General features: G+C 58.2%; 388 protein-coding genes, 2 tRNA genes, 6 pseudogenes and 1 riboswitch (1 of these 397 only partly in view). Of the genes and pseudogenes, 192 read left to right on the top strand and 204 right to left on the bottom strand.

Annotated elements, in window-relative coordinates; genetic code table 11:
- From WX88_RS02230 to WX88_RS02185, 10 genes are all read right to left on the bottom strand, one after another.
- Positions 1-2,320 carry the 5' portion of a TonB-dependent receptor gene (locus WX88_RS02230; protein ID WP_052732251.1) on the bottom strand. Its footprint begins 230 nt before the window's first position, so 2,320 of the gene's 2,550 nt are visible here — the first part of the coding sequence; its start codon is at positions 2,318-2,320; its stop codon lies beyond the left edge, outside the window.
- Between the two features lie 216 nt (positions 2,321-2,536).
- The gene (locus WX88_RS02225) at positions 2,537-2,728 is read right to left on the bottom strand and encodes a hypothetical protein (RefSeq protein ID WP_046242633.1); all 192 of its coding nucleotides are present in this window, start codon (positions 2,726-2,728) and stop codon (positions 2,537-2,539) included.
- A gap of 287 nt (positions 2,729-3,015) precedes the next feature.
- A complete protein-coding gene (locus tag WX88_RS02220) occupies positions 3,016-3,531 on the bottom strand; it encodes a YrhA family protein (RefSeq protein WP_156175907.1) in 516 nt (171 codons plus the stop codon).
- A 40-nt stretch (positions 3,532-3,571) separates the two neighbouring features.
- Positions 3,572-4,768: a type VI secretion system tube protein TssD gene (gene tssD, locus WX88_RS29350; RefSeq protein WP_082115794.1), complete on the bottom strand. Its 1,197-nt coding sequence runs from the start codon at positions 4,766-4,768 to the stop codon at positions 3,572-3,574.
- Positions 4,769-5,032: 264 nt separating this feature from the next.
- Positions 5,033-5,599, bottom strand: a complete 567-nt coding sequence (locus WX88_RS02210) for a hypothetical protein (protein ID WP_046242631.1) — start codon at positions 5,597-5,599, stop codon at positions 5,033-5,035.
- A 158-nt stretch (positions 5,600-5,757) separates the two neighbouring features.
- Positions 5,758-6,147 (bottom strand): nuclear transport factor 2 family protein, encoded by a 390-nt coding sequence (locus tag WX88_RS02205; protein ID WP_046242630.1) that lies wholly within the window; start codon positions 6,145-6,147, stop codon positions 5,758-5,760.
- Positions 6,148-6,151: 4 nt separating this feature from the next.
- Positions 6,152-6,556, bottom strand: a complete 405-nt coding sequence (locus WX88_RS02200; RefSeq protein ID WP_046243074.1) for an ester cyclase — start codon at positions 6,554-6,556, stop codon at positions 6,152-6,154.
- Between the two features lie 162 nt (positions 6,557-6,718).
- Positions 6,719-7,540, bottom strand: a complete 822-nt coding sequence (locus WX88_RS27090; protein WP_052732249.1) for a helix-turn-helix domain-containing protein — start codon at positions 7,538-7,540, stop codon at positions 6,719-6,721.
- 194 nt (positions 7,541-7,734) lie between these two features.
- The gene (locus WX88_RS02190) at positions 7,735-8,226 is read right to left on the bottom strand and encodes a YdeI/OmpD-associated family protein (RefSeq protein WP_046242629.1); all 492 of its coding nucleotides are present in this window, start codon (positions 8,224-8,226) and stop codon (positions 7,735-7,737) included.
- 64 nt (positions 8,227-8,290) lie between these two features.
- Positions 8,291-10,027: a M14 family metallopeptidase gene (locus WX88_RS02185; RefSeq protein ID WP_231590606.1), complete on the bottom strand. Its 1,737-nt coding sequence runs from the start codon at positions 10,025-10,027 to the stop codon at positions 8,291-8,293.
- Between the two features lie 176 nt (positions 10,028-10,203).
- Here WX88_RS02185 and surE point away from each other — a divergent pair, with 176 nt between their 5' ends.
- The 10 genes from surE to WX88_RS02135 all read left to right on the top strand — a co-directional run bounded on the left by surE (position 10,204) and on the right by WX88_RS02135 (position 23,837).
- Positions 10,204-11,058, top strand: coding sequence for a 5'/3'-nucleotidase SurE (gene surE, locus WX88_RS02180; RefSeq protein ID WP_046242627.1), 855 nt, complete (start codon positions 10,204-10,206; stop codon positions 11,056-11,058).
- An 883-nt stretch (positions 11,059-11,941) separates the two neighbouring features.
- Positions 11,942-12,550, top strand: coding sequence for a phosphoglycerate mutase family protein (locus tag WX88_RS02175; protein ID WP_046242626.1), 609 nt, complete (start codon positions 11,942-11,944; stop codon positions 12,548-12,550).
- Between the two features lie 319 nt (positions 12,551-12,869).
- On the top strand, positions 12,870-14,324 hold the full coding sequence (locus tag WX88_RS02170) for a M20/M25/M40 family metallo-hydrolase (RefSeq protein WP_082115791.1): 1,455 nt from the start codon (positions 12,870-12,872) through the stop codon (positions 14,322-14,324).
- 76 nt (positions 14,325-14,400) lie between these two features.
- Positions 14,401-16,146: a S8 family serine peptidase gene (locus WX88_RS02165; protein ID WP_046242625.1), complete on the top strand. Its 1,746-nt coding sequence runs from the start codon at positions 14,401-14,403 to the stop codon at positions 16,144-16,146.
- A 29-nt stretch (positions 16,147-16,175) separates the two neighbouring features.
- A complete protein-coding gene (locus WX88_RS02160) occupies positions 16,176-16,910 on the top strand; it encodes a hypothetical protein (RefSeq protein ID WP_046242624.1) in 735 nt (244 codons plus the stop codon).
- A 208-nt stretch (positions 16,911-17,118) separates the two neighbouring features.
- The gene (locus tag WX88_RS02155) at positions 17,119-17,682 is read left to right on the top strand and encodes a hypothetical protein (RefSeq protein WP_156175906.1); all 564 of its coding nucleotides are present in this window, start codon (positions 17,119-17,121) and stop codon (positions 17,680-17,682) included.
- Positions 17,683-17,889: 207 nt separating this feature from the next.
- Complete coding sequence (locus tag WX88_RS02150) at positions 17,890-18,498, top strand: DUF4920 domain-containing protein (protein WP_082115789.1); 609 nt, start codon at positions 17,890-17,892, stop codon at positions 18,496-18,498.
- Between the two features lie 259 nt (positions 18,499-18,757).
- A complete protein-coding gene (gene ligA / locus WX88_RS02145) occupies positions 18,758-20,875 on the top strand; it encodes an NAD-dependent DNA ligase LigA (RefSeq protein ID WP_046242622.1) in 2,118 nt (705 codons plus the stop codon).
- A gap of 210 nt (positions 20,876-21,085) precedes the next feature.
- Positions 21,086-21,880 carry a rhodanese-like domain-containing protein gene (locus tag WX88_RS30680; RefSeq protein ID WP_197076641.1) on the top strand — a complete coding sequence of 265 codons (795 nt, stop codon included), beginning with the start codon at positions 21,086-21,088 and terminating at the stop codon, positions 21,878-21,880.
- A gap of 139 nt (positions 21,881-22,019) precedes the next feature.
- Entirely contained in the window at positions 22,020-23,837 is a 1,818-nt protein-coding gene (locus WX88_RS02135) for a glycoside hydrolase family 15 protein (RefSeq protein ID WP_046242621.1), read from the top strand.
- 148 nt (positions 23,838-23,985) lie between these two features.
- Here WX88_RS02135 and WX88_RS02130 read toward each other — a convergent pair whose 3' ends face one another.
- Both WX88_RS02130 and WX88_RS02125 read right to left on the bottom strand, forming a co-directional pair.
- Entirely contained in the window at positions 23,986-24,678 is a 693-nt protein-coding gene (locus WX88_RS02130) for a head GIN domain-containing protein (protein ID WP_046242620.1), read from the bottom strand.
- A gap of 15 nt (positions 24,679-24,693) precedes the next feature.
- Positions 24,694-24,918, bottom strand: a complete 225-nt coding sequence (locus WX88_RS02125; RefSeq protein WP_046243069.1) for a hypothetical protein — start codon at positions 24,916-24,918, stop codon at positions 24,694-24,696.
- A gap of 359 nt (positions 24,919-25,277) precedes the next feature.
- On the opposite strand from WX88_RS02125, the gene WX88_RS02120 reads away from it, so the two are divergent.
- The gene (locus WX88_RS02120) at positions 25,278-26,192 is read left to right on the top strand and encodes a helix-turn-helix transcriptional regulator (RefSeq protein ID WP_046242619.1); all 915 of its coding nucleotides are present in this window, start codon (positions 25,278-25,280) and stop codon (positions 26,190-26,192) included.
- A gap of 157 nt (positions 26,193-26,349) precedes the next feature.
- On the opposite strand, the gene WX88_RS02115 is transcribed toward WX88_RS02120, so the two are convergent.
- The 3 genes from WX88_RS02115 to WX88_RS02105 form a co-directional block, all read right to left on the bottom strand.
- Positions 26,350-28,527: a bifunctional alpha,alpha-trehalose-phosphate synthase (UDP-forming)/trehalose-phosphatase gene (locus WX88_RS02115; protein ID WP_046242618.1), complete on the bottom strand. Its 2,178-nt coding sequence runs from the start codon at positions 28,525-28,527 to the stop codon at positions 26,350-26,352.
- A 318-nt stretch (positions 28,528-28,845) separates the two neighbouring features.
- Positions 28,846-29,337 carry an FKBP-type peptidyl-prolyl cis-trans isomerase gene (locus WX88_RS02110; RefSeq protein WP_082115842.1) on the bottom strand — a complete coding sequence of 164 codons (492 nt, stop codon included), beginning with the start codon at positions 29,335-29,337 and terminating at the stop codon, positions 28,846-28,848.
- 137 nt (positions 29,338-29,474) lie between these two features.
- Positions 29,475-31,781: an efflux RND transporter permease subunit gene (locus WX88_RS02105; protein ID WP_046242617.1), complete on the bottom strand. Its 2,307-nt coding sequence runs from the start codon at positions 31,779-31,781 to the stop codon at positions 29,475-29,477.
- 413 nt (positions 31,782-32,194) lie between these two features.
- On the opposite strand from WX88_RS02105, the gene WX88_RS02100 reads away from it, so the two are divergent.
- From WX88_RS02100 to WX88_RS02085, 4 genes are all read left to right on the top strand, one after another.
- A complete protein-coding gene (locus WX88_RS02100; protein WP_197076640.1) occupies positions 32,195-32,653 on the top strand; it encodes an ankyrin repeat domain-containing protein in 459 nt (152 codons plus the stop codon).
- A gap of 85 nt (positions 32,654-32,738) precedes the next feature.
- Positions 32,739-32,945 carry a hypothetical protein gene (locus tag WX88_RS02095; RefSeq protein ID WP_046242616.1) on the top strand — a complete coding sequence of 69 codons (207 nt, stop codon included), beginning with the start codon at positions 32,739-32,741 and terminating at the stop codon, positions 32,943-32,945.
- Positions 32,946-33,851: 906 nt separating this feature from the next.
- Positions 33,852-34,121 (top strand): helix-turn-helix domain-containing protein, encoded by a 270-nt coding sequence (locus WX88_RS02090; protein ID WP_046242615.1) that lies wholly within the window; start codon positions 33,852-33,854, stop codon positions 34,119-34,121.
- 69 nt (positions 34,122-34,190) lie between these two features.
- The gene (locus tag WX88_RS02085) at positions 34,191-34,985 is read left to right on the top strand and encodes a thymidylate synthase (protein ID WP_046242614.1); all 795 of its coding nucleotides are present in this window, start codon (positions 34,191-34,193) and stop codon (positions 34,983-34,985) included.
- A 68-nt stretch (positions 34,986-35,053) separates the two neighbouring features.
- On the opposite strand, the gene WX88_RS02080 is transcribed toward WX88_RS02085, so the two are convergent.
- The 3 genes from WX88_RS02080 to WX88_RS02070 form a co-directional block, all read right to left on the bottom strand.
- Positions 35,054-35,872 carry an aminotransferase class IV gene (locus tag WX88_RS02080; RefSeq protein ID WP_046242613.1) on the bottom strand — a complete coding sequence of 273 codons (819 nt, stop codon included), beginning with the start codon at positions 35,870-35,872 and terminating at the stop codon, positions 35,054-35,056.
- Positions 35,873-35,924: 52 nt separating this feature from the next.
- Complete coding sequence (gene dprA / locus WX88_RS02075) at positions 35,925-37,052, bottom strand: DNA-processing protein DprA (protein WP_046242612.1); 1,128 nt, start codon at positions 37,050-37,052, stop codon at positions 35,925-35,927.
- Between the two features lie 98 nt (positions 37,053-37,150).
- Positions 37,151-37,513: a MerR family transcriptional regulator gene (locus WX88_RS02070; RefSeq protein WP_046242611.1), complete on the bottom strand. Its 363-nt coding sequence runs from the start codon at positions 37,511-37,513 to the stop codon at positions 37,151-37,153.
- An 81-nt stretch (positions 37,514-37,594) separates the two neighbouring features.
- On the opposite strand from WX88_RS02070, the gene alaS reads away from it, so the two are divergent.
- Complete coding sequence (alaS, locus tag WX88_RS02065; protein ID WP_046242610.1) at positions 37,595-40,279, top strand: alanine--tRNA ligase; 2,685 nt, start codon at positions 37,595-37,597, stop codon at positions 40,277-40,279.
- Positions 40,280-40,450: 171 nt separating this feature from the next.
- Here alaS and WX88_RS02060 read toward each other — a convergent pair whose 3' ends face one another.
- Positions 40,451-41,377, bottom strand: a complete 927-nt coding sequence (locus WX88_RS02060; RefSeq protein WP_046242609.1) for a hypothetical protein — start codon at positions 41,375-41,377, stop codon at positions 40,451-40,453.
- A 447-nt stretch (positions 41,378-41,824) separates the two neighbouring features.
- Between WX88_RS02060 and WX88_RS27085 the strand changes: the two genes are divergently transcribed.
- The 4 genes from WX88_RS27085 to WX88_RS02040 all read left to right on the top strand — a co-directional run bounded on the left by WX88_RS27085 (position 41,825) and on the right by WX88_RS02040 (position 48,316).
- Positions 41,825-42,508 carry a hypothetical protein gene (locus WX88_RS27085; RefSeq protein WP_052732246.1) on the top strand — a complete coding sequence of 228 codons (684 nt, stop codon included), beginning with the start codon at positions 41,825-41,827 and terminating at the stop codon, positions 42,506-42,508.
- 31 nt (positions 42,509-42,539) lie between these two features.
- Complete coding sequence (locus WX88_RS02050; protein WP_046242608.1) at positions 42,540-45,041, top strand: T9SS type A sorting domain-containing protein; 2,502 nt, start codon at positions 42,540-42,542, stop codon at positions 45,039-45,041.
- 548 nt (positions 45,042-45,589) lie between these two features.
- Positions 45,590-47,047 (top strand): Asp-tRNA(Asn)/Glu-tRNA(Gln) amidotransferase subunit GatB, encoded by a 1,458-nt coding sequence (gene gatB, locus WX88_RS02045; RefSeq protein WP_046242607.1) that lies wholly within the window; start codon positions 45,590-45,592, stop codon positions 47,045-47,047.
- A gap of 147 nt (positions 47,048-47,194) precedes the next feature.
- A complete protein-coding gene (locus WX88_RS02040) occupies positions 47,195-48,316 on the top strand; it encodes a TlpA disulfide reductase family protein (RefSeq protein WP_046242606.1) in 1,122 nt (373 codons plus the stop codon).
- 330 nt (positions 48,317-48,646) lie between these two features.
- Here the strand turns inward: WX88_RS02040 and WX88_RS28505 are convergent, their stop codons facing one another.
- The 7 genes from WX88_RS28505 to WX88_RS02010 all read right to left on the bottom strand — a co-directional run bounded on the left by WX88_RS28505 (position 48,647) and on the right by WX88_RS02010 (position 57,458).
- Positions 48,647-49,042 carry a DUF4345 family protein gene (locus WX88_RS28505; protein ID WP_072052920.1) on the bottom strand — a complete coding sequence of 132 codons (396 nt, stop codon included), beginning with the start codon at positions 49,040-49,042 and terminating at the stop codon, positions 48,647-48,649.
- A gap of 85 nt (positions 49,043-49,127) precedes the next feature.
- Positions 49,128-49,988 (bottom strand): helix-turn-helix domain-containing protein, encoded by an 861-nt coding sequence (locus WX88_RS27080; RefSeq protein WP_052732245.1) that lies wholly within the window; start codon positions 49,986-49,988, stop codon positions 49,128-49,130.
- Between the two features lie 600 nt (positions 49,989-50,588).
- Positions 50,589-51,368 carry a hypothetical protein gene (locus tag WX88_RS29835; RefSeq protein WP_156175903.1) on the bottom strand — a complete coding sequence of 260 codons (780 nt, stop codon included), beginning with the start codon at positions 51,366-51,368 and terminating at the stop codon, positions 50,589-50,591.
- A 56-nt stretch (positions 51,369-51,424) separates the two neighbouring features.
- Entirely contained in the window at positions 51,425-51,904 is a 480-nt protein-coding gene (locus WX88_RS02025) for an acyl-CoA thioesterase (protein ID WP_046243064.1), read from the bottom strand.
- Positions 51,905-52,109: 205 nt separating this feature from the next.
- The gene (locus WX88_RS02020) at positions 52,110-54,290 is read right to left on the bottom strand and encodes a M43 family zinc metalloprotease (RefSeq protein WP_231590605.1); all 2,181 of its coding nucleotides are present in this window, start codon (positions 54,288-54,290) and stop codon (positions 52,110-52,112) included.
- Positions 54,291-54,419: 129 nt separating this feature from the next.
- Positions 54,420-56,642 carry a M43 family zinc metalloprotease gene (locus WX88_RS02015; protein ID WP_046242603.1) on the bottom strand — a complete coding sequence of 741 codons (2,223 nt, stop codon included), beginning with the start codon at positions 56,640-56,642 and terminating at the stop codon, positions 54,420-54,422.
- A gap of 126 nt (positions 56,643-56,768) precedes the next feature.
- Complete coding sequence (locus WX88_RS02010) at positions 56,769-57,458, bottom strand: protein-L-isoaspartate(D-aspartate) O-methyltransferase (RefSeq protein ID WP_231590604.1); 690 nt, start codon at positions 57,456-57,458, stop codon at positions 56,769-56,771.
- Between the two features lie 133 nt (positions 57,459-57,591).
- Between WX88_RS02010 and WX88_RS02005 the strand changes: the two genes are divergently transcribed.
- The 6 genes from WX88_RS02005 to WX88_RS01980 all read left to right on the top strand — a co-directional run bounded on the left by WX88_RS02005 (position 57,592) and on the right by WX88_RS01980 (position 64,092).
- Positions 57,592-59,013, top strand: coding sequence for a sugar transferase (locus tag WX88_RS02005; protein WP_046242602.1), 1,422 nt, complete (start codon positions 57,592-57,594; stop codon positions 59,011-59,013).
- Positions 59,014-59,154: 141 nt separating this feature from the next.
- Complete coding sequence (gene mnmA / locus WX88_RS02000; protein ID WP_072052933.1) at positions 59,155-60,312, top strand: tRNA 2-thiouridine(34) synthase MnmA; 1,158 nt, start codon at positions 59,155-59,157, stop codon at positions 60,310-60,312.
- Between the two features lie 28 nt (positions 60,313-60,340).
- Entirely contained in the window at positions 60,341-61,159 is an 819-nt protein-coding gene (locus WX88_RS01995) for a hypothetical protein (RefSeq protein ID WP_197076639.1), read from the top strand.
- Between the two features lie 42 nt (positions 61,160-61,201).
- A complete protein-coding gene (locus WX88_RS01990) occupies positions 61,202-62,896 on the top strand; it encodes a S8 family serine peptidase (protein WP_082115784.1) in 1,695 nt (564 codons plus the stop codon).
- Positions 62,897-63,040: 144 nt separating this feature from the next.
- The gene (locus WX88_RS01985) at positions 63,041-63,355 is read left to right on the top strand and encodes a hypothetical protein (protein ID WP_156175902.1); all 315 of its coding nucleotides are present in this window, start codon (positions 63,041-63,043) and stop codon (positions 63,353-63,355) included.
- 146 nt (positions 63,356-63,501) lie between these two features.
- Positions 63,502-64,092 carry a riboflavin synthase gene (locus WX88_RS01980; protein ID WP_046242599.1) on the top strand — a complete coding sequence of 197 codons (591 nt, stop codon included), beginning with the start codon at positions 63,502-63,504 and terminating at the stop codon, positions 64,090-64,092.
- A gap of 311 nt (positions 64,093-64,403) precedes the next feature.
- Here the strand turns inward: WX88_RS01980 and WX88_RS01975 are convergent, their stop codons facing one another.
- The 8 genes from WX88_RS01975 to WX88_RS01935 form a co-directional block, all read right to left on the bottom strand.
- Positions 64,404-64,889 (bottom strand): hypothetical protein, encoded by a 486-nt coding sequence (locus WX88_RS01975; protein ID WP_046242598.1) that lies wholly within the window; start codon positions 64,887-64,889, stop codon positions 64,404-64,406.
- A 16-nt stretch (positions 64,890-64,905) separates the two neighbouring features.
- The gene (locus WX88_RS01970) at positions 64,906-65,268 is read right to left on the bottom strand and encodes a hypothetical protein (RefSeq protein WP_046242597.1); all 363 of its coding nucleotides are present in this window, start codon (positions 65,266-65,268) and stop codon (positions 64,906-64,908) included.
- A gap of 71 nt (positions 65,269-65,339) precedes the next feature.
- Entirely contained in the window at positions 65,340-65,780 is a 441-nt protein-coding gene (locus WX88_RS01965) for a YrhA family protein (protein WP_231590603.1), read from the bottom strand.
- The gene (locus WX88_RS01960) at positions 65,759-66,232 is read right to left on the bottom strand and encodes a hypothetical protein (RefSeq protein ID WP_156175901.1); all 474 of its coding nucleotides are present in this window, start codon (positions 66,230-66,232) and stop codon (positions 65,759-65,761) included. Before WX88_RS01960 ends, WX88_RS01965 begins: the two co-directional genes overlap by 22 nt.
- A gap of 216 nt (positions 66,233-66,448) precedes the next feature.
- Complete coding sequence (locus tag WX88_RS01950; RefSeq protein ID WP_046242593.1) at positions 66,449-66,925, bottom strand: hypothetical protein; 477 nt, start codon at positions 66,923-66,925, stop codon at positions 66,449-66,451.
- Positions 66,922-68,211, bottom strand: coding sequence for a type VI secretion system tube protein TssD (tssD, locus tag WX88_RS01945; protein ID WP_046242592.1), 1,290 nt, complete (start codon positions 68,209-68,211; stop codon positions 66,922-66,924). The genes WX88_RS01950 and tssD (WX88_RS01945) overlap by 4 nt, the downstream gene beginning before the upstream one ends.
- A gap of 162 nt (positions 68,212-68,373) precedes the next feature.
- Complete coding sequence (locus WX88_RS01940; protein ID WP_046242591.1) at positions 68,374-69,093, bottom strand: LytR/AlgR family response regulator transcription factor; 720 nt, start codon at positions 69,091-69,093, stop codon at positions 68,374-68,376.
- Positions 69,090-70,133 (bottom strand): sensor histidine kinase, encoded by a 1,044-nt coding sequence (locus WX88_RS01935; RefSeq protein ID WP_046242590.1) that lies wholly within the window; start codon positions 70,131-70,133, stop codon positions 69,090-69,092. Before WX88_RS01935 ends, WX88_RS01940 begins: the two co-directional genes overlap by 4 nt.
- Before the next feature lie 239 nt (positions 70,134-70,372).
- Between WX88_RS01935 and WX88_RS01930 the strand changes: the two genes are divergently transcribed.
- The 4 genes from WX88_RS01930 (at position 70,373) to WX88_RS01915 (ending at position 73,825) form a co-directional block, all read left to right on the top strand.
- Positions 70,373-71,089 (top strand): DUF3108 domain-containing protein, encoded by a 717-nt coding sequence (locus WX88_RS01930; protein ID WP_046242589.1) that lies wholly within the window; start codon positions 70,373-70,375, stop codon positions 71,087-71,089.
- Positions 71,090-71,382: 293 nt separating this feature from the next.
- Entirely contained in the window at positions 71,383-71,880 is a 498-nt protein-coding gene (locus tag WX88_RS01925; protein WP_197076637.1) for a hypothetical protein, read from the top strand.
- A 97-nt stretch (positions 71,881-71,977) separates the two neighbouring features.
- Positions 71,978-73,552, top strand: a complete 1,575-nt coding sequence (locus WX88_RS01920; RefSeq protein WP_046242587.1) for an MBL fold metallo-hydrolase — start codon at positions 71,978-71,980, stop codon at positions 73,550-73,552.
- 69 nt (positions 73,553-73,621) lie between these two features.
- Entirely contained in the window at positions 73,622-73,825 is a 204-nt protein-coding gene (locus tag WX88_RS01915) for a hypothetical protein (RefSeq protein ID WP_046242586.1), read from the top strand.
- 89 nt (positions 73,826-73,914) lie between these two features.
- On the opposite strand, the gene WX88_RS01910 is transcribed toward WX88_RS01915, so the two are convergent.
- On the bottom strand, positions 73,915-74,523 hold the full coding sequence (locus tag WX88_RS01910; RefSeq protein ID WP_046242585.1) for a phosphatase PAP2 family protein: 609 nt from the start codon (positions 74,521-74,523) through the stop codon (positions 73,915-73,917).
- Between the two features lie 147 nt (positions 74,524-74,670).
- A complete protein-coding gene (gene hemF, locus WX88_RS01905; protein WP_394331740.1) occupies positions 74,671-75,591 on the bottom strand; it encodes an oxygen-dependent coproporphyrinogen oxidase in 921 nt (306 codons plus the stop codon).
- A 293-nt stretch (positions 75,592-75,884) separates the two neighbouring features.
- Between hemF and WX88_RS01900 the strand changes: the two genes are divergently transcribed.
- Positions 75,885-77,960 carry an alpha-ketoacid dehydrogenase subunit alpha/beta gene (locus WX88_RS01900; RefSeq protein ID WP_394331742.1) on the top strand — a complete coding sequence of 692 codons (2,076 nt, stop codon included), beginning with the start codon at positions 75,885-75,887 and terminating at the stop codon, positions 77,958-77,960.
- Between the two features lie 140 nt (positions 77,961-78,100).
- Here the strand turns inward: WX88_RS01900 and tamL are convergent, their stop codons facing one another.
- Positions 78,101-80,770 (bottom strand): translocation and assembly module lipoprotein TamL, encoded by a 2,670-nt coding sequence (gene tamL / locus WX88_RS01895; protein WP_197076636.1) that lies wholly within the window; start codon positions 80,768-80,770, stop codon positions 78,101-78,103.
- Between tamL and WX88_RS01890 the strand changes: the two genes are divergently transcribed.
- Complete coding sequence (locus WX88_RS01890; RefSeq protein ID WP_046242583.1) at positions 80,761-81,519, top strand: TrmH family RNA methyltransferase; 759 nt, start codon at positions 80,761-80,763, stop codon at positions 81,517-81,519. The genes tamL and WX88_RS01890 overlap by 10 nt on opposite strands.
- 149 nt (positions 81,520-81,668) lie before the next feature.
- Here WX88_RS01890 and WX88_RS27075 read toward each other — a convergent pair whose 3' ends face one another.
- From WX88_RS27075 to WX88_RS01875, 3 genes are read right to left on the bottom strand one after another with little or no spacing between them, the layout of a single operon-like run.
- Complete coding sequence (locus tag WX88_RS27075) at positions 81,669-82,820, bottom strand: outer membrane beta-barrel protein (protein WP_052732243.1); 1,152 nt, start codon at positions 82,818-82,820, stop codon at positions 81,669-81,671.
- Between the two features lie 23 nt (positions 82,821-82,843).
- The gene (locus WX88_RS01880) at positions 82,844-83,902 is read right to left on the bottom strand and encodes a hypothetical protein (protein ID WP_046242582.1); all 1,059 of its coding nucleotides are present in this window, start codon (positions 83,900-83,902) and stop codon (positions 82,844-82,846) included.
- Between the two features lie 10 nt (positions 83,903-83,912).
- Positions 83,913-84,470: an RNA polymerase sigma factor gene (locus tag WX88_RS01875; protein WP_231590602.1), complete on the bottom strand. Its 558-nt coding sequence runs from the start codon at positions 84,468-84,470 to the stop codon at positions 83,913-83,915.
- 231 nt (positions 84,471-84,701) lie between these two features.
- Between WX88_RS01875 and WX88_RS01870 the strand changes: the two genes are divergently transcribed.
- Positions 84,702-85,238, top strand: coding sequence for a hypothetical protein (locus WX88_RS01870; RefSeq protein ID WP_156175899.1), 537 nt, complete (start codon positions 84,702-84,704; stop codon positions 85,236-85,238).
- A gap of 31 nt (positions 85,239-85,269) precedes the next feature.
- On the opposite strand, the gene WX88_RS01865 is transcribed toward WX88_RS01870, so the two are convergent.
- The 6 genes from WX88_RS01865 to WX88_RS01840 all read right to left on the bottom strand — a co-directional run bounded on the left by WX88_RS01865 (position 85,270) and on the right by WX88_RS01840 (position 90,903).
- Positions 85,270-86,373, bottom strand: a complete 1,104-nt coding sequence (locus WX88_RS01865) for a chloride channel protein (RefSeq protein WP_231590601.1) — start codon at positions 86,371-86,373, stop codon at positions 85,270-85,272.
- On the bottom strand, positions 86,334-86,576 hold the full coding sequence (locus WX88_RS31280; RefSeq protein ID WP_231590600.1) for a hypothetical protein: 243 nt from the start codon (positions 86,574-86,576) through the stop codon (positions 86,334-86,336). The genes WX88_RS01865 and WX88_RS31280 overlap by 40 nt, the downstream gene beginning before the upstream one ends.
- A gap of 48 nt (positions 86,577-86,624) precedes the next feature.
- A riboswitch (Fluoride riboswitch) is annotated at positions 86,625-86,698 on the bottom strand.
- 45 nt (positions 86,699-86,743) lie between these two features.
- On the bottom strand, positions 86,744-88,180 hold the full coding sequence (locus WX88_RS01860; protein ID WP_046242580.1) for a porin family protein: 1,437 nt from the start codon (positions 88,178-88,180) through the stop codon (positions 86,744-86,746).
- Positions 88,167-89,096 carry a hypothetical protein gene (locus tag WX88_RS01855; RefSeq protein WP_046242579.1) on the bottom strand — a complete coding sequence of 310 codons (930 nt, stop codon included), beginning with the start codon at positions 89,094-89,096 and terminating at the stop codon, positions 88,167-88,169. Before WX88_RS01855 ends, WX88_RS01860 begins: the two co-directional genes overlap by 14 nt.
- 543 nt (positions 89,097-89,639) lie before the next feature.
- Positions 89,640-90,296, bottom strand: a complete 657-nt coding sequence (locus tag WX88_RS01845; protein ID WP_046242577.1) for an MOSC domain-containing protein — start codon at positions 90,294-90,296, stop codon at positions 89,640-89,642.
- A 55-nt stretch (positions 90,297-90,351) separates the two neighbouring features.
- A complete protein-coding gene (locus tag WX88_RS01840) occupies positions 90,352-90,903 on the bottom strand; it encodes a DinB family protein (RefSeq protein WP_046242576.1) in 552 nt (183 codons plus the stop codon).
- 125 nt (positions 90,904-91,028) lie between these two features.
- On the opposite strand from WX88_RS01840, the gene WX88_RS01835 reads away from it, so the two are divergent.
- The 3 genes from WX88_RS01835 to WX88_RS01825 all read left to right on the top strand — a co-directional run bounded on the left by WX88_RS01835 (position 91,029) and on the right by WX88_RS01825 (position 95,977).
- Positions 91,029-91,919, top strand: coding sequence for a LysR family transcriptional regulator (locus WX88_RS01835; RefSeq protein ID WP_052732242.1), 891 nt, complete (start codon positions 91,029-91,031; stop codon positions 91,917-91,919).
- Positions 91,920-92,419: 500 nt separating this feature from the next.
- Positions 92,420-95,032, top strand: coding sequence for a TonB-dependent receptor (locus tag WX88_RS01830; protein WP_046242575.1), 2,613 nt, complete (start codon positions 92,420-92,422; stop codon positions 95,030-95,032).
- Between the two features lie 195 nt (positions 95,033-95,227).
- The gene (locus WX88_RS01825) at positions 95,228-95,977 is read left to right on the top strand and encodes a superoxide dismutase (RefSeq protein ID WP_082115780.1); all 750 of its coding nucleotides are present in this window, start codon (positions 95,228-95,230) and stop codon (positions 95,975-95,977) included.
- 208 nt (positions 95,978-96,185) lie between these two features.
- On the opposite strand, the gene WX88_RS01820 is transcribed toward WX88_RS01825, so the two are convergent.
- Positions 96,186-97,079 (bottom strand): helix-turn-helix domain-containing protein, encoded by an 894-nt coding sequence (locus WX88_RS01820; RefSeq protein WP_046242574.1) that lies wholly within the window; start codon positions 97,077-97,079, stop codon positions 96,186-96,188.
- A gap of 173 nt (positions 97,080-97,252) precedes the next feature.
- Between WX88_RS01820 and WX88_RS01815 the strand changes: the two genes are divergently transcribed.
- Complete coding sequence (locus WX88_RS01815; RefSeq protein WP_046242573.1) at positions 97,253-98,191, top strand: NADP-dependent oxidoreductase; 939 nt, start codon at positions 97,253-97,255, stop codon at positions 98,189-98,191.
- 95 nt (positions 98,192-98,286) lie between these two features.
- Here the strand turns inward: WX88_RS01815 and hmpA are convergent, their stop codons facing one another.
- The 3 genes from hmpA to WX88_RS01800 all read right to left on the bottom strand — a co-directional run bounded on the left by hmpA (position 98,287) and on the right by WX88_RS01800 (position 101,156).
- A complete protein-coding gene (gene hmpA, locus WX88_RS01810) occupies positions 98,287-99,510 on the bottom strand; it encodes an NO-inducible flavohemoprotein (protein WP_046242572.1) in 1,224 nt (407 codons plus the stop codon).
- Positions 99,511-99,779: 269 nt separating this feature from the next.
- The gene (locus WX88_RS01805) at positions 99,780-100,676 is read right to left on the bottom strand and encodes a dihydrodipicolinate synthase family protein (RefSeq protein ID WP_046242571.1); all 897 of its coding nucleotides are present in this window, start codon (positions 100,674-100,676) and stop codon (positions 99,780-99,782) included.
- Between the two features lie 12 nt (positions 100,677-100,688).
- Positions 100,689-101,156 (bottom strand): cupin domain-containing protein, encoded by a 468-nt coding sequence (locus WX88_RS01800; protein WP_046242570.1) that lies wholly within the window; start codon positions 101,154-101,156, stop codon positions 100,689-100,691.
- Positions 101,157-101,313: 157 nt separating this feature from the next.
- On the opposite strand from WX88_RS01800, the gene pdxR reads away from it, so the two are divergent.
- The gene (gene pdxR / locus WX88_RS01795) at positions 101,314-102,789 is read left to right on the top strand and encodes a MocR-like pyridoxine biosynthesis transcription factor PdxR (protein WP_046242569.1); all 1,476 of its coding nucleotides are present in this window, start codon (positions 101,314-101,316) and stop codon (positions 102,787-102,789) included.
- A 240-nt stretch (positions 102,790-103,029) separates the two neighbouring features.
- Here the strand turns inward: pdxR and WX88_RS01790 are convergent, their stop codons facing one another.
- The 6 genes from WX88_RS01790 to WX88_RS01770 all read right to left on the bottom strand — a co-directional run bounded on the left by WX88_RS01790 (position 103,030) and on the right by WX88_RS01770 (position 108,151).
- The gene (locus tag WX88_RS01790) at positions 103,030-103,461 is read right to left on the bottom strand and encodes a GNAT family N-acetyltransferase (protein WP_046242568.1); all 432 of its coding nucleotides are present in this window, start codon (positions 103,459-103,461) and stop codon (positions 103,030-103,032) included.
- A 280-nt stretch (positions 103,462-103,741) separates the two neighbouring features.
- Entirely contained in the window at positions 103,742-104,059 is a 318-nt protein-coding gene (locus WX88_RS01785) for a DUF3817 domain-containing protein (protein WP_046242567.1), read from the bottom strand.
- Positions 104,060-104,069: 10 nt separating this feature from the next.
- The gene (locus tag WX88_RS01780; RefSeq protein WP_046242566.1) at positions 104,070-104,525 is read right to left on the bottom strand and encodes a hypothetical protein; all 456 of its coding nucleotides are present in this window, start codon (positions 104,523-104,525) and stop codon (positions 104,070-104,072) included.
- An 18-nt stretch (positions 104,526-104,543) separates the two neighbouring features.
- Positions 104,544-104,672 carry a hypothetical protein gene (locus tag WX88_RS31720; protein WP_262489800.1) on the bottom strand — a complete coding sequence of 43 codons (129 nt, stop codon included), beginning with the start codon at positions 104,670-104,672 and terminating at the stop codon, positions 104,544-104,546.
- A 74-nt stretch (positions 104,673-104,746) separates the two neighbouring features.
- Entirely contained in the window at positions 104,747-105,658 is a 912-nt protein-coding gene (locus WX88_RS01775) for a helix-turn-helix domain-containing protein (RefSeq protein WP_052732241.1), read from the bottom strand.
- 228 nt (positions 105,659-105,886) lie between these two features.
- Entirely contained in the window at positions 105,887-108,151 is a 2,265-nt protein-coding gene (locus tag WX88_RS01770) for a heavy metal translocating P-type ATPase (RefSeq protein ID WP_046242564.1), read from the bottom strand.
- Between the two features lie 551 nt (positions 108,152-108,702).
- On the opposite strand from WX88_RS01770, the gene WX88_RS01765 reads away from it, so the two are divergent.
- Entirely contained in the window at positions 108,703-109,749 is a 1,047-nt protein-coding gene (locus tag WX88_RS01765; protein ID WP_072052918.1) for an ABC transporter ATP-binding protein, read from the top strand.
- Between the two features lie 172 nt (positions 109,750-109,921).
- Here the strand turns inward: WX88_RS01765 and WX88_RS01760 are convergent, their stop codons facing one another.
- On the bottom strand, positions 109,922-110,566 hold the full coding sequence (locus WX88_RS01760; RefSeq protein WP_046242563.1) for an NADPH-dependent F420 reductase: 645 nt from the start codon (positions 110,564-110,566) through the stop codon (positions 109,922-109,924).
- A gap of 110 nt (positions 110,567-110,676) precedes the next feature.
- Between WX88_RS01760 and WX88_RS01755 the strand changes: the two genes are divergently transcribed.
- Entirely contained in the window at positions 110,677-111,018 is a 342-nt protein-coding gene (locus tag WX88_RS01755; protein ID WP_046242562.1) for a winged helix-turn-helix transcriptional regulator, read from the top strand.
- Positions 111,019-111,570: 552 nt separating this feature from the next.
- On the opposite strand, the gene WX88_RS01750 is transcribed toward WX88_RS01755, so the two are convergent.
- Positions 111,571-112,227: an HAD family hydrolase gene (locus tag WX88_RS01750; RefSeq protein ID WP_046242561.1), complete on the bottom strand. Its 657-nt coding sequence runs from the start codon at positions 112,225-112,227 to the stop codon at positions 111,571-111,573.
- 471 nt (positions 112,228-112,698) lie between these two features.
- On the opposite strand from WX88_RS01750, the gene WX88_RS01745 reads away from it, so the two are divergent.
- Positions 112,699-114,081 carry a hypothetical protein gene (locus WX88_RS01745; RefSeq protein ID WP_046242560.1) on the top strand — a complete coding sequence of 461 codons (1,383 nt, stop codon included), beginning with the start codon at positions 112,699-112,701 and terminating at the stop codon, positions 114,079-114,081.
- Between the two features lie 66 nt (positions 114,082-114,147).
- Here WX88_RS01745 and WX88_RS01740 read toward each other — a convergent pair whose 3' ends face one another.
- Complete coding sequence (locus WX88_RS01740) at positions 114,148-114,507, bottom strand: CoA-binding protein (RefSeq protein WP_046242559.1); 360 nt, start codon at positions 114,505-114,507, stop codon at positions 114,148-114,150.
- A 185-nt stretch (positions 114,508-114,692) separates the two neighbouring features.
- Entirely contained in the window at positions 114,693-115,370 is a 678-nt protein-coding gene (locus WX88_RS01735; protein WP_046242558.1) for an ArsR/SmtB family transcription factor, read from the bottom strand.
- A 73-nt stretch (positions 115,371-115,443) separates the two neighbouring features.
- On the opposite strand from WX88_RS01735, the gene WX88_RS01730 reads away from it, so the two are divergent.
- From WX88_RS01730 to WX88_RS29340, 3 genes are all read left to right on the top strand, one after another.
- The gene (locus tag WX88_RS01730; RefSeq protein WP_046242557.1) at positions 115,444-115,914 is read left to right on the top strand and encodes a DinB family protein; all 471 of its coding nucleotides are present in this window, start codon (positions 115,444-115,446) and stop codon (positions 115,912-115,914) included.
- Between the two features lie 218 nt (positions 115,915-116,132).
- Positions 116,133-116,543: a hypothetical protein gene (locus WX88_RS29345; RefSeq protein WP_052732240.1), complete on the top strand. Its 411-nt coding sequence runs from the start codon at positions 116,133-116,135 to the stop codon at positions 116,541-116,543.
- A 91-nt stretch (positions 116,544-116,634) separates the two neighbouring features.
- The gene (locus tag WX88_RS29340) at positions 116,635-117,546 is read left to right on the top strand and encodes a hypothetical protein (protein WP_156175898.1); all 912 of its coding nucleotides are present in this window, start codon (positions 116,635-116,637) and stop codon (positions 117,544-117,546) included.
- A gap of 136 nt (positions 117,547-117,682) precedes the next feature.
- Here WX88_RS29340 and WX88_RS01720 read toward each other — a convergent pair whose 3' ends face one another.
- Both WX88_RS01720 and WX88_RS01715 read right to left on the bottom strand, forming a co-directional pair.
- Positions 117,683-119,068 carry a sensor histidine kinase gene (locus tag WX88_RS01720; protein WP_052732238.1) on the bottom strand — a complete coding sequence of 462 codons (1,386 nt, stop codon included), beginning with the start codon at positions 119,066-119,068 and terminating at the stop codon, positions 117,683-117,685.
- A gap of 2 nt (positions 119,069-119,070) precedes the next feature.
- Complete coding sequence (locus tag WX88_RS01715) at positions 119,071-120,441, bottom strand: sigma-54-dependent transcriptional regulator (RefSeq protein WP_046242556.1); 1,371 nt, start codon at positions 120,439-120,441, stop codon at positions 119,071-119,073.
- A 216-nt stretch (positions 120,442-120,657) separates the two neighbouring features.
- On the opposite strand from WX88_RS01715, the gene WX88_RS01710 reads away from it, so the two are divergent.
- From WX88_RS01710 to WX88_RS01700, 3 genes are all read left to right on the top strand, one after another.
- The gene (locus tag WX88_RS01710; RefSeq protein ID WP_046242555.1) at positions 120,658-121,344 is read left to right on the top strand and encodes an ABC transporter ATP-binding protein; all 687 of its coding nucleotides are present in this window, start codon (positions 120,658-120,660) and stop codon (positions 121,342-121,344) included.
- A gap of 9 nt (positions 121,345-121,353) precedes the next feature.
- The gene (locus WX88_RS01705; RefSeq protein WP_046242554.1) at positions 121,354-123,747 is read left to right on the top strand and encodes an FtsX-like permease family protein; all 2,394 of its coding nucleotides are present in this window, start codon (positions 121,354-121,356) and stop codon (positions 123,745-123,747) included.
- Between the two features lie 155 nt (positions 123,748-123,902).
- A complete protein-coding gene (locus tag WX88_RS01700) occupies positions 123,903-126,344 on the top strand; it encodes an outer membrane beta-barrel protein (RefSeq protein ID WP_046242553.1) in 2,442 nt (813 codons plus the stop codon).
- Between the two features lie 213 nt (positions 126,345-126,557).
- Here WX88_RS01700 and WX88_RS01695 read toward each other — a convergent pair whose 3' ends face one another.
- On the bottom strand, positions 126,558-128,141 hold the full coding sequence (locus tag WX88_RS01695) for an NAD(P)/FAD-dependent oxidoreductase (RefSeq protein WP_046242552.1): 1,584 nt from the start codon (positions 128,139-128,141) through the stop codon (positions 126,558-126,560).
- Between the two features lie 389 nt (positions 128,142-128,530).
- Here WX88_RS01695 and WX88_RS01690 point away from each other — a divergent pair, with 389 nt between their 5' ends.
- Positions 128,531-129,802 (top strand): MFS transporter, encoded by a 1,272-nt coding sequence (locus WX88_RS01690; RefSeq protein ID WP_231590599.1) that lies wholly within the window; start codon positions 128,531-128,533, stop codon positions 129,800-129,802.
- A 362-nt stretch (positions 129,803-130,164) separates the two neighbouring features.
- On the opposite strand, the gene WX88_RS01680 is transcribed toward WX88_RS01690, so the two are convergent.
- The 3 genes from WX88_RS01680 to WX88_RS01665 all read right to left on the bottom strand — a co-directional run bounded on the left by WX88_RS01680 (position 130,165) and on the right by WX88_RS01665 (position 132,944).
- Positions 130,165-130,455 (bottom strand): hypothetical protein, encoded by a 291-nt coding sequence (locus tag WX88_RS01680; protein ID WP_046242549.1) that lies wholly within the window; start codon positions 130,453-130,455, stop codon positions 130,165-130,167.
- 473 nt (positions 130,456-130,928) lie between these two features.
- Complete coding sequence (locus WX88_RS27060) at positions 130,929-131,627, bottom strand: tetratricopeptide repeat protein (RefSeq protein ID WP_052732237.1); 699 nt, start codon at positions 131,625-131,627, stop codon at positions 130,929-130,931.
- Between the two features lie 330 nt (positions 131,628-131,957).
- Positions 131,958-132,944, bottom strand: coding sequence for a tryptophan 2,3-dioxygenase family protein (locus WX88_RS01665; protein WP_046242547.1), 987 nt, complete (start codon positions 132,942-132,944; stop codon positions 131,958-131,960).
- A gap of 272 nt (positions 132,945-133,216) precedes the next feature.
- Here WX88_RS01665 and sdaAB point away from each other — a divergent pair, with 272 nt between their 5' ends.
- The 6 genes from sdaAB to WX88_RS01640 all read left to right on the top strand — a co-directional run bounded on the left by sdaAB (position 133,217) and on the right by WX88_RS01640 (position 139,997).
- Positions 133,217-133,897, top strand: a complete 681-nt coding sequence (gene sdaAB / locus WX88_RS01660; protein WP_046242546.1) for an L-serine ammonia-lyase, iron-sulfur-dependent subunit beta — start codon at positions 133,217-133,219, stop codon at positions 133,895-133,897.
- 82 nt (positions 133,898-133,979) lie between these two features.
- Complete coding sequence (locus tag WX88_RS01655) at positions 133,980-135,518, top strand: TolC family protein (RefSeq protein ID WP_197076634.1); 1,539 nt, start codon at positions 133,980-133,982, stop codon at positions 135,516-135,518.
- 119 nt (positions 135,519-135,637) lie between these two features.
- Positions 135,638-137,044 carry an efflux RND transporter periplasmic adaptor subunit gene (locus tag WX88_RS01650; protein ID WP_046242544.1) on the top strand — a complete coding sequence of 469 codons (1,407 nt, stop codon included), beginning with the start codon at positions 135,638-135,640 and terminating at the stop codon, positions 137,042-137,044.
- Positions 137,045-137,181: 137 nt separating this feature from the next.
- Positions 137,182-138,171, top strand: coding sequence for an NAD(P)H-dependent glycerol-3-phosphate dehydrogenase (locus WX88_RS01645; RefSeq protein WP_082115779.1), 990 nt, complete (start codon positions 137,182-137,184; stop codon positions 138,169-138,171).
- A gap of 232 nt (positions 138,172-138,403) precedes the next feature.
- Entirely contained in the window at positions 138,404-139,357 is a 954-nt protein-coding gene (locus WX88_RS29830) for a hypothetical protein (protein ID WP_156175897.1), read from the top strand.
- A 211-nt stretch (positions 139,358-139,568) separates the two neighbouring features.
- Positions 139,569-139,997, top strand: a complete 429-nt coding sequence (locus tag WX88_RS01640; RefSeq protein WP_046242543.1) for an EamA family transporter — start codon at positions 139,569-139,571, stop codon at positions 139,995-139,997.
- An 8-nt stretch (positions 139,998-140,005) separates the two neighbouring features.
- Here the strand turns inward: WX88_RS01640 and WX88_RS01635 are convergent, their stop codons facing one another.
- The 5 genes from WX88_RS01635 to pdxH form a co-directional block, all read right to left on the bottom strand.
- Complete coding sequence (locus WX88_RS01635) at positions 140,006-141,736, bottom strand: hypothetical protein (protein WP_046242542.1); 1,731 nt, start codon at positions 141,734-141,736, stop codon at positions 140,006-140,008.
- Positions 141,737-141,803: 67 nt separating this feature from the next.
- Positions 141,804-143,234 carry a hypothetical protein gene (locus WX88_RS01630; protein ID WP_156175895.1) on the bottom strand — a complete coding sequence of 477 codons (1,431 nt, stop codon included), beginning with the start codon at positions 143,232-143,234 and terminating at the stop codon, positions 141,804-141,806.
- A gap of 381 nt (positions 143,235-143,615) precedes the next feature.
- Positions 143,616-144,197: a Maf family protein gene (locus WX88_RS01625; RefSeq protein WP_046242540.1), complete on the bottom strand. Its 582-nt coding sequence runs from the start codon at positions 144,195-144,197 to the stop codon at positions 143,616-143,618.
- Positions 144,194-145,537: a DUF1015 domain-containing protein gene (locus WX88_RS01620; protein ID WP_316932301.1), complete on the bottom strand. Its 1,344-nt coding sequence runs from the start codon at positions 145,535-145,537 to the stop codon at positions 144,194-144,196. Before WX88_RS01620 ends, WX88_RS01625 begins: the two co-directional genes overlap by 4 nt.
- A 35-nt stretch (positions 145,538-145,572) precedes the next feature.
- Positions 145,573-146,223, bottom strand: coding sequence for a pyridoxamine 5'-phosphate oxidase (gene pdxH, locus WX88_RS01615; protein ID WP_046242538.1), 651 nt, complete (start codon positions 146,221-146,223; stop codon positions 145,573-145,575).
- Positions 146,224-146,512: 289 nt separating this feature from the next.
- On the opposite strand from pdxH, the gene WX88_RS01610 reads away from it, so the two are divergent.
- The 8 genes from WX88_RS01610 to WX88_RS29825 all read left to right on the top strand — a co-directional run bounded on the left by WX88_RS01610 (position 146,513) and on the right by WX88_RS29825 (position 156,774).
- On the top strand, positions 146,513-147,070 hold the full coding sequence (locus WX88_RS01610; RefSeq protein WP_046242537.1) for a YqgE/AlgH family protein: 558 nt from the start codon (positions 146,513-146,515) through the stop codon (positions 147,068-147,070).
- A 90-nt stretch (positions 147,071-147,160) separates the two neighbouring features.
- Positions 147,161-149,614 carry a DUF349 domain-containing protein gene (locus WX88_RS01605; protein WP_052732235.1) on the top strand — a complete coding sequence of 818 codons (2,454 nt, stop codon included), beginning with the start codon at positions 147,161-147,163 and terminating at the stop codon, positions 149,612-149,614.
- Positions 149,615-149,740: 126 nt separating this feature from the next.
- A tRNA-Thr gene (locus tag WX88_RS01600) sits at positions 149,741-149,813 on the top strand.
- 123 nt (positions 149,814-149,936) lie between these two features.
- On the top strand, positions 149,937-150,584 hold the full coding sequence (locus WX88_RS01595; RefSeq protein WP_231590598.1) for an HD domain-containing protein: 648 nt from the start codon (positions 149,937-149,939) through the stop codon (positions 150,582-150,584).
- Positions 150,585-150,646: 62 nt separating this feature from the next.
- Positions 150,647-150,877: a hypothetical protein gene (locus WX88_RS01590; RefSeq protein ID WP_046242536.1), complete on the top strand. Its 231-nt coding sequence runs from the start codon at positions 150,647-150,649 to the stop codon at positions 150,875-150,877.
- A gap of 144 nt (positions 150,878-151,021) precedes the next feature.
- The gene (gyrA, locus tag WX88_RS01585) at positions 151,022-153,625 is read left to right on the top strand and encodes a DNA gyrase subunit A (RefSeq protein WP_046242535.1); all 2,604 of its coding nucleotides are present in this window, start codon (positions 151,022-151,024) and stop codon (positions 153,623-153,625) included.
- Between the two features lie 219 nt (positions 153,626-153,844).
- Positions 153,845-155,005 (top strand): tetratricopeptide repeat protein, encoded by a 1,161-nt coding sequence (locus WX88_RS01580; protein WP_046242534.1) that lies wholly within the window; start codon positions 153,845-153,847, stop codon positions 155,003-155,005.
- Between the two features lie 749 nt (positions 155,006-155,754).
- The gene (locus tag WX88_RS29825) at positions 155,755-156,774 is read left to right on the top strand and encodes a hypothetical protein (protein ID WP_156175894.1); all 1,020 of its coding nucleotides are present in this window, start codon (positions 155,755-155,757) and stop codon (positions 156,772-156,774) included.
- 200 nt (positions 156,775-156,974) lie between these two features.
- On the opposite strand, the gene hisIE is transcribed toward WX88_RS29825, so the two are convergent.
- From hisIE to rpe, 9 genes are all read right to left on the bottom strand, one after another.
- Positions 156,975-157,652 carry a bifunctional phosphoribosyl-AMP cyclohydrolase/phosphoribosyl-ATP diphosphatase HisIE gene (gene hisIE, locus WX88_RS01575; protein WP_156175893.1) on the bottom strand — a complete coding sequence of 226 codons (678 nt, stop codon included), beginning with the start codon at positions 157,650-157,652 and terminating at the stop codon, positions 156,975-156,977.
- Positions 157,653-157,665: 13 nt separating this feature from the next.
- On the bottom strand, positions 157,666-158,421 hold the full coding sequence (gene hisF, locus WX88_RS01570; RefSeq protein WP_046242533.1) for an imidazole glycerol phosphate synthase subunit HisF: 756 nt from the start codon (positions 158,419-158,421) through the stop codon (positions 157,666-157,668).
- Between the two features lie 68 nt (positions 158,422-158,489).
- Positions 158,490-159,206, bottom strand: coding sequence for a 1-(5-phosphoribosyl)-5-[(5-phosphoribosylamino)methylideneamino]imidazole-4-carboxamide isomerase (locus tag WX88_RS01565; RefSeq protein WP_046242532.1), 717 nt, complete (start codon positions 159,204-159,206; stop codon positions 158,490-158,492).
- 26 nt (positions 159,207-159,232) lie between these two features.
- The gene (hisH, locus tag WX88_RS01560) at positions 159,233-159,820 is read right to left on the bottom strand and encodes an imidazole glycerol phosphate synthase subunit HisH (RefSeq protein WP_046242531.1); all 588 of its coding nucleotides are present in this window, start codon (positions 159,818-159,820) and stop codon (positions 159,233-159,235) included.
- Between the two features lie 72 nt (positions 159,821-159,892).
- Entirely contained in the window at positions 159,893-160,993 is a 1,101-nt protein-coding gene (gene hisB, locus WX88_RS01555) for a bifunctional histidinol-phosphatase/imidazoleglycerol-phosphate dehydratase HisB (RefSeq protein WP_046242530.1), read from the bottom strand.
- 62 nt (positions 160,994-161,055) lie between these two features.
- Complete coding sequence (gene hisD / locus WX88_RS31915; RefSeq protein ID WP_316932300.1) at positions 161,056-163,476, bottom strand: histidinol dehydrogenase; 2,421 nt, start codon at positions 163,474-163,476, stop codon at positions 161,056-161,058.
- A 20-nt stretch (positions 163,477-163,496) separates the two neighbouring features.
- On the bottom strand, positions 163,497-164,348 hold the full coding sequence (gene hisG, locus WX88_RS01540) for an ATP phosphoribosyltransferase (RefSeq protein ID WP_046242529.1): 852 nt from the start codon (positions 164,346-164,348) through the stop codon (positions 163,497-163,499).
- A 572-nt stretch (positions 164,349-164,920) separates the two neighbouring features.
- Positions 164,921-167,482 (bottom strand): TonB-dependent receptor, encoded by a 2,562-nt coding sequence (locus WX88_RS01535; protein ID WP_231590597.1) that lies wholly within the window; start codon positions 167,480-167,482, stop codon positions 164,921-164,923.
- A 27-nt stretch (positions 167,483-167,509) separates the two neighbouring features.
- Entirely contained in the window at positions 167,510-168,232 is a 723-nt protein-coding gene (gene rpe, locus WX88_RS01530) for a ribulose-phosphate 3-epimerase (RefSeq protein WP_046242528.1), read from the bottom strand.
- Between the two features lie 141 nt (positions 168,233-168,373).
- Here rpe and WX88_RS01525 point away from each other — a divergent pair, with 141 nt between their 5' ends.
- On the top strand, positions 168,374-168,970 hold the full coding sequence (locus tag WX88_RS01525) for a beta/alpha barrel domain-containing protein (protein WP_156175892.1): 597 nt from the start codon (positions 168,374-168,376) through the stop codon (positions 168,968-168,970).
- A 51-nt stretch (positions 168,971-169,021) separates the two neighbouring features.
- Here WX88_RS01525 and trmB read toward each other — a convergent pair whose 3' ends face one another.
- From trmB to WX88_RS01460, 13 genes are all read right to left on the bottom strand, one after another.
- Positions 169,022-169,687, bottom strand: coding sequence for a tRNA (guanosine(46)-N7)-methyltransferase TrmB (gene trmB, locus WX88_RS01520; RefSeq protein ID WP_046242526.1), 666 nt, complete (start codon positions 169,685-169,687; stop codon positions 169,022-169,024).
- 53 nt (positions 169,688-169,740) lie between these two features.
- Complete coding sequence (locus tag WX88_RS01515; protein WP_046242525.1) at positions 169,741-171,054, bottom strand: bifunctional folylpolyglutamate synthase/dihydrofolate synthase; 1,314 nt, start codon at positions 171,052-171,054, stop codon at positions 169,741-169,743.
- Between the two features lie 119 nt (positions 171,055-171,173).
- Positions 171,174-172,055, bottom strand: coding sequence for a hypothetical protein (locus WX88_RS01510; RefSeq protein ID WP_052732234.1), 882 nt, complete (start codon positions 172,053-172,055; stop codon positions 171,174-171,176).
- Between the two features lie 113 nt (positions 172,056-172,168).
- Positions 172,169-172,588 carry an ExbD/TolR family protein gene (locus tag WX88_RS01505; protein ID WP_046242524.1) on the bottom strand — a complete coding sequence of 140 codons (420 nt, stop codon included), beginning with the start codon at positions 172,586-172,588 and terminating at the stop codon, positions 172,169-172,171.
- 93 nt (positions 172,589-172,681) lie between these two features.
- Positions 172,682-173,377 carry a MotA/TolQ/ExbB proton channel family protein gene (locus tag WX88_RS01500; protein ID WP_046242523.1) on the bottom strand — a complete coding sequence of 232 codons (696 nt, stop codon included), beginning with the start codon at positions 173,375-173,377 and terminating at the stop codon, positions 172,682-172,684.
- Positions 173,378-173,385: 8 nt separating this feature from the next.
- Positions 173,386-174,594, bottom strand: a complete 1,209-nt coding sequence (locus WX88_RS01495; RefSeq protein WP_046242522.1) for an HU domain-containing protein — start codon at positions 174,592-174,594, stop codon at positions 173,386-173,388.
- A gap of 103 nt (positions 174,595-174,697) precedes the next feature.
- Positions 174,698-176,497 (bottom strand): TonB-dependent receptor, encoded by a 1,800-nt coding sequence (locus WX88_RS01490; protein ID WP_197076633.1) that lies wholly within the window; start codon positions 176,495-176,497, stop codon positions 174,698-174,700.
- Between the two features lie 36 nt (positions 176,498-176,533).
- Positions 176,534-179,794: a tetratricopeptide repeat protein gene (locus WX88_RS01485; RefSeq protein WP_072052917.1), complete on the bottom strand. Its 3,261-nt coding sequence runs from the start codon at positions 179,792-179,794 to the stop codon at positions 176,534-176,536.
- Between the two features lie 598 nt (positions 179,795-180,392).
- A complete protein-coding gene (locus WX88_RS01480; RefSeq protein ID WP_231590627.1) occupies positions 180,393-180,986 on the bottom strand; it encodes an ATP-grasp domain-containing protein in 594 nt (197 codons plus the stop codon).
- A gap of 327 nt (positions 180,987-181,313) precedes the next feature.
- Positions 181,314-181,919: a hypothetical protein gene (locus WX88_RS01475; protein ID WP_046242520.1), complete on the bottom strand. Its 606-nt coding sequence runs from the start codon at positions 181,917-181,919 to the stop codon at positions 181,314-181,316.
- A complete protein-coding gene (locus tag WX88_RS01470; protein ID WP_046242519.1) occupies positions 181,919-182,368 on the bottom strand; it encodes a hypothetical protein in 450 nt (149 codons plus the stop codon). The genes WX88_RS01475 and WX88_RS01470 overlap by 1 nt, the downstream gene beginning before the upstream one ends.
- A gap of 69 nt (positions 182,369-182,437) precedes the next feature.
- Entirely contained in the window at positions 182,438-183,496 is a 1,059-nt protein-coding gene (holA, locus tag WX88_RS01465) for a DNA polymerase III subunit delta (protein WP_046242518.1), read from the bottom strand.
- 259 nt (positions 183,497-183,755) lie between these two features.
- Positions 183,756-184,115: a winged helix-turn-helix transcriptional regulator gene (locus WX88_RS01460; RefSeq protein ID WP_046242517.1), complete on the bottom strand. Its 360-nt coding sequence runs from the start codon at positions 184,113-184,115 to the stop codon at positions 183,756-183,758.
- 136 nt (positions 184,116-184,251) lie between these two features.
- On the opposite strand from WX88_RS01460, the gene WX88_RS01455 reads away from it, so the two are divergent.
- Positions 184,252-185,031 carry an MBL fold metallo-hydrolase gene (locus WX88_RS01455; RefSeq protein ID WP_046242516.1) on the top strand — a complete coding sequence of 260 codons (780 nt, stop codon included), beginning with the start codon at positions 184,252-184,254 and terminating at the stop codon, positions 185,029-185,031.
- A gap of 211 nt (positions 185,032-185,242) precedes the next feature.
- Positions 185,243-186,562, top strand: coding sequence for a tyrosine--tRNA ligase (tyrS, locus tag WX88_RS01450; RefSeq protein ID WP_046242515.1), 1,320 nt, complete (start codon positions 185,243-185,245; stop codon positions 186,560-186,562).
- A gap of 234 nt (positions 186,563-186,796) precedes the next feature.
- Here the strand turns inward: tyrS and WX88_RS31910 are convergent.
- Positions 186,797-186,967, bottom strand: a pseudogene (locus WX88_RS31910) (histone H1); the annotation flags it as partial.
- Positions 186,968-187,221: 254 nt separating this feature from the next.
- Positions 187,222-188,469: an aminotransferase class I/II-fold pyridoxal phosphate-dependent enzyme gene (locus tag WX88_RS01440; protein WP_046242514.1), complete on the bottom strand. Its 1,248-nt coding sequence runs from the start codon at positions 188,467-188,469 to the stop codon at positions 187,222-187,224.
- A 276-nt stretch (positions 188,470-188,745) separates the two neighbouring features.
- Between WX88_RS01440 and accC the strand changes: the two genes are divergently transcribed.
- Complete coding sequence (accC, locus tag WX88_RS01435) at positions 188,746-190,257, top strand: acetyl-CoA carboxylase biotin carboxylase subunit (protein WP_046242513.1); 1,512 nt, start codon at positions 188,746-188,748, stop codon at positions 190,255-190,257.
- Positions 190,258-190,460: 203 nt separating this feature from the next.
- On the opposite strand, the gene WX88_RS01430 is transcribed toward accC, so the two are convergent.
- Both WX88_RS01430 and parS read right to left on the bottom strand, forming a co-directional pair.
- Positions 190,461-190,919 carry an RES family NAD+ phosphorylase gene (locus WX88_RS01430; RefSeq protein ID WP_046242512.1) on the bottom strand — a complete coding sequence of 153 codons (459 nt, stop codon included), beginning with the start codon at positions 190,917-190,919 and terminating at the stop codon, positions 190,461-190,463.
- 23 nt (positions 190,920-190,942) lie between these two features.
- Positions 190,943-191,386 (bottom strand): type II RES/Xre toxin-antitoxin system antitoxin, encoded by a 444-nt coding sequence (gene parS, locus WX88_RS01425; RefSeq protein WP_082115778.1) that lies wholly within the window; start codon positions 191,384-191,386, stop codon positions 190,943-190,945.
- A gap of 487 nt (positions 191,387-191,873) precedes the next feature.
- On the opposite strand from parS, the gene WX88_RS01415 reads away from it, so the two are divergent.
- Together WX88_RS01415 and WX88_RS29820 are read left to right on the top strand one after the other, a co-directional pair.
- On the top strand, positions 191,874-192,497 hold the full coding sequence (locus WX88_RS01415; protein WP_046242510.1) for a hypothetical protein: 624 nt from the start codon (positions 191,874-191,876) through the stop codon (positions 192,495-192,497).
- 21 nt (positions 192,498-192,518) lie between these two features.
- Complete coding sequence (locus WX88_RS29820) at positions 192,519-192,695, top strand: hypothetical protein (protein ID WP_156175890.1); 177 nt, start codon at positions 192,519-192,521, stop codon at positions 192,693-192,695.
- A 200-nt stretch (positions 192,696-192,895) separates the two neighbouring features.
- Here WX88_RS29820 and add read toward each other — a convergent pair.
- The 9 genes and pseudogenes from add to WX88_RS01370 all read right to left on the bottom strand — a co-directional run bounded on the left by add (position 192,896) and on the right by WX88_RS01370 (position 202,951).
- Positions 192,896-193,900: pseudogene (gene add / locus WX88_RS01410) on the bottom strand (adenosine deaminase).
- Positions 193,901-193,974: 74 nt separating this feature from the next.
- Positions 193,975-194,694, bottom strand: a complete 720-nt coding sequence (bshB1, locus tag WX88_RS01405; protein WP_046243040.1) for a bacillithiol biosynthesis deacetylase BshB1 — start codon at positions 194,692-194,694, stop codon at positions 193,975-193,977.
- 103 nt (positions 194,695-194,797) lie between these two features.
- Positions 194,798-195,913 carry a peptidoglycan DD-metalloendopeptidase family protein gene (locus tag WX88_RS01400; protein WP_231590596.1) on the bottom strand — a complete coding sequence of 372 codons (1,116 nt, stop codon included), beginning with the start codon at positions 195,911-195,913 and terminating at the stop codon, positions 194,798-194,800.
- A 128-nt stretch (positions 195,914-196,041) separates the two neighbouring features.
- On the bottom strand, positions 196,042-196,977 hold the full coding sequence (gene trxB / locus WX88_RS01395; protein WP_046242509.1) for a thioredoxin-disulfide reductase: 936 nt from the start codon (positions 196,975-196,977) through the stop codon (positions 196,042-196,044).
- A 187-nt stretch (positions 196,978-197,164) separates the two neighbouring features.
- Positions 197,165-198,028: a sigma-70 family RNA polymerase sigma factor gene (locus tag WX88_RS01390; protein WP_035566352.1), complete on the bottom strand. Its 864-nt coding sequence runs from the start codon at positions 198,026-198,028 to the stop codon at positions 197,165-197,167.
- A 121-nt stretch (positions 198,029-198,149) separates the two neighbouring features.
- Positions 198,150-200,321 (bottom strand): polyribonucleotide nucleotidyltransferase, encoded by a 2,172-nt coding sequence (gene pnp / locus WX88_RS01385; RefSeq protein ID WP_046242508.1) that lies wholly within the window; start codon positions 200,319-200,321, stop codon positions 198,150-198,152.
- Positions 200,322-200,523: 202 nt separating this feature from the next.
- On the bottom strand, positions 200,524-200,799 hold the full coding sequence (rpsO, locus tag WX88_RS01380) for a 30S ribosomal protein S15 (protein WP_046242507.1): 276 nt from the start codon (positions 200,797-200,799) through the stop codon (positions 200,524-200,526).
- Between the two features lie 182 nt (positions 200,800-200,981).
- Positions 200,982-202,427, bottom strand: a complete 1,446-nt coding sequence (locus WX88_RS01375; protein ID WP_046243038.1) for an LptF/LptG family permease — start codon at positions 202,425-202,427, stop codon at positions 200,982-200,984.
- A 110-nt stretch (positions 202,428-202,537) separates the two neighbouring features.
- Positions 202,538-202,951: an START-like domain-containing protein gene (locus WX88_RS01370; RefSeq protein WP_046242506.1), complete on the bottom strand. Its 414-nt coding sequence runs from the start codon at positions 202,949-202,951 to the stop codon at positions 202,538-202,540.
- Between the two features lie 133 nt (positions 202,952-203,084).
- On the opposite strand from WX88_RS01370, the gene WX88_RS01365 reads away from it, so the two are divergent.
- Positions 203,085-203,158: transfer RNA gene (locus WX88_RS01365), tRNA-Met, on the top strand.
- A gap of 211 nt (positions 203,159-203,369) precedes the next feature.
- Here the strand turns inward: WX88_RS01365 and rplT are convergent.
- The 5 genes and pseudogenes from rplT to WX88_RS01340 form a co-directional block, all read right to left on the bottom strand.
- Positions 203,370-203,714 carry a 50S ribosomal protein L20 gene (gene rplT / locus WX88_RS01360; RefSeq protein WP_046242505.1) on the bottom strand — a complete coding sequence of 115 codons (345 nt, stop codon included), beginning with the start codon at positions 203,712-203,714 and terminating at the stop codon, positions 203,370-203,372.
- Between the two features lie 165 nt (positions 203,715-203,879).
- Positions 203,880-204,074, bottom strand: a complete 195-nt coding sequence (gene rpmI / locus WX88_RS01355; RefSeq protein WP_046242504.1) for a 50S ribosomal protein L35 — start codon at positions 204,072-204,074, stop codon at positions 203,880-203,882.
- A 198-nt stretch (positions 204,075-204,272) separates the two neighbouring features.
- Positions 204,273-204,830: pseudogene (gene infC / locus WX88_RS01350) on the bottom strand (translation initiation factor IF-3); the annotation flags it as partial.
- A gap of 231 nt (positions 204,831-205,061) precedes the next feature.
- Complete coding sequence (gene thrS, locus WX88_RS01345; RefSeq protein WP_046242502.1) at positions 205,062-206,993, bottom strand: threonine--tRNA ligase; 1,932 nt, start codon at positions 206,991-206,993, stop codon at positions 205,062-205,064.
- Between the two features lie 187 nt (positions 206,994-207,180).
- Positions 207,181-208,317 (bottom strand): tetratricopeptide repeat protein, encoded by a 1,137-nt coding sequence (locus tag WX88_RS01340; protein WP_046242501.1) that lies wholly within the window; start codon positions 208,315-208,317, stop codon positions 207,181-207,183.
- A gap of 342 nt (positions 208,318-208,659) precedes the next feature.
- Here WX88_RS01340 and WX88_RS01335 point away from each other — a divergent pair, with 342 nt between their 5' ends.
- Positions 208,660-211,359, top strand: coding sequence for a T9SS type A sorting domain-containing protein (locus tag WX88_RS01335; protein ID WP_046242500.1), 2,700 nt, complete (start codon positions 208,660-208,662; stop codon positions 211,357-211,359).
- 128 nt (positions 211,360-211,487) lie between these two features.
- On the opposite strand, the gene WX88_RS01330 is transcribed toward WX88_RS01335, so the two are convergent.
- The 6 genes from WX88_RS01330 to WX88_RS01305 all read right to left on the bottom strand — a co-directional run bounded on the left by WX88_RS01330 (position 211,488) and on the right by WX88_RS01305 (position 223,153).
- Positions 211,488-212,495: a tetratricopeptide repeat protein gene (locus tag WX88_RS01330; protein ID WP_046242499.1), complete on the bottom strand. Its 1,008-nt coding sequence runs from the start codon at positions 212,493-212,495 to the stop codon at positions 211,488-211,490.
- An 83-nt stretch (positions 212,496-212,578) separates the two neighbouring features.
- Positions 212,579-215,362, bottom strand: coding sequence for a DNA gyrase/topoisomerase IV subunit A (locus WX88_RS01325; protein ID WP_046243037.1), 2,784 nt, complete (start codon positions 215,360-215,362; stop codon positions 212,579-212,581).
- Positions 215,363-215,948: 586 nt separating this feature from the next.
- Complete coding sequence (locus tag WX88_RS01320) at positions 215,949-218,855, bottom strand: DUF7948 domain-containing protein (protein WP_082115777.1); 2,907 nt, start codon at positions 218,853-218,855, stop codon at positions 215,949-215,951.
- A 776-nt stretch (positions 218,856-219,631) separates the two neighbouring features.
- On the bottom strand, positions 219,632-220,177 hold the full coding sequence (locus WX88_RS01315) for a DUF6843 domain-containing protein (RefSeq protein ID WP_231590595.1): 546 nt from the start codon (positions 220,175-220,177) through the stop codon (positions 219,632-219,634).
- Positions 220,178-220,185: 8 nt separating this feature from the next.
- On the bottom strand, positions 220,186-221,007 hold the full coding sequence (locus WX88_RS29810) for a hypothetical protein (RefSeq protein ID WP_156175888.1): 822 nt from the start codon (positions 221,005-221,007) through the stop codon (positions 220,186-220,188).
- 196 nt (positions 221,008-221,203) lie between these two features.
- Positions 221,204-223,153 carry a DNA topoisomerase IV subunit B gene (locus WX88_RS01305; protein WP_046242495.1) on the bottom strand — a complete coding sequence of 650 codons (1,950 nt, stop codon included), beginning with the start codon at positions 223,151-223,153 and terminating at the stop codon, positions 221,204-221,206.
- Between the two features lie 208 nt (positions 223,154-223,361).
- Between WX88_RS01305 and WX88_RS01300 the strand changes: the two genes are divergently transcribed.
- The 4 genes from WX88_RS01300 (at position 223,362) to WX88_RS01290 (ending at position 226,396) form a co-directional block, all read left to right on the top strand.
- Positions 223,362-224,555 (top strand): AI-2E family transporter, encoded by a 1,194-nt coding sequence (locus WX88_RS01300; protein ID WP_082115776.1) that lies wholly within the window; start codon positions 223,362-223,364, stop codon positions 224,553-224,555.
- Positions 224,556-224,650: 95 nt separating this feature from the next.
- Entirely contained in the window at positions 224,651-225,124 is a 474-nt protein-coding gene (locus tag WX88_RS01295; RefSeq protein WP_046242494.1) for a PA2169 family four-helix-bundle protein, read from the top strand.
- A gap of 144 nt (positions 225,125-225,268) precedes the next feature.
- Positions 225,269-225,397: a hypothetical protein gene (locus WX88_RS31715; RefSeq protein ID WP_262489796.1), complete on the top strand. Its 129-nt coding sequence runs from the start codon at positions 225,269-225,271 to the stop codon at positions 225,395-225,397.
- A 273-nt stretch (positions 225,398-225,670) separates the two neighbouring features.
- Positions 225,671-226,396 (top strand): hypothetical protein, encoded by a 726-nt coding sequence (locus WX88_RS01290; RefSeq protein WP_046242493.1) that lies wholly within the window; start codon positions 225,671-225,673, stop codon positions 226,394-226,396.
- Between the two features lie 109 nt (positions 226,397-226,505).
- Here the strand turns inward: WX88_RS01290 and WX88_RS29335 are convergent, their stop codons facing one another.
- Positions 226,506-227,195 (bottom strand): hypothetical protein, encoded by a 690-nt coding sequence (locus WX88_RS29335; RefSeq protein WP_052732233.1) that lies wholly within the window; start codon positions 227,193-227,195, stop codon positions 226,506-226,508.
- A complete protein-coding gene (locus WX88_RS29805; protein WP_156175887.1) occupies positions 227,192-227,875 on the bottom strand; it encodes a hypothetical protein in 684 nt (227 codons plus the stop codon). The genes WX88_RS29335 and WX88_RS29805 overlap by 4 nt, the downstream gene beginning before the upstream one ends.
- A gap of 468 nt (positions 227,876-228,343) precedes the next feature.
- Here WX88_RS29805 and WX88_RS01275 point away from each other — a divergent pair, with 468 nt between their 5' ends.
- From WX88_RS01275 to WX88_RS01265, 3 genes are all read left to right on the top strand, one after another.
- Positions 228,344-229,828 carry an exonuclease domain-containing protein gene (locus WX88_RS01275; protein WP_046242491.1) on the top strand — a complete coding sequence of 495 codons (1,485 nt, stop codon included), beginning with the start codon at positions 228,344-228,346 and terminating at the stop codon, positions 229,826-229,828.
- Between the two features lie 607 nt (positions 229,829-230,435).
- The gene (locus WX88_RS01270) at positions 230,436-232,169 is read left to right on the top strand and encodes a DUF1800 domain-containing protein (RefSeq protein WP_052732232.1); all 1,734 of its coding nucleotides are present in this window, start codon (positions 230,436-230,438) and stop codon (positions 232,167-232,169) included.
- A gap of 119 nt (positions 232,170-232,288) precedes the next feature.
- Complete coding sequence (locus WX88_RS01265; protein ID WP_046242490.1) at positions 232,289-233,881, top strand: DUF1501 domain-containing protein; 1,593 nt, start codon at positions 232,289-232,291, stop codon at positions 233,879-233,881.
- 101 nt (positions 233,882-233,982) lie between these two features.
- On the opposite strand, the gene acs is transcribed toward WX88_RS01265, so the two are convergent.
- From acs to WX88_RS01215, 10 genes are all read right to left on the bottom strand, one after another.
- Positions 233,983-235,893, bottom strand: a complete 1,911-nt coding sequence (gene acs / locus WX88_RS01260; RefSeq protein ID WP_046242489.1) for an acetate--CoA ligase — start codon at positions 235,891-235,893, stop codon at positions 233,983-233,985.
- Between the two features lie 370 nt (positions 235,894-236,263).
- Positions 236,264-238,189, bottom strand: a complete 1,926-nt coding sequence (locus WX88_RS01255) for an AMP-binding protein (RefSeq protein ID WP_046242488.1) — start codon at positions 238,187-238,189, stop codon at positions 236,264-236,266.
- A 26-nt stretch (positions 238,190-238,215) separates the two neighbouring features.
- Positions 238,216-238,572 carry a four helix bundle protein gene (locus tag WX88_RS01250; RefSeq protein WP_046242487.1) on the bottom strand — a complete coding sequence of 119 codons (357 nt, stop codon included), beginning with the start codon at positions 238,570-238,572 and terminating at the stop codon, positions 238,216-238,218.
- Between the two features lie 5 nt (positions 238,573-238,577).
- A complete protein-coding gene (locus WX88_RS01245; protein ID WP_046242486.1) occupies positions 238,578-238,964 on the bottom strand; it encodes a response regulator transcription factor in 387 nt (128 codons plus the stop codon).
- A 125-nt stretch (positions 238,965-239,089) separates the two neighbouring features.
- Positions 239,090-241,981: a sensor histidine kinase gene (locus WX88_RS01240; RefSeq protein WP_046242485.1), complete on the bottom strand. Its 2,892-nt coding sequence runs from the start codon at positions 241,979-241,981 to the stop codon at positions 239,090-239,092.
- 77 nt (positions 241,982-242,058) lie between these two features.
- Positions 242,059-242,307 carry a hypothetical protein gene (locus WX88_RS01235; RefSeq protein WP_052732231.1) on the bottom strand — a complete coding sequence of 83 codons (249 nt, stop codon included), beginning with the start codon at positions 242,305-242,307 and terminating at the stop codon, positions 242,059-242,061.
- 109 nt (positions 242,308-242,416) lie between these two features.
- Positions 242,417-243,925, bottom strand: coding sequence for an MFS transporter (locus WX88_RS01230; RefSeq protein ID WP_082115775.1), 1,509 nt, complete (start codon positions 243,923-243,925; stop codon positions 242,417-242,419).
- Positions 243,926-243,973: 48 nt separating this feature from the next.
- Positions 243,974-245,581, bottom strand: coding sequence for a hypothetical protein (locus WX88_RS01225; protein ID WP_052732230.1), 1,608 nt, complete (start codon positions 245,579-245,581; stop codon positions 243,974-243,976).
- Positions 245,582-245,737: 156 nt separating this feature from the next.
- Positions 245,738-246,160 (bottom strand): IS1/IS1595 family N-terminal zinc-binding domain-containing protein, encoded by a 423-nt coding sequence (locus WX88_RS01220; protein WP_046242484.1) that lies wholly within the window; start codon positions 246,158-246,160, stop codon positions 245,738-245,740.
- A gap of 94 nt (positions 246,161-246,254) precedes the next feature.
- The gene (locus WX88_RS01215) at positions 246,255-247,205 is read right to left on the bottom strand and encodes a M28 family peptidase (RefSeq protein WP_072052914.1); all 951 of its coding nucleotides are present in this window, start codon (positions 247,203-247,205) and stop codon (positions 246,255-246,257) included.
- 63 nt (positions 247,206-247,268) lie between these two features.
- Between WX88_RS01215 and WX88_RS01210 the strand changes: the two genes are divergently transcribed.
- Together WX88_RS01210 and WX88_RS01205 are read left to right on the top strand one after the other, a co-directional pair.
- Positions 247,269-248,183 (top strand): flavin reductase family protein, encoded by a 915-nt coding sequence (locus tag WX88_RS01210; protein ID WP_046242483.1) that lies wholly within the window; start codon positions 247,269-247,271, stop codon positions 248,181-248,183.
- Between the two features lie 184 nt (positions 248,184-248,367).
- On the top strand, positions 248,368-248,631 hold the full coding sequence (locus WX88_RS01205; protein ID WP_046242482.1) for a hypothetical protein: 264 nt from the start codon (positions 248,368-248,370) through the stop codon (positions 248,629-248,631).
- Positions 248,632-248,640: 9 nt separating this feature from the next.
- On the opposite strand, the gene WX88_RS01200 is transcribed toward WX88_RS01205, so the two are convergent.
- Positions 248,641-249,840, bottom strand: coding sequence for a DUF4272 domain-containing protein (locus tag WX88_RS01200; protein WP_046242481.1), 1,200 nt, complete (start codon positions 249,838-249,840; stop codon positions 248,641-248,643).
- Between the two features lie 210 nt (positions 249,841-250,050).
- Between WX88_RS01200 and WX88_RS01195 the strand changes: the two genes are divergently transcribed.
- Both WX88_RS01195 and WX88_RS01190 read left to right on the top strand, forming a co-directional pair.
- Complete coding sequence (locus WX88_RS01195) at positions 250,051-250,356, top strand: hypothetical protein (RefSeq protein ID WP_046242480.1); 306 nt, start codon at positions 250,051-250,053, stop codon at positions 250,354-250,356.
- A 1-nt stretch (position 250,357) separates the two neighbouring features.
- Complete coding sequence (locus WX88_RS01190; protein WP_052732229.1) at positions 250,358-250,726, top strand: hypothetical protein; 369 nt, start codon at positions 250,358-250,360, stop codon at positions 250,724-250,726.
- Here WX88_RS01190 and WX88_RS01185 read toward each other — a convergent pair.
- Both WX88_RS01185 and tsaE read right to left on the bottom strand, forming a co-directional pair.
- On the bottom strand, positions 250,723-251,949 hold the full coding sequence (locus tag WX88_RS01185; RefSeq protein ID WP_046242479.1) for an alanine dehydrogenase: 1,227 nt from the start codon (positions 251,947-251,949) through the stop codon (positions 250,723-250,725). The genes WX88_RS01190 and WX88_RS01185 overlap by 4 nt on opposite strands.
- A 92-nt stretch (positions 251,950-252,041) precedes the next feature.
- On the bottom strand, positions 252,042-252,479 hold the full coding sequence (gene tsaE / locus WX88_RS01180; RefSeq protein WP_046242478.1) for a tRNA (adenosine(37)-N6)-threonylcarbamoyltransferase complex ATPase subunit type 1 TsaE: 438 nt from the start codon (positions 252,477-252,479) through the stop codon (positions 252,042-252,044).
- A gap of 224 nt (positions 252,480-252,703) precedes the next feature.
- Here tsaE and WX88_RS01175 point away from each other — a divergent pair, with 224 nt between their 5' ends.
- From WX88_RS01175 to WX88_RS31710, 4 genes are all read left to right on the top strand, one after another.
- Positions 252,704-255,166: a TonB-dependent receptor gene (locus WX88_RS01175; protein WP_052732228.1), complete on the top strand. Its 2,463-nt coding sequence runs from the start codon at positions 252,704-252,706 to the stop codon at positions 255,164-255,166.
- Between the two features lie 72 nt (positions 255,167-255,238).
- The gene (locus tag WX88_RS01170; protein ID WP_046242477.1) at positions 255,239-257,698 is read left to right on the top strand and encodes a TonB-dependent receptor domain-containing protein; all 2,460 of its coding nucleotides are present in this window, start codon (positions 255,239-255,241) and stop codon (positions 257,696-257,698) included.
- A 71-nt stretch (positions 257,699-257,769) separates the two neighbouring features.
- Complete coding sequence (locus WX88_RS01165; protein ID WP_046242476.1) at positions 257,770-259,026, top strand: pyridoxal phosphate-dependent aminotransferase; 1,257 nt, start codon at positions 257,770-257,772, stop codon at positions 259,024-259,026.
- Positions 259,027-259,280: 254 nt separating this feature from the next.
- Positions 259,281-259,487 (top strand): TonB-dependent receptor plug domain-containing protein, encoded by a 207-nt coding sequence (locus WX88_RS31710; RefSeq protein WP_082115773.1) that lies wholly within the window; start codon positions 259,281-259,283, stop codon positions 259,485-259,487.
- 78 nt (positions 259,488-259,565) lie between these two features.
- Here WX88_RS31710 and porX read toward each other — a convergent pair whose 3' ends face one another.
- Positions 259,566-261,134, bottom strand: a complete 1,569-nt coding sequence (porX, locus tag WX88_RS01160) for a T9SS response regulator signal transducer PorX (protein WP_046242475.1) — start codon at positions 261,132-261,134, stop codon at positions 259,566-259,568.
- A gap of 413 nt (positions 261,135-261,547) precedes the next feature.
- Here porX and WX88_RS01155 point away from each other — a divergent pair, with 413 nt between their 5' ends.
- The 6 genes and pseudogenes from WX88_RS01155 (at position 261,548) to WX88_RS01130 (ending at position 267,646) form a co-directional block, all read left to right on the top strand.
- Entirely contained in the window at positions 261,548-262,774 is a 1,227-nt protein-coding gene (locus WX88_RS01155; protein ID WP_046242474.1) for an HD domain-containing protein, read from the top strand.
- 195 nt (positions 262,775-262,969) lie between these two features.
- Positions 262,970-264,010, top strand: coding sequence for a UDP-3-O-(3-hydroxymyristoyl)glucosamine N-acyltransferase (gene lpxD, locus WX88_RS01150; protein ID WP_046242473.1), 1,041 nt, complete (start codon positions 262,970-262,972; stop codon positions 264,008-264,010).
- Positions 264,011-264,123: 113 nt separating this feature from the next.
- Positions 264,124-265,518 carry a bifunctional UDP-3-O-[3-hydroxymyristoyl] N-acetylglucosamine deacetylase/3-hydroxyacyl-ACP dehydratase gene (locus tag WX88_RS01145; protein ID WP_046242472.1) on the top strand — a complete coding sequence of 465 codons (1,395 nt, stop codon included), beginning with the start codon at positions 264,124-264,126 and terminating at the stop codon, positions 265,516-265,518.
- Between the two features lie 111 nt (positions 265,519-265,629).
- Positions 265,630-266,439 (top strand): acyl-ACP--UDP-N-acetylglucosamine O-acyltransferase, encoded by an 810-nt coding sequence (lpxA, locus tag WX88_RS01140; protein ID WP_046242471.1) that lies wholly within the window; start codon positions 265,630-265,632, stop codon positions 266,437-266,439.
- An 81-nt stretch (positions 266,440-266,520) separates the two neighbouring features.
- Positions 266,521-267,093 (top strand): annotated as a pseudogene (locus WX88_RS01135) (ABC transporter ATP-binding protein); the annotation flags it as partial.
- Between the two features lie 193 nt (positions 267,094-267,286).
- A complete protein-coding gene (locus WX88_RS01130; RefSeq protein ID WP_046242469.1) occupies positions 267,287-267,646 on the top strand; it encodes a hypothetical protein in 360 nt (119 codons plus the stop codon).
- 219 nt (positions 267,647-267,865) lie between these two features.
- On the opposite strand, the gene WX88_RS01125 is transcribed toward WX88_RS01130, so the two are convergent.
- Entirely contained in the window at positions 267,866-268,678 is an 813-nt protein-coding gene (locus tag WX88_RS01125) for a DUF4197 domain-containing protein (RefSeq protein ID WP_052732227.1), read from the bottom strand.
- 113 nt (positions 268,679-268,791) lie between these two features.
- On the opposite strand from WX88_RS01125, the gene WX88_RS01120 reads away from it, so the two are divergent.
- Positions 268,792-270,093: a competence/damage-inducible protein A gene (locus WX88_RS01120; RefSeq protein ID WP_082115838.1), complete on the top strand. Its 1,302-nt coding sequence runs from the start codon at positions 268,792-268,794 to the stop codon at positions 270,091-270,093.
- Between the two features lie 183 nt (positions 270,094-270,276).
- Here WX88_RS01120 and WX88_RS01115 read toward each other — a convergent pair whose 3' ends face one another.
- The 13 genes from WX88_RS01115 to dnaG form a co-directional block, all read right to left on the bottom strand.
- On the bottom strand, positions 270,277-270,690 hold the full coding sequence (locus tag WX88_RS01115; protein ID WP_046242468.1) for a nuclear transport factor 2 family protein: 414 nt from the start codon (positions 270,688-270,690) through the stop codon (positions 270,277-270,279).
- Positions 270,691-270,703: 13 nt separating this feature from the next.
- Positions 270,704-271,249 (bottom strand): carboxymuconolactone decarboxylase family protein, encoded by a 546-nt coding sequence (locus WX88_RS01110; RefSeq protein ID WP_046242467.1) that lies wholly within the window; start codon positions 271,247-271,249, stop codon positions 270,704-270,706.
- Positions 271,250-271,351: 102 nt separating this feature from the next.
- Positions 271,352-272,242: a helix-turn-helix domain-containing protein gene (locus WX88_RS01105; protein WP_046242466.1), complete on the bottom strand. Its 891-nt coding sequence runs from the start codon at positions 272,240-272,242 to the stop codon at positions 271,352-271,354.
- 263 nt (positions 272,243-272,505) lie between these two features.
- Entirely contained in the window at positions 272,506-273,117 is a 612-nt protein-coding gene (locus tag WX88_RS01100; RefSeq protein WP_052732226.1) for a peroxiredoxin-like family protein, read from the bottom strand.
- A 112-nt stretch (positions 273,118-273,229) separates the two neighbouring features.
- Positions 273,230-273,469, bottom strand: a complete 240-nt coding sequence (locus WX88_RS01095; RefSeq protein WP_156175886.1) for an anti-sigma factor family protein — start codon at positions 273,467-273,469, stop codon at positions 273,230-273,232.
- A gap of 2 nt (positions 273,470-273,471) precedes the next feature.
- Positions 273,472-274,101, bottom strand: coding sequence for a hypothetical protein (locus tag WX88_RS01090; protein WP_046242464.1), 630 nt, complete (start codon positions 274,099-274,101; stop codon positions 273,472-273,474).
- Between the two features lie 293 nt (positions 274,102-274,394).
- Positions 274,395-275,090 (bottom strand): hypothetical protein, encoded by a 696-nt coding sequence (locus tag WX88_RS01085; protein WP_046242463.1) that lies wholly within the window; start codon positions 275,088-275,090, stop codon positions 274,395-274,397.
- A gap of 645 nt (positions 275,091-275,735) precedes the next feature.
- On the bottom strand, positions 275,736-276,089 hold the full coding sequence (locus WX88_RS01080; protein ID WP_231590593.1) for a hypothetical protein: 354 nt from the start codon (positions 276,087-276,089) through the stop codon (positions 275,736-275,738).
- 240 nt (positions 276,090-276,329) lie between these two features.
- Positions 276,330-277,559, bottom strand: coding sequence for a bifunctional 3,4-dihydroxy-2-butanone-4-phosphate synthase/GTP cyclohydrolase II (locus tag WX88_RS01075; RefSeq protein ID WP_046242461.1), 1,230 nt, complete (start codon positions 277,557-277,559; stop codon positions 276,330-276,332).
- A gap of 69 nt (positions 277,560-277,628) precedes the next feature.
- A complete protein-coding gene (locus tag WX88_RS01070; protein ID WP_046242460.1) occupies positions 277,629-278,801 on the bottom strand; it encodes a glycosyltransferase in 1,173 nt (390 codons plus the stop codon).
- Between the two features lie 103 nt (positions 278,802-278,904).
- A complete protein-coding gene (locus tag WX88_RS01065; protein ID WP_046242459.1) occupies positions 278,905-280,179 on the bottom strand; it encodes a glycosyltransferase family 4 protein in 1,275 nt (424 codons plus the stop codon).
- 61 nt (positions 280,180-280,240) lie between these two features.
- Complete coding sequence (locus WX88_RS01060; protein ID WP_046242458.1) at positions 280,241-281,296, bottom strand: potassium channel family protein; 1,056 nt, start codon at positions 281,294-281,296, stop codon at positions 280,241-280,243.
- Between the two features lie 131 nt (positions 281,297-281,427).
- Positions 281,428-283,548: a DNA primase gene (gene dnaG / locus WX88_RS01055; RefSeq protein WP_231590592.1), complete on the bottom strand. Its 2,121-nt coding sequence runs from the start codon at positions 283,546-283,548 to the stop codon at positions 281,428-281,430.
- A 141-nt stretch (positions 283,549-283,689) separates the two neighbouring features.
- On the opposite strand from dnaG, the gene WX88_RS01050 reads away from it, so the two are divergent.
- The 10 genes from WX88_RS01050 (at position 283,690) to WX88_RS01005 (ending at position 301,601) form a co-directional block, all read left to right on the top strand.
- Positions 283,690-286,827 (top strand): leucine--tRNA ligase, encoded by a 3,138-nt coding sequence (locus WX88_RS01050; RefSeq protein WP_046242457.1) that lies wholly within the window; start codon positions 283,690-283,692, stop codon positions 286,825-286,827.
- Positions 286,828-287,184: 357 nt separating this feature from the next.
- Positions 287,185-288,003, top strand: a complete 819-nt coding sequence (locus tag WX88_RS01045) for an oxygenase MpaB family protein (RefSeq protein ID WP_046242456.1) — start codon at positions 287,185-287,187, stop codon at positions 288,001-288,003.
- A 26-nt stretch (positions 288,004-288,029) separates the two neighbouring features.
- A complete protein-coding gene (locus WX88_RS01040) occupies positions 288,030-288,434 on the top strand; it encodes a ribosomal maturation YjgA family protein (protein ID WP_046242455.1) in 405 nt (134 codons plus the stop codon).
- A 322-nt stretch (positions 288,435-288,756) separates the two neighbouring features.
- Positions 288,757-290,088 (top strand): SWIM zinc finger family protein, encoded by a 1,332-nt coding sequence (locus WX88_RS01035; RefSeq protein ID WP_046242454.1) that lies wholly within the window; start codon positions 288,757-288,759, stop codon positions 290,086-290,088.
- A gap of 54 nt (positions 290,089-290,142) precedes the next feature.
- On the top strand, positions 290,143-293,157 hold the full coding sequence (locus WX88_RS01030) for a DUF6493 family protein (RefSeq protein WP_046242453.1): 3,015 nt from the start codon (positions 290,143-290,145) through the stop codon (positions 293,155-293,157).
- A gap of 149 nt (positions 293,158-293,306) precedes the next feature.
- The gene (locus tag WX88_RS01025; RefSeq protein ID WP_046242452.1) at positions 293,307-296,342 is read left to right on the top strand and encodes a DUF6493 family protein; all 3,036 of its coding nucleotides are present in this window, start codon (positions 293,307-293,309) and stop codon (positions 296,340-296,342) included.
- 52 nt (positions 296,343-296,394) lie between these two features.
- Complete coding sequence (locus WX88_RS01020; protein WP_046242451.1) at positions 296,395-296,793, top strand: hypothetical protein; 399 nt, start codon at positions 296,395-296,397, stop codon at positions 296,791-296,793.
- Positions 296,794-296,846: 53 nt separating this feature from the next.
- Positions 296,847-299,390: a DUF7737 domain-containing protein gene (locus WX88_RS01015; protein WP_052732225.1), complete on the top strand. Its 2,544-nt coding sequence runs from the start codon at positions 296,847-296,849 to the stop codon at positions 299,388-299,390.
- 39 nt (positions 299,391-299,429) lie between these two features.
- A complete protein-coding gene (locus WX88_RS01010; protein WP_046242450.1) occupies positions 299,430-300,329 on the top strand; it encodes a YwqG family protein in 900 nt (299 codons plus the stop codon).
- A gap of 363 nt (positions 300,330-300,692) precedes the next feature.
- A complete protein-coding gene (locus tag WX88_RS01005; protein WP_052732224.1) occupies positions 300,693-301,601 on the top strand; it encodes an FKBP-type peptidyl-prolyl cis-trans isomerase in 909 nt (302 codons plus the stop codon).
- A gap of 102 nt (positions 301,602-301,703) precedes the next feature.
- Here WX88_RS01005 and WX88_RS01000 read toward each other — a convergent pair whose 3' ends face one another.
- Positions 301,704-305,369: an AAA domain-containing protein gene (locus WX88_RS01000; protein WP_156175884.1), complete on the bottom strand. Its 3,666-nt coding sequence runs from the start codon at positions 305,367-305,369 to the stop codon at positions 301,704-301,706.
- Positions 305,370-305,437: 68 nt separating this feature from the next.
- Complete coding sequence (locus tag WX88_RS00995) at positions 305,438-305,905, bottom strand: hypothetical protein (protein WP_156175883.1); 468 nt, start codon at positions 305,903-305,905, stop codon at positions 305,438-305,440.
- Between WX88_RS00995 and WX88_RS00990 the strand changes: the two genes are divergently transcribed.
- From WX88_RS00990 to WX88_RS31705, 9 genes are all read left to right on the top strand, one after another.
- Positions 305,904-306,539, top strand: a complete 636-nt coding sequence (locus WX88_RS00990; RefSeq protein ID WP_156175882.1) for a hypothetical protein — start codon at positions 305,904-305,906, stop codon at positions 306,537-306,539. The two genes, WX88_RS00995 and WX88_RS00990, sit on opposite strands and share 2 nt — an antisense overlap.
- A gap of 15 nt (positions 306,540-306,554) precedes the next feature.
- On the top strand, positions 306,555-306,917 hold the full coding sequence (locus WX88_RS00985) for a hypothetical protein (protein WP_046242446.1): 363 nt from the start codon (positions 306,555-306,557) through the stop codon (positions 306,915-306,917).
- A gap of 83 nt (positions 306,918-307,000) precedes the next feature.
- On the top strand, positions 307,001-307,645 hold the full coding sequence (locus WX88_RS00980; RefSeq protein WP_046242445.1) for a class I SAM-dependent methyltransferase: 645 nt from the start codon (positions 307,001-307,003) through the stop codon (positions 307,643-307,645).
- Positions 307,646-308,157: 512 nt separating this feature from the next.
- Positions 308,158-308,862 carry an SMI1/KNR4 family protein gene (locus WX88_RS00975; protein ID WP_046242444.1) on the top strand — a complete coding sequence of 235 codons (705 nt, stop codon included), beginning with the start codon at positions 308,158-308,160 and terminating at the stop codon, positions 308,860-308,862.
- Positions 308,859-309,581: a hypothetical protein gene (locus tag WX88_RS00970; RefSeq protein ID WP_046242443.1), complete on the top strand. Its 723-nt coding sequence runs from the start codon at positions 308,859-308,861 to the stop codon at positions 309,579-309,581. Before WX88_RS00975 ends, WX88_RS00970 begins: the two co-directional genes overlap by 4 nt.
- Positions 309,582-309,647: 66 nt before the next feature.
- A complete protein-coding gene (locus WX88_RS00965; protein ID WP_046242442.1) occupies positions 309,648-310,217 on the top strand; it encodes an SMI1/KNR4 family protein in 570 nt (189 codons plus the stop codon).
- Positions 310,218-310,481: 264 nt separating this feature from the next.
- Positions 310,482-311,117: an SMI1/KNR4 family protein gene (locus WX88_RS00960; RefSeq protein ID WP_046242441.1), complete on the top strand. Its 636-nt coding sequence runs from the start codon at positions 310,482-310,484 to the stop codon at positions 311,115-311,117.
- 148 nt (positions 311,118-311,265) lie between these two features.
- On the top strand, positions 311,266-312,093 hold the full coding sequence (locus tag WX88_RS00955) for an ATP-grasp domain-containing protein (RefSeq protein ID WP_046242440.1): 828 nt from the start codon (positions 311,266-311,268) through the stop codon (positions 312,091-312,093).
- Between the two features lie 629 nt (positions 312,094-312,722).
- Complete coding sequence (locus WX88_RS31705; protein ID WP_262489794.1) at positions 312,723-312,845, top strand: hypothetical protein; 123 nt, start codon at positions 312,723-312,725, stop codon at positions 312,843-312,845.
- A 9-nt stretch (positions 312,846-312,854) separates the two neighbouring features.
- Here WX88_RS31705 and WX88_RS27050 read toward each other — a convergent pair whose 3' ends face one another.
- Positions 312,855-313,535, bottom strand: a complete 681-nt coding sequence (locus tag WX88_RS27050) for a DUF6985 domain-containing protein (RefSeq protein WP_052732223.1) — start codon at positions 313,533-313,535, stop codon at positions 312,855-312,857.
- Positions 313,536-313,678: 143 nt separating this feature from the next.
- Between WX88_RS27050 and WX88_RS00945 the strand changes: the two genes are divergently transcribed.
- Both WX88_RS00945 and WX88_RS00940 read left to right on the top strand, forming a co-directional pair.
- Positions 313,679-315,667 (top strand): AAA domain-containing protein, encoded by a 1,989-nt coding sequence (locus tag WX88_RS00945; protein WP_052732222.1) that lies wholly within the window; start codon positions 313,679-313,681, stop codon positions 315,665-315,667.
- Positions 315,668-316,259: 592 nt separating this feature from the next.
- Positions 316,260-316,775, top strand: a complete 516-nt coding sequence (locus tag WX88_RS00940; RefSeq protein ID WP_046242439.1) for an FKBP-type peptidyl-prolyl cis-trans isomerase — start codon at positions 316,260-316,262, stop codon at positions 316,773-316,775.
- Positions 316,776-317,007: 232 nt separating this feature from the next.
- Here the strand turns inward: WX88_RS00940 and WX88_RS00935 are convergent, their stop codons facing one another.
- On the bottom strand, positions 317,008-317,616 hold the full coding sequence (locus tag WX88_RS00935; RefSeq protein ID WP_046242438.1) for an acyl carrier protein phosphodiesterase: 609 nt from the start codon (positions 317,614-317,616) through the stop codon (positions 317,008-317,010).
- A gap of 301 nt (positions 317,617-317,917) precedes the next feature.
- Here WX88_RS00935 and WX88_RS00930 point away from each other — a divergent pair, with 301 nt between their 5' ends.
- From WX88_RS00930 to WX88_RS00915, 4 genes are all read left to right on the top strand, one after another.
- A complete protein-coding gene (locus WX88_RS00930) occupies positions 317,918-318,427 on the top strand; it encodes a pyridoxamine 5'-phosphate oxidase family protein (protein ID WP_046242437.1) in 510 nt (169 codons plus the stop codon).
- Positions 318,428-318,626: 199 nt separating this feature from the next.
- A complete protein-coding gene (locus WX88_RS00925) occupies positions 318,627-319,334 on the top strand; it encodes a DUF3291 domain-containing protein (RefSeq protein ID WP_046242436.1) in 708 nt (235 codons plus the stop codon).
- A 470-nt stretch (positions 319,335-319,804) separates the two neighbouring features.
- Positions 319,805-322,159 carry a TonB-dependent receptor gene (locus WX88_RS00920; RefSeq protein WP_231590591.1) on the top strand — a complete coding sequence of 785 codons (2,355 nt, stop codon included), beginning with the start codon at positions 319,805-319,807 and terminating at the stop codon, positions 322,157-322,159.
- 32 nt (positions 322,160-322,191) lie between these two features.
- Positions 322,192-323,094, top strand: a complete 903-nt coding sequence (locus WX88_RS00915; RefSeq protein ID WP_046242435.1) for a DUF4249 domain-containing protein — start codon at positions 322,192-322,194, stop codon at positions 323,092-323,094.
- Positions 323,095-323,159: 65 nt separating this feature from the next.
- Here WX88_RS00915 and WX88_RS00910 read toward each other — a convergent pair whose 3' ends face one another.
- Entirely contained in the window at positions 323,160-324,758 is a 1,599-nt protein-coding gene (locus WX88_RS00910; RefSeq protein ID WP_156175881.1) for a hypothetical protein, read from the bottom strand.
- A 164-nt stretch (positions 324,759-324,922) separates the two neighbouring features.
- Between WX88_RS00910 and WX88_RS00905 the strand changes: the two genes are divergently transcribed.
- Together WX88_RS00905 and WX88_RS00900 are read left to right on the top strand one after the other, a co-directional pair.
- Complete coding sequence (locus tag WX88_RS00905) at positions 324,923-326,533, top strand: hypothetical protein (protein WP_052732221.1); 1,611 nt, start codon at positions 324,923-324,925, stop codon at positions 326,531-326,533.
- 80 nt (positions 326,534-326,613) lie between these two features.
- A complete protein-coding gene (locus WX88_RS00900) occupies positions 326,614-328,176 on the top strand; it encodes a hypothetical protein (protein WP_046242433.1) in 1,563 nt (520 codons plus the stop codon).
- A gap of 43 nt (positions 328,177-328,219) precedes the next feature.
- Here WX88_RS00900 and WX88_RS00895 read toward each other — a convergent pair whose 3' ends face one another.
- The 3 genes from WX88_RS00895 to WX88_RS00885 form a co-directional block, all read right to left on the bottom strand.
- Positions 328,220-330,778, bottom strand: coding sequence for a glycosyl hydrolase family 28-related protein (locus WX88_RS00895; RefSeq protein WP_046242432.1), 2,559 nt, complete (start codon positions 330,776-330,778; stop codon positions 328,220-328,222).
- A 323-nt stretch (positions 330,779-331,101) separates the two neighbouring features.
- A complete protein-coding gene (locus WX88_RS00890) occupies positions 331,102-332,223 on the bottom strand; it encodes a DNA topoisomerase IB (RefSeq protein ID WP_052732220.1) in 1,122 nt (373 codons plus the stop codon).
- Between the two features lie 393 nt (positions 332,224-332,616).
- Positions 332,617-332,859 carry a hypothetical protein gene (locus tag WX88_RS00885; protein ID WP_046242431.1) on the bottom strand — a complete coding sequence of 81 codons (243 nt, stop codon included), beginning with the start codon at positions 332,857-332,859 and terminating at the stop codon, positions 332,617-332,619.
- Positions 332,860-333,000: 141 nt separating this feature from the next.
- Between WX88_RS00885 and WX88_RS00880 the strand changes: the two genes are divergently transcribed.
- Entirely contained in the window at positions 333,001-334,104 is a 1,104-nt protein-coding gene (locus WX88_RS00880; RefSeq protein WP_046242430.1) for an App1 family protein, read from the top strand.
- A gap of 150 nt (positions 334,105-334,254) precedes the next feature.
- Here the strand turns inward: WX88_RS00880 and WX88_RS32060 are convergent, their stop codons facing one another.
- The gene (locus WX88_RS32060) at positions 334,255-334,578 is read right to left on the bottom strand and encodes a transposase (protein WP_197076630.1); all 324 of its coding nucleotides are present in this window, start codon (positions 334,576-334,578) and stop codon (positions 334,255-334,257) included.
- Positions 334,579-335,456: 878 nt separating this feature from the next.
- Between WX88_RS32060 and WX88_RS00870 the strand changes: the two are divergent.
- Positions 335,457-336,901 (top strand): annotated as a pseudogene (locus tag WX88_RS00870) (erythromycin esterase family protein).
- A 305-nt stretch (positions 336,902-337,206) separates the two neighbouring features.
- Here the strand turns inward: WX88_RS00870 and WX88_RS00865 are convergent.
- The 4 genes from WX88_RS00865 to WX88_RS00850 are packed head-to-tail and all read right to left on the bottom strand — an operon-like array spanning position 337,207 to position 344,440.
- Entirely contained in the window at positions 337,207-340,374 is a 3,168-nt protein-coding gene (locus WX88_RS00865; RefSeq protein WP_046242428.1) for a type I restriction endonuclease subunit R, read from the bottom strand.
- A 6-nt stretch (positions 340,375-340,380) separates the two neighbouring features.
- Positions 340,381-341,487 carry an SIR2 family NAD-dependent protein deacylase gene (locus WX88_RS00860; protein WP_156175880.1) on the bottom strand — a complete coding sequence of 369 codons (1,107 nt, stop codon included), beginning with the start codon at positions 341,485-341,487 and terminating at the stop codon, positions 340,381-340,383.
- Positions 341,488-341,493: 6 nt separating this feature from the next.
- Complete coding sequence (locus WX88_RS30670; protein ID WP_046242427.1) at positions 341,494-342,780, bottom strand: restriction endonuclease subunit S; 1,287 nt, start codon at positions 342,778-342,780, stop codon at positions 341,494-341,496.
- A complete protein-coding gene (locus WX88_RS00850; protein ID WP_046242426.1) occupies positions 342,770-344,440 on the bottom strand; it encodes a class I SAM-dependent DNA methyltransferase in 1,671 nt (556 codons plus the stop codon). Before WX88_RS00850 ends, WX88_RS30670 begins: the two co-directional genes overlap by 11 nt.
- 219 nt (positions 344,441-344,659) lie before the next feature.
- Between WX88_RS00850 and WX88_RS00845 the strand changes: the two genes are divergently transcribed.
- Positions 344,660-345,187, top strand: coding sequence for a hypothetical protein (locus WX88_RS00845; protein WP_046242425.1), 528 nt, complete (start codon positions 344,660-344,662; stop codon positions 345,185-345,187).
- A gap of 468 nt (positions 345,188-345,655) precedes the next feature.
- On the opposite strand, the gene WX88_RS00840 is transcribed toward WX88_RS00845, so the two are convergent.
- Positions 345,656-346,117 carry a YybH family protein gene (locus tag WX88_RS00840; protein WP_052732217.1) on the bottom strand — a complete coding sequence of 154 codons (462 nt, stop codon included), beginning with the start codon at positions 346,115-346,117 and terminating at the stop codon, positions 345,656-345,658.
- A gap of 157 nt (positions 346,118-346,274) precedes the next feature.
- Between WX88_RS00840 and WX88_RS00835 the strand changes: the two genes are divergently transcribed.
- The gene (locus tag WX88_RS00835; RefSeq protein ID WP_046242424.1) at positions 346,275-346,568 is read left to right on the top strand and encodes a TIGR03643 family protein; all 294 of its coding nucleotides are present in this window, start codon (positions 346,275-346,277) and stop codon (positions 346,566-346,568) included.
- 5 nt (positions 346,569-346,573) lie between these two features.
- Here the strand turns inward: WX88_RS00835 and mtgA are convergent, their stop codons facing one another.
- A complete protein-coding gene (gene mtgA, locus WX88_RS00830) occupies positions 346,574-347,335 on the bottom strand; it encodes a monofunctional biosynthetic peptidoglycan transglycosylase (RefSeq protein ID WP_046242423.1) in 762 nt (253 codons plus the stop codon).
- Positions 347,336-347,488: 153 nt separating this feature from the next.
- On the opposite strand from mtgA, the gene WX88_RS00825 reads away from it, so the two are divergent.
- Both WX88_RS00825 and WX88_RS00820 read left to right on the top strand, forming a co-directional pair.
- A complete protein-coding gene (locus WX88_RS00825) occupies positions 347,489-348,124 on the top strand; it encodes an LON peptidase substrate-binding domain-containing protein (protein ID WP_046242422.1) in 636 nt (211 codons plus the stop codon).
- 257 nt (positions 348,125-348,381) lie between these two features.
- Positions 348,382-348,825, top strand: coding sequence for a GxxExxY protein (locus WX88_RS00820; RefSeq protein WP_316932299.1), 444 nt, complete (start codon positions 348,382-348,384; stop codon positions 348,823-348,825).
- A gap of 108 nt (positions 348,826-348,933) precedes the next feature.
- Here the strand turns inward: WX88_RS00820 and WX88_RS00815 are convergent, their stop codons facing one another.
- Positions 348,934-349,746: a M48 family metalloprotease gene (locus tag WX88_RS00815; protein ID WP_046242420.1), complete on the bottom strand. Its 813-nt coding sequence runs from the start codon at positions 349,744-349,746 to the stop codon at positions 348,934-348,936.
- A gap of 135 nt (positions 349,747-349,881) precedes the next feature.
- Positions 349,882-350,676 (bottom strand): murein L,D-transpeptidase catalytic domain family protein, encoded by a 795-nt coding sequence (locus tag WX88_RS00810; RefSeq protein ID WP_231590590.1) that lies wholly within the window; start codon positions 350,674-350,676, stop codon positions 349,882-349,884.
- A gap of 79 nt (positions 350,677-350,755) precedes the next feature.
- Here WX88_RS00810 and WX88_RS00805 point away from each other — a divergent pair, with 79 nt between their 5' ends.
- Entirely contained in the window at positions 350,756-351,175 is a 420-nt protein-coding gene (locus WX88_RS00805; RefSeq protein ID WP_197076629.1) for a hypothetical protein, read from the top strand.
- Positions 351,176-351,303: 128 nt separating this feature from the next.
- On the opposite strand, the gene WX88_RS00800 is transcribed toward WX88_RS00805, so the two are convergent.
- Positions 351,304-351,723: a hypothetical protein gene (locus WX88_RS00800; protein ID WP_156175877.1), complete on the bottom strand. Its 420-nt coding sequence runs from the start codon at positions 351,721-351,723 to the stop codon at positions 351,304-351,306.
- 177 nt (positions 351,724-351,900) lie between these two features.
- Entirely contained in the window at positions 351,901-352,380 is a 480-nt protein-coding gene (locus tag WX88_RS27045; protein ID WP_052732216.1) for a DUF4199 domain-containing protein, read from the bottom strand.
- Between the two features lie 281 nt (positions 352,381-352,661).
- Here WX88_RS27045 and WX88_RS00790 point away from each other — a divergent pair, with 281 nt between their 5' ends.
- Entirely contained in the window at positions 352,662-354,284 is a 1,623-nt protein-coding gene (locus WX88_RS00790; RefSeq protein ID WP_046242417.1) for an ABC-F family ATP-binding cassette domain-containing protein, read from the top strand.
- A 105-nt stretch (positions 354,285-354,389) separates the two neighbouring features.
- Positions 354,390-355,214 carry a hypothetical protein gene (locus WX88_RS30665; protein WP_046242416.1) on the top strand — a complete coding sequence of 275 codons (825 nt, stop codon included), beginning with the start codon at positions 354,390-354,392 and terminating at the stop codon, positions 355,212-355,214.
- A 78-nt stretch (positions 355,215-355,292) separates the two neighbouring features.
- Here WX88_RS30665 and WX88_RS29795 read toward each other — a convergent pair whose 3' ends face one another.
- The gene (locus tag WX88_RS29795) at positions 355,293-355,451 is read right to left on the bottom strand and encodes a lmo0937 family membrane protein (RefSeq protein WP_156175875.1); all 159 of its coding nucleotides are present in this window, start codon (positions 355,449-355,451) and stop codon (positions 355,293-355,295) included.
- A 223-nt stretch (positions 355,452-355,674) separates the two neighbouring features.
- Between WX88_RS29795 and WX88_RS00780 the strand changes: the two genes are divergently transcribed.
- Positions 355,675-356,562 carry a 3-hydroxyacyl-CoA dehydrogenase family protein gene (locus WX88_RS00780; protein ID WP_046242415.1) on the top strand — a complete coding sequence of 296 codons (888 nt, stop codon included), beginning with the start codon at positions 355,675-355,677 and terminating at the stop codon, positions 356,560-356,562.
- A 180-nt stretch (positions 356,563-356,742) separates the two neighbouring features.
- Here WX88_RS00780 and WX88_RS31265 read toward each other — a convergent pair whose 3' ends face one another.
- Together WX88_RS31265 and WX88_RS27040 are read right to left on the bottom strand one after the other, a co-directional pair.
- Entirely contained in the window at positions 356,743-358,548 is a 1,806-nt protein-coding gene (locus WX88_RS31265; protein WP_231590589.1) for an alpha/beta fold hydrolase, read from the bottom strand.
- A 378-nt stretch (positions 358,549-358,926) separates the two neighbouring features.
- Positions 358,927-359,790 carry a helix-turn-helix transcriptional regulator gene (locus WX88_RS27040; protein ID WP_052732215.1) on the bottom strand — a complete coding sequence of 288 codons (864 nt, stop codon included), beginning with the start codon at positions 359,788-359,790 and terminating at the stop codon, positions 358,927-358,929.
- Between the two features lie 283 nt (positions 359,791-360,073).
- Here WX88_RS27040 and msrA point away from each other — a divergent pair, with 283 nt between their 5' ends.
- Complete coding sequence (gene msrA, locus WX88_RS00760; RefSeq protein ID WP_046242414.1) at positions 360,074-360,610, top strand: peptide-methionine (S)-S-oxide reductase MsrA; 537 nt, start codon at positions 360,074-360,076, stop codon at positions 360,608-360,610.
- A 135-nt stretch (positions 360,611-360,745) separates the two neighbouring features.
- Here msrA and WX88_RS00755 read toward each other — a convergent pair whose 3' ends face one another.
- From WX88_RS00755 to WX88_RS00745, 3 genes are all read right to left on the bottom strand, one after another.
- On the bottom strand, positions 360,746-361,369 hold the full coding sequence (locus WX88_RS00755) for an NAD(P)H-dependent oxidoreductase (protein ID WP_052732214.1): 624 nt from the start codon (positions 361,367-361,369) through the stop codon (positions 360,746-360,748).
- 82 nt (positions 361,370-361,451) lie between these two features.
- Positions 361,452-362,048: a Crp/Fnr family transcriptional regulator gene (locus tag WX88_RS00750; RefSeq protein ID WP_052732213.1), complete on the bottom strand. Its 597-nt coding sequence runs from the start codon at positions 362,046-362,048 to the stop codon at positions 361,452-361,454.
- The gene (locus tag WX88_RS00745; RefSeq protein ID WP_046242413.1) at positions 362,045-362,869 is read right to left on the bottom strand and encodes a 2,3,4,5-tetrahydropyridine-2,6-dicarboxylate N-succinyltransferase; all 825 of its coding nucleotides are present in this window, start codon (positions 362,867-362,869) and stop codon (positions 362,045-362,047) included. The genes WX88_RS00750 and WX88_RS00745 overlap by 4 nt, the downstream gene beginning before the upstream one ends.
- A gap of 81 nt (positions 362,870-362,950) precedes the next feature.
- Between WX88_RS00745 and WX88_RS00740 the strand changes: the two genes are divergently transcribed.
- The 5 genes from WX88_RS00740 (at position 362,951) to WX88_RS00720 (ending at position 368,996) form a co-directional block, all read left to right on the top strand.
- Entirely contained in the window at positions 362,951-364,123 is a 1,173-nt protein-coding gene (locus WX88_RS00740) for a glycosyltransferase (RefSeq protein WP_156175874.1), read from the top strand.
- A 109-nt stretch (positions 364,124-364,232) separates the two neighbouring features.
- Complete coding sequence (locus WX88_RS00735; protein WP_046242412.1) at positions 364,233-365,243, top strand: 3-oxoacyl-ACP synthase III family protein; 1,011 nt, start codon at positions 364,233-364,235, stop codon at positions 365,241-365,243.
- Between the two features lie 108 nt (positions 365,244-365,351).
- The gene (locus WX88_RS00730) at positions 365,352-366,014 is read left to right on the top strand and encodes a metal-dependent transcriptional regulator (RefSeq protein WP_046242411.1); all 663 of its coding nucleotides are present in this window, start codon (positions 365,352-365,354) and stop codon (positions 366,012-366,014) included.
- 68 nt (positions 366,015-366,082) lie between these two features.
- Positions 366,083-367,504, top strand: a complete 1,422-nt coding sequence (gene mnmE / locus WX88_RS00725; RefSeq protein WP_046242410.1) for a tRNA uridine-5-carboxymethylaminomethyl(34) synthesis GTPase MnmE — start codon at positions 366,083-366,085, stop codon at positions 367,502-367,504.
- Positions 367,505-367,709: 205 nt separating this feature from the next.
- On the top strand, positions 367,710-368,996 hold the full coding sequence (locus WX88_RS00720; protein WP_046242409.1) for a citrate synthase: 1,287 nt from the start codon (positions 367,710-367,712) through the stop codon (positions 368,994-368,996).
- Between the two features lie 73 nt (positions 368,997-369,069).
- Here the strand turns inward: WX88_RS00720 and WX88_RS00715 are convergent, their stop codons facing one another.
- The 4 genes from WX88_RS00715 to WX88_RS00700 all read right to left on the bottom strand — a co-directional run bounded on the left by WX88_RS00715 (position 369,070) and on the right by WX88_RS00700 (position 373,792).
- On the bottom strand, positions 369,070-369,444 hold the full coding sequence (locus WX88_RS00715) for a hypothetical protein (RefSeq protein WP_046242408.1): 375 nt from the start codon (positions 369,442-369,444) through the stop codon (positions 369,070-369,072).
- Positions 369,445-370,111: 667 nt separating this feature from the next.
- The gene (locus tag WX88_RS00710; protein WP_072052913.1) at positions 370,112-372,088 is read right to left on the bottom strand and encodes an OmpA family protein; all 1,977 of its coding nucleotides are present in this window, start codon (positions 372,086-372,088) and stop codon (positions 370,112-370,114) included.
- Positions 372,089-372,096: 8 nt separating this feature from the next.
- Positions 372,097-372,678, bottom strand: coding sequence for a 7-carboxy-7-deazaguanine synthase QueE (locus WX88_RS00705; RefSeq protein ID WP_197076665.1), 582 nt, complete (start codon positions 372,676-372,678; stop codon positions 372,097-372,099).
- Between the two features lie 211 nt (positions 372,679-372,889).
- Positions 372,890-373,792: a bifunctional 5,10-methylenetetrahydrofolate dehydrogenase/5,10-methenyltetrahydrofolate cyclohydrolase gene (locus WX88_RS00700; RefSeq protein WP_046242406.1), complete on the bottom strand. Its 903-nt coding sequence runs from the start codon at positions 373,790-373,792 to the stop codon at positions 372,890-372,892.
- Between the two features lie 97 nt (positions 373,793-373,889).
- On the opposite strand from WX88_RS00700, the gene WX88_RS00695 reads away from it, so the two are divergent.
- Positions 373,890-374,318 carry a DUF5684 domain-containing protein gene (locus tag WX88_RS00695; RefSeq protein WP_046242405.1) on the top strand — a complete coding sequence of 143 codons (429 nt, stop codon included), beginning with the start codon at positions 373,890-373,892 and terminating at the stop codon, positions 374,316-374,318.
- A 73-nt stretch (positions 374,319-374,391) separates the two neighbouring features.
- Here the strand turns inward: WX88_RS00695 and lepA are convergent, their stop codons facing one another.
- On the bottom strand, positions 374,392-376,179 hold the full coding sequence (gene lepA, locus WX88_RS00690) for a translation elongation factor 4 (RefSeq protein WP_046242404.1): 1,788 nt from the start codon (positions 376,177-376,179) through the stop codon (positions 374,392-374,394).
- A 153-nt stretch (positions 376,180-376,332) separates the two neighbouring features.
- Here lepA and WX88_RS00685 point away from each other — a divergent pair, with 153 nt between their 5' ends.
- From WX88_RS00685 to WX88_RS00630, 12 genes and pseudogenes are all read left to right on the top strand, one after another.
- Complete coding sequence (locus WX88_RS00685; protein ID WP_046242403.1) at positions 376,333-377,187, top strand: hypothetical protein; 855 nt, start codon at positions 376,333-376,335, stop codon at positions 377,185-377,187.
- 572 nt (positions 377,188-377,759) lie between these two features.
- Positions 377,760-381,179 carry a methylmalonyl-CoA mutase family protein gene (locus WX88_RS00680; protein WP_046242402.1) on the top strand — a complete coding sequence of 1,140 codons (3,420 nt, stop codon included), beginning with the start codon at positions 377,760-377,762 and terminating at the stop codon, positions 381,177-381,179.
- Between the two features lie 77 nt (positions 381,180-381,256).
- Entirely contained in the window at positions 381,257-381,934 is a 678-nt protein-coding gene (locus WX88_RS27035) for a DUF6000 family protein (RefSeq protein WP_052732211.1), read from the top strand.
- 131 nt (positions 381,935-382,065) lie between these two features.
- Positions 382,066-382,905 carry an Rpn family recombination-promoting nuclease/putative transposase gene (locus WX88_RS00670; RefSeq protein WP_046242401.1) on the top strand — a complete coding sequence of 280 codons (840 nt, stop codon included), beginning with the start codon at positions 382,066-382,068 and terminating at the stop codon, positions 382,903-382,905.
- A 29-nt stretch (positions 382,906-382,934) separates the two neighbouring features.
- A pseudogene (locus WX88_RS32055) lies at positions 382,935-383,151 on the top strand (hypothetical protein); the annotation flags it as partial.
- Positions 383,141-383,755, top strand: a complete 615-nt coding sequence (locus WX88_RS00665) for a hypothetical protein (RefSeq protein ID WP_046242400.1) — start codon at positions 383,141-383,143, stop codon at positions 383,753-383,755. The pseudogene WX88_RS32055 and the gene WX88_RS00665, both read left to right, overlap by 11 nt.
- 65 nt (positions 383,756-383,820) lie before the next feature.
- Entirely contained in the window at positions 383,821-383,994 is a 174-nt protein-coding gene (locus WX88_RS00660; RefSeq protein ID WP_156175872.1) for a hypothetical protein, read from the top strand.
- Complete coding sequence (locus WX88_RS00655) at positions 383,991-385,304, top strand: erythromycin esterase family protein (protein ID WP_046242398.1); 1,314 nt, start codon at positions 383,991-383,993, stop codon at positions 385,302-385,304. Before WX88_RS00660 ends, WX88_RS00655 begins: the two co-directional genes overlap by 4 nt.
- Before the next feature lie 571 nt (positions 385,305-385,875).
- Positions 385,876-386,148: a hypothetical protein gene (locus WX88_RS00650; protein WP_046242397.1), complete on the top strand. Its 273-nt coding sequence runs from the start codon at positions 385,876-385,878 to the stop codon at positions 386,146-386,148.
- 21 nt (positions 386,149-386,169) lie between these two features.
- On the top strand, positions 386,170-386,865 hold the full coding sequence (locus WX88_RS00645; protein ID WP_156175870.1) for a hypothetical protein: 696 nt from the start codon (positions 386,170-386,172) through the stop codon (positions 386,863-386,865).
- 988 nt (positions 386,866-387,853) lie between these two features.
- On the top strand, positions 387,854-388,696 hold the full coding sequence (locus WX88_RS00640) for a M12 family metallopeptidase (protein ID WP_046242395.1): 843 nt from the start codon (positions 387,854-387,856) through the stop codon (positions 388,694-388,696).
- 413 nt (positions 388,697-389,109) lie between these two features.
- Complete coding sequence (locus WX88_RS00630) at positions 389,110-390,057, top strand: DUF6438 domain-containing protein (RefSeq protein WP_046242393.1); 948 nt, start codon at positions 389,110-389,112, stop codon at positions 390,055-390,057.
- A 153-nt stretch (positions 390,058-390,210) separates the two neighbouring features.
- Here the strand turns inward: WX88_RS00630 and WX88_RS00625 are convergent, their stop codons facing one another.
- The gene (locus WX88_RS00625) at positions 390,211-390,621 is read right to left on the bottom strand and encodes a DoxX family protein (protein ID WP_046242392.1); all 411 of its coding nucleotides are present in this window, start codon (positions 390,619-390,621) and stop codon (positions 390,211-390,213) included.
- An 85-nt stretch (positions 390,622-390,706) separates the two neighbouring features.
- Between WX88_RS00625 and WX88_RS00620 the strand changes: the two genes are divergently transcribed.
- The 22 genes from WX88_RS00620 to WX88_RS00530 all read left to right on the top strand — a co-directional run bounded on the left by WX88_RS00620 (position 390,707) and on the right by WX88_RS00530 (position 407,674).
- A complete protein-coding gene (locus WX88_RS00620; RefSeq protein WP_156175869.1) occupies positions 390,707-391,063 on the top strand; it encodes a winged helix-turn-helix transcriptional regulator in 357 nt (118 codons plus the stop codon).
- A 170-nt stretch (positions 391,064-391,233) separates the two neighbouring features.
- The gene (locus WX88_RS00615) at positions 391,234-391,971 is read left to right on the top strand and encodes a hypothetical protein (protein WP_046242391.1); all 738 of its coding nucleotides are present in this window, start codon (positions 391,234-391,236) and stop codon (positions 391,969-391,971) included.
- A 106-nt stretch (positions 391,972-392,077) separates the two neighbouring features.
- Positions 392,078-392,950 carry an EamA family transporter gene (locus tag WX88_RS00610; protein WP_046242390.1) on the top strand — a complete coding sequence of 291 codons (873 nt, stop codon included), beginning with the start codon at positions 392,078-392,080 and terminating at the stop codon, positions 392,948-392,950.
- Positions 392,951-393,279: 329 nt separating this feature from the next.
- Entirely contained in the window at positions 393,280-393,588 is a 309-nt protein-coding gene (locus tag WX88_RS31260; RefSeq protein ID WP_231590588.1) for a hypothetical protein, read from the top strand.
- Positions 393,560-393,649 (top strand): SHOCT domain-containing protein, encoded by a 90-nt coding sequence (locus WX88_RS32050; RefSeq protein ID WP_394331741.1) that lies wholly within the window; start codon positions 393,560-393,562, stop codon positions 393,647-393,649. Before WX88_RS31260 ends, WX88_RS32050 begins: the two co-directional genes overlap by 29 nt.
- Before the next feature lie 127 nt (positions 393,650-393,776).
- Positions 393,777-394,844 (top strand): OmpA family protein, encoded by a 1,068-nt coding sequence (locus WX88_RS27030; protein WP_052732209.1) that lies wholly within the window; start codon positions 393,777-393,779, stop codon positions 394,842-394,844.
- A gap of 102 nt (positions 394,845-394,946) precedes the next feature.
- Positions 394,947-395,765 carry a polysaccharide deacetylase family protein gene (locus WX88_RS00595; RefSeq protein ID WP_052732208.1) on the top strand — a complete coding sequence of 273 codons (819 nt, stop codon included), beginning with the start codon at positions 394,947-394,949 and terminating at the stop codon, positions 395,763-395,765.
- Between the two features lie 72 nt (positions 395,766-395,837).
- Complete coding sequence (locus WX88_RS00590) at positions 395,838-396,434, top strand: hypothetical protein (protein ID WP_046242388.1); 597 nt, start codon at positions 395,838-395,840, stop codon at positions 396,432-396,434.
- Between the two features lie 399 nt (positions 396,435-396,833).
- The gene (locus WX88_RS00585; protein WP_046242387.1) at positions 396,834-397,397 is read left to right on the top strand and encodes a pseudouridine synthase; all 564 of its coding nucleotides are present in this window, start codon (positions 396,834-396,836) and stop codon (positions 397,395-397,397) included.
- 318 nt (positions 397,398-397,715) lie between these two features.
- The gene (locus tag WX88_RS31700; protein WP_262489791.1) at positions 397,716-397,850 is read left to right on the top strand and encodes a hypothetical protein; all 135 of its coding nucleotides are present in this window, start codon (positions 397,716-397,718) and stop codon (positions 397,848-397,850) included.
- Positions 397,828-398,061: a hypothetical protein gene (locus tag WX88_RS30660; RefSeq protein WP_197076628.1), complete on the top strand. Its 234-nt coding sequence runs from the start codon at positions 397,828-397,830 to the stop codon at positions 398,059-398,061. Before WX88_RS31700 ends, WX88_RS30660 begins: the two co-directional genes overlap by 23 nt.
- A 64-nt stretch (positions 398,062-398,125) precedes the next feature.
- Positions 398,126-398,752, top strand: a complete 627-nt coding sequence (locus WX88_RS00575) for an FKBP-type peptidyl-prolyl cis-trans isomerase (RefSeq protein ID WP_046242385.1) — start codon at positions 398,126-398,128, stop codon at positions 398,750-398,752.
- 93 nt (positions 398,753-398,845) lie between these two features.
- Positions 398,846-399,493, top strand: coding sequence for a hypothetical protein (locus WX88_RS00570; protein ID WP_046242384.1), 648 nt, complete (start codon positions 398,846-398,848; stop codon positions 399,491-399,493).
- 116 nt (positions 399,494-399,609) lie between these two features.
- Positions 399,610-401,559 (top strand): KUP/HAK/KT family potassium transporter, encoded by a 1,950-nt coding sequence (locus tag WX88_RS00565; protein ID WP_046242383.1) that lies wholly within the window; start codon positions 399,610-399,612, stop codon positions 401,557-401,559.
- 62 nt (positions 401,560-401,621) lie between these two features.
- Entirely contained in the window at positions 401,622-401,999 is a 378-nt protein-coding gene (locus WX88_RS00560) for a hypothetical protein (RefSeq protein ID WP_046242382.1), read from the top strand.
- Between the two features lie 92 nt (positions 402,000-402,091).
- Positions 402,092-402,553 (top strand): type VI secretion system tube protein TssD, encoded by a 462-nt coding sequence (gene tssD, locus WX88_RS00555; protein WP_046242381.1) that lies wholly within the window; start codon positions 402,092-402,094, stop codon positions 402,551-402,553.
- 354 nt (positions 402,554-402,907) lie between these two features.
- Entirely contained in the window at positions 402,908-403,981 is a 1,074-nt protein-coding gene (locus tag WX88_RS00550; protein WP_046242380.1) for a helix-turn-helix domain-containing protein, read from the top strand.
- Positions 403,982-404,365: 384 nt separating this feature from the next.
- Complete coding sequence (locus WX88_RS00545) at positions 404,366-404,794, top strand: thioredoxin family protein (RefSeq protein ID WP_072052912.1); 429 nt, start codon at positions 404,366-404,368, stop codon at positions 404,792-404,794.
- 7 nt (positions 404,795-404,801) lie between these two features.
- The gene (locus tag WX88_RS00540) at positions 404,802-405,731 is read left to right on the top strand and encodes an FAD:protein FMN transferase (RefSeq protein ID WP_046242378.1); all 930 of its coding nucleotides are present in this window, start codon (positions 404,802-404,804) and stop codon (positions 405,729-405,731) included.
- On the top strand, positions 405,724-405,945 hold the full coding sequence (locus WX88_RS28480; protein ID WP_072052911.1) for a DUF4266 domain-containing protein: 222 nt from the start codon (positions 405,724-405,726) through the stop codon (positions 405,943-405,945). Before WX88_RS00540 ends, WX88_RS28480 begins: the two co-directional genes overlap by 8 nt.
- A gap of 6 nt (positions 405,946-405,951) precedes the next feature.
- Positions 405,952-407,172, top strand: a complete 1,221-nt coding sequence (locus WX88_RS00535) for a DUF3570 domain-containing protein (RefSeq protein ID WP_046242377.1) — start codon at positions 405,952-405,954, stop codon at positions 407,170-407,172.
- A 112-nt stretch (positions 407,173-407,284) separates the two neighbouring features.
- Entirely contained in the window at positions 407,285-407,674 is a 390-nt protein-coding gene (locus WX88_RS00530; protein ID WP_197076627.1) for a DoxX family protein, read from the top strand.
- A gap of 89 nt (positions 407,675-407,763) precedes the next feature.
- On the opposite strand, the gene WX88_RS00525 is transcribed toward WX88_RS00530, so the two are convergent.
- A complete protein-coding gene (locus tag WX88_RS00525; protein ID WP_046242375.1) occupies positions 407,764-409,590 on the bottom strand; it encodes a M61 family metallopeptidase in 1,827 nt (608 codons plus the stop codon).
- Between the two features lie 130 nt (positions 409,591-409,720).
- Between WX88_RS00525 and WX88_RS29320 the strand changes: the two genes are divergently transcribed.
- From WX88_RS29320 to WX88_RS00510, 3 genes are all read left to right on the top strand, one after another.
- Positions 409,721-410,272: a C40 family peptidase gene (locus WX88_RS29320; protein WP_197076626.1), complete on the top strand. Its 552-nt coding sequence runs from the start codon at positions 409,721-409,723 to the stop codon at positions 410,270-410,272.
- 656 nt (positions 410,273-410,928) lie between these two features.
- The gene (locus WX88_RS00515) at positions 410,929-411,369 is read left to right on the top strand and encodes a DUF2147 domain-containing protein (RefSeq protein ID WP_046242374.1); all 441 of its coding nucleotides are present in this window, start codon (positions 410,929-410,931) and stop codon (positions 411,367-411,369) included.
- Positions 411,370-411,554: 185 nt separating this feature from the next.
- A complete protein-coding gene (locus WX88_RS00510) occupies positions 411,555-412,190 on the top strand; it encodes a hypothetical protein (RefSeq protein WP_046242373.1) in 636 nt (211 codons plus the stop codon).
- A gap of 47 nt (positions 412,191-412,237) precedes the next feature.
- On the opposite strand, the gene WX88_RS00505 is transcribed toward WX88_RS00510, so the two are convergent.
- The 3 genes from WX88_RS00505 to WX88_RS00495 form a co-directional block, all read right to left on the bottom strand.
- A complete protein-coding gene (locus WX88_RS00505; protein WP_231590626.1) occupies positions 412,238-413,035 on the bottom strand; it encodes an SDR family oxidoreductase in 798 nt (265 codons plus the stop codon).
- A 136-nt stretch (positions 413,036-413,171) separates the two neighbouring features.
- The gene (locus WX88_RS27025; protein ID WP_197076625.1) at positions 413,172-413,825 is read right to left on the bottom strand and encodes an AraC family transcriptional regulator; all 654 of its coding nucleotides are present in this window, start codon (positions 413,823-413,825) and stop codon (positions 413,172-413,174) included.
- 295 nt (positions 413,826-414,120) lie between these two features.
- Positions 414,121-416,208, bottom strand: coding sequence for a M1 family aminopeptidase (locus WX88_RS00495; RefSeq protein WP_046242371.1), 2,088 nt, complete (start codon positions 416,206-416,208; stop codon positions 414,121-414,123).
- Positions 416,209-416,414: 206 nt separating this feature from the next.
- Here WX88_RS00495 and WX88_RS00490 point away from each other — a divergent pair, with 206 nt between their 5' ends.
- The gene (locus WX88_RS00490; RefSeq protein WP_046242370.1) at positions 416,415-418,691 is read left to right on the top strand and encodes a T9SS type B sorting domain-containing protein; all 2,277 of its coding nucleotides are present in this window, start codon (positions 416,415-416,417) and stop codon (positions 418,689-418,691) included.
- Between the two features lie 95 nt (positions 418,692-418,786).
- Here the strand turns inward: WX88_RS00490 and WX88_RS00485 are convergent, their stop codons facing one another.
- The 4 genes from WX88_RS00485 to WX88_RS00470 form a co-directional block, all read right to left on the bottom strand.
- On the bottom strand, positions 418,787-419,440 hold the full coding sequence (locus WX88_RS00485; RefSeq protein ID WP_046242369.1) for a cytochrome c oxidase subunit 3: 654 nt from the start codon (positions 419,438-419,440) through the stop codon (positions 418,787-418,789).
- An 86-nt stretch (positions 419,441-419,526) separates the two neighbouring features.
- Positions 419,527-419,865, bottom strand: coding sequence for a hypothetical protein (locus tag WX88_RS00480; RefSeq protein ID WP_046242368.1), 339 nt, complete (start codon positions 419,863-419,865; stop codon positions 419,527-419,529).
- The gene (locus tag WX88_RS00475) at positions 419,858-420,115 is read right to left on the bottom strand and encodes a hypothetical protein (protein WP_046242367.1); all 258 of its coding nucleotides are present in this window, start codon (positions 420,113-420,115) and stop codon (positions 419,858-419,860) included. Before WX88_RS00475 ends, WX88_RS00480 begins: the two co-directional genes overlap by 8 nt.
- A gap of 242 nt (positions 420,116-420,357) precedes the next feature.
- On the bottom strand, positions 420,358-421,659 hold the full coding sequence (locus WX88_RS00470; RefSeq protein ID WP_046242366.1) for a M23 family metallopeptidase: 1,302 nt from the start codon (positions 421,657-421,659) through the stop codon (positions 420,358-420,360).
- A gap of 268 nt (positions 421,660-421,927) precedes the next feature.
- Between WX88_RS00470 and WX88_RS00465 the strand changes: the two genes are divergently transcribed.
- Positions 421,928-422,773 (top strand): hydroxymethylglutaryl-CoA lyase, encoded by an 846-nt coding sequence (locus tag WX88_RS00465; protein ID WP_046242365.1) that lies wholly within the window; start codon positions 421,928-421,930, stop codon positions 422,771-422,773.
- Between the two features lie 40 nt (positions 422,774-422,813).
- Positions 422,814-423,560: a (Fe-S)-binding protein gene (locus WX88_RS00460; RefSeq protein WP_046242364.1), complete on the top strand. Its 747-nt coding sequence runs from the start codon at positions 422,814-422,816 to the stop codon at positions 423,558-423,560.
- A gap of 129 nt (positions 423,561-423,689) precedes the next feature.
- On the opposite strand, the gene WX88_RS29315 is transcribed toward WX88_RS00460, so the two are convergent.
- The 3 genes from WX88_RS29315 to dapA are packed head-to-tail and all read right to left on the bottom strand — an operon-like array spanning position 423,690 to position 425,141.
- A complete protein-coding gene (locus tag WX88_RS29315) occupies positions 423,690-424,016 on the bottom strand; it encodes a 2OG-Fe(II) oxygenase (RefSeq protein ID WP_052732204.1) in 327 nt (108 codons plus the stop codon).
- A gap of 6 nt (positions 424,017-424,022) precedes the next feature.
- A complete protein-coding gene (locus WX88_RS29310) occupies positions 424,023-424,241 on the bottom strand; it encodes a hypothetical protein (protein WP_052732203.1) in 219 nt (72 codons plus the stop codon).
- A gap of 15 nt (positions 424,242-424,256) precedes the next feature.
- Entirely contained in the window at positions 424,257-425,141 is an 885-nt protein-coding gene (gene dapA / locus WX88_RS00450; RefSeq protein WP_046242363.1) for a 4-hydroxy-tetrahydrodipicolinate synthase, read from the bottom strand.
- Positions 425,142-425,273: 132 nt separating this feature from the next.
- Here dapA and WX88_RS00445 point away from each other — a divergent pair, with 132 nt between their 5' ends.
- Positions 425,274-426,188, top strand: a complete 915-nt coding sequence (locus WX88_RS00445; protein ID WP_046242362.1) for a polysaccharide deacetylase family protein — start codon at positions 425,274-425,276, stop codon at positions 426,186-426,188.
- A 392-nt stretch (positions 426,189-426,580) separates the two neighbouring features.
- A complete protein-coding gene (locus WX88_RS00440; protein WP_046242361.1) occupies positions 426,581-429,190 on the top strand; it encodes a M14 family metallopeptidase in 2,610 nt (869 codons plus the stop codon).
- A 120-nt stretch (positions 429,191-429,310) separates the two neighbouring features.
- Here the strand turns inward: WX88_RS00440 and WX88_RS00435 are convergent, their stop codons facing one another.
- From WX88_RS00435 to WX88_RS00425, 3 genes are all read right to left on the bottom strand, one after another.
- A complete protein-coding gene (locus tag WX88_RS00435; protein ID WP_046242360.1) occupies positions 429,311-429,661 on the bottom strand; it encodes an MmcQ/YjbR family DNA-binding protein in 351 nt (116 codons plus the stop codon).
- Positions 429,661-429,849: a DUF6728 family protein gene (locus WX88_RS00430; protein ID WP_046242359.1), complete on the bottom strand. Its 189-nt coding sequence runs from the start codon at positions 429,847-429,849 to the stop codon at positions 429,661-429,663. Before WX88_RS00430 ends, WX88_RS00435 begins: the two co-directional genes overlap by 1 nt.
- A 242-nt stretch (positions 429,850-430,091) precedes the next feature.
- Positions 430,092-430,814 (bottom strand): phytanoyl-CoA dioxygenase family protein, encoded by a 723-nt coding sequence (locus WX88_RS00425; RefSeq protein ID WP_046242358.1) that lies wholly within the window; start codon positions 430,812-430,814, stop codon positions 430,092-430,094.
- A 92-nt stretch (positions 430,815-430,906) separates the two neighbouring features.
- On the opposite strand from WX88_RS00425, the gene WX88_RS00420 reads away from it, so the two are divergent.
- The gene (locus tag WX88_RS00420) at positions 430,907-431,380 is read left to right on the top strand and encodes a nuclear transport factor 2 family protein (protein WP_046242357.1); all 474 of its coding nucleotides are present in this window, start codon (positions 430,907-430,909) and stop codon (positions 431,378-431,380) included.
- A gap of 44 nt (positions 431,381-431,424) precedes the next feature.
- Here the strand turns inward: WX88_RS00420 and WX88_RS29785 are convergent, their stop codons facing one another.
- Positions 431,425-431,733, bottom strand: a complete 309-nt coding sequence (locus WX88_RS29785; protein ID WP_156175864.1) for a hypothetical protein — start codon at positions 431,731-431,733, stop codon at positions 431,425-431,427.
- Between the two features lie 10 nt (positions 431,734-431,743).
- Positions 431,744-433,735 carry a (E)-4-hydroxy-3-methylbut-2-enyl-diphosphate synthase gene (ispG, locus tag WX88_RS00415; protein WP_046242356.1) on the bottom strand — a complete coding sequence of 664 codons (1,992 nt, stop codon included), beginning with the start codon at positions 433,733-433,735 and terminating at the stop codon, positions 431,744-431,746.
- 359 nt (positions 433,736-434,094) lie between these two features.
- On the opposite strand from ispG, the gene WX88_RS00410 reads away from it, so the two are divergent.
- Entirely contained in the window at positions 434,095-434,580 is a 486-nt protein-coding gene (locus WX88_RS00410; protein WP_046242355.1) for a TlpA disulfide reductase family protein, read from the top strand.
- 35 nt (positions 434,581-434,615) lie between these two features.
- Entirely contained in the window at positions 434,616-435,224 is a 609-nt protein-coding gene (locus WX88_RS00405; RefSeq protein WP_046242354.1) for a thioredoxin family protein, read from the top strand.
- A gap of 281 nt (positions 435,225-435,505) precedes the next feature.
- Here WX88_RS00405 and WX88_RS00400 read toward each other — a convergent pair whose 3' ends face one another.
- The gene (locus WX88_RS00400) at positions 435,506-436,036 is read right to left on the bottom strand and encodes a PAS domain-containing protein (protein ID WP_046242353.1); all 531 of its coding nucleotides are present in this window, start codon (positions 436,034-436,036) and stop codon (positions 435,506-435,508) included.
- Positions 436,037-436,075: 39 nt separating this feature from the next.
- Positions 436,076-436,441 (bottom strand): hypothetical protein, encoded by a 366-nt coding sequence (locus tag WX88_RS00395; protein WP_046242352.1) that lies wholly within the window; start codon positions 436,439-436,441, stop codon positions 436,076-436,078.
- Between the two features lie 188 nt (positions 436,442-436,629).
- On the opposite strand from WX88_RS00395, the gene WX88_RS00390 reads away from it, so the two are divergent.
- Positions 436,630-437,187, top strand: a complete 558-nt coding sequence (locus tag WX88_RS00390) for a hypothetical protein (protein WP_046242351.1) — start codon at positions 436,630-436,632, stop codon at positions 437,185-437,187.
- A gap of 154 nt (positions 437,188-437,341) precedes the next feature.
- Here WX88_RS00390 and WX88_RS00385 read toward each other — a convergent pair whose 3' ends face one another.
- Positions 437,342-439,531 carry a glutamine synthetase III family protein gene (locus tag WX88_RS00385; RefSeq protein WP_046242350.1) on the bottom strand — a complete coding sequence of 730 codons (2,190 nt, stop codon included), beginning with the start codon at positions 439,529-439,531 and terminating at the stop codon, positions 437,342-437,344.
- Between the two features lie 251 nt (positions 439,532-439,782).
- Between WX88_RS00385 and WX88_RS00380 the strand changes: the two genes are divergently transcribed.
- Together WX88_RS00380 and mtaB are read left to right on the top strand one after the other, a co-directional pair.
- The gene (locus tag WX88_RS00380) at positions 439,783-441,645 is read left to right on the top strand and encodes an LTA synthase family protein (RefSeq protein WP_046242349.1); all 1,863 of its coding nucleotides are present in this window, start codon (positions 439,783-439,785) and stop codon (positions 441,643-441,645) included.
- Positions 441,646-441,730: 85 nt separating this feature from the next.
- A complete protein-coding gene (gene mtaB, locus WX88_RS00375; protein ID WP_046242348.1) occupies positions 441,731-443,065 on the top strand; it encodes a tRNA (N(6)-L-threonylcarbamoyladenosine(37)-C(2))-methylthiotransferase MtaB in 1,335 nt (444 codons plus the stop codon).
- Positions 443,066-443,097: 32 nt separating this feature from the next.
- On the opposite strand, the gene WX88_RS00370 is transcribed toward mtaB, so the two are convergent.
- A complete protein-coding gene (locus tag WX88_RS00370; RefSeq protein ID WP_156175863.1) occupies positions 443,098-443,937 on the bottom strand; it encodes a helix-turn-helix transcriptional regulator in 840 nt (279 codons plus the stop codon).
- 378 nt (positions 443,938-444,315) lie between these two features.
- Positions 444,316-445,554 (bottom strand): ABC transporter permease, encoded by a 1,239-nt coding sequence (locus tag WX88_RS00365; protein ID WP_046242346.1) that lies wholly within the window; start codon positions 445,552-445,554, stop codon positions 444,316-444,318.
- 309 nt (positions 445,555-445,863) lie between these two features.
- Here WX88_RS00365 and WX88_RS00360 point away from each other — a divergent pair, with 309 nt between their 5' ends.
- Both WX88_RS00360 and WX88_RS00355 read left to right on the top strand, forming a co-directional pair.
- Positions 445,864-447,141, top strand: a complete 1,278-nt coding sequence (locus WX88_RS00360) for a hypothetical protein (protein ID WP_046242345.1) — start codon at positions 445,864-445,866, stop codon at positions 447,139-447,141.
- A gap of 415 nt (positions 447,142-447,556) precedes the next feature.
- Entirely contained in the window at positions 447,557-449,407 is a 1,851-nt protein-coding gene (locus tag WX88_RS00355; protein WP_046242999.1) for a glycoside hydrolase family 2 protein, read from the top strand.
- Between the two features lie 28 nt (positions 449,408-449,435).
- Here the strand turns inward: WX88_RS00355 and WX88_RS00350 are convergent, their stop codons facing one another.
- On the bottom strand, positions 449,436-449,669 hold the full coding sequence (locus WX88_RS00350; RefSeq protein ID WP_156175862.1) for a hypothetical protein: 234 nt from the start codon (positions 449,667-449,669) through the stop codon (positions 449,436-449,438).
- Between the two features lie 276 nt (positions 449,670-449,945).
- Here WX88_RS00350 and WX88_RS00345 point away from each other — a divergent pair, with 276 nt between their 5' ends.
- The gene (locus tag WX88_RS00345; protein WP_046242343.1) at positions 449,946-451,049 is read left to right on the top strand and encodes an Mrp/NBP35 family ATP-binding protein; all 1,104 of its coding nucleotides are present in this window, start codon (positions 449,946-449,948) and stop codon (positions 451,047-451,049) included.
- 5 nt (positions 451,050-451,054) lie between these two features.
- On the top strand, positions 451,055-451,315 hold the full coding sequence (locus tag WX88_RS00340) for a NifU family protein (RefSeq protein WP_394331739.1): 261 nt from the start codon (positions 451,055-451,057) through the stop codon (positions 451,313-451,315).
- Between the two features lie 95 nt (positions 451,316-451,410).
- Here WX88_RS00340 and WX88_RS00335 read toward each other — a convergent pair whose 3' ends face one another.
- Positions 451,411-452,040 (bottom strand): SET domain-containing protein, encoded by a 630-nt coding sequence (locus WX88_RS00335; protein WP_046242341.1) that lies wholly within the window; start codon positions 452,038-452,040, stop codon positions 451,411-451,413.
- A 114-nt stretch (positions 452,041-452,154) separates the two neighbouring features.
- Between WX88_RS00335 and fahA the strand changes: the two genes are divergently transcribed.
- Positions 452,155-453,435 carry a fumarylacetoacetase gene (fahA, locus tag WX88_RS00330; protein ID WP_046242340.1) on the top strand — a complete coding sequence of 427 codons (1,281 nt, stop codon included), beginning with the start codon at positions 452,155-452,157 and terminating at the stop codon, positions 453,433-453,435.
- 156 nt (positions 453,436-453,591) lie between these two features.
- Here the strand turns inward: fahA and miaE are convergent, their stop codons facing one another.
- The 3 genes from miaE to lpxK all read right to left on the bottom strand — a co-directional run bounded on the left by miaE (position 453,592) and on the right by lpxK (position 457,364).
- Entirely contained in the window at positions 453,592-454,188 is a 597-nt protein-coding gene (gene miaE / locus WX88_RS00325; protein ID WP_046242339.1) for a tRNA-(ms[2]io[6]A)-hydroxylase, read from the bottom strand.
- 10 nt (positions 454,189-454,198) lie between these two features.
- Entirely contained in the window at positions 454,199-456,193 is a 1,995-nt protein-coding gene (locus WX88_RS00320) for a putative porin (RefSeq protein WP_046242338.1), read from the bottom strand.
- 79 nt (positions 456,194-456,272) lie between these two features.
- Positions 456,273-457,364 (bottom strand): tetraacyldisaccharide 4'-kinase, encoded by a 1,092-nt coding sequence (lpxK, locus tag WX88_RS00315; protein ID WP_046242337.1) that lies wholly within the window; start codon positions 457,362-457,364, stop codon positions 456,273-456,275.
- Between the two features lie 117 nt (positions 457,365-457,481).
- Here lpxK and WX88_RS00310 point away from each other — a divergent pair, with 117 nt between their 5' ends.
- The 3 genes from WX88_RS00310 (at position 457,482) to WX88_RS00300 (ending at position 461,285) form a co-directional block, all read left to right on the top strand.
- The gene (locus WX88_RS00310) at positions 457,482-458,168 is read left to right on the top strand and encodes a DUF6992 family protein (protein WP_046242336.1); all 687 of its coding nucleotides are present in this window, start codon (positions 457,482-457,484) and stop codon (positions 458,166-458,168) included.
- Between the two features lie 185 nt (positions 458,169-458,353).
- Entirely contained in the window at positions 458,354-460,522 is a 2,169-nt protein-coding gene (locus WX88_RS00305) for a TonB-dependent receptor (RefSeq protein ID WP_052732202.1), read from the top strand.
- A gap of 73 nt (positions 460,523-460,595) precedes the next feature.
- A complete protein-coding gene (locus WX88_RS00300) occupies positions 460,596-461,285 on the top strand; it encodes a uracil-DNA glycosylase family protein (RefSeq protein ID WP_046242334.1) in 690 nt (229 codons plus the stop codon).
- Positions 461,286-461,373: the final 88 nt, after the last annotated feature.

Here is a 461,373-nt window from a genome sequence, read left to right as displayed (position 1 = left end):
AAAACGAGGAGCGGGCATAAACATCAGTCGCGAGGAAAAATACTCCCTGCTGATTCAGCAGCTTGCTCTCGTTCGAAGTAATCTCCCCACCCGCGGAGCCGGCCCATTTCGAGATGCCAGGCAGCTCGCTGCCCGAAATGTCCTTGAAGGCCGACGGACCGCCCGTTTCTTCCAGGGGCACGGGGGCGTTGGTGAAGGAAACGTATTCCCCATCAGTGTACGCCACAGCTCCGTAGAACGAGAGGCGCTTGTCGACCCGGAAACTCCCGTCGAACTCAATGCCTCGCACCCGTACTCGCTCGGCATTGGCCAGGTAGCCCCGGTTCACCCCCACTTCCGCGGTCTGAACCTGAGTCTGGTAGTCCTTGATTTCGGTGTTGTGAAAAACAATGTTAGCCGTCACGTTCTCAAACGGCGTGGTCTTTACGCCCACTTCCACGTGCGTCACATACTCGGGCTTGATGCGGGCCAGGTCCGTCAGGATTTCTCCGTTGGCCGTGGGCAAGCCGCCCAGGTTGACACCCACCGGCTTGTAGCTGGTTGAGAAGGTGGCGAAGGAATTGATTTTTTTCGTGGCGATGTAGGCCAGCGTGAGCTGGCCCGACAGGTTCGACTCGTCGGCGGTGGCGGTGAAGGCCTGGTCGGTATAGACCAGCCGCTTCAAGGCAATCAGGTCGGGGTCATTGGTTTGCAGGCCGCCGTATGTTTGCCGGTTAAAGTCCACGTCCTTCTGGTCCAGGTTGTAGCGAAGCCCCGGCAGCACGTGCAGGTTGGTGGCCACGGTCCAATCGAGCTGGCCGAACACGGCCGCCCCAAAGCTTTGGAGCCGGGAAGTGGTCTGGATGCCGTACCCGTCGAACAGGCCGGGGGTCCGCCAGCGCGCACTGGTGGTGCTTTGCGAAAACCGGTATTGGGCCGCTCCTGACTCTTCGGTATGCACCGGTGCGGTTTTAAGGTCCTGGCCAATCGCAAACACACCAAGCACGCCGCTCAGGCGGGAATTCAGGTCGCCGGCGTACCGGATTTCCTGCGTCCATTGCTGGTGCTTGGACGTAGCGGCCGATTTGCTGAGCACCGGGAGCCCCGTGAAGTCGCGGTCATTCGAAGGGTCCCAGTCCCAGTACCGCCAGGCGGTTGTGGAAGTCAGCACGCCCGGCCCGAGCTGGATGTCGGCATTGAGCGAGACGCCACCCAGCTCGTTGCCGGAGCGCCACGGCGTATCGTGGTCCACTTTCCGATCGAAGGGGTTGCGGCTAGGCAGCTGGTAGTTCAAATCAGCAATAATCTGGTCGAACTGGCGGTACGCTGGCCGCAGGGTAGGCACCACGCCGGCCACCACCTGGGCGTACCCGTTGGGGCGCTGGCGGGAAGCGTCCCCAATCAATGTCAGTTTGATTTTATTGGTAGGCTTGAAAAGCAATTGAGCCCGGAAACCGAGGTTGTTGAGGTCGTTGATGTTTTCATCGGTGGCCACGTTATACAGCACTCCGTCGCGTTGCGTACCAGAAAAGGAAACCCGGGCGGCGAGCTTCTTTCCCAGGGGCCCAGTAATCGAGCTTTTGGCCTGGATGTAGCCGTAATTGCCGTAGCTAATCTCGAAGTTGGCGCCCGGCTTAAAGCTAGGGGCACGGGTGGTGACGTTGAACGCCCCCGCGGTGGTGTTCTTGCCAAACAGGGTGCCCTGTGGCCCGCGCAGCACCTCAATCTGTTCGATGTCAATGAAGTCCAGGGTGGTGGCCGCTGGCCGGGCAAAGTACACGCCATCCACGTAAAAGCCAACGCCCGGGTCGATGCCGTCATTGGTCAATCCAAACGTGGATCCTAGTCCCCGAATATTAAGCGTGGTGTTGCGCGGGTTAGACGAATATAGCTGTACGGTGGGTATCAGCTCCTTCACGCGGTTCACGTTAAAGGCCCCTGTTTCCTCCAACACCTTGCCACTCACCACCGAGATGGGAATCGGCACTTCCTGCACTGTTTCGCTGCGTCGCCGGGCCGTTACCACCACCTCGTTCAGCACATTGTCATCGGCCAAAACAAGTTCGAGCGGTTTGGCGGGCGTTTCAGTAAGCGAAACTTTCTGGGTCTTCAGGCCCACGGCACTCACCCGCAGGGTAAAGGGAAATGTTGTTTTGGCCGTCAAGCTGAATCGGCCCTCTACGTCGGCAACAGCAAACTCGCTGGTGCCTTCAATCAAAATATTGGCTCCCACAACGGGTCCGCCTTGGCTGTCTTTAACTACGCCTTCAATAAGGCCTTGGGCGTATGTCGTGCTTACCCAAAGGGCAAGCAGCAAAATCAGTAATAGGGTTTTTTTCACGGAGAAAATAGGTGATGCGCATTAAAGGAATGGAATGGTCCGGAAAAGCGGACGGGGTGGCGAGGGTCTGAGGGCAACAACACATGAGAAAAATTTAAAATATTTGTTAGTTCAGCGGGTAAAGATAGAATGCCTCCTGGAACTTTCTCTTTTGGCCCCATTTTTTCGCAGGGCCTAATTCCACTCTGGCTGCCTTTATGTAAATACCGCGCCGGGTCAGGCACTGGCGAAAACGCGGCCAAAGCCGCCGTCCACGAACACGGTTTGTAGCCGGTCGACCAGTTCGTTGCCCAACGCCAGCGTATTCCAGGCTGCCGCGACCACCCAGCTGGCCAGCAGGTTGCCCGCCATGTTCATCAAAAAGAAGCGTTTGCGCCCTTTGCTGCGCTTGCCCGCGTCATAGTCCACGTGGGCCGTAGTTCATGCAGGCGCAATTTGTCGGGACTGACCACTGGCACATGAAGTAAACCAGGTACTTGAACTGAAGTATTGCTTCCCAAAGGCCAGCGTAAGTGCCATTGGAACCAACACTCTTGTGGCCATGGCTTCGGCAACAGTTTCTACTACTGAGGCAGGGGCAGCAGGGGCGGGCCGGTGGGCAGCCTGAACGGGTTGTTGGTTAGCGCCTGCTGCGGCGGGGTGCCGTGCTCACGGGGCGCGGGCGCGGCGTAGGCCGCTGGCGCGCCGGAGGTGGCTCAGCTTTCGGACCTATAGTTAAGGATGTCGAAGTGGTTGAGCATCTCATGAAAGAGTCGCTCTAGCAACGGGTCCAGAGTGGCGTAAGCACCAGTTTTGGGGTCATCCATTTCGTTCGTGATGCGGTCTACAACTTGAAACTGACCGGTGGGAATGTGCTGGCCGTAGAGCACATCGCCGGACTCGGCTAAGAAGACGAACTCCTGATTAGGAGGAGTATCGCGCCAGAGCAGGTTGGTTTCGACTAAGCCCCGGCGGTCATAAGTGGTCTGACCATCCGGCGTTGTGCGTGTCAGTGCGTGAGTCGCGTAAAGCTGCATGCCGTTGTGGGCAATGCCGTTGGTATAGCTCAACAACTCCAAGTAAATAGCTGGCAGCACATAGTCTAACTTTTGAGCCGCTTCTTCTTGCAGCATTCGCAATTCCTCTACCGTAGCTGGAGGGGCCAAAGGCCGTCCTCGCTCTTCTTTGACAGCCCGGATTTCATCTAATAAGGTTAGGGTGCTATGTTCCATGGGATGATAGTTACGGGTACACATAGCCGTTATGCATCGGTCATTTCAAAATACGGGTATCACCAGGGTCCATCTTAAAAGTAGCCGCGTTTTGGTAGTTAGTTAGAGCCTTATGGAAGGGGTCTCCTTTAATTAACAATAGGTTACTTACTGAATTATCCCCTCCATCGTCTAGGGGTAATTTATGGTGAACCTGCCACCCTAGTGGGGGTTTGCCAAGTTCCATGCGCTTTAAGTCATCGTCGGTTATTCCCGCCTGCTTTAAGTGCACCACTTTATCCGGGTCTGCGGCTAAATCTTTCATAAGCTTCTCCCGCACAGCGTCAAACTTAGTCCGTAGCACCTTAGTATCTGCTTTACTACGCTTGGTATAAGACAAGGAAATGTAATAAAACGCGGGTAACGACACCATATTCCCGTATAAGGGCCCGGCCACATCCAGGTCGGCGATGCTGCGGACATGCATGCCCTTGACCTTGGCCAGCAAGGCCAGCAGTTCGGCCTGCTCATCGCCGGTAAGGCTCCCACCGGTGGCGCGCTCGTTTTCGAGGTAAGCCAGGCGGGCTTTATCCTTGTCGGTGGGCGGTTGGTGGCGGTTCTGGAAGTCCCACTCGGGTTGGTAGCCAGGGTCAGAAGGGCGGTTAGTGGAAGTCAGCAGCAGGCCGGCCGTGAGGGCGGCCGGGCCGGCGAGCAGGCGCAGCATGCTTTGCCAGAGGCGGGCCAGCAGGGTTTCTTCGGCCAGCACAACGACCTCGGGCAGCAGCGGCGGGCCGGTAGGCAGCTTGAACGGGTTGTTGGTCAATGCCTGTTGGGGCGGAGTACCATGCTCACGGGGCGCGGGGGCCACATAGGCGGCCGGCGCGCCAGGCGTGAGGGTGAGCTTAGGGGCGGAGATGATAACGAAAGCCAGGTACGCGCCCTCGTTACCGGCGAGGTGGCCGTCGTCAAACTCCTCGCGGTAGCCCACGCAGTGGCCCGCCTCCCAGGCGAGGGTTTCGAGCACGGTGCCGTCGGCGGCGCGGAAGAGGATGTAGCCCGGCAGGGGCTTGTGCGGTGCGGCGGCCCAGCCTTCGAGCAGGGTGTCGTCGGGCACGTCGAGCACGAGGTCGATATGACCCTGGCGCACCTTAGCGATGACGCGGCCCCGCTCGTCGGTGGCCTGGGTGAAGGCGTAGGTGCAGTGCCGCAGGGGGTAGCCGTAGCCGGCTACGTGCAGCTCGGCATAGAAGGAAGCCATGCCAGGTAAAGAGCAGGGTAGAAGAAAAGGAGCGGCCCAAAACTATGCCACAGCGTCGAATCCCAGGCGCGACGAGAAGGAAAGGTCACAAAAAGCCCCCGCGCCAAACCGGCACAGGGGCTTTCATATAGTCGAAGAAGTAGCACTCTACCAAGGTAGCGCCCGGCTTCCACGTGCCGCCTGAGAAGGCGCTTTGTTCGTTCTGCCTTCGTTCCTCGTTCGTTCGGGGCTAGCTGCGCCCGGCTCCGCACGAACTTGCACTATTTATAGCGTACTGGTTTTGGTGGCGTTGTGGCCGGGGTTGTCCGTAGCCGTCACCGTGATTTTGTCGCCGGCCAGCGACGCGTTGGTGGCGGTGGTCAGGTAGTGCCAGCGGTTGGGGTCGGCCTGCTGCTGGGCAGCACCCTGTTCCACAAGGCTGCTGTCGCTGTTCTCAATTTTCACCGTCACGGCCTTCACCGCATGGTCATCGTTGGCCGTCACCACTATCAGCTCGCCTACCTGGCCGGTATACTGGTCCAGGTCCACGGCCGTAATGTTAGGCGCCTGCATAAAGTCGCGCAGCAGCACGTTGTACACGCTGATGTCCTGGGCCTTGGCCGTATCGCCGTACTCGGCCTGCACCGCTGGGTCCTGGCTCCGGCCCTTGGCATAGATAACCGCCTGCTGGAACCGCTCGCGCTGGGCTAGCTGCCCGGCCGTGGGCGGGCCGCTGGGCTCGCTCGGAGCCACCCCCACCACGGTGCCCCGGCTCGTTTGCCGAAACACCAGCTGTCCGCCGAGCATCCCGCTCAGTCCCTGCGTAACAATATTATTCTTAACCTTTGCCATGCGCGTAATAAATGATGTGGGGTAAAAAATACCCGGCCGTCAAGCCGGACGCTCGGCAAGATAACGCGCTAATAGTGTTTTGTTATATAAAGGACAAAATATAATATATGTTCGGCCTATGAGCCGCCGGTTTGTGCGGCTGTCCTGGCGGCGGGCACTCATGAGCCCATCAAGGCGGCGGTATCGAAATAGAAGGGCTGTGCCGATGCCAACTGGCCCTCGCGCAGCCGGTAGACTTGCACCATGGGTAGGCGCCGCACTTGCCCGGCGTGGGTAGTACCCACGCCAGTAGAGGTGGCCACCACAGTGTCGTCGGCGGCAAAGTAGGCCACGTCTTCGGAGGAAAAGGCGGCCCAATAGCTGAAGAAAGCCCGGAAGAAATCGGCCAGGCCCGTTGCCCCCACCCACTCGCCGCCGTAGGGCAGCGATGGGGCTTGCACGAGGCGGAAACCGGGGGCGAGCAGGGCCAGGGCAGCGGGCAGGTCGGAGGCAGCCAGGTGCTCGTAGAATTGGCGTACGAGTAGGGTGTTGGCTTCGGGGGTCGGCACGGGCTTATTTGGCTTGTAGCTGTTGGGTGAGGCCGGCCCAATCCACCACGTCCCAGTGTTCGGCCAGCTTGCCATCGGCCACCCGCCACTGGTCCATGGAGGCCCAGGTCACCGTTTTGCCCGTCGCGGCAATGCCCATGAACTCGCCCCGCTGGGTGCCGGTCCAGGTGAAACGGCCCACAACCATGTCGCCCTCCACTACCACCTGCTCGACGCGCACTTTTACGTCGGGAAATACGCTGTGGAACCACCGGCCACCCTCAACGATGCCGGCCAGGCCGGGCTTCACCATGGGGTTGTGCTGGCGGTAGTCTTCGGCGACAACTTCACCGAACTTCTCGACTTGGTTTTGCGCCATCAGCTCCACGAAGCGGATGGCGAGTTGGCGGTTGGTTTCGATTGAGTTCATGCGGGAGGTATGGGGTTTGGAGGTTTGAGAATGAGCGGCGGACGCCCCAAGTAGGAGCGTGCCGGCCGGCAGCCACGTATGTTTTTTCATTGAAGAAAAACAGCTTGATAGATGCCGACAAAGGTCCCCCGGCCTCCCGCGCCCCACGATGGGTAAACCGCCCTATCGCTGGTGAATTTGGGCCACGGCCGTCCGGAAAGCCTCCGGCGACTGCCCATTGAGGCGCTTGAAAAACGCCGAGAAATAAGCCGGGTCCGCGAACCCAAGCGAATAGCCAATCTCCTTAACCGACTGCCCAGACCGGAACAAGTGGCGGCGCGCCTCTAGGTTCAGGCGCTCGTGGATGGTGGCCAGCGCCGACTGCCCCCGTATGCGCTGGCAGAGGCGGTTGAGCTGCTTAGGCGGCAGCCCAAGCAGGGCCGCGTAGCCGGCCACAGTATGCAGCCGGGCGAGGTGAGCTTCCAGCGCCTCGGCGAAGGCATGATAGAGCCGTTGGTAGGAGTCGGGGCTGCCCAGCGCAGCCCCCACCGCCGCCGGCTGGTCATTTAAGTACGCCAGCAGCACGTTGGTAAGGGCCGCCAGCACGTAACCAGCCTGGGGCCTGGGCGTGGCCAGCTCCCGCGCCAGCCGGGTAAACCACTCCGCGTTCAGCTCGCGGCCAGTGCCCGCCAGGGAATAAGCCGGCGCCTGCACAAAGGAGCCAAAAAGCGGCGTGAGCGCCGGGTCGAGCCGCTCGAAAAAAGGCAGTCCAAACGACAAGACCCACCCCACGTTGCGTGCCCCGAGCGGCGCGGTGATGTAGTGGACCTGCTGCCGCGAAATCAGAAACACCGAGTGGTCGGTGATGGGATATTCGTCAAAATCAATACAGTGGGTGCCGTGGCCCTGCTCAAAATAAAATACCTCGTAATGAGTGTGGGCGTGGGGCGCGCTGACGAACGGCGCCTGCTGCGCCCAATGGTTAATGGGGTACAGCTCGAGCAAAGGCCACGCGGGAGAAGTAAAAAGGGCAGCCACGTTGAAAATTAAATTCTGAGAGAGTGTTTTGAGCTAGCCCGCCGGTGTGTGTAGAGACGCCACCCTTGGCGTCTCTACACACACCGGCGGGCTAGCTAATTCAAACTGTTGCTGAGACCCCATCCGCGCCGTGGTGCAGCTGAGCAGCTGCGATGAGGTGGTTATTCTACTATTCCCGGCTGCTGTCCGTCGCGGGCCAGCTGTTCCAGCTCCTGCATGGTGCGCTGGAGGCGGGTTTCGGGGCGTTTGGCGCTATCAATGCGGTAGGCGATGCTGCGCTGTCTGCCGGGGGTGAGCCGGGCGAACTGGGCCCCGGCCTCGGGCCAGGCTTCAAGGCCCTCGGCCAGCTCTTCGGGTAGGTCTACCTGGTTGGGGTTAGGGTCGGCTGTCAGGGCAATGGTCAGCTCATCGCCCACCCGAAAGCCGTAGGTGCGGCAAGCCAGCTTGCCCAGTAGCAGGTAGCGGCTGCCATCGGCCCGGGGCAGCAGCCCCCGCCGCAAGCAGTGCCCGTTGATGGTGGCCAGGACCCGCTGATTAGGCCGACCACCCAACTCGGCTACCACGTCGGGGGGCACCGGCACCACCTGAGTTTGCATGCGCGCGTCGCCGTCGGTCACTAGTTCGGCCCGGAAGGTGAATGTAGACGTTTTCATGCCCCAAAGTAACTTCCCAAACGGCGTTAAGCGCCTATTAAACAGCTAGGAATCAACCAAAGCGCTATCCACCCACGCGCCCCGTTCCCAGCCAGCGCCCCACTGGGTAGCGGTTATGGCCCGGCTCGTGGTGGGCTGAATTCAGGTACACCCATTCCAGCTGCGCTTCCCCGTTGGCAGCAAAGGCGGGGTTATCCTGCTTGAGCTTCTCCAGGCGCTGGCGCAGGGCGGGGTCGCGCCGCAGCAGGTCGGCGGCCAAGTCCTCAAATACGTAGTCGGAATAGTGCTCCTTCTGCTGCAATACGCTGTCGAAGAAGCCCCAGGCGAAAAAGGAGTCCGTGGCCTGCGGCTCCAGCGTCTCGACCAGGTAGCGGATGGGCGCGCCCCCGGTGAGGTACACCACGAAGTCGCCCTCGTGGTAGGTCACCGTTTCGGTCACCGTTCGTAGCTGTACTTGGCTGTGCACGTAATGACCCTCAAAAGGCTTGGGCGTGGTCTTGAAATCTTCGAAATAATAGGTTTCCACCGGCACGGTCACCGCGCGCGTCAGCGGCTCCAGCGTGGCCCCATTGCCGCGCAGCCGGTCTACGACTTCGGCCCAGGCTTTGGGGATGATGTAGGCCGTGGGCCGCCTGGCCGTAGAGGTTGGTTTGAAGGTATTGAAGTAAGCCACCGGCCGCGTGAAGGGCGCCGTACGGTCGTAGTAGAGGCGGGGCTGGCCGCTTACTTCACTCGGCTTGGTGCGCCCCTTGTACCCGCGGAACTGCACGGTTACGTGCTGGCTCTCGTCCAGAGCCCAAGTGAGGGGGAAGGCTGTTTGGGCGGCCATATCGACTGCCGCCGTGGCGCGGGCCGCCGCCAGGGCCGCCGACTGCTGCCCCACCGTTTCCAGCACGGTTTTCAGGAAGTCGTAGGTCGAATGCACGCGGGGCGCGAAAGCCTTCAGCATGTGCGTTTCGGGCATGAAGCCAATGGTGTTGAACAGCGCCGCGTAGCCGGTGGAGTAGCGCGGCGTTTCCAGAAAGGCTCGCAGGCCGCTCTCCGGCGTCTGGCCCTCAAAGTTTACGTAGGGCACCATGGGCCACTTTTTCTGCTCCATGCCCTTGTAGAGCGCCGGCAGCAGCTGCCCCTGCAAGTACGTGCCCAGCGCCGGTGCCAGCTTGCTGTGCTGGGTGGCAATGAGCGTCATGGTGTACTGGTAGTCGGCCCCGTTCGAGGTATGCGTTTCCACGAACACATCGGGCTGCCACTTTTGAAATAGCTGGGCAAACGAGCGGGCATTGCGCGACTCCTGCTTGATGTAGTCACGGTTCAAGTCGAGGTGGCGGGCGTTGCCCCGGAAGCCGTAGGCCACCGGCCCGTTCTGGTTCACGCGGGTGGTGCCGTTGCGGTTCAGCATCCCGTCGATGTTATACACCGGCACGATGACCACCGTCACCCCCGCCAGCAGCTTGTGTAGCGACTTCTGCTGCATCAGGTCGCGGGCCAGCATCATGCTCGCATCAATGCCCTCCGGCTCGCCGGGGTGAATGCCGTTTTGGATGAACAGAATGCGCCGGTTCTTCTGCCGGGTACTGGCCGGGTCGGCGTCGCCATCGGCGCTCAGTACTACCTCGTGCAACGGCAGGCCCGCGTCAGTCAGGCCGGCTGCGGCCAGGTGCAGCTGGTTGGGGTAGGCAGCCGCCAGCTTCTGGTAGTAGGTCAGGCACTCGGCGTAAGTGGCCGTGGTGTTGCCGGCGGGGTCGTTTTCAAACGGCGTGCGCCAGGCCACGGTCGGCGGTGGGGTGGGAGCGAGGGTCATCAGTGAAGCAAGAAGAAGGGCAAACATGACCGCAAAAGAACGTCAGGGAAGGCAGTCGAACGCAACTCCTCACCCTACCAGGGAGGAGATGCCGCCGCGCGGAAACATCACTTCTGGGAAAAGAAGATGAGTTTTGTCCGGCCTTACCTTTGCCCAACACCAATCTCCACGCCCCCTTGAAAAAGCCTCTCATCCTCGTCTCCAACGACGACGGCATTACCGCTCCCGGTATCCGCAACCTGGTCGAAATCGTGCACGCCATGGGCGCCGAAGTGGTGGTGGTCGCCCCCGATTCGCCGCAGTCGGGCATGGGGCACGCCATCACCATCGGGCATGCCCTGCGTCTTACCGAAAACCCCGTTTTTGGTCCCGATATTAAGGCCTACGAGTGTTCTGGCACCCCCGCCGACTGCGTAAAAATCGCCAAGCACTACGTCCTGAAAGACCGCACTCCCGACCTCGTCGTGTCCGGCATCAACCACGGCTCCAATGCTTCGGTAAACGTGCTGTACTCAGGCACCATGTCGGCCGCCATTGAAGCTGCCATTGAAGGCCTGCCTGCCATTGGTTTCTCGCTTTGCGAATACGGCCCCCAGGCCGATTTCTCGCACGTGGCCGAGTGGGTAACCCAAATCTGCCGCCACGCCCTCGACCATGGCGTGCCCGCCGGCACCGCCCTCAACGTGAACATCCCCAAAAACTCCGACACGCCCATTGCTGGCCTGCGTCTGGGCCGCCAAGCCCGCGCTAAGTGGCAGGAAGAATTTGACCAGCGCTTCGACCCCTACCAGCGCCCCTACTACTGGCTTGTTGGCTCGTTCGTGAACCTCGACCACGGCACCGATACCGACGAATGGGCCCTGGCCCACAACTACGTATCCATCGTCCCCTGCCAGTTCGACCTCACCGCCGCCTACGGCCTCGCCCACCTCAGCACCAAGTGGCAACTGCCGCTGCCCGAAGCCGAAGCTGTGCAAGCCCCACCGCAGCCCGTACCATCTGGCGACTACGGCCCCGCCACGCAGAGCTAAACGTTGCGCTTGTTCTTCATTAAAGAAAGTCCTAAATGACCAGGGCTTTCTTTAATGAGTGACTTCGAACGGGCCGCACTTTTGGGCAACTAGCGGCATAAGAGACCTTGCGGACCACAACGGGCAGGGCAGTCAGATTGGAGCCCGGCCAGGCGGTGCGTGCTACTGCCTTTGATGCCTACTACAACCAGCACCAGGCCAGCTATGAAGATTTTCAGTAGGGTACGCACGGAAGCTTCAATTACTTCCCGAAGTAAATCAGGCCTATGCAAGAAGGCCTGAAAACGAACGGCTGGCCGGCGCAAGCAACTAGTGGCTCACGTTGCCCATAAATTCCCATTATTTGGCAACATCCGACCGTATCTGCTGCATAAAAAAGCTTGATTTAATGATTGAGAATACTTGAAACAAATTATTAATTATTAATTGTTTAAAAATGATGATATAAGAACTGCAACCCGTTCCGTAGTTTGCGCGTGGTCCTGATGTGGACGTCGATGGAATCGGAGTCATCACCTGCCTATATTCTCCTCAATGCGGGCCTCTTTGAGCAGGTCCAGGCCGTCGTCGTTGGACAGGCCAAGGTTGAGCAGAACTAGTGGCTCACATACTGCTTTTCGAACGCTGTATAGGTTGAATTCATTGGGTGCTGAGCCTGTAGTAGAGACTAGCGCAATTCCTGATGCAGTTTTTTATCCGCAATAATCAGAGCCTGCATGGCGCGGAGAATCGAGAGAAGAAGGGCGGAACAATAACACAACATTCAGCTTGCGTAGCTGAGGTGGACATAAAGTCTCTCAAATGGCGGCCCTGACCAGCACTTTGCAGATTGTGTTTTACCTTGCCGGTCCAAATTTTTATCTGTTTCCCAACTCTTTTTGCTATGACTGCACGCGTACCCTTCCGGCTGTTTCTGTTAGCTGGGCTGGCCGCTTTCGCCAGTAATTTTACCGCCCACGCTCAGGCGCAGCCCGTTAAAACCAAGGCCAAGCTCCCGGAAACAACCGTTTACCTCGTGCGCCACGCCGAGAAGGATACCACCGCCAACCCCGCCGACCCGGCGCTGTCGCCCGTGGGCCAGGTGCGGGCGCAGGCCCTGAGCCAGTTGCTGGCCCGCCGCCGCCCCGCCGCCCTGTTCACCACTGACACCAAGCGCACCCGGGCCACCCTGGCCCCGCTGGTCGCTGCTACCAACGTGGAGCCGCAAGTATACGACCCCAAAGAAACTACTGCCTTGGCGGTACGCATTCTCAAAGAATATGTCGGTAAGACGGTTGTTATCGTGGGGCATTCCAATACTCTGCTGCCGCTCATCGAGTCATTAGGTGGTACCCCACCAGTTGATAAAATTGCTGATAATGAATATGATTACCTCTTCACTGTGCACATCTCGGAGGGCGCCTTGCCCACTGTAAGCGTGCGCGGCTACGGTCCCGAACGACGAGCCTCCGCCGATGCCAAATCGGGCAGCCAAGGCGGACAAATGCGGTAGATTGGCAGTAGAGTAGATAGGAGCTTTTTCGGTCCTCAGTTCGTCCTAGTGAGTTGGTTCAAACATCTTTGTGAGAGTAAGCTTGACTGCTCTATATGTAAAGATGCTTTGGCCAACTCGATAGGACGTTCTTACTTTACTTAACCGTTCATCTGCTTTAGCAGCGTGAGCGCTACAGGGCCCGTTAGGGGTCATTGACCTGCGTGCTGTTTCTAATAATGGCGATTTAAAATGCGGGGCTGAATATCTGTTCCCATCGCTCAGCCGTACTTTCGCCTGGCGCCGGCACTTCCTGCCGGCGCCTTTTGGTTGTAGCCGTATGCACTATCACGTTAAGAAATCCCTGCTTTTTGCTGGCGCTCTGCTGGTTTTGGATGGGTCCGTCGCTCAAGCCCAGGTTCGCCGGAAACCCAAACCTACCCCTACGACGACGGCCTCCGCCGCGCCGGTGGCAGCTGACCGCACCGATTCGCTGGCCCTGCGCAAAATCTTCGATGAAGCCCTGCTACGGGGCGAGAGCTACGCAAACCTGCGCTACCTCACTGGCAGCATCGGGGCGCGGCTTTCGGGCTCGCCCCAGGCCCAACTGGCGGTGGACTGGGGCAAAGCCACCATGGAAAAAGCCGGGTTCGACCGCGTGTACCTGCAGGAGGTAATGGTGCCGCACTGGGTACGGGGCGCCAAGGAGCGGGGCGAAATCCTGGGAAATAAGGACAAGGGCATCAAGGTGCCGGTGTGCGCGTTGGGTGGCTCGGTGGGCACTGGCGGCAAGCTCAAGGCTGGAGTGGTGGAAGTACACAGCCTGGACGAAGTGAGAAACCTGCCCGAAGCGGCAGTGAAAGGCAAGTTCGTGTTCTTCAATCGTCCTTTTGATGATGCCTTAATTGATCCGGGCGCAGCTTACGGCCGCGCCGGTGACCAGCGTCGCAGCGGTGCCATTGAGGCCGCCAAACGTGGGGCCGTGGGCGCTTTGGTGCGCTCGCTCACCAGCGCCCACGACGACAACCCGCACACTGGCACTATGGCCTACGACCCCACCGTGCCTAAAGTGCCCGGTGCCGCCCTCAGTACCAACGCCGCCGACCAGCTTAGCCAGCTGCTCAAAGCCAACTCCGACTTGCAGTTTGAGCTGGAAATGGAGTGCGTGACCCTGCCCGACGAGAAAAGCTACAACGTGGTGGGGGAAATCAAGGGCAGCAAATTCCCGCAGGAAATCATCACCGTCGGCGGCCACCTCGACTCCTGGGACCTCGCTCAAGGGGCCCATGACGATGGTACCGGCGTGGTGCAGAGCATGGAAGCCCTGCGCCTGCTGCGCGCCAGCGGCTACCAGCCCGAGCGCACCGTACGGGCTGTGCTCTTCATGAATGAGGAAAATGGCACTCGCGGCGGCAACGAATACGCCCGGCTGGCCGCCCAGAACCAGGAAACGCACGTGGCCGCCATCGAGTCGGATGGGGGAGGGTTCACGCCCCGCGGCTTCAATGTGGACGCCGAGCCCGCCGTGGTGGCCAAAGTGGCGCGGTGGGCGCCGCTGCTCCGACCTTACCACGCGGCCGAGATTAGCGTCGGCCACTCCGGCACCGACATCGAGCCGCTGAAAGCCGCCGTGCGTCCCAAAGCTCTTATCGGCTACGACTGCGACTCGCAACGTTACTTCGATATCCATCATACCGCGGCCGACACATTCGATAAAGTGAATCGTCGTGAGTTGGAATTGGGCGGCGCCAGCATGGCTTCCCTGATTTACCTGCTGAGCAAATACGGCCTGTAGAATCTATTCATTAGCTCTTAAAAAAGGTTTGCAAACGTTCTGTGTCGGTCTTTTCCTGGGATTCGTGCTTTGGCTCGTGCCAGCCGCTGCCCGGGCGCAGGAGCGGGGCCGCTACTGGGTGATACTGCGCGACAAAAAGGGCGTTAGCTTCGATCCTGCGCGCTATTTCACGCCTGCGGCCCAGGCCCGCCGCACTCGCCAGCACCTACCGGCCTACGAGGCGACAGACCTGCCAGTACGGGCCGATTATCTTACCGAAATCACGACCCACGTAGATACCGTAACGCTAGTGAGCCGCTGGTTCAACGCGGTAGCATGTCGGGCCACCGCCGAGCAAGCGGCAGCCCTGCGCGCGTTGCCCGGTGTGCGGTCGGTGCAGCCCTGGCCTGCCCGCCATGTCGCGGTAGCCGAAGCTGCCGTTGTTTCTTCGGCTCCGCCGCCCAGTTCTCCGAAACCAATCTCGGCCAATGACTACTTGCTGGCCCGGCGCCAAACGGCCCACCTCGATGGTCCGGCGTTGCGCGCTGCGGGGCTTAACGGCCGCGGCCTGCGTATTGCCGTCTTTGACGTGGGCTTTCGCGGGGTTTTAGAGCATTCTGCTTTCCAGGACCTGGTGACGAGCAAGCATATTGTGGCGACCCATGACTTTCTGAAAAACCGCGCCGACGTGTACCACAGTGGCAGCCACGGCACCGAGGTGCTGGGCTGCCTGGCTGGCCGCCTGCCCACCGGCCCGGGTGGCACGCCGGGACCCGCCCTGGGTCTGGCCCCGTCGGCCGACTACCTACTGGCCCGCACCGAACAGTTGGGCCGCGAGCGGTATGCCGAAGAAGAGGCCTGGCTGGCGGCAGTGGAGTGGGCCGACCGCCTTGGGGCCGACATCATCAACTCGTCATTGGCCTACACCGAGCAGCGCTACTTTCCCGAACAGATGGATGGCCACCGCAGCCTCATTTCGCGAGCGGCCAACCTGGCGGCTCGCAAAGGCATTCTGGTAGTAAGCGCTGCCGGCAACGACGGCGACAACGATTGGGTGCGCATTGGTACGCCGGCCGATGCCGACTCCGTACTGGCCATCGGCGGCCTCGACCCCGAGACAGGTTTGCACGTCGATTTCAGCTCCTTCGGCCCCACGGCCGACCGCCGGCCCAAGCCCAACCTGGCCGCTTTTGGCATCGTGCTCACCACCACGCCCACCAGCTACGAGCGGCTGGAAGGAACGTCGTTTTCGTCGCCACTGGTGGCGGGTTTCGCGGCGTGTATGTGGCAGCAAAACCGCAAGCTCACGGCCATGCAACTATTTCGGGCGCTGGAAAAATCAGCCGAGCTGTACCCTTATTTCGATTATGCGCACGGCTACGGCCGGCCGCGCTACCACCACTTTACCATGCCGCAACGCCCACCCACGTCGGCGCCTACCTTCGATTTCGTACCTCACGATACCTTGGTTGCGGTTATCATCCGGCCCGAGGCAGCGTTGCGGCCGGCCGAGGTGCTGCCACTCATGGCCGACGAAAGCGAGGTGATGCTACCCGCGTCGACCGTGGTACCCGACCCCAAAAACCCGGCCGATGTCCCTACGCCGCCCGTGGGCCGCGAACAGCCCGTGCCGCCAGACAGCACCCCGCCCGCCCCGCTGCCCGACCCTCACTATCCGGCCTACCTCTACTGGAACTTGGCCGACCGCCGCGCCGTACTGCGCCGCTACGAAACCCGCGCCGTGACTCAGCGCTTGGTGGTGCAGGTGCCGCGCCGCCTGTTGCACAGCGGCAACGTGTTGCGAGTTCACTTCAAGGGTTACACTGCTACCTATTCGGAATGACGATGTTATCCCCGTGTATTATGGGTTGCATGCGTGCGAACCGGCTGCCCTCCAAAATAGTCTGGCTGGTGGTAGTAGTCTTGGTGGTGGCGGGTAGCAGCCGGGCTGCCCAGGCGCAGCAGGTGCTGGTACAGGCCAACGTAGCCGATGATACCGTTAAAACCACGTTTGGACCTAACCGCCGCTATTTTGGCCATTTATACGTGGGCTATGGGCTAGTGGCGGGGCCGGCTGGTAGCGGAGCCGGCGTGCGCTATGGCACCCATTCGGCGGAGCTGCGCGGCGGCGGACGCCTCAAATTTCGACTCACCCAAACCCTGGCGCTCAACTTCGACTTGGGATATACCTACCTGCGCTACGGCCTGGCGCAAAACGGCCAGAAAATAGTGCCTAGTCCTGACTTGCACCGCCGCGAAAGCCTGGGCCTGCACCAACTGTATTCCGAGCTGAGCGTCCGCCTGAACGCCGGGCGCCGGGGCAATGCCGTAGGCCGCTACCTCGACCTGCTGGTTGGCGGCGGCCGGGTGGCTGCCACCAACCATACCACCGAGGACGACCCCGGCCCCGGCATTAGCTCGGTAGAAACCGTTGAGCGTGGCCTGCCGTACCTGCGCCGCTGGACGGGCGGAGTCGGAGCCCGTTTGGGCATCGACCGCTACGCTCTCACGGCACGCTACCGGCAGTCTTCGGCCTTCGGGAAAGGCTATGCGGCCTGGCCCGAGCTGCCCCGCTGGATATTGGGGCTGGAAATAGGTTTGTTTTGATTTTTAATTGACATTATTGTAAACCTATTACCGAGTATTTCCCGTAAAATCCCCATTGTCGGGCTACTACTAGTGCTGGTCGACTATAACGGCTAGCTTTCCCGGTTTATCTTCGTCTACCCGATTCTATTTCGTGCCGCTTTACACTATAATGAAAATTTTTACGCTCAGAACCACTAGTATTCTTCTAGCTAGTGCCGGGCTTGCCTTGCAATTCGCTTCCTGCGTGAGTACGGAGCGGGAAGTCAGCAATTCCAATACCGACCCGCGCGCCACCTATACGCCGCCCCCGGCTGGCAGCCGCAGCCGCCTCAGCAACAAAACCGTGCTCAACACCGTGAGCAGGACCCATCCGTTTTCGGACCCCAAAACGCGGGACAATTTTATCTTGCAGTTGCGCGGTCCCCGCGTGCTCAATGCTCAAGCCCACCTCATCGTGACCAGCAGCACCGGCGATACTCTGCGCCACGAGGTGATACCGGCCCGTAGCCTGCTTACCGGCAAGCTGCTCAACGACCCCCAGGCTGCCAGCGTGCGCGACCAGGAAATTGCCATCCTGCAAGGCATGAACAACTTTTTTGCGGACCGCCACTTCAGTGAGCCGGCCGTGCCCACCGGCAGCGAGCAGCCCGCCGAAATGGACTCCCAAACCTGGTCGGCCCTACGCGAAGACCCCGGCACCGTGGGCTTCGACTACACTGGTGCGGGTGGCGCCGAGCGTCGCCTGACGTATGTGCGCAAGCTGGCCAAAGCTGTGGTTATTAGTCAGTAAAATTTATGGACCGAATAAGGTGCACCGCCTCGCTCGTTTCGCTCAATAATTGAGCTGCTAGCTGCCGTGGGATGCGGCGCGGCACCCGGCAGGACCGTTCTTCGTACGTTTGTTTCTGGACGGGCACTTTGTAAGCCTTAGTAGTTTTGCCCGTCCAAAACGTCCTGTTCTTTCCTAAATTTGAGCGCTAACCCCCATTTCTGAGCAATGAAATTCTTTGTTTCCTTCGTTATCGTACTCGTCGCCATTCTACTACTGGTGCGTTTCTTCCCCTCGGCCCCCATCAATCCTGTGCTGCCAGTGGGCCCTCAAAAAGAAGTAAATGGCCACGGGGCTGACGTGCCGCCCGGCCCGAGCACCGAAGGCAACGTGGAAGAGGAGGAAGGAGAAGAAGGTCCCAGCGCCAGCGTGCGCCCCGCTACGCCGGGCCAGACCTACGGCGCGGCCATCAGCCCCGAAGGCGCCCTGCCCATGACGGCCCTGCCCGTCGCGCTGGGCTCCCGCGACTCGGCCCAGGTGAAGCTGGTGGGCAAGGCCTCGGCCGTGTGCCAGGCCCGCGGCTGCTGGATGACCCTACCCACCGCCGATGGCAAGCAGATGCGGGTCCGCTTCAAGGACTACGCCTTTTTCGTGCCCAAGGACCTCAGCGGCCACAACGTGGTGGTGAGCGGCTGGGCTCACCGCAGCACGGTGCCCAAGGCTGACTTGCAGCACTACGCCAAGGACGCCGGCAAATCTGACCAGGAGGTGGCCGCCATCACCCAAGACGAGCAGCAGCTCACTTTTCTGGCCGATGGTGTTTTAGTGCAGGATTAAGCAGAAAGTTAATATGGCACAATCGGCCCCGCTGCTTTTGGTTTTTCAGGGGTTAGCTGCTGGTTGTGAAGATGATGAAAAGGCCACCCGAAGAGGTGGCCTTTTCTGTTATAGAGTTCGTTTTCCATTGCAGACGTAGCTTGCAGTCCAAGTTTCAAGCCTTTAGTTAAAAGCAGGCGGGCCCTGGGATGCCGAGCCGCTGCTGAAGGTTAAAATCAGGCAGCCGGACCACCGGCTACGCAATACCGAATACCACTCCATGCCCGATACTCCCGCTGTTCAGCAACGCATCCAGGCCCTCACCGAGCGGCTGCACCACCTCAATCATCAGTACTACCAGCTCGATATTTCCGAAGTATCGGACCAGGAGTTTGACCAGCTGCTGGCCGAGTTGCAGCAGCTGGAAACCGAGCACCCCGATTTGGCCCAGCCCAACTCGCCCACGCGCCGGGTGGGCGGCACCATTACCAAGCAGTTTCCCACGGCCGTGCACCGCTACCCCATGCTCAGCCTGGGCAATACCTATTCCGAAGACGACCTGCGGGAGTTCGACGAGCGGGTGCAACGCGGCCTCGAAGGTGCCCCCTACAGCTACGTGTGCGAGCTGAAGTTCGACGGTGTGGCCATGAGCCTCAGCTACGAGCATGGCGAGCTGGTACAGGGCGTGACCCGCGGCGACGGCAACCGCGGCGACGTGGTGACGGCCAACATCCGCACGATTAAGTCTCTGCCGCTGGCGCTGCGCCCTGGCCCCGACCAGCCCCAGGACTTCGAGGTGCGCGGCGAGGTATTTATGCCGCTGCCGGTTTTTGCCGAGCTGAATGCCGAGCGCGAGCAAAACGGCGAAGCCCTGCTGGCCAACCCGCGCAATGCCGCGAGCGGCACGCTCAAGCTCCAAAACTCCAGCCAGGTGGCGGCCCGCAAGCTGCGCTTCTATGCCTACTCGCTGCTCACGCCGGGCCGGCACTTTACCAGCCACAGCGCCGCCCTCGAAGCCCTGAGCCGCTACGGCTTGCCAGTATCGGACACGTGGCGCCGCGCCGGAAGCCTAGCCGAAGTCTTGGACTTCGTGCATTATTGGGCTAAAAAAAGGTTTGAGTTGCCCGTGGCGACCGATGGCATCGTCATCAAGGTGGATGACCTGCGCCAGCAGGACCAGTTGGGCTTCACCGCCAAAAGCCCGCGCTGGGCTATTGCCTACAAGTACCCAGCCGAAGCTGCCCGCACCCGCCTCAACGAAGTTGTTTACAACGTGGGCCGCACCGGAGCCGTGACGCCGGTGGCCATGCTCACGCCCGTGCCGCTGGCCGGTACCGTGGTAAAGCGCGCTACCCTGCACAATGCCAATCAGATAGGCCTGCTCGACTTGCGCCTGGGCGACATGGTGTACGTGGAAAAGGGTGGCGAAATCATCCCCAAAATCACGGGGGTGGACCTGAGCGCCCGCGCCGTCGAAGCGGTGCCGATTGAGTACCCCACCGAGTGCCCGGCCTGCGGAACCCCGCTGGTGCGTCCCGAGGGCGAGGCTCATTTCCGCTGCCCCAACGAGCGGGCCTGTCCGCCCCAGCTCAAGGCCCGGCTCGAACATTACGTGAGCCGCAGAGCGCTGAATATTGATGGCTTGGGTGCCGAAACCGTGGGCCGCTTCTTCGACCTCGGCCTCGTGACCACGCCCGCCGACATTTACGACCTGCCTGCCCGCCGCCCCGAGCTGGTGACGCTGGAACGCCTCGGCCAAAAGAGCATCGACAACCTGCTTGCCGGCATTGAAGCCAGCAAGCAGGTGCCGTTTCCGCGCGTGCTATTTGGCCTGGGCATCCGCTACGTGGGCGAAACCGTGGCCCAGAAGCTGGCCGCGCACTACCGCAGCATCGACGCGCTGGTGGCAGCTTCGGCCGAAAAAATGGCCGCCGTGCCCGAGGTTGGCGGCGTGATTGCAGTGGCCGCGGCCCACTGGTTTCAGCAGCCCGAAAACAGCGACCTGATTGAGCGTCTGCGCCAGGCCGGCGTGCAACTGGCCGTGACGGGCGAGGCTCCCCTGCCCGCCTCCGACCGCCTGGCCGGCCTCACCTTCGTTATTTCCGGGGTTTTTGAGCAGCATAGCCGCGAGGAACTGCAGCAGCTCATCACCTCCAACGGGGGCAAAATCACGGGTTCTATTAGCAAAAAGCTGAGCTACCTCGTGGCCGGCGACAATATGGGACCCGCCAAGCGCGAAAAAGCCTTGGGTTTCAAGGTGCCCATTATTTCGGAAACAGAGCTGATGGCTCTGCTGCCCAACCCAGAAGACGCCCCAGCAACTGACCTCCTGGCTCCCGAGGCCCCAACGGAACCAGCCGGCGGAACAGAGGCGGGCCAACAGGGTTCGTTATTTTGAACCTTGAAGCAGGTTGACCAGGGGCGAAATCTCAGCCGTGGTGTACTAAAAGTAGAAATATGCGCGTTTTTCCAATGGAGGATAGACGATTAGCTTAGCTAGACCTTGGTCTATCAACCGAAACATTGAAAACTTAGCTCGGCCTTTTCTGTTATGAGAATCTTTCCGCTTCTGTTATTACTGGTTTGGCAATGCCTAGCGCCGCCTTCAGTGCGTGCCCAGTGCTTGGCCCTGGACGAATTGCTGGCCCTCGGGGCAGAGCCTAACGCTCTGACTACGCCCCAGGTTGTGACCTCGCGCCTCACGTCTGAATGGACTTATAATGGGCCAACAGCGGGTTCGCGTGAGGTATTCTGGACGCTGGCCCCGGCGGAGGGAAGCGCGGTGCCCGCGGCCCGGCTCTCGATGCGGGCGCAGCGCCCCGGCCAGGACGTGGTACTGAAAACAACTCAGGCCAACTGCGTGCGCCAGCTTCGCAGCGAGCTGAAAAGCCGCAAGCTCACGGCGCAGCCGGTAACCTGCCCGAACTGCGAGGCAATGCGGTACCAAGACTCTGATTTTGAGGTTACCATCTACAGCGGAATGAAGGGCGACTATCCGTTGATAGTAGTGGCGCACCAAGTGCCCGCTCCCCCAGCCGCCCCGCCGGCTGGCCTTAGCGCCTCGACGGCCGGCACTGGCGCCTTGGCGGCGTTGCCTCCTATGCCGGCTGTGGATGTTGCCACTGCCATCAAGCTGCTTACCGACCCGCAAGTGACGGTGCTCGATGTGCGTACGCCCGATGAGTACACAGCTGGCCATTTGAATGCCGCTCAGAACCTGAGTTTCCGGGCGGCTGATTTTGTTCAGCAGCTTGATAAGCTCAATCCTCAGGGCCGCTACGTGCTGTATTGTGCCTCCGGCAACCGTAGCGGGCAAGCTGCCGCGCTAATGCGGCAGCATGGCATTGCCAACGTAACCAACGCCGGCGAGTACGAAGCCCTGAAAGCGGCCGGCGCAAAATAGGCTTCGGCCCCGGCGGCGAAGAAACCCCGGCCGCATTCTGGCGTATTTCTACGAAGACCTGGCAGATGGCTGCCGGGTCTTTTTAGTACATACCCGTCGGTATTGCCACCGTTCGGGCTGCGCCTCACTACTTCGTAATATGACTGCCGAACCTCTGCTGCCACCGCCTAATCTCACAAAACACACCTACGATATGGGCCTGATTGGCAATTGCGCCTTTCTTGCCCTCATCAAAAAAGACACCTCCGTATCCTGGCTATGCTGGCCGCGCTTCGACAGCAGCTTTGTGTTTGGGAGTTTGCTCGACAAGCAGAAGGGCGGTGAATGTAGCGTCCGGCCAGCCGTGGACGAGGAGGTAAGCTCGCACCAGTATTACCTGGATAATACCAATGTGCTGTGCACCGAAATAACGACGGATGACGGCAGCTACCGTGTCACGGATTTCGCGCCGCGCTTCGCGCAATACGACCGATACTACAAGCCGCTGATGTTTATTCGTAAGCTGGAGCCGCTGGTGGGCGCGCCGCGGGTGCGCGTGACCTGCGACCCCGTGGGGGAGTACGGCAGCAAAATTCTGAGCCGCCGCCGTAGCTCCAACCACATTGCCTATCTGGGCCTGGAAGAGGAAATCCGTCTCACCACCAACATTCCGCTCACCTACGTGCTCGAAGGGGAGGACTTTGCCCTGAATGAGACCAAATACATGGTGCTCACTTACGGCGCGCCCCTGGAAGCACCATTGGAAAGCACGGCCGAGCGGTTTTTGCGCAGCACGATTGACTACTGGCGCCGCTGGGTTAAAAACATGAGCATCGGGGATTTCTATCAGGACCAGGTCATTCGCTCAGCTCTGGCCCTAAAGGTGCACCAGTATGAAGACACCGGGGCCATCATCGCGGCTAGCACCACGAGCCTGCCCGAGGCCCCCGGCAGCACCCGCAACTGGGACTACCGCTACTGCTGGATGCGCGATACCTACTACATCCTCACGGCCTTCAATAACATTGGTCACTTCGAGGAGATGGAGCGGTATTTTCATTACATCGCCAATATTTCGACCAAGATAAAGGGCAAGTATCAGCCGCTTTATGGTATCAGTGGGGCCTCGGAGCTGGTGGAGCAGGAGCTGGATTTGGAGGGCTACATGGGCAACCAGCCCGTGCGCATCGGCAACGACGCCTACACCCACGTGCAGAACGACGTGTACGGCCAAGTGCTGGTGGCCCTGCTGCCCCTGTATGTGGACCAGCGCTTCATTAACCCCGAGCGGACTAACCCGGAAAAGCTGATTTACGAAGCGCTGAACCTGATTCAGACCACCATGGACATGCCCGATGCCGGTCTTTGGGAGTTCCGCAACCTGGCTCAGCACCACTGCTACACCTACCTGTTTCACTGGGCTGGCAGCCACGCGGCACGCAAAGTGGCCCGCGCCCTGGGCAATACCGAAATGGAGGCTCTGGCCACGCAGCTCAACGAGGAAGCCGCCCGCCGCATCGAGCAGTGCTACAGCTCCGAGCTAGGTGCCTACACCAACGCCGTGGGCTCGCCCCATCTCGATGCCAGCACCTTGCAGCTCATCCTGATGGGCTACCTCGACCCCAATTCTGAGCGGGCCCGCCGCCACCTCGAGGCCCTGGAAAAAGAGTTGAAAACGCCCGAAGGCCTATTCTACCGCTACCGCCACGCCGACGATTTTGGTACTCCCGAAACCACGTTTCTCATCTGCTCCTTCTGGTACGTGGAGGCCCTGACGGTCGTCGGCCGCACCGAGGATGCCATCCGGGAGTTCGAGCACCTCGCCCGCTATACAAATCACCTGGGCCTGCTTTCGGAGGATGTAGACGCCAAAACCGGCTCGCAGTGGGGCAACTTCCCGCAGGCCTACAGCCACGTTGGCCTCATGAACGCCGCCTATCGAATCACCAAAAAGCTCGACAAGCCCAACTTTGTCTGAAGCTCGGCCGCTCTTTTTGGAGTACACGGCTTCCTCCGGATAGCCCGGCCTGAGCTTTAGGGATAATATTTCACCTCGCTCGCAAACTAGGACCGGACTGAATTCTGGTATAGCGTGTAGTAGGTCAGTGACTGGTTTTCCGGGCTGGTTATAGCTGTTCGACATATTTGACTTCGCCCACTCCCTGCTGACGAACCTCCAGCAATCGGGCCGGGCCAGTGTAGTGCACGAAGCCGACCCCGCGGTGCTGAATGCGAATGGTTTGTTCGGCGCACACCCGCACGTTGCCAACTCCCATGTTGACCAGTTTGAGGTGTTGGGCCGCCAGGTCACGAAAGTCCAGCTCACCTTGCGACTTATTGTTGACTAGCACTTGTCCGGCCGTGCCGGCCACCAGCACGGTGCCCACACAAGCGCAGTGCAGGTTGAGCACGTCGGCCTGGAGCAGCAGCTGGGTATCGCCATTCGACTGGATTCGAATGTCGAGCGGCTCAATGGCCCGCAGTGGTTCAGGACACACAACAGAGCCTTGGCTGGCAATGTTGAGGTATTGCAACTGCCGCAGATACACTACCACCCGGAGCTGAGAGTAGGTTGGCCGGAGCAGCTTGTTTTCGGTGGTCACATACAAGGTCGCGCCGGCATTGGTCACGCCCACATGGTCGAGTAGGTTGTCATCGGTTTCGATGACGACTTTTTCTTCGTTGCCATGGCGCAGTTCTACCGTGCCGTGCACGCTCAAGTGCAGGCGGGTGAAGGAACTAACCGGCGTAGTTCGCACCGCGAGGGTGCCATTGCCTTGGAGTTGCATAAGCTGGCGGAGTTGTTTGAAAGAAAACATAAAGAGGAAAACGACTTAATCGGGCAAGGGCGAACAAGCGCAGCCGTGGGCCTGTAGCAGCGCGGCCACGGCGTGGGCATCGGGCAGGCCTTCGGGGCTTTCTACTCGCAGCACCCGGTCACAGTCGGTGAGGTCGAAGGTGATGCGGTAGGTTGGGAAATGCGCTTGCAGGTTGTGCAACAGCGCAGTAGCCTTGCGACGGGTAGCTACGTTGGTTCGGAATACTTCAATATCAGCCATAAGCAAGCGGCCGATGACGAAGAGTGCCAGAGCCGATGTAAAATTCCGGCCGGCCAATCCCTGTTCAATTACAGTTCCGGGAGGCTTATGTATACCTGCGGGAGCCACTTCCAAACAACCCAGCAAAAATCCCGGAGCTGTAAGCTGAACGCCTTTTTTTGTAAACGCGCCGAACTGGCAAGACCGACTTTTGCAGAGTCCTTGACCGTTTTCTGCCCTGTCGCCCCACCGTCAGCGCACGCCGAGGTCTAGAAACAGCCTTTCTTTTTCCTTAATCCACTCTCTTCAGGTCTGTAGAAATGAGTAATGTTGACGAGGACCATTCTCTTCCGCACCCGAACAGCTCCTGGAGCAGGAACTTGTCTACAACCGAGTTAGTGGAGCAGGCACAGCAACTAGAAGCCCCCACTGGTAAGGGCTATATGGCGCACTGGGGTATAGAAGGTATCCGTATGGACTATGCCCGCTGGCGTTACCACGAGCCTTTCGCGGCCGAGTGGCGCACCGAACGGGAAGCGGTGCACCTGCGCTTCAACCTTCGCGGCCGCACCATCCTTGAAAATGACCAAGCAGGCACTGTGGTCCACCTGGCCAGCTCGGAGCACAACCTGTTCTATTCCCCAGGGTTCGACGGCCTCATCCGCCACGAGGAGCTAGAGTCGGAAACATTCAGCCTACAGTTTAGTAAGCCCGCTTTTCTAATGTTGGCCCAGCAGGCCACCGAGCCATTGCGCCGCTTCTGCGCCGCTGTACTTCAGGGGCAGGAGCTGGTGCTCAGTCCGTGTGGGCTGCCGCTCACCCTCTCCTTGCACACGGCCATCCGCGAGGTGCTGGGCTGCCGTTTTACCGGGCCGCTGAAGAAGCTGTTCCTCTACTCTAAAGCCCTCGAACTGGTAGCCTTGCAAGCTTATGCCATCGAGCAGCAAAGCCAGCCGCAGCATCGCTACGTGCGCACCGACTACGACCGGGAGCGGCTGCTCTTCGCTCGCGACTACCTCATTGAGCACCGCGCCCTGCCGCCCAGCCTATTGGAGTTAGCGCGCGTGGCTGGGCTCAATGAGTTCAAGTTGAAGAAAGGCTTCAAGGAACTGTTCGGCCACACCGTTTTTGGCTACCTCAGCGAGCAGCGGCTGGCCGACGCCAAAGCCCAGCTGCAGGAGCGCCAAAAAACGGCCAGCGAGCTAGCTTTTGAACTGGGCTATTCTTCGGTGCAGCACTTCAGTTCGGCCTTTAAAAAGAAATTTGGCGTAAGCCCCACCCAATTGCGCGGGTAGCAGTAGCTGGCTGCAATTAGCTGCGTTTTTGGGCTAACCGGCCCGGTCGGGAGAGCAATCCAGCCGCACGTATTTTGGATTTCCACCTTGGTTGGCGGGTGGGGGCTGCACCCCACCCGCCAAGCGTGCTTTCCGAGTACAGCTCCGGAACAGTAAGCTATGGAAGTAGCTTGCGCAGGAGCTGCCGCACATCGGTGGGAGAGGCTACGTGGAAACGGGCGGATGAATGCGGGGCCGAGCCTACGCGAATGGTATACGCCTCGGGAGGCATGGCCCGGAAGGTGTCTTCGTCGGTGCGGTCGTCGCCCAGGGCCAGCGTGAAGGTGGGGCTGTAGGTGCTGAGCCAGCGGGCCGCAGCTGTGCCCTTATTGATGCCAATATTTTTAATTTCCAACACCTTATTGCCCTCCAGTACTTGCAAGTCAGTGTTGGACGTCATAAAGGACAAGTGGTTAAGTAACTCGCGGGAACGGACGGTGCCGAGTTCCTCGTCGGCGCGGCGGTAGTGCCACACCAGGGAGTACTCTTTTTCCTCGATAAAAGAGCCAGCGGTGCGAGCCACGTACAACTCCAGCACGGGACGCAATTCGCGCTTCCAGTCGTTGCGCAGGGCCTGAAACAAGCTCCATTCTTCGCCCGCCGCGCGCAGCCACACGCCATGCTCGGCAATGAAATCGACAGGCAGGTGCCCCAGCCATTTTTCCAGCGTAGTCCGGTCGCGCCCGCTGATAATGACCACCCGGTTTTGCGGAATATCGGTGAGGGCGCGTAGCAACAGCAGCAGCTCCTGGTCGGGCTGAGCCCGCTGAGGGTTGGGGTGGAAGGGCACCAGCGTGCCGTCATAATCGAGCAGTAGTAGGCGTTGCTCGGCCGCGTGGTAGGCCCCAATGAGTTGGCTGGTGGGAGCGGGAGCCAGGGTTTCGGTGGCCAAGGTTTGCTGCTTCATCTTAGTGTAGGTCAGCTGGTTCAGAAACAGCTTGGTCCAGGAAAACACGTTGTAGCGCTTTACCAGCGTCTGCATGGCGGCCATGCGCTGCGTCTGCTCTTCTTCGGGCATCACCAGCGCGTCGTGCATGGCCTCCGCCAACTGGTTAATATCGGTGGGGTTGATGATGAGAGCATCGGACAGTTCGCGGGCGGCACCGGCTCGCTCGCTGAGGATGAGCACCCCCTTCTGGTCGGCCTTGCTGGCAACAAACTCCTTGGCTACCAGATTCATGCCATCGCGCATGGGCGTAACGAGCGCCACCTCGGCCAGGCGATACAGGGAGGCCAGCTCTTCCAGCGGCAGCGAGCGGTAGAAATAATGAATGGGGTTCCAGCTGATGGTGCGGAAATGCGCATTGATGCGGCCCACCAATTCGTCGATTTCCTCCTTCAAAGCCGCGTATTGGGCCACCTGGTCGCGCGAGGGCACCACCAGCATAATCAGGCTGACCTGTTCGCGCCACTCCGGGTAGCGTTGCAACAGCAGCTCAAACGCCCGCAGACGCTGAGCAATGCCTTTGGTGTAGTCGAGCCGGTCGATGCTGAGAATGACGCGGGTATCGCGCAGCACCTCGCGGTATAGAGCCTCGTGCTGGCGGGCTGCTTCCGAGTCGGCGGCTTTGGCGTAGCGCTGGTAATCAATGCCCATGGGGAAAGCATCGACGCGCACGGCGCGTTGTGCCACTGCAATCTGCCCATTTTGGGCGGCCAGGCCTAGCACCTGCGATACGGCGCTGAGGAAATGACGCATGTAGCCAAAGGTGTGAAAGCCAATCAGGTCGGCTCCCAACATGCCCCGCAGCAGCTCATTGCACCAGGGCAGCACCCGAATCAATTCGTAGGATGGGAAGGGGATGTGCAGGAAAAAGCCGATGGTGGCCTCGGGCCGGGTTCGACGCAGCATTTCGGGCAGCAGCAGCAGCTGGTAGTCATGCACCCAGATGGTGTCGTCGGGGCCGGCCAGCGCCAATACTGCCTGGCAGAATTTCTCATTCACGGCCACGTAGGCCTCCCAGTGGCTTTGCTCGTAGGTGGCGAACTGGGTGAAGTAGTGGAAAGTAGGCCAGAGCGTGGAGTTGCTGAACCCCTCATAAAAGTCGCGGATTTCGGCTTCGGTCAAGAACACTGGGGCCATGCTGTCGGCCTGTAGCTGCTCGGTCACGTACTGCTCCTCAGTGGTATCGTTCACGAACAGGCCGGGCCAGCCAACCCATACATTGCCCTCCTGCCGGTAGATGGAGCCCAGCCCTGTGGCCAGCCCGCCTTCGCTGGGCTGAAAAGTGAGGGTTTCTTCGGTGCGTTGGACTTTAGTAGGCAGGCGGTTGGAGACAATTATTGTTCTTGACATAGCTCGTGAGAAGGATGATTTTCCCTGGGTTTACGGAAAAAAAGCTCATCCAGTCGATTTTCACCGAAGATGAAGGCGGCGGGTAGCAACGCATAAGCGCTGAAAAAAAGCCGTTTTCCAACTTACAGGACCAGTTTATGGAGTCGCTTTCAGTCCGGTAGCACAAGGGTTGAAGCTGGAACGGCAGCCAATAAAAAGTCCCGGCCAATTTTGGCCAGGACCAACATTTACGTGATGAAAACGCGCCGACAAAAGAGTAGTTAATATCCGTCGCAAGTCGGCGCCTACTCTAGTCAAGGCCGCCCCTTGCTACCCGCGTTACTTCACGTCCACGAGTTCTACGTCGAAGCGCAAGACCGAATTCGCCGGAATAGCTCCCACGCTCCGCGCCCCATATCCCAGTGCGGATGGAATCAGCAGCACGCCTTTCTCGCCCTTGCGCATGAGGGCAATTCCTTCATCCCAGCCGTCAATTACCTGGCCGCGACCGAGCACGAAGCTGATAGGCTTGTTGCCATTCCGCGACGACGCATCGAATACGGTACCATCCATTAGCGCCCCGGTGTAGAGCACCGAAACCGTTTTGTTGGCTGCGGCCCGTACGGCGGTTGTGTCGGTCGTTACCGGCACGTAGTATAGCCCGGAGCCTTGCCGTTGCGCATTGGTTATCTTGTTGTCATTAAGATATTTCTTGATGATTTCTTCATCATTCGGATTATCTTTTTTACAAGCCGTGCTCAGCAGGCCGGCGGTGCCTAGCAAGATGAAGAGTAACAGCCGAAGCGTAACTGCGAAAGAAGGAATTTGCATAGTTTTCATTTGGTCATAAAATGTAAAAATAGGTACTTATCGTTGATTACAGGCACAAAGACAGCGCCCGGTATTGTGCTGTTCTACAATAGTAGACGAACGGCCAACTGCTGCCAACCAGCTTCCCGGCCGCCTGATTAGCCCTCCTGTTCCACTGGCAAGAGGACCTTCTTTATCTCGGCGGGCTTGTGTTTGTAAAAAAACAGAATCAGCAGCGGCAGCAGTGTTAGCTCGGCGACCACCCCGAAGAGCAGCGTGAGGCCGATGAGAAAGCCCACGTAAAACGTGCCATCGAAGGACGAGAACAGCAGCGTGGAAAAGCCGCCAACCAGTATCAGCGAGGTGACGATAACCGCTTTGCCCGCCAACAGATACGTGTGCCGCACCGCCCTGAAAAGCGAAGTTTCGTGGGCGAGCGTGAGACGTAACTTGCTGATGAAGTGAATGGTGTCGTCCACCGCGATGCCGAAGGCGATGGTGAAAATAATGCTTGTGCTCACCTTCATGCTGACCCCGGCCAGGCCCATCACCCCCGCCACGATGAGGATGGGCACCAGGTTGGGAATGAGCACCACCACCGTCATGCGCAAGGATTTGAACAACGCCAGCACAATGAGCGTGACCATCACGATGTCGATGCTCATGCCCGTTATCATATTCAGGGTTAGATTTTCATTGTTCTTGTCGATAAGGTTCGACGAGCCGGTGAGGCGGGTCTGGAGCACTGTGGTGTCGATGGCCGTGCGCAGGTAGCGGCGCAAGTTGTCGTTCAGGGCATCGGCGCGGATGCTGCCCACATCGGCCATGCGGCCGGTGAGGCGGCCGGCCCGGCCATCGGGCGTCACCAGGGCGCGGAATTCGGGCTTTTTGCGGAAGAGCTTCAGCTTGCTGCGCAGCCGGGCCAGTTCCAGCGAATCGGTGGGCAGGCGGTATTCGGCCAGCCCACCGCCATTGAGGGCTTTGCGCACTGACTTAACCAGCGTGACCGGCGAGGCGGCAAAGCGCAGGCCGTATGTGTGTTGCAGGTAGGTTTCGATTTGCTCGGTCTGGCGCAGCACGGCCAGGTCGTAGACATCGCGACCCCCAGTCGGTAGTAGCTCCAGCTCGAAGGGCCGTACGCCGGCAAACTGCTTCTCGAAAAACGCGAAATCCAGTCGCACGGGGTCGTTTTTTGACAAGTCATCGAGCAGCGAAGAGTTGATGCGCACCCGCGTGGCCAAGCCGATGGACGTGGCCAGCACCAGCCCGCTCACCACGAAAATCAGCCGCCGCCGGACCAATATCTGCCGGAACAGGCGGCCCAGCACGCCGTCCCAGCTGTGGCCCTGCTGGCGCGGCACCCGCAGCTGGGGCTTGCGGAGCAGCAACAGCAGCGCCGGCAGCAGCGTGAAGCTGAGCACGAAAGCCAGCAGCACGGCAATGCCAGTAAATAGCCCGAAGTTGTAAATCGGCCGGATGCTGCTGGTCATCAGCGTGAAAAAGCCGAGACTGGTGGTGAGGGCCGAAAGCCCGGAGCCAAACCCCGATTCCTTCAGCGTAACCCGCAGAGCTTCTTTTTTGCCGGCGCCGTAGCCCAGCTCGGTCACGTAGCGCGTGATAATGTGCACGGTATCGGAAGTGCCCACCACGAACATCATCACCGGCAGCAAGGCCGTCATCAGGTCGATGCTCACGCCGCAGGCCCCCATCACGCCCAGCCCCCACAAGATGGCCCCAAGCACCACCACCAGCGGCAGCACCACGCCCCACCACGTCCGAAACGTGAACCAGAGCAGGGCCGTGACGAGCAGCACCGAGAGGCTCATGAACACGGCCAACTCCCATTGCAGCCGGTCAACGAACACCGACTGGGCCACGGCGCGCCCCGCGAAATGGTAGGCTTTTTCTGGAAAATGCAGTTGCGTGAGCCCCCCGCGCAGGGCGGCCAGCAGCGAGTCGCCGGGTGGCTTCTTGAGGTCGGGCGTGGTTTGAATGACCAGGGCCACGGCCCGCGCATCGGGGCTGAATACGTTGCCCACGAGGCCCGGCGTGCGGTAAATCAGCGTGGAGTCCTGGGCGCGGCGGGCGGGCTCGTCGGGGTGCAGGTAGGGCAGGTTGAAGAAGCCCAAGCCTTCCACCACCGGGTTGCTGAGCGTGGTGGGGGAGGTGACGGCCACCACGTGCCGCTGCCGCTTCGCCAGCCGCGTGAGCGAATCGACCCGCTGCAAAAAGCCGGGGTCGAACACCGTTTTCCCTGCCGGGGCTTCCAGGCCCAGCAGCAGGTAGTCGTTGTCGTTGCCGAAGCGCCGGGTGTAGCCCTGGTAGTAGTCCAGGTCGGGGTCGCCGGCAGGGTAGAAGTCGTTGAAATTGTAGTTGAACCGCAGCTGAGCCACGTAAAACGCGCTGAGGGCGGAGAGCAGCCCGAGCACAAGCAGGGCTAAATAGGCAGTTCGGCGAAGGGACATAGATAAGGTGATGCGGCTTCGGAGGCCGCATGGTCGGGGCCACAACGCGGGCGAGTCTTTCGGGCTTATCCCCCAACCAAACCAACACGGCGGCTCCCTGCAACGCCCCAGTTTCCGCAATTGTTTCGGCTGGCTCAGTAGCGCGAACTGTGTAGTTCGCGTCCCCGGTGGATACCCGAACGACGGCCAGAGAATTTTAACGGCGCAACAGCGCGAACTACAAAGTTCGCGTTACCACCGTCGGAGCGGTGCATGGCGAAGCAGCCGCCCCGCCCCGACGCCACCAGCCAGTGGTATTACTTTTCGCACAAGCGCTTTGACTTATTGAAGCACGCGGTTTGGCGATGCAAATACATTGTCCGGCTGGCTCATCTTTGCGGCCTATTTCACGCCAAATGCTTGCATTTATGCTTATGAGAAGAACATTATTCTTTACGCTGGCCCTGTGTTGTCTCCTTTACACCACCCAGGCCCAGACCCCGACGCCAACCCAGGCCCTGAAGAAAGCCATCCTGAAAAACGACGCCCCGACAGCTGAAACCCTGCTCACCGCCGGCGCCGACCCCAATGCCGTGGTCGAAGTGGTGCCGGGCTTTCCCACCACTTACCTGATTACTGCCGCTTCCAACAACAGCCTCGCGCTGGTGCAGCTCCTGCTCAAGCACAAAGCCCAGGTCAACCAAGCCGATGGCTTCAAAGCCACCGCCCTCATGGCCGCCGTGGGCAAAGGCAGCAAGGCGATAGTGGAGCTGCTGCTGGCCAGCGGCGCCGATGCCAAAGCCAAAGACGACGAAGGAAAAGACGCCCTGACCCTCGCCAAAGCAGGCGGCAACCCGGAAATCGTGACGCTGCTGGAGCAGAAGTTGAAATAGCGTGCTGCTGCCCCAAGCGGCGCCCATTGTGTATCTTAGCCTAACGGCCGCTTTTGGTCACCATTCCCTTCACCCTTCGTTTCCCATGAAAAAGACCCTGCTCGCCCTCGGCCTGTTTGCTTTCGTTGGCACCACCGCTTTCGCCCACGATGGCCATGACAAAGACGGTAAAAAAGGCAAGAAAGAAACCTGTTCCAAAGGCATGGCCGGTGCCAGCTCGTGCTGCATGAAAGGCGGCAAAACCGCCGCCGCAAAACCCGCCGTGAAAGCCCTCGCTACCGTAAAGCTGTAGTTACCAAAGGCCTCGGCCACTGCTTACACACTCAAAAGCCGCTTCCGAAACGAAGCGGCTTTTTCGTTTAGCAGCCCAGGTTGCGAGCAAACCCCCGGGGCGACATCTTAGCGCCTATCCGAAGAGGCAGGACTTTCGATCCGGATAGGCGCTGATTGACTTCCGTACAATTATCCTTTTCAAAGACCCGCCCGAGTACAATGACCGGCGAGTAGACTAACCGTCACTCGCTGTAGCGCGGCACGAAGAAACTGGAGTGGCCAAGCGCTTCAACGGAAGTGGAGAGAATCAGAAAATATTTTTTCACATTCTCTCCAACTTGGGAGAGAATGTGAAAAAATATTTTACTTCCTCTCCCAACTTGGAGAGAATGTGAATTATTTTTTCACATCTTATCCACAATCTTTTTCATGGCCTGCGCCCTCACCCATTCCAATGCCTCCACCTCCCTACTGGCCGTGCGCACCCACTTCGGGCCCACCCAGGCCGCTTGCTTAAAAGCTGTTTGCGTTAGCCGAAAAGTCTTTTAAATCGGTCATACTTTATCTGGCGTCCGCCTGTCGAAGCATCTCTCCTGCGCCAGTAATCCCAATCGATAGAGATAGTATTGCGGGAGAGCTGCTTCGACCAACTCAGCAGGACCGTTTTTAGTAACGCAAACAGCTTCTTAGCGCCGTTTCGGGGGCTATGTACCGCCTACGGGACAGCACCTCCGAACCGCTCTAGTAGAACATTACCCATCAAGCGCGTTAAAAGCCCCAGCGGAGCGACACTCATGGGCCGGATGTCGTTTCGCTGGGGCTTTTGCGTCCGGTATCAGCCGTTTTACTATTAGGATGTCGCTCCGCTAGAACTTGTTCGCAACATCAGACCAGCAGTAATCCGGGTGTCAATTACTCAGGTTGAATGCGCAACTGTGCGGGTTTCACAAGAAGCCTCCGCCGCCACACCCTGGCCCAGCTGTGCCTGGCTTTGGCTCCGTACCCCCGGCGCACGGCCGCGCAGCTGGCCGACGAGCTGGGCTTCAGCCGCCAAACGGTGGTGATGGCGTTGGCCCTGCTGCTCCCGCCCGGCTTCATAGCCTACGAAAAGGCGGGGCGCAACCGCTACACCCGCCTAGGCGAAGATTGGCTGCTGCTCCTGCTCACGGGCGAGCCGGCGCCGGCTGCTCCCTAGCGGCCGGCGCTTATTTTTGGCGTTTAGTCGGCCCTGTTGCCCTTAATTACCGCCTTCGCTCCAAGCCCCATGCGCCAGTACCAAGCCCTCCTCCGCCAAATTCTCGACACCGGCACCGTCAAAACCGACCGTACGGGCACGGGCACCTTGTCCATTTTCGGCCCCCAGATGCGGTTCAATCTGGCGGAAGGCTTCCCGCTCGTCACGACCAAAAAGGTGCATTTAAAGAGCATCATCCACGAATTGCTATGGTTCCTCAAGGGCAACACCAACATTGCCTATCTCAAAGAGCACGGCGTAAAAATCTGGGATGAGTGGGCCGATGCCAGCGGCGACCTGGGCCCCGTCTACGGCCACCAGTGGCGCTCCTGGCCCGACGGTCACGGCGGCCACATCGACCAAATCAGCCAGATTATCCAGCAACTCAAGACCCAGCCCGACTCGCGCCGCATCCTCGTTTCGGCTTGGAACGTGGCCGAGCTGCCCGAGATGAAATTGCAGCCCTGCCACGCGCTGTTTCAGTTTTACGTCGCCGATGGCAAGCTCTCCTGCCAGCTCTACCAGCGCTCGGCCGACGTGTTCCTCGGCGTGCCGTTCAACATCGCCAGCTACGCACTGCTCACCCTGATGGTGGCGCAAGTAACGGGCCTGCAACCCGGCGAATTCATCTGGACCGGCGGCGACACTCACCTGTATTCCAATCACCTCGACCAAGCCCGCCTGCAACTAGAGCGTGAGCCCCGCCCGCTGCCCCAGATGCGGATTAACCCCGAGGTGATGGATATTTTCGGCTTCCGGTTCGAGGATTTCAAGCTGGAAAACTATGAGCCCTGGCCCGCGATAAAAGCGCCGGTGGCGGTGTAGCGCAAGATTCCGCAGAGTAGAAAAGCAAGTCCCGCAAAGTCATAAGCCACTTCGCGGGACTTGCTTTTCTACTCTGCGGAATCTTGCGCTAAAAATGAGAGCTGAATTTCTGATAGAAAGTTAATTTGACCGATTTGGCAAATGGGTTTAATGGCTGCAACATTCGCCGTAAAAGCCGCATCTGCTCCCAGCAGCTCCGCCCGCGCAAATAGCCCTTCCCGACACTCCATACCGGCTTGCCGCGCCGTCCGTAGCACCTGCGCCCGGCGCACGCCCGCCACGCAGCCGCTGGCCAGCGAAGGGGTGAACAGTACGTCATCCTTCACCCAGAAAATGGCCGCCGCGCCGGCTTCCGCTACGTGCCCGGCCGCGTCGCAAAGAATGATTTCATCGAGCCCCCGCTGCTGCCGTTCGTGGGCAGCCCGCACGTAGAGCCATGCTTGCGGGCCTTTGCAAAAGCTCAGCGGCGAATATATGGAATGCGTTTCCAGTGCGAAGTCCGCCCTGGCCACAGGTGTTTCGTCAGCTACAAAAGCCTCGGCGGTGGCCAGCCACTCGACCGCATCAGTGGGCGGGGCGTAGCGGCCACCACCGGCCCGCCAGAGTTGCAGCCGCAAGCGGGCTGCGGGCAAGTGGTTGGCGTGGGCCAGATGAGCCAGGGTTGTTTCCAGGGCTTCGGCTGTGGCCAGCGCAGCGGGTAGCGCGAGGTGAAGAGCGGCAGCGGCCAGCTGCATGCGGCCGAGGTGGTTGGGGGCGAGGCGCAAGCGGCCGTCCGCAAAAACCAAGGTTTCAAAGAAACCGTCGCCGAAGGCAAGGCCGCGATTGGGCAGCGGTAGGGCGAAGGATTCAGCATCTCGCAGCTCGCAATTGTATAATACTAGCTTCATTGCGCCATTCACAACATCCGTGCAATCCCAAAAATCGGCTTTAATCCGTAGTTCATATTAACCCGAACTTCTTGCCCGGCAGCGCCCGCACCACGCCCCGAAACTCCAACCCCAGCAGCAGCGAGGCCACGGCGTGAATGGGCAGTTGCGCCTTCCAGGCCAGCTCATCCATCTGCTCTTCGCGGCCATTGGCGGCGGCTAGCACCGTTATCAGAGCAAACTCGTCGGCGGTGAAATCATCGGCCGAGTGGGAGGGGGCGGGCTTGAACTTGCCCGACTGGTGCAGGGCCTCGTCCCAATTCAGCAGTTGCTCCAGGTCCAACGGTTCGGCGTAGAGCGCGGCTTTGTGGTTTTTGATAAGCGCGTTGCAGCCTTCCGAAGCGGGCGAGCCCAGGTTGCCGGGCACGGCCAGCACGTCCCGGTCGTAGCTCAGGGCCAGCTCGGCGGTTATCAGAGCCCCTCCTTTTATGGCGGCTTCCACCACTACCGTTCCATCCGCAAGGCCGGCGATGATGCGGTTGCGAGCCGGGAAGTTGTAGCGGTCAGGCGGCGTGCCGAATGGAAACTCCGTGAGCAAGCCGCCTTGCTCGCGCATTTTCTCGGCCGTTTTCTGATGGGTGTGGGGGTAGATTCTGTCCAGGCCGGTAGCCATGACGCCCACGGTTTCCAGTCCTTCCTGCAAGGCGGCGCGGTGCGCCATGATGTCGATGCCATAAGCCAAGCCACTCACCACCAACGGATGGTGTGGTACCAAACCTTTTACAATGCGCTCGGTTTGCTCACGCCCGTACTCGGTGGCTTTGCGCGTGCCCACCAAGGCCACGGTTTTGGGCGCGTTCAGGTCGGCCGTGCCTTGGTAGTAGAGGATAGCCGGCGCGTCGGGAATCAGCTTCAGGCGGCTGGGAAAGCGCTTGCTGGTGTAGAACAGAATTTCGATATGCTCCTTCTCGGCCTTTTTCAAGTCGGCTTCTGCTTTGCGAAAGGCAGTTTCCCGCTCGGGCCCGGTGAGGATTTTGATTGTAGCATCGCCCACACCGGGAATGCGACGGAGCTTGCCGGGCGGTGTCATCAGCACGTTTTTAGCGGAGCCGCCGTAGCTCATCAGCTGCCGCGTGAGCTGCGGGCCGATGCCGGGCAGGAGCGTAAGGGCAAGTTCGTGGAAGAGGGTGTCGTCGTTCATTGGGTAACCTCACCCCCGGCCCTCTCTCCCAAAAAGAGGGGGAGGCAGGCAGGTAGGCCAGTATAGTAGGGGTTGTCTGCCTGAGGGGGCGCGAGAGGTTACTCAGCGTCTGTTTTGCTTGCTGCTTCCACCTCTTTCTTCAGGCTCACCAGAAACGCCCGGACCTTTTCCAGGCTCTGCACCACGTCAATCTTCTCCTTGAGCTGCGGGCCTTTTTGCTTGAGCATGTCGCGGGCGCCGGGGATGGTGTAGCCGCGCTCTTTTACCAAATGGTAGATGGTGCGGAACACCTCAATGTCCTGCGGGGTGTAGAGACGGTTGCCCTTCTTGCTGCGGCGGGGGCGCAATTCGTCGAATTCCGTCTCCCAAAAGCGAACGAGCGACTCGGCCACCTTGAATTGGGCGGCCACCTCGCCGATGGTGAAGTACTGTTTCTCAATGCTGCGCTCTTTGTAGGGCATATGGCTACCTTTGCAATTCCCCCGAAAAGTACCTAAAAAAACTGCATCCACCGCCATCACCATTGGCGTCGCATTCCGCTTATGTCGCTCCCCACCGCTTCGCACGTCCGCCAACAATTCCTCGATTTCTTCGCTTCCAAAGGCCACCACATCGTGCCCTCGGCCCCCATTGTGGTGAAAGACGACCCCACCCTGCTGTTTATCAACAGCGGCATGGCCCCGTTTAAAGACTATTTCCTGGGCAACAAGCCCGCCCCCTACAAGCGCATTGCCGATACCCAGAAGTGCCTGCGGGTGAGCGGTAAGCACAACGATTTGGAGGAAGTCGGCTACGACACGTACCACCACACCATGTTCGAGATGCTCGGCAACTGGTCGTTTGGTGACTACTTCAAGAAGGAAGCCATTGCCTGGGCCTGGGAGCTGCTCACCGAAGTATTCAAGCTGGATAAAGACCGGCTCTACGTCACGTATTTCGAAGGCGACACCGGCGACAACCTCGGCGCCGACACCGAAACCCAGGAGCTGTGGCGCCAATACACGACCGACGACCGGATTCTGCCCGGTAATAAAAAGGACAACTTCTGGGAGATGGGCGACACCGGCCCCTGCGGCCCGTGCACGGAAATCCACATCGACCTGCGCTCAGAAGAGGAGCGGGCCCAGAAATCAGGCCGCGAGCTGGTGAATGCCGACCACCCGCAGGTGGTGGAAGTGTGGAACAACGTATTCATGGAATTTCAGCGCCTAGCCGATAAGTCCCTGGTGAAGCTGCCGGCTCAGCACGTGGATACGGGCATGGGCTTCGAGCGCCTGATGATGGCCGTGTCGGGCGTGAAGTCGAACTACGACACCGACGTTTTTCAGCCGCTCATTCAGTTCATCGCCAAGGAAGTAGGCGTGGAGTACCACGGCACCGCGCCCGCCACGGTGAACGACCAGCCGGCCACCGAAAACGAGAAAACCGACATTGCCATCCGGGTCATTGCCGACCACATCCGCACCATCGCCTTCACCATTGCCGACGGCCAGCTGCCCAGCAACGTGAAAGCCGGCTACGTCATCCGCCGCATCCTGCGCCGGGCCGTGCGCTACGCGTTTTCGTCGCTCAATCAAAAGCAGCCGTTCCTGTTCAAGCTCGTGCCCGTGCTGGCCGACCAGATGGCCGGCATTTTCCCCGAGCTGAAGCAACAGACCGCTTTCGTACAGCGCGTCATTGAAGAGGAGGAAATTTCCTTCCTGAAAACACTGGAGAACGGCTTGCGCCGGATTGATGCGTTAGAAGAAAGCACCCGCGCCAATGGCAGCCGCATCGACGGTAAAACCGCTTTTGAACTGTCCGATACTTTTGGTTTCCCGCTGGACCTCACCGCTCTTATTGCCCGCGAAAAGGGCTTGACCGTGGATGAGGAAGGCTTCAAGCAGGAACTGGAGGAGCAGAAGAAGCGCAGCCGCAACGCCCAGGAAACCGAGCAGAGCGACTGGACCATTGTGGCTGATACCGACGAGCAGCCCGCTTTCGTGGGCTACGATTTGGACGCCGCCCCGGCCCATATTCTGCGCTACCGCAAGACCACGGCCAAGGGCAAAACGGAATACCAGGTCGTGCTCGACCAAACGGCTTTCTATGCCGAAAGCGGTGGGCAGGTGGGCGACACGGGTTTCCTGGAAGGCGACTTTGCCACGCTCCGAGTGGTCGATACGAAGAAGGAAAACGACCTTATCGTTCATACCGTCCTGGATTTGCCCGAAGACCTGACCGGCGAATTCATGACCCGGCCCGATGCTGCCCGCCGCACCCAGATTCGGCAGAACCACTCAGCTACGCACTTGCTGCAAGCGGCCCTGCGCGAGGTGTTGGGCGCACACGTGCAGCAAAAAGGCTCCTTGGTCAACGAGAAGCTGCTGCGTTTCGATTTCTCGCACTTTACCAAGGTAACGGATGACCAGCTGCGCCAGATTGAGCGCATTGTGAACGAGAAGATACGCCAGCAAATCCCGCTGGAAGAGCGTCGCAACGTGCCCATCGCCGAGGCCAAGAACCTAGGTGCCATGGCTCTGTTCGGTGAGAAATACGGCGAGTTCGTGCGCGTCATCACCTTCGACAAAGACTACTCGGTGGAACTGTGCGGGGGGCTGCACGTGCCCAACACCGGCAGCATCGGCTACCTGAAAATCACGACCGAAAGCGCCGTGGGCGCCGGTGTGCGCCGCATCGAGGCCGTGACCGGCGCCGGTGCGGAGGCGTACGTGGACCAGCAGCTCGACCTGCTGACTCAGGTGCGCGAAACGCTGGGCAACCCCCAGCACCTCATCACGAGCATCGAGAAGCAAAACGAGGAAATTGCCGCCCTTCGCAAGCAAATCGAACAGTTTGCCCAGCAAAGTATCAACCAACAGAAGGAGCAGCTGGTAGGCCAAGTGAAGCCGCTGAATAGCGTGAACTTCCTGGCCGCGCAAGTGCAGGCCAGCAGCGCCGACGCCCTCAAAACCCTGGCCTTCAACTTACGTCAGGCTTTGCCCAACTTGGTGGCCGTCCTCGGTGCCGAAATCGACGGTAAGCCCCAGCTGGCCGTGATGCTGGACGACGAAATTGCCAAAGGTGGCAAGCTCAACGCCACTACGCTGGTGCGCGAGCTGGCCAAGGAAATCCAGGGCGGTGGCGGCGGGCAGCCGTTCTTCGCCACGGCCGGCGGCAAAAACGTGGCTGGGCTGCCCGCGGCAATTGCCAAAGCTGAGGAACTAGTAGGGAAGGGACTGGCGTAAGCCACCTCCTCATCTTGAAAAGCGCTGCTTTGTCACGACTATCACTAGCTCAATGATAAAATTATAACGCCCATCTACGTTGACAACTGCTTAGATTAAGTAGTCGTCAACGCAGATGGGCGTTATGGTGTAGCTCTATTGTCAGTTAGTCAACAACTAGGCTCTTGTTATTTATTGGCACTGATACCCAAACGTAGTGCGGATACGGCGCAAGGTGGAAGAGTTCTGATCGAGCACAGTCAGCTTGTTGGTTGCGTCGTATTGGCCGGTCAGCGTGGCTGTTTCGTTGGGGGTGCGCACGCCGGCGGCGTTGACGTTGTACACCGCGAAGCCGCTGGGGGTATTGCGATGCCAAAATTCGCCGGGGAACGTTTCGACTTCGCCGGCCAGAGCCAGGACGGTGAGGGCCACTCGGTTCGGCACGTTTTGGTAGGGGGAAGGCTGGTTGGTGAAGGTGTAGTCCGTCTGTAGCTCACCTGTGTTGCCGGTCGAAAACTTTAAGCGCAACCGTTCGTTGATGACGTTGCCGTTGCCGTCGTAGGTGAAAGTAAAATCCCGCTCAGTAGCTAATGAATTGAGGGGCAGTACCTGATTTGTTTCTTTGATGCCACTTAGTCGCCCCGGCGCGGCATAGGTCAGTGTATACACTGCTCGTTGCCGGCCCAGCCGGCTATAGACAGCCTGGGAAGGACTGCTGGCCCCCGGAGCATACTCAAACACGATGAGGTTGAGGCTGTCGACGGCCTGGGTGAGCAGGCCGTTCTGGTATTGAAGCTGGTAATTCGTTTTTCGCTTCACTGGTCCGAACCCCTGAACGATGCTCTGCTCGCTTTCCGACACGAGCAGGCCATTGCTATATCCAAAGCGACGGTCGATAAAATCAGTGAAAGCACCATTTCGCTCCAACTGCTCGGTGGCGCTGGTCAGGTAGCAGGTGGAGGTGCCGGGGTTAGTGCCACCACCGGGCTCTACTGGTGGGTCTCCCGGAACGCATTGCGTCAGGACAAGGCCTAATAGGCCCAGCGAAAGAAATTTGAAAAACGCCTCGTCATATTTACGCCGTTTGTCGGGCGACGACCCGCTGGTTTTGGTTGCCATAACAGAAGAAATATACGTCCTGCTTCTGTCCGTCATTCCTCGACCACCTCAATGATGCCCGAGGCCAGTATAGTCAAGTATTTGCAGTAACCTACTACATTTGCCGCATTAAACAGCCACAGCGCCTCCACCGCTACGACTGTCCCCAAGGGACCCTTTTCACGGCCCGTTTGCCTTGCTGAATTTTTTTACCGAACTCCGGGCTTACCTGCAACTGGCAGGTCACTCCGCGTTCGTGCCACTGTTTGCACGCTGCCTGTCGGCTTCCGACCCGTAACGGTTTCTTTTTTCTGGACTGATTGTGCAATTGTGAGATTATCTGGCTGTTTCACCATGCCATAGACTCGCTCGTGCTAACGCGCTTGCTCCTTTTTGCGCTTGCAGCTTAGTGTTGCAGCATATGTGAACCCTTTTACTTTCTTTTTTCATTTTTCAACCCCTCTCTGCATGAATACCATTTCCCTACTCAAACCCATATGTGTGCTTGCTTGTGTGGCAGCCATGCAAACCGCGGCGGCCCAAGGAGTGCCCACGTTTAGTGGCAATAGCCTGTTTGGCAATCAAACTACTGTGCCCTTTCAGATTATTGCAGCACCGGCAAACGTTCAAGGACCATACATGGAATTGATTCACAACAGCAGTACCGATGCATCGCGGGCAGGCAGCATTGGCTATGTCGCTGGCTATAATTCCTTAAACCCAGCCGGCACCTCACACACTTTTGTTTCGCGTACGTCAACTGGCAGTTGGATTTCTCACTTGCGCATTTTGCAAAATGGTCAGGTACAGATAGGCGACCAAGCACCAAGCACGCAGCAAACGAACTACAAGCTTTCGGTTGATGGCAAGCTGGTTGCCAAGTCTTTGTATGTGCTCGCCCCCGGCTATTGGGCTGATTTTGTTTTCGAGCCTACCCATAAGTTCATGCCTTTGCCAGAGCTGGAAATGTACTTGCAGCGCAACAAGCACCTGCCCACCATGCCATCGGCTAGCGAAGTACAGGCCAAGGGCTATGACGTGACGGAAATGAATGCAAAACTGCTGCAATCAGTTGAAGAACTAACCCTACAGGTTATCGAACTCAACAAAGAACTGCAAAAGTTGAAAGCTCAAGTAGCTGTCGCCAAGTAAGCATCCCGTCAGGCCTAACAGATTTTAGCACATGAGGATTTTAACCAAACTGCTACTGGTTCTGCTTTTGCTAGCAGGACCGCAAACACGATTGCACGCGCAGTGCAGTAGCAGTCCAATGATTACCCGGTTTGCCGACTGGGATTGGGCCATCGACCCATCGCATCCAGATTACTGCCGCACATGGAATATCCAGCGTCTCAATGGCCCTATCGTGAGCGTTGGAGCACCGTGGGTTAGGGCAAGCGGTGGCGCTTTGTTGCAAATCCAATTCAACAAGGATTACACGAGGGAGAAGGGATGGGAACTGTTGAGATATGATTTTGGTGCAGTTACGGCTCGCCAGACACCTTATTTCATCCTGTATAACAAGTATACCAGCCTGATTCGAATATTCTTTTTCATGGATAATAGCCAGGGCACCTACGTTAATGGGGCCCTTATCACAATGAAATACGCTTCCGGCAATGGCAGTCTTTATCCGGCTACCTTAACGCTGAGCAATAGCTTGCTTAAAAGTAGCGACACGTATTTGCAGGGCGCGGCGGGCACTGGCGAAATCATGACATATGTGGCAAAAATTGACAATGCTGGCTGGGTGATGGGAGAGTTCAATGCTGGATTCGATCCACAAATCAGGAGCCAAGCTTATGCTGGTCACGCTTTGGAGTTTGAATTGCAGGGCATTGTCAATAGCGATATTGACCTCGCCGGCTCTATGGATTGGAAAACTACTGCCCAGGAAGGATATGGATTAGCCGGCAAAGAAGGTGAAATTGTTACGGACATCCGGCCCCCCACCAGTTCTGACCCCGCTACCGGCCTCAAAAGCTTTCTGGCGAAAGGGCAGAAAGTGCTGGGCAAGGTATCCAAAGATGATGTTGAGAAATTTTTGACAAAGGCCGCCGAACGTGCGCAAAAAGCCAAAGAGTTGTTTAACCCAGGTTCTACGGCCAGTTCGTCGAAACTAAGGACTGCCAACACGTTAATTAAGCTAGCCGGAGAAGGGTCAAAGCTACCCGGCACTATCAAAAAAATAACGGAAATTGCTGGAGGTGTTAATATTGCCTTTGGGGTTTTGGGAAGCGTCGTTGGCTTTTTGTTTCCGTCGGATGACACCGCTGCACCGCAGGCACCAACATTCATCCCCACCGTCTCAACCGGCACTCTTGCACTTAAAGGCAGTATTACCACTACTTATCCTCTTGCGCGCGCCCTGGTACAATTACCAGGTACTCAACATTTAGGATTTGGAACTACTCAACCGTATTACGATTGCGCGCTGGGCCTATTCACTCTCAAAAACACGCCTATTCTAAATAAGAGAGCATGGTGGGGCGTTGACCCGATGAGTATTTATTCTCATCCTATGGTTGATGATGTACGCAGCTTCGTTTCATTCCAGGTCGCTAACGATTTGATTCCCAGCTATAATAAAGCGGCAGGCTTAAAGCTAGTATCTGTTCAAGCGGCCATCGTTGCTGAAGAGTCTCTCGCTGGATTCAAGCCGATTCCCTCGATAGTAAACGAAATTGTTTATGCAGATGAGAATAAAGTAATGCATCAAACCCCATTTGTCGATTTAACATGTTTTAAAAACATGGCATTTACGGCAAACAATCCGTTGAATTCTAATGGAAACTACGTGTCGCCAAAAATATTTGTTAGGATAAAAGCCATTCTGAAGCGCGAGGACGGGTTGGACACAACTCCCATCTTTTTTGTGCAAGACTATGCCGTCCAGTTCAATGAAAACGCGCCGGCTACATCCCGTACTTTTTCTTCTTCAGGGGACCCTTATGATAATATGTATGACACTCCCCCGTTTAGCAATCTAGAATTTGATTATGATAACTTTCCTTATTTAGTAAAGCACCCTTTGACTGCAAGGCTTGGCACTAATACCACTCCAATAATGCCAACTGATAATAGAATTTCTCCCATTGGGTCTTACTGGAATTTTCCTTGGACAGCGGCAGTGGGTCCCCCTTCGTGGGACGCTAGTCCTCCTGGGGCGGTTATGACTTTTGACCATCCTGGCACGAGCACTCCGTCGTATATCACTGCCAGCGAGCAGATTTATTTTGGAGAAAATTTTAGTGTTACAGCAGGAACCAACTTTGTAGCCACCACCGATGCGCTTCCTCATTTACAGAACGCCTATTGTGGGCCGCTAGTCATCGACCCCGCCGTAGCGCTTATGGGAACCTGTCCCTACAACATTACCGCTCAGCGAACCATCGCCCAGACTCCTGGGGTGGTAACTGCTACACAAGGTAAAGCCGCCAACCCACAACTAACAGTGTATCCGAACCCAAGTTTCGGGGAGGTAACTGTTACGACGGAAGGGATAGAGGAAGATGCTACATTATTGGTATATGACTCGTTTGGGCGCTTGGTAAACAAGTTAAGCCATCTGCCCGTAGGCAAGCAGTCGCACAAAGTGAGCCTGCTTGGCCAGCCTTCAGGCATTTACATCGTTAGGTTGCAATACGGCACGAAAAGCATCAGCCAAAAGGTTACGCTGCAGTAAGCGCATCCCAACCAAGGAGCCGATGGTTTCGCAATCACGGCTTGTTAGTACTCATATTTTTAAAAAAGTCCCGGCTGCTCAGTCGGGACTTTTTTTTGGTCGCTTCGGGTCAGCCCCGGGCTGGCCTTTTCATTGTCTGCATGTTTTCATTGGTTTAAGAAGGTGGAAGGAATTAGATAATCAGTCAGTTACTGACTTTGATAGTCAATAGCTACCCAAAAATAGAGCCTCCGCATCCCCCAGAATTTGATTATTATCAAATTCTAATAATTATAAAGGCTATGTCCCGCCGGGTAGTCTGCGGCCGCACAGATTGCCAGTTTTGGACCTCGGGACAGGGACAAATGCTGGCGAGCAGCCCGACCTGAGCCGAGTAGATTGGCGCCGCCGCATTGGTATTTATTGGCGGCCGGGACAATGCGGCAGGATGGATTCTTGGCGCAGTCGGTCGCTGGCGCGGCCATTTAGCCCGCGTTATGGCGGCCGGATAGTGCTTAACTTGCACCACCATCAGCGCAATCAAGGTAATTAGCGCAAAACAGCGATTCATGGACGAAGCCACCCTTGCCAAATACCAGCCCGTCATCGGCCTCGAAGTACACGCCCAGCTGCTCACGCACAGCAAAATGTACTCGTCGGATGAAAACGAATACGGCGTAGCGCCCAACACCAACCTCTCGGTTATCACCCTTGGCCACCCCGGCACCTTGCCCAAGGTAAACCGCACGGCCGTGGAGTTTGCCATGAAAATGGGCCTGGCCACCAACTGCCAGATTCGGCGCGACAACCTGTTTGCGCGCAAAAACTACTTTTATCCCGACCTGCCCAAGGGCTACCAGATTACCCAGGACAAAACCCCGATTTGCTACGACGGCCACCTCGAAGTGCGCCTCCCCGACGGCAACACCAAGCGCATCGGCGTTACCCGCATTCACATGGAGGAAGATGCCGGCAAGTCGATGCACCTGGCCGGCGAAACCGAAACCCTGGTCGACCTGAACCGTGCCGGCGTGCCCCTCATTGAGATTGTGAGCGAGCCCGACATCCGCACCGGCGACGAAGCCTACGCTTACCTGATGGAAATCAAGAAGCTGGTGGAGTACCTGGGCATCTGCGACGGCAACATGGAAGAGGGCTCCCTGCGCTGCGACGCCAACATTTCGGTGATGCTCAAGGGCGCCGATAAGTTTGGTATGAAGGTGGAAGTGAAGAACATGAACTCCTTCCGCAACGTGCAACGGGCCATTGCCTACGAAATTGAGCGGCAGATTGCCATCATCGAAGCCGGTGAGGAAGTAGACAGCGAAACCCGGGGCTTCGACGCAGCCAGCGGCACCACCAACGGCCAGCGCAGCAAGGAAACCCTCAACGACTACCGCTATTTTCCGGAGCCGGATTTGCCCCCACTGGTCATCTCCGACGAGTGGCTGCACCGCGTGGCCGCCGACCTGCCGGCTCTACCGCAGCAACTCTATGCGCGCTTCACCGGCGAGCTGGGCTTGTCAGATTATGACGCTTCAGTGTTGATTGACCAGAAAGAAGTGGCGTTGTTCTTTGACGAGCTGTCCCGCCTCACGCCCAACGCCAAAGCGGCGGCCAACTGGGTAATGGGTCCGGTGAAATCCTTCCTCAACGAGCGGGCCCTCACCATGGCCGACTTCCCGCTCGACCCCGCCCAGTTGGCCGGTATCATTGAGCTGATTGACGCCGGTAAAATCAACTATTCTGTGGCTAGTAAGCAACTGTTCCCGCACTTGCTCGACCATCCTACGGCCAATGCCACCGGCGCCGCTGAGAGCCTGGGCCTGCTCACGCAAGCCGACAATGGCGAGCTGGCTGGCTTGGTACAACAAGTGCTGGCTGGCAATCCCGCCAAAGTAGCTGAGTACCGAGCCGGCAAAAAATCGCTCACTGGCATGTTTATGGGCGAACTCATGAAGCTAACTGGTGGCAAAGCCGACCCCAAGCTCGCCAACCAGCTGCTGCGCGCCGCGCTGGAAGGGTAAGCACAGGACAAGCTAGTAAACTTATAGGAGAACGTCATGCCCAGCTATGATGTTCTTACGGTCTAACATTAGAATTGCCCGGAACAATAACTTTTCTGCCATGCGTTGGCTATTTTTACGCACAAGCTTAAGCTCATGCTTCATCCTATGATAAAATCCGTCTTCCTGGCCGCTACTGTGCTGGGCCTGGCCAATGCCTGCCAAAATGCCGTCGCTGCGGATGGCTACGAGATTTCGGGCCAGCTCAAGAATGCGCCGGCTGGTACGGTCCTGCATCTCTCAGAGCTCGCGTCAAACCAGTTTGTAGAGCGAAGCCAAGCCAAAACGGACGCCTCGGGCAATTTTACCATTAAAGGCGCCTCCAGCACACCGGGCATTTTCCAGCTGAAAGTGGATGAAGCCAACCAAGTACTACTACTGCTCGACAACAAAACCCACCTGCAGCTTAACGGCGACGCCAAAAGCCTGCCTACCACCTACAGTGTGAAGGGCAGCAAAGATGCCGAAGTGCTCCGCCAGCTCACGCAGGTGATGCAAGGCAGCAAGGCGCAGCTCGAAGACATCGGCAAGCGCTATAATGCTGCTGGGCAGGCCGGTAAGGCCGATGAGATGAAAACCATCGAGCAGGAATACTACGCTATTCAGGGCCGCAACACGGCCAAGGTGAAAAGCCTGATTCGGCGCAATGCCTCATCGGTGGTGGGCGGCTTTGCCGTAGGAGCCTTCCTCAATCCTGATGAGGAATTTCAGTTTGTTGATTCAGTGGCCGCCGTACAGCGCAAAGCCAACCCCAACTCGCCCTTCACCAAAGACCTGACGGCCCGCCTGGAGCCCCTGCGTGCCACGGCCGCCGGCACCCAGGCACCCGAAATCAATCTGGCCACGCCCGCTGGCGGTACCCTAGCCCTGAGCAGTCTGCGCGGCAAATATGTGCTGATTGATTTCTGGGCCAGTTGGTGCGGCCCCTGCCGCCAGGAAAATCCCAACGTGGTAAAGGCCTACAACCAGTTCAAGGACAAGGGTAAAGGCTTTACTATCTATTCGGTATCGTTGGACCAGGATAAGGGCAAATGGGAAAAAGCCATTGCCGCCGACGGCCTCACTTGGCACCATGTCTCCGACTTGGCCGGGTGGAATAGCGTAGCCGGCACGGCCTATGGCGTAAAAGCCATTCCGCAATCCTTTTTGCTCGACCCGGAGGGGAAGATTATCGCCAAAAACCTGCGCGGCGAAGCCCTGACCGCCAAGCTTGCAGAAGTGCTGAAGTAGATTTCCTGATAGGCTAATAGGTGGTCCATCAACTAAAAATGCCGCTCCGGGTAAGGAGCGGCATTTTTAGTTTACGCATCTAAATAAAAGTGAGTTTCCCAAATAGTCTGGCATGCTCATCTGGCTCCTGCGTAGCCTAAGTATCTCGTGTCTTGTGTGCCAGGGGAAATCTTGAGCTTACCCAATATCAAGGATGTGGAGACCATGCTCTTGCCTAATCGAAATCCGTGTTATTGTTTCAATCTCTCAATGGCTACTTAAGAAAAAGCGCTGTCAATTAGAAGCGCTAAAAATTTAGTTAAGAGCATGAAATTAAGCATCTGAGAGAATTTAGTGAACTGTGCCGGGAAGTTCTTTTTGAACTTTGACTCTAAGATTACCAACTACTAGTAGTAGACCGAAAAGTACTTCTATTAGTAGTCCTCCAAAATTTCTAGGATCATCAAAACCTTGATCAGCAAATAAAGAAAGTATTCTGCCCGCTGCTGCGCCCCACCAAAACAACCCTGTAAACAGGTATACTATTTGTTTCCTCACTATCAACGGGTAGATTCCCGCTGCTAAAAATGCTCCGCCAAAAGTGCCCCTAAACTCTGCAACTGCACTTGCAGTAGAGGCTACCAGTCCCGTGAGTTTGGATGCCTGTGCTGGAAAAAGGAAGCCCAACAAACCAAAACCGATAGTAATTACACACCCTATGGTGTTTAGAATTTTTGTAACTTTCATCCGATTTGAAATTTAGTGATGTTTTCGGATGCAAAGCTAGAGTGGGTAGTTACCTAGATAAAGGTTAATTATAGCCTAAATAGGGTCAATTTCTGCCCAAATACATCATTCTAAATCCAGAGGGATTTTTCCTGGTATACCTTTTAAAAAACTTAACAAAATTAGTAGTTTCAGAAAAACCTAATTCTACTCCAATTTCCTTTATATTTAAATTGCTATTTACTAATAATAATTTAGCTTCTGATATCACCCTGTCCAAAATAATAGTTTTAGTTGATCTACCGGAAATGCTTAACACGGATTTGTTTAAACGTTTTTCGGTAATATTCATAGCGTTGCTATAGTATTGAGAAGTCCTCTCTGTTTTGAATTTATGTTCAACTAGTGATTTAAGTTGAACATATAAATTAATATCAACTCCATTTAATTGGTAACCACTTTCGTTAGTATACTGCCTCTCTGCTAATAAAATAAAAGAACGCAATTGGTTTGTTAATAAATTAATATGGTACGAATCATTGTAGTTGTAGTACTCGTCTAAAATTATATTTAAAATCGACGAAAAATTCGAATCAGAGGGCTTAATTATTGGATGCTTTGCTAAATCATTAAAGATCAAGCTATGGCTAATGTGATTGATTTCTGCCATTGACTTATTGTAAAAATTTTCAGTGAATAATATTATGTCTGCATTTATTTTACTTTTAAAATTATAAAATTGAGTTGTATTCTTATTTAGGAATAATATTGTGTTAGGCTCGATTTTGATTTCTTCAAAATTAAGATAGGCTGTTATAGATCCTTGTTTAAACCAGATAATTTGAAAGAAATCTGTTCTGTACGGTTTAGTGATTAGCTCACTTAGGCTGGTGCTCTCATCAACCCTGATTATCTCTATTTCCTTAGTAGATTTCGATTGGTATGAAATGAGCTTGGTTTTTAACATCGTACTTTCAAATGACTAGTATTCGATTAAGCTTGACTTCAAGCGCTAGTACAGCTTTTTCTATAATTTAGAAAGCCGGGCGTTGAGATGATATTCTAATCAATTAAAAGTAGCTTTTTCATAAACCCTGGAATTGGTGTTAATGTCAATATTTCTTGACTGAATTCAGCAGGTTATTCTAAGCTGGCAATCGAATAGAGCACTGCACCCATCCAGCGAGTGTAAAAATATTGCCCGACAGATTGATGGCTAACCTCCACAATTTGTCGGAACGGCACTATCTCTGAAACGATTTGAGTATTAATGCCCGTGCATGATTCTTATTATTGACAATGTTCTTTTTACTCAATAGCTAGATCATCAGGATGGCTGATCCACTCCATAGAGGTGTAGCCGCTTAAACCGATTCGTGACCATTGAGCTGTCTGATGGGTTGTTGTGTTATGACGTTATAACACAATCGGTGGCCAGTGCCACTAAAAGCTAATATCGGCGTCGGCGACGAATAATAGTGCACGTCGGAAATAGCGGACAAGTTATTGAAAACGTGACTGCTTAAGCCGACGCCAGCCAACACACGACATCACTCAATTCCGTTTATTAAAGGAACATGGCCTTCAGACCAGGCCAGAGGCGTTTTTTGAGGCTCACATCGTATTCGACCAAGTCAACGGTGGCCGATGATAGGTAGGAGAGACCCAGGCTGGGAAAAAGGACCGGCTCGTAAATCTGGGTGTTGCGAATGGTGACGTCGAGCAGGTTTTTGCCGAAGGCGATGATGTGCGTTGCGGCCAGCTCACGGCGCAGGTTAACCAAACCTACGGGCAGTTCCGACTCCACGTTGACAAGGACGACATCGGCCATTACCAGATTGAGCGCTTGCAGCATCTTATTCAGAAATACGTTGCGATGCAGCTTGATAAACTGCTCATGTGGCAACCGAAACAGGAGTATCACTCCTTGCGCATTGCTGCCCAGCGTAGAGAAGGTAGTCAGCATTACGGGGGACACCGCCGGAACTGCTGGCGGCACGATAGAAGAATCTGTAACCGGTTGTTGAATGATTGGGATGCCATTAGTCGAACCGCCTAAGTTCGCGCCAGGAGTTGGCTGAGGAGAAGCCGTCGGCACCACCGGGCCTGCGCCTGCTACCGCCGATTGGCCGAAGCCAGTCGCCAACCGTTCGAGGCCCGCCGAAGGATGGCTGAAGCCTCTAGATGGGACTTGGACATCCCGGGTTGGTGGTTTAGGGACACTGGCTTTGGCCTCGACCGTAACAGCTGATGCTGGTGCCGCTGGTACTGCTTCTGGCTCGGCCGGCACGTAAAGGGTTACGTCGGTGTAGAAGTTTTGCAAAAAAGTCAGCTTTTCAGTAGACATAGCGGGGAAGATTAAGCAGGTAATACAACAGAACCGGGGCTCCAACCAAGCTGAGGTTATCCTATGGCAAACAACGCTTTCAGTTCCTGAGCCTCGGCGGGCTGCATGCGGCCGGCCAACACGAGACGGAGCTGGCGGCGGCGCAGAGCCCCATCGTAGAGGCGGATTTCTTCTTCAGTTTCCGGTATTGCTTCGGGTACGTCGATGGGCCGACCGGTCTGGTCCACGGCTACGAAGGTGAAAAAAGCTTCGTTGGTTTTCATTTTGGTGCCGCTGGGAATGTCTTCAGCCCACACATCAATGTGGACCTCCATGCTGGAGCTGAAGGCCCGCGTCACCTGGGCTTGCAGCGTCACCACATTGCCCAGCCGGATGCTGTCGCGAAAGGAAACGTTGTCGACGGAAGCCGTAACGACGATGCGGTTCGAATGCTTTTGGGCCGAGATAGCCGCGGCGATGTCCATCAGGTGCATCATGCGGCCCCCCATGAGGTTGTTCAGCGTGTTGGTATCGTTAGGCAGCACCAGCTCGGTCATGATAACGAACGAGTCGGCAACGTGTTTTTGCTTGCGCACGGCGAATGAGAGTAATGAGTAAGAAAAAGCAGCTGAAACAAGGCCCAGCCGCTCGCACAAAGGTAAGGCCGGGCCTCAGCGAAAATTCTGCCCACAAAAAAGCTCCGGCTTGCGGCCGGAGCTTTTTGCATCCCGAAATCAACGCCAGGGCCTGATGAGCGAGAGGTTATTCCACCGTCAGCTTGCTGGTGAAGGTTTCGCCGTCGAGGGAAATGCGCACGACATACACACCAGCTTGCAATGGCTGCCCGGCGCTTTGCAGCGATACTGCTTGCTGGCCTGCGCCGTACGTTTTCGCTGGCAAAGTCAGAACGTCACGGCCTAATACGTCGGTTAGGCGTACCTGCACCTGGGTCGTAGCAGGCAGGTTGAGATGCACAGCTGTTTCCTTGGTGAGCGGGTTCGGATACACACTGATGCCGCGGCTAGCCAGGGCATCAGCCTTAGTCGCTAGTACGGCGCTGCCGATGCGCAGGTCATCGAGGTAGAAATTGTTGCCTGGGGTGGTGCCGTTCACCATTTGCAGGCGCACTTTGAATAGCCCACTGCCCTGGAACTGCGCCGGAATCGGTACGTTGAGCCGTTGCCATTCGTTGCTGGCGGCGGGAATGTACCCGTCGGTCGGGGTAAGGCCACGGGTAGTCAGCGCGGTCACATCCAATACCGTAGGGGTCGACCAGGTCACGCCACAGTCGCTGCTGAACGAGATGCGAAGCTGCTCGTTGCTGGTGGCGCTGCGCAAGGCAAAGGCCCGCGCAAAACTCAGCACCGCCGGGTTAGGCGCGGCGGTCAGGTTGATGTTGGGAGTAATAAGCGTCGTAATGGCTCCAGGAGGATATACTCGGTTACTTACTAGCACGTAAGCGTTGCCATCGGCTGCTGGGAGGGTGGCTTGTCGTGCCCAGCGGTAGTTGGCGGGGCCATTAGCACTGGTAGTGCCAAAGGTTTCATAGTTCCGCAGTGTGGGCTCGGGAAACAGGGCTGGGAATGTGCTGGTTTCGAATGACTGCGCAACTGGGGCCGTTTCTCCACCTGTGGGGCCTTCCACCCGGATGTAGTTGGTGACCGTGCTTGTGCTGCTGCCAACCGTGTTGGTCACGGTTTCGGTAACGGGGTAGAACCCGGCCGTGGGGTACGAGACGGTTGCCGTCTGGCCCGTAGCAGTCGAGGGGTTGCCACCGGGAAATGACCAGTTATAGGTTAACGTGCCACCAGCAGCAGTGAAGTTGGACGAATAGTCACGCAGGGTCACATTTGTATTGACGCATACTTTGAGGCTGGAACCCGGAGCCGGTGCGAAAGCTGCGATTGGCGCGCAGTTGGGTGCTACATACCCGTCATTAGTACCTGTCGAGATAAGGTTAGCGGGCGTGGTGAGGTTAGAGCGGACTGCCGTTAAAAGATTGCGCATCAGAGTTTTTTGGCCCTGGGTAAACATGTTGGCGCAAGAAGCATAGTCCATGAAGTTCTGCACGTTGGCAATCTGCCCACAGGGCGCGTACGACAAGTTGCAGTTGAACGTACCATCCGTGGGCGGCGTGTCACTCACCAAGTCATCGCCGGTGCAGCTGCCGGTGCCGGGGTTGTTGGTGGGACCCCATGGGTGGCGCAGGCCGAAATAGTGGCCAATTTCATGGGTAGCTGCCCGGAGACTGGCATTCGTGGGGTTGCTGGTCCCGATGTCGCCAAAGTAGTCTTGGCGTACCACAAAGCCGTCGCGGGGGTTTGAGGGAGCGTTAGGTGGCGAAACGTACCCTATCGTGACGTTACTACCCGATGCCACGCCGATAGAATTCACCAACCAGATGTTGAGGTAGCGGGATTGGTCCCAAACGCTAAGTGCCTGCACCGCTCCGGTTTGGTCGTCGTTGACGAGGTTGGGCGCATAGTGTCGGGTGATGCCGGTGGTGCAATTGCCGTTAGGGTCCTTTTTGGCCAGACGGAAGCTGAAGCCAATGGAGGCCGCGATGGGCCGGAACAGCGGGCTAATAGTAATGGTATCCGAATTCAGCTTCTGGTAGTCAATGTTCAGCTGGTCTAGGCCGCTATTGATTTGACGGTCAGTAATATTGTCGGCACCCCCGGCGTGAATCACGTGAACAACTACCGGAATGACCACATCGGGAGCAGCCGCTGTGCCCCGCTGCTGAGGTTGGCCCTGGGCAATGGCCATCACGCGTTTGTACAGAGCTTCTTCAGCTTCGCGAGCCCCGGGGTGCTCCGCGTAGTACTGTGCTTGCAAGGCGGTGGTACCGCACCAGTTGGCCCCACGTGAGGCTTGGGCGCTGGCTCCAAAGCCGGTCAGGGCCAAGGCAGCGGTTAGCACTGAGGGTAAAAGTTTTTTCAACATGAGGAAATAATTGTGAAAAATGTAAAGAGAAACGAGAGGGAAATCAAGTGAAGCTCATCTTTAGTAATAGGGCGAGTGTCAAATTTACCTCAAAAAATGAGGAATGAGTCACCGTGGACAAAAGGGTCAGGGAATAACGATTTTGCTAGTCCAACGTGCTGTAGATGTGTACAGTTCCACAAGGTAAATGCCCGCTGCGGGCGGTACGGTAGTGCTGGGCAGTAGAGGAAGGGCCTGCGTGCCGACCCGGCCCGTAGCTTGCACGGGACGAGCCACTAGGCGGCCTAGGAGGTCGGTGAGGCGTAGCTCAATTGGCCCAGCTTTAGGCAGGGTAAATTCCACGGCGGTTTCAGCCGTGAGCGGGTTGGGAAAAACGCGCAGTGCCGCGCCGGCCGCGTTGCTCGCACGGCTTGCCAGCGGGGTGGCTACCCCCACGGCCACATGGTCGAGGTAAAAGTTATTCCCGAGGTTGCTCACCATCTGGAAGCGGATCTGGAAGTTACTGCCCAGATAGCTAGCCGGAATAGGTATCTGCAGCGGTTGCCAGTCGGAGACTGCTGTGGGTGTGTACCCTGTTATACGGAGCGCATCACGGGTGTTGAGCGTATTTGGGAAGAAAGTACGCTGGGTGTTCCACGTCCGTCCGCAGTCAGTGCTAAACTGTACGTTCAGGTTGTCGTTGGCCGCAACGGGCCGTAGGGCGTATGCCCGGTCGAAGGAAAGAACCGGCGGGTTGGCAGCCGTAAACCCGCTTAAATTAATATTTGGAGAGGTAATATTAATCTGGGTACCAGCGGGCACGAGTGATGAGAATACGGCCACGCAGGCCACGCCGTCGCTAACCACGAGGCCACCCGGCGCACTGGCTCTGCGAATCCAGCGTGCTGCTCCCACGTTTGAGGACGATGAGGCTACCCAGTTGCGCAGGTCGGGTGTCGCGAAGTTGAGGGGAAAGTCAGCGCTTTCGAAAGATTCTGCTATTGGTCCTGCCAGCCCCGAGTTACCGCTTACTATCTGCACCAGGGCTGGGCGGGTGGTAGTGCTGCTACCGCTGGCGGCCGTCACGGTCAGGCTTACGCTGTAGATACCGCCCGTGGGGTAAGTTACCATGGGGTTGCGCAATGTAGAAGTACTGGGCACACCCCCTGGAAATTGCCAATTGTAGCTAGTAGTTGCGGCAGCCAGATTGGTGTTATAAGAGTAATCAGTGAAAGTTATGGTCGAGCCCGCGCACACTACGGGGGCGGAAGCCTGGAAGGCCACTATTGGGGCGCAGTCGCCACCCGTAAAACTATCGTCAGTGCCGGTGGCCACTAGGTTGGACGGAGTGGTGAGCTGCTGGCGGCAGCTGAGTAGCAGCGACGCCCGCATTACGGCGCGCTGGCCCAAGGTGAACATGCGCGTACAGGACGAATAGTCCATATAATTCTGCACGTTGGCCAATGGGCCGCAGGGATTGAAGTTGGTGAGTACTGTGCCCGTACCGTAAGTAGCTGAGCAGCTGGTTTGCGAGCCGGTCGTGTTGGGCGTATCAGCAATGCCGTCATCAATGCCGCAATTACTGGCTAGGCCGGGTGTGTTGCTGCCTCCCCAGGTGTGGGGCAGGCCGAAATAGTGGCCGATTTCGTGGGTTAGCGTGCGGACGGCTAGGTTGCTGCCTCCCGAGGTGTCGATGCTCCCAAACTGTGCGTTGCGAATCACGATGCCGTCGACACTGCCGCCCGTGCAAGGGAAGTAGGCGTAGCCGCCGGCCCCATTGGCGCTAGTGCAAATCCAGATGTTGAGGTACTTATTCTGGTCCCACTTAATGAGATTCTTCACCCGGTCATCGCCGATGTTGGAATCAGTGGAATAGGTGCGGGTAATGCCGGTAGTGCAGTTGCCGTTGGGGTCAAGCCGGGCCAGCTTCATCTTGAAGCCGATATTGGCGTAAATGGGCTGAAAAGCCGCAATAACGTCGGCAGTATCGCGGTTGGTTTTGCTGTAGTCCTCGTTCACGACCCGTAGGGCATCGTACACCTGAGCGTCGGAAATGTTACTACTCCCGCCGGTATGGATGATGTGCATCACCACGGGCACCGTCACGTCGGGCGCGGCCAGCAGGCGGGTTTGCGTAGCCGGGCTCATCTGGGCTACTCCCTGCAAAAAGGCACGGTAGGCCAGGGCTGCCCCCGGCTGGCGGGCAAATGCCGCCTGCTGGGCACTATCGAAGGCGCAACGGAAGCCGGTGCGGTGTTCGGGGTAGGTGCGGGTCAGGCCTTTCGGCGTTTGCGCGGCGGCCGAGTTGCCCAGTGCCACTACCCCAATACCCAGCAGCCAGCGCCGGAAAAAACGTAAACGTTTAAGCATATAGTTAGACCGGTTTTTTGTGACTGACAGTATCAGATAAGGTGTAGCATTAGGCCGTGGCCATCAAAACAGTGAGCAAGTTACGCTAGTATATGCGTAAATAAATGAAGAGACGCTGGTTTCCTGCTACGGTTGCCAGCCGCTGGCTCCGCGTAGGGGCACGAATCGAAATTCTTCGAATTCTTCCCGCACAAAAGTCTCAGAGCCTTCACGGGTCACGCGGACCATGCGCTGGGTCTGGTTATCACCCACGGGAATCACCAGCCGGCCGCCCACGCGCAGCTGTCGTAGCAGTGCCGGCGGCAGGCCCGGGGCTCCGGCGGTCACCAAAATGCCATCGAAGGGTGCCCGGGCGGGCAAGCCTAATGAGCCATCGCCGCAGTGTAGGGCCGCACTGCTGGCCCCGAGCGCCGCAAGTAGCTGTCGGGTACGGGCAAACAGTACCTCATTGAACTCAATGCTATCGACGTGGGGCGTGAGGCGCAGCAGCACGGCGCACTGATAGCCCGAGCCGGTTCCTACTTCCAGAACTCGGTCGGTGGGTTGCACGCCCAGCAGCTGAGTTTGGTAGGCCACCGTGTAGGGCTGCGAAATGGTCTGTCCCTCGCCAATGGGAAAGGCTTTGTCCTGATAGGCGTGGGCCTCGAACGCTGGTGCGAAGAACAAGTGGCGTGGCACGGCCGTCAGTGCGGCCAGCACTCGCTCATCGTGAATGCCACGGCGGCGCAGTTCGCGGGCCAAAACGCGGCGCTGGCCCTGGTGCCGATAGGTATCTGGGAGCGGTGAAATAGGAAAAGGATGCTTATTGGAATACAAAAATGGGTCGCAGCAGCGTTGCTGTCTCTGACAATTCAGAAAAGAGTAAGCCCGACTACTAGTCATAGGCTCCTACCTTTGCCCGGCGCGATTCTTGCCTATAGGCCGCGAAAATACTACCTAGTCCACCGTTTTGCAGCTAATTCGCCGCTTTCAATATATCAAGCTTGTAGCCGCCGATTTCGGAGCGGCACTGGTGGCATGGATGTGCTTCTACCTCGAGCGCAAATACTTGCTTAATGAAATGACTGGCTATCATTTCACGGAAGGAGCCTTATTTGACCTTACCGGTTCTGCCATTCTCATTGCTGTATTCTGGACCGTGCTCTATGTGTTGGTTGGTGAATACCGAGACATCTTCCGCAAGTCGCGTCTGGCCGAAATTCTCCGCTTGGCGCAGGTTTCGGTACTGGGAGCAGTGGTTATCTTTTTCACCCTGCTGCTCGACGATAAGGGCGTGGTGAATTACCGCGCATACTACAAAACATTTACAGTCTACTACTTGCTGCACTTTTTCATTACGGCCGTGCTCCGCACTTGGGCCGTGAGCAGCGTGCAGAATCAGATTCGCAAGCGCTATATCTCTTTCCCCACGCTGTTGGTGGGTTCCAATACACTGGCCTTGAGTACCTTCCATGAATTGGCGCGCACCAGCCGCCACCTGGGGCTGCGCTTGGTTGGCTTCACGCCTGTAGGCGACACAATCGACCCGGAGCTGGCGGCCGAGTTGCCGGCCCGGGGCTCCTATCGGCGCCTGCCCGCTTTGGTTCGTGCACTTAAAATCGAGCAACTCGTCATTGCCATCGAGCCCAGTGAGCACCGGCTCATTCAGGATATTTTGACCTTGCTCGATGGCACCTCGGCCCGTATTAGTATTCTACCTGACCTTTATCAGATGTTGCTGGGCTCGGTGAAGGTGAACCATTTATTTGGTACTCCACTCATCGAAATAAAGCAGGACCTGTTGCCGGTGTGGCAGGTGGTGCTCAAGCGCGTTTTCGACGTGGTAGGGTCGGCGTTGTTCTTAGTGCTGGCGTGCTGGGTGTACGCTTTCACGGCCATAATGGTGAAGCTGTCGTCGCCCGGCCCAGTGTTTTACCGGCAGGAGCGGATTGGTAAAAACGGCCATCCGTTCCGCATCATCAAGTTCCGGTCGATGTTCGTGGATGCTGAAAAGACCGGTCCGGCCCTGAGCTCCGACCACGACCCGCGCATCACCAAGTGGGGCCGGTTTATGCGCAAGGTGCGGCTCGACGAGTTGCCGCAGTTCTGGAACGTGCTGAAGGGCGACATGAGCATTGTGGGCCCTCGGCCGGAGCGCCAGTTTTTCATCGACCAGATTATGAAAATCGCGCCCCACTACCGCCACCTGCACCGCGTGCGGCCGGGCCTCACCTCGCTGGGCCAGGTAAAATATGGCTACGCCGAAACCGTAGCCCAGATGGTAGAGCGACTGAAATATGATATTCTATACATCGAAAATATGAGCTTAGCTATGGATTTTCGGGTACTGTTGTACACGTTGAAAATCATCGTAGAAGGCCGTGGCAAGTAGGATGCAGCCTTTGCTGCGTCACGCAGAACGAGCAGCCCACAGCTACCAGCACGCCCTTGGCGCAGCAAAGGCTGCGCCCTACTTGTACCTTTGTCGTTGCCAGCCGGAACCATTCAAGCTTCGGGTGAATTGCAACTCACTATGAATACCGAAATAAAAGGACGGGTACTCGTCGCGATGAGCGGCGGAATTGACTCTAGTGTGGCCGCCGTGCTGCTGCACGAACAGGGCTACGAAGTGGTTGGGATGACCATGAAAACCTGGGACTACGCCAGTGCCGGTGGGTCCAAGAAGGAAACAGGCTGTTGCTCGCTCGATAGCATCAACGATGCCCGTGATATTGCCGTGCAGCTCGGGTTTCCGCATTATATCATTGATATCCGGGATGAGTTCGGCGACTTCGTTATCGATAATTTCACCGATGAATACCTGGCCGGCCGCACGCCCAATCCGTGCGTGCTCTGCAATACCCACATTAAGTGGGACGCCCTGCTGCGGCGGGCCGACCAGCTCGGCTGCCAATTCATTGCTACCGGCCACTATGCCAACATCCGCAAAGATGCCGAAACCGGCCGCTTCGTGGTGAGCAAAGGCCTCGACGAAAACAAGGACCAAAGCTATGCCCTGTGGGGCGTGAGCCAGGAAAGCCTCAGCCGGACCCTGTTTCCGCTGGGCGGCATGCGCAAAACCGAAATCTATGACGAAGCCCGTCGGCGCGGCTTTACCGAGCTGGTGAACAAGCCCGAGAGCTACGAAATCTGCTTTATTCCTGATAACGACTATCGCGGTTTCCTGCGGCGGCGCGTGCCGGGCCTAGAAGCCCGCGTGGCCGGTGGCAATTTCGTGACGAAAAATGGCCGCGTGATTGGCAAGCATGAAGGCTACCCGTTCTACACCATCGGGCAACGTAAGGGGCTGGGCGTGGCCTTGGGCTACCCGGCGTTTGTGCTCGAAATCCGCCCCGATACCAATGAGGTGGTGCTGGGCAACTACAGTGAGCTGGCTAGCACCGCCACCGTGGTAGGCAAGCTCAACATGGGCAAACGAGCCAGCCTGGCCGGCCAAGGCCTGGTGCCAGCCGTAGTGAAAGTGCGTTACAACCACGATGGCGCGCCTGCCTTTCTGGAGGAAGTGGACGGCAAAATCCGCGTTTATTTCGAAGAGCCGGTACACGCCATCACGCCCGGCCAGGCCGCCGTGTTCTATGATGGTAACGATGTGCTGGGTGGCGGCTGGATTGAGCGCCACGTAATTGGCGAATTTCCATTACCTTTTGCTGCTGTAGAGGCCAGTCATTAATCTTCCAAGCTGCTGCTACCTTGAATTTATGCACAGGATGCTACTAGACCTAAAAATAAGTATACGTGCCCGTTGGGCTAGGCTGTTCACCACCGTTGTGGTCGTTGTGGTGGGGACACTCGGCTTCGCCGGCTGCAAGGATAAGTCAGAGCCTGCTCCCGAAGCAGGCATCGACTATTACCCGGTGGCCGTGGGTAATTATTGGGTCTATGCCGTAACTGATACTACTTGGAGCGCTGCGACTTCCCCCACCAGTGGCAGTGTGCCGACGGTCAGTAACTACCAGTTCAAAGAAACCATCACAGAAACATTCACCGATGCAGCAGGGCAGCCTGCCTACCGCTTGGTGCGGTCTAAAAAGGCGCCCAGCGAAACTGATTTCCGTGCCGACAGCGTGTTTGTATTGAGTACATCGGCTCAAGCGGTGGTTTTGAATCGCAACAACAGCCGGACGCTGGAGCTCATTTTTCCGGTGCGTGATGGCCGGTTGTGGAATTTTAACGCCTATAATAATAATTTGAATGATACGATAACTGCCGAAACCCGGCGTTATAGCGATGTGGGGCAGCCGTTTACTACCGGCGGCACCGGTGGTATTCCGGCAAAAGCTTATCCCGCCACGCTCATCACCAACAATGACGGCACGGCCGCCGAAAACAGCTTGCTCAGGCGCGTGAGCTACCAGCAGGTATTCGCCAAAGGGGTAGGGCCAGTTTACCGGCGGCGCGATTATTTCGTGTACTACAACTACACTGACCCAAGTACTGGAAATCAGATCTATCCCCGGGGCTACTACTCCAATGCAATGACCCGGCGCGAAACCTTGATTGATTATAAGCTACGTTAAGCTTACTTGCTACTTCTACACACCCCACAACTTCCGTCTGCTATGATGTTCATAAAAAGAAAATGGTTGGGCTTAGCTTTGGCGGCCGGCATATTCAATATGTTGTCGGCGGCGCCAGCGGCAGCCCAGGGCACCGTACGGCGCCATTTGGTGTATTTCCGCGACAAGGCGGGTACCCCGTATTCGGTGGCGCAGCCGCAAGTGTTTCTGTCGGCCAAGTCAATAGCTCGCCGTACACGACAAGGCATTGCCGTGCTCCCGCGCGACCTGCCCGTGAACCCGGCTTATGTAGCACAGGTGCGAGGCGTAGCCGGTGGCCCCACGGTGGTGTACACTTCACGCTGGTTCAACGCGGCAGTTGTTTCTTGCGATTCGGCCACGTTGACCCGCATTACTGCTTTGCCTTCAGTGCGTAGTGCAGCTACGCTCAACCGCAGCTTCCGGCCAGTTGCACCAGGTACGCCCCCTGCACAAGCGGCCCAGCCGGCCGCGCGCAGCACGACGGGCACCCGTAGCCAGTACGGTAAAGCCTTCCGTCAGAACGAGCAGATTGGGGTGCTGGCTATGCACGACGCGGGCTACCGGGGCGAGGGCATGGAAATAGCTGTGTTTGATGCCGGTTTCCCGGGCGTCGACCAGATTTCAGCTTTAGAGCCACTTTTTCAGGAGAGGCGAATGCTTGGCACCCGCAATTTTGTGGATGGCGGCACCAATGTATATAGCCGCAGTAGCCACGGCACTAACTGCCTGTCGGCCATTGCTGGTAACCAAGCAGGCCTCTACATCGGCAGTGCTCCGAAGGCAAGCTTCCGCTTGTGCCTCACGGAAGACGCAAATTCGGAGCACCCCATTGAGGAAGCCAACTGGCTGGCCGCGGCGGAGTACGCCGATTCGGTTGGGGTTGACATCATCAGCTCCTCGCTGGGCTATACCACCTTCGATGCGCCCTCCACATCGTACACCTACGCCGACATGAACGGCCGCACAGCAATCAGCTCGCGGGCCGCTGCGATTGCCGCCCGGGTTGGCATTCTGGTGGTGAGTGCTGCTGGCAACGAGGGCGATGACCCCTGGCGCTACATTTCGGCCCCGGCCGATGCAGATTCGATTATGTCGGTAGGCTCAGTGGATTCGTTGGGTAATCACTCAAATTTCAGCTCTTATGGGCCGACGGCCGACGGGCGCATCAAGCCCACGCTTTCGGTGATGGGGCAGGCGGCGGCCGTGCTGGCTCCTAATGGGGTCGTGTTCCGGGGCAGTGGTACATCCTATGCCTGCCCTATTCTGGCCGGTATGGCAGCAGGCTTCTGGCAGGCCAACCCCACACTCACAGTGCAGCAGGTCATTGCAGCGTTGCGGAATACGGCTTCGCAAGCCACCACACCCGATAACACACTCGGCTACGGCATCCCCAACTTTGTCAGGGCTTACAACGCCCTGAATCCCACCACACCACTGGCCACGGCGAATGCCGCCGCTAAGGCAGATGCCCTAGGCTTGTTCCCCAATCCTTCGGGTGAAGGCTCGCTCACGCTGTCACTCCCCGCCGCGTTGCGCGGGCAGCCCTTGCGGGTGCGGGTGCTCGATGCCCGTGGCGCCGTGGTAGTTCAGCAGCAGCTGCCGGCCACCACGAATACCGAGGTACCCCTGCGTTTGGGGCGCTTGGCCAAAGGAGCGTATACTTGTGAAGTGAGTGCCGGCAAGAGTCGTCGCACCGTGAAATTCGTGCAACAGTAAGGTTCTCAACCTAAGCAAAAAAGGCCCCGTTAGAGGGGCCTTTTTTTATGCCGTTACGGCGGCTTATTTGCTTGTTTTTGAGGGTGATATTTCGTAATTTTAAAGCATAAATTCACCCCGTTTTATTGCAGTAACATGTTGCAAATGATGATTTCCAAGCGCATCGGGCGCCGCCAGTTTCACTTCACCGTGCAGGGCAACAACTTCCACGAAACTGTGGCCGAGTACGACCGGCTGAGCTTCCCGGATGTAGCGGCCTGCGGCCTCTGCGGCTCCGATAACCTGGACCTGACCAGCCGCGTGGCGCAGGATAAATTCAAGTACACTTCCGTGAAATGTCTCGATTGCCGTGGCGATTTAACCTTCGGCAAAACGCAAAAAGATGACCAAACGGTGTTTCTGCGTCGTCGCGAAGGCGGGGAGTTAGACTGGAAATCATTCGAGAAGGCCGAGAAATAATCATTGGGTCCCTAAATTGGTTGTTCAATCGGAACGGCACCCCAGTTGCTGGGTGCCGTTCTTTGCATTCAGGAGCGGCTGGGTCCATCGTTTCGGGTCCCAGCCGAATCCGGGCAATCTGACTAATCTGACTAAATCCGCAATAGATGTTTACTGGAATTATTGAAGCCCTGGGTACCATCGTAGCCGTTGAAAACCAGGGCACCAACCGCCACTTCACCGTAGCCTCGCCCTTTGCCGCTGAGCTGAAGATAGACCAAAGCGTGGCTCACGATGGCGTGTGCCTGACCGTGGTAGCCGTGGATGCGGCTGCCGGCACCCACGTCGTCACCGCCATCGACGAGACCATGCGCGTCACCAACCTAAACCAGTGGCAGCCCGGCCGGCACGTCAACCTGGAGCGCTGCCTGGCCGCCAACGGCCGCTTCGATGGCCACATCGTGCAGGGCCACGTCGACGCCACGGCTACCTGCCTGAGCGTGGAAGACCAGCAGGGCTCCTGGCTGTTCCGTTTCGGGCACGCACCCGGTCCCGGCCGCCTCACCGTCGAAAAAGGCTCTATCTGTGTGAACGGCACCAGCCTGACGTGCTTCGATAGCACCGATGAGGGCTTCACGGTGGCTATTATTCCCTACACCTACGAGCACACCAGCTTTCAGCAGCTACGAGCCGGCGAAACGGTGAACCTGGAGTTCGACATCGTGGGCAAGTACGTGGCGAAGCTGCTGGGTCGGTAGGTGCGGACTGCCCCAGCCTAATGCAATGCGGTTGGGCGAGTGGTTAGAATCCCGTGGGCTTGTCCAGCCAGGAGGACCTGCTCGAATACTATGCGTAGCCGGATGAATTTCATGCGTGGTTGAATGAAATTCATCCGGCTACGCATAGTATTCCAGCGAACCGGCTACTAAGCGAAGCGAGGCCGAATAAAAACCATGCGCTCACGAATTTCTGGCAGTCAATGGCGAATGAGAAGAATGCGGCCTCCCTTATAACAGAGAAGCCGCCGACTGCTAAACAGTTGGCGGCTTCTCTGTTATAAGGGAGCGAATTATTCGGATGCTTTAGGGGCTTTCTTTCTCGAGGTTGCTTGCTCAAACCGAGCTTTTAGCACCTGGAAAATATCCACGGCACCGCTGATGGCCCGCTTGGCAGCCTGTTGCACGGCGTTGTAGTAGGCTAGGGCAGTCACGTAGGATTCGCTGCCGAGCAGAATGGTGGTGCTGTTGAGATTGGTGGTGAGGGGCTGCAAGCGCCGTAGTACGGCGGTGAGTTGCTCCCAGCTTTTCAAGTCCTGCCGCAAGCCCGGCAAATCCAGGTAGGCGGGTGCAAATTGGGGCTGCTGCTCCGAGAACTGCAACGCCTGCTGAATAAATGGCAGCGTGCCATCACTGGCCTTGGGAAGGCGCTGAATTTCCTTGCCGGAGAGCGTGATAAGCACCGGCCCGAGCACCGCTTCCAGCGTGTCGAGCGCGTCGTTTACCTGCTTGAGGTCGGCGTCAGAGATGGTGATTTGGAGGTTATCGGGAGCAGGCATCAGATGAAGAAATAAGTTAAATGGATTTAATCATGTAATGATACATTACATGACCCGAAAGCACCAAGCCCCCGGCGGGCAGCGCGGCATGAAAAAAGGATTGGTGATGAGCAAAGTCAACAAAGAAGGTGCAGAAACTCACGCTATAAAGTGAGCAGACCATGAGGATTGCTAACAAATACTGCGGAGCTACTATGAATAGCTGACGGAAGGTGAGCGTTCGGTCCATCCACTGCGTAATGCGCTCATCAATGGCTTTTTGCTGATTCCGCCAGCTTATGCGGCGCAGTTTCTGCCAGCTGATTTTGATTAAATAGAACAGTATTCGGACCACTGTTCCTACAATAATGGCTCGTATGATTTCCTGTGTCGTGAACATAGGTTTGTGGTTTAGGTAAAAAATGGACTTGACCTTTTAGGGTTCTAGTGACAGTACTTCTTTTCTTCTATTTATTCGTAACAGTTGAGCATATGGTTAAGCAGCTTTTCCAGCAGTTTCTCGCAAGTGTCAAAAGAAGAAGGCTGGTAAATCAATTCATTGGTAATGCGGTCGACGATTTCAAACTTGCCGCTGGTCAAGTTGTGGCAGTAGAGCACGTCGCCGGATTCGGCAAAGAAGACAAATTCCTTGTTGGGTGGGAAGTCGCGCCATTGTTCATTCGCTTCCACTATTCCCCGAAACAGGTATTTAGTTCGTCCTTCCGGCGTGACCCGCGTTTGAGCCTGGCTGGCGTAGAGTTGAATGCCGTTAGCATCGATGCCGTTTGCGAGGCGCAAGAGGTCGAGGTAGGCGGACGGTAAGTGGTAGTTCAACTGCTGGGTACACGCATGGTGGAGCGCTTCAAGCTCTTGAGGTAGTGCCGCAGGGGCTATCCATTGTGCATCGGCCACTGCAAGATGCGAGTGTCACCGGGTGACATGCCCTCTGTAGCCACGTTTTGATAGTTAGTAATAGCCAAATGATACGGGTCGTTCTTAATCAGTAATAAGTTCTGCTCCGAATTGTCACCGCCATCGTCCAAGGGTAATTTGTGGTGGACTTGGCAATCACGAGGACGAATGCCATTGGCCATGTCGTCAATTTCGGCATCAGTTAACCCTGCTTTTTTGAGGGTGGCCCGCTTAGTAGGGTCTGAGCCCAACGCAATAAGGAAGTTTTTCCTTATGGGTGCAAACTTGTCGCGAAGGGCTTTAGTATCGGTCTTGCTTCGCTTGGTATACGCGAGGGAGATGAAATAAAACCCCGGCAACTGGACCATATTTCCCCGCAGAGGCCCGGCCACATCCAAGTCGGTGATGCTGCGGACATGCATGCCCTTGACCTTGGCCAGCAGGGCCAGCAACTCAGCCTGCTCGTCGCCGGTGAGGCTACCACCGGTGGCGCGCTCGTTTTCGAGGTAAGCCAGGCGGGCCTTGTCCTTATCGGTAGGTGGCTGATGGCGGTTCTGAAAGTCCCACTCGGGCTGATAGCCGGGGTCAGAAGGGCTGTTAGTGGAAGTCAGCAGCAGGCCCGCCGTGAGGGCGGCCGGCTACGCATAGCTAAAGACTGAGCAGCTCCTTTACCTAGACGTAGATGCCTGTTCCTCTATTGCAACGACTGCTTCTTGGTAAGTGGTTCGTCCGCGAGGAGAATAGCGGTACACGGTCAACCCACTTTCACTCGTTTCACCTGAACACCACGCTACCATGCCATCGGAAGATATTTCTACAAAGTCATCGGCCCCGCCCGTCTCATCGTTAATGAGGACTGCACAATCAAACCGCTTGCTTAAGGTGTGCGCCAATTTTAATTCAAAAGTTGGCTCAACGGTTACATATTGATTGAAAAGGAGCCGGGCAGAAAAGGGGTAGGCTAATGTGTCCAGCGATACCAAGGTAATGTCCGCGTACAAGTCAGAGGGAGGTACTCCTTCCCAATCCCAGTTCCAGATTGCACTTCTGTCAACGTTCAGGCATTCACTCAGTGCGTCTATCAAGAGAGACTCTTCGATAAGTTTAGAAAAAGTTAGTTCGATGCCCGCTAGTTCTTTGGTCATTTTTTCTTAGAGTTATAAAGTGCCATTAATTTTGCTTCACTGTCGGGGCTAATACCGGGGTTGCCAGCTTTTAGTCTACCTTCTAATTCTTGGCGAGCACCACCATTTAATCCATCGTAAAGGCTCATTTTGCCTAGCACACCAAATTCGGCTTGCGTAAGGTTGACGAAGTCGCCTGGGTTGCCACGAATGGGGTAAATAGAACTGGAACCACCAGCAGCAAGGTGGTCGGAGTGAAACCCATAAACTCGCCCGGATTTAGTGATAAATGTTTGCGTTTGCTGGTCGTAAGCGGCATCACCGGCTTGGATAGCAGCAAAGTCTGCGTTCAGGTCCACATGGCCCATTGCTACGGTTTTGAGGGTATTACGATTACCGCCGCCAAAATATGTTTTATGGGTTATTGTGTTTATTGAATGGGCGTCGGAGGGCTTTTTTAGCTTTGCGACCAATGCTAATTCTGTCGGCCGGTGCATGTAATACGCATACAGGCCAGCTTGGTCGCTGACGTGTACGCCGCGTACTTTAGCCAACAATGCAATCAGCTCTGCTTCCTCATCAGCCGTAAGCGCCCGCTGCTCACGTAAATACTCTAAATGCTCCAGGCGAGCTTTATCTAAGTCCGGTAGTGGAATCGGATGGGCTTTACTAAAGTCCTTTTCCGGGTCATAGCCTGGCGCGTCTACATCATTGGCCGAAGTCAGCAGCAGGCCGGCCGTGAGGGCGGCAGGCCCGGAGAGCAGGCGCAGCATGCTTTGCCAGAGGCGGGCCAGCAGGGTTTCTTCGGCCAGCACGACGACCTCGGGCAGCAGCGGCGGGCCGGTAGGCAGCTTGAACGGGTTATTGGTCAACGCCTGTTGGGGCGGGGTGCCGTGCTCACGGGGCGCGGGCGCGACGTAGGCGGCCGGCGCGCCGGGCGTGAGGGTGAGCTTGGGGGCGGAGATGGTGACGAAAGCCAGGTAGGCGCCTTCGCTGCCATCGAGGTGGCCGTCGTCAAACTCTTCGCGGTAGCCCATGCAGTGGCCCGCCTCCCAGGCGAGGGTTTCGAGCACGGTGCCGTTGGCGGCGCGGAAGAGGATGTAGCCCGGCAGGGGCTTGTGCGGTGCGGCGGCCCAGCCTTCGAGCAGGGTGTCGTCGGGCACGTCGAGCACGAGGTCGATATGACCCTGGCGCACCTTAGCGATGACGCGGCCCCGCTCGTCGGTGGCCTGGGTGAAGGCGTAGGTGCAGTGCCGCAGGGGGTAGCCGTAGCCGGCCACGTGCAGCTCGGCGTAAAAGGAAGCCATGCCAGGTAAAGAGCAGGGTAGAGGGAAAGGAACGGCCTAAAGCTATGCCACGGCGGCAGTTCTCAAAGCGTCGTGCTTGCCGCTGCATGCAACTTCTGCCATCGCTGGGTCGGTAGGGGCAGTTTCTCCCTCCGTACAGCCTTAATCCATCACTGGCCGGGCTTACTCCAGAGGTAGGTGGTTGCGCTCGATAAAGTCCCGAAATGGCTTGCGGTACGTGTCGCTGATGGGCAGCAGCCGGCCGCCTACTACCTGAACTTTATCCTTGTACACGGCCTCAATGCCCGCTAGCGCCACGATATAGGACTGGTGAATGCGGATGAACTGCTGGGTCGGCAGTTGCGTCTCCAGGGTCTTGAGCCGCTGCAAGCTCACGATTTTCTGCTGGCGCGTGTGCAGGGCCACGTAATCCCGCAGGCCTTCGACGAACAGCAGGTCGTTCAGGTTGATGTTGACCAGCTTCGTGCCATCCTTCACAAAGAGGAACGCGGGCGGCGTAGCGGGGGCGGGTGGCGGCGTGGCCAGGCGCTGGCTGACTTTGTGCACGGCGCGCAAGAACCGGTCGAGGGCAATGGGCTTGAGCAGGTAGTCCACCACATCCAGCTCGTAGCTTTCGAGGGCATACTCGGAGTACGCGGTGGTGAAAATCACGAGTGGCTGGCGGGGCAGGGCGCGGAGCAGGCCCAGGCCGGTCAGCTCGGGCATGTGCACGTCCAGAAATAGCAAGTCGATGGGGTGCTGGCGCAGAATGTCGAGGGCGGCCAAGGGGCTGGCGCAGGCGGCGTGCAGGCGCAGAAACGGGGCCTTCGCCACGTACTCTGTCAGGAGGTTGCGGGCCAGGGGCTCGTCGTCGACGATGAGGCAGGAGTAGGGGCCGCTCATGCCGCCAATGTTAAGTGGAGGTGCACGTGGTAGCGGTCGGGGCGGTCTTCGACCCGTAGCTGATACCGGCCGGGGTAGCTCAGCTCCAGCCGGCGCTGCACGTTTTGTAGGCCCAGGCCCGACGGTGCTTCGCTGGCTGGCCGGACCATGGTGGGTAGCTTGCTGTTTTCGACGGTGCACGAGCATTGGGCGGCGGCCAGGTGAATGCGGACATCGACCCAGGCATCGGGCGAATTGTTACTCACGCCGTGCTTGAAGGCATTTTCCAGAAAAGTGATGAAGAGGAGTGGGGCAATGTGCACCCCCTCGACCGAGGAGCCTTCGACTACCAGCCGAATGGGGATTTCGTGGTTCAGGCGCAGCTTCTCCAGGCTGATGTAGTTCTGCATGTACTCAATTTCCTTACTCAGCAGCACTTGCCGGTGGTTGGAGTCCTCAATCATATAGCGCATCATTTGCGAGAGCTTGGCGATGACTTCTGTGGTATTGGGCGACTGCTTGTAGGCCAGATAATAGAGGTTGTTGAGGGTGTTGAAGAGGAAATGCGGATTGATTTGGGCCTTCAGGAATTTGAGTTCAGCGGTTAGCTGAGCGTTTTCCAGGGTTTTGGTGCGGGCTTCCAATTCAAACCAGCCCATCGCAAACCGCAGGAGGCCTACAAACAACACCAAAAAAAAGGTGGAAGCTGCCGACGAAATCCAGTAGATGGGCTTTTGGAGATAACCAACCTGCGGCGAACTCGTGCCGAGCAAGTATTGCAGCGCAAGGATGCGCAGCGCCACTGCCAGCCCAAACGGTCCGATGAATTCCAGCACGTACTGCCCCAGGCGCTGGTGTACCAGCCAACGCGGCAGCAGTACAAAGTAGTTGAAGTACGCAATGAGCCAGTAGGAGACCAGTGGTACCAGCACGAGGACCTGCGCCTGCTGCTGTGTGTACTCAGTTATGGATTGATACTGGTACCAATACAGCGAGAAGTAAGCGCTCCAAAAAGAAACGTGCAGCAGCGCCATGCGGTGGCGCCGAAAGAATGCGGCCATGCTCGGGGGAGGCACCTTATTGCCCCGGGAAAGATACTGCCCGCCGCCCGCTGGCTCTACTGCCGCAGCGCTTTTGAGGCCAGGAGCGAGGCTGCTGATGCAGGTTTGGCCCCAGGCCGCCGCCCGACGGGCCAGCCAAAGTGCCGAACGTGTCGAACAAAACGTCCGGAGTGTCGAAAATGCGGCCTGGTGGGGCAGGAGGGCGTGTTCCTTTGCAGCACAACAGGTCTTTAACCTCTATGAATTACATCCTCATCTCACTACTTTGGCTGGCCGGCGCGGCCAGCGCCGTGGCCCAGACTCCCGCGCACCTAGTGCCGGCTGCCCAGCTGTTCAATCAGCGCTACTTTCGGCCTCGTAACGTGTTTGTAAAGCTGACTTGGCTGGATAAAAACGCCCAGGTACAGAAGGAGCGCGTGCTCAACCTCGTGACCCGGGTCGACTCGGCAAACCATCGACTTACCTTTTTGCAACTGCGCAACGACGGCAAACGCGACTCCAGCGTAGCCGAACTGCCCACGCTTCGGCCAGTGTACGTGGGCTCGGTGGGCGCGGGGCAGAAGGTGGCGTTTGACTACCGCGGTGGCTTAGCCATCAAGGTGCTGCTGGAGCGCAACGGCAAGATCGAACTCAACGAAGGTTTTACCATGCCTCAGCCGTACTTCGACGGCTACCTGAGTGAGTACCTGCTGGGCGCGCTGCCCCTGCGGCCCGGCTACACGGCCGAGTTCGAATCGTACAGCGCTGAACTGCGCCGCAATAGCGTCACGCGCATCAAGCGCGTAACGGCCGACGCGCTCGCCGGACCAGGGGGCCAGTTCGTGCGGGCTCACCACGTCACGCTCGCCGCCAATGGCCTCGAAGCAGAGTACTGGCTCGATGCGACTACGGGCGAATTTCTCCGTTCGGTATTCGCCCAACCCGATGGTAGCCTGTTCATCAAAACCAAAATCTGATGCCGCGTGGGCGGCCATCTGCCCGCTGCATTGCTTCTGCTGAGCCGCGACTTCATTTTCAATGCTCACTTACTAAAGCCTTGGCTTTGCCTCACCTGCGAGGCTACTCGGGCGCCGGGCGCAAGGCCTGCCGCTTGGTGCTTAGCAGGGTTGTCTTGGCGCGCCTGGTGAAAAGTCAACCGCAACATCATGTGCGAATTATGAAAAGGTATTCAATGAGGAATACGTTGCTTGCCGGGCTGATATTGGTAGCTATGGCAGGGTCAGCCGTCGGTCAGGTACCCGCGGCGCGTATGCGCGAACTGGATTTTTTTCTGGGCGAATGGGCTGGCCAAGGAGCGTTTGCCACTGGCAAGCCCATTGAGGCCGATGTGTCGTTCGTGGGTGACCTCGACGGGCAGGTATTGGTGTACCGTCACGCCGACCGTCTGCCTAACATTTTTAAGTCATTATCGGCCTGGAGCTTCAACGCGGCAACAAATCAATTTGAAGCCGTGCTCCACGACAATTTTGGTGGCGTTCGCCGGTTTGCCGCCGCCGGCTGGTTGGCCAACCAACTGGTATTTGAACCGGCGCCCGCCATTGGAGCGGCTGCGGCGCCCCCGGCAGAGCGGTTTGTGTACGAAAAACTGACCACCACCACCTTCAAAATGACTTATGAGCGTGACCGACATGACGGCCGCGGCTGGCGGTTGGGCGACTATCTGGTGTTCAAGCTGAAAACCCGCCAAAGTCCGGTTGAATTGCTGGATTGGCAACGAGATAGATTCGTTCTTTTCGACAAAATATAGCGTTGTGGCCAGGCCCAGGCTCAGGGTTCTATAGCCCATTTTTCGCCCTGCGAAGACGATTTTACACCCTAGACCTTCATCGTTTAATTAGTTCTTCATGAATTATTTGAAGCAGCGAGTTACTTTCTGGCAGCGCCTGGCCGGGCGTACTTCAGTACTACATGTTGCGGTTGTGCTGGCCGCGACCTTGGCCGTTGGGCAACCGGGTGCTGCCCAGGGCCAGCAGCTGCCGACGGCGGCCACCGAGCGGGCGCGTGCATTGCTGAGCCGCGCCGTGCAGCAGATGGGTGGCGCCGACCGCTGGCGCGCCGTGGGTAGCCTGCGCCTTACTGGCCGAGGTCATTACAACCTGCTCGAGCAATCGGAACGATTCGAAGGTCCTTACATTCCGGCGTACTTCAGTTTTGATGAGCTGCGCGATGTGAACCAGCGGCAGGCGCGGCTGCACCGGGTCGACGCCATGCTGGGCAGCACTTTTGGCCGCACCACAGTGGTTACGGATTCGGTGGTGGCGCTGGGAGGGCGGGGACGGTTTGCTCCAGGGCCTGCCGACGTGCAGGAGGAGAACTACTTGAGCCCCGGAACGGTGCTGTTTACGGCGTTGGCGGCGCCCGACCTGCGCTCCGCTAAAGACACTGTGCTGCAAGGAGTGACTCAATACGTGGTGGCCTTCACGTGGCGCAACTGGCCGGTGCGCCTGTTTCTGAACCACGATACGGGCCTGCCCACGGGCCAGGAAATCACGCGGCCCGTCAACGACCGGTATTTCTTTCAGATATGGGGCGATATTAAAATCGTGAACCTGTACTCGTTTTGGACGCTTGACCCCACCGGGCTGCGGTACCCATTGCAGACCGATACCTGGTACAATGGCCAGTACTACCGCACAGCGCTAGTGGAGCAGTTTCGTGTGAATGCCAGCGCCCCGGCCGACTCGTTTGCTGTGCCTGCGGCCGTGCGGAGGGCTTATCAGGCCCGCCAGCGCCAGCCTTTACCCGTGATTGGTGGTGTTGCCCGCCCGGCCGCCGAAATCGCACCGGGCGTGTATGAAATACCGGGCAATTGGGATGTGACAGTGGTGAAGCAGTCCGACGGCCTGGTAATTATCGAAGCACCTATTTCTTCGGCGTATTCGGCGGGCGTACTGGCGAAAGCTCAGCAGCTATACCCGGGGCTGCCCGTGAAAGCCGTCATCAGCACCTCCGACGCGTGGCCGCACTTCGGCGGCTTGCGCGAGTACGCGGCCCGCAACATTCCGGTGTATGCGCTGGACCTGAACCGCCCTATTATTGAAAAGCTGTTACGCTCGTCGTTTCGGACCAAGCCGGATGCCTGGCAGCAAACCTCCCGAAAAAAGCCGTCTATCCGGTATGTGAGCCAGAAGCTGACGCTAGGTCAGGGCCCTAATCGGCTGGAAATTGCCCCCATGCGCAGTGAAACCGGTGAACGCATGATGCTCGTGTATTTTCCTGAACATCATTTGCTCTACGGTAGCGACCTCGTTCAGCTTAATGCTGACAATACCACTTTCTTCCAACTCCAGTACACGGCGGAGGTGCGCGGCCGGGCCGAGGAACTGGGCTGGCCGGTGCAGCGCGTGTTCGCCATGCACACCAGCCCCCTGGCCTGGGAGAAAATTATCCGGGCCACCGAACCGACTACTGGCTTCTGAAGCCAGAATGCACCGGCAACCAGTTGAAAAGGAGGGGCGTACAAGGGGTATACCAAGTATCCTGACACAATGGCTAGCAAACGCGAACTAACAGAACCGCACGAGGGCGATAAACGCTACGTCCGCCGTGACGAGGAAGGCCGGATTGAGGAATCGGTTGACTTGCACCGGTCCCTATCGCAAGACGATAAGCACAACTCCAAAAAGACCAGCAAGCCCGGCCAGGGCGACAAAGGCGACGGCCACACCGGCAACCGGAAGCCCGCTAAATAGGCTATTACCAAACAGGCCCTGCTGTAACCACGGCGGGGCCTGTTTGGGATTGGTGGGCTGGAAAGCCCGTGATAAGCCACGCGAAAGTGCTAGGCTTTCGGACTCATCTTCGGAGAAAATGTTTGGTAGGCCAGTGCTGCCAACCAGGCTAGCAGCGCCCCCACGGCGGCCCCCCCCAGTACGTCAGTTGGGTAGTGGGCACCTAAATAGATGCGGCTGTAGGAGAGTAGGCCCGCCCAAATGAAAGCACCTGTTTTGAGGCCGCGCAGGCGGCTGGCGGGCAGCACCAGCAGCAGAAAAATCGCCAGAGCCATCGAGTTAGCCGCGTGGGAGGACAGGAAGCCGAATTGCCCGCCGCAGCCATCGGGCAAGTGGAGCTGGTAGGCCAGCACGCCGTCATGGCAGGGGCGGGGGCGGGCGAAAAAGGGCTTAAACAAGCGGCTGGTGATGCTGTCGGCCAGAGAGACGGCTGCTATCACGAGCGGCAGGAGCAGCACGGCCTGCCGCCGGAAGTAATAAATCAGCCAGATAATGAGCAGCGCGTAAGCTGGGAACCACACGTAGCGGTTGGAGGCAAAAGTCATTATCGCATCCAGGGCCGGGGTGTGGGCGTGGTTGATAGCCACCAGCAGGCGGCGGTCAAGGTCCTTGAGAGACTGGAAAGAAAAAAGTAAAAACGGAGAACTAAAAAGGAGCATTTTTGTGGTCCGACAAGGGTGTTTTTAGCTTTTAACTCTCCGAAGCAATTGAGTAAATCGAAGAAGATATTCGAACCGTCATGCTGAGCGCCGCCGAAGCATGACGGTTGGGTGAATTACGAAACAGCTTCTCCGTTTTTAATTCAGCTATTCCAGCCAGTCAACGCCTTTGCGAAGCCAGGCCAGGGTGGCCGCTTCGGGGGTGCCGGGGGCGGGTGGGGCGGGGTTGTAGGCCCAGCCGGTGCGCGGGGGCAGGCTCATGAGAATGGATTCGGTCCGGCCGCCGGTTTCGAGGCCGAAGCGGGTGCCGCGGTCGAAGGCCAGGTTGAACTCGGCGTAGCGGGCGCGGCGGATGGTTTGCCAGGCTTCTTCGCGTTCGGTGAAAGTGAGCGCCTGGTTTTCAGTCATTACCTCGGTATAGAAGGGCCCGAATAGCTCGGCTACATCGCGCATGAAAGCGAATAGCTCTTCCAGCGTGCCATCCGAACCAACGGTGAGGCGGTCATAGAAAATGCCGCCTACGCCCCGGGTTTCCTGGCGGTGCGGCAGGAAGAAATAGTCATCGGCCCAGCGCGTGAACTTGGGATAATAGGCTGGATTGTGGCGGTCGCAAACTTCGCGCAGCTGGGTATGGAACCGGCGGGCCTGCCCCTCGTCCACATAAATCGGGGTTAGGTCGATGCCGCCGCCAAACCACGCCTCACCGTTGCCGGCTTCGAAATAGCGTACGTTCATGTGGATGATGGGCACCCGGGGGCTGCGCGGGTGCAGCACCACGCTCACGCCGGTGGCGTAGAAATGCGGGTCGGGCATGTGGAGCTGCCGAGCAGCGGCTTCGCTCATCTGGCCCCAGACGGCGGAAAAACCTACCCCACCTTTTTCGAGAATGCGGCCGTTTTCCAGCACTTTCGAGCGGCCACCCCCGCCGCCTTCGCGCTGCCAGGCATCGGTGCGGAAGCGGGACGGGCCGGCATCGGCCGCTTCGAGCTGCTGGCAGAGGCGGAGCTGAAAATCAGCCAGCCAGGTTTCAATTTCGGGGCGAGAGGTGGGAGAGAAAGACGAAATCACAAGAGGTTGACCGCAAAGGGCACAGAAGAAAGGCGGAAGTAGGGGCGTGGGGGCAAGTCGCCGTGGCCGGGCCAAAGATACGGTAGCGGGTGGAGCGTACTTTTGTGGCCTCACTTTTCCTGCGCCCAATGTCTGAATTTGCTGCTTCCGCTGCTTCTGAAACTACCGACCTGGCTTCTACCCGCGTAGCCAATGCCGCGGCCGCGGCGGCGGCGGCCTTCACAGCTCCCACCGGCCCTGCCGCCTCGGTGCCGGCGTTGGATAAAGAGCTACTGCGGCGGGCCTACCGCCTCATGCAGACGGCCGCTGCCATGGCCACGCTCTACGAAGAAGAAAAAGCCACGGCCGCCCGCTACGTGCATGCCACCGCCCGGGGCCACGAAGCCGTCCAACTGGCCGCTGCCTTCCTCCTTACCGAAACCGACTACGCCGCGCCCTATTACCGTGACGATGCCCTGCTGCTCGGCCTGGGCCTGCGGCCCTATGAGTTGATGCTGCAACTGTTGGCCAAGGCCGACGACCCCTTTAGCGGGGGGCGCACCTACTATTCGCACCCTTCGCTGCGGCGGGCGGGCATCCCGGTTATTCCGCACCAAAGCTCGGCCACGGGCATGCAGGCCATTCCGGCCACGGGCATGGCCCATGCCATCAAGTATTTTGAAAGCACTAAAATTGAGAAGGTCAGCACTGAAAACGAGCCCGCCGCTTCAGTTGAAAAAACAACTTCCATCGCTCAGCTTTCAACGCCAAACTCGCCGCCGCTGGTGCTCTGCTCCATTGGCGATGGGGCGATGACCGAGGGCGAGGTGGCGGAAGCCTTGCAAATGGCCGTGCTGCACCAGCTACCCATTGTGTATTTGGTGCAGGACAATGACTGGGGCATTTCGGCCACCGGCCGCGAAATGCGCGCCATGAATGCCTATGAGTTTGCGGCTGGTTTTCCAGGGCTGCGGCGCTTGCAAGTGGACGGGGCCGATTTTGGGTCGTCGCATCGTGGGCTGACTGAAGCTTTTGCGCACGTGCGGGCCCGGCGCGGGCCTGTGCTGGTGCACGCCAAATGCCCCTTGCTGGGCCACCACACCAGCGGCGTGCGGCGCGAGTGGTACCGCCACGACTTGGTGGCGCACCAGGAGCAGGACCCGCTGCCCCGCCTACACCAGCAAATGCTGCGAAACGGCTTCGGCGAAGAGGAGCTGGCGGGGCTGACCGCTGAGGCCCAGGCTACCGTACGCGCCGACTGGGCCGAAGCGCTGGCTGCTCCCAACCCTGACCCGACCACCTTTGCCGACCACGAATTTGCGCCCCCCGCCGTAACCGCCGAGGCCGGCGAGCGCAGCCCCGCCGGCGCCGAAAAAGTGCTGATGGTAGACGCGGGCCTGCACGCCGTGGACGACATTTTGCGGGAGTTTCCCGAGGCCCTCTTTTATGGCCAGGACGTGGGCGGCGAGCTGGGCGGCGTATTCCGCGAAGCCGCGCTGCTGGCCAAAAAATACGGTGATTCGCGGGTGTTCAACACGCCTATTCAGGAGGCGTATATCGTGGGCAGCACGGCGGGCATGGCGGCCGTGGGTGCGCGGCCCATCGTCGAAATTCAGTTTGCCGACTACATCTGGCCTTCGCTGAATCAGCTGGTGGAAGAGCTTTCGAAATCGTGCTACCTCTCCATGGGCAAGTTCCCGATTCCGGCCCTCATCCGGGTGCCGATTGGGGCTTATGGCGGCGGCGGGCCCTACCATTCGGGCTCAATTGAAAGCACGCTCCTTACCATTCGGGGCATTAAAGTAGTGTATCCGAGCAACGCGGCCGATATGAAAGGGCTGATGCGGGCGGCATTCCTGGACCCCAACCCGGTGGTGATGCTGGAGCACAAGGGTCTGTATTGGAGCAAGGTGCCGGGTACCGAAGACGCCAAAACCGTGGAGCCCGCGGCTGGCTACGTCATCCCGCTGGGTCAGGCCGCCGTAGCCCAGGCCGCCGACCCGGAGAAGCTGAGCCAGGGCGAAACCGCTCTGGTAGTGACCTATGGCATGGGCGTACACTGGGCCAAAGCTGCCAGCCGCAACTTCCCCGGCCAGGTCGAAATCCTGGACCTGCGCACCTTGAACCCACTCGATTTTGAGGCCGTGACTACGGCCACTCGCCGCCACGGCAAAGTGCTGGTGCTCACCGAAGAGCCGCTGATGAACAGTTTCGCCGAAAGTCTGGCCGGCCGCATTCAACGCCACTGCTTCGAAGCGCTCGATGCGCCGGTCTTCACCCTTGGCGCCGCCAACCTGCCCGCCATTGCCCTCAACGTGGAACTGGAGCGGCAAATGCTGCCCAGCGCCGCCAAAGTAGCCGTAGCACTAGGGGAGCTACTGGGGTATTAGCGCGGCTTCGGGGTAGCGTTGCGCGAACTACAGAATTCGTGTAATGCTACCCCGACCGTGAAACCGTGTTAGAATGTTTCGGCTCCACTCAGCCTGACCGCCTGGGTGATGTAGCTGCTTTGGTGGCGCTGGGCACTTATCTAGAAGGGGTATCCGATACCGAGATTGAAAGAAATAGGGTTGGCACTCGTGTCGAATCTGCGCAGTGCCCAGCGCTGAGTGAATGGCGCGGTGGGGTCGTATACTTTGGTGGCCATGTCGAGGCGCAGAATGAGGAAGGTAAAGTCGAAGCGGATTCCCAGGCCGGAGCCTACTGCAATCTGCCTGTAGAACCTGTTAAGCTGAAACTGGGCACCGGGCCGCAGGAATTCGCCCTGCTCGTTTTTTCTTTCCTGCAAGCCCCACACGTTGCCAAAGTCGGTGAAAAAAGCTCCTTTCACAAAGCTGTAGATGGGAAAGCGGTATTCCACACTGCCTTCCAGCAGAAGCTCACCGGGTTGCTCCGTAATGTAGTCGCGCTGGCCATTAGACAAACGGGGCGTGTAGCCTCCGGGACCGAGCCGGCGGGGCTGCCAGGCACGCAAGCTAGTAGAGCCGCCCGCAAAAAACGACTTATCGTAAGGAACAATAAATGGGTCAGCGTTGGTAAGCGGGTCGAACGTCCGCGAGAGCGCGTGAACCGACCCACCGTTGAGGCGCCACACAAAGTAGGTTTGGGGGCTGAGGCGGTAATACCTGCGGTAGTCGACACTGGCGCGGGCAAAATCATACACGCTGATACCCGTTTGCTTAAATAGCTCATTCTGGTAGAGCCCGCGCGTCAGGCCACCGATTTCGGCAAAAATCCGCACATAATGAGCGTCACGGGTTTCGTTGAAATCATTGGAGTTATAAAGCGAAGTGAAGCTGAAGCTCGGCTCAATCTGCTTGTTGAAAGAGCGGTACAGCGACGAGCCTTCCTTAATCCGCAAGGTATCAAGCCGCCTCTGAAACGGGGCACTAACCGAGGAGTTCACCAGCGTAATTACCACTGGCGAAAACACGTACTGATGAAACACCGACCGCTGCCAGATGTAATCGTAGGCAAACTCGAAGTTGGAGCGGGTATATTCAGGCCGGTTGACGTACGTTTCGGAGAGCGAGAACCGGGTTTTGGGATTGTAGCGGGTAAGGAAGTGGTTGGTCTTAAAAGGTATCAGAAACTGTGGCAGCACCAGCGCCGCCGTAGCTCCTAGCTGCGTGGTGTACACGGCATTGGTCTGGTCGTTGGTCGCGGCAATGCGGGTGAGCTGACCCTCAAAACCAGCCCGCACGCCCAGCTCCAGCACTTCGGCCCCGCCAAAAGGGTTACGGGTTTTGAGGCGCAGGTTGAGAAAAGGCCCGGGTAGGTAGGCCACGTAAGTAGCCCCGATTTCGCTGCTTTCAGAGAATTTGGGTGAGGGTGAGGCGCTGATAACCGCGGTCAGCTCACCTGGGGTGGGATTCAGGCCAGCACTGTCGGCGGTGGGAGAGGCTGGCAGCTTGCGGTAGTTCACGGTGTTGAAGCGGAACATGTCCAGGTCGGCCAGCAAGCGCTGGGTTTGCATAGTCCGGTCGAGGCTGTAGCGCTGGCCAGGCCGCACCAGTACCTTACGGGCCAGCAGGCTGGTGCTGTACTTCTGCTTGTAGGCGGCAAAGTGTATTGAATCAGTAACGATGGTATCGGTGCGCACGCCCAGGCCGGGGCGGGTGCGCTGGAGGCTAGGAGCACCCGCCCGCCGCAGTGTGTCGCCAGCTGCGGCGCGGAGCGTACGGCCCACACCGGCATCGGTCACGAAGCGTACCGAGCGCACCATATACACGCGGTGGCCCTGGGTAGGGCTGGGGTTGGCAATGAGCGTGCGGAGCCGCACCGTGAATTTCTCGTAGCTCGTATCGGCTTCGAGGGTGATGTACTGCGCACGAAAGTCGTAGTAGCCAGCATTTTTCAGCAGGGTTTCGAGCCGCGTGCGCTCCTGGCCAATCTGTTCTTCGTTGTATCGCTCGTTCTCGCGCAGCAGCGAGGCCCCCTGGCCCTGACGTACCACGGCAGCCACGCCGGAGTCGGGGATGCTGGGCGGCTGCAAGTGGTACAGGAAAGGCTTATTTTCGGTGATGTTATAGGTCACCGTGACGCGGCGGTAGGGCTTGATGGCATCGAGCGAGTCCGGCTTGTCGGGGAAAATAGAACCTACGGCATGCAGAGCCCTTACTACTAAACTATGCCTGTAGCGAGCGGTATCGGTGGCCGTCACTCGCGCCCGAAAAAAGCCCTGCGAATGTAAGTAAGTCGTCATTTGCTCCACAGAGCTGCGCGTGCGGGCCGAATCGTAGACGATGGGAGCTTCGCCCAGGCGCATAATGGCGTTGCCCTTGTCCAAAGCCAGCTCCTTGCGCTCGACTTTGCGCTCGCGCCGCACCAGCAGCTTCCCTATCTTAGCCGAGTCGACACCGGCCGCCTTAATCTGGGCATCGGAAGCAATTTCGATTTTGCGCAGCTTGCTTTTGAGGCGCACGGAGTCGTAAAAACGGTTGCCCAACTGGTAGATGGCCAGTTTGGGAAGCGGGAAGCGGGTATTGGGCTGTTGCTGGGCCAGAGCGGTGAGCCGTTCTTTGTCGGCTTGTTCCACCCCATTTAGCTCGACCCGGCTCAGCAGGCGTTGGTTGGGCCGCAGCAGTCCAAACGGCGAGCAGGCCGCCAGCAGCAGCAGGCTTAGCAAGGGGCCCATGCGCCAGCTTCGCCAGCGGGCGGGCCGTAGCTTCGATGAATAGTCAGACAACAATGGTTTCAAAAGCACTTGGCAAATACGTGCAGTCGCTGCACCAGAAAAAGTACCGGCAACGGCACGGAGCATTCTTGGTCGAAGGAGGCAAAAGCGTGTTGGAGCTGCTAAGTTCCGACCTGGAAACCGAACACCTGCTAGTCACGGCCGAGTTTGCGGGCCAAAACCAGGCCCAATTACCCAGCCGGCTGCCGCTGACCGTTGCCACCGAGCAGGAATTGACCCAGTTGGGCACACTGGCTACCAATACTACCGCCCTGGCCGTGGCCCGGTTGCCCACCGAGCAACCGTTGACCCTAACGCTGCCGGAATCTGCTTTGTTGCTCGCGCTCGACGAAGTGCGCGACCCCGGCAACCTTGGCACGCTGCTGCGCCTAGCCGATTGGTACGGCCTGCCCGGCGTGGTGCTCAGCCCTGGCTGCGCCGATCCGTACTCGCCCAAAACTGTGGCCGCCAGCATGGGAGCCTTCGCCCGGGTGCCCGTGTGGGAGCGCGACCTGACGCAGTGGCTGCCCACGCTGTCGCCCGCCGTCGGCATTTTCGGTGCCGATTTGGAAGGCGATAATGTGCACCACCTCACCCTGCGCCCGGCCGGCGTGCTCGTGATGGGCAGCGAGTCGCACGGCCTGACCCCAGCCGTGGCGGCCGCGTTGACGCGCCGGCTGCACATTCCGCGCGGTGCCAGCGGGGGAGCGGAGAGTTTGAACGTGGCCATCTCAGCGGCTATCTTATTGGATAACTTCTTTCGGAATCAGTAGAAGGCAGCCGGCCGTGTGCGGATTTCGGGTGGTTCCAGTTGTTCAATCACGCAACGCCAAGGGTCGTGTCTCTACATTGAATGAGCAAATAAGCCCCGACTCATTGCGGAGACGGGGCTTATTTCATTGTGAGGAAACGATTGCGGCTGCTAATTAATCCCGAATATCCGCACCCCGAAGCTGAGTACTTGCGTGTCCGGGCCGACGCCGGTTTTGAACAGGCCGTTCATGTTATACTTGGCAAATAGCTCCAGGTTGTTGTAGCCAATGGTGCCTTGCAGGCCATAGAGCAAGCTCTCCATGTTGTAGCTGCCCCGGTCTTTGTCTTTATACGTGGTGCCCTCGTTGGTGTATTTCACCTTGGTCCAGGACCTGATGCGGTAGCCAATGAAGCCGCCCGCGCTAACGAGAAAGGTGGGTTTGTAGTGCGAGTCGCGCAGTTGAAGGCGCAGCATCACGGGCAGGTTAATGCTGGAAGTAGCCAGCTTGGTCTTCTGGTACTGGTGACCCTCCCGGTTCAGGATGACATCGGTGCGGCCGTTCTCATTCACCCACCTATAGTTGCCTTCTAGCATATAGTTATTGACAGACACTTCGTAGCCGGTCGTCACGCTTACCGGGCTACGCTTGCCACCCAAGGGAATGTCCCAGTGAAAGCCAACATTGACGTAGCGGGAGCCTTCGGGCCGCAGGTCAATGGTTTCGGGCTGACCATTGGGGGCGAAGTACTGCTTTTGATTGACGAAGGTGTTAAGCCCCAGGTCGAATATAAGGTTCGCTCCACGGCGGTTTTCGAAGCTTTTTAGGCGAACCGAGTCCCGGTGGGCCTGGCGCTGTTCCTTAGACTTGCCCCCGGTAGTATCGTAAGACTTGGAGCCGTTCTCATTGGTGGTCACCACTACGCCGAAGGCTTTGTTGAGCAGTACATCTACGCGGTTGGTATTGGCGGCTTTCTTATGGGTGGTGATGCGGATTTGCTCGGGCAGGTTCTTGCCAGGCTGGTCTTTGTCGGGGAAGAATTGCAGGGTTACCTGGTCGGTGGAGGCATTTTTAGCCGCGGTTTCGGCCTGGGTAATGTAGTTGGCCAGGCGCGAGGTGAGGGAGTCGAGCTGGTATTTCTTGAGCTCCCGCAGCTGGGCCGCGTCGCGCACCGTCAGGGTGAGGGTGGCTTGGTTAGGCAGGCGGACCACGATGGTGTCTTTCACACCAGCATTGGCGGCTAGGTGACTGGCGCGGGCCGTGCTCAGCCCGCTGGCCAGCACCAGCATCAACAGAAAAAAGGAGAGAAAAGCGCGTTGCATGATTTCTAAAGAGAGGGAGTGAATTACAATTGAATGGACTTGGTGACGCTGCGGCCGGCTACGGTGGCCCGCACAGTTACGGTTTCGGGCAGGCCCGTGACTTCGGCCAGGCTGACCCGCTCGCCCCGCACCAGGTGGCCGGCCTGCTGAAGGAGACGGCTACCCAGCCGGCGCCGCTCCCCCCGAGGGGCTTGGGCGGCCGCTAGGGCGGTGCTGAGCACTTTGGTAGGCGGAGCGGTGGGAGTAGCCCCGTTGCGTACGTCCACCGTAATCAGCTCGCCCGTGCTGGCCAGGCTGGGGGCGGGTATGGGTTGGGCGGGGACGATTTCCGGCGCCGGGGTTGGGTTCACGGCGACTGCCGTTGCGGGGGCCGGCAGCTGCTCGTCAGCAGCGGTGGGCCGGGGTGGCTGGGTGGCGGCGTGGGGCGTCGTGCGGGCCAGGAGGGGCGCTTGCCCGGTGGCCGCGTCCGGCTGCCGGTTAGTTCCTTTCAAGTGGCGGGGCGACGGCCCGGCGGCTGACATCTTAGCCTTTGGTGCGGTAGATGCGAGTCCTTGGGAGCGGGTTGCCTGGGTGGCCACATTTTTCTGCGCGGCGGCGAAAATAGCCGTTTCCAGCGTGGCCGCCCCGTTGTTGGCCACTGCGGGAGCCTGCTTAGCGGGCGCGCCGGCCACAGCTGGCGTGGGTGCCGGCTGGTTGCGGACGGTCGACTTCGGGCCCCGCGCTGGTTGGGTAGCCAGGGTTCCTTGCCCGGAGCTGCCCGCCGGGAAGCCCAGCCACAGGCCTGCGCCGCCAGCGACCAGCAGCAGGGCCACGGCCGCGGCCAGGGCCATGGGCCACCACGCGGCGGGCCGGCGCTTGCGGGGGCGCAGGTGCTCGTCTTCGAGGCGCTCCCAAAGCTCGCGGCCGGGGGGCGTGGCGTGGGTGTTCAGGCCCTGCTGGAAAAGCTGGTCGAGGCGCTGGTTGGGGGCGTCGGGCGCGGCATCGGCGCCGGCCTGGAGGCGGGCCCAGAGCGCATCGGCTGGTGGCGTTTGGTGGCCGGCGAGCTTATCGTGGAATAAGTCATCAATATCTTCGGGAAGCATAGGTCGACGTTTAATTGGTAGCAATGGCAGAGAACTGGACCCGGCGCTGGAGCATGGCGCGGGCCTTGCTCAGTTGCGACTTGCTGGTACCCTCGCTGATGCCCAGCAGCTCGGCGATTTCCTGGTGGCCGTAGCCCTCTAGGGCGTAAAGGTTGAATACGGTGCGGTAGCCGGCGGGGAGGGTGGCCAGCAGGTCCATCAGGTCTTCGGCTTGCAGCTGGGTGTCAGCGGTGGCGGCGGTGGTGGCCAGGTTCTCGGGCTGCGCAAAATCTTCGAACGACACGGTCATCATCTCGCGTTGGCGCAGCTGCATCAGGGCCTCGTTCACCATGATGCGGCGCACCCAGCCCTCGAAGCTGCCCTCGAACCGGTAGTTGGGCAGGGCCCGGAACATCTTGGCAAAGCCCAGCAAGAGGGCTTCTTCGGCATCTTCGCGGCGCTTGAGGTAGCGGCGGCACACGGTGAGCATCAGCCCGGCCAGCTGGTCGTAGAGTTGGCGCTGGGCCCGGTGCTCGCCCCGCACACAGGCAGCGATGAGGTCGGCTTCGGTCACAGTAGTTGTGGGCAAAAGAGCGGGTACGATGGTGAGGTAGCGCGGCAGATGCCAGAACCGGAGCAAGGGTTGCCTGGGGCTAAAAATTAATACGCAGCACACGCCAGTATATTTGATTCTTGCACCGAAGCCACGGTAGGAGGTCAATGTTGCCGGTCATGCACAGCGCAGCAGAGCATGACCGGCAACATTGAGTTTCGAATCGGCTTCATCAATAAATGAATCAGTCCCCTCATCGGATAGCATATGAAAAGACGCCTACTAATTGCCTTTGCTCTACTGTTGACTCCCAACCTTGCCGCGCGGGCGCAGAACCTGCCCGCCCCGCCGCTCTACCAGCCCTACCGGGTTGCGCTGGGCATTGTGGGCAATCCGAAAGCCCTGGGCGTGCAGGCGGAAGCTCGGTTCCTGAAGAACTTCGGCGCCCGGCTGGCCGGCACGCAGGTTTTCACGTACGAGCGCCAAAAGGAGTTCGGCGGCGGGGCCATCGGCCTGCTCACGTACTACGTCCCCCTTAAAAATAAGCGCATTGAGCCGGCCGTGGGCATCGGCGGCGTCTATTCCCTCTACCACTGGGACGTTGGCTACGACCGAGGTAACCTGAGCGACTTCAACATCGGCGGTGGGGCGGGCGTCAACCTGCGATTCAGCCACGATTTCCGCCTGGGTCTGAATGTGCTGGCCGCGAATAGCTTCGAAACCAACTACGTAGAAGGCTCTATGCGCATCGTGCGCCGCAAGCTGCTCGTTATGCCCCTGCTGTCGTTTGATATTCTGTTGTAAGTAGTTGCCGGTACGGGTAGCTGCCCGGACGCTACTTCAGCTCCCCCAGCCGCTTGCCCTGCTGCCGGCCAAAACGCAGCTGTTTGGCCTGCTCCACCACCTGCGAGCTGTAAATCCCACTGTGCCCTGAGAAGAAATACGCCACCACACAGGTCAGCGCCAGGTACACGGCCGCGCTGGCCCCGAATAATTCCAGCCCCATCAACGTGCAGGCCAGGGGCGTGTTGGCCGCGCCCGCAAATACGCCCACGAAGCCCATGGCCGCCAGCAGCGCCACCGGCAGCGGCAGTATTACCGCCAGCGCGCTGCCCAGCGCCGCCCCAATAAAAAACAGCGGCGTCACCTCGCCTCCCTTGAAGCCGCAGCCCAGCGTGAGGGCCGTCAGCCCCAGCTTCCAGGCAAAATCCGTGGGGGCCAGCGGGTGCTGAAAGGCTTCGACAATAACCGGAATGCCCAGCCCGCTGAACCGGCTGGTGCCCAACGCCCACATTAGTAGGGCCACCAGCGCACCGCCTAACACCGGCCGCAGCGGCGGGTAAGCAAGGCGCCCGAACACGCGGCCAGTAGCGTGAGCCAGCGCGGCGAAGCTGCGGGCCGTGAGGCCACACAATGCCCCTGCCAGCAGCGTGCAGCCCAGCAAAAGCGGCGTGAGGGGCAGCGCTTCCAGGGTGGGGTAGGGAGTGTGGCCAACGCCCCAGACCCGGGTCACGAGGTCGGCCAATACGGCGGCCAGGAAGCTGGGGAGGAGGGCCTCGTAGCGAACCGCGCCCAGCCGCAACACTTCCAGCCCAAATACCGCCCCCGCCAGCGGTGTGCCAAATACCGAGGCAAACCCCGAGCTCATGCCCGCGATGAGCAGCAGCCGGCGGTCGCGCGGGCGCAGGCCCAGCCAGCGGGCGAGTTGGTCGGCCAGAGCGCCTCCCATCTGCACGGCCGTGCCCTCGCGCCCCGCCGAGCCGCCAAACAGGTGCGTGGCCAGCGTGCCGCCCAGCACCAGCGGCACCATGCGCAGCGGAATGAGCGTGCGGGGCTGGTGAATCTCATCGAGAATAAGGTTGTTGCCGCGTACCACCTGATTGCCGAAATAATGGTATGCTAGCCCGACGAGCAGACCCGCTCCTGGCAGCAGTGCCAAGGCAAGGCCCAGGGGTGGGCCTCGCGCCAGTGCGTCACCCCGTCTAGCGCTACCAGGAAGCCTGCCGATGCCGTACCGGCCAGCCCACCCACCAGCCCGCTAATCAGCAGCCAGCGCAGCAGGAAAAACAAGGCCGAAGTAGTGGTGCTTAAGACTCGTATTAGGGCGGGCAGCAGACGGAAGAAGTTGAAACGTGGGGCCACGGGAGCGAACGGTATGATAAGCTATACGGCGCGGCCACCCTGGCCGTCCGTTCCGTAGGAATCATCAGCGCAGAGCCCCTGGCTCCGGCGGTTCGCGGTGGAAATCCATCACCGTAGTGCGGCAAATATAAACGGTTTCATCAGCGCCGCGGCCGCGAACTGGACGGCTACCGGTAGTGGAAGCGATAGGACAGCCCCAAGCCGCCGCCACTCTGTACCTCCTTGTCGCCCTGAAAGCCGGTGCGCAGGTCCTTGGCAACAAGGAATTCGGTATTGATTAGCACGCGGCGGCGGCGACCCATGCCGTAACTTATATTAACGCCAAATGCGGCATGCGCATTAAACGTGCGCCGCTTAAAGTTGTACTCATTGATAGTTTGTCCACTACCAATCAGTGTCTCCTGCTCGTAAAATTCAATTGATGACCACACGGGTACTAGCCCACTCAACGCGTCGAACTGTACTCGCTGCCGAAAATTGCGCGTGAGCGAGTAGCGTAGTAGCACTGGCACCGTCCAGTGCTCTTCGGAAGTGCTATTGTTTGAGAAGCTAGTGAAAGTACTTACGCCGCTACCCGAGAAACTTGAAGCTTGCAATACGCTCACTTGCACTGCCAGGCGGGGTTTGAGGTAGTAGCCGGCATAGTAGCCACCAAAGTCCAAAACATCGTTATACACTCCAAAACCTCGACCGAAGCTAGACCGGGGGCTGCGGTATGGGTTGCTCGTCGGGTAGTGTATTCGGTAAGTATAGCTGCCTGCTAGTACTCCAACGTAGTATCTGGGCCGGCGGCCATCGTCCTCTGCGGCCAGCATTAGCTGCTCGTGAGGGCCCGCAGACGCCGGGGGCGCCGCCCCCAGCAACAGCCCCACGCGCAGGCTACCGTTCAACCCCAGGTCGCTCACATCCGACGACACGAGACTACCGACGCCCAGGTTGACATCGATGAAGCCGCGCCTACCCAGGCGGCGTTGCAGGCCGTAGAGCAGAGCCGCGTCCACCTGCGCCCACTTTCCGTTGGGGGGGGCGTAGTAAAAGGGTGTTTCGCGTGCGCGGCTGCCCAGGCCGGCCCCCAGTGCCAGTGAGATATAATTGCCTGAGAAACCGCCGCTACGCCCGAGCCGCAGGCGCCGCTCCAGGTTGTGATAGTAGCGGCCCGCTACCTGAGTCCGCACCCCAAAGCGGGTTTCCGAACCCGAGTTGCCAATAGCAGCGCTGTACTGGGTTATAGCAGGGCTCACCTCGCCCAGTATCGACCAAGCCGGCCGGTTGAGCTTTCGCTCGTAGAGCACATGCACACCGTAACGGAAATAGTCAGCCTGATCATCCGTAGTTGGAATGGAGGTTTGCAGTGAGAAGTTATTCAAGCCCAGTTTCCACAGATGGCGCTCTTCGCGGGCCACGCGTAGCGGCGTGGGGGCCGTGGGCGGGGGGCTCACTTCCTCACCGTAGCTGATGTGCGTCGTGTCGGTGGGGGTTTGGGCCGCGGCAGGAGCGGCTAGCAGGCCGGTGCCGAGCAAATACAGCCCGGGTAAATACAGAAAGTTGCGAAAGAAGAAGGCGTGAGACACTGTGAAGAGCAGCGAAGAGTTAGAGTTGGGCAAGCGGCTGGGTTTGAAATGTGAGTGGCGCGTAAGTAGCGCTGACATGCAGGACCGGCCGCGGCGGGCGGGTTTTCACCGTGAGCGAGGCGTGGTTGCTGTTGCCCTTGCGGGCATCGGCAAAGGCCGGGGGCACGGTCAGGAGCCCCTGCTGCACACTTAGCTCGTACCCAAATAGCTCGGGCTGCGGCACGCTCACCACCACTTCCGTGCGGTTAGTCTCGACCCGGAGCTTACGCACGGCCGCCGTGGCCTGCAGGTGAACGCTGCCGTAGTAGTTGCGAATCAAGGAACTGCCCCCCAGCCCCAGCAACTGCACCGCCGACCGGTTGGCCTCACATGTGAAGTCGGCTTGCAGGTTGATGCCTGTCAGGTCGGCGTAGCGGGCCGTGACGCCCAGCGTACCACTCAGGTTGCGCAAGTGAATCTGCCCAAAGCTCTGGTCGACCGTTTGTTCGCCCGTGAGGTCGGTCAGGTCAGTCTGCCCGTATGCGTTTGCCACCTGCAGGGTATTACCGGCCGGCATGAACACGGTGTATTCGGCGCGGAGGTCGCTGCGCACGGCTGGTGCATCTTCGGCCAGCGTGTAGAAGTTGATCAAGTCCAAGGCATTGCCGTTTTTTTGGAGGCGATATTTGGCCACGGGCAGGTCCTGCTCGGCCACGGCGCGGTCGGCGTGCCGGGCGCTGAGGCGGAGCGTTACCTGCACGGTAGGCCGGTCCCAGGCCCGTACTTGCACATTAGCCTTCTCGGCCCGGATGCGCACCGTCATGCCCGGCGGACAGTTCCAGCTTTGTTCCAGGGTGCGGGTCACGACCTGCACCTTGCGCTGCGCCCACGCGGTGGGCAGCAGTCCTAGCAGCGCGACCAACAGGCCCACCCACCGCCAGAGCCGGGGCGAAGTGATGAAAAATATCATGAGGTAAGAAGTTGAGCCAGTTCGCGGGGAAGTGTGGCCTGCGGGATAATGAGCCGGGTATACTCGTGTCGCGGTTGTTTTCGCGTTTCGAATGCCAGCAGCGGCTGGCACTGGGGCCCGAATTCATCTGGCCGGTACACCTTCAGCAACGAAGAGCAGTATGCACTGATAATCCCCTGGCGCTGCGCGAGAGCCACGTTGCGGCCGCGCAAACCCCGCTGATTTAATGGATATACAGGGATATTACAATTATCATGGTGCCAATATTGTGCTTGACGAGCCTGGGCCATGCAGGCGGTCAGCAGGTGCTGGTATTCCGAAGGCAAGTGAGGTGACGGGTCGGGCACGAAGCGGTTATTTGTCCTAAAGTGCAAGGCCAACGGCTAAAGGTTGGTTGGCAGGGTAAGTATTTTTCGCTGGTGTTGCATCACCCCCCACGGAGGCCTTTATATAGTGCTGACAAACAACAAAGCCGCGGCCAGGAAGCGGGGTGCGGCTCAATATAAAATCCTGTTTACAGTAGTCTCTAACCAGCCCTAGCCCCTAGCCTAGCTCGGTCGCAGCCAGCATGGTTCGAAACTGGCTTTTTAGGGAAGTTGGCAGCTCCCGCACTTCTACTATGGTGCGGAGCAAGGCGGCATCTTTTTCCGAAGCATGGGCATAGTACGCCTCAACAACCTGCTGAATGGTGACGGCATGGGTCGCCGGCTGTACCAGCGTCAGCGCATCGCCGGCTCGCAGAGTTCCGGTTTGCACCACCCGAAAGTAGATGCCACTGCGCCGGGCTTCTAAAAAACGCTTTACCAAGTGTTCATCGTTGAGGCGCAGGCCCAGCTTGAAGCAGGGCATCCGGGGCTGCACGGCAATGAGCACCGCCGTGCCCGCCCGGAAGCAGTCGCCCACCCGCACTTCGCTTTCCAGCAAGCCCTGTGTGGTCAGATTTTCGCCGAATGCGCCCGGGGTCAGCAGTGCCGCCGGAATGTAGGGCGCCCAATACCCGTAGTGCTCAGTAGGATAGGAGTAAACGGCTTTGTCTGGCCCGCCGTGCACGCGCAGGTCGGCCTGCCCATAGCCGGCCAGGTGTTCCGGGTGTACGGCGACGAGGTCCGTCGTCGGCGCTTTAAAAATGCTGGTTTCGATGGATTTGCCGCGCCAAGTGTACTGTTGTGGCAGGCCAATATTTACGGATAGAATTTGCATAGGTCCCCAAAGTAAACAGCTAATGGTGGCGTACCATCGCCGTGGCAAAAAATGGCTAATACAGCCGTTCGGGGAGAAGCAAGGGCAGGTCGAGCGGACATCCCAGCAGCTGGCGCCGCTCCAGAATCTGGCCCAAGTGCCGCTCGCTATGGTCGGCGTACAGCTCCAACGCCTGGCGCAGTGTGATTTCGCCCCGTTCCGGGTGGAGCCCGGCTTTCTGCCAATCGGCAGGTGTGGCTCGCTGGAAAATGGGGGCCGTTAGCTCCCGCAGCAGCTCGAATAAGCGCAGACTATTTTCCAGGGTGGCCGCGTCTGCGTCTTGGTAGTGCAGCTCATCGGCCCACACGCTGGGGTCGTAAAAGGCCAGTGGGCGGTGGCGTTGAGTAAAAATCTGCCGGATGCGCGTGGCGCCTAGCGTTTCGGCATCGACTACATGCAATATAATTTCCTGGATGGACCACTTGCCCGGCAGAGGACGGGCTTTCAAATCGGCTTCGGAGCACCCGGCCAAAGACTGACGAAGGCGGGCCGGACCTTCCAGATAGATTTGTAGCAGCAAGGCGTGGTCGTGGCGGGCGTACAGGGTAGCGTTGGGATAAGCAGGCATGGGTTGGTTCAGGAAATAATGGTTGAGGTGCCAATACAGCGATAAAATGACTGGACAAAGGTCAACGTCCCATCGGTGGGATAAAAATGAATTAATTTCGCTCAACTCATTAGAAAAGCTCATGCATGGTTAGCTCCCAACAGCTCCAACTGGTGGCATACATTGTTGAGGAAGGCTCCCTGACCCGCGCCGCCGCGCGCCTCCACCTCACCCAATCTGCGCTGAGCCACCAGCTCCGCGACTTGGAAGCGGCCTTAGGCCTGAAGCTGTTTGAGCGCCGCAACCGCCAATTGGTGCCCACTGAGGCGGGGCGCACGCTCGTCCGCAGCGCCGAGCGGGTACTGCCGGAACTGCAACGCCTCGATGCCGATATTCAGGCCTTGCGGCAGGGCCTGACGCGCAACCTGCGCCTGAGCACCCAATGCTACACCTGCTACCACTGGCTGCCGGCCATCATTCACCAGTTTCGGCAGACCCACCCGCAGGTGCGGGTCCACATTGTGGCGGAAGCTACCCGGCAGCCGCTGGCCTGGCTGCAGGCGGGGCGCATCGATTTGGCTATCGTCACGCAAACGCCGGGGGTGGCTCCAAGCACGCTGCATCCGCTGTTTGAAGACGATTTGGTCGCCTTGTTGGCGCCGGGGCACCCGCTGGCCCAACACCCGCGCCCGCTCACGCCCGCCGACTTGGCTGGCGAAGAGTACATCGGCTACGACGTGCCCGACGCGGAAAGCTGGGCCCTGCGTGATTTCTTCGGGGCGGCGCAGGTGCGACCCCGCCACGTGAGCCGCGTTCAACGCACGGAGGCTATTATGGAAATGGTGAAAGCTGCCCTGGGCTTCACGATACTAGCGCGGTGGGCGGCCGCTCCGTATGTGCGGTCCGGACAGCTGGTAGCACTGCCACTAGCCTGCGCCGAGGCTCGGCGACAGTGGCAGGCCGTGTACCTGGGCAGCGAAGACGACGTGGTAACGGCGTTCGTAGCCGCCATTCGGGCCCAGGTTTTAGCTGGTTAAGTAGCCCAGCGGAAAGCACTGCATCAAATGAACTATGCAGAGCAGAGCGAAGCATAATGACTTACATACGGTTGTTTATGGCTGACCACTTAAAAGCAGTTGCCATAATCTTGTGCCGGTCGTGCTGCTATTGACTTTTTGCCTTATTATGCAGAACTGGTCAGCGTACGAACCGGTGCCCTTGACAGTAGCTGGCAACCAGCAGAAGCATCAACACTAGTGGTAAATAAAAGATTGAAAAACAAGAACCTGTCTTGGTCGATGCAGCCAAATTGGAGAGAATTTCAATTGGTGACAACCCTTGAATAGCTCCACACTGAAGACTTGCGGCAAGACGCCAAGCGGATGACGATTTGCACCTTGGCGGGGTAGTTATGAGAAAAACAGCCGCTATGGACTGGTTTTTTTGTGCTTAAATGAGTTAGATTGCGGGCAGTAGAAAGCGCATAATCTACCGAAACTACCACTGTTTTTCTTCAACCCTTATCCTTTCTTACGCCATGAGAAACAATCTACTAATACCCCTCGTCTGCCTCGTAAGCACCGCTGCCTGGGGCCAGAATGCCTCCCTCACCGGGCAAGTGCTGGACGCCGCGGGCCGCCCCGTGATTGGTGCCACCATCGTGGAAAAAGGTACCAACAACGGTACCTCCACCGGCGGCGACGGCCGGTTTACCCTCCGGCCCCGCACGGCGACGCCACGCCTCGTGGTAAGCTCGCTGGGCTACGCCACGCAGGAAGTGGCCGCGGCCGATGCCCAGAGCATTAAGCTCGCCGAAAGCAGCACCAGCCTCGACGTCGTGCAGGTAGTGGGCTCGCGCAGCCAGAACCGCTCCGTGACGGATTCGCCCTCGCCGGTCGACATCATCGATATTCGGGAAGTGACGGCCAAAACCGGCCAACTCGACGTGAACCAGCTGCTGCAATTTGTGGCGCCCTCGTTCAACTCCAACCGCCAAACCGGGGCCGACGGTGCCGACCACGTGGACCCAGCCAGCCTGCGCGGCCTCGGTCCCGACCAAACCCTGGTACTGGTGAACGGCAAGCGCTGGCACCAATCGGCCCTGGTGAACCTGTTTGGCAGCCGCGGGCGCGGCAACACCGGCACCGATTTGAACACGATTCCGGCCGCGTCCATCGAGCGGATTGAGATTCTGCGCGACGGCGCCTCGGCCCAGTACGGCTCCGACGCCATTGCGGGCGTCATCAATATCGTGCTCAAAACCAGTGTGAAAGAGCTGACAGCTAACGTAAACTATGGCGCCTACGACGCCAAATACCGTTTCGACGATAAGAAATTTGACGGCGGCAACTTCAACGCCAACGTTAACTACGGCGTGGGGCTGGGCCAGGGCGGCTTCGTGAATGCCACCCTCGATTTTAACCAGCGCCAGCACACCCAGCGCGCCAACGTGCCCAACACGGAGGGCATTCAGCGCCGCGAGTACGGCGACCCCAAGGCCCGCAACACCTCGGCGTATCTCAATAGTAAGCTGCCGCTGAGCGAGAACCTGTACGCTTACGTGTTTGGCGGGGTGAACTTCCGCAAGGGCGAATCCTACGCTTACACCCGGTTCCCGACTTCGGACAGCACTGGCGTCGTGAACGGAGATACCGTCGACATTACCGTGCCCAACCCGCGCAGCAACGCCAAAATCTACCCCAACGGCTTTGACCCCATCATCACGAGTTCTCTCACCGATGGCCATGGCGTGGCGGGCTTGCGCGGCACCTTTGGTGGCTGGGACGTGGATTTGAGCAATGGGTTTGGCTCAAACCGCTTTCGTTACGGGGTTACCAATACCCTGAACGCATCACTGGGGGCAAATTCGCCGACTACTTTCGACGCGGGTGGTTTTCAACTTCAGCAGAATGTGCTGAACCTCAGCTTGAGCCGCAACTTCAAAACCGTCCTCGAAGGCCTCAACCTGGCCGTGGGGAGCGAGTACCGCCGCGAATGGTATCAGATTTTTGCGGGGGAAGAAAGCTCTTATCGCAAGTTCGGGCCAGATTCGTCGAATCGGCCCGCCGGCTCGCAGGGATTTCCGGGCTTTCAGCCTCGCAATGAAGTAAAAGCTAGTCGCAACAATATTGGTGTTTATGTTGATGCGGAGCTGGACGTAACAAAAGCCTTCTTGCTGGCGGGCGCCTTGCGGTATGAAAACTACTCAGATTTTGGCGGCACGACTACCGGCAAGATTGCCACGCGTCTGAAGCTCAGCGAGAATTTCTCACTGCGCGGCACGTATAGCACGGGCTTTCGGGCGCCGTCGCTGGCGCAGGTGAACTTCAATACGGTGTTTACTAACGTGGTGGGTGGCAAAGCAGTAGATATTCTGCTCGACCGCAACAATGGACCGGTGTCGCGAGCGGTGGGCATTCCCGCCCTCACGCAGGAACGGTCGCAGTCGGCTAGCGTGGGCTTCACGGGCCGCGCCGGCTCGGTGCTGAGTTTCACCGTTGATGGTTACTACATCCACATCAAGGACCGGATTGTACTCACCGGCACGTTTGCCGATGATGACGACCAAATCGGGTCCATTCTGACCGGGCTGAACGTGGGCCAGGCCCAGTTCTTTGCCAATGCCGTTTCGACCGATACCTGGGGCCTCGATGCCGTGCTCGCCAATACCACCGGCGTGGGCACCGGCCGCCTCACTACCACGCTGGCTGCCAACCTTAACCGGCTCCTCGTCGTGGGCGCGGCCAAAACCACGCCGCTACTAGCCGGGAAGGAAGAAACCTTCTTTGGGGAGCGGGAGCGGGCTTTTGTGAAAGCGTCGGCCCCGCCATACAAAGTCAACCTTACGTTCGACTACAACGTGGGCCGCTTTGGGGCGTTGGTGCGCTTCGTGCAGTTCGGCCGCGTGCTACTCTACGACTACAACGGCGACCCTAACCGGTACCGCGCCCGGCTCACCACCGACCTGGCGCTGTCGTACAGCCTGACTAATCAGCTGCGCTTATCCGCCGGCGCCTCCAACCTGTTCGACGTGTACCCCAGTTTCTTCAACCCACTGGCCACCGAGAACGGCGGGGCCTGGGACGCCGTGCAGATGGGCAGCAACGGGCGTTTCTATTTCGCCAAGCTGCAGTTTCGGATAGGTAAGTAGTCCCTTGTTTGAACCGGTCGCGGCCACCCGCAGTCTTATTCGACCTAGCCCTGTCTCAGCGCCAGGCGCAGCACTTTCCATCGGTATCGGCCGGGCTGGCGGTAACGAGGTATAGGGAGCTTCACGGGTGAAAAGCCGCGCCAGCTAGTATCTTGCCCCCTCCACTTTACTGGTTTTCCTTTACCCTCCTATTTTATGCTGAAGCGAGAATTTCTCAAAAACGGCTTCCTGGCCATGGCCGGTGCCTTGGTCAGCCCCGCCCTATTGGCCCGAGTTCACGATGAGCAATTGCTGCGGGAGGCCCGCGCTACACCTCTGGCCGATGGGCCTTTCACTCTCCCGCCGCTCCCGTACGCTTTTAATGCTCTCGAGCCGCACATCGACGCCCGCACCATGGAAGTTCACCATGATGCCCACCACAAAACCTATGTCTCGAAGCTGAACGAGGCCGTAGCCGGCAAGCCCGAGGAAAAGCTCAGTCTGGCCCAGTTGCTCGCCTCCGCCAGCAAGCAGCCAGACGCCATCCGTAATAATGCCGGGGGCCACTGGAATCATTCGTTTTTCTGGCAGCTGCTCGCCCCAAAAGGCGGCGGGCAGCCCACGGGCGAGCTGGCCGCCGCCATCACCAAGGACTTCGGCTCCTTCGATAAGTTCACCGAGGAATTTACGAAAGCGGCCACCGGGCGGTTTGGCTCCGGCTGGGCCTGGCTTATTCACGACCCTAAAGCGGGCAAGCTGGCCATCACCAGCACGCCGAATCAAGACAACCCACTCATGGACCTGCCAGGTGTGCAGCGCGGCATTCCCGTGCTCGCCCTCGATGTGTGGGAGCACGCCTACTACCTGAAGTACCAGAACAAGCGTGCTGATTACGTCAAAGCCTACTGGAACGTGGTCAACTGGTCGGAAGCCGGGAAGCGCTACGAAGCGGCCCGCAAGGGATAAGCGCCCATAGCTTCACCCGCCAATCCCTGAGTATGTCGTAACGGACGTGCTCAGGGATTTTGCGTTTCCCGGTGCAGTGACTTTGCCGGGCACGGCCCTGAAAAAAGGCGTTGTCCGGATATTAACCGCATCCTAATCTGCGGGAATTATATTCATGCTCAGCTTTGTGTAAACAGATTCTATGCGCTGATAAACTGTTTTTTATAAACTAGGTGTTAGTGACGCAGCTTTTGCCGCTGAGCAGGGAAAAGGTGCTACGCTTTCTAAATTCCTGAATGGTGCAGCCGTAGTACTTCTTGAAGGTGCGTGAGAGGTGGCTGGTGTCGGTGAAGCCCAACTCGTAGGCGATTTCCTTGGCGCTGTTATCGGAATTGAGCAGGCGGGCTTCGGCTACTTTCAGGCGCGACTTGGTGATGTAGGTTTGGAGCGACTCGCCGGCGTGGCTGCGGAAATATTCGCTGAAGTAGGTGGCTGACGTGCCCGCCTGGGCGGCTAGTGCGGCCACCCGTAGCTGCGCATTATCGAACAGAAAATGTTGGATATGGTTGAGCACGTGCAGAAAGCGGCGGCTGTGCGCATCGGCGCCGGTGGGGGCCCTGAGCAAGGTGGCTTCAATATGGCGCGTGAGCAGGTTGAGGATGGTCACGAGCGCGGTTTGAATGAGCGTGGGCGAAAATGAGTCGCTGTGGGCGTGCTCATCGCGGATGAGCTGCAGGCAGTGCAGCAGGTGCTGCTTGTCGCGGGCGGAGCCGACCACGTCGCCGGGCATCTTGTTGTAGTTTATCAGGACGTAGGACAGCTTCTGAAACCAGTCCTTGAAATCCAAATCGCCGCCGTGGCGCTGGGCAAATACCTGGTTGGTGAAGCGCAGAAACACGAACCGCGTGGGCGTCGTCACCTCAAAGGAGTGGCAATCGAGCGGTGGCAGCAGAAAGATACTTTCCCGTTGGTAAGGAAACTGCCGGTGGTTGATGCACTGCAACCCTTCACCTTCTTCGATGAAAACCAACTCAAAAAAATTGTGCTGGTGGGGGCGTTGCATCCACTGAGACGTTTCCAGCACCGTTAGCTCAAATGGCATATGGGCTTGTTCTACTTGCATGATACTGGGATGATGAAGCCGGTTTCTAGGCAATAGTAGCTAATTGTGACTAGCAAAACGGTCAAAAACACGGATTTTCCTCTGCTCATACCGCATTATCCTTGTTGCATACCACAAACCCGCTGGCAGCCCCGTCCACCTTTGCCCCGTTCAATTACCCACAACTTTTCCTTATGCAAGCTTACACGCTCACGGATACCACCGGTCCGGCGGCCTTACACCTCACCGAAGTACCCACACCCACCATCGGCCCAGATGAAGTACTGGTGCGAACCAAGGCTCTTAGTCTCAATCCGGTTGATTTTAAAACCAGCTACGGAACAGCTGTTTATGGTGCTATCAAGCAGCATTCACCCCTGATTCTCGGTTGGGATATTTCGGGCGAAGTAACGCAGGTAGGCGCTGGGGTCACCACGTTTCAGCCCGGTGATGAAGTCTTCGGAATGGTTAATTTTCCCGGCCACGGCCGCGCCTACGCCGAGTACGTCGCGGCGCCGGCCAGCCACCTGGCCCACAAGCCCGCCAGTGTGCGCCACGAAGATGCCGCCGCGGCCACGCTGGCAGCGCTCACTGCCTGGCAAGTGCTGGCGAAAGCCGGTTTACGGCCCGGCCAGCGGGTGTTGATTCACGCCGCCGCCGGGGGCGTGGGCCACTACGCTGTGCAGCTGGCCAAGGAGTTGGGGGCCTATGTCATCGCCACCTCTTCGGCCGCCAAGCGCGACTTTGTGCTGGCACTCGGAGCCGACGAGCACGTGGACTATACCCAGGTGCGCTTCGAAGGCGTGGTGGCCCCGGTGGACCTGGTCATTGAATCCATCGTCGGCGATAACCTGGCACGCTCGCTGGAGGTGGTGAAGCCCGGCGGTAGCCTCATCAGCATCATAGGCGGCCTGACCCCCGAACTCACTGAGCGCGCCCAGACCATCGGTATCGAGGCGCAGGCCTTGCTGGTGGCCTCCAATGGCCAAGACCAGACGGCCATCGCCGAGCGGCTGGCTGACGGCCGCCTCCGCTCGCACGTCTCCCTAACGCTGCCATTTGCCCAGCTTCCCGATGCCCTTCGCCAAGTCGAGGCCGGCAAAACGCAGGGTAAAGTTATTGTGACGTTGTAGGCTGGCGCTGAGAGCTGTGTGCCATTCTGCAGCTCGCGCTACGGCTTAATTGCTTTGCATAGCTCAGAACTTGATGCTTCGAGCTGATAACCCAGCTACCGCAACTGCTCGGCTTGCGTAGGCCCGAACACCTCGAAGTGGCAGTTGGCAACCCCGCGCGCTTTCAGTAGTTGCTGGACGTGCTGCATAAAGCCGGTCGGCCCGCAGCAGTAATAGTCCGCCGGCTCGTCTTCCGCACCAAGCCAGGTGTCGAGGTGTTCGGTGCTCAATAAACCGATGGCAAATGGGCCTGGCCAAGCCGGCTGTGCGTTCGGCGCGCCGAAGAGGGTGAAGGTCCGGAAGCTGGGGTGCGCCGCGGCTAGGGCAGCCAAGCGGGCGCTAAAGGCCTGATTGCGCGCATCGCGCACGGCGTGGATGAGCACCAGGCGGCGGGTCGGGTTGGTCTGCAAAGAGTGTTCGGTCATGGCCATGAGCGGGGTGATGCCGACGCCACCTGCCAGCAGGACAACTGGCGTTTGCGCCGCAGTGTCGAGGTAAAATTCGCCGCTTGGCGCATGCACCATTAGCGTGTCACCTGCGTTCAGCGTCGCATGCAGGTAGTTGGAAATCAGGCCAGCCGGAGCCAGGCCGGGCCGTTCTTCCTCGCGCTTCACCGTGATGCGGTAGTAGGGCTTGCCGGGGGCGTCGGAGAGGCTATACTGGCGCAGCTGCCGGAACGGATGGTCGGGGAGTTGTACCGATACGCTGATGAACTGCCCCGGCTGGTAGGTCGGCAGGTCCTGTCCGTGGGCCGGTACCAGGTAAAACGAGCGGATGCCCTCGCATTCGACCGCTACCTCGGCCACCACAAACGGCTTAAACCCGCGCCAGCCACCGGGTTGCGTTTGCTGCTGCTCATAAGTAGCGGCTTCCACCCCCATCAGCACCTGCGCGATGCGGCCATAAGCTAGTTCCCAGGCCAACATTACGTCGGGGGTGGCGGCTGGTCCCAGCGTGTCGCGAATGGTGGCTAGCAGGCTGGCACCCACCAAAGGGTAGTGTTCAGGCTGAATATCCAGGCTGGTGTGCTTGGCCGCGATGCGCCGGGCGTCGGGGCCCAGGGTTTCGAGCTGGTCGAACTTGGTAACAAACAGAACGATGGCATCAAACAAGCTGCGGGCCTGCTTGCCGCTGGTCTGGTTGGCCATGTTAAAGGTGTGCTGCAGCTCGGGGTGCTGCGCAAACAGGTGTTGGTAAAATGCACGCGTGAGCTGGTCACCGTTGCTGACCAGGGCCGGAGCTGTTTGGTGCAGCAACGCGATGATTTGGGCTTGTTCCATAGAGTATTAATTATCGGTTGAGTAGGGCTGCCCGGTATGGCAACCCTCTGTAAATAAGCTGCATTGAGGGTAGGCGATGTTCATAAAATCAGAACCATATTACCGTGGCGCGTCGCGCAAACTTGGTAGCCCGCATTTCTGAGCTATTTGATAGTCATTCGAGGCGGCAAATCACTAATTATTGTTTTGAACCACAGAAATATGGTTCTGAAAATGCTCCGTTAAAACCGCGGGCAATCCATGCCAGTCGTCGGGGCAGGTGGCGGCAGCTACGCGGCCAATGCGTCGGCGGCTTGCAGCAAGGCGCGCAGCTCGGCAACTTCGGTGTTAGTGAGCGGCAGGAGTGGGGCACGCAGGTGGCCAGCGTCGAGGCCTTGCAGCTCCAGCCCGGCCTTGATGGCGCGGGGCAGGCCTTTGGCTACGATGAATTGCAGCAGCTCGAACTGCTGATAAAACAGCTGCTGCGCCTGGTCGAGCCGGTTGGCCTGAATGGCTTCGTAGAGGGCCAGATTGAGCTTGGGAATCAGGTTGGGGGCGGCGGTGCACCAGCCGGTGGCGCCTGCCGCGAAAGCAGCCAGGGCCAGCGGGTTGGAGCCGTTGTAGAACGCTACGTCCTCGCCCAGCAGCCGGCGCAGGGCCTGCATGCGCTGCACGTCGCCGGTGCTTTCCTTCACCATCGTCACGTTGGGTAGCTGCAACAGGCGTTGCAAGAGCGCAGGCGACATGTCCAGGCCGCCGGTGGCGGGGTTGTTGTACACCATAATGGGCACGGAGACAGCGGTGGCCACGGTCTCATAGTGGCGCAGTATTTCGCTCTCCGTGAGCTTCCAGTAGCTCATGGGCAGCAGCATGACGGCCGTGGCCCCGGCCTGCTCGGCGAAGCGGGCGTGGCGCACCGCGCCAGCCGTAGTGAGGTGAGATACCCCCACCAGCACCGGTAGCCGCCCGGCTACTTGTCCGATGGTAGCCGTGGTCACAGCATCCCGTTCGGCGTCGGTGAGATAGGGGAGCACGCCGGTGCTGCCGAGTGGGGCAATGCCGTGCGCGCCACCGGCCACGAGGCGTTCGACCAGCCGCGCGTAGAGGTCGAGGTCCACGGCCCCGGCGGCGGTGAAGGGCGTGATGGGATAGGCAATAATGCCTTTAAAAGGAGCTGAGCTAAGCATTGGTAATCAGGATTAAATGTCGCGGCCCCGCTCTTCGCGCAGGGCTACGCCGAGGTTTTGCAGGAGTGGGGCGTTTTCGCAGGCCACGTAGCGGGCCGCGGCCGAGTCGCTGCGGTTGCCGTGGTTGTGCCAGGCCCAAATCGGAATGTAGATGGCATCGCCGGCCTTCCATTCCACGCGCTGGTCTTCGATCTGCGTATAGCCTTCGCCTTCAATCACGTAGATGACCGTTTCGTAGGTGTGGCGGTGCTGGTTGGTCACCTGGCCAGGCAGCAGGCCGCCGATAGTCATGCTCAGTGCCACGGTGGGCAGGTCGACGAAAAAGACGGGGTGCTTGCGCTCGGCCGAAAACTGGCCGTGCTCCCCGGCCTGCTCCACGTTGGGGTGGTGTAGCCGGGCGGGCATCCGCACTTCGGGGCGGGCGTAGGTCCGATGAAAGTCGGACGACTGGAAGGGTTTTTCTTTGGTTGGGTTTTCCATTGGATGAAAATGGCTGAAGTGAAACAGGGCGTCGGGACCGGTAGACGAGTGGCCGGGCCACCCGGCTCAACTACTATTCCGGCCGTTGACGATGCAAAACTCTTCCTAACTTGGGCCCCTCAAATCATCCAGTTTTCACAAACCAACGGGTCCAGTAATGTTACGTGCCTGGGATACTAACTTTCAACCTGCTTTCACGACCGGCCGGCCGGTTTACGTGCAAATCAGCGAGCTGCTGGCCAACGAAATCCGGCGGGGCCGGCTCCTACCAGGCACGGCCCTGCCCGGCACCCGGGAACTGGCCAAGCAGCTGGGAGTGAACCGCAAAACGGCGGTGCTGGCCTACGACGAGCTGCTGGCCCAGGGTTGGCTGGAGTCGCAGCATACGCGCGGCACATTTGTATCGAGCCGGCTGCCCGAGAGTACGCCCACGGCCTTCGCGCCGGCCACCGACCGCCCCGGCGAAACGCCCGGCTTTAAGTGGCAGGACCCATTTGAGCCGGAACTGCCGGGGGCCGCTGTACCCGGGGCGCTGATATTCAACGATGGAACGCCCGATGCCCGGCTCGCGCCCATCGCGACGCTAGCCAGTGCTTACCGCCGGGTGTTGCAGGGCCGCGGCCGCCGCAATCAGTTGGGTTACGACAGCCCCCTGGGTAGCCTGCCCCTGCGCGAAGCCTTGTCGCGGATGCTGAACCAGGACCGGGGACTGAGCACCACGCCCGACGGCATTTGCCTGACGCGGGGCACGCAGATGGCGCTCTACCTGACCGCCCACCTGCTCATCAAACCCGGCGACGTAGTAGCGGTGGAAAACCCCGGCTACCCGCCGGCCTGGCAGACTTTCCGGCTATTAGGGGCCGAGCTGGCGCCCGTGCCAGTCGACGCCGAAGGCCTGTGCGTGGACGACCTGGAACAGCTGTGCCGCAGCCGGCCAGTACGGGCCCTGTACCTGACGCCGCACCATCAGTTCCCGACCACGGTGACGCTGAAAGCGGCGCGGCGGGTGCAGCTGTTGGCGCTGGCCGCCCGCTATGGGCTGGCCATCATCGAAGACGATTATGACCACGAATTCCATTATGACTACCAGCCCCTGCTGCCCCTGGCCAGCGCCGACCCGCACGGGGTGGTCATTTACATCAGCTCGCTCTCGAAGTTGATTGCGCCGGCGTTGCGGGTGGGCTATGTGACGGGGCCAGCGGCGTTTGTGGAGGCGCTGGGCCGGCTGCGGGCACTGATAGACCGGCAGGGCGACACGGTATTGGAGCAAGCGGTGGCCGAGCTGATTGAGGAAGGAGAAATCAAGCGGCACGCCCGCCGGGCCCACGCCGAGTACCACACGCGCCGCGACACCCTGGCCCAGATTCTGCGCCAATTACCAGGTAACCAGTTAGATTTTGTATTACCCGCCGGCGGCATGGCCTTGTGGGTGAAGTTTCAGGATGGGGTAGACCTGGAGCGAGTAGCCGAGGAGCTAGCCCAGCGTAAGGTCATCATCACGCCCGGCAGCCGCTACTACCTTGCCCCCCCAGCTACCAACGCCCTGCGAATGGGGTACGCCGCACTAACGCCCCAGGAGCTGACCCAAGGCGTGGAGCAGCTAGGTGCCGTGCTACGCCACTACCGGCGCTAAGCAGCGTCAGCCACAGAGCAGCGCTACGCTGTGTAATCCGTTTACCGTCTCCCGCGCAGACAGAACGGTAAAGCGGCGGCATCGTCCTTGAAGTAGGTGCTGCTTTGCGGCCCTTGGCCGTTTTCTTTGTTGGAAACGGGCGTCCACGGCCCACTCAACACACGTTTCCACACGTTTCCAATTTTGCCCGGCTTAGCTAGATCACCTCAATTGAGCAACAAACAGAGGAAAACAGAGTAGCTAATCTGCTGAAAGCGGGTAACTGAAATGTTGGGCGGTCACTTGAAACCCATAGCGCAAGTAAAGCCGGTGAGCTGCCTCGCGGCGAAAGCCGGAATCGAGCACCAGTCCATCCAAGCCCTGTGTCTTGGCAAGGTCCCGCACGTAGTCGAGCAGGTGGCGGGCGTAGCCCTGCCCCTGCGCGGCGGGCAAGGTCACTAGGTCGTCGATGTAGAAAACGCGGCCAGCGTGTAATTGATGCACATAGCGGAACCCGATGAGCGCCACAATTTCTCCATCGACTGGTAAATAGGCCAGCACGTATCCCTGCTGCTGCATGGCCCGGATATCAGCCAGAAAGGTAGCAGCGTGTAGGTGTGGGCGTAACAAGTGCAGCAGCGGCCAACAGGCCATCAGCTGCTCGTCGCTGGTTGCGGTGTGAATGGAAAGCATCAATAAATGTAATTGTAAGTAATGAGCATAGGACAAAACTGCTTACTTGGAAGTTTTGCCCTATTTTTCCAACGACATCCAACGTGGCGCCGTTTAGCGGTTATTCACTCTGCAAGGTTTTGCTCACAAAAAGCTTAAAGGCAGCTCTTGGATGTCGTCCGGTACCTCTCTCTTTTGGTTTCGCGCATTTAGTGAACTGGGGTTGTACCCGGTTGGGCTTACTCTGGAGAAGTCACATGAGGCTCCCCGCCTACGCCGTACGACAATGTTTATTAATCTCTTATAGCCCTTTGTCGGCCAGCTGCTCCTGCATGGGCGCCAGAATCTTGCGGTCGACGTAGAACGTGCCGAAGGGAACGATGCAGGCCAGCAGTACTTTCCAAGTGGTGGCAAACCGCCATTGGTATTCTACGCCCACCCACAGGGTATTGAGCACGAAGAGCACAAACAACAGGCCATGCACCGACCCCAGCACCCGAACCAGGCCGGGCTGACCGTAAAAATGCTTCAGCGGGACGGCCAGACCCAGCAGCAGCAGTAAGGAAATGCCTTCGAAGAGGCCCAGCAGGCGGAGACGGCCAATGGGAGATTTTAACATGTGTAGTGGTTTAGAAACGGAACAAAGGACGGCTGGCGAAGGGCGAAAACGGCCAGGGAATAGCCAATAGAATCAGCAGCAGCGCTACGGTGAACCACGTGGCCATCGTGCGAAACTTCTCCGGACTGCTCGCCCGGCGCTTGGCCAGGGCCGAGCCGATGGTGAGCACCACAATGGCGGCCGTCATCACGGCCACGTGTTGCAGCGCAAAGAAAAGGGTGGTCGGCGCGTGCTCCGCGTCGCGTAAATGAAACGAGCGCACCAGCGGGCTCACCACGTAGAGCCCGTAGCCTAACACTAGCTGGACCTGCGCCAACGTAGCCACTGTGTGTCGCAGCGTGTTATCAAGTGGCGTGAACGCCTGCTGCCCCAGCCAGCCCCGATAGGCGCGGCTGAGGCCCAGTAGCAGCCCCACCAGCACCACCCACCGGAACAGCGAGTGGAGCGTCAGCAACGTCAGATACATCGAAACTAAGAGGTAGGGTTAGCGGGCTATGAAGTGCTGGCGAATAGGCTCGCGAAACAGTGAAACCATGGCAATAAAAATGCCGGCCACTTGTACTGCGGCAAAGGCATCGGACGCGTTAAAACCAGTTGGATGGTAGGTAATCATGGGGAGTAAACTAAGTTGCCGGTGCAAAGGTCCGGTCCCTTTCAAACTCCGCGCTAGCACGCACCAAGCCAAAATTAGGACAATTCTATCCCTTTGCGAAACCCCAGCGGCGTGACCCCGGCGTGCTTCTTAAACAGCCGGCTGAAGTACGATGCATCGGCCACGCCCACGGCCAGCGCGATATCGCCGACCGACCACTTGCTTTGAAATAGCAGCACCTTGGCTTCCAGAACAATGCTTTCCTCAATCCACCGCGCCGGCGACTTGCCCGTGACGCTTCGTACGCACTTGCTCAGGTGGTTGGGCGTGATGTGCAGCTGGTCGGCGTAGTCGCTCACCCGGTGCGTGGTGGCTAGCGAAGTGGCTACTAGTTGCTTGAAGCGGTTGGTGAGGGCGACGGCCGTCGTGAGCGGGGCGGGGGCGCTGGCCACATAAGCCCGGTTCAGTTCGTGCAGCAAGGCCAGCAGGTACGCCCGAACCAGGTCGAGGTACCGCAGCTGATGGGTACCGTATTCGGCCAGCAGCCGACGCAGCAGTTGCTCGGCAAACTGGCCCGTCTCGGCATCCAGCTGAATGACAGGCTGGCCCCAGAAACGCAGAAAATCGAACGGCGCCGCCTCGTTATTCCCGGTGGAACCTAGTAGTACGTCGTCGCGGAAATGGCACAAGAAACCGGTATTTACATCGCCGGGTTGGAAAGAATAGACTTGCCCCGCCCGCACGAGCAGCGCCTCGTGGGGCCCAATGGTGTAGGATTCGGTGCCAATATTCATGCGGGCGGTGCCCGTGGTGAGGTACAGGCAGGTGTGGCCTGTAGCCCGGGCCGGGGGCAGGGCTTGGCGGAAGAGCGGATACATTTGCTCCACCGGCACGATGAAAAACTGCGCCGCCTCAGCCACTAGCAGCTGTTGCAAGCCGGCCGGCTCCGGAAGAAACTTCCGTAGGTAGCCCTCCGTGCTGTAAGTGGGAATAGCCGTCGAATTCACTGTTATTGTGATACTGTAAACCTCCGGGTGAACCTCACGAGACCAGCCCCTCTCCCAAGGAGAGGGGAGCCAAGCGTCAGTTATAAAATGAAGAGTTAGCAGTTGGGGCTAAGGGTGAGAAGAATATCTGTTTTTACATCTCACTCCCAACCCAATCGTCAGGCTCCCCTCTCCACGGGAGAGGGGCTCGCCTCGTAGGGGTCTCGTGAGGTTCACCCGGAGGCATTGCTACCCTCTAACCCCCCGCAGGCGCAGCGAGTTGCTGAGCACCGACACCGAGCTGAGCGCCATGGCACCCGCCGCCAGCATCGGCGAAAGTAGTATCCCGAAGAATGGGTATAGCACTCCCGCCGCGATGGGAATCCCCAGCGTGTTATAGATGAAGGCGAAAAACAGGTTCTGCCGGATGGTGCGCATGGTCTGCCGCGAGAGGGCAATGGCCGTCACCACGCCTTGCAAATCGGAGCGCATGAGGGTGATGCCGGCGGCTTCCATCGCCACGTCGGTACCGGTGCCCATGGCCAGGCCGATGTCGGCCTGGGCCAGCGCCGGCGCGTCGTTGATGCCATCGCCCACCATGGCCACCACGCGACCCTCGGCTTGTAGTTCCTTTACCTTGCCGGCCTTGTCTTGGGGCAGCACTTCGGAGAAATAGCGGCTGATACCCACCTGCCGGGCTACCTGCGCGGCCGTCTGGGGGTTGTCGCCGGTCATCATCACCACTTCCAGCCCGAGGGCCTGCAAGCGCCGGATGGCCGCCTCCGAGGTCGGGCGCACCGTATCGGCTACGCCGATTAAGGCCACTGCCTGGCCGGCTACGGCCACGTAGAGCACGGTCTTGGCCTGAGCAAGCAGCTGTTCGTTTTGGGTGGCCAGCTCCGGCGCGAGCCCGATGCCGGCGTCGGTCAGCAGGCGGCGGTTGCCAACCAGCACCGCGTGGCCCGCCACCGTGGCGACCGCGCCTTTGCCTTCCACGGCCCGAAAGCCGTCAGCCTGCAAAGTAGGGGCGCCCTCTGCTTCGGCATAGCGCCCCACGGCGGCGGCCAGGGGGTGCTCCGACTGCCGCTCTACGGCGGCCACCAACGGCAGCACCACCTTGGCCTCCTGGCCGGGGGCGAGTACGAAATCCGTGACCATGGGCTCGCCCTTAGTGATGGTGCCCGTTTTATCCAGCAGTACGGTATCGACCTGATAGGCCTTTTCCAGCGCCTCGGCGTTGCGAATCAGCACGCCGTACTCGGCCCCCTTGCCCGTGCCAACCATGATGGCCGTGGGCGTGGCCAGCCCCAGTGCGCACGGGCAGGCAATGATGAGCACGGCCACGAAGTTGACCAGGGCCAGCGGCAGCCGCGTTTCGGCCGGCCCCAGGAGGAACCATAGCCCAAACGTGAGAACGGCAATTAGTACCACGGCCGGCACAAAAACGGCGCTGACTTTATCGGCCAGGCGCTGAATGGGAGCGCGGCTGCCCTGGGCGTCTTCCACCAGCTTCACAATCTGAGCGAGCATGGTATCGGCTCCTACCTTGGTCACGCGGAAGCGGAAGGAGCCGGTCTTGTTGAGCGTGGCGCCGAAAACCGGGTCGCCGGCCTTCTTTTCCACCGGCAGGCTTTCGCCGGTCAGCATGGCCTCATCCACGGCCGAGTGGCCTTCCTGGATAAGGCCGTCGGTCGCCACCTTTTCGCCGGGGCGCACCACCACGATGTCGCCCAGCTGCACCTGCTCGATGGCAATAGCTACCTCCAGCCCGTCGGGGCGCACCACCCGGGCGGTTTTCGGCTGCAAGCCCATCAGGGCCCGGATAGCGGCCGAAGTCCGGGTTTTAGCCCGCGCCTCCAGCACCTTGCCCAGCAAAATCAGGACAATGATGGTAGCCGTGGTGTCGTAGTACACCTCGGGCATGAGTCCCTGGCGGGTGAAGAAACCGGGAGCCAGGGTCGCGGCCAGACTGTAGAGGAAGGCCGCGCCGGTGCCCACGGCAATCAGCGTATCCATGGTGGCGGTGCCGTGGCGGAAGCTGTTCCAGGCCGAGACATAAAACTCGCGGCCACTGTAGAACATCACGGGCAGGGTAAGCACCAGCAGGCTGACGTTCAGCCATTGCATATTAATGTACTGCATCAGTGCCGGCCAGAGCATCAGCATGCTCAGCGGCATGATGACGGCGGCCAGCCCCGCCGCCACCCAGAAGCGGCGCTGCAAGTGCTGGTAGGCGGTGGCTTTCTGCTGGTCAATTTCCGCGCTGCGGTCGGCCGCGCTGGTGTCGGGGGCCCGCTCGGCCACGCCGTAGCCGGCGTTTAGGACGGCTGCTTTGAGGGCGGCGGGCGTGGCCTGGTCGGGCAAATACTCAACCGTGGCCTTTTCAGTGGCATAGTTGACCACGGCCCGCTGCACGCCGGGCGTGCGGGCCAGCGACTTTTCAACGAAAGAAGCGCACGACGCACAGGTCATGCCCTGAATGTCGAGGGTGGTTGTTTCGGGAGTAGGAGACATGGTGAAATCAGTTCAGATGGGCAGCAAATGGCCTTTTCGCGAGAAGCAGCAAGGCCTTTATACCACTCTGCAAAGGAACGATAGCCCGCCGCTGGGGATGGTACAGAATCCCAAACAATACATGCAGGATTTAGGACCGAACAGCTAGTGGGGAAATGACGGTCCTGCCGAGCATTGTGCGCCTCAAGCGGAGCCGAAGCAACTCATTTGCGCCGCCTGATGCGGGGGAACCTCACCCCCGACCCCTCTCCAAAAGAGAGGGGAGCCAGTTATGCTTTGAGTTAAGAGTTAAAAGTGAAGAGTTGAGAGTTGAAATTCAGTTGAGCATTCACTCTTAACTCTCAACTCTTCACTCTTAACTATCATTTGGAGAGGGGTCGAGGGTGAGGTCCCCCGCGTCAGGCGGCGCGAGCGAGCTGAAGCGCGACCTTTGCACCCCGCGCTATCCTGCACCTTCTAATACTTGTTCCTGAATTAGAAAAAGCAGAATGCTCAGCAAGGCACTTTTGGGGAACAAGGTTTCTCTTTATTTATAATAGTAACAGGCCCGCATGGAGTTGCTCACGGTATCAGGCATCAGCTTAGATGAAAACGGAATCCGAGTTTTACGGCCCATTAGCTTCACCCAGCGGCAGGGCCAAAAGCTGGCGCTGGCCGGCGAGTCGGGCACCGGTAAGAGCACCTTGCTCCAAGTGGTGGCCGGCCTCGTTCAGCCCACTACCGGCGAAGTGCGGGTGCAGGGTAGCCGCGTGCGGGGCCCCGCCGAAACGCTGGTGCCGGGGCATCCGGGCGTGGCGTACTTGTCGCAAAAGTCTGACCTGCCGCACTCGCTGCGGGTCGAGCAGGTGCTGCGCTACGCCAACAAGCGCCCCGCCGCCGAAGCCCAGGCCCTCTACGAGCTGTGCCGCATCGACCACCTGGCCGAGCGCCGCACCGACCAGCTCTCCGGCGGCGAGCAGCAGCGGGTGGCGCTGGCACGGCTGCTCCTCGGCGCGCCTCAACTGCTGCTGCTCGATGAGCCGTTTTCCAACCTCGACCGCGTGCACAAGCGCACCCTCCAGGGCATCATCGAGGAACTGGGCGCGCGGCTGGGCATCACCTGCCTGCTGGTATCGCACGATGCCGCCGATACCCTGCCGTGGGCCGATGAAATCCTGGTGCTGCACCAGGGCCGCATCATGCAGCAAGGCCCGCCCACGCAGATTTACCAGCAACCGGTAGACGAGTACACCGCCGCTCTTTTTGGCGACTATAACCTGGTGCGGGGGGCCGACCGCCGTGCCCTGGTGCCCACCCCCAAGCGTCCGGCCGCTGGCACGCAGCTGCTGGTGCGACCCGAGCAGTTCCGCCTGGGGCCGTCCGCCCGCGGTGGCTTGGCCGGCACCGTGAAGGCGGTCCGGTACTTCGGCAGCTACTACGAGCTTGAAATCAAGCTGCCGGAAACCACCATCCGCGTGAGGACCGACGCCGCGGCCCTCACGCCGGGCGATACGGTGCACGTTTCCGTCGCCGCTGGCGGCGCCTGGACGCTGCCGGCAGCTGGTGAGACAGCGGTAGCAAGTCAGAAAATAAAAAATAGCTCGCTACCACATGGGTAGCGAGTCAAGAAATAAATAACAACTCGTTACCGTGCAGGTAGCAAGTCAGAAAATAAAAAATAACTCGCTACCGCTTGAGTAGCGAGCCAGGAAAAAAAAGATGGCTTGCTACCCGGTCATACCTCAGTGTCTTTACAGCACACCATCACGTTTTGGACCAAATTCTGGAGGGCTAGCGGGCGCGCATGTAGCGGAACGCGGCACGAGTCCCCCCTTGCATGGCGACGGCAAGCTGGATGTTGAGGTGTGCCATTCCCTCCAAGTAGCGGGCATTGACCAAGGCGCCCGCATCCACAGGGTCGAAGCCAAGCGCTTGTGCTAGTTGGCTGACCGTTTCTTTCGCCGCGGGGTCGTCGCCGCACAGAAAAGCGGTGGGGGGGTGGGCGAAGCCACGGTCGAGTAATGCCGGCGTCATCACGTCGGCAAAAACGGTGTTGAATGCTTTGACCACCCGGGTGTGCGGCAGCCACCGCGTCAGTTCTTCGGCAGCCGACTGGGAGGCATCCAGCGGGGCAGGCGACCAGTCGGGTTGGAGCGGGTTGGTTGCATCAATTAGTATCTTGCCCGCCAGCGGCCCGGCCAGGGGGTGAACGATGTCTTGCGCGTTGCGCCCCGACTCGCCGGCCCACGGCACGGCCAGCACGGCTACGTCGGCCCAAACAGCGGCTTCGTGGTAAGACCCGATAAAGTCGCCGGCCAGTTCGGGGGCCTTCGCCGTCGGGTTGCGGGAGCCAAAGCCAACGGAATAGGCCAGGGGGGCTAGCAGGTGTCCAAGGCGCTGGCCAACAGCGCCTGTGCCTAAGATGGCGATTTTCATGGTTGGGTTGTTTAAAGGATGAAGTGTTACAAAACTTGCAGACAATGGCCCCTAACGCAAGGTGCTTACGAAATTGTAAGCAGGTAACCACATTGTAATAGCTGCTGGATATGAGAAAGTTAACATCCACAAATTATCACAACGAACAGCAGCTCTTGACCGACTGTCCGTTCAACTTCACCCTCTCGCTTCTGGCGGGTCGCTGGAAACCCGCCATCCTGTGGAAGATTGCCAACGGTTATGGACGCTTTTCAGGGCTACGCAAGGCGATTCCACTGGTCAGCGGAAAAGTTTTGGCGGAGGAGTTGGACGAACTGGAGCGGACGGGCTTACTGGCGCGAACCGTGTTTGCTGAAATGCCGCTGCGGGTCGAGTACACGCTCACGGCACTCGGAGCCAGCTTAGTGCCCGTGCTGGAGCAGTTGAAGGAGTGGGCGGACCGGCACCGCTAGCGTTAGGGAACGCCGGTGGCGGGGCAGCATAATGCGGCGCGGCCACCACGCGTGCTGGTGGAAGGCGCGGAAAGGTCATCATCACTGGATGGTGGGCAGGCCAGTCGAGGTAGCTCAAGTGTCATTCCCGAAGAACTGCTGGCAAGCCACTGGATTTGAAAAACATATCTAGCTAGGCCGCAAATACGGGTTACAAAGTCTGTATCTCTTTTGGGGTCTAGTGGCGTCAGCGTCTGGCGGCGTCAGTCGAATGGCCAGCGGCTTGTTCGAGTAGCAGAACACACGTTACTCGCGCGTCCTTTCCGATAGTCCCTATGCGTAATTGCTGGCAAACTTCGTCTAACGTTTGTACCAACCTTTTAACCAAGGCCGGTATTGTACGTGGGCCACACCACGCACTCCGTCACCACCGCCGCATGATGATGCTTGCTTAACGTGCCTTTAGCTTGTTGCCCTCGGAGCAACAATTGCCCCTGCTGTGGCTGAAGGCCAAGTTTCTGGCTGCGCTCCAACGGGGTTCTGGGTCCGCAGGTCGAAGTGTTCTAGCTCCTCTCAGCTTGCGGAGACCCGAAAGTCAGTCGGCCGGAGCTGGTGAAAATCATCCGTTATCAAATCGGCCAGCGCCAAGTCTTGCTGGCCGGACTGCTGCGACTGGTAGCCGATGCACCGCATGCCCGCCGCCTTAGCAGCGCGCACTCCGTTGGTACTATCCTCGACCACCGTGAAGAGGGCGGGCGGCTGGCCGTAGCGCTGGGCCACTTCCAGAAAAATGTCGGGGGCGGGCTTGCCTTCGCGCACGTCGTCGCTGCTTACTATGTGGTCGAAATAGGGGTAGAAACCCAGCTTGTCGAGAAAAAGCTGAATCAAGGCCCGGGGCGAGGAGGACGCGACTGACAGCCGAAAGCCGGCAGTGCGCAAGACGTCCAGCAACCGATCGACGCCTGGTATGCAGGTTACCGTTTGCTCCTGCAAGGCGGTGAGTTTGAGCTGCCGCTCCAGGGCCAGCAGCTCGCTTACCGGCTGGCTCAGGGCGAAGTGCGCTTGCAAGGTCTGCCACATGGTACGCGGGGCCATTCCCACCAAACTCTCGTGCAGATGCGGCGGGACCACCAGGCCCAACTGCGCAAAAAGGCGTTGCTCAAGCTCGAAGTGCAGTGGCTCACTGTCGACGAGCACCCCGTCCATATCAAAAATGACAAACTGTTCCATGCCAGACTATAAATTAAGAAGCTATGCCAGACCAACCGAATAGGGCCGGTGCCCAACGAGACAAAAGTATCGGGCTTCGTATTCGGCCGCAATGCCTGCAACAGCAATGCCTGTATCTGTATCGGCAAAATGCGCCCGATGTCTGCCACAGGCCCTATCTTGGGGCGGTGCTCTACCAGGAGTACGAGTCCTACGATGTACCTACCCGCCGATGCCTTACACGTCGCTCGGCCGCAGGTAAAACAACTGCTCGATATGCTCGCGGCATTGTTCGACCTACGGACGGCCTTGGAGGCGGAAGTTTTCTCCTGGTTGTTTAGGAACCCCCTAATTTCGTAGTCCGCACTACGGCCGGCTTGTGCAGACACGCTTGGGAAACTGCTATAAAAGGTTTACCCGTAGCCGCGCCTGATTTACTAACGGCTGCAAGTCGTCGCTTCCCGCTCTTCTAAATTGCCAGGCTTTCCATTTATGCGTTTTCGAGCCAGGGGGTGGCGGCACGAGGCCCTAGTAGTGGCAATTATTGCCGGTGTCTACGCCATCTATCTGCTCACTTCGGACTACCAAAACCTCTATTACGACGCCGAAGACTACTGGCAGCTGGGCCACCGCTTCTATCAAGACGGCCATTTCAGCCTGCTGGCTTACGACGATGCCCTGCGCGGCTACGCCTATCCGCTGGTGAATTTCTGGTGCCTGGCGCTGCGCAAAGCCCTCGATTTGCGGGCGGTAACGGTGGTGAAGCTGCTCAATGCTGCCATGGCCGGGGCGCTGTTTGGGGTGGTAGGGCCGCGCCTGTGGCAGGCCAGCACCGGCCAGCCAATGTTGCCATCGGTGCCCCGTCGGCTGCTGTGGGCGGGGTTGGGTTTTGTGTTTTGGCGCGACTATTTCAACTTTTCACTGTCTGATTTTCCGGCGTTGTTTGCCCTGGGTTTGGCGCTGTGGCAGGCGCAGCGGCGCAGCCTCGGGGCTGCGCTCGTGGCAGGTCTAGCCCTGGCCCTGGCCATCAACGTGCGCCCCATCTACCAGGTGGCCGTGCCCGCGGTAGTGGGGCTGTTGTGGCACGGCCCGCCGCGCCCGGCCTGGCCCACGCGGCTGGCCGGGCTGGCCCTGGGCGCCGCGCTGGTCCTCACGCCGCAGTGGCTCATCAACCGGCGGCATTTCGGGGCCAACACGCCGTTGGTGCTTTCGCAGTCGAAGGAGCTGCGCATCAGCAACCTCTACCTCCAAAAGCTGAAGTGGGGCCTCCTGCACGAGAAGTACGAGTCGTCGGTGGGGCGGGAACTGCCCACGGGCCAGCTGCTATTTATGAACGCCGCCGGGGCGGCCATCTTACGGCAGGAAGGCCTCACCGATTTCCGCTCGCTGGGGCAATATCTGAAGGTGGCCGCCGGCCATCCCGGCGCGGTAGTCGGCGCCTACGCCCGCCACTTATTCGCGGGGCTCGACATCAGCCATCCCACGCCTTATTTGCACCGCTGGGCTCCTTCGCCGCTGCGCAACGGGCTGAATTATACGCTCTGGTTTTGGGCGGGCCTGGTCGTAATAGGAGCGGGGCGGCCCACCTGGCGGCTGGCGCTGGTGCTGGCCAGCCTGCTGTTGCCCTGCCTGGCCGTGGTGCCCCTGAGCATGGAAGTGCGGTTTCTGCTGCCCCTGCATTTGCTGCTGCTGGCTTTGGTATCCTTCGGCCCATGGCCCACCTGGGCGTTGGCCACGGGCCGAAGGCTGGCAGTAGTCGGGCTGGCGTACGGGCTGTTCCTGGTGGGCTGCTTCACGTTGTCGGCGCGCATCACCCAGACGGTGGAGCCCCGGTTTCAGGCTTACCTGCTGCCTGCATCGAGTGGCAAAAAGTAGCCCCGCCAGAGTTCACCAAAGGTGGCACTGGCGGGGCTACGGGCAGTCTGGTCGAGAAGAGTCTTCCTAATATTGGCCAATCGAGAGCAGCACCAGGGTGCAGGCTTCTTCGGTTTCGATGCCTCGCTCCTGGGCCAAACGCTCCAGCTCGGGGTTTTCGGTGCCGGGGTTAAATAGGATGCGCTTGGGCTTCAGGTCCAGGATGTAGTCGTACCAGGCCGGCTGATTCTGCGGTCCCACGTAGAGCGTCACCGTGTCGATGTCGTTTTCCTGGGGGCGGTCGGTATGAATGGCCATGCCCGCCACTTCGCCTTTGCGAATGCCCACGGGCACTACTTCGTGGCCGTGGTTTTTGAGCATGTGCGCGGCCCGGAAGGAGTAGCGGGCCGGGTTATCAGAAGCACCGAGAACGAGGGTCTTTTTCATGGGTATGGCTTATTCTGTAATTGAAAGGCAGTCCAGAGACTAACAGCAAGGACCACCAAAGTGATACGGCAAAGCCGCTGCCGCATCTGATTACCCGGCTTCGTTTCCAGCAATCCGGTCAAGCGCAGCGGTACAAAGCGCACATTTTTATTGCGTTGCTGTAATAGTCTCGCTGTCTCACTATACTAAAGTCGCACGCCTAGTATTTGATATAACTGCCGCTGTCCTTCTCCTGTGAACACCACGAGGCGGGAGTTAGCCGTGCGGCGTACCCAGTCTAGTGCTACCAGTCGGGTCAGCATCGCCGCGCCTAACGCCCCGCCCAGGTGATGCCGTCGCTCACTCCAATCGAGGCAGGGGCGGGCAAAAGCGCGCCGGCTGCGCTGCTGCATCATCTTCGCGTCAATGCCTAAATCTGTAAACCAAGCCGTCCCAGCGTTTGTAACAGTAAATTCCTTAGCGGTGGTGAGTGTCAGAAGTTCTCGTTGGCACAATGCCTGCGTGATGGCCACTGCGACATGGCCAGCCAGGTGGTCGTAGCAGCTGCGGGCATAGCGGCTGCCGCTGGTAGGCGCCGGCTGCTGTTTTGTGGGAACCAAGCTAGCTAAGGCTTCCAGGGCATCGGCTACCTCGGGCCGGGCGAAGCGGTAGTAGCGGTGGCGGCCCTGGCTTTCCACGGCCAGCAGCTCCGCCGCCACCAGCTTGCCTAGATGCCCGCTAGCGGCCTGGGGAGAGGCATTGGCGTGGCAAGCCAACTCGCCAGCCGTCAATGCCCGGCCGTCCAGCAGCTGTAGCAGCATCCGCGCCCGCGTCGGCTCACCAATCAGGGCAGTCAGGGTAGTGAATTCCGTATCGACATCCATAGTTCACCTGTGGTTTAAATGTGGCGCGACAAAACTACTCACCTTTGCTGCACACGTTAAATTCAGGTCACTCATGAATTCTGTTGCCTTACTGTTGCTCAATTTTGAAGAGGTCCGGCGCCGTAACCTGCTGCTGTGGACCAGCATTTCGGCGGAACAATTAACTTGGCGGCCCGACCCTGAAGCCTTTACTTGCGCCGAGATGATTCGGCACGTGCTGGAAGGCGAATACCTCTACCACCTCCTGGTGCAGCACCGCGGCCGCTTGCCCGAAGCACCTTCGCCTTTTCAGCAGCGCGCCTGGACCAGCTTGGCCGACGAATTGGCTTTTGCCGCGCCCTATCGGCGCGAGTTCCTGCGAATGGTAAGCGAATTCTCCGAACAACAGCTAGAAACCATCACAATCGAGCGGCCGGAACGAAACCAGCGCCGCAAGCTGGGCGACTACTTGCTGCGCATTGCCTACCACGAGGCCGTGCACACAGGCCAGCTCCTGGGGTATTTACGCCAAATGGATGCGTCACGCCCAGCTATTTGGGATTGAATGGAAACAGCGGTTCTGTCCTTCGAAACTTAGTAGAGTTTACGTAATTAGAAGGCCCACCCCATAGTCCGACAAGGTAATCGCCACGCGATGCTGCTCGCTGACTTAGTATAAGAGCCGCTACCTTAGCCTGGGCATTGGGTAATCAGTCCTCCTTATTTAAGACCAAGTCACCGGCCTCAAGCGCTTTACCCATCCCTAAATTTAAAGTTTGAAAGATGAGACTTTTAGTTACCACCTTACTGCTGATTGTAATTCGATTAAACGTCAGTGCCCAACAATTCCAGTTTAAGACGAGTAAAGTTTATTGTGTTCTGAATTTTCTGGAAACGGCCACACAACAACCCAGGACTTCGTTGCCGTTGTATGAATTCATTAATGCTAAAACCAGCGGCGACGCCGATTTCAAGGCAATCTGCAAAGAATTTAAGAGCATACAACTACATCCCAACTACCATTTCGATGGCTATCCCGCCAATAGATTGCATGATTATAACATCTTCAACCTGATTGTTTCCGCCTCTGTCAATAGTGCTGATAACGCAGAGTTTAAGGAAAAAATACTGGGATATTTACCTAACACCGAACTTATTAAGTTGCTTGCGGTGATGCAAAAAGCAGAAGTATGATTATGACAAGCTGATTTGGAATGCGTATAAAGACAAGCTGTTCGTTCAGGTAAAAGAGTTGAAGAAGTATGATAAAGTATTTTCTTCCTCAATGCATGCCGCTCAAGTTTTTTATCAGACAAGCTGGCCGGTAAATACTCCTTTCAATGTTTCGTTGTTTCCGATACCTAAGAAAAATGCAGGCATGTTGGCAACACCCCACGTTAACAATCTTTGCGTGGGAGTTTTAACCGATACCACTAATTATGAGTTGAAGGCGGGAGTTATTCTGCACGAAATGGACCACATCTTCTATAAAGAACAAGCAAAAGAACAACAGAATAAGTTGGAGAAATTTTTCCTAAATAATCCTTCCATCTATTCAAGATATGCTTACGAGTATATTGATGAAGCCTTAGCTACTGCAATTGGGAATGGCTGGGCATCAAAACAAATCACGGGTTCATTGAAAACCGGCCCTTGGTACGCGAACGACTACATAGATGGGTTCGCAAAAGCGCTTTATCCTATGGTTGAAGATTACCTAAATCATGGTAAGGGGATAGATAGCATATTTGTTTCTAAGTCGATTAGCTTGTTTGAGAAGAGCTTTCCAAGAGCTACGACCGATTATACCCTCCTTTTTCTGAATGTAAGTATTTACAACGAAAGCGAAGGAAATGCTGAAGAACTGTATATAAAACTTGGAAATAAGTTTAAACTATTTCAGGTAACAATAGATGCCTTATCTGAAAAGGAGAATGTTGAAAAATTGAAAACTAAAAAGGGAACCCAGTTAATTGTTCTTGCAGGTGAAAGTAATAAGTATATCAATGACCTGAAAAAAATATTCCCTCGATTGAAAAATATTAAAATAAAGCCTAATGCAATTTTGAGCTTCGTTGATGAAAATCAAAGGCCAATCATTATATTAATTCCGGAAAAATTAGAGACGGTAGATGCTCTCATTAAAGTAATGAAAGAGAAAAGGTATTTTGATCCGAATAAGATAGTTCAAAATTGAAAAAGAACGGCAGCTAGCTACGTAGATTCGAATACCTCGCGCCTAACCCCTGCTCAACCTAATTATCGAAGCGATGAGGCCTTAGTATTATTTTATTCCCAGCTACTGGTCCGCACACAAGGGCCCCACTCAAGTGCTACGCACCCTCACTCGGCGCAGGAAAGAATAGCTGGAACTGGCTGCCGGCCCCCTCCACCGACTGTACCTGAATGCTGCCTTTGTGTAGCTGCATGATTTGCCGCGACAGGCTTAACCCGATGCCGCTGCCGGTTTTCTTGGTGGTGAAAAAGGGCACGAAGATTTCTTCCAGCAGCGCGGCCGGAATGCCCGCGCCATTGTCCGATACCTCCATCACTACACGGTATTGCTCGCTGACGTACGCAGCCAGGCGCAGCCGGGGCGAGGGGGGCGACTGGTGCTGAAGCGCGTCCAGGGCGTTAGTCACCAGGTTGATGAGAACCTGCTCGACCAGCGTAGGGTCGGCGAGTAGGCACAGGTCCGGGTCTTCCAATACGATATCGGGGTCGATGCCGCGCTGGGCGAAGGTGGGTTCCAGCAGCGTAACCACTTGTTCAAACAGCAGCCATACTGGCACGACCTGAAACGAGGCCGCCGAGATTTTGCTCAGGTTGCGGTAGGTCTGAGTGAAGTGCAGCAGTCCCTCGCTGCGCTTGCGAATCACCTCCACGCCGGCTAATACCTCGTCGGGGACCTGCCCGCCGGTGCCAACCACCTCCCGCAGCCGCTGTTGCAGGGTATCGGCCAGCGAGGCGATGGGGGCCGCCGAGTTCATGATTTCATGGGTCAGCACCCGCAGCAGCTTCTGATACGCCTGCGCCTCCGTCTCTTCCAGGGCTTCGCGCACGGGTTGGAAGGCCACCAGCAGCGAGCGGCCGTGCTCGTCGGTGAACGCCGTGGCCGCCAGCAGCACGGGCTGCTGCCGAATCCGGACCATGCAGTTTTCGCCGGGTTTCAGCGTCAGCAGCGCCTTGTAGAGGGCCGCGTCGCGCTTCTCCAACATGTGAATGGTCTTCAGATAGGGCACCTCCAGCATTCGTTTCAACGACTCATTCATCCAGCGGACTTCGCCCGGTACCGGGGTAGCCGCGTCAGACGGTTCGGCTCCGGCCTGCGGGTCCCGAAACGAAAGAATGCCGGTATTGACCAAACTTAGCACCTTTTGCAGGTACAGGTGCTGGGCCTCCTTCTGCCGGGAAAGCTGCCGGAACGAGTGGTTGATTTGGTTGAGCACCGCCCGCGTCTGCTTGATGGTGGCGGGGGCCTGCTGGCTGTTGAAGGTGAGGGAATAATCCTCGTAACGCAACCCCGCCAGGAACTCGGCCAGGTCGCGGTTGCCGCGGTTCAGATAATGAATCAGCTCGGCCACCAGCCCGGCCGTGAGCAGCAGCCCCGGCAGCCAATACACCGGCTGCCCGGTCACCAGCGCGTAGGCCACGCCCATCAGCACCAGCAACAGCAGGCTGGTGCGGGCCAGCAACGCAATGGGGTAGGAGTGGCGCACGGCTAGAGGTTGTGTTTGCCCAGGCGCCGGTACAGGGCCATGCGCGTGATGCCCAGCTCGCGGGCCGCCTGCGAGATGTTGCCCTGATGCTTATCAATCACGCGTTGAATAGCGTTTTTTTCCAGCTCATCGAGGCGCAGCGACGAAGCCGCCACTGTCGGGTCTGCCGCTTCGAGGGGCGAAAACAGTAGGTCCTCAGCTCGCAGCGTGTCGCCTTCCGCCATGATGACGGCCCGCTCGATGGTGTGCTGTAGTTCCCGGACGTTGCCGGGGAAAGGATACGCCCGCAGCCGGGTCAGCGCCGGCCCGTCGAAGGTTAGCGGGAGCTTGTTGTATTTTTCGGCGTATCGAATGGCAAAGTGCCGGGCCAGCAGCAGCACGTCTTCGCCCCGCTCGCGTAGGGGCGGCAGCATGATTTCCACGGTGTTGAGCCGGTACACGAGGTCTTTGCGAAACCGCTCTTCGGCTACTAGCTGGTAGAGTGGCGCGTTGGTTGCCGATACCACTCGCACGTCGACTGCCACGGGCGCGTTGCTGCCCAGCGGCACCACCTGACGGTTTTGCAGCACGGCCAGCAGCTTCACCTGCTGATGCAGCGGCAGGTTACCGATTTCGTCCAGAAACAAGGTCCCGCCCTGAGCCGCCTCGAAACGGCCCGCCCGGTCCTGGCGGGCATCGGTAAAGGCGCCCTTCCGGTGCCCAAAAAGCTCCGACTCGAACAAGCCGTCGGTCAGGGCGCCCAGGTCCACGGCCAGAAACGGGCCCGCCACTCGCGGCGAGTGCTGGTGGATGAGCCGGGCCACCACGTCTTTGCCCGTGCCATTCTCGCCCAAAATCAACACGCTGGCATCCGTTGGGGCAATCTTTTCGAGCTTATACCGCACCGTCTGCATGGCCTCCGACTCGCCAATGAGCAGGGGCGAAGCCGCGCCCGAAGTCCGGGCTAGAGCGGCATTGGCCGTCGCGCCGCCCGGCGCCCGGCCCAGGGCCTCGGTCAGCGTGGCCAGCAGCCGCTCGTTCCGCCAGGGTTTCACCACAAAGTCGGCGGCGCCTTCCTTGAGGGCCCGCACGGCCAGGTCGATGTCGCCGTAGGCCGTCAGCATGACCACGGCCGTGGTGGGGGCCAGCTTTTTCAGCTGAGCCAACCAGTAAAACCCCTCGTTGCCCGTGTTGAGGTTGCTTTGGTAGTTCATGTCCAGCAACACCACCGCGAACCGCTCCTGCTGGAGCAGGGCGGGCAGCCGCTCGGGGTTCTTCTCGGTTATTACCCGGCCGGCCAGCGGCTGCAACAGCAGCGCCAGGGAAAGGAGCACGTCCGGGTCGTCGTCCACCACCAGGATGTTGGCTTTGGCTAAGAGGGAAGCACTTGCCATCAGGCAGGAATGGGGAATTGCATGGACGAAATTAGCCGACTGAGCCGGTATGTGCCTTGATGCCGCGGATGCTTGGGGTGTGTTGTTCTGGCGCGGGCGTTACGCGGAGCGAAGGCTCCGCGCCACTGGCTACTTACCGGATGCTGGTTCGCCAGGAGTTCACGGGGCGGCGCTTACTTTGTGATTTGTTCGCCGTCCGTCCAACGCCGCTCTCCTTTGATTGAGTTACACAACGTTCAGAAGGTATACCGCCCCGGGGGCTGGTTTGCTGGAGCCGTGGAAACGCCCGCGCTGCAAGACGTAAGCCTGCACGTGGCCGCCGGCGACTTTGTGGCCGTTATGGGGCCGTCGGGCTGCGGCAAATCCACGCTGCTCAACGTGCTGGGCCTGCTCGATACCATTGACCGTGGCCAGTACTTGTTTGAAGGCACCAATGTAACGCACTTCAGTGAGCGGCAGCGTGACCTGTTCCGGCAGCCGCGCGTGGGCTTTATTTTTCAGGACTTTAACCTAATTGACGAGCTGACCGTGTACCAGAACGTCGAGATGCCGCTGGTCTATGGCAACGTGGCGGCCCCGGAGCGGAAGCAGCGGGTCGAGGCGGTGTTGGAGCGCCTGCAACTCATGCACCGCTGCTACCATCGGCCGGGGCAGCTTTCCGGCGGGCAGCAGCAGCGCGCCGCCATTGCCCGGGCGGTGGTCGGCGGCCCCCGGCTGCTGCTGGCCGACGAGCCCACCGGCAACCTCGACTCCGTGAATGGCGAAGCAGTAATGCGGCTGCTGGCCGATCTAAATGCGGCGGGCATGACCGTCGTCATGGCCACGCACTCCGAGCAGGACGCCCGCTACGCACACCGCACCGTGCGCCTCTACGACGGCGAGGTGCTCCTCACCACGCATTAATTCCGGGCCATGCTGCCGCCGCACCTAAGCTATGCCCTGCGCACGCTCCGCCGACACCCGTTCTACACGGGGCTGAACGTGCTGGGCCTGGGCTTGGCCCTGGCCTGCTGCCTGCTGTTGTACTGGCTGGTGCGGTTTCACCAGAGCTTCGATACCTACCACCCCCACGCCGAGCGCATCTGCCGCCTGGTGACGGAGATACACTTTGGGAAGGTCGATTACTCGCCAGGTATTCCGACAGCTGTTGGTCCGGCACTGCGCCAAGCTGAGCCCTGGTTATCAGAAGTTGCCATGAGTATCGGGCAGAGCAACCAACTTATTCGGGTGATAGAGTCAACCGGGCAGGCGGGCGCTAAGTACACCGAGCCGGAAGCCGTGGCTTTTGTCGAGCCCGGCTATTTTACCATTCTGGCTTACCACTGGCGGGTTGGTACTGCCGAAAAAGTATTGAGCCGCCCGTTTTCCGCTGTACTGACCCGCCGGCTGGCGCACAAATACTTTGGTTCAGCCAACCCCATTGGCCGCTGCCTGCGTCTGAATAATAAAATTGAGTTGACGGTAACGGGATTACTAGATGACATCTCCTTAAATACCGACCAGCGCTACGAGCTTTTTATTTCCTATGCCACGCTGCATCACTACGGGCACGCGGGCACTGCCCTGACTACCTGGGACGGCATCAGTGGGGAGACGCATGCGTGGGTGCTGCTGCCCCCCGGTGTCACGCCCACCCGGCTAAGCCAAGCCCTGACCGTGCTGCACCGCGCCCACCACCCGGCCAGCCTGAGCAAGTTTCGGTACCAGGTGCTGCCCTTGCGCGACGCACATTTTTCGGAGCACTACGGGGGCACCATCAGCCAGACTACCCTGCAAGTACTGCTCTTGATTGGGGTGTTGCTCATCCTGATGGCCTGCGTTAACTTTATTAACATGGCCACGGCACAAGCGCTGGGGCGAGGGCGGGAAATCGGCGTGCGGCGAACTATCGGAGCCACCAGCCAACAGGTGTTCGGGCAGTTTATGGTAGAAACCGCCCTATTGACGCTAAGCGCGGCGGGCGTTGCATTGATACTGGCTTACACGGTCCTGCCCTGGCTGCGCGGATGGATCGACACGCCCGTTCCGCTTCGGCTCGATGGGCCGGCCTGGGCTTTTCTAGCTGCGATGGTGGCCGTCATTACCATCGGCGGTGGCTGGTACCCCGGCCGGATGCTGGCGGGTTTCCGGCCCGCCCAAGTGTTGAAGGGCCAGGCGGCCACCCGCACCTTCGGGGGGCTGTCGGTGCGGCGGGCGTTGGTTGTGCTCCAATTAGCCCTGTGCCAAGGGTTTATTTTCGCCGTGCTGGTTATGTTTCAGCAAGTGTCCTTTTGGCTAAAAGCCGGGGCTGGTTTCGAATCAGCTCATCAGCTAGCGCTGCCCGTGTCGAACCCTACCAAAACCAACCTGCCGCAGTTGCGGGCCGAACTATCGCAGGTGCCTGGTATTACGGAGGTTAGCTTTTGTCACCATCCCCCGGCGTCCACCACCTGGAGCACAAACTATGTTACGTGTGACAACCGCCCCCGCTCGGAGTCCTTCTTTGTCGTACTCCTAGCTGCTGATGCGCAATACGTTTCTGTCGCAGGTCTACATCTCATTGCTGGGGAAAAACTACCGGAAAGTGATACCACCCGTGGCTTCTTGATTAACGAATCAGTCGCCCGGCAGCTCCGATTGGGCAGCATGTCCCAGGTGCTGGGCCACCGACTAAGGATAAGAGCCACTAAATGGCTCACTGGGCCCATTCTAGGCGTGGTGCGCGACTGGCAACTCGATGGCTTCCGGGAAGCGCCCCGCCCGGCGGTGCTCTTTACCGAGCGCGGGTGGTATCGGACGCTGCTCATCAAGCTGTCGCCTCGGTTAGCCGGCGAGCTACCGCCGGCGGCTAAACGCATATGGGACCGGTATTTTCCCAACGATTCGTTCGACGTGACCCCGGTGGAAGGAACGGTGACTCAATTTTACAAAGAGGAGCAACAGCAGCTGACCATTGTTCGGCTGGCGAGTGGCGTCGCCCTTGCCATTGGGTGTATGGGCTTGTATGGGCTCATTGCGTTTCTGGCGGAACGGCGTGCGCGGGAAATTGGTATCCGTCGGGTGTTTGGCGCCCAGCCTGCTCAGATTATTGGGGCGTTCATGCGGGAATTTGCTCTGCTGATTGGGGTGGCCTTTGCCGTGGCGGCGCCGCTTAGTGGCTGGCTTATGCAGCAGTGGCTCAATCAGTACGCCATCCATGTGGAGCTCAATCCGTGGTTGTTTTTGGTTGGGCTGGCTGCTACTGCCGCCATCACGCTAGTTACCATCGGCCACCTCGCGCTCAGGGCCTCGCTGGCGAATCCGGCGCGGGCGTTGCGCGCCAAATAGTGTTCCGACTGCTCGCTTCCGAGCATCAGGTGTTCGTTTTCGAGCACTTTTCAATAATTATATTTTGGGTAAATGATTGTAGGCAAAGTGATTAATAAAGAGGCACAGCATTAGCACCTCTTTGGCAGACCAATTACCGCTCTCAATCGTCTGTCATGAAATTTGCCTGGTGCACGCTGCTTTTCACCCTTGTTACCCTCGCCACCACTGCCCAGACACCGGGCACTCACCTCTTCAAAGGCCGGGTTACCGAAGCCAATCAACAGCCAGTTCCATTCGCCACTGTGCTACTGCTGGCTGCGGCCGACTCCAGCCTGGTTAAGGCGGGTACCACCGATACCACCGGCACGTTTGCGGTCACGGCCCCGCCCACCGGCCGCTACCGGGTCCGCATCATGGCCATGGGTTTTGCCACCTACACCAGCGCTCCGCTGGCCGTGGCGGCCCACCAGCAAGCTACCGATTTGGGGCCGCTGGTCCTGGCGGCTTCAAGCCAAGCCTTGGGTGAAGTACTGGTGACCGGAGAAAAGCCCGCCATTGAGCACACCATGGGCAAGACCGTGCTGAACGTGTCGAATCCCTTGTTTAAAGTAGCCACCAGTGCCCTGGATGTACTCAGCCGGGCGCCGGGCCTGATCGTGAATCAGGAGGGCGCCATCAGCGTCAACGGGCGTTATGCACCGGTGGTGTATATCGACGGCAAGCAGCAGCCGATGACGGCCGAGGAGCTGCGCAACCTGCAAGCCGACGACATTGAGCAGGTTGAGGTAATCAATAATGCGTCGGCGCAGTTCGATGGCGAAACGCGGGCCGTCATCAACATCAAGCTCAAGCGCAGCAAAACGCTGGGCTGGAAAGGAAGCCTGTACAGCGCCTACAGCCGCAACAAACGCCAGAATGGCGGGCAGGCCGGCGGCAGCGCCACCTACAAAACAAAACGCTGGGCCTACTACGGCCAACTCGGCTACCAGCGTTATGCAGGCTATCTTACGAATCTCAATCTGCGCAATGTGCGTACAGCGGAGGCTGCAACGCGCTTCAATAGCAGCAGCGACTTCACGTTCGTCAGCAAGCCCTTGTCGTACCAGTTTTCGGCTGATTACCTGCTCACGCAAAACCACCAGCTTGGGGTCTTCATTAAGGGCAACCGCTCACCAGCTAACCGCCGCCAGCGCGGCCAAACCGAGCAGGACAATGTAGCCCCCGGAGCCGCCCAGCCCGATAGGACGCTGCTGGATGTACTGGGCACGACTACCTCCCGGACCGATAACGTCGCCTTCGACCTCAACTATATTGGTACGCTCAACAGCCGGGGCGACAAGCTACTGGCCTTTGCCGACTACGCCACCTACAGCACGCCCAGCCGGAGTTTGCTGCAGAATGATTTTCGCACTACTGAGGGGGCCGCTATCCGGGCGCCGTTTGTGCTGGCGGGCCAGTTCGCCACCGACATCACCATCCGCTCGCTGCGGGCCGACTACAGCCGGGCGTGGGGCAGCACCGGCAAGCTGGAGCTGGGCACCAAGCTGGTATTTACCCGCTCGGCCAACGACGTCCGCAACGATTCGCTGCGTGCGGGCGATGCCGCCACCGGCGACTACGTGTACGATGCTTCGCGCAGCAACCGCTTCCGCTACAAAGAACAGATTACGGCTGCTTATGTGCAGACGAGCCAGACCTGGGGCAATACGCAGCTGGAAGCTGGCCTGCGGGTCGAGAACACTAGTGCCCGCGGAAATTCCCTGACGCTCAACCAGACCGTCAACCGGCAGTATTTCCGCTGGCTGCCCAGCCTGAAGCTGCAGCAGAAGCTGAACGAACAGAACAGCATCGACCTCAGTTTCTCCCGCAAAATGGCGCGGCCCGCCTTTGGCGACCTCAATCCGGCTCCTCTCTATACCGACTACTACAGTTATATCGAGGGAAACCCGTTTCTGCTGCCAGTAACGCACAATACCACTAACCTTACTTACACGCACAAAGCGCTGCTCTTTAGCCTGAATTACGTGCTCGATAAGGACGTGTTTGTACAAATTCCCCTGCAAAACGACCAAACCAAAGTGATTCGCTACACGCGCTTCAACCTCGGGGAGCAGCAGCAATACTGGTTCGATGTGACGGCCCCGCTCACACTAACCTCTTGGTGGAAAACCCAGCATTATGCCCAGGTAGTACGTCTGCAAACCAAATCGGACTATCCCAACGGGGGCACCATCGACACCCAGGGCTGGCAGTTCACCTTCAATGGTAGCCAGAGCTTCTCGCTCCCCAAAGACTTCAGCCTGGAAGTGAAATACGATTACTCTTCACCGACCACCTCCGATATATATAATGTCTATGGTAACAGCACGGTATCGCTGGGCCTGCAGAAAAACGTGCTACAGAAGCGCGGCAACGTGCAGCTCAACGTGAGCGACATCTTCAACACCTACCGCGAACGGTTTGCCACCCAATTCCAGAACATCGACATCGACATCATTCAGCGGCGCAACTCCCGCCAGGCCACGCTACGGTTCACGTACAGCTTTGGTCAGTCCACCTTCAGTCGCAAGAGCCAACCGTCGGGCAGCAGCGAAGAAGAAAGTCGCGCCCGGTAGGAGGCTCAGCTCTGGTTGATTGTCCTATAAATTAGAAGTAGTACTTCACTTCGGAAGAATATATAATGAGCTTACAGCATGAGCGTGCAATACCAGCCCCAGTTGAGGCGTACGGGGAGAACGGCGTTCGACCCATATGGAGTGGCCGCTCTCCCCACACGTAAAGATTTCTGATGACCAGTTTAGGGTTGGCATCCAGCCCCACTGGTTTACCTACTTACCATTCGCTGTCGCCAGCGTTGTAAGAACTGCTTCCGCGCACCGCTCGCCGTCCATGGCGGCCGATACGATGCCACCCGCGTAGCCCGCGCCCTCACCGCAGGGAAATAGCCCCGTCACCACGGGGTGCTGCAAGGTGTCTTTGTCGCGGGGGATGCGCACCGGTGCCGACGTTCGGCTTTCTACTCCCACAATCTGAGCGGCGTTGGTAGCATAGCCCGGTATCTTCCGGCCGAAGTCGCGGAAGCCTTGCCGTAGGCGCTCGGCCAGAACGGGACCGAGCACCTCGTCCATGCGCGTGGGCACCAGACCCGGCTGGTACGAAGTTTCGAGCAGGCTGGCCGAAGTCTTGTTCTTGAGAAAGTCGCCTAGGAGCTGAGCCGGGGCGCGCTGGGTGCCACCGGCCGCCTGGCAGGCCCGCTGTTCCAGGGCTTGCTGAAAATGCAGGCCCGCCAGGGGGCCGTGCTGCTTCAGGTCCAGGTCGTCCAGCTCCACGGCTGCCACGATGCCGGAATTAGCGAAGCGGGAGTCGCGGCGGCTCGGCGACATGCCATTCACTACCACTTCGCCCGGCGCCGTGGCGGCTGGCACGATGAAGCCACCGGGGCACATGCAAAATGAAAACACGCCCCGCTGCTGCCCGCGCACTTCCGTTTGATGCACCAGCGCGTAGGAGGCCGCCGGGAGTAGCCCCCGTTCGGCCCGGCGGTACTGGGCTTGGTCAATGAGGGACTGAGGATGTTCCACGCGTACGCCCAAGGCAAAGGGCTTGGCTTCGATGAGGACTCCTCGTTGGTGCAGCAGTTCATAAATGTCGCGGGCCGAGTGGCCGGTGGCCAGAATCGTGGCCTCGGCTTCTAGGGCTTCGCCAGAGGCCGTGACAACTCCGCGCAGTCGGTTGTTTTCCAGCACGAGGTCGACCACCCGGGTATCAAAACGGACTTCACCACCGGCTTCGATGATGGCCTCGCGGAGGGCCTGCACCACGGCTGGCAATTTGTTGGTGCCAATGTGGGGGTGGGCATCCACCAGAATATCGGGTGTGGCTCCGTGCTGCACCAGCCGGCGCAGGACCCGGCCCACGTCGCCGCGCTTGGTGGCACGGGTATACAGCTTACCGTCGGAGTAGGTGCCCGCGCCGCCCTCCCCGAAGCAGTAGTTAGAATCAGGATTAACGAATTGCTCTTTGTTGATGGCCGCAAGGTCTCGCCGCCTGGCGCGTACGTCGCGACCCCGCTCTAACACGATGGGTTTCAAGCCAAGTTCTATGCAGCGCAACGCCGCGAATAACCCTGCCGGGCCTGCTCCAACTACAAGGATTTTGCGGGAAGATGATTTCACATTTGGATAAACAAACCATGGCCCAAACAAGTCCCGTGGTGGCGCTGTACGATAAACATCGGCGCGCAGGCGGACGAGTGGTTGTCGACCACGTGCATCAATAGAACGACGCCGTAAATGCACAAAATCAGCCATGCCAGGTTGAATACCGGCCTGACGCAAAATGGCCTCATACCGAGTTAGCTCGTCAAATGCTTCTTCGGGGGAAAGGAGAAGCTCAATTTCTTGTTTTAACATTTGTGTAAATGAAAGGTAGTTATCCTTTAGGTAATTATCCCAAAATGAGGTAAGCGAAAACACCTGTTAATACTCAGGCCGCAAAGTTAAGAGCAACGGTGATGAGCAAAACTCGGCCGGCTCAGCCAAGATAATCGGAGCATGTTTTCCCATCAAAGGTGTCACGTCGCTTCGTGAGAGGTAGCTGTGAACAGTACAACGTTGCCTGTAAAAGTTAAACGCAACTAGCAGATCTCAACTCTCAATCTTGACCTGACGAAAGTGTATCTCACCGCCATTTGTCGCATTTCTAGCTTTGCCGTACACAGACACCACCTAGCCGCAACTCGTTTCCTTTTTGCATGACTACTCCGGTTCTTCCCGCCCCTGTTTCTCGATTACGCTCTATCGTGAGCGGTTCCATTGGCAATCTGGTAGAGTGGTACGATTGGTATGCTTACTCAGCTTTCGCGCTGTACTTCGCCCCAGTGTTCTTTCCCAAAGGCAACTTCACGGCGCAGCTGCTGAATACGGCGGCCATTTTTGCGGTGGGCTTTCTGATGCGGCCATTTGGAGCCTGGCTACTGGGTGCCTATGCCGACCGCCACGGTCGCCGCGCCGCCCTGTTGCTTTCGGTGCGCCTGATGGCCGGGGGCTCAGTGCTGATTGCGGCCACGCCGGGCTATGCCCGTATTGGGGTGCTGGCACCAGCCTTGTTGCTGCTGGCCCGGCTGGTGCAGGGCATCAGTGTGGGCGGCGAGTATGGTACTTCGGCCACCTACCTCAGCGAGATGGCCGGGGTCCGGCATCGGGGCTTCTGGTCCAGCTTTCAGTACCTCACCCTGATGGGTGGGCAGCTGCTGGCTTTGGTGGTTCAGCTGGGGTTGCAGCAGGTGCTCACGCCCGCGCAACTGGACGGTTGGGGTTGGCGGGTACCGTTCGTTATCGGGGCGCTGGCGGCGTGGGGCGCGCTATATCTGCGTACGCACATGGGCGAGACGGCCGCCTTTAAGCAGCATAAGCAGAGCGTGGCAACGGCGGCAATAGACAAGGGCCACGCCCCAGTGCCGGGCCAGATGCGCGTCCTGATGCAGCATCCTCGCGCCGTGTTCACGGTAGTGGGCCTCACGCTGGGCGGCACCCTGGCCTTCTACACGTTCACGACCTATGCCCAGAAATTCCTGGTCAATACGGCTGGCTTTACGAAGGAGCAGGCCACCCTTATTTCATTTGGGGTAATGGCCGTGGCGTTGCTGTTTCAGCCGCTGCTGGGTGCCCTTTCCGACAAAGTTGGGCGCCGGCCGGTGCTGCTGATGTTCGGTATTGGGGCTACGTTGGGCACCGTGCCACTGCTGCGGATGCTGGCCCAGACGCACAATCCCTGGGTGGCGGCGGGCCTGCTCATCGCGGCTCTGTTCGTGGTGAGTGGCTACACTTCCATCAGCGCCGTAGTGAAGGCGGAGCTGTTTCCCACCGAAATCCGGGCGCTGGGAGTGGGGCTGCCGTTTGCGCTCACGGTGGCCATTTTCGGCGGTACGGCCGAGTACGTGGCCCTATTTGCCAAAGACCAGGGGTTGGAAGAGTGGTTCTACTGGTACGTGACGGGCTGCGCGCTGCTCTCGTTGCTGGTGTACTGGCGAATGGGGGAGACCCGGGCCGAACAAGGCCATATGGCGGAATAAGCCGCTTCACAAATTCGTAGCCACGGCTTGAATACTGCTGGAGCTTCTCGCATCACTTGGGCTCGTCGATTTGACGTGCAGCTCTGCCCGATGGTTTAGCCGCTCGTAAATGAGAAAGTACTTATGCACCCGGGCAAACTGCTCGGCTGGTAGCATATCGGCTACGCCTTGCAGGGTTTGGTAGGTGATAAACTCGCGGGGCAACGTTTTCAACCACCGCCTCGGTCCCCGACCGCCGCACTGGTTTAGAAGGCTCGGCAAGCGTGCTAGGGCGCTCGCCAAACCAAGCTAGCGACCCTGCACTTGTAGCGTCATTGTCCTTGCCTCGGCCACCCGCCTAGCGGTCAACGAACAGGTCGTTCTTACCGCCGCGTGGGTTCGTCGGAGTGTGTGCGGCCGCTCTCATTAGGAGGCAGGCCATTGGTAAGGCTGCCCAGGTTGGCGTGCGCCCTGGCCGCGTTGTCGAATACCTCGCTTATCATGTTGCCAATGGCCTGGGCCACCTCCGGGCCGTTGCGGGCCACGGTGCCGCTGAGCACGCTGTAGTAAAAGGTGGCCATGGTGTCGGCGTCCCACAAGCTGCCCATGTTGGTATGTACGGCCCGCAGTTGGTTGAGGGTGATGTCGATGGTTTGTTGGTCGGAGTGGGTCATGGCGGGGGCGGTAAAATTCCAAGTAACGAATTAACGGAGAAGCTGACTTTCAGTACGCCGGCCGGCTTTTTGGGACAATGAGCATGCCCGGGTTGTCAGCAATGGTCATCACTTCTTCCGGATTCAGCCCGAGCTTGTTGCTGAACTACAGCAGAAAGTCGCTGTCGTCGGGGCTCAGGCACAAAGGTGCTTTCGCTTAGTTGGCTATCGGCCGCGGCGATTAGCACTACGGTCTAACAGAAGGCGAACTTCTTCCGCAGCGTGTTCAGCACATCTTCGAGCGAATGGCTCTCTCGCATGTTCTTGGGTGGGTTTTGGTGAGTTGAGAACAAGCACCCCGGAGGGCGCTTGGTTGAACGGCGCCTTATCTGGAAGGTTATGATCGAGGGACTGATGTCGCCCTAGTCGGCAGTTCAAATCATCCCTACTGGAAGCGGCCTCTTTCGTGTATGCCACTGGGGTCTTCAATAAAACTATTTCCGGGGAGCGGCTCGCTCTAGCTCTGGCAACAATTCCCAGGTTTGTACCGCGATAGGTTGTAGTGCAGCGGCTAAGTCCACGTACTTCCAGGCATTGAGGTAGTCATGCTTGAGAAAGTATACAATAGCTAGTTTTTCATAAGCTTGAAAGTTTTCCAAAGCATCATGCGAAGTAGTTAGGAACAGTTGAATGGCGTTGACAGCATCTTCCAAGTCAGAGGCCTGCTTGTTCCGCTCAAAGCGCAGTAAGAGCGTTTGGCTGATATCAAGTAGTACTTTCAGGTTGGTAGGGTCGTATTTCCGAGTCAGTTTGAAATAGTGTAGGGATGCGATAAACTCTTCGCGTGCTCCGGCCACAGCGCCAAAACCCCAATAGGCAGTAGCATTGGTGCTATCCAACAGCCATGCTTGGTTAAGCCGCTTTATAGCCGTGTTAAAGTCATCTTTTCGTATACACTCCCACCCTTTGCCAGCGTAATATTTCGCCGCGGCTTGTCGATTGGGGAATAGCTGGTCGCAAGCGGTTAAAAACTGTTCATCTGCTTTGCGTAGGACCCGGCTTTTTCGTGCGCCGCCGTACATCGGAAGCAGATTAATGCTGCCATCGCGGACTACCTGCGCCTTTGCAGTACAAGCCAGCAAGCACGAGCACAGGAAAGTCAGGGAAGCAAGGACCAGCCGGCGCTTTCTCATGCGTACCGAAATTTCGCCGCGGCTTGTCGATTGGGGAATAGCTGGTCGCAAGCGGTTAAAAACTGTTCATCTGCTTTGCGTAGGACCCGGCTTTTTCGTGCGCCGCCGTACATCGGAAGCAGATTAATGCTGCCATCGCGGACTACCTGCGCCTTTGCAGTACAAGCCAGCAAGCACGAGCACAGGAAAGTCAGGGAAGCAAGGACCAGCCGGCGCTTTCTCATGCGTACCGAAAAATTTATTGGTTTAACAAAAGAAAGGCTGGAAGCCCCCGCCAACAGATTCCTATCTGACGCGTCTGGTTTGCGATCTGAAAACTGCTTTTTACAGCTACCTGCCCTCATCCAGCACCTGTTCGACCCAGCCCTTGCCCCAGTCCTCCAGTTCTTGAGCGGTCCAGAGCTGAGGGTAGAAGATGCGGCGCTGGAACTTGGGGGGCAGGTAGCTGCGCCAGTTGGTGCCTCCCGTGGCGGCCACATCAGTAGGGTTGCGTTGCAGGTAGCGCACCGCCGACTTAAAGTGCATCAGCGGCCAGTTCACGTTCACGCTCACATCGAGCTGGCGCATGGCGCGCAGCAGACGGGGGTGCTGCCGGTCTTCCTCGGGCAGGCGCTGCACCACCGACCACACGTTGCGGTGGTGAAATGCCTCGGCGTGGCGCACGAGTTCGGCCGTGTACTTGCGCTCAAACTCGATTAGCGTAAGCGCCTTGGCGCCGCTGGCCTCTACGGTGGCCCCGGCTTTCCAGTAGATGCAGCCCAGCAGCTGGTCATAGTCGTGGGCCGAGGCCTCGCCCAGGGCTTGGCGCTTGGCCTCATCAGTGAGGTTTTCGAGGCTGGTGCTGGCAATTTCTATCATTCGGTATTGCACCGACTGAAAGCCCGAGGCGGGCATCAGGGCCATGCGGAAATCGAGGAACTGCTGCTTGTCCATGCCGTCGACCATCACATCGAATGAATCGATGAGATTGTCGAAGTAGCGGTTGATGCGGCCCAGGCGTAGCACTATTTCTCCCAGCGTGGGGTGCTGAAGGTCGCCGATTTGCTCGTACTCGCAGAGGCAGAGCTTGAAGTATAGCTCCGAAATCTGATGGTACATGATGAAAATTCGCTCGTCGGGAAGGTTAGTGAGGGGCCGTTGGAGCGAGAGCAGCGTGTCGAGTTCAATATAGTCCCAGTAGTTGATATACTTGGCGTGGTAGAGACCTTCGAGGTAGGCGGCGAGGTCTTGGCCGTCGGGCGCGTACTTATCCTGAAGCCGGCGGAGCTGCGCTAAAACGGCCGGCGAAAACTCATCCTGGGTGGGAGGGGTTGACATGTAAAAGAGGACAATGAGTGAAGAATTAGCTGGGTGGGGCTGGAACAAATATCGACAAAATACCCAGGTTTCAAGGGGCGGGTTTAGGCGCCTTGCCTACTAACTCGCAACTAAAATGGTTGCGCAGCATCTTTGCCGATAATTCCCGGTCTGAAAGCCAGGAAGAGCAATGAATTTTACAATTTTTGTTGCTCAACCAAATCACATAAACTGCCCGGTATGGGCACAATCCACTACTTTTAGCGTCGTAACCCTATCGACGGCGCAAGCCCATGGCCGAAAAATCCAGCATTTTTGATATGATTGGGCCCGTGATGATTGGGCCCAGCTCATCGCACACGGCCGGGGTGGTGCGCATCGCCCGGGCTGCCATCCGCATTTTGGGTGCCGTCCCTACCGAGGCCGTCGTCACCTTTTATAATTCCTTCGCCCGTACCTACGAGGGCCACGGCTCCGACCGCGCCATCGTGGCGGGCCTGCTCGGCTACGCCCCCGACGACACGCGCATTCGCACAGCTTTCGACCATGCCGCGGAGGCTGGTTTGAAGTACACGTTTCAGAGTGTGGGCAACGCCTCGACCATGCACCCCAATACCATTAAGGTAAATTTGCTCGACGGGGCCACCGGCCACCGCGTGGAGGTGGTAGGACAGAGCCGGGGCGGCGGCGTGATTCGCATTGTGGAGGTCGATGGGTTTCCGGCCGACTTTTCGGGGGCGCTGCACACACTCATCATCGACGCGCACGACGTGCCCGGCTCCATTGCCTTCATTGCCTCCGTCATTGCCCACGACGAGTGCAACATCGCTACCATGTTTGTGAGCCGGAAGGGCCGTAATGACGCGGCCCGGCAGTTTATCGAAATGGACAGCCCAATAAAGGAAATAACACTGACTTATCTGCGTCAGCTGAGCTGGGTGCAGCACATCACTTACATTCCGACGCTCGAATAGGGAGCTGACTATGTAATAAATGGCGCTGCCCAACGATTACTATGATTCTTCCCTGAGTAACCAACGCCTCAATTTCTGCGAGATGAAACGAAAGACGATTACTGCATTACACTTTCGGCCGCTGGCATTGGCCGGAGTCGTGCTGACAATGACTACCGTCGCCCAGGGCCAAAATCCCGTACCTCCCCCGGCCGCCGCTTTGGGGACGCCCGCTCAGGCTGCGCCCACTGGTCCCTGGACCCTGCAAGCGGCCGTAGACTACGCCCTGGCCCACAATCTGACCGTGCGGGCCAGCGAGTTGACGGCTCAGCAGCAAGAGGCCACTCAGCGCCTCAACCGGGCCGCTCTGCTGCCCACGGCTGGCTTCACGGGCAACCAGAGTTTTAACTTTGGCACCAACAGAGACCCGCTGACGAACCAGTTTCAGGCCGTAAACGTGCGCTCCAATAACTTCTCGGCTTCGGGCCAAGTGACATTGTTTTCGGGCTTTCAGCTGCGCAATACCGTGCGGCAGGGGATGCTGAATGCTCAGGCGGCGCGGGTCGACATTGAAAAGGCCCGTAACGATTTGTCGTTGAACGTGGCCTCGTCATTCCTGCAATTGCTATTGGCCCAGGAGCTTATTCGAGCCTCTGAGGCTCGGATAAGTACCATCCGCGAGCAAGTAGTTCGCAGCGAAAAATTGTTGAAAGCCGGGGCCGTGGCCGAAGGCAATTTACTTGATATCCGCGCCCAGCTAGCCAGTGAGGAGCGGACCTTGGTGACGGCCCAAAACCAGCTCGCCCTAGCTCAGCTGACGCTGGTACAACAGCTCAACCTGGACCCGGCCAGCGCCAGCCGCTTCGAGGTAGTAGTGCCTACGTTGCCCGACCCCACTACCCTTACGGCTACTGCCGACGCCCTAGACCCGAATGCCACCTTCGAGCAGGCCCGCCAACGCCTACCCGAAATCAAGGCCGCCGACTTGCGCGTGCTCAGTGCCCAGCGGGGGCTCGACATTGCCCGCGGGGGCTATTACCCCAGGCTGACCCTGGCGGGTGGGGTTTCGACCGGCTTTTCGTCGGTACGTAGCCAGCAGGTATTGAATACGGACAGGTTTACGCTGACGCCCGTGTTTCAGCCCGACCCAACGGTACCAACCGGTTACTCACCTTCAATTTACGTGCTGCCACAGCCGTCTTTTGATAGACTCCCCTACAAGTTCCTGGACCAGCTGTCGGATAACCGCGGTGAGTTCCTGCAATTTACTCTCAACGTTCCTATTCTGAATGGGCTGCAAACCCGTGTGGGCGTGCAGCAGGCCCAGGTCAGCATTCAGCAAGCAACGCTACAGGCCGAGCAAGTCAAGCTTCAATTGCGCCAAACCATTCAGCAAAGCTTCGCTGACGCGCTGGCGGCTCAGCGCCGTTTCGCAGCCAGCTCTCGCCAGGTAGATGCCTTGGCGCTGGCCTTCCGCAACGCCGAAATTCGCTTCAATAACGGTTTGCTCAACGGTACCGATTTTAACCAGGCCCGCAATAATCTCACGGCAGCGCAGTCGGATATGATTCAGGCTAAATATGAGTTTTTTTTCCGTCGCAAAGTCCTCGACTTCTACCAGGGTAAGCCACTGGCACTGTAGTTATTCAGCAATTAGCAATTGCCACTTGACAAGTGCGGTTACATCCGACTGCATTTGTTGAGTGCTGACTATTAGCTGTTGAAGAAAAATTGTTTAAATGTTCATTGTTACTTGTTTAAATGAAAAATAACCGTTTACTCTTCATTCTCATTGGCCTGGTGGTGGTGCTGTTGGTAGGCTACACCGTGGCCAAAAAACAAGGGTGGGTGGGCAAGCCGTCCGGTGTGGAGGTGCTCATGGCTAAAGCCGGCCCAGCCAATATTGTAGAGAAGGTGAGTGCCTCGGGCAAGGTGCAGCCCGAAACCGAAGTGAAAATCTCGCCTGACGTATCCGGCGAAATCATCGAGCTGTATGTGCAAGAGGGTGATTCGGTGCGCAAGGGGCAGTTGCTGCTGCGCATCCGGCCCGATAACTACCAGGCCCAGGTAGAGCTGCAGAGTGCGCAGGTCGGTACCCAACGCGCCAACGTAGGGCAGGCCCAGGCCCGCCTTCAGCAGCTGCTGGCCAATGCCAAGCAAACCGAGCTGACCTACCGCCGCAATGCCTCACTCTACAAGCAGAAGGTGATTTCGCAGGCTGATTACGAGGCCAGCCAGGCGGCTTACAACGCTTCGCAAGAAGAAATAAACAGCGCCCGCCAGCAAATTCGCGCCGCGCAAAGCACCGTGGGCGCCGCCTCGGCCTCGTTGGAAGAGGCCCGCAAAAACCTCAATAAAACCACTATCTACGCTCCGGTAAATGGCACGGTCAGTAAGCTCAACGTGAAGAAGGGCGAGCGGGTAGTGGGCACTACCCAAATGGCCGGCACAGAAATCATGCGCATTGCTAACCTCAACAATATGGAGGTGCGCGTGAACGTGAATGAGAACGATGTGAATAACGTGAACATCGGCGATTCGGTGGAGGTCGAAGTGGATGCCTACAGCAGCCGGGACGAGAAGTTTCGGGGCCTCGTGACCAATATCGCCAACACGGCCAAAGACGCCCTGACGGCCGAAGCCGTGACGGAGTTTGAGGTGCGTATTCGCCTGCTTCCCGAGAGCTACAAGCACCTGCTGCGCACCGTGAAGCGCCGCACCATCGTGCCATTCCGCCCCGGCATGACGGCCTCGGTCGACATCATTACCGACCGTAGATCGGGGGTGTTGAGCGTGCCGCTGGCAGCCGTAACTACCCGTTCTGATTCGACGGTGGCGAAAGGTGATAACCAGAGCGGCTCGTCGGCTCGCTCGAACCGCAAAGGCAGTGCAGTTCCTACCGACCCCGCTGCGGCGCCCAAACCCGAGATTCAGGAGGTGGTGTTCGTGATTAAAAACGGCAAGGCAGTGATGACGCCCGTGAAAACCGGCATCAGCGACTTCCAGAGTATTGAGGTGCTAAGCGGTGTGCAGGCCGGCGACCAGGTTGTGAGCGGCCCGTTTCGTGCCGTGGCCAAAACCCTTAAGGATGGCGCGCTGGTTGAAGTCAAGGACGCTAAATCGCTAAATAAAGAAGCGATGAAGGAAGAGCCCGAGGCGGATAAGTAAGCCCTTGGCATATTGGATGGAACGTCATGTGGAGCTTGCCAGAGCTTCTTTACTGCGCAAATAATTATTGCGGTAAAGGTGCTTCGGCAAGCTCCGCATGACGTTCTTGGTTTCTCTAACCAACAATTCCCACCAATTTGGAAAAAGTAGCCATGCTTGGCGGTGGTTCCTGGGCCACCGCACTCACCAAAATTCTCAGCGAAAACGGCTCCCGCGTGGACTGGTGGCTGCGCGCAAAAGATGACGTGCAGCATCTGCTGCGCACCCGCCATAATCCACGTTATCTCTCGGCCGTGCAGTTCGACCTAAACCTCGTATACCCCACCGCCGACCTGGAAGATGCTATTGAGGAGGCTGATTGGCTGGTGCTGGCTGTGCCTGCCGCCTTCGTGCAGCCCGTGCTGGAAAAGCTGGACCGCGACGCACTGAAATACAAGAAAGTTGTTTCGGCCATCAAGGGCATGATTCCCGGCAAAAACCAGCTGGTGACCGATTATGTGGCCGAGCGGTTTCGGCTAGGGCGGCACCAGTTGGGCGTCATCGCCGGGCCGTGTCACGCTGAGGAAGTAGCCCTGGAAAAACAGAGCTACCTCACCATCGGCTCGCCTGATGCCGGACTGGCGCTGGGGTTTTGCGAGTTGCTGCGCAATCGCTACGTGCGTGCCCATCCAGCGGCCGACCTCGACGGAATTGAGTATTGCGCGGTGATGAAAAACATTATTGCCCTTACCGGCGGCATCGCCCACGGCGTGGGCTATGGCGACAATTTCCTGGCCGTGCTGGTGAGCAATGCAGTGCAGGAAATCCGTCGTTTTCTACAAGTCATTAGTCCCCAGCCGCGCGACCTGTCCGCCTCCGCCTACCTCGGCGACCTGCTGGTGACGGCGTATTCACAATTTTCGCGCAACCGCACATTCGGGAGCATGGTGGGCCGCGGCTATTCCGTGAAATCGGCTCAGTTGGAAATGAATATGATAGCAGAAGGATACTACGCGGTGAAAAGCATTTTCGAGTTGAATAAAAAGCTGAAAGTGCATATGCCTATTACCAGTGCTGCTTATCGGGTGCTGTATGAAAAAGTGGCCCCGCAGGTAGAGATGGAGTTGTTGAAGGAGCAGTTACGGTAAGTATTTATTTCACTCGAAAAATAAGTGAACTATTGTTTAGTAATTTTCTTTTATACGTGTACTTTATGAACATTGCAACTTAGCTAGACTAATAGACTTTTAATGTGCTAGTAAGAAGCTAATTGATTTATACATTCAAATATTATTTGGTTTGTCCTAATTCAGGGTAATAGATTTGTGCTTGTTCACACACTTAAAGTTTTGTCCACGTTTCGTATAAAATGTGGCGCTTATGATGAAAACTAAGTTGGGTATTGCTACCTTAATACTAACTTGCTCAGTGGTTGGGGGCCTATCTTCCTGTTCAAAAAAGGAAACGGAATTATCTCCTATTGCTGCCAACAAATCAGCAGACGTGCAGACTATTGATGGACGTCTGGTATTTAAAGACTCTGATTCTTATGTTCGCACATTAGAGTCATTGAAGTTTAATTCGCCCGAAGATTTAGCTCGTTGGGAGAAGACGATGAAATTTTCTTCGTTACGTGCTGGTGTTAATGACAATGAGGTTGCTCTCAAGGAAGAATTCCGTTTCCCTGGCTTCATCTCAGCAGTCATCAACAAACAGGGGGTTTATCAGGTAGGCGAAAAGTTATACTGGTATCATGCTCATAAGATGCATGAATTCAATAATCTAACAGACCTGGTGCTCGCTCAATCCGGTCAGAATGTAGTTCATAAGTCATTTGAGGCTGGTTGCGTTAAGTCTCGCATTGCTGAAAGAACTATTGGTTCTAACTCTTCACGTGACGGTCTATATCAATATGATTTTTGTCTAGCCGGTAATTGCGGGTCCCGACGGAAAATTATTTACGAAATTTATTCTTATACTCAGCAATTAACAGATTTTCCTAACTACTATGCAGCACTTGTTTTTTCCGCAAAGCTGGAGTATCGCTCCAGAGATAGGTGGAAAGTTGCTGGTGATTCTCGTCAAGTAATTGTTAGTCTAGGCGGTCCGGTTAGTATTTACACTCCTTTTGGCCTTAGCGCACAGCCTTCTGCCTCCGTGCAGTACAATAACGTCTCAAATAGTGATGTGGAACTTACTATCTCCGCCCGAGAAGTTGCTGGTTATGACCAATCACAATTTGGTTGGGATTTCGCACTTGGTGGTACAATTACTTCGTACGTATCAGGATATCAAAGTCAACCATACGTAATACAAGGTACTAATTTGTGGTAAAAAGCGATGATAGTTTTGTCATTGCTAAACGTGGTTCCGCATTCATTGCGGAACCACTTTTTTATGTGATTTGCAGCCTTATCTAATCTTAATACGTTCAAGTATCGAGTACTACGATAGCAGCTACTTAATAACCTTCCTAGCACGACTGCAACATCTACCTTCTGGAAAGAACGATTGAGGTAGCTGATTACAAAATTGGTCTGACGCAATGACTTGGCTGCCTCTTGCTCTGGTCACGGCACTCTGCCTGGCGCTCTATAATTTCTTCATTAAGCTAGCCGCCAATCATGTGCCTCCGGCCGTGGGCGCGGTGGTGCTACAGTTAGTCGCGGCTGCGCTAGGAGGCGTGTGGCTGCTTCGGTTGAAACTGCAGGGGCAGCCTTTGCCAGTGAGTGGTAAGGGGCTGGGGCTGGCGGTGCTGGCTGGGTTAGGTGTTGGCTTGGCTGAGATACTAACCTTCGTGGTTTATCAGCGTGGGCTGCCGGTTTCGCTGGGCACGCCCATAATCGTGGGTGGGTCGGTGCTGCTCACGGCTATTCTGGGGCTAGTGGTGCTGCGCGAAGCTCTGACGGTAGCGCAGGTCGGCGGCTTGCTGCTGATTGTGGTAGGCATTGCGGTGCTGGCCCGCGGGCATTAAGGCAAGTACTAGTGCCGCCATGGCTTGGTGTCTAGGTGGTAACTTTTGGGTACTTTATAGATATCAACTTCCTGATTGTGATACGCGGGTGGGAAGTTGAAAAGAGGCTGGAAAAAGCCACGCTTGTTGGGGAAAGCCACCACGTAGGCGTAACGGGTGTTGCCTTGCTGGTCATTATCAATCTGCCAAGAACGCTGCTGCATTTGAGAATGGGCGTAGAATCGGAAGAACAGATTGTGGGTGGGCTCTGGGATGAGTGTGGGGCCAGGCGGCTGGGTCGCCAGCCACTGCAGACCGGCGTGGTAAGCGGCATTGGTACCGCGTGCGGCTGGGTTCACACGTACCACAGTAAAGGTTTGGTAAATGGCGAACAGCCCCGTTGCAATGGTCAACGACGGACGGAGCCAGCGGTGCGTGGGCCACTGCTGGAGTAGCCAATCCACTACGATGCCGGCGATAATAAAGAAGAAAAACGCTTTGTAGAGCAGCACGCGCTCCGGTGGGAATACCCGTTGCACGAAGATAATTGCGTAAGGTAGCGCCACGAACCAGAGCGCGGGTTCTGCTAGGTGTTGCAATAGCTGCGCTTGGCGGGTAGGTAGCCGGCCGGTCCTGCCCAATTGTACCAGCCATCCCAATAATAGCAGCACAGGTACCGTAATGAGGCCACCCAAAGTGCGCTGGCCCGCCAGAAATCCTTCGTTGTGCCAGATGTAAGACGGCAAACCCGCCCAAAAAGTAGTGGGCTCAAGGGCCGCCACGTAGCCATTACCCGTGAACTTATCGAACCCCGAGATAAATAGGAGCGGGGCGTAGAGGGTGGTTGCCGCCAAGCCAATGAGGCCTGCTAGGGCTGCTAGCCCACCCAATTGCCCCCATTGTCCTCGCCTTATGAAGGCCCACGCCAGCCAGGAAAAAGTAGACGCCAGCACGTAAACAAAAGTGGGCACGGTGTAGCACCCCACCACACCCGCTAGCACCAGGCCGAACCAGGCCGCTCGCGGTCGGTTTCCGGTTGCCGAGGCCAACATGCTGAAAAATATGATACCAGCCAGCAGTATCACTAGCCAATACCCTCGGCCAACTCCCGCATGGTAGAGGCTAAGCTGCAACCAGCTAAACAGTGTAGTAGTCACGGCCGCGACGCGGAATCCTGCACGTCTGAGCAAGGCTGCAAATAGAAAAAGCGTGGCCACGGTGCTAACTAGCAGCACCGGCAGCCGCATGCTCCACCAGAAGCCTGTGCTCAGCTGGTAGAACAACAGGCTGATGGTGTTCGAGAACACGTGGTTGTTGGGGATGGGATAATAGGCGCTGGTGGCGAGCAGGCCTTTGCTCACGAACACTTCGTAAGAAACAGCGTCGTCATACTCGGGATTGGCGATGCTGAAGTGCAGTCGCAAAGCAGTGAGCACTGTGAATACCGCCAGTGCCTGCCGCCGCTGCTTAGGAGTTAATTGGACCAAGCCAGCAAACAGCCCATTCCAGGATTGACCAAGCTCGCCCCCCAGCTTGCTGAATTCTAATCGGCTGGTTGGCAACAGGCTCAGCCCCACGGATAGGCTGGCTAGCAGCCAAGCTCCCCGGCTCATTTCGGTGCGCAAAGTTGCCAGATCTGCGGCCGTGAAGGGCCGGATGTGCCAGGGGTAAAACGGGAAAATGTGGTCGAGTGCCCGGGCTTCGGCCCAGGTAGCGGAACCAAGAACCAATGCTGCGTATCCAGTGCAAGCCGCTAGCATCAGGCAGGCAGACAGAGTAACAAAACGAACTGGCGGCATTGGCAAAGCAGGTTTGGGCGGCCCAAAATTAGCGTTTGGGAGCGTAGATGGTCACCAACTCATCGCGGTAAACGGGGTGGTAAGGTGCGGGGGGAGGCTGAGTGCTGGGCGGATGCTGGTGGCCGATAACGAGAAAGTCAAAACCTGCTTCCGGAGCCGCGCCAGGGGCTGCGTGCAATGTCAGGTGCCGTGTTTTTGCCAGTTGGAGGTAGTGCGCAAAAAATAATTCGTGCAGCGGCGCTTGCAGCCATACCTCTGCCGGTGGGCCCTTCTCGGTGGCCTGCGTTTCCAGCCATTGGTAGGCTTGTTCAAACTGTAGCGTCTCGTGCTGGGAGGCCTTAATCTGTAGTCGCTGCTGATAGAGCCGGATTCCGCCAATCCCGATAACTGCCAACACGATAAGTGGCCACCACGTCCGAACGGGCAATATGCGCCGAACGGGCAGCCGAACCACTAAAAGCGCGCCCAGCAAATACCCCAGGAACGTAGTATAAAGTAGTAACCGAGTGGGCGCATACACCCGCTGCGCGGCCATCAGCAGCAAAGGCAGCGCCAGCAGCGTCCAGGTCAGCAACCCTAGCGTTTGCCGGGTTCCCGTCATCACCCAGCGGCGCACTGCCAAGCCACCCAGCAGTGTCCCGGCCAGCCAAGCCGGCCCGCTATAGCGGGGCGAAGGGCCAAATAGCTCTGCCGCTCTTTCGTAGAGCACCGCTCGGTATGTGTTCCAGAATTCGGCAGAAGTCTTGGCCACCACGTAGCGGTTCGAAACCAGCTGCCGCCAGCCCGACACGGCTACTACTGGCGCATACAGCAGCGAGGTAACCACCAGAATGATGAGTCCAGCTAACAGTAATTCACCCATACGGTGCCTACACCCTTGAAGCAGTAGCCCCGCCCCCAAACCCAGGACCAGCCCCGCCAGAGGATAAGCATACGTGGGGATGGTATAAAGCCCCAGAATACTACTCGTTATGAAAGTCAGCCAGCTCAGCCGGATGTAGCCAGACGCAGGCCGCAGCAGCTCAACCACCGCGAACAAACCTAGTTGCAGCAGGCAGAACTGCACGAAATACCCCCGTCCCACGGCCGCGTAATACAGCCATAGCGGTGCCATTCCCACTAGGCCTGTGACGAGCGTAGCCAGTCGCAGACCCGTGAGCCGCGCCAGTAGTATGTAGCCCGCCACTGTGCCAATGGTGCCCAGCACCAGTGTCGGCAACCGCATAACGAGCCGCGGCGACAACCCCACTTGTGCCAGCGGCCAGGCCAGGAAATTGTAGAAAATGTGGTTGTTAGGAATAGGGTAGAAGCAGCTGATTGCTATTGGGCCATGCGCTACGAAATAGTCGTACGAAGCCACCTCGTCGGTTCCCAGCGGGTAATAAGCCACATACCAGGTGCGAGCCAGCAGCAGCAGCAGCACCGCCCCAACAGCCACGGTTTGGGAAGATGCAGGCAACCGCTGCCACCACTGACTAAGCCGCTGCCAACCATAGCGAAGCTCCAATCTTAGCCCGCCAAGGGGTTGCCACGCACGCTGTAGGATGATTACTACGCTTAGGCCCACGAGGGCTCCGCTCGCCAATAGCACAAGTAGCCAGCTATACCGGGCCGGCGTGAGTGCCAATGCTAGCCTAACAAAACCGTCTTCGTGATAGGGGAGGGTGCCTAGGATGAGTATCTGGTTATAGGACTTAGTCGCAAACAGCAGACCCAGTCCTGCGCTGGTGAATAGTATACAGATTGCCCCTACGAAAAGTAGGTAGCTATTTATTCCCTCATCCGGGTTAGCCACGGAACAGGTTACCGCTGGTGGATTTACGACCTCGCTCCCGGCCACTTATCCGCGGGCGGGCAAGGCACCCAGCTTTTCCAGCTCCACCCATACGCGGTGAGTAGGTAGCCCCATCACGGTGAAATACGAGCCTTCGAGCCGGTCGATGCCAACCATTCCAATCCAGTCTTGCGCGCCATAGGCCCCAGCCTTGTCGAAAGGCTGGGCAGTGGCGATGTAGTGGCTGATTTCGGTCGGACTAAGCGACCGGAAATGCACCGTGGTCTGGTCCGAAAATACCACCTGGCGGCCATCGCCGCAACGCAGGCAAACGGCCGTAAACACGTCGTGGGCGCGGCCCTGCAGGCGGGTGAGCATGTCGGTCGCTTCCGCCACGTTGGCGGGCTTGTTAAGCACATCGTCGTCCAGGCATACGATGGTATCGGCCGTAAGCACTACTTCGTCGGGCACCAGGGTAGCCACGTAGGCGGCCGCTTTGTGAGCGGCCAGGTATTCGGCTACCTCTGCCCGGCGCAAGTGGTCGGGAAAGTCTTCATCAACTTCCAGCAGACGGATTTCATAGGCTAGGCCCAGGTCGGTGAGGAGTTGGCGTCGGCGAGGCGAATTGGAGGCTAAGATGAGTTTCACGAAGGAAGGTCTTGAAAATACTCGGCGAATAAATTGCCTGCTTCCTCATCGGCAATACTGCTGAACAGGAAGCCCCCAATGGTTTTGGGGTAAAAAAACGTCGACTTGGGCGGCATCACGGCCCCGGAGTGGCACACGGCTTCCACTTCGGCCATGCTCACTTCGTTGACGATGAAGGCTGCCCGGGCCTCGCCGCGGTCGACGCGTTGCAGGCATTCGGCAAAATTGCGGACGTACGTCACGCCTTGCCACGTCCGTTGTGCGTCGGGGCCAATGATGCCCAGTGCTCTTTCCAAAACGAAAAAGTGTAGGACTGTCAAATCCAGCGTCTTCACTTCCTCGGTCGTTTCCCAATCCAGCAAGTGATGGGCCTCCGCCCGCAAGCGAATTTTATACGCCTGCCCATTCAGGTACAGCCCAAAAGCCCAGCGCTTGCCAGCAATTATTTCGGGCAGGTAAGTGGCATCTTCCTGCGGCAGCACGGTGAAATATGGGACTAACCGGGCCAGCAGCTCGGCGTCACTCAAGCCGCCGGGTAGCTCTAGTAGCAGGCGGTGGGTGGGCAGAATGCGCAGGTCGTCGGCCGCTGCATTGGTCAGGTATATGAGGTGATAGTTCCACGGTTCACGTCCGGTGGCCGTGCCATTGGCCGCCAGCTCGCGCGCCTGCCGGTAAGCCAGGGAGCCTTCGTAGCGGTGGTGGCCATCGGCCAGAATCACCTGCCGGGCGCTCAATACTTGCTGAAACCGCCGGATTATGGCCGCGTCCTGAATCACGGCCAGCACATCGCGGGCGCCCTGGTAATCTTCCTCCGTCTCATACAGCGGCGAGCGCATGGCCTCGTCCAGGTAGGTTTCCAACTCGAAATCCTCGTCGCGGTACAGGCCGTGCGTGGCGCTGGTTTGGAACTGCGTCCGGGCCAGCAGTTCAGCCCGGTCATTCACCGAGGCCGGCAGGGTATTCTCGTGGCGCAGCACCACATCCTCGTCCCAATCATAGGCCCAAATGTGGCACATGAAGCCCTTGCGGCAGTATTCGCGGGTGCTGCCCGTCAGCCGAAAGTACTGATAGTAGGCGTAGATGCCCGGCAATTCATCCTGTCGCAATACCCCACTGGCTTGCCATTCGCGCAGCCGCGCCAGGGCCGCACCCGCCGGGTCATTAGTCTGGGGCACCGATAGGTGAATGGAGTTGAGCGGATTGCGGTACAGCGCCTCCCGCTGCTTCGCCGACACTACATCAAATAATGGCGACACATAATTATCAATATCCGCGCTGAGCGTCGGGTTGTATCGCCAGCCGCGAATGGGTTGAATTTCAGCCAAAATTCTATTAGACAAATGATAATTGTATGATTATTAAATAAAAAATGACTTCACGGAGCCAATCGACTGCGCCACCAAGCGTTGTCTTCTAGTTCGTACACAATCCGGTCGTGCAGGCGGCTCGGGCGGCCCTGCCAGAATTCTACTCGGTGGGGCCGTAAAATGTAGCCGCCCCAGTGCGGTGGGCGTGGCAGCGGGTCTTGGGCACCAAACGTGCTGGCCACTTCGGCTTCGCGGGCTTCCAGCTCCTCGCGGCTGCCAATTATTTGGCTTTGGGGTGAAGCCCAGGCACCCAGCTGACTGCTGCGCGGCCGGCTCTGAAAATATTCAGTAGACATGGTTTCCGGAGCTTTTTCCACCCGGCCCTCCACCCGAACCTGCCGCTCCAGGCCCGGCCAAAAAAAGCTGATGGCTGCTAAGGGTTGCGCCGTCAGCTCATGTCCTTTCCGCGAGTCATAGTTGGTGTAAAATAAGAAGCCCGCATCGTCGGGTAAGCCCTTCAGGAGCACTACGCGGGACGAAGGCTGCCCACTGGCTGCCACTGTGCTCAGTGTTAGAGCCGTGGGTTCGTCGAGTTGGGCAGCAAGAGCTTCGTCAAGCCACACCCGAAACTGCTGCATAGCATCGGGTAGCACGTCGGCCTCGGAAAGGGTGCGCTGGGCGTAGGTTTTGCGCAAGTCAGCAAGGTGTGGGTCGGTCATTTTTTCAACGAGCAGATAACGATGAGCCAGTAATAAAGGCAGTGAGTTTGATTTCTCGGGGCAGGAGCTCCGGCCGGAAGGAACATTTTTTAGCAAGCAGTAGTCTTTTGTAAAGAATGGCTGGTTAAAACTGTCTTGCTGGCACAAAGTAACAACACACGCAAGGCAGCTATGCGGTGGTGCTTAAAGGCTGCTGCTGTTGCGCAGTTGCAACCTTCCAGCCGGTTGCTGCGTGCCACTAGCAGCCAGCGGCCCCGGCTGCCATCCTTCCCCTACTAACTCTCAGCATATGCGTCCTGGTACCCTGCTCATTTCCCAGCCGTTTCTCGGCGACCCCAATTTCGAACGAAGCGTCGTGTTGCTCTGCCGCGATGAGCCCGAAGAAGGCACTTTTGGTCTCGTTCTCAATCGTCTCACCACACTCACCCTCGGCGACGTACTCGACCTCCCAGCGCAGGCCGGTACAGCTGCGGCCGACATGCCTATTTACGTGGGCGGCCCCGTCGAACCTGATACCCTGCACTACCTCCACCGCCGCGCCGATCTGCCCGGGGCAACCGATTTGGGGCAGGATGTATTTTGGGGTGGCGACTTTGAACAACTGCTGGGCCTCGTTGGCAGTGGAATAGTGGCGGCCGATGATGTGCGGCTTTTTGCCGGGTATTCAGGCTGGTCGGCAGGGCAGTTGGCCAACGAAATGCAGGGGCAGAGTTGGATACGACACCCCGCAAGCGCCGGGAAAGTGTTTACTTTGGCATCAGATGCCTTTTGGCGGGATATTTTGCGGGAAAAAGGCGGCCGGTTTAAAGTATTGGCCAACTATCCGGTAGACCCTCGTCTGAACTAATGCGGCCGTGAGGCCAACTTTTTATTCTACTCCCACTTTTTTTGCTCTCTCCTCTGGCTCCGTGCGCTGGGCTGGCTTTTACGAAGATTTATGGCTGCTGAAGAAAACCCCACTGCCCCGCTCGCTGGCGGCTCCGAACCGGCCGGTGAAGACCGGATGGCTATTTTGCAACGTCGCCTCGCCGAGATTCAGGGCAAAGCGGCTCCGGCCGATCTGGCCACCGCACCCGTCTCCCCAGACTCTGCGGCGCAAATTGAAACGCCTGCCCAAGGCATGGCCCCATTGCCCGCCGACCAACCCGTTGGCGCTGGCACCGCCGAAGCTCCGGTCAGCAGCTCCGCACCGGATGCTGGCTCACCGGAAGCGGCCGCTGCTGCCGAAACCGCCCACCACGTGCCTGATATCGTGACCGAAGATGGCCACGATATATCGGCCTCCCAGGCTCGTGCCGTGGCTCATTATGGTGAAGGAATTGCCTCTCATGTTGAAGAAGCGTCCACGCCGGCCCCCGAAGCCCTGCCCGCCGGTGAGCACATTGCCAGTGCTACCCCCGCGCCCATCGCCGACCCTGAGACCCTGAGCGGGTCCGATGTTGCGGCTACCGTGGAGGACCAGGGACCTGAACGTCCCACCGTGGCCCTGCATAACGCCCCCGAGCTGGAGACTGCCACTGAGCCGGTGGCCGCGCTACCTACTTCCGAAGACACACCCTTGAATGGCGCCCCGGCTGACATAGCAGCCATCGACGCTGGCGAAGAAGCTACCGGTGCAGATGGGGAAGGCGAGGACCATTATGTTCCTGAAACCGTTGCACCCGATTTCACCGCCCTCGATTTACCTGCTCAGGCTGCTTACCTCGTGGAGCTACTGCGCCGCCCTGATGCCAGCCGCAACCGCAAGCAGATTCAGGACCTCACCCGCCAGTACGAAGCCAATGTGGGCTTGGCCCGTAGTGCCGCCCGTCAGAAGTTTGCCGAAGGCGGCGAGGGGGCCGAAGCCTTCGCTTTTCAGCAGCCCGAAGGCCAACAGGAGCTAAACAAAGCCCTGCAGGAATTCCGCGAGAACCGCGCCAAGGATTCCAAGGCTGAAGATGCCAGTCGCGTCGACAATCTGGCCAAGAAAAAAGCTTTGCTAGATCAACTACGTGGACTAGTAGAAGCTGCCGAAACCAAAGACAGCTCAGCTAAGCTCAAAGCGCTGCAAGCTGAGTGGAAGGTTACCGGCGCCGTGCCCCAAACCGACAGTCAGGCCATTTGGGATACCTACCACGGTCTGCTCGATATCTACTACAGCAAGCAGGGTCGCTTTTTGGAGATGAAGGACCTGGACCGCCGCCGTAATCTGGAAGCGAAAGAGGCCCTCATTAAGCGGGCTGAGGCCCTGGCCCAGGCGCCCGGCATCAACAAAGCCCTCGATGAACTGACCAAGCTGCACGAGGATTGGAAGAACATTGGTCCTGTGCCCAACGACCAGCGCGAGCCCCTCTGGCAGCGCTTTATAGCCGCTTCCGACGTGCTCCACCAGCGCCGCAAGGAGTTCGTAGAACAGCGTTCTACCCAAGAGAAGGCTAACCTGGTAGTGAAGCAGGCTTTGCTGGAGCGTGTACTGCCATTCGCCACCTTCGATACCGACCGGGTGAACCTGTGGCGCTCAAAAACCGATGAGTTGCAGGAAATCAAAGCTGAGTGGGAAGCCGCCGGCCTCGTGCCCCGCGCTCAAGCTGATGCCCTAAATAAACAGTATTGGGGTGCCTACAAGGCTTTCTTCAACCGCAAGAACGAGTTCTTCAAGTCTCTTGACAACGAGAAATCGGCCAACGTAAAAGCCAAGCAGGCACTCATCGATCAGGCTGAAGAGGCCCTCAACAACCCTGATGCCGATGCGGCGCGTCAGACCATCATCCGGGTGCAGAAGGAGTGGAAGGACGTGGGCCGTGTGCCCGACAAGCTGGCCGACAAGCTCTGGCACCGCTTCCGCGCCGCCTGCGACGCTGTATTTGACCGTCCGAAGCACGAAGCCCGGCAGCGTGAGGAAAAAGTGCAGCAGTCGTCGGTCGAGCAAATGGCTCACCTCGACAAAATCGCCGACCAGATCAATGCCCTCACGCCCGAAAACCCCGGCACACTGGAAGGTTTCCGAGAGCTGCTGACCAATTGGGCCGCTGAATTTGATACTACTGACGAGCATCCCGGCCGCGGCACCTCCGACCGCAGTGAGGAGCAGCTCCTGACGCTGCTCGGTAAGTATCTTGACCACGTGCCTGGCATCAGCTACGCTGACCGTAATGAGCTGTTGTTCCAGGTAGAGGTGGCCCGTCTCAAGGCCCGTCCGCAAGCCCAGCAGCAGCTCACACGCAAGGAAATGGCCCTGCGTAAGGAAATTAACGAGCTGGAAAACGACCACGCTACCTTGCAAACCAACCTGGATTTCTTCGCTCGGTCGAAGAATGCGTCTCAATTGCGCGAAGAATATCAGGGACGTATTGCTGAAGGTCAAAAGCGCATCGAGACGCTGAAGAAGCAACTCAAATTGATTCGCAGCTAAGGTTATAGCGTTCGAATTACCAATTCCGAAAAGGTCCAGCGTTGCCAACGCTGGACCTTTTTTTATAAAAATCGACTAAAAAGCTGGCAAAATTGCGCCGGCTGCTTACTTTTGTGTCACCAACCAGCCGCCTTAGCTCAGTTGGTAGAGCTTCTGACTTGTAATCAGAGGGTCGTTGGTTCGAGTCCGACAGGCGGCTCATGTAACATAAAAAGGGCCTCTACGTGCTGTAGAGGCCCTTTTTTATTTGTAGTCTTCATGGCCGCTTTCCTTTTAGGTTGTTCTGACGAGGTGCATTATTAAACTATAATCTGTTTTTGCTTTGAACATAATTTCCGCCACTGCTCACTTTATCGAACAAAAATTTGCTGGTGAAGGTAGTGGTCACGATTGGGCCCACATCCGGCGGGTGTGGGTTATGGCCCGTCGTCTTGCAGCTGCTGCACCCGAGGCCGACCCGGAGGTCACAGAACTGGCGGCGCTGTTGCACGACATCGCCGATTGGAAATTTCACGATGGCGACTATGAAGCTGGGCCACGCGCCGCCCGGGAATGGCTCTTGAGCCAACATGCGTCGCAAGAATTGATTCGTCGGGTTGAGACCGTTATTCGGGAAGTATCTTTCAAAGGTCTTGGGGTTGAAACCCCGGTTTCTTCTGTCGAAGCAGCAATTGTTCAGGATGCTGACCGGCTCGATGCTATTGGGGCCATCGGCATTGCCCGTGCTTTTGCCTATGGTGGGCATAAGGGGCGACCCTTGTACGACCCGGCTATTGCTCCCGTCGCCCACGACAGCTTTGCTAGTTACCAGAAGAATACTGCTCCTACACTCAATCATTTCTACGAAAAGCTGTTTTACCTCAAAGGCCGATTGCATACCGACGGGGCCCGGCAAATAGCGCAGGAGCGCCATGCCTTTATGGAGGTCTACGTGGCTCAGTTCTTGGCCGAATGGGATGGCATTGACTAAAAGGGGAGGAGTTGGCGTTAAAACAATGCTCGACCGTTTGACTTGCCCGTTACCTTTATATCATGAAGCTGCTCCTACGCTTGGTTCCCTGTTTGCTGCTCCTTTTGGTGGCCAGCTGCCGCACTTGTCCCATCGAATCCTGCCATGTGCGCAAGGTGCATCTGCACAGCGGTGTAAAATACCGAGGCCAGCCTTGGTTTAAGAAGCAAAACCCGGCTATTGGGGAGAAAATTAAAACCTATAACCCCAAGGCTGGCACTCACGCCAACGACAAGAGCAAACCATTGAGATAATCCTACTCAAACCTTCAAAAAAGGCCATAGCGCTTGCCGCTGTGGCCTTTTTGTCGTATCTTCGCACGCGTAATAAGTACTGTTCACCATGCGGCTTAAATCATCCTTATCGAGGGTTTTTAGAGTCGCTTATCAACCCCCTCAATGGCGGAAGGCGAAAAAATCATTCCGATAAACATCGAAGATGAGATGCGGGGCGCGTACATCGACTACTCGATGTCGGTCATTATCTCCCGGGCCTTGCCCGATGTGCGCGACGGCCTGAAGCCCGTGCACCGTCGCGTGCTCTACGGTATGAGCGAGCTGGGCGTGGGCTACAACAAATCCTACAAAAAATCGGCCCGTATCGTGGGCGAGGTACTGGGTAAATATCACCCGCACGGCGACAGCTCGGTATACGACACCATGGTGCGCATGGCCCAGGACTGGAGCTTGCGTTATCCGTTGGTAGACGGACAGGGCAACTTTGGTTCCGTCGACGGTGATTCTCCTGCCGCCATGCGTTACACTGAGGCCCGCCTCAAGCGTATTGCCGACGAAATGCTCAACGACCTTGATAAGGATACCGTTGACTTCCAGCCCAACTTCGATGACTCGTTGGAAGAACCCAGTGTACTGCCTGCCAAATTTCCTAACCTGCTGGTTAACGGTACGTCGGGCATCGCCGTGGGCATGGCCACCAACATGGCTCCCCACAACCTAACCGAGGTAGTAAACGGCATCATTGCCTATCTCGATAACCCCGATATTACGGTGGCCGAGCTCATGCAATACGTGACGGCTCCTGACTTCCCCACTGGTGGCATCATTTACGGCTACGAGGGCGTGAAGCAGGCTTTCGAAACCGGTCGGGGCAGGGTTGTGATGCGGGCTAAGGCTACGTTTGAAACCACTAAAACTGGTAAGGAACAAATTGTCGTCACCGAAATTCCCTACATGGTGAATAAGGCGTCGATGATTGAAAAAACGGCTGCCCTCATCAACGACAAGAAGATTGAGGGTATTTCAGACATGCGCGATGAGTCGGACCGCGACGGTATGCGCATCGTCTACGACCTGAAGCGCGACGCTATGCCCAGCGTGGTGCTCAACAACTTGTACCGCTACACTCAGCTGCAAAGCTCTTTTGGCGTCAACAACGTGTGCCTTGTGAAAGGCCGCCCAATGACCCTGAACTTGCAGCAACTGATTCAGTATTTCGTTGAGCACCGGGCTGAGATAATTATTCGCCGCACTCGCTATGAGTTGGCCGAAGCTCAGAAGCGAGCCCATATTCTGGAAGGCTTACTGATTGCCCTTGACCACCTAGATGAAGTTATTGCCCTAATTCGGGGCTCACGAGACCCGGAAGTGGCCCGTGGGCAGCTCATCTCACGATTTGCTCTGAGTGAAGTGCAGGCCCGCGCCATTCTGGACATGCGTTTACAGCGTCTTACTGGGCTGGAGCGTGATAAAATTGTGGCTGAGTATGAGGATCTGATGCGCCTCATTGACCACCTGAATGCGGTGTTGGCTTCGGAAGAGTTACAGCGTGGTATTATCAAAACCGAATTAGAAGATATTCGGGAGCGCTACGGCGACGCTCGCCGCACAGAAATTAACTATGTGGGTGGGGACTTCTCCACTGAGGACATGATTGCCGATGAGGCGATGGTCATTACTATCAGTCGCGAAGGCTATATTAAGCGAACCAATCTTGACGAGTACCGGGCTCAGGGCCGTGGTGGTGCCGGCTCACGGGGTGCTATCTCCAAAAAGGATGACTTTACCGAGCATTTATTCGTTGCCACTACCCACGAGTACCTTCTGTTCTTCACTGAACTGGGTCGGGTATTCTGGCTAAAGGTCTATGAAGTGCCAGAAGGAGGGAAGGCTACCAAAGGCTTGCCCATCCAGAACCTCATTGAAATTCCAAGGGAAGACAAGGTGCGTTCTGTGCTCAATGTGCGTGGTCTGAAAGACCCGGACTACCTCGAGAATACCTACTTGATGTTTTGCACTGAGCAGGGTACGGTGAAGAAAACTCCGCTGGAGGCTTATTCGCGACCCCGCACTGCCGGCATCAATGCCATTACTATCAACGATGGTGACCGCATTTTGGACGTGCAGTTGCTTGCACCGAACTCTGAAGTAGTATTGGCTTCGCGTTTCGGCCGCGCTGTTCGCTTCAATGAATCGAAGGTGCGCTCAATGGGCCGTTCGGCCGCTGGGGTACGAGGTATTACCCTCTCAGATACAACCGGAGACCGAGTGGTGGGCATGGTTTGTCTCGCTGATCCCTCGCAAGAACTGTTGGTTGTTAGTGAGAATGGTTATGGTAAGCGTAGTGCGCTCGATGAATATCGTGTCACTAACCGGGGTGGCAAGGGCGTACGCGCTATGAAACTCACAGAGAAAACGGGTAGTTTAGTTGCTATTAAGGATGTAAATGATACTGATGACTTGATGATTATTAATAAGTCAGGCATTACCATTCGTTTGCGGATGAGTGAGTTGCGTACGATTGGCCGGGCTACGCAGGGCGTTCGTTTAATTAAAATCGGTAGCAACGATGAAATCTCTTCGGTTGCTAAGGTTGAGGCTGAAGAGAAAGAGGAAGAAACTGATGGTACTCTGGTTGTGAGTGCTGATTCTGATGGGTTGGCTGTTGCGGCCAGTGGAGCCATCGATAATGTTTTGGACGCGGATGACGTTGTTGCGGAAGCGGGTGCTGTAGTAGATGTGGTCGAGCCCGATGATTTGGCATAATTGCTGAATAGGAGTGGGGCGGTCCATGTGGGTCGCCCCATTATTTTTGGGGCAGACTTAACTCTTGGAGCCGCTTATTGCTGATGTAAGATCTCCTGATGTGTCGTAAACACCACCGCTAATTTTTTTACTTTTAAATTTCATCTTTTTCGCTTAAGCTGTGGTGTTGATCTGATTAAAAATATTTCCATCACCCAGCAACAGCACATTCCCAATTTTATGAAGAAGACTTTTTTGACGCTTGCCGCAGCCGCTATGTTGACTACTGGTTTGCCTTCGCTGGTTGCGGCGCAGACTTCAGCCGTCACCAATGCCATTATGAACCAACGTTCGGGTCTGCTCGATAAAGCTCGTGCGGATATCGATAAAGCCATTGCGAATGAAAAGACTAGTGGTAAGGCTAAAACATGGTATACTCGCGGTGAAGTTTATCAGGGCATGCTAGAGAGCCCTATATATGTCAAGCAGCTGCAACCTGGTGAGGGAGTGCAAAAGGCGTATGAGTCTTATGCTAAAACCATTGAACTGGATACGCAAACAGGTGAGTTTGGTAAGCAGGCGGTAAGTAAGTTGGATAATCTCTACGGCCGTGCTTTTAATGATGCGGTGAATAGCTACAATGCGAAAGAGTACGATAAGGCTATTGAGAGCTACAAGTTAGCCTCTAAGATTAAGCCTCAGGATACAACTGCTGTGCTATACTCTGCTTATGCTTCGGAGGCAAAGCAGGACTTTGCTGGCGCACGAGCTAGCTATAACCAACTTTTGGGTATGAATTACAAATCTGTAACTTTATACTCGCGTCTGCTCCAAATGGCTAAACAAGAGAAGAATGATGCGGAAGCAGCAAAAGTCCTTCAGCAAGCTCTGGCAGCATATCCTACGAATAAAGCCTTTATGCTTGAAGATTTGAATTTGTCTCTGGCTAGTGGTAAAGGTGAAGATGCCCTGAATAAAATCAGTAAAACGATAGCAGCTGATCCAAATAACTCGAACCTGTATGCTGTACGTGGTTCTATGTATGATCAGCAAAAGAAAAGTGACCTTGCACTAGCTGACTATCGCAAAGCGGTGGAACTGGACCCGAATAATTTTGATGCTCAGTTTAACCTTGGTGTATATAACTATAACCGTGCAGCTGATGCTTATACGAAGGCCAGTAAGATGGATTTGAAAACCTATCAAACTTCAGGTAAGAAGTTTGAGGCGGAAGGTAAAAAGTATTTCGAGGCTTCGGTTCCGTACTTTGAGAAAGCTTTACAGCTTCAACCAGAAGACCGTAATACACTGGTATCCTTGCAGAAGGTTTATTTTCGCTTGGGCCGTACTGCTGATTCGGAGCGTTTGAATGCTAAACTTCAATCGCTCAACAAAAAGTAGAGGCAGAGGGATTTAAAACAAGAAGAGCTCATCCATAACTATGGATGAGCTCTTCTTGTTTAACTGCCATTATTTAACATAATATAAATTATAAGACAATTTATTGTGAGTTTAAATGTACGTTTGTCCATTGCTTAACGGCGGCTAGCAAAGCTTTGCAAAACTGGTCGCGAAAGGTTCTGTATTCTGTACGCAAATTTGGGTACCCTTTTATCGCACCGCTCATACGAGGAAAGTCCCGCATATGAGAACATGACTGCGTATCAGTAAGGGTTTGATGAATTCCGTTGTATGATGCGGTTTTTCTCGCTAACAGTCTCGCAGCGGTGAGTATTTGTGGCTTTTCGAAATTGTATCATCCGTATTATACCTAATTTCCTCATGCCCTTGTAGCATCCGGCGGTAATACTGGCGATTATTTGTTCGTGTCTGTGGCCCTCTATTTCGTGAACAAAGTCATGAATTTCTGTATCGGTTCCATTAGATAATAAAAAGTATAAAGCTTTGAAAAATTTATTACTTTTTATTACTTAACTCCTTATTGTACTCTTGGTACTTCTAGAAAACGTTAATTTTTAGTTTCTTAAGAAGTTTCAGAAACTAAAGCATATTGTCAAACTTGTCAATATATAGTCTAAAAAAGCACAAATTAAATCTCACTCTATTACTTTTTTATACTTTGAAAATAAACCCGATTTTTTAACTACATAGTGCGTATACTTGCCTTATACTAACAAACCGATTACCCAATGCCTAAACTAATAGATTACCCAAGGACAACTTATACCGGAGCATGGGAACTAGCAGAAGTGACAGATGACACTGGTGGGAAATGCGCCATCGAGACTGCAGCTAGAAAGCTTAATCGGAAAGTGAGTGGGTCCTTTAAAGCAATTATTGGCTCTGCCGTGAAGTTCGGCTTACTTACTAGCAAACGAGACCTGCTCACAACCACAACGCTCTTCAAGCGCATCAAACACGCCTATGATAAACAGGAAGAACTCCTCTTTCACAGAGAAGCGTTTCTTACACCTCCCCTTTTCACTCAGATATGCCGAAAATTTCGCTCACGGGAATTACCCGTACAGATGCTCGATGTAATGCTGATAAGAGAGTTCGGAGTAGAAGAAATAAATGCCCAGGGAGTTGCCAAAGCCTTTGTAGAAGGCTCCCGAATGGTTGGACTACTTGACGACCAAAACATCATGGCAGATATCGACGCTTTAGCTAATCAAAAATCACCTAGACGTGAACTAGCCAGCCCACAACCTAGCATCAACACATTCCGCAATGACTATGAGCCACGTGGGGACATCTTCAGTAATGGAACCTCACATTCAACTCCAATACCTGAAATTGAGAGACCAGACATACAAAAAGAAACGATTAATACAAATCAACCCACCACCACTACATTCAACTTAGCTACAACTAATCACCCAGCGGCTACTGATGCGCCCAAAGTAGATTCAACAGATGCAATTGCCAGCTTATTCGGATTAGTAGGCAACACCACACCACCGGAAGAAAGGAAACGAGAGATAGGAGAAACCCTCAGCATCAATAGCGGTAAAAACAATGAACCTGAACATCCCTCAGCTTCACCACCACGTATAGTAATACCACCAATAACGCCAACCACAAGTGTCGGTTATCAGATTCAAATAAGTGGAGTTGGTATCAATACGTCATTATCCATCACAGAAGAAGAAGATATAGCCTTGGCGGTAGCCCTTCTTGAGAAAATCAGGAGACAACTAAAAACTTAGAGCCAAATTAACTCCTTTGAATACTACCAACAGCCAGTTGCTGCTTCCGTACAGGGAAGCAGCAACTGGCATCTTCACCTACCTTCTACTACCACGCTACCGAAATCTGCCAGCTAGCCCAGAACCTAGCTACGATGACGACTGCAAAGAATGTCTGTACTAAAATACACTCCTGATAAAAAGGCTATACTAACCAAAAACTACTCACCTTCTGTTAAATGACGGGTATTGGGTAAGTGGTGACGCTCCTGTAGCACGGAGATGACTTCTACCATCGGCACCCCCGAGGCGACAAGTAACACTAGTAAATGATAGAGCAAATCGGCAACCTCACCGGGCAATGTTTCACGACTACCAGCTACCGAATCAATGACAGTTTCGACGGCTTCCTCTCCTACTTTCTGGGCAATTTTGGGTATTCCCTTCTTAAATAACGACACTGTATAGGAGGTCGGGGCACGCTCGGGAAACTGCTGACGCTCCTGAATCAGGCGCTCCAAAGCGGCTAGAAAGCCAATGGGCGCTACAGGCAAATGGGTTTGCTCAGACTGCTCAAAACAGCTCACGGTACCTCGATGGCAAGTCGGGCCGGCCGGCAGTGCCCGGATTAAGACGGTGTCAGCGTCACAATCGACATGCAGACTGACCACCGTGAGGTAATTGCCACTGCTTTCACCTTTGGTCCACAAGCGGTTTTTAGAACGAGAGAAAAAGGTCACCCGTCCCTCCTGCTGAGTTTTGGCCCAGGCCTCTTCGTTGAGATAACCCAGCATGAGTACCTGCCCAGTATCGGCATCTTGGATAATGGCAGGCAACAAGCCAGTAACGGGGTCGAAACGCAATGGCAACACAACAGGAGACGAAAAAGCAGGAGTCATCAGCAATAAATAATTAGAGCCGCACCGAAATACCAGCACTGTGCAAATAGTGCTTAAGAGTCGGTAAAGCGGTTTCGTTGAAATGAAAGATACTGGCAGCTAACGCCGCATCGGCCCCACCTTCTTGGAAAACAGCGGTGAAATCAGCGGGCTGACCGGCACCGCCAGAAGCTATAACCGGCACCGGTACGGCGTCGCTGACGGCACGAGTTAATTCCAGAGCAAACCCTGATTTGGTACCATCATGACTCATCGACGTAAGTAAAAGCTCACCTGCACCTAACTCGGCAGCTTCACGGCACCAAGCGACAGCTTCACGACCTGTGGCAACGGTACCAGCACGTGTCATCACCTGCCACTCTCCTTCCACAAGGCGAGCATCAACGGCTACCACCACGCACTGCGAGCCAAACCGCCGGGCTAGATCCGCAATAAGCTCCGGCCGGGCCAGCGCGGCCGAATTAATGGATACTTTATCAGCACCGCTTAGTAAAAGGGCTTCCACATCAGCTACGGTACTAATACCGCCACCTACGGTGAATGGAATATCCAGCACCCTGGCCACATCACGCACCAATTCGGTGAGCGGTTGCCGCCGCTGGTTGGTAGCAGTAATATCCAGGAATACCAGCTCGTCGGCACCCTCCCGGGCATAGCGGGCAGCCAAGGCAACGGGGTCGCCGGCATCACGCAGACCTTCGAACTGGATACCCTTGACGGTGCGGCCGTCGCGAACATCAAGGCAGGGAATTAGTCTTTTCTTGACCACGGGATTTGGCGAATTTTATGGATAAATCAGATTTGGAAGATAGTAAACGGCTGGCTTCACTTACACTGTTACAAGAAGGGCTGGAGGTCAGGCAGAGCAATAGTTCCTTCATACAGCGCTTTACCGATAATAGCGCCGTGCATACCAGCTTCGGCTAAGGCTTCCAAGTCGGCTACGGTAGTCACGCCGCCGCTGGCGATGAAGCGAGCAGTGGGATAATCGGTGACCAACCGGCGATAAATGGCCTGCGCGGGACCTTGTAGCAGGCCATCTTTACTCACATCGGTACAGATAAAGGTGCTGGCACCGGCCGCTAGATACGACTCAATGAAAGCGGACAAGGTCCAGGTACTTTGGTCAGCCCAAGCATTTATCAGGATGTGCTCGCCTTTAAAATCAGCACCCAGAAATATAGTATCTGCCCCGTAGCTGGTCAGCCAGGACTGAACAATGGCGGGTTCGCGCACGGCGAGGCTTCCGGCGGTGGCGTGCGCCGCACCCGCATTGAGCACTTGCGCGAGCGCAGCTTCCGTCTGAATGCCACCACCAGCATCGATGTCCAATGTAGTGTGCCGGGCAATAGCTTCGAGCACGACGAGGTTGACCGGGTGACCGGCGCGGGCACCGTCGAGGTCGACGAGGTGCAACCGACGCAAGCCAGCATCGGCAAAGCGCTGCGCTACTGCGACGGGGTCCGCATCATAAGTGGTTTGGCGGGCAAAGTCACCGGCACTCAGGCGTACACATTGGCCGTTCAGCAAGTCGATAGCAGGAATGATTTCCACGGGAAATAAGTGGTGTTAAAAAACGACTAAAGGTTTAGGAAATTGGCCAGAATACGGGTTCCAACGGCTCCACTCTTCTCGGTATGGAACTGCACTCCGTGGAAATTGCGATGCTGCACTGCCGCGCTGAAGGGTTCCGGATGAGTAGCCTGAGCCGTAGTATAGGCCCCCACAGGAGCATAGTAGCTGTGCACAAAGTAAACATGGTCGGCTGCGCTGAGGCCCGCAAATAGGGGGCCTTGCAATACTTGGAGGTTGTTCCAACCCATATGTGGTACCTTGTGCATCGGGTCAGGTACAAAGCGCTGCACGGTGAACGGAAGCAGCCCTAGTAGAGGCGTATCGTTTTCCTCGCTGTGCCGGCCGAGCAACTGCATACCCAGGCAAATGCCCAGGAACGGCTGAGTTAGTGTGGGTAATACTTTATCGAGCCCAGCCTCCCGCAGTGCTTCCATTGCTGATGAGGCCTCGCCCTCGCCTGGAAACAACACTTTGTCGGCGCGATGCAGCGCTTCAGGGTCCGCAGTTAGTGTTGCGCTAGCCCCCAGACGTTCCAAAGCAAATAGGACGGACTGCACATTTCCGCCTTTGTAGTCTACAACTGCTATTTCCATAAACTCAATCTAATTTACTCATTTGGACAAAAAATCGAGTCCGAGTTTATACATATAAATCAAGAAAGCATCTTATAGTATTCCCTTGGTGCTCGGAATAGCCGCAGACTCATCCCTTTGCAAAGCCATTTTGATAGACTTCGCCACGGCCTTGAAGATGGCTTCAATTTTATGGTGCTCATTGTCACCGGTGCAAGAGATATTGAGCGTGGTGCGAGAGTTATCAGTAAATGACTTGAAGAAATGAAAGAAAAGCTCCGTAGGCAGGTCGCCGACGCGTTCACGGCGAAAATCTGCGTTCCAGACCAGCCAGGGCCGGCCTGAAAAGTCGATGGCAGCTTGCGCGAGGGCTTCATCCATAGGCAGCAGAAAGCCGTAGCGTGCGAGGCCACGCTTGTCGCCTAAAGCCTGGGAGAAAGCGGTACCAAGAGCCAGAGCAGTATCTTCTACTGTGTGGTGTTCATCAATGTATAAATCACCTTTTACACTTATGTGTAAATCCACTCCGCTGTGTCGTCCCAATTGTTCGAGCATGTGGTCGAAAAAACCCAGACCTGTATGAATATTCGTTTGGCCGGAGCCATCCAGATTTAAACGAACTGAGATTTGGGTTTCATTGGTATTACGCTCAATCATCGCGATGCGGGCGGGGTAGCGCAGAAACTGGTAGATAGCTTCCCAGTTGGTAGTGGTGAGGGCGGCACGCGAGTCGGGCTTCTCTCCTATCAGGATGGCTTGGCTGCCGAGATTGGCAGCTAGCTCCACATCGGTGAGCCGGTCGCCGATGACATAGGAATTGGCTAGGTCATATTCGTTGGCGGAATCAAGGTAGCGGCCGAGCATGCCCAGACCGGGCTTGCGCGTGGCCAGGCCTTCGTGGGGAAAACTACGGTCGATATGCTCGGCGGCAAAGTGAATACCCTCGCCAGCCAGGATTTCCTGCATCAGGCGGTGCGGTGGCCAGAAAGTATCTTCGGGAAAACTGGCCGTACCCAGACCGTCCTGATTAGTCACCAACACCAGCTCGTATTCGGGGAGGTCGCGGGCAATGCGAGCCAAGGCACTGATGCAGCCCGGCAGGAATGCAAACTTTTCCAAGCTGTCAACTTGCTGGCTAGGCTGCGGCTCCACGAGGATGGTACCGTCACGGTCAATAAAAAGAGCCTTTTTCAAATTAATAAGCGATTAAGCATGAGCAATTAACAATCGGGCAGCTACTACTGATGGCAAACCAACTAACGGACGACAGGCATTTCCGTGGTCTGCTCCGCTCCTATTTCGGCGAGCGCCTGAAGCAACTGCTCGTTTTCCGTATCGGTGCCCACGGTCAGGCGTAGGCACCCGGCGCAACCGGGCTGGGTAGTGCGGTTACGCACCACAATGCCGCGGGCCCGCAACTGGTCGTAAACAGCAGTAGCGTCGACACTAAAACGCACGAGCAGAAAATTGGCATCCGAAGGAAAAACGTGCTCCACGATGGGTAGGCGCGGCAACTCGGTGGCCAACCAGGTGCGACCGTTGAGGAGTTCAGCCCGCATTTCGGGCAAGCTTGGGGCGCCGGCTAGCGCGGCCAACGTATGTTGCTGCGTGGCTGCGGAAATATTGTAGGGCGGCTTAATTTTATCGAGATAGGCAATGAGCGCCGGGGCCGCATAGGCCACACCCAGACGCAGGCCGGCCAAGCCCCAGGCTTTGGAGAAGGTTTGCAACACAACCAAGCGGGGGAATTCAGCCAAACGCGTGGTCCAGCTTGGCGCGGCGGCGAAGTCAGCATAGGCTTCATCAACCACTACTAGGCCTTTAAAGCTGCGGAGAATGGTTTCCAAGGCGTCGGCAGCCAGCAGGTTGCCGGTAGGGTTGTTGGGCGAACACAGGAAAACCAGCTTGGCCTTCGATGCTGCCAATACCTCGGCGGCATTAGCCGGCAACTGGAAATCGGCGGTAAGCGGCAGGCGCTCGACGCGTACGTCACTAAGGTTGGCGGCTACCTCGTACATCCCATAAGTGGGAGGGCACACGACGATACTGTCCTGACCAGGAGTACACGTGAGGCGCACGAGCAGGTCGATGGCTTCATCCGAGCCGTTGCCGAGGAATATTTGGTTGGAAGCAACGCCCTTTAGACGCGCTAAATCAACCTTGATGGCCCGCTGGTGCGGGTCTGGGTAGCGGCTGAAGTCATCCGGACCGACGGAGCCCAGGCTATTTTCATTAGCGTCGAGCATGACCGGGGCCATGCCTTCAAACTCATCCCGCGCCGACGAATACGGCTGCATGCGCTCCACGCTAGGACGAATGAGGCCCACATAGGGTTTGCTGAACGTAGAATCCTGCCCTTCAGCGGTACTTTCTGTTTGTAAATTTTCTTTACTCAGCGCGGCGAGCCGCAGGCTCACGGCCTGAGCGTGCGCGGCCAGGCCTTCAGCTTCGGCCATAGTTTCTACCACGGGGCCGAGCACCTGCAAGCCAGCGACTGAAAGGCGTTGGAAAGTGATTTTCTTGACAAACGAATCGAGCGACACGCCGCTGTACTGGCGGGCGTAGCCCCCAGTAGGCAAGGTGTGATTAGTGCCCGAGGCGTAGTCGCCCACCGCCTCGGGGGTCAGGTGACCCAGGAACACCGAGCCCGCATTGGTTACCTGCGTGGCCAGTGCTTCGGCGTTATCAGTGGCCAGAATAAGGTGCTCGGGCGCGTACTGGTTCGAAAATGCCAGCATGGTCGCGGCATCGGAGAGCAGAATGGCGCGGCTGTTGGCCAGTGCTTGAGCAGCCACTTCACGCCGGGGCAGCGTGGCCAGCTGACGCTCTAACTCGGCCTGTACTTGCTCAATAATCGACTCTGAATCGGTCAATACGACCACCTGGGAATCGGCTCCGTGCTCGGCCTGGGAAAGCAAATCAGCCGCTACGAACCCGGGATTGGCGCTAGCGTCAGCAATGACCAGTACTTCCGAAGGGCCGGCGGGCATATCGATGGCCACGCCGTACTCGGCGGCGGCCAGCTGTTTAGCCGCCGTTACGTAGCGGTTGCCGGGGCCAAAAATTTTATCAACTGCGGGTACCGTATCGGTGCCTAGTGCCAAGGCGGCCACGGCCTGCGCGCCGCCGACTTTCACGACTTTATTAATACCTAACAGCTGCGCCACGAACAAAATCACTGGGCTCACCGAGCCGTCGGGTTGGGGCGGCGTGCAGACTACCACCTCCGGGCAACCGGCCAGACGGGCCGGCACCCCCAGCATCAGCAGCGTGCTGAAGAGCGGAGCCGACCCGCCGGGCACGTAAAGGCCCACGCGCTGCACGGGCACCGCACGCCGGAAGCAAACCACTCCAGGCATGGTTTCTACCCGCATTTCGGGTTCGCGCTGGGCCGCGTGAAAGGTTTCGATATTGATTTTTGCCTGACGAATGGCGGCTTGCAAGTCGGCGGGAACCTGGGCCACCGCAGTAGCAAACTCGGCTGATGATACTACCAGGCCGGTGAGAGTGGCTTTGTCAAGCTCTGCCGCTAAGGTCAGCAGAGCGGCATCACCGCGCTCACGAACCTGGCCAAAGATGTCACGAACACGGGCCGCGACCTGGAGCGCTTCGGCGGCCGCGGCACGCTGCTGCAGTGCGGGCCAGGTGCTGGGGTCGGGATAGGAATAAACTTGCATGGCGAACATGGCGAACGGAGCTAGGCAATCATCTTTTCAATGGGCAACACCAGAATGCCCTCGGCCCCCACGGCTTTGAGCTGACTGGTGATGTGCCAGAAGTCATCCTCCTGCACCACCGACTGCACCGATACCCAACCCGCCTCGGCCAGCGGCGTGACCGTGGGCGACTTGATGCCCGGCAACAGGCGCCGCACTTCATCGAGGGCTGCGACGGGCGCGTTCAGCACGATGTACTTGCTCCGCTTGGCCCGCCGCACGGCCTGCATCCGGAAGCGTAGCTGCTCCAGCAGTTCGGCTTTTTCGGCCGACAAGTTGGGCTGGGCAATGAGCACTGCTTCGGACCGGAATACTGTTTCTACCTCCCGCAGGCCATTTCCCAGCAAGGTGGAACCGCTACTCACGATGTCGCAAATGGCTTCGGCCAGACCAATACTGGGCGCGATTTCCACCGAGCCACTGATGGTGTGCAGGTTCGACTGCACACCGTGCTCGGCCAGGTAACGGCCAAGGATGTTGGGGTATGAGGTGGCAATATTCTTGCCCTGCAGCGCGGCTACCGAGCCGTAGGCATCAGCGCGTGGTACGGCCAGGCTCAGGCGGCATTTGCTGAAGCCTAAAGCCTCGACTTCCAGGCTCGGGTAACCAGCTTCGACTAGTACGTTCTGACCCACGATGCCGAGGTCGGCCACGCCGTCCTTCACATAGCCGGGAATGTCATCGTCGCGCAGAAAGAGGATTTCGAGCGGAAAATTGGTGGCTTCGGTCTTGAGCTTATAGGAGCTGCTGAGGAAGCTGATGCCGCATTCGCGAATAAGAGCAAGGGAATCTTCGCTCAGGCGACCGGACTTTTGAATGGCTAAACGTAGCATGAAAAGGTAAACAGACGGGCAGTGCTCCATTGTGGGCACGCATCAATTCTACACTGACGCGGAGGCAGACGGCAGAATTTCCCGAAAATTGAAAGGTGAAGCCCGGCGCTGGCATACCCCGGGATGCGGCGGTGGAGGCGCGGGCAACCGGTGCTATGCTAGCACCCGGCGCATAGCCCGGCCCCCCACAGATGGTGGTGATGGTGTACGCCCGCAACTGCGCGACGGCCCGTGAGCGAGGCAGCAACAACAGCACGAAAAAGGATGGGGCGAATGGTCATCGGGCACAAAGGTAGAACGGAAAACCGAACGGTCACTAGCCGTGGTTCTGGTTTCTTTTCGACAGTCCATACCATTAACCTGCCGCGAAGGTTTGCTAATGCAAATAAAATAATCTTCAATCTGACTCTGTACTTGTAGAGAACCTAGTAGTACATAGCTACTTTTATTGCATTCTTTACTACTCTGCAACCACTTACCCTATTAAGTTAGCCAAGGTAAGTCTCAGCGATGCATCTCGGAATTTATACCGGGCTAGCAGTAGCGCGGACTACTAAGAAACCGTTTTAATCCTAGAAACGCGCAATCAGCCGTAGATTCACCACGCGTTGCGAGAGGTAGCTGGGCACCGAGTAGGTCACGCCGTTTACGTCTTGCAGGTAGCTGTAGCCGGCCACGTTGTTTGCCGCCAGCACATTGAGGATTTCCAGACCCAGCCAGAGACTTTCAAAGCTGTAGAAGTGGGCTTTTGGAGAATTTCTCAAGCCCACAACTTTAGAAAAACCTAGATCAACGCGCCTATAGTTGGTTTCCAGGGCATTGGTACCACGTAAGGTGGGTTCGTTGGGGGGGCTGAAGGGCAGGCCCGTACCAAACACAAGATTCACATAGCCGCGCACCGACGGATTGTCGGGCAAATGGTCCTGAAAAAATACGCCCACGTTCACGCGCTGGTCTTGCGGACGACGGATGAAGCCTTTTTCATCCCCTTCCACATCTTCCTTAGTACTGAGCACGCCGAGGCTGAACCACGACTCAGCCCCCTTCACAAATTCGCCACTCAGGCGGGCATCAAAACCGGCGGCGTAGGCCTTGGCATTGTTCCTGGCGAAGTAGCGCAGCCGCACGTTATCCACGTCGTAGGGCACCACGTCGGTGAGGTGCTTGTAGTATGCTTCGACCGAAAACTTGAACGGGCGACCGTATTGCTGGAAGCTAATTTCCTTGCCCACGATGAAATGGTAGGATTTCTGGGCGCGCAACTCGGGATTGAGGTAGGCCTGCTGAATGCCGTTTTGGATGGTAGTCTGGTCGCGCAACTCGCGGTAGAACGGCGGCTGGTAGTATACACCCACGGCCGCTTTGAACGCCCGGTTGGGGTGGCGGCGGCTGATTTGCGAGTACTGCACCCGCGGGCTGATAACGAGCTGGCTATTAGTCGTCCAGTAGTGAGCCCGGACGCCGTAGGTCAACGTGCGCAGCGAATCCAGGTTCCAGGTGTCCTGCACGAAGCCTTGGCTGCGCGTGCTGAGCAAGCTTAAATCAGTACGCAGGCGCAGGCGGCGGGCATCGGGCACGTAATCAGCCGAGTCGGCAAAGCTGTATTCGTCGAGGGTGTCGTCAATCCTTTCGCGGCCAATCTTGGCGCCCCAGCGCACAGTGTGGCCGGAACCAGGTGACCAACGGCCACGGGTTTCGGCGGTATAAATCTGGGCCTTGAGGAAGTTGCGCGAGTGCTTGAACTGCGAGCCAATGTCGCGCTGCCGCACGGATTCATTAAAATCGGGCGAGGTGGGGTCACGGTTGATTTCGGCGAAGGTGTACGCGGCTTCCACATCCCGAAATTCGAACTCGCGTGAAATCAGAGCCGAGGTCAGCAGTTCCATTTGTAACCGGGACGAGAAGTCGTGCTTCAGGTTCAGGCCGCCCTGATAGGTATCGAACTGCATCCGCTCACGACCGTCGTAGGCAATGAAAACCCGTGTAAACTGATTGGTACCAGTGGAGAACGTGGCCTGGCCGGTTTCGGGCGAAAAGCGGTAGTCGTTGTGCGCAATTACGCCGAGCAGGCCCAGCGTGGTGCGCTGCGGGTCGTCTTTCTTACCCAGCCCGATGTTTACAAAAGCCTGCGCATCATAGAATGTAGGATTGTAACCACCCTGCGCCTGCTTCAGCGAGTTGAACACGTACTGAGCATTTCTGTAGCGCACCCCCGCCAAGTAGCTAACGCGGCCGTTGGCCGAGCGCGCTTCAGCATGAGCCGCGCCCCCCACCAGGCTACCGGTGAGCGAGGCCGCAAACTTATCAGGAGTCTTGTAGTCAACGCTCAGCACTGAGGCCAGCTTGTCGCCGTACTTTGGTTGCCAGCCCCCACTGCTGAATTCGACCTGCTTCACTAAATCCGGGTTGATAAAGCTCAGGCCCTCTTGCTGTGCCGCAGTGACGAGAAACGGCCGGTAAATCTCGAACCCATTGACATACACCAGGTTTTCATCATAGTTGCCACCCCGTACGTTGTAGGTACTACTCAGCTCGTTGTTGGAAACCACGCCGGGCAGTGTTTTGAGAATGGCGTTGAAGTCGCCGAACGGCGAGGGCAGCTCTTTCGCCGCGCGCGGGTCGATGCGGGTGATACTGACCTGTTCGCGGGTATCAGCCAGGTCCGAGCGGCCCGTCACACGGACGTCCTTCAGGGCCCGGGCATCAAGGCGCATGGTCAGCACCAGGGGCTTATGTGCATCAGCGGGGATACTGAGGGGCACCCGCAACGGCAGGTAGCCCAGCCGGCGGACCACCAGCACCACCGACTGGCCCGCCGCTGGCACCCGTACTTTCAGCGAAAAGGTGCCTTCGGCAGTAGTATTGGCCCCTCCGGGCTGGCCTTCTACCGCTACCGCCGCCAATTCCAACGGCTGACCACTGGCATCTCGCAGCGTCCCCGTGAGGGTAACAAATGTAGCAGCCGATGCTTCTACGCCTGCCGGTGGTAGTTGAGTTTGAGCCTGCGCAGCCAGCGGCGTAAGCAGCGCTAGCCATGGCAACAGTGCCCAGCCGCCGACGGAGGTCAGGCGAAGGCTCGTGATTTTTACAGATATAAGCACAGGCAACTGGCGCGGGGTAATAAATTGTTTCACGAGGTCAAAAACGAGCAAGCGTCGCTACTATTGCTGTCGGCCCCCAGAAGAGTCTTTTGGGGAGTCGATTTCTAACCCCGCCAAGTGCTCGCGCAGGCTTGCCAGCGTGGCCACCGGCCCTTCGGGGGCACTGAATACAAAATTGCCGGCTACTAGCACGTCAGCGCCGGCTTCTACCAGCGGGCCGGCATTGTTCATGTTCACGCCGCCGTCCACTTCGATCAGCGCATCAGAGCCGTTTTCCAGCAACAACTCCTTCAGCATGGCCACTTTTTTCAGGGTATTGGGGATGAAAGCCTGACCGCCAAATCCTGGGTTGACCGACATCACCAATACCACGTCCAGGTCGGCGGCAATGTCTTCGAGTAGCGCAACCGGCGTGTGCGGGTTCAAGGCCACTCCGGCGCGACAGCCCAGTTGCTTAATTTGCTGTACCACCCGGTGCAAATGAGTACAGGCTTCGTAATGCACCGTGATGCTGCTGGCTCCCGCATCGCGGAAGGCCGCGAGGTAGTTCTGAGGCTCCTCAATCATCAGGTGCACGTCGATGGGCTGCTTGGCATAGCGGGCCACAGCTTGCAACACGGGCAGGCCAAAGGAGATATTAGGCACGAAGCGGCCATCCATCACGTCGAAGTGCAGCCAATCGGCGGCGCTGTTCGCCAGCCGCTCGGTTTCAGCTTGCAGATTGGCCAGGTCGGCGGCCAGAAAGGAAGGGGCCAGCAACGGGGCACGGCGGGTTGAATTCATGGAGACGAAGATACGGCTGCCACGCACTACCCAAACGCGGCGCAGCCGGCGTCCGGCCTCTACTTTTGCGGCAGCCTCGCCAGTTCAATTCATTCCTTGTGGTGGCACTACGCCATCGCTTTCGCTCACACCTCGCTTCCCGTGCCTCACCTCGTTCCCCTCCTCATTCGCGGTATCAATAATCTGTCCGATGCCCGCTACTGCGCCGGCATGGGCGCCGACAAACTCACCTTCGTCCTCGACCCGACCCTGCCCGGCCACCTCGATACCAAGACCGTCAAAGAGTTGGCCAGCTGGATTGCCGGAGTTGAACTGATTGGTGAGTTCGGCCAGCTTAGTGCTTATGAAATCAACGCTCTATCAACTGAGTGCGCCCTTGATGCCGTCCTACTCCGGCACCCACGCACCAATGAGGAGCTGGCAGAAATTGCCCCCCCCGTGTATATAGAAATTGCGGCTGAATCACTGGCCGCGGTTCAGTTCCTCCCCGACTCAGTAGCCGGCTTGGTAATAGAGCTTCCCGAGACTATTGCGGCTGAAACCACTGCCGCACTAGTCCCAATCGCCAGCTCACGGCCCCTGTGGCTGGGCCCCGGCCTACACCCACAACGAGCCCGCGAGCTGGCAAGCCAGCTGCATTTGGCAGGCTTATCTTTCCCCGCGGGTGATGAGGTGAAGCCCGGCCTGCGCGACTTCGACCAGCTAGAGGCGGTATTTGAGGCGCTGGAAATTGATTAAAACATCTGTGCGGGCAGGTGCATCATCCCGTAAGTGGATTAGCAAACAGTCCTAAGTCAGCCGAAACTGCACGTACTTAATTGGCACTCCTACCGCCCGGTACTTGCCTTCAAAATTGGTTTGGATGGCCTGCGCTTCGGCGAATTCAGGCGCAGTCTCGGCGTACAAGTCGCGCGTGAACCGTTCTACAATAGCCCCGGCGCGGGCCGACAGCGTCTCCAGCGTATAATCAAATAGCCCGGCGTTATCAGTTTTGAGGTGCAGCAGGCCACCGGGAGTTAACAATTGTTCGTAGAGCGCCAGAAAGCGTGGGGACGTCAGCCGGCGCTTGATATCCCGGTCGCGGGGCCGGGGGTCGGGGAAGGTAATCCAGATTTCATTCAGTTCGCCGATGCCGAACTGAGCCGCCAGCGCTTCGGCTCGCATCCGTACAAATCCCACGTTGGTCAGGCCTAGCTCTTCAGCGCGGGTACTACCCCGCCAAATCCGCTCCCCCTTGATATCGAGCCCCAAAAAGTTGCGGCTACGATGGCGTTGAGCCAGCCCTACCGTGTATTCGCCTTTGCCACAACCTACTTCCAAGGTCAACGGATGCGGCTCCCGAAAAAAATCGGTGCGCCATCGGCCGCCGAGTTGCTCATACTGGGGCTTACCGGGTTCAATGATATCGGCGCGGGTGGCATTATCCGTGAAACGGCGCAGTTTGACGCGAGGCAAAATAGGAATTCGTGAAGTGGTGAGATGGTGAATTTAGGCAGCCTGCGGACGGCTCAAGCCGAAGCATACAGATCATCGACTTCAGCCACTACAAAGGTGCTGCCACCGATGAAGACGGCATCATCAGGCCCGGCTGCGGCCCGGGCTGCGGCGACGGCCGCCGCTACCGAATCGTACGCCTTCCCGGGTAAGCCCACAGTTGCCGCCTGCTGCGCCAATTCCTCAGCTGGCAGCGCCCGGGGAATAGTGGCCGCACAAAAGTAGTAAGTACCCTCTGCTGGCAGCAGTGCCAACATGCTGGCCACATCTTTATCGTTCACGGTGCCGATGACCAGATGCAACTGCTGATGGGGCAGTCGCCGCAGTTGGGCCACTACGAAGCCCAGTCCCGCGGCATTATGCCCAGTGTCACAAACGACCAGGGGGCGGCGGCCAATAATGCTCCAGCGCCCGCGCAGCCCTGTGAGCGCCGTTACTTGTCGCAGGCCGGTGCGCACGGCGGCTTCGGTGACGCGAAAACCCAAGGCCCGCAGCTCATCCAACGTGGCTAGCACGCCGGGCAGGTTATACTGCTGGTAGTCGCCGGGCAAGCCCAATTCGGCGTTCGGTAGATAGGGCCGGCCGTGTTGGGTGACGGACAGCGGCCGCAAGCCGGTTTCCGGCGAAGACTCGGCCGAAAATGTAGCCTGATAGATTTGGTCGGCAAAGACCAGGTGGGCGAGTTTGGCTGCGGCTTCGCGCTCGAACACGGCCGCGACCTCCGGCTGAGTCTGGCTTACCACTACCGGCACGCTGGGCTTGATAATACCCGCTTTTTCACCCGCAATCTCGGGGAGCGTATTGCCCAACAAGGCCTGGTGGTCGTAGCTGATGTTCGTGATGAGAGAAACCAGCGGCGTAATGATATTCGTGGAATCAAACCGACCGCCGAGGCCCACTTCCACAATTGCCAAGTCCACCCGCTGCTCGGCAAAGTAGGAAAAAGCCAGCGCCACGCACATCTCGAAAAATGAGGGCTCCACCGTCTCAAACAACGGCCGCCAACGCGCTACCCACTGCACCAAGTAATTCGGCGACAGTTCTTGGCCATTTACCCGAATCCGCTCAGTGAATTCGCGCAAGTGGGGTGAAGTGTACAGGCCAACTTTATAGCCAGCTGCTTGCAGCACCGCCGCCAACAAATGGGAGCTGCTGCCCTTGCCATTGGTGCCCGCCACGTGTACACTCCGGAACTGCCCCTCGGGGTGTCCTAGCGCTTCGGCTAGCGCCAATGTATTACCCAGCCCCTTTTTATATCCTGCGGCACCCACCCGCTGAAACATAGGCAGTTGCTCGTAGAGGTAGGAAAGCGTTTCAGAATAGGTCACGAGTTGTGTTGCTGGTAATGAAACCGCAAAGTAAGCGCCGGCTGTGGGCATTAATCAAAAACCCCGCGACCTGATTGACAAGTCACGGGGCGTAAACTATTGGCAGCTGAAGGTTACGACTAACGAACCGTGAATTTAAAGGTATAAAAACCCGTAGCGCCACCTGCCGCCGCGTTGGTCTTTATGAAATTGGCATCAAGTAGTTTGTCCCGGCACAACTTTTCCTGCGCTGCCGAAACGTTGCCCGAAACCTTCGTGACAGCCAATACCTCGCCATCGTCCGAAATCTTGATTTTGAAACGAATTTGCCCCGAATTGTCGTCAATAGCTTCAACCTGCGGCGTGCTATCAATGCGCCAGCCGCTCATTTCCAGGCCGCCACTACCGGGGCTGCTGCCGCTGCCCCCACTGCCTGGGGCCCCATACAGCGCCTTGGCGTCGAGCGAGCCGTTAGGGTCGCCTTGGTCGCCCACAGCGCCGGGCCGGTCACCGTTGTTGTTGCCGGTCGGCGTGTTGCTGGTACCATTCTCGCCGTTGCCACCGCCGGTAGCACTGCCTTTCGGCGAGAAAGCCACGGCCACTTGCCGCTTCGGCTTGGGAGCCACTTTCACTTCCTCCTTGGGTGGAGCCGGAGTTTCCACGGGTGCCTCCGAAACGGGGCTTTCTTCCGCGTCGCTGGTGATTATCTTTTCCTGGGAAGGCGGCGTGGGCTCGGGCGTGGCTGCCGCAGCGGGCCGGGGCTGGGGGTCGGGGCTGGCCACGGGCGGGCGGCTGTCTTCACGGTTGGGCGAGTTGTTGGCTGTTGCCATGCTTTGCACATCACCCGAGCCCGCTTCGTCGAGGCCATAGTTCAGCTCCACGCCGTCGCCGCCAATGGCAGCCAGCGGCGGGTTGGGTCCCTTGAAAACGGTGAAAATGAACAGTAGCAGCAATACCCCGTGAATAACCAGGGTGCCAATCAGGGCCTCGCGGCGGTGCGGTTCGGGATAGTCAATAGCCATTGTTGATGGACAAACTTGGTAATGCACTGCGGTGCTAACGGCGAGATGCGCAGGTGGAATCAAATTTTATTCAACCTCACAGCAGCACAAAAACGCATTATTACATCAATAATTCACTTCCCAGCCGCTTGCTGGGCCTGAGTAGCCATCACCATTTTCAGCTTGAGACGGTTGCCAATTTCCAGAATGTCAACCAGCTTCTGAACGTTCAACGAATTATCAACGCGCAGCACCACAGTAGGCTGTTCCTCAGTCGAGGTTGTGCCGATAAGGGCCACCAACTCTGGTTCTACGGAAGCTGGGTTGACGGGTTTTTTATTGACAAAGTATGCGCCGGCCGCATCTACCGAAATGGTGATGGGCTGCTTCATTACTTGCTTGCTTGATTTAGCATTTGGCAGTAAGAGCTTAATTACATTGGGATTAACCAGCGTGGAAGCAATAAGAAAGAACAACATCAGGAAGAACATGATGTCGTTCATAGCCCCGGTCTCAACGTGCGACGTGAGGCGATGACGGCGGGAAAGATTCATAACTGCTTAAATTATGAATTATGAGGTATGAATGATGAATGGAGCGGCTCTGAGTTTGGCCACCCGACTCATAATTCATACCTCATAATTCAACTAGTTATCCTGAAGAATGTCCATGAACTCGATGGCCGAGTTCTCCATGCGGAACACCATGCGCTCGACGAGGATGCTGAGCCAATGGTACCCCACGTGGGCGATGATGCCGACGATAAGACCCGTAGCCGATGTCACCAGCTTTACATACAAGCCGTCGGCTACCTGCGGAATACCGAACTCCTTGGTGGCAGCGATGGAATAGAAAATCTTAATAACCCCGATGATGGTACCCACGAAGCCAATCATAGGCGCGATACCGGCAATAATACCCAGGATGCTGATGTTCTTTTCGAGACGGGCGATTTCAATCTTGCCCACGTTTTCTACGCTGGTTTCGATTTCTTTGAGTGGCAGTCCAATGCGGCGCAGACCTTTTTCGACCATCCGGGCCAGCGGCGAGGCGGTTTGAGCGCAGAGCAGCTTAGCCCCAGCCAGGTCCCCTTTCACCATCAGCGAGCGAATGCCGGCCATGAAAGAATCGGGATTACCGGCTGCCTTGCGGATGGTGATGTAGCGCTCGATGATAATGTAAACAGAGAGAATAGAGAGGGCCACCAGCGGGACCATTATCAGGCCACCGCGCAAAAGCAGGTCGATGACGGGAACACTAGTGTCGGCTATGGGAGCAGCAGCGGTGGCGGTATTTACAGTATCGGCAGCGGCAGGAACCACTTGCAAGAGGAATACGGACATGCGGACGATTAAAATTTCAACGTATTGTAGTCACAATGGGTGCTCACGCGCAGGCGCTGGGCTTCGCGTTGGGCCGAAGCCAGGTCGGGGTAGTCAGCGGCCGTCAGGCGGAACAAGCGGCTGCCGTAGGGAGGTAAAATAATACGGGTGACCCGCCCTGCGCGAGCCAGGACCCTGCGGCCCTGCTCAGCGCGGAGCAAACTACTGTAAGCGCCGGCAATGACGTAGTAACGACCGGTTGGGTTTTTAATTGTAGTGGAGCTTGTGGTGGCAGAAGGCGTCGAATTTGCCGAAACAGATGCGGTGACTGGAGTAGCAGTAGGTACGACAGCCGCCGGCGCGGTGGATTCTACCGGCGTGGCTGGCGCGGCGGCCGGAGCAGTAGCTTTCGCAGGTAAGGTTGCAACCGGGCTGCTGGCAACACTCCCTACTGCCTCGCTCGATGTGCGGGTTGGTATCTCCTCAATAGTTGGCGAGGGCGCGGTTTCTACCGGGGTAATGCCTTCGGACGCTAGTGTGCTGGTAGTAAAGTCATGCTGACCTAAAGTGGCTTGCTGCGGCTCGGTAAGCACCAGGTTGACCGGCGCGGCGCGGCGCTGGGCGAGTGCCAGTTTGGGCAGTTGGGTCTGCCAGCTTGCCGGCAGGTAGCCGGCTTTCAGAGCCACCTGATAGTTTGCCAGCAGCAACAGGCCCGCGGCGAGGGCAATAACCCCGGTTGGGACCAGGCGGGCCCAGCGTGAACGCCGGGTGGCGCTACCGCGCAAGGCGGGCTGCGGACGCTTAGCACGGGCATCGTTGGTGCGCACGGGCCGGGCGGCGAGCTCGGGCAAGCCAAAAGCAGAGGCTAGCAGATTATCAGACCCCGTGTATTCGAAGGCGAGCCCCCGGCCGGCGGCGCGGCGAAAGATGCCGATGCCGGGCAACTCGGTCCGATTAGTTTCTTCCAGTTCTTGTTGCAGGCCGGCTACGGCGGCGCGCACGGCATCGCGGGCTTGCGCGATGGACAGCCCCAGGTGCTGGCTCAGGGCATCCACCAGCAGGCCGTCGTTGCGGGTCAGGGCTTGGTTGAAGGCCACCAGCTTGGTTGGTGGGCTCAGGGCCTGTCGGCCAGGCTGGGCCCGAGCCGGTGAAACATCGGCCACGAGGCCCCCAAAATCCGGAATAATCACACAGTCGTGGTCACGGAGAAGGGGGCGGATGTGGTCGGCGAGGTGCATGGTGTCAGTTAAAAGTTAGGAGTTAAGAGTAATGAGTTAAATACTATGAGGTCATCGCATTAAGCGCAACGCAACTCACAACTTTTAACTCATCACTCTTAACTCAAAAAGTGTAGCTCGCCCCGCCAATCACGTTGATGCCCTTCACAGGATAGCTGTAGAAGCGCTGGTATTGGCGGTTGGCGAGGTTATTACCCATTGCAAAGATGGATATTTTTGGCGTAATGCGGTAATCGGCGCGCAGATTCAGGTCGACAATCGGGTCGGTGGCGCGGTAAAAATCGGGCACTCGCGCGGCGCCCGCGGTACTGGCCGCCCGGTAGCTAATTCCGTAGCTGGCCGAGTAGAAATAGCCCTCCAGGCCGAGGATGAGCTTGTCGAAAACGTTGTAGGTTCCAAAGAGCGAACCTTGGAAATCAGGCCGGTGAAAGGGCTCGGGCAGGTTTTTGAGGGCGTAATTGTTGTAGTCCATGCGAGTGCCGAGGCGAAATTTCTCGTTCGCGTTATACAGCAGCTCGCCGTGGATGTTGAGCACGCCAGTGGCGTTCTGGTCGTACACCAAGTCGAATTTGGTGGGGTCGATGGCATTGTTGAGGTAGAAATAGAGGTTGCGGTCGCGGGCGTAGGTGGCACGGGCGTTCAGCTCCAGGCCCCGGGCGGGCGTCGAAGTGAAACCGGCGTAGATGGTCGGCCCACGATGGGTGTCGGCAACGTTCAGACCGCGGTTCAACCAGGGGTTTTCGGTGGTCAGGTCGTAGCGGGTTACGCGTTGCAGGGAGCCACCCAGCCCGGCATAGACCATAAACCGCTCAGGCTCGATGGTGTAGCCCAGGCGCACGGCTGGGTAAATCACGGCTTTGCTGACGTTGGTGGCCGTATCGGAAGAATACCCCAACGTGGCGCCTACCGAGAAAGCAATGTTCTTATTAAGAAACTCATAAGCCGGAGTGGCCTGCACGAAGGAGCGCGTCCGCGTAACCTGCGGCGCATTATCGGGAACAAGGACTCTGCTGGGCGCAACGTCCTTATCGGAGATAACCGACACGTCGGCCGCCACCGTCACGCGGCTGGTTTCGCCCAGGGCATAACCAACCTTGGCGTTCAGTTGCACGTCGCTTTCGGAGGCTGAGAAACTGTCGCTCCAATACCGATAGCCAATGCCGGCATCGTAGGTCAGCACCTGCTCGGGGGCGCGGTTGTGGGCGTAGGCCTTCACCGCGAAGCGGTTGAATACTTGCTTGATGTCCTTGGCTTCGGGAGTGGGCACCGGCGTGCCGTTGGCGGCCTTCTCGTAGCCGTAGAAATTGTACCGCTCACGGCCAAAATCCAGGGTGGCGCCGAAGGCGGCGGTGCCCCGATACAGCTCGCCCATGAGATGGGCGCTGCTCTGGGCTACGCTGGAGTTCTTGCCATCAACGGGCCCGTTCAGCGAGTTAATATGCTTGATGTCCAGGCCGTAGGCATGGTCGGTATTGCGGGTGCTGTGGAAATAGCCTCGGCCGTAGAACGTGCCGTAGTTGCCGATGCCGGCCTTTACGAAGTTGCCGGTGAGCGGCGAGGCTTCCTCCGACCGGATGGTGAGCACCTTTACCGAAGGGTTGAGGCGGTCAGTGGGCAAGCGGAAATCGGGGAAGCTGTAGGTGACCTTGCGCTCGGCTTTGGGCACGGCCGGCAGCTTGATTTTGTCGAAGTTGCGCGTGGCCTCGGGCAGCTGGTTCACCCGCTCCTTCACGATTTCAATCTCGGCTTCTTCAATCTTGCCCGTGGTTTTAGGTCTGGTGGGCTGGGCACTGGCCGTGGGCGCTACCGCTCCCACCAGCACCGTGGCCAAGGCCAGGCTGGCCACTAGGCCGGCCCCGCGGCGTACCATCGGCTTAGAATTTACTATTGACAAACGCTTCATCAGCAAACTATTATTCAATGAAAGGATACGCCGGGCTTAGCGCTGAGTGGCCGTATCGGCCGGGGCGGTGGTACCGCGCAGGTTGGAGCGGGGTGCCGCTTTGCCCTTGGCCGGGGGCGCCGCGGGGGCGGGCTTGCCAGTGGCGGGGGCCACGGGCGTCTTGGCCGGTGCTTTCGCGGGGGTTTTGGCCGGGGCCTTGGCGGGGGCTTTGGTTGGCGTAGCGGGTTCGGCGGTGTCGTCGGGTTGGTCGGCACCCAGCGTCTTCAGGCGCTGCTTGGCGGCTTCCAATACCTCGGCCACCGGGAAATTATTATCGATAAGCGAGTTCAGCGTGCCACGCGCCTGGAAGTTGTCGCCTTCCGAGGCGTAAATCTCGGCCACCAGCAGGAAGGCCCGCCCCAGCCACAAGGAATAGCTGCTGAAGTCGGAATTCACTTTTAGCGCCGCTGCTTTGGCTTCCTCGTTTTTCTTTTGCTTGAACAGGGTTTCGGCCAGGTAATACTGGGCTTCGGCGCCGTTCACGTCGTTGGGCGCGGCGGTAGCGGCGGTGGCCAACTCGGTAGCGGCCTGGTCGAGGTTTTCGGTGCGGTAGCTGGCTTTGCCCAGGTAGAGCAGGGCCGCGTTGGTGGCGTTGACCGTGGCCCCGGCCAGGGTGCGCAGCTCCTCCGCTACGCGGCGGGTGCCGGGGTAATCGCCGCTTTCGTAGAGACTGCGCATCTGGCCCAGGGTGGCGTTAGCCACCTCGCGGCGGTTGGTGCTGGCGCCGCGCAGGCGCTCGTAGTATTTGGCGGCCTCCGCGTAGTTTTTGTTTTCGAATTCCAGGTCGGCGAGGCGGCCCACGGCGCGGTTCACAAACTCGGTTTTGCCTTCCGTCACCACGTCGCGCAGCCGGGCGAGGCCCTGCTGCTTGTCGCCGGTTTTGAGGTAGGAATCAGCCAGGAAGAAACGCGCATCGGGCCCCAGGGCCGACTGCGGGTACTGCTTCAGGTACGACTCCAGGCGCAGGATGGCGGGCTTGAATTTCTCGGCCAGATACAGCGATTTGGCCGCCTCGAACTCGACGCTCTCGGTGGCCTTGCTGTCCGGATTTTGAATCTTGAACGAGGCCAACGCCGCGTCGAATTCCTCCGTGCGGCCCAGCGCCGTCAGGCTTTCCTGTAAGCTGTATATTGCCTGCGAGGCCGCCTCACTGCGCGGGTACTCAGTGAGCACGCGCTGGAAGTCGGCCACGGCCTTGTCGTGCTGCTCCAGGTTGGCGTAGGCCACGCCGCGCTTTTGCAGCGCCTGCGGCAGCAGCGGGCTATTGGGGCGGTTATCAATCAAACGCGTGAAGCCCGTGGCGGCCGGCTGATACTCCCCGGCTTCGAACGAAAGCTGCGCTTGCTGAAACACGGCATCCTCGGCGTAGCGCGAATTGGGGCTGGTTTTGAGCAGCGAGGCCAGCGTGTTGTTCGCTTCGTCGCGGCGGCCCATCAGGCCCAGCGTGCGGCCCTTTTGGTAGTAGGCGTAGTCCTTGTCCGCCGCGTTGGCCTTGATTACTTTATCGTACAACTCCAGCGCCTGGGGGTAGCTTTTGGCTACGTAGTAGGTGTCGGCCAAGCGCAGGGTGGCGTCGTAGTAGTTCGGGTCCGAGGGCTTGGCGTCGGTGTCGCTCAGAAACGCCTGGAACTGCGGCCGGGCGCGGTCGTATTGCTTGGTGTTGTAGTAGGCGTAGCCCAGGCCGTAGCGGGCTTTCTGCTCAAAATCCGCCTCTTCGGGGCTCACGCCGCCCTGCCGGGCCGAGCGGGCCGCCGCCACGTAGGCCGCAATAGCATCGGGGTACTGCTGGCCCACGCTGTAAATCTCGCCGCGTAACACCTGCGCCGCGGCCCGTAGCCCGTCGTCCTCCGGAAATTGCAAGGACTTCTCCAGCAGCGGCAGGGCGGCCGAATAGTTGCCGTTGTTGTAGAGCGTGGCGGCCTGCGAATACGCCACGCGCTGGTAGGTCGCGTTCAGTTTAGCGCTCCGGTCGTCGATGCCTTCGAGGTAGGTCAGGGCCTGCGAATAGTCGGTCGACGACAGGAAGCTGGTGCTCAGCAGCTCGTCCACCGTGGGCTGGTTCTTCGAGCGGGGAAACTTCTTCCGAAAGTCCCGCAGCACATTAATAACCTCGGGCAAGTTGCCCAGCTCGTACTGCACCTGGCCCAGCTTTAGGGTGGCGTTTTCAGCAATTCCCTTGTCGAACGTGGCCTGGCGGGCAGCCTCAAAGGCCGTCACGGCCTGGGGCTTCTGATTGGTTTGCACGTAGCTTAGACCCAGGTGGTAGGCCGCGTTCTGCCCCAGCGAGTCGCGGCGCACGGCCACGTTTTTCAGGTTGGCAATGGCGCCCTTGTAGTCGCCCATCTTGTAATTGGCAAAGCCAATCTTGTATTGCAGGGCGGGCTCGATTTTACTTTTGTGAATAGCCGCGTACTTGTCGAAGTTCTCGGCGGCTTCCTTGTACTGCTGCTTTTGGTAGTAGGCGTCGCCGAGCAGCAGCTGGATTTCGTCGGCACTCTGGGGCGGTGGGGTGTTTTGCAGAGCCTTGGTGGCGTAAGCAATCAGCCCGTCGTAGTTGCCCTCTTTGTAGTAAATCTGGGCCATCACGGCGGGCACCACGGGCTTATAGGCGTCGTTTTGCTCGGCCACGGCCAGATCGGCCCGGGCGCCGGGGTAGTCGCCGGCGCGGTAGCCGAGGTAGCCGGCGTAGTACGAGCTGGCGTACTTGTACTGGCTTTGCGCCTGCTTGTTGCGGTCGAACAGCAGACGGGCCTTTTCGTAGTCCTTCTGCTCGAAGTAGCTGTAAGCCAGCTTAAAATCCGACTCGGCGCGCTGGTCGTTGCTCAGGTTGTCGGGGGCCACCTTCTGGAAGTAGTGAATGGCCGCCTCGTAGTTTTTCTGGTCGAAATAGAACTTGCCCAGCTCGAAATAGGCCACGGCGGAGCGCGGGTGGGCCGGGTGCTGCTCGGCAAAAGCCAGGATCAGCCCTTCGGCATCGGGATGCAGCAGGTAAAGGCCGCTGATGGCGTAGTAATACTCGGCGTCGGCGGTGCGGTCGCCGGCGGTGGGGCCGGCCTGACTGGTGTGCACGGGCTCAATGGCGAGGTACTGCCGAAAGGCTTCCTGGGCCGCGCCGTACTGGCCACGGTCAAACAGTTCCAGCCCTTCTTGAAAATGCCGCTCATCGGCGGCAAAAACCTGGGTTTGCTGCGCCTGGGCTGCCATTGGCGCCGCAGCGCTCAAAGCGGCGGCCAGCGCCAACCGGGGAAATAGCTTCATGTAAATACCTTGCGTGGAGGGGCCGCACGGGGCCCGGGTCGTGGCCAAAAGTAGCGATAAATGGCCGGAGGTTGCCCAGCTAACGCCCAAAGGCGGGTTTCATTGCCAGGCACAGTATAAAGGAATACCGCTTTAGTTCAGTCCAAAGAGACCCGGCATTTCGCCGCGGGCGGCATCGCAGGCTACGGTTGGGATTGGCGCGGAAAGAGGAAGTAGGCATGTATCGGCCAGGACTTGCCCCGCCCGGCTGCAATTGCCCCGCCTTGCGCCTGAGAACCCCTGGGAAGAAGGCAGGACCGTTTTGGTCGTAGCCAGGAGTCTCCGGGAAAAAGCCAGAGACTCCTGGGTTTTTCCCGGAGCAGTCTGCGTCCAACCCGGAAGCCGCTGGCTTTTTCGCGGAGACTCCCGGGAAAAACCCAGAGCCGTCTGCGCCCGACCCAGAATGTTCTGGGGTTTTCCCAGGAAGTCCTGGGTCGGGCGCAGACTACTCCGGGAAAACCCCAGAACATCCTGGCATTGCTGCCATACCGGCCCGTCAGGTAGCAGCCCCACCGGGCCCCGCGCCCGCTACGGCAGCCTCTGCCCGGCCGCTTATCCCCTAAAAATCACAGTAGTCCTCGCTGCCCGTCATTTCCGCCCAGCGCGCCGATAGAAACTTGGCATAGGCCAGCGGCATCAGCCCGTAGGCGCCTAGCGAATGGCCGTCGTTCACTTCCACCACCAGCGTGGCGCCGGCGGCGGTGCGGCCCACGTCGAGGGCAAAGGCGGCGGGGGCTTCCGGCGCGTAGGCCGCCAGCGCCTGCTCCACCACGGCCGGGTCGAAGTGGGCGCGCCAGTCGCCTTTGTAGGGCCGGGCGTCGAGAATGCGGCCGTAGCGCACGAAGCAGCGCCACTCCGCCACAAATTGCACCGGCTCGGCGCACCACACGGGCGTGTCCTCATACTGGTCGCCGCAGCCCACCAGGTCGCGCGAACTGCGCACCAGCACCCCCGTAAATTTCTTGGCCGCGTGAATAGGCTTCACGAATACCGGCCACTGGCTGGCATCGGCAGCCACCGCGTTGATGGTGCTTTCCCACAGCCGACGCCCCAGAAACGGGTGCAGCGCGGCGGGATAGCTCAGCGGGCACCGCCAGGCCCAGCGCCCGCAGGCTGGCCCGCACGGCGGCAATATGGCCCACCACCACTTCATCAGGCGCGTGGTCGCGGATGGGCTCCGCATCGGTGTAGGGCACTATTTCCCAGCCCATCTGCTGGAAGCCGTCCAGGGCCAGGTAGTTATTGACACTCTGGGGCAAACCGCGGTCGAAGTGAATGTGGGCGCGCATGGGCTTGTTTCTGATAAATGTATGAGAAGGTATTTGAGTTCGTTGAACACCCTGTTGAAACGGTCATACAATCAGCTTCTTAGCGGTTGGTCTTAGCGTAATGCCAGCTAAAGCTAACTGGCACCTCCCTACTCCAGCAGGCACGTTGTGCAGAATCAGCCACATCAGCTCCCGCAGGGTTTTGGCGGACACTAGACTCCCAGGCGACCAGCAGCTGCCCGGAAGCTGGCGAGATACTCACAGTTCAGCGTTTGCAGTTCCGCTATTATTTCAGCCTTGCCGAAATCAGCCTTGTTACGAGAAACAAAGAGCTTAGCAGAGTGCAGCGGCAGCCCGCGCAAACCTGCCAATACCGATGCATACACCAGGGCATCCTGCGGAGAAAGGCCGTGCCGCAAGGCCACCACTTGCCCTTCCTCAATTACGTTCGATGTCAGGGCGTGACCATCCGTCTTTGCCGCAAATTCACCGGCTATGGCGTACAGGCGCCGGGTTTGCACTTGGGTTCGCTCGGCCAGTAAGGTGGTGAGCTGCTGCGTCAGGCCATCCATTGCTACGGCGTCGCTGCTGTCTTCCCGCCGGTGCTGGATTATTTCCTGCAACACGTATTGCAGATATTCTTCCCGCTTGTTGCGCAGCGGGCGCAGCATCTGAAATACTTCGCCTAATGCGTACTGAGGCAAATGCAACGAGTAGGTATCTGGTCGCACATTGCGCCAGATGCGCTCGCAAAAAATATAATCGGCTTGGCGAAAGGCCAGTTCCAGCAAGAAATTAGACTCGATAAAAACCTCCATTACGCCAAGACTCGCTCCCGATGAATGTAGCCCCGGTAAATCTGCTGATGAATGCCTGATTCAACCAACCATTTCTGCGTTGGCATTTTCAGTAAGGTAGCTGAATCCTTGAAAATCACCGAGCCTAACCAAGAATAAACGACGGAAGCAAAACTATACCCATCCAATTGAGTCAGTGGCACTTTTTGCAAATCAATATAATTGGCAAGCAAAAGCGGGGTTGCACCGGTATAAATAGGCTCCTCCGATGAGGAGTTCCACAACCAGTATTGACCCGTATTTACTAGCATCAAAAACACGTCTTTTTCTAACGCCTGACAATACGCCCGGAGCCGTACCAAGCCGTCATTATAATCGGTTTTTGCACTTCGCTTGACCTCAACGAGTAGCACCGTTTCCCCTTCCTGAGAAGTCACCGCAATATCCGGGCAGAATTGAGAGTTATCCATGAAGATTAAAAATAGTCAGAATCCAGGCTAATTGACCAATCTAGTAAGCACACATTCTACCCAAAAGTTTTACTCCAGCACCCCCGCCGGCACCGGGTGCAGAATCAACCACACCAGCTCCCGCAGAATCTCGGCGTCGTCCATCGAGCCGCTTTCGATGCCTTTGCTCTGCGCGTCGGCCCGCCTGATAAGGTGAATGATGTCCACCACCCGCTCCACCGGGTAGGCGCGCAGGGCCTGCTGGTATTCTTTTTGGGCGAAGCTGTTCAGGATGCCCAGGCTCTTATACACGCCATCCGGAGGGTTGGCACCGGCCTGGTGCAGCACCAGCAGCTTGGTGAAAAAGCCGAACAGCAGCGTCAGGTTCGGAATGAGCGGGTTGGCCTTAGGGTTGGCCGCGAAGTAGCTCAGAATACGGTTGGCCTTGAGCACGTCGCGCTGCACGAGGGCCTTTTGCAGCTCAAAAATGTTGTAGTCCTTGCTGATGCCCACCAGCCGCTGCACCAGCTCCTCATCAATCGGCTGGCCCGGCTTGAGGTTCAGCACCAGCTTATCAACCTCGTTGGCCAGCCGGCCCAAATCGGCCCCGATGTACTCGGCCAGCATAGCCGTGGCCTGCCCCGTGATTTGCTGGCCGCGCGCCCGCACGTTGGCCGTGAGCCACTGCGGCACCTGATTATCGTACAGCTTCTTGCTGGTCACGAGCAGGGCCGGCGAGTCTTTGCCGCTGAGCAGCTTGCCGAGCTTCTTGCGGCTGTCCAGGGTCTTGTGCTTGTAGCAAAACACCAGCACAGTGCTACCCAGTGGGTTTTTCAAGTAGGCTTCCAGGAAAGGCCAGCTCCGCTCCTGCTCCAGGTCGGCCACGGTCTGGGCTTCTTTCACGATGACAACGGACCGCTCGGCCATCATCGGAAACCGCTTGGCCTGGCCCAGAATCCCGGCCACGTCCACGTCCTTCCCATAAAGCACGACTTGGTTGAAGCTGCGCTCATGCTCAGCCAGGGCGGTTTTCTCAATCAAATCCGCCACCACGTCGATGTAGTACGGCTCCTCGCCCTGCAAAAAATACACAGGCTGAAACTGCCGCTGCTGGAGCTGCTTTAAAACGATGTCAGGGTCAGTAGTCAATGGCGAGCGAGGAATTTGATGGAAGCCGAATACGGAACTCCAAATTTACGGCTTGCCGCCGCCCGAGAAGGCCTTGTATGGCCAGCAGGCTCAGCCAGGGTGTGGGACCGTAATCAGCAACTGGCCTTTTCCACGCTAACAGGCCGTCCTGCTGAGCTTGTCGAAGCATCTCTACCGCGCAACGTAATCAGTTACTATGGCGGTAGAGATACTTCGACAAGCTCAGCAGGACGGTTTATTTCGTTACCGTCCACACACCCTAGTTACTAACCTCACTAACCTCATGGGGCCGATACACAACCCGGTCTGGCAGGTTCTGGGCAGCCCAACGGTCGATGACTTGCAGCACTGGGATGAGGGAAACGCCCCTCTCCGTGAGGCAGTAGCCTACTTCTGGGGGAAAGGTCTGATGTTCGCGGCGGCCCACCAACCCGTCGGCTTCCAGCTGGCGCAGTTGCTCCAGCAGCACCTTCTTCGACACCCGCGGAATGGCCCGCCACAACGCCACAAACCGCATTTCGCCCGGTTCGAGGTGCTGTAGAATAACCGGCTTCCACTTGCCGGCAATCATGCCAACGGTTACGTTCACGGCGCAGCGTTCAAAATCCTTGTAATTCATGCGACACCAAAAAGTATCCAGGTTACCAAAAGGTTGCGATTGCAGGGGGCTTTGCGGCGGCCGATACTTTTGAGGCCGGTAGCGGGCCGCCCCACTACCAGCATTTTCAGGCCTTGGCTTATTCAAAACACCCTTTATGAAGAACGTAAAATTAACCCTCATCGGCGGGCCCACCGTCCTACTCGAAGTCGGCGGGCTGCGCCTGCTAACCGACCCAACCTTCGACCCGGCTGGCCAGGACTACCACCTCGGGCCGGTCACGCTGCACAAGCTCAGCGGCCCGGCCCAAGCTGCCGAAGCCCTAGGCCGGCTCGACGCGGTATTACTCAGCCACGAGCAGCACAGCGACAACCTGGACCAAACCGGCCGGGAGCTACTGCCCACGGTACCGCACGTCTTCACCACCCCGCAAAGCGCCGCCAACCTTGGCCCGAACGCGCACGGACTGGCCCCCTGGACCACCACTTACCTAACGGCTCCCGACGGGCGGCGGCTCAGCATCACAGCCACCCCGGCGCGGCACGGACCGCACGGCGCCGAAGCGTTCAGCGGCGACGTCACGGGCTTCGTGCTGCAATGGGCGGATGACAGCGAGGGCGCCCTCTACATCTCCGGCGATACCGTCTGGTACGAAGGCGTGGCGGAAATCGCCCAGCGATTCGACGTCCGCGTGGCCCTGGTGAACCTGGGCGCCGCCCGCATTGAAGTTGTCGGCCCCATTGATTTGACAATGAACGCGGCCGGGGCGCTGGAAACGGCGCGGGCCTTTCCCAACGCCGTGCTCGTGCCGGCGCACTACGAAGGCTGGGCGCATTTTCAGGAGCCCGGCACGGAAGTAGCCCGCGTATTTGCCGCCGCCGGGCTCACCAACCGCCTGCTCTGGCTTGCACCGGGCGTGGCCACGGAAGTCGGGTAGCGCGCCATCCCCTTGCGTCGTGTTGAAGCCCCAAAACTGAAGCCCCACGACGCCCGGAGGACTAGCGGCACGATTCCGGTTTTCCCATTGACGTTCCTTCTGGTGACTGAAAGCCTACCGGCTACCTTTGCAAGGCCGGTAGGCTACCCTATACTCGCCAGTGGGCACCTCTCCCGGAGTCTATTCCTCATTCTTAATTCCTCCTCCTTCATTGAACCTAATTGAAGAACTGACTTGGCGTGGCATGTACCACGACGCCATGCCCGGCACCGCCGAACACCTGGCCACCAACGCCCCCGTCACTGGCTACATCGGCTTCGACCCCACGGCTTCGTCCCTACACATCGGCAACCTGGCCACCATCATGCTGCTGGTGCACTTGCAGCGGGCCGGCCACCGCCCCGTGGCCCTTGTGGGCGGTGCCACCGGCATGATTGGCGACCCCAGCGGCAAATCTGCCGAGCGCAACCTGCTCGACGAAATCACCCTGCGCCGCAACCAGGACGGCATCCGCGCGCAGCTAGAGAAGTTTCTGGACTTCTCCGAGGGCCCAACCGGCGCGCTGGTCGTCAACAACTACGACTGGTTCAAGAATTTCGGCTTCCTGGAGTTCCTGCGGGAGGTGGGCAAGCACCTCACCGTAAATTACATGATGGCCAAAGAGTCGGTGAAGCGCCGCATCAGCGGCGGCGAGGAAGGCGACAGCAGCGGCATCAGCTACACCGAGTTCAGCTACCAGCTGCTGCAAGGCTACGACTTCGTACACCTGCACAAAACCCTGGGCTGCACCCTGCAAATGGGTGCCAGCGACCAATGGGGCAACATCACGACCGGCACTGAGCTTATTCGCCGCCTCGCCAACGCCGACGAGCGCGAAGCCAAAGCCTACGCCCTCACCGGCCAGCTCATCACCAAAGCCGACGGCACCAAGTACGGCAAGTCCGAAACTGGAACCGTCTGGCTCGACCCCACGCTCACCTCGCCCTACCAGTTCTACCAGTTTTTCCTCAACGCCGCCGATGCCGACGCCCCGCGCCTCATCCGCGTCTTCACGCTGCTGAGCCAAGAAGAAATCGAAGCCCTGGAAGCCGAGCACAACGCCGCCCCGCACCTGCGCGTGTTGCAAAAGGCCCTGGCCCGCGACGTCACTACCCGCGTGCACTCGGCCGAAGCCACCGAAGCCGCAATAGCAGCCTCCGAAGTCCTGTTTGGCAAAGGCGACCTCGCCACCCTCCAAGCGCTGGATGAAGCCACCCTGCTCGACATCTTCGCTGGCGTACCCCACATTCACGTGCTCCGCACCGATTTTGAAGAGATTAACGCCGTGACCCTACTCAGCGAGGCCACCATGCAGAAAATCTTCCCCTCCAAGGGCGAAGCCCGGAAGATGATTCAAGCCGGTGGCGTGAGCATCAACCGCGAAAAACTAATTGCTCCTGAAGCCCACGCAGCCGAAATGCCATTGCTGGCCGGCCGGTACCTAGTGGTGCAAAAAGGCAAGAAAAACTATTTCCTGATAGAGCTGGAATAATACCAGCTCCTCTGATGATACAAAAAAGACCCCGCTGCTGGCAGCGGGGTCTTTTCATTAGGGAATCTTCTACAAATCCGTGGAATTCTAGAAAACCGACGGATTCTATAGCCCAGACTTAGACTACTTCTTAGCGGGAGCTTTCTTAGCCGGTGCCGCTTTAGCTGCAGCGGGGGCAGCTTTCTTAGCGGGAGCGGCTTTCTTAGCACCAGCAGCCGGAGCGGCAGCAGCACCGGCGTTCTTGGTGTTCTGCACCTCAGTGCGGAATGCCTGCGCCATCGTCTTCAGTTCCTGCATGCCTTTGCGCACGCGGGTCCCAGCAGCAGCGTTCTGCTTGTCGTAGAATTTCGAAAAATCATCTTCGAGCGACATCACGAGGTCTTTCAGTTTGCTGAAATTGTTCATTGGGGGGATTGATTTGGGGTGAAAAATGAGTTTGTGATGGTGTTAAGCCGGCCCTAATATACAGGGATTTCAAATGCAAGCAAGTTTTTCGCTTTTTTTCTAAAACCCCCTCACCTGCTTTCAAAGGCGGATTTTCGGCAAAAAAAGCTTGATTCCAGCGAGTAGCGCTAAACCACTTAGCTTAGATTCGTACAAAAACAAATACGCCGGCTCCCCTCGCGGGCGGCCGGCGTAAAGTGCCGCAGCAGGCTTTGCTAAGCGGTTTGAGCAGTTGAGGGGGTTTTGCTGTAAAGCCCTTTAGCGAGCTTAGCACCCATGACTTCGAAAGCCGCAATCGTTTCCTGTACGTCCTCGAGCGTGTGCGTCGCCGTAGGAATGAGGCGGAGCATAATGACACCTTTGGGCACAACGGGATACACCACGATAGAGCAGAAAATGCCGTGATTCTCGCGTAAATCAAAGGTTAGGGCCGTCGCTTCCGACAATTCACCGTTCAGGAACACGGGCGTTACCGGCGTTTCGGTGGTACCGATGTTGAAGCCTTTCTCGCGCAGACCGCCTTGCAGGGCCCGGACGATAGTCCAGAGCTTTTCGCGGTATTCGGGGTGCTTGCGAATCAGTTCCAGGCGCTTCAGAGCCCCTATCACGAGCGGCATGGGCAGCGATTTGGCGAAAATCTGGCTGCGCATGTTGTAGCGCAAATATTCAATCACGCTTTCCTGCCCAGCGACGAACGCGCCGATGCTGGCCATGCTCTTAGCGAAAGTGTAAAAAATTAGGTCTACGCCGTCCTGGCAGCCCAAATGTTCGGCCGTACCGGCCCCAGTGGGCCCCAGCGTGCCAAAACCATGAGCATCGTCGACGAAGATGCGGAAGTCGAATTTCTTCTTCAGCTCCACGATTTCGCGCAGCTTGCCAAGGTTGCCCGACATGCCGAACATGCCTTCGGTAATAACGAGAATGCCGCCGCCAGTTTCGTCGGTCAGGCGCTTGGCGCGCTCCAGCTGTTTTTCGAGGTTGGCGATGTCGTTGTGCGGAAACACGAACCGCTTGCCTTGGTGCAGGCGCACACCGTCGATGATGCAGGCGTGCGACTCCGCGTCGTATACAATCACATCGTGGCGGTTCACCAGCGAGTCGATGATGCTCACCACGCCCTGGTAGCCGAAGTTGAGGAGCAGTGCGCCGGGCTTCTGCACAAAATCAGCCAGCTCGTTTTCCAGCTGCTCGTGCAGAGTCGAGTTGCCGCTCATGATGCGGGCACCCATGGGGTAGGCCATGCCGTATTCCGTGGCACCGTCGATGTCGGCTTGCCGCACTTCGGGGTGGTTGGCCAGACCCAGGTAGTTGTTCAGGCTCCAGGTGAGCACTTCTTTACCACGGAACTGCATGCGGGGCTGGATTTGGCCCTCCAGCTTAGGAAAGGCAAAATAGCCGTGAGCGTAATGCGATTGCGAACCCAAAGGGCCGCGGTTGGCCGAAACCCGGTCGAAAATATCCACTGAAAACGGGAATTAGGTGATGGTGAAAGCAGAGCGGCCCCTGTGGGATTTGGTGAAACACCTTATAAATGGGCCTAATCACAAAGGTAGCCTTGCGCCGCGGATGTACATAATTTGGGCTTAACAACCCGATAACACCCGCCAGGTTTACGGCCGACCTGTAGTTTCGAACTTTCTTTGTGGGCTGTTTTTAATTCTTGCCCTGTAAAAGCACGTCATGTTTCGGCTGCGCTCAGCATGACGTTGCCTAAAAATATCCGCCCACCACGCTCACCCATGAAGAAAATCACCAAGCTGCTCGTTGCCAATCGCGGCGAAATTGCCCTCCGCGTCCTCCGCTCCGCCAAGGAAATGGGAATTGCCACCGTGGCCATCTACTCCGAGGCCGACCGCAATGCCTTGCACGTGCGCTATGCCGACGAGGCCGTGTGCGTGGGCCCACCCGCCTCGGCCCAGAGCTACCTGTGCGGTGATAAGATTCTCGAAGTCTGCCGGCAGCTGGGTGTCGATGCCATTCATCCGGGCTACGGCTTTCTTTCGGAGAATGCCGGTTTTGCCCGGGCCGTGCGCGAGGCAGGGCTGATTTTCGTTGGTCCCTCGCCCGAAGCCATGGAAATCATGGGCGACAAGCTCTCGGCGAAGCAGGCGGTGAAGGCGTACAACATTCCGCTGGTACCTGGCACCGACGAGGCCATTTCCGACGTGGCCGCCGCCAAGCAGATTGCACGGGAAGTGGGTTTTCCTATTCTTATTAAGGCCTCGGCCGGTGGCGGCGGCAAGGGCATGCGCATCGTAAACGGCGCCGATGAGTTTGAGGAGCAGATGCAGCTGGCCATCAACGAGGCGGTATCAGCCTTCGGCGATGGCGCGGTGTTTATTGAGAAGTTTGTGACGGGGCCGCGCCACATCGAAATCCAGGTGCTGGGCGACGAGCACGGGCACATTGTGCACTTATTCGAGCGCGAGTGCAGCATTCAGCGCCGCCACCAGAAGGTGATTGAGGAGGCGCCTTCGTCGGTGCTCACGCCCGAGCTGCGCGCCCAAATGGGCCAGTGTGCCGTGGATGTGGCCCGCGCCTGCGACTACACCGGGGCCGGCACCGTAGAGTTCCTGCTCGATGATAAGCACAACTTCTATTTCCTGGAGATGAATACCCGCCTCCAGGTGGAGCACCCCGTCACGGAGCAAATCACGGGGCTCGACTTGGTGAAGGAGCAGATAAAAGTAGCTCAGGGCGAGCCCCTCGCCTTCTCGCAGGCTGACCTGGGCATTATCGGGCACGCTCTGGAGCTGCGCGTGTACGCCGAAGACCCGCAAAACAACTTCCTGCCCGACATTGGGACGCTCAGCACTTATGTGCGGCCCCAGGGCCCCGGTGTGCGTGTGGACGACGGCTTCGAGCAGGGCATGGATATTCCGATTTACTACGACCCGATGATTGCCAAGCTGGTCACCTTCGGGGCCACCCGGGCAGAGGCTATTGCCCGCATGCTGCGCGCCATTGAGGAGTATAAAATCACGGGCATCGAAACCACGCTGGGCTTTGGGCGCTACGTGCTGACGCATCCCGCCTTCGTCAGCGGCAACTTCGACACGAACTTCATCCGCGACCATTTTACGCCTACTACTTTAGCCCCAGCTGCACCGGATGCGGCCACGGCGCAGGTAGCGGCCGCGCTGGGGGCCATGCTGCTCAGCGAGAAAAAGCCCAAAGCAGCGGCGACAGCTGAGGCGAGGGCGGGCGCGGAGGTTTCCGGCTGGCGGCGGAATCGGTCGGGGGTGCGGTAGGCCAGCAGCTTGCTCTAGCGCAAGTTTATCGCAGCGTACCTGGTGCTAGGCTTGCGGACGAGACTGGGCCTCGCGTCGAACAATTGTTCTTTATCTGGCAATCTGGCTTTGCCGCGTGTGCGGCAAGGGAAGCGTGGCCTAGGTACGAGTTACGCTGCGATAAACTCACGCCAGTGCTATCTATATAGGGCGGTTCTCGGGGGTTAAACGTCGTCTTCTTTGATTCTTGGATCGAAGGCAAAATCTTCCCAGCCGGCGATGCGAATGTGGGCGAAGTCGGGGTGGCGGCTGTTGAGCACGTAGTTGTGCTCGTGGGCGATGATGGAGGAGGGCACCCGCAGCACAGCGGCAGACTGGCGCTGGTACCAGTCGGTGCCCAGGGGCTGGCAGCGGGCGTAGTTACGGGGCAGCTGCCATTCGGGGGGCAGCTCCTCGAGGAGGAGCTCTTCGATGGCCAGCGTGTCGGGAATGTCGATGCGGATGACTTTGAAGAGGTTGTTGAGGCCTTCGCCGCTGCGGTGCACTACGTTTTCGAGGCAGGCCAGGGCACGGCTGCCGGCGGCGTAGATGACCAACTGGCCACGCAGGTTCCAGCGGCCGGGGTTACCGGATGCGACTAGTTCGCCAGCGTACTTCGCCAGGCAGATTCGGTAGACTTCCACGGGTAAAGGGTAGGGTTTAGAGCTCAGGCGAGGTCGCCGTGGGCAATGCGGTCAACTTCGTCGGCTACGAGGTCGATGCCGCCGCTGGTTTGGAGCAGACTGAGCGGGGGTTGGTTGTCGAGGCCGTAGGCGGGCTTGTCGAGCCAGCGCCGGAAGGCAGATGCGGAGCCGAAAACTTCTTCGCCTTGGCGGGCCAGGGCCAGTAGCTTCAGGACTTGCTCACTCGGAGCTGGACCCAGGCGTTTCTTGGCTTGGCGGTAGGTGCGCAGCGTTTTGGTGGTGGTGTGGAGGAGGTTGGCCAGTTCATCAGCACTCAATTGTAGTAGGGCAGCCACGTCAAAAGCGGTTTTGGCGAGCACGCCGGTGCGGGCTTCCATTACCAGGGCGAAGGAATCGGCTACCGTGGTTTGCAACCCGAGCAGGGCAGGTGAGTAAACGGCGGAGGGATGAACAAGAATAGCGGCCATAGGTGCGTGTGAAATCTTTTCCAAAGATAAGAACATTTTTCCGTGTTAACTGGAAAAATTTCCCTTTTGTTTCCGAACGCAAATGTACGAGGAAGCGGGATTAGTAGTTTATGCCCCGTGATATAATGATGTGTAGAAGGCTGTACTTTCCCGACTTTATTGGCGGTAAGGTATTAGTAGGCAGCATTTTTTGTTTACCAAAAAGCTCGACCAGAAACCTGATTTCTTCGCAATTGAGGGGGCAATACAGGCGACTTATCGGTTCGGAATGCGGCTTACTAAACTTGAGCAGGGCAACGATTAGTTCGTTTGAAGCCGACCAAGGGGTGAGTACGGCAGATATCCTACTGGCGCTTAAAGATATCCTACTGGAGTCCGCAGATATCCTACTTCCTATGGAAGATATCCTACTTACCTGGTCCGACACGGCACTGGCTCCAGCAGATATCCTACTGACGCTGGCAGATATCCTACTGGCGGGGGTGGAATGGGAGGCGGCTGGGTGATTTGGTGGGATGAGCGCGGGGGCTTGGGTATTAGCGACCCAACGGCTACCTTCACCAGCAGGCCAGCCGTAGTGGCGGGTCAGGTTTTCATTCCCACCCTTTTACCTGATGCCCCGTTTATGACAGACAAGGAAATAAACTACGAAACCATGGCCCTGGCTGTGCGGAAGCTGCTACAGCAGTGGCGCCCGCAATGGGAGCCGCTGTACGGGAAAATGGTGGCCGACTTCGCGGCGCTGGATGCGGCCCTGACCGGCCTCGACGCGAAGGTGCAGGCGCGGGGCAGCCAAGGCAGCGAGGGCTATACCCAGGCCAAGGACCGGGCCGAAATCAAAGCCCTCGACTCGGCCATGCCCGTGCTGCAAGGCGTGAAGGCGCTGTTTTCGGATGGCAATCACCCGGCGCTGGCTAAGCTGGCGGCCTTTTCCCGCAGCAGCATCGACGACCTGCGCGGCCTCGTGCAGGTGGCGGTGCTGGAAGAGCTGCACACCCAGGCCCGGGCGCGGGCTACCGAGTTGGCCGACGAGCGGGTGACCACGGCCCAACTCGATGCGCTGCGCGATGACACCGCGGCCTATAAGCCGCTGATAGATGCGCCGCACTAGCAAATCAATGCGGGCACGCTGTTGCGCGACGACTCGGTGCGCTACCTCGGCGACGTCCGCCGCGCTATCGGTAAGCTCGATGTGCGGGTGCCCAACCTGGAAAGCGACCTACCGGAGCTGGTGGCCGCCTACCGCAAGGCCCGCCAAATAGTGGACGCGGGGCGCGGGGGCAAGCGGGACGAGACGCCAGAAGCATGAGTATGAATGCCGATGCTAGAATACAGAACCGCCCCGGCCGCACTTGCGGCCGGGGCGGTTTTTTGTAGCTGCTAAGCTAATTAGTAGATTTAGCACTCCACCTAGCGTAACATTCTGTAGTCATTCATCCAGTTACACTTGTACTATTTAAGCTTAATTCTATGCTTGGCCTTGGGAGTTTGGTCGGGAAGGTACCTGGGTTATTCACCCACGCTCTGACGAAACTGCTGCCACTGCTGCCGCAAGGAGGCTTTTTCCTTCTCCGGCAGGAAGCTCGCTTCCAGGGTATTTACATTAAGCTGCCATAATTCAGGCCACTCAAATCCCTGCCGGGCCAAGGTACAGTATTCGTTGGTCAAATCTGTGGAAAATATGGGTGGGTCGTCGGAGTTGAGCGTGACGAACACCTGCGCATCAAGCAGCTGTCGAATTGGGTGCGGCTGGCTCGTGGGCACCACTCTCAGGCAGTAATTGCTAGTTGGCGAAACGTCGAGCGGCGTTTGCGTGCGGCGCAGCTCGTCCAGCAGCATGGGGTCATCTAAGGCGCGAATGCCGTGGCCGATACGCTCGGCGTGCAGGCTGCGCAGAGCGCCCCACACGCTGGCCGGGCCGGCAGTTTCACCCGCGTGGGCGACGGTGCGCAGGCCGGCGGCGCGGGCGCGGGCAAAAAGGTCGGCGAAAGGCTCGGGCGGGTAGCCCTGCTCGGGACCACCGATGCTGAGGCCCAGAAACAGCCCGTCACGCGCTTGTCCGGCCAGGGCAAATTGCAGGGCGGCCTCGGCGGTGTCGTCGGCCCCGCGGCTGCGGTCCAAATCGACCAGAAAGCGCACCCGGCTACCCGTGACCGCCTCGCCGGCCTGGGCACCCTGTGCCAAGGCATCGAGCAGCTGCGCGGGCGTTAGGTCCCGATCCCGGCCCAGGTGCAGTTGCGGGCTGAAAAAAGCCTCGGAGTAGCGAATGTTCTGTGCGGCCTGGTGCTGGAGAAAACGTTCCACGAGCCAAGCATAGTCAGCGGCCGTGCGGAAGCTGCTCGTTGCCAGGCCCCACACCTGGGCGAAATGCGCAAAGTTCTGAAACTTATAAAACGTCTCTCATTCGGCCAGCGTACGGGCTGGCAGCACCAAGCCGTTGCGGTGGGCCATTTCCCACACGGTGGCCGCATCGGCGGCCCCCTCCAGATGCACATGGATTTCGACTTTGGGCATGGTACGCAACCGCGCGGCTAAGCCGGGTTCGAGGGGGTGAGACGCGAAAATACCGTTCATCACTCAACGAAGTGCTACAGCAACTCCCCTACCTCGCGCACGCCGACGGGCCGCGCCACGGTGAAGCCTTCGCCAAACTCGACGCCAATAATGTGGCCGAACTCCCGCGCCCGCGCCTCCATGAAGCGGGCAAACTCCTGACTCGACAGGTAGGTTTGGGGCTCTTTGCTTTCGGGGTCGAAAAACTGGCTTTTGAAGGCCTGAATGGCTTCCCACTTCTTGGCCCAATGCGGGGTGATGTCGACCACGAAGGCGGGCTGCAGCTGGCGGTCCTGGATATAATGGTGCACGTTGCGGGGGCGCCAGGCGGCCTGCGGCTGGCCGTCGTCACCGATGGTTTCAATCATGCGCAGGCCGGCCAGAAAGCAGGCATCGGTGGCGAGTTGCGCGGCGCGGCCGTGGTCGGGGTGCCGGTCGTTGATGGCGTTGGCCAGTACCACATCGGGCCGGTAGCGGCGAATGGCGGCGATGAGCGGCAATTGGTGCTCCCGGTCGTTGCGGAAAAATCCATCGGGCAACCCCAGGTTCTCGCGGATGTCGATGCCCAGAATTTTACTGGACGCCGCTGCTTCGGCCGCACGAATGGCGGGCGTGCCGCGGGTGCCCAGCTCCCCCCGGGTAAAATCGACGATGCCCACTCGCTTACCGGCGGCCATAGCGGCCAGCAGCGTACCAGTGCAGGACATTTCTACATCATCGGGGTGGGCGCCCAGCGCCAAGACATCAAGCTTTATCACGGATTCAACGAATTTGACGGATTACAGGAAATCAGTAAAGGTGTATAGTCGGGGCTGAGCGAATCCGGAAAAGCTGTCAAATTCGCTCCGGTCCGGGCTTCTACTTCACGCGCAGCTTGCGGCCGGGCTGTAGGGTTTTCACGCCGGGGTTGAGCTTTTTCAGGGTGCTGAGACGCACGCCGTACCGTTCGGCTACTTCGGACAGCGTATCGCCTGAACGGACCTTGTGGATAACCAGCTGTCGGGCCCGCGAAGGCCGGCCACCGCTGCTGCGGCCCCTGCTCCTACTCAACGCCCGGCTGTAGTAATTAAACAATGCCGCAGTGATGGTAAAGCTGTCTTTGCGCAGCTTGTAGCCGGGAAAGTCGTACATCAGGGCCGGGTTGATGGGGTTACCTTGGTAGCGCACCTCAAAGTGCAGGTGCGAGCCCGTGCTTCGGCCGGTACTGCCGCCGTAGCCGATGAGCTGCCCCGCCTTCACAAAGGTGCCCACGGGCACCAGCGCCTTGCTCAAGTGGCCGTAAATAGTCTCCAACCCGTTGTAGTGGCGCACCAGAATGTAGTTGCCATAGCCACCGCCGTCCCAGGCGCTAATACGCACCACGCCATCGTAGACCGACTTTACCGAGTCGCCGGTTTCCAGGTCCAGGTCCATGCCGTAGTGCCAGCGGTAGCCCCGGAACGCGAAACCCGACGTGATGGGCGTGGTAGCCAAGGGCATTTTGGCGTACCGCTGCCGCGGCGGGTCCACGAGCTTCAGCTTGAGCGAGTCGCGGTAGCTACGACCATCCACGCGGTAGGGGTTCACGCTGTGGGTATCCCAGATGGAGTAGTAGCCCGCCACCTTCACCCAGGAGGAATCAATCAGGACTTCCTCCGACATTTCCACGATTTCCTGGCCGCCGTTGTTCAGCGTCGAGGTGTCTTCGCTTACGATGCTGAGCTTTTTGGCGGGGTTGAAATAGATGGATTTAGCGGCGTCGGAATTGTCGTCGGGTATTTCCTCGGTTTCGATAACCGTGGTGGTATCCGGCCGCACGTAGCGCATTTTGGGCGTTTGAATACGGAAGAAATCCGACTTGCCCGTACTGCCAGCATTGGCTTTGTTGCGCGCCTTACGACGCTGCGCCTGGGCCGGATTAAGGCCAGCCAGGCACAGCAGAAGCGCCAGCAACAGCAGCGCCGGGCGCCAAATAGTTGTTTTCAGGAAAATCAAAAGCAAGCAGAAAAAGGCGATGACACAGGCTTCGCAGCCCCTGCCCCCGTGTCGTTTGGTCGAAACAAAGTGTGTTAGAAAAGCCGGATTACAAAGCTCGGCTTTTCTAACACGCCAATGCAACAAATTTAGTGCACACCCAAGGCGGCTAAATAGCGCTCAGCGTCGAGGGCGGCCATGCAGCCGGTGCCGGCTGCCGTCACGGCCTGGCGATAGGTGTAATCCTGCACGTCGCCGCAGGCAAACACGCCGTCCACGTTGGTTTTGCTGGTGCCAGGCACGGTTTTCAGATATCCCTGCTCATCGTGGTGCAGGTAGGGCTGGAAAATCTTGGAGTTGGGCTCGTGACCGATGGCGACGAAGAAGCCCGTCAAGGCAATTTCGCGAGTTTCGTGGGTCAGCAGGTTTTTCACCCGAACGCCCTCCACCGCGTGTTCGCCCAGAATCTCATCGGTCACGGTGTTGAACAGCACCTCAATCTTGGGGTTGTCGAGCACGCGCTTCTGCATGATTTTCGAGGCCTTCATCTCGCTCTTGCGCACTATCATCGTCACTTTGCTACACAGGTTGGCGAGGTAGGTAGCTTCCTCGGCCGCGGTATCGCCGGCGCCCACAATGGCCACTTCCTGCCCGCGGTAAAAGAACCCATCACACACCGCGCAGGCTGACACGCCCGAGCCATTCAAGCGGGCTTCCGACGGAATGCCCAGCCACTTGGCTGAAGCTCCCGTGGCAATAATAACCGCATCCGCCGTCAGTTCAATGGTTTCATCGATGGTGACTTTACGCGGATGCACCGAAAAATCAACCGCCGTGGCAATGCCATAACGGATATCCGTCCCGAAGCGGGTGGCCTGTTTTTTCAGGTCCTCCATCATCTCAGGGCCCATAATCCCGTTCGGGTAGCCGGGGAAATTCTCCACGTCATTGGTAATGGTAAGCTGCCCACCCGGTTGCAAGCCCATGTACATAACGGGCGCCATGTTGGCGCGGGCAGCATAAATGGCGGCCGTATAACCGGCTGGGCCGGAGCCGATAATCAGGCATTTAATGTGTTCAGACATGTTTAATGCTGTGGCGCGCAGCCTTCGCTGCGCGTATTGTGATAGGTGGTAATAGTGGCTAACGGCACAACTGGCCCGCGCAGCAAAGGCTGCGCGCCACAGTCCGGTAGACGCCGATGAGCGCAAACCCATACAAAAAACCCCAACCAAACGGTTGGGGCTTTTCAACAACAAAACTAAGCAGAAGTTAGCCGAGATAAGGCTTCAATGCTTTCGAGCGCGACGTGTGCCGCAGGCGACGAATCGCCTTTTCCTTAATCTGCCGAACCCGCTCGCGGGTCAGGTTGAACTTCTCGCCGATTTCCTCTAAGGTCAGGGCGGCTTCCCCGTTCAGCCCGAAGTACAGCGTAATTACATCGGCCTCACGCTTGGTGAGCGTGCTCAGGGCGCGCTGCACCTCTTTGCGAAGCGAGTCGTTCATCAGCGCCATATCCGGCGACTCCTCGTCTTCGTTTTCGAGCACGTCGAGCAAGCGGTTTTCTTCGCCCTGCACAAACGGCGCATCCACAGACACGTGGCGGCCACTGATTTTCAAGGTATCGACAACTTCGGAAGTTGTCAGCTCCAATACCTCGGCAATTTCTTCAGGTGAAGGCTCACGCTCAAATTTCTGCTCCAGTTCGGAGAAGGATTTGCTGATTTTGTTCAACGAGCCTACCCGATTCAGGGGCAGCCGCACGATGCGGCTCTGCTCGGCTAGGGCCTGTAGGATGGACTGACGGATCCACCACACGGCGTAGGAAATGAATTTAAAGCCACGGGTCTCATCAAAGCGCTTAGCAGCTTTGATAAGACCGAGATTGCCCTCGTTGATAAGGTCACCAAGGCTCAGGCCCTGGTTCTGATATTGCTTAGCTACTGATACCACGAAGCGGAGGTTAGCTTTCGTGAGTTTCTCCAAAGCTTGCTGGTCCCCGTCGCGAATGCGCTGCGCGAGCGTCACCTCCTCGTCGGGCGTGAGCAAATCAACCTTGCCAATCTCCTGGAGATATTTGTCCAGCGACTGGCTCTCGCGGTTGGTAATCTGCTTACTGATTTTTAACTGTCTCATGGGACTAGGTAAGAACGATATCTGATGGGGTTATACGTAAGAAAAAGCCGCCCGGCTAGTCCCGTAATCAGAGGAAGTCAACAGGCTCCCTCTGACATTAGTTCGGGACTTTCGGGTCAAGCTACGCTTTAGCTTCGCCGTTGCTGGCGGTAGCTGCTTCGGGCTTCGGCAGCAACACCTTGCGCGAGAGCCGGTACTTGCCGGTTTTCTTGTCGATTTCCACCAATTTCACGTCAATGTCCTGTCCCACTTCCAACAAGCCTTCCAGGGTCTGAATCCGCTCATGCGTCACCTCCGAGATGTGGAGCAGGCCGTCTTTGCCTGGCATGATTTCCACGAACGCACCGTAGGGCTGAATGCTGCGCACCTTGCCTTTGTATACTTCGCCCACCTCCGGCTGGGCCGCGATGGCCCGGATGCGGTCAATGGCACCCTGCATGTCCTCCTGGTTGGAAGCGTAGATGCTCACGTGGCCCTTCTCATCCTTCTCCTCGATAATCACCGTGGCGTTGGTGTCCTTCTGAATTTGCTGAATGACCTTACCGCCCGGCCCGATCACCGCACCGATAAATTCTTTATCAATCAACATCTTGTGCGAACGTGGCGTGTGCGGCTTCAGTTCGGCAGCGGGCGCGGCAATGGTCTTGGCCATTTCGCCCAGAATGTGCAACCGGCCGTCGCGAGCCTGGTGCAGCGCGGCAGTCAGAATCTCATTGCTCAAACCCTGGATTTTGATGTCCATCTGGCAGGCGCAAATGCCTTTCTCAGTACCGGTAACCTTAAAATCCATGTCGCCGAGGTGGTCCTCATCGCCCAGAATATCGCTCAACACGGCGTACGCTCCGGTTTCCTTGTCCTGCACCAGACCCATGGCGATGCCGGCCACCGCGGCCGAAATCTTCACGCCCGCATCCATCAGCGCCAGTGAGCCGGCACACACCGTGGCCATCGAACTGGAGCCGTTCGACTCCAAGATGTCCGACACAATGCGGATGGTGTAAGGATTTTCTTCTTCGGGAGGCAGCACTTGGCGCAGCGAGCGCAGGGCTAAGTTGCCGTGGCCGATTTCGCGGCGACCAGCGCCCCGGTTCGGCTTCACTTCGCCGGTCGAGAAACCAGGGAAGTTGTAGTGCAACATGAACTTTGAGAAGCCCTTGGTCAGCGGCTGGTCGATGATTTGCTCATCGAGCTTAGTCCCGAGCGTGGCCGTAGTCAAGCTTTGGGTTTCGCCGCGGGTGAAGATGGCAGAGCCGTGCGCGCCAGGCAAGTAGTTAATTTCTGACCAGATAGGACGGATTTCGGTGAGCTGACGGCCATCGAGACGAACCCGCTCTTTCACCATCATGTCGCGAATAGCTTTTTTCTCGGCCGAGCCATAGTAGCGGCTGAACATCTTCATGTCCAGTTCGGGCTGCTCGGCAATCAACTGGTCGAGGAAGGCTTTTTTCACCTGCGAGAAGCCTTCTTTGCGGCCAGCCTTGCTAGTGTTACCAGCCCGGGCCACATCGTAAGCACCTTGGTAAACAGCGGCGTGGATACGTTTTTTCAGCTCCTCGTCTTCATCGTATTTGGGGTACTCGCGAGTGGGCGATTCAGCCGTGCGACCCACGGCTTCAGCCAGTTCTTTCTGCAATTGCACCTGGGCCTTGATGGCTTCGTGGCCGAAGGCAATAGCTGCAACCATTTCCTCTTCGCTCACTTCCTTCATGGCGCCTTCCACCATGGCCACGGAGTCGGCGGTGGCACCCACCATCAGGTCCATATCGGCACGCTCCAGGTCCGACGTCTTGGGGTTAATCTGGAACTGCCCGTCAATGCGCGCCACGCGCACTTCAGAAATCGGGCCGGCAAATGGAATGTCCGAGATAGAGAGCGCCGCCGAAGCAGCCAGCGCGGCTAAGGCATCGGGCTGCACTTCTTTATCGGCCGAGATGAGGGTAATCATCACCTGCACCTCGTAGTGGTAGTCTTTGGGAAACATCGGCCGCAGGATACGGTCGACGAGACGACAGACCAGGATTTCGTAGTCCGACAGACGACCTTCGCGGCGCTGAAACGAACCGGGAATCTTGCCGGCCGAGCCGAATTTTTCTTGGTAGTCCACCGATAGCGGCAGGAAGTCAACGCCTTCGCGCTGACTCGGAGCTGATACAACCGTAGCGAGCAGCATGGTATCGCCGAGGCGAACCACGACCGCGCCGTCGGCGAATTTGGCCAGCTTGCCGGTTTCAATGGAGATGACACGGCCGTCGGGCAGCGCCAGGGATTTGGTAATAGCGTGGGGTTGGGACATCAGCGGGGTTTGCTTGGAAAAGCGACAGCGGGCGAGCAGCCAAAAACGAATGCCGCCAGCGGCACTCGTTACTCAACGATATTCAGGCAACAACGCGCCGATATAAAACAGTGCCACGGGTCAGCCTCGGCGCCAAACCGACCCGAGCAAAAAAAGAGTAGGGAACCTTCGTTAGAAGGCTCCCTACTCTCAGATTCCGGAATTACTTACGGATGCCCAGCTCCTTGATGATAGCGCGGTAGCGGTTGATTTCGCGGTGTTGCAGGTAATCCAACATGCGGCGGCGCTTACCTACCAGCTTCAGTAGGCCCAGACGCGTGCTGTGGTCCTTCTTGTTGGCCTTAAGGTGCTCAGTGAGATGGTTGATGCGGTAGGTAAAGAGGCCAATCTGGGCCTCAGCCGAACCCGTATCGGTTTTAACTTTTTGCAGGCTGTTCTTTTCGAAAATCGCCTGCTTTGTTTCGGTGGTCAGTTTCATCAGTTGATAGGTGTTACCCCGTCTTAGATTTAGGTAAGGAAAAATATTAATGACTACCCCACACATTGGGGTGCCGCAAAGGTACGCAATTTAAAAACAGGATAAAAGCACGATGCAAGAATTTTACTGGCATTTTACGGCTACTGTTAAGTAGCCCGGGATGCTTCATCAGGCAGTGCTTCTTACTCTTCTGTCGGCTCGGTAAGCTTGCGCAAAGATGGTATTCCCAATCGCTGGGGCAGCCGCCGCCAGAAGTCAAGTTCGAGCAACCCAGAATCATTATACGCTTGATAGAGAAAGAATAACCCGGCGGGCAACAGCACTAAATTTGACATCCACATCCCTATTCCTACGGGCATCACAAACTCGCGCCCGTACTTTTCGCCCATGATACTAAGCACGTAGTAGATAATAAAGAAGAGAATAGATACCAGGATGGGCACTCCTAAACCACCTTTTTTGATAATCGAGCCCAACGGTGCCCCAATCAGAAACATCAGCAGTACCGCCACCGATTGCGAATACTTGCGGTACACCTCAATGCGAAACAAAGCCGAGTTCTTCGCCATTTCATTCAGCCGCTCAGCGTTGGAATTAGCGAAAGCCCGGAGATTACTCGCGCGGTTGGTAGCCTGTTGGATAATAGGGGCCGTGGTTGCCGCCAAGCGGGTAGTTGGTACCTGCCAACCTTCGACTTTGCGGCTGGCGGCGCGGCCCGTGGTGTCGAAACGGAGGAAGGTGAAGTAGCCATTGGTCTGTCGCGTTATTTGATGATGCTCAATGCGTATTCTCTTCTGCACTGAATCGGTGGAATGCTTCAGCTGCGCAATGTTAAGCATCATCCGATTAGTCGAAAACAGCTCTTCCTTAGTGCGGTTCAAGTCGAACGATGCCAGTGAGAAGGTGACCATGTTGTGGTCGAAGCCCTGCCGGACAAAGCTGGCACCCGCTCGGTTCGAAGCGTCGGGCTGCTCTACGTAATTGTGGCCGTGAAATAGCTCCAGGCCCAGATAACCACCATTGAACCGGGTGAACATGCGGCCCGAATCGGCCAGCATCACCACTGCGTTACCCGATTTCTGGGTGTGGTCATATATCATCACCCCGTGCAGCCGGTCACCATTTTCCCCGGTTTTCTTATCCACCTTGATGGTGTAGCCCGGAATACCATTGTAGAACACCCCTTCCCGAATATCAAGGGCCAGCTTTTGCTGCCGTACATCCCAAAGCAAACTATAAGCTTTGAGGTTGGCGCGGGGCACAATAGTTTCGTTGAACCAGAAAGCTCCCACCGCCAAGCCCATTGTGAGCAGGAGCACCGGCCGCAAAATCCGCGTCAGGGCGATGCCGGAGGCTTTAATGGCCGTCAACTCGTGGTGTTCGCCTAGGTTACCATAGGTCATCAGCGAGGAAAGCAACACGGCCAAGGGCAATGAGACGGGCACAATGAGCACGCTGAAGTAAAACAGCAATTGTAATAGCACCCCCGTACCCAAATCCTTACCGATAATATCATCAAGGTATTTGAGCAGCGTATGCGTGAGTAAAATAAACTGCACTACCGCGAAGGTGAGCAGAAACGGCCCAGCGAAGGCCTTAAGAATAAGCTTATCGAGCTTTTTGAGCATGAGATGCAGTACTGAGCTTTTGGTTATTGCCAGCAATGAAACGAATGTTTGGGTAAAAAAGTACCGTCGAACAAGCGATGCTTCACAGGTCTGCTCGCTCAAATTATTACTCACCCCCCTACTTGCTCCCGCAATTTGGCTACTAAGCCTTCCCACATTTCCTGCTGCTCGCTGACATCTTGAGCCGAGGAATAATCAATTACTCGTAGGTACACTTCGTCGGTTACCTGCGACGAATCGAGAGTGAATTCCAGAAAATTCGCATCTGGGACTGACTGGCGGTGCTCGTCGAGGAATACGAAGCGTATGGCACGGTTGAGACGCTGGCCCAAAATCTCAGCGTAATGGTTCTCGTGGTCCCAAATGAAATTGAGGCGCTGCCCCTCTACATAGCGCACATCGTCGCAAAACCATTGGGCAAGACCTGAGGCAGTGGCCAGATATGGAAAAAGAATTTTGGGCGAAGCGTTGATGGGGAATTCCACTACGAATCGCGTTTTGATTTGAATATCAGGCAATGCCATAGGACTAAGACGAAGAGACCCGAGCGCCGCCGACACAAGATAAGCAGAACACACGAGAAATACAGTGTTTTTTGGCCCTGAACCTTGCGTCGGGGCCGGTTGTAGCGCTACCTTTGCACCCACAAAAAAACCCGGCGGGGTAGCTCAGCTGGTTAGAGCACAGGATTCATAACCCTGAGGTCGGCGGTTCGAGCCCGCCTCCCGCTACGTCGAAACCGTTTCAGCCACGTGCTGGAGCGGTTTTTTGGTTTTATGCCTTTTCGGAAGGCAGGTGCGCTATATGCAATGCATAACGCACAGCTACGTGATTTATTGGAATTGAAAATAAACCCGACTGAAGCTAACCCCGTGGGTCCAAAACAAGAAAACGCTGAACCCAGCGGCCAGCGTTTTCTCGATTGAAAGCATATAAAAGCGATTATTTCACTTTTTCCACAATGCCTTGAAATGCGGCAGGGTGGTTCAAAGCCAAATCGGCTAATACTTTGCGGTTGAGTTCGATGCCAGCCTTTTTCAGGCCACCCATCAACTGCGAATACGACAGGCCGTGCTCACGAGCACCGGCGTTGATGCGCTGAATCCACAACGCACGAAATTCGCGCTTCTTTACTTTACGGTCGCGGTAAGCATACAAGAGGCCTTTTTCAACGGCGTTCTTAGCTACGGTCCACACGTTCTTGCGACGGCCATAATAGCCTTTCGCCAAACGCATGATTTTCTTACGGCGGTGGCGCGAGGCCACGTGGTTGACACTTCTTGGCATAACCTAGGGAGTTTTTGGCAGCCGGCGCCCAGCATCTGCTGAAGCTTAAGTTGCGGCCGGAAGCCTGGTTTGAAAAAAATTATGAATTATAAACTTATGAGTTATGAATCAAAGCTAACCGACGAGAAGGCGACCAATTTTTAATTCATACTTTTTAATTCATAATTAAATGTTCAGCATTTGGCGCACGCGGTTCATGTCGGCGCTGCTCACGAGGCCCGTGTGGGTGAGGCCGCGCTTTTGCTTGGTCGTCTTCTTCGTGAGAATGTGAGATTTGAAGGCGTGCTTCCGCTTCACCTTGCCCGTTCCGGTGAGCGCAAAGCGCTTCTTAGCACCGGATTTCGTCTTTACTTTCGGCATTGTAGTGGTTATTGGAGGGTTGGTTGTTGATTGTTGATTGCTGACCGACCGAGGGTCGGGAAGCCATCTTCAACCGAGTAAAATCTATTCCGCATCGGTGGATGCCGGAGCAGCTTCAGGCGCTTTATCGGCGGCCTCGGCTGGTTTTGGAGCTTTCTTCTCCGGCTTGGCGTCAGACGTGGCGGGCTTGGCAGTGGGTTTCACTACGGCGGCTGCCTTGGGCGCGAGATAGAGGAACATGCGCTTGCCCTCAAGCTTGGGGAGTTGCTCTACTTTGGCGAGGTCCTCGAGGGCCTGGGCAAACTTGAGCAGCAGGATTTCGCCCCGCTCTTTAAAGACGATGCTGCGACCTACGAAATGCACATAGCTCTTGATTTTTGCACCTTCACGCAAAAATTCCTGGGCGTGCTTCACTTTGAAAGCGAAGTCGTGCTCATCGGTATTGGGACCAAAGCGAATTTCCTTGAGGACAACCTTAGTTTGCTTGGCCTTTAGCTCGCGCGTTTTTTTCTTCTGCTCGTACTTAAATTTCGAGTAGTCAATGACGCGGCAAACGGGCGGCGTGGCCGTGGGTGAAATCTCAACGAGGTCAAGATTTTGGTCCTGGGCCATCTTCCGGGCTTGGTCGATGGGATATACACCTTGCTCGACGTTGTCGCCAACAAGGCGCACTTCGCGGGCCGTGATTTTTTGATTGATTTTGAACGGCTCTTCCACCTGCTGGCGGGGCACGTACCGACGATTCGGAGCTGCTATGGTTTGGTCCTCCTGCTAAAAAAGTGGCGGGAAATGAGATTAAGGGCGGTTTAGGCTGGATATAGCCTGGTAATCAGAGGGCAAATATCGGCATTTATAATTGGAAAGGCAAGCTTACATAGCATAGTAACGCCAACTTTCAATTGGATAATTGTCGAACGGGCTACTTGCGACCGATGCACCAGCGTTTACTGCTTAACAGTTACTCAATTGAAAGCTGGCATTACAGCCTTATGCCTCTACCATCTGGCTCTGCACGCTTTTCACAAAAGCATCCAATGGCATGGAGCCCAGGTCGCCTTCGCCATGCTTGCGCACCGAAATAATGTTATCCTGCGCTTCCTTCTCCCCTACTACTAATAGATAAGGAATTTTGCCCATTTCGGCATCGCGAATTTTGCGCCCGATCCGCTCGTCGCGGGCATCAACGGTTCCGCGCAGTTCGCGTTGCTCCAACTGGGCTTTCACCTCGTTGGCGTAGTCGATGTACTTATCCGAAATGGGAAGCACGATGAACTGTTCGGGGGTGAGCCAGAGCGGGAAGTTACCCCCGCAGTGCTCAATGAGCACGGCGACGAAGCGCTCCAACGAGCCAAATGGCGCCCGGTGTATCATCACGGGGCGCTGTTTGGTGTTGTCAGGGGCCACGTACTCCAGGTCGAACCGCTCGGGCAGGTTGTAATCGACCTGAATGGTACCGAGCTGCCAGCGGCGACCAAGGGCGTCACGCACCATGAAATCGAGCTTGGGGCCATAAAAGGCGGCCTCGCCCAATTCAGTTACCGTGTTGAGGCCCTTTTCCAGCGCCGCTTCCTGAATAGCTGTTTCGGCCCGAGTCCAGTTCTCATCGGAACCAATGTATTTGGACTTGTTATCCGGGTCGCGGAGTGAGATTTGGGCCGTAAAGTCGGGAAAATCCAACGCTTTCAGCACGTAAAGCACGATGTCAATCACCTTCTTAAACTCGTCCTTTACTTGGTCAGGGCGGCAAAAGATGTGGGCATCATCTTGCGTGAAGCCGCGCACCCGCGTCAGGCCGTGGAGTTCCCCACTCTGCTCGTAGCGGTACACAGTGCCGAACTCGGCCAGACGCACGGGCAGGTCGCGGTAGCTGCGGGGCTCGGTTTTGTAAATTTCGCAGTGGTGTGGGCAGTTCATCGGCTTGAGAAAGAATTCCTCGCCGGGATTGGGCGTTTTGATGGGCTGAAACGAGTCGGCACCGTATTTCTCATAGTGGCCACTGGTTACATACAACTCCTTGGCACCGATGTGAGGCGTCACGACGGGCGAGTAACCGGCTTTCACTTGGGCACGGCGCAGGAACTGCTCGAGGCGCTCACGCAGGGCGGTACCTTTGGGCAACCACAGAGGCAGCCCCGCTCCTACTTTTTCGGAGAAAGCAAACAGTTTTAGCTCTTTGCCCAGTTTGCGGTGGTCGCGGCGCTTGGCTTCTTCAAGGCGTTCGAGATACTCGGTGAGGTCCTTGGCCTTGGGAAAGGTTATACCGTAGAGCCGGGTGAGCTGCTTGTTTTTCTCATCGCCGCGCCAGTAGGCGCCGGCCACGTTCATCAGCTTGGCCGCCTTGATGGTGCCGGTATCGGGAATGTGCGGACCGCGGCAGAGGTCGGTGAAACCGCCTTGCGTGTAGAAGGTGATGTGGCCGTCTTCGAGGTTTTCGAGGAGTTCGAGCTTGTAGGGGTCTTGTTTCTCGGTGAAATAGGCGATGGCATCGGCCTTCGAAATTTCCTGACGGATGTAGCGGCTTTTATTCTTGGCCAGCTCCAGCATCTTCTTTTCGATTTCTGGAAAGTCTTCGCTCGAAATGCTCCGGCCTTCGCCCAAATCGACATCGTAATAAAAGCCATTTTCGATGGCTGGGCCGATGGCCAGTTTCACGCCGGGATACAGCGATTCGAGGGCTTCGGCCATGAGATGGGCCGAAGAATGCCAATAGGTAGCCTTGCCGGCTTCGTCGTTCCAAGTCAGGATTTCGACAGTAGCATCGTGGGTGAAAGGGCGGTGCAGGTCGCGCACTTCGCCATTGACGCGTATAGCCAAAGCGTTACGGGCCAGACCTTCGCTGATGCTAGCGGCGAGGTCGTAACCAGTCGTACCCGGCTCGACCGGGCGAACCGAGCCGTCAGGGAGGGTGATGTTAAGCATATGTAAATTACGGCCTGCAATGAGCGCAAAGCCGACGCAAGTTACACCTCTGACGCTTCGCTTGAGGCAGAATCAGGAATGACAAGTGAGGAATTATCAGTGTAGAGCGTCTCGGAAGCGACAAGAAAACCGGTCATGGCCCGCTACTCTTGCCCGCATGCGTAGAAGCAGAATATTTATTCAGTAGCTAGCTGGCCTTGGGCCGTAAGGCTGGCAAAGGAGTAATGGGCTGTGGACGCACGGGAGCGGCGGGGCGGCGGTAATAATAGCGCGGCGCGGTGCGTAGGCTGTCAGGTAGCAGGGCCTGCACCCGCTCGTTGGTTTTCCAGACTTTGAAGGTCCAGTGCGTATTACCCGGATTTTCGGCCACGAGCAGACGGTACTGAGCCAGGGCTTCGGACAAGCGGTTTTGAGCTTCGAGAGCTTCGGCTAATAAAGCCCGTGCTTCGGGTAGGCGCTGGTTGCGGCGCAGGGCCCGTGTCAGGTGCAGGATGACGACCGCGGGGCGGCGCTCTTTAGCGGCGGCCAGCCCCAGGCGATAATCCGCCCGATACACAGTAGTGTCAAGCTCCAAAGCCCGCCGATAATACCAGAGGGCACTATCGGGGCGGCCTTGCAACTCCAACTGCCGGCCATAGTCGTAGCACAGCAGGCCCGATGTAGTGTCGAGCCGCATGCCTAAAGCAGCGTAGTGGGCGGCATCTGAGGGCACGCGCCAGGCATTGAGCAGGAAAGCTAATTGATGGAGAATTTCGGGCTCCCGAGGGTCCCGGGCTAGGGCATCCTGCAAGTATTGTACGGCAGTGGAGGTGTCGCTGGTAGCTGCATAGGCCAAGCCCTTGTAGAATAAGGCAGCAGGCTGGTCGGGATCGAGCCGCAGGGTGCGGTCGAGGTTGTCGAGAGCTGCAGCGTAATTGCGAGCCGCTAAATGGGTTTCGCCCACCAGTAGCGGCAACTCCGGCCCCAAAAACCCGTGGGCAGCAGCCTGGCGGGCAGCAGCCAGCGCCGCCGGCAATTGGCCAAGGGCCCGAAGAGCCCGCGCCTGCAGGAAATAAAGGCTCCCATCGGAGTCATCGATGTCGATGGCGGCGGCGACGTCGGTGAGGGCGGCCTGGGGCTGGCCAGCAGCTAAGCGCAAGCTGGCGCGACGCGCCAGCAGCGCGGCATTGCGGGGCTCGCGCATAATGGCCCCGTTCAGCTCATCAGCTTGCACGCGAGGGCCGCTCTGCACAGTGGCCAAGTCCACGAGAGTATCCGCCCGCTCGGTAGGGGTAGCCTGACAGGAGGCCAACAGGGCCAGCAACAAAAACAAATAACGCCACATGAGTAAACAGCCGCTGCACAGCCAGGATCAAAAATAAGCACTGCGGACCGCTGCCCACCTTAACCGCCGTTTGGTGACGGCATTCATACTTCGTAAAAATTATTCTAAGTTAGCTTGTTTGCCCAAGGGGCTTTTGCGATACCTGTAGACGATTTCGTCGCTATTAGTTAAGACCACTGCATGTTTTGTTTCTCCGCAGCAGAAAGCCTACCTTATTCCTAATTCAATCAACCGCCAACTTAAACGGTTTATAAAACTATAATAACAGAAGATATTTCCCATTGCCCTGCCCGTAACTTTGTTTTATCTAGCGCTCTGCTTTCCTGCCAAACTATCTTTTAAATGAATCAAGATTACTCTTCCCGTCTGCGGCAAGCCCTGGCCGTGGGCCTGATGGGACTTTTTTTTACCGGTACCTTTCATTTTGCGCAGCGGCCAACTTCCGGCCCGGCCTTGGTAAGCCAATTATTCGAAGACGAGGAAGAAGGCGACAACGACGGTGACCGGGAGTATCCTGACCGCCCCGATAAGGCCCTGGAGCAGGACATTGCTCTTACTCGCGACCCAGCTACCGGCACCGTACCACGCGAGCGCCTGCTGGCAGCAGCTCGCTATAATGATGCCGTGGTGGCCGCTCGAGGCCAGCAACGCTCTACGGCTGGCACTTTGACCGGTGCCAACTGGGCCGAGCGCGGCCCCTCGAATGTGGCAGGCCGAATTCGAAGCCTGTTGGTAGACCCCACCGACCCCACGGGCAATACCCTGTGGGCTGGCGCAGCTGGCGGTGGCCTCTGGAAAACCACCAATGCTACCACCGCCGGTGTACAGTGGCAAAGCGTGAATGCCAGCCTAACTAACCTAGCCGTAACCACCATCGTGGCCGCGCCGGGCACCAGCCCTCAAGTGCTATACTGCGGCACGGGCGAAGGCTTCTTTAATTCCGATGCCATTCGGGGAGCTGGTATCTGGAAATCCAGCGACAACGGAGTGAGTTGGACTCATCTGTCAAGTACCAACAACCAGGATTTTTACTTCGTGCAGAAGCTGATAGTGCACCCCGTCACGGGGGACGTGTACGCCGCCACCCGCACTGGACTGTGGCGCAGCCAAAATGCGGGTACCAGTTGGAACCTGGTACTAGGCCAATTCACCAGCCCGGCCACGCTCACGCCCCGGGCCGCTGACTTGGAAATCGGGGCCGACAACACCTTATATGCTTCATTCGGAATCTTCTCCACCGACGGCATCTACCGCTCGCCCACTGGCAACCCCGGCACTTGGACCAAACTGAACAACGTAGCCACTTCGGGCTTGCCTACCACCGGCTACCAGCGTATTGAGCTGGCCTGTGCTCCCTCTGCCCCCAATCGCCTGTATGCGCTGTTTCAATCCAGCGCCAGTGGCCGCCCCTTGCTGGACATGTACCGTTCGCTCGATTACGGCGATACCTGGACGGTGATGGCCCGCCCCGGAGCCACGGCGGCGGACCCCACCTTCGACTTTACCAATGGACAAAGCTGGTACGACCTCATTATAGGCGTATCGCCTACTGACCCCAACGTGGTGTACGTGGGCGGCCTCGACCTATGGCTAACCAATAACGGCGCTATAGCCGACCCTACTCAGGTGACGTGGACTCATTCTAGCTTTTGGAATGCTTCACCCAACCTCAGCTTCTTCGTTCACGCCGACCACCACGCCATCGCCTTTGTGCCCCCAGTGCCGGGCACGGCGGCTACTAAGGCCTATTTTGGCAACGACGGTGGGGTATTTTATTCAAGCAATGCTGGCGCACCTACCACGGCCTTCTCCAATCGCAACAATGGGCTGAATGTGACGCAGTTTTATTCAGTTGCTATGCACCCCACTAACTACAATTATTTTTTGGCTGGGTCTCAGGACAACGGGACTCAGAAGTTTACAGCTGCTGGACTGGGCACTACCACTCCGGTTTCTGGCGGTGATGGCGGCTTCTGCGCCATTGATCAGACTAACCCGCAGGTGCAATTCAGCAGTTATGTTTATAATCAATACTTCCGATCCATCAATGGCGGGACTTCGTTCACCTATTACAAGATTGATGAAAAGTTGGGCTCCTTCATCAATCCCTTCGACTACGACAGCCGGCAAAGGGTGCTTTATGCGGCTTACAGCGCCGGCAACTACCTTGTCTGGACCAATGCCGGCATTCCCGTCTCCGCTGCGCCCACTACTATTACACAGAGCCTGGGTGTAGCCGGCACCGTCACACGCATTTCGGTATCGCCCGGCACCAATAAGCGTATTTACGTGGGTACCAATACCGGGCTGGTGCTACGTGTGGATGATGCCAGCACGACCACGCCTGTAGTAACCACCTTGTTAACGGGTACGTCCAACACGTCAGTTTCATGCATTGCGGTCGACCCGAGCGACGAACAGCATTTACTGGTCACGTACGCCAATTACGGGGTAGTGAGCGTGTTCGAGTCGCGTAATGCAGAAGCCACGAGCCCCACCTGGACGGCTGTAGAAGGCTCACTCCCCGACATGCCCGTGCGCTGGGCTTTATTTGACCCTAGCAATACCGCCCGCGCGCTGCTGGCTACCGAGATGGGCGTGTACTCAACCGAACTGCTGAATGGGACCAGAACGGTCTGGGCCCCAGCCAGTAACGGACCTATCAACACTCGAGTCGACATGCTGCGCTACCGGGCGGGCGACCAGCTAGTGGTTGCGGCCACCCACGGTCGGGGCCTATTCACCACTGATGTGCTCGCGAGCGTGCCATTGGCGGCCAAACCCGCCGCGCTAGCGTTGCTGACCAAGACTTACCCAAACCCCTTCACCACGGAACTCCACCTGGAGCTGGCCCCCAGCCAGGCGGCCGACGTTACCGTCACTCTTACTGATGCTTTGGGCCGCCGCCTTTTGACCAGCACCATGCGCCCCATCGCACGTCAAGTAACGGTACCCGTGCCGGCCAGCATAGCTCCCGGCACGTATACGCTCACGGTATACAGCAACGGCCGGCAAAGCAGCCGTCAGGTAGTAAAGCAGTAAGCGTAGGACCGCCTCTGATTTGCCGCATAGTAGCGCGAACTTTTAATCCACTAACCCGCTGGCTGACTCTACACTGGCTCCAAAAATGCTCTGAATAAATGGCCATCCTGCGGCGCCCTTTTACCCTACTATTGCTTGCGGCTGAGCGTATCGGTGGGGAAACGGGTAGAATCAGGCGTGACCACGGGCGGCGGGAATACCGGTACGCTTCGCTGACCCATGCGGCGCTGCCGTCGTGCATCGGCCCGTTGCAAGGGCGGCAGCATTTTGCGACATAGGCGACTCACAACCAAGTCGTCGCTGGTTAGAGGCGGTATTTTCTCGGCCTCGCGCAGTATTTCAATGGCGCGACGTCGGCGGCCCTGATAAACGCACATTCGGGCCAAGTCGTAGCAAAACTGAATATTCTGCGGGGCTAGCTGATGGGCTTTTTCCAGGCTCTGCATGGCCTCACGGCTATTGCCACCATCGGGTACACCGCCGAGTAGTAGGTTGCTATAGATCCGTTCGAGTAGATTATAGTGTGCCACACGATACTGCCAGCGGCCAAGCAACTGCCAAGCCTCGGGCAGATCGGGGCGATGCTTGACGGCCAAGTACACGTGGGAACGCAGCTCACGGAAGGCCGCCAAACGCGCCCTGGCACGGTACAATGTAGCTTGTTTAAATAAGGCGAGGGCCACCGCATAGTTGCTCTCGCCACCTTCGGGTTGGACGAGCAAGGCACGGTCGGCATACTGGCGAGCCGCGTCGAAGTAGGCCGATTTACGGGTTTCATCGGAATAGCGACTACCTATTTTCACGCTGAGTACCGCTGACTGCCACAGGGCCAAATAGTGAGCCGGTGTTGCCTTGAGGACTTCTTGGTAAACCGCCAGAGCTTCGGAATCTTTAAAACTATTGGCCAGCCTCGCGGCCTGAAACAGTTTCACGCGCACCGCGGGTGGGTCGGCGGGCGGGGCGTTGGGAGGGACATTGACAACCGGAGTAACTTTCGCCGAAGTAGTCTTCCTAGGGATTCGTAACCGGAATTGCCCGGCCGCTGGCCACGCCACGCCCCACAGCAGCAGCACCAGCAGCCAGTTCCGCCACGACCTGGCGAGAACGACAAAGCACAACCGGAATAGAAAAAGCATAAAGGCAAAGAAACAGGCCACCGGCCCAAACGCGAACCGCTACCGCTGAGTTCTATGGGCCATTAGCTATAACTCACACAAGCTCAGAACAAGCCTAATTGTGCCTTGGGCCGCTTGAGCAACTCTCGCGCCTGCGCTACCTCTTCGGCCGTTACATCCACAGGCCCAGCGGGCTCGGGGGCGGCGGTGCTGGTCGTTGCGCCCCCGCTTTCGCTCACTTTGGGCAGGGCCACTGCCATCCGCTTTCTGGTTATTTCGCGACGCTGAGGCTCGGGGCCTTCGTCGGTGAGCAGGGTCAGGGCGTGGATTTTGAAGTAGTTGAGCTTGTTACCCATTGCCTTCCAACCCTTCACGTCGATGAACTCGTGCAGCGCAATTTTCTCGGTTTCCTTATCGGCCTTCTTGTCCTTTTGAATCTTCACCTCTACCAGTGGCTCGGGGTTAGCCGTCACGGCCAGTAGCTTCGAGCCCTTGGTTTCGGCGATGAAAGTGAAGCGCTTGCCCACCGTGGTGGTTTCGATTTTGAAACGCTTGACGTAATGGATTTTCGTTTCACCATCCATGTATACCGCGCTAAGCACTAAATCCGGCTCGTGCTTGCGGAGCAACACAATATTAGGCACATCGTAGTGGTTGGCGGGGTCGGGTGTGGTAAGCTCATAGCTCCCATCCTTAAAGACCACCAGCACGTGGTTTTCAGTATCAAAAGTGCCCAGGTAGCGGCCGTGGCCAGCCGTGTTGAGGCGGCCCACCACGCTGTCGAAGAAGATTTCGCGGCCGCCCAGGGTGGAGTCGCCCAGCGTTTTCTGAGTAATTTTCTTGATGGGCTGCTTAGTTACAATATTGCCCATCGAGCCTTTGCCCTTGATGCTGAGCTCAGCAAAGTCGAAGTCAAACTGCTTCACCCGTGCCGGAGCCTTATCACTAAGCTGAATATTTACGATTTCCGACTCGGAATTGGGATTAGCAGTCAGGTAAAGGGTTTTAGTGCCCTTGGTACCCTTAGTGAGGTCGTAGGTTTTGTCGCGGGTGATGCCCGAAACCAGGAAGCGCTTAGCGAAGCTAATACCCGAAGCACCATCCAGATACACCATGTTATACACCAGCCGGTCGTCGTTCTTGTTGTATACGCCCACGTGCAGAATGTCGCGGCCCACAAAGGTTTTTTCCGCGATTTTGGTTACCGTGAAGGTGCCGTCGCGTTTGATGGCAATGATGTCATCCAAATCGGAGCAGTCGCAGACCAACTCATCTTTTTTCAGGCCATAGCCCACGAAGCCGTCGGCCCGGTTCACATACAGTTTCTGGTTGGCAATGGCCACTTTCTGGGCCGTGACCACGTCGAAGGTGCGGAGCTGGGTTTTGCGCTCACGGCCCGCGCCGTACTTTTTCAGCAGGCCCTCGAAATAGTGAATGGCGTAGCGGGTCAGGTTAGCGAGGTGGTCGGCTACTTCGGCCAACTCGGTTTCGAGCCGCTGAATGTATTCGTCGGCCTTGAAACCGTCGAATTTTGAGATGCGCTTGATACGGATTTCGGTCAGACGGGTCAGGTCTTCCTCCGTAATCGCACGGCGCAGCACAATGCGCTGGTCGTCAGTCCGGGCCTTCTCCCCTGCTACGCGCACAAATTTTCTCAACCCCTTGTCGATGGTTTCGAGAATATCGGACCAAGTTTCGCACTCCTCAATTTTCCGATAGATGCGGTTTTCGATGAAGATTTTCTCCAGCGAGGCATTATGCCACTTCTCCCACAGCTCGTCCTGCCGGATTTCCAGTTCTCGCTCCAGTAGGCGCACAGTGGCCTTGGTGCTTTGCCGCAACACGTCCTCCACACCCACGAAACGGGGCTTTTCGTCGATGATGACGCAGGTGTTGGGCGAGATGCTGATTTCACAGTCGGTAAAGGCGTAGAGGGCATCCATGGTCAGGTCGGGCGACACGCCGGCGGGCAGCTGCACCTGAATTTCCACGTCCTTCGCCGTATTATCGACTACCTTCTTAATCTTGATTTTATTGGCTTCCGAAGCCTTCACGATGCTCTCCATCAGCGCCGTGGTGGTGGTGCCGTAGGGGATGTCGCGGATAATGAGCAGGGTTTTGTCCACCTTCTCGATGGTAGCGCGCAGGCGTATCTTGGCCCCGCGCAGCCCCGAGTTGTAGTTGCTCACGTCGCAGAGGCCCCCGGTCGAGAAGTCCGGAAACAGCTGCACCTCCTTGCCCCGTAGCACATCAATACTCGCCTTGCACAGCTCGCGGAAGTTGTGGGGCATAATCTTAGTGCTCAGCCCCACGGCAATGCCTTCCACGCCTTGGGCCAGCAGCAACGGGAATTTTACGGGCAGCGTAGTAGGCTCGCGCTTACGGCCATCGTAGCTGAGCTGCCACTCGGTGGTGTCGGGGTTGAACACAACGTCAAGGGCAAACTTCGAAAGGCGCGCTTCGATGTAGCGGGGGGCGGCGGCGCCGTCGCCAGTCCGGATATCGCCCCAGTTACCCTGCGTTTCGATGAGCAGGTCCTTCTGGCCCAGGTTCACCATGGCGTCGCCGATGCTGGCGTCGCCGTGGGGGTGGTACTGCATAGTCTGGCCGATGACGTTGGCCACTTTGTTGAAACGGCCGTCATCCATCTCCTTCATGGCATGCAGGATGCGCCGCTGCACGGGCTTGAGACCGTCTTCGATAGCCGGTACGGCCCGCTCCAGAATCACGTAGCTGGCGTAGTCCAGAAACCAGTTCTGGTACATGCCCTTCACCGTCGCCACGTCGTGAATGGTTTCGCCGGGGGCAAACTTGGGCTCTTCCTCCGTCTCGGGCTCCGGTGTGGCTTCATCAGGCCGAAGTGTACCGAACAAATCCGCAGCAGCCATAGTGGCCGGCACATCGGTTTCCGGAAGGACCTCCCCAGCAAATGAGGCGGGCTCTTCTGCACCGGCGGCAGCCGGCGAGAAATCGGTTAGGTCAAAATCTACCGAATCACCGGGCTGCAAAAAATTTTCGTCTAACGAGTCGGAAGCAGAAGTATCGAGAGTGGCCACGAGGGAAACGAATGAGGTCGGCGAACGCCGTCAAAAATACCGGAATCAGCGCGGAGCGCAACAAACTACAATTCTAACCATAGCTGGAAAGTTCCCAAAAATATTAGCGCACTCAAAATATCGTTTGAGTCTACTAAGTAAGAGAAATCTAATCCAGCCTTCAAATTACAGCAATTTTTCATCAAGAAGCAAGCTAAAAAAAATAGCTAAACCGGCCCCATTATTGGCACTCATAAGCTCCTCTTTTTGCCTTTTGGATTAGCACAAAAAAAAGCCCGAGCCAAGGGCTCGGGCTTTTCCGTGGAATGTGTCGGCTAGTCTACCCCTAGGCGACGTCCCAAACATACGAAACAATTTAATATAATTCCCAAGTAGGGCTTTTTTTTCGCCTGATGTGGCCGGCTAAGTTGCCTTTTTATTACCGCACTATTTCCACCCAACCCTTGATATTGATGTCGCACGAAGGCTGGCGCACCGAATAATAGTATACACCAGCGGGCAGGCTGGCGCCGGTCCAGTCGTTGTGGTAGGCCGCAGTTTCGTACACTAGACGCCCCCACCGGCTGAAGACCTTAAGCTCGGGCGTCCCGTAGGAAGCAGGAATCTTTAGAACAGCATTTAACCTATCGCCGTTGGCAGTAAGAATATTAGGCAGGTCGAATAGCTGACTCAGCTTCACCTCGTATTCTACCACGGCCGGGCAGGGCAACCCCTGCTCTATTTCGACGCGGTAGCGGCCCGGGGTGGTTACGCCCAGCGTGGGCGTTTCGGCACCAGTGCTCCATTTATAAGTCCGGCCGCTCACCAACGGGGTAAGCCGCGCGGGGTCGAGCACGAGCAGGCTGCCGCATCGCAACGAATCTGGCACTGACCTCACCGGGTTGGCGATTACCACTACCGGAACGCTCACGGAGGCAGTGGTGCCCCCGCATTGGTTGGCATTGGGCCGGGGCGTGCCCGTCACGCGGGCCGTGAAGTTGCCGGCGGTGGTATAAATGTGGCGCGGAGCCTTAGCCGTATCGAGCGGCGTGCCATCGCCAAAATCCCAGCTGTAGAGCAACGAGCCCGTGGAGTTGTTAACGAACTGCAAGGTATAAGGCAGGCTGCACCCTGGCGCGGGCGTGGGCACGGCCAACTGCACAGGTGTCGGGACGCTGCCTCCCGGCGCCAGGTTAAACTTGAAAGCGGCCGCATCGTTGGAACCTGTCAGGCCGGCCGAATAGGCCCCCGGCGTGGTGCCAAACCCTCTGCCAAGGTTGCAGGTAATGTGGTACAACACCCCGGCGCGGGTTATCTGGTTGGACGCCGCAAAATGCAGGTGAGTAGTTGAAGGAGTTGAACTGCTGATATTGGGTTCGCCGATGTAAGTGCCGTAGAGCAGGGCCGTCGCACCCTCCGCAAGCACGCTTAGGTAAAGGCTGCGCGGCTGGTTGCTGAAGGCATCGGGAGTGCGGGGACAACCGGGGGCGCTAATAAAGCCTGCGTACGAGCTGAAATACAGTCGGCCGCAGGCATCCCGGCCAAATCCCGTCAGCACATTCGAGTTATTTAACGCGCCTAATGCTACCACACTTATTTGGGTAGAAAACACGGTGCTGTTCAGCCCGGGGGGCAGGGCGTGCACGAATACCCCGGCCGTACCAGGCACCACCGCGCTATATGCGCCGGCAGTGCGCGGGTAGTTGCCTTCGCTGGCGCCGCCAACCAACACATTGCCCGCGGCATCAAAATCGAGAAAGCGGGCGACGTCGTTGTTCGTTGTACCCAGATATGTTCCGGCCAAACGGGCGCCCGCGGCGCTGTAGCGCAACACGAACCCGTCGCTTAATCCAAAACTAGCGCCAGCATTGGGAGCCGACGGTAGTAGGCCGCCCGCGCCCACCGGCAGGTTGGTGCTCAGCGTGCTGCCGCACACGTAAACCTCGCCCGACGGGGCTACTTTCACATCCAGGAGTCGGTCGGCATTGCTGCCACCCACGTACGTTGACCAGCGCAAGGCCGTTAGGGCGGAGTTCAACCGGGTCAGCACACCGTCGGTATTGCCCCCGTAGGTTGGTTGCTGCGCATTGAGCAGTGGGTAATCAGTAGAAGTACTGCTGCTCACCACCAGGACATCCCCGGCTGGATCGATGGCAATGCTGGCCGGTATAAACGAGGTTGAGGTTCCTTCACTTCCACTACCACCCAGAAAAGTAGACGCGAGGATACTGGTGCCGGTCGCATTCAGGCGCGTGATAACCAGGTCGCGGCCAGGCAAGCCGCCGCTGCCTAGCGCCCGGTCGTAAGCCCCAACGGTGGTGGGATAATTAGGGGAACCGGTGTAGCCCAGCATCAGTAGTTCGCCCGCCGCATTAATTTCAAAGTCTAATGGGTAATCGTCGGCAAAAGTGGTACCTCCCAGATAGGTGGCGTAAATTAGATTACTGCCGGTAGCGGAGAGTTTGGAAATGCCAATATTCCCACTCGTATAGGAGGCTTTGATGGCTCCAAGCGTCACCGGATACCCGGGACCGAGCACGTAGCTGCCAGTGTACATATTGCCCTGCGTATCGGAAATAGTAGTATTAGCCGACATCCCACCCGGCGAACCAGAGTACGTGGCGAATAGCAGGACGGGGTCAATAACCAGGCGCTCGGCCGGGTTATAGCCTTTGCCTAGTGCGAAGCTGACTTCCTTGCCGCGCAGCACGAAACGGCAGGGCACCGGCCGGCGCTCCCCCGTAGCCGAAATCTGCCACGCCGCGGGTGCCTCCTCCCGAAGCTCGCCCACGCTGGTTCGCAGCCGCAAATGCCCTTCGGCCGTCACGGCCAGGCCATCCAGGCCGTCGTAGCGCAGCCGGATAGCTGCGGGTTGGGCACCGGGGGCCAGTTCGAAGTCGTATTCCAGCTGCCCAGCGGCTTGCTGATGCCAGCGTACGTCTACGCCGGGATAGGCTTCGTGGTAGCGCACATCGGCAAACAGGGGCACGCGCGAGGCCCAATGGGCGGGGTCGTTACCCAGAAAATAGTTGTGGTAGGCACCCTGCTGCTCTTCGCCGGCAACAGCCGGCGCACTGGCGGCTCCCACCATCGTTACCCGAAACGCGTGGCTGGCCACGGGCCGATGGGCCTCCGCGGCTTCAATGACCGAGGAAGCACCTGAGTAGAGGTGATAGGTAAAGCAATTGTTTTCGAGGTAGAGTTGGCCACCGGGAATTGTCACGGCAAACTTCACCTGCTCTATCCACTGGCCTTTGTTGGCCACGAAGGGCAGTTGGGCTACCGGGATAGCGGCCCTAGCTACCCCGGTAGCCAATAAAAAACCCATAACTAATGAGAAGCGCATAAAAATTCTGTCATGAATAAGGAGAAAAGTATGATGTCAAATGTACAGGCCAAGCATGGATAAGGGCGCGGCCACCGCACTCCTAAATAAAGGTTGAAGCAATTTGACCTGAGCAACTTTTATCATCCAATAGCAGACGTAATAGCCCACCCAAGGAGTGCCCCATACTGTAATTTGTAAAATAGTCAGGCAACCGCTCCCAGCCGTGAGTGCAGCGGCCACAGTCGGCGAAGGATGGCATTAGATTATTTTCTTATATTGAATGCCACCAACTGCGTGGCATTTTATTATTCTTTTGATTTACTTGCTACCCGCTAGGTAACAAATGATTTATTTTTCATTTGTAGTACCACATGAGGCCTTATCCACTACTTGCTTCATGCCTCGCCTATCGTATCCTGCGCCCAGCTTAGCCGTTACCGTGCAGGCCCATTTTGCCCTTACGTACGCAGAGTTGGCCCGCTTTATGGGGGTGAGCCGGGCACTGGTGGCAGCTGTGGAGGCTGGCCGAAAAGATTTTTCCGACAGCACTCATGCCTGGCGCGCCCGGACGCCGCACCTAGGCAGGAGTCACGCCGGCCCCCGTAGCCGATGGCCGCTGACTGGACCGCCTGCCCCTTGAGTACGAAAGCTACGCCCGTATCCCTCCCCACCGAGCGGGCCTTACGGCTGGTACGACTCCACATGCCCGAAGTGGAGGTCGAAACACTGGAAGCCCTGCTAGCTGGTTGAGAGCAGAACTTTTAGGGGTGTTTGCCTGGAATAGCGCAAGTCAGTTAAAAGCGCTTAACGGAGTCTTCATCAGTTAGCGTGATGTCGCAAATCAACTCTGAGGGGGTGTATTCATGCTCCCTTAACTCCGTATAAAATTTCTTGACATTTTGCGAATCGGCGACAATAAAGGATTCGTAGTCGACTGGTTCCTGGGGCCGGTCCTGAGCATCAAAATAGCAGCCGCCGCTGCCCGTTTCAATGGTCGAGACATACACGCCCCGCGGTGGGCGGCGGTGGTTGAGTATCTGGTAGCGCAGCGGCCTCCGCTGCCCGGCCGAATCCCAGAAGAACTCCGGCAACGGACCGGGGCCTTCCTGGAAGGAAAACTGGGTTCGCAAAACACCCGACCGGGGGATGCGGTAGATGCGCTTCCAGCCCTCGCGTTCCGGGGGCACGCCGTTTGGCTGCTCGAATAGGATGTAGACCACTCCCCGAAAGCCCTGCGGCACCAGATACACCTCCTGGGCGTTGCCCAGACCCAACAGATACCAGTACCAGTAAGCCAACAACAGGGCTAGCCCGCCCACCAGCCACAGCAGAATTTTCACCGCGGTTCTCATCGCTTCACTTGGCTGGCGTGTCGGATAACCTCCTGGTTCCAGGAACGGATAAAATGAGTTCGCAGGCCTTTGCGAACCTCCCTGAAACCGCCATTTTTATCCAGCATGATATCCAGGTCAACGTCCATGAGCGGATGACAATTATCGAAGAATAAATCTGTTACCCCGCCTTGCTCCATATGGGCTCCTAATAATATGTTTTCCCCACCATGAGTCGGGTTAACCATTATAACTTCAACACTCGGAAATAAATCACCTGTAACCTTAACTCTTACTCGCATCAGCCCTGAATCTTCGTAAGCAGTCAAAGAAAAATCAGCGTGCACGTCCAGCGCTGGCGTGAAAAGTTGAGGAGTGACGGGGTCTTTCGCCCAATACGATGTTTTAAATGAGTTTGTCACACGTCCAGCACTGGAACGTACTCTCCGAACGACTGTTGGATAATGACGGGTTCTTGCGTGGTCATGGAGTATCAGAGGGGTAACTCCCATAGAACTGGATAATGGCACTACCCCGATGGTTGCGCTACTGGGCTGCTCATAAACTCGCAGATAACTGCTGCCCCTGTTGATGAAAACATCAAACTCTTGAATAGCCCGAAAATGGACGTTATCGTTCACCTCCGCGGTAGGCCTACGGGCATCACCAAAAAATTTAGACGGGCCAAAGCCTACGGATGGCGCCGCAATAAATGAGCGAATTATAATCCTGTAAGAGGACTTAAGACGCACTAAAGGCTGCCGCTGAGGAGCGAGCAACTGGTCCCAACTCTTGCCTACACGCTTGGGAGGCAGACCATTTCTAAGTTTAATAGGCATAGATTCTGAGAAAGGAGGTGTATTCCGCGCTAATCTACATCAAGATGTGAGCGAACTACCGCACTTCATCCCATACTCCTATTCTTCAGCCTCATCAGAGCCCTTACCAGCTACATACAAAAACCAAAAGAGCCCACGGTAATACCGTGGGCTCTTTTGGTTTTTGAACAATGGTCTTCTCGCGGGCGGTTTACCGCTATGCAGCCTCGGCTTCAGCCTCCACCACTTCGGCGACGGGCAACACGTCGGACGTTACCAGGTCCTTTTCCAGGCGGAGATTCTCGATGATGAATTCCTGACGGGCGGGCGTGTTTTTGCCCATGTAGTAGGCCAGCACTTGCTGAATGCTGCGGTCGGATTGCAGAATCACCGGCTCCAGCTTGATGTTTTCGCCGATGAATTTGCCGAACTCCTCGGGCGAAATCTCGCCCAGGCCTTTGAAGCGCGTGATTTCGGGGCTCTTGCCCAGCTTGCGCATGGCGGCCTGCTTCTCCTGCTCGGTATAGCAGTAGATGGTTTCCTTCTTATTGCGGACACGGAACAGCGGCGTTTCGAGGATGAAGACGTGGCCGTTGCGTACTAGGTCGGGGAAGAACTGGAGGAAGAACGTGAGCAGCAGCAGGCGAATGTGCATGCCATCAACGTCGGCATCGGTGGCCACTACCACGCGGTTGTAGCGCAGGTGCTCAATGCCTTCCTCGATATTGAGGGCGTGCTGGAGGAGGTTCAGCTCCTCGTTTTCGTACACGATTTTCTTTTTCAGCCCGAAGCAGTTCAGCGGCTTGCCGCGCAGGCTGAACACGGCTTCCAGCTCCACGTTGCGGCTCTTGGTGATGCTGCCCGAGGCCGAGTCGCCCTCGGTGATGAAGAGCGTGGTGAGCAGTTCCTTTTCGGCGCCGTCCTTGGCGTTTTCGCCCAGGTGGAAGCGGCAGTCGCGCAGCTTGCGGTTGTGTAGGTTGGCTTTTTTGGCGCGCTGGTTGGCCAGCTTCTTCACGCCCGCCATGTCCTTGCGCTCCCGCTCGCTCTGCTTGATGCGGTTTTCCAGCGCGTCTTTAACCGCCGGGTTTTTGTGCAGGTAGTTATCCAGGTGCTCCTTCACGAAATCCAGGATGAAACCGCGCACCGTAGGGCCGTCTTCGCCCATGTTCACGCTGCCCAGCTTGGTCTTGGTCTGGCTCTCGAACACGGGCTCCTGCACCCGCACCGAGATGGCCGCGATGATGCTGGCCCGAATGTCGGCCGCATCGTAGTCCTTCTTATAAAATTCGCGCACCGCCTTGACCACCGCCTCGCGGAAAGCAGCCAAGTGCGTGCCGCCCTGGGTGGTGTACTGCCCGTTCACGAAGGAATAATACTCCTCGCCGTAGTCGTTGCCGTGGGTCATGGCCAGTTCGATATCGGGCCCTTTCAGGTGGATAATCGGGTAGCGCAGGCTCTCCACGTCGGCCTTGCGGGCCAGCAGGTCGAGCAGGCCGTTTTCGGAGTAGTACTTCTGGCCGTTGAAGTTGATGGTGAGGCCCGCGTTGAGGTAAACGTAGTTCCAGATTTGATTTTCGAGGTACTCCGGGATGAAGCGGTAGTTCTTGAAAATCGTGTCGTCGGGCTGGAACGTGACCAGCGTGCCGTTGCGCTGGCTGGTTTTTTGGGGCTTGGGGTCGCTCACGAGGCGGCCCTGGGCAAACTCGGCCGACTTCATCACGCCTTCGCGCACGCTCTGCACCAGGAAATAGCCGCTGAGGGCGTTCACGGCCTTGGTACCCACGCCGTTTAGGCCGACGGACTTTTGGAACACCTTGGAATCATACTTGCCGCCGGTGTTGATTTTGCTCACCACATCCACCACCTTGCCCAGCGGAATGCCGCGGCCGTAGTCGCGCACCTGCACCCGCGAATCCGAAATTTTGATGTCGATGGTGCGGCCGTGGCCCATCACGTGCTCGTCGATGCAGTTATCGACCACTTCCTTCACTAATACGTAGATGCCATCGTCGTAAGCAGAACCGTCGCCGAGCTTGCCGATGTACATGCCCGGCCGCAGGCGGATGTGCTCGCGCCAGTCCAGCGAGCGGATGCTGTCTTCGGTGTAGCCATGGTCGGGGGCTTTGGTGGCCGCAACCGGGGCGTCGGTTAGTAGTTCGTCGTTCATTGGGGCAACTGTTGTCCAGTTTTCGGGTAAAATAACGCAAAAATCAGCGGCAGGGCAAGAAATATTGCCAGCTTGTTTAGTACACCACCGCTAATTTATTTAGCCACCAACATCATTAGCCGGCTTCGGGTTCACCCAATTTCGTTTCCCGCTTCCGCATCACTTCATTTGCACAAGGCTTCCATCTGGCCCCCTTTGCTCCGCTCCTATGCTCCCTCCTCTAATCAAACGCGGCTCGCCGCTTGGCCACGTCACGCAGCCTACGGGCGCGGCCCCCGAGGCCAGGCTGTCGCCCGTGATTCACTATACTTTTCTACTTATCGGGCTGTCGCTGCTGGTGTTTGTGCTAAACCGGCTCGATGGCATTTTGCTGCCGCTGTTTTTTGCGGCGCTGCTTGCCACGCTGCTTCTGCCGGTGGTTACCAAGCTCGAAGGATGGGGTTGGCCGCGGTTGCTGGCTATTATCGCCGCCATCTTCCTGCTGGTGGGTAGCATCACGGGGCTGTTCATTGTTTTTGGCACCCAGATAATGGATTTGAAAGCCGAGTTGCCGCTGATTCAGCAAAAGCTGGTGGCGTTTTTCGACCAAGGCCAGCAGTTGCTGCACGACCGGTTTGGGATGCGCGTGATGAGCAAGGATGAGCTGATTGACTCGTCGCTGAACTCGGCCAAGAAATCGGCGGGCGGCTTTCTGGGCAGCACGCTCAGCACCACGGCCGGCGTGCTGAGCGTGCTGACGCTGATTCCGATTTATATTTTCTGCTTCCTGTATTACCGCGACCACATGCGGCAGTTCATGTTCCGGTTTGTGGCGCCCGACAAGCGCACGGGCGTGCTGCACACCATGGATAATATTCAGACGGTGGTGCAGGCTTACATCACGGGGCTGCTCACGGTCATCGTCATCGTGTCGGTCCTCAACGCCATTGGGTTGCTGCTGCTGAACGTAAAGTTTGCCATCTTCTTCGCCATTTTCGCCTCGGTGCTGGCCGTCATTCCCTACATCGGCATCCTGATTGGGGCCACCATTCCGGCCCTGATTACGCTGGTGGAGACCGGCTCGCCGGCCCGGGCGGCGGGCGTTGTGGGCGTGTTTGTGTTCGTCCAGTTTCTGGAGGGCAACTTCATCACGCCCATGATTACGGGCTCGAAGGTGAGCATCAACCCCATGGCGGCCATCGTGGCGCTTATTTTGGGGGGCGAGCTGTGGGGCACGCCGGGCATGATTCTGAGCATTCCGCTTACGGCCGTGCTCAAAGTGGTGTTTGACGCCAACAAAACCACGGAGCCCTGGGGCTTTCTGCTGGGCGACGTGACCGATGGCGAGGACACCAAGAAGGACAAATCGGACGACAAAGCGGGGTTTCTGGGCAAGCTCTGGCACATGATAAAACGGATGTAAAAGAATGCGACAATAGCATTTCTTGACGCAACCACTTGGTCGGCATTACAGTATAGATTAGCCAAACCTTTCTTTCAACTAATCTTTCCTACGTTATGGCTACGCCAAATGAGAATACTGCCCGTGCTTACAACGACCTGGTCGAAATCAACAAAACCGGCGCCAAAGGCTACCAGGAAGCGGCCGAAGGCGTGAGCAACCCCCAGTTGAAGTCGGAGCTGAGCCGCCTCTCGCAGCAGCGAGCTCAGTTCGCCTCGGAGCTGACCCAGCACGCCAGCCAGTACGGACTGAACGTGACCGAGAGCAACACCATTGAGGGCTTGCTGACCGATGCCGCCGCCGCGGTTCACCACGGCTGGATTAACATCAAATCGGCCATCACGGGCCAAAGCGACTCGGCCGTACTCAGCGAGTGCGAAAACGGTGATTCCGTGGCGCTGAAGGCCTACGAAACCGCCTTGCAAGCCAACGACCTGCCCGTCGAAGCGAAGTCGGTTCTGCAACAGCAGCACAGCCAGGTACTGCAAGCCAAAAACTGGATAACCCAGCAGAAAAGCTCGGTTCAATAGCTCGTGCGAGGCGGCTCTCCCAAGCTGCTAATTGATGAGAGAAGAGCCCCGTCGGCCGCACGAGTTGCAGGCGACGGGGCTTTTTTGGGCCCGGATGCAGGCAGGCGGCTTTTGTGGCCCTGAGACAGGTTGGATTTCTACTCCATGGCTGCAACCTACCCCTCTGCTGCCGACAGCACCGAGAATTCTGAAATCACATTGACAGCGGCCAGCAGTCCGGCTTTGGGCCAGGCGCAGGGCAGCCGCGGCACCCAGCTGACGGGAAAGCAGTAGCATGGCTCCCGAGTACCAGCCAAGGGCTACCCCATCGGGTAGCCCTTTTTTACGTGCGGTCTGATGTGGTCGAGGCGAGTGCCCATCCTACCCACCGGGGGATGGCTACTTGGCGGGACGAGTGCCCATCCCCCGGTGGGTGGGACGGCTACTCGTCCCGCCGAGTGTGCATTGTACTGTGCTGGCAATGCTTACCTTGTATAGCGAGGAGCCATCCCGGCCCGGTCAGGACGGGTACCTCGGTCTTTTTCTCACTTTTTCCCCTCCCCATGTATGATTGAAAATTTTCTATCCAATCCCTTCCGCAACCTCGTGCTGGGGCAAAAGCGCACCCTGAAATATGCCGATGTGCACCTGGAGCGACTGCAAGCGCGCTTGTCGGAGCTGCCTGTTGCCCCCTTTACCGACCGGGCCGCCGCCACCAGGGCGGCCGTGGCCAGCTACCGGGAGCACGTGCAAACCGGCGCGGCCCAGGATGCCGACCGTCAGAGCAAAACCCTCACCAACGACGAGGCCATTGCCCGGTTTCAGCGCTTCGTGAGCCAGCAGGCCAAGGTGCTGGCCGCCTTGTTTACCAACCTCGATACCCAGGTGCAGGGCGAAGACACGGATGCGTACAAGCAGTTTTTTCCGAGGGGAGTGATGGCCATCACCAAAGCCAACAAGGCTGCCCTCGACACCGAGGCGGCGGTGTTTCTGCGGGCGGCCGCCGCGCAGCAGGTCCAGGTAGGCCCCGCCCTGCTCATTCAGGCGCAGCAGCGCTGGCAGCAGGTAGAAGACTCCCGCAAAAACCAGCTCGCCACCATGGGCAGCGAGCAGCAAACCAAAGACCAGCGCCAGGAAGCCCGCACCGTGCTCGCCGATACGCTCTTTCTCAACCTGCTCACTCTGCTCACCCACTTCCACCTCACCCCCGAGCGGGTCCGCGACTTTTTCCCCGAAGCCATCCTGAAAGAGTATACCGGCCCGGCCACCCCGGTGCCGCCCACGGCAGCGTAGGTAGCCGCCCCTCCCTCACAGAAAAGGCTGCCAACAGTGCGTTGGCAGCCTTTTCTGTGAGGGAGGGGCCGAGCAACGGGCCCATAGCAGGCGCTACCAGACGCCCCCATTAGGGACCGAGCGACGCAGCGCCGGGCAGCGGTAAGGGCCCCAGCGGACCGAAGCGCGGATGTGGGAGGCTGTCGGGCCGGGGCACCCCCGGCCGAAACACGGGCGAGGCCGCCGGGCCGGTTAAGGGCTCGGGGGCCGCTGCCGGTATGCGCGGCGCTGGGGGCAGCGCGGGCGGGGTCGGTGGCGGTGGCTCGGGCAGCGTGGCCCAGCCCGTAGGCGGGACGACACGCACCGAATCGGGCACCTGTATGCGCGTATGAATACACACCTCGGGATCAGCAACGGCATAGCGCACGTACCAGCGTGAGCCAAGGGGCCGCCCGCCATACTGCCACTGTACTTTTTCAAAGCTGCTAAACTGGACCCCTCGCACCCAGAATTTGTAGTGCGCCGCCCGCCCGGTCTTGGAGCGGGAGTGTTTGTATACCCATCCCACGGTGTAGCGGCACTCTCCCCGGAGCCGACGGTTCCAGTAAGCGTTTACGTAGGCACCGCACGCAAGCACCAGGGCGCAAAAGAGAGCGCCAAGGCCATCCATTGGGCTTTGTTCGGGCTTTAAGGTTTCGGGTGAAGCTCGGCGGAAGTCAACCTGAACCAGGATGGCGGAGGCCAGGAAAAAGAGCGCCGCCAAGATGAGCACAATTTCTACTACACCAATGTCATCCCAACGCCATGGATTAGGTTTCATAGATGGTGCTTGGGGAGTAGCGGGGCCGGAGCCGCGAAAGGGTTGCCCGCCTCATGGCGCAGGCTGTCGGCCGGGGCCGCCTGGAACACGGGCGAGGCTGCCGGGCCCGTGAGCGGAGCCGGCGCGGGCGGGGCCGGGACGGGGGTGGGCTGCGGCGGGGCGGGCGCGGGAGCCGGCGGGGCGGGCAGACGGGCCCAGCCCGTTGCCGGGACGACCCGCACCGAATCGGGCACGGGCTTATCCAGGTACTCGTAGACGTCGGGGTCGGGTACGGCGTAGCGCACGTACCAGCGCGAGTGCAACGGCCGCCACCCCCCACGCCAGCTCATGCGCTCATCGAAGCGGTACCGTTCGCCGTCCACCCAGAACTCGAAGCGCGATTCTTGGTCCCCCTTGAAACGCCAGTTCTCGTACACCCGCGCCACCGTGTAGCGACATTCTCCGCGTAGCAGCCGGTGCTTGTTTGCTCCACCATACGCTACCCATCCAAGCGCGAATGCTAATGGGAGTGCGCCAACTGTGCCTAGCAATTCCATGCCTGACAATGTACTATCAGTTAAGGCCAAGCGGCGGTATTCGATAAGAAACCCAATGCCAAGAACGAAGACAGCGAGAGACAATAAGCCAAACACTATTTCAGCTCCGCCGATGTCAGCCCAAGTCCACGGAGTAGCACTCATGGCTTGGGCACATTGTCCAGAAACAAGGGTGAGTCCGGGTGGGAGGCTGGGGGCTCTGAATGATTATTCGGGTTAGTCCACCACTCATCGACCCCATCGCCAAAGAGCCCCTCATTTCTTCCATAACCCCTAATAGCAAGGGTGTGCCATAGGCTTGTCCAAAGCGCAGGCCGGCCCCCACGGCCGGTTGCCCCCAGCGCGGCGTGCGCATCAGCGTCGCTAGGGCCACCGTGCGCCACGCCCGGTACTGATTGGCGGCCAGACGGTGTTCCACGCTGCCACCGAAGTGCCCGATGCTTAAGCCCACCGCGGCCTGCGTGAGGAACTTGGCTTTGCTGATATTATGTCCGCTTGCTTCACTGTAAAATATGCTTTGTAGTCTGTATAGGGTGCCGGCTGCAACCTTCTGGTAGGCTAAACCTGTTAGCTTTTCTCCAAGCCCCTAACCACCACCTTGCCGCGCCCGATTTGTACGCCATTATTGACCTTGAAACCACCGGCGGGCAGCCCACCCAGGACCGCATCACCGAAATAGCCATCTACATTCACGACGGCGAGAAAATCGTGGACGAGTATGCCACGCTGCTCAATCCGGGTCGGGCCATTCCGCCGTTCATCACCCAGCTCACGGGCATCACCAACGATATGGTGAGCGACGCGCCCAAGTTCCACGAAGTAGCCCGCAAGGTGGTGGAAATGACCGAGGGCTGCGTGTTCGTGGCTCACAACGTGCGGTTCGACTACTCGTTTCTGAAGAAGGAATTCGCCGACCTCGGCTACAACTACTCGCGCAAAACCCTGTGCACGGTGCGGCTTTCGCGCAGCCTCATTCCGGGCCAGCCCAGCTACAGCCTCGGCAAGCTGTGCCAGAACATCGGCATTCCGCTGCAAGACCGCCACCGCGCCGCCGGCGATGCCCACGCCACGGCCCTGCTCTTCGGCAAGCTGCTAAAGATTACTCAGGACAGCGACGACCTGCCGCACGGCACCGACACCAGCCACACCCTCGCCCGCGTAGACGCCCTGGCCCCCGCCGGCCGCCGGCCCGATGGCACCAAGGCACCCTCGCCCAAGCGCGTGGCGGCCGTGCAGTCGGCCATTCGGGAGGCGCTCATGCCGCCGCTGGTATCAGCGGCGCTGGTGGCCAGCCTGCCCCAGGCCACGGGCGTGTACTACTTCCACAACGAGGCCGGCGAGGTGATTTACGTGGGCAAGTCCATCAACATCTACAAGCGCATTCAGCAACACTTCGCGGTAGATGTAAAGTCGCGCAAGAGCCTGGAATTCAAAAATTCCATTGCCGACATCACCTGGGAGCTGACCGGCTCGGAGCTGGTGGCGCTGCTGTACGAGTCGCACCTGATTAAGCAATTGAAGCCCGCCTACAACCGGGCCCAGCGGCGCTCGGTGTTTCCGGCGGGCATCTATCTGCGCATCGATGAGCAGGGCTACAAGCGCCTGGCCTACGGCCGCGCCGATGCCCGCAACGCCGAGATTCCCATCATCGCGCTCGGTAATCAGTTCAAGGCCCAGGGATTTCTGTACCACAAAGTGGCCAAGTACAACCTCTGCCAGAAGATGTGCGGGCTCTACAAAACCCAAGGCGCCTGCTTCGACTACCAAGTGCACCGCTGCCAGGGCGCCTGCGTGGGCCTGGAGCCACCCGAGAGCTACAACCTGCGCGTGGACGAGGCCATCGACAGCATCCGCTACGACCACGAAACCTTTGTGGTCATCGGCCCCGGTCGCACGGAGCTGGAAAAAACCATTGTGCTGGTGGAAAACGGGCGTTACCAGGGCTTTGGCTACGTTGATGAAACGTTTTCGGCCCGTAAGCTGGCCGATTTTCGCGACATCATTCAGCCGTATGCTGATAACAAGGACATCCAGCAGATTATCCGGCAGTACTTACGAAAGAAGCGGAAGGGCGAGCGGGTAAAGGTATTTGGCTGAGCACAGAAAATGATTGCAGAAGGGCCAATACGCCGTGTTTGAGGACTGCATCAACAGTGCATGCATGTCCTGTTTCACAATGATAGAATTATCGCGCTGCCTTTCGGGCGCCTCACCCCCTATCGGGCCCACAACCGCGATATATGGGTCCAGTCGGCTGCGCGCACACGTGCATCGATGCGCGGCTGTTGGAACAGTCCCGCCACTCCCCCACTGATGCCGATATCGGCACCCACTTCTCAGATGGTCGGAAGGCGCTCGAAGCAACCTTAGCATATTCCCATGTTGGGACCTTCACTCGATTGTCTGGGTGCGAGGCATCAGCTGCATAGCCGCGTAGGCCGGCATAGTTCAGTTTTTTTAAGGCTACTACGCGCTGCATATATTCCTACGTCGGGAATTTTCGAGACTTTGGTGAATTTGTGACCGTTTTTTCTCTTGTCAAAAATTGTATTATACAACCAATATTTGAAACTGGTTGATGAATTTTCGTTGTAAATAGCATTATTATGATCTTATAGCGTCTATGGACTTGCATGGTGGGGGTGCAACCTGTTCCTTAGCAGGAGCTTACAGTGTGCCCTAACCCTTGCCTCTTTTCTTGCCTATGGACCGCAGAACTTTTCTCCGTAAACCAGCCACCGCTATTGCAGCCTCTGGGCCAGCGCTGGCCACTGGCTTTAGCGCTAACTCCGACCCGCCGGAAACCGTGAGCCCATTCGCCAATAAGGCGCTGCCCACCACCCTAGCTCGCGTCACCTCGACGCTAACCCCTTACACCGGCCCGTGGGGCTATGCCCAGGCGGCCCACCTGCTGCGGCGCAGCACGTTCGGGCCCACGCGCGCCGAAATCACCACTGCCGCCGGCCAGAGCCTGACCCAGGTGCTCAACCGGCTGCTGACTGTGCCCGCGGCTCCGGCGCCCCCCGTCAACGGCTTCAGCCGCGACACGACCGTACCCGTGGGCCAGTCCTGGCTTACGACCGCCAATGGACCGGAGGACTATTTGCGGCGCAACAGCCTACGAAGCTGGTGGCTGAATTTGCTGCTGCAAAGCACCACCCTGGTAGAGAAGATGACGCTGCTCTGGAGTAGCCACTTCGTGACGGAGATTGAGGAAGTTGAAGATGCCCGGATTTCTTATGATTACATAGCGCTGCTGCGGCGGCAGGCGCTGGGCAACGTTAAACAGCTGGCTAAGGATATTACGGTGGCGCCGGCTATGCTGCGCTACCTCAACGGCAACCAGAACCGCGTGGGCGCGCCGAACGAGAACTTCGGGCGCGAACTATTGGAGCTGTTTACAGTGGGGAAAGGCCCACTCATTGGGCCCGGCAACTACACGTATTATACCGAAGATGACGTGCAGGCAGCGGCCAAGGTGATGACCGGCTGGCGCGACTCGAACGCGACGCCTGACGTGGGAAGCAACTTCACGGCCGCCCGGCACGACACGACCACTAAGCAATTCAGCAGCGCCTTTGGCAACGCCACCATCGCCAACCAGGGCGACCAGGAGTACGGTGCGCTGATTAACCTGATTTTTGACCAGGACGAAACGGCCACTGCCCTGGTGCGCCGACTCTACCGCTGGTTTGTCTATTACGTCATCGACGCTACGACCGAACGGAACATCATTCAGCCGCTAGCCACTCAGCTCCGGCAAAACGGCTACAACATCGCGCCCGTGCTACGGACCCTACTCAGCAGCGAGCATTTTTTTGATACACTAAACATCGGCTGCTTCATCAAGAGCCCGCTCGATTTTGTGGTGGGCGTGGTCCGGCAGCTGGAGGTTTCGTTTCCGGCCGCTACCAACGTGGTGGCGCGCTACGGCTTGTGGCAGTACCTGACGGACGTGGCCACCGGGCAGCAGCAGCGCCTCGGCGACCCACCGAACGTGGCGGGCTGGGCAGCCTATTGGCAGACGCCGCAGTACAACGAAATCTGGATTAACGCGGTGACCTTGCCGCTGCGCAACCAGTTTACCGATAACCTGGTCCGGCAAAACGGCATCACGCGCAACATCGACGGCACCAACCATGTGCTCAAAATAGATGTCGTGGCGCTTGTGCAAGGGTTCCCAGCCACCACGGCGTCGGATTGCAACCTGCTGATTGCCGAGTTTGTGAAGCTGCTATTGCCCACCCCGCTCACGGCCAACCAGCTCGCCTACCTCAACGACGCGCTGCTGCCGGGGCTGCCCGATTTTGAATGGACCGATGAGTGGCAGGATTTCCGGTCCACGCCCAACGATGCCACCAAGCGGGCCGCCGTGGAAACCAAGCTGCGGGCCTTGCTGCGTCAAATCATGGGTATGGCCGAGTTTCATCTTAGCTAAATGGGTAACGGACGGCCCGGGGAAGGGAGAAAGCGCTGGTTTTCGGGCAGTGCCCGGCCGCGCTTCTTCCCTGCCGTGCGTCCACCATTCCTCCACTTGTTATTTACTCATTCAGCCTTATGAAGCGTAGACATTTCATTCAAACGACGGCCGCCGCTACGGTGCTGCCCACGCTGCTCGGCGGCCTGCCCATTGGGGCCCACGGGTTTTCGCCCGAGCTATTTGAACTCACGGGTGGCCTCAGCCAAACCGACAAGGTGCTGGTGCTCATTCAGCTCAATGGCGGCAACGACGGACTCAACACCATCGTTCCGCTCGACCAGTACTCGGCCATTATGGCGGCCCGCCCGGAGATTGCCCTGCCCCAAAACCAGGTGCTGCCGTTGCGGACCAACATCGGCATTCACCCGGCCATGGCGGGCCTGAAAAACATGTACGACAACGGTAGGGTAGGCATAGTGCAAAACGTGGGCTACCCCAACACCAACTACTCGCACTTTCGCTCCACCGACATCTGGACCACGGGCTCCGATTCGAACGACACGCTGTTTACGGGTTGGGCCGGGCGCTACCTCGACGGCGAGTATCCGGGCTTCCCCGCAAACTACCCCAATGCCCAAAACCCCGACCCGCTGGCCATCAGCATTGGCTCGGTGGTGAGCAACTGCGTGCAGGGCCCGAGCCTGAACATGGGCATTGCCATTGCCAATACTTCATCGTTTTATCAATTGCTGACGGGCAGCGTTGATGCTGCGCCCAACACCCCGGCCGGCCACGAGGTTACATTTATCCGGCGCGTGGTGCAGCAGACGCAGGTGTACGTGACGGCCGTGCAACGGGCCGCGACGGCGGCCCAAAACCTGTCGCCGATGTACCCCGCAACCGGCCAGAACGCCTTGGCCGACCAGCTTAAGATTGTGGCCCAACTGGTGGCCGGGGGTCTGCAAACGCGCATCTACGTTTGCAACCTGGGCGGTTTCGATACCCACACCAGACAAGTGCCGGTTACGGGCAGCACCACTACTGGTGTCCACGCCAACCTGCTGGGCAAGGTGTCGGTGGCCATTGAGGCATTTCAGGACGATTTGCGCCGCCTGAACGTGCAGGACCGGGTGGTGGGTATGACATTTTCCGAATTCGGGCGCCGCATCAAGGCCAACTCGGGCATGGGCACCGACCACGGCGCGGCGGCCCCGCTCTTCGTGTTTGGCACGCGGGTAAACCCCATCATTCACGGCACCAACCCCCAGCTGCCAGCCTCAGCGGGCGTGAACGACCAAGTGGCGATGCAGTTTGATTTCCGGGCCATTTTCGCCAGCGTGCTCAAAGACTGGTTCCAGGTGCCGCAAGCCACGCTCAATGCGCTGCTGCCGTCGAGCCTTGGGGCGTTTCCCTACGTGCCGGTGCTGCGGCCGGCCACGGTTACGACCACCGCAAGCGCCGCGCCGCCGGTTGAGAACTTCTCGGTGTATCCCAACCCCGCCCCGCGCGAAGGCCGGGCCACTGCCACATTCGACAGTGAGGGCGGCGTGGCGTACGTGCGCCTGCTCGACGGCCTGGGCCGCGAAGTACGCCGCGTGGTAGATGGCCGCTCGCTGGCTCGCGGTGCGCAACAAGTCCCCGTCGACCTGAATGGGCTGGCCGAGGGCCTTTACCACTGCTTGGTGCAGCAAGGCGACCGGCGCAGCAGCAAGGTGCTGGCGGTTGAGTAAGAGTTATTCGATTCATTAAGAGTTGGGATAAAAGAACCCCGTTGCTCCGCTGTAAGCGGGGGCAACGGGGTTCTTTGGTAACGGTAGAACGCGAGCTAACCCTACTTCCGCCCCACCAGAATCTCGTCCACCACCAGGGGGTCGAGCAGGGTGGTGACGTCGCCGAGGTTGGTGGTTTCGCCCTCGGCGACTTTGCGCAGGATGCGGCGCATGATTTTGCCGGAGCGGGTTTTGGGCAGGCCGGAGACCAGTTGAATCTTGTCGGGTTTGGCGATGCGGCCGATTTCGGCGACTACGGCTTCGATGATGCTGGCTTCGGCCCGCTGAATTTCGAGGTCGGTGGTGGGCACGCCGTGCTGGCAGATGACGTAGGCGTAGATGCCCTGGCCTTTGACGTCGTGCGGGTAGCCGACAACGGCGCTTTCGACCACATAGTCGCTCTGGTTGATGGCGTTTTCGATTTCGGCGGTGCCGAAGCGGTGGCCCGAGACGTTGATGACGTCGTCGACGCGGCCGATGATGCGGTAGAGGCCGTTTTCGTCGCGCCGGGCGCCGTCGCCGGTGAAGTAGTAGCCGGGATAGGGCTGGAAATAGGTTTGGCGGGCGCGCTCGTGGTCGCCCCAGGTGGTGCGGATGATGCCGGGCCAGCTGGATTTGATGGCGAGGTAGCCTTCCTGGTCGTTGCCTTCGATTTCGGTGCCATCTTGGTTGAGGAGCACAGGCTGGACACCGGGCAGCGGCAGGCCGGCGCGGGCAGGCACACTGGGCGTGATGCCAGCCAGGGCCGAAATCATGATGCCGCCAGTTTCGGTTTGCCACCAGGTATCCACGATGGGGCAGCGGCCCTTGCCCACGTGCTGGTGGTACCAGTGCCAGGCTTCTTCGTTGATGGGCTCGCCGACGGAGCCGAGCACGCGCAGGCTGCTGAGGGAATAGCTCAGCACGTTGTCAAGGGGCGTGGCCATGAGGCTGCGGATGGCCGTGGGCGCGGTGTAGAAAATGGTGACGTGGTGCTTGTCGATGACTTCCCAGAAGCGGCCGGGGCTGGGGAAGGTGGGCACACCCTCGAACTGCAAAGAGGTGGCGCCGGCCAGCAAGGGGCCGTAGAGCAGGTAGCTGTGGCCGGTGACCCAGCCAATGTCGGCGGTGCACCAGTACACGTCATTTTCCTCGACCTGGAAGACGTTGCGGAACGTGTAATCGGCCCAGAGCATATAGCCGGCCTGGCTGTGTACCACGCCCTTAGGCTTGCCGGTGCTGCCGCTGGTGTAGAGGATGAAGAGGGGGTCTTCGGCCGCCATTTCTTCGGCCGGGCAGGTAAGTGGGACGTCTTTGACCTGGTCGTGGTACCACACGTCGCGGCCTTCGACCATGCTGACGGGCCAGCCGAGGTGCTCGACCACGATGACGCGGTGCACGCCGGGGCAGCTTTGCAGGGCCTCATCGACCACGCTTTTCACCGGGATTTGCTTGGCGCCGCGGTTGAGGCCGTCGGCAGTGAGGACGAAGTGGGCGTCGGCATCGTTGACGCGGTCGGCGATGGCGGTGGCCGAGAAGCCGGCGAATACCACCGAGTGCACGGCCCCGATGCGGGCGCAGGCCAGTACCGCCACGGCCAGCAGCGGAATCATGGGCAGGTAGATAATTACCCGGTCGCCTTTTTTCACGCCGTTGGCGCGGAGGACGTTGGCGAACTGGCAGACTTGCTCGTGCAGCTCGCGGTAGGTGAGGCGGAGGTGGCGGGTTTTGGGGTCGTTGGGCTCGAAGATGAGGGCCAGCTTGTTGCCGCGCAGGGCGAGATGGCGGTCGAGGCAGTTCTCGGTGATGTTGAGGCGGGCGCCATCGAACCACCTGCTTTCGCCGGCCGGCGAAAACTCGCCGCTGCGTATGGTGTCCCACTTGCGCTGCCAGGTGAAGGGCTCGGCTACTTCGGCCCAAAAAGCATCGGGGTCCTCAACTGATTGCTGGTAAGCGGTGTGGTATTCTTCGATGGTGCGAATGCGAGGGTGCATGGGGTGAGATGGTAAGGTGTGAGGTGGTGAAAATTAAGGGTAGAAAGGGCCGACACGGTGGTGGCTCCGGCAGATATCCTACTGGCGCTTAAAGATATCCTACTGGAGTCCGCAGATATCCTACTTCCTATGAAAGATATCCTACTTACCAGGCCCGACACGGCACTGACTCCGGCAGATATCCTACTGGCTGGAGTAGAACGGGTGGCGGGGTGGGCGGAGAGGTGGGAGAGGGTTCATTTACTGCTTGTGCAAAGTGAGTTTACTCATTGGGCGTTTTGTGGAGGAGAATTAGCTCGCCGGGGGTCGTCTTCACGACTGGATTAGTGGTGGCGCGCGAGCTGCTTAGCTGCGGCGTTCGGCATGACGGTTAGATGGGTTCGGGGGGTTGGAAGGCGGACCCAATGCTGCGGCGCTGCATTCCGGCGCGGATTTCATCGAGAATTACGGGGTCGTCGATGGTGGAGGGCAGGGTGAACTGTTCGCCGTCGGCGATTTGGCGGAGGGTTTTGCGGAGAATTTTGCCGGAGCGGGTTTTGGGCAGACGCTTCACCACCAAAGCTTGGCGAAAGCAGGCCAGGGCCCCGATGCGGGCGCGCACGGCGGCCACCAATTCCTGCTCCAGGGCCTCCTCTCCTATCGTTTGGCCGTCTTTCAGCACCACTACCCCTACCGGGAGTTGGCCGCGCAGGTCGTCGGCGATGCCGAGGACGGCGCATTCGGCCACGGCGGGGTGCCCGGCCAGGATTTCCTCAATTTCGCCGGTGCTGAGGCGGTGGCCGGCCACGTTGATGACGTCATCGACGCGGCCCATGATGTAGGTGTAGCCTTCGGGGTCGCGGTAGCCGCCGTCGCCGCTGAGGTAGTAGCCGGGGTACGGGGCCAGGTAGGCTTCCCGGAAGCGGGCGTCGTCGTGCCAGAGCGTGGGGAGGCAGCCGGGGGGCAGCGGCAGGCGCACCGCTACGAGGCCGGTGGTGCCAGCGGGCACGGGCTGGCCGGCTTCGTCGAGAATCTGGACATCGTAGCCGGGCACGGGATGGCCGGCGCTGCCGGCGCGGGGGGCGGGCCGGCCTTCGAGACCCATGGGGGTGGCGAGCATGGGCCAGCCCGACTCGGTTTGCCACCAGTGGTCGATGATGGGAACGCCGAGGAGCTGCTGGGCCCAGTCGTAGGTGGCGGGGTCGCAGCGCTCGCCGGCCAGGAAGAGGTGGCGCAGGCTGCTGAGGTCGTATTTCCGGGCCAGCAGGCCTTCGGGGTCTTCCTTCTTGATGGCGCGGATGGCGGTGGGCGCGGTGAACATCACCCGGATTTGGTGCTGCTCGATGAGACGCCAGAAGGTGCCGGCATCGGGCGTGCGCACGGGTTTGCCCTCGAACAAGACGGTGGTGCAGCCGCGCAGCAGCGGGCCGTAGACGATGTAGCTGCTGCCCACGGCCCAGCCGATGTCGGAGCCCGCGAACATGACTTCGCCGGGCGCGACGTCGTAAATCGCTTCCATGCTGAAGCGCAGGGCTACGGCGTGGCCGCCGTGTTCGCGCACCACGCCCTTGGGCCGGCCGGTGGTGCCGCTGGTGTAGAGGATGTAGAGCGGGTGGGTGGCGGGCACGGGCACGGCCGGCACGGGGGCCGCCCGCAGGAGGGTCTGGTAGTCGAGGTCGCGGCCGGGCTGGAGGTCGGCGGGCGCAAAATCGCGCTGGAATACCACGACGTGGGCGGGCTGGTGGCGGGCTTTGGCGAGGGCTTCGTCCACGAGCGGCTTGTAGAGAATGATGCGGTCGAACTCCAGGCCGCCCGAGGCGCAGACGATGGCACGGGGCTGGGCGTCATCAATCCGCACGGCCAACTCATGCGGCGCGAAACCGCCGAACACCACCGAATGCACGGCCCCGAGGCGGGCGCAGGCCAGCATGGCAATGAGGGCTTCGGGCACGTTGGGCATGTAGATGATGACCCGGTCGCCCAGCCCCACGCCGATTTCGCGCAGGCCGCCGGCGAAGCGGGCGGTGAGGTCGAGCAGCTCGGCGTAGGGGTAGGTGCGCTGGGTGTGGGTAACGGGCGAGTCGTAAATCAGGGCGGGCTGGGTGGCGCGGCCGTGCTGCACATGGTGGTCGAGGCAGAGGTAGCAGGTGTTGAGCTGGCCGCCGCCAAACCAGCGGTAGAAGCCGTTGGCATCCTGGGCAAGGGCCTCGGCGGGGGGCGTGTGCCAGTGGAGGTGGGCCGCCTGGGAAAGCCAGAACGCGGCCGGGTCGGCCAGGCTGGCGGCGTGCGTGGCGGCGTAGGAGCAGGCGGGTTTCATTTTAGTTAAGAGTTGAGAGTTATGGGTTAAGAGTTTTCGCGGGTGGAGCGGACGATGGCGCTTAGCATGCGGCGTAATTCTTCGGCTTCGGCTAGGAGAGAATTGGCTAGTCGGGGTTCCAGGCAATCGGTTTCGCGGAGGAGGCGCAGCCAATAGTGGGTTTCCCGCGCTTCTTTATAGGCAATGCTGCATTTGGCGGTAAAGTCTCGTCTGGAAAAGCCGCCAGTGGCTTCCTCCAGATTGGCTCCAATGGAAGTACCGCTCCGCAAAAGCTGTTCGGCCAACGCCCACGGCTGGCCACTTGCTAAAAGGTGCTTGTAGAGTTTGACAATGCGTTGCGCAAACAAAAAGCTTTTGTAGAGCGCCGTACCTCCTTCCTCCATAACTCTTAACTCTTAACTCTTAACTTATCACTTTCTAACAATTCCCGCACTTTTTCCATGAGCTGGCGGGTGCTGAAGGGTTTAGGGACGTATAAGTCGGCGCCCGCTTCGTAGCCTTTCTGCATGTCGGCCTCGCGGCTTTTGGCGGAGAGGAAAATGACTTTGGTTCCCGCCTGGTTGGGCTGCTGACGGAGTTGCTGGCACACCTGGTAGCCGTCCACGTCGGGCATCATCACGTCGAGGACGACGAGGTCGTAGGGGGTTTGGGCGATGGCGGCGAGGGCCTCGGTGCCGTTGCGGGCGATGCCGACCTGATAGCCGTTTTTGCGCATCAAAAACTCCAGCGACATAACAATATTGGGCTCGTCGTCCACAATTAAAACGTGAGGCATTGGGAGAGAAGAGGGTAAGAGGCGGAAGTGAGAGGCGGAAGAGCCGGAAAAAGGGGAAGAACGATTATAAGGAACGTCATGCAGAGCGTAGCGAAGCATCTCGCTCGCTTCGTTGCTCCATTGAGTTACTGCGGCACGCGAGATGCTTCGCTGCGCTCTGCATGACGGACTGGGGACTCAGTTTTGGCTACTTTGATGGGTTCATGTGCTTCGGTTGGAGCGGTTGGTTCTTCCACTGGCAGCTCCACAAAGAACGTGGCGCCTTGCTCGGGTTGGCTCGCTACCCAAAGGCGGCCGTGGTGCAGCTCGACTATTTTTTTGGTGATGGCCAGGCCCAGGCCGGTGCCTTCGGGCTTGCGGGTGGTTTGGTGGCGGGCCTGAAAAAATTTCTCGAAGATGTGCTCCTGCTCGGCAATGGGGATACCCTTGCCGTTGTCGGCCACGACGAGGGTGAGCACGGGCGGGTGCGTTGCGGGCAGGGCCGGCGGGGGCCCGGCCACTTGCAGATGGATGCGGCCCGAGCCATCGGCCCGGCAGGCTTTGATGGCATTCGAGAGTAGGTTGACGAGGACCTGCATCAGGCGGTCGCGGTCGCCGGAGAGGGCGGGCAGGCTGGGCGGCGCGGTCAGGTCGAGGGTGATTTGCTTGTCGCGCAGGAGCTGGCCCACGGCATCCACGGCTTCGGCCAGCAGCTCGGGCACGGCGATGGACGCGCACTCCAGGGTGGCCTGGCCCGACTCGAACTTCTCCAAATCCAGCACCAGGGAAATGAGACGGGTGAGGCGCTCGGCTTCGCGGGCGATGGTGAGCTGGAAGCGCTGGCGCTCGGCTTCCTCCAGCTCGGGGTTGTCGGCCAGAATTTCGGCCAGCGCCCGGATGCTGGTGAGCGGCGTGCGCAGCTCGTGCGTCACGGTGTAGAGAAATTCGTCCTTGCGCTGGTCGAGGGCCTGGAGCTGGTCGTAGGCGGCGCGCAGCTCATCGGTGAGGCGCTGGAGCTGGCGGCTTTGCTTTTGCAGCTGGCGGTTGGCTTCGAGCAGCTGCTGGCTTTCGCGCAGAATGCCCACCACATTGTCGTAGCTGATTTGCTCGGCCCCGGCCACCGAGGCTATCAGCATGCGGGCCGAGGCCGGGCCCAGGCTGCCGGCCAGCAGCTTTTCGGCGTAGGTGAGCAGGCGCGGGTCGGCGGCGGTGGAGTGGTGAGCGGGTGAAGTAGGGAGTAGTGGCGTCAGGTCGCTTTCTGGTGGGATGGCGTCGGGGAAGCGGGTGGCGAAGGTGCGCAGGGCTTGGTTGGTGCGTTTTTTCCCGAGAAAGCCGATGAGCAGGGCCCGCACGTCGGGGAAAGGAGTGCGGCCCTGCCAGCCAGTGACTTCCTCGGCCAGACTGCGGCGGGCAAAAACATCCACGAAAACGTCGGCTTGGCGCAGCTCCAGCGCCGTGGGTGGCACGGCCAGCGACACGCCGACGTAGAGGCCGATGTTGAAAAACCAGCTCCAGAACAAGCCGTGCGAGAGGTTATCGAGCCCTTCGAGGCCAAACAGCGCGAAGGGCCGCAGCCAGGCCACGCCACCCACGCCATCAGTCAGCACGGACTCGGGCAGCCGCCCCGGCCCTACCAGCGTGGGCAGCACCAGCGTAAAAAACCAGAGGCCGAAGCCCGCCAGCAGGCCCACCGTGGCCCCGCGCCGGGTGCCGCCCTTCCAGTAGAGCCCGCCCAGCACGACCGGCACGAACTGCGCCACCGCCGCAAACGACACCAGACCGGTATTGACGAGCGGGAGCTGCTTGCCCACGGCCGCGTAGTAGGCGTAGGCCAGCAGCAGCACTACCACCACCGCCAGGCGACGGCTTTGCAGGGCCACCCGCCCCAGGTAGGCAAACCAACGGGTTTGCAGAGCAGGCTGGGTGGCGGGCACCCGCACCAGCAGCGGCATGAGCAGATGGTTGCTCATCATCACGCTCAGGGCAATGGTTTCGACGATAATCATGCTGCTGGCCGCCGACACCCCGCCCAGGTAGGTGAACAGCGCCAGTCCCGCGTGCCCGGCCGCCAGGGGCAGCGCCAGTACGTAGGTGTCGGCGTCGAGGTCGAGCCCACCCAAGCGCAGCGTGCCCCCGAAAGCCACGGGCAGCACAAACAGGTTGATAATGATGAGGTAGAGCGGAAACAGCCACATGGCCTTGCGCAGGTGGTTTTCGTCGACGTTTTCCACCACCGATACCTGGAACTGCCGGGGCAGCAGCAGAATGGCCGACATGCTCAGCACCAGCAGCGTGAACCACTGGGCCCCGCTCGTGCCGCTGCCGCGCAGGGTAAACAGCTGTCGCAATGCCGGCACCGCCGCCGCCTGGTCAAATACATCCGCAAAGCCGTCGAACAGGCCAAACGTGACGAATATGCCCAGCACCAGAAAGGCCACCAGCTTCAGCAGGCTTTCCACGGCCACGGCCAGCACAATGCCCTCGTGCCGCTCGGTGGCCTCTACCGAGCGCACGCCGAACAGGATGGTGAATACCGCCAGCGCGGCTGCGGTGTAGAGGGCCGTGGTGGCCGCCGTGCCCCCCACCCCACTCTCGCCGCCGGTCATGGTCACGAATGAGGCGGCAATGGCCTTGACCTGAAGCGCGATGTAGGGCACCACGCCCAGCACGCACACCACCGTAACCAGCGCCCCCAACGACGCACTTTTGCCGTAGCGGGCCGAAATAAAGTCGGCAATGGACGTGAGCCGCTGCTGCCGGCACACCCGAATGATTTTGCGCAGCACCAGCCACCAAACGGGCGCGAGCAAAGTGGGCCCCACGTAAATGCCCACGAACTCCAGCCCGTGGCTCGCGGCGCGGCCCACGCTGCCGTAGTACGTCCAGGCAGTGCAGTACACGGCCATGCTCAGGGCGTACACGTAGGGGTTGCTCACCAGGCTTTTGCTCGCTGCCGAGCGCCGCTCCGCCGCATAGGCCACGCCGAAAAGCAGGGCCAGGTAGCCGAACGAAAAGCCGATGACAAGCAGCTTGGACATTTTTTGGGAGAGGGGAAATGGGAAGAAGGAAAGGAGTAATTGGGGATGCGGGTAGAGGGAATTCGTTTTTTAATTCCTCATTCCTCCTTGGTTTTTCGCACCAGGTACGCGGTTAGGCCTACCAGCAAAATCCAGAGCAACAACACGTATAAATAGAGGACGGGCACTCCGCCCACCCGGCCGTCGTGGTCGAACACGGCTAGCAGGGGAAAATTGAGCAATACCGCAAACAATCCAGCCAGGAACAGCAGGCGCTGGTCGAGGCGCGGTGCGGCCCGCTCGGGATGCGGCGAGGGTGGTGGCGGGAAATCAGGCATGGTGGGCATGAAGTGGGAGTGCCCCAAGGGTTGGGTTGGCCTTCCAATTTAATCGAAAAGCCGCCAGCCCTATGGACCAGCGGCTTTTTTGTGAACTCGTGAGCGATGCGCGAAGCAGTTAAGCGCCCGCCGCGGGCTGCTCATCCATCAGCTTCACGTTGCGGATGTCCTTCATTTTGGCCGACCCGTAGAGGAAGCAAATGGCCGCGATGACCACCGGATAGACCAAGCCAAAGTAGATGCTGTGCTCCTTGAGGAAGCCATCCGGCTGGGAAGAGGCGTAGGCTACGAGCGAGGTAGAAATCAGTGGCACGAGCCCCCCGAAAATACCATTGCCGATGTGGTAAGGCAGCGAGAGCGAAGTGTAGCGCACCTTGGTAGGAAACAGCTCAACCAGATAGGCAGCAATCGGGCCGTAGGCCATGGTCACGAACAAGACGAGGCAGAACACCAGCACCGTCAGGGCCACCAGATTGGGCTCGGCGGCCACCATCACGGCCGGCACGGCATCCACGGCCTTGCCAGCGGCGTCGACGGTTGCGGGGATGGCGGACGTTTTTTCAGTGAGCGGCCCCGCGAACTGCTTCATGCCGTAGAAAATCGGAATGGTGAACAGTGCGCCGCACAACAGGCCCATCATGATGATGCGCTTACGTCCGATGCGGTCGGACAATGCTCCGAAGTAGATGAAGAATGGCGTGGCCAGCAGCAAGGCAATACACAGGATGGTGGAGGCCGGTACGAGGTCAACTTTCAGCACGGTTTGCAAGAAGAAATACGCGTAGAACTGCCCCGTGTACCACACCACGCCCTGACCCATAGTGGCTCCCAACAGGGCCAGTATCACCAGGCGGCGGTTTTCGGGCTTCACAAATGAGTCGCGGAGTGGGTTGGTGCTGGTAGTGCCCTTGGCCTTGGCCTGGGCAAACAGCGGCGACTCGTGCAGCTTGCGCCGGATGTAGTAGGACGCAATCACCAGGAAAAAGGAGATGAGAAACGGAATGCGCCAGCCCCACTCCTTGAACACGTCCTCGCCCACGATTTTGCGGGTGCCGACAATCACGGCGATGCTCACGAACAAGCCCACAGTGGCGGTGGTCTGAATAAAGCTGGTATAGTAGCCGCGCTGCTTGTCGGGCGAGTGCTCGGCCACGTAGGTGGTGGCGCCACCGTATTCGCCGCCCAGCGCCAGGCCCTGCACCAGGCGCAGTATGAGCAGGATAAAGGGCGCTGCCAGCCCGATGCTGGCGTACGTCGGCACCAGGCCAATGGCAAACGTGGAGCCGCCCATCAGCAGCAGCGTAAGCAGAAACGTGTACTTGCGCCCCACCATGTCGCCGAGGCGGCCGAAGACGATGGCTCCAAACGGCCGCACCACAAAGCCCGTCGCAAACAGCGCCAGCGTGCTCAGCAAGGCGGCCACGGGGTTGGTTTTAGGAAAAAACAGCGTGGAGATAATCGGCGTGAGCGAACCGAAAATATAGAAGTCGTACCACTCGATGACCGTGCCCACCGAGGAGGCGGTGATTACCTGCCAGATTTTGCTGGTCGGCGTGTTGTTATTGTCGTGGGCAGTCGGCGTGTCCACCGAGGTGCCGTACCCGGTGGGAGCAATGCTTTGTTCCATGATTGAAGCGAAAATGGGGTTGCGTTAGAAAAATGAGCGGGACCGCGCTTACAGAAAAATCTGGGTTTGCAGCGTGATTTCGGGGCGGTACCGCACGTCGGTGGGAGCCGTCACGGTGCTGGGTGTGCCGGTCGGCAGCGAGAAGTCGGGCCGGTGGCGGTAGTTGATGGTAAACTTGGCGTTGTGCCCGTCAAGGTAGAAGTTGGCGCCTACGTCGGCGATGTTCACGTTCTTCTGCTCATTATCGGCGGTGCGCAGGCCTTCGTAGCCCGCCAGCAAGTAAGAGGCGTAGGGCTGCACCCGCATTTTGGGGCCCAGCAGGTTTTTGGGCAGCAGGTAGCCCGCCTCCACAAAGCCCACCTGGCCCGTGCCGGAATGCGGCACGGCGTTGCCCCGGCGGGCGTTGGTGCCGTAGCCGGGGTTCGATGCCCCGATGAAGCGCACGTGGTTGGGGCCCATGTCGAAGTTGTAGTACACGGCGTAGGCGGTGAAGGCCGTGCCCGTTTCCTTGTTGATGGGCGTGTCGAAAAAGGCATCGAGCGACCACAGGCCGATGTCGTGCTTCTCGGTGGGAAACCGGTTGTACGAAGTAAGGCCCGCCGCCGTCAGCTCCGCAATACCGGTGCCGGAGATGACGCTGCTGCTGGAGCGCGACACCATGCCGTCCGCGTTGTAGAAGAAGCCGCCACCCAGGTTAAATACGCGTTTCGTGCCCAAATACGAACCCACGTTGAACGGAATGAAGTTGGATTCCAATTCCAGGAACTCCCAGGATAAATAGCCCTGATAGATGTGGCTGGTGCCCTGCGGGTTGTATTCGGCCACGTTGCGGCCCGTATTAGTGCCGGTGGCGGCATTGGTCGCGCCCAATCCCAGCACCGTGCTAAAGGCCCCCGTCTGGTTGGTAAGCAGCGACTCATTCACACTAAACGCGTAGTCGAGCCGGCTCACCCGCCCCTTGGCGTAGGCCCCAATGCCCCGGGCAAACTGGTCGATGGCCTCGATGGTGGGCCAGTTCGTCAGCGGCGCGTCCATCGTCAGGAAGTTGAGCGTGCTGGCCCGCGTCAGGCGCGAGAGGCCGTTTTGGTAGTGCATGCCCGCCCCCAGGCTCAGGTACTTGTTGATTTTGTACTCCACCACGGCTTCGTGAATGAACAGCTGCGGCTTCTTGGCATCCGTGGCCGGGGCCACCCCGCCGCTCACTGCCGTCTGGTTGTTGATGCCGATGTGTGTGTAAATCAGAAATCTGGGGTTCAACTGCGACAGCACGATGAGACGCGAGCGCCGGATGGCAAAGTCGATTTGGTCACTCTGCAGCTTGCCGGGGGCCCGCTCGGTGTTGCTGTTGTTCTCGGTGTAGCGGGTCCAGATTTGGTGCCACGTATAGAAGCGCAGGTACTTGGAGCCGTCGGGCGAAAGGTTCACCTTCATGCCCGCCCCGTAGGGCACCGATTCGGTGGGCGTGGGCGCGGCGGCGCTGCCCGCGGCCGGGGCCACAGGAGGCGAGGGCGTTTGCTGGCCCGAGGGGGCCGGATTGTTTCCGGCGGGCAACGGCGTAGTGATGGGCGGAGGCGTGGGGGTCACCTGGCCATAGGACGCACCGGCACCAGCCAACATCAAGCCGCTCAGGGCTAAAGCGTAGCGAGGAATTCGCATAAGCAAGAAAAGAATGGGTGAATGGATGAGGTTGAAGCAGCACCACTTGACCCGGCGCGCACCGGGCCAGCCTTAGCAGCGGCTAAGTAGCAGCCTTCCCCTTCCATTAGCTACTCCCCTGCGGTCGTTTTGCTAATTGCCATAGCTCCCGGCTCACTAGCCAGCCCGAAACCGCTCCCAGCGTATCACCATAAACTTATCCCCCAGTTCCGTCACCACCATTCCCGCACCCTTCAGATTGCCGGGAATCTGAAAAAAAGCCGCTAATTCACTTTGATTAAATATCTTATACGTCGGATGGTAATCCGTTTGTCGGGGCGCCTTCACCCCGTATTTCTTCACCCAGTTCATCACGCTCACGTGGCTCACGCCCAGCAGCCGCTCAATCTCCCGATAGCTGACGCCCTCGATGTAAAGCTGTAAGGCCTTAATAACGTAGTAACTATCTACCTCGCGCCCCATTTTGGCCACTGTGTAGTGGTAGCCGCAGGTTTTGCACCGAAACCGCTGCCGGTTGTTCACAACCCCACTTTTAGTGGCCTCTTTCGATTCGCATTTGGGGCAAGCAGGACTGGTCATGATACGAAATGCTGAGCTTAAACCAACAAAACCTATAGCTACTGAGCAAACATATAACAGTTTAGCAAATAATTAATCATTCATTAGTGAGTGCTTACTCCCCACCCTGCAACGCCGCTAGCAGGGCATCCACCGCCAAGCTCAAGCGTAGCAGGTCAAGTCGGGCCAGCGTGTCGGTGGCTTGGTGATAGCTCCGGTTGCGGTAAAAGGCGGTGTCGGTCAGCAGCACCGCCGGATAGCCGAATTTCCAATAGTTGAGGTGGTCCGAGAAATCGATGCCCGGCAACCAGGCCGGCGCCTTAAACCGTTTCACGGGCAATGTGGCCACCTGCCGGTAGCGCCGCGCAAACTGCCGCCCGAAGCGGCCGTTGCCGAATTTCTGGGCCACGGTCACGTAGTTCCCCCGGCTGCCGTAGATGAACTTGAGCGGCCAAATCGGATAATGCTGGCTGCCGCGCCGGTCATCGTAGTAGCCCAGCATTTCGAGCGCTATCATGCCGCGCACCGGCACGCCCGCTGCTTTTAGAGAGGCGGCGTGCACGTAGCTGCCCATGTTGGAAGTCCGGAAAAACGGCGGTTCTTCCAGCGTGTAAGCCACCAAATCGATGCGGTAGGGCAAGGCGGACTGCTGGCCCAGCAGCCGGGCCAGCTCCAGCAGGGCCGCTACGCCGGTGCCGTTGTCGTCGGCGCCGGGCTGGTCGCCGCACACGTCGTAGTGCGCCCCAATGATGAGCCGGGGACCTTCCTTCGGCCCAAACGACCCTAGCACGTTACGGTACGTTTGCCCGCGCACGGCATAAGGCTGCGTCCCAACTGCGCTGGCACCGGCGGCCCGCAGCTCCCGGACTATGTAGCCCGCCACCGAGTCGAGCACGGCCGGCTGCTGGTAGTTGCGCGGCTGTGGCGTAGTGGTGAGAAACCGCAGGTGCTGGCGCAGCCGGATGGTATCGGCTGGCGGCAAGGCCTGGGCCACGGCCCGCGGCGCGCCGCCCCAGCCCGCCAGACTCAGGCACAGGCACAGGGAGGATGCTAAAGCTGCTTTCATGCGGCTAAAGCTACTTAGCTTTGGCGGTTCACCCGCCGTGTAGCGACGCTTTCTATTTCCGCCATGCCTCTCCCCACTTTCCACTCCCTCACCCCCGCCGACCTCAAGCCCAGCGAATGGCACCCCTTCATGGTGGGGGCCGTTGCCCCGCGCCCGGTAGCCTTCGCTAGCACCATTGATGCCGAGGGCGGCGTCAACCTCAGCCCTTATAGCTTCTTCAACGCATTCAGCTCCAACCCGCCCATTCTCGTGTTTTCGCCCGCCAACCGCGTCCGCGACAACTCTCAGAAACACACGCTGCAAAATATCCGCGAGGTGCCCGAAGTCGTCATCAACATCTGCGATTTCGCCATGGTCGAGCAAATGTCGCTGGCCAGCACCGAGTACGAAAAGGGTATCAATGAATTCACCAAGGCCGGCCTGACAGAGCTGGCTTCGGAGCAGGTGCGCCCCCCCCGCGTGGCCGAAGCCCCGGCGGCCTTCGAGTGCATAGTGGAGCAGGTAATTGAGCTGGGCCAAAACAACGGCGCCGGCAACCTCGTCATTTGCCGGGTGGTACGCGCCCACTTTCGCTACGACATTCTCCTGCCCAACGCCACCGGCATCGACCCGTTCAAGCTCGACGCCGTGGCCCGCCTCGGCGGCGACTGGTACTGCCGCGCCAACGGTACCAGCCTCTTCGAAGTACCCAAGCCCAACCGTCACATCGGCATCGGCATCGACCAACTACCCGACTTCATGCGCAATAGCGACGTACTGACCGGCAACGAGCTGGGCCGTCTGGCCAATATCGAGCAGAATGCGCTGCCCACGCCGGCCGAAATTGAGGCCTTCAAAACGGAGCCGATGGTGGCCTACATCCTCAACAAGTACCACGACGATATCTCGGAACTGAAGAAGCAATTATTGCTGCTGGGCCGGCAGTTGCTGGCGGAAGGCCGGCTGGTAGAGGCCTGGAAAGCCCTGCTGGTGGGGTAGCAGCCCGGAGTCATTCAAGCAAACCAATGGCGCGCCGGATATTAGATTATCTAATAAAAGCCTCTGTTCGACAGGTAAAGTACCAGAGCCGTCGAAGTGCGGCCAACGAGCAGCAACTTTTTGAACTGCCAGAAGTACAAGCCCCGGCCGCTATTCAGCGGGAGTCCTTTTTATTGCGCATGCTATGATGTTTGGTATCTTATTCGCGCTGCTGGCACTGTTTCTGGCCGGCTTTCGGGAGGGTGTCTGGACCAAGTACACCGCCCAGGATGTGGCCCGTTGGCAGGCACAGGCCGCCGCGCAATCAGCTATACCTCCAATAATGGGTCAGCCCGCGCTACACCACCCGGCCGAAGATGCACCAGCGGAGCCAAGCTATTCTCAGGCCGAACTTCTTCCTGAAACCTCCCAACAAGAAGTAGTGGCCATGGAAATGGAACCGGCGTAGCGCCCCAAATCAAGTGTCCGTTCGTACTTCGTCCCAGGCCTGGCCTTGGTAATTGGTTAGCCAGTTTAAGGCATAATGCCACTCATACACCACACTGCCGTCGAGGCTCTTCGGCGGGGCGACTCCCTTCACACGGTTGTTGACGCAGGCCCAGGAACAGCGATACAACAGGTCGAGGACATCCAGGATTTCGCTCGTAGGCCGCAGGCGGGCCTGGACTCGAAACTCGAACTCGCTGCGCCCGGCAATCTGGCCTACATCGGTAGCTACGTCGCAGGTTTGGTCTGGAAACGTTAGCTCCTCCACGAAGCCCAACGCCCAGAGCAGCACATGCAGGCTCTCGTAGCGCCAGTTGGCGGCAATGGCTTGCTCCTGCGTGGGGGTGGGGTCGTCGGCGTAGGCCTTTTCTTCACGCGAGAGCTTGTCGAATATGTTGTATTGCCGGGCTACTTTGTTCAGGGTTGCCGCATCGGTATCCTCACTTTTCAGGCCGATGTAGCACAAAGCCAGGGCCCGATTTACTACTTCATCAATCGGGCGGATAACCGCCGCGGCCTCCCCCACCACAACAGGCAGTGTGGGCAGCACCGGTATTTCACGCGCCCGCAGCGTAGCTTCCGAACGCTGCTTGCGGGCTTCTTGGTCAGGAGCTACTGCCGCAGGCTCAAAATACTGCGAGTCTATATTCACTATTAATTCCGTGGCCTCGCTCCTGCCCTCCATATCGAGCAGGAGCTGGCCCTGAGCATTCAGAAAGCCTTGCGTTTGCAACTGCGGATACAGTGAGTTTGGCGCCGAAAAAATAATGGCATCCAACTTATCGGCCAGCCCCGCCACAAACGCCGCAATTCCGGGCGCAAATTCAGCTTCAGAGCTGACGCTGAACTCCAGATTGAGAGTCTCTATTTTAGCTAATAACCGGCTTTGCAGGTCCGGGTTTTCCGCAGGCAGCCGCGCCACGAAGTTTCTCATACCCAACAGATTTTTTGTCAGTCCGTCTTCGGCACGCTGCAACTCAAAGCCAGGTTGGCGGCGCTGGCGGCTTTGCAGCATCAGGGCCGCTTCCTGGCCGGGTAGTACCACCGCTTGGTGTTGCTGACCATCCTCACCGTGGGTTTTGGTGAGGAGACTGCCGGGAAAATGCTGCTCTACGAGTTCAGGCAGCCAGGATAAATCGATGTAATGACTGTACAGGGTTAGGATTTCCATTTGGTGGACACAATTTAAATGTAGGACAAACTTACGGCCGAGCTGCGTTGGCCACCGGTCAATAGCTATAATCTTTTGTCTGCACTCTGTTAAATAGCTCTGCATATTGCCTTAAAACGATTTTGTTGCACCGGCCGCGACCGGTTCGCAGCAATAAACTAATCGGGCTGGCACAACCCACTTTCGGCGGGTTTGCGCGTACTTTATGGTATGGCTACTCCTCCCTTGCTATCCACCAAGAAGTGCCCTCACTGCCAGCAATGGTCATCCTGGCAACAAAATCCCGACGACCGCTGCGAACACTGCGGCGAGCTGCTCGACCCTCGTGCCCAGCAAAATGCGGTAGCGCGTGAGGAGTTGGAGAACCAGAAAATGCCCACCATTTTCCTGATAGAAATAAAGCCCGAGGACGGCTCGGTAGTGCGCTTTTTCAAAACCATCGTCCGAGGCGGGCAGCTGCTGTTTGCGACCATCATGGCCTTTTTGGTCTGGCTGGTAACAGCCGTAGCGGCCTGAGATGCGGCGGTGGCCCGAATTTCGGCAGCCGCTGTTTGTGGGGGCGGTGCTGCTCTACGGAGCTTATCAGCTCAGCCGCTGGGTGTTGCACGTGCCGCTCCCGCTTGTGCTCACTTCGTACCTGGCCGATTTAGCGGCGCTGCCCGTGCTACTCAGCTTGGCCCTCACCGCCCAACGGCGGCTGGGCAATCATTCGCCCTCCTTCGTGTTCCCCGACTCTTGGCTGCTAGCCGCGTGGCTATTCGTATCGGTTTGGTTTGAAGTCCTGTTACCGCATTTTTCGGCCCAAGCCGTAGCCGACCCGCTCGACGTAGTAGCCTATGCACTGGGCACTCTAGCGTTCCGGCGTTGGCTCAACCGGCCCACCTAATTCCGCACCGCAATCAGCAGTCCCAATTCCTTATACCGCAGGTTGAATTTCTTCGCAATCATAGCATTGGTCAGGGAGCCGCGGTAGATGTACACGCCGCTGCGGAAATGCTCGTTGGTGAACAGCACTTCGTTGATGCCGCCGTGCTGGCTGATTTCCTGGAGGATGGGCGTGAAGATGTTGCTCAGTGCGTTGGTGGCGGTGCGCGGCACGCGCGAAGCGATGTTAGGCACGCAGTAGTGAATCACGTCGTATTTGCGGAAGACGGGGCTGCTGTGGCTGGTCATCTCGCTGGTTTCGAAGCAGCCGCCTTGGTCGATGCTCACGTCGATGATGATGGAGCCGGGCGCCATGCTGGCCACCATTTCCTCGGGCACCATGAAGGGGATGCGGCCATCTTCCACGGCCAGCGCTCCGATGACCACATCGGCCCGCCGGATTTGCTGGCTCAGGGCAAACGTATCCAGGGTACTGGTATAGAGCTGCATGCCCAGGTTGTGTTTGAGGCGGCGCAGCTTGTAGAGGTGGTTGTCGAACACCTTCACCTCGGCGCCCAGGCCGGTGGCGGCGCGGGCCGCGTACTCGGCCACCGTGCCTGCGCCCAGAATAACCACCTGGGACGGCGGCACCCCCGTGATACCACCGAGGATAATGCCTTTGCCCTCGTTGGAGCGGGCCAGGTATTCAGCGGCAATCAGCATCACGGTGGAGCCGGCTATTTCGCTCATGGCGCGTACCACGGGGCGGGCACCGCTGGGGTCTTTCATCAGCTCGAAGCCAATGGCGTTGATTTTCTTACGGGCCAGGGCTGCGATGTACTCCTGGGTCATAGACCCCATTTGCAGGGCCGAAATCAGCGTTTGGTTGGGGTGTAATAGGTCGATTTCATCAAGCGTGGGTGGGGCCACTTTCAGCAGCACGTCGGCCTTATATACTTCCTCGGTGGAGTAGACAATTTGGGCACCGGCTTCAGAGTAGGCGTGGTCAGCGTACTTGCTCGGTTCGCCGGCACCGGCTTCGATTACCACATCGTGGCCCGCGCTCACGAGGTGCTGCACTGCCTCGGGCGTGAGGCCAATGCGGTTTTCCTGAAGCGAAGTCTCGCGCGGCAGGCCGATGAAGAGCTTGCGCTTACGCGTTTCCACGGCCAGCATCGATTCCTGGGTGAAATAGGCGCGGCTCGTAGCCAGAGACTCAAAACCAGAGGGAAGCTGTTCGGCCATAGAAGGAAAGGAACTAAAAATTATAAGCTATAAGCCAAGACACAGAGCACATTACCCTGTTTCCCGAGCAGTTGATTATAAATCTTTAATTCTTAATTTATAATTCTTAATTCGATTTGCCGGGTTTCAGTACCCAACACATTTAAGCGCACTCCAAGCCGGGGCTCGGGCAATAACGCAGCCACGCAAGCGGGCCACTCCACCAAACAAAGATAACCTGAATCGAGATACTCGGCGGCCCCCATCCGTTGAGCTTCCTCGACAGAATCAATACGATAGAAATCAAAATGATACACAGGCTGGTTGTGGTCGTCACGGTACTCGTTGACCAGGGCAAAGGTGGGACTGCTCACATCATCAACCACGCCCAAGGCATCAGCTAGCGCCCGGATAAGTGTCGTTTTGCCCGCCCCCATCTCTCCTTCAAACGCGACCACAGAGCACCCAGACTCGGCAATGACACCCTGTAACTGGACGGCGGCAGCGGGCAATTCGGCCAGAGTGGTCACGGTGATGGTGAGGGGAAGCATCTGGCAAAATTATCAGATATAGGTCAAAAACAGTTAGGTTCCCTTGGATTATTGGGACCGCTGGCTCACCTTTACACCTTAGCAAACTGCTTAACTAGTTCAGTTGAAAGAAGGTGTATTTTAAAGTACATGTCAACCTTTTTTAGTGCCGCCTTAGCCCGGTGACTGGCCTTCTGGTCAGCCGGAAATTTGCCTCTTTAAGATTTCTACCCAATCTCTACCTCATGCCCAACTCTACTCTGGTTCGGCCAGGCCTTAGGTCATTTTTGTTTATATGGCTAATCAGTCTGCTACTGATCAGCCCATTAAGCAGTTTCGCACAAGAGCGTACCGCTGTAAGTGGCACCATAACCAATGCTACGGGGGGCGCCATAGAATTTGCTACCCTGACGCTACACCGGGCTGCCGATTCAGTGGTAGTGAAAACCGAGTTTAGCGATGGACAAGGAAGTTTTCGCCTCGAAGCTCAAAGCGGACGCTACCTTATTTCAGCCACTCAGGTAGGATTTCAGCGATACTGGAGCCCGGCCTTTGAGTTGCCAGCAGCGGGCCTTGCACTGCCCACCATCCAACTAGCGGCCAGCGCCACCACCACGCTGAAGGAAGTGACCGTGACGGCCCGCAAGCCGCTGTTTGAGCACCAAGTCGACCGCACCATTGTGAACGTGGCCGACAGTCCACTCTCGGCCGGCGCCACGGCACTAGACGTGCTGGGCCGCTCGCCGGGCGTGACCCTAGATGCCGGTGAAAACCTGAGCCTCCGCGGCCGCCAGGGCCTGCTAGTTGTAATTGATGGCCGGCGCACGCCCCTCACCGGCAACGAGCTGGCCGATTATCTGCGCGCCCTACCTGCTGAACAATTACAGAGCATCGAGCTGATAACCAACCCGCCGGCCCAGTACGATGCCCAAGGGGGCGCGGGCGTTATTGCCATTAACCTCAAGAAAGACCAGCGCCTGGGCACCAACGGCAGCGCCAACGCTAGCTACGGCCGCGGCGAGTATGGCAAATTCGCGGCGGGCCTCACACTGAACCACCGCCGCAAGAATCTCAACCTTTACGGCAACTATGCCAATACTGACCGTCGGGGCTTTGTGCGGCTCGATTTTAGCCGGCGGTATTTGGCTGCGCCGCTCCACCCTGCCGCCAGCAGTGTCATTGATAATGAGCAGCTTTCGCAGCTACGTTCGCACAACGGGAAGCTCGGAGCCGATTTTACACTCTCGAAACGCAGCCTGCTCGGCGTGTCGGTGACCGGGCTGGCCAGCCAGACGGATAACAGCACCGACAACAAAACACAGCTATTTGGGGCCGTAGGCGAGCCTACTGACCGCTACACTTCCACCGCCGCGCAGGACATCGACCGGCCCAGCGGAGCCGCCAACCTCAACCTGCGCCACGTCTTTGCCGATTCGGCCACGGCTGCGGCAGTAAGTTTCGATGCCGACTACGCCCGTTACAATACCACGCGCCTACTGGCTCTGAACACCTTCTTTCAGGAACCTGACCGGCCGAGCGCCTTGCTCACGGGCGACCAATCCAGTAAGCTCACCATTCAGGCCTTGAAAGTGGATTTCAGCCAGCCCCTGCCCCACCGGGCCCGCCTAGAAGCTGGGGCGAAAGTGACCCGCGTAGTATCGAACAATGCCGTGGCTTTTTACCGGAGTACCGGCGACGGTCCCGTGCTGGACCCGACGATATCCAACCTCTTTCGGTACGACGAGAACGTGAACGCGGCCTATGTTAATCTGCGTGGTGCCACGGCCAAAACTACGCTGCAAGCTGGCCTGCGGGCCGAGCAGACCAACACCAAAGCCGATGAATCGAACGACGTTTTACGCAAGCGGCGTTACGTGCAGCTCTTCCCTAGTGCTACGGTGCAGCACACGCTCAGCGAGCGGCACGAACTGGCTTTGTCCATGGCTCGTCGCATCGACCGGCCCAGCTACGGCCAGGTGAACCCGCTACGCGCTTACCTGGATGCTACATCGTACCGGTCGGGCAACCCTGACCTGGTGGCTCAAACCAGCTATAATTTTGAGCTGACGCACACTTACCGCCAAAAATTCAGTACGGCGCTGGCCTTCTCCCAAACCGACCAGCCCATTGTGAGCGTGGTGCAACCTGCCCCCGACGGCGGCCGCATGGTCGTGAGTCGCGACGTGAACCTGACGACGCAGTATTACTATACCCTGACCCTCACCGCCCCGCTAGAGCTGACCAAGTGGTGGACGCTGTATGCCAACGGCATATTTTACTACAACCGCTTCAAGGGCTACCTGGCCAGCACGAACCTCGACCGGGGACAGAGCGCTTGTAACCTTACGGCCAACAATAGCTTTACGCTGCCTCGCGGCTGGTCGGCGGAGCTGAATGGACTGTATGAGTCCCGAGAAAAGTATGCCTTTGAATCCATTAGCCAGCGGGGCCAGGTAACGGCGGGCATTCAAAAGAGTGTATTAAGTAAACAAGGCACGGTGCGAGTGAATGTAGCTGACATCTTCTACACAACCCCCGTCCGCTCGACTTCTACCTACGACAACTTTACGGAAACCTTCTACCGGCGGCAGGATACGCGGGTAGTCACGGCGGCCTTCACGTACCGTTTCGGCAATAGTAAAGTGGCGGCGGCCCGCAAACGCGCCGCTGGCGCCGACGAGGAAATACGCCGGGCTGCCGGCCAATAAGCAATGCAGCTGTTTTAGTGCAACCGAGGCAAATTGGAATAGTCATTGGAGCAAATTAAGCTCTTCTGATTCATGTTACACACCTCTATTCTGCATCGCCAATCAGGCTCTTTTCTCGTCGGTGTATTTACTCTTTGGCTGATTGCGGCCAGCTCTGCCTCCGCCCAAACCCGGGCGGCGCTCACTGGCACGGTAGCCACGGCAACCGGCGCGGCGGTTGAGTTTGCTACCATTACCCTGCACCGAGCAGCTGATTCGACGGTGGTTAAAACCGAATTCAGCGACGGGCAAGGACATTTCCAGCTGGAGGCTCCCAGCGGCGCTCAGTACCGGGTTTCGGCAGCACAGGTTGGATTTGAACGGTACTGGAGCACGCCATTTGAGTTGCCGGCAGCCGGCTTGGCGCTACCGGCTATTGCCCTGCAGGCCAGCGCCGCCACGGCGTTGAAGGAGGTAACAGTGACGGCTCGTAAGCCGCTTTTTGAGCGGCAAGCCGACCGTACCATTGTGAATGTGGAAAACAGCCCGCTCTCGGCCGGGGCGACCACGCTCGACGTACTCACCCGCTCGCCGGGCGTGACCGTGGGCGCCGGTGATGCCCTCAACCTGAAAGGCCGTCAGGGCGTGCTGGTGCTCATCGACGGCAAACGTGTAGCCATGACCGGCACCGAACTGGCCGACTACCTCCGCAACCTGCCCGCCGACCAGCTCAAAAACATCGAACTGATAACCAACCCACCAGCTAAATACGACGCCCAGGGCAGCGCCGGCATCATCTCCATCAATCTCAAGAAAGACCAGCGCCAGGGCACCAACGGCAACCTGAGCGCCAGCTACGGCCGCGGCCAATACAACAAATACAACACCAGCCTGACCCTTAACAACCGCCGCGGCAAAACCAATGTGTTCGGCACCTACGGCTACGCCGACCGCGATGGCTTCAATGCGCTGACTATTCACCGCGACTTTTTGGAGGCTGGTCGTGTGGTGGGCCGCAGCGACCAGGAGAACTTTATTCGGGTGCGGCAGTTCGTGCACACCTACAAGGCGGGGCTGGACTACAGTCTTTCGGAAAAAAGCAGCATTGGCGTGGCAGTGAATGGCCAAGCGGTGCGCTCGCCCCAGGAGGGCACCAATGCGGCTGTGCAGGGCGATGCCAATGACACGCCCACGCGCCGCTACAGCGCTGTGAATCTGCGCACGGTGCGTGCTCCCAACGTGGCGGCCAACCTCAACTTCAAGCACCAGTTCGTCGATTCGCTGGGCCAGCGCGAGCTGACCATGGACGCCGATTACGCCCGCTATACCAGCTCGCGCCTGCAAACCCTGACCACCGCCTACTCCCTGCCGGTGCAGTCGCCCATTGCCCTGAATGGCGACCAAAGCGGCACGCTCACCATTCAGTCTTTCAAAGCCGACTACGTCCAGCCGCTGACGAAGCTGCTGAAGCTGGAAGCGGGCCTGAAAACTAGCCTGGTTACTTCCGACAACGACGTCCTGTTTACTAACACGCAGGACAACGTGACCACCATCGACCGGAATCAATCGAACCGCTTCCGCTACAACGAGAACGTAAATGCCGGCTACTTCACCCTTACCCACACCACGGCTAAGGCTACGCTCACGGCCGGCCTGCGCGCCGAGCAAACCAACGCCACCGGCCGCCAGGAAGTGGGCGACGAGCCGTTTCCGCCGCGCCACTACGTGCAACTATTTCCCAGCGCCGCCCTCAAACGCACCCTCAACGACCGGCACGAGCTGAGCTTGTCGCTGAGCCGCCGCATCGACCGGCCTACCTACAACCAACTTAATCCTTTCCGTGTCTACATCGACGCCACCACTTACGGCTCGGGCAACCCTAGTCTGCTGCCCCAAACCAGTTACAACCTGGAGCTGAGCCACACCTTCAAGCAAAAATTCACCACCGAGCTTGCCTGGTCTATCACCAGCAACCCCATTATCAACGCGGTGCAGCCGGCGCCCGGGGGCGGCAACTTCGTGGTGGCGCGCGATATCAACCTCGACCGACAGGACGCCTACACGCTCACCCTCAGCGCGCCGGCTGAGCCTTTTAAGTGGTGGAGCATGAACAACAACGTGGTGGTGTACTATGCACGCTACATCGGCAACCTGGCTGGCACAGCCCTCGACAAAGGCCGGCCTGCCTTCAATCTCACCACCAACAGCACTTTCACACTGGGCCACGGATGGGGCGCCGACCTGACCGGCACTTACCAGTCGCGCCAGATTTACGGCTTCTTCGACCTGCGCCCGCAAGGCCAGGTTACGGCGGGTATTTCGAAAAGCCTCTGGGATAAAAAAGGTAATTTGAAGCTGAACGTGGCCGACATCTTTTACACCCAGAAGACGCGGGCTACATCGACCTACGACAACTACCAGGAGCGGTTTTATCAGCGCTTCGACTCCCGGGTGGTCACGCTGGCTTTCACCTATCGGTTCGGTAACCAGAAGCTGGCTCCCACCCGCCGCCGCGCCGGCGGGGCCGAAGACGAGAAGCGGCGGGCTGGCTAGGAGTGAGCGCATTTGGCGCCGTTGAAATACCTTCGTGGGCCGTTATGGCATTTCATTCTCCGTTTCTCTCCATGCAAGTATCTAAGATGGCGGCCGGCCTGAGCGGCTCCGAAATCATTCGAATTGGCAACCAGGTAAGCGAGCAGGTCCGCCAGGGCGCTAATATCTGCAATCTGACTATCGGGGACTTCGACCCGAAAATTTTTCCCATTCCGGCCGGGCTGAATGCCGGCATCACCCAGGCCTACCAATCGGGCCTGACCAACTACCCGCCCGCGGCGGGTATGGGTGAGTTGCGGCAGGCCGTGTCCGACTTCCTCAAAACGCGTCAGGGGCTGGAATACGGGCCGAATGATTTGCTGATTGCCGGGGGCTCGCGTCCGCTCATCTACGCCACCTACCGCGCCCTTGTGGACCCCGGCGACCAGGTAATTTTCCCACTGCCCAGCTGGAACAACAACCACTACTGCCACCTCACCGGCGCCACGCCCGTGGCGGTCCAGACCAGCCCCGAAAACAACTTCATGCCCACGGCGGCCGACCTGGCGCCGCACCTCGCGGGTGCCACCCTGCTGGCCCTGTGCTCGCCCCTGAACCCGACCGGCACCGTATTTACTAAAGCTGGCCTTGAGGAAATCTGCGATGCGGTAATTGCCGAAAACCAGCGCCGTGGTCCCGATGAAAAGCCCCTCTACGTGCTCTACGACCAGATTTACTGGTTGTTGACCTTCGGCGACACCCAGCATTACGACCCCGTAAATCTGCGCCCTGAAATGCGCGATTACGTCATCTACATCGACGGCATTTCCAAATGTTTTGCGGCTACTGGCGTGCGCGTGGGCTACAGCTTTGGCCCCACGGTTATCATCGAGAAGATGAAATCCATCTTGGGCCACGTCGGCGCCTGGGCTCCCAAGGCCGAGCAGGTAGCCACGGCGCATTTCGTGCCCGAAACCGCCGCCGTCGACGAGTTCTTGAGCGGCATGAAAAGCCGATTGCAGCATTCACTAGAAGCTCTTTTCGCGGGCTTGAAAGAGCTTCAGACTCAGGGCTACCCCGTGGATGCCGTGGCGCCCGCCGGAGCCATCTACCTCACCGCCAAAATCGACGTACTGGGCCGTACCGCCCCCGATGGCACCGTGCTGGCCACCACCGCCGAGCTCACCTCCTATCTCATTTCCGAGGCCAAGCTGGCGCTGGTGCCCTTCAGCGCCTTCGGCTCAGCCGCGTCGGAGCCGTGGTTCCGCGCCTCGGTAGGTGCCGAAACGGCCGAATCGATTCAAGCGGCACTGCCCCGACTACGGGCCGCGCTGGATAAGCTGAAATAATGATTAGGGGAGCTAAATAACTGGTTATGGCGTATGCAATGTGCTTGCAGAACGCATCTGAAGTCTGATGTAGAAAGGTAGGTCGCTCCTTCTTACACTACGTTACCTTCCCCACACGCCATGACCCGCATATCCACTTTTTTCACCTTAGCAGCCATGCTTTTGCTTAATCTGCCGGACCAGTACCAACGCCTTCCAACCGCGCAGTCGGTACTTCTCAGGCTCCTGCTGATTCAGCTAAGACCAAGGGTACAATTGTTCGCCTCTATTGCGGCTCACCAACAAAACCCAGCACACAGCCTCTCTTCGTAGTCGACGGGCAGCCGACTGAAGACGAAAAAGTTAAAATGTTAAGCCCAAATGACATCGATAAAATGGAAGTATTAAAAGATATTGAGGCCTCCGCTTTGTATGGTGCCAGAGCAGCAAGCGGAGCGATAATAATCACCACAAAGAAGTGACTATCCTTTAATTCAAGCAAAAGGGCCACCTCAATTGAGGTGGCCCTTTTGCTTGATTGGCTTCTATATTATTTGTAATCACCCTTTCGCCGTCAGCGTCACATAGGGAATAATACATTCCTCCAACGAAATGCCGCCGTGCTGGAACGTGTCTTTGTAGTAGTTCACGTAGTAGTTGTAGTTGTTCGGGTAGGCGAAGAAGTAGTCGCCAATGGTGAACACATACGCCGTGCTCACGTTCTCGCGGGGCAGGAAAATGCTTTCCGGCTTGCGCACCACGTACACGTCGCGCGAGTCGTCGAAACCTAGGTTTTTGCCGTGCTTGTAGCGTAGGTTAGTGTTCGTATTACGGTCACCCACAATTTTATATGGGCGCTTGCAGCGGATGGTGCCGTGGTCGGTGGTGATGATGAGCTTGCCTTTTTTATCGGCAATAGTTTGCAGCATCTCGTAGAGCGGCGAGTGCAGGAACCACGAGCGGGTGATGCTGCGGTAGGCCGATTCGTCGGCTGCCAGCTCCCGAATCATGGCCATGTCGGTGCGGGCGTGCGAGAGCATATCCACGAAGTTGTAGACGATGACGTTGCACTTAAAATTGTTGTGCAAGTTGCTCATCTTACCCAGTAAGTCCTTGCCAGCTTGCAGGTTGGTCACCTTGTTGTAGCTATGCTTCACCTTCTGGTTGTTCTTCTGGAAATTAATTTCCATAAACTCCGCTTCGTGCAGGTTTTTGCCCTCGTCGTCGTCGTCAGTCACCCACAGGTTGGGGTATTTCTTCTGAATTTCGCTGGGCATCATGCCCGAGAAAATGGCATTGCGCGCGTAGGCCGTAGTAGTGGGCAGAATGGCGTAGTACATTTCCTCACTGTCCACAGTAAATAGCTCGGTGATGATAGGTTCGAGCACTTTCCACTGGTCATAGCGCAGGTTGTCAATCAGCACGAAGTACACGGGCGTATCGCCGGTGGCCTTCAGCGTGGGGAACACCCGCTCCTTGAACAGCTGGTGCGACATCAGCGGTGCGTCCTTGTCGTCGCCGTTCACCCAGTCTTCGTAGCTCTCCGTGATGAAGCGGCCGAAGTAGGTGTTGGCTTCGTCCTTCTGCATGTTGAACACCTCGGCCATGCTCTTGCCTTCGGTTTCGTTGATTTCCAACTCCCAGTACACCAGCTTCTTATACACTTCGGCCCACTCGGCGGGCGTGAGGCGGTCAGAAAGCTGCATGCCGAGTTGGCGGAAGTCGCGCTGGTAGCCACTATTGGTTTTTTCGCTCACGAGGCGCTTATTGTCGAGCACCTTTTTTACGGAAAGCAAAATCTGACTCGGATTGACCGGCTTGATGAGGTAATCGGCGATTTTCGAGCCGATGGCCTCTTCCATGATGTGCTCCTCCTCGCTCTTGGTAATCATCACCACGGGCACCGTGGGGCGAATGGACTTGATTTCGGTCAGGGTTTGGAGGCCCGTGAGGCCGGGCATGTTCTCATCAAGAAACACCAGGTCGTAGCTCTGCTCCTGAATTTGCTCGATAGCATCTGCCCCGCTGTTCACGGGCGTTACCTCGTAGCCTTTTTCTTTGAGAAACAATAAATGGGGCTTGAGCAAGTCGATTTCGTCGTCGGCCCAGAGAATGGTGGTTTGTTGCATAGTGGAACTTGGGGTCTTGGGGACTTTATGGTCGTGGTTTAGGAGTAAACGTGAGACGTCCCGAATAGATATGTAGGACCTTAACCATAGGTAAACGGTGAAGCTCCCGGTGAATTGTGGAACTCGACCAGACAGCCGGCCGTAGCTTCGCACTCAGTCATTGACGGGCTACGGCCGCAAATGTTGCTTTCCAGTCCTGCCATGCCTCGTTATGTTCGATTTTCGGAAGCTCAGCATCTGGCAGAAAAGCTTCGAGTTAATCCTTCAAGTATATCAGCTAACGTGAAGTTTCCCACGTGACAAACTATTTGCGCTGAGCCACCCAACAGCTCCGCTCCCCTCCGAGACGGCCTGTTGAACGGAGCCAAAGCACGACGCTCTCATTCCCCTTTTCTCCCTGCCAAGACCCTAACGTGAACAAAAAGAAAATATTCAACGACCCGGTGTACGGCTTCGTCACCATCCCGACGGAGTTGCTGTTCGACCTCATCGAGCATCGGTATTTTCAGCGGCTACGGCGCATTCAGCAGTTGGGGCTCACGGGTTTCGTATACCCCGGCGCACTGCATACGCGCTTCCACCACGCGCTGGGCGCTATGCACCTGATGTCGCTGGCCCTGCGCACGCTGAAGGACAAGGGCGTGAAGATTTCGGCGGCCGAGGGCGAGGCGGCGCTGACGGCCATTCTGCTGCACGACGTCGGCCACGGGCCCCTCTCTCATGCCTTAGAAACCGCCATCTTTCAGGATGTGCCACACGAGCAACTCTCACTGTTTCTCATGCAGCGCCTCAACAAGGAGTTTCACGGCCGGCTGAATCTGGCCATCGAAATGTTTCAGGGAAGCTACAATCGGCCTTTTTTCCACCAACTGGTGAGCAGTCAGCTTGACATGGACCGCCTCGATTACCTCAACCGCGACTCCTTTTACACCGGCGTGGAAGAAGGCCGCCCCGGCGCCGACCGCCTCATCAAAATGCTGCGCGTGCACGACGAGCGGCTGGTACTGGAAGAAAAAGCGGTGTACTCGGTCGAAAATTTCCTGGTGAGCCGCCGCCTGATGTACTGGCAAGTATACCTGCACAAAACCGTGACCAGCGCCGAGCAAATGGTTATCCGCGTGGTGCAGCGGGCCCGCGACCTGGCCCGCCAGGGCGTAGAAGTACCCGCCAACAGCTGCCTGGGCTACTTCCTGGGTCGCGCTGTGAACCTAACCGAATTCGAGCGCGACGACAAAATCCTTAACCACTTCGTGGAACTGGATGATTACGATATCTGGTCGGCCATCAAAACCTGGGCGGGCCACCCCGACAAGGTGCTCAGCTACCTGGCTAAGAGCATTCTGCACCGTAACCTGCTCAAAATCGTGCTCGCCCCCGAGCCATTCGATGAGGACTTCCGCCTTGGCATCCGTGAGCTGATTGAGGAGCGGTTTGGCCTGCCGCCCGCCGAAGCTGAACTGCTCATGATTCCTGGCCGTCTGAGCAACAGCGCCTATAATCCCAGCGGCGAGCCCATTGAAATCCTCACCAAAAAAGGCGACGTGGTGAACGTGATGGAAGCCTCCGACCTTCCCAATATCCGCGCTCTAAGCCAGCGCGTAGAGAAATTTTACATCTGCTATCCAAAGGAGATTGTATAGGCCGGAGCCGCCGCCCTACCCGAACAACGCTTGGATACGTAGGGCGGAGCCTTTGCTCCGCCTCGCCCGAACGACGCCTTTCAAATGCCAACTAGGTAGGACGGAGCTTTTGCTCCGCCACGCCCGAACAACGCTCATCCAAACTTCGGCAGGGCCTCTATAGGCGGAGCAAGGGCTCCGCCCTACTTTTGCCCTATGGAATTTACCGTTCAGCAAATTGCCGAAGTACTCGGCGGTACCGTGGAAGGCGACGCTACCCTACGCATCTCCAGCCTCGCCAAGATTGAGGAGGCCCAGGCCGGTTCGCTTACTTTTCTTTCGAATAACAAATACGAGTCGTTTCTCTACGAAACCGGTGCTTCCGCCGTCATCGTGGGGCACGCCCAGGAGCTGCGGCACGCTATTAAGCCCACGCTCATCCGGGTTGAGAATCCGTACACGGCCTTCAGTCAGCTTCTTGAATTTTACGCGCAGGCCACCCGCACCGGCAAGCGCGGCGTTGAGCAGCCTTCCTACATCGGCGAAGCCTCCGAAATTGGCGCGGGGCACTACCGGGGCGCGTTTTCCTACATCGGCGAAAACTGCAAGCTGGGCGAGAACGTGCTGATTTTTCCGCACGCCTACATCGGCGACCGGGTCACGATTGGAGCGGGCAGCATCATCCACGCCGGCGCCAAAATCTATGCCGATACTGTCATCGGGCAGTTCTGCGTCATCAAGGCCGGGGCGGTGGTTGGCACCGATGGTTTCGGCTTCGCGCCGCAGCCCGACGGCTCCTATAAAGCCATCCCACAAATTGGTAACGTGGTGCTGGAAGACTATGTGAGCATCGGCGCCAACGCCACCGTCGACTGCGCCACGCTAGGCTCGACGCGGGTGGGCCGGGGTAGCAAAATCGACAACCTCGTACAGCTCGCCCACAACGTCGAAATCGGCCAGCACACCGTCATCGCGGCCCAAACGGGCATCGCCGGCTCGTCGAAAGTGGGCGACCATTGCGTGCTGGCGGGGCAGGTGGGCATCGCCGGCCACATCACGCTTACCAACAAAACCACCGTCACGGCGCAGTCGGGCGTGGGCAAGAATGTGAAACAGGAAGGGCAGATTTTGCAGGGCTCCACGGCCTTCGATTTCAAGCAGAACCAACGGGCCCAAATCGTTTTTCGCCGTCTGCCCGAACTTGAACAACGCGTCGGACAGTTGGAGAAGGCGCAAAACGCAACGGAAAAGCCCTAGCTTTGCAGCCGGGTTGAGCGGTTAGCTGATAGCTGCTAACACTGTTCTACCCTGCTGTCTGGCTTCGCTTAGTTCGAGCTAACAGCTAACAGCTATTAGCTAACCGCTAAAGAATGAACGATAAGCAACATACCATTCAGGCACCCGTCACGGTGCGCGGCATCGGACTGCACACGGGCGTGGAAGCCACCATGACGTTTTGCCCCGCGCCGGTGGGCCACGGCTACAAGTTTCAGCGCGTGGATTTGCCCGGCCAGCCCATCGTGGATGCCGACGTGGACAACGTGGTGGACCTGAGCCGCGGCACGACCATCGAGCAGCATGGTGCCCGCGTCAACACTGTGGAGCACACCCTGGCGGCCCTGGTAGGAATGCAGCTCGACAACGTCCTGATTCAGCTTTCTGGCCCCGAACCGCCCATCATGGACGGCTCGTCGGCCGAGTTCATCAAGGCCCTGCAAACCGTGGGCCTGCAAGAGCAAAACGCGCTACGCAACTACTACGAAATTCCGGAAAGCATTCGCTACGTGGACAATGCTCGCGGCGTGGAAATCGCAGCCCTGCCCCTGTCCGACTACCGCCTCACGGTGATGGTGGACTACAACTCGCCGGTGCTGGGCTCGCAGCACGCCACCCTGACGGACATTGGCCTGTTTGGGGAGGAGATTGCCTCGTCGCGCACGTTCTGCTTTTTGCACGAGCTGGAAATGCTCTATAACAACAACCTCATTCGCGGCGGCGACCTTAGCAACGCCATTGTGGTGGTCGACCGCGTGGTGACTGATGATGAGTTGAATGGGCTTGCCAAAATGCTGGGCAAGCCCCGCGTTTCGGTGAAGAAAGAAGGCATCCTGAACAACGTGGACCTGCGCCACAAAAACGAGCCCGCCCGCCACAAGCTACTCGACCTCGTGGGCGACCTCGCCCTGGTGGGCCGCCCGCTCAAAGGTCAGATTCTGGCGGCCCGCCCGGGCCACGCGGCCAACGTGGCATTCGCCAAGCGCATCAAGAAGAAGATGCTCGAAGCCCGCAGCAACCCTGTGCCGGTGTACGACACCAACCGCGAGCCGGTGATGGACATCAACCGCATTATGCAGGTGCTGCCCCACCGCTACCCGTTCCTGCTGATTGACAAAATCATTCACCTTGACGACCACATGGTCACGTCCGTTAAGAACGTGACCATGAACGAGCCGTTTTTCCAGGGCCACTTTCCCGGCAACCCCATCATGCCCGGCGTGCTGCAAGTAGAAGCCATGGCCCAGACCGGGGGCATCCTGGTAATGAACACCGTGCCCGACCCCGAGAATTACTGGCAGTATTTTCTGGGTATTGAAAACTGCCGCTTTCGCAAAAAAGTGCTCCCAGGGGATACTATCCTGTTCCATTGCCAGTTATTAGCACCCATCAAGCGCGGTATTGCTAAGATGCGCGGCCAGGCTTTTGTGAACGGCAAAGTGGTGATGGACGCGGAGATGAGCGCCGCTATTGTCCGCAAAGACGCCTAATTTTTTAAGTTATGAGTTATGGTTATGAGTTAGGAGTTAGCCGCTTAATCAGACTGCGCCTCTCCCGAACAACTCATAACTCGTAGCTCATTACTCATAATTCAGTTAAGAATGATTTCCCCTCTCGCCTACATTCATCCTTCTGCTCGTCTTGCGCCCGGCGTAACCGTTGAACCGTTTACGACCATTGCGGCAGATGTCGAAATTGGGGAGGGCACCTGGGTTGGGCCGAACGTGACCATCATGGATGGGGCTCGCATTGGGCAGCACTGCCAGATATTTCCCGGCGCCGTGGTAGGAGCCGTACCCCAGGATTTAAAATTTGCCGGGGAGCAAACCACGGCCGTGATTGGCGACTACACCGTGCTGCGTGAGTGCGTGACGGTGAACCGCGGCACCGTGGACCGGGGCCGGACCGTGGTGGGCAGCCACTGCCTGCTGCAAGCCTACGTCCACGTAGCGCACGACTGCACCATCGGCAACCATTGCGTGATTTCCAATTCGGTGCAGATTGCCGGGCACGTCACCGTGGGCGACTGGGCTATTCTGGGCGGTACCTCGGCCATCCATCAGTTTGTGACAATTGGGGCGCATGCTTTTCTGGGAGGCGGCTCGCTGGTGCGCAAAGACATTCCACCCTTCGTGAAGGCCGCCCGTGAGCCCCTGACTTACGCGGGCATAAATTCAGTCGGCCTGCGGCGGCGCGGCTTTTCGGAAGAGCAAGTCAACGAACTGCATAACCTATACCGGCTGCTGTTTCTGGGGGGCATGAACACGCACGATGCCCTGGCGCGCATTGAGGCCGAAATTCGTCCTTCGACCGAGCGCGACTTGGCGCTGAACTTCGTGCGGGCCGCCACGCGGGGCATCATCAAAGGCCCCAAGCGCGAACGGCTGGACCTCGACAGCGAGGCCGACTAGCTACCGCCCGCCATGCAGATTACGGCCGACGGGCTGGGTAAACGCTTTCAGCGCGACTGGATTTTCCGGGGGCTCACGCGCACCTTACGGCCCGGCAGCGCCACCGCCGTGCTGGGACCCAACGGCGCGGGCAAAAGCACGCTGCTGAACACGTTCTCGGGCCAGCTGCTGCCCACCGAGGGCATGTTGGCCTATACTTTGGCGGGGCGCGCCGTGGCCGTGGAAGACCTGCCGCAACACCTGGCCTACGCGGCCCCGTACCTGGAGCTGCTCGAAGAACTGACGCTGCTGGAGCTGCTGCGATTCCACACCCAATTTAAGGCCCTGCGGTCGGGGATTTCGCTGGATAGGCTCATTGACCTTATGTATCTGGAGAAGGCCCGCCATCAGCTCGTGCGCGAGTTTTCGTCGGGCATGAAGCAGCGTCTCAAGCTGGCTCTGGCCCTATACGCCGCCGCGCCCTTACTCCTGCTCGATGAGCCCACCACCAACCTAGACGCCACCGGCGTGGCCTGGTATCAGGAACACGTGCAAGCCACCCGCACCGGCCGCACGCTGCTGCTCAGCTCCAACGTATCGGCTGAATATGCCTTTTGCGACGAGCAGCTATTGGTGACGGATTATCAGACTACCCGAGAAAAACCTGGTTTTTGATTGCTTTTAACTTCTTCCTATATTGGGGTGAGTAAGGAGCAATACAACTGGCTATAAAGGGCCTTTGCAAAGCTTGAGCTTACTTTTCACGCATTAAAATTACCGCAATACTCAACCGCGAATTGGCCCGCACCGTATCTTCGCGGCCAGCTTAGGCACAATTTCTCACCTCTACATTAATTCCGCCCCGGCCATGATAGATAACGACGACCTGGACGACGACCTGCTCGACGACGACGATACTCTGGATTCTTACGCCACCAAAGGCGGCGGGGCCGTCATCGGCAATTCCGAAGACCGACTCTCCGCCAAATACGCTGACTACCTGATGTGGACCGATACCGGCTCTTCGCACGACGAAGCCCTGGACTTGGCCAATATGACGGAAGAAGAATTTGTGGAGGCGGAACGGGCCGAAAACGCCGACCGTGGTGCTTTCACCAGCCTTGATGACGACGATGACGACTTCGCCGATGATGATGACGAAGAGGACGAAGGCTACACCAGCGGTCGAGGCGGTCGCCGCAGCAGCTTCGACAGCGACGACTATTAATACTGATTTCTTTGAAGACTATAATTACAGAAATCCCCGGCTGGTATCCAGCCGGGGATTTTTCATGAAGGTGCAGGGCGTGCTCTGACCTTTAAACAGCCAAACGAAGTAAGCGCATCAAACAACGTGCTGCTGAGCGCAGCCGAAGCATCTCCCGTGAGGAGGTAATTCAATCGTGAACCCCGAAAGAAATGCTGCGGCTCCGCTCAGCAGGACCGCTTACTTGCGACCAAACACTTGCTTGAGAATGTCTGACGTACGGGCGGCCGGGTTTTTGCGGATTTTGGCTTCCTCATTAGCCAGCAGGATGAAAAGGCCATCCACGGCTTTTTGCGTGGTGTAGGCTGCAAGGTCGGTTTGTACCGGGGTAATCAGCGGAATACGGTTGTACTTGCTCGTCATTTTGGCGTAGGCAGCACCCGCGCCTACCTGGTCAACGGCGGCCCCAATATCGGGACGGAATGCGCTAATTAGCTGGGCTTCGGTGGACTTGCGCAAGAACTGAGTAGCCGCATCTGTGGAACCACTGGTAACTAGCGTCAGAGCATCCGTAATACTAATGTTGGCCAGAGCATTGAGGAAAATATCCTTGGCTTTGGGCGCGGCGGCCTCAGCGGCGCGGTTGAGTTGAGTTTCGAAGGTACTGATAACGGTGTTCATCCCTGGAAACTTACTCAGGGTTGTTTTCATCAGAATAGCATCTTCCGGAAAGGGAATGTGAATCTCGTCGTTGGTATTATAGCCATCGGGCTCCGAGGCAAATTCGACGGCTTTGATGATGCCTTTGTTGAGAGCTTCCTTGATGCCGGCGCTGGCCTGCGCTTCGGTGAGTGGGGCGGGCGGTGGCGTGGCGGGAACGGCCTTGGCGGCGGCCGCTTTAGCAGCTGCGGCCTTGGCAGCGGCTGATTTGGCGGCAGCAGCTTTTTTAGCAGCAGCAGCTTTTTTGGCGGCCGTGGTTTGCGCGTGGGCGGCCGGGGCGGTAGTGGCCAAGAGGCCGGCTACCAGCAGGGTGCTGGTAATGCGTGTAAACATGGAATAAACTGCAGCAACGGGAAAACCGGATGACCCCTGTGGCTGTCCTTGGACCGTCGCTCTTGCAAATTGAAGACAATTTTGCGGCCAAACCTATTTTTTTTCTCCTCAGTATGCCCACTCCCGCCCCGCAGCCCTACGCTTCAGCTTCTGCTCCTACACCGGCCGCCCCGCCCGATGTCGAAATCATGACCATCGGCGACGAGCTGCTCTACGGGCAGGTCATCGACACGAATTCGGCTTTCATGGGCCAGGAGTTGGCCAAAATTGGCCTGCGGGTGCGGCAGATTTCGTCGGTCTCGGACCGCGCCGATGAGATTGTGGCGGCCCTGGACCAAGCCCGGCAGCGGGCACAAGTCGTCCTCATCACCGGCGGCCTGGGACCCACTAAAGACGACCTCACCAAGCATGTACTGGCCCGCTACTTCGGCACCGAGCTGGTGATGCACGAGCCCACGCTGCATCATGTTGAAGAAATATTCAAGCGTTTCCAGCGCCCAATGCTGGACGTGAACCGCCAGCAAGCCCTCGTGCCGGCCAACTGCGAAGTGCTGCACAACGCCGTGGGCACGGCCCCGGGCATGTGGTTTCTGGACCAGGGCACCGTGTTCGTGAGCATGCCCGGCGTGCCTTTCGAGATGAAACGCCTGATGACCGACCACGTGCTCCCGCGCCTGCAAACCCAGTTTCACTTGGCTCCCATAGAGCATGTCGTCATCATGACGGCCGGCCTCGGCGAGTCGTTCCTGGCCGAGAAAATTGCCGATTGGGAAGATGCTCTCCCCGCCAACATCAAGCTGGCCTACCTGCCCAGCTTCGGGGCCGTGCGCCTGCGCCTGACGGGCACCGACGACGGCCAGCCCGACCTGCGCGGTCGCATGCTGGCCCTGCTGCCCGTGCTGCGCGAGCGCATCGGCGAATACATTTTTGCCGAGGAAGAAACCACGCTCGAAGCTGCTATTGGCAAGCTGCTGCTGGCCCGCAACCTTACCATCGGCACGGCCGAAAGCTGCACTGGCGGCTTGGTCGCGCACCGCCTCACGGGCGTGCCGGGCAGTTCGGGCTACTTCCGGGGCAGCATCGTGGCCTACCACAACGACATCAAGCAGGCTGAGCTGGGCGTGCAGACCGACACCCTGGCCCAATACGGCGCCGTGAGCGAAGCCACCGTGCGCGAGATGGCCGAAGGCGCCCGCCGGCGCCTGGGCGTCGATGTGGCCGTGGCCACCAGCGGCATCGCAGGTCCCGGCGGCGCCACCGCTACCAAGCAAGTAGGCACCGTGTGCCTGGCCTACGCCGATGCAAACCAGACCATCAGCCGCGAATACGTGCTGGACCGCGGCCGCGCCCTGAACGTGGAGTACGCCGCGCAGTCGGTGCTCACGCTGCTGCGGCAGCAATTGGCTTCGCTGTAGCGGAGCCGTGCTACCGCCCTAAGCAAATGAAAAAGCCACTCTGCGGAGTGGCTTTTTCGTTCAAAACCGAACCCTCACCAGAAAATGCCTGTGTATGGCAACGCATAGTCAGAGGGCCCGTCGAATCCCGAAAACCCCTCCACGAATTCTCGCGGAGGGGCAACCGAGGTATTTCAGAACTGGTTAACGCAGGCGCCGGTCGTCTTCGGTAATGGCCAGGTCATTGATACTGGCAAAGCGGCGCTGCATCAGGCCCGAGGGCGCAAACTCCCACATTTCGTTGCCGTAGGCCCGCCACCACTGGCCAGCGGCATCATGAAACTCGTACTCGAAGCGCACGGCCATGCGGTTTTCGCGGAAGCCCCACAGCTCTTTTTTGAGACGGTAGTCGAGCTCCCGGTCCCACTTGCGGCGCAGGAAAGCGCGAATTTGCTCGCGGCCCTGCAAAAATTCGGTGCGGTTGCGCCATTCCGAATCGGGAGTGTAGGCCAGCACCACCCGGTCGGGGTCGCGGCTGTTCCAGGCATCTTCGGCGGCCTGCACTTTGAGGGCGGCAGTTTCCGGGGTGAAGGGTGGCTGAAGCGGGGATGTCGTCATGGCAAGAATTGAATTAAGCCAGCTCGGCAGCGAGCGGCGCGGCCACCGGAAAGTCGATGGGCACTTCGGTCAGGTTGTGCAGATAGTTCATGGCCACTTTGTCGCTGACTTGCAAAATAACGTCAACCAAGTTGCCCTTGTCATAGCCGGCCGCGAAAAAGGCGTCGAGCGTGGCGGGTGCTACGCGGCCCTGGTGGGCGGTCACGTCTTTGGCCAGGGCTACTAGGGCTGCGAGCTTGGCATCGGTGGCGTGGCCGCTGCGCAGGGTGAGAATTTCTTCCTCCGAAAAGCCGTTCATCTTGCCGAGTAGCGTGTGGGCACTCAGGCAATAGCGGCAGCCATTCACTTCACTCACTACCAGATTGACGGCTTCTTTTTCCTTGTTGCTGAGTGAGGTTTTAGCGCCCTGAAAAGCCAGGTATTTCGACAGGCCGTTTTCGGAGTAGGCGATGGTGGCGTAGAGGTTGGGTACGAAGCCCAGGGCCTGCTGCAGGCCATCGAACTGGGCTTGGCTGCTGGGTGAAACCTGCTCGCGGGTGGGGACGGTGAAATTTGCCATTGGTTCTTGAAAATTGGGGTGAAAAGGTGTCTTTCAGCGGCGTTGCTGAACAGCACAAAGGTCCCGCGCCACCTAGCGCCCCAACATGGAGAATGCCCGTCACTAGCTGGACAAATTGCCCCGGGCAAAGCCCACCGTTTGCCGGTACAGGCTCGGCGATACATCGGCCTGGTGCTTAAACAGGCGACTGAAGTAATACTCGTCCTCAAACCCCAGCTCCCAGGCAATCTGCTTCACGGCCTTGTCGGTGAGGTAGAGCTCACGCTTCGCCTCGATGACGATGCGCTCCTGAATAAGGTCCGACGGCGTTTTGTGAAAATGCTTTTTGGTGAGCTGACCCAGAGCTTTGGGCGTGAGGTGCACCAGTTCGGCATAGTCGGCCGGGCTGTGCTTGGTGCGGTAGTGCGCCTCGATGTGGTCGCGCAGCTGCTGCAACACGTAGGCCGGACGCCCCGGCGGCGCCGCCGCTGTGGGGGCGCCGGCCGGGAGGGTGTTCAGCTTGCAGCGCGAGGCATGAATGAGGAAAATCTTGAGCTGAGCCACCAGCAACTCGTGCTGCGCCACCGCGGGCTGCTGCATTTCGACCTCCAGCTCGCGCAGGGTATTGGCCAGCGTGGCGACCGTGGACGCATCAAGCGCCACCACCGGCGGCTGGTAGATGTTGTTGAAAAGGACGCCGTTGCAGGCCACTTCCGCCTGATGCTTGACGATACAGAAGAAATCGGGGTGGAACTGCACCGTGGTCAACTCCAGGTCGGGCATGGCGCGAACCAGCATGAAGGGCTGATAGGGACTGAAGCACAGCAGCGAATTAGGTGCAAACGCGTACTCCGAAAAGTCGGCCCGCAGCGTGCCGTGGCCCGCCCGCACCCACACCATGGAGTAGTAGTTGAACCGGCAGAGGTGGTCGAACGGGTTTTCGCCCGGCCCCGTCCGGCTGATTTTCAGCGCAAGCTCGCCGCTGCGTTCATTTATCAAAGTAATAGGACTCATTGCTAAAAGCAGATTGATTCAATTACAAAGCACGGAAAACAACACCGCCATTAGCCCGGACAAAAACCCATCAGGCTGGATGATTTCCTCTTTTTGTTCATTGCACTGCCGCCACCGACGCTTTCTACAGAAGCTTTGGCGGCGCAGTGCTGCTCCTGGCACAGCCGAAACAGCTGCGCGTATTCGAATGACATGGGCTACACATCGCATGCGACCAGAGCGCGCAAGGCCACTGTTTCATGGGTAAAGCTGGCGAACGGGCTTTATAGGGCTTGTACCACCTGTTTTACCGTCACCCGCTTGCGGTAGTCAGAATCGAAATAGGCGAACTTGATTTTACCGTTTTGGCCAATGACGTAGGTGGCTGGCACGGGCAGCACGGCGGCATCAGAGCCGTTGGCTTTTTTCAGGTCCACCCCGAAGCCCTGGTATTTGGTGACCGTTGCGTCATCGACGATGAAGGCCGTGCGGTAGGCCTTCATGATGACAAAATCCTGGTCGTGCACAATCGGGAACGCGGCTTTAGTCTTCTCCACCGTTTTGTCGATGTTAGCCTGTGTTTCCGGCGTTATCACGACCACCTGCGCGCCCTTGGCCGTGAGCTGCTGCAGGGAATCCTGAAGCTGACTGAGTTGCTTATTGCAGAAGGGGCACCACTGCCCCCGGTAGAAATACAGCACCACGGGGCCTTTCTTGAGCAGTTTGCTTAGCTCAACTTCATTGCCGGCGGTGTCTTTGCCTTTGAAAACCGGGGCCTTTTCGCCCACCTTCAGGGCCGAGGCGGTAAGGGCCGGCGCGGTGGTAGACGTTTGAGCCTGCGCGGCCAGCGGAACCAGCGGCAACCCGAGAGCAGCCAGAAAAAAGAATGATTTCATTACGAAGTTTGAAAAGTAAAAGGGTAAAGGGAGATTTGATTAAGCACGAGGTACTCGTGCCGCAGCGTGGCCTTTGTAGTCCGCGCTACGGCTCACCAGCTACGAAACCGCGTTAGAGGAGACGTTGACGTAGTCGCTCGCGGGCGGCGGCGGGCAATACCACCGGATGGGCTCGGCGGGCGCCGTCTCGCGCAATATGGGCGAGCCAGGCCGATTGGCGGGCATAGCGGCGGCACTTGGCACAATAGCTCAAGTGCATCCAGAGGCTGCTGCGGTTGCCGAGGGGCAGGGCAATATCGGTCCGCTTTTCAACCCAAAGAGTGGCCTGCTGGCAGGTAATGAGGCGAAGCATGGTCATCGTTTCATAGTTGAAAACCTGACTAGCGCACGACTATGGCAAGTAAAGCCTGCGGCGGGGGCACCAAACCCGGCTTCGGCGCGGCGGCCGGGGTGCGGGCCGAAGTTGAACGAGTAGGTTTGGCCTGGGCCGGCGCAACGGCGGCCACATTCAGCGGGCCGAAAGTGAGCGAAGTGCTGCCCGGCACGCAGCGGCCATCGGCATCGGAGCAGCTTTGGTACTCCGCCTCGGCTTTGATGGTGAGCGGGCCGGGCCTGAGCACCCGGATGCGCTGGCGAATCTGGCCGGTGTTCTCGAAAGAAGGCCACTTCGCCGTTGAACACCTCGTCGGGCACGTGCTTCGAGCCAATGGATTGGGGCTTGCCCACCAGCTCGTAGGCCGGGCTTTTCGCAAACGTCAGGATGAATACCACCGGCCCCACCTCGTCGCTGAAATCGGTGGCATAGAGGTGCCAGTGCAGCTGAATTTCCGCCTGCACCACCACGTCCAACTCGGTGCCCACCTTGGCCGTAGGCTGGCTGAGCGAGGTCGTGAGGATGGTCGGCGGCCCCACTTGGGCTGAGGCGGAGCAAGTCAACTGGGCCAGCAAGCTCAGCAAGAAAAGGAAGGAATAGCGGTGTGACATGAAGCAGTATTTCGTGATTCCCCCCGACAGACGCCCCTTATTCTATGTCCTTACAACCCCCACCCCAAATACCTATTTGTAGAGACGCCATACTTGGCGTCTTGTCGTTGAACGATGACGGGCAAACGGCGCGGACGATGAGACGCGAAGGGTCGCGTCTCTACATTGTGCTAGCAAACACAAACAGTCTCTAAAACACCTGTCAACGCGCTGGGCGATGGTCCGCAACTGGGATTAAATAATCAAAAAAAGCCACTCCGCGGAGTGGCTTTTTTTGATTCAAGAGCTGAGTCTTATACGGCCGCTACGCCGGCTTCTCCCCCTTTCGGCGCCTTGGCCTTGCCGCTACCCGTGACGAGCAGGCTCCGCGCCACTTTGTAGCCTTTGTAGAGTTCCGGGTTCACAGCCTCGAAGATGCTCATAGCTTTGTCCAGCTCGTAAATCTGCATCATCTGGGCCTCGTGCACTTCCTCGTAGGTGGCGTTGGCATTCTGGCGAGCGTCGAGTAGCAGCTGGGTATCGGGCAGGCCCCCCTGAAACGCCTCGGCGATGGTGCGGGTCGTGGCCAGATACTCGGCATCAACGGCGTGATTAGCCAGGGCCTCCGCATTGGCCTCGGCCCGGGCCAGCACCTGCATCCCCACCCCCGCCTGCAACTCGGGCCGCAGCTCGCGGAACGTGGTGCGCCCGATGGTGACCAAGGCCAGAAAATCCATGTCGTTGGCGTCGGCGGCCACTATCTGCAAGGGCCCCAACATCGCCAGAAGCCGGGTTTCAAAAGCCGTGCGTTGCTCGGTGCGGCGCTCGGTTACCCGCTTGGTCTCAAGGGCCGTGAGGCCGGCTTTAGCCTGCACGGCGGGCAGTCCCGCCACTACGTCGGCGGCCTCTTTGCCCGCCACCTTGCTCTTGCCGATGGCGGGCAGGTTGGCGGTAATCCAGGGCGAAAGCACGCCCATCATACGGAATTGGTCGGCACGGAACGAGTGCATAGGACAAAAAACTTGTTAAGTGAAGGTTACGCCGTCCAAAGTAGTCCTTATTTTCTTATTCCCGCGGCCGGGCTCGCCCGCCCGGTTACTGACGGATGGCCCCGGTGCCCTTGCCGGCCCCGTCAGTTGCCTTGCCGGCGTCATCGGCAGGCTTGCCACCCATGTCGGATGCCTTGCCGCGCCTCCTCGACGACTTGCCACGCCTTCCGGACCACTTGCCGAGGCTTCCGGAAGGCTTGTCACCGCTTCCGGTTGACTTGCCGCGCCTTCCGGTTGACTTGCCGCGCCTTCCGGTTGACTTGCCGGGGCTTCCGGACGACTTGCCGCGCCTTCCGGACGACTTGTTGCCAGCACTTACCAGCTATAAAACCCCGATTACTTCAATCACCAATTAATCACCCAGCGAGGTTATCCTATCCTGTGTTCGTTACCCTTTGGTCGTTGCCCGACCGGATTAGTCCGCTGATAGGCCCGGCAACCATTTCAGCACCTCCTCCAGGAGTACCCTGCAACGTTATTTAATGCTCGATTTTTTGAACAGTTCTTTACAGATTGTTTATGCAGCCAATAAAGCGTGCAGCGGACAAATTGAATTTCAGAAATCTGATTCACAGAATGAAGGTCCGTAAGTGCGCTCTTATGCAATTAGTCGTTTCTGATAAGGTCGAACGTGAGTTGCTCTTCCACTGGGGCAGTGGCGGAATTTCGGCCACGTAGCAAGACCGTGTAAGAGTTGCCGGGAACAAGGGCTACATTTTTGGAAACCAGCGCCGCCTCGGGGCTGGCGGCTTGCTGCACGGATAGTACATAGTCTTTCGCATCAACAAGTACGAATGGGCTAGCCCCCGCATAAGCAATATTGGCAACGAAAGGGGCCGTCCCCGCGCCTTGTGGTGCCAACGTAACCGCACCAGCCTCAAACCCTAGATTGACCAGTCGAATGCCCACTTTTCCCGTCGCCACAGCGGGACCCGGAATATCCGAGTCAGCCGTGACCAAGGCGCCAATACTGGAGTCAGTGGGATTGTATATAAACAGAGAGTATATTCGCTTAATAGTAGAGGTAAAATCCCGCCCGTTTGAAATAGAAAGGACCCTCAGCAATGTGCTGAGGATCCTTTCTATTGTCGTATCAAGAAGTCTAGTGGTGGCTAATTACTGAAAGGACAGCAACACAGATACAGCTATCCATCCAAACAATCTTAATGCGCTGTACTTTCCTCCGAAAGGCTTCCTTCGTTACGCCGCTTCCGGCGCGTCGCTCGGCACCTTGCGCATGATTTCATGGCCCATTTTATCACGCTTGGTGGCTAAATAGACCTCGTTGTGCGGATTGGCGTTGATTTCAATGGGCAGCGTATCTACCACTTCGAGGCCGTAGCCGGCGAGGCCGGTGCGCTTGCGGGGGTTATTGGTGAGCAGGCGCATCTGGGTCACGCCGAGGTCGCGCAAAATGGACGCGCCCACACCATAGTCGCGCTCGTCACCCTTGAAGCCGAGGTCTTCATTAGCCTGCACAGTGTCGCGGCCCTGTTCCTGTAGCTTGTAGGCTTTCAGCTTGTTGAGCAAGCCAATGCCGCGGCCCTCCTGGTTCATGTACACGATGATGCCGCGGCCTTCACGCTCAATCTGGCGCATGGCTTGGTGCAGCTGCGGGCCGCAGTCGCAGCGGCACGAGCCAAAGATGTCACCGGTCACGCACGAGGAGTGCACCCGTACCAGCACCGGCTCGGGCCCGCTGATGTCGCCTTTCACCAGCGCCAGGTGCTGCGCCCCGTTTGAGCGCTGGGTGAAGGCATACAGGTCAAAATCGCCGTCCTCGGTGGGCATCCGCACCGATATCTCGCGGTGGATGAGGCTTTCGTGGGCGAGGCGGTACTTGATGAGGTCCTGCACCGAAATCAGCTTCAGGTCCCAGCGCTTCGCCACGATTTCCAAATCGGGCAGGCGGGCCATTTCGCCATCCTCCTTCAGAATCTCCACCAGCACCCCGGCCGGCTCGAACCCGGCCAGGCGGGCCAGGTCCACTGCCGCCTCCGTGTGGCCAGCCCGGCGCAATACGCCTTCCTTCCGGGCCTTGAGGGGAAAAATGTGCCCCGGCTTGCCCAGTTCCTCAGGCTTGGTGGTGGGGTCGATGAGGGCCAGAATGGTCTTGCTACGGTCGGAGGCCGAGATGCCGGTGGTCACGCCGTTCTTCAGCAAATCGACCGACACCGTGAACGGTGTAGCGTGCAGGGCCGTATTATGGCCCACCATCAAATCGAGGCCCAGCTCTTCGCAGCGCTGCTCGGGCAGGGAGGCGCACACCAGGCCGCGGCCGTGGGTAGCCATAAAGTTGATGATTTCGGGCGTGGCGCACTGAGCAGCGCAAATAAAATCGCCCTCGTTCTCACGGTCTTCGTCGTCGACGACGATAACGACCTTGCCAGCGCGGATATCGGCAATGGCGGATTCGATGGAATCGAGCATGGTGGGATAGGTAATATTTCGGCCTTAACAACGAGGCCCCCCGCAAAGTTAGCCCCACCGTCGGCGCCCCTAATCGAACAGAGCCTCCAAGCGGGCCGTAGCGCCAGCCCAGGTGAAGCGCTGCTGCACGAAAAGGTGCCCGCGCCGGGCAATTGATTCGGCGTAAAGCTCGCCTTCGAGCAAGCCGGTGATGGCCGCGGCCAGTGCAGTAGCAGCAGCCGGAGCCACAAGTAATTCCTGGCCCTCACGGCCCCCCAGGGCATTATTGGCCAGTGGCGTAGTCACGCAGGGGAGGCACATGGCCATGGCTTCGAGCAGCTTGTTTTGCAGGCCCGTACCCACCCGCATGGGCGCCGCAAACACCCGTGCCGCAGCGTAAGCCGCTCGAATATCGGGCACCCAACCGCTCACCACCACGTGGGCTGAGGCCAGAGCCTGAACCCGGGGCGCGGGCGTGGTACCTGCTATTAACAGACGCGCGCCGGGCCGTTGTTTCCGCACCAGGGGCATAATTTCCTCGGCCAGAAAGCAGGCTGCGTCCACGTTGGGGTGGTAGCTCATGTTGCCCGAAAACAACACGTCATACTCTTTGGCCGTTGTGGGCTGGGGCTGAAAAAAGTCCGTATCAATGCCATTCAGCACAATTTCAATCTGGTCCCGGCTTGGGTGTTGAATAAGCTGCCGGTCCTGGTCGCTGATGATGGTGTGGTGCCGGAACCAGTTGAATGCCTGCGCCTCGTAATCCAGCAGGCGCCGCGCCTCCAGCGCCAGCACCGGGCGCTGCCAGAGCGGGGCCTGGGTGGCCCGCCGCGCCATACCCGCCGAAAACACGTCCATGTAATCCAGAGTCATGGGCACTTGCCCGGCGTGGGAGCGCAGGTACTCCGCCATACGAATGAGCTGGCAGTAAACGTGGTCGGGCCGGAAATCGCGCAGCAGCCCATCAACCTGCCGTTGGGCCAAAGCATTATGGAAATAGCCTACTTGTAACGGTCGGCCCACGCCTAAAGCCCGGGCCATGTTGCGGGCAATGCCGGGGCGCCGCAGCCGATGCACCACTAGACCAGCCCGGCACAAGGGCCGCACCGCCGCCTTGGCCTCAACCGCTATATCTTCATCCGTAAGGGCAAACAGGCAGATTTCGTGACGCTCGGCCAGGTAGCGCAGCTGGTGGTAGGCACGCAGCTTGTCACCCTTATCGAGCGGGTACGGAAAGCGCGAAAGAAGTACAAGGAGCTTCATGCGGGCGGCGAATGAGCGGGCGTACCGGCCAGCGCGGGCAAGAGCAATTGCTTGTATAAATCAACGAAGCGCTGTACTACGCGTCGGTTGTCGTATACCTCTGTCATACGGCCGGGGCTACCGGAGCGCCCACCTGCTCGTATAAGACCTCGTAGCACCGCATCACACGGCGGTTGCTGTACACCTCGGCCGCAGTGCGGGTGGCTTCGGCTCCAATGGCCTCCACCGGCAGCTCGCCCCGGTACCAAGCCCGTAGGGCATCGAGCCAGCCCGCGGCACCGTCGCGCAGTACAATATCGTGCCCATCGCGCACGGCAATACCCTCGGCTCCTAGGCTGGTGCTCAGAATAGGCTTGCCCAAGGCCATACCCTCAATGATTTTGACGCGCATGCCGCCACCGCTCAGCAGCGGTACTACCATCAACTCAAACTGCCGCATGAAGTCTGAAGCTGAATCGACGAAGCCGTGGATGAACACGTTGTCGGTGCGCGGAGCTAGCAAATGGGCTGGGGTGCCGGTGCCGGCCACGTGCAGCTCTAGGTCGGGCATTTCGGCATGGGCTGTGGGCCACACCTCCCGCAGTAGCCAGTCTAGGGCCTCCAAGTTGGGCAGCCAGTTCAGCGAGCCAATCATGAAGGCCGTGCGCGGCCGGGGCCGGTGGGTGGGGTCGGGCCGGAAGGCATCGAGCATTACCCCGGCCGGCACCAGCGGCGCGGGCACAGTGCAGCCCAGTTCGCGCAGCCGCTCCTGGTCTTCTACCGTAATGGCCGCCACGCCGTCGAGTTGACTCAGCATCCACCGCTCAAATTTCCGCATCCGGGTGGCCAGGTGATGGAAATACCATTTTTTCAATGGGTTACCAGCACTCTGGGCTAACGTTTCCCAAATGCGGTACTCCACGTTATGAGCCCGCAGCACCAGCGGCGGCAGCATTCCGCCAGCCGGGTGCCAGTCTTGCGCCACCTGCTGCCGCAGCCAGCCGGCATACCAGGCCACGAAGGCACCTTCGAACTGCACCACGTCGAACACTTCGGTTTCCAGCAGCTGCTTCAGCCGCGCAGCCAGCGGCAGGCTAATGAAGCGCTCCACATTATATGGGATGTCTTGGCCCACGCCCTGGGGCCCTGGGCCGCCCAGCAGACTGCGCAGGGCCGACAGGGGCCGGGGGGTAGTATCAACGTCGACTGGCAGTAGGCGCAGGCCAGATCCCAGCGCATCCAGTACGTGAGCCGGCTGGTGATGCTTAGGGGTATTTGCGGCCAGCAGCGTCACCCGATGTCCGGCCTGCAGCAGCCCCGCCGTAATGTTGTAAATTCCAATGGCCCCGCCATCGTGCAGTGGAAACGGAACGCGCGGGCTTATCTGTAATATATTCATTAGCTCGACAAAGGTCGGTAATTAAGGCGAATGGTGGAAGTGCAGCCAGTCGGGACGGGACTTACAGCTGCCTGAAACGCACTTCAAACTTCTCAATCTGCTCCTCGCTGCCGAGAACGAGCAGCACGTCGCCGGGGGCAGGCACGTAGTCGACGGGCGGGCTGACGAGCAACGAGCCCGCGGCGGTGCGCAGGCCGATGATGGTGGCCCCGGTGATGGAGCGCACGTCGAGCTCGCGGATGCTGCGGCCCTGCAAGTCACGGCGCATTTGCTGGTAGCTCATTTCTTCGAGGCGCAGCTTGTCGGCGCTGAGGCCCGAAATCAGGTCGAGGAAGCGGATGACTTCGGGACGCACCACCAGCTTGGCCATGTGCGAGCCGCCGATTTCGTCGGGCATCACCACCGAATCGGCCCCGGCGGAGAGGAGCTTGCTTTCCGAACTTTTGAGCGACGCGCGGGCGACGATTTTCAGGCGCGGGTTGAGGGCGCGGGCCGAGAGGGCCACGAATACGTTATCGGCATCCTTGGGCAGGGCCGTGATGAGGGCCGAGGCCCGCTCCACGCCGGCTTGCTTGAGCACCAAGTCGGTGGTGGCATCGCCAAACACGGTGAAGATGCGGCCGCTGCTCACGCCGTCGCCGTCGTATTCCTCGCCGGTCTGGCCGGCGGTGACGCTCTTCATCAGCTCCTGATCCGCTTCAATTACCACGACGCGGGCTCCGTTGGCGCGCAATTCCTGGTAGGCCCGGCGGCCGTTGCGGCCAAAGCCGCACACAATTACATGCCCACTAAAACGCTTTATCTCCTGGTCAGTCCGAATCATCTTGTAAATTTTGCGCAGCTCCCCGTCAAAGATAAACGCCGACAGCACCGACACGAGGTAGGCCACCACGACGAGGTTATACAGAATATAAAATGAGACGAACAATCGCCCGGCGGCGGAAAACGGGTGAATTTCCCCAAACCCCACCGTGGCAATGGTGGTCACGGTCATGTAAAACGCATCGATGGGCCCGTAATCCTCGATGAGAGTAAAACCCGTCATGCCAATTATCAGGCTCAAACCCGTCAGGATTATGGCGACAATCAGGCGGCTGATGTTGAGGCGTCGGAGCATTTTATAGTAAGGATTCCAACAACGTCATGCTGAGCGGAGCCGAAGCACCTCGCTCGGGGAGTAATTCAATTGATAGGGTTAGTGGTGGCACGCGAGATGCTTCGGCTGCGCTCAGCATGACCGCCTTTGCCTCACGCGCCCCGCGCCACCACGGTGCCCAGCAGCGCGGCTAGTTCATTGTCCAGCTCCTTTAGACGCTTGATGTCGCCCAGAATTTCGAACATTTCGGCGTCCTCTAGTGGGTGGCGAAGTTTCTCTAAGCATTGGTCGAGTTCGCGCTGCACGTGCACTTTGTTGAGGCGCAGCACGGCATTGTCGCAGGCTAGTTTGGGCAGGTCCACTTCGTTGAACACGTAGATTTCCTTGGTGCGCCAGTTCGGGCTGATTTCATAGCGCTCGGTGGCCAGATCGGTAATGAGGCTGCGGATGTCGGCGCGCTCGTTTTGGGCCAGCTGGCGGGCGTCGGGGAAGCGGCCGGCCAAGAGTTCCTGGCGGCAGATTTCCCACATTTCCGCATAGAGTGGCACCGTGAGCGGATTTTCGCCGAGTTGGCCCATGAGGTAGGCTGCCACGCTGATTTCAGTATCGACCTCCCGCCCGGCGTAGAGCACCAGCAGCCGCAGCACCTCGCGCTCGCACACTTGGAGCATGTCGGGCGTGTCTTCGGTCTCCTGCGCGGCGGGTTGTAATGAAGTTTCCAAAGCTGCGGCGGCTTCAGCACCGCCGTACATGAGCATCTCGGCCTCTTCCTCGTCCGACATTGGGCGGGTCGGGGCCTGGCCGGGGCGCTGGCCGCTGCTGGCCGGGGCGGCATTAGCGCTGCCGCCGTAGTTGCCGGAATAGTTTCCGCCGCTGCGGTTGTCGCTGGCCTTCTGGGCAGGGGCCTTCACCAGCTTGTTGTATTCGGTAATGAGCACCTGCTCATCGATGCCGAAGGTGGCCGAAGTCTGCTGCAAGAACACTGACCGCTTGATGGCATCGGGCACCTTGGCGATGCTGTGGAGCACGTCGCGGATGGCTTCGGCTTTTTTCACCGGGTCGCCGCTGGCTTCGCGGACCACAAGCGTGGTTTTGAAGCTGATGAAGTCCTGGCTCTTGGTTTCGATGTACTCGGTGAAGCGCTGGTCGCCCACTTTGCGGATGTAGGAGTCGGGGTCGTCGCCGTCGGGGAAGAGCACGACGCGCACGTTCAGGCCGCCTTCGAGCAGCAGGTCGGTGCCGCGCAAACTGGCTTTGATACCGGCCGCGTCGCCGTCGTAGAGCACCGTCACATTGTCGGAATACCGCTTGATGAGCCGGATTTGGCCTTCCGTGAGCGAGGTGCCCGACGAGGCCACCACGTTCTTAATGCCGCCCTGGTAGAGGCTGAGCACGTCGAGGTAGCCTTCGACGAGGTAGCAAACTTCCTCCGTCCTTATTGCCTGCCGGGCCTGAAACAGGCCATAGAGCACGTCGGATTTGTGGTAAATGTCCGATTCAGGCGAGTTGAGGTACTTCGCCATCTTGTCGTCGCGCTTGAGCGTGCGCGCCCCGAAGCCCACCACCCGGCCGCTGATGTTGTGAATCGGGAACATGACGCGGCCCCGGAACCGGTCGTAGCGCCGGCCAGTGTCGTGGCCCTGGTCGTCGGTGCGGATGACGGTGAGGCCGGTTTTCTCCAGGTATTTCTTGTCGTAGCCGGCCGTTTCGGCGGCTTTCAGCAAGTCGTCCCAGCTATCGAGGGAGTAGCCCAGCTCAAAGGTCTGAATGGTGCTCAGGTTCAGGCCGCGCTCCTTGAGGTAGCCGTAGCCGATGCTCATGCCCTCATCGGAGTTTAGCAGGAGGCGGTGGTAGTGGTTTTTGGCGAAGTCCGAAACGATGAACTGGGAGTCCCGTTCGTTCTGCTCCTGCTGCTGCTGGGGCGTTTTTTCCTCCTCCTCAATGGTGATGGCGTACTTCTTGGCCAGGTACTTCAGGGCCTCCACGTAACTGGTGCCCTCCACATCCATCACAAACTGCACCACGCCGCCGGCCTTGCCGCAGCCAAAGCACTTATAAAGCGACTTAGCCGGGTTTACCGAAAAGGACGGCGATTTTTCGTTGTGAAACGGGCACGGAGCCCACAGATTCTGCCCCTTGCGCTTGAGCTGCACGAAGTCGCCGACGACTTCTACGATGTCGGCGGTCTGGATAATCTGATCAACTAACTCTTTGGGAATGCGGGCCATAGTGGCGCGGAGCCGTTGCTCCGCGTTTTGCAGTAAACTAATCAAGGTGATGCGCAGCCTTTGCTCCGCGTTCGAACAACAGAAGCCGCGCCCGACTACGCGCAGCAAAGGCTGCGCGCCACACCACAACAAAGTTCGCCCTACTTTCTCTACGTCCTACCTTTGCCCGGAATAAACCCGCGCAAGATGCCCGCATACCGCCCCGAAGAAATCGAAAAGAAGTGGCAGGCCCACTGGAAACAGCACCGCACCTTCCACGCCGATAATCAGTCCGACAAGCCCAAGTACTACGTACTCGACATGTTCCCCTACCCCTCCGGGGCGGGGCTGCACGTAGGCCACCCGCTGGGCTACATTGCCTCCGATATCGTGACGCGCTACAAGCGCCTGCGGGGCTTCAACGTGCTGCATCCCATGGGGTTCGACTCCTTCGGCCTGCCCGCCGAGCAGTACGCCATCCAGACGGGCCAGCACCCGGCCCTGACCACCGAAAAGAACATCGACACCTACGTGAAGCAGCTCAGCAGCCTGGGCTTCAGCTACGACTGGGACCGCGAAATCCGCACTTCTGATGCCAGCTACTACCGGTGGACGCAGTGGATTTTTCTCAAGCTGTTCAACTCCTGGTACAACCTCGACACCAACCGCGCCGAGCCCCTCACGGAGCTTACCGCCCGCTTCGCCGCCAGCGGCAGCGAAGGCATCCGCGCCGCCGGTGATGCCGAGGAGCGCCAGGTCTTCAGCGCCGGCCAGTGGCAGCTCTTCACCGAGCACCAGAAGCTGGCCGCCGTCCACCCCTACCGCCTGGCTTATCAGCAGGATACCTACGTGAACTGGTGCCCCGGCCTGGGCACCGTGCTGAGCAATGATGAAGTGAAGGACGGCCTGAGCGAGCGGGGAGGATTCCCCGTCGAGCGCCGCCTCATGCCCCAGTGGAACCTACGCATCACCGCCTACGCCGACCGCCTCCTCCAGGGCCTCGATACCCTCGACTGGCCCGATGCGGTGAAGGAAATGCAGCGCAACTGGATTGGCAAGAGCATCGGGGCCGAAGTGACGTTCCCCGTACTGCCCGCCAAGGCGGCCGATGCATCCGGAAGCTCGTTCGATGACTCCGGCAACCCATCCGATGACTCCGGAGACTCGTCCGACGCATCCGGCAGGGCATCCGATGTATCCGGCGGGTCGTCCGATGGCACTGAAGAGTCCTCCGATGCATCCGGCAGGCTGTCCGATGGCCCCGCCATTAAGGTCTACACCACCCGCGTCGATACCATCTACGGGGCCACGTTCCTGGTGCTGGCGCCCGAGCACGAGCTGGTTGATACGCTCACCACGCCGGGGCAGCGGGCGGCTGTCGATGAGTACATCGCCGCCACCAAGCGCCGTTCCGAGCGCGACCGCATGGCCGACGTGAAGGCCATTTCGGGCGTCTTCACCGGGGCTTATGCCCAAAATCCCGTCAACGGTAAGCCCGTGCCCATCTGGCTGGCCGACTACGTGCTGGCCGGCTACGGCACCGGCGCTGTGATGGCCGTGCCCAGCGGCGACCAGCGCGACTGGCTTTTCGCCACGCATTTCGGCCTGCCCATCATCGCCGTCACCGATGCCCAGCAAGGCCTCGACCAGCAAGCCGACCCCACCAAGGAAGGCCGCTACATCAACTCCGACCTCATCAACGACCTCACCTACAAGGAGGCGACGGAGAAGCTCATCGCCGTCCTCGAATCAACCGGCCTGGGCCGCGGCAAAGTCAATTTCCGCCTGCGCGACGCTATTTTCGGCCGTCAGCGCTACTGGGGCGAGCCCATCCCGATTTACTACAAAGACGGCACCGCCTACGGCATCGCCGAAAGCGACCTGCCCCTCGTCCTCCCCGAAATCGACGAGTACAAGCCCACCGAAAGCGGCGAGCCGCCCCTTGGCCGCGCCCAAAACTGGCTCTACAAGGACAAATACCCCTACGAGTTGAGCACCATGCCCGGCTGGGCGGGCTCGTCGTGGTACTACCTCCGCTACATGGACCCCACCAACGAAGCCCGCTTCGTATCGGAGGAAGCCGAGCACTACTGGGGCACCGTGGACCTCTACATGGGGGGAGCCGAGCACGCCACCGGCCACTTGCTGTATGCCCGCTTCTGGTATTTGTTTTTGAAGGACCTGGGATTGGTTAGCGGGAATGAGCCGTTTCAGAAACTGATCAACCAGGGGATGATTCTGGGGCGGTCGAATTTCGTGTACCGGTTAATCATAAACTCGCACTATTCTGGACGACTAATTGAAGATGAGCGTAGAAATCTTACGCCTTCAATTTTTGTCTCTAAGGGCATTTATGATGTGATTTCTAATCCTGTTTCTAATCCTGAGTCAAATTCAGCAGTTGTAAGATTCAGGGCTGAACTCGCAAAAATCATACAAGAGACCCAAGCAGGACTGCCCGGTGGACTTGGCATTTCTCTATCCCCATCAGAGGATAGCAGAATTATCGCTCGTTTTACACCGCTTCACGTCGATGTAAACATCGTAGAAAATGACATCCTTGACACCAACAGATTCTTAGCTTCTGGAGAGGCTTATGCTAACTCCAAGTTTATTCTTGAGGAAAACGACACTTACATCTGTGGTTGGGAAGTAGAGAAAATGTCGAAGTCCAAATTCAACGTCGTTAACCCCGACGTGCTAATTGGCAAATACGGCGCCGATGCTTTGCGGCTCTACGAGATGTTCCTCGGCCCGCTGGAGCAGTACAAGCCCTGGAACACCAACGGCATCAGCGGCGTGGGCGGCTTCCTCAAGAAGTTCTGGCGCCTCTTCCACCCCGAAGACGGCCACCTCGCCGTGACCGACGAGCCCGCCACGCCCGCCGAGCTCAAGGTCCTGCACCGCGCCATCCAAAAGGTGCAGGAAGACATTGAGAAATTCAGCTTCAATACCTCCGTCAGCCTGTTCATGATTACCGTGAACGAGCTGACGGCCCTCAAATGCCACAAGCGCGCCATCCTGGAGCCGCTCGTGCTGCTGCTCTCCCCCTACGCCCCGCACCTGGCCGAGGAGCTGTGGCAAGAGCTGGGCCACGAGGCCGGCAGCATTAGCACCGCGGGCTACCCCGAATTCCGCGAGGAGTACTTGGTGGAAGACACCGTGGTGTACCCCATCGCCATCAACGGCAAGGTGCGCGAGCAGCTTCAATTCGCCGCCACCGCCACCGCCGCCGAGATTGAGGCTGCCGTGCTGGCTTCCGATTTCCTGGCCCGCTTCGGCGAAGGTAAAGCGGCGAAGAAGATCATCGTCGTGCCCGGCCGCATGGTAAACGTGGTCGTCTGAGCCCCTGAAAGCAACCGCCAAAGGCCCTTAGCCGGCAGCATCAGGCGGCACTCTTAGACGCAAAGAATTGTAAAGAAGTCCTGACGGTGCGTCAGGACTTCTTTTTTTAGGGTCTCATGAGGTTTTGCGAACCGCGCCATGTACACCGCTCTAAACCCTGTTTGCGTTAGCCCGCCCGCTGTAGAGACGCCACCCTTGGCGTCTAGTCGTCCGCGCCGTTCGCCCGTCATCGCCCGTCCGCGTCGTTCGCCTGTCATCGTTCAACGACGAGACGCCAAGGGTGGCGTCTCTACATTGTTCTGGTTTATCGGAAATCATTAGCTTTGTAATTCAAAGTCCTTTCTTATCCTCGAATCCATGGAATATTTTGTGGCTCCTACTTCTATCGTGCGCCGCATCTGGGGCACTGCCGATACGGTGATGTTCGTCTTTGCCGGGGCGGCGGCCGAGTTTGCCCTCAACAAGGCCGTAGACTGGCTCTACTTCACCGGCCGCCTGCCAGCCGACCCGCTGGGCCGCTTGTTTTCCACGGTCGATTACGCCCGTCGCATCGTGTTTGCCGACCGCGCCGGGGCCGAGCGCACCATTGATACCATTGCGGCTATTCACGGCGCGGTAGAAGCCAAGCGGGGCCAGGCCATCCCCGATTGGGCCTACCGCGACGTGCTGTTTATGCTCATTGCCTACTCCATCCGGGCTTTTGAAGTGCTGGAGCGGCCCCTCACCCTGCCCGAGTGCGAAGAGATAGTAGCAGTATTTTGCCGCCTGGGGCAGCGCATGGGCATTCCGGACTTGCCCCACTCCTACGCCGCCTGGCAGGTAGCCCGCGCCCAGCACCTGGCCGAAAACCTCGCCCCCAGCCGCTACACCACCGACCTCTATCTGCAATACCGCCGGCACCTGGGCGGGCCGCGCTACTGGCTGCTGCGGGGCATGCAAGGCCTGGTAGTGCCCCCCCACGTGCGCAAGCTGCTCGAGCTGCACAGTGGCACGTGGCTACAGCCCGCAATAGCACTCTACCGCAGCACCAAGCACCTGAACCTAAGCCAATGGGCCAAGAACGCCATGCTGCCCGCAGAATACCAGGCCCGAATCCACGCGCTGGACCACATTCCGGAAACGGCGCCCGCCCCCAAAGGCTGCCCGTACGCAGCGGCTCACCGCCCGGCCAAATAATACTTTAGCTTTCCCACACGCCCATTATGACCAGCTTTTACAAGAATTACTTTGTGGCTTTTCTCCTGCTGTTTGGCCTGGAGGTTTTCATCGCCCTCTTCGTTCACGACCGAATTATCAGGCCCTACGCCGGTGATTTCCTGGCGACTATTCTGCTGTATTGCCTGGTCAGAAGTTTCGTAGCGGCGCCCGCGGAGATTATTGCTTTCGCGGTTCTGGTCTTTTCCTATTTGGTCGAAGCCGCGCAATACGTCCACCTGCTGACTCGCCTGGGATTGGAGAAGTTCAAAGTGGCGCGCATCGTGCTCGGCAATCATTTCGAGTGGTCCGATATGCTCGCCTACACCTTGGGAGCCTTGGCGATTTTTACAATTGAGCAACTAAGAGTCCGGCGTTCAAACTTCGCCCCCAGCCCTAGTACACTAAAGTAAAGGCCCATCTTGCCAGATGGTTAGGCCAAGCGGGGCACCTTACCTGCGTCAGTCAACGATTGAGTGGCTGGTAGCACGCAGGGTGCTCCGCTTGGTATGATGATTTTATTGTCCGCTCATCTTCGACCAAAGCCTTAACTCGCTTGTGACCTGCTAAGTGCAAACCCAATTGCTAAAAATAACTGCTTTGCAAATCAATACATTACCTTAATACCAATTATTTTAGCAAAATATCAAAGCCTTTACTCATACATTTGCGATAGTCTAAAAGAGGAGCTTCCGTTTAGCGTTGCTCCTTTTGTATTACCCAACTATTGCGGCCATGTCTGATTTCGCTTACGCCCGTCCTTCCACGCTGGCAACCAGCCCGGAGGGCAATACTTTATCGCTGGCCGCTTATGCGGAAGATGCGCCGACCGGGGCCTCCTGCTTCTTCTGGGGGCGGCTGCGCGACTCGTGGCTGGCGGCCCGGGGGCTAACTACCTTAGCAAAGGTAGTAGCTTCCCGATTCGTGCCCCAGAGTGCGGCCCTGCGTGACCCAATCGTGACGGCTGGCGCGGGTATGCTGCGGTTTGAGGCGTTTTCGTCGTGCAATGGCGTGTACGCCCGCCTCGATTTGGGGCCCGACGCGCTGGATGGCGAGTTTTTGAGCAGCGGCACCACCAACGTTGACTTCAACGAGCCGATGGTGAACGCGCTGGCCCGCATTTCACGCACCGAGCCGGTGCTGCTGAGCATAGGTGAAAAAGAAGTAGTGCTGGAACGCGCCGCCGGCAAGGTCACCGAGCGCAAAGTGGCTCTGCCCGAGCGCTGGATTAAGGGCCTGACTGCCGTGCAGGGCTACCTGGCCGTGATGGAGGAAAAAATGGCCCTCAGCCGCGTGCAGGCGGTGCAGCTGGTGCAGAGCATTCCGGCAGGCACGGCTAAATCGGACTTCTTCCTGGTGCTGCGCGGGCCCCGGCCTAGTTTCGCGCCGGTAGGTAGCGCGGGCGCGGTGCGGGTGGGCGGCGTGCATCGGCTGCGGCTGTTGGATGGGCTGCTGCCGCTCTGCGAGGGCGTGCGGGTGTTTGCCACGGCCGATGGGCAGGCGGCGGCCTTCGTGCTGGCCATGGGCGGCGGGCAGGAGTTTGTGCTGGCCTTGTCGGCGGAGGTAAACCGGGGGTTTTCGGGCGAGGGCAACCAGCTCGACACTCTGATGGATGAGCTGCCCGCCGAATGGATTGTGGGCGCCAACAACCTGTTTCGGGGCAACGAGACCTTCAACCCAACTTTGTTTGCGGTAGAGAACAACCTGGCGCCCGATACCGTGGACCGACTCTGTGCCAGCCTTTCGGCCATGGGCCTGCTGGGGTTCGACTTGGTCGAAAACCACTACTTCTACCGCCGCCTGCCCTTCAAGATGGACCGCATTCTGAAGCTGAACCCGCGGCTAAAAAATGCCCGTGCCCTGCTCGAAGCGGCCGCCGACATGCAACTGGTAGGTATCGGCGCGGGTGGGCGCACTGAGGCGCGGGTGCGCGGCACCGACGTGTGGCACACCGTGGTGGTGGGTGGCACCGAGCCGCCGCGCTGCACTTGCCCGTGGTTCACGGGCAACCAGGGTCAGCGCGGGTCGTGCAAGCACATTCTGGCCGCGCAGATGCGGTTTTTGTAGGGGTTTCGGGCCCGCCAATTGATTGTGTTTATCATCCTTAGCAGAGTTTCCAGAATGAGTCCTCTCACCGCTATTGAAGAATTTGAGCAGATTATCCGCCACCAAGGTGCTCAAGAGTTAGTGCCGTTTTTGCTGGTGCTGGATAAAAAGGATGTGGTAGCGGTGCGGGAGAAGCTCAAAAGCCTGCGGAACGAGCTCGATAGGCAAGACGAGTCTAACGGATGGAAAGCGGCTATAACCAGTGAGCAGGAGGAAATGCTGCAATTGGCTGCAATTGTTACGTTTGCTCAGGCCCAGGTATTGCACCCGCCAATGCGCTTTTGGTTTGACAAGCGCTACGAGCACAAGTCAGAATTTTGGCAGGTAATGGAGTACGCGCGCCCTTCTTGGCTAGCTGAGCTACTACTGCCTAGGGCCCGTAGCCTGGATAATTGGGGTGTACCCTTGTATAGCTTTTTGCGAAAACTAGAGCAGCGCCAACTGCTTAAATTTGAGCCAGAGCTATTTACCAAAGCGTTGCCAAACTGGCTTTCGGAACTTGGGCATTTGCTAAGCCAGACAGAACCCGTTTCGACTGATGCCAACGCGCTGGCAACACGTCTGATTGCGGAAGACCCTACGTTGCTAAACCGGGACTTATTACTGCTTTTTGAATTTGCAACCCACATTGAAAAAGAACGATGCCGGGTTCAAAAACGGCCCGCGCCCACGGAAGACTGGACTGGACGCTGGCAGCAATGGAATCAGCTTCACCCACCACAAAGTTTGGACTGGCATGAAGTATTTGTTCGGCTAGTTACCGCTAATCACCTCGACCGGGCCGACATCCTCACGCGCTGCCTGCTGGCCTTACGCCGCGACTTCCGCAGGCCCCTGCTGACGTGGTTCAAGGAGCTCTTCCTAAGCCTGAAGCCTAGTCTGACCGAACGACTGGCCCGGCAAGCGGAATTGGTAGAGTTGCTGGCTCATCCATTGCCGTTGGTGGTCAATTTTGCCATTGAGCAGCTAAAAGATATGTGGATGGAGCCAGGATTTACCCTGGCTCCCATGCTGCTTTACGCCGACAACCTGCTCACGCGGACCGACCTGAAAACCGGCCTGAAAACCCTGCTGGCGGGCCTGGCTAAGCTACTCAAGCACGATGCTGCCCACGCTCCCATCATGGGGCGCCTGTTTGCAGCAGCCCTGTCCCACCCCGACAGCGCCGTGCAGGAACGCGCCGCTAAAGGCCTGGCGGAGTTGCTAAATGTTAAAAAGCCCCTGCTTACGGCTGATGAAACTGCGGCCGTGATAACTGCAATTGGTGAGGCCGCCGACCTACTCAGCCCCTCAGCACGCGCGGTGCTGGGACCCTGGCTGGAAGCGGCGCCAGCCTCGCAAGAGACGAGAGAAACAGTTGGTACTTACGCGCCCCTTTCGGATTTCGTCCCGGACATTTCGGCCGCTACGGCCATTGCGCCGGTGGCCGATTGGCACGAGTTATTGTTTCTGACCGGGCAAGTGATGAAGCACGACGACCCGGCAGCTCTGGAACGCTGGCTCGATGGCCTGCTCCGGCTGCAGGGGCAGTTGCCGACGGACTATCCGGCGCAGTTGCGGCCCTATCTGGTGCAGCTATTACCGGCGCTCAAAAAGGCCGGAGAGGATGAGAGGATGACGCTGCTGGCCGGCCCGATACGGCTCGATGGGCACGAAGCATTGGCCCCGGCGCTACTGCTCAGCTGGGCTACTGGCTTTGCCGTTGCCCAGCTGAGTAACGTGCAGGTGCAGGGCGATTTTAATGTTCGCACGCCTTTGCTGCCCGTCGAAAAGCAACGGTACCTCCACGCCGAAACGCTGCTGCGGGCGCAACGGCCCCTCCCGCTGCTGAGCACACCCACGCACGAGCCGTACTGGGTAGCACCTAGTCAGCTCATCAGTCGATTATTGGTGTACGAAACTGCCGGCCTGGAACCCGATGTGGCTGACTTAGCCGTAGCGCTGGCCCGCACCGCCCACGCCCACCCCGCCGAAGCCACCGAGGCCCTGTGCCGGTTGCCACAGCTGCACCACACAGAGCTGCGGGAGCTACTGACGTGGTTCCTGGGGGCGGCCATCTCCCTGCCGGCACCCGTCAAAGCCCCGCCCCGTCGGGCGGCCCAACTACCTGCTACCCTGACTCAAGCGCTGCCGGAGTTGTGGGCCGTAGCCGCCCGTACCAAAGCGCCCCAGCAATTATTTCCAACGCTACCCAACCGGCTGGGCTACGACCATGTCGGGGCGGCCGAACCCTTATTTCCTACGCTTAATTCGGTGCCGCGCGTAAACACGTATCAGGAAATCTCCGCGCCGGGACAGCCCACTATTTCCTACCACTGGATAGAGCTGCAATGGGGGAACTCGGCAATTAGCGAAGCGCCATCGCCGCTGCTCCTGTACTCGCCGCCGGGCCCTCGGTCGGAACACGGCTCTTGGGAGCATAATATTCTATTTGCCGGCGAATTTTTGTTCCTTGACGCTTTACTGCCCAATTATCCGGCTCCACTCCATGAATATATCCTACGATGTGCCGCATGGGCCGACAACCTGGAAGCCACTGAACGCGACCTAGTAGCCCAGGGCCTGCGCTCACTGCTCGGCCCTGGGCCTGCGTATGCGCCCGCGGGGCTGTTTTTGCTGGCCAGTGGGCTGATTCATCATACCCCCCTGTGCCGCCGCCTGGCCCAGGAAGCGTTGGTGCGCGCCATTGCCCACGGCCGCCTAGTGCCGGGGCCGCTCGGGTACGCGCTGGGCCGGCAACTGGCTGTCGGCTACGCCCCGGTGCCCCGGTTGGCCGACAACCTGCGACCGCTCTGCGGCATCGATGCCCTGACCGACGATGCGCTACGCCAAACCCTGGAGGCCCTCCTGCCCGAACTGCCCGCTGAGCCGCCTCGCAATCTGCGCAAGCTGCTCGAAGTTTATGCCGACCTTATTGGCCGCACTCGCCAGCCAGTAACGGCGGGCGTGCGAGAGCGAGTGAGAGAATGGCAGGCGGCGACCAGCATCAAAAAAGTGGCCACTGCCTTACTCGCTGAGCCTAAAACCTGAGACTGCACATGTTGTCAACCCCTTTTCTCATACTCAGGCTAGTATCGTGAACAGCGCGCCTATTCTGGCTCCGTACTCTGTTCTTGCTGCAACCACGGCCGTTAGGTTTATTTTCTATTGATTTACTGTTGACTTTTTCATCTGGCCTCATGTCTAGTACTGTCGAAACGTTTGAGCACATTATTCGCCACCAGGGCACGGCCGAGCTGCTGGCCTTGCTGTTGCACCTTGATAAAAAAGAGGTGGTGGCCGTGCGAGCCAAGGCCAAAAGCCTGCACAAGTATCTGGATGATTACCGAGCAAGCGACAACGGCGACTGGGAGCGCCTGATGCAGCCTCAACAGGAGGTGATGCTGTTTTTGACGGGTCTGGCTACGTACTCGCGCAAGGAGGCCCTGACGAGCCGCTTCACCATGCCCTGGCATTTCCTCAGCAGCTATACCGAGGAGCAGGACGTGCAGATGACGGTAAACCGCCGCCTGCTGCTGACAGTGCTCGAACACGCCCGGCCCGATTGGCTGGCCGACTGGTTTGAGCGCACCAACCGCGCCAACGAATGGGCCACGGTGGACTACAGCCTGCTGCGCGAGCTGGAAAGCCGGGGGCTGCTAGCCCACCACCCTTGGCTGTACGCACAGTCGCTGGCCTCGATATTAACAGTTTACGACCAGCGGCGGAACCGCCAAAAAGACCAGGCTCAGCCCGAGCCTTACCTCAGCATACTGCCCGACTTGCGGGCCGATGCCACGCTGCTGACGCGCGACTTGCCGCTGCTATTCGACTTCGACACCCCCGTAAATTCGGCCGTCATTCATCGTCAGAATTATGAGCAGGGTGCTACCTGGCTCACGCTGCTACCAGCCTTGGTGGAGTCGGGCCACCTCGACCGCGGCGATATTCTCACGCGCAGCTTGTTGGCCTTGCGACGCGATTTCCGCCGCCCACTGCTGACTTGGTTCAAGAACCTATTTGGGGTGTTGGGGCCGACTGCGGCCGAGCGGCTGGCCCGGCAAGCGGAGTTGATAGAACTACTGGCGCACCCGCTGCCGCTGGTCATCAACTTTGCGCTCGACCAGCTCAAGGACCTATGGGCCGGGCCGGATTTTCAGGCCGAAGCCCTGCTACAGTACGCCGATGGATTGATGACGCGCCAGGACCTCAAAACCGGCCTGAAGACCCTACTGGGCGGGTTCAGTAAGATACTTAAAATGCACCCAACTCAGGCGGTGGCCATTGCGCGGCTCTGCACAGCAGCTCTGGCCCACGCCGATGCGGCCGTGCAGGAACGCGCGGCGAAGGTTCTGGCTGAGATTATGAACACCAAAAAGGCCTTGCTCTCCGCCGTGGAAACGGCGGAAATCAGCGAGGGGCTGAATCAATACACCGACCTGCTGGCTTCGGCTGCCCGAACCGCTCTGGCCCCCTGGCTAGCTGAAACCGCCCCCACCACGCCAGATGAAGCGGCCGGAGCTTACGAGCCGCAGGCCCAGTACGTGCCCGACATTTCGCCCGCCACGGCCATTGCCCCGGTAGCCGACTGGCATGAGCTGCTGTTTCTGACCGGGCAGGTACTTCAGCACGACGACCCCGCCGCGCTGGAGCGCTGGCTCGATGGCCTGCTCCGGCTGCAACCGCAGTTTCCGACCGATTGCCATGAACCCTTACAGCCTTATGTGCTCCAGATTCTACCCTTTTTGAAGGGCAAAACGGAGGCCGAGGTTGCGGCCGTTTTAGGAAAGCCAAGCTTTGCCGATGGATATGTCGGCTTGGTGCAGGCCCTGACGCTAGGTTGGGCTAAAGGCTTCATCAAGCCCTTGGTAAAGCAGGTCAACCTCCGTACCAACTACCGGGCGACGGACCCACTGGTGAGCCTGGAACAGCACCGACTAGCTTTTGTGGAGAAGCTGTTGCATGACCATCGGGGCCTGCCGCTGCTGAGCACGCCCACCCACGCACCGCTCTGGGTAGCGCCCACAACCCTGGTACAGCGACTATTATCTTACGAAGCAGTCGACCTGGAACCCAATGCGGCCGACCTGGCACTGGCGCTGGCCCGCACGGTCCACACCGATGCGGCCGATACGACAGCCGCGCAGGCCCTTCTGCCCCAGCTGCGCCACGAGGGCCTACGCGAACTGCTGGAGTGGCTGTTGAGTCCGGCCGGTACGCCACTGCCCGGGGCCGTTGCCGGCCGCAAGTCCTTGCTCAAGCAGTTCACGGAGCGGCTGGGGCAGTTGCTACCTGCTTCGACCGCGGCCGTGTCTGGCACCCTGGACGAGGCGCTGCCCTGGCTGTGGGCGGTAGCGGCCCGCACCCGGCACCCGACGGCCGAATTTCCCGAACTGGCCAGCCTGACCACCAATGACTATCCCGGCGTGGTGCGGCCCTGGCAGCCGAGCTGGGAGCTTCAGCGCAAGTCGAATACGTATGTGGAAAAGTGGAAGCCCGGCAAACCGGAAGTCACCGACCGTTGGACGGAGCTACGGCTTTTGCCAGAACATACGGACGCCGCCGTGCCCAACAAACTGCTACTGTATTCGTTGCACACGGCCTTCAAAGTCAATGAGCCGCATCATATTTGGCACTACATTGGGTCCCTATCCTCTGATTATCCTTTTCTGGTGGCACTGCTGCCGCAGTATCAGGCGCCGCTGCACTGGCATACGCTGCGCCTGGCCGCCACCCGCGACACCGTTGACTCGACCACCCGTGATGTGCTGAGCCAGGCCCTACGCAGCCTGCTCGGGCCGGGGCCGCAGTTCGATGAGCCAGCCACGCTGCTACTAGCGGTGGGCCTGACGCACAACGCCCCTGTGTGCCGGGCGCTGGCGCTGGAAGTGCTGCTGGCCGCCGTGGAGCTGCACCGCCTGGCACCTGCCAACCTGGGCCATACCCTGGGCCACCTTTTCGCAGCCGATTTCGTGCCGATACAGCGGCTGGCCGATGGCCTGGCCCAGGCCCGCGCCATCAGCCCTACCACGGACGACGCCCTGCGCCAAACCCTGGAAGCCCTGCTGCCGGAACTGCCGACGGTGCCCCTTCGCAATACCGGCAAGCTGCTCGAAGCCTATGCCGACCTTCTGGCCCGGGCCCGCCAGCCAGTACCCGCCGCCGTGCAGTCGCGGTTGCGTGAGTGGAAATCGGTGACCAGCCTCAAAAAAGCCGCCAATGCTTTGCTGGCCTGAGGCTACTATTGCAATTAAAAACTAGCTATTCAACTTTTTAAACCTCCGAAACATGGCCCTTATTACCTTTCAGGACGAAACCGCGACTGGCAGCGTCCTCAGCCGTTTGGAGCTGGAAATCAGCCAGGAAATGCTCACCGTACGCGAGTTGATAAGCCGGCGCGTGCAGCAGGAAGTAGCCAATTACAACGCCGAACAAACCAGCACTTTTCAGGGCCTGGTACAGCCCACTGACTCGGAGCGGCTGCTCAATGGCGGGGGGTACCGCCTGCGTCACACTAAGCACATCGACGCCGAGCAGCAGGTGTACCAGGCCTTACAGGCGTTTCAGAACAACGGCTTTTTCCTGCTGGTGAACGACCGCCAAGTGGAGTCGCTCGACGAGGAAATCTGGGTCGGTGACGGCGCCAAAGTCAGCTTTCTAAAGCTCACGCCGCTGGTGGGCGGCTGATAAATTTTATTGCCCTTGGTTTCACTCGTCCCAAAAACTGCTTTTTTATTTCCATGGCCATCAAATACGAAGACCCACTCATCGGCTTGTTCGCTGGCATCGGTCCTGAGTCAGTTGAGTTGCTGCCGGTGCTGGAGCAACTCGCCAGTGAAGTATTGGCAAAAACTTCCAATGTAAAATTCAGCGATTTGCCCTCGTACAAACAGGTGCGGGCGAAGGACCCCGCTTACCAGGGACGCGTGGTGCTGGCCGTGGCCACGGCCATGCAGGAATGCGTCCGGCGGAACGACTACCGCATCCGCTACGACTTGGGCGAACTGCTCACAGGTCTGATGCGCGGCACCGTTAGCTTAAGCGAGGACAAATACTTGCAGTTGTTCCGCCTCTACGGGCTGAATTTTGAGGCGCCTAACCCCGAAGCCCTGCGGATGGCTTTCTGGGGTTACCCCATTGGCCTTACCCTGACTCAACTGGCCAAGCTGGCTCAGAAAAATGGCCTTGGCGATGCTATGCGGGCTTTTTTAGAACAACTGCTGGCCCACACCGCCACCGGCAGCAACGATACAGCGAAGGTGCGCGCCAAGGTTCAGGAAATCCTGAATCAGGGAGCCGGGTCCGACGCACTGCCCAGCGTGGCATTTGCCGACGGCGACCCTTTTGGTGTAATAATGAATCAGTTCGTGGCCGGCCTCGACAAAGAAGCTGCCAACACACCAGCCTGGCTAGACTTGCTTCAGCTGTGGCAAAAGGCCAGCACCGGCCAGCCCACCGCCAAGCTTCGGAAAGCATTGGATACGGCCGCAGCCGCCGTGGGCACCGAAACCCTGCGGCAGCACAGCCGCGAGTGGCTGCGGATGCTGACCGCCATGCCCGTGGTGGAAGAGGAAAAAATACACGAATACGACAATGGTACCATCTATCGCTACACCACTCACACTTACCTGCTTGAGGCGAATCAAATGGTTGCCAAAGGCCTCATCTGGACGGTTCAGTCCCTAGCTGATGCTACCGTTCTGCACTTGTTGACCAACTTGGCGGTGAAAAGCTACCGCAAAATTCCCGGCAAAGGGCCATTGGCGGTGGGTCTGGGTAATGCCTGCCTGCTGGTGCTCTCCCAAAGCGGCTTGCCGGGCGTGTCCGCGCTGGCGGGGGTGCGCACTAAAATCAAGCAGACCAACACGCAGGAGCTCATTGCCCGCTATATTGATAAGGTCTCGCGGGAGCTAGGGGTGAGCGCCGATGAGATTGAGGACATGGCCATGCCCAATTTTGACCTGCAAGCCGGCCGCCGCGAGGAAAATTTCGGCGACTACACGGCCACCCTGATTCTAGCCGACGGCAAAGCCGAGGTGCAGTGGGAAAATACCGGCAAATACTTGAAAAGCGCGCCCGCCGCCCTCAAGGCCACGCATGACCTGGAGCTTAAAGCACTAAAAGTCAATCAAACACAGACCCAGCAAACCTACACCGCCCTGCGCGACCGCCTCGACCGCAGCTTCGTGAATGGCCGCCGGATTCCGTGGCCCTGGTTCGAGCAATACTATTTCCAGCACGGCCTGATGAGTGAGTTGGCGCGGAAGCTCATTTGGCGCCTGCACCGTCCCGATGGCTCGTTTCAGGATGTGCTCTGGCAACATGAACAATGGCAGGATGCGCAGGGTCAACCCCGACCTACTCCCACCGCCGATACTCAATTGCAGCTGTGGCACCCGGTGCTGTCTCCCGCGAGCGAGGTATTGGCCTGGCGCGCGCTGCTGGAAAAAGCGCAGCTACGTCAGCCGCTCAAGCAGGCTTTCCGCGAAGTGTACTTGCTCACGCCGCCCGAGGAACGCACCCACACCTACTCCAACCGCATGGCGGCACACATTCTCAAGCAGCACCAGTTCAACTCCCTGGCCAAGCTGCGCGGTTGGAAATATAGCCTGATGGGAGCGTATGATAAAGGCTACGAATCGGACTTGGCCGCCCTCGCATTGCCCACCTACCAACTGCAGGCCGAGTTCTGGGTGAGCGAAGTGTACGCCGACGGCGCCTGGAACGACACGGGCATTTATAACTACGTGAGCACCGACCAGGTGCGCTTCACGCGGGGCGGCGAAGCCGTCCCGCTGCCCGAAATCCCGCCGCTGGTATTTTCCGAAGTGATGCGCGACGTAGACCTGTTCGTAGGCGTGGCCAGCGTGGCCAACGACCCTAACTGGCGCGACAACGGCGGCCTCACCCAATACCACAACTACTGGGAAAGCTACAGCTTTGGCGAGTTGGGCGAAGTAGCCAAGAACCGCAAACTGGCCCTCGAACGCCTCGTACCCCGCCTGAAAATCGGTAAAGTCAGTGAAGTCAAGGACAAGTTTCTGGTAGTACGCGGGAAGGTCCGCACCTACAAAATCCACCTGGGCTCGGGCAACATCCTCATGGAGCCTAACGACCAGTACCTCTGCATCGTACCCGACCGGTCGGCCAAAGCAGTAGGCGCTCCCGGCGTGTTCCTGCCCTTCGAGGGTGACGCCGTACTATCCATCATTCTCAGCAAAGCTCTCCTGCTGATGGACGACGACAAGATTACCGACGAGACTATCCTGCGCCAGATTAGGTAACCGAACCAGTACTTGCCACTGCTACCGTACCAACTATTCATGCTCCAGCTTTCAGATTTACAAACTGCCGTTGAAACTGCCGGTCTGGCCGAGTTCTGGCCCCGACTGGCGGCGCACTGCCGCCCCAGCATCCGCCTGCTGCCACGGGCCAGTGAGTTGGCTGAGCCACTTGCAATGGGCCGGTCCCGCCTAGGCGGCCGGCCGGACCTGCCCGCGCAAGCCATCTGGCCCACCTGGGAAGGCCGGAGTCTGAGCTTCCTGGCCCAAATCAAACTGGCCGATCTGGCTCCATACGAAGCCGCGACCGTGCTGCCTGGCACCGGCCTACTCTCGTTTTTCTACGATGCCCTACAGCAGCCTTGGGGCTACGACCCGGCCCAGCGAGGTCAGGCCGTGGTGCTGTTTCACGAAGCTACGGCGCTACTTTCGCCGCGCCCACTACCCGCTGACCTGACGGCGGAGGAGTACACGGCTTTCCCCGCCGCGGCGGTAGCCTTTGCCGCCGAAATGACACTGCCCAACCCCTGGGAAGAGGAAATAGGCATTGCCGCAGACGAACTCAGCGAAGACCAGCGGCAGGCCTACGGTCGCTTGCTACTATTCCAGCATGGCGACGGCACGAGTCGCCTGCTCGGTAACCCCGACGCCCTCCAGGGGCCGATGCGGGAAGAATGCGCCCTGGTAACCCGAGGCATCAACACGGGCAGCACGGAAGCCCGGCAGCAGACGCTGCAAGCTCAGAGCCTCACCCCTGACCAAGCCGCCGAAATAGCCCAGCAAACGGCCAGCGAGTGGCAGCTTCTGCTGCAGCTCGATAGCCACGAAGAAGAAGCCCAAATGATGTGGGGCGACATGGGCAGGCTGTATTTCTGGATTAACCGTGCCGATTTGGCCAAGCATGATTTTAGTCGGGTGTGGCAAATTTTGCAATGTTATTGATAATTAACTCGGCCTGGATTATTTGCAGTAGCTTATCCGCATACGCGGCTTGGTGCTGAACCAGCCTCTAACCCTTAGTGCCGTCGGCGCACTCGCGCGATTCCAGAATCTGTACTCCATACCCTTGCCGCACTAGCTGGATAGCATCGCTCAAGCTACCCACACCAGCCCCAATAATAATGATTGTGGTGGCGGAAGGTGGCGGCAAATGAGAAACTGAATGCACAGCCGGCCAGTCTAATCGGGTGATGCAGTGGCAAACATAGCAACCAACGGAACCGGAACCCACCGGTCGCAATTGGCTAGCCCGCGGCGCGACGGATGATTGAGATTCTATTCTTATTTTCACCGAAAATATCCCCTATGAAGTTTTCTCTCCCCGCCATTTTCTTGCGTTTCGCGCTTCTGGCTGCCGTCGGCACCACGGGCTTACTGTCCACTTCCTGCACGAAAGATGCCCCCGAAGTCGTGGATTATAGTGAGCGGGACCAGGGCATCATCACGCAATACCTGTATGGTAAAGGCATTACCACGGCGCAAAAGCAGCCTTCTGGCCTCCATTTTCTGCCTGTGGTCACCAACCCCAATGCCAAGAAAATCACCGTCGGCAGTACGGTTTCGGTACTCTACACCGCGCATTTGCTCGATGCTGCTGGCACGGTGTTCGATGCCTCTTCGCGTCGCAACAATGTCCCCATCACTTTTGTAGTGGGTGCGGGAAGGTTAATCCCTGGCTTTGAGGAAGGTATTTCCCTGATGCACATCGGCGACAAGGCCGAGTTGCTGCTACCCTCTGCCCTGGCCTATGGCAACTCGACGGCGAACGGTGCCATTCCGGCTAATTCGCCGCTACGCTTTGAGGTGGAAGTGGTAGACTACACCGTAGTAGATGATAACCTCATCCAGAAGTACATCGCCGACAGCACCATTACTGGCGCGCAAAAGAAGAGTTCGGGCCTGTATTACGTACCGGTTGTGACTAATACCGCTGGTGTGCAGGCCACCACCGGCAAAACAGTGGACGTGCGCTACACCGGCAAGTTCATGGATGGGCGCGTGTTCGATAAGTCCACGACTGCTCCCTTTACTTTTGTGTTGGGGACCGGCAAAGTCATTCCGGGCTGGGACGAAGGCATCGCCCTCATGCGCAAAGGTGAGAAAGCCAAGCTCCTGATTCCTTCGGCCTTGGCTTACGGACCTAATGGTGCCGGCGCAGCCATTCCGCCTAATACCGTGATTCGTTTCGACGTAGAATTAGTGGACGTGCGCTAAGTCGCTGCTTCTTCGGGCAAATCCTTATGCTCGCTCACCGACAGTCGGCAGTTTAAGCTCGATAGGCAAGCGCCCGGAGCTTAACTGCCGACTGTTTTGCATTCAAACTGACTCTACATAACTACCTCCTACCCGCGCCAGCAGCGCCGCGTGGTGCGGCGCCCGGCTCAGAATATCTTCATTGCCAAGCAGAATCAGCTGCTGACGGGCGCGAGTGAGCGCCACGTTCAGCTTGCGGTCGACCTGGCCGGTTTCGTCGGGCGAAACCATCAGTTCCAGCTGGTGCTCGTGGTGGCAGCAGAAACTCACAATGATGACCTCGCGCTGGCTGCCCTGGTAGCGCTCTACGGTATCGACGCTAATCTGGGCCAGAGTGGGCAGGTTCATTTCAAGGGCCAGTTGGGCCAGACGGGCGCGGATGCGGGCGGCCTGGTTGCGGTAGCTGGCGATGATGCCAAGCGTGGTTTCAGCGTTGAAATCAGGGCCATAGCCCTGGGCCACGTAGGCGGCGGCCCGGGCAGCCAACTCGGCTTCCTGCGCCGATTCCTTCATGGACAAATCTTCGGGTTGACGCCGCGTAGGCACAAAAACTACCCGTTGGGTGCGCAAGGCCACGGTGAAGTCGTCGGCAGGCGGTGGCGCTGGCCAGGCGGCACGGTCGAGGGGCACGGCCTGCCACGGCTGGGGGCAACGGAGCTGGCTTTCGTAGAAATCCTGGTTGACGAGGGCCGCCAGTTCCTGGTGCATGCGGTACTGGTCGGCGAGGGTGCCGTGGGCATGGGGCCACCGCGCCTCGGCACGGCGGAAGAGGCGCTCGAAGTAAGAATTGCGCAGGTTAGTCAGGCCCAGCTCATCACGCAATAGCTCCGCGCATTCAGGGGCCACGGCGCTGGTTTCAGGTTCCTGAGCCACCACGGCGGGCAGCTGGCGATGGTCGCCGATGAGAATAAACTTCTTCACTTTGGCCAGTAGCGCCAGCATGGGCGACTCCAGCACCTGGCTGGCTTCGTCGACCACGGCCAAATCGAACTGCTTGAGCATGAACAGCTCCGGCTTACCCAGCAGGCTGGCCACCGTGCCCACGTAGAACGGGCAAGTGGTGAGCCGGCCGCGCACCATCTGGCGGCTGGTACAGTCGCGCAGCATGTTATCGAGCAAATATGGCCGGTAAACTGGCGCCGTACCCAGCCGCGACCCCACCCGAATGAACGGCAAGCCCGCCTCCACCAGTTGCTCACAGATTTCATCAACGGCGCGGTTGGTGTAAGCGGCCAGCAGCACCTGCTTGTCCTGCTGATACAGATTAACGGCCAGTTCGCGCAGCACGGCGCGGGTCTTGCCCGTGCCGGGTGGGCCGCAGAGCACGAACCAATCGGGCACGGCCAGAGCGCGGGCCACTACTGCTGTGGCGCTGGTAGCGGGCGGGGCGTCGGGGCTCCAGCCTTCGGGCTCGCGGGGACCGGTGCGGGCCAGCAGGCGCTTGCGGCGGTCCGGAGGCAGACTCAGGAAGGCCGACAAGCCGGCCCACTCCCGCCGGAAAGTATCGTAGGTATCGGGCTCCAGGGCCCAGTGCGAATGGCCCTGCAAATAGCGCGGGGCCATGCGACGGTTGCGCACGCTCAGCACCACCTGGCCGTCGGCGCCGAGGTCTTCAGCCAACACTACTTTCACCACCTGCGCGTCCAGGACGGTGAGCCGATGGGAGGTTCCGGCCTCAGTTTCTGCGCGAGCGGCGGCTTCGGCTTCCCTTGCGTTGCGACGGCGCGGGTAGAGAATGAGCGTGTCGCCAGCCCGGAAGTTGACTTCGCGGCCACCTTCGGGACGCTGGAAAATGAGGTGCGGCCCCAGGCCGTCGCGGGCGCCGTCGGCGGCGTTGCTGTGGTCTTCGACCAGCACCAGGTCATCGAGCAGACTGAAATTCTGGTGCTTGCGGGCCTGGGGCAGCAGCCAGAGGCCCGCTTGGCCGCCCGCATCGCCCGGGCGAGCTTCGTCGCCGAGCAGGGTCAGGCGCATTTCGCGGGCGGTGAAGCGAGCCAATTCCAGGCAGTAGGCGCGCTCCACGGGGTCGGCGGCGGCCCAGGCATTAGCTACTTTTTCGGCTTTGGCTTTGCCGAAGGGCGGCAGCGCCGTTAGGTTGGGGTGTAGTACCGGAGCCAGCAGCCGGGCGGTTTGGCGCGGGCCGGTGGCGCGGGCCAGCTGCAACTCGATACCTACCAACTCGTTGCGGGCCATCAGCAGGCGGTCAATCAGTTCCTGGTCCTGGTCGACGCGACGCACCGCGGCCTGGCCCACGGCCGCGTTCGAGTACAGGATGCTGGTGCGGCCCCGGCCGGCCGTTTCGCCATCAGCCCCAAACACTGATTCGAGCAGCAGGCGGTAGAGCTGGGCCTGGGCGGCGTGGTTGCTCCAGGGCTCGGCGTGGGGCACTTTGGTCGAACTTTTCAATTCCACCAAGTCGTAGCCGGTGTTGCTTTCGTGCAGCAAGTCGAGCCGCCCTTGCAGGCCGTAGGTAGCCGATAAGAACGTGGGTTCCAGGAAGCAGTCGGCCAGGCGCAGGGGATCCTGCTGGTAGCCGGTGCGGCTCTGAGCCACGAAGCCCTGCACGCGGGTTTCGCGCAGCGTCCGGTGGTGCCGACGCAGGTCGTTGAGCAGCTCCGGCACGCCGGTACGAGTCTGGAACTCGGGCAAGGTGCTCAGGGGCAGCGGTGCGGTGCGAAACAGACGCTTGCGCAGGAAGTCTTCGAGGTTGAATTCGGTGGTGGCTGGCGGTTCGTTGTCAGTTGTCAGCTCTTGAAGGCTGAGCGTGGGAGCATCGTCACCAATTTCTAACTGGCCAGACGCTACCACCCCGTTCAGCTGCCCGGCCAGCTCACCGACCTTATTATCCCGACTAGCAACTGACAGCGAGCCATTCATCAGTGCTTCGGCTTGTCGGGCTGCGTGGCTCACCTCCTCGTCCAGCAGCAGGTTTACGAGGTTGCCGACTACCAGTGGGCGCGAGGTCTCGTCGGGCAAAAACGCGTTTAGCAGCGCCCATTCGGGGATGGTGGCGGTGGCCTGGGCGCATTCGGCCACGGTGGTCACGCTCACCAAATAATCGGGTTCGAGCACCACGCGGCGGGCGCGCACCCGGCCATCAGCCAAGCTCACCGGGCCCATGAGGTGCAGCGTGGGGTGCAGAGCGGCAGCCAGTGGGAGCAACTTTTCATAAGCCGCTGACAGCACCAGCCGGAACGGGCCGCTGGGCCGCCCATCGGCTGGCGTGGTCATTTCCACGGTCAATTCACCGGCGGACTCGTCAACATTCAGCACGTTCACCCGCCAGGCGATGCGGGAATTACCCGCCTCCGGCACAAAAGTCTGCGGCGTGAGGTCGGTAGCGTCCGCAACGGTTTCTTCGGCCCTAGGTTCGGCCACTGGCAGCGCGGGACCTTGGTAGGCAACACCAGTAAGGTGCAGCACCAGCGCTGCCACGGCCACGAAGCCGCTCGCCACTTCGGCGGAGGTACCGGCGTAGCTTTCGTGCACCACCAGGTTGGCCGCGAGGCGCAGGGCTTGCAGCTGGCTACGGAGCGCCGGGGGCAGGTCTTGGGCATAGGCCACCAGCCCAATCGCTTGGCTGAGGTTGACGAACGGCGCTTCTTGGCGCTTGCACTCGTCGCGCAGCACAGTTTCGAGCAGCTTACGCAGCTGGGGCAGTTGGTCGGCAGGCGCGGCGGCAAAATCGGTGGCCAGAGCGGCAAGGCGAGCGTAGTAGCGAGTCGGCATCAGCGGTAGAAAATTCAACGGCAGCACCTATAAAAGTAGTGGATTCAGGGCCACTTTGGTACTTGGTGCTAGCGGGCGGCGGAGAAGCCGACAGGTGCCAGCAGCTTGCCGCCCCGATACATGTTGATGTAGAGCGTGACTGGTTTGTCTTTGCCGGCCCACTTCACGGCATACACGTCGAGCATACCCGTGTTATCCACCGCGCCGCGCCGGGTTTTGAAAGCGCAGCAGCTGGCCTGACGCTCGTAGGTAATGGCTTGGCCTTGGGGACCTTTGAGGGCATTGAGGTAGCGGAGCTGATTGCGGAGCCCAGCTGAGCGGCCGCCTCCCACCCGCACCGGGTTCTTCTCGGAATAGCCATAAGTTTCGTCGGTACTTACTTCACGCACTACAAACGGCAACACAGCGGTGCTAGCAGTTTCATTGGCGCCCGGCATTGTAGTTGTGCCATATAAAGTTGGAACTTTGCGGCTGCTGCCGCATCCGGCCGTTAGCAGCCCAACGACTCCGTACAGGAGCCACGTATTGTTTATCATGACCAGTAAGTTGATGATTGCTCCCTCTTCACATTCCATTCAATCGAAGCCACAAATAACGCAGTTGCGCACCAAAAGCCGTTTTCTGCTCCCCCTGGCCCTGGTTGGAACCTTGAGCACTGCCGCATTTTTACCGGCTGTCGGCCAAGCCGACTCGGTAGCCGCCGACAGCCCTCTGCCGCGCTTGTTGCGCGAGCGCGCCGTGCTCACTCGCCGCTACGCCACCGCCAGTGCCCAGCGCAACAGTCTGTTCGGTAACAAGCCCTCCAAAAAAGACCTCCAGGAAGTGGTGGACGCCCTCCAGGGCATCGTCGACAAGGACCAGCAAATCGTGGACGTGCTTAACAAAACCGCCCAGCAGGCCCAAACCACGTCGGTGCGCCTGGCTGCTGCCACCACTCACCTCGAAAGTACCGGCCGCGACGACCGCAACCTTACTGCCCAGCGCCTGTCGGAATTACAGAACGAGATTGAAAACCTGCACCAGCGCGAGAAACAGCAGCGCGCCCGTCAGCGCGACCTCGAAGCCGAAGTAGCCGAAGCCAAGCACGGCCACTTCGTCCGCGATGCCTTGATTACCGTCCTTTCTGTGGTTACGCTGGGCTTGGTGGTAGCGCTGCGGCGACGGAAGTAGCAGTACTTTCACGGTATGTCTTCCGCTACTTTTCCTTTTCAGGTGGCATTGCTGCCAGCTCCTTCTCCTGCCGGGTATCCGTTGGCCATTTTCGCCGATGTAGGCGGGCTGGAGGAATACTACGTCCTCTTCCAGAACTACGGCTTCGGCGGCACGGCCGATTCCTGGGTCGAGCACCTTCAAACCATTATCGAAGAACACCAGCCCGAGTTGCTCGATGAGTTGGAGTTCGTGGAAGGTGGCCACACGTTTGTAGCTTATGCTGCCAGCCAACCCATCGCCGACCAGTTCCTGGACTGCGTCCTGCCATTTTTCGGCACCTTGCCCCGCCTCCAGAAGTACCTCAGCCAAGCCGACCCAGAGGACTTTTTCGCATGAAATACGGGGTGTAGTAGATAGAACGGGTGACGGCTGCCTAGCTTCAATCAAACCGCTTACCACTCCCACCCTATTTTCCCGCCGTGAATACGCCTTATCCGCTCCCACCAGCTAATGCCACGCCCATCCAGATGCAAGAGTACGAACGCGGCCGCTGGAACCACTTCCTGCTGGACGCCACTTGGCGGCGCACCCGCTTCAACGCTCAGCCGAATGCGCTGCTGGTGGAAACCGTGCGCAACCACCCGGCCGGCATGGCGCTGGACGTGAACATGGGCGAAGGTCGCAATGCCCTGTACCTGGCCCAACAAGGCTGGCAGGTCACGGGCGTGGACTATGCCGACCAGGCACTAGCGTTTGCCCAGGACCAAGCTCGGCAACTCGGCATCGCCCTCACCACTGTCGAGCACGACGTAGCTACCTACGATTGGGGCACCAACTGCTGGGACCTGATTGTGCTGTGCTACGCCGACGAAAGCGCCCACGTGGCACAGGTGCAAGCGGGCCTCAAGCCCAGTGGCTTGGTCGTATTCGAAAACTTTCACACCGACGTCAACCACGCGCGCGGGAACAAGCCTGGTCAGGAAGTAGGCTTCGCAACCGATGAGCTGAAGAACCTTTACGCCGCGGCCAACTTCCAAATCCTGCATTATGAAGAGCCCATCGGCATCGCCGACTTCTCGCGGGAAACCCAGCGCCTGGTGAAATTAGTGGCCCGAAAGCGCTGAACAAGCTGCTTTTTTATCACAAGAACAATACACAGAAGTATTGTTGCAGCTCAGCGTTGAAGGATGGCCGAACAATGCCTGATGCAGGGCGCTAAGCCAGTTCGATGGTTCTGTAGGTTATTTTTTCGCACCTAGCTTTCTGCCGTGGCCAAACCTCTCTAACATTGTGGCGCGCAGCGGTGGGTGCGGCCGATGGGCTGGTCAGCCAGAAATAGAATTAATCTGATTAGCAACCAACCGGCCTCGTAGCTGATAGCCCTGGGACCGCCGTTCAACACGGGCAGCTCCGGGGTTGAATGGGCACTACCGCACTTGGTGGAGGCGCTGAGCACAGAAATCGGTGATACCACCCAACTACGTGCTCTACTGCCCAGCCTGCGCGATACGGCGGTGAAACGACTGCGGATAATCCGGCTGAATAATGAGGCAAAAAAGCCCACTTAATCCAGTACCAAGCCGCTGCCAACCGCCTATATTGCCACTTTTCACCCTAACTACATAAGCTACCATCTATGCAAAACCCAGTCGAAGCCATTGAGCAAAAATATGCCTTCGGGCTGCCCGAAATCTATAAGCAGCTTTACCGTGATGGCATGCTGGATTGGTTTCTAGACGGCGGGTACCCAAACCGCAAATGGCACACGCATATTTTTCCCCGCCTGCGGCAAAAGCCCCCCATCCTCCTCTTCGCGCGTGATTTTGAGTTGTACGCCCCCGAAACCGTCCCAACCCTGTCGCTGGGTGAAGGCTGGGACCCCGCCTACCAATTTGTCCCCTTGGGACACACCGGCTCGGGCGACCTCTACGCCTTCTGCCCCACCCTGGCTACCGATGGCAAAGCACCCATCACCCTCTCGCTCCACGACGATAACGAAACCACCGTGCTGGCACCCACACTGGAAGCCTTCATTTTTCGGGAAATGCTAAACCGCGCCACTTCATTCGACGAATACGACCTGGCTCAATACACCGATTTTGAGTCTTTACGCGAAGATTTGCAACGGGCGGCGCAGTCCATCAGCCCGTATCTGCGGCCCGAATGGAACACCCTGCTAGCCGAGGTCTACGACCGGCCACTGCGGCAGGAAACCGTGGTACTCCCCCGTCGGCAGTACACCATCGAAACGCTGCTGCCGCCCTCAGAATTTGCCCAAATCATTCAGCAGGAAATACCCTTCGACCGGCTAAACGCAACTTTCCCGCACTTCACTGAATGACCATTACGCCCCACCCCGACTGGGCCACCGTGTGGGCAGATGAGCAGTGGCAGGGCTTTTTCTACCCGCTGTGCCGGGTGAGCGGAGTCCCAGGGCTGCCGACAGAGCTGGCGCTGCTGGTGCTCTCCACCAACGGCCTGTGGTACGACGAAGCCTTCGCCACGGCCGAGGCCTCCGCACATTTCACGGTCTTTCGGGGTCGGGGCGGGCAGGTGGCGTTTGATGGCGACCGCCGACTATTCAAAGGATACGCGGTGGTGGCGGAGTTTCGGGCCCGGTTGGCTGCCGACTGGGCCCGAAACCAGGCGCAGTACCTGGCCGCTACTACCCCGGAGCAACTGTTCGCCGTCGACCAATTGCCCCCGCTGGCCACCCCGGCGGGCTTCGATGCAGTCTATTTTCTCGAAACCTTCCGCAGCTTTTGCTACGTGCGGGAGCAGTACCGACGCACCGGCCGGTTTCGAAGCATCAACGCCTGGCTGCGGGGCTGGCACGAAGAGCCCGGCGCGTTCTTTGTGCCCGCAACCCACGCCGATTTCCGTGACGCCGATGCCGAGGCTCGGGCCAACCAAGCTTACCTCTTTCCGACTCTCGACCTAGCTGTGCTACACCCTGTGGGACTGGTACCGGCCGCGCCCTATTTCCCTGACGGCAATACCATGCTGCTTTATTTTGACCCAGTTGGCCAGCGGCTGGTATGCGTGCACCACTACGGCTAGAGCTGTATGAGTAGTAGCATAATCCATGCTGCTACAAACATCTATACTAAAGCCTGTCTACTCATCATGAATTTTGCCGACTTACTCGACCGCCTTGATACCTTGCTGCAACAGCTGCGCCCTGACTATTACGCCACCTTGAACCCACCTGCCCCGGTCGCCGAAATAGTGGCCCTGGAAGCTGAGTTTGGGCTGGTGTTGCCGCCGGAACTCCAGCTTTGGTTTGGCTGGCGCAACGGGCAGCAGGGCTTCGACAACTTTTTTCAGAACAACGGCCTTCAGTCGGTAAGCAGCGCGGCGGCAACCATGCGGGTGAATTGCAAGATGCTGGCGGCCGAGGAGTTCGTGCCCAACTGGTGGGGGCCGGCTTGGGTGCCTTTCCTAGAAAATGGTGGGGGCGACCACATTTGCCTCGATTTAGAAGGTAGCTTCACCGGACGGCCCGGCCAAGTCCTCCAACACTGGCACGACTGGGAGCCGCGCTCCGTGTTATTCCCGGACCTTACCAGTTGGCTCACGGCCGTGGTGCACACCTACGAGCAAGCCGGCACCGCCGCCCCGCTCTCCGAAGATGATGTTGTGAATTTCAAACCCGAATATCCTGCTGGTTTTCCGCAGGAATTTGAGGCGGGATAATTATATAATTCGACCATCGGGGCACTATCTTTTTTCTATTGACGATGACGAAGCTGATCAAAGCCATTGCACTGCCAACTGGCCAGGTAATGAGTCGAATGGAAGATGGTAACTCCTGAAACGAGGAAGGCTTTTTTTCTACCTTAACGCTGCGCTATTCACGCGAAAACAACTCTGCTTAGCACGCACTTGCCACTGCTGCCAGCGGTCAATTATTGAGTTTCGTTTGCTGCATTACTTCTCCACTTTCTTTACCGCTTCCTCATGGTCAACGACTCCCTTAACCGCGTTGCGCGCTGGCTGGCGGCGCAGGCGCCCCATATTCTAAGCGAGAGCCTGAACCCCGGCGCCACCGAAGAACAAATAACCACCTTAGAAACGGCAGTCGGTCAGCCGCTGCCCGATGATTACAAAGCCTTATACCGGCGCCACAATGGCCTGAACGAGGACGCCGGAAACTTCGGTAACTTCTTCTACGGCCTGAGTTTTCTGCCTTTGGCAGAAGTTGAGGTCCAGCACAACTACCGGGTACAGACCAGCGAACCAGCCCCGCTGCAAAAAGCCCATTCCTCCCTAAAAGCCGACAATGCGCAACGCCCGCTCTGGCTCTACCTGGGCTTCGATGGCTCCCACGTGTGGCTGTGCGTGGACCTGGACCCTGCGGAGGGCGGCACCTACGGACAGGTTATTCTGCTCGACGAGGAGTGCGAAACCGCCTTTCTGGTTGCCGATTCGGTGGGCGCGCTGCTGGCCGATTTTGCTCGCGACCTGGAGCGGGGCCGCTACTCCCTCGACCCCGACGCGGCAGAAGACGGCAATGATTACCTGGCCCCTGACCCGAGCATTGACCTGGTGAACTGGTTCAACGCCGAGCGCTGGTCGGCAGCTGATAAGCTATGAATTCATCTTCCACGATAACCTGCATCACCGCCAGTCTGGTAACTGTCGCGGTTAGCACTTACGGCAGTTGGCGTAATATAGCGCGACGTTGACCGCGGACGGGAATTGACAGCCAGCCGTAGTCAACCCTAACTCCTGCACTTCCGTGATGATGCCGCCTGAAAAAGAAGTCCATTGGGTGCTGCAACGCAACCTGCTGCCCCCACCAATGCTGGCGGCCTTTCGGCAGGCATTTACGCAACAGGCCATTTCTCACGAGGAAGTGGTATCGATACCATTTTCGCGGGAGCTGCCGATGCTGCAAAAGCCGACGGCCTGCTGCGTATTCTACGGCTCCACTACTCTGGTAATGAATGCCTACCACACCGGCCGGTACGCAGCGGGCGTTTTCTACGACTCATCGGCCTTTACGATGACCAATTATTTGGCGCACTGGCCCGAGCACATGCTGAACCACGACGTTGCCATTCAGACGCTCGGCCGCTTCGTAGCGCAGCCTCTTCCAGCGGACAGCCAGTGGTTTGTGCGACCCAACGACGATACCAAGACCTTTGCCGGCCGGGTCATGAGCTTCGACCAGCTTCGGGAGTGGCACCAGCAGCTGGCGGCCGTAGCCGACGCCGGCGCCGATCTGACGGCTGACTCGCTGCTGCTGTTCAGCTCGCCCAAGGTAATTGACAAGGAGTGGCGCCACTTCATCGTGGGAGGCCAGGTGGTTTCCTCGGCGCGCTACCAGCAGCGGGGCGAGCTATCGGTTTCCGGCGCCGATGTGCCCGCCGACCTGCTGGCCTTCGTGGTCGACTGCTGCGCCGCCTATCAGCCGCACGCGGTTTTCGTGCTTGACACGGCCCTCGCCGATGGCCGGTACTGGGTTATCGAGTGCAATTGCTTTAATGGTACTGGGTTTTATCAGCCGGCGGCAATTGCCGATGTAGTGGCGGCGGTTACCGGGCTGCTCCGACAAAAACTCGCTTAGTTATAAATAGCTCAATCCTATGTCTTTCGATGTTGCCTATTTCGTTGACGAGCTTTCCATCCCCTGGGGCACTTGCCTGTCGGAAGTACCCTGGCTCACACCTGGCAGAGAGTGGCAGCGCGACGATGACGGCGCAAGCAGCCTGCACGGTATGTGCCGGTCGGCATTCGGGCTGGCCACCACCGCCTGCCGCCTATGGGCCCCTGCTTATCACCGGCCGGTGCTGCTGGTGAAGTACGAGTTGGCACCCGCCCCACCGCTCTCAAGCGCCGCCGCAGCGCTGACCCACTGGCTTTCTTCCCTCACCCAGCAGTTGGGCCCGCCCACGGAGCTCGGCACCGGGCTCGGACGCCCCGAGCGGGGAAGCCTACTGCACCGGTCCGTGTGGAAACGGCCCGGACATCATATTTCGGGATGCTGCACCAGCCGCACAGGAAGCGGAGAACTGCCTACCCCGACAGCACGGTGTACAAGCACAACCTCGCCATCCACCCGCTGCCGCATCTGGAAGAGGTGTATGTGCAAGGCATCTTTACGCCGGCCGAAGCCCGCACGCCGGAGAAGAAAGCCGCCATCCGACACTCCGCTATAGTTATCGACGAGGTGCTGGCGGCTGACGTACTAGTCAGATGGACTCCACCACCCCTGCCCGCTGGACACTCGTCCTCGGCAGCGCCGCTGATGCGGCTAACGCCGGGCCCCTGCCACCCGACTACGGACGCATGGACGACGTGCTCACCACCCGGGCGTAGGCTGCTGCGCTATTCCGTTGTCCCGCGGCTTTGCCAAAACTTGAAAGCGCTGCTCAAGCTGCTAAAGGCCAAGTCGCCGCTCCCAAGGCCCAGTACGCGGCCGTGGTGAGTGTATACGCCCAGGCCGTGCTCGGTGTCCCAGTCGCAGCTGAGGGCCAGCCCGATATGCGCCACCCCATCGGTGTGCGTCCGTTTGATGTAGACGTGGTGCAACTCCAGGAGGCCACATAGCTCTTCGGGCGCCCGTAGCGTAAACGGCATACTGTGCCGGTTCGGGTCCTCATCCGAATGGTCATAAATACAAATGATTTCGGACCAGTGCTTTTTAAACTCTGCCAACACTGCGGTTAGTAGTTCGCCTTCGTGCGCGAGCAGCAATTGGTAAGCACGTACTTGCTCCGGACTCGGCAACACTTTCTCGTTTATAAAAGGCGGATAGACGCTTAGCTGAAGGGAGTCGTCGGAGGGAGGAAATTCGAAGCGATGCTGGTCGGCCCGCTTCTCCCGCTTGCGCCGCCGCGCCCTGGTAGCCGCTCGGACTGGTTTCCAGGCCCCAGTTCCTTTATTGAAAGCCTCCCACTCGGGTAGGCTAATTATTCCTTCCCACCGGTATTCGTCCCAATTCAGGCCCGGAATACCTGCTGAATACAGCATAGCGGGTGAATTGTCAGTATTCAAGTCTTCGGGCATGGCGAGCAGGCTTTAAAGGAAAATCTAATGAGATTCAGTCCTAAAAGTAGGACCATGCCCAGCTTTGTAAAAAGCATCCGACCTTCGCCACTCATTTTCCGTTTTCGTTGTTACCCAAGCAACGAAATCAATTCATAATTCTTTTGTCAGAAGTATTCACCCCCACCGACCCTTACGCCCTCGAAAAAGAGCTGCGCCACACCCAGGCCCTCATGCAGCTGGAGCAAAAGGAAGACCTGGAACAATTCAAGATTAAGAACGCCAAGGCCAGCATTGCCGAACGGCAACAGCGCGGCCTGACCTGGTACCCCGTCACCATCACCAAAGAAGATATCGGCTTCGGTGGTAAAGTCGTGCTCGAATTGGAGCGGCCCGCCGGCCAGCAGGGCCTCCACCTGTTTCAGGTGGGCAAGAACGCCTCGCTCTTTGGTAATATTCCCGGCCGCTCCGCCACCGACCGGCCCACCCTGAATGGCGTGATTACCAGCGTGCGCCGCAACAAGCTGCTACTGGCCACCACCAAAGAAGACCTGCCCGATTGGGTGACCGAAGGCGGCAAGCTGGGCATCGACCTCACCTTTGATGAGGTGAGCTACCGGGAGATGGATTACGCCTTGGGCAAGGTGATGGGCGCCTACGGCGACCGGCTGGCCGAGCTGCGCGACATTTTGCTGGGGGCCAAAGAAGCCCGCTTCCGCGAGGAAAAGCCCGACGACCTGTTTTATCCCAGCCCGCTGAACGACTCGCAGCTGGCCGCCGTGCGCCACGTGCTGGCGGCCCAGGACGTAGCCATCATCCACGGCCCGCCCGGCACCGGCAAAACCACCACGCTGGTGCAGGTTATTCTGGAAACCATCCGGCGCGAGCGGCGGGTGCTGGTGTGCGCACCCAGCAACACAGCCGTCGATTTGCTCACCGAAAAGCTGGCCGAGCGCGGCGTCAACGTCATTCGGATGGGCAACCCCAGCCGGGTTTCCGACCTGCTCTTGGAACATACCTTGGATGCGCAAGTGATGGCCCACAAGAGCTACAACGAGCTGCGCTCCATGCGCCAGACCGCCGAGCAATACCGCGAAACCGCCAGTAAATACGTGCGCAACTTCGGCTACGAGGAGCAGCAGCAACGCAAAATGCTGAAGGAGGAAGCGCGAATGCTGTTCCAGCAGGCCGACGATTTGGAACGCTACATTACCGAGGATTTGCTGGAATCGGTGCAGGTGATAACCTGCACGCTGGTCGGCGCTTCGAACCGCAACATCCGCCATCTGACCTACGAAACGGTGTTCATCGACGAGGCCGCCCAGGCCCTGGAGCCAGGCTGCTGGATTCCGATTGCCAAGGCCAACCGCGTGGTCCTGGCCGGCGACCACCACCAACTGCCGCCCACGGTGAAGAGCGAAAAAGCCGCCCGCGACGGTCTGCGCGAAACGCTGTTTGAGAAGTGCATCAAGCGCCAGCCGGCCACGGCCCGCATGCTCACGGTGCAGTACCGCATGCACGAGCAAATCATGGAGTTCAGCTCGGAGCAGTTCTACGAGGGCAAGCTCGAAGCTCACAGCACCGTGCGCCACGCCGACCTGGCCGACTACGACCTGCGCTTCGCCCCCGACCTGCCCGTGGAATTCCTCGACACGGCCGGTTTCGGCTTCCAGGAAATCACCATCCCCGAAAGCCGCTCCACGGCCAACCCGGAAGAGGGTGATTTGCTCATCAAGCGCCTCGCGCAGCTGCTGGAACCCTACGACCAGGCCGACCACGAGGAAGACCTGCTCACCATCGGCGTAATTGCTCCCTATCGCGCCCAAATCAACTATTTAAAGGACGCCATTGAGGAAAATGACGAGCTGAGCGGCCTCCTGGCTCACCGCATGCTCAGCGTTGGCACCGTCGATTCGTTCCAGGGCCAGGAGCGCGACATCATCGCCATCTCGCTCACCCGCAGCAACAACCATGGCGAAATCGGCTTCCTATCCGACATCCGCCGCATGAACGTGGGCATGACCCGCGCCCGCCGCAAGCTGCTGCTCGTGGGCGACTCGTCGACGCTGAGCGCTAACCCGTTTTTCAAGGCGCTGTTGGACTATGTGGAGCGCATTGGCGGCTACCGCACGGCGTGGGAGCTGCAGGATTAACCGATTCCCCTCTCCCGTGGAGAGGGGAATCGATTTTGCGCGGCTGTTTAGAAATTCAATAGACTATCCCCCGAGCGTCATGCCGACCCTCATGCCGAGCGCAGCCGAGGCATCTCGCGTGCGGCAGTAATCCAATGGTTCGCTCCGTCAGCTTGCGGTTCAACGATGCGAGCGAGATGCCTCGGCTGCGCTCGGCATGACGATTAGCGAGTTAAAGGAGGCTTTGCTAAATAGCTTCCGCAGAAAAACAGCAGAGCCCGTGGCATAATGCTGCGGGCTCTGCTGTTTTTACTTTAGATAGGTATTCTTGGCTGGGGCAGTCTAGGCCGTTGGTATCGTTCAGCGACGGCGGAAATAGGTTGCGTATGAATTCAATCAGAAAAGGAGAAGTAATTTGATAATCAAGTATCAACTACTCTACGCCGCTGGCATAAAGCGGCTATTTTAACGAGGTTACGACGGCTGGTCGGGCCGTTCCGCAAAAAAGCAGGGCCATAATTCGCCCTTTGCGCGCCATTTGCGTACCTATCTTGCCTGAAATTTTCTTACCACCCACTCCCAACAGCCGGCTTCGGCCGACTGAACCTTCCCTATGGCCGCAATCAGCGACAAAAAAGTTGTCACCATCACCTACGACCTTAGTGTGACCGACGAAAACCAGGAAAAAGTGCTGGTCGAATCCGCCGAAGCCGATTCTCCCATGGTGTTTCTCTTCGGCCACAGTGGCCTGCCCGAGGAATTTGAAGCCCAACTCGATGGCAAAAATCCCGGCGACGAATTCCAGTTTAGCCTCACCCCCGAGCAGGCCTACGGCGACTACGACGAGCAGGCCCTGGTTGAAATTCCCAAGGAAGTTTTCCTCATTGATGGCAAGCTCGATGAGGAAATGCTGCAACCCGGCAACTTCCTACCCATGGCCGACAACGAAGGCAACCACATGCAGGCCAAAGTGGTCAGCATCGGCGACACGGCCGTGCAAATGGACTTCAACCACCCCCTGGCTGGCATGGTGATGCACTTCCAGGGCAAAATTCAGGACGTGCGCGACGCCACCGCCGAGGAGCTGGCCCACGGCCACGCGCACGGCGCAGGCGGCCACCAGCACTAAGCTTTGACGATACCAGGTTTCGTTGCGAAATCTAACCGAACGGTATGTTATACAGAACGTCCTGCTGCGCTTTCACGCAGCAGGACGTTCTTTTTTGGGAAGCTCTTTGCCTTAGCCAGCACGATGTAGAGACGCCATCCTTGGCGTCTCGTCGTCCGCACCGTTCGGATGTCGTCTGAGCGTCATCGTTCAACGAGGAGACGCGAAGGGTCGCGTCTCTACATCGTTCTTCTTAGCAGATGCTTTGGTGCAGAAAATCAGCTACGTATCCCTGAAGTTGCGGGAAGTAGGCCCGAAAATCTTCCTCATAGGCTGTGTAGTTGGCTTGCAGCTCTTCTACCGCCGTCTCCATACCTGAGCCGACTACGGCCCGGCGGCTCAAGCCGTTGAGGGCGCGGGTAATACCATCCAGCCCGGCGTAGCCCAACAGCCAGTTATGCCGCGTCATGTGAGGCAGGAATTGCTGCACGCGTAGGGGCATTTCGGCCTGACGGGCCGTGAGCAAGAAGTATACTCGCTGGGTAAAATCAGGCAGGCTTTCGGCAGAAAAATCGCTAAAGTGGCGGGCCAGGAAATGGTCGAGAAACATGTCGGAAATTACCCCGGCGTACTTGCCGTAGCCGGCCGTGCGCAGGCGCTGGGTGGCGCGCCGCACTACTGGGTGCTGGTCGGTGAAGGTGTCGATGGCGCGGTGCAGGCGAATGCCGGTTTGCACGGCGGGCGGGTAGTTTTCGAGCTGCTTGCCGGGCACCGAATCGGCAATGAAATTACCTAGCAGCACATCGGCGTAGGGAGTTGAATGGGGAGGACCGGATAAGAAGAGGTGAGCTAGAAAATTCATGAAGGCTCTGACGGGTAACAAATGATTAAAAAGACAGCCTTTTATTACCCGATGGGTAGCAATGACAATTAAAGAATATTTAACTACCACTCGGTTGGTAATAATCAAAATAAAGAAATAGCTGATTGACATCAGCGAGGCTGGCTGGTCGGGGACAGCCAGCCTCGCTGATGTCAATCAGGCATGTGATTGCAACCGGAAAGTCCACTGTAAGTCCCGGCTTGGGGAAACAAGTAAGCGACCGGGGCCGTAAACCCCAGACTTTATTTCGTCTCATTCCTTTCCCTAAACACCTACTCCCATGGCCGACCAAGTTGCCGTAAGCCACGACGTAACCAAGCTCGTCGAAAAAATCAAGGACGTCAAAATTGCCATGATGACTACCATCGAGAATGGCAATGAACTGCACTCGCGCCCCATGTATACTTCCGAGCCGGAAGAGGATGGCACGCTCTGGTTCTTCACCGAGCAGGACTCGCAGAAAGTTGACGAAGTGCAGCAAGACCGCCACGTAAACCTGGGCTATGCCGACCCCAGCGCCAACTTGTACGTTGCCATTTCGGGCACGGCCCAGGTCGTTACGGACCGCGCCAAAATCAAGGAACTGTGGAACGAAGGCCTGCGCGGCTGGTTCCCCAAAGGCTCCGACGACCCCAATATTGCCCTGCTCCGGGTCACCATCGACAAAGGCGAATTCTGGGACACCCCCAGTTCCACGCTGCTGCGGGCCTACGCTTATGTGAAAGCCGTGGTGACCGGCGAGCGCGACCAACCCAGCGCCGAGCGGCAGTCGGTTGTCATCCCAAGCTAGACACACGGCGCGACCGGGGAAACCTCACCCCCAACCCCTCTCCCCTGGAGAGGAAAGCTGATGGATTGTATACCAACTGCATAATCGCACTAGATTACTCAACCGCTTGTTTAGAAGCAAAGGCCGGAAGCAATTCCGGCCTTTTTATTGTTGCTAGCAACCCGCGGCCCGGCCAGGCGCCGGCCGCTCATCTTCCCGCATGCCGCATACTACGCTCACCATTTTCACTCTTCGGCCCGGCCAGCAGCGCTGGGGCCTAGCCCAGATGGGCACCTCGCCCGCCCAGCTGCAACGGGTAGCGGGGCTGCGTTTTTATAAGCTGATGGGCAGCGGCGCCAACAACGGCTTCGGTTTCTGGCCCAACCTGCGCCGCTACGGCTTCATGGCCGTGTGGGAAAATGCCGCCGCAGCTGAAGCTTTCTTCGTACAGCACCCGCTGTGGGCTACTTACGAGCAGCACAGCACCGAGCTGTGGTCGGTGCACCTGGCGCCGCTGAAATCGCACGGCCTGTGGGACGGGAAAGCGCCCTTTGAATATGTTTCCGGGCAGGTTGCGGCCCCCGATGCGCCCGTGGCCGTGCTCACCCGCGCCAGCATCAGCTGGCGGAAAACCCGGCGCTTCTGGCAATACGTGGAGCCGACCAGCGCGGCGCTGGGGCAAGCGGTGGGCGTGCGCGCCGCCATTGGCTTGGGCGAACTGCCGATAGTGCGCCAGGCCACGTTCAGCGTGTGGGAATCGGCCCAGGCCATGCAGGAGTATGCCTACCGCGACGCCCGGCACCGGGAAGTCATTGTGCTCACGCGCCGCGAAAAATGGTATGCCGAAGAAATGTTCGCCCGCTTCCAGGTGCTGGCCAGCACCGGCACGCTCGACGGGCGCAACCCCCTAGTGGGGCTGCTAGGTTGATTCAGCGTCTATCGGAAAAAATCAACCTCCCGGAAAAGGCAGGTTATACGGAGCCTGTCAATACATTTGTCTGCTTTGGCTGACCCGTTAAAAAATTGGGAGAGATGCTTCAGTAGGCGGGCTCTACATGACTATTCGGGTATTTTTCGGCCAGACATTCAGGAGATGGTTGAGTTGAATTCGGGCCATGATTTGGCCCGGTATGTTGGTACTTAAGCGAAGTGGCAGGACGGAGGCGTGCTGGAAGAACTGAACGCTTGCTTGCGGGTGGCTTGCCGGGAAGCGCCCCTTCCTCTCAACCTGGCATTGGTTCACGGCCTTTATTCGACGCTTCACGGGATTGGTTCAGCGCTTCACCCTTTTTTACTGGGGCCGACCGCTGCGGAGCTAGTTCTTCGCACCATTTATTCCCTGGCCGGAGGATAGTTAGCCTGCCGCCAGCCCTGTTTAGGTCCGCTCTTCCTTTGCCAATGACTGCTATCTGCTTACCGCGCCTTGCCTTGCTGTTCTCTATGTTGGCCGCGCTGCCGGGGATGGCAGCTTGGGCGCAGGCTCCCACGGCCTATACCCTCAGCGGACAAGTGCGCAGCAGCACCGGCGAGGCCCTGCCCGGCGCAACGGTGGCCGTGCCCGCGCTGGGCCTGGGCGTCGCGGCCGACGCGCAGGGTGCTTTTACGCTCTCGTTGCCAGCGGGCCGGCACCAGGTCCTCGTCCGCTTTATTGGCTACCAGCCCCTGACGCGCGCGTTGACCCTAAGCCGCGACCAGCGCCTGAATCTGGTGCTCCTCGCCGAGGGCAACGAGCTGGATGAAGTGGTGGTGGAAGGTGCCGTCACGCTGCAAGAGAAGCTCCGCAGCACCCAGATGGGCGTTGAAACGCTGACGATTCGGGAGGCCAAGCTGCTGCCGGCGCTGTTTGGGGAAGTCGACATTCTGAAAACCTTGCAGCTCAAGCCTGGAGTGCAAAATGGGGGCGAGGGCACCAGCGGCCTGTTCGTGCGCGGCGGCTCGTCCGACCAAAACCTAGTGCTACTCGACAACGCGCTGGTGTACAACCCCAATCACTTGTTCGGGCTGTTTTCGGTGTTTAATTCGGATGCCGTGCAGAGCGTGGACTTGTACAAGTCAGGGTTTCCGGCCCAGTTCGGCGGCCGGCTCTCCTCGGTGGTAGATGTAAAGCTGCGGGCGGGCTCCCGGGAAAAAATCGGCGTGACGGGCGGCATCGGCCTGATTTCTTCGCGCCTTACCGTGGAGGGGCCCCTGGCCAACCACAAGGGCTCGTTCATCGTGTCGGGGCGCCGTACCTATTTCGATATTTTCACCCGCGCCCTCAACCAGCGCAACGAGGGCGTCGAAGACTACCAGCCTATTCCAAGCTACTTTTTCTACGACCTCAACGCCAAGGCCAACTACCGCCTCGGCGAGAAAGACGAGCTGTTTGCCTCCGCCTACCTGGGCCGCGACGACTTCTCGTTCCAAAGCCTCAGTAGCTTCAATTTTGACTTTGCGTGGGGCAATACTCTCGGCGTGGTGCGCTGGCAGCACACCTTCAGCCCTAAGCTGCTCCTGAACACCTCGGCGGCGGTAACTGACTATAAATACACGCTGGGCAACCGTCTCGACCAATTTAGCTTCGACCTTGGCTCGGCCATTCGCGACTACACTGGCCGCGTGGACCTGGACTGGCTGCCAACCGACCGGCACACCCTGAAGCTGGGTGCCGCCTTCACCGAGCACCGCTTTGGCGTGGGCCGCCTCCAGGCCAGCGCGCAGGACAACCGCTTCAACTTCGGAGCCGACGTGCGCTACAGTGGCCAGGAAATTGGCCTCTACGCGTCCGACAACTTCAAGGTCAACGACAAGTGGCAGCTGGAAGGCGGCCTGCGGCTGTCGGGCTTCCAGAGCGGCTCGGAGCAGTACGGGGGCGTGGAGCCTCGCGCCGCCGCCCGCTACTCCCTCAACGACCGAACCTCGCTCAAGCTCAACTACGCGCTGATGTACCAGTACGTGCACCTGGTCACGAACTCGGGGGCCACGCTGCCCACCGATATCTGGTATCCCTCGCGGCTGAGTGTGAAGCCGCAACGCTCGCAGCAGGTGAGCGCCGGGGCCAGCTTCTTGCTGGGCGGCGGCAAGTACCTGCTCACCAATGAGGCGTACTACAAATGGGGCCAGAACCAAGTGGATTTTCGGGACGGGGCCCAGCTGTTCGTCAACGCCGAGCTGGACGGAGAGTTCCTCTTCGGCCGCGGCTGGAGCTACGGCAATGAGCTGTACCTGGAAAAGAAAACCGGCCGCACCACCGGCTGGATTGGCTACACCCTGGCCTGGGCCTGGCGCAACTTTCAGCCCCAGCGCGGCACTACGGGCATCAACCGCGGCACCGACTACTCGCCCAGCTACGACCGCCGCCACAGCCTGACGGCCGTGGTCATCCACCAGCTCTCGCCGCGCCTCAACGTGACGGCCAGCCTGGTGTATTCGAGCGGGGCCCCCACCACCCTGCCGCTGGGCCGCTTTGCCTTCCAAGATGTGGCCAGTTCCGAGCAGGAGGTCGTGCCGGTGTACCCCGACCGCAACACCTACCGCCTGATTCCCTACCATCGCCTCGACCTGGGCGTGGTGTGGAAGCTCAAGCCCAATCGGCTGTTTCGCGACTCCGACCTCACCTTCAGCGTGTACAACGCCTACAACCGCCGCAATGCGTACTTCATTTTCTTCGATACGGTGAAGGACAAGGCCAGCGGGCAGATTATCGACTACCGGGCCCAACAGGTGTCGCTGTTTCCCACCATTCCCTCGGTCACTTACAATTTTCATTTTTGATAGCGCGGCTGGTCCGCTCCCACTTTCCCGCCATGAAGCACCTTCATCACCAAAGCACTGCCCGCCCAGCCCTGACTAGGGCCCTGCTGCTGCTGGCCGGCCTGCTGGCGCTGCCGGGCTGCGATTCGCTGCAAAATGACATCGACGTGCCCCTGCCCAACTACCCGCCGGAACTGGTAGTGGAGTGCTACCTCGAAGACGGGCAGGTGCCCAGCTTGGCCGTCACGGAGTCGGTGCCATACCTCAGCAATGGGCAGACCGCGCCCGCTGGTAGCACGGCCCTGGCCTTGCCGGACGGCCAGCGCGTACTGCTGCCCACCGATGTGCGCGTGACCCTGGTGCTGCCCGATGGCAGCCGCCGCGACCTCCCCTTTCGGCCGGGAGTGAACCCGCTCACCAAACGCTTGTTCACCCACCAGGGTGGGGCGCCCATCGTGGCGCAGCCAGGCGCCACGTTTGCCCTGGAGGTACGCGACCAGCGCGGCCGCACCGTAACGGGCACGGCCACCGTGCCGGCCCGCGTACTCATCGACTCGGTCGAGACGAAGTTTAACGACTTGTCGGGCGCCGAGCGTAAAGCCTTTATGCTAACTAATTTTCGCGACCCGCCCGGCGTGGGCGATGCCTACCGGCTGCTGCTGCGCGAGGCCAAGCTCGGCAAGGCCGAAATCGATTACACGGTCCAGGACCGCCTCAACGACGGGCAACCCTTTACGCTGGGCAGCAGCTTTCGCTTCCTGCCGGGCGATACGGTTACCAGTATTCTCTACCACCTGGACCCGGCGTATTATCAGTTTCGCTCGTCGGTGAATGAGGCCGTGGGGGCCAACGGTAACCCCTTCGCGCAGCCTTCGGCCATTCGCAGCACGGTGCAGGGCGGCCTGGGCGTGTTCACGGTGCTGAGCTACGACAGCCTGCAAGTGGTTGTCCGTTAGCATCGTTCTCAGGTTTACTATGGCGGTAAAGATGCTTTGCCGTCAGCCCCCTACCATTCTCCTTTCTAATCCCGCAGGTTGTACCGCTGCATCCACCCGAGGCAGTTAGCCGTCTCCTCCGGGCGGGGGTCGGCCTCGACGGTGATGCCGGGCGGATGCGGGCGGGCCTCCTCACCGGTCCCGGCATACCAGGTAACATCGCCTCGGGCGGCGCTGGCCAGCACTTGGTCGCGGCCCGCGCCATCGTAGAGGTGCACAGCGATGCCCGCTGGCAGGCGGTCGCGCAGCTCGAAAATATCCTCGCCCGCTAAGCCGTACAGGTCCAGCCGGCGCGTTTCCTTTTGGTCGTACACCCGCTCCGCCACCAGGCTATCGGCTTTGGCCACCCGCCGGGCTAGCAACTGCACCCGCAGGCGGCCGGGCCCCGCGCCACTGATGAGGAACCGCTCGGCTTGGTCAGTGCCAACCAGCCAGGCTTCCTGGGCCAACAGCTCATAGTAGCGCTGGGCCACGGCCGGCAGCTGTTCGCGGCGTTCCCGCAGCTTGGGCGCCAGGCTGGCCGCAATGGCCGCCCGCGTTTCGGGTGGCCCGGCGGTGAGGGCCTGGGCAATGGCACCGTCCGTCAGCCGGCGCCGCAAGGAGTCCGCTTCCTGGCGGAAATCCTCGGCGCTGAGTGTGCCCAGCAAGGTCCGGTCGAGGGCCCGGGCCGTGGTGGTGAGGCCAGCCACGGCCCCGGGCTTGATGCGGGCGTGGAAGCTGCTGTACTTGGGCACGAACCAGGAAACCAAACGAGTCAGCACGCCGTCGTCGAACAGGAAAAATGCCTGGTCACGGTCGCGCGGAATGGGCCGGTACGTGACGCGGCCGGACTCCGGAAAGCTGGCCCAGCGCCATTGGTCCTCGCGGCGGCTCCAGTCGCCGAGCCAGATGTCGAGCAGCCGGGCGCGCAGGTAGGTGCGGGCCACCACCTGGGCAGTGGGCCGGCGGCGGATGTCGTTGAGCATGCGGGCCGTGTTCACCACGGCGCGCGAATGGCCGAAGCTGGCCACGCCGCGCTGGTTGCCCTCGGGCCGCTCTTCGAGCAGGTACAGCGCATGGGCATAGCGCGCCCGGAACTGGCCTAAGCCCGGGTCATCGGCCAGGTACACGAGGCGGGGATTAGTGTGATACACGCCGGCGGCCTCGGCTAGTGGCGCGGCCACATAGGCGCCGTAAGGCAGCGCCACACTGGTTTGGTCCTTCATCAGCCCGCCCAGCAGCTGGCGCCACCAGCCGGCGGGCAGGGCTGTGCTGGCGTCCTTGTCCACGGAGCGCAGCACAAACTGGCGGCCTTCGGCGGTGAACAGGCGCAGGGTACGGCTCTGGTAGCTGCCGCCGGCTTGCAGCGGGGTGAGGCCGCCGGGGAGCGCCGTGGCCAGGCGCAGCACCGGCGCGGTGACCGGCGTGGCCCACAAATCCCGGTAGTGCTTCCCCCAAAAGAACCGCCACACGGCCCCCCGGGCATACTGGGGCCCAGCCGCCACGCGGACCGTGGCAGAGTCAGCAGCCCACTTTGGGGCGACGAAGCCGGTCGGTTGGGGGCTGCCACAGCTGGTCGCTAGCAGGGCCAGCGGGCACCACACGCCACGGGCAAATGATGCGGTAGAAAAGAAAGACCCGGACATAGGCAGCAATATCTCCACGGTTCCTGTGCTGGTCGGCGGGCCCGTAAAGTTGGAGCTTAGCGACCGTATAGCGCAAACCCGGGCAGCACGGTTGTGCCGCCGCGGCCGACCTTTGCAGCGGAGTTGCCTTAGCTGACTCGCCCACGCTTCCCTCCTTTCCCGGAATGCCTCCCCCTTTTATTCGCCTTTTCATTCCCCGACTGTTTTGCTTGCTGCTGCTCGGGCTGGCCAGCAGCAGCTGCGCCCGTCGGCATTATTTTCAGCCTGACGCCCGCGTTGGGCCCGGCAGCACAAAGCCCCTGGCCGCAACTGCCGACACGGTTCGCACCACGGCCGGCCGCCACTACAACCGCCATTCGGGGCTTTACCGCTTCTTGCTGGGTAGCCACTACCGCCGTGTATGGGCTACGCCGGTGGTGGTACCAGTGCTGCGCTTAGCCACGGCCGCCCCCGGCGGTCTGAAGCCGGGCAAGCTCGGCGGCGGCTACCAGAGCATCAGCATGACCCTGCACGGGGCCGAAGGCCGCGAATATGCCCTGCGAGGCCTCGACAAAGAGCCCAGTAAAACCCTGCCCCGGGTGCTGCGGGGCACATTTTTATTAAATGCGGTGCGCGATGCTACTTCGGCGGCCATCCCGTATGGTGCCCTCACGGTGCCACCGCTGGCCCGGGCGGCGGGCGTGCCCCACGCCCGCCCGCGCCTGGTGTACGTGCGGGCCGATGAAACCGGCCTGGGGGAGGCCTCCGAGCGGTTTCGGGGCAAAGTGGCGTTGCTCGAAGAGAAGTACGAAGCGCTGGCTTCGCGCACGCCTGATCTGGCCGGGGCCGCTGCTTTTTTGGACGGGGAAGACATGCTGAAAAACGTGTACACCTACCCTGCTCACCACATCGACCAGCCGGCTTTTTTGCGGGCGCGCCTGCTCGATGTGTGGCTCGGCGACTGGGACCGGCACGAGGGCCAGTGGAACTGGGCCGAATTTAAAGAGCCCGCCGGCCGGGTGCGCTACCAAAGCATTCCCAAGGACCGGGACCAGGTTTATTTCCGGTTTGACGACGGGGTGGTGCCCTGGCTGGCCGCCCGGCCGTTCATCGCTCCCAAGTTTCACACCTTCAAACCTACGTACGGCTACATGCCCGGCCTCGTGTTCCAGGCCCGGTTCATCGACCAGCGCGGCCTGTCGCAGATGACCCGCGCCGACTTTCGCCGCCTGGCCCTCGACCTGCAGCGCCGCCTGCCCGACACGCTCATCGACCGGGCCATGCGCCGCCTGCCGCCCGCCGTATTTGTCCTGGAAGGCGAGCGCATCGGCGCCGCGCTCAAGGCCCGGCGTCAGGCGCTGCCCCGGGCCGCCGAGGACTTTTACCTGACCCTGGCCCGCAAGCCCACCCTCGGCGGCACCGCCCAACCCGAGCGGGTGGTGGTGCGCCGCTACCCGGATTCTACCACCGTACACATCTTTTCTCCCATCTTGAGCCAACTCAGCCCTGGCGATTCGCTGCGGTTTCGACGCACCTATTACACCACCGAAACCCGCCGGATAAGCCTGGATGGCCTGGGCGGCAACGACGTTTTTGAAGTGACCACCACCGGCGCGGGCCAGCCCATTGCCCTGCGACTCTACGGCGGCGCGGGCCGCGACCAGTTGCACTTGCGGGGCCGCCCCCGGCGCCTCAAGGTCTTCGACGAAGCTTCTGACATGACGGCCGCCGGCGCCATCCACCCCCACCGGCCCAACAAGAACCGCCGTGGCTACGACCGACTTAATGACGACTGACTGCGGCGGGGGTAATGCCTGCCAGCCTTTTTCGGCCGGCTCCCGTTGAAGGCCCGACCGTGTTGTCGTAATTTGCCCTGATGCCGTTTCGCTTACCTATTTCTTTTCTGATAGTTGTCGCCTTAGCTGGGCTGCTGGGCACTGGCTGCGTCCGCAAGCAGTTCTTCCAACCCGACGCCCGGCCCGACAGTGTGCGGAGCCAGCCCCTTCCAGCCTCCGCCGACAGTGTGCGGGGCGCCACCGCTGGCCGGCAATATGCCCGCCACGGCAAGCTGTACGGCGCGCTGGTGGGCCAGCACCACCGCCGCACCTGGGGGGCTCCCGTCACCGTGCCCGTGCTGCAGCTAGCAACGGCCCAGCCCGGCGGCCTGCGGCCTGGCAAAATTGGCGGCGGCTTCAACAGCACCAGCCTCGGTCTGACGGCCACTGGTGGCCCGGGCTACGTGCTGCGCACCGTTGACAAAGACCCCCGGCGGGCTACGCCGCGCTGGCTGCGGGGTACATTCCTGGTAAATGTGCTGCGCGATAATGTGTCGGCCACCAATCCATACGCCGCCCTGGCTGTCCCGCCGTTGGCCCAAGCCGTCGGGGTACCCTTCACCTCGCCCCGCCTGTTTTACGTGCGCCCCGACGACCCTGCTTTTCAGCGGGACTCGCTGCGCTTGTTTCGCGGGCAGTTGGCGCTGCTCGAAGAAAAAGCAGCCGTGCCAGTGGGTCGACCGGGCTTGAAGCGGGCCGCCGTAGTGGGTAGCGACGTTGTTTTTGCGGCTCTGTTTGCCAGCCTCAACAACCGCCTCGACCAGCCGGCCCTGCTGCAAGCACGCCTGCTCGATGGCTGGCTGGGCGACTGGGACCGCCACCCCGGCCAGTGGAACTGGACCGTGAACAAGCAAGCCCAAGCCGGTATAACCAGCTACTATCCCCTGCCGAAAGACCGCGACATGGTCTTTTACCGCCTCGACGATGGCGCCCTGGGCTGGTTCATAGGCCACGTGGCGCTGCCCCACTGGGCCACGTTTGGCCCACGCTTCGGCAAAGCTGCCCACCTGTTGTCTTCGGGCAAATACCTTGATGTGCGGGGGTTGAATAGCCTCACGCGGGCCCAATTTCAGGCGGCGGCCCTGGCCATGCAGCAGCGCCTGCCCGATTCCCTTATCAGCCGGGCCGTACGGCGGCTACCACCGGCGGCCTTCGCGCTGGAAGGCCCGCGCCTCATCGCGGCGCTCCAGGCCCGGCGGGCGGCACTGCCCCGGTTTGCCACCGACTTTTACCAGCTCCTGGCCCGAAATCCCAGACTGGGCGGCACGGCCCAGGCCGAGCGGTTCGAGGTACACCGCTACGCCGACTCTACCGTCGTCGCCATTTACCCCGCCAAAACTGCGGCCAACGACGCGGCCCCGCCCCCCTACCGCCGCACCTTTTTCCCCGGTGAAACCCGGGTTATTCAGCTGGAAGGCCTGGGTGGCGAGGACGTATTCGTAGTAACGGAGCACGCCGCCAAACCAGTCGGGCTGCCCAGGCTCCGCCTCTACGGTGGCCCCGGCACCGACGAATTCAGCAAGCCCCAAAACAGCAAGGGCCTCCGTTTTTCCCAAGACAGTGCCCCCGCCAAGCAGGCCTACGACCAGCTTCCGAAGGAGTAAGCATGGTCGAGGATGGGGGTTATGCCTACAATCACCATTCACCTCACTGGGCACTTTTTTCAAACTTGTACACGCGCCACTGCGCGGCTTGTCTTAAGCGGAGAAAGTATACGCCTGGTGGCAGCGCCCGCACATCCAGCGTACCGCCGGGCTGCAGTTCCCCCTTCAGCACGAGGCGGCCCAGCAGGTCTGTGAGCTGCACCGGCGTGCCGGCCCCCGCCCCGGCCACCGCGAGTACGTTGGCAGCGGGGTTGGGGAAGATGGTGGGTAGGGCGCCGAGTACTGCACCCGCCGTGGGCAGTACCGCCGCAATCCCACCTTGTATGGCCAGGCCTACCGTGCCGCCGTGTATTGCCAGGCGGTAGGCGCGCACATCGGTAAGGCCGGCGGCCAGCGGCGGCGGCACCGAGGGCAACGCCCGCTCGGCACGCAACTGGGTCAGGGCTTGCCGCAATTCAACGTCGGTAACGGTGCCCACATTGGGGGCGGCCTGCACCCCCGAGGCCGGGTTGTACCACTTACTTTGCAGCAGCGCTGCCGGGGCCGCCCGAGCATTGTTCGTGAAAAAGTTTTGCTGCGCGATTTGCAGGCAGCCCGCCAGCAGCCGGGCCGCCGCCGTGGCGCCAGACTGCACTACCAGCGAGCCATCTATTTCTCCGCACCAGAACGCGGCCGTGCCCCGAAAACCGGCCTCGACGTTGATGCCTACCGCCGCGGGGTTGGTCGGCGGCAGGTTGGGGCCGGGCCGTCCCAGCGCCGCCCGGAAGCCGTTGAGCGTGAAGGTACCCGCACCCGTGAGGTTGACGAAGGTGGGCGGGGCTCCCTCATACCACACGTCTTCGGCCAGCAAGTAGCCGCCGGCCGCCACATCGTAGCTGTAGGTGTTGTTGCTCGATGCCCCGCCGAAGAGCAGGCAACGCCCGGTGGGCCCACCGCCCGCCGGACCGTCGACGCGCACGCCCCGGCCACTGTCGGCATGGCCGAAGTTGTGCAGCTCGACACGCGCCGCCTGCAAGCCGTTCGCGTGCAATCCGTACTGCTCGCCCGATACTTCGGCTTGCTCTAAAAACACGCGCCCGCCGGTTTGGTCGGCGTTTTCGATGAGCAGGCCGGTAGTGCCGGGGGCGTACACTTCGAGGTCGCGCAGGGTGGCCCGGCTCGGCCCGGCCAGACGCAGCACGGGCTGCCCGGCCGGGCCGGTCCAGCTCAGGCGCGTGCCACTTTCGAGCCCATCACCCACGAGCTGCACGTCGCTCCCGGCCGGTACCACCAGCGTGGCGGCCACGTCGTGGGTGCCGGCAGCCAGGTGCACCACCGGCCGCTGCCCGCCGTGCTGGGTAGTAGCCTGGTTGAGGGCGGCTTGGATGGCCGCGCCGGTAGCCGTGGCAGGTAGCTCGTACACGGTGCGGGCCACGGCGGGCGGCGGGCCGGGTGGTGTGGGCACCACGGGGCTCACGGCGCCGCGGGCCACGGTTTGGTTATCGAGTAAGTAGGCCCGGCCGTTGGCGGCAATCGGGTTAGCTACAGTGAAGGTGTTGCCCACGGCAATGAGGTCGGCGGGCGGGCTGGTGGTCATGGCCACGGCCGGGGCGGTCTGGCCGGCCCGGCTGCGCACCACGTTGTCGAGCAAGAGCAGCGGCCCGGAGTTTTCCATCTGGATGGGCGTGTCCAGAGCGTCGAGTACCACGTTGTTTTGCAGCGTCACCTGCGCGCTGTTGTTGCCGATGAACTTCGAAACGAAAAACGCCCGCGACCCTTCCGAATAGTTGTTGCGCAGGGAGAAGTAGCTCGTGTTCTGAATCACCACGTCGGCCACGGTCGAGCGCCGAAATACGGCGTTGTACACGTGAAAGCCACCGGCCCCACCCCAGTTGCTGGCCCCAAGGCCGCAGTCTTCGAAAGTGCAGTCCCAAAGCCACCAGTCGAGGGCGTTGAAGCTGCCAATGAAAAAGCCGACGTTTAAACAGCGCAAAAACTTGCAGCGTAGCACAGCCGCCTCGGCGTCGCCGAAGTGCGGCTGGCCCACCGTCAGCCCGACGCTCATGTTCTGGAATACCAGGTCGGCGTACTCGTTTTGGGTCACGTACTGGCCGGTGCTGCCGTTCCAGAAGTCGAACAGGCCCGTCACGCGGGTGCCGCCCCCCTCGAAGGTTATGCGGCCGTAGCGCGAGTGGCGCACGCCGCTACAGGTCAGCATCACGGCCTGCGGGTCGTCGGGCCCGCCCCACACGAGCACAGTGGTGGCGGGGTCTTGCCCCAGCAGGTTCACGTTGGCCTTGGCCGTGAGGGTGAGCCCCCGCGTGAGGCGGTAGCGCCCGGCCGGCAAGTACAATGTATGCACACCGCCGGTGCCGGCCGCGTTCAGCGCATTTTGCAGGGCTTGGGTATCGTCGGCCACGCCGTCGCCCACGGCGCCGTAGACGGTTTTTATGTTGGTCCAGTTGGCAAATGGCCCCACGAATTCCTCGGTAGCTGGCGTGCTCTGGGCCCAACCTGGCTGCCCCGCCAGCATCATCCCTACCGCCAAGGCCAGGGCAGCCAGCTGCCGCCACTCGCCCAGCACCCGGCCCCAGACGGCCACAATAAGCGTAAAGTGCTTCATAGATTAAGAATAGAGCTGAGACAAAGGAGAAAACTAAAGTTAGCACCGTATCAGGGTTGGAGTAGTGTAGCGCGAACGTTGGAGTTCGCGGCCCCGCGCCGTTAAAGCCGTTTAGGTGTCGTGCGGGGGCGCAAAACTTGACAACGAGTCGCGACGAGCCCCACCCAAACTCATTCCATTCAATAAATCGGCGGAATTAACAATTACCATGTGCGTCAGGCGGTGGTCGCTGGTAGGGACTGATGGTCTCTGTTTTAACCGGCTTGGTTCCTTCGTACAAGTTCGCCCGAGGTTGAATAAGGACCCCTAAAAGCCAAACGACATCAAGCTTGCTCCAGCATCTGGAGCACCAGCCGCTCCATGGGCGAAAGCCAGTCGCCTGGCTTGGCTTCGGCGTCGTGCTTGCGGAGGTATTCAATGAGCTGCCCCGATTTGAACAGCTCCACCACCTGCGGGTGGATGTAGTATTTTGAGCACACCGTGGGCGTATTGCCTAAGCCGGTGGCTACGTCTTTCACGGCTTTTTTCACCACTTTTTCGGGCGCTAGCTCGGGCTCGTCGTGAAGTACGGCTTCCAGGCAGGACACCATTTTTACGGTGCCGCCCCAGGTGCGAAAATCCTTGGCCGAAAGCGCCAAGCCGGTATGGCGGTGCAGGTACTCGTTCACATCCCCCGATTCGAGCGCATGGCGCTGGCCGTCGGCCGAATAATACTGGAACAGGTGCTGGCCGGGAATCTCCTTGCACTTGCGCACCAGCCGGGCCAGGCGGGCGTCGTGCAGCGTCACGTCGTGCGGCACGCCTTTCTTGCCCACGAACACAAAATTGACGTCGGCCCCATCAATGGACACGTGCTGGTCCTTCAGGGTGGTCAAGCCGTAGCTGGGCTTGGACTTGCCGCCCTTCTTCGCGTATTCTTTGTTACCGACGCGGATGAAGGACTGGTCCATGAGCGTGAGCACCAGGGCCACCACTTTTTCGCGGTCCAGGGCGGGGCGCTTCAGGTCTTTGTTCAGCTGCTCGCGCAGGGGGCCCAGCTTTTCGCCGAAGGTGCGCAGGCGCGAAAACTTGGTCAGGCTGCGCATTTCGTCCCAGGCCGGGTGGTAGCGGTACTGTTTGCGGCCCAGCGCGTCGTGGCCCGTCACCTGCAGGTGGGTGTTGGCCGAGGGCGAAATCCAGACGTCCGTCCAGGCCGGGGGAATCACGAAGCTGTTGATGCGCTCCAGCGTTTTCGGGTCCGTGATTTTCTGGCCCTGGGCGTCGTGGTAGGTGAAATTGCCGCTCCGGGTGGGTTTGCGCGTAATGCCGGGCCCCTGGTCGGTGGCGTAGCGCAGGCCGGCCATCTGCGCCTGGCGGGCGGGGTCTTTATACACGATGTGCGCCTCCTCTTGCGGAAGCAGCGTTTTCTTACGGGTTTTTGGGCGGGGCGCGGTGGCGGTGGACATTGAAGGCGGGAATAGTTGCGTCTTTCTACGTTGGCCCGGTCCAAACGTCGGTGCGGCAACTAATTTTTAGTATACATTGTATATTTGACCTGGGAGCGGAACGTTTCGGACGCTTGAGGGGGGGACTGGTTTAGCTTGCTAAACCTTGTTGCATTTCCCGCCGCTCATTAAAAAGGCTAGTTACTTAGGTGGCTAGCCTTTTTTTGTACATTGTTTTCAGCGACAGTTGCTGCTTCCGTCGTCCAGTTCGAACGCTCAGTATAACCGTGGTTAATTCGTTGCTGTGGGCCCATTGAAAACGCAAGCAGCGGGTTTCTCCTGGATTCTGACCGGCATCTTCGATATAATCAGGACGCGTCAGCCATTGAGCCAGCATCAATACATCGGCATTCCCTATGGGTAGCTGACCGCGCAACGCTTCGGTGTTTCGTCGCCGTGCTGCCAGAAAACGTGAAGAATACTGCTGTGGTCAATCGTGATGCGAAAGTCCAAAGTTTCTGTCTGAATGGCTTCTCGAATAGCTTGGGCCATTGCCGCATCTACATTTCCGATTGTATGCACCCCTTTACCGAGAAGGCCAGGTGTAAGCAACGCATAGTCTAGTAATTCTTCAATCTTATAAAATTGTTGGTGCATAAGCGCAAAGCGAAGGGTAAAAGGTGACTACAGGTACAGGTAGGCGGTTGAACGCCCCTGCCATGGCCGCCGTTATTCGTCACTTTCCATTTTGCAACCTCTTTCCTTCCCCCTCTCCCGGCTCAGCCGTAGGTTTGCCCTATGAAGCTGCTTGACGCCCTTTCCTCTCTCACCGAATGGACCGACCACCTCCTCACCCGCACCTCGGCACGCCGGGGCTGGCTGCGGCCGCTGCAGCTCGATGCCTACCGCAGCTACGGCACGGCCAGCAAGTTCTACATCAAAGGGCGCCTGCTGGCTGACCGCGGCCTCGCTCCCCAAACCGCGGCCGACTCCCGCTGGCGCAATTTCCGCAGCATGCTGCGGCGCTTCAATAGCCGCGAGGTAGCCGCCGCCGACCTCGTAGCCGAGCTGCCCGACGGCAGCCAGCACCTCGTCACGACCGACGACGAAGGCTATTTCACCCTCATCATCGAGCCCCAGGCACTGCCCGAGCCAGTGGCCTACCTTTGGTACCCGATACCCGTGCGCGTGGCGCGGCTGCCGCCGCCCTTCCAGGCGCCGCTACCGGTAGTGCAGGCCGCGGCCAAAGTGCTGGTGCCCCCACCCAGCGCCGAATTTGGCATCATCAGCGACCTCGACGACACGGTGTTCGAAACTGTGGCCACCAACGTGCTGAAAATGCTGGCCCGCACCTTCTTCAGCAACGCCCATTCGAAGCTGCCCTTCGTGGGCGTGGCCGAGTTTTACCAGCGCCTCCAGCGCGGCCGCACCGGCCAGCCCGACAACCCGTTTTTCTACGTCAGCAGCAGCCCCTGGAATTTGTACGACGTGCTCGATGAGTTTCTGGGCATCCACAAAATGCCGCCCGGCCCGCTCCTGCTCCGCGATTTGACCATTGCCCGCCCCAAAACCACGCCCCCGCCGGGCGTCACGGGCGCGGCGGCCATCCATTTCGGCCACAAGCTGCACGAAATCGACGACCTGCTCGCCACCTACCCCCACCTCCCCTTCGTGCTGCTCGGCGACAGCGGCCAGGAAGACGCCCGCATCTACCGCGAAGTGGTGCGCCGCCACCCCGGCCGCATCCGCGCCATCTACATCCGCGACGTGCAGGTGCCCGCCCGCGCCCTGCTCGTCGGCCCCATTATCGAGGAGCTCCAAGTAGCCGGCGTGCCCATGCTGCTGGTGCCCGACTACGCCACGGCCGCAGCCCACGCGGCCGAGCTGGGGCTGGTGGTGTAGAGAAGCGACCCATCACGTTTCCCAATTGTAACGATGCTCGCACGACTGTAGAGACGCGACCCATCGCGTCTCGGCGTCCGCGCCGTCCGCAAGTCGTTCGATGAAAATCGTTCAACGCCGAGACGCGATGGGTCGCGTCTCTACAATTATTTAGCGGTACAGGCCCTCACCGTTGTCCCACTCCTTTTCCCAGCGGCTGGGATTGGTGAGAATGTAGTCCCGAATACGGCGCAATTCGTCGTCGGACCGCACGATGCGGTCATGAAAACGGGGCTGCCAGTTGAACTCCAGTGCATGAACACGGGCAAAGGTGGTGACCCCAGACTTGAATCCGCGCAGCACTGAGGCCAAGTTCTGCCGTTGCGGGCCGAATTGATTTTCATAGGACAACGGCGGTCCCACCGGCTCGTTTTTATCGAATAAGAGGATGCCATGCACATGGTCAGGCATGAGCACAAAGGCATCTAGCGTCACGAACGGGGAAAGTTCGGGTATGCTGGCCCAGCCCGCAAGCACCCGCTGCCCTAAACCCGTGGGCTCTACAAAAGCCGCCTCCCACCCGGTAGCCGGCACCTCCACCGTCCCGAAGCAAGGCTGCCGAGCACTAGCACATATCGTAACAAAGTAAGCCCCGCTTTGCCCATAATCATACCCCGGCAGCCGCGCCGAGTCCACTCGATACCTATCACGAAACAAGTCAGGCTCCGTCATCAGCCAGCAGAACAATTGTAGAGACGCAACCCTTCGCGGCTCCCCGTTGAACAATGGAGCAATGTACCAACCAACGGCAGAATAATGTAGAGGCGCGACCCATCGCGTCTCGGCGTTGAACGATTTTCATTGAACGACTTGCTGGCGACGCGGACGCCGAGACGCGATGGGTCGCGTCTCTACACCGTTCAAAAAGCCGCTGGAACAATGTAGAGACGCGACCCATCGCGTCTCGGCGTTGCACGATTTTCGTTGAACGACTTGCTAACGGCGCGGACGCCGAGACGCGATGGGTCGCGTCTCTACAATTGTTCTGCTCTCCAATTCTGAGGCTCTTCAAAAAGCGAGAGCAAAATCACTCACGCAATTGCTCTCGCTTTTTGACGTTGCTTGAAAAACGAGAGCAAAATGCCGTCGCCAGAAACCACCCGCCTACTCTCGCGCCTGCGCGCTCATTTCAATCTGAGCCAACCCGAACTTGGCTACTGCCTGGGTCAGATGTCTCGGCTCCGCGTACTCCAGATGAGCAGGATGGGTTAACAGTCTTTTCTACTCTCAACCGTAGGTCAAACTCTTCCATAACACAATTCAGCTGAAGAGGTTAAAAGCTGGCGTTGCGAATACCATTCGCCGTTAGCGCCATGGCTCTTCATGTAAGAAACTCGCTATTGCCCGCAGCCTTGGCATTCGGGCTGCTGTTGGCTGAGTGCGGCAGCAAATCGACCGCAGACCAGGCTAATCAATCCGCGGCGGCGGAGCTGCCGGTGATGCAGGTGGCGGGCCCCGGACCCGACCAGGACCGCAAGCCCGTGAAGGTGCAAATCCCGAACTATCCCTTGAGTTCCGAGGCCGACCTAGACCCGCTAATCTGCGCCATTGGCAACGCCCGCGTGGTGGTGTTGGGCGAAGCTTCCCACGGCACCCAGGAGTACTACGCCTGGCGCGCGGCCTTATCCAAGCGCCTGATTCAGGAAAAGGGGTTTGACTTTATCGCCGTCGAGGGAGAATGGTCCGATTCGTACCGGGTCAATACCTTCATCAAAGGCCCCGCCCGGGACAGCGCGGCCGCCGTGCAGCTGCTGCGCCACTATAACCGCTGGCCTACCTGGATGTGGGGCAACTACGAAGTGGCGTCCCTGGTAACGTGGCTCAACACGCACAACCAAGCCCAGCCGGCGGCCAACAAAGCAGGGTTCTTCGGCCTGGACGTGTATTGCCTCTGGGAATCATTGGCCGACCTCATGCCCCACCTGCAAACCACCGACGGCACCGCCGTGCAAGCGGCCCAACGGGCGCAGCGCTGCTTTCAGCCCTTTAGCCCCAGCGCCGAAGGCTACGCCCTGGCCGTGGCCCGCGCCGACGCCAATTGCCGGGCCGAAACGCACCGGCTCTGGCAGGCCGTGCAGAAAACCACCGGCGAAGGCGTGCCGCCGAACGGGAGTTTGTGGCGCAGCAGCATGCGCTGGTGGCCCTCAACGGCGAGCGCTACTACCGCGCCTCCGCCAGCGGCTCGGCCGAATCCTGGAACATCCGGGACCGGCACATGACCGAAACCCTCCAACGCCTGCTCACCCTGCACGGCAGCACCAGCAAGGCCATCGTGTGAGAGCACAACACCCACATCGGCGACGCTCGCTACACCGACATGGCCAACAGCGGCGAGGTGAACGTGGGCCAGTTGATGCGCCAGGCCTACGGGCGCGAAAACGTGTTTGCGGTGGGCTTTGGCTCGTACCAGGGCTCCGTGATTGCGGCCGATGCCTGGGGCGCGCCTTGGAAAGTGATGTCCGTGCCCGAAGCGCAACCCAACAGCTGGGAAGACCTGCTCCATCGCAGCGGCCCCGGCAACAAGCTCATTCTTTCGCAGGACTTGCGCGACAACAAGTTCTTCAAGCGACGTCTTGGTCACCGCGCCATTGGCGTCGTGTACAGCCCCAAACTGGAGCGCTTCGGCAACTATGTGCCCTCAGTTACTCCGCAACGCTACGATGCTTTTGTGTTCATCGACCAAACCAAGGCGCTGCAGCCCCTGCCAACGCCCGTGAAAGGCAACGAGCCGCCGGACCTGTACCCCTCGGGCATGTAGGCCTGGGACAAGGCGGCTCTTTTAAGCTTCCGCGGCGCTTTGGCTGCATCGAAATCATCCGCGACGTGCAGGTGCCAGCCAGCGCCCTACTGGTCGGGCAATGATTGAGGAACTGAGCATCGAGCAGTTGCCCATGCTGCTGGTGCCGACTACGCCAAGACCGAAGCCCACGCGGCCGAGTTGGAGCTTGTGGTGTAGCGGGTTTGCTCTACGTTTTTGAGCGGGTTGAAAAGCGTAGAGCAAAACGTGTAAAAAATTGCTCTACGCTTTTTTCGTTTCGTGATAACGTAGAGCAAATATTCACACTATGCCCACTGCTCTGCCAACCGTTCGGCCTGCTGCATTACCAAGGCAATAGCATCCTCCTGTTTATCCGGCGGGTAATGGTGGCGTCGCAGTGTGATGCGTACCAAGTTGCGTAGGCGAGCCCGCACGCTCTCCCGCTTTTGCCAGTCAATGGAGGCATTTTTGCGGAGCTTCTCAGTTAACTCTAAAGCAATTTGACGCAGCACATCATCGCTCAGCTCGCCGGCGCTGGCGTTGTCGTTCAGCGCGTCGTAGAAGGCTAGCTCGTCGTCGCGCATCTTCAATTTCTCACCACGGGTAGCGGCTTCGCGCAACTCACGGGCCAGGTCGATGAGGACGACGATAACTTGGGCGCTTTCGATGAAGCGATTGTGGTATTTATTTAAAGCGTCAGCTAATCGCTCGCTGAACAGACGCTCCTGCACCACGTTGTTGCGCAGGCGCGATTTTATCTGGTCGTTGAGCAGCTTTTGGAGCAGGGCCAAGGCCAGGTTTTGCTGGGGCAGATAGGCTACATCGGCTAAAAATTTATCGGAGAAAATACTCAGTTCGGGCTGGTCGAGGCCGGCCAGCTTGAATACATCTTCGAGGCCGCCCGATACTACTGCGCCGTCGAGAAGCTGCTTGAGGGCGTGTTGCTGTTGGTATTCGCTCAGGCGGCGCTCAGGGGTGGTGGCTTTGAGGATGACGGAGCGCACAGCTTGCAGAAACGCCAGCTCGGTACGCAGGGGCTTGGCCTCGTCGAGGGTGCCGCAGAGCGAAAAGGCTTTGGTGGCGCTCAGCACCGCGTCGAAGAAGGCTTTGCGGTCGGGCTTTTCCAGGCTCAGTACGAAGTTGGCGGCGTTGGGTAGCAGCTGCATGGCCTGGGTTTCGTAGGCCGCGTAGTTGAAGCGGCGCAGCAGCGAGCGGCAGGCCTCCATTGCTTCCAGCAGCTTGCCCAGGGCTACGTGGGCGTCGGTGGTGGGGGTGCCTTTGCCGTTGTTGTCGGCGTAGGTGCGCAGAGCCTTTTTCAGGTCCTGGGCCACGCTGATGTAATCGACTATCAACCCGCCCTGCTTCTCGCCAAACACCCGATTTACGCGGGCAATGGCCTGCATCAGGTTGTGGTCGCGCATGGGCTTGTCGAGGTACATGGTGTGCAGGCTGGGCACGTCGAAGCCGGTGAGCCACATGTCGCGCACGATGACGAGCTGTAACTCGTCGGCTGCATTTTTGAAGCGCTTTTCGATAGCCTTGCGCACGCCGGCCGAGTATATGTGGGGCCGTAGCTCTTTGTCGTCGGCGGCGCTGCCGGTCATCACCACTTTCAGGCGGCCCTTGAGGGGGTCGGTATCGTGCCAGGTGGGGCGCAGCTTAATAATTTCGTCGTAGAGGCGCACGCAGATGTCGCGGCTCATGGCCACTACCATGCCTTTGCCTTCGAGGATTTGCTGGCGCTGCTCGAAGTGCTGCACCAAGTCGGCAGCTATTTCGGCCAGACGGGGCTGGGCACCCGCCAGCTTTTCCAGCTTGGTCCACTTAATGATGGCTTGGTCGCGGCGGGCTTTGTCTTCCTCGTCCTCGAATACCTCTTCTACGTCGGTGTTGAGACGGGCAATTTCCTTCTGGTTCTGCTCCAGCTTGGCCACGCGGCTTTCGTAGATGATGGGCACGGTGGCCCCGTCGCGCACGGCATCCTGAATGTCGTAGATGCTCACGTAGTCGCCGAACACCTCGCGGGTACTCTTGTCGGTGGTGTCGAGCGGGGTGCCAGTGAAGCCCACGAAGGTGGCCTGTGGCAGCGCGTCGCGCATATGCTTGGCGTAGCCGTACTGGTAGCGCCCGGTTTTCTGGTTCAGGTGGGCTTCCAGGCCATACTGGGTGCGGTGGGCCTCGTCCACTATCACCACTAGGTTGCCCCGGCCCGACAGCGCGGGGAACTGCTCCTCCCCTTTCAGCAGGCTGAATTTCTGGATGGTGGTGAAGAAGATGCCCCCGGCCGGGCGGTCGGCCAGCAGGGTGCGCAGGTGCTCCCTGTCCTCGGCTTGCTTGGGGTCTTCGCCCAGGAGCGCTTTGGCGTGCACGAACTGCTGATAGAGTTGCCCGTCAAGGTCGTTGCGGTCGGTCACGATGACCAGCGTGGGATTGCCCAGCTCGGGGCGGCCCATGAGCTTGCCCGCAAAGCAGGCCATTGAAATGCTTTTGCCCGAGCCCTGGGTGTGCCACACAATGCCGCCCTTGCGCGAACCCGGCACCACGCGGCGCCCGTAGCTGGCGCGGGGCTCGTGCACCTCGGCCACGGCCGGCCGGCCAGGCAAGGCCGCCGCCGTGAGGGTGGCCTTCACGGCCTCGCGCACGGCGTGGAACTGGTGGTAAGCGGCTATTTTCTTAATGAGGACGCCCTCGTTGTTCGGCTCGAAAAGGATGAAATGGCGCAGGTAGTCGAGCAACAGCTCGCGGTCGAAGAAGCCGCGCACCACTTTTTCCAGCTCGTATTGCAGCAGGGGCTGGTCGGCCTCGTCGCGCAGGGTGCGCCAGGGCATGTACCGGTCGCGGTCAGCTGTGAGCGAGCCGATGCGGGCTGTGAAGCCATCGGACACCACCAGCGCGGCGTTGGTCACGAACAGGTCGGGAATGTCGTGCTTGTAGGCTTCGAGCTGGTTGTAGGCGTCCCAGACGTCGGTTTTCTTGCGGTCGCCGAGGGGCGACTTTAATTCCAGTACCGCAATGGGCAGGCCGTTGAGGTAGGCCACCATATCGGGGCGGCGCAGTTCCTGCGCCCCGCGCACGCTCAGCTGGCGCACCACCAGCCAGTCGTTGCGTTCGGGCTCCCGGAAATCGACCAGCCACACCCGGTCGGGTTGTAGGTGGCCGTCGGCGTCGCGCACTTCTACCGGCACGCCCGTGGTGAGCAGCTTTTGAAACTCCTGGTTGCGCTCCGTGAGGCCCACCTGGGGCAGGCGGGCCATCAGGGCGGCGGCTTCTTCGAGAGCCGAAACGGGTAGGCCAGGATTTAGGCGGGCTAGAGCCTGCAGCAGGCGGTGGGGCAGCAGCACCTGTCGGGCATCGTCGGCGCGCTCGGCATTGGGACTATCGGTGCGCAGCAGGGTAGCGCTGTCAGCTACCTGCCAACCAGTTTCCTGAAACCAAACCTGGGTTGCTTCTTCGAGAGAGTGTTCGTTGAGCATAGCAAGCTAAGGTAGAAATCGGTTTTTTGCTTGAGCTGTCAACATCTCGATAAACTTCTCCACTAAATCATGACGGCCAGGCGGGTACCAAATGGGCCTAATATGGCATCGCAGTAGTTGATTTGTTTTCGCATGTTTATCATCAGGATTCTCAGGTGCGGGCAGTATAGCGTAATGGTCAGGAATTTGATAACTCGACGTTTCAGCTACGTTCTGAAAAAGCTGCATAGTCCAGTCATTGTCTAGGCTGCATCCAAGAAACAACAGTGAATTACTCACGTAAATCTGACGTAGTGCTTTAGGCAAATGTTTGTTATAATCAAATGGCTGCCCGTATCCTTCTTCGTACTGTTTAAAAGTAAAAACATAAGTATCAGGGTTCTCAAAGTCACCATGTAGCTTTAAAAGGCACCGGTCACCTTTCACCAATTTCTGCATAAATGGTCCGCTCTGATTGCCATTCATGTATCCCTCAAAAGGCATTTTATGCTGACTAAATATTTTTTCTAATGCTTGGTCAAAATTGGTTGTAACGACACAGCCGTAACTAATCCTCGGAAGTAGCTGGATTGGTCCTGCCATTACATCCACACTATACGTTCTATGTATATAGTCTGTGGTTTGGTCGGGGGAGAATTCATATAGTAATTGTGCAGCATCTAAAAGGCGGCCTTCACTTAATGCTCTGGTAAAATCAGAGTTGTTGAAGGTTGGCATCTCCCCTGCAAGCGCTTTCAATGCCTCGCCCCAAAGTGGCATATTCATTGGCTTTGACAAACCTGCTCCTACAAAAGGGACCAACCGCTGCCTGCGTACAGCATTAGCTACTTCTTTGAACCTCCCAAGTTGATTATTCTCCTTTAGTATATCAATCGCCTCTTCATATTTACCGGATAGAGCGTCACCTTCAAACTCTTGTATCGCCGTTTTATAGAGAGGTCGGTCCAACCAAAACAGTATTTTGCTGGGAGCATATGGCTTATCTCCCACAATAGGGAATTCCTCATATTGCTCGTCGAACCATTCGTTAAATTCGGCATTGCTCTCGTAAAGCTCTATATCTAACCCCCGGAAGGTGCCGACAAGTCTCTCTAGTTGCTCACTTTCTTCCATAGCCAACTAAGCAATAACCGTATTTAAAAGCTCTCCCGATAGCAAACGTGGTAGCAATTCCTCGCGCAGAGCAATCAGATTGCGGGATTCATCATCAGCAGATTTTTTGCTTTTAAACAAGGTGGTTGCAAACCCCTCGTAAATAGCAGCTAATTTCTTGCTTGGTATGATTACAGGATGCGTATGAACGTGATTCCTGTTAAGAGATGGCACAGCGGAACCAGCATTAAAACTTTTCAGGTCAATTCCACTGAGAAGTTGATAAACATAGCTTGGGCCTACATGCATAAACTTCTTTACCCACAAGGTTGTGTTCAATGGCCAAAAGTCATCCTGAACAAAGAACACATTACCAATAACGCCACTTCGTCCAGTGACTATTCCCGGACCTTTTACCATAAACTCGTTGTGCGTACCGTGTATTCCGCCTGCCGAAATCACAGAATACTTTCCTTCTGTTCTTACAGATGCAGGAAGGTCAAAACCTCTCTGCAATACACATAAATCTTCAAGCTTACCAACTTTCCACCCCACAGGCAACTCGCCCAGCGTTGAGTCTTCCAGCGCCGCCGGAAACAAGGCCAGCACCTGCGGCGACAGACCCAGCCGCTGGCAAATGGCGGCTTCGGCTTCGCCGCTGGCTTTGGCCCGCACCGGGTCGAAGTCCACGAACCATGACTGAAACAGCGCCCGCGCCAAGCTTTCCAGCGTCTCGTTCTGGCGGCGGTTTAGTTCGATTTTATCGTCCAGCGTGCCGAGGATATGGGCAATGCGGCGCTGCTCAGCGATTGGAGGAATAACAAATGGAAGCGCCCCAAGAATTGAAGTATTAAGGTTGGGCATCGTTGCCCCATGTGCATGGCGAACAATCCAACTGCGAACTGCAGTGTGAGATAGATAGAAAGAGGCAAACAGTGAGTCAACAAACTCTTCACTGCCAAACCGAACTCGTAAGCATCCGGTACCACAAAGCCAGCCGTCCTCATGGCTTCTCACTAGCGCCTTACGTTCTACATCGCCTCGTCGGCTGTAAACGATATCACCTTCCCGAACTAGATAACGGTTGAGCCGTGCTGCATCAGCGGGCGTAATCCTCGCTATTCCCTGCTCGTTAATTCTATTGTCGCCGATATTCTGTGGCATAATCGAAGGAATCCCTTCTGCTACATAATCGGCAGCGTGTAACTGACTTCCAAATGGGCCAGTCTGTATTTCCCCACCGCCCCGTTTGCAAGCTTCGCCCAAGGTGGTATTTTCCCAGCCTTCTACCGAAAACAAAACTTCACTTGCCATAACCCAACCCTGCTAAATTTTCCTCAATAACCGCCTGCAACCGCGCGCCTTCGCTGAACTGCTCGCGCAGAATGGCGGTGAGGCGGCCTATCTTGTCAGCGAAGGGTTCGGAATCGGCTTCTTTTTCTTCGGCGCCCACGTAGCGACCGGGCGTCAGCACGTAGTCGTGGGTCGCTATTTCGGCCAGGGTGGCGCTGTAGCAGTAGCCGGGCTGGTTGGCGTAGGCGGCGTGGCCCTGCTGCCAGTGGTGGTAAGTGCGGGCAATGTCGGCCACGTCGGTGGGGCGGAAGTCGCGCAGCACCCGGTCTTTCATGTAGCCCTTCTGGCGGGCATCGATGAAAAGCACCTGCCCGCGCCGGTCGTAGCGGCCGGGGCCGGCGGTTTTGCTGTTGCTCAGCAGCCAGATGCAGGCCGGAATCTGGGTATTAGTGAAGAGCTGGCCAGGCAGGGCCACCATGCACTCCACCAGGTCGTCTTCGAGCAGCTGCCGCCGAATCACGCCCTCGTTGTTGGTGTTCGACGACATCGAGCCGTTGCTTAGCAGCAGGGCCATGCGGCCGGTGGGGGCCAGGTGGTAGAGCATGTGCTGCATCCAAGCAAAGTTGGCGTTGGAGGCCGGGGGCAGGCCGTAGCGCCAGCGGGGGTCGTCGCGCAGGTCTTCCTGCCCCCACTCGTTCATGTTGAAGGGCGGGTTGGCCATGATGAAGTCGGCGCGCAGGCTCGGGTGCAGGTCGCGGCGCATGGTGTCAGCCGGCCCGTCGCCCAGGTTGTACTCGATGCCCCGGATGGCTAAGTTCATGCAGGCCAGCTGCCAGGTGGTGGGGTTCGACTCCTGCCCGTAGATGGCCACGCGGCGCTTCTGCTCGGCGGCGTTGTAGTGCTTGGCGGCGGCGTGCTGCTCAATAAAGTCGTCGCTCTGCACGAAAAAGCCGCCCGAGCCGCAGCAGGGGTCATACACCCGGCCCTGGTAGGGCTCAATCATTTCCACTATCAGAGCCACGATGCTCTTGGGCGTGTGATACTGCCCACCTTTCTTGCCCTCGGCGCTGGCAAATTCACCCAAAAAATACTCGTACACGTGCCCCAAAATGTCTTTGGAGTGGAGGCCCAGCTCGCGGTTCTCAAACGGAATGGTAGCCACCAAATCCAGCAGCTGTCGCATCTTGGTATCTTCTAGCCGCAGGCGGGCGTAGTCTTTGGGCAGCACGCCCTTCAGGGGAGGATTATCGCGTTCAATAGCATCGAGGGCATCATCGAGCAGGTGGCCCAGGGTTTTAAATTTGTAGGGCTTGCCGTCAGGCAGCGTGATTTCAGTGTTGGCCGCCACCTTGGCATTCTCTACCAGGAAGCCCCAACGGGCCATTGCGGGCACCCAAAACACGTTGGCCTCCTTATAGAAGTCGCGTATTTCGAGCTGCTCGGCAATAGCTTCCTCATCACCTTCGAGGTAATAGTCAGCGTCTGGGTCGCGGAACTGCGCGGCTAGAGCTTGGTGCCGCTCGGCAAAGGCATCGGAAACGTATTTGAGAAACACCAGCCCCAACACGGCGTGCTTATACACGGCAGCGTCGAGGTTGGAGCGGAGTTGGTCGGCCGCCGTCCAGAGGCGGCGGTCCAAGGCTTTAAGAAATTCGTGTTGGGCGTCGTTCTGGACGGACATGTACTGTCAGTTTGGGAAGAAAAAGAATGCCCTGCGGCAATTGCACGAAGATAGCAGCATCACCTGACCAAATGCAGTAGAAGCACCTCACTTCGCTTTTTTACGATTGTTTTGTCTGCTCTACGTTTTGGAGCAACAAAAAAACTGTAGAACATAAGTCCATTGCAATTTGCTCTACACTTTTCGCGTTGTTCCAAAACGTAGAGCAAAACGCCCCCAATGGAATCCATCCCCACCGCCCTCCTGCCCCGGCTCCGCACTTTTTTTTGCTTGAGTCAAACAGCCTTGGGCTACTGTCTAGGCCTGAGCAAAACGATGGTCTCACAAGTAGAGCGCGGCATCCGCCCCCTGCCCCTGCCGGCCTCCCTGCCGCAAGCTGCCCTCACGCTAGCCTACCACAACACTCCCACCGAGCCCGACCCCGAAGCTCTGGACCGGGCCGCCCTGCACAAGCAGCAGCGCGCCTGCCAGCACCGGGCCGACCAGCTTGCGTACGAGCTTAGTTTATTACCAGAGCGGGCCGTCTGGGCCCGACGGCGGCTGACGGCCCTGCCCGTGCTCACGGCCGCGTTGGCGCCGGTGGGTACTGCTGCGCCAGCGTGGCTGGCCGGCTTCGCGGCCGAGGCCCGTGCCGAGCTGGTCCGCAGCGGGAGCACGGCCCAGGCCCGGTTGCGGCTGCGCATCGCCGGGCTGCGGGCCGAAGCAGAAGCCGCCGCCCAGGAACTACGGGATAGTGACGCAGCCTGACAACCCAGCGCTGAGCGGTGCTGCCCCAAACGTGCGGATGATGAGGCGCAGGAAGCAGTTTTTACCCATTTAAATAAAATTTATAAATATTTTTAATAAGCTACGCAATAATGCTCGGCTTAGTACTGTTTAGGAGGCAGCGGAGCGCGGGAGCGAGCCGGCATTTAAGTAGTTTAACCTAGACCTAGAGCCCAGGTCCCGTCATGCCGAGCGCAGCCGAGGCATCTCGCGTGCCACCACTACTCCCTTTTTGACGACTGGTTTACTATTGCACGCGAGATGCCTCGGCTGCGCTCGGCATGACGGGACCGGACGCGACAGGACGGGACCGGCTTTTTGCTACGGGTATTCTGGCTTGAAAACCAGTGCGAACCACTGCTTTTGCACTGCGACTACTACGGGAAATGACGTTGCAGTTTTTGGTGCGGAAGCTCTCACGGAGTCGTCCACAATACCCTGGCCGGCTCCTCACTGGCTATTGGTGTGGTCGGCCACCACCACCCACTTTCCATCAATCTGCCGTAGTACCAGCAGGAAATAACCCTGCACGTCCCCCGCCGCCGGCCGCGCCAGGTGCCAGCGCCCAACTACCTGCGCCGCGCCTGGCGCCAGCAGCGTCACCCGCAAGCCGCTGAAGTCGAGCTGGCCCATGGCGGCGGCATCCGGGTAGTTTTTCTGATAATTAGCCAGCGTGGACTGCCAGCCGTACGTGGGCCCCTTCCGGCCGATGAACACCAACGAATCAGACTGCCAGTAGCCCCGCATGAACCCCGGAATATCGCCCCGGTTCCAGGCCGCGGTTTGGGTCGTGAGCACCTCGACGATGGCGCGGCGGGCCTTAGACGGGTCGGTTTTAGGCGTGGCCTGCGCGGCGGCTTCAGTCCCGGCCAAGCAAGCCAGCAGGCCCAGCGTCAGTTTCAGGTTGGTCATGGCAATAAGGGCAAGAGGAATGTTTTGATTGCAGGCGCAGGCCCAATCTCGCCAACAACTGGAAATAAGCTGCGGCAAGCGCCCATCAAAAACGGTTTACAGCTGTTTACCTCCCTATAAGAGCAGCAATTACCAGCCGGATTGCACCCCAAAATCCATGACACCCACACCCACGCCCACCCTCACTGCCCCCGACATCGACCGCATCATCGAGATGGCTTGGGAAGACCGCACCCCATTTGAGGCCATTGAGCAGCAATTCGGGCTCAACGAGCAGGCCGTCATCACGCTCATGCGCCGCGAGCTGAAAGCGGCCTCCTGGCGCCGCTGGCGCGCCCGGGTACAAGGCCGAGCCACCAAGCACCGCGCCAAAAGCCAGGTCGATGACGCCCGCTTCAAATCTACGTTGCAGCGCAGCATCACCGGCAACAAAATCTCCAAGCGCGGCTAAGCGGCCTATTTCAGCATCCCGGCCACGTAGGAGGTGCCACCCAGGCGGCGCATGTTGCGCAGCACCCGCAGCTGCTTGGCCCGCGCCACCGGCCCCGGATTAGAAGCCCGGAATCGCAGGGGGTTGGGCAGCACGCCGGCCAGCAGCGCCGCCTCGGCGGAAGTTACCCGGCTGGCCGGCTTACCGAAATACCGCTGGCTGGCCGCTTCCACGCCGAAGGTGCAGTCGCCCATCTCAGCCACGCTCAGGTACATTTCCATGATGCGGCGCTTGCTCCACATAAACTCGATGAGCACCGTGAAATAGGCTTCGGCCGCCTTGCGCACGTAGCTGCGCCCCTGCCACAGAAACACGTTTTTGGCGACCTGCTGCGAGATGGTGCTGCCCCCCACGATGTGCTTGCCATCGCCGTTCCAGTTACGCTTGGCGGCCTTGGTCAGGGCATCAAAATCGAAGCCGTGGTGGATCAGAAAGCGCTGGTCTTCGGCCGCCACCAGCGCCAGCGGCACGGTTGGGGCCACTTCGTCGAGGGTGCGGAAGCGGTAGCGAATGTGCCGCGGCTCTTCCTGAATGCCGTAGTAGCCCAGGCCCACGGGCGGGTGGGCGCGCCGGTCCAGCATCAGCCAGGTGGCGGGCGGCGACACCCACCGGTAAATCAGCACCCAGGCCACCGAGGCCAGAAACAGCGCCGCCACCACTTGCAGCAGCAGACGGCTGGCCTGCTTGAGTAAAACGGAAAAGTCAGGAATAAGGGAAGCAGTAGACATTAGAACAAAAGTAGCGTGACATGCGGGGTTTCGGCTTTCCCAGCTACCTTTCGAATGCTTCCATCAAGCTCGCTTCGGACGGCGGCGCAAATCCAACTGCCGGTTTTATTTGTTCAGCCTTCGCTTATTCTCCCTTCATCAGTTCTGCTTCCCATGTCGCGTCTGCTTCCGCTGTTTCCTCTCAACTTGGTGGTTTTTCCGGGGGAGAAACTTAACCTGCACATCTTCGAGCCCCGCTACCGCCAATTGGTACGCGAGTGCATCGAACAGAATATTACCTTCGGCATCCCGCCCTACCTGGACAATTCCCTCAGCGAGCTGGGTACCGAAATGCGCCTGCTGAGCGTGGAGCAAACCTATTCCAGCGGCGAGCTGGACATCCGCACCAAGGCCGTGGGGGTGTTTCGCATCAACAAATTCTACCGGCAGGCCCCTGGCAAGCTCTACGCTGGCGGCCAAATCGAAGACGTGGTCCAGGACGATGTCGCCGACCCCGTGCTGCGCGAAATCATCACCAAGCAGGTCCGGCAGCTCTACGAAGCCCTCGGCCTGCGCAAGCTTCTGCTGGAGCTGACCCCCGACTACTGCATCTTCGACGTGGCCCACCACATCGGCTTCAGCACCGAGCAGGAATACCAGCTCCTGGCCACCACCAGCGAGCAGGAGCGCCAGGAAATCGTGCGCGACCACCTCGACACCATCCTCCCCGTAGTCCTCGAAACCGAGCGCCTCAAGGAGCGCGTCCGCCTCAATGGGCACTTCAAAAATCTAACGCCGCCTAACTTCTGACCGCAGATTGAACGGATTTTAACGGATGAAACGGATTTCTTGTGGTTCTGCGCAGGGTTGGTTTTGGGGCATGCTGTGTAGCGCTGGCGTCTATTTTTCTGCTTTCTGATTTTGAAGCTGCTTAGAAAGTACTGGCGGAAAAGAGCAGGTAGCATCCAGAACGTCATGCTGAGCTTGTAGAAGCATCTCTATCACAGTAGTATATGATTTACTTTGGCGGTAGAGATGCTTCTACAAGCTCAGCATGACGTCCTTTCTTGACTACGGTTCTTTCGCCTGATTATTTAAACAGCTTCTTTGGCTCTGGTCCTGGTATGGTTGATTTAGAAGAGTACAATAAGTTGACCGGGGCAATCATTGGCTGCGCCATGACGGTGCACCGCAAGCTGGGGTGGGGTTTCCCGGAAGTGGTTTACCAGCGGGCGTTGGCTATTGAGCTTTATAAAAACGAGTACAGCGCTGAGCGGGAAGTGGATTTGCCCATTTTCTACGAAAACGAAAAAGTCGGCTCCCGAAGAGTCGACTTTTTCGTTGAAAAGAAGGTATTGGTCGAGCTAAAAGCAATAGACCGCCTAATCATGGCTCATCATGTCCAAATCATCAACTACCTGGAAGCATTTGAGCTACCAATCGGCCTGCTCATCAACTTTGGCGCATCAAGCCTGGAATTTAAACGCTTCATCAAAAGCCAAAAGCGTTGATGAAATACCGCTAACCCAACACTAACACCAGCAAGAAAACCCAACCCTGTGCAGAACCACAAAAAATCCGTTCCATCCGTTAAAATCCGTTCAATCTGCGGTCGCTGGTCACTGTTTCAACCCCGCTGGCACCCCTTGCGGGAACTCCGCCGCAATTTCCTGCTGCAATTGAACGATGCGGTTGCCGGGGTCCGGGTGCGTGCTCAGGAATTCGGGCGTGGAGCCCCGGCCGCCTTGTTGCTGCAATATCTGCATCACCTGAATCATGGCGCGCGGGTCGTAGCCGGCCTGGGGCGTGAAATCCACGGCGAGCTTATCGGCCTCCAGTTCATCATTGCGGCTAAAGCGCATGGTGATAACCTTGGTAATGGCCGCCGCAATAGCGGCCTTCGCCACCGAGCTGGCGGGGCTGTTGGGGTCGTAGGAGGCAATGGTCGCGGCCCCGGCCAGGCCCTGAGTCAGGTTCGATTTAGCCACCTGCGCCGCCGAGTGCCGGCCCACGACATGGCCAATCTCATGCGCTAAAACGCCCGCCAGCTGGGCCTCCGTAGTCAGGTGCTTCAGCAGGCCCTGGGTGATGAACACCTGCCCGCCGGGCAGCGCGAAGGCATTCACCGTTTGGTCGTCGGCCAAGAGGTGAAACTGGAATTTGTAAGGCGTTTGGCCGGCTTTGGTGCTGGCAATTATTTTTTGGCCGACTTGCTGCACGGCCGCCCGGGCGCGGGCATCGGGGCTTTCGCCGCCGTATTGAGCCGCCATTTGGGGCGCGGCCTGCAGGCCCAGGGCAATTTCCTGTTCGGCACTCATGCTCACGTGCTGGGTTTCGCCCGTCACCTCGTTCTTGGAGGTATTGAAGTAGTAGCCAAACAGAGACACCGCCGCCACAATGATGGCGATGATAAAGCGGAGATTAAGACGCATGGAAGGGATGAGAAGAGTGAAGAAAGAGAAAAGGGCTGCTGTCTAGCTGCCGCCACCAGGTGCTGACGCTGCCCAATGCGCTTTTAACGCGTCCTTTCCGTTCTGGTTATTCTCCATCTCTCATCTCTTCGCGGCTTATCGCAGCCCCGCGTAGGCCTGCACCGCCGTATCAACATTCAGCCACCGGGAGTGGTAGCCGGTGCCCGCCGGCCCGTGCAGATACAGCACACTCCCGCCTTTGATGGTTTTCACGATAGCCGTTGTTTCGGCTACTGGCAAGGCGGGGCAGCCCTGGCTGCGACCGAGGCGGCCGTGGGCTTTCACAAAGTCTTCGCACACGTATTCGGCCCCGTGCACCACCACAGCCCGGCTTTCGGCGTTGGTGTTGAAACCCGGGTCGAGCCCCACCAGCTTTAGCGAGAGGCCATGCTTGCCAATGTAAGTGCTGGCAGCGGTGCGATAAAACCCCAGGCTACTCATCTCCGAGCCGTCCTTATTGGAAAAAGCTACGGGCACATCGGCCCCGCTGGCCTTACCGTGCGCCACCAAGGTGTGAAACAGCACCTTGGCTTTCTCCACATTAATCACCCAGAGCCGCTTCTGCTGACTGGATTTGCTAAAATCGATGAGCGTGAGCACCGGCGGGCTGCTGGCCGGCCGCAGATTGTAGTAGCCCACGAGCCCTTCCCGAAACACGGCCAGCGGCAGCCCCGAGGCCCTAAGGTTCAGCTGGGCGTATAGCTGGGCGGTGCGCTGCTCAAAAGCCGCCTGATAGTAGGCCCGGCGGGCGGCAGCCGGCAGTTTGGCCGCCTCTGCCGCGGGCGTAGTCTGCGCCGCAACGGGCCCGGCGGGCACCAACAACCCCAGCAGCAAGCCAACCCCCAATACCCTTCCCAACACCTGCCACATAGAAGCTGTAATAACTTTCAAACAATTTAATGGAAAACGGTATACACCTTCAGGCCAAATTTAGTGCTTAGTTTCGCCGCAAATCCAGTAGTAATTGCCGATGCCAACCTCCTTTTTGTCTGCCTATAGTTTGCGTCGGGCAGTTTCGGCGGTCTGCTGCGGGCTGCTCGTGGGCTGCGGCCACGCCCTGCCCAAGCTGCCGGGCTTCGACGCCGAAACGTGGCGCGCCGACCCCTACGCCTGCCGCGACCTGCGCCGCGCCGCCGTGCCCACCCTGGTGCAAAACAAAGAACAGCTCTACGAAGCCCGGGCCAACGATGTAACCGCCCTGCTCGGCCAGCCCGACGAAGAAGAGCTACGCGCCGGCACCGAAAAAGTATACTACTATTACCTGGAGCCCGGCACCCAGTGCGAGGGCCGCCACGCCCGGTCCGGGGCCGCCTGTCTCAGCCTCCGTTTCGGCCCCCTGGGTACCGTCACAGAAGTCCTAACCGACCCGCTCACCCCCAAAAATAAGTAACGAAAAAGGCCCGTCAATTGCTTGATGGGCCTTTTTCGTCGTTTCGGCTGGTTATTCAGTTAGCGCCTTTTCCGAGGCACTGGCTAGTGGTTCATAGCGCGACCAGGTATCCAAACCCGGCAGGGGTGCTAGCCCAGCCCATTGCCCGCGTTGGTGGGGGCCGTGGCTGGCTGGCCGTTTTCCTGCTGTAGCTGGCTCAGCTGCGAAGGCGTTAGGATGCGGCTGCAATCCTTCTCGTACTGCGCTTCGAGTTCAGCCTCTTTGGCCACGCGGGTGGCCTCGTCGTTCTTGTACTGGCGGTGGATGCTGTTCAGACGGGCCACTTTCGTCCGGTTCAGCGGCAGTAGCTTCAGAAACTGACCTTCGTTGAGGTGCAGGCGGCTGGTCATCTCGCGGGTAATGGCCACGGCATCCGTGGAAATTGGCTTGCTGACGGTGGACTTGCTAGCGGCCGGGCGCTCCGTCAATCGGTCGGCCATTTGAGCATTGGCTGCAAAAGAAGCAAGTGCGCAAAACAGCATCATGGCGGCAGTAACAGATTTGAGCATAAAAAGAAGTTTGTGTGGGGAGAGGGTTTATTTTTGTTCTTAACGGATGCAATTTATACTTTATTTTATTTCTAATCTAAATTTTTCTTTTAACTATGTAATTTCAAACTCAACTGACACAAAAAAACGGCCTCGCATCCGAGGCCGTTTTTGAAGGCTGATTACAGGTAATAGTGGTTAATCGAGGCTGGCTATCGGCTGATGGTCGGGGCTCTTGAAATACTGCATGGCCACGAGCGCGACGATAACACCCGTCATCGAGCCCAGCAGGATGATGCCCAACCCGCCGATAAGCACGCCCAGGTCGGCGCCAAACAGGTCGCGGGCCTGCATCCGTTGTGCGGCGCCCACGTCGCCCCCGCTCAGGCCACCCAGCACCCAGAAAAACCCAGCCAGCAGCACCGAGGCCACCAGCGCTGTGATAATGCCCGTGCTAAAGCCTTGCAGGTACGACATCCGGTTGCCCCGGCTGCGCTTGAAGCGTTTGATGGCCAGCACCACGCCCCCGCCGAGAATTACTAAATCAAGTGTTCCGGCTTCGATTTTATCAAGGAAGCCAGCCAGGGCCGCAATGCCCGTGTAGACAATCAGCACCACGGCCGTCATGATACCCATACGCAGGCCGTTGTTTTCGGAGGTTATTGAATGTTCAGCCATTCCCAGGGGTCAATTGAAGGTGAGGAATTACCGGTCGAGCCGGCGGTTTAGCTTTTTATACTTACTCTGGTACTCAGAGGTTATACTAGGGCTGTTTTTTCACCTTCAGGCCCGCTGTTTTGCGCACGTGACGGGGCACTAATTTGACTGCTAACTAGTTATTTTCGTCAGGTCTGCCAACTACTTTCGCCCCTGGGATTCTGGCCCGAGTGTTGTTGCGTAATTTTGCGGCCTGCCGCTCCTGCGTGAGCGGTTTTTGTGAGCTACTATTTTCTGACTGAATGATTTCGACCACCAATGTGAGCCTGCGCTATGGCAAGCGCATCCTGTTTGAAGACGTTACTGCTAAGTTCTTGCCTGGCAACTGCTACGGCCTCATTGGGGCCAACGGCGCGGGCAAGTCCACGTTCCTGAAAATCCTCTCCGGCGAGCTGGAGCCCAACACGGGCTCGGTAGAAATGCCCGCCGGCCAGCGCCTGGCCGTGCTCAAGCAGAACCAGTTTGCCTACGACGACCAGCCCGTACTGCAAACCGTGATTCAGGGCCACCAGCGCCTGTACGCCGTCATGCAGGAAAAGGACGCCCTCTATGCCAAGGCCGATTTTAGTGATGCCGACGGCGAGCGCGCCGCCGAGCTGGAAGGCGAGTTTGCCGACCTCGAAGGCTGGAATGCCGAGTACGAAGCCGCCGAGCTGCTCTCGGGTCTCGGCATCGTCGAAAGCAAGCACCACGCGCTGATGGCCGACCTCGGGGCCAGCGAAAAAGTACGCGTGCTGCTGGCCCAGGCCCTGTTTGGCAACCCCGACGTGCTGCTGCTCGACGAACCGACCAACAACCTCGACGCCGAGAGCGTGCTCTGGTTGGAAAACTTCCTCGACTCGTTTCAGAACACGGTGATTGTGGTGAGCCACGACCGTCACTTCCTCGATGCCGTGTGCAACTACATGGCTGATTTGGACTTCGGCAAAATCACGATGTATCCCGGCAACTACACCTTCTGGTACGAAAGCAGCCAGCTCGCTCTGCGTCAGCGCCAGGATGCCAACAAGAAAACTGAAGACCGCCGCAAGGAGCTGGAAGAATTTGTGCGGCGCTTCTCAGCCAACGCCAGCAAGAGCAAGCAGGCCACCAGCCGCCAGAAGCTGCTGCAAAAGCTGACCCTGGAAGACATCAAGCCCAGCTCGCGCCGCTACCCCTACATCGCCTTCAAATCGGAACGCGAGCCGGGCAACCAGCTGCTGAGCGTGGAGAACATCAGCGCCAAAGTAGATGGGCAGACGGTGCTTAAAAATGTGAGTTTCACGCTCGATAAAAAAGATAAAGTGGCCATTGTGGGCCGCGACGACCGCGCCGCCTCCCTCCTCTTCGACATCTTGTTTGGCGAGGCCAAGCCGCTGACCGGGGAGTATAAGTGGGGTACTACCATCACGCCCAGCTACTTCCCCAAGGAAAATAATAACTACTTCCAGTCGGGCGAGCTGAACCTGGTGGATTGGCTGCGGCAGTACTCGGTAGAAAAAGACGAGAGCTTCGTGCGCGGCTGGCTGGGCCGGATGCTGTTCTCAGGCGAGGAATCGCAGAAGAAATCCAACGTATTGAGCGGGGGCGAAAAAGTGCGCTGCATGCTCTCCAAAATGATGCTCGAAGGCGGCAACGTGCTCGTTCTTGATGACCCAACCAACCATTTGGACCTGGAAAGCATCACTGCACTGAACAACGCGCTGCGCGACTACCCCGGCTCGCTGCTTTTCGCTTCCCACGACTTGCAGTTCATCGAAACCGTCGCCAACCGCATCATCGAGCTTACGCCCGACGGCATCATTGACCGGCGCATGAACTACGAAGAATATCTGGCCGACGAAACCCTGAAGGCGCAGCGGCAAAAAATGTATCACTTAGTTTAACGCTGCGTTGTTCAGTTGAGAAATAGGAGAATGAGGAAATAAGAATTCTCAGACAACAATTTCTCATTCCTCACTCTTAATTGCTCATTCCTCATTTCTTTTCAAATGAAACGTCATCTGCTCCCGCTGCTTTTCCTGGTTGGCGTAGCTTGCTTGCCTGCTCATCACGCGCAGGCTCAGGATAAACCGGTGCTGAACTCGGCTCCTCCCGGCCCGCCCCCCGCCACGCCCCGGCCGGTAGAAAAGGCCCCGGCGCCCGCTCCGGCGCCAACAACTGCCCCGGCACCCGCCCCCGCGCCGGAACCCACCGCCGCGCCGGCGCCGCAGCCCACGCCGGATAGTCCATCGGGCTTGAATTTCCCAAACCGCAACATACCCAAAGCCGGCTTGGACGGTGACAAGCCTTACAAGAAGAAGTTCATTTATACCAACTTCGGGCTGGGCTACACCTCGGGAGGTGGCCTTAATCAGTTCAGTGTCAGCGGTGCCCCGGCACTGGGCTTCCGGCTAAGCGAAAAGTTTGCGGTGGGTCCTGGCATATCCTACGCCTACAATAGCTTCTCGCTGCAGGATGGCTATAGCACGGGCACTCCGAATAATTCCCTGACCGAATCAGGTAGCAATAGCATCTCAACCAATAGCCTGGGCTTTAAAGCATTTGCGCAATACATTGTGTACAAAGAGTTTTTTGTACACGCGGAATACGAGGTAACAAATGCCCAAATAATTTACCAGGACGGTACCAGTGGGTATTTCTTTAAGCGGACTCAGAATGTTACTACTCCTCTCGCGGGGGTAGGCTACCGTTCGTACATCGGCGAAAATGCCGCATTTGACATTGTCGGACTTTATAATTTCAACAACAACATTTATTCCTTGTATCCCGGATTAGTGGTCCGTTTCAGCTTCTTATTTAATATTGGAAAATAACTGGCCAAAGCACAAAAAAGCCGCGCTAAATCTTTAGCGCGGCTTTTTTTGTGCTTTATAGTAAACCCAGGGGTGGCGCTATACAGCGCTTCTACCGCTAATGACGCGGAGCAGAACGGCGATAATCGCAATGACTAGCAGGGTATGAATGATGCCGCCCGAAAAGAAGCCGCCGAAGAAGCTTACTGCCCAGATGATGACGAGAATGACGGCGATGATATACAGTAGGTTGCCCATGGCGAGAGTTGAGTAAGGAAGGTGAAAGGAAAAGAATAAATGCTTCTGCGGGTTTGTACGCACCCCCTGCCAAAAGGATATAATAAATGAAAAAATTATTGTAAACAAGCAAACAAAATCACTAGCTTCTACGCAGAAATACCAGTTGCAAGTAACGCCGTAGCTTTGCTGACGAGCTCTACGGGGCTGTTTTTTCCTCTCCTACTTTTTTTCGCTAGTTTATATGAACGTCGCCGTTATTGGCTCCGGCACCATGGGCAATGGCATTGCCCACGTTTTCGCGCAGCACGGTTTTTCTGTCGCCCTCATCGATATCAACCAGCCGGCCCTGGACCGCGCTCTGGGCACCATCACCAAAAATCTGGACCGGCAAGTAGCCAAAGCCAGCCTGAGTGAAGATGATAAGGCTGCGACGCTAAGCCGCCTGCGCACCTTCACTTCGCTCGAAGCTGGGGTGGCGGGCGTGGGTTTGGTGGTAGAGGCCGCCACCGAAAACGTGGACCTCAAGCTGCAAATCTTCCGCGACCTGGACCAATACGCCCCGGCAGATGCCATACTGGCGTCGAATACTTCGTCGATTTCTATCACCAAAATCGCGGCCGTCACCAAGCGCCCGCAGCAGGTGATTGGCATGCACTTCATGAACCCGGTGCCAGTGATGAAGCTGGTGGAGGTTATCCGCGGCTATGCCACTTCGGATGCCGTGACGCAGCAAATCATGGACCTGTCGCGCCAGCTGGGCAAGACGCCCACGGAAGTGAACGACTACCCCGGCTTCGTGGCCAACCGTATTTTGATGCCGATGATTAATGAAGCCATTATCACCTTGTTTGAAGGCGTGGCCGGTGTGGAGGAAATCGACACGGTAATGAAGCTGGGCATGGCGCACCCCATGGGTCCGCTGCAATTGGCCGATTTTATTGGTCTGGATGTGTGCCTGGCCATTCTGCGGGTGCTGCACGATGGCTTGGGCAACCCCAAATATGCTCCCTGCCCGCTGCTGGTAAACATGGTGATGGCCGGCCGCCTGGGCGCCAAGTCGGGTGAAGGCTTTTATCAGTACACGGCCGGCTCGAAGGAGCTGGTGGTAGCCGAGCGGTTCCGCAAGTAGGCTGACAGTTGTTTTCCAAACCAAAAAAGGCCGGCCGCGAGTACTCGCGGCCGGCCTTTTCAGTGGCAGGCACCGTCATGGTTTGTTGAGACGCGAAGGGTCGCGTCTCACGTTTGCGCCGGCTGGGTACAGTGCCAACCTATCGTTCAATGCCGAGACGCGAAGGGTCGCGTCCCTACATCAGCTCAGAAAGCTCAATACGGCCTCTAGTACCTGCTCGGGCTTTTCTTCAAACATGTAGTGCCCACTGTCCAGAATGCCGACAAGTTGGCTGTTAGGCGCCATGGAGGGCAGGCTCATTTTGATGTTTTCATAGGACACGTAGCTGCCGATGCCCAGCACTGGCATAGTTAGCTGGGCGTAAGATTGGGCATCGGCCATGTCCTGCTCGAAGGTTTGGTACCAGGCGTTGGCTGCCCTGATGCTGTCGGCGGAGTTGTAAGCGGCAGCGTATACGGCCCGGTCAAAAGCCGACATTTTGCTTTCGTCCAGCATCACGTAGGCGAAAAGGTAGTCGAGCAAGTGCTGGAAACGGCCTTCCAGCAGCCTTTCGGGCAGGCCCTTAACTTGGTTGAAGGCCATCCACCACACATAGGGCTGGTGGCCGTCCATCTTGCCAGCAAAGGTGCCGGGCGCGGGCAGTAGCGACATGTAGCGCATGCCCGCGCTGGGGTGCCCGCCATCGGCCAGAATGAGCTTTTCGGTGGCATCGGGGTAGTTGAAGGCAAAGCTGGCGGCCACCATACCGCCGATGTCGTGCCCAAACAGCGAGGCTTTAGGCAGGCCGAGGTGCTGCATCAGCTCGTAGATATCGTGGGCCATGGTTTTCTTATCGTACCCTGATTCGGGCTTGTCGGAGCTGCCCATGCCCCGAATATCCACGATGATTACTCGGTGGTGTTGGGCCAGTTGCGCGGCAATGGGATGGTACGAAAACCAGGTTTGGGGCCAGCCGGGCAGGCAAATGAGCGGCTGGCCGCTGCCGCCTTCCACGTAATGCAGCCGCACCCCGTTGACGGTAGCATACTGGTTGCGGAAGCCAGGAAACTGCTTGATGAGCTCCTCATCAGAATAACTATCCAACGGCCTCAAATTGCGGAGGTCTACTTTTTTGCCAGTCAGCAGCTCCTGCACGGTGGTCCAGCGCAATTCCGGGTAACGCTGGTTGTCGAGCGTGTTGTTTTGTACGCTGAACATGCTCAGCATATACTGCATTTGCTGCCAGTCGGCATAAAGTTGTTGCTCGCCGTCTGGGTTGGCGGCTCGGGCCTGCTCGATGTGGCGGGCCAAATCGGCTCGGGAACCCAGCCGCACCAGTTTGAAAGGCCCTTTACCGGCGGCAGCGGCCAGCTCGGTGGGGCTGTGCTGGAAACTCGCAATGCGTAGGAAGCGGGGCGTGGCGGGGTCGAGGGCAACGGCGGCAGTGTAAGCGGCCGTGTCGTCCATAGTCGTGAAGTCGATGTGCCAGTCGGCGTCTTCCCAATACCCGACTTGATGCTGCTTGAAATCGAGCAGCGGAATGTTGTAGGTAAGCAACTCGGCGAATGCGCCGTTGAGAATGGAAGTGACCTGAATGGGGGATTGGTCGAGCTGCTGCTGAAACTCGCGCCGCAGGTCGAAGTTGCGGTTTGCACCGGCGGGCTGTTGGGTGTAGTCGCTGGAAAAATCGGAGGGAATGAACCGAGGCACACCGGCCGCCACGGCCGCAGCTAGCAGCACAGCTTGGGCGTCTACGATAACGTCGCGCAGGCCTGCCAGAGCTGAGATTACGCAGTCCACGCCCTCGCAGGCCAGGGTGAGGGCGGCTACGTCGGCCATGTCGACGCACCGAACATCTACGCCGTGACGAAGCAACTCAGTGACTTTTGCCTCGTCGGTTTCAGCCCGGACGATGGCCCGGACGGTTGCGCCACGCTGCCGCAGCGCCGCGATGATGCGGCCGCCAAGATTGCCGGTACCACCGGCTACTAGAATGGAAGAATTCATATTTGGGGGAGAATTAAGACAGTTTTAGCACTGCCGTTGAGGGAAGCAAAGGTCCCCTGCGGTCTCCCCACGCCTTGGTTGATTCTTGCGGCTTTCTTATGAATTCTTGCTTTCCGTCATTAATAGTATAGCGTCATGCAGAGTGAAATTAGAACGGTCATGCAGAGCGCAGCGAAGTATCTCGCGTGCAGGAAGTAACCCAAGGCGCCTGTCATGCTGAGCAGCGCAAAGCATGCTCTCGCCGCTGAACGAGTTAGCCGAATGTGAGAAGATGCTTCCTTCGTCAGCATGACAGACGACTGAATTAGTGGCGGCACGCGAGATGCTTCGCTGCGCTCTTCATGACCGTTCTGGTTAGTGATTCTGATTACCCTCGCTTTATCCGCGCTGAAAATCCCGAGGACTCTGCCCCACGGCGCGCTTGAACGCCGCCGAAAAATGCGCGGGCGAGGCAAAGCCCAGCGCATCGCTGATATTGGCCACGGGCAAGTGGCGGGCGCGCAGCAGCAATTGCGCCCGCCGGATTTTCCAACTCAGCACGTATTGGTAGGGCGACTGGCCAGTGGTGTGCTTGAAGCGTCGGGCAAAGTGAAACACGCTCAGGTTGGCCAAGCCCGCCAGCACTTCCAGCGTCACGGGCTGCTCAGTGGAGGATTCCAGGTAGGTGTCGATGCGGGCCAGTACGGCGGTGGGCAGCCGGGAGCCGGTGCCAGCCACGCGCCGCTCATAAGTGGCGTGGTGCTCGATGAGGTGGTAGCAGAGGGCATTCGTTAACGACTCGACGTAGAGCAGCCCAAGCGCGTGCTCGGTCCCGGCAGCGGCCAGCAGTTGCCGGCCCAATTGGGTGAGCAGCCCATCGGCAAAACAAAACCGCTCACGCAACGCAAAGTGATTCAGGTCGAGGCCTTGGCGGACCCGGTTTTCCAGCTGCTCGGCATCGATATGAACGTGGATTACATCGGCGGGGCCATCCAGGGAAATCGGGCCGTAGTCGCCGCCGGGGTACAGGCCCGCATCGCCGAATTGAAACCGGTCTTGCTCCAGCCGGCTCCCGCTCCGCCGGCTGGAAACCACCGGCTGGCTGCCCTGATGGATGATGAGCAGGTGCTGCGCGTGGTAGTGCGCCGGCAGCGCCATGGCATCCAGCTGGAAGCGTTCGACCCGGAGCCCCGGCCACGCCTGCCCGGCACTGGTTTCCAGCGCTGGCCGGCCATAGGTTTCGGAGTGGTAGGTGTAGCTCATCGGGCGCGGGAGTAGTTCGGAGGCAACCGGCAGAAGCGGCAAAAGGTTGGTGGCGGAATTGTGAACAGAGAACGTTAGGCTGAGCGAAGCCGAAGCATCTCTACCGCGCAAGTAATCCTTTTCTTGTTCTGGCGATGATATTACTGCCGCAGGCGAGATGCTTCGGCTGCGCTCAGCCTGACCACCTTTTTAGCTTGAATGCTTCCATTCGCCAACCGTAAGGAAATAACCTGCGTCACGTCTACCGGGTTGTTATCGTACATCAGGTTAAATTACCCCTCTCATGGAACAAGCAACATTCGGAGCCGGCTGCTTTTGGTGCGTCGAGGCTGTCTTTCAAAACCTTAAAGGCGTGGAGAAAGTGGTATCCGGCTACACCGGCGGCCGCATCAAAAACCCGACCTACAAAGAAGTATGCAGCGGCCTCACGGGTCACAACGAGGTAATCAACATCACCTTCGACCCAGCCGTTATCAGCTACAAGGAACTGCTCGAAATATTCTGGAAAACCCACGACCCGACCACCCTCAATCGCCAAGGCAACGACGTGGGCACGCAGTATCGCTCCGGAATTTACTACCACAGCGAGGAGCAAAAGCAGCTCGCCGAAGAGTACAAGCAGAAGCTTAACGACAACAACGCCTTTCCAAATCCGGTGGTGACGGAAATTGTAGCCGCCCCGGAGTTTTATCCGGCCGAGGACTACCACCAGAACTATTTCAACCTGCACGGCCACGAGCCCTACTGCCAGTTTGTGGCTCGGCCCAAAGTGGATAAGGTGAAGGCCCTGTTTGGCGAGAAGCTGAAGGCAGGCGTGTAATTCGCTTGCTTTGGTTTGAATAAAAAAGCCCGCTAATTGCGGGCTTTTTTATTCAAAGCGGCAAATTAAAAAACCGTCAGTACGCCGAGGCATCTATGGATTAGAAAGGACTAGATACTGTAATACAGAGCGTTATCAGCCTACAATAGAAGCTACTACGTGCGCGGAGGCCGCCGCGTCTAGCTCATGCTGGCAGCAGGCCGCAGCTTCCGCCAGGTAGGCGGCACGGGCGGCCTCGGTGCGGGCGGCAGCCAGGTCGAAAAACAGGTGCTGCCGCACTTCAAGGCCACAGAAGGTAAAAATGCCTTCGTCTTGCGTGAGGCGCAGAGCCGCAAACATGCCGGTGGGACCGTAGACGGCCGCCGGTACACCGTGCGGGGTGAGCAGAATTGCCTTTTTGCCGCGTAGCAGCGGCTCCAGGCCAGTGGGGCTATAGGCGTAAGCGAAACCGTTGGTGAATACTCGGTCGATATAGCCTTTGAGAATAGCCGGCAGCCCGGTCCACCACAGTGGTTTGATGACCAGTAGCACATCGGCCGCGGCGATGAGCTCCTGCTCGACGCGCACGGCAGTACCGACTTGCCCGGTGCGCGCCTGAGCAAACTCTTCGGACTCGAACACGGGGTCGAACCCTAATTCATAAAGGTCGCGCACTTCGACGTGGTGGCCGGCGGCCCGCAGCGTGGCCAGGCAAGTGTTTTTGAGGGCGGCGGTGAAGCTCGCCGGGTCAGGATGGGCGTAAAGGAGAAGTACGTTCATGAGCGTAACGACCGTGAATGATGAGGTCGCAAAGCTCTTGTTTCAGATTGGGCAAAACGTTGCGCTGGCGCAACGTTTGGAACTACAAGGTGTGCTTAAGGCGGCTCAGCGTGGCGGGGCTGAGATGCAGGTACGAGGCCACTACCTTGTTGGACAGGCGGGTGAGCAGGCCAGGGTGCGTCTGCCACAGCCAGCGCAGCCGGGCAGCGCCGTCCAGTTCCAGCAGGCTTTTGATGCGGTGAACGGAGTGCGCGTAGGATGCTTCGAGGGCCTGTTCGTAGAGACGGGCAAAGGTGGGCAGCGTCGTTTGCAGCTGCTGAAACTCGTCGCGTCCGATGGCCAGTAGCTGGCACGGCTCCAACCCGCGAAAATTCTCGGTGGTAAGCCGGCCCGTCAGGAAGCCCGGCAAGTCAGTCAGAAATTGGTTTTCAAAAAACAATTCCCGGGTACGCGGCACCCCGTTGACATCCACCTCATATACCTGCACGCAGCCCCGGACCAGAAAGTAGCAGCTGCGGCACACCTCCCCGGCCCGCAGCAGGAAGTGGCCGCGCCGGAGACCCGTGGGCCGAAAGCAATTCAGCACCTCATCAAGCCCGGCCACCGCCACTCCTGCCCGCTGGCAGATGTATTGCCGCAGCGCTTCATACGACTCATCCATTTTGCCGGCGGCCGTCATATCGCCACGCTGTGCTCACGTAATGCGTCGTTCAGGCTCGTTTTCAAATCCGTGCTGGGCTTGCGCTGGCCGATAATCAGCGCGCACGGCACTTGGTACTCGCCGGCCGGAAACTGCTTGGCGATGGAGCCCGGGATGACCACCGAGCGCGGTGGCACGTAGCCACGGTATTCTTTGGGCTCGGCGCCCGTTACGTCGATGATTTTGGTGCTGCCGGTGATGGTGACGCCCGCGCCAATCACGGCTTCTTTGCCGATGCGGCAGCCTTCGACCAGTATGCTGCGCGAGCCGATGAAGGCCCCATCTTCAATAATAACCGGGGCCGCCTGCACGGGTTCCAGCACGCCGCCCAGGCCTACGCCCCCGCTCAGGTGCACGCCCTTGCCTACTTGCGCGCACGAGCCCACGGTGGCCCAAGTGTCGACCATGGTGCCTTCGCCCACGTAGGCGCCGATGTTGACGTAGCTGGGCATGAGGATGACGCCAGGGGCCAGAAACGCGCCGTAGCGGGCGGTGGCGGGCGGCACCACACGCACCTGCTGGCCGGCATAATCGGTTTTCAGGCGCATTTTGTCGTGGTATTCGAACGGGCCTACCGACTCCGTTTGCATCTGTTGCAGCGGGAAGTAGAGAATGACGGCCTTTTTCACCCAGTCGTTGACCTGCCAATCGCCGCCGTCTTCGGTAGGCGGCGTGGCCACGCGCAGACGGCCTTTGTCGAGTTCTTCGATGACGTGCGCGATGGCAGCTTGCGTTTCGGCGCTTTGGAGCAGGGCGCGGTCGGCCCAGGCTTGCTCAATGAGAGACTGAAAATCAGACATAAGAAGGGGGATAATCGTCGGGAGGGGCCGTTGGAGAATTATTAGGCCCCTTGGAAGCGACAAAACTAGCATCTTTGGCCCGTGCTTGGCTCCGATTCTTCAGGTTTGGTGGTATTGCTGGCGTCCGTGTTGAAACCAGTGGACGATACCCGCATGCGGGGCAAATTCGCCGAAACGCTGCTCAGCCGCCCCGCTACCCACGTACACGTGGCCGGGCGCGCAACCGGCAACGGCCCGGAAGAGCAGTCTTCCCAAATCTGCCAGCACTGCATTTTCCGGGGCTCGCGGCTTAGCCTGAATCGGCTGGCTGCGCAGTGGCGCTACTGGCGCTTGCTGCACCGGCTACAGCCCGACCTCGTGATTGTGCACGCCCCCGAACTTCTGCCGCTCACCATGCTGTGGCAGCTGCTGGGCCGGGGGCGCCGGTTTCTCTACGATATCCGCGAAAATTACGCGCTGAACGTTTCCAGCCAGCGCGTATACCAAGGCCTCACGCGCCGGGGGCTGGCCGCCGGGCTGCGCCGGGTCGAAACCTGGGCTGCTCGCCGGGCACAGGGCCTTATCCTGGCCGAAGCCAGCTACGCTAACGAGCTGCCCTTCCTGCATTATCAACCCACCGGCCGGGTCGTCATTCTGGAAAACAAGTACCAGCCCACCCCTACGGAGGCCCTGCCAGCCGGCCCGCAAACACTGCCGACGCCGGACAAGCCGCTCCGGCTTCTCTACACCGGCACCATCTCTGAGCTGAATGGCGTGTGGGAAGCCATTGCCCTGACCGAGCAGCTTCGTACCGCCTGGCCCGGCGGGGCGCGGCTAACCATCGTGGGCTTTTGCCAGCAGCCCGGCCTGCTGCAACAGCTTGAGGACAAGGCCCAGCAAAACGCTGCCTGGCTGACGCTCATTGGCGGGGCCAGCCTGGTGCCGCACGCGCGTATCGTGGCTGAAATAGGCCAAAGCCACGTGGGGCTGCTGCCGTACCGGCCGCATCCGAGCACGGAACGCTGCCGCCCCACTAAGCTGTTTGAGTATCTAGCCCACGGGCTGCCCGTGCTTTCCTCGCCGAATCCGTTGTGGCACGAGTTGCTGCACCGGTACGAGGCGGGCCTGCAACTGGACTTCGCGCAACCTATTAATGGGCCCGCGCTGGTAGCAGAATTGCAGCGCCACACTTTCTATTCCCAAGGCATTCCCACTGAGGTGCTGTGGGCTTCGGAAGCAGGAAAATTATGGCATCTGCTGGATTCTCTCGTTTAACCTGCCACCTTTGCGCCCATTTTGCGTCAAGTGCGCAGCTTGACCCCCGCATTGGCCGCGCTATTTTCCGCGTCCCCTCACCCAGAATTCCTACTTCCTTATTTCCTCCATGGCAACTTTACGTCACGCTTACATCGCCGGTCTCGGCCACTACGTCCCGAGCCGGGTAGTCAAAAATGCCGAGCTGGAGCCCATCATGAATACCTCCGATGCCTGGATTCAGGAGCGAACTGGGATTCAGGAGCGGCGCTGGTTTGAGGAAGGCAAGGATACCACCGCCAACATGGGTGCCAACGCGGCCCGCAAGGCTCTGGAAATGGCCGGCCTCGCCCCCGACGATGTACAGCTAATTGTGTTCGCGACGCTCTCGCCCGATTATTTTTTCCCCGGCTCCGGCGTGCTCATGCAGCGCGAGCTCGGCATGACTAATAATGCCCCGGCCCTGGACGTGCGCAACCAGTGCTCTGGCTTTGTCTACGCCCTCTCCGTAGCCGACCAGTTTATCCGCACGGGCATGTACGACACGGTGCTGGTGGTGGGCTCCGAAATTCACTCGTCCGGCCTCGATAAGTCGCCGAATGGCCGGGCGGTTTCGGTGATTTTCGGCGATGGCGCCGGGGCCGTCGTGCTGCGGCCCAGCACCACCGACGGTCAAGGCATTCTCAGCACTCACCTACACGCTCAGGGCGAATTTGCCGAGGAACTCATCGTGAAAGAGCCCGGCTCGAACCGTGACAATCGGGTGCAGCAAATCATGGACAACCAGCCGGACCTTTATCCCTACATGAATGGCCAAAACGTGTTCAAGCACGCCGTAGTGCGCTTCCCGCAGGTCATCAAGGAGGCCCTCGACCAGAACGGCTACCAGCCCACGGACATCGACATGCTCATCCCGCACCAGGCCAACTTGCGCATCACCCAGTACGTGCAGCAGAAAATGGGGCTGTCCGACGATAAAGTCTTCAGCAACATTCAGCGCTACGGCAACACCACCGCCGCCTCGGTGCCCATCGCGCTCAGCGAGGCCGTGCAGGAAGGCAAAATCAAGCGCGGCGACCTTGTCTGCCTGGCCGCCTTTGGCAGCGGCTTCACCTGGGCTTCAGCACTGATTAAGTGGTAGGCAGGGCTTCGCAATTATGAGTTATAAATTAAAAATCATGAATGGTTGCCGCCCCTTCACTTGGTAATCTTTCTTAATTTTTAACTCATAATTTTTAATTTGAAAGGAATGCCCAGTCATACCGAGGAAAACTATCTTAAAGCCATCTTTAAGCTGGCGGAAGCCGAGCCGGATACGGTGGGCGTCAGCACCAACCGCATTGCGGCAGCCCTCGCTACCCGCGCTGCTTCGGTCACGGATATGCTGCGCCGCCTCGCCGAAAAGGGCCTGCTGAATTACGAAAAGTACCGCGGCGTGCAGCTCACCGCCGAAGGCCAGCGCCTGGCCCTGCTCACCATCCGCAAGCATCGGCTATGGGAGGTTTTTTTGGTGCAGCAACTCGGCTTCAACTGGGATGAGGTGCACGAGGTGGCCGAGGAGCTGGAGCACGTGCAGTCGCCCCTGCTGATGCGGCGGCTCGATGCCTTCCTGGGCCACCCTGCCCTCGACCCCCACGGCGACCCCATTCCCGCCGAGGACGGAGCCATGCGCCGTCCCACCACCCGCCTGCTGGCCGACCTCGGCCTGGGGGAACGGGGCACCCTGGCGGCCGTTAAAAACACCTCAGCGCCCTTTCTTCAGTACTTGGATAAAGTAGGCCTCCAGCTCGGGGCCCTGGTTGAAGTGCTGGACAAAATAGCCTATGATAACTCCTTTGAAATTAAAATCAACCGCGAGCAAAAAGCCCTGATTTCGGCCGAAGTGAGCCGCAATTTGTTTGTGACGGAATAGGCTCAACTGGCCCACACAGCCGGCCACCTTCCCCAAATCTGATTAATCCGAAAAAGCCGAGCGAATTCGTGGTTCCGACAATTTTCTCCGATACCATCGTGGCTTTGTCCACGCCGCCGGGCGCGGGCGCGCTGGCGGTGGTCCGCCTTTCCGGGCCGGCGGCCATTGCCATCACGGCTTCGGTTTTCTCCAAAAAAAGCCTGGCTGATGCCCCCGGCCACACCCTGCACTACGGCACCCTGCGCGCACCCGACGGTGGTGAAATCCTGGACGAAGTGGTAGTAGCCCTCTACCGTGCCCCGCGCTCCTTCACCCGCGAAGACGTCGTGGAAATCAGCTGCCACGGCTCCGACTACGTGGTACGCCAGGTGCTGGCCCTGCTCCTGCGCCAGGGCGCCCGCCTGGCCGAAGCCGGCGAATTCACCAAACGAGCCTTCCTGAGCGGTGCCCTGGATTTGGCCCAGGCCGAAGCCGTAGCCGACCTCATCGCCGCCGACTCCGCCCTGAGCCACCGCGTGGCCCTGAACCAGCTGCGCGGCGGCTTCTCCCAGGAGCTGCGCGACCTGCGGGGCCGGCTCATCAAGTTTGCCGCGCTGCTGGAACTGGAGCTCGATTTCGGCGAGGAAGACGTGGAATTTGCCGACCGCACCGGCTTGGCGCAGCTGCTGGCCGAAGTACGGGGCGTGGTTGCGGGCTTGCTGCGCTCCTTCGAGTTGGGCAACGTTATCAAAAACGGCATCACCGCCGTGATTGCGGGGCGCCCCAACGCGGGTAAGTCCACCCTGCTCAACGCCTTGCTGCGCGAGGAACGCGCCATCGTGTCGGCCATTCCCGGCACTACCCGCGACTTTATCGAGGATGAAGTCAGCATCGACGGCCTGCGGTTTCGGTTCGTGGACACTGCCGGCCTGCGCGACAACCCCGCCGATGAAGTGGAGGCTATTGGCGTGGCTCGCACCCGCCAGCGCGTGCGCCAGGCCGCCCTGCTGCTCTATCTGTTTGATTTGACGGAGCTGACGCCCGCCGAGGTACGAGCCGAAATAGCAGAATTGACCACCGGCCTCGACCTACCCGTGCTGGCCGTCGGCAACAAGACAGATTTGGTCTCTTCCGCAGTTCAGGCCGCGTTTGTTAGCGAGTTTCAGGAGCACAAGTCCCGTACATCCGAGGCTCCGTTGGTCCTGCTGGCCGCGGGCCAGCACCAAGGCTTGGAAGATTTGCAAGTGGCCTTACTAGCGCAGGTGCGCGGCTCAGCGCTGGAAAATACTGCTTCCGCTACCATTGTCACCAACGTGCGGCACGCCCGGGCGCTGGAAACGGCCGCCGCTCACCTCGCAGCCGTGCAAGCAGGCCTCGACATCGGCCGCGGCACCGAGCTCCTGGCCGCCGACCTGCGCCATGCGCTGGCCGCGCTCGGCGAGATTACCGGCGAAATTTCTTCTGAAGACCTGCTCACAAGTATTTTCACCCAGTTCTGCATTGGCAAATAATGCGCGTCTGGTTTATAAAAAGTGGCTTTGGCTATAAATCTTTGCAATCAGGGCCCATTAGCTCCATACGTGTTTTTGAGGCCTATTACCGAAGCCCGGGGGCCCATTCCTTTGTACTGAAAGCATCCCAACCGTCCGGAATATTTCCCGGCTTACGGCTTTTGCGTTAGTTTCGCACTGAAAATTTTTCTTATTCCTCCCGCCCATGGCAGAATCTGCTGAACTTATCCTCGACGGCAAATCGATTAGCTTGCCCGTCATTGAAGGCACCGAACACGAAAAGGCATTTGACATCGGCAAACTGCGCGACCAGACCGGCTACGTCACCCTCGATTCGGGCTACAAAAACACCGGCGCCACCAAAAGCGCCATCACCTTCCTCGACGGTGAAGAAGGCATCCTCCGCTACCGAGGCTACCCCATCGAGCAGCTGGCCGAAAAGTCAAGCTTCCTCGAAGTAGCTTACCTGCTGATTTACGGCACGTTGCCCACTCAGGCGGAGTTCGATAACTTCCGCTACCAGATTACCCAGCACACCCTCATTCACGAGGACATTCGCAAGATTCTCGACGGTTTCCCATCGTCGGCCCATCCCATGGGCATCCTGTCGTCGCTGGTGTGTTCACTCACGGCATTCTATCCCAAGAGCATTGCGCCCGAAATCAGCAAAGAGGAACTCGATTTGAACATCGTGCGCCTAATGGCTAAAATATCGACCATCGCCGCATGGAGCTATAAAAACTCGGTGGGCCACCCGCTCATCTACCCGCGCAACGACCTCGACTACTGCGCCAACTTCCTCTACATGATGTTCAGTTTCCCGACTGAGAAGTACGAAGTCAATCCGGTGGTTGTCAACGCCCTCAATAAGCTACTCATCCTGCACGCCGACCACGAGCAGAACTGCTCCACCAGCACTGTGCGCCTCGTGGGCTCGGCAAATGCCAGCCTCTATGGCTCGGTTTCGGCCGGCATCAATGCCCTGTGGGGCCCCCTGCACGGTGGTGCCAACCAGGAAGTGGTGGAAATGCTCGAAGCCATTCAGGCCGACGGCGGCAATACCCAGAAGTGGGTCGACAAAGCCAAGGACAAGAACGACTCGTTCCGCCTCATGGGCTTCGGCCACCGGGTGTATAAGAACTTCGACCCGCGCGCTAAAATCATCAAAAAGGCGGCCGACGAAGTGCTTACCGCCCTCGGCATCAACGACCCGCTGCTGAAAATTGCCGGCGAGCTGGAGCAAGCGGCCCTCACCGACCCGTATTTTGTGGAGCGCAAGCTGTACCCGAACGTGGACTTCTACTCGGGCATCATCTACCGCGCCCTCGGCATTCCGACCGAGATGTTCACGGTGCTCTTCGCCATGGGCCGCCTGCCCGGCTGGATTGCCCAATGGAAAGAAATGCGCGAAAATAAAGAGCCCATCGGTCGTCCCCGCCAGATTTATACCGGCGAGTTGGAGCGCGACTATCAGGAAATCAGCGCCCGCTAGTTCCTTTTGTTCAGCCAAACAAAAAGCCCGCTCTATAAAGCGGGCTTTTTCGTGTCCGGCCGGGGGCTCTCCCCTATTTTAGGTGGTGCGCGGTAAAGTTGTTACGGAGGTTTTGGTAAGCTACCAGCTGCTTTGGCTGGAGCAGGTTGGTCAGCTCCGTTTCGTAGCGCTGCTGGGCTTCGGCGAGCCGGGAATCGCGTTCTTCGGCGCTGGCACCGTTGAGCATAATCTCCAGGTCGCGGCGCTCCGTGAGCATGTTCAGGTGCAGCTGCTTCACGGCTAGGTATTGGGCCTCGTTGAAGTGGATGCGTTGCGCCAGTGCCCTGGTGAGCGTAGTAGCGCGGTTCAGCATGGCCTTGGAGTAGGAACCATCTCCGGGGCCAGCGACGGCAACCGGAGTCGCGCTAACACCCGCTGCAATGCAAGTAGCCAAGAACAGATTTTTCATGGATTTGAGGGTTGATAGTGAAAAGATGAAGTGACTGGCCAACTCTACAGCGTTTGACCTATCCAAACGTAAGCAGAATATATTTTTGAACGAAAAATATTTTTTATGGCACTTTTTTCATTAGTTCATTTCACTCAATATCTATAACTCACTCATTTTTATTTGTTTGATAGCATACGAAAAAGCTGCTAGTAAGGTCAAAAAAAAACTTGCCAATTGGCAAGCCATATTTTTTTACGCGGGAATGCCATTAAATTTTCATTTGCCTAAAGCCTTGCTTTAAGTAAAACGCATCGAATTCCGTTTTTATCCCCGCAATCCATTCTGCAATTTGTTCAATTCGAAGCTTATAGCCAGCTTAGAAATCTTGGCTCATCACGCCATACCATTCCCTAAAACACTCCTCATTATTTAGCGACCAAGCCGGGTAAGAGGTCTTTTTACTGCTTATTTTCAACAAGCTGTGATTTCCCTTAAAAAATATTTGAACCACCTAGAACGATGTAGAGACGCAACACTTTGCGTCTCGTCGTTGAACAATCAACACTGCGCCGCGTTGGCACCGTCATGAATACCATCAGCAACCGCGAGCCCGCAGAGCAAATGACAGGAGCAGACCTAGTCTCTGGACAACACTTCAATAATCGATAGACAGCCAAACCGGCTTCTATAGAATATGCAACTCGATGCGGCGGTTTAGCTGGCGGTGGGCCTCGGTATCGTTGGCCGCAAGGGGATGCCCTTCGCCGTAGCCTTTGGAACGCAGGCGCGTGGTGGAGATGCCATGCCCCGACAAATACTCCACCACCGACTGGGCCCGGCGCTGCGACAGCTGAATATTAGCTTCCGGCGTGCCAACGTTGTCGGTGTAACCCGATACTTCAATCTGCACGTCCCGATATTGCTGTAAGAACTCAATGAGCCGATTCAGCTCGGTGCGGGACTGGGGCTTGAGCTCGTACTTGTTGGTATCGAAAAACAGGTTGTTCAACACCACGCTACGCCCCGAGCGCACGGGCTCCAGGTAGATATCCAATGTCAGCGGATTAAAGCTGTGCTGGTCGGAATAGTCGAAGCTGAGGCTTTTGAGCAGATACTTATCGGCGGCGGCGTACATGGCGTAGTGATGGCCTTCATTGAGCACCACCGTATAGTCACCATATTCCGGGTCAGAAGTCACAAACTGCGTTAGCACGTCGGTATCAAGGTCGTAGAGCTTAACCTCGGCCTTGAGTGGCTTCTTGGTATTGGCGTCGAATACCCGGCCTTGCGTATAAGTACTCGTTTCGCGGGCCTTCACCGGGGCGGGCACCGTGAAGCTGAACAACTCCACGGGCCGCTCCCGCGCCAGGCGCTGCCCCGCCGCTGGCTCCTCCGAGGCCCGGCTGCGCGAGCAAAAACCCTTCTGGTTATCCGAGGTGACAAACAGCGACGCTTCGTTTTCGAAGGTATTAAGGGGAAAGCCCAGGTTACGGGGCGGGCTCCAGCTGTTAGCCGACGTTTTTTCACAACGAAACACGTCGAGCCCGCCCATGCCCACCAGCCCATCGGTGACGTAGTAGAGCGTAGTACCGCTGGCATGAATAAATGGGGCCATGTCTTTGCCCGATGTGTTCACGGGTGTGCCCAGGTTCTGAGCCGGGCTCCAGGTGCCATCGGCTTGCAAGGTGGTCACGTAAATATCTTCCTGCCCCTGGCCACCGCGCCGCGTTGAGGTAAAATACAGGGTGCGGCCATCGGCCGAGAGCGAGGGCTGCGAATCCCACTCCGTCGAGTTGACGGCGATGCCCAGGTTTACGGGCGGACTCCAGTTGTTGCCGGTGCGGCGCGAGATGTATAAGTCGCAGTTGCCAATGGCTTTGGGCCGGTCGCAGGAGGCGAAAACCAGGGTTTTCCCATCACCCGAAATCGAACCCGCACCTTCGTTGTAGCTGGAGTTGATGGCTGGCGAAATGGGTACGGGAACACCCAATGAGCCGTCTTTGTTCTGCCGACTAATATACAGGTCTTCGCCGCTGCTGGCCGCTGGCCGCCCCGTGAACAGCAGAAACCGATTGTCCGCCGTGAGCGCCGGAAAATACTGAAACTTAAAGCTATTCAGCGGCGCGGGCAGCGGTACGGGAGCCTCGCCCATGGGGTGCTTCATGGCCTCCAGCGCGAACTCGCAAGTAAGCAGCTGGCGCTGCGACTTGGCCAGGTTGCGCTGGGTTTTGGGCGCTACTTTCAGCAGTTGCTGATAGGCCGTGAGCGCCGTTTGGTAATCGCCGTAGCTCAGCGCCAAATCGCCCAGCAACTGGTATTCTGAGGAATGAGATGGGTCGGGCGAGACTTTAGCCAAGCCTTCGCGGTAGGCCGCGAGCGTGCCACGGTTATCACCAATAGCCTTCAGCAGGGAGCCCTTCATCAAAAAAGCCTCACCAAAGGAGGGAAACTTTTCGTTCAGCTGATTCAGGGTTTCAATGGCCTTGATAAAGTCCCGCTCCTTGGTTTGCTGTTGCGCTTTTTCCAGCAGACTGCGGGCCTTGGTGTTGGTAGGAGTTGGTACCCGGACGGGGAGCTGGCTCCAGGCCGCTTCCGCTGAAGTCAGCCATAGCAGACACAGCATTCCGAGGCGCAGGGCCCCCAACACAGAAATACGATGCATAGGATAAGCTACGGTATATCAAGGTATTTATGGGTCTGAAGCGAAACCTGCCAGCGCGGGTGCTGCTTCACGTACTCAACCAACTCGGGCGTCATGCGAGCCGCACGACTCCACTCGGGCTGCAAGTACAAGCGCGTGGTAGATGGCACGAGCGCCGCGTGCTCTTCGGCCCACGCAAAGTCATGGCCATTAAAAACGACAACCTTCAGCTCGTGAGCGGCAGCCAGCACTTCGGGCAACGGAGCCTTGAATTTTTTTGGCGACAAGCAAATCCAGTCCCAGGTTCCCGACAGCGGATGTGCCCCCGACGTTTCGAGCCAAGTGCGGCAGCCCGCGGCTTGGAGAGCTGCCGTGAGCGAGCCCAGTTCGTGCATCAGCGGCTCCCCGCCAGTAACAACCACGTCCCGGCCCGGGTGCGCGAGCACGGCCTCCACCAACTGCGCAACCGACTGACGGGGGTGGGCATCTGCGTCCCACGACTCTTTCACGTCGCACCAATGGCAGCCCACGTCGCAGCCACCCAGCCGGATAAAGTACGCGGCTCGGCCCGTGTTATAGCCTTCGCCTTGAATGGTGTAAAACTGCTCCATCACGGGCAGCAGGACGCCGCGCTCGGGTGCAGCGGCAGCACCGGAAGGTACAATTATTTCGGAGGAAAATAAACTCACTGGTATCATTACAAAAGAAGCGTCTGGAAGCGGAGCAACCTGAACGCAGGCAATAAGACACACCGTTCCAATGCCTGACTTTAAAAGTACGGCCCAGTGCTATAATAACCAAATATTACTAAAACCAGCCCGCCTAACGAGAGTAGACTTCTCCCTTGGCCGCGCGCAACGTATTTAGCAAGAGCATTGCAATAGTCATGGGACCTACTCCGCCGGGTACGGGCGTAATGGCCGAAGCCAGCGGGGCTACTTCGGCAAAATTCACGTCACCCTTCAATGAAAAGCCGCTCTTTTTGGTAGTATCGGCTACGCGGGTAGTGCCCACGTCAATTACCACGGCGCCAGGGCGGACCATGTCGGCCGTCACAAATTCGGGCCGGCCAATGGCAGCCACGATAATATCGGCGGTGCGACAGATTTCAGCCAGATTTTGCGTACGCGAATGGCATAAAGTAACCGTGCAATTCGCCGTCTCCAAATTCTTAGCCAGCAAGATGCTAACGGGCGTACCCACGATGTTGGAACGACCAATTACCACGCAGTGCTTGCCGCTGGTTTTGATGCCTTGGCGGCTGAGCAATTCTACGATTCCCGACGGCGTGGCGGGCAGCAGGGCCGGCAGGCCGGCCACCATCCGGCCAAGATTCATGGGGTGAAAACCGTCCACGTCCTTCTCAGGCCGGATGGCCTCAATGACCTTGTCGGGGTTGATGTGAGCCGGCAGCGGCAGCTGCACGATGAACCCATCAATCTCGGGGTCGTGGTTTAGCTCATCCACTTTAACCAGCAATTCTGCTTCGGTGATGTCGTCCTCGTAGCGCAACAGTGTGGACTGAAAGCCGACCCGCTCGCAGGCCAGCACCTTGTTGCGCACATAAGTTTCGGAGCCACCGTCGTGGCCTACGAGAACGGCGGCCAAGTGGGGCACTTTGCGGCCGGCGGCACGTATGATAGCTACTTCGGCGGCAATTTCTACTTTGATGTCTTCGGCGGTCTGCTTGCCGTCGATGAGGGTTACGGAGAGGTTATGATTCATAAAACTCAGCAGTATGAGAATGTTTTTTAAAATTAAAACTATATATTGACGCCTGTTAAGCTTACTTCATTCATCAAACCCATTTTCCACAACACGTATGCAAACCCATTTACTCATTCTTCTTGGCGGCATTCTAGGCAGCCTGTTCGGGCTAATTTTTAGTCTGCTCTACCTTGCTTTCATCGCCGCGGCCATCTACGGGATGTGGAAGATATTTGAAAAAGCCGGCAAACCCGGCTGGGCCTGCCTCATTCCCATCTACAACATCATCGTATTGCACGAGATAGTGGGCCGAGAACTTGTGAAGATTTTATTTCTGTTCATTCCCCTTGCCAATATTTATTTTGTAGTCACGCTGTACATCAGTTTGGCCAAATCGTTTGGTAAACGCGAAACCGGCGAATATGTCCTCACTATTTTCTTTGCGCCCTTCTACCTGGGTCTGGGCAATGCCCAGTACGTTGGCCCCAGCGAAGGGCCAGGAGCCGTACTGGGAGGGGTTGGGGCTACGACGCCCATCTACTAACGCCTAACGCGCAAGAGCTGAATAGCTTCCGACAAGAAAGCGGCCCCGGCAAATTGCCGGGGCCGCTTTCTTATTAGTCAATCTTAAGCACTGCCAGAAACGCTTCCTGCGGAATCTCTACGGAACCCACGGAGCGCATCCGCTTCTTGCCTTCTTTTTGCTTTTCGAGTAGCTTACGCTTGCGGCTGATGTCGCCGCCGTAGCATTTAGCAATTACGTTCTTACGAAGCGCTTTAACGGTCTCGCGGGCAATGATTTTCTGGCCGATGGAGGCCTGAATGGCAATGTCGAACATCTGGCGGGGCAGCAGCTCGCGAAGCTTCTCGCAAAGGCGGCGGCCCCAGTCGTAGCTTTTGGAGCGGTGCACGATGGCCGACAGCGCATCGACCTTCTCGCCGTTCAGCATCACGTCGAGCTTCACCATGTCGGACTCGCGAAAGCCAATCAGCTCATAATCAAGCGAGGCGTAGCCCCGGCTGATGGATTTGAGCTTATCAAAAAAGTCGAATACAATTTCTGATAGCGGCAATTCGAAGCTCATCTCCACCCGCTCGGAAGTCAGGTACGACTGGCCTTTGATAATGCCGCGCTTGTCCATACACAGCGTAATAATGGGGCCAACGTATTCCGAAGCCGTGATTATCTGCGCCTTGATATAGGGCTCTTCGATGCTCTTAATCAGGTTCGGCTCCGGCATTTCGGAGGGCGCGTTGATGGTCAGCAGCTGGTCTTTGGTGCCGATGGCGTGAAACTGCACGCTGGGCACCGTGGTGATAACCGTCATGTTGAACTCGCGTTCCAGACGCTCCTGCACGATTTCCATGTGCAACATCCCCAGGAAGCCGCAGCGGAAGCCGAAACCCAGGGCCACCGACGTTTCGGGCTCCCACACCAGCGAGGCGTCGTTGAGCTGCAGTTTCTCCATGCTGGAGCGCAACTCTTCGTACTCGGTGGTATCGACGGGGTAAATGCCGGCAAAAACCATCGGCTTCACGTCAGCAAAACCCTGGATGGCCTCGGGCGTGGGCCGGTGCACGTGGGTGATGGTATCGCCCACCTTCACTTCTCGGGCTTCCTTGATGCCCGAGATGAGGTAACCCACGTTGCCGGCTTTCATTTCCTGGCGTGGCTCCTGGTTCAGGCCCAGAATACCGATTTCGTCGGCGCCATATTCCTTGCCGGTGGCCATGAAGCGGAGCTTGTCGCCCTTTTTCATGGTGCCGTTTTTGATGCGAAACAGGACTTCGATGCCGCGGTAGGAGTTAAAAACCGAGTCGAAAATCAGAGCCTGCAGGGGGCCATCCGGGTCCCCTTTGGGCGCAGGCACCCGTTCGCAGATGGCATTCAGGATGGCTTCGATGCCGATGCCGGCCTTGCCCGAGGCATGGATGATATCGTCGGGTTTGCACCCAATCAGGTCCACGATTTCGTCGGTCACTTCCTCCGGCATGGCGTGCGGGAGGTCAATTTTATTGAGTACCGGAATAATTTCCAGGTCGGCCCCGATGGCGAGGTAGAGGTTGGAAATCGTTTGGGCTTCGATGCCTTGGGAGGCGTCGACAATCAGCAGGGCGCCTTCGCAGGCGGCAATGCTGCGGCTTACCTCGTAGCTAAAATCGACGTGGCCGGGCGTGTCAATCAGGTTCAGCGTGTAGACTTCCCCTTTGTAGGGGTACTGCATCTGGATGGCGTGGCTCTTGATGGTGATGCCGCGCTCGCGCTCCAGGTCCATGTTGTCGAGCAACTGGGCCTGCATGTCGCGCTTGGCTACCGTGCTGGTAAACTCAAGTAGGCGGTCGGCCAAGGTGCTTTTGCCGTGGTCGATGTGGGCAATGATGCAAAAATTGCGGATATTCTTCACAGAGGGCGGTTTTTCAGTTCGCGAAGGTACGAAGCACGGGGCGCAAAAGCCAGCCCGGAGCGGCGGGGCAGCGCTGTGAGCCAGTTAGGGCAATTGCTTCAAGCTGCTTAGTTTTGTTAATTACGCATTTCTCCTGATTAGTACAGGCTGCCTATGCAACCGGAAACTGCTACTCTTACTACCTCATCCGCCCGAGCTGATAAACGAAAGTTCCTGATTGCGGCGCTGAACGGCACGGCCTTGTACGTACTGGCTTACTACCTAGTACGAGGTGTACACCAGGTAGCTAAGCTGGAAGTATCGCAGTTTTACAACCTGCGGGGCCGCTGGGACCCCAGCCACATTACCTACACCCTGGCTGATAAGGAGTGGTGGCGGACGGCCGTTATTGCCGTGCACGGGGCCGGGCCAGCGGTGAGCCTCCTGATGGGGCTCGTGGCGTTTCAGTGGTACTGGCGGCGCGAGCGGGCCCGGCGCGGACAGTTTAAACTGCTGTTGCTATGGGTGGCCCTGCACGCTTGCAACACGGTATTTGGGGCGCTGCTGGCGGACACGTTTACGCACTCGGGCTTCTGGTACGTGCCCGATTGGCTACTGCGCATGGGCAATGTCGTGAACGTACTGCTGGCCCTGCTGGCCGGCCTAGCGCAGCTGGGGCTGGGCTACTTTGGCGCCATTGCCTTCCTGCAAGCCCACGATTCGCGCACGGTAATGCGGTTTGCCAACCGGCAGCTGATGGTGGTGACCACCTTGGGGGTGCCATGGGTTGCCGGGGGCGCGTTCGTGGCCCTCACCAAGTTGCCGTACTTCTCCATATTTGAGGCTCTGCACTTGCTGATGATGGGCCTGCTGGTAATGCCGCTGGCACTGGGCTGCCTCAATGAGGTGTTTTCGGATACCGTGAACCAGCCTCAGGCTACGCGCGTGGCTTGGGGCCTGGTAGCAATGGCAGTACTGATGGCCGTAGCCTGGCGGCTAGCACTGAGCCCGCCGGTGATGTTTGGGTAAGTTGCAATTACTGTTGGGGCACTGCTTTCAGCGTATCTTTTAGGAACGACTCCTGCCAGCGGCACCGCGAATGGCGCATTGAGTGCAACGCGCAGCAAGAAATCCTCATTATGGTGCCTACTTTCCCGCTCACCAAATAAATGCGGTGCACGGCTCATTGGTCAGGTAGATATGTGGTGTTTTCCGCGTCGGGCAGGCTGGCTATCAAACCGTACAGGGGTTTGAGCGGGAACTGTCGGGTGAGGACGTGTTGGCGGGGTTCGTACTGGATTTGCACAAGCTGCGGTAGGCTATTTAACCCAAGTTGCGGGGTAGTGAGGGTAGTTCCTCTCTGGGACATCCCGGGGCAGCTAGCGTAACGGCTGGTCTGGGGCGCCTCTCTTGGAGCAACCGGCCAGCCCAGACAATAATAAAGGTTGTAGAGAATGCGCGGGGAAAAAAAATCCGCAGGCTAAATAGCTTTAAACCGTTTCAATGCCGCTCCGGCCGACCCCGCCGGGGCTTTTTCGTACCTTCGTGCACGTTTTCCTTCCTCACGGTCGCGGACTAAAAGTCCGCGCTACTCCCCTCCTATGCATCCTGCTCCCACCGCGCCCTACAAGCCCAAAAACCACGTTCGCATTGTAACTGCCGCCGCGCTGTTCGACGGCCATGATGCCGCTATCAACATCATGCGCCGCATCATTCAGAGCAGCGGCGCGGAGGTTATTCACCTCGGCCACAACCGCTCGGTGCAGGAAATCGTGGACTGCGCCATTCAGGAGGATGCGCAGGCCATTGCCATTACCAGCTATCAGGGCGGGCACAACGAGTACTTCAAGTACATGCACGACCTGCTGAAGGAGCGCGGCGCCGGCCACATCAAAATCTTCGGTGGCGGCGGCGGCGTGATTCTGCCCACTGAGATTGAGGAGTTGATGGGCTACGGCATTACCCGCATCTACTCTCCCGACGATGGCCGGGCGCTGGGCTTACAGGGCATGATTAATGACTTGCTGGAAAAAGCCGACTTCCCCACGGGCCAAAATCTGAACGGCGAGGCCGGTCATGTAAAAGAGAAAGACGCCCGCAGCATCGGTCGCTTGATTTCAGCGGCAGAAAACTTCCCCGAGGAGTTTGAGCGCGTGAAGTCTCAGCTGGTACAGGAGTTTCAGCAGAGTGAGGCCGACCAGAATCAAAACCTCAGCGCGAAGCACTCCGCTCCTATTCTGGGCATCACGGGCACGGGCGGCGCGGGCAAATCGTCGCTGGTGGATGAGCTGGTGCGACGGTTTTTGATGGACTTTCCGGACAAGACCATTGCTATTATTTCCGTGGACCCGAGCAAGCGCAAGACGGGCGGCGCGCTGCTCGGCGACCGGATTCGGATGAATGCCATCAACTCGCCGCGGGTGTATATGCGCAGCCTGGCTACGCGGCAGAGCAATCTGGCCCTCTCGCGCTACGTGCAGGATGCGGTGGATGTGGTGCGCGCCGCTAATTACGACTTGATTATTCTGGAGACCTCCGGTATTGGGCAATCGGATACCGAGATTATTGAGCACTCCGACGCCAGCTTGTATGTGATGACGCCCGAGTACGGCGCGGCTACGCAGCTGGAGAAAATCGACATGCTCGACTTTGCCGACGTCATTGCGCTGAACAAGTTCGACAAGCGTGGGGCGCTGGATGCGCTGCGCGACGTGCGCAAGCAGTACCAGCGCAACCACGGCCTCTGGGACACGCCCACTGACCAGATGCCGGTGTTCGGCACGATAGCATCCCAGTTCAACGACCCGGGCATGAACCGCCTGTACCGGGCGGTGCTGAAGATGCTGGAAACCAAAACCGGGGCCACCTTCGCCTCGAAGCTGGAAACGACGGTGGAGGACTCGGAGAAAATTTACATTATCCCGCCGCACCGCACCCGCTACCTTTCCGAGATTGCCGAAACCAACCGCGCCTACGACCAGCGCGTGCGCGAGCAGGCCCAGATTGCGGAGGTTGCCGGCGCGTTTGCCAAACTGGAAGAGCACTACCGCGCCGAGAAAAAGGATGGCGACAGCTCGGTGGAGGAGTTTGGCAAGAACAAGCAAACGCAGCTGCGCCGGCTCGATGCCGACAGCCAGGCTGTTCTGGAGAACTGGGAAAACACCTTGCAGAACTACCGCAACCCGGAGTACGTGTACTCGGTGCGGGGCAAGGAAATTCGGGTGCAGACGCACACAAAGTCGCTGTCGGGCAACATGATTCCAAAGGTGGCCACGCCCCGCTACACCGGCTGGGGCGACCGGCTGCGTTGGGCCATGCAGGAGAACTTCCCCGGCGAATTTCCTTACACGGCCGGCGTGTTCCCCTTCAAGCGCGAGGGCGAGGACCCGACGCGCATGTTTGCCGGCGAGGGCGGGCCGGAGCGCACCAACCGCCGCTTCCACTACGTGAGTATGGGCCTGCCCGCCAAGCGCCTGAGCACGGCCTTCGACTCGGTGACGCTGTATGGCGAGGACCCGGATTTGCGGCCCGACATCTATGGCAAAATCGGCAACGCGGGCGTGAGCATTGCCTGCCTCGACGATGCCAAGAAGCTGTATTCGGGCTTCAACCTGGCCAACCCGACAACGTCGGTTTCGATGACCATTAACGGTCCGGCGGCGACGCTGGCGGCGTTTTTCATGAACGCGGCCATCGACCAGCAGTGCGAGCTGTATATTAAGGAGCAGGGGCTGGAAGCGGAGGTGGATGCCAAAATCGACCAGCTTTACGCCGAGAAAAACCTGGCCCGGCCCCGCTACCAGGGCGAATTGCCGGCCGGCAACGACGGCCTGGGCCTTATGCTGCTCGGCGTAACCGGCGACCAGGTGCTGCCGGCCGACGCGTACGCCACCATCAAGGCGCGGACGCTGACGCAGGTGCGCGGCACCGTGCAGGCCGACATTCTGAAGGAAGACCAGGCCCAGAACACCTGCATTTTCAGCACCGAATTTGCGCTGCGCCTGATGGGCGACGTGCAAGAATACTTCATCCAGCAGAAGGTGCGGAATTTCTACTCCGTGTCGATTTCGGGCTACCACATTGCCGAGGCGGGCGCCAACCCGATTACGCAACTGGCCCTCACGCTGAGCAACGGCTTCACGTTCGTGGAATACTACGTGAGCCGCGGCATGAGCGTGAACGACTTCGCGCCGAACCTGAGCTTCTTCTTCTCCAACGGCATCGACCCGGAGTACGCCGTGATTGGGCGGGTGGCGCGCCGCATTTGGGCCAAGGCCATGAAGCTGAAGTACGGCGCCGACGCCCGCAGCCAGATGCTGAAGTACCACATCCAGACCTCAGGCCGCAGCCTGCACGCCCAGGAAATCGACTTCAACGACATCCGCACCACGTTGCAGGCGCTGTATGCCATCTACGACAACTGCAACTCCCTGCACACCAACGCCTACGACGAGGCCATCACCACGCCCACCGAGGAATCGGTGCGCCGGGCCATGGCCATTCAGCTCATCATCAACCGCGAACTGGGGCTGGCCAAGAACGAGAACCCGCTGCAAGGCTCCTTCATCATCGAGGAGCTGACCGACCTGGTGGAAGAGGCGGTGCTGCTCGAATTCGACCGCATCACGGAGCGCGGCGGCGTGCTCGGGGCCATGGAAACCATGTACCAGCGCGGCAAAATCCAGGAGGAAAGCATGCACTACGAGATGCTGAAGCACACGGGCGAGTACCCCATCATCGGGGTGAATACCTTCCTCTCGTCGAAGGGCTCGCCCACGGTGGTGCCGGCCGAAGTCATCCGGGCCACGGAGGAGGAAAAGCAGTACCAAATCGACATGCTCACGCTGCTGCACCAGCGCAACGCCGACCAGGCCCCGGCGCGCCTCAAGCAGCTCCAGCAAGTGGCCGTGGCCAACGGCAACCTCTTTACCGAACTGATGGAAACGGTGAAGTACTGCTCGCTCGGGCAGATTACGAACGCGCTGTTCGAGGTCGGCGGGCAGTACCGGCGGAATATGTAGAACTGGTTCAGAACCTTTGAAAAAGGGTGCTACCTTGCCAAGGCAGCACCCTTTTTGATTTAACCTCTTTCGTTGTTATGACCTTTTCAAAGCTGTGGCAGAAGTTGTTCAATAAGAACGATGAAGCCACTGAAATTGCTTTGCATGTTTCTGGCGCTACTATTAGAAACAAAAGCCCTTTTGATGACCTTGAGTCCTACCGCAACGAAGAAGAGCTTTCGGAGGAATTAATAGAGAAATGGGTAATGGATTTCTACATGGTTTCTATAAATAATCTGGACAACGAAAGCTTCAAATTATTTGTGGATGCGTCAAAAGAAATTACTCCTGAAATTGTACGGCAACTATTAGGTGATTTCGATTGGAGGCCAAGAATTGTTGGGGCATATTTTGCTGCAATTAAAAATTATAGCGAGCTAAGAGATATAATCGGAGTTCACTTACTAAAAAGCGAAGTTTGCTATGCAGGCGCTGGATATGCACTCGCTTTAGCAGTTTTTGGGGACGACAAGTCCAAAGACTACTTAAACTTGTATCTGACTTATTACCTGGAACGAAAAGACCTATGGTTTGACCAAGGAGATGCTTTAGCTGCGCTTTACAAAATTGACCCAAGTCAAGCAGCCATCTGTTCAGCGAAATGGCATGAATTTGTTGCTGACAAGCCTAATTGGAACTTGGAAGACGAAATAGCCGCGATGAACAGAAGTGTCAATGTGGTCAAGGATATTGGCGAAGCTTCCCAGACACACTAAGCTCCATCAGCGGCTCTGAGAGGCGCCAAGGGCATTGGGGCGGGCGCATGGGGCAGGCGGGCGCGGCTCTAAGACACCTTGAGCTTGGGCAGCAGCGGTGGAAGTGCGGGGGCCCGCAGTACCTTCGCCCGATGGAAATAGGGCCATTTATTCCGCTGACTTCTGACTATGGCTTCAAGGCCACGTTTGGCAATGAGGGCAACACCTTGTTTCTGCGCACGGCCTTGCAGGCGCTCATTAAGTCGGCGGTGCCGATTCGGGAGGTGCAGCTGGAAAAGAATGCCTTCGAGGCGCTGACGCTGGACAGCCGCAGCGGCATCTTCGATTTGGCCTGCACCGATGAGGCGGGCAGCCATTTCATCGTGGAGATGCAGTTGGGGCACGCGCCGCATTTCGTGCAGCGCATGAAGTTCTACGGGCTGCACAAATTCAACACCGTGGTGGAGCGCGGCCGGTTCGACTACGCCAGCCTGCCGCGCATCTACTGCATTGCATTTCTGGAAAAGAGCGTCCTGCCCACGGCCAACTATCACACCGTGGCCAACCTGCGCGACGAGCAGGGCGAACCCATCGATGAGCAGATGACGTTTATTCTGGTGGAGTTGGCTAAATTTGACAAGCCGGTGGCCGCCATTTCCACGGACCTCGACAAACTGCTCTACACCATGAAGAAGCTGCACGAAGTAACCGAGCCCACGCAGTACCCCCCGTTCTGGAATGAGGAATGGCTCGAACGCGCCATCGAAGAGCTTAATACGCGCCGCATGACGCCGGAGGAGCGGTTCCAGTTTGCCCGCTACACCGCCATCAATGCCGAGGCCGTGAATGCGGAAAAAGCCAAGGTGCTGGCTGTGAAATCGGAGGCCGTGAGGCTGGCCTTAAAGAAGGGGCTACCGGTTGATTTGATAGCCGAAATCAACGGCGTCAGCGAGGAGTTGGTGAGAGATATCCAAGCCAATCTAAGCAATTAGCAATAGCATAGTAGCGCTACAGCACCCTGCTGCACGAGCGCAACGCGGCTTCGGCCCCGGCGCGGCTCAAGCAGCTCCAGCAAGTGGCCGTGGCCAACGGCAACCTCTTCGCCGAGCTCATGGAAACGGTGGAGTACTGCTCGCTCGGTCAGATTACCAACGCCCTGTTTTGAGGTCGGCGGGCAGTACCGGCGCAATAGATTGCGTCATTTTTCGAACCCAATTCTTCTGTTCTATGGCTTATAGTGATTTTTCAGCAAAAGAGCTTATCACTCGGTTCGGCATTCATTACAGCTCCGAAAATTTATTTCCGCAAGTGCACCCCGTCGCGCCTTCGGCTTGGCTACGCGAGTCGTTGGACAAAGGCATGGGCATGGGATTCGGTAGCGAAAAGTCGCGTTCGGAGCGGTTGGTATCTCCGATTCTAATGGAGCTGAGTAGCTTGAACGCCAACCAGTTTTCTATTTACTCCGGAATGAACCTGGACGTAGATGGTAGCCAGGGATTGAACGGTGAGTGTGATTTCATCTTTTCCTTTAGCCGGATTCAGGACTTCGTAACGGCCCCTATTTTTTGCATTACCGAAGCCAAAAAGCAAGACGTTGAGCAAGGCACCATCCAATGCTCGGCCCAATTGATTGCGGCCCGCAAATTCAACGATTTGGAGGGAAACCACCCGGCTACGTTGTACGGCTGTTCGACAACTGGAATTGAGTGGCGCTTTCTCAAATACGAGAACAATGAGGTTACCCTGGACAACAGGCGTTACCTCGTCAACGAACTGGATACGTTGCTGGGTGTTTTGCAACGAATTGTGGAAGTTTCCCGGCAGCAGATTCATTTCAACTAACCGCACCAGCACCGCTTCGGCCCCGGCAAGTGGCCGTGGCCAACGGCAACCTCTTCGCCGAGCTCATGGAAACGGTGAAATACTGCTCGCTCAGCCAGATTACGAATGCCTTATTTTTGGCGGACGGTACCAGCGCCATTACAAAAAGCCAGCTTCCTTTTGACTCTATTGCCTTTCAAAAAGCTCATTTATTCACTCCCACAGCCGACGCTGCTCTTTCTCAAGCACAAATCTCATGAACTTGATTCGTTTTATAAAATCTGGTCTCTTTAGTAAAAAACGAGTGAAATGTAGCATCACAGCTTATCTAATACTCTGGGCAAGCGCACTATCATGGGGACAAGAACTGGCAGCAGCTTTAAAAAGCAAAGCCGTTGAGATTAAATCATTGGATAATGCTCAGTTTCTGCTACCCATGCAGAAAACTTTCTCTTCCAAGCGTGTTATTGGCCTCGGGGAAATAACGCACGGAACAAGCGAATTCCGTCAATTCAATAATAGCTTATTCAAGTTTCTAGTCGAAAAGTGCGGCTACAAAGTATTTGCACTAGAAGCATCCTTCACTGATGCTATGTATGCCAATAACTACGTACTGTATGGAACAGGAGATGCCCAAAAAGCAGCTAGTTCACTTGGCTATTTATTCAATACCAAAGAATTTATTGATTTAATAGGCTATATGCGTTCTTATAATGAAAGAAAATCCGATAAAGAGAAGCTGAAGTTTTACGGAATTGATTTCTTTTTCTCAGACTGCAGCCTAGTTATAGATGCTCTCAAAAAGGATGATGCCGAGTATTTGGCTCAACTGACACGAACCAATTTCTTTGATAAAGTACTTGTGAATAACTTACGCGCTGGGGTTTCGGATTCTATTTATAGAAAGCTTTCGACGGAAGCTGATAAAATAGTTGGCAAGATGCAGACCAAAGCTAATCTTGACCAAAAGGCCTATTTACCAGCCCTCATACAGGCTAAAAATATCAAGCAATGTATTATGATATTTCCTCATATTCGGGAAATCGGCCTTTATGTTCGGGTTAGAGACCAATTTATGTATGAGAACCTAGAAAGCATTTTACAGATGGAAGGGCAGGATGCTAAAATGCTTTTGTATTGCAATACTGGACATGCCTGTAAATTTAAGTTTGCTGGTCAGACAGCTTTTTCCTTAGGCTGGTATATAAACCAGAATCACCCAGGCGAATATTATGCTATTGGTAGTGAGTACGAAGGTGGAGAATTAGCTGCACGTACCAAAACATCGAAAGGAGTAATGGAGTGTGTCCAAGTGAAGCCGGTTATGGAAGGCTCTGTAGGGTACTTGCTATCTAAAATGCAGTATCCAATGGCCTTCCTAGACTTCACTAATTTACAAGGGAATAAGGCAACAGCTGAGTGGGTGCGCGCAAAGCAGAATTTTCACGGTGGCATAGGTAATTCCTACACTGACGGAGATGAATTTGAAATAAACCCCTTCATACCTCTGCAATTTTTTGATGCGCTACTGTATATAAAAACAATGACGTGTGCCAAGAAAATAAATTAATCTGGACTGGCGTGCGTTCACGGGTTCGTGATTCTTGAATAACTCTGCTCTGCCGAGGAAAGCAGCCAGCGCTACGGCTAGGCGAGACATAACACCTGCGTCTCGATGCTGCCAAAGCCTCCCCAATCTTCTTCAAATTCTTTTCTCATAGAGCACTTTGGAGTGCTCGCACAACACTCTCGAAGACCCAACAGCCACTCTAAGCTGCTGCTGGGGCACTTTGGCGCTTAGGTAGAGCACTTTTGCCACTACCTAAAAGACTTTTGCGCCTACCTATGGCACTTGTGGGCATACCTAAAGCACTTTGCGGTATACCGATGGCACTTTAGCCCATACCTACGACACTTGGCGCCCTACCTGGAACACACGGGCCACTACCGATGGCACTTTGGCGCCTACCTACGGAACACGGGCTCATACCTCTATTATTTTTCAGGATAAATAGGGCCTGGGAAGCTGGGAATGAGGTTTTAGAGGGAGCAGCGGGCCGCCTCGGTGAGCGGCTAAGCGCTACTGTGGCAGCTACCGCCTACATTTAGCGCATTCATTTCTAGCTAACGCATAACGCCTTATGGATACGCAAGACACCTCCGTTCTCAACAGTGGCCAGCGCGTGGGCCTGGCCGTGGCCAAGTACCCCAAGGAGCTGGCTGATTTCCCGCCCCTGCAAGCCGCCAACACCGAGCGGGAGGAGCTGGTGACGGCCATTGAGGCCCGGCAAGAGGCCCAGGACAACACGAACCTCGCCGGCACTACGGCCAAGGACGACGCCCGCGAGGTGATGGCCCGCGCCACCGAAACCCTGTCGGCCCGGGCGGTGGGCTATGCGCTGGCCACGAAGTAGTTGGGGCTGAAGCAGACGTTTATGCTCTCCTACACCGACGTGCGCTTCGGGGAGGCCGCCGAGGACGTGAACCACGTGCGGGCCCTGGTGGCGGCCGTGCAGGCCCTGCCCGCCCAGGTGCGCCAGGACTACCGCCTCACCGATGCCGTGATTCAGGCGCCGGCCGATGCCGCCGACCTGTTCGACGCGGCCGAGGAGGCCCAGATGGGCGCCAAAGCCGCCCCGCGCCTGGCCACCCTGGCCCTGCCCGAGCTGCTGCGCCAGCTGCGGGCCGCCTTGCGGCTGATGGAAATCCTGCTCAAAGGCCAGCGGACCGATACGGACCCCAACTTCCAGTGGAAAGAACTGTACGAGGCCTTCGCCCAGGCCAACAAGCGCCAGAAAGTAGCGGCCAGCAGCCGGCGGGCGAAGAGCGCGACGCGCATCGTGCGGACGCTGCCCTTCACGGCGGCGGGCACCGGCCAGCCCCAGCGCCTGGCCAACACCAACTACGGCCCGGCCTACACCCTGACCGTGGAAAACCGCTCGGCCGCCCCCCTACTCCTCTGGATGGCCCAGAAAGACGAGGCCGCCACTACGCCCCACTCCTGCCCCGCCGGAGCCATTACGACGGTGACGCGGGCGGATATCGGCCCAGCCACGGCGCGCTACCTGATGGCGCAGTTTGAGGGGACGGCGAGCGGCGCAGCCACGGTGGTGGTGCGGCGCGTGGTGTAAATTTGGGGGCCACTCTTAGCTAAGCTGTGTGGACGGTAGTTACGACGCATTCAGCACGGTTTCGACAGCAGTCTACAGCAAGCAGTAGCGCGAACTTTGTAGTTCGCGTCCCCGCGCCGTTCGGCAGTCGTTCGGGCACGCGAACTACACAGTTCGCGCTACGGTACACCCACCCCGAATCCGCTCTAGGAGCTATTTAGTTTGTTTGAACCCCATCGGCGACTTGGTAGCCTCCGCGGCTACGGGCTACTTTGTGAAGCGGGAGCAGGTACGTTTTGTATTGACAAGATAGGCCAGTCGCTCGTTGACGCACGCTCCCCCGTCAATCCGCCTCCTCCGGCCCCCACCCTCCCAACCTCGGGATGGCAGAGAGCGGGCGGATGAAGGCCCCACTAATACTAACGAGCCACGGAGGAGGAAAAGCAATACCAAGTCGAACGTTTGGGAGCAACTTTAGCTGCTTGGGGATGGCAACGAAGGCACGGACTGAAGTCGGCGAATAATACGGGCGGCATAGCGCAGCTTTAACAGGGCCTCCACACCGGGGGCCCTGTTTTTTTGGCGCCTGTTGCCACGGCGGCTACGTCGCAGCGGGCGGGGTGGCTGGTTCTCTGGATTTGCACTCTAGCCGCACGCACGGGGCTGGGCAGGACCGGCCGCCGCTGCCGTTTGGCCCCGGCGCGCCGGGTAATAAGCCGGTTTTAGCCCAGAAATATGAGTTGGCCACCGGCCCGGCGACACCTTCAATTAGATAGTTCGCATCCAAGTACTTCGCCCATTAATGACCGACTAAAAGCCGGATTTTCGGTGTATCCAGGCCGTTTTACTATTGTTATTAATTTCACTATATATAAAGCCAAAAAATGTGAACTCTCACAAAAAAATGCCTTAATTATTGTAAACACTACTAGCTTTACTTAGAAATTATTATTAGATTTGCTTTCGACGTCACGTTTTAAGGTTCCACCAATCAACTTCCAATTTACCCATGAGCAAGCATCGTATTTCCCTTTTTCTACTGTCGGCAGGCATTAGCACATTATCATTGACGGGTTGCAGCAAAGACAAGGAGTCGGCGCCGCAGCAAGCCGCCGCCAGCCAGGATGCCAAGGTGGAACTGGCCTACCCCAACCAAACGGGCCAAAGTCAAGCCGGCGAGTTAGGCGGCCAGGCCATCGAGTATCGCAAAATCAACGGCGATAATGTGTACGAAGGTGACATTCTGCTGACCGAAGCGCAGGTGACCAACGGCGGCCCCCGCACCGAGAGTGCCGGCCGTACCTCGGGCAAGTGGCCCTCCGCCACCGTGTACTACACCGTCGATGCGGCCCTGCCCAACCAAGCGCGCGTCACCGACGCCATTGCCCACTGGCAGACCAACACGGCCATCAAGTTCGTGAAGCGCACCACCCAGGCCAACTATGTGACCTTCCGGGTCGGCTCGGGCTGCTCGTCGAACATCGGCATGGTGGGCGGCCGCCAGTACATCAACCTGGCCTCGGGCTGCTCCACCGGCAACACCATTCACGAAATCGGCCACGCGCTGGGCTTGTTTCACGAGCAAACCCGCAACGACCGCGACACCTACGTGAACATCCTGACGCAGAATATCCAGTCCGGCTACGAAAACAACTTCGCTAAGTATTCCTCTTACGGCCTCAGCGGCAGCGACTTTGGCGCCCTTGACTTCGGCTCCATCATGATGTACGGCTCGTTCTCGTTCTCTTCGAACGGCCAGCCCACCATCACCAAGAAAGACGGCTCCACCTTCAACATCCAGCGCAGCGGTCTTTCTGCCGGCGATAAGAGCGGCATCGACACCATGTACTAGCATTTGGGCTTCGTCACCGGGCGCTGTGCACCCTGTATAGGAGAACTCCTTACAGACTGCGTTTGCAGCGCCTACCCTTCACCAGAAAACAGGGCACCCACACCGGGTGCCCTGTTTTGTTTATGGCTGCGACCGTGGCGGCCGCCACGCACCGGCTCCTGGCCCCTGAATTGACGAGGGGTATTGCTGATGAGGATGTGCTGGCAAGCGAGGCTCGTTTCGTTTTGGCTGCACCTCGTAAATTGGCGCAAGGCCTGCTCATTAGAGCAGCTTTGAAATTGGTGTATAGTAGCGCGGGCTCTATAGCCCGCGTCCCGGAACGACTGAAATAGCGCGGGGGTGCGGACTACAGAGTCCGCGCTACGAGACAGCGACCGGAGAACCGTTTCAGAACATAATTTAACATTTTACAAATGAGAGCCAGTCTGATTACGTTTTGCTTAATGATGTATTTTACAGCCAACGCACAAATTGATACGTTGCGCTCTAAAGCAACTATCGAGGCTTATGTAAAGTCTGAGCTCAAATATAAGTCGCTTAGTTTATTAGATTTAAACACGCTCGATGCTAGTGCTGATAGCCTGAATGGCAAAGCAGCTGAAGCCAAATACTGGATTAACGGGGACTTTGACAACGACGGTAGGATTGATTTATTAGCCTTTGCCACTATTCAAGATTGGGTAGGAAATAAGGACAACAACCTGTTCGTAATTCTTAATAAAGAGAAGTTATCAAAGAAAGGGAAATCATCAAAAATAGTAAGTATTGCAAACTCGAATTACTACAAATCGTTTCATAATCTAATTGTTGTACCTGGCATGATTTCAACAAACAACAAAACTTACCTTACACTTGTAGCGAAAAAACCTGCGGCTCTTGCTAAGACACAGAGCACTGAGCTTTCATGTGACACCGTTTTTATTGTCAATGACAGGCCTATGGTTTATAAAGCTCATCCCTCAACCAATACAGTAAAGCAAATTCGATTTTCAACGCATGGGTGTTACGGCGATTGCCCAGTTTTCGAGATACATATTAATTCAGACAGGTCGGTTGCTTTTGATGGGATAACCAAGGTTAAGAAGACAGGCAATTTCACATCCGAAATTAATGAGTTAGACTACAACTATTTAATTGATTTGATTAAAAAGTTAAATGTCCCCCTACTACAGGCAGTAAAGCCCAATCACACTCTTGATATACGAGAAAGCGATTTGCAAATCATTTATAAAAATGGCAATTCCGAAATGTTCTCCGAAACATTTCACGAGGAGGGCCTGGGAAGCAGTTACGTATCCGCTTTACTCCTTGATTTTCTGATTGGACTTCACAAGTCTAAATACTGGACTCCACAACTTTAAATAATACTTCTAACTTACTATCTCCCTACCCTCGGAAGGGCAGGATGTAGCATGTAGGGAGGCACTGCCAACAATAGAAATCTGCCGCCGCTCCGCGACTCTTCAAGCTTCAGCAGTGGCTCTTGCTTGCTCATCGGAGCTTATGGCCGTGCGCTAGCGCTGTGGTGCAATGGGCGTCTTGCCACGCCGGCCCCAGAAAACGAACAGGGCGAAGGCCAGCATCACGAAGTTGAAGGGCGTGTTGGCGGCCTCACCCCGCGCCAGATGAAAGGCAATGGCGGCCACCTGGAGCGCCGCCAGACCCGCAGCCGCCAGCACCGTCAGGCCGGGCCTGATGCGGGTGAGGGCGGGCAGCACGATGCCGACGCCGCCCAGGAAATCGACGATACCAGTTAGGCGCACCAAGCTGGGGTGCTCGCCGGCCCAGGGCCACAGGGCAGCGAGCGTGGCAATGGGCGGTATCAGCTTAAATATGCCCGTGCCGAGGTAGAGTAGGGCCAGGAGCGCCTGGGCAATCCACAAGGCGACATGCAGGGGTTTTGAGGTAGTGGGCGGGCTGATCATGCAGGGTAACTGATTGCTGATTGGTCGGGCAAAGGTCCCTACTTTAGCCAGCGAAAGGAGAGGTAGTTACCTACACGTAAGCAGCATGATATTAACAGAAGGCGATAGCAAGCAGGTGGCGTGCCTGGCCCAGATGCTCCCGATTCGGGATGCGCTGGAGGTGGTGAGCGGCAAATGGAAGATTCTGATTCTAACGTCCATTATGCACGGCAACCGGCGGTTTAAGGAAATTGAGCGAAGCATTCCCAGCATCAACCCCAAGGTGCTGGCCAAGGAACTGAAGGGCCTGGAAACGCACCAGCTGGTGCAGCGCATCGTGCACGACGACTATCCAGTGCTGATTGAATACGTGGCCACGGAATACTCTCATTCCCTGAAAAAGGTGATGCTGGAGCTGCACGCCTGGGGCGTCAATCATCACAAGCAACTGTTTGGCAAATAGGCAAGCGGCTCTTCTTAATTCCAGCAGCAGCTTTTGCACGGTCAGGAACGGCTTCTGTTGCCTCATCAGCTGTTTGCAGATGTGCACGGGGCACGGGGGGCTTGTAGTCAGTCAATTTTTCGGGGTGAGGCTGTTTGGGGAGGCCGAAATCGCTATGTTGCCTCTCCAACATGAATATCCTGAAAAACAGCATCCTGATTTGTTTGCTAACGGGCCTTTTCGCCTGTAGCCACCACTCAGCCCAAGAGGTGCATCTGGAAGGCCGCACAACGGCAAATGGTCATCAGTATTCGTTATTTTATCCCCAAAATCTGACCATTCAGGTGGTGACTAGTCGCCCGGACGCGGCCGATAGCCAGTACCAGCTGAGTGCGGCCGCAGCTTACACCGACTTGGAAACCGACCAGCCCCTAGACTTGCTGGTGTGCAATGGCCGCGTGCTGCAAGCCAGGGCCAGCGTGGGTTTTCTGGATGGCGTATTAACGATTGTGGGTACACATTATACAATCAGCCGGATTCCCAAAGGGCAGTCGCCGCCGAGCGTTCAGGTGGAGAATGTCCGTCGGCAGCAGGGAACGTTGCTTTTACAGGAGCTACTGGTTTATCAAGGCAAGAACCAACGACCAAACGGAGGCAGCGTTTTCCAGCGTCGAGCCCTGGTTGAATTTGCGGACCATCGTTTTGCGGTGGTTGAAGACCTTTCAGATTACAGCATGATGAAACAGTTCGGGGATGACCTGATTGAACTGGGCGCCAAAAATGCCTTATACTTGGACATGGGCGGTTGGGACGAAGGCTGGTATAAGGTCGGAAGTCAAATAGTCAAGCTGGGCCATCGACGCACAGAAACGGCTCGACAGTCGAACTGGCTCGTCTTTGTGAAGCCATCGACTGCTTCTGAGCAGTAGCCCCCACACTGGCGCGAGTTATGCTGCGCCAGTGTGGAATACCCCCGCCAATCAATCTGGTGACAAGTGGTTATTATTAGCCGCTAAATACCTGCTTCTACACGCTATGCCAGATTCTTCGCGTTTTTCCATCCCAGCGGTGCCCGCCGTGCTGCTCGCCATCGTCAGCGTCCAGGGCGGGGCGGCCATTGCCAAGGGCTTGTTTCCACTGCTCGGGGCCGCTGGTACCACCAGCATGCGCATTGGCTTGTCGGCGCTGGTGCTGCTGGCAGTGGTACGGCCCCGGCTCGGGCAGCTGCGGCCGGCGCAATGGCGGGCTGTCGTGCCCTACGGCCTGGCTCTGGGGGCCATGAATTTCCTCTTCTACAGCGCTCTGGCCCGCATACCACTGGGCCTGGCCGTCACGGTGGAGTTTGTGGGTCCGCTGGGCCTGGCTTTGGCTGGCTCGCGCCGCTGGGTCGATGTGGTGTGGGTAGTGCTGGCCGGGGCCGGGATTGCGCTGATAGCGCCGTGGAGCAGTTCCGGCATCGACTTGCTGGGGTTGACCTTTGCATTGGCGGCGGGCGCGGGCTGGGCCGTATACATTGTGCTTGGTCGGCGCACGGCGGCCGTGCTACCGGGCTCGCTGGCTGTCACGGTGGGCATGCTCTTCGCGGCCGTGCCCGTGCTGCCTTTCGGCGTGGCAAGCGGCAGCTTGCTGGTGCTGACGCCCCACTTGCTGCTGTTGGGCGTGGGGCTGGCGCTGTTTTCCAGCGTATTGCCTTTCACGCTTGAGATGCAAGCACTCAAGGCTATGCCCACGCGCACATTCAGCATCCTGATGAGCCTGGAGCCGGTGGCAGCGGCCCTATCCGGCTGGCTGCTGTTGGATGAGCGGCTAACGCTCGGCCAATGGCTGGCTGTAGTCTTCATTGTAGCAGCCAGTGCCGGCGCTACACTGACAACTGCCAGTCCAGAACCGGCCATGGGCGGCGAATAACAGCAGTTGGGGCGGGCAGCTGGGGCCCGCCGTCAGGCCAAGAATCTCTGAATCATTCAACGTAAAATCTGTGCTAAACACAGCCAAACCTAAGTGCAAGAAGATACCGACAAGCTCAACTTTACGTATTCTAACAATGGACAGTAGATGGCCGAAAACCCTCTCCCAAACCCAGGTGCAAAGTCGGCGTGCCAAAAGGTAACTCACGTATGTTTTCAGTCCGCAATCCGGAATCAATCGTCTCATGGCCAAGGAGATTAAAGCAATCAAATACCCCCAGTGCGGCAGCCCGCAGAAGACTGGCGGGCTATAGCTCGAGGTCGAGGGCAGTGGCACCGGCAACCGACAACGCGGGGCATCCCCTGGTGCACACGCAGGCGCGCATCAAATGCATTTCTGACATGACGGCCGACAACCTGGCGGCGACACAAGCCGGGTTGAGCTACGCCGATGCGGAACGGCTAAGAGCCCTGCGTGATGCCGCCCGCAACAAAACCGGCCTGGCCGCAACCGGCGTACAACTGGGGGCGGACCTGGAACTCAGCAAAGCCTGGGCGGCCAAGCCCGCAGAACCAGCCGCTCCCCCGAAGCCCCAACCCGGTAGCGCAGCTGCAAAAGCTAAAGCGCCTGTTCGATGAAAGCGTTATCACGTCGGAAGAATTCGACGCAAAAAAGAAAGAGTGGCTCGCTAAGCTTTAGGTCATTATTCAAAGCTGTGGCTGCGAAGCTGGGCCACCATAAAACTCCCCCTGCTTTGCCGGAACAATACCCGAGAACTAGGGCCCAGCGGCGCGTCAATCTCCCACCTGCCACCTAATTTTACCATATGAAACGCAGCTTTTGGTATGGCATTGGCGCGCTGCTGCTAGCGGGGCCGGTGCAAGCCCAATCCCTGACGGGCGTGTGGCAGGGTGTAGAAGCCGACACGGGCGAGCCGGACGCTTATTGGCCGGCGGTGCTTCGGCTCCAGAAAAGCAAAGGCAGCACTTTGTTTGGCGTGCTCTACCAGGAAGTGGGCGACCGGCCGGGCATTTCGGTCACTTTCCAGATGCAGGGCACCCGCACCGCCACCGGGCTGCGGCTGGAACACGGACGCAAGCTCAACGAAACGGGACGCACACGCTTTAGCTACTGGTGCGATGGCGCCATCGCGTTTACCTACGACGCGAAGCTGGAAAAGCTGACTGGCCACGCCACCTACCGCCCGGAGGGCGACTGCGACGCAGGTACGTTTACGTTTTACCGCATCAAGCTGAAATCCGCCGCCACGGTACGGGCTGGCGTCGAGAGCAACGTGCGCGTTTCGGGTCGCAACGTGCTCTGGTACGCTGATGCTGACCTGAAGCAGCCCCTGGCCACCGGCAACACCTACCGCACCAAGCTCAACAAAACCACAACCTTTTACCTCACGCAGGGCTACTACCCTACCAGCCAGAGCCCGGTGGTGCCCATCACCATTAAGGTAACCGGCACTGCCCCCAAGGCCGTGCCCGCCCCGCCCCTGCCCCGCCCCGCCCCGCCGCTCCCGGATACTCAGCGCCTCGCACCCACGCCGCCCGTGACGCCCAAGCCGGTGGTACTGCCCACGGTACTGTTCCGGGTGGGCACGGCCGAGCTTTTACCCGAGTCGAGCCCGGCGCTCGACCAATTGGCCGCCGAGCTAAAGGCCCGCCCGGCGCTGAAGCTGCGCGTGTCCGGCCACGCCGACCGGGTGGGCGAGCCGGAAAAAAACCAGGTACTATCCGAGCAGCGGGCTGAGGCCGTAAAGGATTATCTGGTGAAGGCGGGCATCGCGGCCGAACGCATCAGCACCATTGGCTACGGCGATGCGCGCCCGCTTTACCCCTCGCCCGATGCCCGCAACCGGCGCGTAGAAGTGGAAGAGGTGAAATAATTCCCTTGGACCACGCTATGTATCTGCTGTGTTAAGTAAGCTAAGCTTGCGGCCGCGTAGCCAGAGCACCCCGCTCATCAACCGTTCAACTAAACCCGCAGGATGAACCCAGTTAAAGTTTTTGCGCTGACAACTGCCCTGCTGTGCGCCGGCCCGCTAGCGGCTTCCCCCCAAGACACTACTCTCTGGAATAACAAGCAGTGCGCGGTGGTACTGACGTACGACGATGCCATCGACGCCCACCTGGATAACGCTGTCCCGGCCCTCGATTCGCTGAAGCTGCGGGGTACGTTCTATCTGATAGGCTCCGTGCCGGTGGTGACGCGCCGACTAAACGAATGGCGACTGGTCGCCAAACATGGGCACGAGCTGGGCAATCATACGATGTATCACCCCTGCGACAGCCGCTTACCGGGCCGTGGCTTCGTTACCCCCGACCACGACCTGAGCAAGTACACCGTTGAGCGAGCCGTGAACGAAATTCGAGCCACCAATGCGTTGCTGAAGAAAATCGATGGAAAAACGGCCCGCACGTTTGCCTATCCTTGCGGCGAACGGCAGATTGGCAATGCCTTTTTCTATGACCAGCTGAGAAAGGATTTCGTGGCCACCCGCGGCGTCACGCCCGGCCTGCAAACGGACGCCCAAGTAGACCTTGCCGATGTAAACTGCTATCCCGTCAACGGCCAATCGGGCGCGTACCTGATTGACTTGGTACAAAAGGCCCAGCAGTCGCATACCCTGCTAGTGTTCCTGTTTCATGGCGTGGGCGGCGGCCACCACCTGAATGTGGACCTCCAAGCGCACCGGCACCTACTCCACTACCTCAAGGCGCACGAAAAGGATATCTGGGTAGCACCGATGGTGGAGGTAGCCGAAAAAATCAGAGCTTCCCAGCAAGTTAAATCCGCAACGAAGTAGCGGCGCCCGCAGCAGCACGTAAATTCAGAATCGAGTTCGTCAATTGAGAAGCAATTAAATAACGTCAACTTTATGAAGCCAGAAATCTTGCAGCAGATTGTACGACTCGGCGGAAATATTACTGAGGCAACTGGCTCCTCTTTACAAGATAACTTACAGGCAATTACTTTTCAAAACCCCCTATATCCTCGGAGTTATCAGGATAGTTTATACGGAATAGATGAGTTTTATCAGAAGCACAAAGACCAATATTTTAGCAGCAAGTCCTCTTTTTATAGCAGTCTTCTCGCACACTTTTTTTATGACCATACCATTCCGTATGGTCAAGATTTTTTCAGAAGCTATCTATTTACTCCTTTCACTGAGAATACGGAGTCTTATGGCGAACTAGATGGAATTGCAACTCCAGAAGAAATCAAGCAACTAATAAAATGTAATTCACTAGAATTTATTTGTATTTGCCATTCATATGGCTTTCCAGACCACTACTTCATTTGCCTGACAGACGAAAATCAGGATAACCCAACTGTATACAGCACCGACCACGAATTTTTCTTTCAGGATATAACTATTAAAGGCTCTTTGGAAGATTTTTTCGGAAATTATCTGGAGAAAAGCGAGTTCTTGAAAATTGTTCAACAACACATTGAAAGTCAAAATCTTCATTAATTTACACACTGGTCCTGCGCAGTATTCAATTGATAGAGATTAATTAGCGGTAGCTCTATAGTTAATGCGCAGAATACACAACGTCATGTTGTGTATTCTGGCTAGCTCTGCCCAGAGCAGTTAAGTAGGGAAGAAGCAAGACGGCGAGACCGGCCGTAAATTTGTGCCGCCTTTGCACGTATTGCTTGATGCAGGATATTTATAACGAGAAAGGCTGTGGACAAGCTTTGCACCGAGCTACTGTACAAATAAATGATTTCTAACCAGCGAATCATCCACATTAGGCGGGCAGTGCTTTTTTGAATTCACCCAACGTTTTGTTCTAAAACGCTCAGCGGCTATTTGCTGATGGTTTTAACTGAAAACCCGGCTGCCTGACCAGTTAATCGTATCGCCGCCATGCCGCACCGCCACTTTCTCATTCACAAGCCCTACGGCTACCTCAGTCAATTTGTGGGCGAAGCCAAAAAGAAAAAGCTGGGCGAATTCCATGCTTTTCCTGACGGCATCATGGCCATTGGCCGGCTTGATGAGGACAGCGAAGGCCTGCTCCTACTCACCACTGATGGCCGAATGAGCGAATACATTCGCAGCAAAAACATTGAGAAGGAATATTATGCCCAGGTCGACGGGCTGATTGATGACGCCGCCATCGCGCAATTGCGGGCGGGCGTCGAAATTGGGGTTCACAGCGTAAAATTTCAGACCAGCCCTTGCGCCGCCCGCCGGCTCGCTCCCGCTCCCACCTTTGTGCCCCGCACCCGCAAAATCCGCGACGACCGGCACGGGCCCACCAGTTGGGTCTCCATCACCCTCACCGAAGGCAAATACCGGCAAATCCGCAAGATGACGGCCGCCGTGGGCTTTCCTACGCTGCGACTGATACGGGTGCGAGTCGGCGGCATCTGGTTGGGCGATTTAGCACCCGGTGCGGTGCGAGAAGTGGTGGATTTTGGGATGTAGCGGCGAGTCGGTGCACAAGAAGCCCATTGCCGCAATAGCAACAACTATTGTGATTCGGTTATTCCTTCAAACCTTGGCAGAACTGGTGGGAAGCGAGTAGCGCCTGCTGAGTTGTCAGCTCTTGTCTTGCCCAGCCGGTGGCGTGAGGCTACGCTATTACTAAATCATTACGATGAAGACCTCGCGAGAGCCCACAAAGCCACATCAGCGTCTTTTTCAGATGATGACGATGAGATTTTATGCTGCATGCATAACACTTTTAATCTTACTATCGTATATTTGCACCGCAATCACCACTTAGGTTATCGCCGCATAATTATGAAAAAGACCACTGCCCTTTCATTTTCCTCGCTGCTGCTGTTGGGTGGCGTGAGTTACCTGGCTGCCAAACTGGCCGACCTGGACCTGACCTTCTTCTTCGACGGTGACGATGACCAACACCACTACTGCTAACGCTTATTTTATCGTTGTTGAGTATTCTATCGCACTTTTTATTGAAAAGGCCCGGCCCACAAGCCGGGCCTTTTTTGTTGCGCAGCCGGCCAATGCGACCGAACGCGGCGGTTCGGCGCGGCTTTTGGAACTTTGCCCCGACAATGGCGTAACCTGTTCAACTACTTTTCACCGGCTACCGGTCCTTGGTAAAAGCCACTCTGGCGCCTGAGCCACGGGCCAGCAGCCAATCTCTCATCCACCACACACCACACCACCTTTCACTCATTGGCTTTATGAACCTCGATTCCCACCAAGCTCAGGTGAGCTATATCATTGGCCGAGACTTGGCCCGCAACTTCGCCCAGCAAGGCCTCGACCTGGATGTGGACACCCTGGCCGGCGCGCTGAAAGAAGGGCTCCAGGGCCTTCCCAGCCGCCTCACCCAAGAACAAATGCAGGCCGCCATGCAGCAATTGCAAGAGCAAATGGGCGGTGCCGATGACGACCAACAAGACCCAAACGCTATGAATGACAACAAAGCCGAAGGCGAAGCCTTCCTCGCCGAAAACGCCAGCAAACCCGGCGTCACCACCCTGCCCAGCGGCCTGCAGTATGAAGTACTGACCGAAGGCTCGGGCAAAAAGCCTAATCTGAGCTCATCGGTGACCACGCACTACCACGGCACCCTGATTAACGGCACCGTGTTCGACAGCAGCTACCAGCGCGGCCAGCCCGCCACCTTCCCCGTCAACGGCGTAATTGCCGGCTGGACGGAGGCACTGCAATTGATGGGCGAAGGCTCGAAATACCGCCTCTATATTCCCTCGAACCTGGCCTACGGCAAGCGCGGCGCGGGCCGGGACATTCCCGGCGACACGGCCCTGATTTTCGACGTGGAGCTGCTGAAAGTGAACAACTGAGGGGCTATGGTGGGGGCTTCAACCGCTCCCACCACGCGCACCGCCGCACCCAGATGGACCCAACCGTCTACTACCTTGGCTGTTTCTGAGCCCATGAAAGACTTTGAAGCCCAGCCATCGGCAGCAACAACCGCGCCCGTGGCCCCGGAAGAAATTTCTGGGGCCGCTTTGCTGACTGCCCGCCGCACGGCGAGCGGGCTCGCATCAGTGCCCGAGTTGCCGCCGACCCCACCCCTGCACAGCGATGATGGCCGTGCCACGCTGACCGATACCATGCTCACCGTGCGCGGTCAGCAGTTTCTGCTACTGGAGCTGGAGCGTGCCGAGCTCACACCAGTGCGCTGGCTATTGTGGTACCTATTAGGCGGCCTGGGTTTGGCGGCGGTGATGATTGCCTTTCTGCAAAATTGGCTGCACACCGGCCCGGCCATGCTAGGCATGGCCATTACGGCCCTGCTGCTGGCCTACGGACACCGCGGTACCAACCGGCTGCGCCTGCACCGGCTGGGCCGTGAAATGGTAAATTTTGCCCTGCCCGGCGAAACGTCACCCTGGCAGCGCTTTACGGCCGAGGTGAATCGTCGCATATACCGGGTGCACGACCAGGCCGCCCGCGAGGCCGCCGCACTGCTGGCGGCGGCTGACGAAGCCATGCGGCAGGCAGCCGAAGCCGCCCAAACCGCTGCCGCGACCGCCGAGCCTCAACAGGATACAAAAGATAATTCGCTGTCTCACAACTGACCTTACTTTCCCGGGTTGTTCCCGTAAGCACTTTCCAATGGCTTAGCTGCTACCTTCGCGCCCCGTAATTTAATTGTAGACTTCCAACCTGCTGATTATCGATTTCATTTCCTCGCATGGATTCTAAACATTCGCATACCGCCATTTCCGGGGCTGGGCTGCTCATCGCCTTAGGCATTATTTACGGCGACATCGGTACGTCGCCCCTGTACGTGATGTCGTCCATCCTGAAAAGCGGCCAAGTGCCGGACCTGATTGACGCGCATCTGGTATTGGGTGGTATTTCCTGCGTTATCTGGACGCTCACGCTGCAAACCACGGTTAAGTACGTGCTGCTCACGCTCAACGCGGATAACAATGGCGAGGGGGGAATTTTCTCACTTTATGCGCTGGTGCGGCGGCGGGGGCCCTGGCTCTCGGCCGTAGCCATCATCGGCGGCTCGGCGCTCCTGGCCGATGGCGTGATTACGCCGCCCATCTCGGTGGCCTCGGCCATTGAAGGACTGCGGGCGGTATCGCCCAATATCCCCACGGTGCCCATTGTCATTGGTATTATCGCGGGCTTGTTTCTGCTGCAAAGCTTCGGAACGCAGATTGTGGGCAAGGCATTTGGGCCCATTATGTTTCTCTGGTTTACGATGCTGGGCGTGTTAGGCACTAGCTGGATAGTTCAGAACCCGGTTATTCTCAAAGCCTTCAATCCTTATTACGCCTACGACTTGCTGGTACGTTATCCGGGTGGTTTCTGGCTGCTGGGCTCGGTTTTTTTGTGTACGACGGGGGCCGAAGCCCTGTACTCGGACCTGGGCCACTGCGGCAAGGGTAATATCCGCATAAGCTGGGTTTTTGTAAAAAGCACCCTACTAATCAACTATTTAGGGCAGGGGGCCTGGCTCCTTCAGCACCAAGGTCAGCAACTCGACGGCCGCAACCCCTTTTATGCCCTAATGCCATCATGGTTTCTGCTCATTGGCATTGGTATCGCAACCGTCGCGGCCATTATTGCCTCGCAGGCCCTTATTACGGGTTCGTTTACGCTGGTGGCCGAGGCCATCCGACTGAATATGTGGCCCAAAGTGCGGCTCAATTATCCCACCGATGTGAAAGGCCAGCTCTACGTACCGAGCATGAATCGGCTACTCTTGTTGGGCTGTATTGGCGTGGTGCTGTACTTCCGCGAGTCGACTAATATGGAGGCAGCCTATGGCTTGGCCATTACGCTAACCATGTTGATGACCACTATTTTGCTCACTATATGGCTCCGTTCAAAACGGGTGGCAACGCCCCTGGTCATTGCCTTTGCGGTCCTCTACGGCACCATTGAGGGAGCTTTCCTGATTGCCAACATGCGGAAGTTTCCGCACGGCGGCTGGGTGTCATTAGCTATTGGCGGCGCGCTCGTGGCCGTGATGTATGTATGGCTCAAAGCCTTCTACATCAAGCGCCGCCTGACTGACTTTGTGCGCCTGGAGCCGTACGTGGACGCCCTCAAGCAGCTCAGCAACGATGATTCCATTCCCAAGTACTCCACTCACCTGGTATTTCTGACTTCGGCGGAGCGCAGTTCCGAAATCGAGCAGAAGATTATCTATTCCATCTTTCAGAAGCGGCCGAAGCGGGCCGACATCTACTGGTTTATCCACGTCGATACCACCGATGAACCTTACACGATGGAGTACAAAGTGACCGAAGTAGCCCCTGATGACGTGTTCCGCATCAATTTCCGGCTGGGCTTCCGGGTGCAGCAGCGCATCAACCTCTACTTCCGCAAGGTGATTGAAGACCTCGTGCGCAACAAGGAAGTGGACATCACCTCCCGCTACGAGTCGCTGAATAAGCAGCACGTAACCGGTGACTTCCGCTTCGTGGTGCTGGAGAAATTCCTCAGCGTGGAGAACGACTTCCCCACCATGGAGAAACTGGTGATGCAGGCTTATTTCTATATCCGTCAGTTCATTGCATCTGAGGATCAGTATTTTGGCCTTGATACTTCGTCGGTGAAGGTGGAAAAAGTGCCGCTGGTAATTGCGCCGGTACGCGAAGTGGCGTTGAAGCGAATTAAATAAGTGTTAGCGACAAAGCACCGCTTTGGTGGCTATCGCATCTTCTGATTCTACCCATGACACCGATGAAAAACGAATGGGACCTGCTTGCTGAGATTCAGCGACGACTGGCTGCGGGTGCATCCCTCATTACCATACAATTAGACATAGCGGAGGATGAGGGGCGGGGCGTTGACGATAGCGGTCAGGTATATGCGCTGGGCCCCGATTTTAACGACGAGCTGTTCCCTTTCCTGCGCTCGCTAAACGTGTCCTTTAGGCTGCGCGGTGCCCCTGCTAGCAGCATCCGCACGCTGGATATCGGGCAGGGCCTGGCGCCTAACAATCTATCCGGCACTGTAGACTTTATGGCGCTGGGCATCTTGCCCTCGGAGTATTTTGGCATTACGCCCCAGGAGCCAGACGATACCGAGCACGGTGAGGAGTGGAAGCGGCTGCTGTAATGTAGTAATGTAGGCACCTGGAAAAAGCGCTGTTCGATTTCGCCCGGCAGGGAGTAGCTTTGCCGCTCCTTCTACCGTAGCTCATCTCTACTATGGGCGCTACTGTCGCGGAGCTGCACGTCGCCGGCCACCGCTATCCCATTACCTACGCCACCTACGACGTGCATCAGGCCACCGACCATCACGGCCGGACCATTGTCAAGGTGCGCCACGGCCTAGTAGAGCTGGTGCTCGATGTGCCCGAGGATGCCTTCCTCGAAGCCTGGGCCAACGCCCCCACCAAGCACGCCGCCGCTCATATCGTCTTCCTGGATTCCGCCGGAGGCAGCCCCGTCGAAACCGTGAGCCTGGCCGGGGCCTACTGCGTGCGCTACGAAGAAGTCTTTGAAACCGGCGAGCACGGCCGCTATCAGGCCTTCGTCACCCTCGCCGACCCGGGAGGCCTTACCCTGACGCCCGGTGGGCCGGCCGGGGCGTTTGTCGCGCCCGCAGAACGGGAGCATGGCGTGCTGCGGGCGGCTGTCTCATACGAGAAGTTACCAATCATTCTGTAGCGGAGGAAATAGGATTGGCACGTGAGCGGGAATACGCGGCGGCGATGGGTGCAGTGAGCAAAGTGTTAAAGACCAAATCCACGCTACGCCAAATCGATACGGGCATCGGCCGTGACTTCGCAGGTGCGACCTGTTGTGACTAGTTGAGGACCGATTTTCTCTGCCTGACCAATTAGGCGAGAGTAGAAGAATAAAAACAGAGCGGCTGATGCTGCTCACGGCTCTTGAGTTGCTTAAGTAAACGTTTTGGTCGCGTGCCAAAAACATTTACTATACTTAAGTAAATGTTTTTGGCACGCGACCAAAACGTTTACGCAGGCGGAGCTTATCTTCGCAGCCCCTCTGGTTATTATCATGCCGCCTGCCCCGTCCTTGTTGCCGTTCCAAGCCAGTCTTTGGCAGGAAGTGCAAGCTTATTTTGGTCTGAGCCAAGCCGCTTTGGGCCGGATACTAGGCTTGCGGCCGCCGATGATGAATCACGTTGTCACTGGCCGCCGCCAGCTGCCGCTGGCTACTGCCCCGATTTGGACGCGCCTGGTGCTGGCCATAGGGACCAACCCAACGGAGCAGGAACCAGCACCTTTGGCGGAGCAGTCGGCTCCTATCGCCGAGCTGGCCTCCGTCTTTGGGGCCGCGCATCCGCTGGTCCGGCACGGGTTGGGTTGCATGGCGGCGGCTCAACGCCTGGCCGGAGAGTTGGCCACGGCCCAGACCCGCGCCGCCTGGGCCGAGCGGCGGCTAGCGGCCCTGGCTCAGCTGGCCACGCCGCTGCTGCCCACCGAGGCGCCCGGCCCGCCGCCTTGGCTGGCACAGTTCGAGAGCGAGGCGCGGGTAACGCTGGCCGAATTCGGTCCGCTCGTGCAAGCCAGGCTGGCAGTGCGTCGGGCCGGCCTGTTGTACGAGGCCGAGGCCGTCCGCCGCTTACTGAGTGGTACTGAGCTATACGATTTGGTAGAAGAGGTTATGGTAACTACCCTTACCCAGCTCTTCACCCCTATCCCAACCGTACCCCTTATGGTGTTTTCCGTCGACCGCTTCAAAACCCAAGCCGAGTGCCAGCGCTACCTCGACAAAAAGCTGCCCGAGCGCACGCTGCTGGCCGCGCACCTGAGCATGGTGGAAACCGAACTGGCCACCTGGGACCAAAAGGGCGACCCCGCTGCCGACCAGGCCACGGCCCAGGACCTGCTCGACAAGCTCACCCCCGTGCAGGACGCTACCAGCGACGCCAGGGAGAAGCTGCGCCTGAACCGCCTGCTCAACTTCTACCGAACCCGCGTCACCAACCTGGAGGGCCGCACCATCACCCACGGCACCGATGAGCTGCTCGACCGCGAGCAGGACCGCGATGATACTATTAACAGCCTGGCCGTGCTTGATGCCCTGATTCAGGCCGTCACCGACCACCGCGACGTTCTGCTCAGTTGAGTGTTACATTAGAAGTTGTTCGAGGGAGCCGAAAATCATCAAGAACAGTCATGCTGAGCGGAATCGAAGCATGACCGGTTTCAGTACCTCAGACAGCTTCTTAAGCACGAGGACATGGTCGCATCAAAATAGCAGTCAGCAGTCCTTTATTTAATACCCAGCTTTACTCATCCTGCCTTCAGGGCGGTTGTGCAGTACGTACGCTACCAGGGCCTTGGCCGCGCCGGTTTCGCTAGCAAAAGCACTGTGGCTTCGGCAGATGCACTTGTTCTAGCTGTCAGAACACGCGCGCCAGGCGATTACAGCTTGAATAGATAAAATCATACAGGCTGGCGACTCTTCTACAGAGCGCAATAAATAGTTCAGCTTACCCGTTAGGGTAGCATGAAGTATATACTTTGCTTGCTATTCGTCCTTTTGTTCGCGTCAGCTAGTCAGGCACAGGTACTGACTGACCCGAATGAGGCGTTTGAGACAGCGCAGGCCTCGGGCAAGCCTGTTTTGCTGGTCTTCTCCGGCTCCGACTGGTGCGCACCGTGCATTCACCTCGAACGGCAAGTGCTGGCTGATTCCTCCTTTTTACGATACGCCAAGGGCCATCTGGTGCTGTTGAAAGCTGATTTTCCGCAGCGCAAGAAAATCAGCCAACCCTTGCTAGCGGCGTATGAGCAACTGGCCGACACCTACAATCGGGAAGGCACTTTCCCTAAAATACTGGTCATCAGCGCCGATAAGAAGCACATCACCAACCTCTCCTCACTCCGACAAACGCCCACCACGTTGGTCGCTCAGCTCAACCACGTGCTGAACTAAATGCATCATGCGGCAAAGTCAAAAAGTCAAGGTCCGACTGATGGGCTCCGATTTCGAGCTAATCGCCGTGGATGAGCATGCCGAACGCGGCCAGAAGCATCTACAGGCTGCCATTGCCGAAATACGACGCATTGAAGCGCTGCTGACCGAATTCAGCGAAACCTCCCAAACGGCTCATATCAACCGAGAGGCCGGCATCCGGCCGGTGGCCGTCGATGCCGAGCTTTTCGAGTTGATTGAGCGCTGTTTGCTGCTTTCGCAGATCAGCCAGGGCGCTTTTGATGTGTCGGCGGGGGCCCTCAAGCCGCTTTACGATTTTAAGCGCGGCCGGGCCGGCTTTCCCACTGCAGCACTGCTGAATACGGTGCGGCAACGAGTCGGCTACCAACACATTGAGCTACTGTCCGGCAACCGGGTATTCTTACGTAAAAAGGGCATGCGGATTGGCTTTGGTGCCATTGGCAAAGGCTACGCGGCCGACCGGGCCAAAGCCCTGCTGGAAGCCCGGGGGGTGAAAAACGGCGTTGTCAACGCCAGTGGCGACTTGACGGCTTGGGGCACGCAAGCCGATGGCTCAGCCTGGCGCATCGGCATTGCCGACCCGGCCAAGCCTGAGCAAGTGATTCTCTGGTTGCCGATTCAGAACCTATCCGTCGCCACCTCGGGCAATTATGAGCAATTCTTCGAGCATAATGGGGTTCGGTACGCCCACACCCTCGACCCGCGCTCGGGCTTGCCTACACGCTACCTCAAGAGCGTGACGGTAATCAGTGCCAAAGCCGAATTATCCGATGCCCTGGCAACGGTAGTCACGGTTACCGGAGCCGAGGTTGGCCTGCATCTAATCAACCAGATGCCCCACACGCACTGCGTACTGATTGACGACCAGAATGAGGTTTTTACCTCCAAACACCTTACCGTTCAGGCCAATGAATAGATTACCTTATCAACTCCTCTTGCTGGTCGGCATTATCGGCTTCAGCCAGGGCTGCGCCACAGTCAAGCCCTACCAACGGGCCTATCTGAACGATGAACGAATGCAAGTAGGCCGGCGCCACATCGACAAACTGAACGACAATACTCATACCTACCGGGAAGGCAGCACGGGAGGCGGAGGCGGCAACGCCAGTGGGGGCTGTGGCTGTAATTAAGCAGGAATGAAAAAGCGTTACTTAACCATCGGATTATTAGCCGCCTCACTGCATTCATCGGCCCAAACCACTCCTGATTCGGCCTATACCAAGCAAACGATTTCGCGAACAGCCATCCGCTTGCTGCTCTCGCACTACAGCCAAGACGGCAACCGTTCGGCCGTAACGGGCGGGCAAGGCACGGAAAAACTGGTGGTATTCGCGCCGGAGGTGCTCGTCACCCATCAGCCCGATTCAGTCCAGACCCTACAGGTTAACGCGGGAATCGATGTTATTACCTCCGCTTCTACCGACAGAATTGACTTTGTGCTGTCGTCGGCTTCCCGGGTCGATTACCGGGGCCACCTGAACCTGGGCTACAGCCGGCGGCTGCAAAATCCCAACTTGCGGGCCGGCGTGCAGTCTGGTTTTTCCCTGGAATCGGATTATTTTTCGCTTCCCGTGGGCATTTCCCTCGCCCACCAAAAGCCCGATGGCTCGCGGGAGATAACGGTTGGCGTCCAGGCTTTTTTCGACGATTTGCGCTGGGGACGAGTCAATCCGGGCTATTATCGGCCCGTTAAGCTGATTTACCCGGCGGAACTCCGCACTCAGAATTGGTTTGACATCTACCGCCGCACATCGGTCAATCTGACGACGGCGCTCTCCCAAGTCATCAACCGAAAGCTGCAGTTTGCGCTGTATCCCGAGGTAGCCTACCAGCAAGGACTCCTCTCCACGCCCTTTCACCGGGTGTATTTCAACGATGCGGTCCGGTCCTTGAGAGTGGAGAATCTGCCCCGTAAGCGATGGAAAATCCCGCTTGGCACTCAGCTGAACTGGTTTGCGACAAACCAAATCGTCCTCCGGTCCTACTACCGTTTTTATTGGGATTCGTTTGGCATTTCCTCCCACACCATTCAAATGGAAGCGCCCGTCCGAATTACGCCCTTCATGACGATTTCGCCGCTGGCCCGGCTTTATAAGCAAACGGCCGCGCGCTACTTCAGGCCCTACGCTGAGCATGCGCCCGATGCGGCTTATTACACCTCTGACTACGATTTGTCGGCATTTACCAGCTATAACGTGGGCTTGACGTTGCGCTACGCTCCTCACAGGCCCATCTCCAGCAACTATTCTTTCGAAGCATTCGACTTGCGATATAGCTATTACAAGCGGTCCGACCAGTTATCGGCTCACACCCTATCCTTAGTCATTGATGTGCTGAAAACAAAGGCCAGAAAATGAACCTCCTGGGGCTGCTCAGTCATCCGTGGCATCTCTGACTAGTAGCCAGGATATTCATTCAGCCCCTTATTCAGCATCACCTTGTTCGCCTTCAAAAGGTTAATCAATGCTCATGAGTAACCAATCTAAAACCAAGCTGCTCTACGGTATTTCCATCAGTCTTTTCAGTGCAATCTTCGTTTTTTCGGCGCTGCTGACGATAATTGACGTACAGGGCAGCTACGCGGAATTTCAGCGGTTGAGCTTCCCTACCTGGCTCACCTACCCCACGGGTATCGCAAAACTCTTGGGCGTGCTCGCCATCCTTAAAAGCAAGTCGCGAAGCCTAAAAGATCTTGCCTTTGCAGGGTTTCTGTATGACTTACTCCTAGCACTAGGCGCACACATTGCGGTTTGGGACATCCTAGTACTTGGACCAGTTATTAGCCTGGTTGTTTGGGCATTCGCCTTTATTACGGATCGGCAATACTACGAAAGCAGAGTAACCGTTTTGCAGGAGTAAGGACGTGGATTTAGGCTCTCACGCTGAAGAGCGTTCGTAAATTTACGACCAGCATGCTTACCGACTGATGCAGATTGACTTCGTTATGCTCAAGACCCACTCCCCAGCCACTTGGCCAGCACTTTCTGCTGGGCAGCTGTCGGGTTGGCCACCGGCTGAATCGTGTATCTGCGGTCGGGGTTAGCCAGCATTTTCAGGGTGAGGTCGCGGTTGAGGCCGTCGCGGCGCACCTGCAGCTTTACTTCGGTGCCGACGGAGCCGCCCAGCAAAGCTTTCACGGTTTCTTCGCTGGGTGCGGCTCCGTTGATGAGCAGTATCTCGTCGTTGACGCTAAGGCCGGCGTTCCAAGCGGCGCCGTCACGCACCACTCTCACGACCAGTATCTTGCCCATGTTGTTGGTAAAATTGGCGCCCAGGGTTCCCTCTGAGCTGACTAGGGCGCTGGTGAGGGTCAGGCCGGCGTAGCCCAGAGCAGTGGCGTAGTCGATGGTTTTGGTGCCATACACACTATTCTGAAAGAATTCGTCGTAGCGCCGACCGGCCACCGTCGCTACGGCATCTTGAAACTCCTGGTCGGTGAAGCCGCGGCCGGCTTTCTTATAATACGCATCATACAGTAGCTGGAATACGTCGTCGAGGTGCTTTTCCCCTTTGGTCGCCTCAGCAATGTTGAGGTCGAGCCAGGTGCCGATGAGGTCGCCCTTATCGTAGTAGCTGATTTGGTTGTTGTAAGAATTCTCGTTGGGTCGGTAATACTTAATCCAGGCATCGAAGCTGGCCTCCGCCGCTGACTGGATACGATTGCCGGGCGTATTTTCTACAGCTCCTATCTCGTTGCTCAGCTTGCCCAGGTATTCCTCCCTCGACAAGATGCCAGCCCGCTTGTTGATGAGTTTGGAATAATATTCGGTCATGCCCTCGCTCACCCAGAGCATGTGCGTATAGTTTTCCTGGTCGTAATTGAAGGGCCCAAGTGCCACAGGGCGAATGCGCTTCACGTTCCAGAGGTGGAAGTATTCGTGCGCCGCCAAGCCCAGAAACGATTTATAGCCCGCCTCAGTACTATAGGTGGTGCGGCCTACTTCCAAGGTGGTGGAGTAGAGATGCTCCAGGCCACCGCCGCCGCGCTCTAGGTTGTGCACGATGAAGAGGTAGTGGTCGAGCGGATTCTGGCCAACCACGCGGTGGGCTTCTTCGCACACTTTCTTCAGGTCGGCTACCAATTTGGTCTCGTCTACGCTGTAGGTGCCGTACATAGCCACCTGGTGAGGAGTGCCGTTGGCCGTAAACTCAAGCACCTTGTGGTTGCCAATTTCAATGGGCGAGTCGGCCAGCTCATCGTAGTTGGCCGATTTGTAGGTGAATTTGCCGCCCCCAATGGCCGGGCGCAAGGCGGTGCTTACCTGCGCCCAGCCGGCGGCCGGCTGCACGACCACAGTACTGCCCAACATTTTGTTATCGGCCGGATACATGAATACGCTGGTACCGTTGAGGTAGCCGTGGTCGGCATCGATAAAGGACGTACGCACCGATAGTTCGAAGGCGTACACCCGGTAGCTGACCTGAAAATTGGCCTGCTTGGGGTGGCGCACCCGCCAGGTGTTCTTGTTGATTTTCTCGACGGTCAAAGCCTGTCCGCCCGTGCTCCGAGCCTGGAAGCCTTCTACGTTCTTGGCATATTCACGCACCAGGTAAGAGCCAGGCGCCCACACGGGCATCTTCACGTCAGTATAGTCGGCAATGAAGCCACCCAGTTCCATCTTCACCTCGAAATAATGGGTTTGGGGGGCGGGCATAGCCAGTGTGTAGCGCAGGGTAGGCACCACTGCGGCCGGCCGGGCACTGACCGAAACCGTACCCATCAGCAGTGCGGCCCCAACTACGGAGCGCAGTACCAGTTTTGAATTTCTGAACATTGACATTATCATAAATTGTATCAAGGCACAAAATAAGCTTCAAACGCTGCCTCTAACCTAGCGGATAGCCGCGCCGTTAGGCACTATGGTGGTGCTTATCAATGGCACCAACAATTATAATTTTTACTCTATGCGTTTCGTATGGCTGGTTTTTGTAGGGCTGTTGGCGGCCATGGCCCTGGTGCTACCTCGTATGAACCAGCCAACCAGTTCTTCCAAAGAGGCTCCCAATTCAGCCCAGGCATCGCTTGCGGAACTGCCCGAGGCCGCCGGCGCCGCTGCCCGCGCCGACAGCATTGTGGCTTTTGGCTTGGCGCAGCGGGGCACGCCTTACGCATATGCCGGTACCTCTCCCCTCACCGGATTCGACTGTTCGGGGTTCATCCTGTATACATTCGGGCATTTTGGGGTGGCCATGCCGCACTCCACGGCATTGCTCATTACGGTGGGCCGGCCCGTGGCACGCTCTGAAGCCCAGCCCAGCGACATCATTGTATTCATGGGCACTGATACAACCAGCACCATACCCGGCCACGCCGGCATCGTGATATCAGGCTGGGGAGAAATACCGTTGCGTTTCGTGCACGCTTCTTCGGCGCGGCGCGAGTCGGGCGTGAAGGTGAGCCAGGTAGAGGGCTCAGGCTACGAGCGGCGCTTTCTACAGGTCCGGCGGGTGCTGTGAAAGCCAATTGAATAGAGCAATGACTTACTACCTGCACTTGGTAAGCTTCCTAAACGAAGCGATGCCCGGCCTGCCTCTGCCGTCCCACTAAAGGGCAGCTGGGCAAACCGGGCATCTAATCCTTCAAATCTTACCAAGCGGCGAAACTGGGGTACAGTTCCGGCGTCCACTTCTGAGAGTAAGACCTGGCCGAATGTGGGAAGCCTTAGGAGCTACCCCACGAAGCTGTTGTTAGGCGCGTACTGCGGTGAAGCGTACGACATTCGACAGGCATGGCAGGATTTGGTTGGGACTACTAGACATTTTGTACCTCCTTTCTTTACGTTCGACATAACCCCACTCGCGCGGCCCAGCACCTTAGGGTTGCTTGAGGGGGGCCGTAGCACTCACTACTGGACGGTAAAGTTAATAGCAGGGACTTAGGTTCAAAACAGAGAGTCTTAATTTCTGGCCAAACGGCCTACAATGTGGCTTTACAACTGATTCCCAGCCCTATTATTTTTATCTTAACAAACACTAAGAAACCGGGCCAATCCCTTAAATGGAACTTGGCCGTAAACTTGCCTAAGCTACGACCAGATGTAACCGGCGGGCCCTCCGGAAATTTCCCCTTACCTTTTCCATCAAACCCACCTATTTCTTAAACTCAGAGAAAAATGCAGAAAACCTTGCTCCTACTCGTTGCCCTCGTACTTGGCATTGCCGGCGTGGCTTCCGCCCAAACTCTATCGCCGCTCGGAATATGGACGAACGCGGAGAAAAAGGCCACCTTTGAAATATATAAGTGCGGTGACAAACTCTGTGGTAAAATTGTGACCCTGACGGTGCCCAACGACCCCGCTACCGGCAAACCCAAAACTGACTCTCAAAATCCTGATGCCAAGCTCCGCAGCCGCCCGCGCCTGGGCATGGTATTCATGGAAGGATTTAAGTATGATGACGATAATAAGTGGGACGACGGCAAAATTTACGACCCCGAAACCGGCAAAACGTACTCCTGCTACATGAAAATGGAAAACGCCAATACCATGGAGGTGAAAGGATATATTGGCTTCTCGCTCATCGGTAAGTCGCAAACCTGGACCCGGGTAAAATAGTAATAGCCCTTGCGGCTACCTCTGAAATCTTGCAAAGGCCGACTTCCCTACGGGAGCCGGCCTTTGTTATTTGGTATGATATCAGTAAACACAGCAAAAAAAGGTACCCTAAGTGCCCTAACCTGCTCTTTGCTCAGAAACTATTTATCTAGCCCTGTGTTTCGACTCAACTAACTTTCCAAGTCTTGTTCCATTTCATCCAGAACCTGTTTCGCGCCAAAGCAGCCCCTCCTGCTGAATGGCACGCCGTGGCACTATCAGCGGCCCAGGTGCAGCGGCATGCCCGCTGGGTTGAGCAGCGTGTGTTCTTGAACTGGCTTGAGCCTTACTTCAAAGCCTATCACCTGCACAAGGGTGGCGCGGCGGGTGTGCGTGGCTTGCAGGTGCAATTGTTGCAGGAAAACGGTCGCCAAGGGACACTGCTCTTTTTCGACCCCACCATCGGGCCGGGCAACTTCCGGCACTTTTATGAGCATTTGGGCGAGCGGGTGCTGCAACTAGGCTACCACCGCGCCTGCGCCGACCAGCGCGTCAATCGCCAAGCCCACCATACGGAGGTTACTATCAAGCAGCTTTTTAAGCCGAACCCTACCGACTGCCCGGAAACAGGCAACTGCAACCAGCGCTTTGGCCTCATCACCGTGGATTTTGTGACCGTGAATGGACATCCCATGTTCATCCGCATTGCTAGCAACCCCATGCTGGAGCCGTGCTTCACGCCGGCTGCGTCGTTTGACGAACTGCTCAAGCGCCTGCTCGATGCCCCACCGCCCAACGCCACCACGCAAGCACTAATAGCAGAGTACCACTCTAAATTTTAGCATAGCTTCTTGTTTTAAGAAAATATGCTGCTGCGTAGTTCGTTTCGTTACAAAGGAATTAGTAGCAAGGACTTGACAAATTCCTCAACCGTTATTTTGGGCGCCCCAAGCAGGTCCCAGGCAGCTTGACTTTCGAAAACCTCCTGCCTTTTATCGTAATAGCTCATCACCTGGTGGTTAAACAGCCATTCTCCACTAAACCGGGCGGGCACCGCAGCCAGCCACAGCGGTAGACGCAGGAGTTTGAGCGTAGGGTCGTACGCCTGAATATAGCATTGGGCGGCTTCGCGGAACGTGAGCTGTTCCGGGCCTTGCATCGTGAAAACCCGGTTCTGCACTTGACTCAGCTTTTCGGCCGCCGTTACGACCATCCGGGCGTAGTCCTGACCCGCGAGCCAGTATACGGGGTGCGCGTGCTGGCCAAAGTAGGTGATTGCGCCGAACTTGGTCAGGATGTAAGGAAAAGACTCCATAAACCACGTAGGCCGGAAAATAACGAAGGGGTTACCAGCCTCCGCAAGCAGATTTTCCGATTCGTACTTGAGAGTGATGTCCACAAAATCAGGGTTGTGGCTGGCGCCGATTTCGCTCAGCTTCAGGATGGGCACATGGCGCGGTACTGCTCGCAAAAGCTGGTGCATCCCATCGCGCTCGGCAACAAACGGCGCCGTGGGGCTATGGGTGGCGGGTAAGTTAATATAAACCAGGTCAATTCCCTCGGCGGCTTTACGCAGTGAATCCAGTACGGCTAAGCTTCCCGTCACGAAATCAACACCCCGCGGAAACCATGCTTCCGCCGTTTTGAGGCTACGAACTAATAGTCTAACCTGAAACCCGCGCTGGATAAACCACGGACCACTGGCCGCCCCAGAACGCCGGTTCCGCCTATTATTAATACTGTTTTACTTGCCATTTGCCTTTCTTGGTTGAAGTGAAGGGCAAAGTACCCGCACCCAAAAGCGGCTAGCTTGTATAAACCTGCTATTTGTGCAGCACCACCGAGGGTGCCGCTCCAAACATGGCTGAAAAGGTGTGGCTGAAGTGGGCTCCATCGGCGAAGCCACCTTCGTAGGCGGCCTCGGTCAGGCTGCGGCCGTTCGACACGGCTTGCAAAGCACGCTTTATTCGCACCCAAATAATATACTTTCGAATAGGCATACCCATTTGCGCTTTAAATAAGTGTGCCAGCCGGCTCTCAGATAAATCTGCCCGCTGCGTGAGCACCCTCATCGACAACTCGGCTTCTACCTCTCCCTTAATGTAACCAATAACGGCGGCAACGCGGGGATCTATAGATAGAGTAACCGTAGAAAAAAACTGGGCCCGCACCAGCTGAACCAATTGTTGCAGTGTTTCGGAGCGGGCACTCGCGTCGTCGACCCATTGCGTAAGTAGCGCTGAGAGCTGGAGGAATTCAGCCTTTATAAGCCGCTGAATAGAATTGCTGGCGCGATAATGCGTTTGCAGCAGCCGATGACTGGCTTCGGAATCAGGGTCAAAGAAGAGAAAAAAATGCCGATGACCTTGCCCCAGAAACCGGTGCGGCAGCAGCCCCGGCAGCAGCACCGCATCAGCCTCCTCCGGCATGCTTCCCCGAAGAGTAATGGCGAAAGACTTTTCCTCGGCCAAAATCACGGCTACGGCTTGGTGGGAAATGAAGCTTTGGTTCTCACTCGGACCGACGTAGATAGCAAAGCCTTCGTCTATGAAGAGCTTGTAATTCCTTCGCTTTAAGTGGTCAATCATACATTAAGCTTATAAGGTGGTCGGCCTCACTAGGCGAGCCACTACTATTCCTACTCGATTGAGGCGAGTAGAATATGCGTTATCCGCAAGAGAGTGATATGTTGTTCAATTCAAATAGCCTTTAAACCCAACAGGGCCACGACTAAAAAGTCGCGGCCCTGTTGGGTTTAAAAACAAGCTAAAATTACTCCCGAACAAACCGCCCCTGCCCCACCAGTTCGCCACCGGTACCGAGCAAGCGCAAGTGATAGATGCCGGAGGCGAGTACACGGGTATCGAGTTGGGGTCGGGCTGCTTGCACAGCTTGGCGCAGTACCACACGGCCAGTCGCGTCCAGCGCTTCGGCCGTGACGCGGGCGTTGGGGAGAGCGACCAACTGCAGCTGGTCGCGGCAGGGATTGGGATATAAGGTGAGGGAGGCTACACTGGCCGAGGAGCGCGCACCAAGCAGGGTGTTGTCGCGAACGGGGGCGGTGGTGGGCAGGTCCAGAATCCATTGGTCGGGGTCGACGGCTACGCTGGCCACGGTACCGTTCACCGTGAGTTGGAAGGTTTCGGTAGGTTGCCCCTGCCGCAGGCGCACGGTTTGAGTAGTGCCGTTCGTGAAGGTCAGACGGTAATCCACCTCGGTGTCAAAAAACGGGGTAAACGTCGGTGCTGATGCCGTTTCGTTGACGCGCAGCACGAAGCTGGTGCCAGTCTGGTTCCAGCGCCCGTTGAATGTGGGATAGCCGCGCCCCGTGAACCACTGCTGAAAGAAATACCCCAACGGCCGACCGGCCTCCGCTTCAAAGACGCGCTGCAAGTCGGCGGTGCGAGCCGTGGACCCGCGAAACTGTGTTTGGAAGGTGCGCAGCGCGCGGAAAAACTTGGTGTCGTCGTTCAACAGGTAGCGCAGCATATGAACGACGGCCGCCCCCTTTTTATAGCTCAAAGCATAACTAAAAATGCGGTTGACATTGGTAGTATCGGCCACGTAGACGCTGCTTGAGCTGCTCTGGGCAGCTTGGTGGGCGTTGTTCATCCAACCGCGCACGTTGGCCGGGGTACTGAAGGCTTCTAATGAAAGGTACTCGCCGTAGGAGGCAAAGCCCTCATTCAACCAGATGTCTTCCCAGCTGGCACAGGTCACATTATTACCAAACCACTGGTGAAATAGCTCGTGGGCCGTGAGGGTGAAGCCAAAACCGTCCTGCGTGGTCATGGTTTGATGCTCCATGCCGCCGTAAATGGGCACCATGGTGTGGCCATACTTCTCATTGGCAAAGGGATACAGCCCTACCAAGGCCGAAAAGTTCTCAATGAAGCCGGGTGTCAGGTCAATCTGGCTCTGCCAATAGTTGAGGTAATCCTGGTTGTAAACGTAGTTCACAATGGGAATTTGCGGGCCGCCTGCCGGGTTGGCGTAGTTGACATACTCAACGTAGGGCGCTACCGACACTGAAATCAGGTAGTAAGCAATGGGATGGCGTGACTTCCATTCGTAGCGCACCTTGTTGCCGGGCAGGGGCACGGTACGTACCAGCTTACCGTTAGAACCTACTTTATTAGGCGCAGTGGTCGTCACCCACACATCCGAAGAGTCAGCCTTATCTGTGAGGACCTGCTTGCAGGGAAACCACTCGTGGGCCGAATACGGCTCGGAGAGTGACCAAGTAACATTATATGCAAATTCGGGTGCCCCGGTGTAGGTATCCAAGTGTACGGTGCTACGGGTGCTCAAGGCATTACCGATGGCAGCTGAATTGCCGCTTGGGGCAGTGCCGTGGTAATAAATACGGACATCGGTGAGTGAGCCAGCGGCGGCGGGCTGGGCCAGGGCGGCCGTGGCATCGGGCCCGGCGCGGCGAACTCCCGGTGAACGGCGGCCATTCACCACCACCGAGTCGATGAGCAGCGTGGCCGTACCAGCGGCCGACCCTATCGGGGCCTGATACAGTTCAAAGGCCAGCGAATCGAGGGCTTGGTTGCCTACCCGAATGCGCATCCACGCAGAACCGGCCACGTTCAGCGAATTGTTTTCCAGAGCCAAATCCAGCTTGTAATACTTTACGTCGTACCGCTCCATCTTCTCACGGTGCCTTACTGAGGAAGTGGCCACGCGCTGAGCCGATTGCACGTGGCCTGCCGCGCACTGCCGGCCGCCGTCGAGTGCCGCCGCACTAAGGGTAAGGGCCCGCGCCGTGCCGCCGGGCACCAGTGGTTGGGCTTTCAAATAATCGGGAGCAACAAACAGGCTACTGACTGTGAGAACGTAAAGCAGAAGGCGCATATGGAAAAAGTAGGTTACAACAATTTGATTCAGAACCCCGTCGAAGCCAGAGTTTAGGCCTCGAAGGTACGGCGAGGTGCCAGAAAGTGGGATGACAACCAATAACGTCCGCGTAGCTTGCAAACGCACTGCCCCGGCCAGATGTTGAATTTTGCAGCCGTATATTTCGGCATAATCCAGATTTAGTACCCTTATTCTTCTACTCCATGTTTTTCTGCCTTCGTTCGCTGGGCTCGGTTCGGTCAGCTTTTCTGCTGTTTTTGGCCGGCTGGCTGTTTTTGGCCGGCCCGGCACGGGCCACGCACATCGTAGGCGGCGAAATGGAGTTGGTACATAATAGCGGTGACTCTTACACCCTACTGGTCAACCTGTATTTCGATGCGGTGAATGGTAGCCCGAGTGCTCTGGATGCGGACCTTACGGCCAGTATTTTTGAGAAAAGCACCAACAACCGCATGATGAACGTGGTGCTACCGCTGGCCAACAACTTCTTCGTCAACTACACCAACCCGGCCTGTACCAAGCCCACGCTCAGCACGCGCAAGCTGGTGTATAGCAAGCTCATTAACCTCTCCGCCGGCACGTATAACAGTGCGCAAGGGTATTACGTGGCCGTGGAGCGCTGCTGCCGCAACAATACCATCAGTAACATTGTGAGCCCCGGCAACGCGGCCCAAACGTTCTATTTGGAGTTTCCGGCCGTGGTTCGGCGCGGGCAGCCTTTTTACAATTCGACGCCCCGCATTTTTCCGCCGCTGGCTGACTACGCCTGCCGCAACGAGCTGTTTTACTACGACTTCGGCGGGGTAGATGCCGATGGTGACTCCCTAGTGTACGACCTAGTGACGCCGCTCAACGGGAATTCAGATGCCAATATACCGAAACCTCCGGTGGCAGCCCCCGCACCCTATGCGCCCATCACGTGGAATCCGGGCTTGAGTACGCTCAACCAGATTCCGGGCACCTCTACTCTGCGAATAAACCGGGCGACCGGGCGCCTCACGGTGCAGCCCAGCGACCAGGGCTTGTTCGTGTTTGGAGTCCGCTGTTCAGAATATCGGAAGGGCGAGAAGATCGGCGAAGCGCGCCGGGACTTCCAGCTCATGGTGTTGAATTGCCCGATCAATACCCGGCCCAACCTGGTGGTGTTGCCTTCGCCCACGGACCCCGCGCCCTACCAGCCGGGCCGCGACGTGTTGAACATAGTGCCGGGCGGCAACCGCTGCGTGCGGCTGCGTTTCACTGACGCCGACCCCAACTCCCGGCTGACTTTATCACTGAATCCAGTCAATTTCTCGGGCTTATTGCCCAACTTTACCACGGCTACCACGGGCGCCGTACGCAGCCCCGGCGCCCCCGACACCCTCACAGCGACACTGTGCTTCCCCGAATGCATCGACACCAACGGGCGGGTGTTTCTGCTTGATGTGATAGTGGGCGATGACGGGTGCAGCTTGCCCAAGCGCGATACCGTGCGAGTTGCATTCACTTCTGTGCCGCCGCCTAATTCGCCGCCAACTATTGTTACCACCGCGAGCCCAACCCGCCCGCTACCCGTGCGCATCGGCGACTTGGTGACGTTTGACGTGACCAGCACCGACCCGGACGATGACCCCATTCAACTGGAAATGACGGGCCAAGGCTTCAACGCTGCTAACCTGGGGGCTACTTTTTCGCAGGGAACGGTTGGTAACCAGCAGCGGGGCCGCTTCACGTGGCGCGTCGATTGCCGGGCGGTGGGGCCTGATTCAGTTCTCAATTTTCAGTTTGCCGCCGCCACCTCGCCCTGCAATGCTCGCCAGGCCACTACCACGGTGGTGCCCATTGTGGTGCGCTACGCCAACCGCCCGCCCACTTTATCCTCCACCCTGCCCCCGATATCAGCCACCAAGCCCGACGAAATACCCCTGGTAGAGCTACCGCTAGACCGACAATACACCGCCACCTTCACCGGCGCCGACCTGGACCGCGACGGCCTGACACTCACAGCCACCGGCAGCCTGGCCGATGGCAAGGAAGGCTTTGACCTTGCGAATGCTGGCATGCGCTTCGAGGCCCAAAACGGCACCAGCGTTGCCAGCGGTACGTTCCGTTGGGACGTGAGCTGCGCCGCGGCCAACCTGCACCGCGACTTGGTAGTAACGTTCCAGTTGATAGATGCTACTTGCAAGCCACTACCGCAACTGCAGCGGGTGCGCCTGCGGGTAAAAAGCCCCGATTCATTAGCTGTCAAGCTTTATAACGTAATCACGCCCAATCGGGATGGGCAAAACGACGAGTTCAGGCTGCCCGATTTGCCCCCCAACTTCTGCGATTCGCAATTCGCCGGTATCAAGATTTTCTCTCGCTGGGGGCAGCAAGTCTACGAATCATCAGACCGAGGTTTCCGCTGGCCGGGCCAGGGCAGCGGTGGACAGTACTACTACTATGTGACCTATACTGACGGCCGCAAATACCGGGGCTGGCTGGAAGTAATTCCGTAGCTAACTCTCGCCTTTCAGGAGGAGGATTTTATCAAAAAGAGCCACTAAATGATATTTAGTGGCTCTTTTTGATGGTAAGCGACGTCTTGACGAGCCTAATACAGGAAAAGGAACACGGCGAAAAGAGCCACCCACAGCACGTCGATGAAATGCCAGTAGGTGCCCAGCATTCCTAATTGGCGGCGGTGGTAGGGATTGCGAATAAAAACCAGGGTGCGCACTGCGTCGCGGTCGGCGTGTATCACACGCAGGAGCATAGCCAGCAGGAAGAGCATGCCACCCAGCAAGTGGGCCACGTGCAGCGCCGATATCAGGTAAATAAACTGGCCACTGCCGCTACTCGCCTCGCCCCGGAATGGTATGCCATTGGCCGTTAGCTCGCGCCAGCCCAGCACTTGCAAACCCGCAAAAACACACCCCAATAACAGCGTAGCTCCCAGACAGCGCCCCAAGCTACTCAAGTCATCCTGGGCATAGAGGCGCTGGGCCTGACCAATGGTGTAGCTACTGGCTACTAGCACGATAGTACTCAACGAGAAGTAGCGTGGCAATGAGTATAGTCCTGTTGGCACGCCGCTGCGGAGCCGGGTGGCGATGTAGGCCGCCACCAACATCGCGAACATGACGGCGATGGCAAGCAGGGCTAGATACAGCGCCACCTGTAAGGGGGGCATCCGCTCGATATTGGCGAAGCGGGATGGGCGTCGTCGGGCCCCTATCTGGTTTTTACGGTCGTGTTCGAAGTTCATTGGGCTACGCCAAGGGGTGTACCTACCCTAACTAATCGGGAAGAAATTAGTTGCAAATTAGGGCCCTTGGGCGCATCATAATTCGGCTAACGAAAGAACGAGCCGATTTTGCCCAGCACGGCATTGAGGGTGATTTTGGGCGTACGCTGCACACCGAACGTCACGTAGGTCTTGCCTCCCACCCGCAAATCCAAGACCCAACCCAGCTGCCGCGCCAAATCGTTGATTTGCTGCATGGGGTCAGGCCCGTTAGATTTGGGGGCTTTGGGGGCACCCGGCGGCTTGGGCGGACCAGCCGTGAGCTGGTCGAGCACCTGCTGACTGGGAATATTTAGGATGAGGTAGGTGCCGGCCGCGGCGAGCTGCAAGGCGTGCCCGTTCCAGGTAATGACCAGCTGGGCCTCGATTTCGAGTGTGCTAGGCACCGGCTTCGGGGCGGCTGGGCGGCAGCTGAGGGGCAGCGGGTGCGGCGGGGCTACCCGTTTGCTCGCCGCGAGTCCGAATGCGAAGTGAGCCGTTCAGCTTCCATGTAGCCGCGGGAGCGCCTGGATTTTGGGAATTGGGTACCTGTAGCTCTATTTGGTCAAAAGCGCAGCTAAGTTCTACGCCGCCCGAAAGCTTAGCGAGCAGCGAGGCGGCCGTATCGGCCCAGTTAGGAGAGGAAGAATCAGGCATTGGTGCAGGTTAAAGGTAGTGGTCATCGGGATACGGGACGCATGGCCCCGATACCCACAGGGCCGCAAAGTACGACCTTGCCCCTGCTAACGCAATGGCACAAGTCAGGTTGCTTGGTTCAGAGCCATTCCTAAATTCTCGTGGATAGAACCATTAAAAGTTGAAAGAGAAGCCTTAAAAGCAGCACACCTCGACGTTTCTCTCAATAACTTTTAGCTCCCCTAATGTAAAACAAGCTCGGCTTAAATAATGGCCCAGCCCGTCAAGCCTTCTGGCCCGCGCAGGAGGCTGAATCCATCGACCTGCCCCAACACCACTACGGCCGACCGCGCCGCCAACGCTCCTAGCGCCGGCGAGGCTCCGTTGGGTTGAGTAAGCAGTTCGGTAGCGGCTGGGAGCGCTAGTTTCCGCAAAGGCGCGCCGGCGGCCTCGACCACGGCTTTGGCCAGCACGTAGCCAATTTGTCCGCTGGGCGTCTGCACCCGCAAGGAAGCTCCTTGCTGGCCTATTACCAGAAGCGGTAGCTGCCTGAGCAGCTGCGCCACGGGCCGCGAACTGCGACTTTTTTCCGTTCCTGGCATGGGCCAAAGCACTGCTGCCGAACGCAGGCGCACGAACTCACCCCGCCGGTCGGGGCCACCCGGCAGCTTGGCGGCAGGAGCCGAATGGCATACAAAAGGCCACGGGTCGACGGCCCCCTGGCCATTGCGGTAGATGCCGAAGTGCAGGTGCGGTACCGTGGTGCGGGCATTGCCCGTGTTGCCGACCAGCCCCAGCGTATCGCCGGCCCGTACGTGCTGGCCCGCCGTCACGAGTTGCTTGTCCAGATGGGCATAGTAGAGGTGGTCGCCGTGCTCGGTATCTGCCAGCCATACTACGCGGCCGCCAATTGGGGTTTCACCGGTGCGGGTGATGTAGCCAGCGGTGGCAGCCACGGCCGGGGTACCGCGCGACGCAAAGATGTCGATGCCTTCGTGCTGCCGGGCGCCCGCGTCGCGCGCGGCTCCCCAGAAGCTGCCCACGGCAGCATCCGTCCTGCCTTTCACGGGGAATACACCTAAGCTCGGCTCCCGGCTCACGCGCAGGGTGTAGCGGCCGGCGGCCAGCAACTCCGGCTGCACACGCAGCAAGTGCTGCCCATCGGTTTCGCCCCGGTAGCGGAAGTCGAGCACGAGGGTATCGGCGCTAGCCAGGAGGGAGGGGGTGCGGCCGGGCACCACTTCGAAGGCATCCAAAAATACCCGTGCGGCGGCTCCGGGCGCCAAACTCAGGCTGACATGTACTTGCTCACCGGCCCGCACAGCGTAGCGGTAGCTGGCAGCGGTGGGGTGTTCAGGGCGGAAATAACCTGTTTCGGCAAATGGCAGGGCAACTACCAGGGAATCGCGCAGGGCCTGGGCGGCGGCCGTGAGCCAGGTACGGCCGGCCGGGCGGCGGTCTAGGCCGGCCTGATGCAGTTGGCGGGCGTAGGCCTGGTGTGGAGTCGATTTTTGAAACAGCACCTGCAAGGTTTGCTGTTTGCTACAACTGCTGACCAGAAGCATGATACCAAATAACACAGGCCATAAAAGCCCGGGCAGCGGCCGCCTTACCCGCCACTGAACACTAGAAGAATCCGTCATAAAAAGCATGCTTGTCGAACACTTGCCGACGCGGGGTAGTTCGTACGCAATTCAGCGGGAAAAAGAAGTGGGCAATCCCCCAACTATAGGCGCGGCCCGCACTAATGGTGAGGAAGGACGGCAGCATTCGCCCGCGCTTAGCCCGGCCCCTACCTTTACGGTTATTTTCCTGCCCCCATCTCTCACCGCCATGAAGCTCATCGAATGCCCCCGTGACGCCATGCAGGGCCTGCACGATTTCATTCCGACTGCCACCAAAACCGCTTATCTCAACGCGTTGCTGAAGGTGAGTTTCGACACGCTCGACTTTGGCTCCTTCGTCTCGCCCAAAGCCATTCCACAGCTGCGCGACACGGCCGAAGTGCTGGCTGGGCTGGATTTGAGCGCTTCAACCACCAAGCTGCTGGCCATCGTGGCCAATCGGCGCGGGGCCGAAACGGCCGCTCAGCACGCCGAAATCAGCTACCTGGGCTTCCCGCTTTCGGTATCGGCCACCTTCCAGCGGCGCAACACCAACCAAACGACCGCCGAGGCGCTGGCCGACGTAGCCGCGATGCACGAGCTATGTGAGCGCACGGGCAAAACTCTAGTCACCTATTTGTCAATGGGTTTCGGCAATCCGTATGGCGATGCTTGGAGTCCGGAAATTGTGACCGATTTTACTCAGCAGTTGGCGGCGCTGGGTGTCCGCGTCGTAGCGCTGTCGGATACCATTGGGGCCTCCACGGCGGCCACTATCGCGCCGCTGTTCTCGGCCCTGATTCCGGCCTTTCCTCAGATAGAGTTTGGAGCCCACCTACACACTACACCTGATAGCTGGCGCGAAAAAGTAAACGCCGCCTACGAGGCCGGCTGCCGCCGTTTCGATGGGGCGCTGGGCGGCTTCGGCGGCTGCCCCATGGCCGCCGATGAGCTGACCGGCAACATGGCCACTGAGCATCTGCTGGAATATGCAGCCGAAGTTTGGGAGCAGCTGCCGCTCAAGCTGGAGGCGCTCCATGAAGCACAGGCCCTGAGTCGGACCATATTTCGGTAAATTTCAAGTCAGTCATTTTGTAGCGGCAACATTTTACTTCATGCCCATAACCGCCGATATTTTCATTCCCTGCTTCGTCGACCAGCTTTACCCCGCCACTGCCATGAATATGGTGAGAGTGCTGGAACGCGTGGGTGTCAAAGTAAACTATAACCCCGACCAAACCTGCTGCGGCCAGCCGGCCTACAATGCCGGCTACCAGACCCAAAGCCGCACCGTAGCCACGAAATTTCTGCATGATTTCGCCGAACCCGCCGCGCTGGGCAAAACACGCTACATCGTCAGTCCGTCGGCCTCCTGCGTGGGCATGGTACGCAACAGCTACACCGATTTATTCGCCGATACGCCGCAGCAAAGCGCCTGCCGAGCCGTGCAAGGCCGCACCTACGAGCTGACGGAATTTTTGGTGGAGGTGCTGGGTATCACGGCTATTCCCGGGTCCCGGCTGGCCGGCAAATATACGTACCACGACTCCTGTTCGGCCCTGCGCGAGTGCGGTATCCGGGCGGCCCCGCGCCAGTTGCTCGATGGAGTGGCCGGGCTGGAAAGACTGGAAATGGCCGAAACCACAACTTGCTGCGGGTTCGGCGGCACTTTCGCGGTCAAGTTTGAAGCTATTTCCGTCGCCATGGCCCAGCAAAAAGTAGAGCACGCCCTCGACACCGGCGCCGACTTCATCGTGAGCACCGACGTGAGCTGCCTCATGCACCTGGAATCTTACATCAAGAGAGAACAGCTGCCGCTGAAGTGCCTGCACGTAGCCGATGTGCTAGCCAGCGGCTGGTGAGCACATTTGCCTGCTGGCTGCCAGCTTCAAGCAATTATTTGAAGCGGTAAACAAGGCGTAAGTGTACAAGCTAGGCGGTCAACTTTGGTTCACTCGCTTATAAAGCAATAGGGAAGCGTGCCCCCCTACTCAGATATTGGTCGTCCGGTACATTACGTCTGACCGGAGCACGTATTTAACGCCCTGTGTCACCTCACTGCCTGCATGGTATAAACTGTGCAGGAAGATAAGCGCCATTCCCTGCCGGGGCTGAATGCTCAGACCTCGAAACGTGATATCACCACCCTGAAAATTGTCGTTCAGGTAAACCATAAAGGTAAAATAGCTGGCTTCCTGCTCACTACGGATGTAGCTTTCGTCGAAGTGGCCCTTGAATTGGTGACCGCGCTGGTAGCGGTAGAATCGAAACAGCTCATTCAAACCAATGGCTGCACCACGACCAACCTGCGCCGGCACAAATGGCTAAGCTTTTTCCCAAAGCGTTTGGGCCAACTCTTCACTTTGATGAAATGCCCGGTTATTATTACGGATATCCGTCCTGACACGAGTACCGCCCGCCGTGTTCACCTTGGCTAGTTCATAGCCGATTTTTTCACTGAGCACGATATTATCCAGACACTCTTTTCGGGTTAGAAAGTCTTCTATCGTGAATATTGAGTCGGTTACCTGGGTGAGCTTCATCAATGAAACTGTACTTTATAAGGCTTTCCGAATCCGGTCTTTCAGGCCTTCGGTGGCTTCGAGGAGAGGCAGACGGACGGCAGTGCCACACACGCCCAAGGCTTCCAAAGCGGCTTTCACGCCCACGGGGTTGCCTTCCTCATACATGAGCGGGTTGAGGGGCAAGAAGCGGAACAGGCCGTCGCGGGCGGCGGCGAAGTTGCCGGCCAGGGCCGCGCGGGTCAGGTCGGAAAAGCGCTTGGGGAAAGCGTTGGCCAGCACTGAGATGACGCCTTCGGCCCCGCAGGCGATGAGCGCGGGCGTGAGCATGTCATCGCCGGAAAGCAGCAGAAAATCCTTGGGTTTGCGGGCCGCGATGTTGAGGCACTGCTCCATAAGGCCGCTGGCTTCCTTGATGCCAATGATGTTGGGGTGCTGAGCCAGGCGCAACGTGGTTTCGGCGGTGAGGTTGGAAGCCGTGCGGCCGGGCACGTTGTAGAGAATAATGGGCACCGGGCTGGCCTCGGCCAAACGCAGGTAGTGAGCGATGAGGCCGGGCTGGCTGGGCTTGTTGTAGGCGGGGCTGGCCGAGAGCACGGCGGCGACGCCCTGCAGGTCGGTGGTGCGCAGAAGCTCTTCGGCGGTGGCCGTGTCGTTGCTGCCGATGCCGTAGACCAGCGGCACCCGGCCGGCTACGTGCTCTTTGGCCGTGCGCAGCAGTTCGGCGCGCTCGGCGGCTGTAGTAGTCGGCGATTCTCCGGTGGTGCCATTCACCACGAGGTATTCAACGCCGCCATCGATGCAGAAATCCAGCAAGCGGTGCCACCCCGCATAGTCCACCGCGAAGGAGGAGGTGAACGGGGTGACCAAGGCCACGCCCGTGCCATGAAATGCCGGAAGACGGGTGCCAGAGTTGTTCATGCAGAGGGTTAAGGTTAGTTTTGTGCAAAGGTAGGGGCGCGTCGCACGCGCCCGGCACGCCACTGCTGGCTGCTATGCCCATTTTTTTGAGCCGCCCATGCCGGCGGACGCGTGCGACGCGGCCCGAGACCCATGAAATTCTCTTCTGCTTCCCTCCTACTGGTGGCCCTTGCCGTGGCCGCCTGCGATTCTAAAGTTGCTACCACGGGTGAAACCGCCACCAGCTCCGCCACGCTGGAAGCCGTCGACAAGCCCACGGCGGCGCCTACCTCCGGCACCGCCGCTACCGCCGCCGATGAGGCCAACACCGCGCCCGACCCTAAAACCATTCCGGCCGGCAGCACCAGCAACGCGGCGGCCATCTTGGCCCGGCCGCAGGTGCCTATTCTATGCTATCACCAGATTCGGGACTGGACGGCTCGCGACTCCAAAGGCGCGAAGGATTACATCGTGCCCATTGCTCAGTTCAAAGCGCAGATCAAAATGCTGGCTGACTCGGGCTACCATACTATCTCGCCCGACCAACTCTACGCCTACATGACCACCGGCGCCAAACTGCCGAGCAAGCCCATCATGCTCACGTTTGATGATACCGACCTTGACCAGTTTACCATTGCCCGGCCGACGCTGGATCAGTACGGCTACAAGGCCATGTACTTCGTGATGACCGTGAGCCTGGGCCGCCCCCACTACATGACCAAAGCCATGGTGAAGCAGCTTTCCGACGAAGGCAACGTCATCGGCTCGCATACCTGGGACCACCACAACGTGAAGAAATACCAGGGCCAGGACTGGGTAACTCAAATCGAAAAGCCCACTAAAACGCTGGAAGAAATCACCGGCAAAAAAATCAACTACTTCGCCTATCCCTTCGGCCTCTGGAACCCACAGGCCTTCCCGGAGCTGAAGCAGCGCGGCTTTGTAGCGGCTTTCTCGCTAGCCGAAAAGCGCGACCAGAATGACCCGCTTTTCACCATTCGCCGCATCATTGCCAGCGGGTATTGGTCGCCCCGCACGCTGCACAACAGCATCGTGCAATCATTTTAGCGCGCTTTTTAAAAGCGCCAGCAGTTGTAAGCCATTTCTATATGGCGGCCTATTGACGCCCCGAGCCGCAAAGCGGCGGCACTCCTGCTGAAGGTGCCGCCGCTCTGCGGCTCTGCTGTTTTTGCGAATTCAGCCACCGCTGCGCCGCCACGCCCTTGGACGATGAGCCAGTATGTTACAACTTGCCGCAGCGGGTTATCAGGTATTGATTAGCACTTATCAATCATTAGAGCCGATAAAACTCCTCAGTATACACCTACAATTTATTGGCGATAAGCCCCGCCCATCCTGCTGAGGTGGTTGTGCTCGTTAATATTCTCATACGAATCCAGCCATTAAATCCCGTAACTAATAACACCTCATTTTCCCACCTCACTACCCAACGTCTTTTGATGACACGTTTCCTTACTTGCTGGCCCTGCCCCGGACGCCCCCGGAGCAGGGCCATCGGCCTTATTTTCACACTATTGCTGCTGAGCTTGCACAGCACGGGCCAAAGCCTGGCAACTGAGGCTGGCCATCTGCTCACGCCCGACCAATTCTTGGGCTATAAGCTGGGTGCCCAGTTTACGCCGCACGCCGAAATGCTGCGCTACGTGGCCCACGTAGTTGCCCATGCTCCCGGCCGGATGAAGCTGGTGCGCTACGGCAGCACCTACGAAAAACGCCCGCTGGAAGTAGTACAGGTAGCCAGCGCCGAGAATTTCGGCCGCCTTGAGGAGGTGCGTCACAACAACCTGAAGCTGGCCGGCCTCGAGCCTGGCACCGGCCAACGCCAACAGCCGGCCGTGTGCTGGCTGAGTTACAACGTGCACGGCAACGAAGCGGTGTCGTCCGAAGCCGTGATGCAGGTGCTCTACGACCTAGCCAACCCGCAGGACCAACAGATGCAGGACTGGCTCAAAAATACGGTCGTGCTCCTCGACCCCTGCGTGAACCCCGACGGCCACGACCGGTATGCTAACTGGTACAACCGCGTCCGGAACCAGGCGCTCAACGCCGAGCCCGATTCCTGGGAGCACCACGAGCCCTGGCCCGGCGGCCGCTTCAACCACTACTATTTCGACCTGAACCGCGACTGGGCCTGGCAAACCCAGCAGGAAACCCGCCAGCGTATCGTGCTCTACAACCAGTGGCTGCCCGCCGTCCACGCCGATTTCCACGAGATGGGGCCGAATAACTCCTACTACTTTTCGCCCGCCGCCAAGCCCTACCACGCCGACATTACGGCTTGGCAGCGCAAGTTTCAGGGCATCCTGGGCGACTACAACAAGGTGGTATTCGACAAGAACAACTGGCTGTATTTCACCCGTGAAGTCTACGATTTGTACGCGCCCACCTACGGCGATACCTGGCCCAGCTTCAACGGCGCCATCGGCATGACGTATGAGCAGGGCGGCGGCGGCCCCGCCGGCGTGGCCTTCGCCCGCCTCGACGGCGACACCCTCACCCTGGGCCAGCGCATTGCCCACCACCACGCCGCCAGCCGCGCCACCATTCAGGCCACGGCCGAGCGACACGACGACTTGCTGCGCGAGTTCCAAGCCTACTTCACCACCGCCAAAGCCAAGCCCCAGGGCGAGTACAAAACCTACGTGCTATCCGTGGGCAACGACCCTGGCCAGCTCCGCGCTTTCACGCAATACCTCGACCGGAACCAAATCAGCTACGGTTTCGCCAGCAAGCGCACCAAAACCAGAGGCTTCAGCTACACCTCCGGCAAAACCGAATCGGTCCAAATTGAGCCCCGCGACGTGGTGGTGAGCATGTACCAGCCCAAATCCACGCTGGTGAAAGTGCTGTTTGAGCCCCGCCCGCAGCTTGAAGATTCGCTGACTTACGACATCACTTCCTGGGCCCTGCCGTACGCCTTCGGCTTGAAAGCCTACGCCCTGCCCGGTCGGCTCAATGCTTCCTCTAGCACTCCCACCCAGGCTACAGTCCGCGGCAGCGCTGCGGCATCCGCCGAGCGTCCCTATGCCTACTTGGCTCGCTGGAACAGCCTCCAGGACGTACGCTTCCTCAGCCGCTTGCTACAGCAGAAAGTAAAAGTGCGCTACGCCGAAAAGGCATTTGAAGCAGAAGGCCAGCAGTACGCACCGGGCACGCTCGTCATCACCCGCACCGGCAACGAGGCCCTGGGTGCCCGATTAGACCAACTGGTGCGCGCCCAGGCCGACTCGGTGGGCACCGTGGTCACGGCCGTGAAATCGGGCTTTTCCAGCAGTGGGCGCGACCTTGGCTCTAGCACAGTGCACTTCGTGAAGCAGCCCAAAGTGGCCGTCGTGGCTGGTCCTGGGGTTGATGCCACGGCTTTTGGCGAGGTGTGGCACTTCTTTGAGCAGCAGTTGGGCTACCCGCTCACGGTGCTCGGCACCGACTACCTCGGCCGGGTGTCGCTGCAAAAATACGACGTGCTGATTCTGCCCAACGGCAGCTACACCGACGTTTACTCGGGCCGGAACTTCGACAATCTCAAAGCCTGGGTGCGCGACGGGGGCCGCCTCATCGCCATGGAAGGCGCCGCCCGATTCTTGGCTGATAAAAAGGATTTTCTGCTCAAAATCAAAGCCATTGACTCAGTTGCTATCCGCAAAGACCAGAAGGCCAACCCCTACAAACTCCTGCGCCGCTACGGCGACGCCGAGCGCGAAGAAGCCGAGGACGTGGTGCGGGGCAGCGTATACCGCGTGCAGCTCGACAATACCCACCCACTGGCCTTTGGCTACGGCGATACTTATTTTGCCCTCGTTCGCAACCCGCTCAACTACCGCTTTCTCGACAAAGGCGGCTGGAATGTAGGTATCATCAAGCAAGACAGCTACTCCGCTGGCTTCATCGGCGCACGGGCGCGTAAAGAGCTGGCCGACACCTTCGTGCTCGGCACTCAGAACCTGGGCCGCGGCGAGGTAGTGTATTTGGGCGACAACCCATTATTCCGGGCCTTCTGGCAGGGCGGCAAGCTGCTGTTTGGCAATGCCATTTTCCTGGTTGGGCAATAGTGCCCCGGCGCCATACGGCACCGAGTTGCTGGTTAATTTTCCCTGCAATAACAAAGCTGGGGAGCAGCCACAAGTTTGCCTAAACTCCTGTGGCTGCTCCCCAGCTTTGTTCAAATCAGTTCACGCGCTCAACTCTAACCGTACTGCCTTAGGCAACGAAGCCACTACCAGGTCATACGAATGGTCAATTAATTCGCGAAGCTGACCAACCGGAGCTCCGGTGCCAATCAGCACCGTGTTCCAGTGTTTTTTGTTCATGTGGTAGCCGGGCTGCACGTATTCGTGGGCTTCGCGCAGTTCTTGGGCGCGTTCGGGGTCGCACTTCAGGTTGATGCTGCTGAAGGTGTCGATGTCGGTCAGGGCGAAAATCTTGCCGCCCACTTTAAGCACCAGGGTTTCGGGGCCGAAAGGCGTTTCTTCCGTCACCCCAGGCTTGAGCAGGCAGTAATCCCGAAAATCCTCAATGTTCATTAGTGCGTTATCGCCGGAATAACGTAGCGAAACAGCATCACCACGAGACACACCAGAAACATCGCCAAGCTGAGCTTATTGATGAAGTGCATGGTTTTCATATTGAAATTATTTTTCCGGCTGGGGTCGTGCTTGCGGAAGTAGTAACCGAGGACGGGGCCGAAATTAAAGAGGTTTTTACCGTTCATGGCGGGGCGGGTTTTGGTTCAGATAGGTAACACCAGCCAGGTCAGAATGATTGTCGGAAAGGCATATTTATTCATGTCAGAGAGCTAAATAGACCAAGCTTTTACTTGCTTCTTTATCAATCCAGTAAATTATCCTCCAGCGAATTATTCCTTAATTCTCAAATTTAAAACCGTACATAACGTAGCTGATATCAACAAGCTACTCAGAGTTACCTATCAGACAAGCCGTAGCCAACCTGCGCTTACCGCCGCTCGCGCCATTGCAAGCCTTCCGGTAATTCAGCCGCGGCAAACTCCAGATGCACCACCCGCCGCGGCCGGGCGCTGGTGCTGCGGTTGGAGGCGTGGAGCAGCAGCGGCTTCATCAGCATGGCCCCGCCCGCTGGCACGGCGCAGACGGTAACGTCTCGCGTATGGGCGGCAATGTCGGCCATTGGCACCACTCCGCTCTGGTGTGAGCCTGGCACCACTTTTAGCGCGCCGTTGCTGGCATCGCAGTCGTCGAGGTGAATGCGAATGGTGCACACATCTTCCAGCACCGCCACGGGCGGCTGCACTGAGACTCCTTCCGGCTTGCTGGTCCACGGCCCAAAACCGGGTAGCTCGGCCCGGCGGTCCACGTTTATCATCAGATCCTGATGCCAGGCTACCAGCCAGTTTGACAATGGAGGCTTATCGAAATAAATAGCCTTCACGACGTGGCAGCCCTGCGGAAAAAGCTGGTTTAGCAGCGTGCGCAGCGGCGTGGTATTCAGCAGTGTCCACAGGCCCGGCACCTCGCCCAGCAAGTTACGAATGGCAAATACCTCCTGGCTACGCCGGAAATTGGGGCCACTAGGTGGCGCCTTCTCCACGCATTGCAGTAGCGCCGCTATTTCATCGGGCTGATAAAGACTGGGCAGAATGACAAAGCCATCTGCCTGCAACTGCTGGGCCTGAGAACTGGTGAAATGAGTAGTTTGCATGCGATGGCAAAGCTACGCTCACTGCTAAATCCGCCAGGCGCGCAACCTAGCCAAACGCTCATTGCCTTTAGCAGTCATTACTCCACTTCCCAATGAAGAAAACTTCGACTCTCTCCCCGCTGCTCTTTCTCTTACTTGGCGCAAGTACTGTCGCCCAGGCCCAAACCACCAACGCCGAAAATCAAGCCGTCAAGCAAACGGTTACCACGTTTTTCGAGGGAATGCGGCGCGGCGACAGCACCATGGTACGCCGCACGCTGGCTCCCGGTGCCGTTTTCCACGGTATTGGTGGCAAGCCCGGCCAACCGCCTGCTTTGCAAACTCAGAATATCAATGGCTTTCTGAAAGCCGTGGGCACGCCGCACGCTGAGGTCTGGGACGAGCGGGTGCAGTTCGAGCAGGTATTAATTGACGCTACTTTGGCGAGTGTCTGGACTCCGTACGAGTTTTATCTGGGCAGCAAATTCAGCCACTGCGGCTACAACTCGTTTCAGTTGGTGAAGCTGACCGATGGCTGGAAAATAGCGCACGTTATTGACACGCGGCGGAAGGAGAAGTGCAAGTAGACTACAGGGCATAAGGTCACTACTTCTCTTCCTCCTTTCGCAGCCTATCTATTATATCCTTGGCCTATTCCGCAAAATTCAACCTCTATTTCATCATACTTCTCGACATCAACCACGCAAATGCCACCGCAGCAGTGAAGGACCTCGCCGGCGTCTGACACTTCTTTTAATTCAAGATTCGCTAATCGTGCCCAATCAGGTTTTTCTGTGTGAGCCTGGAAAAAATACTGAAAGTCATTGTAGTAAGCAGCTGTTGGCTCCAATAACCCTCCTGCAACTCCCATTGAATCATCAATGATTTTTGATTCAACTAAACCTAAGTAAGTTAAGCCGGCAAAAAGTTGAACTTTCATATCAATGGGATTATGCCCCCACCGGCTCCTCAACCAGTTCCTTTTCAATCCACCTTCCATCTTCACGCATCAGCTCGATTAATTCGTCCACGGCGGCCTCTTCGGGCACGGATTTCTTGATGACTTTCTGGCCGCGATAGAGCGAAATTTTACCCTTGCCCACGCCCACGTAGCCGTAGTCGGCATCGGCCATTTCGCCGGGACCGTTCACGATGCAGCCCATGATGCCGATTTTAATCCCCTTGAGGTGGTCGGTGCGCTTGCGAATCATAGCCGTGGTTTCCTGCAAATCGAAGAGCGTGCGGCCGCAGCTGGGGCAGCTGATATATTCCGTCTTGCTCATGCGGGTGCGAGCCGCTTGTAGAATGCCAAACGACAGCTGGTTGAGCACGTCGATGTCGCGGAGCCAGTTTTCCTGCTCCTGATTGGGCAGCAGATCAGTACACAATACAATGCCGTCACCCAAGCCGTCAATCAGCAAGCCGCCCACGTCGGTGGCAGCGTCCAGCTGGGTTTGGGCGGGGTTGTCCACGGTGTAAGTCCGCAGAATCACGACGGGGCTGGTCACCCCGTTGTTCAGAAGCTCAAAAAAGGCCCGACGGAGCTCCGGCATCGCGTGGGCATTAGAGGTGCTCAGCACCAGCACCACGGTACGGTCAGTCTGCAGGTGCCGAAACAGGTCCGCATCCAGCGCGTCCAGTTCTACCAGCAGGAAATTAAGCTCCGAGTGGCGCTTGGGCAAATCTTTCAGATACGTGTCGGGCGTCATCAGCGGGAAGTGGTCGGGGCGCTGCCCGGCATCGAGCCAAGCGCTGTGGGTCACGATTTCCTTCAGGCCGTTGGGCAGCATGAACGGCACCGGCCGCTCGCCGCTGTAGATGTAATCAGCCCCGAGGTCCGACATTTGAAATTTGTCCAGAAACGGCGAATACAGGTGCCCGGCGGCACGCAAGTCGCCGTACTCCAGGCGCGGCAGCCGCGATAAATCCGCAATAACCCGCGGCACGTTCTGACCGCCAAAGTTGGCGACTTCGTGCGTGGCGCGGCGGTAATACTGAAACGGATTAATAGGCACCTCGCCCACTAGGAGCTTAATTGACCGGGCCTCGGCGGCGCGGTTGGTATAGCGGTCAATCAGCATACGGGCCACCGGGGCTTCGGCCTCGGGCGCTTCGGTGAGGCTCACGCGCACGGTATCGCCGAGGCCATCTTCGAGCAGCGTACCGATGCCCACAGCCGACTTAATGCGGCCGTCTTCGGCTTCGCCGGCTTCGGTCACGCCCAGGTGCAACGGGTAGGGCTGCAGGCCTTCTTCGTCGAGCTTCTGCACCAGCAGACGGTAAGCCTGCACCATCACTTGGGTGTTGCTGGCCTTCATGCTCAGCACCACGTCGTAGTAATTTTCTTCTTCACAGAGGCGCAGAAACTCCAGGGCCGACTCCACCATGCCCAGCGGTGTGTCGCCATACCGGCTCAGGATGCGGTCGGACAGCGAGCCGTGGTTCGTGCCGATGCGCATGGCCGTGCCGTACTGCTTGCAGATCTGCACCAGCGGCCGGAACCGCTCGCGAATGCGTTCTACCTCAGCCGCGTAAGTGGCGTCGGTGTATTCAATTTCCTCGAATTTCTTTTTGTCGGCGTAATTACCAGGGTTCACGCGCACTTTCTCCACGATGCGGGCGGCCAGCTCGGCAGCATTAGGCGTGAAGTGAATGTCGGCGATGAGCGGCACGTTGCAGCCGCGCTTGCGCAGTTCCTTCTTGATTTCCAGCAAGTTCTGAGCCTCTTTCATGCTGGGTGCCGTGATGCGCACGTATTCGCAGCCGGCCTCCACCATACGCAACGTCTGCTCGACAGAGCCAAGGGTATCCATTGTGTCTATGGTGGTCATGCTCTGCACGCGAATGGGGTGGTTCCCACCCATTGGCAGGCCCCCAATGTTGACTACACGAGCCACGCGACGCTTGTATTCGGTCAGGCTGGGACAATACGTTTTATTCATAACCCAAAAACTATGGTCGAAAGGCGAAAGTTGCGCCGTCGTACAAAGGTAAAGCCGTTCTGGGCAGGCTTTCTCCTACCCTGCACCGCAACTTCTGCCCAACCTTCGCTGTCTGTAGCAGATGGCGCGCTGCCCTTGGCCGCATTTTGTAGGATAAAGTAGCGTGAACTCTGTAGTTCGCACTACTGCCTCCACATATTGAGTACGAAACCGCTCTGCATTGCATTCAAACTAGCGACTCGTTCATTAAATCTGCTGACCTTTAATTGGTACTGTTGTTAGGTCTATGCGGTTCCGGTTATTCAATGAGAAATTGCCGCTCTTTCCACCTGCGTTAAATAATTTAACTGTTCCTCAACATGCTTCCCCTGAAAGCCTTCTTGCTTGGCAGCGGCTTGCTCTCCGCCGCGCCGGCCTTTGCGCAGCGAGTATCCGTCATCAAGTTTCCGGAACTGCAAAAGCGCTTTACCCAGCCTACTGACACAACTTATGTCGTTAATTTCTGGGCAACTTGGTGCGCGCCCTGCGTGAAGGAACTGCCCCATTTTGAGCAAATCAGGACCCTTTATGCTAAGAAAAAAGTGAAAGTACTTTTGGTAAGCCTGGACTACGCCTCACAGCTCGAGAAGAAGGTGAAGCCCTTCGTGCAGCAACGCGGGCTAAAATCGGAAGTGGTCCTCCTCAACGAACCGGACCCCAACGACTGGCTGGGCAAGATAGATGCGAAGTGGTCCGGTGCCCTCCCCTTCACCCTCATTGTCAACAACAAAACCAAGCGCCGCGCAACCTTCGAGCAAGAGCTTTCGCAAGTCGAACTGACGGCGGCGCTGAAGAAGTTTTTGTAGCAGTACATTTTTCACCAACTTTCAAAATCAATACCATGCAAAAGGTCCTTCCACTTCTCACGCTCTGCTTTGCCTTACTGCTGAGCAGCTTTACGCTCCGCCCCACCGCCGACGGCTATCAGGTAGGCGACAAAGCCGCCGACTTCAAGCTGAAGAACATCGACGGCAAAATGGTGTCGCTGGCCGATAATAAGACCGCCAAAGGCTATATCGTCGTGTTCACCTGCAACACTTGCCCCTACGCGCAAGCTTACGAGAGCCGCATCATTGCCCTGAATCAGAAATACGCCCCGCAAGGCTACCCCGTGGTAGCCATCAACCCGAACGACCCGGCCGTGGTACCCGGCGACTCCTACGCCGCCATGCAAACCAAAAAATACGCCTTCCCCTATCTACAGGACGAAAGTCAGCAAGTAGCCAAAACCTACGGCGCCACCCGCACGCCCCACCTCTACGTGCTCACGCGCCGGGGCAATGATTTCGTAGTGTCTTACATCGGCGCCATCGACGACAATTCTGAAGACGCCAAACTGGTGAAAACGAAATATGTAGAAAATGCTATGGCCGAAATCCTGGCCGGCAAGCCCGCCACGACTAATTCGACCAAAGCCATCGGATGCAGTATTAAATGGAAACGCGCCTAGCTTCCTGACAGGAATAGAAGCCAGCTGCACGTCAGCAGAGCGTCCTGCTGAGCGAAGTCGAGCATCCTTACTGCCACCGCTAAAATCAGTCATGCGGTAGAGATGCTCGACTTCGCNCCTAGCTTCCTGACAGGAATAGAAGCCAGCTGCACGTCAGCAGGACTTTCCTTTCTCTTGTATTACTATCCAGTCAATATGCGACCAGCTTTCTAATTTCCCGGTAACTGACAGAAACGTTCGTCAAGAATCACTTCCGTTAATGTCCGAAAAAGTTTTGCATATTACTTTTCACCCAACTGCTGCTTGAGCGACTGCACTTCGCGCTCTAAATCCAGGGTACGGAATATCACTTTGGCTTCTAAGTCAGAATACGCAGCTTCAAGTTGCTCACGCAGTTCACGTTGCTCCTGAATATCGGTGCAAGTGCCGAACCAGGCGATGATTTCACCATCGTGGCCCCGGCGCGGCAGGGCCTGCCCCAAAAACCAGCGGTACGAACCGTTCTTGGCTTTGAAACGGTACTCGATACGGTAGTAATCGCCGGTAGCCAGCGAATGTCCCCAGATTTCGCGGGCCCGGGCGCGGTCGTCGGGGTGCAACAGGTTGTTCCACATGTCCGGTCCCACACTGTCGGCTAGGGTGTAGCCCGTAAAATCAATCCAGCGCTGATTGAAATAAGTATGAAACCCGGTGGGGTCAGTTATCCAGACTAATTGCGGAATGAGGTCAGCCAGAAAGGCAAATTGTTCGGGGCCTACTAAGCCATTTTCGGAGGAGACAGGCAGCGAAGGGACGGACGGCAAAGTGCTCACGGAGTACTAAGTGACTTTAAGATTCCAAATTAGTTAAAATCAGGCGCGGTTGAGCTGCATTTCCATGCCCGAGGCGAAATACAGGTTGAGTTGGCTTCGCGCGCCATCGGCTGAGCGGCGCAGACGCGTTACTAGGGCGCGGGTGGCTTCGTTGGGTAAATTAAAGCTGAGATAAGGACGGTTCAGTATCTCATCACGCATCACTTCCCAGTTACCAGTTTGGCCGACTCCAACGCCGGACGCTTGGGTTTCCACTTGGCCAGGCTTCAGTATCACGCGGGTAGCTTGCGCCAAAGGGCTGGCGGGGTCATTGCGGTTCAGGACGCGGCTGGCCACCTGCCATTCTCCCCCGAGATAGTCATCTGGTAGTTGTTGTAAATTTATATCCAGCAGCAAATCAGACATGTTTCCGGAAAAAGCGCGACCTAGGGGCGTAAAATTAATAAGTAAAACACGACGGGATTGTGATTCTACGGTCCGCAGACTGAAAATGACAATACTGCTTTTATTCATTACCTCTTGAGGAATTTAACCCATTCGACAGGCCGTGCGTTCCTTTGCGGGCACATTAGCCTCCCGTCTTCCCCGGTTTCATGAAAAAGCCACGCTTCATGCCCACCCTCATCGGAGCCGCTCGCCTCACTGGGTTAGCAGCTTGGCAAACCGGCCGCCTGTTTCGCCAGCTGGCCGCCCGCGCCCTTGATTCAGTTCAGGACGTGCTTCGGGCTGAGGTGGAAAAAGGCAACCTGAAGCTGGTTGCCGATTTCCTAGCCGACAAAGCCCTGCCCGCGGCGCGGGCCCTGCTGGTGGAACAGATGACCGTACGCCTGCTCATGCGCTTGGGCCTGCGTGGGGCATTGGCGTCCAATGTAGTAGGCTGGGTGCTGCCCTTTGTTATCGAGAAACTGATAGCCGTGGGCAACAAAAGCGGCTTCTTTGATAAGCTAAAGACCAATGCCACCGTCAGCGACGCCTTGGATAAACTGGATGAGCTACGCCATGCCACTTGGAAGATGCTGGTCCCCGACCCTGGCAGCGGAGTAGAGGTAGTCGATGACGAAGAAGACGCCCTCGCGCCCCGACTGCCCTTACTACTAGCCGCCCCAGCCAGCGCGCAGCCCAAGCGCCCCAAGCAGGCCAGAAATCAGTAGCTCAGTCAATAGACTAATTTTTCGTTGTACTACGGTACCGCAATCGTTTGCGGATTGCAAACAAAAAAAGGCACCCCACTGAGGTACCTCTTTCAAAACCGGGGCGCGGCGAGAATTCCCACCCAACACCGGACCCGATTCCGTCCTTTGACGACTACCGGCTGAACAAAAGTTCGCGGTACTTCACCAAAGGCCAGTCCTCGTCGGCCACCATCCGCTCCAGCTTGTCAACAGCGCGGCGGATGGGGTCGAATTTTGGTTTAATCTCATCGCAGTACGCTACCGCCAACTCGCGGGCATCTTCGATTTTATTAGCTTGCTTACGTGCTTCTGTCATTTCATCAACGTTTGTTTTGATGATCGAAACGTAGCGTGAGATGTCTTTAATCATGTCTACCGTCACTTGGCTGTGCTCATCGTCGAGGCCGAGTTCGCGCAGGCCACGCACGTTGTTCACCAGTTTGGTTTGGTAGGCCAGCGCAGTCGGGATAACGTGGTTTACGGCCAAATCACCCAATACGCGGCTCTCAATCTGAATTTTTTTCTGGTATTCTTCCAACAGGATTTCGTGGCGGGCATGCAGTTCCACTTCCGAGAAGATGCCGTGGCGGGCAAACAGCTCGGCCGCGTCTTCACGAACCAGCGCGTCCAGCGCCTGGGGCGTGGTGGCAATGTTGCTGAGGCCGCGCCGGGCAGCCTCCTGCTTCCACTCGTCGGAATAGCCATTGCCTTCAAAGCGGATGTTTTTGGAGCTGATTACATACTCACGCAGCACCTCCACGATGGCCACTTCCTTCTTTTTGCCTTGGTTGATGAGGGCGTCAACTGACTGCTTGAAGTCGATGAGCTGATCGGCAACGATGGTATTGAGGACCGTCATGGCTGAAGAGCAGTTAGCCGAAGAACCCACGGCACGCAGCTCGAACTTGTTGCCGGTGAACGCGAAAGGCGAAGTCCGGTTACGGTCGGTGTTGTCGAGCAGAATCGCGGGAATCTTGTCGATACCCAGCTTGAGGTAAATGTTGTCGCCCTTGTCGAGTGGCAGCTTGGCCGTCCGCTCCAGCTCGTCCAATACCGAATCCAGCATCGAGCCTACGAAGACCGAGACGATGGCTGGCGGTGCCTCGTTGGCTCCGAGCCGGTGGTCGTTTGAAGCCGAAGCAATGCTGGCGCGCAGCAAGTCAGCGTAGCGGTGCACGGCCTGAATTGTAGTGATGAAGAAGGCCAGGAATTGCAGGTTCTCTTTGGGCCGGCGGCCAGGCGCGAGCAGGTTTACGCCGGTGTCGGTGCTCATTGCCCAGTTGTTGTGCTTGCCGCTGCCGTTTACGCCAGCAAAAGGCTTTTCGTGCAGCAGCACTTTGAAGTTGTGCCGCTCGGCCACGCGGTCCATCACATCCATCAGTAGCTGGTTGTGGTCCACGGCCAGGTTGGCATCCTCAAAAGTTGGAGCGCACTCAAACTGATTGGGTGCCACCTCATTATGACGGGTGCGCAACGGAATGCCAAGCTGGTTGGCTTCTTCCTCAAACTCCAGCATGAACCCGTGCACGCGGGCCGGAATTGAGCCAAAATAATGGTCGTCGAGCTGCTGGCCCTTGGCCGGAGAGTGGCCAAACAGCGTGCGGCCGGTCATCACGAGGTCGGGGCGGGCGTCGTACAGGGCTTTGTCAACGAGGAAATACTCCTGCTCAATACCGAGCGTTGTGTTTACGCGGCTAACATCTTTGTCGAAATACTGGCAAACTTCAACTGCGGCTTTCTCCAGCACGGCCAGCGACTTCAGCAGCGGCGCCTTGTAGTCGAGCGCCTCACCGGTGTATGCCACGAAAATTGTGGGGATGCAGAGCGTTTTAGCTCCTACCGTTTCAATGATGAACGCCGGCGAAGTGGGGTCCCAGGCGGTGTAGCCGCGAGCCTCAAATGTGTTGCGAATGCCACCATTAGGGAACGATGAAGCATCAGGCTCCTGCTGCACCAAGGCCGAGCCCTTGAAATTTTCAATTGGCCGGCCATCCGAGTTCAGGTCGAAGAAGGAGTCGTGCTTTTCGGCGGTGGCGCCGGTCAGGGGCTGGAACCAGTGGGTGTAGTGGGTAGCGCCTTTCGACATGGCCCAAGTTTTCATGGCAGAAGCCACGGCATCGGCCACATTGCGCTCCACGGTAGCGCCTTGTTTGATAGCCGCCTGGAGTTTCTTAAAATAATCGCCGGGCATGGTAGCCCGCATGGCTTCTAGATTGAATACATTCTGACCAAAGCTGTCGGAGCGACGCGCGGCGGCTGGCTCCACGGTAATGGGGCGACGCTGATTGACGAGTTCTAGGGCTTTGAAGCGGAGAATGGCCATATGGGTTGGTAACCAGGCGGGGTAATATTAGAGATGGTGACTTCTTAAACTTATGGCAAAGATAAAACACGAATCAGTTTCGCATTCATTACCCCTCAAAATAAAAGGTGTTTTTCAATAAAAAGTATTTTTTAGGCAACATCCCCCTTAAAGTGAGTACCCACTATTTCATTTTAAAATTACAAAATCAATAATCAGGCAGCAAGTGCTGCTCCTCTTTCTTAGCCTTAGCAGTCGGCTATCTTTACCACGTGAAAAATCGCTTTGCGTTTCAGCCACGCTACTTCTTGTTCTGGCTGCTGTTTTTTGGGCTGAGTCGGGCCCTGTTTCTAGGATATGAACATGCCGCGACCACCCAGCTGCCGTTTGCTACCATCCTGGGCACTTTCGCTTATGGCCTGCGCCTGGACGCTTCGGCGGCGGCATACCTATGCCTGCTGCCGTTCGTACTCTTTATAATTGGCAGCCTGTTACCACGACTTCCGCTTCAAGGACTGATCAGTGCCTATTCGATAGCAATGGGCCTGTTTTTGGCTTTCTTGATAACGGCTGATTTAGAGCTGTACCGTACCTGGGGCTTCCGGCTCGATGATACCCCACTACAATACCTGAATTCGCCCAAGGAAATGGCGGCCTCAGCAGGCAGCGCGCCCATCTTGCTGCTCCTGCTGTTGCTGGCGGGGTTCCTGGTGAGCAGCTGGTGGCTGTATAAAAAGGTAGTGGGGCCGCTGGCGCCGCTGCCGGCTTGGTTTGGACGCAGCCGGGCGGCCTTCGCGGGCCTGCTGTACGCAGCGCTGCTGGTGGTGCCCTTGCGCGGTGGCACCCAGCAGATTCCGATAAATCAGAGCGATGTTTATTTTTCCCGCGTCGCCTTCGCCAACCACGCCGCCCTTAATGCGCCCTGGAACCTGATGAGTGCCCTCATTCTGCGGGCGGATGAGCGGCCATTGCAGCCTTTTATGCCTGATAGCACGGCCCAAAGGCTGGTGGCAGGAATTTACCCCCGAGCAGTGGGCGCCCCCACGCTGCCCGATTCTACAACTCTACTGCTCACCGAAACGCGGCCCAATGTTCTGTTTATCATCCTCGAAAGCTTCACGGCCAAGCTAGTAGGCTGCGTGGGTGGGGAGGCAGGCGTAACACCGAACCTGGACAGCTTGGCACGCACCGGTATTCTCTTTAGTAACATCTACGCGGCCGGCGACCGTAGCCAGAAAGGGCTCGTATCGCTACTCTCCGGCTACCCGAACCAGCCCACTACGAGCATCATTAAGTTTCCGCGTAAAACGGAACATCTGCCGCACCTGTGCCGCTCATTGGCGGCGGTGGGCTACCATTCGCACTACTACTACGGCGGTGAGTTAGCGTTTGCCAACATGAAAAGCTACCTACAAACAGCCGGCTACGAGCAGTTTACGGAGCGGACTAATTTTGCCACTGCCGACCAGAACTCCAAGTGGGGTGCTCACGACGGAGCGCTTTTCGACCGTATGCTGGGCGATTTACAACAACAGCCACAGCCGTTTTTCGTCACGGCTTTTACGCTGAGCAGCCACGAGCCTTTCGAGGTGCCAATGAAAGCCAAATTCCCGGGTAAGGCCGAAGAGGAACTGTTTCGCAATTCCGTTTACTATACAGATTATACGTTGGGGAAATTTCTGCAGGAGGCCCAAAAGCAGCCTTGGTACGCCCATACGCTGCTCGTACTGGTAGCCGACCACGGCCATATCCTACCCGGCAACTCCTCCAACCAAAGCCCCGAAAAATTTCACATCCCGCTATTGCTGGCAGGTGGCGCGTTGCGTGCTGGAGCCCGCGGCCGGGTGGTATCGGCCATTGGCTCGCAGACGGATGTGGCGGCCACGCTGCTGCGCCAGCTTAATCTGCCAGCTACTTCTTACGTATGGAGCCGCGACCTCCTGGCTACGCAACCTATTCCCTTTGCCTACTACTGCTTTAATGATGGGTTTGGGGTCGTATCACCTGCAGGCGTTGTCACGTTCGATAACGTGAGTCGGAAAGTATGGGACCGCGACACAGGCGTGACGGATGACCAGTTGGAATTAGGTAAGGCTATGGAACAGGTTTCACTGGAAGACTTTGCGCGGAAGTAAATAACTTGAGTTGTTTTTAATCCATATCCTCAGTACTTGATTATGGCACCGTCAAAAACCATAGTAGCCGTACCTTTGTGGGACTATGTCCACCCCTCAATCAGTTGCCTTTTATACGCTCGGCTGCAAGCTGAACTTTTCTGAGACGTCGGCTATTGGCCGGCAGTTTGAGGATAAAGGCTTTCAGAAAATCTCCTTCGAAGCCGGAGCCGATTTATACGTTATTAATACCTGCTCTGTCACCGACCATGCCGACCGCAAGTGCCGGAAGGTGGTGCAGCAGGCTCTCAAGCACAACCCCGACGCCTTTGTGGCCATTGTGGGCTGCTACGCACAGCTTAAACCCCAGGAAATTGCGGAAATTCCCGGAGTGAGTGCCGTGCTCGGCGCGGCCGAGAAATTTCAGTTGGTAGATATTCTCGCCGATTTTAAGAAGCCCGCGGCCGGACAGCCGGGGCAGGTACACGCCTCGCCTATTTCGGCGGCGACGGAGTTTCATGCCGCGCACTCCTTTGGCGACCGCACCCGCACCTTCCTCAAGGTACAGGACGGCTGCGATTATTCCTGCTCATTCTGCACCATTCCGCTGGCGCGTGGGGGCAGCCGCTCGGGCAGCATCGCCAGCGTGGTGGAACGCGTGGAGCGACTGGCCGAAACTGGCGTGAAGGAAATCGTGCTGACTGGTGTGAACTTGGGCGACTTCGGCTTGCAAGGCCCGGAACGAGAGCGGCGCGAAGACTTTACCCAGCTGGTGAACGCCCTAGATGGCGTAACGGGCATTCGGCGCTTCCGTGTCAGCAGTTGCGAGCCCAACTTGCTCACCGATGACATTTTGGACACCGTAGCTGCTTCGGCACGCTTCATGCCGCACTTCCACATCCCCTTGCAAAGCGGTTCGGATAAGATTCTGGGGCTGATGCGGCGCCGCTACCGGCGGGCGCTCTACGCTAGCCGGGTAGCCCGAATCAAGGAATTAATGCCGCACGCTTGCATTGGGGTAGATGTGATTGTAGGCTTTCCCGGCGAAACGGACGCAGATTTTCTGGATACTTACAACTTCCTGAACGAGCTACCCATCAGCTACTTGCACGTTTTCCCGTACTCGGAGCGGCCCGATACGCTGGCTCCCACCCTACCCGGCCGGGTGCAGGACCGGGTGCGGCACGAGCGCACCACCCAGCTGCGCAGCTTATCGGAGAAGAAAAAGCGGTTTTTCTACGAGCAGCACTTGGGCCTGGAAACCGATGTGCTGTTTGAAGACGACGTCACCGATGGCCGAATGGAAGGCTTCACCCCCAACTACATCCGCGTAGTCGCGAATTACGACCCACTGCTGGTGGGCGAGATGAAAAGCCTGCGCCTGACCGGTGTAAATGCCTTCGGGCTCATGGAAGCTGAGGAAGTCGGCATTCTCGTCTGAATCACTTGCCCAGCTTAGTCGAATTCCGTGGCTCAGACCATGGCTTGACGGGCCATGGCCAGCATTTCGCGCAGCATCTGCTGTTGCTCTAGCAGGTGCTGGTTGCGTAGCTCGGCCATGGCCAACTGGTGCTGGAGGTGTTGGGCATGAAGGGCGGCGGCCACGTAGGTTTCGGGCGAAGGACTCGCGGGTGTGGCGGCTGGCGCAAGGGGTGGAAGCGGTGCAGCGTAAGGAGCAGGCGGCGCGGGAGCGGGCGCAATCGGTGGCACTTCTGGTTGCGATGGATTGTAGGCTGCAGCTTCTGAAATAGGCACGACGGGAGCTTGAGGCATTTCCAATTGCCTGGCCGGAGCCGCAGCATCGGTGGCAGCTGGAGCATCGGGCACTGAGGCGGCGATGGGCGCGGCGGCTATTTCGTCGGATGCGGCAGTGGCGGCGCAAGCGGGTTGGTTGGCGGTGGCAGCCAAGGCTAAGGTGGCCGCGATTTCGGCGGGCTGGAGGCGAGAGCCCGCTACACCGGGCCCGGAACGGCGCTGCGTTGGCGCCTCAACATCCGATAAATCGATGGGCTCCAGCGGTGCCTCGGGTGTAGCAAGAGCAGCGGGTGCCGGGACTTTAGGCGCGGGCTCACTGCTGACGAGCATCGGACCGCGACCAAGCAGCAACCAGTCTCTCGACACATTTGGGTAAATCTCAAAAACCTTGCACAGCAGGTCGTAACCTGGTTTGTTGCGGCCGTCAATAAGGTGCTGTATTACGCTGGCAGTTTTACCCAATGAGATGGCGAAGCTATTTTTAGTTAGGCCAAACTGCTGAATGAGTTGCGCAAAGCGCTGGTCAATGGGGACAGTAGTGGGAACAGGGGTGGCCATTTGCACAAATGAGTAGTTGCGCAAATGTATAATATCTCAACCAATGCTTGCCACTGGAAGTAGCGTTGGCCAGCAAGCCGTACGGATGGATCCGCACAAAGGAAAATGTATATCGGCTGTTGAGCGTAAATTCTAAGTTCAAACAGACATTCCAACGTTCACCGACAATCGCCGTTAGCGGCACCGCGAAATCGACTATCTCAGCCTCTTGCACTGTAGGCAATCTTGGTGAAGCGCAATAGCTGGTGGTCACGTTACCACGTTCAGCCCGCGAGGCTCAATCAATGGCCGCACCCAACCGGCGCCACCGCTAAGTGGCGAGCCCGCCACCCGGTCAGCCAGAATTAGGAGGCAGCCAATTCGCAGCACAGGTAGCTATTATTCGTAGCGCAGCGAGTCAATAGGGTCCAGCGCGGCGGCTTTGCTGGCGGGGTAATAGCCCGAGGCCAGCCCCACTCCTACGCAGATAACCAGCCCGACTATCATCCAAACCCAGGGCACCAGGAAGGAGCCGGAGCCCACAAACTTAGCCACACCATTGCCCCCTAGCACGCCGAGAATGATGCCAAAAGTGCCGCCTAGCAGGCAGATAACAATAGCCTCAATCAAAAACTGCTGGCGAATTTGAACCGCCGTAGCGCCCAACGCCTTGCGAATACCAATTTCGCGGGTCCGTTCCGTCACCGATACCAGCATGATGTTCATGAGGGCAATGCTGGCCCCAAGCAGGGTAATGAAGGCCATCACGCTACCCCCAGCCCGGACTTTACCGGAAATAGCATCAAGGTCGGAAGCCAGGGATTCACTGCTTTCTACCACGAAACTGTCTTCCTGACCTAGTTTGTCGTGGCGTACGGCTCGCATGACGCCGGTAGCCTGGCCAATCAAAAAGTTGAGGGTGCCCTGCTGGTCGGTAGCCGTTTTGATGTCATAGGTGAGCGCACGCTGGCGGGGCATCTGGTTGCCCGTTTCCAGCGGCATCAGGGCTAGGCGGTCGGCCCCACCGCCACCCATGCTGCTGCCGCTTTTCTCCAGCAGACCCACAATTAGAAAGCGGCGGCCCAACGCCGACACGTACTTGCCCACCGGGCTTTGCTTGGGAAACAGCTTGAGCCGGATTTCATCGCCGACTACCATCACATTGGCACCACTATTTAGTTCGGCCTGCGAAAAAATCCGCCCGCCCGCCAGGTTGTAGCCTTGGATTTTCAGGTAGTTTTCGTCGCCCGCCACCACCTGCATGTTAGGGTTGGTTTTGATGCCGCCGGCCTTTATTTCGGCGGCCCCAGAAACAAAGGCTGAGATGCCCACCTGAGCATCGTCGCCCATGGCCTTTTTATACTGCTTGGCTTGCAGAAAATCTACGGGCGGGTACTGCCTGGCCTGCGCGCCCCCGCGTCGGCCCCGGTTGCTGTAGCCTTTGGCGTGGATGTCGAAAGAATTGGCCCCCAGGCTGGCGAAAGTTTCGGATAAGGAGTTTTTCATCGCGTCGATGCCGGTAAGAATGCCCACCAGCGCAAATAACCCAATGCTGAGAATAAGCGCCGTAAGCACCGTGCGCAGCAAATTGGCGCGGATGGAACGGAAGGCTTCGCGAACGTTTTCGAAAGGACTCATAAGAAATTGGGAAGTGTGGCGCGTGTCGGCCGCGTTGCGGCGAATCTGGCATGGCGGTGACGAGAAATCAAACCTAAAAATACGGCAATAGCACGCGTCGCTGCCCCCAGCCGTGTCGCTAGACGATGCTATAAACAGTACTATAACCTGCGCCAGCGGTATCATTCTAGCCCGCAGCGTTGCGACGGAATACGCAGCAAAGGCTGCGCACTACTACTGGTGGTCCCCAAAGTTCGGCGGCTGGCGCTTAACTTGAACCACTGACGCAGCAACCTCGTTGGTCTGATGCGTTTCTTTTCCTTAAAAACTATGCTGCTCAAGCGTCTTCTGCTGTTTTTGCTCGTGGCCCTGCCTGGCGTGGCCGTCCCCCTGGTGGCCCGCGCCAACCACGTATTTATCCCAATGGATAACACCCAAAAAGAATGTCTCAAGGCCTATGGCGTAGCCTTTTGGCTGCTCCAGCGCGAAGTACCCGTTGATTGGCTGCTGAACTACCGGGGTGGCTCGTTTGCATTTGAAAGCACGGCGGGCGCCGAGAACGAGCTGGCCGTGCGCGGCGTCACCTATCAGGTCATCAGCGAGGCGCAATATACGGGCATCCTCCAGGAAATTGCTGACCCTAACGCCAATATGGACGTGATGAAGCTGGAAAAAGTGCCCAAGATTGCGGTGTACACCCCTAAAGGCAAGCAGCCCTGGGACGACGCCGTGACGATGGTACTCACCTACGCCGAAATTCCTTACACCCAGCTTTACGACGATGAGGTGCTCCGGGGCGAATTACCAAAGTATGACTGGCTGCACCTGCACCACGAAGACTTCACGGGCGAGTACGGTAAATTTTACGCTAGCTACCGCAACTACCCCTGGTACCAACAGCAGGTGCGCGATGCCGAGGCGGCAGCCAAACGCAACGGCTTTGCCAAAGTGAGCCAGATGAAGGGAACTGTAGCTACCAAAATGCAGGAATTTATTGCCGGCGGCGGCTTTTTGTTTGCCATGTGCTCAGCCACCGATAGCTACGACATTGCCCTGGCCGGCTTGGGCATCGACATGGTGGAAAGTATGTACGACGGCGACCCAGCCGACCCCACTGCTCAATCCAAGCTCAACTTTAACCGCTGTCTGGCATTTCAGAATTTCCAGTTGGTGCGTAGTCCCTACGAGTACGAGTACTCCAACATCGACATGCAGCCCGGCGAGCGCGGCCTAGGCGAGCAGAACGACTACTTCTCGCTCTTCACTTTCTCGGCTAAGTATGACCCAGTGCCCACCATGCTCTGCCAGAACCACGAGAAAACTATTCACGGCTTCATGGGTCAGACCACAGCCTTCCGCAAAAGCCTCATCAAGCCCGATGTGGTGGTGATGGGCGACACCAAGCAAACCGGCGAGGCGCGCTATCTCCACGGCACCCTCGGCAAAGGCACTTGGACGTTCTATGGTGGCCACGACCCCGAGGATTACCAGCACTTAGTAGGCGAAGAGCCTACCGATTTGACCCTGCATCCTAATTCCCCTGGCTATCGCCTGATATTGAATAACATCCTGTTTCCAGCGGCTAAGAAGAAAAAGCAGAAAACCTAAGCCAAACCGACTGTCTACTTGCGCCCCAACTAACACTAGTTGGGGCTTTTTATTTTCTCGAATGCACAGGCTGAACCGTTATTGAAAAATACTCACGTAAGCCCGCAGCAATAGAGCAACGAGCCCTAACTAGAGCAATTTGCGGTCCGTATCCTTGGGCTAGCCGGGCAGGTTCCTTCTTCTGCGGAGCGAGGAGCTAAATGGTTACTGCATCAACCAGGTAATTAGTCTTAATGCCCTATTATCAATTTATTGGCAGTAAATAACCACTCAACTAGTAGAGCTTTAATCAGACAAAGCTGGTACTAAAACAAGTGGAGTTGCCGGATATTGCATCATTCTCGGCGTGGGGACCGTTAGGAGATTTTCCGGTTCGGCTTTTATGGCCGACTTGTTTTTCTTTTCACCGCTCCGCATGGACGAACTGCATCAATCCAACTACTCCCTCTCGGCCAGCAACCCCGACGTAGAGCCGGCCGAAGACTTCGATAATCCCCTTCCCCGCGCCGTACTGCGCATGAACAATCACGTGTTGCTCGACGGGCAGTGGCACTTCGCGCACGACGTGGAGGATATTGGCCTGCGCGACGATTGGGCCCTGGGCCACGCTTACGAGCACTCAGCCCAATGGCCCGGCTCGGTGGAAGAGCATTTGGCGCAGGCGCGCGGCCAGCAAGGGGGCACCGCCTGGCAAGACAAAGTGGTGGTGTGGTACGAGCGGGAATTTCAACTGCCCGAAGTGGATGAGTCGCAGGCATGCTCCATGATTCAGCTCACGTTTGGAGCCTGCGGCTACGAAACGCGGGTGTGGCTCAATGGGCAGTTGCTCAAAACCATTGAGGGCGAAGAGGTGCATTTTGGAGAATATACCTCCTTTACCTATGAGTTGGAAGAATCGAACCTCCACCTCGTGAACCGGCTCACGGTGCGCATTGCCGACACAATGGACGCCGAAACGCCGCGCGGCAAGCAGGAATCACATGTGTACAAGCGTGGCGGCATCTGGTACCAGACGTATACCGGGGCCGTGCGCAGCGTGTGGCTCGAAGTGGTGGAACGCAACCGCCTCCGCTCCCGGGTGGGCGTGGTGAGCGTGGTGGAAGACCAGCTCGTGCGCTTCAACCTGACGCTACGTATTCACGATGCCGGCGATTATATCGTTCGCCTCCAGGTTTTTGACCCGCTAACTCCGAACCGAACCGAGCCGCTGGCCACGTCCGACTTTCCCCTGCGCCTCGAAGCCGGGCAGTGGCAGCAGCGCGTGGTGTTGGAAGTACCCGGCGCTGAACTGTGGTCGCCCGAAGCCCCGAACCGCTACCGGCTGGTGGCCCAGCTTATTGATGCCAAAGGCTACGCGGCCCGGATTGAAACGCTATTCGGCTTGCGCAAAATCGAAGCCCGGGGGCGTTACGTGTACCTCAACAACCAGCCGACCTACCTCGACGGCATCCTGTACCAGCCCGGCCAGGCCACGCTGGAAGAAATGCAGCGGCACATGCACGCCATGAAAGCTCTGGGCTGCAATCTGGTACGGGTGCACATCGCGGGTATCGACCCGCGCATCTACAATCTGGCCGACGAGCTGGGCCTGCTGCTGTGGGTAGAAGTGCCGAGCCCACACAGCTCCACGCCGCGCAGCCGCGAAAACCACCGCGCCGAGCTGCTCCGCCTAGTCACGCTAAGCGAAACCCATCCGTCCATCATCATCTGGAGCTTGTATAACGAGGATTGGGGCGCACAGGACATTGCCACCAATGCCGAAACCCGCCAGTATATCATTGATACTTATCACTTCATGCAGATTGCCTATCCGCAGTTTTTGGTGGTAGACAACGATGGCTGGCACCACATTTCCCACACCGGCCGCCTGAAGTCAGACCTGCTCACGGCCCACCTCTACACTCCCGACCTGGCGCGCTGGCAGGAGTTGCTCGACCGCCTGGTAGGCGGCCAGATGGAAGGCACGGCGGCGTTTCCCCTGGTCGTTGGCGACCCGTTTTTTTACCGGCGTCAGGTGCCGCTCATTGTGAGTGAGTGGGGCGGGTTCGGTTTTCCCGACTACGGCGGGCCGCAGGACGCCGAGGCGCGCACAAACAGCATCCGGGCCTTCAAGCAGGAGTTGCGCCGGCGCCCCATTGCGGGCGACGTGTATACCCAGGCCACCAACATTGAAGACGAGCGCAACGGGTTGATTGACGCGCACACGGGAGCCCTCAGCGTGCCCGAGGACCTGCTGGCTTCACGTCAAATGAAGTTTTTGCAATAAGTGGTAAGCCGTCGCGGCGGTTGCCACGCTAGCACACAGGCGACCGACGCGACGGTTGGGGCGTGGCCAACGTGGCCGTGATACACCACGCCGCTCCCAGGGCGGTATTGTTGTGCCGCAGTTGGATAAGCGTTTTCGCAGACACGGTGCTGGAAATAGACGCTTGCTGCACCAGCAGCTTGGCTACTCCGCCACTTTGACGGGGCGCGGGCACTTTAGCCGCCACGGGCACCACCCATTCGAAGACGACCAGTTGGTCCATTTTATCGTCGCAATTAGAAGAGCAAGCTAATTCTATGTTGCTCGTGCTAGGGGTTTTGTCACCATTCTGCATAGAAAAGAGGAGTGTACGGTAAAGAAATATAAGATAAGGAATTGGGACGCGTCACATGGGAAGGTAAATATGGCGCCAATTTGCTGATTTATTGTTACAGAGTTGCTTAGTTTATAAAATAGTAATTTAGGAACAAGGCGAACCTGCCCCCCGCTTCGAGAGTTATCTTTGCAGTCCGCCATTTTTCGGCGCTTTGCTCACCCCATGACTATAACCAAAGAAGCCGTTCTCAAAGCTCTGAGCTACGTGGAAGAGCCCGATCTGGGCCAGGACCTCGTGACGCTTAACATGATTGAGAACATAGAGATTGACGGGCTTACCGTCGCCTTTACGGTAGTACTTACTACGCCGGCCTGCCCACTCAAGCAGCTCATCCACGACGCCTGCGAGCGAGCCATCCACACGATGGTGGACAAAGACGCCAACGTGGTAATCACGATGACTTCGCGGGTGACCACCCTGCGCAATAACCGCGGGGACTTACTGCCCGGCGTAAAAAATATTATTGCCATTGCCTCGGGCAAAGGCGGCGTGGGCAAAAGCACTGTCACGGCCAACCTAGCGGTGGCCCTGGCCGCTACCGGCGCCAAAGTAGGCTTGGTCGATGCCGATATTTCGGGTCCGAGCATGCCCGTCATGTTTGGTGTTGAGAATGAGGCTCCGCACGTATTTCAGGGCCCGAATGGCAAGAACCTGATTCAGCCCATCGAGAAATACGGCGTGAAGCTGATGAGCATCGGCTTCCTGGCGCCGGCCGAAAGCGCGATTGTGTGGCGCGGACCCATGGCCTCGTCAGCGCTCAAGCAGTTTATTACCGAAGTGGACTGGGGCGAGCTTGACTACCTGCTGCTCGACTTGCCGCCCGGTACCTCCGACATTCACCTCACATTGGTGCAAACCGTACCCGTAACCGGTGCCGTCATCGTAACCACGCCGCAAAAAGTGGCCTTGGCAGATGCTCAGAAGGGCTTGCAGATGTTCCGCCAGCCCCAAATCAACGTGCCAGTGCTGGGCGTGGTCGAAAATATGGCGTGGTTCACGCCGGCCGAGTTGCCCGATAATAAGTATTTTATTTTTGGGGAGAACGGTGGCCAACGCCTCGCCGCGCAGCACGATGTGCCGCTGCTGGGCCAGCTGCCACTGGTGCAAAGCATTCGTGAAAATGGCGACCAGGGCCAGCCCGCCGTGTTGGATCCGAACTCGGTAGTAGGTAAACTATTTGCTGACCTAGCCGAAGCTGTGGCCCGGCAAGTCAGCATTCGAAACAACGTGGCCCCCAAAACGGCCGTCGTGCAGATGAATTCTTAATGCCCGTGGAACAGACCATCACCAATGCTCCTGCTTTTGAGCACCCCCTCATGCCCCGGATAGAAGCGGCTCTGGACACCCTACGCCCCTATTTAGCCACGGATGGCGGCAACGTGCGCGTAGCCAATATTACCCCCGAAGGCGTGCTTCAACTCGAATGGGAGGGCGCCTGCGGAGCTTGTCCCATGTCGCCAATGACCCGCGCTGGCTTGGAGGACACGGTAAAAAAAGCCGTCCCCGAAATTACTGCTGTCGAAGCCAAGTAGGTTAAAACAGAGCAGACGCGCCCTTGCGGGGCGGGCCACGGTTTGTTTAAGGCGCGAAGCTCAAGGAGAGGGAGAACTAGGTGAGGCTGCAATCCTTATGGAATCCGGCTGGTCGCGGGTTCATCAGTTTTGATTTCGCGAGCGTGGTAGTAGCAATTCAGGATGGAGGCCATGGGGACCTGGCCAGCGGCTACGGCCAAGACCTGGGTGCGGTGCACGGGAGCCAGGAGCTGCAATAGTGGCTGCTCCACGGCATTGAACCGTGCGAAGGCGTCTAGCAGCTGTGCGTCCCAGTCGGCGTGAAAATTCAGTAAGTCGTCGGGCAGGACTTGGGTGCGGGAGCTGCCGGGCTCGGGCAAACAATCGAATGGCTCGCTGGGATTGAGGTAGCCATAGTCGTCGGTTAATTCTTCGCCGGGGTGAATGTCGCGCACGGCCAGTTCGCAGTCGTAGGCGGTACTGACGCAGCTGGAGCGGAAGCTGTGATTGACGAACCGCGAGTGGTCGCCACAGAGTACGTAGTCGCCGTTGTGGTCGCGGTAGCAGTATTTATCCAGATACGCTTTTTGGAGTGGGTCCATCTGCGCGAGTGTCTCCGGCGTGATAATCTGGTCGAGCGAATCGAACACCCACGTGATAGTCCCTTTGGGGATGAGTTTGGTGGCAACTACGCCAAAGCCGATTTCAGGGCTGATAAACCGCAGCTCGGTGTCGGGATGAATCATGCAGGGTGGTAAAAAAAGGGGCCGCAATGTTGGCAAAAATGACGACCTAATCAAGCTGAACAGCGTAGAGAAAGCGCTGGTCCTACTTTTGCGTCCGTACTCCATTTTCATTGCATGGCCACCTCGCCCAACTCGCCTACCCTTCGCTCCTGGATTGATATTTCCCCCAGCTCCGATTTCCCCATCCAAAACCTGCCTTTTGGCGTGTTCAAAACCGAGGAGCGGGGCACCCGCCTCGGGGTGGCCATCGGCGGCTACGTCCTCGACCTATACGCCGCCAGCCAATACGGCTTTTTTGAAGACTTAACCGAGCTTGGCGCCGCTCAGCCTAAGGTATTCCGACGCAGCTCACTCAACGCCTTTTTGCGACTGGGACGCCCGGCGTGGCGGGCCGTGCGCCAGCGCGTGAGCGAGCTGCTGCGCCACGATGCCTCCGAGCTGCGCGACCACGAAGAGGCCGTGCGGGCCTGCCTCATCCGCCAAACCGAGGTGCAAATGCTGCGCCCCGTGAAACCAGCCAACTACACCGATTTCTACAGTAGCATCGAGCACGCTACCAACGTGGGCAGCATGTTCCGCGACCCAGCCAATGCCCTGCTGCCCAACTGGCGCCACCTGCCCATCGGCTACCACGGCCGCACCAGCAGCATCGTGGTGTCGGGCACCAACATCAAGCGCCCCAACGGCCAGCGCAAAGCGCCCGACGAGGCCGCGCCCACCTTCGGCCTCAGCCACCAGCTCGATTTTGAGTTGGAGATGGCCTTCGTAGTCGGCACTGGTACCACCCTCGGCTCCACCGTACCCATCGGGCAGGCCGAAGAGCACATTTTCGGCCTATGCCTGTTCAACGACTGGAGCGCCCGTGACCTGCAAAGCTGGGAATACGTGCCCCTGGGGCCATTTCTGGGCAAGAACTTTGGCAGCAGCGTAGCCCCGTGGGTCGTCACGCTCGACGCGCTGGAACCCTTCCGCATCGCTGGGCCGGTGCAGGAACCCACGCCACTACCTTACCTGGCCCACGGCGGCGCACACAACTTTGACATTCACCTCGAAGTAGCTCTCACGCCCGCTCAAGGCCCCGAAACCACCATCAGTCGCACCAACTTCGGTTTCATGTACTGGAGCATGGCCCAACAACTGACCCACCACGCCTCCAACGGCTGTAATCTCGAAGTCGGCGACCTGTACGCGTCCGGCACCATCAGCGGCCCCACCCCAGACTCACTCGGCTCGATGCTGGAGCTGGCTTGGCGCGGCACCCGCCCTGTGCCCCTGGCCGATGGCTCAGAGCGCACATTTCTACTCGACGGCGACACCGTAATTATGCGTGGCTACGCCGAAAAAGAAGGAATACGCATTGGTTTTGGCGAGGTGCGCGGCACGGTGGTGGAGTAATGAACAAAAACAACTGAGTGGTAAAGCAAGCAGTCCGTCCTGCTGTGCTTGCCGAAGTATCTCTACTACAGTAGTAATTATTTACTTACACGATAGAGAGCTTTGGCAAATGCAGTAGGACGGGCTGCTTTTTGCTAGTTAATACCGTTGCGTCTTCTAATGCATTCGGTCGTCGCGCACCGGCAAATTGGTGACTATTTCGCCTTCAATCAGCAGTAATTCCTGCAGGCGTTCTTCTACTACTTTCGGGTCGCAATATTCTTTGGCTAAGTCAACATAGCTCACGAAATGCGCCGCTTCCGAGACCATTAATTCGTAGTAGAATTTACTTAATTCCTGGTCGGCGATATTTTGCCATAATAATTTAAATCGTTCGCAGCTTCGCGCCTCAATTAGGGCCGAAACCAATAGCTGGTCCATCAGCTGGCGCTCGCGGGCGCCGCCCTTGCGCACGTGAGCCAGCAACTGCACCACGTAGTCGTCGCGGCGCGGCCGGCCTAGCTGAAAACCCCGCTTGCGCAGCTCCAGCAACACCCGTTCGAAGTGGCTCCACTCCTCGGCTACCAGGTCGGTGAGCTCGTCCACGAGGCGGGTTTTCTCCGGATAGTGAATAATCATGCTAATGCCAGTACTGGCTGCTTTTTGCTCGCACCAGGCATGGTCAATCAGAATTTCTTCGATATTTTTTTCCGCGATATTCACCCAACGCGGGTCGGTATTGAGCTTTAGCTTTAGAATTGTTTTCTCCTTCATTGCCTGACTTCTAATTAAAGAAATTCCACTTCACGCCAAACTGAAAACGCCGGGGATAACCGGTATAGTAAGGCGTGGTAAAATAGCCATCGCGGTAGATACCCTGATTGATATAAGCCATCTTCAAAAATATTGATACCGCTTTAATGTCGGCAACGAAGAACACGTCAACTATCGGGTAATTACGAATGGTGAAATAGTTTTGCTGATAGAACTGCTGCGTGCTCGGGCTGTAATTGAAGGCTTTATACCGGGATTGAAAATACACTTCGGCTCCGACCTGGCTAAATAAAGCTTTGCGGAAGATATAGCTTTCGTAAAACACCCGCGAATTAGCTACCAGCCTAGGAATACGAATGCCTTCAACTTCATTGCCGTTGATGTACGTGTAGGTAGCCTGGTTATCAAACCTTACCCGGCCCAGACGAACCTGATGTCGCACGAAGCCAATCACTAAGTTACGGGCCGTCTCGACCTGTGCAGGTGCAGCGGTGGTATCGTAATACACGAGGTTACCAATGTCAACCACACTGGCGCTGGCTTCGAAACGCTGCTCGGTGAGGATCCCGAGGTTGGGCAATTTCAGGCGCAGACGCCCGGTTAGCTGGCTCGTAGTGGTATTTTTAAAGGCCTTATCAGTACCCGGAAGATGCTCCCATTCATAATGATTACCTACGAATTGTTGCTGAGTCAGCGTAGGAGCTTGCGAAGAGCGCAAAATTTCGGCCGAGAGTGGCCCCGTGCGAATAGAAGCGCGCAGCCAGTATTCAAAGCCATTTTGATTACTGCCAACCGAGAAGGGATGTGCTTCCCCTGCGGTTTCGACAGCATAAATTGTACGGTAGTTAAAGGCGGCCGTGCCACCCAAAAACACCTCGTTGAAGGTTCGGCGGGGAGCAGCCTTTCCCAAGTTTAAGCCCGTATTGGCGGGCGAAGGAAGCAGTGTCTGGGTAACCAGCCCTGCATTACGCAGGCGGCTATAGAGCCGGTATTCAACTGCTTTGGTGCGGCCCAATACCCCCAGCGTGTTCTCAACTTGTTGGTATTCGGCTCGGTCGAGCGTAGCAGTGGTATTGCGCCTTTTATTACGTTCAAATAAAGCATCCGAACCGTTAAAGTTCAGGCGAAGAAAGCTGTTATACTGACGCTTGGCATCGAAAGTGTGGTATGCCGTGAGCCCGCGGCTGAGCAGCCGGTAGGTTTGGGTGAAGTACACCTCGTCGCGGTCTTCGTTGTTGACAGCCTGCGTCATGTATACCTGCTGCTGCCCATAGTTAAATAAGTCCCGGGGCCTGGTTTCACCGATGGTAATGCTGTCTCCCGAAGTCTCTAATATGCGGCTGGTAATCGGCCGGATGCCGCCTTGTTCGGCAGCCCGGTGGCGTACGTTGCTGATATTAAACAGCAGATGATATCGCTCATCATCAGACTGATATCTTCCAAACAGCAGCAAGTTGGAATGCTCCACCAAACCATTGCGGGAGCCCGAAGTAGCCAGAATTTTGTTCGACGCAATTCGCTCGTAAGCCACCCCAATACTGAAGTTCTTTTTCAGGCTGCGGCTGTAGCTAATCTCGAACACCTGCTCGCCCGCCCCAGACTGGACGTAGCGAAAGAACGAGTACGGCGACCGCGAATCATAGTAGGGCACCGTCGAGGCGTTGCGGGCGTACTTATCAAACACGTTGCGCCCAAAACGTGCACCCAACTGCAAATCAGGCTGGTAGAGCAAGGGCCGCGACGCCGTACCTACCGCCCCCAGGTCCTGCTGAAACGTGGTGTCGTGCATCCAGAACCGGGCTTGCGGCCAACGCGTGAGCGTGGTGTCGAGCATTGTGCCGGAGGTGGAGTCGCGCAATACCTCAGCCTCGTAGATGACGCGCGTGGTTTTGGGACCGTACAGCATTTTGGTGGAGTCGTCGACCACCTGAGCCCGGGCGGCGGGTGCGGTCAGCAGCGCCAGTAATAGCAGCAGACCTGCCACCCGCAGCGGCGCCCATTTCATTAAAAATCCTCGTTGCAGAGCCTTCAAGCAAGTAGCTAATACGCCGGATTCTACGCAGAACCGGCAGTGTCAAGTATTATCATATTCCCGGCATGAGCACGCGGGGCAGCAAGTGGCGCAAAGCTGCGCCGCCGTTGCCCAGAAACGTCACTCGCACCGGAATGGTATAGAGCGGCAGCCCAGCCAGCGCTGCCCGCAGTTCGGGGCTTTGCAGGCGAGTGGCGTCCTTTTCGGTCGTAAAAATAGCCCAGCTTGGCTGCCAATGTGCCCGTAGGGCCACCAAATCGGTCGCCTGAAAGGCGTGATGGTCGGGAAAAGCTGCGTGATGCTGAATCAAGTAACCCTGGCTTTCGAGGTATTCCCGTAGCGGGCCGGGCTGCGCAATTCCCGTGAGCAACAATGCCGGACTGCGGGCGGGTTCAACGGAGGAGGTAATTGAAGAATCGGCAGCGGACAATGCTATTTCTGGCGCGAAGGCTTTTGGCTGACTGTAAGCGTAAGCGGAGAAAAGCACCAGCACATTGGCCCGGCCGTAGTGCCTGATGCGTTGCTCAATAGCTATTTGTGATGCTTCGTCCAAGTCCGGCGGGCATTTAGTCACAATGATTATATCGGCCCGGCGGGCACCGCTCCGGCTTTCGCGGAGGCGGCCAGCGGGCAGCACCAGGTCCTGGTAGAAGGGTCGGGCCCACTCCGTCAGCAACAAGTTCAGGGCGGGCCGGACGGCGCGGTGCTGGTAGGCGTCATCGAGCACGATGACCGTTGTTTTGGGGTGCGCCCGCAATAGCAGTTCTATCCCCAGACGGCGCGCTTCGGCCACGGCCACCGGCACGTTTTGCGAGGCAAACTGCTGGAAATACTGCCACGGCTCGTCGCCCACGGTCGCCGCCGAATCAGTGGAGTTAGTCAGGCGGGGGCCCCGGGTGCGGCGGCCGTAGCCCCGGCTCAGCACCGCCGGACGGTGGCCCTGGCGCAGTAGTTCCTCCAACAGCCAAATCACGTGGGGCGTTTTGCCGGTGCCGCCCACCCGCAGGTTGCCCACGTTGATGAGGGGGACCGCAAAGGCTACGGATTTTTTCCAGCCCGCTTCATACAGCCAGTTGCGAACGGCCAGCACCCCAGCGTACAACCAGGCAAACGGCAACAACAGAAAAGCCAATACTGACGGCATACGTGGGCAAATTGCCGAAGCAACGGGCCGTAAAAGTACGGCCCAGGCTGCCCCGCTACACAAAGCAGCGCCGAAACGGTTGCTTGCCGTCTTCCCATCTTTTTACTAATAGCTGCCATGCGCCTTCTGCTCCTGCTTGCCTGCCTGCTCCTTCCACCCTTCTTGCGGCCCCTACTGGCGCAACCAGCCGCCGATTCCTCGCGCCAAACCGCTCTCATTGCCACGGCTTCCCTGGCACATTTTGCGGATGGGCGCACTCGCCTCGACCAGCGCGGCCTGACCGTACTAGGTGGCTGGGCGGTGAGTAATCTGCTGGTCAGCGGCATTGCCACCAGCCAAACGGAGGGCTCTGCCCACTATCTTCACCAAATGAACCTCGGCTGGGGCGCGGTGAATTTGGTATTGGCCGGCACCGGATATCTGGCTGCCCGGCGCGCCGCGCGTCAGCCCGTGGCCGACCGTGCCGGCAACGTGCGCCACCAGCTTCGCACCGAAAACCTGTACCTCTTCAACGCCGGCCTCGATGTAGCCTACATGGCCACTGGCCTGTATTTGCTCGAAAAAGGCCGTAATCCCACCGCTTCGGGCTCATCGGACCGCTGGCGGGGCTACGGCCAGTCGCTGCTACTCCAGGGGGGCTTTCTGCTACTTTTTGATGGCTTCCAATATATGGCTCATCACCGGCACGGCCGTGGGTTATACCCATTGCTAAGTCGCGTAAGCCTGGGGCCGGGCGCCGTAGCTATTACACTGCCTCTTACAGGTTCGCATTCGCAGGTGCAAACCATGCTTTCCAGACCGTAAAGCTCGTTGGCTGTAGTAGGGAAAAGCCAGGGAATTTGAAACCAATAATTTTACAACTTCAGGCGGCACGAACCGGTCCTCCCCGGGACCTTATTTTTAGGACAAGCCATTGGTTTCTGCTATCGATGCGTCTGCTATCCTTTTCCAGACAATTCTCAATGCGGCATCTACTACTATCCTTTTCGTTGGCTTCAGTTAGCCTGAGTGCGTGGGCACAACGGCCCACACCTGACTCCAGCCGAACGTTCGGGCTGAACGAAATTGTGGTATCGGCTAACCGGGCCCAGGAGCGTAAAGCCGACATCCCGCAGCAGATTGATGTGCTTTCGGTCCGCCAAATCAGACTGCAGAACCCAGCTACTATGGCTGATGCGCTGCAGAACACAGGCTGGGTATTTGTGCAGAAATCCCAACTCGGCGGCGGCTCGCCGGTGTTGCGCGGTTTCGAGGCTAATAAAATCCTGTTGGTAGTGGACGGTGTGCGGTTAAATAACGCCATTTACCGCGCCGGCCACCTGCAAAACATTCTCAGCGTCGACGCGAACTCCCTGGCCCGGGCTGAAATCCTGAATGGAGCTGGCGCCGTGCCCTATGGGTCCGATGCCCTGGGCGGCGTCATTAGCCTCTACACCAAAAGCCCTCGACTAGCCGATAGCACCGGCCGCCGCGTGTATGCTACCAACCTGCTGCGCTACAGCACCGCGGCCCGCGAGAGAACTGCCCATACCGATTTTGCGCTGGGCTGGCGCCGCTGGGCCACCTTCACCAGCCTCACCGCCACCGACTTTGATGACCTGCGCAAGGGCCGCAACGGACTGGATAAATATCCGGGCTTTGGTGAGGTGCGTGAATACGTAGAGCGGCAGAACAGCCGCGACGTAGTAGTGCCCAACCGCGACCTGCACCGCCAGAAATTCACGGGCTACCAGCAGCTCGACGTGGTTCAGAAAGTCCTTTTTCAGCCGCAAGCAGCCCAACGTCATTTACTCAACCTACACTACTCCACTACCTCCCACGTGCCTCGGTTCGACCGGTTGCAAACCTACCGCAACGGAGCCCTGCGCTACGCTGAGTGGGAATATGGCCCGCAAAAACGGTTTCTGGGCAGCTATCAGTTAGAGCTTACCCAGGGGTCGAGCTTATATGACCAGCTGCGGCTAACGCCCGCGGTGCAAGCCGTAGAGGAAAGCCGGCTGGTGCGCGACTTTGGCCGGGACAGCCGGCAGGAAAACATCGAAAAAGTCAGGGTGCTTAGCGCCAATCTGGATTTACTCAAAACCATTGGCAAACACGAGCTCCGCTACGGCGCCGAACTAACCAACAACCGAGTGCGCAGCATTGGGAAGGCCGTGAACGTGGCGACCGGGGCCACCGCTCCCATCGCCACTCGCTATCCTGACGGCTCTACCTATGCCACCACCGGGGTGTACGCCGCCCACCGCTGGGAGATTACCGATGTACTTATTCTCTCCGATGGGCTGCGCTACAGCCGGGTGCGTGTCAATGCGGAGTTTGACCAGCGTTTTTTTGCCGTGCCATTCAACCGCGTGTCGCAGCAATCGGCCTCGCTCGATGGCAACCTGGGTCTGGTTGCCATGCTTCCAGCGGGTTTCCGCCTAAGCGGGCTGGTGGCCACAGGCTTCCGGGCCCCCAACATGGACGACCTCAACAAAACTTTCGAACAAAACAACGGTGCGCTTATCATCCCCAACACAGGGCTGAAGCCCGAGCGGGTTGTTAACTACGAAGCCGAAGTTTCCGAAACCGTTGCTGACCGATTGCTAATTGGCGTCACCGGCTTTTACACCACTCTGCTCGATGCGCTGGTGGTGCGCCCCTTTGCAGCACCTGATGGCAGCACCACCGTTGTGTACAACGGCCAAACCTTCTCTACCGTGGCCACCGTCAATACCGGCCGGGCCCGAGTAAGAGGACTGTCGGCCCGCACCCAGGTCCTGCTGCCGGCCCACCTGCGCCTGGATGGCGCCCTGACCTACACCCAAGGGCGCGACCTAACGGCCAATGTGCCACTTGACCACATTTCGCCCTTATTTGGGCGGGCAGCGCTCACCTTTCAGCACCAAAAATTAATGGCCGAAGGATCAGTGCTGTTCAATGGCCGCAAGCGCCTCGCAGATTATAGCCCCACTGGCGAAGACAACCTGCCTCAGGCCACACCTGACGGCGCGCCGGGTTGGTCTACCCTCAACCTGCGCACCAGCTTTCAATTCACCCGCCAGTGGGCATTACAAGCCGGAATTGAAAACATTCTCGACACCAACTACCGAGTCTTTGCATCGGGGGTAAGCGCCGCCGGACGGAATGTGTTTTTCACCGTACGTTTTGAGCGCTAGCTTCTCATAAAGAGCTCCACTGCATAGTTGTTACCACCAATTTGGTACTCCTGGTTTCTTTAGACTAAAGCCTATGAAGCATGTTGCTGATCAGCTGTCGCAGTTTCTTTCGGGCTTTCCGCTGCCCCAGTCCTTGCCCAATGACGTGGAGGCCTATAGCCCATTTCGAGAGCCGCTGGTTTACCAGTTGCTGAAAAAATTTGGCGCCAAGTACTATGCTGATAATAATCCTAGGGTCGCGGTGCTGGGAATCAACCCTGGCCGCCTGGGCATGGGCCGCACCGGAGTAGCCTTCACCGACCCAGGCGCGCTCCGTGAGTTTTGCGGCATAGCCCACGAGTTGCCGCAGCAGCGGCCCGAACTGTCTACCCAGTTTGTGTATCAGGTGGTGGCTGCCTTGGGCGGCCCTACCGTTTTTTATCAGCACTTTTATTTGGGGTCCATCTACCCGCTTGTGCTTTTACACAATAAGCTTAACTACAACTACTACGATTCCCCGGTGCTTATTAAAGCCCTGTGGCCGGACATGCAATTATCCCTCCGCCAGCAGGTGCAGGCACTGGGCCTACGCACCGACGTTGCCGTGAGTCTGGGCAAACGCAACGGCACTTTTCTCAATCGTTTAAACGACGAATTGGGCTTGTTCAAAAGAATCATTGTCCTCGACCATCCGCGCTACCTCATGCAGTACCACCGCCGCGACTTGGATGCCAACGTAGCCGTCTACGTAGAAACGCTGGGCAGCCTCTTTACAGTTAAATAATTAAATATTAAATTATAATAACACAATATTAGGCATCAGGCGGAAAAACCAAGTTTGACTTATTCATCAACTAGCTGTACTGCTTTCC

The organism is Hymenobacter terrenus (genome assembly GCF_000972495.1).
Classification (GTDB): Bacteria; Bacteroidota; Bacteroidia; order Cytophagales; family Hymenobacteraceae; genus Hymenobacter; species Hymenobacter terrenus.
This window is presented reverse-complemented; position numbering and strand designations above follow the sequence as displayed.

Bases quoted from the DNA above. Each gene is read 5' to 3' on its own strand.
- WX88_RS02220 (WP_156175907.1), bottom strand. From the start codon at position 3,531: ATGGAACATAGCACCCTAACCTTATTAGATGAAATCCGGGCTGTCAAA.
- tssD (WP_082115794.1), bottom strand. From the start codon at position 4,768: ATGGCTTCCTTCTATGCCGAGCTGCACGTAGCCGGCTACGGCTACCCC.
- WX88_RS02210 (WP_046242631.1), bottom strand. From the start codon at position 5,599: ATGGCAAAGGTTAAGAATAATATTGTTACGCAGGGACTGAGCGGGATG.
- WX88_RS02200 (WP_046243074.1), bottom strand. From the start codon at position 6,556: ATGAACTCAATCGAAACCAACCGCCAACTCGCCATCCGCTTCGTGGAG.
- WX88_RS02190 (WP_046242629.1), bottom strand. From the start codon at position 8,226: ATGAAAACGTCTACATTCACCTTCCGGGCCGAACTAGTGACCGACGGC.
- WX88_RS02185 (WP_231590606.1), bottom strand. From the start codon at position 10,027: ATGACCCTCGCTCCCACCCCACCGCCGACCGTGGCCTGGCGCACGCCG.
- WX88_RS02175 (WP_046242626.1), top strand. From the start codon at position 11,942: ATGACTGCACGCGTACCCTTCCGGCTGTTTCTGTTAGCTGGGCTGGCC.
- WX88_RS02170 (WP_082115791.1), top strand. From the start codon at position 12,870: ATGCACTATCACGTTAAGAAATCCCTGCTTTTTGCTGGCGCTCTGCTG.
- WX88_RS02160 (WP_046242624.1), top strand. From the start codon at position 16,176: ATGCGTGCGAACCGGCTGCCCTCCAAAATAGTCTGGCTGGTGGTAGTA.
- WX88_RS02150 (WP_082115789.1), top strand. From the start codon at position 17,890: ATGAAATTCTTTGTTTCCTTCGTTATCGTACTCGTCGCCATTCTACTA.
- ligA (WP_046242622.1), top strand. From the start codon at position 18,758: ATGCCCGATACTCCCGCTGTTCAGCAACGCATCCAGGCCCTCACCGAG.
- WX88_RS02135 (WP_046242621.1), top strand. From the start codon at position 22,020: ATGACTGCCGAACCTCTGCTGCCACCGCCTAATCTCACAAAACACACC.
- WX88_RS02130 (WP_046242620.1), bottom strand. From the start codon at position 24,678: ATGTTTTCTTTCAAACAACTCCGCCAGCTTATGCAACTCCAAGGCAAT.
- WX88_RS02125 (WP_046243069.1), bottom strand. From the start codon at position 24,918: ATGGCTGATATTGAAGTATTCCGAACCAACGTAGCTACCCGTCGCAAG.
- WX88_RS02115 (WP_046242618.1), bottom strand. From the start codon at position 28,527: ATGTCAAGAACAATAATTGTCTCCAACCGCCTGCCTACTAAAGTCCAA.
- WX88_RS02110 (WP_082115842.1), bottom strand. From the start codon at position 29,337: ATGCAAATTCCTTCTTTCGCAGTTACGCTTCGGCTGTTACTCTTCATC.
- WX88_RS02105 (WP_046242617.1), bottom strand. From the start codon at position 31,781: ATGTCCCTTCGCCGAACTGCCTATTTAGCCCTGCTTGTGCTCGGGCTG.
- WX88_RS02100 (WP_197076640.1), top strand. From the start codon at position 32,195: ATGAGAAGAACATTATTCTTTACGCTGGCCCTGTGTTGTCTCCTTTAC.
- WX88_RS02095 (WP_046242616.1), top strand. From the start codon at position 32,739: ATGAAAAAGACCCTGCTCGCCCTCGGCCTGTTTGCTTTCGTTGGCACC.
- WX88_RS02090 (WP_046242615.1), top strand. From the start codon at position 33,852: ATGCGCAACTGTGCGGGTTTCACAAGAAGCCTCCGCCGCCACACCCTG.
- WX88_RS02085 (WP_046242614.1), top strand. From the start codon at position 34,191: ATGCGCCAGTACCAAGCCCTCCTCCGCCAAATTCTCGACACCGGCACC.
- WX88_RS02080 (WP_046242613.1), bottom strand. From the start codon at position 35,872: ATGAAGCTAGTATTATACAATTGCGAGCTGCGAGATGCTGAATCCTTC.
- dprA (WP_046242612.1), bottom strand. From the start codon at position 37,052: ATGAACGACGACACCCTCTTCCACGAACTTGCCCTTACGCTCCTGCCC.
- WX88_RS02070 (WP_046242611.1), bottom strand. From the start codon at position 37,513: ATGCCCTACAAAGAGCGCAGCATTGAGAAACAGTACTTCACCATCGGC.
- alaS (WP_046242610.1), top strand. From the start codon at position 37,595: ATGTCGCTCCCCACCGCTTCGCACGTCCGCCAACAATTCCTCGATTTC.
- WX88_RS02060 (WP_046242609.1), bottom strand. From the start codon at position 41,377: ATGGCAACCAAAACCAGCGGGTCGTCGCCCGACAAACGGCGTAAATAT.
- WX88_RS27085 (WP_052732246.1), top strand. From the start codon at position 41,825: ATGAATACCATTTCCCTACTCAAACCCATATGTGTGCTTGCTTGTGTG.
- WX88_RS02050 (WP_046242608.1), top strand. From the start codon at position 42,540: ATGAGGATTTTAACCAAACTGCTACTGGTTCTGCTTTTGCTAGCAGGA.
- gatB (WP_046242607.1), top strand. From the start codon at position 45,590: ATGGACGAAGCCACCCTTGCCAAATACCAGCCCGTCATCGGCCTCGAA.
- WX88_RS02040 (WP_046242606.1), top strand. From the start codon at position 47,195: ATGATAAAATCCGTCTTCCTGGCCGCTACTGTGCTGGGCCTGGCCAAT.
- WX88_RS28505 (WP_072052920.1), bottom strand. From the start codon at position 49,042: ATGAAAGTTACAAAAATTCTAAACACCATAGGGTGTGTAATTACTATC.
- WX88_RS27080 (WP_052732245.1), bottom strand. From the start codon at position 49,988: ATGTTAAAAACCAAGCTCATTTCATACCAATCGAAATCTACTAAGGAA.
- WX88_RS29835 (WP_156175903.1), bottom strand. From the start codon at position 51,368: ATGTCTACTGAAAAGCTGACTTTTTTGCAAAACTTCTACACCGACGTA.
- WX88_RS02025 (WP_046243064.1), bottom strand. From the start codon at position 51,904: ATGACCGAGCTGGTGCTGCCTAACGATACCAACACGCTGAACAACCTC.
- WX88_RS02015 (WP_046242603.1), bottom strand. From the start codon at position 56,642: ATGCTTAAACGTTTACGTTTTTTCCGGCGCTGGCTGCTGGGTATTGGG.
- mnmA (WP_072052933.1), top strand. From the start codon at position 59,155: ATGAATACCGAAATAAAAGGACGGGTACTCGTCGCGATGAGCGGCGGA.
- WX88_RS01995 (WP_197076639.1), top strand. From the start codon at position 60,341: ATGCACAGGATGCTACTAGACCTAAAAATAAGTATACGTGCCCGTTGG.
- WX88_RS01990 (WP_082115784.1), top strand. From the start codon at position 61,202: ATGATGTTCATAAAAAGAAAATGGTTGGGCTTAGCTTTGGCGGCCGGC.
- WX88_RS01985 (WP_156175902.1), top strand. From the start codon at position 63,041: ATGATGATTTCCAAGCGCATCGGGCGCCGCCAGTTTCACTTCACCGTG.
- WX88_RS01980 (WP_046242599.1), top strand. From the start codon at position 63,502: ATGTTTACTGGAATTATTGAAGCCCTGGGTACCATCGTAGCCGTTGAA.
- WX88_RS01975 (WP_046242598.1), bottom strand. From the start codon at position 64,889: ATGCCTGCTCCCGATAACCTCCAAATCACCATCTCTGACGCCGACCTC.
- WX88_RS01970 (WP_046242597.1), bottom strand. From the start codon at position 65,268: ATGTTCACGACACAGGAAATCATACGAGCCATTATTGTAGGAACAGTG.
- WX88_RS01950 (WP_046242593.1), bottom strand. From the start codon at position 66,925: ATGACCAAAGAACTAGCGGGCATCGAACTAACTTTTTCTAAACTTATC.
- tssD (WP_046242592.1), bottom strand. From the start codon at position 68,211: ATGGCTTCCTTTTACGCCGAGCTGCACGTGGCCGGCTACGGCTACCCC.
- WX88_RS01940 (WP_046242591.1), bottom strand. From the start codon at position 69,093: ATGAGCGGCCCCTACTCCTGCCTCATCGTCGACGACGAGCCCCTGGCC.
- WX88_RS01935 (WP_046242590.1), bottom strand. From the start codon at position 70,133: ATGGCCGCATTCTTTCGGCGCCACCGCATGGCGCTGCTGCACGTTTCT.
- WX88_RS01930 (WP_046242589.1), top strand. From the start codon at position 70,373: ATGAATTACATCCTCATCTCACTACTTTGGCTGGCCGGCGCGGCCAGC.
- WX88_RS01925 (WP_197076637.1), top strand. From the start codon at position 71,383: ATGCGCGAACTGGATTTTTTTCTGGGCGAATGGGCTGGCCAAGGAGCG.
- WX88_RS01920 (WP_046242587.1), top strand. From the start codon at position 71,978: ATGAATTATTTGAAGCAGCGAGTTACTTTCTGGCAGCGCCTGGCCGGG.
- WX88_RS01915 (WP_046242586.1), top strand. From the start codon at position 73,622: ATGGCTAGCAAACGCGAACTAACAGAACCGCACGAGGGCGATAAACGC.
- WX88_RS01910 (WP_046242585.1), bottom strand. From the start codon at position 74,523: ATGCTCCTTTTTAGTTCTCCGTTTTTACTTTTTTCTTTCCAGTCTCTC.
- WX88_RS01900 (WP_394331742.1), top strand. From the start codon at position 75,885: ATGCAGACGGCCGCTGCCATGGCCACGCTCTACGAAGAAGAAAAAGCC.
- WX88_RS01890 (WP_046242583.1), top strand. From the start codon at position 80,761: ATGGTTTCAAAAGCACTTGGCAAATACGTGCAGTCGCTGCACCAGAAA.
- WX88_RS27075 (WP_052732243.1), bottom strand. From the start codon at position 82,820: ATGCAACGCGCTTTTCTCTCCTTTTTTCTGTTGATGCTGGTGCTGGCC.
- WX88_RS01880 (WP_046242582.1), bottom strand. From the start codon at position 83,902: ATGCTTCCCGAAGATATTGATGACTTATTCCACGATAAGCTCGCCGGC.
- WX88_RS01870 (WP_156175899.1), top strand. From the start codon at position 84,702: ATGAAAAGACGCCTACTAATTGCCTTTGCTCTACTGTTGACTCCCAAC.
- WX88_RS01855 (WP_046242579.1), bottom strand. From the start codon at position 89,096: ATGATATTTTTCATCACTTCGCCCCGGCTCTGGCGGTGGGTGGGCCTG.
- WX88_RS01845 (WP_046242577.1), bottom strand. From the start codon at position 90,296: ATGCAAATTCTATCCGTAAATATTGGCCTGCCACAACAGTACACTTGG.
- WX88_RS01840 (WP_046242576.1), bottom strand. From the start codon at position 90,903: ATGCCTGCTTATCCCAACGCTACCCTGTACGCCCGCCACGACCACGCC.
- WX88_RS01835 (WP_052732242.1), top strand. From the start codon at position 91,029: ATGGTTAGCTCCCAACAGCTCCAACTGGTGGCATACATTGTTGAGGAA.
- WX88_RS01830 (WP_046242575.1), top strand. From the start codon at position 92,420: ATGAGAAACAATCTACTAATACCCCTCGTCTGCCTCGTAAGCACCGCT.
- WX88_RS01825 (WP_082115780.1), top strand. From the start codon at position 95,228: ATGCTGAAGCGAGAATTTCTCAAAAACGGCTTCCTGGCCATGGCCGGT.
- WX88_RS01820 (WP_046242574.1), bottom strand. From the start codon at position 97,079: ATGCAAGTAGAACAAGCCCATATGCCATTTGAGCTAACGGTGCTGGAA.
- WX88_RS01815 (WP_046242573.1), top strand. From the start codon at position 97,253: ATGCAAGCTTACACGCTCACGGATACCACCGGTCCGGCGGCCTTACAC.
- hmpA (WP_046242572.1), bottom strand. From the start codon at position 99,510: ATGGAACAAGCCCAAATCATCGCGTTGCTGCACCAAACAGCTCCGGCC.
- WX88_RS01805 (WP_046242571.1), bottom strand. From the start codon at position 100,676: ATGCTTAGCTCAGCTCCTTTTAAAGGCATTATTGCCTATCCCATCACG.
- WX88_RS01800 (WP_046242570.1), bottom strand. From the start codon at position 101,156: ATGGAAAACCCAACCAAAGAAAAACCCTTCCAGTCGTCCGACTTTCAT.
- pdxR (WP_046242569.1), top strand. From the start codon at position 101,314: ATGTTACGTGCCTGGGATACTAACTTTCAACCTGCTTTCACGACCGGC.
- WX88_RS01790 (WP_046242568.1), bottom strand. From the start codon at position 103,461: ATGCTTTCCATTCACACCGCAACCAGCGACGAGCAGCTGATGGCCTGT.
- WX88_RS01785 (WP_046242567.1), bottom strand. From the start codon at position 104,059: ATGTTAAAATCTCCCATTGGCCGTCTCCGCCTGCTGGGCCTCTTCGAA.
- WX88_RS01780 (WP_046242566.1), bottom strand. From the start codon at position 104,525: ATGTATCTGACGTTGCTGACGCTCCACTCGCTGTTCCGGTGGGTGGTG.
- WX88_RS31720 (WP_262489800.1), bottom strand. From the start codon at position 104,672: ATGATTACCTACCATCCAACTGGTTTTAACGCGTCCGATGCCTTTGCC.
- WX88_RS01770 (WP_046242564.1), bottom strand. From the start codon at position 108,151: ATGTCTCCTACTCCCGAAACAACCACCCTCGACATTCAGGGCATGACC.
- WX88_RS01765 (WP_072052918.1), top strand. From the start codon at position 108,703: ATGGAGTTGCTCACGGTATCAGGCATCAGCTTAGATGAAAACGGAATC.
- WX88_RS01760 (WP_046242563.1), bottom strand. From the start codon at position 110,566: ATGAAAATCGCCATCTTAGGCACAGGCGCTGTTGGCCAGCGCCTTGGA.
- WX88_RS01755 (WP_046242562.1), top strand. From the start codon at position 110,677: ATGAGAAAGTTAACATCCACAAATTATCACAACGAACAGCAGCTCTTG.
- WX88_RS01750 (WP_046242561.1), bottom strand. From the start codon at position 112,227: ATGGAACAGTTTGTCATTTTTGATATGGACGGGGTGCTCGTCGACAGT.
- WX88_RS01745 (WP_046242560.1), top strand. From the start codon at position 112,699: ATGCGTTTTCGAGCCAGGGGGTGGCGGCACGAGGCCCTAGTAGTGGCA.
- WX88_RS01740 (WP_046242559.1), bottom strand. From the start codon at position 114,507: ATGAAAAAGACCCTCGTTCTCGGTGCTTCTGATAACCCGGCCCGCTAC.
- WX88_RS01735 (WP_046242558.1), bottom strand. From the start codon at position 115,370: ATGGATGTCGATACGGAATTCACTACCCTGACTGCCCTGATTGGTGAG.
- WX88_RS01730 (WP_046242557.1), top strand. From the start codon at position 115,444: ATGAATTCTGTTGCCTTACTGTTGCTCAATTTTGAAGAGGTCCGGCGC.
- WX88_RS29345 (WP_052732240.1), top strand. From the start codon at position 116,133: ATGAGACTTTTAGTTACCACCTTACTGCTGATTGTAATTCGATTAAAC.
- WX88_RS29340 (WP_156175898.1), top strand. From the start codon at position 116,635: ATGCATGCCGCTCAAGTTTTTTATCAGACAAGCTGGCCGGTAAATACT.
- WX88_RS01715 (WP_046242556.1), bottom strand. From the start codon at position 120,441: ATGGCAAGTGCTTCCCTCTTAGCCAAAGCCAACATCCTGGTGGTGGAC.
- WX88_RS01705 (WP_046242554.1), top strand. From the start codon at position 121,354: ATGCTGCCGCCGCACCTAAGCTATGCCCTGCGCACGCTCCGCCGACAC.
- WX88_RS01700 (WP_046242553.1), top strand. From the start codon at position 123,903: ATGAAATTTGCCTGGTGCACGCTGCTTTTCACCCTTGTTACCCTCGCC.
- WX88_RS01695 (WP_046242552.1), bottom strand. From the start codon at position 128,141: ATGTTAAAACAAGAAATTGAGCTTCTCCTTTCCCCCGAAGAAGCATTT.
- WX88_RS01680 (WP_046242549.1), bottom strand. From the start codon at position 130,455: ATGACCCACTCCGACCAACAAACCATCGACATCACCCTCAACCAACTG.
- WX88_RS27060 (WP_052732237.1), bottom strand. From the start codon at position 131,627: ATGAGAAAGCGCCGGCTGGTCCTTGCTTCCCTGACTTTCCTGTGCTCG.
- WX88_RS01665 (WP_046242547.1), bottom strand. From the start codon at position 132,944: ATGTCAACCCCTCCCACCCAGGATGAGTTTTCGCCGGCCGTTTTAGCG.
- sdaAB (WP_046242546.1), top strand. From the start codon at position 133,217: ATGGCCGAAAAATCCAGCATTTTTGATATGATTGGGCCCGTGATGATT.
- WX88_RS01655 (WP_197076634.1), top strand. From the start codon at position 133,980: ATGAAACGAAAGACGATTACTGCATTACACTTTCGGCCGCTGGCATTG.
- WX88_RS01650 (WP_046242544.1), top strand. From the start codon at position 135,638: ATGAAAAATAACCGTTTACTCTTCATTCTCATTGGCCTGGTGGTGGTG.
- WX88_RS29830 (WP_156175897.1), top strand. From the start codon at position 138,404: ATGATGAAAACTAAGTTGGGTATTGCTACCTTAATACTAACTTGCTCA.
- WX88_RS01640 (WP_046242543.1), top strand. From the start codon at position 139,569: ATGACTTGGCTGCCTCTTGCTCTGGTCACGGCACTCTGCCTGGCGCTC.
- WX88_RS01635 (WP_046242542.1), bottom strand. From the start codon at position 141,736: ATGCTAGCGGCTTGCACTGGATACGCAGCATTGGTTCTTGGTTCCGCT.
- pdxH (WP_046242538.1), bottom strand. From the start codon at position 146,223: ATGACCGACCCACACCTTGCTGACTTGCGCAAAACCTACGCCCAGCGC.
- WX88_RS01610 (WP_046242537.1), top strand. From the start codon at position 146,513: ATGCGTCCTGGTACCCTGCTCATTTCCCAGCCGTTTCTCGGCGACCCC.
- WX88_RS01605 (WP_052732235.1), top strand. From the start codon at position 147,161: ATGGCTGCTGAAGAAAACCCCACTGCCCCGCTCGCTGGCGGCTCCGAA.
- WX88_RS01590 (WP_046242536.1), top strand. From the start codon at position 150,647: ATGAAGCTGCTCCTACGCTTGGTTCCCTGTTTGCTGCTCCTTTTGGTG.
- gyrA (WP_046242535.1), top strand. From the start codon at position 151,022: ATGGCGGAAGGCGAAAAAATCATTCCGATAAACATCGAAGATGAGATG.
- WX88_RS01580 (WP_046242534.1), top strand. From the start codon at position 153,845: ATGAAGAAGACTTTTTTGACGCTTGCCGCAGCCGCTATGTTGACTACT.
- WX88_RS29825 (WP_156175894.1), top strand. From the start codon at position 155,755: ATGCCTAAACTAATAGATTACCCAAGGACAACTTATACCGGAGCATGG.
- hisIE (WP_156175893.1), bottom strand. From the start codon at position 157,652: ATGACTCCTGCTTTTTCGTCTCCTGTTGTGTTGCCATTGCGTTTCGAC.
- hisH (WP_046242531.1), bottom strand. From the start codon at position 159,820: ATGGAAATAGCAGTTGTAGACTACAAAGGCGGAAATGTGCAGTCCGTC.
- hisD (WP_316932300.1), bottom strand. From the start codon at position 163,476: ATGCAAGTTTATTCCTATCCCGACCCCAGCACCTGGCCCGCACTGCAG.
- hisG (WP_046242529.1), bottom strand. From the start codon at position 164,348: ATGCTACGTTTAGCCATTCAAAAGTCCGGTCGCCTGAGCGAAGATTCC.
- rpe (WP_046242528.1), bottom strand. From the start codon at position 168,232: ATGAATTCAACCCGCCGTGCCCCGTTGCTGGCCCCTTCCTTTCTGGCC.
- WX88_RS01510 (WP_052732234.1), bottom strand. From the start codon at position 172,055: ATGGCTATTGACTATCCCGAACCGCACCGCCGCGAGGCCCTGATTGGC.
- WX88_RS01505 (WP_046242524.1), bottom strand. From the start codon at position 172,588: ATGAATCTTTCCCGCCGTCATCGCCTCACGTCGCACGTTGAGACCGGG.
- WX88_RS01500 (WP_046242523.1), bottom strand. From the start codon at position 173,377: ATGTCCGTATTCCTCTTGCAAGTGGTTCCTGCCGCTGCCGATACTGTA.
- WX88_RS01495 (WP_046242522.1), bottom strand. From the start codon at position 174,594: ATGCACCTCGCCGACCACATCCGCCCCCTTCTCCGTGACCACGACTGT.
- WX88_RS01490 (WP_197076633.1), bottom strand. From the start codon at position 176,497: ATGAAGCGTTTGTCAATAGTAAATTCTAAGCCGATGGTACGCCGCGGG.
- WX88_RS01485 (WP_072052917.1), bottom strand. From the start codon at position 179,794: ATGAAGCTATTTCCCCGGTTGGCGCTGGCCGCCGCTTTGAGCGCTGCG.
- WX88_RS01480 (WP_231590627.1), bottom strand. From the start codon at position 180,986: ATGAAGTGGTGGTGGGCCATATTGCCGCCGTGCGGGCCAGCCTGCGGG.
- WX88_RS01475 (WP_046242520.1), bottom strand. From the start codon at position 181,919: ATGGAGGTTTTTATCGAGTCTAATTTCTTGCTGGAACTGGCCTTTCGC.
- WX88_RS01470 (WP_046242519.1), bottom strand. From the start codon at position 182,368: ATGGATAACTCTCAATTCTGCCCGGATATTGCGGTGACTTCTCAGGAA.
- WX88_RS01460 (WP_046242517.1), bottom strand. From the start codon at position 184,115: ATGAATTACAAGGATTTTGAACGCTGCGCCGTGAACGTAACCGTTGGC.
- WX88_RS01455 (WP_046242516.1), top strand. From the start codon at position 184,252: ATGAAGAACGTAAAATTAACCCTCATCGGCGGGCCCACCGTCCTACTC.
- accC (WP_046242513.1), top strand. From the start codon at position 188,746: ATGAAGAAAATCACCAAGCTGCTCGTTGCCAATCGCGGCGAAATTGCC.
- parS (WP_082115778.1), bottom strand. From the start codon at position 191,386: ATGGCCGCTATTCTTGTTCATCCCTCCGCCGTTTACTCACCTGCCCTG.
- WX88_RS01415 (WP_046242510.1), top strand. From the start codon at position 191,874: ATGGGAGGCGGCTGGGTGATTTGGTGGGATGAGCGCGGGGGCTTGGGT.
- trxB (WP_046242509.1), bottom strand. From the start codon at position 196,977: ATGTCTGAACACATTAAATGCCTGATTATCGGCTCCGGCCCAGCCGGT.
- WX88_RS01390 (WP_035566352.1), bottom strand. From the start codon at position 198,028: ATGAGACAGTTAAAAATCAGTAAGCAGATTACCAACCGCGAGAGCCAG.
- pnp (WP_046242508.1), bottom strand. From the start codon at position 200,321: ATGTCCCAACCCCACGCTATTACCAAATCCCTGGCGCTGCCCGACGGC.
- rpsO (WP_046242507.1), bottom strand. From the start codon at position 200,799: ATGAAACTGACCACCGAAACAAAGCAGGCGATTTTCGAAAAGAACAGC.
- WX88_RS01375 (WP_046243038.1), bottom strand. From the start codon at position 202,427: ATGCTCAAAAAGCTCGATAAGCTTATTCTTAAGGCCTTCGCTGGGCCG.
- WX88_RS01370 (WP_046242506.1), bottom strand. From the start codon at position 202,951: ATGGCATTGCCTGATATTCAAATCAAAACGCGATTCGTAGTGGAATTC.
- rplT (WP_046242505.1), bottom strand. From the start codon at position 203,714: ATGCCAAGAAGTGTCAACCACGTGGCCTCGCGCCACCGCCGTAAGAAA.
- rpmI (WP_046242504.1), bottom strand. From the start codon at position 204,074: ATGCCGAAAGTAAAGACGAAATCCGGTGCTAAGAAGCGCTTTGCGCTC.
- thrS (WP_046242502.1), bottom strand. From the start codon at position 206,993: ATGCTTAACATCACCCTCCCTGACGGCTCGGTTCGCCCGGTCGAGCCG.
- WX88_RS01340 (WP_046242501.1), bottom strand. From the start codon at position 208,317: ATGTGGCGTTATTTGTTTTTGTTGCTGGCCCTGTTGGCCTCCTGTCAG.
- WX88_RS01335 (WP_046242500.1), top strand. From the start codon at position 208,660: ATGAATCAAGATTACTCTTCCCGTCTGCGGCAAGCCCTGGCCGTGGGC.
- WX88_RS01330 (WP_046242499.1), bottom strand. From the start codon at position 212,495: ATGCTTTTTCTATTCCGGTTGTGCTTTGTCGTTCTCGCCAGGTCGTGG.
- WX88_RS01325 (WP_046243037.1), bottom strand. From the start codon at position 215,362: ATGGCTGCTGCGGATTTGTTCGGTACACTTCGGCCTGATGAAGCCACA.
- WX88_RS01320 (WP_082115777.1), bottom strand. From the start codon at position 218,855: ATGCGCTTCTCATTAGTTATGGGTTTTTTATTGGCTACCGGGGTAGCT.
- WX88_RS29810 (WP_156175888.1), bottom strand. From the start codon at position 221,007: ATGCCTATTAAACTTAGAAATGGTCTGCCTCCCAAGCGTGTAGGCAAG.
- WX88_RS01305 (WP_046242495.1), bottom strand. From the start codon at position 223,153: ATGAACGACGAACTACTAACCGACGCCCCGGTTGCGGCCACCAAAGCC.
- WX88_RS01300 (WP_082115776.1), top strand. From the start codon at position 223,362: ATGCTCCCTCCTCTAATCAAACGCGGCTCGCCGCTTGGCCACGTCACG.
- WX88_RS01295 (WP_046242494.1), top strand. From the start codon at position 224,651: ATGGCTACGCCAAATGAGAATACTGCCCGTGCTTACAACGACCTGGTC.
- WX88_RS31715 (WP_262489796.1), top strand. From the start codon at position 225,269: ATGGCTGCAACCTACCCCTCTGCTGCCGACAGCACCGAGAATTCTGAA.
- WX88_RS01290 (WP_046242493.1), top strand. From the start codon at position 225,671: ATGATTGAAAATTTTCTATCCAATCCCTTCCGCAACCTCGTGCTGGGG.
- WX88_RS29335 (WP_052732233.1), bottom strand. From the start codon at position 227,195: ATGAAACCTAATCCATGGCGTTGGGATGACATTGGTGTAGTAGAAATT.
- WX88_RS29805 (WP_156175887.1), bottom strand. From the start codon at position 227,875: ATGAGTGCTACTCCGTGGACTTGGGCTGACATCGGCGGAGCTGAAATA.
- WX88_RS01270 (WP_052732232.1), top strand. From the start codon at position 230,436: ATGGACCGCAGAACTTTTCTCCGTAAACCAGCCACCGCTATTGCAGCC.
- WX88_RS01265 (WP_046242490.1), top strand. From the start codon at position 232,289: ATGAAGCGTAGACATTTCATTCAAACGACGGCCGCCGCTACGGTGCTG.
- acs (WP_046242489.1), bottom strand. From the start codon at position 235,893: ATGCACCCTCGCATTCGCACCATCGAAGAATACCACACCGCTTACCAG.
- WX88_RS01255 (WP_046242488.1), bottom strand. From the start codon at position 238,189: ATGAAACCCGCCTGCTCCTACGCCGCCACGCACGCCGCCAGCCTGGCC.
- WX88_RS01250 (WP_046242487.1), bottom strand. From the start codon at position 238,572: ATGGAGGAAGGAGGTACGGCGCTCTACAAAAGCTTTTTGTTTGCGCAA.
- WX88_RS01245 (WP_046242486.1), bottom strand. From the start codon at position 238,964: ATGCCTCACGTTTTAATTGTGGACGACGAGCCCAATATTGTTATGTCG.
- WX88_RS01240 (WP_046242485.1), bottom strand. From the start codon at position 241,981: ATGTCCAAGCTGCTTGTCATCGGCTTTTCGTTCGGCTACCTGGCCCTG.
- WX88_RS01235 (WP_052732231.1), bottom strand. From the start codon at position 242,307: ATGCCCACCATGCCTGATTTCCCGCCACCACCCTCGCCGCATCCCGAG.
- WX88_RS01230 (WP_082115775.1), bottom strand. From the start codon at position 243,925: ATGGAACAAAGCATTGCTCCCACCGGGTACGGCACCTCGGTGGACACG.
- WX88_RS01225 (WP_052732230.1), bottom strand. From the start codon at position 245,581: ATGCGAATTCCTCGCTACGCTTTAGCCCTGAGCGGCTTGATGTTGGCT.
- WX88_RS01220 (WP_046242484.1), bottom strand. From the start codon at position 246,160: ATGACCAGTCCTGCTTGCCCCAAATGCGAATCGAAAGAGGCCACTAAA.
- WX88_RS01215 (WP_072052914.1), bottom strand. From the start codon at position 247,205: ATGAAAGCAGCTTTAGCATCCTCCCTGTGCCTGTGCCTGAGTCTGGCG.
- WX88_RS01210 (WP_046242483.1), top strand. From the start codon at position 247,269: ATGCCTCTCCCCACTTTCCACTCCCTCACCCCCGCCGACCTCAAGCCC.
- WX88_RS01205 (WP_046242482.1), top strand. From the start codon at position 248,368: ATGATGTTTGGTATCTTATTCGCGCTGCTGGCACTGTTTCTGGCCGGC.
- WX88_RS01200 (WP_046242481.1), bottom strand. From the start codon at position 249,840: ATGGAAATCCTAACCCTGTACAGTCATTACATCGATTTATCCTGGCTG.
- WX88_RS01195 (WP_046242480.1), top strand. From the start codon at position 250,051: ATGGCTACTCCTCCCTTGCTATCCACCAAGAAGTGCCCTCACTGCCAG.
- WX88_RS01190 (WP_052732229.1), top strand. From the start codon at position 250,358: ATGCGGCGGTGGCCCGAATTTCGGCAGCCGCTGTTTGTGGGGGCGGTG.
- WX88_RS01185 (WP_046242479.1), bottom strand. From the start codon at position 251,949: ATGGCCGAACAGCTTCCCTCTGGTTTTGAGTCTCTGGCTACGAGCCGC.
- tsaE (WP_046242478.1), bottom strand. From the start codon at position 252,479: ATGCTTCCCCTCACCATCACCGTGACCACTCTGGCCGAATTGCCCGCT.
- WX88_RS01175 (WP_052732228.1), top strand. From the start codon at position 252,704: ATGCCCAACTCTACTCTGGTTCGGCCAGGCCTTAGGTCATTTTTGTTT.
- WX88_RS01170 (WP_046242477.1), top strand. From the start codon at position 255,239: ATGTTACACACCTCTATTCTGCATCGCCAATCAGGCTCTTTTCTCGTC.
- WX88_RS01165 (WP_046242476.1), top strand. From the start codon at position 257,770: ATGCAAGTATCTAAGATGGCGGCCGGCCTGAGCGGCTCCGAAATCATT.
- porX (WP_046242475.1), bottom strand. From the start codon at position 261,134: ATGCAACAAACCACCATTCTCTGGGCCGACGACGAAATCGACTTGCTC.
- lpxD (WP_046242473.1), top strand. From the start codon at position 262,970: ATGGAATTTACCGTTCAGCAAATTGCCGAAGTACTCGGCGGTACCGTG.
- WX88_RS01145 (WP_046242472.1), top strand. From the start codon at position 264,124: ATGAACGATAAGCAACATACCATTCAGGCACCCGTCACGGTGCGCGGC.
- lpxA (WP_046242471.1), top strand. From the start codon at position 265,630: ATGATTTCCCCTCTCGCCTACATTCATCCTTCTGCTCGTCTTGCGCCC.
- WX88_RS01130 (WP_046242469.1), top strand. From the start codon at position 267,287: ATGATAGATAACGACGACCTGGACGACGACCTGCTCGACGACGACGAT.
- WX88_RS01125 (WP_052732227.1), bottom strand. From the start codon at position 268,678: ATGTTTACACGCATTACCAGCACCCTGCTGGTAGCCGGCCTCTTGGCC.
- WX88_RS01120 (WP_082115838.1), top strand. From the start codon at position 268,792: ATGCCCACTCCCGCCCCGCAGCCCTACGCTTCAGCTTCTGCTCCTACA.
- WX88_RS01115 (WP_046242468.1), bottom strand. From the start codon at position 270,690: ATGACGACATCCCCGCTTCAGCCACCCTTCACCCCGGAAACTGCCGCC.
- WX88_RS01110 (WP_046242467.1), bottom strand. From the start codon at position 271,249: ATGGCAAATTTCACCGTCCCCACCCGCGAGCAGGTTTCACCCAGCAGC.
- WX88_RS01105 (WP_046242466.1), bottom strand. From the start codon at position 272,242: ATGAGTCCTATTACTTTGATAAATGAACGCAGCGGCGAGCTTGCGCTG.
- WX88_RS01100 (WP_052732226.1), bottom strand. From the start codon at position 273,117: ATGAAATCATTCTTTTTTCTGGCTGCTCTCGGGTTGCCGCTGGTTCCG.
- WX88_RS01095 (WP_156175886.1), bottom strand. From the start codon at position 273,469: ATGCTTCGCCTCATTACCTGCCAGCAGGCCACTCTTTGGGTTGAAAAG.
- WX88_RS01090 (WP_046242464.1), bottom strand. From the start codon at position 274,101: ATGTCACACCGCTATTCCTTCCTTTTCTTGCTGAGCTTGCTGGCCCAG.
- WX88_RS01085 (WP_046242463.1), bottom strand. From the start codon at position 275,090: ATGCACTCGTTCCGTGCCGACCAATTCCGTATGATGGGCGTGCTTTCG.
- WX88_RS01075 (WP_046242461.1), bottom strand. From the start codon at position 277,559: ATGCTCGATTCCATCGAATCCGCCATTGCCGATATCCGCGCTGGCAAG.
- WX88_RS01070 (WP_046242460.1), bottom strand. From the start codon at position 278,801: ATGAAGCTCCTTGTACTTCTTTCGCGCTTTCCGTACCCGCTCGATAAG.
- WX88_RS01065 (WP_046242459.1), bottom strand. From the start codon at position 280,179: ATGAATATATTACAGATAAGCCCGCGCGTTCCGTTTCCACTGCACGAT.
- WX88_RS01060 (WP_046242458.1), bottom strand. From the start codon at position 281,296: ATGCTCCGACGCCTCAACATCAGCCGCCTGATTGTCGCCATAATCCTG.
- WX88_RS01050 (WP_046242457.1), top strand. From the start codon at position 283,690: ATGCCCGCATACCGCCCCGAAGAAATCGAAAAGAAGTGGCAGGCCCAC.
- WX88_RS01045 (WP_046242456.1), top strand. From the start codon at position 287,185: ATGGAATATTTTGTGGCTCCTACTTCTATCGTGCGCCGCATCTGGGGC.
- WX88_RS01040 (WP_046242455.1), top strand. From the start codon at position 288,030: ATGACCAGCTTTTACAAGAATTACTTTGTGGCTTTTCTCCTGCTGTTT.
- WX88_RS01035 (WP_046242454.1), top strand. From the start codon at position 288,757: ATGTCTGATTTCGCTTACGCCCGTCCTTCCACGCTGGCAACCAGCCCG.
- WX88_RS01030 (WP_046242453.1), top strand. From the start codon at position 290,143: ATGAGTCCTCTCACCGCTATTGAAGAATTTGAGCAGATTATCCGCCAC.
- WX88_RS01025 (WP_046242452.1), top strand. From the start codon at position 293,307: ATGTCTAGTACTGTCGAAACGTTTGAGCACATTATTCGCCACCAGGGC.
- WX88_RS01020 (WP_046242451.1), top strand. From the start codon at position 296,395: ATGGCCCTTATTACCTTTCAGGACGAAACCGCGACTGGCAGCGTCCTC.
- WX88_RS01015 (WP_052732225.1), top strand. From the start codon at position 296,847: ATGGCCATCAAATACGAAGACCCACTCATCGGCTTGTTCGCTGGCATC.
- WX88_RS01010 (WP_046242450.1), top strand. From the start codon at position 299,430: ATGCTCCAGCTTTCAGATTTACAAACTGCCGTTGAAACTGCCGGTCTG.
- WX88_RS01005 (WP_052732224.1), top strand. From the start codon at position 300,693: ATGAAGTTTTCTCTCCCCGCCATTTTCTTGCGTTTCGCGCTTCTGGCT.
- WX88_RS01000 (WP_156175884.1), bottom strand. From the start codon at position 305,369: ATGCCGACTCGCTACTACGCTCGCCTTGCCGCTCTGGCCACCGATTTT.
- WX88_RS00990 (WP_156175882.1), top strand. From the start codon at position 305,904: ATGACCAGTAAGTTGATGATTGCTCCCTCTTCACATTCCATTCAATCG.
- WX88_RS00995 (WP_156175883.1), bottom strand. From the start codon at position 305,905: ATGATAAACAATACGTGGCTCCTGTACGGAGTCGTTGGGCTGCTAACG.
- WX88_RS00985 (WP_046242446.1), top strand. From the start codon at position 306,555: ATGTCTTCCGCTACTTTTCCTTTTCAGGTGGCATTGCTGCCAGCTCCT.
- WX88_RS00975 (WP_046242444.1), top strand. From the start codon at position 308,158: ATGCAAAACCCAGTCGAAGCCATTGAGCAAAAATATGCCTTCGGGCTG.
- WX88_RS00970 (WP_046242443.1), top strand. From the start codon at position 308,859: ATGACCATTACGCCCCACCCCGACTGGGCCACCGTGTGGGCAGATGAG.
- WX88_RS00965 (WP_046242442.1), top strand. From the start codon at position 309,648: ATGAATTTTGCCGACTTACTCGACCGCCTTGATACCTTGCTGCAACAG.
- WX88_RS00960 (WP_046242441.1), top strand. From the start codon at position 310,482: ATGGTCAACGACTCCCTTAACCGCGTTGCGCGCTGGCTGGCGGCGCAG.
- WX88_RS00955 (WP_046242440.1), top strand. From the start codon at position 311,266: ATGATGCCGCCTGAAAAAGAAGTCCATTGGGTGCTGCAACGCAACCTG.
- WX88_RS31705 (WP_262489794.1), top strand. From the start codon at position 312,723: ATGGACTCCACCACCCCTGCCCGCTGGACACTCGTCCTCGGCAGCGCC.
- WX88_RS27050 (WP_052732223.1), bottom strand. From the start codon at position 313,535: ATGCCCGAAGACTTGAATACTGACAATTCACCCGCTATGCTGTATTCA.
- WX88_RS00940 (WP_046242439.1), top strand. From the start codon at position 316,260: ATGGCCGCAATCAGCGACAAAAAAGTTGTCACCATCACCTACGACCTT.
- WX88_RS00935 (WP_046242438.1), bottom strand. From the start codon at position 317,616: ATGAATTTTCTAGCTCACCTCTTCTTATCCGGTCCTCCCCATTCAACT.
- WX88_RS00930 (WP_046242437.1), top strand. From the start codon at position 317,918: ATGGCCGACCAAGTTGCCGTAAGCCACGACGTAACCAAGCTCGTCGAA.
- WX88_RS00925 (WP_046242436.1), top strand. From the start codon at position 318,627: ATGCCGCATACTACGCTCACCATTTTCACTCTTCGGCCCGGCCAGCAG.
- WX88_RS00920 (WP_231590591.1), top strand. From the start codon at position 319,805: ATGACTGCTATCTGCTTACCGCGCCTTGCCTTGCTGTTCTCTATGTTG.
- WX88_RS00915 (WP_046242435.1), top strand. From the start codon at position 322,192: ATGAAGCACCTTCATCACCAAAGCACTGCCCGCCCAGCCCTGACTAGG.
- WX88_RS00910 (WP_156175881.1), bottom strand. From the start codon at position 324,758: ATGTCCGGGTCTTTCTTTTCTACCGCATCATTTGCCCGTGGCGTGTGG.
- WX88_RS00905 (WP_052732221.1), top strand. From the start codon at position 324,923: ATGCCTCCCCCTTTTATTCGCCTTTTCATTCCCCGACTGTTTTGCTTG.
- WX88_RS00900 (WP_046242433.1), top strand. From the start codon at position 326,614: ATGCCGTTTCGCTTACCTATTTCTTTTCTGATAGTTGTCGCCTTAGCT.
- WX88_RS00895 (WP_046242432.1), bottom strand. From the start codon at position 330,778: ATGAAGCACTTTACGCTTATTGTGGCCGTCTGGGGCCGGGTGCTGGGC.
- WX88_RS00890 (WP_052732220.1), bottom strand. From the start codon at position 332,223: ATGTCCACCGCCACCGCGCCCCGCCCAAAAACCCGTAAGAAAACGCTG.
- WX88_RS00885 (WP_046242431.1), bottom strand. From the start codon at position 332,859: ATGCACCAACAATTTTATAAGATTGAAGAATTACTAGACTATGCGTTG.
- WX88_RS00880 (WP_046242430.1), top strand. From the start codon at position 333,001: ATGAAGCTGCTTGACGCCCTTTCCTCTCTCACCGAATGGACCGACCAC.
- WX88_RS00865 (WP_046242428.1), bottom strand. From the start codon at position 340,374: ATGCTCAACGAACACTCTCTCGAAGAAGCAACCCAGGTTTGGTTTCAG.
- WX88_RS00860 (WP_156175880.1), bottom strand. From the start codon at position 341,487: ATGGAAGAAAGTGAGCAACTAGAGAGACTTGTCGGCACCTTCCGGGGG.
- WX88_RS30670 (WP_046242427.1), bottom strand. From the start codon at position 342,780: ATGGCAAGTGAAGTTTTGTTTTCGGTAGAAGGCTGGGAAAATACCACC.
- WX88_RS00850 (WP_046242426.1), bottom strand. From the start codon at position 344,440: ATGTCCGTCCAGAACGACGCCCAACACGAATTTCTTAAAGCCTTGGAC.
- WX88_RS00845 (WP_046242425.1), top strand. From the start codon at position 344,660: ATGGAATCCATCCCCACCGCCCTCCTGCCCCGGCTCCGCACTTTTTTT.
- WX88_RS00840 (WP_052732217.1), bottom strand. From the start codon at position 346,117: ATGACCAACCTGAAACTGACGCTGGGCCTGCTGGCTTGCTTGGCCGGG.
- WX88_RS00835 (WP_046242424.1), top strand. From the start codon at position 346,275: ATGACACCCACACCCACGCCCACCCTCACTGCCCCCGACATCGACCGC.
- mtgA (WP_046242423.1), bottom strand. From the start codon at position 347,335: ATGTCTACTGCTTCCCTTATTCCTGACTTTTCCGTTTTACTCAAGCAG.
- WX88_RS00825 (WP_046242422.1), top strand. From the start codon at position 347,489: ATGTCGCGTCTGCTTCCGCTGTTTCCTCTCAACTTGGTGGTTTTTCCG.
- WX88_RS00815 (WP_046242420.1), bottom strand. From the start codon at position 349,746: ATGCGTCTTAATCTCCGCTTTATCATCGCCATCATTGTGGCGGCGGTG.
- WX88_RS00805 (WP_197076629.1), top strand. From the start codon at position 350,756: ATGCCAACCTCCTTTTTGTCTGCCTATAGTTTGCGTCGGGCAGTTTCG.
- WX88_RS00800 (WP_156175877.1), bottom strand. From the start codon at position 351,723: ATGCTCAAATCTGTTACTGCCGCCATGATGCTGTTTTGCGCACTTGCT.
- WX88_RS27045 (WP_052732216.1), bottom strand. From the start codon at position 352,380: ATGGCTGAACATTCAATAACCTCCGAAAACAACGGCCTGCGTATGGGT.
- WX88_RS00790 (WP_046242417.1), top strand. From the start codon at position 352,662: ATGATTTCGACCACCAATGTGAGCCTGCGCTATGGCAAGCGCATCCTG.
- WX88_RS30665 (WP_046242416.1), top strand. From the start codon at position 354,390: ATGAAACGTCATCTGCTCCCGCTGCTTTTCCTGGTTGGCGTAGCTTGC.
- WX88_RS29795 (WP_156175875.1), bottom strand. From the start codon at position 355,451: ATGGGCAACCTACTGTATATCATCGCCGTCATTCTCGTCATCATCTGG.
- WX88_RS00780 (WP_046242415.1), top strand. From the start codon at position 355,675: ATGAACGTCGCCGTTATTGGCTCCGGCACCATGGGCAATGGCATTGCC.
- WX88_RS31265 (WP_231590589.1), bottom strand. From the start codon at position 358,548: ATGAATTCTTCCATTCTAGTAGCCGGTGGTACCGGCAATCTTGGCGGC.
- WX88_RS27040 (WP_052732215.1), bottom strand. From the start codon at position 359,790: ATGAGCTACACCTACCACTCCGAAACCTATGGCCGGCCAGCGCTGGAA.
- msrA (WP_046242414.1), top strand. From the start codon at position 360,074: ATGGAACAAGCAACATTCGGAGCCGGCTGCTTTTGGTGCGTCGAGGCT.
- WX88_RS00755 (WP_052732214.1), bottom strand. From the start codon at position 361,369: ATGAACGTACTTCTCCTTTACGCCCATCCTGACCCGGCGAGCTTCACC.
- WX88_RS00750 (WP_052732213.1), bottom strand. From the start codon at position 362,048: ATGACGGCCGCCGGCAAAATGGATGAGTCGTATGAAGCGCTGCGGCAA.
- WX88_RS00745 (WP_046242413.1), bottom strand. From the start codon at position 362,869: ATGTCTGATTTTCAGTCTCTCATTGAGCAAGCCTGGGCCGACCGCGCC.
- WX88_RS00735 (WP_046242412.1), top strand. From the start codon at position 364,233: ATGGCAACTTTACGTCACGCTTACATCGCCGGTCTCGGCCACTACGTC.
- WX88_RS00730 (WP_046242411.1), top strand. From the start codon at position 365,352: ATGCCCAGTCATACCGAGGAAAACTATCTTAAAGCCATCTTTAAGCTG.
- WX88_RS00720 (WP_046242409.1), top strand. From the start codon at position 367,710: ATGGCAGAATCTGCTGAACTTATCCTCGACGGCAAATCGATTAGCTTG.
- WX88_RS00715 (WP_046242408.1), bottom strand. From the start codon at position 369,444: ATGAAAAATCTGTTCTTGGCTACTTGCATTGCAGCGGGTGTTAGCGCG.
- WX88_RS00710 (WP_072052913.1), bottom strand. From the start codon at position 372,088: ATGCATCGTATTTCTGTGTTGGGGGCCCTGCGCCTCGGAATGCTGTGT.
- WX88_RS00705 (WP_197076665.1), bottom strand. From the start codon at position 372,678: ATGGAGCAGTTTTACACCATTCAAGGCGAAGGCTATAACACGGGCCGA.
- WX88_RS00700 (WP_046242406.1), bottom strand. From the start codon at position 373,792: ATGAATCATAACCTCTCCGTAACCCTCATCGACGGCAAGCAGACCGCC.
- WX88_RS00695 (WP_046242405.1), top strand. From the start codon at position 373,890: ATGCAAACCCATTTACTCATTCTTCTTGGCGGCATTCTAGGCAGCCTG.
- WX88_RS00685 (WP_046242403.1), top strand. From the start codon at position 376,333: ATGCAACCGGAAACTGCTACTCTTACTACCTCATCCGCCCGAGCTGAT.
- WX88_RS00680 (WP_046242402.1), top strand. From the start codon at position 377,760: ATGCATCCTGCTCCCACCGCGCCCTACAAGCCCAAAAACCACGTTCGC.
- WX88_RS27035 (WP_052732211.1), top strand. From the start codon at position 381,257: ATGACCTTTTCAAAGCTGTGGCAGAAGTTGTTCAATAAGAACGATGAA.
- WX88_RS00670 (WP_046242401.1), top strand. From the start codon at position 382,066: ATGGAAATAGGGCCATTTATTCCGCTGACTTCTGACTATGGCTTCAAG.
- WX88_RS00665 (WP_046242400.1), top strand. From the start codon at position 383,141: ATGGCTTATAGTGATTTTTCAGCAAAAGAGCTTATCACTCGGTTCGGC.
- WX88_RS00660 (WP_156175872.1), top strand. From the start codon at position 383,821: ATGGAAACGGTGAAATACTGCTCGCTCAGCCAGATTACGAATGCCTTA.
- WX88_RS00655 (WP_046242398.1), top strand. From the start codon at position 383,991: ATGAACTTGATTCGTTTTATAAAATCTGGTCTCTTTAGTAAAAAACGA.
- WX88_RS00650 (WP_046242397.1), top strand. From the start codon at position 385,876: ATGGATACGCAAGACACCTCCGTTCTCAACAGTGGCCAGCGCGTGGGC.
- WX88_RS00645 (WP_156175870.1), top strand. From the start codon at position 386,170: ATGCTCTCCTACACCGACGTGCGCTTCGGGGAGGCCGCCGAGGACGTG.
- WX88_RS00640 (WP_046242395.1), top strand. From the start codon at position 387,854: ATGAGCAAGCATCGTATTTCCCTTTTTCTACTGTCGGCAGGCATTAGC.
- WX88_RS00630 (WP_046242393.1), top strand. From the start codon at position 389,110: ATGAGAGCCAGTCTGATTACGTTTTGCTTAATGATGTATTTTACAGCC.
- WX88_RS00625 (WP_046242392.1), bottom strand. From the start codon at position 390,621: ATGATCAGCCCGCCCACTACCTCAAAACCCCTGCATGTCGCCTTGTGG.
- WX88_RS00620 (WP_156175869.1), top strand. From the start codon at position 390,707: ATGATATTAACAGAAGGCGATAGCAAGCAGGTGGCGTGCCTGGCCCAG.
- WX88_RS00615 (WP_046242391.1), top strand. From the start codon at position 391,234: ATGAATATCCTGAAAAACAGCATCCTGATTTGTTTGCTAACGGGCCTT.
- WX88_RS00610 (WP_046242390.1), top strand. From the start codon at position 392,078: ATGCCAGATTCTTCGCGTTTTTCCATCCCAGCGGTGCCCGCCGTGCTG.
- WX88_RS27030 (WP_052732209.1), top strand. From the start codon at position 393,777: ATGAAACGCAGCTTTTGGTATGGCATTGGCGCGCTGCTGCTAGCGGGG.
- WX88_RS00595 (WP_052732208.1), top strand. From the start codon at position 394,947: ATGAACCCAGTTAAAGTTTTTGCGCTGACAACTGCCCTGCTGTGCGCC.
- WX88_RS00590 (WP_046242388.1), top strand. From the start codon at position 395,838: ATGAAGCCAGAAATCTTGCAGCAGATTGTACGACTCGGCGGAAATATT.
- WX88_RS00585 (WP_046242387.1), top strand. From the start codon at position 396,834: ATGCCGCACCGCCACTTTCTCATTCACAAGCCCTACGGCTACCTCAGT.
- WX88_RS31700 (WP_262489791.1), top strand. From the start codon at position 397,716: ATGAAAAAGACCACTGCCCTTTCATTTTCCTCGCTGCTGCTGTTGGGT.
- WX88_RS30660 (WP_197076628.1), top strand. From the start codon at position 397,828: ATGACCAACACCACTACTGCTAACGCTTATTTTATCGTTGTTGAGTAT.
- WX88_RS00575 (WP_046242385.1), top strand. From the start codon at position 398,126: ATGAACCTCGATTCCCACCAAGCTCAGGTGAGCTATATCATTGGCCGA.
- WX88_RS00570 (WP_046242384.1), top strand. From the start codon at position 398,846: ATGAAAGACTTTGAAGCCCAGCCATCGGCAGCAACAACCGCGCCCGTG.
- WX88_RS00565 (WP_046242383.1), top strand. From the start codon at position 399,610: ATGGATTCTAAACATTCGCATACCGCCATTTCCGGGGCTGGGCTGCTC.
- WX88_RS00560 (WP_046242382.1), top strand. From the start codon at position 401,622: ATGAAAAACGAATGGGACCTGCTTGCTGAGATTCAGCGACGACTGGCT.
- tssD (WP_046242381.1), top strand. From the start codon at position 402,092: ATGGGCGCTACTGTCGCGGAGCTGCACGTCGCCGGCCACCGCTATCCC.
- WX88_RS00550 (WP_046242380.1), top strand. From the start codon at position 402,908: ATGCCGCCTGCCCCGTCCTTGTTGCCGTTCCAAGCCAGTCTTTGGCAG.
- WX88_RS00545 (WP_072052912.1), top strand. From the start codon at position 404,366: ATGAAGTATATACTTTGCTTGCTATTCGTCCTTTTGTTCGCGTCAGCT.
- WX88_RS00540 (WP_046242378.1), top strand. From the start codon at position 404,802: ATGCGGCAAAGTCAAAAAGTCAAGGTCCGACTGATGGGCTCCGATTTC.
- WX88_RS28480 (WP_072052911.1), top strand. From the start codon at position 405,724: ATGAATAGATTACCTTATCAACTCCTCTTGCTGGTCGGCATTATCGGC.
- WX88_RS00535 (WP_046242377.1), top strand. From the start codon at position 405,952: ATGAAAAAGCGTTACTTAACCATCGGATTATTAGCCGCCTCACTGCAT.
- WX88_RS00530 (WP_197076627.1), top strand. From the start codon at position 407,285: ATGAGTAACCAATCTAAAACCAAGCTGCTCTACGGTATTTCCATCAGT.
- WX88_RS00525 (WP_046242375.1), bottom strand. From the start codon at position 409,590: ATGTTCAGAAATTCAAAACTGGTACTGCGCTCCGTAGTTGGGGCCGCA.
- WX88_RS29320 (WP_197076626.1), top strand. From the start codon at position 409,721: ATGCGTTTCGTATGGCTGGTTTTTGTAGGGCTGTTGGCGGCCATGGCC.
- WX88_RS00515 (WP_046242374.1), top strand. From the start codon at position 410,929: ATGCAGAAAACCTTGCTCCTACTCGTTGCCCTCGTACTTGGCATTGCC.
- WX88_RS00495 (WP_046242371.1), bottom strand. From the start codon at position 416,208: ATGCGCCTTCTGCTTTACGTTCTCACAGTCAGTAGCCTGTTTGTTGCT.
- WX88_RS00490 (WP_046242370.1), top strand. From the start codon at position 416,415: ATGTTTTTCTGCCTTCGTTCGCTGGGCTCGGTTCGGTCAGCTTTTCTG.
- WX88_RS00485 (WP_046242369.1), bottom strand. From the start codon at position 419,440: ATGAACTTCGAACACGACCGTAAAAACCAGATAGGGGCCCGACGACGC.
- WX88_RS00475 (WP_046242367.1), bottom strand. From the start codon at position 420,115: ATGCCTGATTCTTCCTCTCCTAACTGGGCCGATACGGCCGCCTCGCTG.
- WX88_RS00470 (WP_046242366.1), bottom strand. From the start codon at position 421,659: ATGCTTCTGGTCAGCAGTTGTAGCAAACAGCAAACCTTGCAGGTGCTG.
- WX88_RS00465 (WP_046242365.1), top strand. From the start codon at position 421,928: ATGAAGCTCATCGAATGCCCCCGTGACGCCATGCAGGGCCTGCACGAT.
- WX88_RS00460 (WP_046242364.1), top strand. From the start codon at position 422,814: ATGCCCATAACCGCCGATATTTTCATTCCCTGCTTCGTCGACCAGCTT.
- WX88_RS29310 (WP_052732203.1), bottom strand. From the start codon at position 424,241: ATGAAGCTCACCCAGGTAACCGACTCAATATTCACGATAGAAGACTTT.
- dapA (WP_046242363.1), bottom strand. From the start codon at position 425,141: ATGAACAACTCTGGCACCCGTCTTCCGGCATTTCATGGCACGGGCGTG.
- WX88_RS00445 (WP_046242362.1), top strand. From the start codon at position 425,274: ATGAAATTCTCTTCTGCTTCCCTCCTACTGGTGGCCCTTGCCGTGGCC.
- WX88_RS00440 (WP_046242361.1), top strand. From the start codon at position 426,581: ATGACACGTTTCCTTACTTGCTGGCCCTGCCCCGGACGCCCCCGGAGC.
- WX88_RS00435 (WP_046242360.1), bottom strand. From the start codon at position 429,661: ATGAACATTGAGGATTTTCGGGATTACTGCCTGCTCAAGCCTGGGGTG.
- WX88_RS00430 (WP_046242359.1), bottom strand. From the start codon at position 429,849: ATGAACGGTAAAAACCTCTTTAATTTCGGCCCCGTCCTCGGTTACTAC.
- WX88_RS00425 (WP_046242358.1), bottom strand. From the start codon at position 430,814: ATGCAAACTACTCATTTCACCAGTTCTCAGGCCCAGCAGTTGCAGGCA.
- WX88_RS00420 (WP_046242357.1), top strand. From the start codon at position 430,907: ATGAAGAAAACTTCGACTCTCTCCCCGCTGCTCTTTCTCTTACTTGGC.
- WX88_RS29785 (WP_156175864.1), bottom strand. From the start codon at position 431,733: ATGAAAGTTCAACTTTTTGCCGGCTTAACTTACTTAGGTTTAGTTGAA.
- ispG (WP_046242356.1), bottom strand. From the start codon at position 433,735: ATGAATAAAACGTATTGTCCCAGCCTGACCGAATACAAGCGTCGCGTG.
- WX88_RS00410 (WP_046242355.1), top strand. From the start codon at position 434,095: ATGCTTCCCCTGAAAGCCTTCTTGCTTGGCAGCGGCTTGCTCTCCGCC.
- WX88_RS00405 (WP_046242354.1), top strand. From the start codon at position 434,616: ATGCAAAAGGTCCTTCCACTTCTCACGCTCTGCTTTGCCTTACTGCTG.
- WX88_RS00395 (WP_046242352.1), bottom strand. From the start codon at position 436,441: ATGTCTGATTTGCTGCTGGATATAAATTTACAACAACTACCAGATGAC.
- WX88_RS00390 (WP_046242351.1), top strand. From the start codon at position 436,630: ATGAAAAAGCCACGCTTCATGCCCACCCTCATCGGAGCCGCTCGCCTC.
- WX88_RS00385 (WP_046242350.1), bottom strand. From the start codon at position 439,531: ATGGCCATTCTCCGCTTCAAAGCCCTAGAACTCGTCAATCAGCGTCGC.
- mtaB (WP_046242348.1), top strand. From the start codon at position 441,731: ATGTCCACCCCTCAATCAGTTGCCTTTTATACGCTCGGCTGCAAGCTG.
- WX88_RS00370 (WP_156175863.1), bottom strand. From the start codon at position 443,937: ATGGCCACCCCTGTTCCCACTACTGTCCCCATTGACCAGCGCTTTGCG.
- WX88_RS00365 (WP_046242346.1), bottom strand. From the start codon at position 445,554: ATGAGTCCTTTCGAAAACGTTCGCGAAGCCTTCCGTTCCATCCGCGCC.
- WX88_RS00360 (WP_046242345.1), top strand. From the start codon at position 445,864: ATGCTGCTCAAGCGTCTTCTGCTGTTTTTGCTCGTGGCCCTGCCTGGC.
- WX88_RS00355 (WP_046242999.1), top strand. From the start codon at position 447,557: ATGGACGAACTGCATCAATCCAACTACTCCCTCTCGGCCAGCAACCCC.
- WX88_RS00350 (WP_156175862.1), bottom strand. From the start codon at position 449,669: ATGGACCAACTGGTCGTCTTCGAATGGGTGGTGCCCGTGGCGGCTAAA.
- WX88_RS00345 (WP_046242343.1), top strand. From the start codon at position 449,946: ATGACTATAACCAAAGAAGCCGTTCTCAAAGCTCTGAGCTACGTGGAA.
- WX88_RS00335 (WP_046242341.1), bottom strand. From the start codon at position 452,040: ATGATTCATCCCGACACCGAGCTGCGGTTTATCAGCCCTGAAATCGGC.
- fahA (WP_046242340.1), top strand. From the start codon at position 452,155: ATGGCCACCTCGCCCAACTCGCCTACCCTTCGCTCCTGGATTGATATT.
- miaE (WP_046242339.1), bottom strand. From the start codon at position 454,188: ATGAAGGAGAAAACAATTCTAAAGCTAAAGCTCAATACCGACCCGCGT.
- WX88_RS00320 (WP_046242338.1), bottom strand. From the start codon at position 456,193: ATGAAATGGGCGCCGCTGCGGGTGGCAGGTCTGCTGCTATTACTGGCG.
- lpxK (WP_046242337.1), bottom strand. From the start codon at position 457,364: ATGCCGTCAGTATTGGCTTTTCTGTTGTTGCCGTTTGCCTGGTTGTAC.
- WX88_RS00310 (WP_046242336.1), top strand. From the start codon at position 457,482: ATGCGCCTTCTGCTCCTGCTTGCCTGCCTGCTCCTTCCACCCTTCTTG.
- WX88_RS00300 (WP_046242334.1), top strand. From the start codon at position 460,596: ATGAAGCATGTTGCTGATCAGCTGTCGCAGTTTCTTTCGGGCTTTCCG.